Origin of the sequence: Chromobacterium haemolyticum, assembly GCF_009936155.1 — a bacterium.
Classification (GTDB): domain Bacteria; phylum Pseudomonadota; class Gammaproteobacteria; order Burkholderiales; family Chromobacteriaceae; genus Chromobacterium; species Chromobacterium haemolyticum.
Window position 1 is genome coordinate 1,633,715 of sequence record NZ_AP019312.1, and the last position, 461,373, is coordinate 2,095,087.

The following is a 461,373-nucleotide window of genomic DNA, read 5'->3' on the forward strand; positions in this document are numbered from 1 at the left end:
CAAGCTGCGCGCGGCCCAGATTCCGGGGTCGATAGACGACCTGACGAGCATCGAGGGGGACTTCTATCGCAAGGTGTTTTTGAACAAGGACGACAGCTACCGGCGTGAGCGCTCTGTGGCAGCGATCAATGCCAAGGATGTAGCCAAGCCTGATGACTTGGATCAGCCGAGCGCAACGTGCTTCATCAAGATGACACGGCCTACTTTCGCTGCGTTCAAGGTCGCCTTCCTTGATCCAGGGTCGCGAGTCCGGCTCAACTCGCAGCAGGCCCAAAGCCCAATTGGCAAGGTGGTACGCATGACGGTGGCCGGTGGCTACCTTGATGGCGTCCGGGTGGATTTTTCAGACCATCTCAACACGGTGATCGGCGGCCGTGGAACGGGCAAGTCAACCTTGCTCGAATGCCTGCGCTTCGCCTTGGACTTGCCACCCAAAGGCAAGCAGGCTCAGAAGCTCCATCAAGAGATCATCAAGGAGAACCTTGGTCGCTCGGCCGGTCGGGTTGAGTTGACAGTAGTGTCCTCTGCCCAGAACGGTAAGCAGTACACCATCTCGCGCCGTCATGGTGAGCCGCCGATGGTGCGTGACATTGATGGCAATGTCTCCACCCTGCTTCCGCGCGACTTGCTGCCGGGCATCGACATTTATGGGCAGAACGAGATTTACGAGCTGGCCCAAGATGAAACCAGCCGAGTGCAGTTGCTGGATCGCTTTCTTCCTCAAGACGGGGAGTACGAGGCGAAGAGCGCCGACGTGCATAGGCGCTTGAAGGACAACCAGCAGAAGCTCATGAAGTCCCTGACCGATCTTGACGAGCTGAATGCACAGGTTGAGCTCTTGCCGAAGCTGGAAGAGCAGCTTCGCGGGTTTGATGAGCTGGGGATCAAGGAGAAGCTGGCGAAGACCTCATTGCTTGCACGCGAACGAGAGATTGCCAAGACCGCGACCGATGGCGTGCAGAGCTTTCGTGACGCGCTTTCAGACCTGCGTGACTGCTTGCCTGACCTTGACTTCATCAACGATGAGGCCCTTGAGGGGTTGCCTGATGCTGTCCAGTTGCTCGCTATGCGCGCTACGCTGGATGGACTCAAGCAGGGGTTCACCGACCATCTGACCACTATGCAGGCCTTCCTTGATGACAGGGCAGGACAGTTCACCACCCAGCATGGTGCATGGCAGCAGGCGATTCAGGAGCACGAGGCCGAGTTGGAGAAGGCGCTGCGGACGTTGCCCGCCACTGCGGGAAAGAGCGGGCAGGAGGTCGGTGTTGCCTATCAGAAGTTGATGGGGGAGGTCGAGCGCATCAAGCCCATGAAGTCGCGGGCAACTAACCACGAGTCCCAGCGCGACGTCTTGCGTCAGGAGCGGCGCAACTTGTTGGCCGAGCAGTCCAATTTACGTGGACAGCGCATACAAGTGTTGCAGAAGGCTGCGAAGAAGCTGAACAGGCGGCTTGAAGGCAAGCTCAAGGTTGAAATTGTGCCGGAGGCTGACCGCACGCCATTGATGACGTTCCTGCTTGGTTGTAGGCTGGACGGTGTGGGCGAAAAGCGGCTTGCGTTCATTGAGAACGCCGAGACGATCACCCCGTTGTCGCTGGCCCAGTCGATTCAGAAAGGGTCTGCCGACGTGCAACTCGATTGCGGCGTCACGCAGATTGTGGCGGACGCACTCACCAAGCTCCATTTGTCTCAGCTGATGGAGTTGGAGGCCTTGGAGCTGAAGCATCGCGTGGACATCTTTTTGAATGTCGCTCACGGCCAAGCCGATCCGGTATTCCGGCCGCTCAACAAGCTCTCAACAGGCCAGCAGTGCACGGCAATCCTGCACATGCTGCTGCTTGAGAATGTCGATCCCCTTCTGATGGATCAGCCTGAGGATAACCTAGACAACGCCTTCATCGCGGATCGAATCGTCAGCGAACTCAGGGAGGCCAAGACTGGCCGACAGTTTTTGTTCGCGACACACAACGCGAACATCCCCGTGTTTGGAGATGCCGAGTGGATTGGCGTGTTCACAGCCGCTGAGAATCAAGGGTGTCTCGGACTGGAAGCACAAGGCTCGATTGACGTTCCTGTGATTCGAGATCAGGTGGCAAGCATTCTGGAAGGCGGGCGCGATGCCTTCATTCAGCGCAAAGAGAAGTACGAGTTCTGATGGCCTGAATTGCCTCTCATTTACTAGATACGCGAATAGCTGCTTTCCCGATGTGAAAGCAGCTATTACTCATTGTGGGCTTAAGCGACTGCTTAGGTCGAAGAGCGCTCAGCAAAAAACTGGCGGTGATTCAGAGCCGGGTGATGGAATCACCGCGCGAATGCGCTGCGGATTTGAAATGCGAGGTGATGATGGCTTTCAAGTAGGAAGGTATGCTGGTGTTGAAGTAAGAATTACTAGTGAAATTCATGCGAATACTCAATGAGGTCGTGCTTTTCCTGTTTATGCAGTTGACACCACAGCTGACTAGGATGACGCAACCCCTTCGGTCTCTCGCCATTACAGAGGCTTCAACACTGCTACGATTTGCCTCGTACCATGATGGCGCATCGTTTTTATCGGTCTTGCTTGTGCCTTTCGCTTGGCATCGCCATCGAAGGTTCCTGCAGTTCAACGTAAGAGCCCGAATCAGGCTGACGTTGCCTCTATGTTGGACACCGACGGGACCGTAAGCAGGTATTAATCCCTACTGATCGCGGGGCAAGATCACTCCCCGGTTTTGATGTCATATGAGTACTATCGGTACTTGAAAGGCAGTTCTCGGTTGTTCGTCTTCCATGACCCATATCTGACGTCTTTACGAAGCCTTTTCCATGACGCTCACGACCGGGGCTGTTGACCCAAACCGCTCATGGTGGTTTGCCACCCGCTTCTGTAAGCCATACCCTCTTCCTGAAGGTCGTTCTGTGCGCCAGAGGCACCCAATTCCGCTTGCTTCAGTGCCAAACGATTTGGGCTGTGTGGTGGCTCTCCATTCAACGCATGTTCTACGGTCAAGCGTATGAGTATGTTTCGTATATTTTTGTATTGAAATAAATATCTCAGCTAGAGAGTCAAAAAATGCGGAACAAAGATAAATTGATGATGTCTATTTTCAAAATAGCCATATTAAACGCCGTTGGCTATTCAAAGTATTTTATGAGAATTAAAAGCGAAGCGTGCTAGTCTGCAAAATTTTGCCGAAATGTAAAATTTACCACGCAAAGCGATTTGCAATTCAGTCAAAATTATTGAATATCAAACCTACCTTCATAGTTATAAAACACGGATTAATGTTTAGCGGCCAAAGGAGGGGTAAAGAAAGCCAGCAAAGCCAAACCAAACCTTAACATTTGCAAAGCAAAGGATGAAGAATGAAAATTAAATTTATCATGTTTCCACTTGTATTTTCCGCAGCAGCTATGGCAAAGCCTGTCTACATAAATATAGATAGCGACACTCAAAATAAATCAATAACTTACACTGCTAAAATAAGATTGGCTAGCGGCTCGGATTGGATTAATCTCGGTCCTGTTTATTCTGGCATGAATAAATTTAATATTCACGCTGATGTTGATGGTGAGGATGGGACTCTTTGGTTGGAAGGCTTGGGGAATCAGAAGTTTGTTTCTCACTTTTCCAAAGAAAAAGGCGATGATGTTATTGAGTTTAAAGTCAATTCCCTGAGAAGTGAAAAGCAAGATGAGAACGCAGTCATTGAATATAATTCAACTGGTTCGGGAAGTGGTTTAAACTATAAGATGTTAGGTGTTAATCGCAGGGCGGAAGTCTATGCATTGTCTCCGGACGCAACAAATTCCTGGCCTACAGTGTGTGAGTTTGCTGCGGCAGGAGTTACAGGGCACAAAGTGCTTATCTGTGCCATTAAGTCTACTCCTCAGATTGTGTTCACGAGCACCTCTGATTCAGGGCTAGCGTTTCGCGTTGGGGTGTTTAAAGGGAATTTCTCGTCTAAATACTCAGCTTCTTATATTAAAGGAAAACCAACGAAATATGGTTTTCAAGGTTGGCTTTTTTATTCTAAAATCAAGTTTGATGGTGGTCCCAACCTTTATTTTGGGGAGTTCAGCGGAGGAGGTATTGGTGTAGGCTTATACACTGGGAATGGTATGTTTATGTAAGCTCAGGGAAGACCTGAATTAGCAACTATCGGTGATGGAAATACAAATTCCTTGATAAGTTTTTTCCAATCAGCTGAGCTATCTCAGGCACCCTATTGTCAGGATGACCGGATACTCCGGTTATCCTGCGCTTAGCTGGAGAAGTTCCGATTTGATCTGATCATTAGACCTTGCCGAGAGGTAGAGTGGCTATTTTATTGAACTCTAAAGCCACGTGCAATTCAATACCGGGGGGCATTGGACCTCCCAAGGAATGCCGGTAGTGAGAACGGAAAAGATGCCATTGAGGCTGCAAAATCATTCAGCTGCGGCTTCCTTCCCTGACGGGAGCTTGATACTGGGGTACAGCTGCAACGACTTCCAGAGCTTCTGACTAACGACTTTACGTTTTATTTCCCCAAGAAATAGGTATAGGCATCAATAGGTTTTGTTAGTTGGCATTAACAGCCCAAAATTTTCTTTACAAAAATTTTTTCTGTCCTTGTAAATTATTAATACCAAGCACAACACCAACAAAGTAATGCGCACAAAACATAAAAACAAGTGGGGCCGCAATAAATATTGGAGGATAATGAGATAAGGGCGTATTATTTGCTTCCTTTAATATCAAAGCGCTTAGTATTAGCCATAAATGACCAGTTGCACACAAGCACTGCGGCAGTAACATTTTACTTTTTGCCCATCTGTCAAAGCCGTAAATTTTCAATTTCAAAACAATTATTATCATCAATATAAAATTAATGACACCATATGCAATCATATGAAACGCCAAAGGAAAAACCAGAATCAAGCTGCTGAAAACTAATAGTACGAAAATACTGAAGTAAAATGAACTCATTGATAATGTAGCCATAAACCTCAGCGGTTTTTTTTTTGATTAATTTCACTGATTCACACTCCTAAAGCTAGCTCAGTTTAACGTTACACCATAAGAAGGTCGACATGCACAGAACCAATAACTAACTTGAATACCCGCCCCGGTCGCGAGTTAACTCTGTATCGAATGAGTCTTTAAGACTAGTGGTAGTTCATTGTAGTTAATTCAGTAGAAAGCGAATTCTAAAGCAGTAGAATCACTGAAGATGACAGATATGATGTTTAATGTTTCATTGAGTGTGAAGTCACATCAATCAGTCTTGGGATGCTAAGGCTTTGCATGAGATACACAACCCATGGTGATAAGTATTCAGCAAATGGCTATGAAAACTTAACAAATCCACCTCAATCCGCACAAATTCTCCACGATCATCCATGTTGAAAAAATTTTCCCATATCAACATTAGGTCAAATGATCTTCGCAATCATCAAAGACACTACATGTTGTCCCGGCTATTTGCGTAGGCATCGCAGTGATTTCGCTTGGCCCATATAATCAACACTATTTACAATGAGAACCAGGTATGCCGATCGCTTCGGCGTACGCTCGTGGCTGTTGAGTGTCGATAATCGGAATCTTCATGATCAATGCCTATTGGGTAAGCGGTGGTTTGTCACTACAGCTTTGGCACATCTATGCTGGCAGGGGGAGAGGCCATCCCGTTAGATCAGATCTGAACTTCTATGATCGACGAAATAAAAAATTTAACGCACTGCCAGATAAAATGTACGCAATTCTCAATATTGCTTTAAGCCGTATTTACTCAATATTTTACTTGTTTCTCCATTTTTATTCATTTCATCAATTATTTTAAAAAGGCTATCTTTGACTGATAGATTCTTTGATTTTTTTGAAAAAGCTATTGAGTACTTTACTGATTGGAAAGTGCCAGCATTCTTTAATTCCGGTATTTTTATTTCATCAATCAATCTATTCCCCACATCAGAATTCATCGCTAGTATTGTACCATCCGGGTATCGGCCTGCCTTAAATTTCTTCAAAATTATGTCGTTTGAAACCTCAATCAGAACGGTAGCGTTGTTCTTGTCCGCCAGGTCAGCTACTGCATTTGAAATTCCAGATGGCCCATAAACCACAATTAGCTTTTTGTCCAAATCCCTTCCGTTTTTATAACTAAAGATATTATTTTTATCAGCAAAAAAAGAGTATCCAGAAGTTACAATTGGGGAAGAAAATAAAAAATTTTCCCCTCGTTCGGCAGTTGGCAACATGAAAACAACTCCATCAGCTTCTCCACTTAATGCCATATGGTACGTTCGCCGCCATGGAAATACTTGCACTTTGCAACTTATTTTTGCGCTCTGACACGCTAACTTAAAAATATCATGCAAGGCACCAAGTGGCGAATCTGGGTTTCCACTAGTAGCATATGAAAAAGGAGGTAAATCCTCCGCAACAAAAAACAACTTTTTTGCAACAGTATTATTTGAAAGAATTATGGCGAATATAAAAAAAATGGAATGCCACATACTATCACCTATAGATTTAATCACGCAGGTAGCGCTAGTAATAAACTCTACAATCCCTCTCAGTTTAGATTGTAATAGTTATCATTGGCATTGGCGTTTTTATTTTCCGTTATTCAGCGGCCCCTGTCGATCCACTCCAGCAGGGCGATGGTGGCAATTTCAATAATTATCAAAGTGAAGCTAACAAGAACAACGTAGATATCAATGCCATCGATGCACCATATGTAAAACAATATAATATAATATAGCAAATACGCAATTGGAACAAAATATACCAGAAATCTTACTGCGATGTTTGTTGTGCTGCTTGTTATTTTGTTTTTACTCAATATCATTGCTAAATTACCAAAATAAATAAAGATATAGTTTCGTCCACCCAATAGTCTATAGAAAGATTTAGATATTTCTAACATGAACGACCACCCAATAAAAAACCCGGGGCGAACCCCGGGTTGATTTGGCAAACTACCTTACCAGTTGTATTTCACACCGCCCTGCAGGCTGCCCTTCGTGAACGAAGACATGTCCGTCTTCACCCCCGCGCTGCCCCAGACTTCCAGCCGCTTCGACAGGTTGCCCTGCAAGCCCACCTTGAATTCGCCGTATTGCGATGGCAGATCCAGGCTCACCTGCTGAGCATCGAAATTCATCCCTTGCGAGCCACGGTTGTTGTACCACCAGTTCAGCTCCGCAAACGGACGCATCCGCGTTTGCTTCGCCTCATTCTGGAAGTCTCCTTGCAACCTCACACCCAGCCGCGCCAGAACCGTGCCCATCGATTGGCCAGAAATCATCGTGCCGGTCGATTCTTTATGATCATCCGCCCGGTAATCCGAGTAGATCAGTTGTACCTGCGGCTGCAGATAAACCTGCGCCCCCGGGCGCTCGTCGATCTTGAAGGAGTAACCCCCTTCCACCGAACCGGTGAACACCTGCGAGTGGTAGCTTTCCCCGCTCAGACCCTGGCCCTGAACCTGGTTATTGAACCGGCCATACATCAGCCAGGTGTCAATGTACGGACCCGAGAGCTCGTCTTGATGACCATACCACGTGCCATAGACGCCGCCGCTGACGCCATCCGCCTTGTGGCTGGCGCTCAACCAGCCATTGTCCACCGAGCCGGTATGACGCGAGTACTGACCCATCACACCCAGGTGGACTTTGCCATTCGCGCCAGCGCTGAAACGGGCAACATCGCTGCCAAAGTGCACCACTTGCTCCGTGCCATTGCCCGTCAGACCATTGGCATCCCAATCGGTTTGCGAGCCCGCTATGCGGAACCAGCTGTTATTGCTCGGCTCGCCACCGTTACCGCCCACACCCGGCGCTTGCGCCTGGCGTTCGCGCAGCGTATGCACTTGCCTGTTCAGTGCAGCCTGGCGGTTGGCCAGATAGCCGCCCACTTCTGGACGATAGACCGGTTCGCTCACGCTAGGCGGCTGCCGCGGCGCAAGCTCCGCTTCCGGCGGCCCGATCTTTTCTTCTGGCGGTGGCGGGTTAGTAGGCGCTATGGCCGACACCAGATACCAATCCTCGGTCTCGCCACCGTTGCCGCCACGCGCCAAACGGTAGTCATAAGCGCCATGTGCCAGCGTGCCCACGCCTTGGCGGTAACCATCCGAACGCGCGTCCAGCACAAATGCCTCCGCGGTCGTCGTCGCGCCGTTTTGCGTTTCCACCACGCGGATGCCTTGTTGCGTTTGTGCGCCATCGCCGCCCGCATGCTTGAACACCAAGTTGGTGTTACCCGTAACCGCGCCACCATCAAAGATCAGTTTGTCTGTTGCCGAGCTGTCGTCGCCCATATAGGTGTTCAGCACCACCGTGCCGTTCTGGCCCACGTAGTCGCTCTTTACCGTCAGCGTTTTGAAATCGCCGCTAGTCGGCGCTGCAAACGCCGCGGTGCCTTGCAGGTTCAACGCCGCCACATCGGACGAGCCGGTGATGTTCCAAATACTATCCTCCGACACGCTAAGCGCACCCAGGCCGCTTGCTTTGCCCTGCCAGTTCGATTGCTTGGCGAGGTTGATTTCCGCTTGGGAAGCCTTATCGACCAATGCGTCGCCACTCAACTGACTATTCGAGGCATCCAGGACAAAGCGCTGATCAATACCACTTTCGTTTACCAACAGCAGCGAACCGGACGCGCTGGCCACCGTGCTGTTGGCCAGCTCCAGACGCGACACGCCATCACCATGTGCAGAGATAGCAGTGCCCGCGGCGGCCACCTGAGTACCGTCCAGGCGAATCACATCTTCCAGCCCTTGCTGCGACGAGAACTCAATGGCGCGGCCCATGGCATGGTTAGCAACAATCGAGCCGCCCTCCATATCAATGCGGCTGCCCTGCTTTGCATACAAGCTGGCGCTAGCGCCATCCGTCCGCACCGTGCTGTCAGTCAACTGGACGGCAGAATTCTCAATAGCTGCAACGCCATACGCCTGATCGCCGGCCGTTTGCAGCTGGCTGCCATTGACCGATGCCTTGCCGCCTTCGGTGGCATGAATGCCATACGAACCTTGTCCCTCTGTGTTGAGGGTAGATCCAGCAACTAGCACAGAAGCCGTATCGCCCCTGGACACCACGCCGCGTGCGTTTTGGCCGCTCGTGTTGATGACAACCTGATCCAGATTAGCGCTGGCGTTCCATGCCGCCACGCCCGTGCTCAAATCGCCATGGGTGGTTATGCTGGAATTAATCAGAGTGGCATTTGAACCAGACAAAACATCCACTCCCATTCCCTTATCTTTCAGTGTTTCGATGCTGCTATTACTAAGCAACAAGCTTGCGCCATTAAATAGCGATGCCCCCGTGGAAGCCGTGCTTTTACCCGGCTCACCATAGGTCTTGATCGTGACATCATCGGCATTGATTTGAGCATTATCTACCCAAAGACCGGATGCAGCCTGGCCGGTAGTTTCTATTTCAACGCTGTTAAGATCAATTTTCGAGCCAGTTTTTGCTGCAGCCCCCGCAGAAGAGACACCGCTGGTAGTAATGGTCGCTTGCACCACATTAATATAAGCACCATTACTTGCGTACAGGCCATTGCTATTTTCACCTGTGGTTGTGATGCTACTTTTTTTAACCTCTTCCGAACCGTCCTCTTTTACGACAGTAAGACCTATCACTTCAACCATCGCATCGCTGTTCATAGCGCCCACAGCATGAGCCCCCACCCCTGTCGTGACAACCTCTGCTTGTGCCGCACTAATAACAGCATCTCCTTTTTTATTCCCCTGTGCATACAAACCAAACGCATTGTCGCCCGTAGTTTTTATAGAGTCGCCATTTAGTTTAATTCGACTACTCAGCACATAAGCACCGTGAGAGCCAACGCCTGAAGTTAAAATTTCAGTTTTCTTTTCGCTCGACAAATCGATGAAGCTATTATCTGGATTGTTAGCATACAAACCATAGGCATAGTTACCATTGGTTTCAAAAGAGCCACCATTGATAGTAATCGTCGAGCCGCTATTTGCCTGGGCACCCCCCCCCTGGCTCACAACCGTTACATCGTTCAATGTTAGCTGGGCCCCAGACTGGGCATATGCTCCATATCCTCCAGAATCAATACTGCCACCATTCATGACAAGCTCGCCGGATTTTGAAGTGGATCTTACACCAGGGCCCAGAGCTGTTTTAATTTTAGTGTCTGTTAACTCAACACTCCCCCCTTCTGTGCTTGCCCCAGCCCCGTTCTGACCATAAGTATTGATTTCGGCATTTTTGATGACTACCTTGCCATCTGAGCTCGCAACAACAGCGTGAGAATCTCGCAGACGATTGCTTTCTCCTGTTACCAACTTACCGCCATTAATTTCTACTCTGCCGCCATTCAGGGCGTACACGGCACTCACCGCCTGTCCATCGGCAGTGATGGTCGTATCATTGGTAATAATGATCGCATCCACACCTCTCGCCTGTACCGTAGAATCTGCACGAATGCTCCCCCCCTCAGAAGATACAACTGTCTCTCCCAGTTCAACTGTTTCTCCAGGTTTGGCTATTACCACTGGCATCGCATTAGAGGTAAAAGAGGCGCCGATACCCATGGTCAGCGCAACAACTGAAGCACACACTGCCGAGCGACTCTTGCCACGTGCGGGAGCGAGTTCCGAAACAGTCACCCACTGCTGGGTGACTGCACTCCAAATAACACGGTAAATCTTGTTCATCTGATTGTCCTAAATGAATATTGGTGACTAAAAACCGTGCGATAGCTGCTTGGCCACTACGTCAGAAATATCCCGCCAACCCAGACACACTGGACTTCCACAACGGAACCACTGCTCATGCTCAGCCTGTAAGAATGAGAGCAACACCGAGCCCTACCACTTAAACGGCAACCAGGATTTTCTTTACAATTCAAAAGATTAGAAATAGAAAGAATTCGATTTTAAACATGCCGAACTGAATCGCCCCCGCTTTCCTAGATACCTCGCGAGCCTCACACTAGGCCCTACAAGGAGGTGTCATGAGCAGGCAGCGTTTCCCCGAAGAGTTCAAGATCGAAGCCGTCAAACAGGTCACTGAGCGCGGCTACCCCGTCGCTGAAGTTGCCTACCGTCTCGGCGCATCTGCCCACAGCCTGTATCGATGGCTGAAACGCTACGACCCCAAGCGTGCCAAGCCGGCCGAATCAGCGGACCAGCAAGCCGAAATCCGTCGTCTTAAGGCAGAGCTGAAACGGGTCAGCAGCGCGACATCCTAAAAAAGGCCGCCGCATACTTTGCCAAGGAGTCCGGGTAAGGTATGCCTTCATCCGGGCCTACGAGCAGCAGTTTCCAATCCGACGACTGTGTCGTGTCATGTCTGTGCATCCCAGTGGCTACTACGCCTGGAGAGCGTCTCCGCATTCACTCCGCGCCCGCGAAGACCAGCGTTTGCTGGGGCAAATCAAACAAGCCTGGCTAGAAGTGGCGGTGTCTATGGCTACCGCAAGGTGTATGACGACCTGCAGGCTCAAGGAGAGCACTGCGGCAAACATCGTGAGGCACGGCTAATGAAGCAGGAGGGCTTGCGTTCGCAGACGGGCTACCACCGACGCTCTGGACATTACAGTGGCCGTCCGGCAGTGGTAGTGCCGAACCATCTGCAGCGCCAGTTCACCGTGGATGCGCCGAATAAAGCCTGGGTGACCGACATCACGTATATCCGCACGCATGAAGGGTGGCTGTACTTGGCGGTGGTGTTCGACCTGTTCTCGCGGCAGGTTATTGGCTGGTCGATGCATAGGGCGCTGGTGCTGAATGCCTTGTTGATGGCGGTATGGCGACGCCAGCCAAAGCAGGAGGTACTGGTGCATTCCGACCAGGGGAGTCAGTTCAGTAGTTACGACTGGCAGGACTTTCTGAAGGCCCATCGCTTGGTGCTCAGCATGAGTCGGCGTGGGAACTGCCACGACAATGCAGTGGCGGAGAGTTTCTGCCAGTTGATGAAGCGGGAACGCATCAAGCGAACAACCTATCACGACAGGGAGGGAGCCCGACGAGACATCTTCGATTACATTGAGATGTTCTACAACCCGAAGCGCCGGCATGGTTCCGCAAATGGGCTATCACCGGTCGAGTTTGAGAAGCAATATTTCCAACGGCTCAAGAGTGTCTAGAGAAGCCGGGGTGATTCACCTGCGCTTGCGCGCTGTTTTGATGAAGATTCGCACCTTTATCAAAACCGGTAACCCCACCTTCCGGCAAGGCCTGACGGTCATATCAAGTCTGAATTTCTACAGATCGGTTTCTACAACAACCGGCGTCTCCGTCTAGCATTGGGATCAAAACACCAATCAGGATTTACCTGACCTGTGCGGAAAAATGTTAGGGGCATCAGACGCAAAAAAAGTTATTTATTATTACCTAAGAGAGTGGCGGAGGTTCAAATTCTGATATTTTAATTAGCTCCTCTATTATTGAGCTCAGCTCAATATCAGTATTAGCATCCCAGTGTGGACGGCTTTTTATTTCGTCATAAAATTTTGATAACTTTTCACTCAAATCGGACTGGCCAAGAACCTTAAACCCACCCAATAGCTTGTGAGTCCACTTAACAAGCAATGCCATGTCTTTTTTATGGATAATTTCGTCAATTTTCTCCAGCTCAGATTTTATTTCTATGCGTAAAATGCGTAAATATTTTTCCGGGATATTGGGCGTGAGCTCCTCGTTATTCCTATATGGGTGGTGGCTCTTTTTTTTATCATGTGAAAAATGATTCTCAATTATATTATGCAAGTCCTCTAGCTCAACTGGCTTCATGAGGTAATCCGTAAATTCGGCGCCCTCATTTCTAGCAGTTTTATCAGGTTTTGCACTCGCACTAATTGCAAAAACTGGCATTGCAGGCCTAATGGTTTTTATTTTTCTTGTTAATTCATATCCGTCCATAACAGGCATATCAATGTCTGTAAAAACGGCATTATAATAACCTTTTTTCAGCTCAATTAAAGCCTCTTTCCCATTTTCTACGCCTATGGCGTGGATGCCCAAGTGTTTTAGCTGATCTATCAATAACTCTCTATTCAGTTTGTTATCTTCGGCGATAAGTATATTTATGTTGGAGTGCAAATGTTCACTGGGCACATCTTCCTGTTTTATGTTTGAAGTTTCATTTTTCAAGTTCTCTATCGCTTGCTTTATTGATCTAGGATCATACAAATTAGCTTCTGAGATATTGTCTTTTATTTTTCTAGATTTGAGTGCGCCATCTTTTTTTATGTATATAATTTTTGCACATTGATCTATAAGATGCTGAATGTCCTGCAGTTCAAATTCATCTGTGACAAAGATGTAGTCAAACTGAGATATGTTTCTTATCTCATTCAGTTCACTTGAAACGACAATGGAATGATCCGTTGAGACAATTAAATTCATCAACCATTCTTTATTTTCTCTTGCCCTGCAAATAATAAGAGGGCGTTCTAGATGGATTCCCCATTTTTCACCTGATACTGTATTACCTTTTTGCTCTAAAGGAATCTTTATTTCTACGCGAGTGCCTACACCTTCAGTGCTCTCTATCTTGATTTGTCCATCCATAAGCAAACATAGCCGATGACATATCGACAAGCCTAACCCAGTTCCTTGAGTACTGCTTAAGTTATTGGCCTGAGTAAATGGTTTGAATAAATTGCCTTTGATTGATTCTGGCATTCCCATGCCCGAATCTGTAATGGATATGCAAAGAATTGAGTTTTCCCAACTCGCGTTCATGGCTACTTTCCCTGAACTGGTAAACTTGAATGAGTTGCTGAGAATGTTATTTATGATTTGAGAAAGACGAATCGGATCAAAAAGCGTTAATTCTGGAATATTTCTATCAATAAATATATAAAAATTTACCCCCTTCTGGATTGCCATTGCGGAATAAATTAATGCGGTTTGCTTAAAAATTCTAGTGAGAGAGGTCCATTCCTTATGGATTTTCATCTCGCCAAGATCCATTTTTGAGAAATCTAATACGTCATTGACTATTCTTAACAGATTTTGCGCTGACGAATGCATGGCATGTATTCTATTTTCTTGTTTCCCTACATAGCCTTCTTTTGTAATTAATTCTATGTTTCCAACGAGTGAAGCCAAAGGAGTCCGGATCTCATGGCTCATTGCAGCAAAAAAATTAATCTTTGCTTTTGCGGCTTGTTCACTTGTTTTACGCGCTTCTTCTAATATGCTTTTTGCTTCATAGTGTTGGGTGACATCGTTAATTGCACAAAAATATACATCGGTTTGCTCTAAAATTGCAGGCGAGTATATTACCTCCAAATAAATCATTTTATGAGATAGCGGGTCATTAAATGAGTACTGAAAGTGTCCTATTTGCTCGATGGGGCTTCCACCTTGGTGCTGCATTTGAGATTGCTCGAATAGCTCTCGAAATTTAATTGGCAGTATGTGGCCTGTCTCATTTTTAAGAACGAGACTACTTGCCACTTGATTAGAAAATATTAAGTTTAGTGATGGTCTTTCTAATACACATAGGCCAACAGGAATGGTATGAACCAAAAAGTGATTTAACATGTCCATTTCAAGGGCTTGCGCCGCTCTTGTATATGCTGGCTTTAAGTAGTTCTTGCTCCAGTACTTGAATACACAAAGCAGGAATATTACTAAGCTAAGTGTTATTAGAAAAATAATTGCTACGTCGCGCCATATTTTATCAAAGAGTTCCCAATATGAAATAGAAACAATAAATCGGCCAAACCCCGGAACGACTTGTGAGCTTAAGGATGCCCACCCATAGTCCCTTATCCAGTAGTATCTATTTGGTCTTAATGGAGCCAGATTTTCTTGTAATTTAGCAGCGGTGGCTAAAGAGAGGTCGCTATCCACAATTTTGCCCGTATAGTCTGTCAGCGCTATGCTGATGTTGCGAGGCAATGGAGAGGCGACATTATGAATTTCGTTAATTGAAATGGACGTTATCGCTAATACTTTAGGAACCTTTTTTTCTTTAATTATGGCAATCCCTAAAATAGTTTTTCGGTTTATTCCAGTAATAGAAGGAGGGGAAATCCATGCAATTTTTCCTCCTGTCTGCATGGTTGTGTCAGAATTCTTTGCGTATGCATATAAATTCTGAGCTAGTAGCTTGGTCGGAATTTTGGAAGTGATTTCATTTATATTATTGTTTTTTTGAAAGGAAGAGTTTATGTAGGCTGACTTGCCATCTAAAGACAGAATAAGAAGTGGTAATTGTGCATTGGGTAGAGAAATTCTCTCTATTATCTCATTGCAAACATTTTCCAATCTTTCATTTTGCGACAAAGATGGCGATAGGAGTTGACATTTTGACCCAGCGTACCTGCTTGATAAGTTTAATGTGGTATCCGGAGCGGTAGCTTGAAATAGGAGATCAAACGCCACCATCGACATTTGTCTATACTCAATAAATTCCTTAATGCCCGAATAGGCAATTCTAAGTGAGTTATTTTCCCACTCTAGTTGCTTATTTATCCTGCCGGCAATAGTAATGGATGCGGTAATGATTGCAGTGGCAATCATTAAAAGAACAATGATTCCAAAAGTTCTTTTTTCACGCTGAAAGCTAGAATTTAACTCTTTTATTGTCTGGTGTGACGGTGGGTTGTCGTACTTCATTGGATTAATCCGTTTTCCTTGGCGTAAGCAATTAGCTCTACGTTATTATCTATTTGAAGTTTATGCATGGCCGATTGCTTTTGTGTACCTATCGTCCCAACTGCTCGATTTAACATTCTAGCGATTTCTACCAAAGAAATGCCTTGACAATAAAGCCTTACAACTTCTAATTCTTTCGCGCTTAACTTATTTTTCTGGTTCAAAACTTTGCTGTTCCTTGCTTGCTTTCTAACTAATTCATTAAGTTTGGGAGATAGAACTGTTTTTTTAGAAGAAATAGCGGTCTTGCATACATTTATTAAGGTATCTAGCTCTTCAGATTTTCCAACAACGCCCGCAACCTGAGTTTTTATTAAATAATTAATTATTCCGCTGCTATTTATCATGGTAAAAATAACAATTGGAGTGGTTGGGAATTTTCTTTTTATGCGGTCGATTAATCTCAACCCATCTTCGCTGCCATCTTCAGATGGCATGGAAAAATCAGTGATGATCATATTGCAATTGATGCTTTCAAGACCTTTTAATAGTTCGTTGCCCGAATTTGCGGTTAAGCAGACTTCAAACTCTTGTGTGGAATTGAACGCATCTATCATTGCGGATAATACTACAGGGTGATCATCCGCCACCGCCAACTTCCATTTAGTATTATTCGCTTTCATGAGCAAGCTCGCTTCCATAGCTTTAAAATTGTATTTAATTTTTTATTGAATCAAGAGCTAGTCATAGCTGTATACGGCTGACCAGGATCGATACAGTAAGTATTGCAAAGTATAACCATAGTTAGTTTCATTTTAGCTGCTCACTCAGTGTGTTTCCCTTTTTTGATCATAGACAAAATTATTAATTGTGACAAAGTACGTGTATTTTAAATTGTTCATATGGTGGTTCAGGCTGGCTTAGATGGATGCGTTTGGTATTAGGTGGGTGTCTTCCTGCGTACCAAGGTGTACTAATGCGATGAAACACAAGTGGCACACAAGCGTGGGAAAAGAATCCTGGAGGGCACATCCGGGCGTCATACATTCATACTTATTATGTATTGCAAATGGCATAAGCTTCTTCATTCACATCCCGATCAATCCTGCAAGACTTGATTTTGCAATCAGGTTCTGCCGCCAGCACCTACGTTTACTCTTTTTACATTTTTTGAATAATCATATTCCATGCAAATCCCATTATGAAAATGTTGTTTGACCCCTGTGGGCGTGTCCAGACGGAAGTGGTAGCCATAGGAAAGCGATACCAGCAGGAAGATCAACAGCCCCAACAATGCGCGAATCAATCTGTTCACTGCGGATGCGTAGCACAACAAGATCGTCACTAGCTCTACCGCCGTTAGGTTGATCATATAACCCCATTTGGAAGCTTCAATGTCGTCAGGCATGACGATGCTGATCATCACAAAAAACAGAAAAGCCGTGCATAGGTTTGAAACAAATGTGCTGGTTTCACGCAGGGTTTTCCTCTGTTGCTCTGTCAAGGTTTCCATTTTTGCTCCCGTTCAAGCTAGTCGGCGCCAAATCTCAGGGTCTCACCTCATTCAGGCGTCTGCGCTAAATTTTCGCTAACGCAAGCAAAGCAGCTTACATCACATGCGGTGTAGTTAGCTGCACTCAGCGGGATGCAACAAGAGTCCTGGTACCGCGAGAAGCATGGACGTATATGTCAAGCGCTAGCATGCGCGCGTGCTCTGCTTACCGCGTGCCATGCGCTTCTGCTCGCAGCAATCACAATAGTACAAACAATCAGAATCGAAATTTTTCTATATCAAACATATTGATTTGTAATGAAAATTTGCCTGCCGCCTCCTAGGCAGGGCTTTGCATTGCCTTGATCTACGGGATGAGCTGTTGCTTTCTTCAATCTCGCTTTAGCCAGAGGAAATTTACAAGGCAGCCAGAAGTAGAGACAGCGCGGCATTCTTACGATAAATGCATTGCGGAGTACTAAATGAACAAGATTTACCGAGTGATATGGAGTGCAGTCAGCCAGCAGTGGGTGACAGTTTCTGAACTGGCCACCGCTCGCGGAAAATCCGGTGGTCGATCAGCCGTCGTGGCGGGCATGCTAATGCTGCCTATTCTCGCGATGGCGCAGGACTTTACACTGGGGAGCTTCGACCCGCACACCAACGACCACCAGGTTGGGGCCGTTGTTGTCAATGGAGGAGCTACCGCCAACCTTACAGGTTCACTAGGAACAGTCCTCAGCGGGAGCAATGGGGATCATACGTATACGACTTTACAGGCACTGATTGATGAAGGAAAGGTTAGTGGCGCGCTCGATGCTATCGGAGCGATGCGCCTTAGTACCTTTGCGCCAGATTTGAACATCACCGTTGAGGACCCGGCGACAGGTAGCAAACGCACGGTGACAGTGATCGACAATAAGAAAATTACCGAACTCACTCCTGTTCTTGGAAACCAGTTGATTTCGCTTGGTCTATCGAATGTCGCGCAGTACGTTGATCTGCGGTTAGGCACTGTGGACAGTACCGGTGGTACGCTGAATATTGATCTAGCCAACGGCCCTACCAGTAAGACTCTAGTCGCAAAGCAGACCGCGCTAGTCCTCGCAGATGGACATGGTCAGACTGCCAGCAATGTCAATTGGAGTTCGAAGAATACATTTAACTTCGATGCTGGTCAGGTAGCAGATGCACCTGAAGGTCAATTTGCGGTTACTCTGGTTGCGAAGTTTCCAACGGGCGGCACACTCACCGCGTACGATGGGTCACAGTTTCAGATGCAGAGCATTACGGATCTGAAGGCATACAACTCGTGGCTCATTGCCGAACTCGAGGCAGGACGCCTGGATCAGGCGCAATACACAAATGAGTTTTACAAATCTTTTACTAAGACGACCGAATATATCAAGTACGAATTGCCCCCGGGTTCCGCCACTGGTGAAATTACTGAAGATCGAGGTCTTGTCAATGTGATTCGAGCAAGTGGGGCCAATGCCACTGGTACTTTGGCGTCGAGCGGCGCACTTACAGTAGACCGGGGCGGGGGGAGCCTTGGAGGCATTATGCGGGCAGACCAAGGGGGAAATATCGTCAATAACGGTACAATTTCTCTAGTCCGGACCACCGGGGGGCAATATGACGGGAATGCTTTTGTTGTTAGTGATGAAGGGAGCCAGGGTATTAACAATGGCACCATCAACACTGGTTTTACGCTCAATAATGATGGTGGTATTGCTGCGGTCAGCATCTCCTACGCTGTGGGCGCTCGAACGTCAAATAATGCGAGGTTCGAAAACGGTTCTGAGGGGGTCATCAACGTCGCAGTAAATACGCGTGGAGATGGTGGTCTGACCGAAGGTCTCCGGGCTGACTCCAAGGCGAATGCATCAAACAGCGGTGCAATCAATGTGGGGGTCAATGGAACTACGGATAATCTGTATGGTGTAGTCGGAGCGAGAGTCTTAGGCGGAGCGGTATTTGTCAATGAGCAAGATGGGCTCATCTATATAGGCCGTGGTCCTCAAACCCATATTGCAGATGAAACTTCCGATGTCGCGTTGACTACAGCAGCGAATGGCGTTGTCGCAGGTATCTCCGTGGAGAACGACGGTTTTGCTGAGAACATTGGGGAGATTGTTATTGGAACGCAGACTCAGCGCGGGACTGCCATGCGGTCCATGGGTACGGGCAACCGAGGCTCCTTGACCAACAGTGGCACCATCGAGATTCTGGGTGCCATGCAGAGCGCTGCACCGGCTGAGAACATCGGGATGGCCGCAATCAACGCGATGAACGTGACTAACACCGGAACGATCAATGTAGGCAAGGCTGGTGAACTCGTCGTTAATTCCATCGCGATGAAGGCTTATGATCCTGGCGGCGGAGCGAGTAGGATCATTTCGACCGGGCAGGTCAACATGAATGGCGATGCTGCGCTTGATCGTCGCAACTATGGTGCTTGGGCTCAGGGTGATAAAGCAGAAATCGCTCTCAACGGCGGCTCTGTCAATCTCAACGGCGACGGTGCGATAGGGGTGCACGCACGCGAGGCTGGCAAGATAGTGGTCGACGGCGGGACGGTTAACTTCTCGCAAGGCGAAAGTCAAATCGGATTCTTCGCGTATGGCACGAACGCCAACGGCAAGGCCTCCACTATTGACATCAAGTCCTCGCCAGCCACCGGCCTGGAAGTTTCCACGGCTGGTTCGACGCTGTTTCGTATTGAGGATGGAGCCAAGATCATCAATTCTGTGGGAGCTAGGCTGATCGCCTCAGGTGAGCGTTCGACTGCGCTACAGGTGACGGGTGTGGGCTCAACGATCAATCTGGATGGTGCGGATATCACCGTATCGGGCGAAGGTGCTACGGCTCTAAAGCTTGAAGGCGGCGCGGCAGGACAGATGAGTGGGGCGGCTAGGCTTGTGCTGAAGGATGGGAGTACCGCCGTAGTTGTGGATAACACCAAGCACGATCTTACTGGAAAGGCGGTAGGTGCGGCTCAGTCTATCTTCACTAACTACGCCAACGTGGAAGTCACTAACGCCACGGATGTAACGGCCTTCGTGGTCAGGAACGGTGGGCAACTGATCAATGCGGGCGACATTCATCTGTCGCATGGCACTGCCATCGAAGTGGTGGGCAAGGGCTCGACGGTGGTAGCCGGAGCCAAGGCAGGCAAGATCACTGTGGATGATGGCGTGGCGGGTATCCATGTGCATGGGGGCGCTTCTCTTAGCACGGCTGACACCATCACGGTAGATGGTGGCGCTTCCGGCATTCTGGTGGGGGCGGACGCCGGGAGTGTTGTGGTAACCGAAGGCGCGAGCATCACGGGCTTGGGGGCGGGTTACGGCAACCTGATCACTAATAAGGCAACGGCGGCGACTACCCTGGTGGATGGCGCGGTGCTGGAGATGCGGGGGTCGGGTGCGGCGCTGTTGACCGAGAATAACCTCGATGAGACCTCGCACGGCACTATCGTCGTAAGCAGCCTGCGCGGAGGCAAGGGCATTGCTTTGTCCATCGAGGATGGTGGTGTGACCAATGGCAGCCTGACGGTGGGCGATGCTTGGAAGATAGACGTGACGGGCAACGGCGCAGGGGTATACGCCAACACCACGGGCGACCTGATGGTCAACAGTCAGTCGCTGACTCTGTCAGGAGACGGCGGCAATGCCATCAGGATTGATGCGGCCAAGCAGGTCACGGTGGGGGCCGGTGCGCGTTTGTCGACCGAGAACGCGAACGCGGTGCTGATTGAGGGTAATCCTCAGACGCTGCGCAACAATGGGCAGATCGCCGCGGCCTCGGCCAGCGCGGTGGCGGTAGCGCTTGACGACCAGGGTCATACCTTTATCAACGGTGGTACGGGTAAGGTTACCGGCATCGTATCACTGGGCAATGGCCGCAATGCGGCTACCTTGGAGGCGGGATCTCAGTTGGAGGGCACGCTGTTGGGTGGTAGTGGTGATGATACTGTCACGGTAGAGGGCGACGCTAAGTTTACGCAGGTAGATGGGGGCGCTGAGGGAGACAATCTGCTGGTTTTCGATGGTGCGCACTACTCCTACGCTGATGCAGATGCGATCCACAACTTCGACCGTGTGCAACTGACTGGTAACTCGACAGTGGCTCTTGAGCGCGCTCTGACTGTTGCCAAGGATGGCTCGGACAACGCGGCGGTGGAGATCTATGCAGGCAGCACGCTGGCAGTAGTCACGGGCGAGGCGTTTGTACTAAACAATCCGTTGTCGGGCAAGGGAACGGTGAGCACTTCTACTGGTGGTCAGAGGTTCGATTTTGGCGCGGCTAATGGGACAAGCTTAGGAGCAGACTTCTCGGGCAAGCTGTCTGTGGGGCATAGCACCTTTGATTTGTCAGGTACCAACACTAGGGCATTGGGCAGCGCGACTTTGGAAGCGGGCCAGGACAGCCTGATTTCCGTCGGGGACGGTACCCAGCAAATTGGTGGCTTGGCCTTCGCGGGTGGCACAGTAGTATTCAATGCCAGTATACCGGAACAGACCGTGGCCAGCAGTGTGATCAAGGTTGATGTGCTCGACGCGAGTGGAGAGGGTCAGATTAGAGTTACGGTGCCGGCACCGTATGTCCCGAGTGTGCCGGATACGCCAAACACCGCTAATCTGCTGGAGCAGGATGATGGCATGATTGGCGTTAAGTTAGTCGAAGCACAGTCCATCATCGGTTCGGGAGGTGGGCTGGAGTTGCAGGATCAGAATGGTCAGAAGATCAGCGACAAACGTGAGGTGGATATTAGCCAGGGCAGTGAAATTGTGGCTAAGGGGACTTACGATTTCCGACTGACCTCGGCGCCTGGCGATGGCCTGTACGTGAATTATGGTCTGACTGAAATGGATCTGCAGGCGGGCAAGACGCTCTCGTTGGCTCAGGACCATGACAAGAAGGGTGCCGCAGCAGACATGAGTGCGAAGCTGACTGGTGAGGGCAATCTGGCTATCGATGCGGGCAACGGTACGCTCTCGGTGTCCAACACGCGAAATGACTACGCTGGTGAAACTACCGTGCGTAGCGGTACGCTCAGGTTGGATGCGGACGGTGCGTTAGGACAGACCAGTGCGCTGTACATTTCCGACAATGCAACGACCAACTTGAACGGTCGCACTCAGACCATTGGCTTGCTTAATAGCCACGCTGGCTCGACCTTGGACGTCAATAACGGCACGCTGACCATCGCCAATGGCGGCCTCTCAGCAGGAAGTCTCACGGGCGCTGGCCAGATAAACGTGGCTGGTGGTTTGCTCGAAGTGCAGGGTGCTAATGCGGACCTGTCATCCAGAACGAACATTGCCCAGAGCGCCACGGTGCAGATAAACGATACGCTAGGCCTTGGCACGGGCGTGATTGCCAACGACGGTACGCTGGACCTCAACGGTGCCACTGGCGCGCTGACTAATGTGATCAGCGGTCGAGGTGCAGTGAACCTGATCAGTGGCGCCAACGTGAGCGTTACCGGTGATAACAGCGTCTTCTCGGGGCAGTTTGCGACGGCGGAGAGCGCCTCTCTGACAGTGGCCGAGGCCAAACATCTGGGCGAAGCCAAGTTAGTTAATGAGGGCCAGCTAGTGGTGGATACCGCCACCGACTGGATCCTGGCCAACACGGTTTCCGGCAACGGAGATCTGATCAAGCAGGGTGCTGGTACGCTCACCGCGGGTGATGCTCTGACCTATGCCGGCAAAACAGCTATCAACGCAGGCGCGGTGATCGTGGGTGACGTGAGCCAGCCCAACATTAACTTGGGTGGTGTCGGTGCCGGAGAAGTGGCAGTGAAGCAAGGTGCAATCCTTGCGGGCCAGGGCACTGTTCAGGGGGTGGTGAGCAATGCCGGTACAATCAGTGCATTGAATACACTGCTGGGTTATGAGACGGCAGCAGCGAGTACTTTTACTTTGGCTGGAGGTCTGATCAATAGCGGCATCATCAATTTGGCCGGTGGTCAAGTGGGTAACCGTTTGCTGGTAAAGAGCGACTACGTGGGCCAGAACGGCACGGTGGTGCTGAACACCTATATGGGCGACGACAGCTCGGCAACAGACAAACTGATCTTTGATGGTGGCGCGGTTACGGGTAACACCAACTTGGTGTTCAAGCATGCGGGCGGCGATGGCGCACAAACGCAACAAGGCATCCGCGTGGTGGAAACGCAAAACGGCGCGACGACGACCGCGGAGGCATTTGTGCTGGACGCGCGTTCGGATGGTTACCGCCAAGGCGTGGGCACGCTGGCACATGGCGCTTATGACTACCGTTTGGCGCGTGGCGGCAACGGTGGCGAGACCGAGGATTGGTATCTGGTGTCGGCCATAGCGCCTACTAACCCGCCACCGCCAGAAGAAAAGATCGGGCCGCCGGAAGCGGAGCTTGCGCCGCGGCAGCCGCCTAGCGTGAGCGAACCGGTCTATCGTCCAGAAGTGGGCGGCTATCTGGCCAACCGCCAGGCTGCACTGAACAGGCAAGTGCATACGCTGCGCGAACGCCAGGCGCAAGCGCCGGGTGTGGGCGGTAACGGTGGCGAGCCGAGCAATAACAGCTGGTTCCGCATAGCGGGCTCGCAAACCGATTGGGATGCCAATGGTCTGACGGGCAATGGCACGGAGCAAGTGGTGCACTTTGGCAGCGATGTTGCCCGTTTCAGCGCTGGCGCGAATGGCAAAGTCCACCTGGGTGTGATGGGTCAGTACTCGCGTCATACCGGCTCGGTGGACAATGGCTGGTTGAGCGCCAGCCACAAGGCGGATGGCGTCAGCGGCGGCGTCTATGGCACGTGGTATGGTCATCAAGACGAGCTCTCGGGTCCGTACATTGACACCTGGCTGATGTATGGCCGGTTCAATAACCAGGTTCAGGGCCAGGGTCTGAGCGGGGAAAGCTACCACTCGCAGGTGTTCACCGGTTCGGTGGAAGGGGGTTACTCCTTCAAGATCGACGAGCGCCCGGGGGCGCAGGTTTATCTGCAGCCGCAGGTACAACTGATCTACTCGGATTACCGGGCGGATGATCATAAAGAATCGACCGGCACGATGATTTCTGGCCAATCGATGGGCACGGTTCTGGCGCGGCTGGGTGTGAGGTTGCAAGGAGACTTCCAGAATGAGGCGAAGCAAACGCGGATGCGTCCGTTTGCGGAGCTGAACTGGTGGTACAACAACCGTGGCTCGCAAGGGATGAATTTCGATGCTCAGCAGGTGAGCCTGGATCTGCCATCGCAATACGGCGAATTCAAGGTGGGCTTGCAGGGCAACCTGTCGAAGCGGCTGGAAGTCTGGGGCAGCGCGGGGGTGAAGACGGACATGTCTTCGTTCACGAAGGGCAGCCTGCAGGGCGGTGTGAAATACAACTGGTAAGGTAGTTTGCCAAATCAACCCGGGGTTCGCCCCGGGTTTTTTATTGGGTAGTCGTTTATGTTAGAAATATCTAAAAAAGACTATGGTTTTATTTAAATATCTCGTTTAAGTTATGCTCACAAAGCGTCGCGCTTGTGCGATGTGAAGTTCCTTAAAATATTCAGGCGGCTAGAATTGGTGGCCGAAATAAATCTCACTCGTATGTTGAAGGTTTTGCAATGTCGATACAAGTCGATTTAAAACACGGCAAGCTGAATGGCACTAATGTGTCATTGTGTTTTAAAAATATGTTTGCTCAGGTTCAGGTTTTTCAAGATGGGAATTTTGTAGGAAAAGAAACGTCAGGCAAGAAATTTTTTGCAAAACATAAATATAAATACCACGTAGTAGGAGGCGACGGAGAAATAGTTGTTATTGAACTTGTAACCTCTTCTTTCTATGACCTTATTCCCAGCGTAAGAGTAGATGGAGAGAGTATAACTGTAGTGCCAAAGTTGAAGTGGTATCAGGTGTTTTTTATAATGATTCCATTTGTTTTTATTGTAGCAGGGGGGGCTTGGGGTGGCCTTGCTGGGGGAGGGGGGTTTTACGTTAATAGGTGGATTATGCGAAGTGGTATGAAAGGAGTGGGCAAGTATATCGCTGCGCTAGGAGGGTGTTTTATGACGGGGGTTCTGTATATATTGCTTGCTTCGGCGTTTGTCACCGTCATGCATATGAATGGAGTAGATGTTGACAAATATATGAAATAGTTTTTTGATGAAAATCTCTTTGTGCAGGAGAGCTAGGGATTGAAAGAGGACTTAATGCCGCTCTGTTTGGAGAGAGGGAAGAAAGCCTTCTCAGAATCTGCACAACAGTGCCACCCAAGAAGCGCAGGGTATAGTTCTACATATTTAATTAACCGGAACTATCTAATAATTTTTATTGTGGTGTGCATTAAGCGGCAGATATAACGCAACTCAGATATCGACATGATGGGGCCGCTAACTCTCTTGAATATCAGTTTTTTGAATGTTGTTTTATTATGCATGTCGGTTGATAGTGCACGCCCGTAGCATCTTTGCCCACCTAATAAGTGGGCTTTTTTTGTATTAATTCAACAGTGGTTTTATGTGTGGCAATAGGGTTGGCGATTAATGGGCTGCCAAAGTGTCGATACAGAAATGGGTTGTCAGAGTCGTAGAGATAGTCCGATAGAAGCTTGATGGGTGTGTGTGCTTGGGAGGAATTTTTTATAGCACTTTCTAAAATTTTCTATTGAGCCAGACAGTGTGATTATTTATTATCGTCAGCGGTTCTTTTTTGAGGCCATGCCTTTTTAAATATAACTGTGAATAGGGTCAATAAATGAGTTTGCGCTTTGTCTTGGCTTTAGTGGGTATGGTATCTGCTTTTACGCTTGCTGCTTGTAGTGGTGATGTAAGTAAAAACGATACCAAAAAAATAAATGCTAGCAATGCTGGTGCTGAAAACAACCAAAAGGGGGTTGCTATTTTAAACGGCAAGGCAGAAGTCGCCATGCCTAAAGAATTTACAAAGATGCCCCAGTCCATTTTAGACGTTAAATACCCAGCAACGAGTAATAGACCTCAAGAAGCGTGGTTTGATGCTGAGGTAGACGGTAAAGTCTCGTTTGCTTTTAATTTGACCAATACATCGGCCAAAGAGGAGCAGTTGCCCATGCTGGCAGAAGCATTGCAAAATCAAATGAGCGCATATTCTCCAGTTGTAAAAGATGTAGAAGTGAATGGCAAGAAAATGATGCGCCTTGAAATGACTACACCTGCGGGCGATGATATTAATATTTTTAATGTCATGCAGATATCTAGTCTCGATGGAAAGCTATTAATATCAACGTTTAATGTGACCGAAGATATGAAGAAAAAATATGCCGAGATGGGCAAGCAAGTTCTTTCAACTTTGGCATATTAAATCATGGGGTTTTTGTAATATTTACTTCAAGGAGGTTCGTGCGGTAATAAGTTATTGTAGTGAAAAGTAGTGCGTGATCTTTGTTTCTCCTCCACGGCTTTGCGCGCATATTTATATGCGCGCTTTTTTTTAGCGATGTTTGAAAATAGATGAAAAGGATTTTTTGATATGTGGTATGCAATTGTTTCATTTTTAATATGTTTTTTTTCTGTTGTTTATCCTGTAACCACTCTTGGTTTTTATGCTAGCTTTGAAAGTTCTCATTTTGGAGTGTCGTTGCTTTTTTCCATAGTTGGCTTAATCTTGGCAGCCATTTCAATAGCAAAAAATAAACCATTGGGTTGGCTGGCTAAAATAGGGGTGGTCTATGCATCCTCTGCCTATACAATTGTTATTTATGTGTTGGCCTTTAGATTTTTTATTGCTAGCATGGATTCTCTGTAAGCGAACCGCCTTCAGCTTGGCGTAACGGAATGATATGTGGAACATAGTCTGTACTTTTTCGAAAATAATTTATGGAAATGTTTTTCACAACTGATTATATTGTGCCCTTAGTTTCTTGGTGTGGTGAAGACTTTTTGATATGCATCATATTGGAAGGCGTATTTTAGATTGTTTTTGCCGATCAGGAGTGTATTGTTTGCGTAATAGATGGAGTGTGTCGTGACAAATAAAGTTGTTGTAAGTCAAAACCAAGGTCGTGATTTGAGCTCATTCGGCTGGTTTGTTTTTGCACTAAAAAATATTACAAATTTTAACGGGCGAGCCAGGCGGAAAGAGTATTGGTATTATATGTTGTTTTTTAGTGTGGCATACATATTGATTTTTTTCGTTTCACAGGCGATTGCATTGTCTGTTCTAGGTTCACAGGAAATTGGTGGGGTTGTTACGCTTTTTATTTGCCTTCCTTTGTATTTTGCCTCATTCAGTGTTTATATTCGTAGACTTCACGATGTAGGTCGTAGTGGTTGGTGGGTGTGGGTGCCTATAGCCCCCCTTGTTTTTACTTTTTTTGATTCGGAAGCAGGAGCGAATCAGTATGGCCCAAGTCCGAAATATGATTTAGTTAATTAAGCTAAAGGAGGGTCTGAACAACCGACTGCACAAACAGAAATGCAATTTCTCGCAGGTGCTTCGGCAGTAGGCCCGCCGATTTCAGGCTGCCCGTCATCAGGATGACCGGTCTCTCCGGTCATTCACCCCTTAAGCCCCCAGCCAGCAAGGTCTTTCGCGCCAGCCAGATATTGACCAACCCAAACAATGTCATTGACCTCCTCCCGACTAACCGAGCGGTCTAAGCTGGAGATTTCCGGCTTAAAGATGAGTAAGTCGGAACTCGCTCGGGGTCTGGTCGCCCAGCGAACTGTGAGGCCTGAATTCGTTGTAATCCTGTCGCCAACGCTCGATTTTGTCACGTGCGTCATCCAGCGACAGAAACCAATGCACATTCAGGCACTCATCCCGCAGACTGCCATTAAACGACTCGATAAAAGCATTATCCGTCGGTTTTCCTGGCCGCGAGAAGTCCAGCGTGACACCTTGTTGGTATGCCCATTGATCCAGCGCCATCGATATAAACTCGCTGCCATTGTCGACCTGAATCCGTTGGGGTGTCCCGCGCAAGACTTGAACATGCCGCATCGTAGCCACCACGTCCGCGGCTTTCAGCGCGAAATCCACCGTGATCGCCAGGCTCTCCCGGCTAAAATTATCCACTACAGTTAAGGCCCAGATTTTCTGGCCGTTGAACAGCTGATCGGCGACGAAATCCATGCTCCAGCAGGCATTCAAACTGGAGACCGCCGGCCGGGCTTGCCGGTGCGCGGCCGCCACTCGCCGCTTGGGCCGTTTGCGCCGCAGGTTCAGACCTTCCTCGCAGTAGATCCGGTAGGTCTTCTTGTGATTGATCTGCCAGCTCTCACGTCGTAGCAGGACGTGGATGCGGCGCGCGCCATAACGAATACGCGTGGCGGCGATCTCGCGGATCCGCAGCCGCTCCGCGCGATCGTCTCGAGGATGAGGGCGATAAAAATAGCTAGCTTGCCGTAGTTGAATGACTGCGGTGGCGCGACGGATGCTGACGCGGTACGCGTCAATCAGGAAGTTGGCCAACTCGCGCTTGCGGGCCTGCCTCACAGCTTTTTTTGGATGACTTCCTGCAGCATCTGCTTGTCCAGGCTCAGGTCAGCGACCATGCGCTTGAGGCGGGCGTTCTCTTCTTCCAGTTGTTTCAGGCGGCGCAGCTCGCTGACACCCAGGCCGCCGTATTTCTTCTTCCAGTTGTAGAAGGTGGCTTCAGAGACACCCATCTTGCGGCAGACCTCGGCGACGGTGGTGCCGGATTCCGCCTGGCGCAATGCGAAGGCGATCTGTTCTTCGGTGAACTTCGATTTTTTCATGACAAACCTCCTGCCCGGATGGGCTTAAATTTGCCAGAAATCTCTACTTTTCGCCGCTACGTTTTTGCGGGAGGAGGTCACCGAACTAGACACTGCTGTGGCCAGTGCAAAGTCTTGGCGCTGCTGAGCATGTAATGTCCAGCTAGCCGTTGGCAGTAGTCCGGTCGTAGGTAGTGAATGGTGTGGCCTTTTGCGGGCAGTCCGCATCAAGCTTGGAAAACGATGCCCCTTCTTTTGGGGGCACCCTCACGCCTGATGGACGCATACTGAGCCAAAGGCGCAATTACAGATGGAAATCGCCCGCTGCCTCCGGCTGGTAGAGCACTTTTCTGATCTCGATCCGGCGAGTCCGATCAGACACTCGCCAGTCGATGGTGTCTCCCTCCTGATAGCCCAGGATGGCGGCGCCGATATCGGAACACACGGAATGCTTTCCAGCCTTGCTGTCAGCGTCTTCAGGGTAGGCCAAGGCAACTTCGATCTCCTCGTCGTCTAGCAGCAGCAAGGCCCTAGAGTTCATCGTGACGACATTACATGCCACCTGCTGCGGCTTGACGACAATGGCTCGCTCAAGCTCATGTTCGAGCTCAACAATGACCGGGCCTTGTTCGAGTACGATCAGGCTCTCGAGCCTGGCCTTGTCGATCTCAGTGATGTAGATCCCTGTGGAGTCGTCAACTGCGCCTTCGCGCAAGAGCTGGCGATAGCGTCCTGCCGTCATGGAAAATGACTTCAATGCCGGCGTTTCGCTCTCAAGCAGAAAGCCGTTGCGCTGAAAGGCTCTCAGCGAGCGCGCGTTGTCCGGGTGGATCTTGGCGATAAGCTTCTCGGCCCGCATGTCGAGGAAGGCCAGCTTCATGCCTTCGCGGATTGTGCTGGCGCCAAGGTTGCGGCCCCATTTGTTGCGGTCCCCGATGACCAGAACCATTTCGCAATTTGCGCCGCTCTTGATGAGACGGACAAAGCCTACTGGGGCGTCATGCCGGTCATTGGCCATGAAGAATCTGCCGTCCCGGTTGAATAGATGGGTCAGGATCGGTAATGGAGCCTGATCGATGGCTTGCCCGATGAAGCGTGAGGTATGACGCGAGTCGCTCAGGTAGCAGGTGACGGACTCGTCCTCCAACCAGTCCATGAGCTTCAGCGCGTGTGCCCGAGTAATTTCAGGGCACAGCGAAATGAAAGGCTTGTTCATCTTCACCACACTTGTCTGTAAAGAATGAAAGCCCTTCATGGCTATCGCCATGACGGTTCTTTCGGCAACTGGCTATTCTAAGACATAACACGGGTAATGCCGAATTGCCTGGGCGAATAGGATCTTCTTATCCGTTCCAGGTCGAGAGCGAAAGCCATATCGCATATCGGATGCTCGGCGTCGAAGCTTGCGGTTGCCGCCTGAGAAAGGTGTTGGGGATCGTTCAGCACATTATTGCTCATCGCCTCCTGAACGGAGGTGCCGTAGATACCAATTGCCGAGAAGAGGGTGGACATCGCCAAGTGCGCGTAGATAGCGGTGTATACGCTCCAACTGTTCTTCATGAGGGACGGCGGCGATCATGCGCTTATCGAAAACACGTAAGACCGGAAAGAATGAATCACCCCGGCTTCTCTAGACACTCTTGAGCCGTTGGAAATATTGCTTCTCAAACTCGACCGGTGATAGCCCATTTGCGGAACCATGCCGGCACTTCGGGTTGTAGAACATCTCAATGTAATCGAAGATGTCTCGTCGGGCGTCCTCCCTGTCGTGATAGGTTGTTCGCTTGATGCGTTCCCGCTTCATCAACTGGCAGAAACTCTCCGCCACTGCATTGTCGTGGCAGTTCCCACGCCGACTCATGCTGAGCACCAAGCGATGGGCCTTCAGAAAGTCCTGCCAGTCGTAACTACTGAACTGACTCCCCTGGTCGGAATGCACCAGTACCTCCTGCTTTGGCTGGCGTCGCCATACCGCCATCAACAAGGCATTCAGCACCAGCGCCCTATGCATCGACCAGCCAATAACCTGCCGCGAGAACAGGTCGAACACCACCGCCAAGTACAGCCACCCTTCATGCGTACGGATATACGTGATGTCGGTCACCCAGGCTTTATTCGGCGCATCCACGGTGAACTGGCGCTGCAGATGGTTCGGCACTGCCACCGCCGGACGGCCACTGTAATGTCCAGAGCGTCGGTGGTAGCCCGTCTGCGAACGCAAGCCCTCCTGCTTCATTAGCCGTGCCTCACGATGTTTGCCGCAGTGCTTTCCTTGAGCCTGCAGGTCGTCATACACCTTGTGGTAGCCATAGACACCGCCACTTCTAGCCAGGCTTGTTTGATTTGCCCCAGCAAACGCTGGTCTTCGCGGGCGCGGAGTGAATGCGGAGACGCTCTCCAGGCGTAGTAGCCACTGGGATGCACAGACATGACACGACACAGTCGTCGGATCGGAAACTGCTGCTCGTAGGCCCGGATGAAGGCATACCTTACCCGGACTCCTTGGCAAAGTATGCGGCGGCCTTTTTTAGGATGTCGCGCTGCTGACCCGTTTCAGCTCTGCCTTAAGACGACGGATTTCGGCTTGCTGGTCCGCTGATTCGGCCGACGTGGCACGCTTGGGGTCGTAGCGTTTCAGCCATCGATACAGGCTGTGGGCAGATGCGCCGAGACGGTTGGCAACTTCAGCAACGGGCTAGCCGCGCTCAGTGACCTGTTTGACGGCTTCGATCTTGAACTCTTCGGGGAAACGCTGCCTGCTCATGACACCTCCTTGTAGGGCCTAGTGTGAGGCTCACGAGCTATCTAGGAAAGCGGGGGCGATTCACCCGGGCTGTGCTTTGCGGCCACAACTCTCGTGGCTCAGGCTACTAACATGCAGGCTGCCAGTAGCTGATTGCTGCATATCTTTTATGCCACTAGTCTAGTGTGCGATCTAACCGATTTTGAGGGGCGAGTGTGTTGATCTTCTTGGATACTGAGTTCACGGACTTCATCGACTGCGAATTGATCAGTATTGGCATGGTTAGTGAGGATGGCCTGCATGTTCTCTATCTAGAAGTGCAGGACTTTGACCGCTTGAAGTGCAAAGCCTTTGTGCAAGCTGCTGTGTGGTCTCAGCTTGGCAAGGTAGATGGTGCGAGCATAAGCAAGACTGCTCTAGCCGGCAGGTTGCGCCAATGGTTCGATTCGCTGCCGCATGACGTGGTGTTGGCCTGTGACTCTCAGCATGACCGGGATCTGCTGGCTGATGTGCTTGATGGTACTTGGCCAGCAAATGTATCCGGCTGGCTTGATCTGAGGGAATACCAAGCCAACCCCGCATTTGATCGTGCCGCGGCTGCATACCATACAACGACGGGTCTGCCGTGGCATCACGCCTTGTACGACGCTTATGCACACCGGGCGGGCTGGCTTGCGGTATCGAATGCTGGCTAGGGGGGGGCTCACTTCTTCAGGGATGGGGTGGCCTTGTGGGATGATAATGATTCTTCATTTTCTATGAGCAGTTGTACTTGCTCTTCAATTTCCTTCAGCAGAGTAGATACGCTTGCATGCTTACCTGACCGAACATACGCGAAGGTGAGTAATGCCAGTGGGTGCATATCGATCGCCGAGGCTATCTCGTCTAACTTCTCAATTGTTGGGTTTTTCAAACCTCGCTCGAGCGCGCTGACGTAGGTCCGGCTTGAGACTGTGTCGAGGGCTTCCTGCGAAACTCCCTTAGCGCGCCGTGCAGTGCGCAGTGCGTGTGCCAATCCGTCACGTAGAGACATGGGTTTTGTGATCTGTTCAAAACCCAGTATCTCGCCATGATGAACACTATAGGGCTACAATCTATAGTGTTCATTTTTGCTGGTGACTTATGTTTCTGACGAAGGAAGGTTGGCGTACAAACAACCCTGTAGTGCAAGCCATAGCACATCCCGATACGGCATGGGATGCGGTTTTTTTTGGACTGACCCAAGCCACTTTTGTGGTCAGAGTGAGCCAAAACGACACAGCTGGGGGCATTGATGCGAATTGGTTGCTGGTGGCACGACCAGAAGTGCTAGTGCAGCTGATGGCATCAGCTCAAGTAGAGGTCGAAGATGTCATGGTTATGCTCCCGCCACAGGAGTCTAGTACTGGTCAGTGGATCTGTGAGCGGCTGATGTCGATAGTAGAGAAAACTGATCAGCGCGGAGTATTCCAGGAGTATTCGACCGAACACCGCACATTGAGTACCCGGTCGATTCACGGTGTCGCAGAGATAACATGCTCCTATCGTTGGAAAGAGCATGGCCAGTGGGCCCTAGCACAATAACTAAAGTTTTGCGACTGGTCCCGGCTGTCGAGACGGAGCAGCTTTGGTGGTATATACCAAGTAGATTGTTCAGAAAACATGCATGACGAGAGATCGATTGTTCAGCAGCTTATGTCAACCGCGCCACGAGGACGCCCCTTGGATACGGCTCTGCTCGCTGACCTTGGCATTAATGTCGACATATCCTCATCCCTTGCGGATAAAGGGTGGCTGACTGAGTTGCAGCCGCGGGTCTATTTGATGCGTGGCGATAGCCCGTCACTTGATGGAACGATTTGCTATTTGGCGACCCTTGTCGATGGATTGCACGTTGCAGAGAGAACGGCACTTTATTGGCGAGGGGTTCGGCACAATGTTTATTTCAGAGAACCAATATTTCTGTGGGGGATTGGGACACTGGAAATCCCAAGCTGGGCTACGCGTTTATTTCCAATCACCTACAGAAATGAAATTATTTTTGATGATCAGCTAGAGTATTCAACTTGTCTTGGTAGTGCTCCTGGTCGGCACCCTGAAGTTCTCGTATCGAGTACTGAAAGAGCTGTTTTCGAACTGGTGTCTACGTGTCAAAAGCCAGATCTACATGAAGGCGTCAGAAATTTACTCGTGCTTCTTCGTAACATCCGGCTCTCAATTCTGCAGGATTTAGCGGGCCACTGTGTCCACCGTGATACTGTTCTGCTCTTGAAGGAACTCGCATATCAGGAGGGCTTGCCTTGGGCATCAAAGCTTAGTGGGTAGGGCAATGCTGCTTGTCGTCACTACTGTTGAGGAAGTGCCAGTGTAAATTGGAATCAGCCTCAGTTGCTTTTATCTTTCTTATGCTTACGCGGATAGTTCTTCAAAAGCGGGTCCGTCTGTTGACGAGATGGGGGAATGAGAGGCTGTTCCAATTGCTCTTGAGTAACGCCATAACGAATAGCGTTGCCTAGATAACGCAATAGTAGCTCATCGTATTCATGTAACCTGGCTTTTAGCTCCTCGTTTTCACTCTCCAATTGCTCCAGCTTCTGCTCAAGCACAATGTGTTCTGGTAGGCGCTGTGGAGGTTGTTTCCCGGTTTTGAGTTGATAACGAAAGGCCGCGACCTTATTTTCGTAAGCCTGCTTAATCTGTGGATGTGACTGAAGAGTTTGCCGGCTCCATTGATGATGTAATTCCTGCGCGACTAGGGTGACAATTCTTTCCCATGTTGGTGGCGCTGAATTTGCCCACTCTTTAATCAGGGCTGCAATATGCAGAATTTGTCGTTCGGTCAAGTGTCGTCGCTGGTTAGGTTTGCGAGGTGGCATTTTTATTCCGTTTCTGCTGAAATAAAATGTTTTGAATCGCCTAAATGAATTAGCGTACCGTCCGGTATGTTTTGATCGTTGTGCAAGGTAATAATTGTGTCCAGTCGGCTAAGTGCAATTTTTTGATGCTCAAGCCAATTATTTACTCCGTAGGCCTGTTCTTCATCTGCAGACTCCGCCAGATTCAGCAGTACTTCTGTATCCTGTTTCAGGGCAAGGGCACGAATCTTCTGATCTTCATTTCCTTTGTCAACTAAGTGTTCATCACATGTCATGCAAGACCGATGCTTCGGGCAGGGGAAGGCTGACCAATCGTGTAGGCAAATCCCTAGATCGGTTACGTGTGCTGTAGTTGTCAATGAGCTGATAAATTCGTCACGTCTTACCGGGTCTTTAATGCGAATGGTGGTGTCCTGCATTAATCCTTTTATTTCAATATTTTGTAGTTTTTTATGAATACTGGCTGCGAGTTGTACCCCGGTCATGTGGTTGTAGGCTGAATTTTGCCTGACATCCTTGCGGCCCATCCAGCGTGCGATTTCTAGCTGAGAGAGCCCCCCCTCGTTAGCCAAGGTATTCAGCCAGTGGCGGAACTGGTGTGAGGTGATTGTGAGCAGTTCGCCATTTTTTGCGTAATAACCTAGTCGGTCAAAAATTGATAACCCCATACTGCGACCCACGATGTAGTCACTTATCTGCCCATCAGTCAGCAATGTTGCCGTACCATTCAATGTTCCTCTTTGTGATCCCAGGAAATTAATGCCCACCACAAATAGACACTCAGACAGACCATAGTGCCCTTGTCCTTGCGGGAAAATGTCTTGCTGCTCGGACTGCAAGGCGAGATAAAATTCCAAGTCGCTTTTAACGATAGCTTGAGTTGAACGCTTTTTTCCATGCTTTTTAGCTAATGGTAGATTTGCTGCTTTGACAAACTGTTTGGCTGATCTGTAGTTCGCGAGGCCAACGATTTGTGCAACTTCATCCATACTAAACAGAGAGTCTGGAGGCATAGAATGCCATGGTTCAGGTAGCAAAGTTCTATTCGGATTTCTCGCGATAAACTGCGCGATGGCCCAAAATGGTTCGGTAATGCGTTGAATGTCATTAATTGCCCGCTTGGCCACCTCCACCATGACGGTTGGCAGCCATTTGGTTTGCGTCTCGGTGTGCCCCCCTTTTTCTGGGATGTAGCGTATCCCACAACGCACTGCGGGTTTTCCGTTCTGGTCAAGCAGCGGGACGTTATTCGTATCTTTCAGCTGTTCTTCCCGCCAGCATTCACGTGGTATGGTCAATAATTCGTTGATGCGAAATCCTCCACAGACAAGCAGATCGATTGTTCGTTGACGCAACAGATCACGATCTTCCAAATCCTTTCTATTGGAGATGTCCGCCAGGGAATTCATTACTTCTTCCGATGGCAGTTTGCTGTTGCGGTGTTCGTTAAATTCCTTACCCACTCGAGCTCCGATGGCGCCACTAGCGTCGCTATTGCGTGGCACCGGATTTTTCCAATCAATCCGTATTGGTACCAGGCGATGCTTGTCTAGTAGCTTGGCTATTTCCGCAAGTTTAATGCCAATGCGATAAGCTGAGGAATGCTGCTCTGACTGCAGGCAACGGTTGATGGCGCTATCAAAGTCCGCGGGAACCAATGCCGTCGGTGTATTCCCTCTATCCTTTAGTGCCTCGAACAGGTAGCGCTGGGCACGTATTGCGACCATATGATCCATTGTCGCTAGTCCTTTTTTTGCATGGCTCTCTCGATAGCAAATAAAGGATTTCACGAATGAAGAAAAAGGCTCTGGAAATGGTTCCGCATTTTTTGTTGTAGTCTTTGTGGCGAAATTAGCATTGAACCAAATCCGTTCAATCTTGCGACCACTACTGGCTCGTGATTTTTTGGGTACTTCCCAGTACAAGCCATCCCAAGGGATTGGGCCAAAAGGAGTGTTGGAGCGGGAATTATCGATAAATTTTATCAAATTGAGCTCGGCAGCCTTATGCGCTGCGGTTTGAAATTTCATCGATCATCCTCCATTTTGCGGGGCATTTGGCATTGCAGAACGACCTGAGCGACAGCGCGAATGGTGGTGTCATGCATTTGGGTCATTTTTGGATCGGCTCCACGTGAAAGATGCGCATCTCGATCAGCAATAAGCCAATCCAATACTGCTTCGTGTGGTGCATCGAGCCAAGCTTGAAATTTGAAACACGTATAGCAAGCGATGGGTGCCGATAAGCCACAGAAACCAAAACTGCCGCAGTTGCCGATGCTTTTCAGTTGAAGACCATCGCGGTCCAAGAATTTGATACGACTTGCTGGGTCATTGCCGCGGGATGCTTCGCTTGCAGAGGAGATCAGCATACCCATGAATGCTTGCGCCACTGGGGCTAGTCTTAGCGCCAAGGCCTTGTCGAGGCGCACGACAACATCCGAACGCGTATTGAAATACACCATCACTTGCTGGAGGTCGGTGTGATCCAGTGCCCCGGCCAGTTCCATAGGGGAGGCCCCTTCCTGTACCAGTCGGGTTGCGAAGGTATAGCGCAAGCGGCGAGGGGTCAGGTGGAGTGGTCCTCCAGCTGCCGATTTGAGATCAAGAGTGGTTACGATAAGGTAGAGTGCATTATTGAACCATTGGTTATCTCTGCGATATGCATCGGATTCGAAGTCAGTGCCCAGAAGAGCCTCTTTAGGGGCTTCACGTCGGAATAGCGGGCGGGCAAAGCGAATTGGATTGTGCTCTAGCAAAGCCAATCGTCTAGCACGGGTATTTTGCTCGATCAATTGCTCCAGTAACTGACCGATTTCCGGTACTAGCGAGCGGGTTTTGAAACCACTGCGCTCATTGACGTGGCCTTTCTTGATTCGTGGCAGGCGGAGCTCATAAATAAAGCTACCGTCAGCCTGCTTGGTTGTGAGCAAGTCCTCCTCGTTCAGGAGGATGAGATTTTTGGGATTTGTACCAAAAGCAAGAAACAGCCATGCTGCCGCAAGCAGCTCAATACCCAGTGTGGCGGTTTCACCAGCACGGTGCAGGTGTGCTATCAGAGCTTCTATTTCAACCTGACGCAGTGGGCCCTCATCGGGATCGTCGCGTAATACTGCCGCACCTTTCAGGTTGCCACCAATGGTGCGGTTCTCCAGTTCCGCTGCGACTTCTTCGTCGAATCCTTCGCATTGGGCATCGGTGCACCACAGATACCAACGACGGTATGCGTCTAGGTAATTAGAAACTGTTCCTAAAGAAACGGTTTCTCTCAAGTTCTTGTGCAGAGCTTCAAATAATGTAATGTCGTATTTCGTGGGGTCATTAAGATTGGTGGCTGTATTACTTGCGGAAATGAAACATGCCTTTAGCCAATTGAATTGTCCAAAAACATAGCGTGGGTTGCTTCGGCGAATGAAATTTCGGAAGTACGCCTCCGTGGATATTAATATGGGGCCTTGCTGTAACGGCATTAGATCCCAGTTCAACACTTCCGTCGCACTCAACCGCCATTGTGTACCCGAGGTATCTATGCTTGCACCTGAAAGGGCAATGACCGCCGTCTGGTCATCGGCTTCCGATGAGGTATCGGTGAAATTGAATGTAGATTGCATGGAGTGATTCATTTCTTCCAACCCTTCTGCTGCATTCGCAATAGTTTCTTGTTGGCGGCATTCCGAATGGCGCGTCTGGCATAGCGGAGTGGCATCGTTGAAGTGGGGCTCCAACCCATCGCATATTTTTGATCGCGCAGACTTATTTCCGGATCACTACCTTCTTCCTCATTCAATTCGACCCAGCGATCGTTCCAGTCATGACGCAAAAGGTGATGGCACAGACCGGCCAGGATCGGATAATGGCGACGTAGCTTTTCAACAACTTTACGGAAGCCCCGACTACCTAGCGGCTCGCCGCGATAATTGACAAAGAGGTATGGATGCTTGGCTGCCGCGGGAAACTGCTGTCGATTTGCCCGGTGGCGCGTGATCCATTCATCAAGCAAATCACGCAGCTTGGCATCAAGGAGTAGCAGGCGTCCGAAGGTCTTGGTTGCAGGTGCCGAGGTGCGGGGCTCTTCCGGATCATCGTGGCGACGATGAATGGTGAGCGATGCTGGCTCGACACTGAAGTCCACATCCCTTGTCTTGAGCCCGAGTACTTCACCGCCACGTGGGCCAAGCTCAAACTCGAGCTGCAACATGACGTAATTACGGAATTGGAGCTGCGGCCTGAATGGGTTGTCACAACATCCCGGCTCGATGACCCGTAAGAACAGTGCACGTTGCTCTGGCGTGAAGCCTAGGCGCTCTCCAGGGACGACTGAAGCATCTCGCCGTCCAGGTGCCGGTGCGACGGTGCGTGCGCGCTGGAGAAAGCTCTGCAGGGCTCCCATTGCGGCATCCCGGCGTGAGTCGTCAACGATCCGCGAAATGATGGGTTCGGATACCCAGCGAATGTAATCGGTAGCCACCCGAAATCGTAGCGCTGCATAGCCAGGGCCGACTACGCGTTGTGTCCCAATCTTCTGCGTCCGGCGACAGTAATCGGATAGTGCTACCAACTCCTCCAGGCTTAGGAACTGACGTTTGGCTGCCCGTTCGTCGAGCTGGATACCATGCTTAGCAAAGAAAGTGTAAGCAAGGGCTAAGGCGGAGAGCCGTTGGCGGATGCTGCTGGCTTTCAGGCCCTTTGGCCGGAACTGGGTCAGGACAAAACGGGTTGCGAGGGGAACCGGTAGTCCGAGGGGGCTACCGGACACGAGCAGGGGGATGTGTTCACCGGACTGCATCCGCACTTCTCGAATGAAAAACGTGGTCACCGCACTTCTCCTGACTCATCAGATGACAGGACTTTACGACAGCAGCACGGTTCCGGTGATATGAATTATGGGCGTAAAGAATAAAGACCGGAAAAACCAAGTGCAATCTACTGATTACACAGAGTATTTCCAGTCTAATTTAACAATCTAACATGTGGTTCCGGTTAGAACGGAATGTCGTCGTCCATATCGTCAAGCTGTTTGGGCGCCGGGCGCGGCTCTTGGCGACGGGGCGCGGCCGGCGCCTCCTGGCGCGGGGCCGGGGCGTTGTAGCCGTAGCCGTCGTCCATGCCGCCGCCGCTCATGCCGCCGCCGGAGCCGCCCATCTCATTGCGGCCGCCTTGCAGGCTCAGCTCGTTGACGCGCACGTCCGGGGACAAGCGCTTGTTGCCCTCCTTGTCCTGCCATTCGCGCAGGGTCAGTTGGCCGTAAACGGTTACCTGCTGGCCTTTGGCCAGGTAATTCTTCAGCGATTCACCGCGCTTGCCCCATACCTGGCAGCTGAACCAGTTGGTGCTCTTGCGCTCGCCAAAGCCGATGTCGCTGGCTACGCGGAACGACAGTACCGGCTCACCGCTGGGGGTGTAGCGCAGTTCGGCGTCGGCGGCCAGACGGCCGTCAAAGGTGATGCTGTTCATCGATGTCTCCGAATAAAAATCTAAATATTTGGCCTGTCGCTGCGGCTCAGAAGGTGGCTCCGATCAGGCGCTGCACCGTCGCTTCATCCCACTGTTGCTGCGATACCTTCAGATAGGCCACGCGGTCTTCCAACACGACCACGGCTTCATGCACGCCGGCCACGCCGGCCAATTGGCGGGACAGGTCGCCGGCGTCGCCCCGCCAGTCCTCGCCGATGTGAAACATCACCGAGCGCACCGGTTTGGGCGGCCGCATGGCCAGCGACCACAGCAGCCAGGTCAGCATCAGCAGGCTGGTGAAGCCGAACACGCCGGCCGGGCCGAAGCGGGTATACAGCCAGCCGCCGGCCGCCGCGCCCAGGAACAGGCCAAGGGATTGGGCGGTATTATACACGCCAATCGCGGTTCCCTTGGCATCGGCCGGAGCGATCTTGGAAATCAATGAGGGCAGCGTGGCTTCCAGGATATTGAAGGCGATGAAATACAAGCCCAGCCAGATCACGATCTGCCAGAAGCTGTCCAGCGCCATCGCCATGCCCATCTGGGCGGCGGTCATCAGCGCGATGGCGCCGACGAAGACTTGCTTGAGTCTGGCTTTTTTCTCGCCGTAGATAATGGCCGGCACCATCAGCAGGAAGCCGATTACCGTCACCGGCAGATACACCTGCCAGTGTTGGGTCTTGTCCAGGTGGGCGGTCTTGATCAGCGCGAAGGGAATGGTGACGAACATCGCCATCTGCGCCGCGTGCAGCGCGAAGATACCGTAATTCAGTTGCAGCAGTTGCGGGTCTTTCAAGACCGCGGGCAGCCGCTTGGCGTTGGCTTCGGTGTCAGAGTGAAAGCGGGAGCTGACCGGGTCCGGAATGATCAGCCAGACGCCGATCAACGCCGCCAGCGACAGCGCGCCGGTGAGCGCGAAAATGCCGTTGACGCCGATGTACTTGGCCAGCAGAGGCCCCAGCACCAGGCTGGCGGCGAAGGTGGTGCCGATGGACATGCCTATCATCGCCATCGCCTTGGTACGATTTTCCTCGCGGGTCAGGTCCGCCAGCAGCGCGGTGATGGCGGCGGAAATGGCGCCGGCGCCCTGAATAATCCGGCCCACGGTCAGGGTGGCGATGTCGTGCGCGCCGGCGGCGACGAAGCTGCCCAGCGCAAACAGCAGCAAGCCGCCGTAAATCACTCTTTTGCGGCCTATCTTGTCGGACAGCATGCCCAGCGGCAGTTGCAGCAGGGCCTGGGTCAGGCCGTAACTGCCCAGCGCGATGCCGATCAGCGTGTGGTTGTCCGCGCCTTCCAGGGTTTGGGCGTACAGGGCGAATACCGGCAGGATCAGGAACATGCCCAGCATGCGCAGGGCGTAGATGCCGGCGAGGCCAAGGCTGGCCCGGAGTTCTGTTGCGTTCATTCTTGTGTGCGTCGTTTGTGTTGCTGGCGGGCTGCGGCCTGAGGGCCGCGCCCCATGGTTCTAGTAACGGTCCGGCGCCGTTCCGGATGACGCCGCGCGTTAAAGATCTGGTGGAGTCAGACTTGCCAAGTCAGGTATATTAACAGGTTCCCTGACCGACGGTGAGTTACGCTCCAATATGGACAGCATTCGCATTCGCGGCGCACGCACGCACAATCTGAAGAACATCAACCTGGATTTGCCCCGCCACCAATTGATCGTGATTACCGGCCTGTCCGGCTCCGGCAAATCCTCGCTGGCCTTCGACACCCTGTACGCGGAAGGTCAGCGCCGCTACGTGGAAAGCCTGTCCGCCTATGCGCGCCAGTTCCTGCAATTGATGGAAAAACCGGACGTGGACCTGATTGAAGGCCTGTCTCCGGCGATCTCCATCGAACAGAAAGCCACCAGCCACAATCCGCGCTCCACCGTCGGCACCGTCACCGAAATCCACGACTACCTGCGGCTACTGTACGCCCGGGTGGGCGAGCCGCACTGCCCGGAGCACGGCGTGCCCTTGTCCTCGCAAACCGTCAGTCAGATGGTGGATCACGTGCTGGCGCTGCCGGAGGAGAGCCGGGTGATGATCCTGGCCCCGGTCATCGTCGGCCGCAAGGGGGAGAATCTTGACCTGTTCGAAGACCTGCGCGCCCAGGGCTTTGTGCGGGTGCGCGTGGACGGCGAAGTGTTTGAAATCGACGCCGTGCCCAAGCTGGACAAGAACAAGAAGCACACCATCGAAGTGGTGATAGACCGCCTGAAGGTGCGCGAAGACATGAAACAGCGGCTGGCGGAAAGCTTCGAAACCGCGCTGCGCCACGCCGAAGGCCGCGCCATCGCCGTGGAAATGGATAAGGGCGAAGAGCACTGGTTCTCCGCCAAGTTCGCCTGCCCGGTGTGTTCCTACAGCCTGCCGGAACTGGAGCCTCGGCTGTTCTCCTTCAACAACCCGATGGGCGCCTGCCCCAAGTGCGACGGCCTGGGCGAAATCACTTTCTTCGATCCGCGCCGCGTGGTGGCGCATCCGGAATTGAGCCTGGCCGCCGGCGCGATCAAGGGCTGGGACAAACGCAACCAGTTCTATTTTCAGATGCTGATGTCGCTGGGCGAGCATTACGGCTTCTCCGTGGCCGAGCTCGCCTTTGAAGACCTGCCGGAAAAAGTGCGCAATGTGGTGCTGCACGGCTCCGGCCGCGACAGCATCGAATTCAGCTATATGTCGGAGAAGGGCACCAAGTTCAGCCGTGCGCACCCCTTTGAAGGCATCATCCCCAACCTGGAGCGTCGCTACCGCGAAACCGATTCCGCGGCCGTGCGCGAAGAACTGGCCAAGTACCAGAACAACCAGCCTTGCCCGCATTGCCAGGGCTCGCGGCTGCGCCTGGAGGCGCGCCACGTCTTTGTCGGCGAAAAAACCCTGTACGAGATCAACCAGATGCCCTTGAAGGAGACCGCGCTCTTCTTCGCCCAACTGGCGTTCAGTGGTCAGAAGCAGGCGGTGGCGGAAAAAATCGTCAAGGAAATCAGCGAGCGGGTGTCCTTCCTCAATAATGTGGGCCTGGATTACCTCAACCTGTCCCGCTCCGCGGACACCCTGTCCGGCGGCGAGGCGCAGCGCATTCGTCTGGCCAGCCAGATCGGCTCCGGCCTCACCGGCGTGATGTACGTGCTGGACGAGCCGTCCATCGGCCTGCATCAGCGGGACAACGACCGCCTGCTGGCCACCTTGATGCGGCTGCGGGATCTGGGCAACAGCGTAATCGTGGTGGAGCACGACGAAGACGCCATCCGCGCCGCGGACTATCTGGTGGATATGGGGCCGGGCGCAGGCGAGCACGGCGGCGAAGTGCTGGTGGCCGGCACCCCGGCCGAAGTGGCCGCTTGCGGCCATTCCATCACCGGCGACTACCTGTCCGGCCGCCGCCGCATCGCGCTGGGCGGAGAGCGCCGCGAGGTGGACCCGGAGCGCATGCTGCGTCTGATCGGCGCCAGCGGCAACAACCTCAAGAACGTCACCCTGGAACTGCCGCTGGGCATGCTTGTGTGCATTACCGGCGTGTCCGGCTCCGGCAAATCCACGCTGATCAACGACACCTTGTACAAGATCACCGCGCGGGAACTGAACGGCGCCAGCGAAGAGCCCGCGGCCTATCAGGACATCCAGGGCCTGAAGCAGCTGGACAAGGTGATCAATGTCGACCAAAGCCCGATCGGCCGCACCCCGCGTTCCAACCCGGCCACCTACACCGGCTTGTTCACTCCCATCCGCGAGCTGTTCGCCGGCGTGCCGCTGTCGCGCGAGCGCGGCTACGGCCCGGGCCGCTTCTCCTTCAACGTCAAGGGCGGCCGCTGCGAAGCCTGCCAGGGCGACGGCATGATCAAGGTGGAAATGCACTTTCTGCCCGATGTCTACGTGCCCTGCGACGTTTGCCACGGCAAGCGCTACAACCGCGAAACCCTGGAAGTGCAATACAAGGGTAAGAACATCCACGAAGTGCTGGAAATGACGGTGGAGCAGGCGCTGGGGTTCTTCAGCGTGGTGCCCACCGTGGCGCGCAAGCTGCGCACTCTGATGGAAGTGGGCCTGGGCTACATCCGGCTGGGCCAGAGCGCCACCACCCTGTCCGGCGGCGAGGCCCAGCGCGTCAAGCTGGGGCTGGAATTGTCCAAGCGCGACACCGGGCGCACCTTGTACATTCTGGACGAACCCACCACCGGTCTGCATTTCCATGACATCGATCTGCTGTTGCAAGTACTGCACCGCCTGCGTGAAAGCGGCAACACCGTGGTGGTGATCGAGCACAATCTGGACGTGGTCAAAACCGCGGACTGGCTAATCGACCTAGGGCCGGAAGGCGGCGCCGGCGGCGGCCAGATCATCGCCACCGGCACGCCGGAACAAGTGGCGGCCAATCCGGTCAGCCATACCGGGCGCTATTTGCAGCCCTTGTTGCAGCGCGAGCAAGCCTGATGGCAATCAAGTACAATGCGCGGATAGACTGCTTGCTGTTATAAAGAAATACCGGCGGCGGCAAGGGGCGAACAGCGTCGCCGCTCAGCTGGACTGCGCGTCGCCCAAGGGCCATCGCATCAAAAACAATATGAGGAAGTCATGCTGACTTTAGGCAAGATCGATCACATCCACATTCGTGTGACTGACGTGCCCAAGGCCCTGAAATGGTATCAGCGCGTGCTGGCCATGGCCCCGGACCCGCGCTACAAACACATGCGCGAAGGCCCGCACGGAGCGGTCATGCTGGCCAACGCCAACGGGGCGGTGCGTCTGGCGGTGAGCGAAGACAAGAGCGGGGCGGCCAACCATCAGGGCGACATCGCCTTTGTGGTGAGCGGCCAGGATTTTCTGGAGTGGATAGACCAGCTGGCCGGCGAACGCGTCACCAATCGCGACGGTCAGACCATTGCTCGGGACTCCGTGCGCGACCATCGCTTTTTCTGCTCGCTGTCCTTCGTCGACCCCTTCGGCAATCCGTTCGAGATTGTCAGCTACGATCACACTTGGCTGGTGGGCAAGCTCAAGCTGAACGAACAGCTGGAGTGAAAACCGCTGATCGCCACTAAAACCGCCGGCCTCGCGCCGGCGGTTTTTTATGCGCTCAAGACAATGCGCCTTCCTGGCGCAGCACCTGTTCCAGCGCGGCGAAGCAGGCGGGGTCGATGGCGCTGCCCAGGTGCCGGCGCATGATGTCCAGGGTTTGCGGCGCCGGGGTGGCCGGGTGGTAGGGGCGTTCCGCGTTGATGGCGTCGAAGATGTCCGCGGCGGTGATGATGCGGGTTTCCAGCGCGATGGCGTCGCCGGACAGGCCGCGCGGGTAGCCGCCGCCGTCCGGGCGTTCGTGGTGGGCGCCGGCCACCCAGGCCAGTTCGGCGAAGTGTTCGATGCGGCCCAGGATGGCCTCGGTGTAGCCGGCGTGGCGTTTCACCGCCTCCCATTCGTCCGCCTCCAGCTTGCCGGGCTTGTCCAGTATGGTGTTGCTGACGCCCAGCTTGCCCACGTCGTGCAAGAGCGCGCCGCGTTTCAGCCAGCGCCGCCGTTCCAGGCCCAGCTCCAGCTCCGCGGCGATCTGGTCGGCGTAATGGCCCACCCGCTGGCTGTGGCCGGCGGTGAAGGGACTCTTGGAGTCCACTACCAGGCCGAAGCCCTCGGCGATTTCATCCAGATAATCCTCGTCCAGCGGCACCGCGCATTGGGCCGGCTCCAGCCTCAGCACCGCCTGATCGATGTCGTCGGCCTCCAACTGCCGCCAGAAATCCGGCCTGGCGCTCACCCTACGGAAGGCGGCCACCAGTTCTGGGTCGAACCAGCCGCCGGCGCGGCGCAGCGCCTGCTCCAGCGCCGCCTGGCGGCCGTGGGTGATGTGGAACACGTCGATCACCTGGGCCAGCAGCGCGATGCGCGAATTCAGCGGAATGGCGTCGCCGCGCAGCCCCAGCGGCCGGCCGGAGCCGTCCCAGTGTTCGTCCAGCGATTGGATGCCTCGCGCCACGCTTTCATTGAAGCGCAACTGGCGGGCGATGTCGGCGCCGCGGTGGCAGCGGGTGTTGATCAACTCGTCCGCCATCGCCCGGCCGTGGCGCAGTACCTTGAGGATGGACACCGCGCGCCGCGCCCAGCCCGCGCTGTGGGTGCCGGTGTTCTTGAACACGAAGCCCAGCAGCTGCGGCAGGCCGGCGCCCACTTGCTTGAAATCTTGTTTGAAGCTGCGGTCGTCGGTTTGGTACAGCTCGCAGATGCGCGCCGCGTTGCTGCTGCAGCCTAGGTCTTTGAGCAGGATGGCGTAGTACAGATCCCATAGCCGCTGCGGCGGCAAGCCGATGCATTGGCCGATATGCATCCCTATCCAGCAACTGCGGATGCCGTGGCCCTCCGGCTGGCCTTCGGTGATGTCCAGCGCGTAGCTCAGCGAGCTGATCAGTTCGGACAGCTTCAGGGTGGCGGCCATGAGCGCTCCATGGGGTTGAGGCGGGCGGGATGTGGGCGGCGGAGCCGCTCGCAGATAATCTGGAGCAAGGCGCGTTGACGCAGGTGGTTCATTGAGTATGACAAGCCGGCGCAACGCAGCCTCTTTGTGAGCGGCGCTACCTTATTTATCCTTGGCGAAGCCTGCTTTTTCAATCTCGCCGCGCGGGCGAGGGGGCGCGGCTCAGCCGCGCGATGGCGTCCACCAGCCGCGCTTCGATGTCCTGATCCAGCGGCAGACGTTCGCTGGCCAGTTCCGCCAGCCGCGGGTGGGCGCCCACCTGCACCGAGTGACCGGCCTCCAGAAACATGCTGACGTCGTTGCTGTCGTTGCCGAAGCAGATCAGCTCATCGGCGTCGATGCCGCATTGGCGCAGCGCGGCCATCTTGCTGACGCCGGCGGCGGTGATGTCGAAGATCTGTTCGTCGGAATGGTGGTGTAGTTCCACGCCGGAGTGGGCGTCCAGCTCCCGGCGCAGGCCGGGGACATCGGCGCAGGCGGTGATCAGCAGCTTGGCCGGCTGGCGGATGTCTTCCGCGCCGACATGGCTGGCCAGCTTGCCTGGGTCCACTTTGGCCAGGAAGGGATGGCCGGCGTCGCCGCTGTAATGGTAGTCCCAGTACAGGTCCACCAGATAGGACGCGGCAAAGCGTTGCGCCAGTTGGGTGATGTCAGCGAACACCGGGTCCGGGATAGGGGTCAGACCGCGCAGCTCGCCTTGCTGATGGCTCATTGCGCCGTTGGCGCCGATGATCAGTGTGTCGTGGAAGCGGGCATCCAGCAGCGGGAGGATGTCGCGGTAGGGGCGGGCGGAGGCGAAGCCCAGCTGGTGGCCGCGTTGGCGCAGGCCGTCCAGCGCGTCCTGAATGATCGGACTGATGGTTCTACCGTTGAAGCAAATGGTGCCGTCGATATCGAAGATGAAGTGCATGGGGTCTCGCTGCGGGAAGGTGGCGGCGGCTGGTTTTTAGCGCCATTTTATGGTTTTTGCATTCTAACTGTCTTGCCAACTCGGGTGAAGCCGCCGCGCTGAATGGAATGCCTGTGGACTTGTCAGCAAGCGGTATCGCCCACATTTTCCTTAGAACCTGTTCAAAGTCTGCTGCGCTTCAGCGATACGGCGTTAAAAACAAGCTCAAAATGCTCATGTACCACGTGTACATTACGCTTTTTCGCTCGTTTTCGCCTTGTCTCGCCCTTGCTCACGAGACTTTGAACAGGCTCTTATATGACCGTTCAACCTGGAGAGTGCCGCGCATGAGCCAAAATGTTTGTCTGGAGCCGTTGACCGCCGCCGATTTTTCCATCCTGGCCGAGTTGGCGGGGGAGATCTGGCATCAGCACTTCATCAGCATGATCAGCCGCGAGCAGATCGAATACATGCTGGCCGGTCGTTATGTCCCGGAAAAACTATCCGCCTATCTGGACGCGCCGGACCGCTGGTTCGGCCTGTTGAAGCTGGATGGCCGGGCGGTGGGCTATTGCAGTTACGCGCTGACGGCGACGTCGGGGGAGATGAAGCTGGAGCAGTTGTATTTGTTGGCGGACATGCGCGGCCGCGGCCTGGGCGCTTATATGTTGGATGCGGTGGAGCGGGCGGCGCGGCAGCGCGGTTGCCATACCCTGGTGCTGACGGTGAACAAACACAATGCCGGTGCCATCGCGGTGTATCAGCGTGGCGGCTTCCAGGTGCGCGAGGAGGCGGTGTTCGATATCGGCAACGGCTTCGTGATGGATGATTATGTGATGGAGAAGCGCTTGGCCTGAAGGCCGCTGCGTAATCTTCAAGAGAGACCAACAGAAGGGCGCAAGGCGGTATGCCTTGCGCCTTTTCCGTTCAAAGACTGGCTCAGAACCGCATGGTTTTGTTGCGGGTCTCTTCCTGCCACATTGCCTCTAGATAGCTGTGGTACTCATCGGCAATCCAGCCGGCGGCGTGACACAGGCCCTTCAGTTGTACCAGATCCGGGCGCGGCAGCGCGATCTGCTGGCGCATGCTGACCAGCAGAGGGCGCAGCAAATCCAGCGCTTCCAGGCCGTTGGCCAGTGCTTCCGCGGTTTCGAGTTGGGAGACGGGGGCTGTGGGGACGGGATGTTTATCCATGATGAACTCCTGGCATGGCGTTCCGGGCCGCTTTGACGGCGTGTTCGGAATAGGGCTGAGAAGCCGCGACTGACGAGCGCGGGTTTCGCCTGACAGGTGTGTTCAGCACCAAGGCGGAATCTAGCAGCGGAGCGGTAGGCGGTCAATGCCGAAGGGGAGCGGTAACTGTACGGAATTGCCGCATTGGATTGGTCTGGATTAATTTATCTTTGCGCGCGCGTCATCCCGCCGGCGCCGTTGCCTGAAAGAGCAAACATGAATCCTTGGCTATTGCTGGCCTGTTCCATTGTCGCGGAGGTGGTGGGCACGCTGCTTCTGAAGGCATCTCATGGGCTGACGCGGCTATGGCCAACCCTATCGATGGGCGTGTGTTATCTATTGGCGATCTGGCTGATGGGCTTGGTGAGCAAGAAGCTGGAAATCGGCCTGACCTATGCGGTATGGGCCGGGGTGGGCACCGCCACCACCGCCTTGCTGGGGGTGTGGATCTTCAACGAGGGCGCATCGTTGATGAAGGTGCTGGGCGTGGGCTTCATCGTTGTTGGCGTGTTGCTGCTGAACTTGAGCCAGAGCGCTTGAAGGATGGGTGGAGTAGCAAGGGCAAGCCGGGCGGCTTGCCCTTGTCGCGTCGGAAAGTTCTTAGAGCGTGTTTACGATCTCGCGAGCTAAGGCGAGACAAGGCAAAAACTAGCGAAAAAGCGGAATGTACAAGCGGTACATGAGCATTTTGAGCTGGTTTTTAACGCCGTATCGCCGACGCGCAGCAGATCGTAAACAGGTTCTTAGGTGCCGCAGAAGGTCCGATACCCCTGCGCCACTTCCGGCGCGGCCGGCAGTGTGTAGCGCTCCAGGCCGGCGCGTTCGTTGAACGGTTGACGCAGCGCGTCCAGCAGCGCCAGCGTCGGCCCCATATCGCCATGATCGCTGGCGGCGGCCAGCGCTTCTTCCACCAAGTGGTTGCGCGGGATGTAGAGCGGGTTGGCCTGGCGCAGCGCGGCGGCGCGTTCGGCGGCGGCTTGCGGCTCGGCGTCCAGCCGCTGGCGCCAGCGGGCCAGCCACGGCGCGGCGGCGGCCGGGTCGTTGAAGAGTTGGGTCAGCGCCTGGTCTTGGCCTTCGGCGGCGTCGGCCAGCCGGCGCCAGGCCAGGGTGTGGTCGGCGTCCTGGCGCGCCAGCAGCGCCAGCCAGTCTTCCGCCAGTTCCTGGTCGATGTCCTGCGCCTGGCTCAGGCCCAGTTTGCGGCGCGCCTGTCGCAGCCAGTGGGCCTGGTAGCGCTCGGCGAAGTCTTCGATAACGGTGGTGGCCGCCGGCACCGCGTTTTTGGGCTCGTCCGGGTCCAGCAGCGGCAGCAGGGTTTCCGCCAGCCGGGCCAGGTTCCATTGGGCGATGGCCGGCTGGTTGCCGTAGGCGTAGCGGCCGCCGCTGTCGATGGAGCTGAACACGGTGGATGGGTGATGGATGTCCATGAAGGCACAGGGGCCGTAGTCTATGGTTTCGCCGCTTAGCGCCATATTGTCGGTGTTCATCACGCCGTGGATGAAGCCGGCGTGCATCCAGCGGGCGATTAGCTCGGCTTGGCGTTCCGCCACCGCTTGCAGCAGCGCCAGATAAGGTTGTTCGGCGCCGGCCAGTCCGGGGTAGTGGCGCGCCAGGGTGTAATCGGCAAGCCGGCGCAGCATGTCGCGCTCGCCGCGGATGGCGAAGTACTGGAAGGTGCCGACGCGCAGGTGGCTGGCGGCGACGCGGGTCAGCACCGCGCCGGGCAGCGCCTGTTCGCGGTAGACGGTTTCGCCGGTGGCGGCCACGGCCAGCGCGCGGGTGCTGGGGATGGCGAGCGCGTGCATGGCTTCGCCGATGATCAGTTCGCGCAGCATCGGCCCCACCGCGGCCTTGCCGTCGCCGCGGCGCGAGAACGGGGTGCGGCCGCTGCCCTTGAAGGCGATGTCGCGGCGCTGGCCGTTGCGGTCCATGACTTCGCCCAGCAGCAGCGCGCGGCCGTCGCCCAGCGAGGGGGACAGTCCGCCGAACTGGTGGCCGGCATAGGCTTGGGCCACCGGCCTGGCCCCGGCCGGCAGCGCGGCGCCGGAGAAGGCGGCGGCCAGCTCCGTGGCGTTGGTCTGGCTGCTGTCCAGGCCCAGTTCCTCCGCCAGCTCGGCGTTCCAGTACAGCAGGGCCGGCGCGGGCGGGAACTCGGGCTTGACCGGCATGCAGGCGTCGGGCAGGTCGCGGGCGTAGCTGTGGTCGAAGTCGATGTGGATCATGGCGGGCTCGTTGGGCGGGGTAGGGGATTGAGAACCTGTTTACGATCTGCTGCGCGTTGGCGATACGGCGTTGAAAACACCTTCGAAATGCTCATGTACCGTGTGTACACTCCGCTTTCTCAGCTGTTTTCGCCTTGTCTCACCTTAGCTCGCGAGATCGTAAACACGTTCTGAGACGCCGGCGGCGGGGCAAAGTGCCCGGCCGCCGGCCGGCAAAAAGCCGCCCGTGGGCGGCTGGATTCAACGGCTGCGGCCCTTGCCGGCGCCTGCTGGTTTGCCGGCCGGTTTGCTAATGGGCTTGCCGCGTCCGGCCGGCGCTTTGCCGGTTGCGGGTTTGGCGGTGGCTTTGGCCTGCGCGGGTTTGCCGCGCTGTCCGTGTCCGGCGGGGGCCGCGGCGCGCTGGCCGGGCGCCTTGTTGCGCGACAGCGGCGCGCCCATGCGGTGGCGCACGGCGGCGGCCTTGTCGCCCGGCGGCGTCGGCGGAATCAGGCAGTGTTTGCTGTGGCCGATCAAGTCCGCGCGGCCCATCTGGATCAGCGCGTCGTGGAGGATCTGCCAGTTGTCCGGGTGGTGGTAGCGCAAGAAGGCCTTGTGCAGCTTGCGGCGGTAGCCGTCGCGCACCACGTCCACTTTTTCCGAGCTGCGGCTCAAGCGCTTGAGCGGGTTGCGGCGGGTGTGCCACATGGTGGTGGCCATCGCCATCGGCGTGGGGGTGAAGGTTTGCACCTGGTCCAGGCGGAAGTTGTTCTTCTTCAGCCACAGCGCCAGGTTCATCATGTCTTCGTCGCTGGTGCCGGGGTGGGCGGCGATGAAGTAGGGGATCAAATACTGTTCCTTGCCGGCCTGGCGGCTGAAGCGTTCGAACAGTTCCTTGAACTTGTCGTATGCGCCCATGCCCGGCTTCATCATCATGGACAGCGGGCCGTCCTCGGTGTGTTCCGGGGCGATCTTCAGATAGCCGCCCACATGGTGTTGCACCAGTTCCTTGATGTATTCGGGCGAGCGCACGGCCAAGTCGTAGCGCAAGCCGGACTGGATGTTGATCTTCTTCACGCCCGGCAGGGCGCGCGCCTTGCGGTAGAGCTGGATTAGGTGGCTGTGGTCGGTGTTCAGGTTTTCGCAGATGTCCGGGAACACGCAGGACAGCTTCCTACAGGAGCGCTCGATCTTCGGGTCCTTGCAGGAGAGGCGGTACATATTGGCCGTTGGGCCGCCCAGGTCCGAGATGTGGCCGGTGAAGCCCGGGGTTTTGTCCCGGATTTCCTCGATTTCCTTGAGGATGGATTCCTCGGAACGGCTCTGGATGATGCGGCCTTCGTGCTCGGTGATGGAGCAGAAGGTACAGCCGCCGAAACAGCCGCGCATGATGTTGACCGAGTACTTGATCATTTCCCAGGCCGGAATGTTGGCGTCGCCGTAGCTGGGGTGCGGATTGCGGGCATAGGGCAGGCCGTAAACGTGGTCCATTTCCTCGGTGGTCAGCGGAATGGGCGGCGGGGTCAGCCACACGTCGCGCTCGCCGTGCATCTGCACCAGTGCGCGGGCGTTGCCGGGGTTGGATTCCAGGTGCAGGGTGCGGCTGGCGTGGGCGTACAGCACCGGGTCGTGGGCCACGGCTTCGTAGGCCGGGATGCGGATCACGGTCTTGGCGCGTTCGGCGCGGCGCTTGGCCAGCCGTTCTTCGCGCGATTCGATGCGGATTACCTGCGGCTTGGACGGGTCCTGGTCCTTGGTGGCTTCGGCCGCCTGTTCCGGGATTTCCTGGTAAGGGTTGAGGTGGGCGTCCACCTTGCCCGGCAGGTCCACCACGCTGGAATCCATCTCCTGCCATTCTTCGTCCGGACGCCAGCCGTGCGGCACGATGAAAGCGGTGCCGCGCACGTCGCGGATCTCGCTGAGTTTTTCGCCCCTGGCGGCGCGATGCGCCACTTCCACCAACGCGCGCTCGGCGTTGCCGTACAGCAGCAGGTCGGCCTTGGAGTTGATCAGCACCGACGGGCGCACTTTCTCGCTCCAGTAGTCGTAGTGGGCGATGCGGCGCAGGCTGGCCTCGATGCTGCCCACCATCACGCCCACGCCGGGGTAGGCCTCGCGGCAGCGCTGAGCATAGACGGTGACGGCGCGGTCCGGCCGTTTGTTGGCCGCGGCGTGCGGGGTGTAGGCGTCGTCCGAGCGCGGGCGGCGGTCCGCGGTGTAGCGGTTGATCATCGAGTCCATATTGCCGGCGGTGACGCCGAAGAACAGATTGGGCTTGCCCAGCTCGCGAAAAGCGTCCGCGGAGTGCCAATCCGGCTGGGAGATAATGCCCACGCGGAAGCCCTGGTCTTCCAGCAGCCGGCCCACCAACGCCATGCCGAAGCTGGGGTGGTCGATATAGCCGTCGCCGGTGACCAGGATGATGTCGCAGGAATCCCAGCCCAGCTGGTCCATCTCGGCGCGGGTCATCGGCAGGAACGGGGCGGGGCCAAAGCGGCTGGCCCAGTACTTGCGGTAGGAGGTGATCGGTTTGGCGGCGTGTGCGGTCGTCATGCTGGCAATGGACTGAAGTTCGAGCAACCAGACATTATGCCATAGTTGCGCCTTGCTTGTGGAATAAGCGCTTGTTTTTTATTGGGAATTGCCTTGGTTGCAGTAGGGTTTTGCCGGAGGGACGGTTTTGCTTATCAAAATCAAGGCGCTGCGCGTCCTGGCCGCAGGAATGGGAGACGAGGGTTTCGGCATGACATTCTCCTGTCGCAGGCGTATCCTAGCGGCCCACTCGCCAAGCCGGAAACGGCTTGCCAAGCCGCCGCCATGGCGCGGCCGGAGGAGGGCGTCGGGTAAAGCCGGTCCGGCCTGGGCGTCAGCCCCTTGCGTCCGACGCTCCTTCCGCGAGGGAAATTATTGTTTCAGGTAGGAGCTCAATATGACGAGCCAGATCGTATTGGTGGATGAAGCGGCGCAAGGCCGCTACGTGGATGAATTGGAGCAGGGCAAGGTTTTGTATCTGCCCAGCTTCGATTTCAAGCTGCTGGCCGAGGAGGGGGGCTTGCTGGATCCGGCCGTCGCCGATCCCAAGCGCAAGAACATCAGCCTGGAGCCGGACAACGGAGCCTTGCACGGCGTGGTGGGCGGCGCGGAGCGGGAGGCGGCGGTGCGCGGTTTGATCGCGCGTTACCAGCGGGCGGCCGCCGATCTGGCCGCGCGGCTGTTGCCGGAATACCAGGGCAAGCTGCGCGCCGCGCCCACCAGCCTGCGGCTGATGCGGGTGGAAGACCGCCGGACCTCCTGGCGCAAAGACGACAGCCGGCTGCACGTGGACGCGTTTCCGTCCCGTCCCAACTACGGCGAACGCATTCTGCGGGTGTTCTGCAACATCAATCCGCATGGCGAGCCCAGGGTGTGGCGGGTGGGCGAGCCGTTCACCGACATGGCGCGGCGCATGCTGCCGCGGGTGCCGCGGCAGTGGCCGGGCTCGGCGGCCTTGCTGGCGGCCTTGAAGATCACCAAGCGCAAGCGCAGCGCATACGACCATATCATGTTGCACTTGCACGACGCGATGAAGGCGGATTTAGATTACCAGCGCCAATGCCCGCAGGAAACCATGCCGTTTCCGCCCGGCTGCGCCTGGGTCTGTTTCTCCGACCACGCGTCTCACGCGGTGATGTCCGGCCAGTTCATGCTGGAGCAGACTTTCTGGCTGCCGGCGGCGGAGATGGCGCAGCCGCAACAGTCGCCGCTGGCGCTGTTGGAACAGTTGACGGGCAAGGTCTTGGTGTAAGGCGATCAAACGGGAGGCGGACGTGGCCGGTCCGCTCCCAGTCGGGGCGAAATCGGTTACAATCTTCGATTAGTCATAAATCGCACTGCACAAAACAATGAGCACGGAAAACAACGCGCCGGTTGTCAGCAATTTCATCCGCAACATCATTGACGAGGACCTGGCTTCCGGCAAGCACAGCGGCATCGTCACTCGCTTCCCGCCGGAGCCCAACGGCTACCTGCACATCGGTCACGCCAAATCCATTTGCCTGAACTTCGGCCTGGCCGATGATTACAAGGGCAAGTGCAATCTGCGCATGGACGACACCAATCCGGAGAAAGAGTCCGACGAGTTCGTGCAGTCGATCAAGGACAGCGTGGAGTGGCTGGGTTTCCACTGGGACGGCAACGTCCGTTTCGCTTCTGATTATTTCGAGCAGCTTTACGGCTACGCGGTGGAGCTGATCCAGAACGGCAAGGCCTTTGTCTGCGATCTGAACGCCGAAGAAATGCGCCAGTACCGCGGCAGCCTGACGGAGCCGGGCAAGAACAGCCCGTTCCGCGATCGCAGCGTGGAAGAAAACCTGGACCTGTTCGCCCGCATGCGGGCCGGCGAGTTCCCGGACGGCAGCAAGACGCTGCGTCTGAAAATAGACATGTCTTCCGGCAATGTGAACCTGCGCGACCCGGTGATCTACCGCATCCGCCGCGCGCATCATCACCGCACCGGCGACGCGTGGTGCATCTATCCGATGTACGACTACACCCACTGCATTTCCGACGCCATCGAGGGTATTACCCACTCCTTGTGCACGCTGGAGTTTGAAGACCACCGGCCGTTGTACGACTGGGTGCTGGACAATATCAGCATCGGCTGCCACCCGCGCCAGTACGAGTTCTCGCGCCTGGAGCTGCTGTACGCGCTGACTTCCAAGCGCAAGCTGCAGGCGCTGGTCAACGACGGCCTGGTGAGCGGCTGGGACGACCCGCGCATGCCCACGGTGGAAGGCATGCGCCGCCGCGGTTTCAGCCCGGCCGGCATCCGCCTGTTCGCTCAGCGCATCGGCGTGTCCAAGGGCGAGAACATCATTGACATGAGCGTGCTGGAAGGCGCGGTGCGGGAGACGCTGGAAAACGACTCTCCGCGCGTGATGGCGGTGGTGAAACCATTGAAAGTGACGTTGACCAACTACGACGCCGCCGTTACCGCCAGCCGCAGCGCGCCCTTCCATCCGCATCATCCGGAGTTTGGCGAGCGCGAAGTGCCGATTGCCCGCGAGATCTGGATTGAACAGGACGATTTCGCCGAAGTGCCGCCGCCCAAGTGGCAGCGCCTGACAGCCGGCGGCGAAGTGCGCCTGCGCTATTCCTACGTGATCAAGTGCGAGGAAGTGGTCAAGGACGCGGCTGGCAATGTGGTGGAACTCAAGTGCAGCATTGACCACGACACCCTGGGCAAGAACCCGGAAGGCCGCAAGGTCAAGGGCGTGATTCACTGGGTGTCCGCCGAACACGCGATCCAGGCCGAAGTGCGCTGGTACGAGCGTCTGTTCACCGAGCCGCGCCCGGACGCGGTGCGCGGCGAAGACGGCGAGTATGTCGATTTCCGCCAGTTCCTGAACGGCGAATCGCTGAGCACCGTCACCGCCTATGTCGAAGACGCCGTGTTGAAGGCCGAACCGGAGTCCCGCTTCCAGTTCGAACGCCTGGGCTACTTCGTCACCGACCGCCACGACCACCAGGCCGGCGGCAAGGCGGTATTCAACCGCACCGTGGGCCTGAAGGATAGCTGGAGCAAGTAAGCGCCGGCGCCTGGCTGGACGCTTTGCGTGTCCGGCTGGTGAATCACTTCCAGCAATGGCGGGCCCGCGGGTCCGCCATTTTTGCGGCTTGCGCAAGCCGCCGCCTGCATAAGAACGAGGATTAACGATGAAACTGTCCGTGAAACCGCTTGCCCTGTCCCTGTTGGCCGCCGGCCTGCTCTCCGCCTGCGCCGCCACGCCGGGCAAAGGCAATTTCGTTGAAGACAAGACTTACAAAATCACCATCCTGCACACCAACGACCACCATGGTCGTTTCTGGCCCAATAGCGACGGTGAATACGGGCTGGCCGCGCAAAAGACGCTGGTGGACCAGGTGCGCGCCGAGGTCAAGGCCGACGGCGGCTACATGCTGCTGCTGTCCGGCGGCGACATCAACACAGGGGTGCCGGAATCCGATCTGCAGGACGCGGAGCCGGACTTCCGCGGCATGAGCCGCATCGGCTACGACGCGATGGCGGTGGGCAACCACGAGTTCGACAAGCCGGTGCCGGTGCTGATGAAGCAGCGCCAGTGGGTCAACTTCCCCATGCTGTCCGCCAATATCTACCAGGACGGCAAGCGCATGTTCGATCCCTACGCGATGTTCAATCTGGGCGGGGTGAAAGTGGCGGTGCTGGGCCTGACCACCGACGACACCGCCAAGATGGTGAACCCGGAGCAGGTCAAGGGCATCGAGTTCCGCAGCCCGATCGCCGAGGCCGGCAAACTGGTGCCCGAACTGCGCCAGAAGGCCGATATCGTCATCGCCGCCACTCATATGGGCCATTACACCGACGGCCAGCACGGCGTGAACGCGCCGGGCGATGTGGAAATGGCGCGCGCGGTGAAGGGCTTGGACCTGATCGTGGGCGGCCACAGCCAGAACCCAGTGTGCATGAAGGCGGAGAACCAGCGCGACGACGCCTATGTGCCGGGCGCGCCCTGCGCGCCGGACCGCCAGAACGGCGCCTGGATCGTGCAGGCGCACGAGTGGGGCAAATACGTGGGCCGCGCCGATTTCGAGTTCCGCAACGGCAAGCTCAAGCTTTCCAAATACCAGCTGATGCCGGTCAACCTGAAGAAAAGCGTCAAGGGCGTGGACGGCAAGGAACAGAAAGTGCCGTACACCCAGCTGATCGAGGAAGACGGCAAGTTGCGCAACTTCCTGCAAAACTATCAGAACAAAGGTCAGGCGGCGCTGGATGTGCCGGTGGGCCGGACCAGCGCCAAGCTGGACGGCGACCGCGGCGTGGTGCGCAGTCAGCCCACCAATCTGGGTGTGTTCGTCGGCAAGGTGATGATGGACAAGGTCAAGGCGGACTTCGCCGTATCCAATTCCGGCGGCATCCGCGATTCGTTGCCGGCCGGCGCGATCAACTACCGCGACGTGTTGAAGGTGTTCCCCTTCGGCAGCACCCTGGCCTATGTGGACCTGAACGGCCAGGAGGCGCTGGACTATCTGAAAGCCGCCGCGAGCATGACGCCCGGCGCGGGCGCCTTCGGCCAGTTTGCCGGTGTCAAGCTGCGCATCGTCGGCGGCCAGCTGCAGCAGGCGCTGATCGGCGGCCAGCCCATTGATCCGTCCAAGACCTATCGGATGGCGATCAACAGCTTCATCGCCGCGGGCGGCGATGGCTACCCGGTGATGAACAAGCATCCGGGTTACGTCAACACCGGCTTCGTCGACGCCGAGATGCTGCGCGAATACATCGCCGCGCATTCGCCCATAGACGCCGCGGCTTACTCGCCCGGAGACGCGGTGACGCGCAACTGAGCGCGGCCGGCAAATAGACAATTCAGCCGCGGCCCAAGGTCGCGGTTTTGCGAAAGAACCTCATGGATTACCAAAGCTTGAGCCGGACGGTGTCGCACGCCTTGCGTCACGAGCCCTGGCTGTATGAACTGGAGTTGGACGACGCCGGCTGGGTGCCGTTAACGGCCTTGCTGGCGGCACTGCGCGCCGAGCGTAAAGAATGGCGCGATCTGGCGGTTGCTGACCTGATTGAAATGATCGCGCGTTCCGAGAAGAAGCGACATGAGATCGACGGCGACTGCATCCGCGCGTTTTACGGCCATTCTTTGCCGGGCAAATTGTCAAAACAGCGGAGCGCGCCGCCGGCGTGGCTCTACCATGGAACGTCGCCGGAAACCGCCGCGTTGATACGCCAAAGCGGCTTGCTGCCCATGGAGCGGCAGTATGTGCATTTGTCGGTAGATACCGAAACTGCGATGCAGGTGGGTGGCCGTAAGGCAGGTGCGCCAGTTTTGCTCAAGGTGGATGCCGCCGCAGCGCATGCGGCGGGAACGGCCTTCTACCACGGCAATGAGATGGTGTGGCTGGCGGATGAGGTGCCGGCCGAATTCATTCTGCCGACAGCTTGGTAAACGGGGTCCGGTCGAGCGGACCTGTTGGGCACTTGTAGACTAAAACCGCAGCCGAGGCTGCGGTTTTTTCTTGCGGGCCTTGCCTGTCTTGGCTTGGCGGCTTGCTGACCTTTGGGCCCGGTGAATACGCGGGCGAGCTTGCCTAGGGTAATGGAGGCAGTGGCAGCTTGAGACGGTGGCCGCCTTCCGCGCGTCGACGCGTGGAAACCGGCCTGAGAGGTTTGGCGTTTGAACCCTTACAGGAGAACGATCATGGCTCAGCAAGGTGTATTCACTCTTCCCCCGCGCATCAACTTCGGCGTCACCGCGTTGACCAACGCGGCTTACCAGCAAAACATCACCGTGTACGTGGACAATGAACCGCGCGCCACTTTCAGCGGCAGCGGCGTGGACGACCGCAACTTGGGCACCCGGGTGATCAATTCCGGCTCCGGCGCGGTGCGGATCGCGGTGACGGTCAACGGCAAGCAGTCCGATCTGGTGTCCAGCCAGGTGGTGCTGGCCAATCGCCTGAACCTGGCCTTGGTGGGCGCGGAAGACGGCGCGGATCAGGATTACAACGATTCGATCGTGGTATTGAATTGGCCGCTGGGTTAAGGCTCGCCTGGCGGATGAACAAAGCCCCCTGGCGGGGGCTTTGTCGTTTTAGTCTTCCAGGGTTTCGTGGCTGGCGGCCTTGCCCTCGCGCCAGTAGCTGGCGGCGCGGATGCGGCTCTTGTCTATGCCGCGCTCTTCGCGCAGGTGTTGGCGTACCGCGCGGATGGCGTGGTATTCGCCGGCGGCCCAGACAAAGCCTTCGCCCGCCGGCAGCGTCAGCGGCTTGAGCGCGGCGAGCAGCGCCGGCTCCGCGGCTTCGGCGTCCTGGTGCACCCAGCGGACGTCGGCGTTGGGATGCTCGGGCAGTTCGCAGCGCTGATCCGCCTCGCTGGTTTGCAGCAGGGCGATGACCTTGGCGGCGGGCGGCAGTTCGGCCAGGCGGCGGCGGATGGCGGGCAAGGCGGATTCGTCGCCGATCAGTAGATGCCAGTCGAAAGCCGCCGGAATGACCAAGGAGCCGCGCGGGCCGCCTATGCCCAGGTATTGGCCGGGCTTGGCCTGGGCAGCCCAACTGGTGGCGGGGCCGGCGTCGTGCAGCACGAATTCCAGATCCAGCTCCAGCCGTTCCGGGTCGAAGCGGCAGGGGGTGTAGTCGCGCGCGGTCGGGCGCGGCTGGCCTTCCGGGTAAATCAGGGTTTCGTCCACCAGCGCCGGCAACGCGGGCTTGGCGTCCGGGTGCTCGGGGAAGAACACTTTGAGGTGGTCGTCGAAGGAGGCGGTGGTGAAGCCGGCCAGTTCTTCGCCGCCCAGGGTGACGCGGAGCAGCTTGGGGCCGAGCGAGCGGATGGCGCGCACTTGCAGCAGGCGGAAGCGCAGCGGGTGGCGCAGGCGCTGAACGGTCAGTTCGGGTGTGGTCATAGGGAGTCCTGTGTTGAAGTCGTGGCTGGGCGCTTGGGGGCGTAAATCGTTCTTAGCGGGTCTTAGCCGGTGTCGCCCAGAATTTGCGCACAGGCCTGTTGTAGTATGGCGGCGATGCGGCGCTGTTCGTCCTCGTCGACGTTGGCGGTTCGCATCAGCGCTTGCTTCAGTTCGCCGCGGGCCCGGGTCAGTTCCGGAATCCAGCTGCCGGCGGCGTCGTCCGGCGGCGGCATTTCTCCGGTCAGCGCGCGGCGGATCGAGTTCATCTTGCGCGCGATGTGCTGCAGCCGCGCCATCATCCATTCCACTTGCTCGCGGTTTTGCTCCAGATAGACGCGGCCGGCTTCCGCCAGCGCGTAGCATTTGCGGTTGCCCTCCTGGCTCACGGTGACGTGGCCCAACTCCTCCAGATAGGTTAGCGCCGGGTAGACCATGCCGGGGCTGGGGCTGTAAAAGCCGTTGCTGCGGCTTTGCAGCGCCTTGATCAATTCGTAGCCGTGGCTGGGCCGCTCTTCCAGCAGGGCCAGCAACAGCAGCTGCAGTTCGTCGGAGCTGAATTTGCGGCCGCGGGTCATGCTCTCGTCGTCGCCGCCAAATCCGCCGAAGCCGCTGTGTCGGCCATGGCCGCCGCCGTGGCCGTGATGGGCCATCGCGTGGAGGCGATGATGCGCGTGGCGTCCGCCCAGGCGGCGGAGCAGGGTGTCGAGACGGTGAGGCATGGCGGCTCTCCTGAAGAAAATATATCTTAAGATATGTTTTTCGATATAAGAAAGTCAAGCCGGCCCGGTGGGAAAGGCGCTGGGCTGTGGCGTTTTGGGCACGGGGCAAAAGAAAAGCCGCCCGGAGGCGGCTGGAAGAAAGTGGGCGCTGTTTCAGTCGCCGCTGACCACGTCCACGCCCTTGGGCGGCACGAAGGCGAAGCGGGAGGCGGAAAGCGGCGGGTTCCGCTGCGGCGCGCTGAAGCTGACCTTGGTGTGGTTGCCGAAGCTGTCGGTCAATTCCATTTCCACCAGCATATTGGCCTTGAAGCCCATGCGGATGGCGCTGAAGCTGTTGTCGGCCTGCTTGGGGCTGGCGGACAGCCATTCCACCTCGCCGCTCTTGCCGGCTTCCTTCAATTGATAGTTCTGTTCGATGGCGTTGTTGCCGGCCAGCAGCGCCGCAGGACTGGAGCCCAGCGCCGCGCCCTGCGCCTTGCGGGTGACTTGCGCCAGGTCCTTGTCGTAGACCCACAGCGTCTTGCCGTCGCCGACGATCAATTGTTCATAGGGCTTGTTGTACTCCCAGCGGAATTTGCCGGGACGAGCGATTTCCAGCCGGCCGCTGGCTTCCTCGCGCTTGTTCTTGTTGCTGACCACTTGTTTGAAGTCGGCGCTCAGGGTTTTGTTGCCTGCGACGAAGGCCTTGAGCTGGGCTACGGCGTCAGCGTTGGCGGCGGCCGGCAGCGCCAGGGCGGCGAGGATGAGTGTGGCGGAGATCGGTTTCATCTTCATGCGGGGAAATCCTTGCGGTGGGCGGCCCGGGCCGCGTGACCAAGATGGGACCGCCGGTGCGGCGCGGGGTTTCCTCGAGCGGGCCGGCGGCGTTGCTGGTTTGTTAGCGATTATTGCGCGGCGGACGCGTCCGGAGTGGCTGCGGCCGCGCCTTCGTCGTCGGCGGCCGGCGCCTGGTTCAGCGCGTGCAGCGCCAGGCCCAGCGATTTCAGCCATTCCGGCTTGTCCAGGCGCTCCAGGTCCAGAATGTCCGCCTCGGCGGGCTGGAAGGCGAACACCGGCTTGCCCTGGTTGCTGTAGCGGATGTCGGCGTGGGCCTGGCCGCGGAAGCGCGGGCTGTCGAAGCGTATGGTCTGGCGGATGGCCAGCAGGTCACCGCCGCGGCTGACGTAGAGATCGCTGACGGTGCTGCTGTTCAGCGGATTGGCTTCGGAGGCCTTGATCAGGCTGTCGATCAGTTGCAGCAGGCTTTCGCTGCCCAGCGTACCGGGTTTGATCTGCGGTTTGCGCGCGGCTTCCTGACGCGCGACCTGGATCAGGCCGGCGATGATGTGGGAAGCCATCTGGTTTTCCTGGGCGCGGTTCATGGCGATGCGCAGCCGGTAGCGCGCGCCCAGTTCCGCTGCGCGCGAGTCTAGCGGCTGGAAGCTGAACGCCTGCTTGTCTACCTTGGCGTAGGCTTCGTCCAGCAGTTTCGGCATGGCCTGGTACATGGCCTGCAGCGGGAAGTTGTCGGCCACGCGCTGCGGCAGCCGCACGCGCAGGAACTTGCCTTCGTAGGCTTGCATTTCCGGCACGAACAGATAGGCGGCGGACGGGTCCACCAGCAAGGACAGGTCCTTGGCGTGGAATTGCAGCGGCAGTTGCACGCTGGTCAGCAGGTTGCGGCGTTCCAGACGCAGCGCCGGAATCAGCTCCAGCTTGCCGCCCGGCACGTCCAGCGCGGCCCTGACGTTGAGGCGCATGCTGCGGGCGATTTGATCGGCGGCGGAGGCGGCGGCCTGCTCCAGTTGGCCGCCGTCTTCCTTGGCTTTGTCGACTTCGGCGACGTTCAGTTCGTCGAAGCCGATGTCGGCGTCGATGTTGTAGCCTTTGCTGTTCCAGTTTTGCAGCATGATCTTGCGGACGGCCTGGTCGGCGCTCTTGTTGGCGAGCGGGGAGACGCAGCCGGTCAGCAGCGCAATGCCGCACAGCGCGGCGCATAGTCCCGATTTTTTCAGACGCATGGAGTTTCCTTGAGCGAGATTCTGCGCCGGGTGGGCGGGGGGCGGTTTCGGCGCGAGCCGGACATTTTAACGCATCCGGCATCGCCTATGTCATGCGGAGCCGGGGCGCGGCGGCCCCGGCTGCGGGCGTCAGCTGAATTTATTGGTGATCGGGTAGCGCCAGTCCTTGCCGAAACCGCGGTGGGTCACGCGCGGGCCCACCGGCGCCTGGCGGCGTTTGTACTCGTTGATCTTCAGCAGCCGCACCACGCGGCGCACGTCGGCCTCGGCGTAGCCTTCGGCGATGATGGCCTCGGCGGACAGGTTTTCCTCCACGTAGCGCGCCATGATGGCGTCCAGCACCTCATAGGGCGGCAGGCTGTCCTGGTCGGTCTGGTCCGGGCGCAATTCCGCCGACGGCGGCCGGGTAATAATGCGTTCCGGGATGATCTTGCCTTGCAGATTGCGCCAGCGGCACAGTTCGAACACCAGGGTCTTGGCCACGTCCTTGAGCACGGCGAAACCACCGGCCATATCGCCGTACAGGGTGCAGTAGCCGGTGGTCATTTCCGATTTGTTGCCGGTGGTGAGCACCAGCTTGCCGCTCTTGTTGGACAGCGCCATCAGCAGGGTGCCGCGGATGCGCGCCTGCAGGTTTTCCTCGGTGGTGTCCTCGGCCAGGCCGGCGAAGCTGGGCGCCAGCGCCTGAACGAAGCTTTCGTACATCGGCCAGATTTCGATTTCGTCGTATTTCACGCCCAAGCGGTTCACCATGTCGCGGGAGTCGGTCACCGAGATGTCCGCGGTGTAGCGTGAGGGCATCATCACCGCGTGCACCTTGTCCGCGCCCAGCGCGTCCACCGCCACCGCCAGCGTCAGCGCGGAGTCTATGCCGCCGGACAGGCCCAGCAGCGCGCCGGGGAAGCCGTTTTTGCCTATGTAGTCGCGCACGCCGGTCACCAGCGTCCGGTAGACGCTTTCCAGCGGGCCGGGCAGCGCCGCTTTAGCGCCGGGCAGCAGGTCGCCGTTGTCGAAGTCGACGATCAGCAGCTCGTCGTCGTAGGCGGCGGCCTGGGCCACCACCTCGCCGGCGCGGTTGACGGCGAAGGAGGCGCCGTCGAACACCAGTTCGTCCTGGCCGCCGGTGAGGTTGACGTAGGCGAAGGGCAGGCCGGTTTCCTCGGCGCGGAAGCGCACCACGTCGTGGCGGGTTTCAATCTTGTTGCGATGGAAGGGGGAGGCGTTGAGCACCACCACCACGTCCGCGCCCGCGTCCGCTGCTTCGGCGGCCGGGTCGACGGACCACACGTCCTCGCAGATCAGCACGCCCACCTTGGCGTCGCCCTGCTGGAACACCAGGGGCGCCGCGCCGGGGGTGAAATAGCGGCATTCGTCGAACACTTCGTCGTTGGGCAGCAGCATCTTGTGATACTGGCCCAGGCGGTTGCCGTCGCGCAGCACGGTGGCGGCGTTGAAGCGCTCCGAGCCCATCCGGGCCGGGTGTCCCACCACCAGAGTGATGCCGTCCAGCTCCAGCAACTCGTCCAGCGCCTGGCTGCAGGCGCGGTAGAAGCTGTCGCGCAGCAGCAGATCTTCCGGGCTGTAGCCAGTCAAGGCCAGCTCCGGCGTGACCAGCACGTCCGCGCCCTGGGCGATGGCGGCGTGGGCGAGGTCGAGGATTTTGCGGGTGTTGCCGGCGATATCGCCGACAACGGGGTTGAACTGGGCGAGCGCGATACGCATCTTGATAGGGAACCGAATGTTTCGAGATAGCTGGAATTTTACCTGATAGACGGCGCAAACGCCCGAGAGGAATCATGGTGTCGCTGCAATTGCATGAGAGAGTGGGCGCCTGGAGCGCGGAACAATGGGCCGGGCTGGGGGAGAGCGGCAATCTGTTCATGGGCCGCCCATGGCTGGAAGCGCTAGAGCGGGCCGCTTGCGTGGGCGAGGCCAGCGGCTGGCAGCCCTTGCCGCTGGCAGTAGAGCGGGAGGGCCGCTTGCAGGCGCTGGCGCCGGCTTATTTGAAGCGCCATTCGCGCGGCGAATACGTGTTTGACTGGGCCTGGGCCGAAGCCTATGCGCGCGCCGGGCTGCAATACTATCCCAAGCTGGTGGTGGCGTCGCCGTTCAGCCCGGTGAGCGGCCGACGGCTGCTGGGCGACGCGGCGGCCTGGCCGCAATTGATCGCCGGCCTGGAGCAGGTTGTGGACGAGCACGGCTTGTCGTCGGCTCATGTGCTGTTTCCCACGGCGGAGGAGGCGCAAGTCCTGGGCGAGGCCGGCTGGCTGCTGCGCGATGGCGTGCAGTTCCACTGGCGCAACCGCGGCTACGCCGACTTCGACGCCTTGCTGGCGACGCTGAGCCGCGACAAGCGCAAGAAGATCCGCCAGGAGCGGCGCAAGGTGGCCGAGGCCGGCGTCAGCGTGCGGGCGCTGCGCGGCGAGGCCATAGCCGCCGAGGACTGGGCGTTTTTCTACCGTTGCTACCGCCAGACTTATCTGGAGCATCGCTCCGCGCCCTATCTGAATCCGGCCTTTTTCGCCTTGCTGGCGGAGAGGCTGGGTCCGCATTGCCTGATGTTCGTCGCCGAGCGGGACGGCGAGCCGGCGGCGGCCAGCCTGTGCCTGGTGCAGGACGGGGTGCTGTACGGGCGTTACTGGGGTGCGTTGGTCGACATTCCCTGCCTGCATTTCGAGCTGTGCTATTACCAAGGCCTGGAGTATGCGATCCACGCCGGCCTGCAATGCTTCGAGGGCGGCGCCCAGGGCGAGCACAAGCTGGCGCGCGGCTTTGAACCGGAGCGCACCTGGTCCGCCCACTATATCGTCGACCCGCGCTTTCGCGCGGCGATAGCCGGCTGGCTGCGGCGCGAGCGCGAAGGGGTGGGCGAGTATGTCGACGCGCTTTTTTCTCATTCCGCTTACAAAACACTTGCGCCGGATGAATAGGGCTTATATACTGCGCATCCTCTGTGAACGAAACGCCAAGCGCCTTGTTTCACGGGGATTCTGGAGAGGTGGATGAGTGGTTTAAGTCGCACGCCTGGAAAGCGTGTTTAGGGTAATACCCTAACGGGGGTTCGAATCCCCCCCTCTCCGCCAGAATCAATAAAAACTGCCCTGGCGGTTTTTTTATTGCTCCGGCTCAGCCGGCGCAAACAAGCAAGACACCTCCGGAGAGGTGGATGAGTGGTTTAAGTCGCACGCCTGGAAAGCGTGTTTAGGGTAATACCCTAACGGGGGTTCGAATCCCCCCCTCTCCGCCAAAGCAAGCAAAAAGCCCTGACTGTTTCAGTCAGGGCTTTTTCGCGTTCGGCGTTGCTCAATCCAGCGGCTGGAAGTCCTCGGTGCGCTCCGCCCAGGCGAAGATGGCGCTCAGTTCCGGCGGCGGGGCGGTCAGCTTGCGCAGCGTCAGGTCTATCCAGGAACCGCTGACTTCGTGACGCGCGGCCAGACGGCCGTCCTCCTTGTAGATCTCGTGGCGGATGCAAAAGCGCTTGCCGTCCTGACTCAGGCCGGCGATGGCCAGGCGCACGTGAATGCGTTCGCTTAGCCGCAGTTCCTTGAAATACTCGGTCCACTCCTTGAAAATGACCGGGCCAAACCCCAGCGCCTGAAATTGTTCGAAGCCGAAGCCCTGGCCGCGCAACCATTCGATGCGGGCGTGGGTGCAGAAATCGGCGTAGGCGGTATGGCGGACGTGCTGGTTGGCGTCGCAGTCGGACCAGCGCACTTCCAGCGGATGGCAAAACGGTTCCAAACCAATCTCCTCGAGCGGCAGCGGTTAGCATGAAGGCGGGCGGCTCATGATCTTGGCATTGCCCGCGCGTGGGGGTCAAGCGCTTTGCCGTAGCACGCTTCAGCTAAAGTGGTGGCGCAGGAGGCCGGCTGTTCCCGAGGCGACCGAAGATGGACGTTGTCCAGTGGCGTCATACGGTTTCAGGGAGATTCGATCGACGGGCTCGCGGTTTTCATGCGCGGTTTCGCCGGAAAGGGAAGGCCGCGACGCTGATGAGGGCGTCTTGGCTAGAGAAACTGTCGATATTAAACGTGTCCGCGCGCGTGGCCAGGAAACAGTACCTTGGCATCGGGTGATTGTTGGCGCGCGGCGCTTGTCACTTGTCGGGCCGGGTCGTGGCGGGAGAGAGAATACAGATGCAAGCGTGGTTTCGACGAATCTTGTGCGCAGCCCTGCTGGCAGTGGCGGCGCAAGCGGCCGCATCGGCTCCGTCTTTGCTCATCGCCGTGGAGGATGACTGGCCGCCGTATTCGGCGCGCGGCGCCGACGGCGCGCCGCAGGGGCTGGCGCCGCAACTGGCGCGCGAGGCCTTCCGCCGCCAGGGCGTTTTGGTCAGCTTCGTACTGGTGCCGTTTGCGCGCTGTTTGATGCTGGCGCGGGTGGGCCGCGTTGCCGGTTGTCTCAGCGCCACCGTTACCGACGACAATCGCGGGCAGTTCTGGTGGCATCCCACGCCGATGTTCACTGAGGAACTGGCCATCTTCTCGCTTGCCGCCGCCGATGCCGGGCTGAATCTGCGCGACTTGGCCGGACGAAGAGTGGGAATCACCCAGGGCTACACCTATCCCAGTGTTTTTATGCGTGATGCCAAAATCATGAAATCCGTGGCGCACTCGGATGACGACCTGATTCGCATGCTCTTGGCCCGCCGCGTGGATTATATCTTGATGAACACGCGCCCCGGCCAGCTGCGCATCCGGGGTAACCCCGCCGCCGCAGGACGCGTCCACAAGACAGGGAGCGTCAGCCTGGATGGCTTTTGGCTGGCTTTTTCCAAAGCGCGGCCCAAGGGTAGGGAGAACGCGGCGAAGTTCGAGGCCGGCCTGAGCGAAATGCGTCGGGACGGCAGCTATGAGCGTCTATTGGAAGCCTTCCAGCCTTTGCCATGAACCGGTTTACGATCTGCTACGCGTCGTGGAGCGTTACACGTTAGCGATGGTGGCAGTTGGCGGCGCGGCTGGAAACCGCCAAAACGGCGCGCCGCGTCCGTCATTATGGATTTGATTCGCATTCACAACTTTTTACACCGTTTTCCCGTGAATTTACCCGCAATTTACAAAAACGGCTGTTTTCAAAAAAACCCTTCATAACAGGCTGTTCTAATGGGAGGCGGTTTAAAGCCGCTTCCAAACAGGGCTGCCGCGCCTCTGGTTCAGAGCAGTCCGCTTGACCCTACAAGGTTTCCGCTTGCGCCTGGATTGGCCCGCCCATCCTGAATACCCGCTCATATGGAGAAATAATAATGCGCTATTCGCCGCGACAGCTATTGTCGCTTGCCCTGCTATTGTCCTCGCCCGTTTGGCTTGCCGCCTGCGGCTCGCCGCAGCAACAGGCCGCCGCCGTGCCGCAAGTCACCGTGGAAACCGCCGCGCCCGGCGACGTGCCCATGACCATGGAACTGGTGGGTGAAACCGCCGGTTACCGCGATATCGAGGTGCGTGCCCGCGTGGGCGGCATTTTGCTCAAGCGCACCTATGTGGAAGGCCAGCCGGTGAAGCAGGGCCAGACGCTGTTCCAGATCGATCCCGCTCCGTACCAGGCACAGCTGGGACAGGCCAAGGGCGCGCAGGCGGTGCAGCTCGCCGCGTTGCAAAAAGCCGAAGCCGACCTGGCTCGCATCCGACCGCTGTACCAGGAACAGGCGGTTTCCAAAATGGACTACGACAACGCGGTGGCGGCGCTGAACTCCGCCAAGGCGGCCAAACAATCCGCCGACGCCAAGGTCAAGGAAGCCCAGCTCAACCTGGACTACACCCGCGTCGCCGCGCCGATTCCCGGCTTGACCAGCAAGCAGGTGCAATCCGAAGGCAGCCTGATCCGCGTGGACGCCGCCGAGCCGCTGACCACCATTTCTCAGCTCAATCCCATCTACGTCAATTTCTCCATTTCCGAGCAGGACAGTCTCAATTACGAGCACAGCCTGTCCACCGGCAAAGTGAGCGCGGATGACGGCACCCTCCACCCGGTTCGCATCCGTCTGGCGGACGGCCGGGTCTATGCGCAAAGCGGCAAGCTGGATTTCCGCGACAACCGCGTGGATCCCAAAACCGGCACCATTAGCGCTCGGGCGCAATTTCCCAATGAGGACGAGCGTTTGTTGCCGGGCCAGTTCGTGCGCGTGCTGCTGGATCTGGGCGTGCGCAAGAACGTGCTGACCGTGCCGGAGCAGGCTGTGGTTCAGGCTCAAGCGGACAATCAACTGATGGTGGTGGGCGCGGACAACAAGGTGCAGGCCAGGATGGTCAAGCTGGGCGCCCAGGTGGGCGGCCGGGTGGTGATCGAATCCGGCCTCAAGGCCGGCGAGCGGGTGATTGTCGATGGCCTGATGCAAGCCCGTCCCGGCACGGTGGTCAAGCCGGTGACCGCCGCGCCGGCCAAGGCGTAAGGAGCGGCTTATGTTTTCGCGTTTCTTCATAAATCGCCCCATTTTCGCCAGCGTGTTGTCCATCGTCGTCGTGCTGGCCGGCCTGGCGGCGATGCGCGCGCTGCCGGTGGAGCAGTACCCGCAGATCGTTCCGGCCGTGGTGTCGGTGTCGGCCAATTACCCGGGCGCCACGCCGGAAACCATCGCCCAAACCGTGGCCGCGCCGCTGGAGCAGCAGCTCAACGGCGTGGAAAACATGCTCTACATGCAATCCAGCGCCGCTTCCAACGGCCAGCTCAGCCTCAATGTCTATTTCGCCGTGGGCACGGATCCGGACCAGGCCACCATCGACGTCAACAACCGGGTGCAGGCGGCGATGAAGCAGCTGCCGGACGAGGTGCAGCGCCAGGGCGTCACGGTGCGCAAGAAGTCCACCTCGGTGCTCAGCGTGATCTCCATCGGCTCGCCCACAGGCCAGTACGACCGCAACTACCTGTCCAATTTCGCTCTGCTCAACGTAATGGACGAGCTCAAGCGCATTCCCGGCGTGGGCGATGTGGCGATGATGGGCGGCACGGATTACGCGATGCGGCTGTGGCTGCGGCCGGACCGCATGGCCCAGCTGGGCCTGACCCCGTCCGACGTGGCCAAGGCGGTGCGCGAGCAGAACGCTCAGTTCGCCGCCGGCAAGATCGGCGCTCAGCCCACCAGCGCGCCCATCAGCTTTACTTATACGGTCAACGCCAAGGGCCGGCTCAGCGAACCCAAGGAATTTGAGAACATCATCGTGCGCTCGATGCCGGACGGCTCCAAGATCCGCGTCAAGGATGTGGCGCGGGTGGAAATGGGCGGCAACGATTACGATGTGCTCGGCACCCGCAACGGCAAGCCCAGCGTCGGCATCACCACTTATCTGCAACCCAGCGCCAACGCGCTCAAGGTATCCGCCGCCATCGCCGCCAAGATGGAGGAGCTCAAGGCCCGCTTCCCGGCCGGGGTGGACTACACCATTCCCTTCGACACCACCAAGTTCGTCAAGGTCTCCATCCACGGCGTGGTGGAAACTCTGCTGGAAGCCACGGTGCTGGTGTTCCTAGTGGTTTATTTGTTCCTGCAGAATTTCCGCGCCACGCTGATTCCCTGCATCGCGGTGCCGGTGTCGCTGATCGGCACCTTCGCCGGCATGCTGCTGTTGGGCTTTTCCATCAATCTGTTGACCCTGTTCGGCATGGTGCTGGCCATCGGCATTGTGGTGGATGACGCCATCGTGGTGCTGGAAAACGTCGAACGCATCATGAGCGAGCGGCGCTGCAGCGCCAAGGAGGCCGCGGTGCTGGCGATGGGGGAGGTGTCCGGCGCCTTGGTGGCCATCGTGCTGGTCTTGTGCGCGGTTTTCCTGCCGGTGGCCTTCATGGGCGGCATGACCGGCGTGATGTACAAGCAGTTCGCCGTCACCATCGCCATGTCGGTGATCATCTCCGGCATCGTCGCGCTGACGCTGACCCCGGCGTTGTGCGCTCTGTTGCTCAAGCCCGGCCATCATCAGCCGCCGCGTTTTTTCCAATGGTTCAACCGCGCTTTTGAACGCTTGACCGGCCGCTATGTGTTGGGCGTGCTGTTTCTCAACCGCCGCGTCGGCGTCGCTTTCGGCCTGATTGCCGTTATTCTGGCGGCCACGGTCGGTTTGTACCAGAAAGTGCCGGGTTCGTTGGTGCCTAATGAAGATATGGGCACGCTGTTCGCCAACACCGCCTTGCCGGACGCGGCCGCGTTGACTCGCACCGCCAAGGCCACGGCGGAATTCGACCGGCTGATGATGGCCAACCCCAATGTGGAAAGCGTCACCACCTTCACCGGTTTCGACATCCTGTCCGGTTCCAAGCAGACCAACCGCGGCACCAGCTTTGTTACCCTCAAAGATTGGGACCAGCGCAAGGCCAAGGGCGAGGACTCTTTCTCCGTGTCCGCCGAGTTCAATCGCCTGGGCCGCACCGTGCAGACCGGCGTGATGAGCGCTTTCAACCCTGCGCCCATCATCGGCATGTCCACTACCGGGGGCCTGGAGGCTTATCTGCAGGACCGCGGCGACCATGGCGCGCAAAAGCTCAGCCAGGCGGCTGAGAAACTGCTGGCCGCCGCGCGGCAGCGGCCGGAGTTCGCCAGCGTGACCACCACCTTCCGCGCCAACGTGCCGCAGAAATACCTGGATCTGGACCGTGAAAAAACCAAGGCGCTGGGTGTGGACATCAACCAGGTGTTCGACACCCTGCAAGCCACCTTCGGCCAGCTTTACGTCAATGACTTCAACAAGTTCGGCCGCACCTACAAGGTGCAGTTGCAGTCCGAGGCGGATTTCCGCGCGCGGCCGGAGGACATCGCCAATATCTATGTGCGTTCCACCGAGGGGGTGATGGTGCCGCTGTCCAGCCTGGTGGAAGTCAAATCCAGCTACGGGCCGGAGCTGGTGGACCGCTTCAACATTTTCAATGCCGCCAAGATACTGGCCCAGCCGGCGCCCGGCGTCAGTTCCGGCCAGGCCATCCAGGCGCTGGAAGAGGTGACCCGGCAAGTGTTGGGCAACGACTATGCGCTGGCCTGGAGCGGCAGCGCCTATCAGGAAAAACTGGCCGGCGGCACCGCCGCCACGGCTTTCCTGTTCGGCATCCTGATGGTGTTCCTGATCCTGGCCGCGCAGTATGAACGCTGGAGCCTGCCGCTGGCGGTGGTGACCTCGGTGCCCTTCGCGCTGTTCGGCGCTTTGCTCGCCGCCGTCATCGGCCATCAGGACAACAACGTCTACTTCCAGATCGGCGTGGTCACGCTGGTGGGCCTGGCGGCCAAGAACGCTATCTTGATCGTGGAGTTCGCCGTGCAGCAGCGTCAGCAGGGCTTGCCGTTGATGGACGCCGCGCTGGAAGCGGCACGGCTGCGTTTCCGCCCCATCGTGATGACTTCGATGGCTTTCATCCTGGGCTGCGTGCCGTTGGTGATTTCCAGCGGGGCCGGTTCCGCCAGCCGTCGCGCGTTGGGTACCCCGGTGGTGGGCGGCATGCTGGCCGCTACTTTCATCGCCACATTCTTTGTGCCGATGTTCTTCCGGCTGATCATGCAGGCGTCCGAGCGGCGCAAAAAGCCGGTTGCGGCGGAGGAGGCCGACCATGTTTAAACGCGCCCTGATTCCCTCATTGGTGGCGCTGGCGCTGACCGCTTGCGCGGTCGGCCCCGACTATAGCCGCCCCAAACTGGAGCTGCCGGACAGCGCCCAGGCCCAGAGTCCGGCCATCGCCATGGACTGGTGGAAACAGTTCAACGATCCGGTGCTGGACCAGCTGATCGCAGAGGCCCTGGAACACAACCAGGACCTGGCCGCCGCCGCCGCCCGCGTCGACGAAGCCGCGGCCCAGGCCGGCATCGCCCGCGCCCAGTTGCTGCCGGCGTTGAACGCCAACGCCGGCTATCAGCGCGGCCGCACCTCCACGGCGACAACCACGCCGGGCGCGCCGCTGGTCAGCGACGTGCGCAACGCCAACCTCACCGCGTCCTGGGAACTGGACCTGTGGGGCAAGCTGCGCCGCGGCAACGAGGCGGCGCGCGCGGACTTCGCCGCCAGCCGCTTCGCCCGCGACAGTTCGAAGCTGGCGATCGCCGCGCAAACCGCGCAGACCTATTTCCAGCTTCGCGCCTACGACGCCCAACTGGACATCGCCAAGCGCACGCTGCAAAGCCGTGAGGAATCGCTGAAGCTGCAAACCAAGCGTTTCAAGGGCGGTTTGATCTCCGAGCTGGACCAGCAGCAGGCCGAGGCCGAAGCGGCTTCCGCCCGCGCCAAAGTGCCGCAGATCGCCAGCGCGCTGGCGCAGACCGAAAGCGCGCTGGGCGTGCTGCTCGGCTACTCGCCCAAGCAGCTGGTGGCCGGCGGCATCCAGCGCGGCCAAAGCCTGGATGCGCTGTCCGCGCCGCCGGAAGTGCCGGCGGGCCTGTCCTCCAGCTTGCTGGAGCGTCGGCCGGACATCGCCGCCAGCGAGCAGCAATTGATCGCCGCCAACGCCCGCATCGGCGTGGCGCGCGCGGCTTACTTCCCCAGCATCAGCCTGAGCGGGGCGCTGGGATCGCAAAGCCTGTCGCTGGACACGCTGTTCACCGGCCCGACGCGGACCTGGAGCTTCGTCGGCAACCTGGCGGCGCCGGTGTTCAACTTCGGCCAGACCGGCTACGCGGTGGACGCGGCCAATGCGCGGCAGAAGCAGGCGCTGGCGCAGTACCAGAAGACGGTGCAGAGCGCGTTCAAGGACGCGCTTGACGCGCTGTCCGGCTACAGCGCGGCGCGCGACATCCAGGCGGCGCAGACCACGCAGTTCCAGGCCTTGAACAAATCGCTGCGTCTGGCGAACCTGCGTTACGACAACGGCTACGCCAGTTATCTGGACGTGCTGGACGCGCAGCGCAACAGCTTCCAGGCGGAACTGGGCCTGGTCAGCGCCAAGCTGGACCAACTCAACGCGGTGGTGGGCCTGTACAAGGCGCTGGGCGGCGGCTGGGAAACGCCGGCCAAGTCCTGATCCGCAGCGTCAAACGACAAACCCCGCCTTGGCGGGGTTTTTTTTGCGGCGGGATCATGCGCCGACGGTCAAAGCGGGCGCAGCCAGTCGCGTTTGGACGGTTCCATCAAGAAACAACAACAGTGGCATATCTGTCAGTGGTTGTGTCCGGACCCGCTGCTTACCATGCGCTGCGTTTCGACGTCGCCATTCCGCGCGAGGACCCATGGGCACCATCACTCACTCAGACACTCTTTATCCGCACTTGTTGACCCCGGCCGGGCGCGAGCGCCTGGTCGACGAGGCCTACCAAGTGCACGACGCCGTCTTCAGCGGCCTGGACCGGGCGGCCTTTCGCAAGATGGTGTTGCCGGAGTCCGAGCACAGTAGCATTTTGCTGCATCGCGGAGAACACGGCCAGGCGGTGGGCTATTGCGCCGTTCACCTGTTCCAGCGCAGCGCGGCGGGGCGCGAGGTCAAAATCTTGCGGGGTCAAGCCGGGCTGCTCAAAGACTACCGCGGCCGCAACAGCAATATGCCGTTTCTGGCCGGCTGCATGCTGCGCTACTGGCTGCGCAGCCCGTGGCGGCCGATGTACTTTCTGGGCGCGATGATCCACCCGTCCAGCTTCATCCAGATGCATAAATACGCCGCCGGAATGTGGCCCAGTCCGGAGCGGGGCATGGAGCAGCCGCTGGCGCGGCTGGCGGCGGAGTTGTGCGGCAGTTTCGGCATGGCGGTTCCCGCGCCGGAACGGCCCTATGTGGTGAAGCTGGGCATTCTGACCCGAGACAGTCAGACAGACCACCAGTTCTGGCTGCGGCATCCGCGTCCGGCGGCGCGCTATTTTGTCGAACACAACCCGGACTATCACCAAGGCCATGGCTTGCTGGCCATGGCCGAACTGTCGCCGGCGGCCATCCTGAACGGCGTGTGGCGTTATCTGCGCGACCGGCGACGAGCGGAGAGGGCGTAATGGCTTGCCGCATGGAGCCTATGGAATTTCCGCGCGGGGGAGACCGCCGGCTGACTTCAGGTGCGGACGCCGACAATCACGTGGGAGGCCTTGAAGAAGGCGACGATCGCCTTGCCTACGGCCACATCCAGGCCTTCCGCGCTCTCCTTGGTGACAATGGCCACCAGGGCGTCGCCGCCGTTGAGGCGGATTTCAACCTCGGTATTGACCACGCCTGGACGCAGCGCCGACACCCTGCCTTCCAGGCGGTTGCGGGTGGAAAGCTTGATGCCGGCCTCGGGATTGGCCAGGACCACCCAGGGCGCCTTGATGATGGCCAAGGCTTCGCCGCCCACGGTCAGGCCCAGATTGGCGGTGCTGCGCTGGGTGATGACGGCGGTGATCTTGTTGCCGCCCGGCAGGGCGATGTCGATCTCATCATTGACGACACCGGGATGGATGGCGGCGACCTTGCCTGTGAATTGATTGCGGGCGCTAGTGAGCATGGAATGTCCTTGATGTCGGATGGGTGGGTGTGTTTTCGCCATAGGCAATCTGCCGGCAGTATATGTAGAAGCGGGGACCACGCCTGTAGCTCTTTCGACCTACAAACCTGTTTACGATCTGCTGAGGGTCGGTAGAGAGATTGTGCGATGAGTCTCGGCATTCGAAATGCTCATGTACCACGAATACATTTTGCTTTCTAAGTCGTTTTCACCTTGTCTCGCTCTGGCTCGCTAGGCTTTGAACCCGCTCCAAGCGCCTATTGCGGGAGCACTGTATCCGAGAGCGCGAACTCTAGCGCGGCGCGGATATGAATCCGCGTGGTGTCGAACACCGATACCGGCACGTCGGCCTGGCCCAACAGCAGCGGCAGTTCGGTGCAGCCGAAGACGATGCCTTGGGCGCCGCGTTCGATCATCTGCTGGATCACTTCCAGATAGGCGAGCTTGGTGGCCAGCGAAACCATGCCGCGGCCCAGCTCGTCGCGCAAGGTGCGTTGAATGAAATCGCGCGTATTCTGCTGCTCCGGAATCAAGGCGCGGATGCCGTGCTGGCTTAGCTTGTCCTGAAAAAACGGTAGTTCCATGGTGAACTTGGTGCCTAGCAGGCCGATGGTTTGCAGCCGTTGCCGCGAGATTTCCCGCGCCGTCGCCTCGGCGATATGGATGATGGGGAGAGCGACCGCGGTTTCCAGCTGATTGGCAACAGCATGCGCGGTATTGGCGCACAGCACGATGGCTTCGGCCCCGGCGGCTTTCAAATGCAGGCAGCCCTTGAGCAGCAGCGCATGGGTATGGTCCCAGTCATCCCATCCGCGCTGCTGGATATCGTTGAAATTCAGCGAGTAGACGATGCATTCGGCGAAGTTGAGACCGCCTAGCGCAGCGTTGACGCCTTCGTTTAGATAACGGTAGTAATCCAGCGTTGATACCCAACTGATGCCGCCTAGCAGGCCGAGTTTTTTCATGTTGGCTCGTTTCGTACTTGGAGGTGCGGAGTGATGCTTTTAAGTGGGTATAGGGCCCATGCGAGGGCGGTTTGAGTCGGCTTCAATCAACGATGAACAGCTTGGCCCCGGTTTCGGTATGGGACAGGTGCGGCTCGGCGTCGTCGGCCACCTGGTAGCTGATGCCCGGCTTCAGGGTGAAGCTGCGGCCGTCCGCCAGCGTGGTGTGCAGTTCCCCTTCCAGGCACAACAGGATGTGGCCTTTGACACACCAGTGATCGGCGCGGTAACCCGGCGTGTATTCCACCATGCGGACGCGGATGTCGCCGAAGCGCTGGGTGCGCCAATAGGCACAGCCGGTTTCGCCGTCGTGTCGGGTGGGTTCCAGCGCGGACCAGTCGCTGATTCCAAACGGGATGTCGGATATTTTCATGGGCGGCTCCTCTGCAAGGGTTCTAAGAACGTGTTTACGATCTCGCGAGCTAAGGCGAGACAAGGCGAAAACGGCTGAGGAAGCGGAATGTACATAGGGTACATGAGCATTTCGAAGCGGGTTTCAACGCAGTATCGCCGACGCGCAGCAGATCATAAACAGGTTCTAAGCGCTTGGTCATTGTCGCCTATGCCGCCCGGACAACGATAGTCGTTTCACGCTTGAGCCAAGCGCGCGTTCGCCAGCGCCTCCAACTGATCCAGCAGAGTGCCGGCTTCCTCGCGTCGGTCGGCTTCTATCACTTGTTCAATCTCCGCGCACAACTCAGCCACAGACTCCAGCCTCGCCATGGCGAAAGCCCCCTTGGTGGCGTGCAACTGCTGCATCAACAGTGGCTTATCCATCGGCTCCAGCGCTTGTCGCATCAGTACGAGCGAATGGTCTAGTGCGTTCAGCAGTTCGGCGCGCCGGACAGCGGACAAGGGCGCGGGGGCTGTGGGACGCTGGGCGCTGGGGGGGCTCAGCGCCAGGTGTTTGCGGATCACCTGATCCAGCTCTTCCAGGGTAAAGGGCTTGAGCATGAGCTCGTTTATGCCGGCCTGAGCGCAGAGCGGTTGTTCCGCGTTGCCGGCCTGCGCGGTGATGGCGACGATAGGGGCGGAAAAGCCGTTGTCGCGCAGGGTCTGGGCCAGGTTGTAGCCGCTGATGTCCGGCATGCTCAGATCGGTCAGCACCAAGGCGTAATCCTGGCGGGCGGCCAACGCCAGCGCGGCGGCGCCGTTGGCGGCGATGTCCGCCTGGTGGCCCAGTTCACAAAGCTGGTCCTGGATCAGCGACCTGATTGCCGGGTGGTCGTCCACCACCAGGATACGGGCCGCCGGCGCTGCCGGGATCGGCGCGACGGCGGGCGGCTTGACGGTTGGCGCGGCGGCGCAAGGCGGCAAGGGCAGGGTGGCGACGAAGGTGCTGCCCACCCCGGGAGTGGAGGTGAATTCAATCGTCCCCGCCAGCAATTCCGCCAGCTTTTGGCAGAGCGACAGGCCCAGGCCGGTGCCGCCGAAGCGGCGGGTGATGGAGGGGTCCGCCTGAGAGAACTCGGTGAAGACTTGATCGTGATATTCGGCGGGAATGCCCACGCCGCTGTCACTCACCCCAATGACCACCGGCGAATCCGAGCTGCTGTCGTCCTGCAGGTAGACTTCCAGCTGCACCTCGCCGCTGAGCGTGAACTTGATGGCATTGCCAAGCAGGTTCAGCATGATCTGCCGGACGCGGCCGGGGTCGCCCAGATAAGCCGGTGCCAGGTTCGAGTCTATCATGCAGGAGAATTCCAGGCCCTTGGCACGGGCCAGCGGCTCCATGACGGCCGCGGCTTCGCGACCGAGCGCGGCCAGATCAAAGGGGATGCTCTCCACGCTCATCAGCCCGGCTTCCACCTTGGACAGGTCCAGAATGTCGTTGATGATGGCCAGCAGCGCCTGCGACGAGTGCTTGGCTACGGACAAGCGCTCTTGCTGCGGCGCGGCCAAACCGGCCCGGCCTAGCAGGTCCAGGCTGCTGACGATGGCGTGCAGCGGAGTGCGGATCTCATGGCTGACCATGGCCACGAAAGAGGACTTGGCCTGGTTGGCCGCTTCCGCCGTTTGGCGCGCGGTTTCCAACTGGCGTTCCAGCGCCTTGCGCGCGGTGATGTCCACCACATTGCACAACAGGACCCGGATGCCCTGATAGCGCGTGGCCATCGTGGTGCTGTGCAAGGCCATGGCGCTGCCGTCTGCCAGCGCAAACTGGATATCCCGGTGGCAAGGCGTGGTGCCGAGCGGCGACGCGGCCAGGTGAGCGTCCAGCAGCTGCAGGTGCAGGGGCGGGCGGGAGATGGCACCTTGCCGCGCCCACTGGCGCATCACTTCGTTTTCCAGCAGCACGGAGCCGTCGGCGATGGACAGCAGCGTCAGGCCTGAAGGCGAGGTGTCCACCATGACACGATTCAAGTTCTCGCTTTCGTAAATGCGCTGGGCGTTGCTAAAAGCGGGTTTGAAGATTCTCCGGTCCAGCAACAGGATAAAGGTCCACAGGCAGATCAGGGCGAACAGCAACGCGCTGAGATTGATGATCAGCGGCAGCCTCACGTCATTGAGTAAGCCATGCCAGGGAAACACTTGAATATGAACCCAACCCGGTGTGGGCAAGAGGGCGCGCAAGATGAATACACCATCGCGGTATTGGAGGTCCGACACTGTATTGTTGATTGCCGGCAAGGCCATTTTGCGTAGTGTCGCGATGAGCTGCGCGCCTTGGGCCGCCTGGTGACCAACGCTTAAATAGAACACCCCCGAGGGGCTGACGAGCAAGGTGGTTTCATCATTGATGTCCGGGCGCCAGGTGTTCAGCAAGGTATCGATGCGGATATCCCGGGCGAACACGGCGAAGGGCTTGCCGTGGGCCATGGCGGTTTGAGCCAGGCGAATAGTGGGGTGCTTGGTCAGTGGAGTGGCGGCGGAGCCTAGCCAAACTTGTTGGCGTTTGCTTTGGCTATCGGCGGTTGCTACGGGAGGCAGCATGGTCATGTTGGCGAAAAACTCACGCCGCAGTTGAGTTCTTGCTCTTTGATCACTTTGCGCCAATGGCGACAATGGAGGAGGGACTATCGCCAGAAACTGCTGGTCCGGGCTATACAGATATGCGGTTAAGGATTTCCGCAATTCGCAGTCCCCTCCGCATAGAGAGCTGGCGACATGCTCCGCTAGGACAAGATAAGGCTCGAAACGGGAGGCTGGATCCTGTGAGGATAGCTTGCCCAAGGCCAGTGTTGGGGGGTGAGTGGGGGAGGCCTGCAGCCAAGCTTGACCGTTACCAGCGGTGAACTGGCGTAGCAGTGTTGGGCTCCTTCTAGGCAGGGTTAACCAGGCGGTCTCCGCCTGGCTCACCTGATGGTAGAGATCAATCGCATGTCCTCTTAGCACCACCTTCAAGGCCGTGTTTTCCGCGTCGAATACCTGATGGCGGTCGGACAACATCTCCTTGCCGGAAAGCCAGAGCGTCAGCATGGTCAAGGCCAACAGAGCCAGCGAGATGGCGACGCCGCCGCCAAGCAAAGTGATGCGCTGGATGCGCCGCAAGCGGCTGAGCGGCTGGCTTTGGGAGGTGGGTGAGCTTGAGTTGCGCATGAGGCTTCCGGAAGGCGACTTGGCTAGACGGTTGACCATTTTCAGGATATTTTCTTATCTATAAAGATAAAAGATAGATTGTCTTGACAATGATTATTTAAACTTCATGTGAACGACATGGCGACAGCGGAAATCAAAGTCTTCTTGGTGGATGACCATCCCACGGTGCTCAGTGGCTTGGAACATGTGTTGAACGGTCAGAGCACTATTCGTGTAGTAGGCAAGGCCAGCAGCGCAACTGCCTTGTGGGAGTTGCTGACCAGCCAGTCTTGCGACGTGCTGGTGTCCGATTATTCCATGCCGGGCTGTGAGTCCGGAGACGGCGCGGCCATGTTCGAACGCCTGCGCCGGCTTTATCCGGAACTGGGCATCGTGGTGCTCACCATGATGGACAACGCCCTGGTGGTGCGCTCGCTGCGCAGCCTGGGCATTCACTGCATCCTGAGCAAATCCGACGCCGTTGATCACCTATTGCCGGCGGTTTACGGCGCCATGGCCAAAACGGCCTACTTCTCGCCGGCGGTGGAGCGTTTGCTGGAGGTCGACCACCTGGCCCAACCCGCCGACAAGCGCGCCTTGACCGCGCGCGAAGCCGAAGTGGTGCGGCTCTTTGTCGCCGGGCTCACCGTCAACGACATCGCCGCCAAACTCAAGCGCAGCAAGCAGACCATCAGCACCCAGAAAGCCAGCGCCATGCGCAAACTGGGCGCGGAGCGCGACGCGGACCTCTTGCTGCTGTACAAGTCCTGATACCTTTTTTTCTCCTGGCGGCCCTTCCTTGGGGCCGCTTCCCCGCCGCGGGTTCCCGCGAATCCTGCCTGTCTGCTAACGCATAGGCCGGTCAGTATAGGGCTCCTCGAATAACCCGAGATTTTCAGTGAACCCGGCAACAACATGATTGCCGCGACCACAATCGGCGCAACTTCCGAGATGAACTGCCATTTTTGGGGGCGCGTTACGTGATTTTTTGCTCGGCTCTCCGCTCAAACCCGGCGATCCAGGCGAGTTCGAGCATCAGAAGGCTTGGATTCCCGCCTTGCGGAGAAATACCAATCGCTTCAGGTTGTAGCAGGTCGCCATCATCGTCAGCGCGAAGTTCGCTCGCGCTTGGCCAATCGTGCGGACTAACTTGCCGCCCATCTGCTCGATCACGGCGAACACATGCTCGACATGAGCACGCACCTTGGCAATGCGCTGGTTACGTCGCTGCTGGCAGTCGGACAGCGGCTTGTTGGTGTCTCCCCGGCGCTGAATCTGGTTCCGGAATCCGTCCTGCGCAAGCTGAGCTTCACGCGCTTCAGACGGGTAGCCGCGGTCGGCGTAAATGTCCCGGCTTGTGTTGCCGGTATCGAAGACGTTGTCGAAATGCTGGCTGTTGTGCGTGCTGGTGGTGTCGGTCGCGAACTTGCGGATCAGTTTGTATTTATTGTCGATGTTCACCGACAGCTTGTAGCCAAAGTAGGATTTGCTGTGCTTCTTGGTCCAGCTTGCATCCTGGTCCTTCTGGCGCCGTTTGGCCGGTTTCCAATCGGCCGGCGTCGCGCCCTGATTGAGCAGTTCTTTCTCGCCGCGACTGTTGTGCTGCTTCGGTGCCGGCACCAGCGTCGCGTCAATGATCTGACCGCCGCGTGCGATATAGCCCTGCTTGAGCAACTGGGCTGACACACCGTCGAACAGCACATGAGCGCCGGTCTCGCCGATCTGGTTCTCGAAGGTCCAGATCGTGGTGCGGTCGGGGATATTAACGGCGTGGCTCAGACCGCAGAAACGCTGGTAACTCATGCGGTCGAGCAGTTGATACTCCATCTGCTCGTCGGACAGGTTGTAAAGCCGCTTGAGTACCAGAATCCGCACCATCGTTTCAGTCGGAAACGGCGGCCGACCGCCCTGCGGGCTGACCGGTCTCGGTGCCACCCGGTCGATCTGAGCAGCTAAAGCAGCAAAGTCGATATGCTGCTCGATCTCGGAGAGCGGATCGCCCAGCCGGTCGATCTTCTGGCGGTGATGTTCGGCGGCGAACAGGTCGTTCTTGATGGCGTTGCGCTGTTTCATCGGGTTCAAGTTCGGCAAGGTTCAGAACAGCGTAATTTTAACAACAGGTGGGCTCGTCTAGGTTTTTCGAGGTGCCCATATGTGTTTTCGTACTGGTCATATGTTTGATATTGAGTTCAATTTGTATAATTTTCATTCTTTATAAACATGAGATATTGAGGACAATTAAATGTTATCTAATTGTATTCGGGTAGTGGTGGTGGCTGGTGTATTTTGTGCGGGGGGTGTGTATGCATCTGGTCTTGGGTCAACACAGTTTGAAGTTAAAGGTGTAATTAAGCCGACGGCTTGCTCTGTGTCATTTTCCAAGGGGGGTGTTTTTGATTATGGTGTGATAGATAATAAAAAGTTGGATGGCACAGATGGTTATCACTATGTTTATGGACCTCAGCAAGACTTTTCCATAGTGTGTGACCAGCCCGCGGGTGTTTCTGTTAAATTTATTGATAATATGCCTGACGCTGTTCGTACCCCAGGGGCTGGGAGTTTTGGGCTTGCCTCTGATTATGGTTCTCCTATTGGGCATCATTATTTTCATGTTGCAAACAGCCGTTTGAAGGTCTTGGGTGACAAAGGTGGTTTGGTGGACGGGGCAGTTCATGGAGTCTCTAGTGATAATAGGGAATGGGTTTCGTTGGGTGGAGGCTATCAAGTTGTTAAAGGTGGTAATTACTATACGGCTATCGATGCAGGCAGTAAAAAAAATATTCCTTTTACAAAACTTGATTCACAGGTGTCCTCCATGCTTGCTATCCATAAGCAGGTAAGTGTGAAGGACGCGTTGGAATTTCAAGGAGTGGTAACTATGGAGTTGTACTATATTTAAGATGAAAGAGGCACTTCATGGTGGTGTGCCTTCTTTGTGTGATGTGCTAAGTTGATGTATATGCCCTCTCCATTTTTTGTGGGGAGGGTTTGAAATTGTAAGGTTATTGTGATGCGCCAGTTTTTTTGGGGATGCTTTTTCGTATTGTTAATGCCTTTTGCTGTTGCTGACGGTATGCTGCCGGAGTCTTCAGTTGTTTTATTAAATGAGGAGGCTGGTGGAGGTGCAATGTTGTTGGAAAATACTAGTCAGCAACCGCTGCTTTTATACTCGAAGGTAGAGAGTTTGCCAGGAGAGAGTAATAAAGAGCCATTAGTCATGTTGATGCCGCCTGTGGCTAGAGTAGAGGCTGGGGAGAAGCAACAGATACGCTTTATGTTGAAGCCTAAGCAGCCGTTACTAACTCAGGGGTTGATGCGAGTGATTTTTGAGGGAATTCCACTAAGACACAAGGGTGAAGGTGCAAAAGTGGATTTTGCTGTCCGCCAGAATTTGCCTTTGGTGATTCACCCTAAAGGCTTGCCAAAAAATCGTGAGCCATGGAAGTTATTAAAGTGGTCCTTGAGTGAAGGCCAGCTGACATTGGCAAACGACAGCCCTTATGTGGTGAGGATGGCTCCGGTCGTGAATCTCCAGCCGCAGGGCACTGCAGTGCAGTTGGAACGCAGCTATGTATTGCCTGGGCAGGTACTATCGTTCCCGGTTACGGGCACCGAGATAAGGACTGAGGCGGTGAGGTTGTACCCGGCAACCTCGTATGGCTTTAGTGTGGACAGCTACGATGCGCCATTGACGGCCAAGGACGGCTAATTGACGGTTTGGCAAGAATCCCCGGCTCACTGTGGGCGTGGGGAGGCATGGGCGTATGCTCTAGGGCCGAAAAGGTGGCGCAAGCGGCCGCTGGCGGCGGCTTTGCTGTTGGCCTTGGGTGCGACGCCGTCACTGGCGCTGGGCGCGGAAGTTGCCGACGAGGCGATGTTCGACGCCGATATCTTGCGCGCGCGTGGCCTGGACCCGGCCTTGGCCGAGTACTTCCGCGGCAAGCCGCGTTTTGCCGAGGGCCGGCAGCAAGTGAGCTTGTCGCGCAATGGCGAGGCCTTGGGCGAGGTGGAGGCGGAGTTCGACGCGCAAGGCCAGCTTTGCTTCAGCCCGGCTTTGCTGGAACAGGCGCGTTTGCAAGGTCCGCCCCCGGATGAGGCGGAGGGCGTCTCCGTGGCGCCGGCCTGCTACGATTTTGTCGGTGCTTGGCCGCAGACCCAGGTGCAGCTGAACCCCAATCTGAACCGAGTGGCGCTGTTGGTGCCCACCGCGGCCATCCTGCCGCAGTCGCAAGAAGAGATTCAGCTGGAAAGCGGCGGCGTCGGCGGCATGCTGAACTACGACCTCAGCGCGAGCAGCTATCAGGGGCTGGGCAGCGGCAGCCGCAGTTTGTCGCTGGACACCGAGGCCGGCCTCAACGTTGGCGACTGGATTGTGCGCAGCCGCCAGTTCTACTACTCCAATAACGGTCAAGGGCAGTTCAGCGATCTGGGCGCTTACGCCCAGCGCTCCTTCGTTTCCCAGCGCGCGCGTCTGCAACTGGGGGTGATCAATGTCGACAGTCCGCTGTTTGCCGCCGGCCAGTTGCTGGGTGCGCAATGGACGCCGGAGAGCGGACTGAAGCAGGGCGGCCCCGGCGCACGGGTGGAGGGCATTGCCAATAGCGTGGCGCGGGTGGAGGTACGGCAGGCGGGGGTATTGATCCATATTGCGCAAGTGCCGGCCGGGCCCTTCTCTTTTGACAACCTTCGCCTCAACAACCGCCATGTCGATCTGGAGGTGACGGTGGCGGAGAGCGATGGCGGCGAGCGGCTCTTCACGGTGCCGGTGGCAAGCTTGGCGCTGGATGCGGCTGCGCCGCTGGGCTATTCGCTGGCTATGGGCCGCTTGCGCGATGTTGCCGACGACGGCGAAGAACCCTTACTGCTGACCGGCTCCGGCAGTTGGGCGTTGGGCGCGCGGGCGCAAGGGACGCTGGGCGCGCTGGGCACGCCGCAATACCAGGCCCTGGGCCTGGGGGTGGATGTCGGCCTGAGCGCCGACACCAGCTTGAGCGCGCGCGGCGTGGCTTCCCATGCGCGGGAAGAGGGCGTGTTCGGCCATCAATCCAACTGGGCGATGAGCACACGGATGAGCGAGGCGATGAGTGCGTCTTTGTCCGCCTCGTTTCAGTCCGAGGGCTACCGCGATCTGGGCGAGGCGACGACGGCCTATGGTCGAGAGCAAGCGGGCCAAGCGCGCAAGCGCCGCACCCGCGCCCAGTATTCCGCCTCTCTGGGCTGGAGCCATCAGCGCGCGGGCAGCTTCCGGCTGTCCTACTCCTCCAGCCGCAGTTTCGACGGGCATGTCAGCAGCCGCTGGCTGGGCAGCTGGGGCAAGTCTTTCAAGTGGATGTCGCTGAATTTGAACGTGGAGAACGGCCGCAACTCCTTTGACGGCCGCCGTTATCAAGCCTGGTATCTGAACTTCAGCCTGCCGCTGGAAAAGCGCCGCATCAACAGCACCGTGCGCAGCAGCGGCGGCGACACCAGCCTGAATACCTCGGTCAGCGAAACCGTCAACGAGTATTGGGGCTATCAGCTGAGCGCGGAACAGAGCCGCCGCGGCACCGGGGTGAGCGCCAATGTCAACGTGCAACCGCGTTACGCCAGTGCCCGGCTGGGCATGGGACAGAACTACGCCGGCCGCCATTTTTCCGCCGGGCTGAGCGGCGGCCTGGCGTTTCACCGCGACGGCGTCACCGCCTCCCCGGCACAGATCCAGGACAGTTTTGGCGTGCTGTCCACCGGCAAGGTGTCCGGGGTGCGGGTCAATACGCCGGGCGGCGCGGTGTGGACCGACGCCGGCGGCCGCGCGGTGATCCCCAATTTGACGGCTTACGACGTCAGCCGCTTGGAAGTGGACGTGAAGAGTTTGCCGCGCACGGTGGAGCTGAAAAACGGCTACAAGGAGCTGAAAGTCAGCCGCGGCGCGGTGCGCCATGTCGAATTCGACGTGTTCCAGACCCGCCGCGTGTTGTTGGAAGTCAAGGACGGCATGGGGCAGCCGCTGAGCGCCGGCGGATCGGTGCTGACGGCGGACAATCGCTTCGTCACCACCGTGGTGGAAGGCGGCAAGGTCTTTCTCGACAATGCCGAGCCGGGACAGGCGCTGACCGTGACCACGGCTAACGGCAACCGTTGTCAGCTGGATTTCGCGCTGCCGGAAACGGTGGACGAGCAGGTGTTTTACGAGCAGCTGGATGCGGTATGTCGGGCGGAAGCGTGAGCGAGGAGCAAGGAATGAAGTCGATGATTAAGCGGGCAACGGCCGGTCTGGCCGGCCTGCTCTTGTGCCAGGCCGTGTTGGCCGACAACTGCGTGATGCGCTTGAGCGGCGAGCAACTGGATTACGGCGTGTTGAACAAGGGCCAGTTTGGGCGATCCCAAGCCGGAATGCAGGCCTTGGGCAAGCGGCGGATGACGCTGAGCATTCAATGCGAGGCGCCAAGCGCCATCCGGCTGCGGCTGGAGGCGGAGCCGGCCGCCAAGGGCATGGCCTTGTGGAATGGCAAGGGCCATTACCGGATGAGCATGGGCGCGGCGCAGCTGGACGGCCAGCCGGTGTTGCTGGCGGCCGCGCGCACCGAGCAGGCGACGTTGGAGCAGGCCGCGGCGGAGGTGGCGATGGACGCTGAGCATAGAATATGGGCGGTGGCGGACGGCAAGCCGGCGCGCGGCAAGCTGTTCACGGCGCAAATCTGGGTGGACGCGCAAGTGGCGACCAATGCGCTGCGCGCGCGCGATGTGGAGCATTTGAACAGCGGCGGGCGCTTGCTGCTGGAGACGGGGGAGCGCTAAGAGCCTGCTCATAGTCTGCTGCGCGTCGGCGATACGGCGTTGAAACCGGCATTCGAAATGCTCATGTCCCCCCCTCGTAGTTATCGCTTGTTTTCGCCTTGTCTTGCCCTTGCTCGCAAGCCTTTGAACAGGCTCTAAGCGCTGCTTTCGCGCGGCGGGGCGGGTATTGAATCCGCGGCTTTTATTGCCGGGGCTGACCTGGCCAAGCAAGACAAGCGCAGCGTCGTGAGGAATAGGGCAGAGAGAGGCACTGCTCCGCCAAGTTCCTCTTCACTCCAAAAACCACCCCTCCTTGACCCTCCCCGCCCCGTCGGCGACAATCCCCGAGCGTCGTTCTCATTAACGGCGCCGGGATTGGCGTCCCGCCCTGTACACAACGGATTCGCACCTTATGGGTGCGGTCCTGCTTTACTATGGCTGTGCCACTTGGCAGGTGCATGGTAGGAGAGTGTCATGCACTCGCCGGTTTGTGTACACGGTAACGCCAATCCTGCCACGCGCCTGCCCAATACCTCGCTTTTCAGGCAGGCGGTTTATCTTGTGTTACAGCAGGAGAAACAGCATGTCCCTTATCCTACCTCGCCGTCGTCGCTACAAACTGGCCGCCATCGAACAGCAGGAAATCCTGCTCCCCTTCGTTCGCTACACCCCGGAGCGCGACTATCCGCATTACTGGCAGATGCCCGAAACCTCCGAGGACTTCGACGCCATGTGCGCCTACGGCCGCGAATGCGCGGCCCATCTACTGCAATGGCTGAAGGACAACCGTTACTACGTTGCGGCCTGTTGGGCCGGGTGGCGCGCGACATCAGCTTTGACGACCGTGAGCAGCGCGGCTACTGGATAGGCTTTTTCAACTATCTGGAGCAAATGCTGTTCTTGGGCGCGCAGCAGGTAAAGGTTTACCGCCACGTGGACAGCCAACATCAAATGCACGCCGGCAAGACCAGGCGCAGGCAGTTGGAGGAGCGTTTTAGCCGCATCGGCCGTTAAAGCAAGGGGCGGCGGCCTTGGCTGGCCGCAGCCCTGCGCATCACAGAGCGGAGCCTTGCGGGGCTCCGCCTCGTCTCCCGGCCCTTCTTGGGCTTGTTTGATTCCCCCTTGGTGCGTGGCTTCCCTTTCCAGTGGAAGTCAGCCGCGGACCCAGCCGGCGGCAATCGGCCATGCAAATAAGAAGCGGTACAGCCGAATGGCCGCTTGTGCAATGGGATCCCCTATTTTGGGCCAGAGCGCGGTCGTCACCGCGCAAACGCCGGCCGCTACGGCTAGCGCGCCCAACATGTCCAGCGGGAAGTGCACGCCTACGAATACGCGCGCCCAGGCGACGGCTATGCCCAGCGCCAGGATGGCGACACCCAGTTTGAGCATGCCGGCAAACAGCAGAGTCAGGCCGATGCAGGTCAAGATGGTCATGTGATTGCTGGGGAAAGAGAAGTCCGGCGCATGATCCGTCCAGAGATGCCCAAGGCCTATCACGAAGGGCCTTGGCTGCGGATATCCTAGGCCGATTAACCCGTTCACCCCTAAAGCCAGCAGGACGACGAGGCATGCCTTGACGGCTTGATGGCGAAGCTTGTCGTCGCCCCACAGCCACAGGGCGACCAAGAGTAGCGGGATGATGTAGATCAGATCGTTAGCGATGACAACGGCCACGCGGATTAGCCAGGCTGGCGTGTTTTCATTTGCGTTCAATAGTAAAAATAGCGTGTGGTTAAGCGTTTCAAGGTGATTCATGGTGGTTTTATCTTACGCGTGATTATCTGGAACGTAGGGAGCCTGGGGACTAGGCGCGGCGGCTATGCGGTGTTGGCGGTTATTGTTAGTCGGCCTGGTTTTGACTGGGAGGATCTGCGTGCGTCGCCGCCGCGCCGCCTGGTTGAGTAAGCGGCAATTCGCATAGGAGCAGAACGGCGTGCACCTTGCGCAGTTCTTCTGCGTGCTCGGCCATGAAGTCCCGTAGGCGCTGCTCGGAGTCCAGCAGCTCCAGGCATTGCGGGTGCCGCATGCCTGTCAGTTCCGGATGGCTGTGCGACAGCCGCTGGCCAGGTAGGTAGCCGGCGCTGACTGGGTGGAGCGTCGCCTGCAGGATCTTCGCCTGTTGGGCGAGGGTCAGTAGGCGGAGAGCAAGAGCCGGCGCGCTCAAGCGATGCCAGAAGCGCGTTGCTTTGGCCTTGGAGGCCATGGGGAAATATAGCCGCAAGGCGACAATGTGCTGTGGGCTGGGGTTTGAGGTCATCGAGCCTGTTCCATAGGGGGTGTTCACGGTCTTGCAAGCCAGAGCGTGGCAGCCTTACGGGCTGTCTGACTGTTTTGCTCCCCGATGTTTCCTCCTTTTCTTTTGTTGGCGCGCGCTGCTCTTCTTTGCGGAGCCGCGCCAGGTCCGAAATGCGCAGCCCCTCGGGGATGGAGCCGCGATATTTGCTGCGGCCCACGCGCTGGGCGTGATAAATGCCGGTATGGCCGGAGAGCAAGTAAGCGGTGATGCAGCCGATGGCGGCTAAAGGTCCGATATCCGCCCCAAATAATTCCATCGCCATCAGCGTGGTGGCGATGGGGGTGTTGGCGGCACCGGAAAACACGGCGACGAAGCCGATGCCGGCGAGCAGGGGAAAAGGCAGATGCAGCAGCGGCGCCAGGGCGTTCCCCAGCGTTGCGCCAATGTAAAACAGCGGGGTGACCTCTCCGCCCTTGAAGCCGGTGCCCAGCGAAACAATCGTAAACACCAGCTTGCCAAAGAAATCCCAGGGGGCCACCGGCTCTTGAAAGGCGCGCACGATGTCGGGAATGCCCAGGCCGATGTAGTGGTAAGCATCAAGCAAGTACACCGCCGAGGCGACGACAATGCCGCCGACAAAGGGACGCAGCGGCGGGTAGGCGATGAAGCGTTTGACCACGGCGCTGAGCGAGTGAGCGCCTGTTGCGAACAGCATCCCCACAAGACCAAACACAATGCCTGCGGCCACCACGGCCAGCACGCTCCAGAAACCAATAGGCACAACCGCGCCTATCGCATAGTGAGTGTGGCGCACCCCCCAGGCGAGGCATACCTGATCGGCGACGACGCCGGCCACAAAGCAAGGAAACAGCGCGTCATACCGCATGCGTCCGATAGCAAGAACTTCAAGCACAAACACAGCGCCCGCCAACGGCGTGCCGAACACGGCGGCGAAGCCGGCGCTCATGCCGGCCATCAACAGAATGCGTCTCTCCTCGGGCTTCATGCGGAACGCGTGAGTCAGCTGATCCGCCAGCGTGGCGCCCATTTGCACGGCGGTGCCCTCGCGGCCAACCGATGCGCCGAACAGATGGGAAATAATGGTGCCGCCCAATACCAGAGGCGCCATCCGTAAGGGAATGACTTTCTTGGGCTCGTGGATTTCGTCAATGATGAGGTTGTTGCCGCCATCGACGGTTTTGCCCAGCCGGTGGTAGATCCAGCCGACACCAAAACCAGCCACTGGCAACAACCAGATGACCCAACGGTGGGCTTCGCGCCAAGCTGTGGCTTGATCGAGAGAGAGTAGAAAAAAAGCCGAGATGCTGCCTGCAAGTAAGGCAATAAGGCTGGCAATCACGAGCCACTTGCCTACGTAGGGCAGTAGTTTAAGTTGTTCGGGGCGGTGTAACGGACGCATTAGTCATGCCTGTATCAAAGGGATTGAGGCTGACCAAGGGGAAAGGTATATGCGCGTGCGCACCCACATTCCCGACCAAGGCCAGGTTTATGTAGGCGTCATCAGCAGCTTATTGCTGCGGTTCAAGTGAGGAGGAACACCATCTCCCAATAGGAGGGGAATATATCGCATCATTTAATTGCAGTCCAGCGGGCTATGAGCGTTTCGGGCCCATGCGGTCAGGGGCGGAGTGATCCCCTCTATTCGGCCAGACGCCTTAGAACCTGTTCATAATCTGCTGCGCTGCGGCGATACGGCGTTGAAAACCGCTTCGAAATGCTCATGTACCACGTGTACATTCCGCTTTCTCAGCCGTTTTCGCCTTGTCTCGCCCTTGCTCGCGAGATTTTGAACAGGCTCTTATAGGGGGCTGCTTTGTTTCCTAGCCGGTGAGGCGGGCCGCGCGGGGTATTTCGTATTGTAGTTGTCCAATACGGACTGTCTAGCCGAGCGGGCCCGCCCATCATGTCGCGCAGCCGCAAGCGTTTAGGGCAGCGAGGCACCGCTTGGTTTGAGAACCTGTTCAAAGCTTTGCTTTTGCCGGGCTGAGCGCAAACACGCTCAAAAACTGTATCAATATGAAATATGCTTTGCCGCCTTAATTTAGTACTGGTCCTATTAAAATTTAGAAAATTAAAGTGTAGCGTTGCGCTTGGCATTATTCATGGCGGTGGGGCATGTCATAAATGATTCCGCATTGTCGCGCCAAGCTCATGGCGGCTTAGAGCCGCTAAGAAAACCTCGCAGAAAACCTGAGCCAAGGCGCGCTGACGCAGGCAGTACAAGTCGTACGACAAGGAGGCGCAACGCAGGATCAGGGGTTTTGTTAGCGGGTATTAAGTGGCGCGGCTTGGAAGTGCGATGCGTTATGGTGGTATGTACATTCCGCTTCCTCCGCCGGTTTAGCCTTTTCTCGCCTTCGCTCGCGAGACTGTAAACACGTTCTTAACGCCACGCTTTAGGCAAAGGTATAGGTATCATGCCGCAGTTATTTCAAGTCTCTGTCGACAACGCTTTACTCAACGCTTGTTCCCAGGAAAACCAGCCTATTCAGCTAAGCATCAGCATTGGAAATCATAAAGTCAGCGACATCACTTTAAGCCAGGGCGATATTGAAAATATTGTTACGCATAGCGCGGCTTTTTCAGTGAATGACCTTAAGGCGGACAATGGGATGACCACCATTGTCTTGCAGCTGTCCTCAGGTTTGTGTGAGCAGGATATCTTGAAGTCCATGCATGCCCCATGGCGCGCCTACTCATTGCCGACAGAAGCGCGTAATACCCCTCAGCACATCATGCTATCTGGAGCCTCTGGAGATCATTGGTAGGTTTGGGTCTGCCAATTCAACAGCCGCCGATCAACATCGGCCTTGGGGGCAAGCCGGCGCGCAGCCAGTTTGAACCTGATGCGGCGTAGCTTGCCGGAAGGCGCTAGCGTATTCGCCGTTAAACCACCTAATTTGGGGCTTTATATGAATATTTTGCTATTGTCGGCATTCCCCGCCGAATCCGCTCATCTGTCGCAGCAATTATCCGCGACGTGGATGCCGGATCCTGTGCTCGGCGCCTTGTCCTGTCGCAGCCTTCAATACAATCTCCACCAGCTTTACCTGGCCGAGACCGGCGTGGGCACGGAAGACGCCGCGTTGACCACGCTGGCGCTACTGCAACAGCGCGATATTGATCTGGTCTTGTTTTTGGGGACTTCCGGCGCGGTGGGGGATGGCTGGGGGATTGGCGATGTCGTTGCCGGCAACAAAGTCGTGCAGATGGATCTTTACGGCATCGACAAGATCCTGAAAGGCACGCCGTTTGAGTCCTGTCTGTTTAACAGCAATACCCATGGCCAGCTGGAAACGGAGTGGGACGCGGACCCCTATTGGCTGGCTAAGTTGAACGCCCTGCCCAAGGTGAAGCAAGGGGTGATCTTTAGCAGCAACCAGTTTCCGGTGCCCGCCGACAAGTTTCCCGCAATGCTGGAACTGGGCCGCGGCGTGATTGAAATGGAGTCCTCCGGCGTGATGCGCGCCGCGCGCCGGGTGGGCTCCACGCCGGTGTTGGTGTTGCGGGCGGTCAGCAATATCATTGACGCCCAAGGCCGGGATAAGGGCACGCCCGAGCATGGCATTGCATTGTGCGCGGAGCGCTTATCCGCCGCCGTGTTGAAGCTGCTGTCCACTATTTGAAGCCTGCCAAGATGCTGTTCAAAGTCACGCTTTGGCTCGCCGGGCTTTGAACAGGCTCTTTAAACCTTCCCTCCCGCTTTCCGCCTGTCCGGGCGGCCGTCTCCGGCTTGACGCTACGCCCCCATCTCAGTACTCTTTGCCTCGCGCTGCGCCAAATAACGCCGCGCCGGGCAGGCAAGCCTATCAATCTCCGTGATCGCAGTCATGTTGCGTCCACTTGGGCGCTGCACGTCTGTTGCCACGCATCTGCATCTGAGCAGGGCGTGGCAGGGAGCCTCTCGGGGCTGCCGGTCGACATCACGGAGAACCGGTCTTGCCACCTTGTCACGCTCCTGCTCGTATCCGAGCAGGCTTCCAAAGCTGACTTGGAGATTGCAATGACTCCACTGTTTTCCCTTCTTCCTTTAGCCAAACCGCCCCCGGTCAACGGGCAAGATCAACTGCGCCTGCTGTCCCAAACCTTGGACGCTTGTGCGCTGGCCTTGAACGGCTTCTCTCTATTGCGTTCCACCTTGGCTGCCATCCAGGCCAAGTCCATTCCCGGCTCCCACCAATATTTATTGGCGCGTCTATCCATCGAAGTGCTGGATGACTATGCCGCCCGCCTGCAACAACTCAGTTCCGCCGTTCAAGACGAGCAGCAGGAAACGGCGCCATTGCTTTTCCATGCAGGCGTCGGCGGGGGCGTGCGCGCCACTTGCCGATAGCAAGGCGATAGCCGCGGTGTCTGTTCGCGGCCTCAGAACCTGTTGACGATCACTGCGCGTCGCGAGACGTGGCACGGTGAGTACCGTTTCGAAATGCTCATGTACCACGCGTACATTCCGCTTTCTCTGCGGTGTTCGCCTTGCCTCGCCTTAGCTCGCGAGATCGTAAACACGTTCTCAAGCGCTCAATCCAGGAGTTCAATTAGGAGTTCAATCTCCTACCGTCTTTAGGAGAGCCTTATGTCGCAATGTCATGAGTTTGCCTCGCGCCACAGCAAGGCGTTTGCCATGAAACCCTTCTGTTTCGCTCAGGAAGGGGAGGCGGCATGAAACCCTCTGTGATGCAATTGCACAGGGACTTGTTGCTGGGCAATACCAGCAGCGTGGCGCTGACGGAGCAGGCGCTGGCCGCCATCGCCTGCCACCAGGAAGCCGGCGAGCGGGCTTTCACCCTGGTGGACGCCAGAGCCGCGCTGGCCACGGCCCGGCAGGTGGATGCCGCCGGGCTCTATCCCACTCCGCTGGCCGGCATTCCCGTATCGGTGAAGGATCTATTCGATATCCAGGGGCAGGTCACCACCGCCGGTTCCGTGGCGTTCAAGCGCAACCCGCCGGCGTCCCGGGATGCGGCCGTGGTGGCGACGTTGCGCGCTGCCGGCGCGGTATTGTTGGGGCGCACCAATATGAGCGAGTTCGCATGCTCCGGCCTGGGGCTGAATTCGCACTACGGCACGCCGCGCAATCCCGGAGATCCGGAGCGCGTGGCGGGCGGCTCCAGCTCCGGCGCGGCGGTCAGCGTGGCTCTGGGCATGAGCGCGGCCGCGCTGGGCGCCGATACCGGCGGCTCCGCGCGCATCCCCGCCGCTTTTTGCGGCCTGGTTGGTTTTAAACCCACCGCGCGGCGGGTGCCGATGCAGGGCTGTCTGCCTTTATCGCCGTCGCTGGATTCCATCGGAACGCTGGCGCGTTCGGTTTCTTGCTGCGCCATCCTGGACGCGGTGCTCAGCGGCGGCTGGACGCCCTCCCACGCGCGCGGCCTGCCGCCAGATGTGACAAAACGCCGCTTTTACGTGACTGACGATTATCTTTCCCAACACGTGGACTCCGCGGTGGCGCAGGCCTTCGACGACGCCCTGGCGTGCTTGTCCCGGGCTGGCGCTCGCATCATCCGTTTCGATTTTCCGGAGTTGGGGCGGATTGCGGACATGGAGGCCCAAGGCGGGTTGGCGGCGGCGGAGGCCTGGCGCTGGCACGGCCCGCGGCTGGAGGGCGAGGGCGGCGCTTGCTATGACCCGCGCATTGCACAAAGCCTGCGGCAAGGGGCCGGCCTGAGCGCGGTCAGGTATCTGGAGCTGGTGGAGCAACGCCGCGAGCTGCAAGCAGCCGCCGCGTATCGCTTGTCCATGGCCGATGCCTGGCTGATGCCCACCGTGGCGATTTTGCCGCCCAAGCTGGCGGAGTTGGAGAACGAGGACGTTTACGCTCACCTGAACCGGCTGGTTCTGCGCAACAGCGCCGTCGTCAATCTGTTGGACGGCTGCGCGGTCAGTCTGCCGCTGACGGATCAGATCGGCTTGAGCGTGTGCGGGCTGCATGGCCGCGACTCCCATATTTTGAAAATCGCCGCCGGCGTTGAACGCGCGCTGGCTCATCCATAAGGAGAGCGGCGATGAAAGACCAATTGCCCGTGATGGAGCAACTGAAACAACTGAATCAGGATTTGCTCGAGGCCCGGCCGGATCAGACCGCCTTGTCTCAGCTTGGCCGGCAGATGGCCGAGCAGTGCGCGGAAATGGACGCTTGCCTATTGCAAGGCTTGATGGAGATTCGTTCGGCTCATGTTGGCTTGCAAGCCATCCTGACCTTGCTGCAACGTCGCGACGAGCCCTTGCTGTTCAGCAGCGAGGAGGCGGTGGCTTTGTTGGAGCCGGTGCAACAGCGTCTGTGTCACGGTTTGAACGGGCTTAACCGCCTGGTTTGAGCCATGCTTCCACGCGCGCAAAAAAAGCGTGGCTGCGCCGGCTTTTCGTACTGGTCAGATATTTTTTCGCGGAGCGTTTGCGCATACTTTGCCCATCTTATGCGGCGTTCTTTGCATAGGGTCTCACGCCGATCCCCCGGTGTTGAGCTGCCTAGTGTCTATTGCAAACTCCCCATGTTTGCCTCCCTCTCCCTGCGTGGAGAGGGATATTTTTTTAACCGGAATCCCGCTCCGGCCTGTCGGCATGCGCTGATCGCGCCGTTTGCGAGCCATCTGCTAGGAGAAAGCATGAACTTCAATATGAATGCCGCCCAGTTCCAGCACAAATTGGCCGAAATGGAGGAGGAAAACCTCATGCTGCGCTTGCAGCTGGATGTTTACCGCGATGAGCTGTTCAAGAAGTACGAGTCGTTTCTCGATGAGAAACTGACAACGGAAATGGAGAAAAAACTGAGCCTGGACGTGCGCAAGGCGGAGGCGGACATGCGGCATAGGTTGCAAGAGGAAATCAAGCTGCTGAAAGAGGAGTTGCAGCGCCTGCGTGGGCCGGCCAAATCCGAAATCAAGCTGAACAAAGTGGACAAGCCGGTTGAGGTGCCGACTTTGTTGGCCACGGCCTGAGAGTTAACCCCGCCCTTGAACGCGAGGCATGTACTGAGACGGAGCCCGGCGGCGGAATCAATGGAGTGTAGTGAATGAGAGCGTTACTGTTGTTGTGTTGGTTTGTTCTGGCGCTGGGCGCGGCGCAAGCGCAGATCGTGGTAGGGAAGGATTACCTGGTGTTGCCCAAGCCGCATCCGGTGTCCAGCGGAGATCAGATCGAGGTGGCGGAGTTTTTCTCCTACCCATGCCGACATTGCTACTCTCAAGACGCCGCGATATCCGCCTGGCTGAAGACCCAGCCAGCGGACGTGCGCGTGGTGCGCAAGCATGTGGTGTGGGGCAAACCGATGGAAGGGTACGCGCGGGTGTTCGCCACCTTGAACGTATCCGGCCTCTCGGACCGTCTGCATGGCGCGGCCTTCCGCGCGGTGCAGCATGACAAGGTCGATTTGAGCAAGGAGGCGGAGTTTGAGAAGTGGTTGCGCCGCCAGCCGGGCGTGGACGTTGCCAAGACCATGGCGGTGTATCGATCCTTCGCGGTGAAGGCTCAAGTGGAGGCTATCGCCCAGTTCACCAAGGATTACCGTATCTTCAGCACGCCCATGCTGGTGGTGGACGGCAAGTACGCGATTGCCGCGGCCCCGCCGGAGCGTACGCGGGAGGTGTTGGACGTGCTGGTGGCCAAGGCGCGCGTGCAAAGAGTCGCCGGCCAGGTCTAAACAGGCAACGGCGCTCTGTTTTACCGCGCCGCGGCCCTAGTGCGGCGGCGCCTGGGTTTTTGCCCCCGCGCGCAAACGGGGTATGATGTCAGGCCGTACGTTTATTGCGCTTGCACACTCCGCCGCCCATGTCTCAGCACACTTTCTCCCCGGATGGGAACGCCCATCTCAGCCCCAAGGCCTGGTATCAGGCCGCCAGCGAAAAACCCGGCTTCATCCACGACGAGGCCCAGGCCGCGGCGATTGAGGAACTGGACCTGCTGTGGCACCAGCTGGTGGAGTTCAAGAACAAGCGCAACCGCTTCCTCGGGCGCAGCCTGCGCAGCCCGGACGTGCCCAAGGGCCTGTATTTCTGGGGCGGAGTGGGACGCGGCAAGAGCTTTCTGATGGACGCCTTCTACGCCTGCGTGCCGTACCGCCGCAAGCGCCGCATTCATTTCCACAACTTCATGGCTGAGGTGCACCGCGAGCTGCGCGCGCTGGCCGGCAGCAAGGACCCGCTGCTGGCCTATGCCGACAAGATCGCCCGCGATACCCGCCTGCTGTGCTTCGACGAGTTCCACGTCAGCGACATCGCCGACGCGATGATGTTGGGCCGGCTGCTGTCGGCGCTGTTCGAGCGCGGCGTGGTGCTGGTCACCACGTCCAACTACGCGCCGGACAGCCTCTATCCCAACGGCCTGCAACGGCAGAACTTCCTGCCCACCATCGAGTTGATCAAGCGCGAGCTGAAAGTGCTGAACGTGGACGGCGGCAACGACTACCGTCTGCGCGAGCTGACGCGCGAGCCGCTGTTCATGGTGCCGGCGGACGCGGCCAGCGAGGAGAAAATGGAGCAGCTGTTCCAGCGCCTGAGCCACGGCGTGGAGCAGAAGAAACGCTCCATCCAGGTGCTGGGCCGCGAGATTCCGGTTAAGCGCCTGGCCGCCGGGGCGATCTGGTTCGATTTCCTGGCCCTGTGCGACGGCCCGCGCGCGCAAACCGACTACCTGGAAATCGCCACCGAATACCATACTGTCTTCGTCAGCGGCATTCCCAAGATCACCGCGCGCGAGGCGTCCATCGCCCGCCGCTTCACCTGGCTGGTGGACGTGTTCTACGACAACCGCGTCAAGCTGGTGGCCTCCGCCGCCGCCGAGCCGGAGCAGCTGTACACCGAAGGGGTGCAGGCCGGCGAATTCTTCCGCACCGCCAGCCGGCTGACCGAGATGCAGTCGCGCAGCTATCTGGAGCTGCCGCACCAGTCCGTCGGCCAGACTCACGACCAGCCGCCGGCCGGCGTGGTGCTGTAAACGGCGACGCGCATGGACGCCGCCGGCCTGCTGCAAGAAGTGCGCGCCTGCCGGCTGTGTACGGACAGCCTGCCGCACGGCCCGCGCCCGGTGCTGCAATGGCATCCGAACGCGCGCATCCTGATTGCCGGCCAGGCGCCGGGGCGGCGCGTGCACGCGTCCGGCCTGCCGTTCGACGACCCCAGCGGCGAGCGTTTGCGTGATTGGCTGGGCGTGGACAAGACGGTGTTTTACGATGAGACCCGCATCGCCATCCTGCCGATGGCTTTCTGTTACCCCGGCACCGGCAAGTCCGGCGATCTGCCGCCGCCGCCTCAATGCGCGGCCGCCTGGCGTCAGCCCTTGCTGGCTGGCCTGCCTCATCTGCAATTGACGATTTTGCTGGGTCAGTACGCGCAGCGTTATCACCTGCCTGGGCGTTATCCGCGGCTGACCGAGGCGGTGGAGCGCTGGCGCGAGCACTGGCCGGCGCTGCTGCCCTTGCCGCACCCCAGCCCGCGCAATCAACTGTGGCTGCGCCGCCATCCCTGGTTCGAGGCCGAACTGCTGCCGGCTTTGCGGCAGAGGGTGGCAGAGGTGCTGGAGCGCGGCTGAGAACCTGTTTACGCGCTGCTGCGCGCTGTGAAACGTGGCTCGGTGAGTGCAACTTCGAAATGCTCATGTACCACCTGTACATTCCGCTTTCTCAGCCGTTTTCGTCTTGTCTCGCTCTTGCTCGCGAGACTGTGAACAGGCTCTAAGCACTATTTACCATCGATGGTTTTCCAAGGAGGCTGCAATGTGGCGACGCTGGATCTGGAATGGCAAGCAATGGTTGTTTGACTGGGGCGTGCGCCAGCAGCGGCGCTGGGCCGGGCTGAAGCCGCGACGGCGCAGGCTGGAGCAGGGTGAATTGAGCTGGTTGGAGCGCGCCGCGCCGGCGGGCGCGCCGGTGCTGGTGCTGCTGCATGGCTTTGGCGCGGAAAAAGACCACTGGGCGATGCTGGCGCGTCGCCTGCCCAAGTCATTCCGGCTGATAGCACCAGACTTGCCAGGCCACGGCGACAGCATGTCCAACCTGGACATCAGCTACCGAGTGGAGGCGCAAGCGGATCGGCTGCGCGCGTTTCTGGAGGTTTGGGGCGTGGAGCATGTCCACTTGATCGGCAATTCCATGGGCGGCGCCATCGCCGCCAACTTCGCCGCGCGTTATCCGAGGCACGTGGCCAGCCTGACCTTGCTCAACGCCGCCGGTGCCGGCGTCAGCGCCAGTGAAATGGCCGAGCTGTGGCAGCGCAGCGGGGAAAATCCAATGTTGGATATGAGCAGCGCGGACGGGGTGCGAGCGATGTTGGACTGGGCGATGTACCGGCCGCCGCCGGTGCCCGGCTTCGCCATCGAAGTGGCGGCGGCGCGCAAGGCGGAACGCGTTGAGGTGGAGCGCAAGATTTTCGACGACCTGTTAGACAGCGTGGACCAGCGGCCCTTGCTGGCAAGCATCCAGGCGCCGACTTTGATCGTCTGGGGCCGCGAGGACCGCATCCTGCACGTGGAGGACGCGGATTGCTTCGCCGCCTCCATCGTCGGCAGTGAAAAGCAGGTGTTGGAGCAGGTGGGCCATCTGCCGATGATGGAGCAACCGCGCCAGGTGGCGGACCTGTGGCTGGATTTTGCGCGGAGGCGGGCCATGTGATGGTGGTGCAGGACTCAAAGCCATTCCGCGAGGTGGCTTTTAGATTGATTTGAGAATGTTTTCCTCTTCAGAATCTCTCCATTAATCTGATTTTCCAGCCGATTTGCATTCTTTTAGGGTTGGATTATTCATTTTAATTTTTGGAGAGATCATGAAGTTTCAATACTTGGCGATCAGTGCCGCTCTGCTTTTGGGCAGCGTCCATGCCATGGCTGCCGATGCCTATACTTTTGAGTTAGTCAATAATGGCTCTTGTCCGATTAAATACACGCTAAGCGGCGAGGGTCCGCAAACTCCGGTGGAGGCCGGCAATAAAATCGTCAGGACGATAAGCAATGATAGTGTTGCGATTTATCCGGGTTTCAACCGCTCTCCCGGTAGGTGCCATACCGATCAAACCCTGGAATTGGACATGGTTGGCGAAGGTGCGGCCCAATTGCTGAGTTCCAACTGGGAGGGCACCAGCAAGCCATTGCTGATCAAGGGTAATCTTGGCGTGATGACTTTCCTGTTTGACAAAGAGGTCAAGCAGGGCAGCAGTAGCGCTATCGGTGTGATTAATCGCAGTTTTAATCAGAAGAATGGCAATACCCGCCATGTGAAAATCGAGGTGGCGGCGCCGACGGCACGTTGATGTCTGCGGTTAATGGCGCGGCCTGTCCGGCGCGTTGAGCCTTGCGTAAGCAAGGCTTTTTTGCGTCTCGGCGGTCGAACAAAAGCCGCCCGGCGCGTCGGCGCCGGGCGGCTTTGGGCACTGCGAAGCAAGATGACGCTTAGGCGCGCTTCTTGAATTCGTTGGTGCGGGTGTCGATTTCAATCTTTTCGCCGGTGTTGACGAAGGCCGGAACCTGAACTTCGAAGGTGGTGCCCACCAGGCGAGCCGGCTTCAGCACTTTGCCGGAGGTGTCGCCGCGCACGGCCGGTTCGGTGTATTCCACTTCGCGGATCACGGTGGTCGGCAGTTCAACGGAGATGGCCTTGCCGTCGTAGAAGGTCACTTGGCACACTTCTTCCATGCCGTCGACGATGTAGTTCAGCGTGTCGCCCAGGTTGTCGGCTTCCACTTCGTACTGGTTGAATTCGGTGTCCATGAACACGTACATCGGGTCAGCGAAGTAGGAGTAGGTGCAGTCCTTGCGGTCCAGCACGATGACGTCGAACTTGTCGTCTGCGCGATATACGGCTTCGCTGCCGGCGCCGGTCAACAGGTTCTTCATTTTCATTTTCACAACGGAGGCGTTGCGGCCGGATTTGCTGAATTCAGCCTTCTGCACGACCATCGGGTCGCTGCCTACCATGAATACGTTGCCGGCGCGGAGTTCTTGTGCGGTTTTCATTACTAAAAGTCCCAAACTCTTGATTGAAGTCGGAAAAAAGGTTTCCGAAAAACGGCGTATTTTAGCCGATTTCCCGGACAAAGTGCAGTAGTCTGTCGCCCAGATCACCGTCCGCCAGCAATTTTTCCGGCCAGATGGCGGCGTGTTCGCGCCATGCGGGCAGCCAGGCGGCCAATTCCGTCCATGCGGCGGCCATATCGGCGCCGTGGTTCCAGGCATGGCTGGCGGCTGTCAGCGCTTGCGCCGCTCCGACGGGCAGCGCCGCGCCGTACTGTGACAAAAAGGCATCAAGCTTGGCCAGATGGGCGTCGTCGTCCTGCGGATAGATGTGCCAGAGAAACGGCCGGCCGGCCCATTGCGCGCGCACGAAGCTGTCTTCGCCGCGCACCAGATTGAGGTCGCAGGACCACAGCAGCAGGTCGTAGCTGTCCTGGTCGGTCATCGGCAGCACCTTGACCGTCAACTGGCCCTGGCGCGCCAGCATGCCGGCGCGCAGAGGGTGGCCGAAGACGCGGGCCGCGTCCGGCAACGCCTTGCCTTCCGGCAGCAGGCAGGTCACCGGCCGCTCGCCCAGCGCCCAGGCGGCCAGCAGGCTGGTGACGGCCGGGTTTTCATAGGCGAACAGGCTGACCCGCCATTCGTTCGCCGCTGGTTCCGGCAGCTCCAGCAACTGCCAGTAGGCGCATCGCGCCAGCGCGTCGTCCTGCCATTGGCGGCGGACGTCTAGTAGGCCCTGCTCGCAGATCAGGCCGCCGGTGTCGGCGCCGAAGCCGGGAAAGAAGAAGTGCTTGGTCAATGGCAAGCGCGGGTGCGGCGAGGGCTGGCGGTGACAGCCGCGGGTCCAGTCTTCCGCCGACAGGTATTCCAGATTGATCCATACCGGCTTGACCGTCTTGGCGGCCATCGCCTGTTCAAAGCGCTCCGGCAGCCGGCAGCCGAAGGCTTCGATCACCACGTCGGCGGGCATGGTATCGTCGGGAGGGCCGTCCGCCGGCCAGTGGCGGATGTCGATGTCGGCCAGGCGCTGGGCCGGCAAGGCCGGGTCCAGCTCCGGCGCGATGCGGGCGAAGCTGGCCAGGTCGTCCACCCACAGCCGCACTTCCAGGCCGAAGTCGTGGGCCAGCCGGCGCGCCAGCCGCCAGGCGACGCCGATGTCGCCGTAGTTGTCGACCACGGCGCAGAAAATATCCCAGTGTTTGCGTTCCATTAGCGGTGCCGCGCGTGAAAATGGCGGCAGCTTAGCACGCCGCCGCGGGTTAATGAAAAACCCCGCGCCGGAGCGCGGGAGTGTAAATCACGAAGCGCAGCAGGTATTGAACAGGCTCCAGGGCATTAATCGGTCTTCATCTCTCATTCGCATTCGAACCGCTCACGACGTTTTTCGAGGTACCCAAGGGTGCGTTTGCCTTGGCTTGGGTGCGGAGAGAAGTGCGACCGCGCTGCCTTGACCCTACGAAACTTAAATGCTCGACTGAGGCCGGCTTAGCCGTATCGCATCCTTCATCATGTTCCTGGAGGGGTCATGTTCCGATACCTTGTCGCGCTTCACCTCGTCTTGTTGCTGACTGGCTGCAGCGCCATGCAAACGCTGTCCGAGGCCGCCAGCAACGCCTATCGAACCGTCTTCCCCAAAAAACAGGACGTGTTCAATGTCGGCATTGTCACGGACAACACCGCCAATGCCGACAGCGCAGGCAAAGCGTTGTCGGTCGTGGTGCGTATCTACCAGCTGAGAAAGCGGGATGTTTTTGACAACGCCCTCTATCAGACCTTGCTTGATCAGGACCAGGCTGTGCTGGCCTATGACGCGCTGTCCGCGGATAGTTTCACCGTCGTCCCCAGTACCGGCATGCATACCAGCATGCCGCTGTCCCAGGAGACGCAATATCTGGGCGTCGCTGCCTTTTTTCGCGAACGGGATGGCGACAACTGGCGGGTGGTGGTGGACCGGAAAACGCTGCTTTCCAAGCCTAGCTTAAGGCTGGGCATCTCGGAATACAGGATCCGCCTGCAGGCTGAGGCAAGCCGCTGATACAGGAAAAACGCCATGCGACCTCATGGAAAGACACTGTTGGGCGCGCTGATCTGGGCGGTCATCACCCCAGCCCTGCCAGTACAGGCGCAAGATCGGGACGAAGATAAGAAGGCGGCCACACCCGCCCGCTGCCTGACGACCGGGCCGGCGACTTCCGCATCTGGCTCCGGCGCCGCCCCGGCCCGCGCGGCCGCCGCCGCGGACAACGGCCCGCCGGACAATGGTTTTCTGCCGCCCGCCCGGCTAGATGACCATGGCCAGCCGCTGGCGCCCGCGCCCGAGCCGCCGCGCCCCAGGGTTGGGCCGAGCCAATGCGTCAAAGCCTGCGCGGCCGGCTATGTGCTGGACGCTCTGCAACAATGGTGCCGGCGCTCCTCATCCAAAGTCATTCACATCGATGTCCCGACGGAACTCAAGCCGGCAGGCGTTGGCGCGCCTTTTACGTTCAGGCGCGATGGCAAGACTACCCACACCCTCGATCCGGTCAAGCTCCGGCCCTGGCAAGGCCGGCTCAGGGTGCAAGTGCTGGATGGCGATGGCAAACCGCTGGCCGGCCAAGCGGTCAAGCTGAGCCAGACCGTGGAAGAAGACAGCGGCAGTCACCCCAAAGGCAAGCACACAGGCCCGCGTCCGCTGGGCGTGCTGTTTCAGGGGAAAACCGAACTCAGAGCTAACCAGCAGGGAGAAATCGTCACCACGCTACGCACCGATGAGCAAGGCCAGATCCCCTTGTTTCTCTCCGCCCCAGAATTCGCTGGTATTCACCGCCTGAAGGCGGAATGCGCGCAGCCGGGCTGCAATAGTGCCGAAGGGGTCGTCACCGTCAAAGTGCCCAATCTGGAAGCCTATATCCCAGCCGCAGGCAAGGCCCAGCTGGTGGGCGGGCCCAATGAAAAACATGAGCAACGACATCACTTGACCCGACAGTCCATTGAGAACCTACGCGTCATGATTGATGCGATGAATGACGCGGGCTGGAAACCGGTGGGGGTCAATGACGCTGCGCTGCCTTGGGGAGGCCTGTTCGACATCGCTGGCCGCTGGCGGCCGTCGCACTTCGATCATGGCGCCGGCACTGCGGTAGATCTGCGTACCAAGTACATCCCCTTGGACATCAGGGCGGCCGTCTATAAGGATCAGTGCAGCAAGTCTGACAAGCTCGATGCGCTGAGCAATCGGCTGCCCACCACCAAAATTCTGTGGCACTCCGATCAGGGCGATGTAGAACATCTACACGTCTACCTGGAGGGCAGCGCTCCCAATGGTACCCAGAAAGAGTGCAAGGACGCCGGCGGCTGGATGAAAAAAGCCGCAGCCGAAGCCGAGAAGCCCAAAGCCGCAGCCGGAGCGAAGGCCAACGTCGAAGAGAAAGCCAAGGCCAAGGCCACCAAGAAAGGATCACCGCGATGAAACTTGCCACCCACGCTATGTTGCTGGCCTGCCTATGCCTGCCGGCCCTGGCCCAAGAAACAGCCACTCCCAGCGCCCCTGCCTCAAAGAGCAGCCTCAGCCGGCTGCCCGGCCAGGATGTCTGGCAGGTCCGCGACTACGACGCTGACGAGGATAGCGTCAGAACCTTCCGCTATGTATTGCAGAACAAGATTGATCCACGGCTGCGTAACACCATCGAGACCGGCGCCGACCAGCAGCTCAGCTATCGTTATCGCCTGAGCAATGGCCAACCGGCGGTACAGAACATTGATTATTTCTGGATATGCTGCGTGCCGATCCAGGCGTTTGTTATCCCGGAAAGCGAGGAGTTTCCTAAGAAAACCGGAGACAAGGTGACGGACGAGGCGGCGATGGCCAAGTGGAATCAACGCTCTGAGGCCAGAGCCGAACTTATCGTCAGGGGGGGGCATCGCTATCTGCTCACGCCTGAGGCCTGGCGGCCAAATTTCAAACAAGGCGAAGGCAGCGCCGGCTACGGCTGGCAGCCTCGGCCTGGTTATAAGCCTTATGGTATGCCACCCGGTGGCGAGCCCGCGGACTTCGCCATCCTGCGCCCGGAATTGCCTGGGGTTAGAATCGCCACCTTGCAGGGTTTCTCCGGGATTGATCAATTCCCCGGCAGCTATGCCATTGACAGTGACGACCCTGCCATCAAGGCCGAAATCACTGCCATTGCCCGTGCCGATGGCCGCTGGCTGCCAGTGCTGGTGCCGGTGCTGGCGGTAGCCGAGCCTTTTGACGCCCAGGACTTCAGCGCGCAGTTGTGGACCGAAATCGAAACCTGGTACCGCGACGACGATTACAGCCTGAGCCTGCTCGCGCCGGCGGTGTACGGTCAGCTCAAGCGCGAATTCGACCCCCTGCGCGCGGCGCTGGCGGTCAAGCAGACCGGCGCCGCCCAAGCCAGCATTGCGCGCCTATTGACCTATCTGGCGCAAATCACCGCGCCGGACAGCGTGATCCCGGACAACGCCGGCCAAGACCTGGCGGCCAACGAGACCACACCGTTCGCCACCACCCGCGCGCCGGTCACCGACCCCGACAGCCCCGACGCCGCCACCCGCGGCATCCACCGCGTCGCCGCGCACGCTTTGGTGTTCAATCTGCACTATCTGCAAAAACGGCTGGCACAGAAAGAGTGACGCTGTGAGTGCTCCGGCGCCGGCCCATCTTCTTGATCACGGAAACTCACGGAAGAAAAAGCAAGTGTGTTTCCGTGGCTAAACTGGTTTTGGTTTTCGTGGGGCGCGTGGCCAAGATCCAGTGTTTAGTTTCTAGAACCTGTTTACGATCTGCCACGCGTCGTGGAGCGTTACATGGCAAGCACGACTTCGAAATGCCCATGTACCACTTGTACATTCCACTTTCTTAGTCGTTTTCAACGCGGTATCGCTGAGGCGAAGTAGACGTTGAGCAGACTTTTAGAAAATGGACATCCACAGGCCGGCCGTGGTCGCCGTCATGAAGCCCGCCATCACCGCGGCGGCCAGCGCGCGCATGCCGATCTGGGCCAGTTCCTTCTGCCGCGACGGGGCCAGCGCGCCGATGCCGGCTACGCAAATGCCCACCGAGCTGAAGTTGGAGAAGCTGGACAGCGCGAAGGTGGAAATCAGGATGGCTTGAGGCGACAGGGTGCCGGCGGCCTTCATCTTGGCCAGGTCCAGGTAAGAAATGAACTCGTTGACCACGATCTTCTGGCCCAGCAGGCTGCCCACTTCCAGGGTTTCGTGCCAGCTTACGCCCATCATGAAGGCGAACACGCGGAAGGCCTGGCCAAACAGGTATTGCAATGTCAGCCCGTCGAACACGCCGTTGGTGGAGGCCTTGATCATCTCGTTGACGCCCAGCGCCGCGCCGATGCCGTCCTTCACGACGAAGTTGGCCAGTGCGATCATGGACACAATGGCCAGGATGATGGTGGCCACCGCGGCGGCCATCTTCATGCCGGACATCGCGCCGTTGACGATGGCGTTGATGAAGCTGCCCTGATCGTCTTCCTGGCTGTAGTCCAGCTTGTCGCTGGAGGTATGGCCGCGATCGGTTTCCGGGTAGATGATTTTGGCGAATACCGCGGCTGCCGGCGCGTTCATGAAGGAAGCCATCAGCAGATAGGTGGCGAACTTGGCTTGTTCCGCCGGATTGCTGCCGCCGAGGAAGGCGACATAGGCGGCCAGTACGCCGCCGGCCAGCGTGGACATGCCGGCAATCATCACGCAGGCCAGCTCGGAGCGGGTCATGTGCTTGATATAGGGGCGGATCAGCAGCGGGGCCTCGGTCTGGCCGAGAAAGATGTTGCCCGCCACGGTCAGACTTTCCGGGCCGGACAGCTTCATGCTGCGTTTCATCACCCAGGCCATGCCGGCCACCACGCGTTGCAGGATGCCCAGATGGTAGAGCAGGGCGCTGAAGGCGGAGAAGAAGATGATCACGGGCAAGACCATGAAGGCGAACAAGAAGCCCATGCTGCCGTTGGGTTTGGCCAGGTCGCCGAACACGAAGGTGGCACCTTCGCCGGAGAAGGTCAGTACTTTGGCGAAGCCGGAGCCGAAGGCTTCGAACACCGCGCGCGCGGCCGGTACGTAGTTGATGACCAAGAACAGCGTGCTTTGCATGATCAGACCGATCAGCACGATGCGCCAGTTGATGGCTTTGCGATTGGTGGACAGCGCATAGGCGGTGCCCAGCAGGAACAACATGCCGACGAGAGCTTGTAAGGTATTCACGAACAACCCTGAGATGAAGGTGCGGAAGCTGACCGGCTGGCGCATGGCGCCGGGCCAGGCGGATCCAACGATTATTAGATGATGATTAGCTAATATTGCTCAAGGTGCGCGATTTTACAGCAAAAATCGGAGAACGAAAGCGATTGAAGCGCTTTGTCCTTGATTTTATTCGATTTGGGTGAGGGTTCGGTCCGCTGCGGGACAATGGGGCGCACCGCGGCGGGTCGGAAAAAACCGGCGCACGGACGGCGCCGGGAGTGGTTTGGACGGGTGGACGGCGCTTTAATCGCCGCGCGGAGCATCGCCACCGCCGCCGTCCTTGGGCTTGTCGTCGTCCATCAGAATGCGATGCGCCGGGCCTTCCATATCGTCGAACTGGCCGTTGCGGGTGGCCCACCAGAAAATGCCGCCGATGACGAAGGCCAGCACCAGGCTGAGCGGAATGAGCAGATACAGGCTTTCCATCAGGATTTCCGTTTGACCAGTCGGAGGGCGTTGCCGACTACGATGAGAGAGCTGGACGCCATGCCCAGGCTGGCGATCCACGGCGTAACGTGGCCGGTGATGGCCAAGGGCAGCGCCACGATATTGTAAGCGGCGGCCCACCACAAGTTTTGACGTATCACAGACAAGGTCTTGCGAGACAGTTCGAAAGCGCTGGCGATTAGCCCCAGCCGGTCGCCAATCAGTACCATGTCGCCGCTGGCGCGCGCCACGTCGGTGCCGCCGCCCATGGCGATGGATACGTCGGCCTTGGCCAGCACCGGCGCGTCGTTGATGCCGTCGCCCACCATCAGCACGCGCTTGCCGGCGGCTTGCAGCCGGCCGACGTAGGCCAATTTATCCTCTGGCGCGGCGCGGGCGATATGCGCGTCCATGTCCAGCTGGCGCGCCAAATTGGAGACAGGGCCGGCGCCGTCGCCGCTGAGCAGATGCACGCGCAGGCCGTGCTGTTTCAGCTGGCGCAACAGCGGCGCGGCATCGGCGCGCACGGCGTCGCCGATGGCGAACAAGGCGACCAGTTCCGTTTCATCAGCCAGCGCGATCAGGGTTTTGTCGCCGTGCCAGTCTGCGGAAGGAAGAGGGCAGCCGCCCAACTGAGCGGCGATGAATTCCGGCGAGCCTATGCGCCAGGCGCGGCCATCCAGTTGACCGGTCACGCCCTGGCCGGGGTGGTTGCGCAGCGCTTCCGCCGCCTGCTGCGGGCCGTCGCCGGCGGCGGCCAGCAAGGCGCGCGCCACCGGGTGCTCCGAACCCTGCTCCAGCGCCGCCGCCGTGGCCAGCGCCGCCGCCGCGTCGCGGCCGGGCGCTGTCCAGCTGTCCAGCAGCCGCATATCGCCATGGGTCAGGGTGCCGGTCTTGTCGAAGACCACGTCGCTGATCTTGGGCAGGGTTTCCAGCGCGTGGCCGCGGGTGGTCAGCACGCCCAGCGCCGCGAGGTGGCCGGAGGCGGCGGTCAAGGCCGCCGGGGTGGCCAGCGACAGCGCGCAGGGACAGGAAATCACCAGCACCGCCACCATGATCCACAGCGCGCGGTCCGGTTCGATGTAGTGCCAGCCGATATAGGTGCCGGCGGCGGCCAGCAGCAGCAACGCGACGAACCAGCTGGCGAAGCGGTCGGCGATCACCGCCAGCCGCGGCTTCTCCGCCAGCGCCTGATCCAGCAGCCGCACGATGCCGGCCAGCCGGGTGTCCTGGCCGGTCTGTTCCACCCGCACCACCAACGGGCTGGCGGTGTTGACGCTGCCGGCGATCACCGCTGCGCCGGCGTCCTTGCTCACCGGGCGGCTTTCGCCGGTCAACAGCGCTTCATTGCTGGCGCTATGGCCGTCCAGCACCAGGCCGTCGGCGGGAATGGTCTCGCCGGGTTTGACCAGAATCACGTCGCCGGGGCGCAACTGCGCCACCGTGGTTTCCTCGCTTTGGCGGTTATCCGGCCAGCCGGTCAGGCGATGAGCGAAGGCGGGGATCAGCTTGACCAGGCTTTCCGTGGCCTCGCCGGCTTTGCGCCGGGCGATGCCCTCCAGGTAGCGGCTGCCCAGCAGCAGGAACACGAACATCGACACCGAGTCGAAGTAGACGCCGTGTTCCACTTTGTTGATCAGCGCCCAGAAGCTGGACAGGAAGGCGGTGAGGATGCCGATGGTCACCGGGGTGTCCATGCCCACGCGCCGGGTTTTGAGATCGCGCCAGGTGGCGCGGTAGAAGGGCACGGCGGAGTAGAGCACCACCGGCAGAGTCAGGATGAAGCTGGACCAGTGCAACAGCCATAGAAAGTCCGGCGTGATCTCGCCGTCCGGCGCCAGATAGATAGGCACCGCGTACATCATCACCTGCATCATGGACAGGCCGGCGGCCCACAGGCGGTTGATCGCCTGCTTGCGTTCTTTCTGGTTCAGCGCTTCTTGGCGCTCGGCGTCGTAGGGGTGGGCGCGGTAGCCGATGGCGCTGACCGCTTCCAGGATGGCGGACAATTGAACCCGGCTATTGTCCCAGCGCACGCGGGCGCGGTGATTGCTGTAATTGATGTCGACACTGACGATGCCTGGCAACTGGCGGATGTGCTGCTCGTTGAGCCAAACACAGGCGGCGCAGGTGATGCCTTCCAGCATCAGCGAGGCTTCGCGCAGGTTTTCGGCTTCAAAGCGCACGAAGCTGCGCTGCAGCTCGTCGGAATCGTAGAGTTTGATCTGCTCCAGCAGCTCGAGCGGCACCGGTTCGGCCTGGCGCGCGCCCTCGGTGCGGTGCTGGTAGTAATCGGACAGGCCGGACTGGATGATGGTGACGGCTACCGCCTGGCAGCCGGCGCAGCAGGTGGGCTGATCGACTTCGCGGTATTTGACCGGGAACTGGACGTCGGGCGGCACCGGCAGGCCGCAGTGGAAGCAGTTTTCACTCATGATGGCCGATTGTAATCAATCCGACCGCGTTTGGCTTGCGCTAGCGTGTTGGAATAGGCCGCGTCAGCCCCCATTTTCTGGGGGCTGCTGGTCTGAGAACCTGTTTACGATCTTTTTGTGAGCGATAATGGGCGAGTGAAGAGAAAATCCTACCCAAGCGACATTAGTCGAGAAAAGTTTGCTCAGATAGAGCCGCTGCTGCGTGGCGTCCGACGTAACACTAAACCGGTACAGCTGGATCTGTATGAAGTGTTCTGCGCAGTGCTCTATCTTCTGCGCACAGGTTGTCAGTGGCGCTATCTACCGCCTGACTTTCCCAAGTGGCAGAACGTCTATGCGTATTGGCGCAAATGGACCGAACCTGACTTGTACGGCGTAAGCGTGTTGGAGCTGGCATTAAAAAAATCAGGTTGGCGTGGCCCGAGAGAAACTGGGGCGGAACGCCTCAAGCACGCTCTTGATCGTCGACGCGCAGAGCGTGAAGAACACTGATACAGCGGGGTTAAAAGGCTACGACGCGGGTAAGAAAATATCAGGCATCAAACGCCATATCGTAGTGGATACCCAGGGCTTACCGCACGCGGTAGCAGTGACTACAGCGGAGGTGACGGATCGCAAAGGAGCCCTCAAAGCGCTGGCACGTTGCCAGAGTGGGCTCAAGCGGGTGCAAAGCCTGCTGTGCGACAGCGGCTACATAGGTCAGCCCTTTGCGCAGGGAGTGCGGGAGATTCTGGGTGGGTATGTGACGGTACAGATCGCGAAGAGAAGCGAGCTGCATACGTTCAAGGTGATGCCCAAACGATGGATTGTTGAGCGCAGCTTCGCTTGGTTGGAAAAGAGCAGAAGGCTGTGGAAGAACTGCGAGCGGAAGCTGAATACTAGCTTGCAGTTCATCCACTTGGCTTTCTTGGCTCTATTGCTCCGGAGATCGTAAACAGGCTCTTAGCTCGCGAGATCGTAAACACGTTCTGAGGCGGGAGCCGCTTAGGCGGTGCGCAGCTGCGGTTCGACGCCGCGCAAGCTCAATTGCTTCAGAATGCGGTTCAGGATCACGCCGTACATCGGCAGGAAGAACAGCAGGCAGATCAGCAGCTTGAAGCTGTAGTCCACCAGCGCGATCTCCACCCAGTTGGCGGCCATGAAGGGATCGCTGCTCTGGTAGAAGGCGATGAAGAAGAAGGCCAGCGTATCGCTGATATTGCCGAACAACATGGCCGAGGCGGGGGCGATCCACCAGGTTTTCAGCTGGCGCAGGCGGTTGAACACCTGCACGTCCAGGATCTGGCCCAGCGCGTAGGCGGCGAAGCTGGCGACGGCGATGCGGGCGACGAACAGGTTGAAGCTGGTCAGCGCGGCGGCGCCTTGCCAGGCGCCCTGATAGAACAGGGTGGAGATCAGGTAGGAGATCGCCAGCGCCGGCAGCATCGCCGCGAAAATGATGCGGCGGGCCAGCGGCGCGCCGAATACGCGCACGGTCAGATCGGTGGCCAAGAAAATAAAGGGAAAGGTGAACGCGCCCCAGGTGGTGTGGAAGCCGAACACGGTGATCGGCAGTTGCACCAGGTAGTTGCTGGACGCGATGATGGCGATGTGGAACAGAGACAGCCACAGCAGCGCGGACAGCCGCTGCTGGCGGGTAAAGCTAAACATGATGTCGGCCTTTTTATTTGGATGGGGTGAGGGAACCCAGTGTTACGAGACGGTGATTGCGTCGGGTCCGGCGCGCGGATCGAGACAAGGGCGAAAATGATACTCGCCCGCGTCCGGCTTGGCAAAGGGTTTTCGCATTGTTAATCAGGCGCTTGAGCGTAAAAGGAGGGGGTATGTTGGCAGTCGTGCAGTCGGCTCCGGGTGGAGTCGACACCCTGCGCTTGGACGAGATCGCGCCGCCGCTTCGCGGCGCCGGGCAGCTATTGGTGGGGGTCATGGCCGCGGGGGTCAACCGTGCGGACCTGGCGCAACGCGCCGGGCATTACCCGCCGCCACCGGGCGCCAGCCCAATTCTGGGCCTGGAAGTGGCCGGGGTGGTGGAGGAGGCGGATGCGGGCTCGCGCTTCCAGCCCGGGGACGCGGTGTTCGGCCTGATTGGCGGCGGCGGCTACGCCGAATACGCGCTGCTGGACGAGGCGCTGGCCATCGCCAAGCCGGACTGGCTGTCCTGGGTGGAGGCGGCCAGCCTGCCCGAGGCCTGGATGACGGCCTGGTTCAATCTGGTGGAAAAGGCCGGCTTGCAGGCCGGCGAGACCGTGTTGGTGCACGCCGGCGCCAGCGGCGTGGGCGCGGCGGCGATCCAACTGGCCGGCTTGCTGGGCGCGCGGGCTTTCGCCAGCGCGGGCAGTGAGGAGAAGGCGGCGTTTTGCCGCGAATTGGGCGCGGCGCAGGCGTTCAACTACCGGCAGACGCCGGCCTTCGGCGCCTTGGTCAAGGAGTGGGGCGGCGCCGACGTGGTGCTGGACCCGGTGGGCGCCAGCTATCTGAACGACAATGTCTCGGTCTTGAAGCCGGATGGGCGGCTGGTCAATATCGGCCTGCTGGGCGGGGCCAAGGCGGAGTTGAACTTGGGGGCGCTGCTGATGAAGCGCATCGCCGTGATCGGCTCCACGCTGCGGCCGCAGCCTTTAGAAGTGAAGGCGCGCTTGGCGCGGGCGGTGGAGGCCCGGATTTTGCCGGCCTTGGCGCGGGGCGAGCTGCGTCTGACGCTGGACTCGACCTACCCCTTGACCCAGGTGGCCGACGCGCACGCCTATGCCGAGGCCAACCGCAATCTGGGCAAGGTGGTGTTGACGCTGTTTCCGGTGCTGGCGGGCTAAGCGGGTTTGGGACGAAAAAAAGCGCGCCTGAATGGGCGCGCTTTTGCGTTGGGGAAGGGGGCTGATCGCTTCTTGGAACGTGTTTACGATCTCGCGAGCAAGAGCGAGACAAGGCGAAAACGACCGAAAAAGCGGAATGTACGGTTGGTACATGAGCATTTTGAGGGTGTTTTCAACGCTGTATCGCCGAAGCGCAGCAGATCGTAAACAGGTTCTTAAGCGTGCATCCGGTTCAACTGACGCGCGATGATGTCGTGGTTCAGCCACAGCACCGGGCCGGCCGGGGCGGCGGCCTCGTGGAACATCAGCGGGCCGGTGGCGTCGATCACCAGGCTGCTCAGGTGGTCGGTGATCAAGGCCTTCTTGTCCTGATGCAGGTCCACGATGGCGTCGGAGGTGCCTATCATCACCTCGGCCAGCTCCGGGCTGTTCGGCATCGGCCAGGCTTCGAAGTTGCGGAAGCCGCGCATCACCTCGCCGCTATTGAGCGCGTCTATTTTTTCCAGCACTTCTTCCAGCGTGTGGCCGTCCTGCAGCAGCGCGGCGCAGGCCTGCCATTGCGCGTCGGCCCAAGCGCCGCCGTCCTCGCGCTTCAGCGCGCGCAGCAGCGCCAGTAGCGGCAGCTCCACGCCGACGAAGATGTCCGAGGAGTTGGTGCGGATTTCCGGGCAGTTGAACACCGTGGCCTTGACGCCTTGTTCCCAGGCGGCGCGGGCGACGTTTTCCAGGCGCATCTTGGCGTAGCCCTGGGTGTAGTTGGTGTAGGTCTGCCACTGGTAGTCGCCGTCGATCAGGATCTCGGTGCCGTGGTAGCCGTAGGCGGTGTAGCGCACCTGGCCGCCGGCGGCTTCCAGCCGGTCGCGCAGCGCGGCGCTGCCGTCTATCAGGTGCTGGAAGGTGTTGGCGGTGACTTCGTCGAAGTTCTGCAGGATCAGTTTGCCCAGGTCGCTGTCCAGCAGCGCCTGGGTGGACAGGAAGCGCTCGCCGCGGCCTTTGTAGACGCGGTTGGCGATGGCCAGGAAGACCTTGGCTTTGGGAATGCCGCCGGCCATGGTATGGGCGAAGAACACGTTGCGGCCGTCGGCTATCATGCCTTCCAGCTGGGCCATCGCCTGGGCGACGCCGTCCTTGAAGCGCCGCACGCCGATCTGGCGGCATTGTTCGATGTGCTCCCAGTCCAGCTTGTCGTCCTGCCAGCTTTTCAGGGTCAGCGCGGCCAGCAGTTCGGTCGGCGTCGGCGCGCCGTCTTGGTCGAAGCCGGCCATCAGCGGCACATTGATAACGCGGCCGCCGAGGTTGGCCTCGGCCGCGGCCAATTCTTCTTCGTTCAGCGGGCGCAGCTGGTTGTTTTCGTCGCGGCGGCCCACGGTCATGCCGATGATGTCCATGCCGGCCTTGCGCGCTTCGTTGATCAGGCCGTTGGCGTAGCCGCGGCCGAACAGTTCGCCGAACAGGACGAAGACGTCGCCGGGGCGGAACAGATTGCTTTGCGGAAGTTGTCTCAGGGCGCTTGTTTGAGCCATATCTTTCAGTCTTTCTCGATGAGGGCCGGCGCGGCGCGTGCTGGCGGGGCCGGTCGCTTGGATATATTGGAGTGATTGCTCGGATCGGGGGCATTTTACCCGCGTTCCGGTTTCAGGTGTTCAGTTGGACGGCAACGGCGACAGCGCTTCTATCAGCGCCACTTCCTGCGCGTAGCTGAGCGCCTTCATCTTGGTTAGGAGCTTTTCCCCGTCCACCTTCCATTGCTGGTCCAGCTCTTCTTCGATGATGCGGGTCTCCACCGCCAGCCACACGCCGCGGCAGGCGGCGGCGTCGTCGAAGTGCACGCCTTTCAGCACCTGGGCGATCAGATGCAGTTCCGGGTCGCTGAACTGGCGCGACAGCAGCGCCTGTTCGCGGCGCACGATTTCGGCGTAGCGGTCGCAGATCTGCCGCACCCGCGCGGCGTCGCCGTAGTGGGCCGGCTCGTCGTCCGGGGCGCTCAGCGCGCCGTGCTGGAACCAGGCTTCCAGCGCCGGCTTCAACTGCGGCAGGTCCTCATGCCATACGCGGGTCAGTTCTTCGCGGAAGCGGGCGTCGTCGGTGAAGGACAGTTCGTCGAAAGGCATGGCCGGCACCACGCCTTCGTCCAGCGCGCGCTTGCCTACCCAGATCCGACCTTCTTCGTCGCGGCTGACCGCGGCGCGCCAGACCGCCTGCTCTTCAGTGGCCAGGTTGTCGACATGGATTTCGATGTAGGGCGGGGCGATGTCCTGCTCCTCGTCCTCGGTGACGAAGCGCAGTGTGATGTCGAACAGGCTGTGCTTGGAGATCTCCAGCAGTTGCAGTCCGTCTTTGTGGCCGGCCAGCAGGTAGCGGTCGCCATTGTCGTAGACGGCCACGTCTTCTATGCCCGCGGCCGGCTTGATCAGCGTGGCGGACAAGGCGTCTGCCAACTGGTTGGCGTCGTTGTGCTGGACGGCGTAGCCGGTGCGGTAGGCCTCGTGCTCCTTCCATAAGGCGTTCCAGTCGTACATAGCGCGTTTCCTCGTCGAAAATCGGTTTGCCGCGCAGTGTACGCAAAAGCCCAACGCTTGTCGCCCGCCGGAATTTTTGGTAGGGACTGTTTTTTGTGCTATTATCCAGCGATTTTTCTGTATCCATCCTCCTCCAAAAATGACCCGACAAATTCGCAATATCGCCATCATCGCCCACGTCGACCATGGCAAGACCACGCTTGTAGACCAACTGCTGCGTCAATCCGGTACCTTCCGCGAGAACCAGCAGGTGGACGAGCGTGTAATGGACAGCAACGATCTTGAAAAAGAACGCGGCATCACCATTCTGGCCAAAAACACCGCCATCGAGTACGAAGGCGTGCATATCAATATCGTCGACACTCCGGGGCACGCCGACTTCGGCGGCGAAGTTGAGCGCGTGTTGGGCATGGTGGACGGCGTGCTGCTGTTGGTTGACGCCGTAGAAGGCCCGATGCCGCAAACCCGTTTCGTCACCAAGAAAGCGCTGGCGCTGGGTCTGCGTCCGATCGTGGTGATCAACAAGGTGGATCGTCCGGGCGCGCGTCCGGACTGGGTGGTGGATCAGACTTTCGATCTGTTCGACAAGCTGGGCGCGACTGACGAACAGCTGGACTTCCCGATCATCTACGCTTCCGGCCTGAACGGCTTCGCCAAGCTCGAGCTGGAAGAGGTTTCCGACAATATGCGCCCGCTGTTCGACACCGTGCTCAAGCACGTGCCGACCCCGCCGGGCAGCGCCGACGCGCCCCTGCAGCTGCAGATTTCCGCGCTGGACTACTCCACTTACACTGGCCGCCTGGGCGTGGGGCGCGTGCTGAACGGCCGCATCAAGCCGGGTCAGCAAGTGGTGGTGATGAACCACGACGATCAAGTGGCTTCCGGCCGCATCAACCAGGTTCTGGGTTACCAGGGCCTGGACCGCGTGCCGGTTGAAGAAGCCGAAGCCGGCGACATTATCATCATCTCCGGCATCGAAGATATCGGCATCGGCGTGACCATTTGCGACAAAGAGCAGCCGGTAGGCCTGCCGATGCTGTCCGTGGATGAGCCGACGCTGACCATGGACTTCATGGTGAACTCCTCGCCGCTGGCCGGCACCGAAGGCAAGTTCGTGACCTCGCGTCAAATCCGCGATCGTCTGACCAAGGAGCTGCTGACCAATGTGGCGCTGCGCGTGGAAGACACCGGCGACTCCGATGTGTTCCGCGTGTCCGGTCGTGGCGAACTGCACCTGACCATTCTGCTGGAAAACATGCGTCGCGAAGGTTTTGAAATGGCTGTGGCCAAGCCGCGCGTGGTGTTCAAGGAGATCGACGGCCAGAAGTGCGAGCCGTACGAAAACCTGACCATCGACCTGGAAGACGATCACCAGGGCGGCGTGATGGAAGAAATCGGTCGTCGCCGCGGCGAACTGACCAATATGGAATCCGACGGCAACGGCCGCACTCGCCTGGAGTACCATATTCCGGCGCGCGGTCTGATCGGCTTCCAGTCCGACTTCATGACCATGACTCGCGGCACCGGCTTGATGAGCCACGTGTTCGACGACTACGCGCCGGTCAAGCCGGATATGCCGGGCCGTCACAACGGCGTGCTGATCTCGCAAGAGAACGGCGAAGCGGTGGCTTACGCGCTGTGGAAGCTGGAAGACCGCGGCCGGATGTTCGTGGCCCCGGGCGAGAAGCTGTACGAAGGCATGATCATCGGTATTCATAGCCGCGACAACGATCTGGTGGTGAACCCGGTCAAGGGCAAGCAGTTGACCAACGTGCGCGCCTCCGGCACCGACGAAGCCGTGCGTTTGACCACGCCGATCAAGTTGACTTTGGAGTCCGCGGTGGAGTTCATCGACGACGACGAGTTGGTGGAAATCACGCCGAAGTCCATCCGCATCCGCAAGCGTTATCTGAACGAATCGGATCGTCGCAAGATGGCCAAAGCCAACGCCGCGTCCTGATTCGGGCTGGCCTTGCAAAAACCGCCGTTCCCTTGATGGGGGCGGCGGTTTTTTGTTTGTCAGAGGTCTAGGGCGGCGAGTCTTTGTCGGCAGGCGTCCGCCTCGACCAGGATGCGTTCGAACAGCTCGGCCACGCCGGGCGCGTCGTCGATCAGGCCCTGGGCCTGGCCGATCAGCTGCACGCCCTTGTCGTGGTCGCCGTCCTCTATCGCCAGGCGGATGGATTCGGTGGCGGCGCCGAACTGCGCCAGCTGGCGCAGCGCCTGCGGCTGGCTCAGCAGGCCGCCCAGCACCACTTTGGCGATGGGCATGCCCAGCTTGCGCGCGGCGGCGCTGGCGCGCCAAGCGGCGGCGAGCAGGCCCAGCGGCTTGCGCGTGGCCTGGCGTGCGGCGGGGGTGTCCATCACTCGGCACCACAGGCCGTCGAAGTTCTTGGAGTACAAGGTGTCGGCCACGCCGCGTTGCCGAATCATCTCCTTGGTGCGCTGGTGCACAGGGCTTTCCTTGCTCATGGCCAGTCGCGTGCCCATTGCCACGGCATCGGCGCCCAGCGCCAGCGCGGCAATCAGTCCCTGGCCGTCGGCAAAGCCCCCGGCTGCGATGATGGGTAAGGCGCTGGCCTTGCGGATGGCCGGGATCAGTGCCAGCGAGGTGACGGCGCCGCCGTGGGCGGCGGCCTCGTGGCCGGTGACCAGCAGGGCGTCGGCGCCGGACGCTTCCGCCGAGCGCGCGTGCTTTTCCGTCACCACGGTGGCGATGGCCTTGCCGCCGTAGGCGTGAGCGCGTTCAATCAGCCAATCGCCCTTGCCCAGCGAAAAATTGATCACAGGCACGCGTTCTTCCAGGGCGACCATGGCGTTTTCCTTGGCGCCTGGCATCATGAGCGTGCAGCCGACGCCAAAGGGCCGGTCGCTCAGTTCGCGCACGCGGCGGATGGCTTGTCGCGTCAGTTCTGGCGTCAGCGGGCCGGTGGCGAGTATGCCCAGGCCGCCGGCGTTGCCGACGGCGGCCACCAGTTCCGGGGTGGCGATGTAGCTCATGCCGGGGCAGATTAGCGGGCGCTGGATGTCGAGCAGTCGGGTAATGGCGGTTTGCATGGGGCGGGGCTCGCTTTACAATATCGGTCGGTCGGGGGTTGGCGGGCGCAATGGGCTGGACCCGGCGCTGTCATTGTTGTCGGCTTTGCCGGAAAATTCAAACGATTGTTTAAATATGCTGCTGATCGTGTTGCTGGGCTGGCTTTACGTGGTGCTGATGCTGGCGGTGGCGCAGCACAGCGTGCTGGCTTCGCTATCCATCTTGTTCTTTCTGGGCGTGCTGCCCACCTTCTTTGTGGCGCGGATGACGCGGCGCAAACTGCGCCGTCAGCGTGAAAAAGCGCGTGAGGCGCGCGACGAGGCTTGAGCGGATCGCTGTCCGGTGCTAGAATCCCGCGTCCCTTGCCATACTGGCGGGGGAAAATCATCTATTACGCACATCCGCGCCAAAGGGTGCCTCGTTTCGAGGTTGTCTGCGCGGATGGAGGCTTAACCCTTTAAGGAGTTTTTGCATGTCCACCAACGTTACCATGCGTCAAATGCTTGAGGCCGGCGTTCACTTCGGCCACCAAACCCGCTTCTGGAACCCGAAGATGGCTAAGTACATCTTTGGCAGCCGCAACAAGATTCACATCATCAACCTGGAAAAGACTCTGCCGCTGTTCGTGGAAGCCCAGGATTATGTGCGTCGTCTGGCCGCCAACAAAGGTTCCATCATGTTCGTGGGCACCAAGCGTCAGGCTCGTGAGATCGTACGTGAAGAAGCTGCCCGTTGCGGCATGCCGTTTGTTGACCACCGCTGGCTGGGTGGCATGCTGACCAACTACAAGACCGTGAAGCAGTCGATCAAGCGTCTTGAAGAGAAGCGCGCCATTCTGGAGTCCGCTGGCGATACCGGTTACAACAAGAAAGAACTGCTGGACCTGCAACGCGAAGTCGACAAGCTGGAGCGTTCGCTGGGCGGCATCAAGGATATGAAGGGCCTGCCGGACGCCATCTTCGTTATCGACACTGGCTACCAGAAGGGCACCATCGTCGAAGCCAAGAAACTGGGTATCCCGGTTATCGGCGTTGTTGACACCAACAACACCCCGGACGGCATCGATTACGTGATCCCGGGCAACGACGACTCCAGCCGCGCCATCCGCCTGTACGCTCGCGGCATGGCCGACGCGGTGCTGGAAGGCCGCGCCCAGTCTCTGCAAGAGATCGTGGCTGCTGAATCGGCTCAAGCCGAGTAAGCAGACGAAAAGGGGGCGCAAGCCCCTTTTTTTAGACCCACGTAATCAAAATCATTAGGAGTGCGAAGTATGGCGGAAATTACCGCAAAAATGGTTTCGGATCTGCGCGCGGCTACCGGCCTCGGCATGATGGAATGTAAAAAAGCTCTGGTGGAAGCCGAAGGCGACGCTGCCAAAGCTGAAGAAATCCTGCGCATCAAGTCCGGCAACAAGGCTTCCAAGATGGCTGGCCGCGTGGCCGCTGAAGGCATCATCGGTTCCTTCGTTGAAGGCGGTGTTGGCGCCCTGGTGGAAGTCAACTGCGAAACCGACTTTGTTGCCAAGGACCCGACCTTCCTGGCTCTGGCCGCCGCTGCCGCCAAGGCTGTTGTGATCGCCAACCCGGCTGACGTGGAAGCGCTGTCCGCTGTGGAAATCGACGGCCAGTCCGTTGAAGACATCCGCAAGGCCGCCATCGCCAAGCTGGGCGAGAACATGACCATCCGTCGTTTCGTTCGCTACCAGACCGAAGGCGCTATCGCGACCTACCTGCACGGCGCCAAGATCGGCGTGATCGTCGACTTCGCCGGCGAAGAGCAAGTGGGCAAGGACGTGGCCATGCACATCGCCGCCTCCAAGCCGATCTGCGTATCCAAGGATCAGGTTCCGGCCGAAACCCTGGAACAAGAGCGCAAGATCTATACCGCTCAGGCCGCCGAATCCGGCAAGCCGGCCGACATCGTCGCCAAGATGGTGGAAGGCCGCGTCAACAAGTTCCTGGCCGAAGTGACCCTGATGGGCCAACCTTTCGTCAAGAACCCGGACGTGACCGTTGAAAAGCTGCTGGCAGAGAAGAAATCTTCCGTCAAGGCGTTCGCCATGTTCGTAGTGGGCGAAGGCATTGAGAAGAAAGTAGTAGACTACGCCGCTGAAGTGGCCGCAGCCGCCAAGCTGTAAGTACTCAGTCGCGAGACGTATTGACGGCACCCTGCCTAGCAGGGTGCCGTTTTGCAAACTAAAAACCGAATATCCAGCCAAACCGAGGTTACCATGAGCCAAGTTCCTGCCTATAAACGCATCCTGCTGAAACTGTCCGGCGAGGCCCTGATGGGCGATGACAACTATGGCATCAACCGCACCACGATCGAGCAAATCGTGGGGCAGATCAAGGAGGTGGTGGAGCTTGGCGTGCAAGTGGGGGTGGTGATCGGCGGCGGCAACATCTTCCGCGGCGTGGCGCCGGCGGCTGCGGGCATGGACCGCGCCACCGCGGACTATATGGGCATGATGGCGACGGTGATGAACGCGCTGGCGCTGAAGGATGCGATGACCAAGGCTGGGTTGATCGCGCGAGTGCAATCGGCGCTGACCATGCAGCAGATCGCGGAACCTTATGTGCGCGGCAAGGCGATGCAGTACCTGGAGGAGGGTAAGGTGGTGATCTTCGCCGCCGGCACCGGCAACCCTTTCTTCACCACCGACACCGCCGCGGCGTTGCGCGGCATGGAAATGAATGTGGACATCATGCTGAAAGCCACCAAAGTGGACGGCGTGTACACGGACGACCCGAAAAAGAACCCGGACGCGATACGTTACCAGACCTTGACCTTCGACGAGGCGATCTCGCGCAATCTCAAAGTGATGGACGCCACCGCCTTCGCGCTGTGCCGCGACCAAAACCTGAACATCAAGGTGTTCAGCATCTTCAAGAGCGGTGCGCTGACCCGGGTCGTGCTTGGCGAAGATGAAGGCACGCTGGTACACTGCTAAGTTTGAAAATTGCTGAAGGCGAAAGCGGCAATGGCCGTTTTCGCCTTGTCTTTTTAAGTTTCGATTTGGAGTAGACATGATTAACGACATCAAGAAATCTGCCGAGCAGAAAATGCAGAAGTCGCTGGAAGCGTTTAAGACCGACCTGAGCAAAGTACGCACCGGTCGCGCCCATACCGGCATTCTTGATCATGTCATGGTGGACTACTATGGCAGCGACGTACCCATCAGCCAGGTGGCCAACGTGACGCTGGTGGACGCACGTACGATCGGCGTGCAGCCCTGGGAAAAACCGATGCTGGCCAAGATCGAAAAAGCGATCCGCGACTCCGACCTGGGCCTGAACCCGGCCTCCATGGGCGAGATCATCCGCGTGCCGATGCCGATGCTGACCGAAGAGCGTCGCAAGGACCTGATCAAGGTGGTGCGCGGTGAAGCCGAGGGCGCGCGCGTGGCCGTTCGCAATATCCGCCGCGACGCCAATAACGAGTTCAAGAACCTGCTCAAAGACAAGGCCATCACCGAGGACGACGAGCGTCGCGGCCAGGATGAAATCCAGAAGCTGACCGACAAGTACACTGTCGAAATCGACAAGGCCCTGGCCGCCAAGGAAGCCGACCTGATGGCCGTCTAAGGAGCGCCGTACCTTGTTTGCAAGCTCTACCAAGGATGTGCCGGAGGTGCGTTCCGTGCCGCGGCATATCGCCATCATCATGGATGGCAACGGCCGCTGGGCCAAAAAGCGTTTTCTGCCGCGGGTGGCCGGCCACAAGCGCGGCCTGGACACCGTGCGCGAGATCGTCGGAGCCTGCAAGGAACTGGGGGTCGAATGCCTGACCCTGTTCGCCTTCTCCACCGAGAACTGGCGGCGTCCGCAGGAGGAGGTGTCCTTCCTGATGGACCTGTTCATTCGCGCGCTGGAGCACGAGGTGAGCAAACTGCACAGCAACAATATCCGTTTGCGGGTATTGGGTTCTCGCGAGCGTTTCAGCGCTGATCTGCAGGAACGCATCCTGCGCGCCGAGGAAAAGACCGCCGGCAACGATGGTCTGGCCTTGAACATCGCCGCCGATTACGGCGGCCGCTGGGATATTCTCAACGCGGTCAACAGCCTGATCGCAGAGGGCGTCACCCATATCGGCGAAGAGGCGCTGACCCAGCGTCTGTCGATGCCGTGGGCACCTGAGCCGGACCTGTTCATCCGTACCGGCGGCGAGCAGCGCATCAGCAACTTCTTGCTGTGGCAGTTGGCTTATTCCGAACTGTACTTCACCGAAACGCTGTGGCCGGACTTTGATCGCGCGGCGCTGGAAATCGCCATCGGCTCCTACCAGTGCCGCGAGCGCCGGTTTGGACGCACCAGCGAACAATTGCCCGAGCATCTGCGCCGGGATGGGCGCTAAGCCATGCTGCTGACACGCGTTCTGACCGCCCTGGTGTTGTTGCCGCTGATGCTGGCGGCCTTGTTTCTATTCCCGGCTGAAGCCTGGGCCGGTTTCTCCTGGCTGATCATCGTGCTGGCCTTGTGGGAATTCAGCCGCATGGCCGGCATGGCGGGCGCAGGCAAATGGCTGTATCTGGCCGTCAGCAGCGCGCTGGCCGCGGCCGCCTGGTTCGGCCATTACCGGCTGGGCCTGGTTGAGCATGCGCTGACGCTGGCATTCTGGTTGTTGTTGGTGCCGTGCTGGCTGGCCAAGCGTTGGCGCATCCGTCAGGGCGCGCCGGCCTGGCTGCTGGGCTGGCTGCTGATGTTGCCGGCCTGGTTCGCCTTCCTGGAATGGCGGCCGCACCCTGGAGCGGCGGACGCCTTCGCCTTGCTGGCGGTGATGGGCTTGGTGTGGGTGGCGGATATCGCCGCTTATTTCTCGGGCAAGGCGTTTGGCCGACGCAAGCTGGCGCCGTCCATCAGCCCGGGCAAAAGCTGGGAAGGGGTGTACGGCGGCGTGATCTGCGTGGCCCTGTACGTGGCGCTGGTGGATCATCTGGGCTGGATAGACATCGGCTTGCCGATTTGGGCGCTGTTGTTGTTGGCGCTGCCGCTGAGCGCGGTCAGCGTGATGGGGGATCTGCTGGAATCCTGGTTCAAGCGGGCGTCGGGTATCAAGGACAGCAGCCGGCTGCTGCCCGGTCACGGCGGCGTGTACGACCGTATCGACAGTCTTATCGCCGTCCTCGCCGTCAGCAACGCGCTGCGCGCTCTGGGCGGCATGTAACCGCAGGAACACTTTCAATGACGAAACCGCAAGGGATTGTCGTTCTCGGCGCCACCGGCAGCGTGGGCGTCAATACGTTGGACGTGGTGGCGCGCCACCCGGAGCGTTACCGGGTGGTGGCGCTGAGCGGCAACCGCCAGGTGGATCGCCTGTTCCAACAGGCGTTGCAATTCCGTCCGGCCTATGTGGTGACCGGCGACGCCGCGTCGGCCGACGCCTTGCGCGGACGCTTGGCCGAGGCCGGCGTGGACGCCGAGGTGCTGCACGGCCCGGCTGCGCTGGTTCAGGTGGCTGCGTTGCCGGAGGCCGAGGTGGTGATGGCCGCCATCGTCGGCGCCGCCGGCCTGCCGTCCGCGATGGCGGCGGCGCGCGCCGGCAAGCGCATTCTGTTGGCCAACAAGGAATCCCTGGTGGTGGCCGGCCGTCTGTTCATGGACACGGCGCGTCGTCACGGCGCGACCCTGTTGCCGGTGGATAGCGAGCACAGCGCCATCTTTCAGTCGCTGCCGCACGACTACGCCGGCAACTTGGACGCCGCCGGCATCCGCAAGATCATCCTCACCGCTTCCGGCGGTCCCTTCCGCCAGTCTTCTGCTGAGGACTTGCTGCGCGTCACTCCGGATGACGCCTGTCGTCATCCCAACTGGGTGATGGGGCGCAAGATTTCCGTCGATTCCGCCTCCTTGATGAATAAGGGGCTGGAAGTGATCGAGGCGCATTGGCTGTTTTCCGCGCCGCCGGAACGCATCGAAGTGGTGGTGCATCCGCAAAGCGTGATTCATTCCATGGTGCAATATCGCGACGGTTCGGTGATGGCCCAGTTGGGCGCGCCGGATATGCGCACCCCTATCGCCTGTGCGCTGGCCTGGCCGGAGCGGGTCGAGGCCGGCGTGGGCTCGCTGGACTTTTCCTCCTTGTCCAACCTCACTTTCGAAGCGCCCGATCTGGAGCGTTTCCCTTGTCTGAAACTGGCTTTCGACGTGTTGCGCCTGGGCGGCGACGCGCCGGCGGTGCTGAACGCGGCCAATGAAGTCGCCGTGGATGCCTTCCTGCACGGACGCCTACGTTTTGTCGACATCCCCACGGTGGTATCCGCCGCTCTGGACGGCGTTAGCCTGGTGGGTAGCGACTCGGTGGAGGCCTTGCTGGCCAAGGATGAAGAGGCGCGCGCCTTCGCGCTGCAACAGGTGGCCGCATGCTGACCCTGCTCGCCTTTCTGGTCGCCATCGGCGTGCTGGTGACCTTTCACGAACTGGGCCACTATTGGGTGGCCCGCTTGTGCGGGGTCAAGGTGCTGCGCTTCTCCATTGGCTTCGGCAAGCCGCTATGGACGTATTGGCGCAAGGGCACCGAGTGGGTGATCTGCCCGATTCCGCTGGGCGGCTACGTGCGCATGCTGGACGAGCGTGAGGGCCCGGTGCCGGAAGAACAGCGTCCGCAAGCCTTCAACAATCAGTATGTGCTGAAGCGCATCGCCATCGTAGCCGCCGGCCCGCTGGCCAATCTTCTGCTGGCGGTGCTGCTGTACTGGGTGGTGATGGCGCAGGGCGTGACCCAGATCAAGCCTCTGGTCGGTACTGTGGTGGCGCAGACTCCGGCCGCAGCGGCCGGCTTCGCCCCTGGCGACCGGATACTGAGCGTGGCCGCCCGCCCGGTGGCCAACTGGCAGCAGATCCGTCTTGCCCTGGTGGAGGCGGCGATGTCGCCGGACGCCACCGTGGTGCAGGTGGAGACCGCGGCAGGCGCACGCGCTGAGCGCCGCATCGACCCGGCTCGCTTCGGCGACAAGGCGGTGGCCGCGATGCAGCAAGGCAGCGCCGGCCTGACGCCGGGGCGCTTTTTGCCGGTGATCGGCGCGTTGGAAGAGGGCGGCGCAGCACAAAGCGCCGGCCTCAAGCCGGGCGACAAACTGCTGATGCTCAATGGCAAGCCGCTGAGCAACTGGGAGGGTTGGGTGGCCGAGGTGCGCAACAGCCCCGGCCGGGATCTGGAGGTGAAGATCCTGCGCGGCGCGGACGTGATGAGCATCAAGGTGCGGCCGCAGGCCCACCAGCAGGACGGCGAAGTGGTGGGGCGCATCGGCGCTGCGCCGCAGGCGGACGCAGGCTGGGGCCGGCAGCTGCTGTACACCGAACATTATTCGACCGCGCAGGCCGGTCTGGCCGCCCTGGCCAAGACCTGGGATACCGGCTGGATGAGCGTCAAATTCATGGGGCGCATGCTGATGGGTCAGGCGTCGCTGGATAATTTGTCCGGTCCGCTGACCATCGCCAATGTCGCCGGCCAGACCGCGCGCGAGGGTTTGACGCCTTATCTGGAGTTTCTGGCGCTGATCAGCATCAGCATAGGCGTGCTAAATCTGCTGCCGATTCCAGTTCTGGATGGCGGGCACTTAATGTATTATGTCGCGGAGTTGATCAGAGGCCGCCCCGTCAGTGAGCGGGCGCAATTGTTCGGACAAAAAATTGGCTTCATCTTGCTGGCGTCTTTGATGGCGTTTGCCTTGCTGAATGATTTCAGCCGCCTATTTGGGGGTTAAAACCGATCTATGAAATTGAAATTGCTTGCAGCAGCCGTATTGGGCTTGACTACGGCCTCCATGGCCTGGGCTGTTGATCCGTTCGTCATCAAGGACATCCGAGTCGAGGGCCTGCAGCGCACCGAACCCGGCACCGTGTTCAATTATCTGCCGGTCAAGGTGGGCGACACCTTTAACGACCAGAAGGCCAACGAGGCGATCAAGGCCTTGTTCGCCACCGGCTTCTTCAACGATGTGCGCATCGAGTCGCGCGACAGCGTGGTGATCGTGGCCGTGGCCGAACGCCCGGTGGTCAGCCAGCTCAACATCAACGGCGCCAAGGAGTTCAGCAAGGACCAACTGAAAAAGGCCTTGAAGGACAACGGTTTCGCCGAATCGCTGATTTTCGATCAGGCGTTGCTGGACGGCGCAGTGCAGGAACTCAAGCGCCAGTATTACAGCCGCGGCAAGTACTCCGTGGAAGTGACCCCGTCGGTGACCAAGCTGGAACGCAACCGCGTGGCGGTGACGCTGGACATCAACGAGGGTGTGACCGCGCGCATCAAGGAAATCCGCATCGTTGGCGCCAACGCCTTCAAACAGTCCGAGCTGATTGATCAGTTCAGCCTGACCACCGGCGGCTGGTTGTCGTGGGTGACCAAGGACGACCAGTATTCCAAGCAGAAGCTGACCGGCGATCTGGAAAAACTCAAGGCCTTCTACCAGAACCAGGGTTATCTGGAGTTCAACATCGATTCCACGCAGGTGTCGATTAGCGCCGACAAGCAGGATATGTTCCTGACGGTGAATATTCACGAAGGCAAGAAGTTCACCATCTCCGACATCAAACTGGCCGGCGATCTCAAGGTGCCGGAAGCCGATCTGCGCAAGCTGATTCAGGCCAAGTCCGGGGACACCTTCAACAACGAGCGCATCACCGAGTCGGTGAAATCGCTGAGCGACCGCCTGGGCCAGGCCGGCTACGCCTTCGCCAACGTCAACGTGCTGCCGGACATCGACCACGAAAAACAGACGGTGGCCTTCACTTTCTTCGTGGATCCGGGCCGCAAGACCTATGTTCGCCGCGTGAACATCGCCGGCAACACCAAGACCCGCGACGAAGTGATCCGCCGCGAATTGCGTCAGCTGGAAGGCGCCCCTTACGGCGCGGACAAGATCAAGCGCAGCAAGGAGCGCGTTGAGCTGTTGGGCTATTTCGAGGACGTCAACATCGAAACCCCGGCGGTGCCTGACGCGGCCGATCAGGTCGACATGAACATTAGCCTGAAGGAACGCTCCACCGGCAGCGTGTCCGCTGGTATCGGCTTCGTGCAGGGCGAGGGCGTGCAATTGTCCGCCAACCTGTCGCAGAGCAATATCTTCGGTTCCGGCAAATACATGTCGCTGGGCCTGTCCACCGGCAAGGTCAACAAGAACCTGTCGTTGTCTTTCACTGATCCGTACTTCACGCCGGACGGCGTCAGCCTGGGATACGACTTGTACAACCGCGTCTACAACCCGGACGCCACCAATATCTCCGCGTACAAGACCAGCACCATAGGCGGCGCGGTGCGCTTCGGGGTGCCGGTGACCGAGTACGATCGCATCAACTTCAGCATCGGCGCGGAAAACACCAAGATCAGCACTTACAATAACAGTCCGCAGCGTTACAAGGACTTCGTCAACCAGTATGGCAGCAACAACAACACCTTGCTGGGTACCATCAGTTGGGGCCGGGACACCCGAGACAGCGCGCTGTGGCCTACCCGCGGCGCGGTCATCAAGGTGGGCGCGGACGCCGGCCTGCCGGGCGGCGATCTGCAGTACTACCGCCTGACCCATCAGCAGACCTGGTTCTTCCCGCTGACCAAGACCTTCACGTTGATGCTGAACGGCGAGCTGGGCTACGCCGACGGCTACGGCAAGACTTCGCGTCTGCCGTTCTTTCAGAACTTCTACATGGGCGGCCTGGGTTCGGTGCGCGGTTACGACACCAGCAGTATCGGCCCGCGCGACACCAACGGCGATTACCTGGGCGGCACCCGCAAGGCGGTGGCCAACGCCGAAGTGCTGTTCCCGTTCCCGGGAATGAAGGACAATAAGTCGGTGCGCACCAGTCTGTTCTTCGACGCCGGGACTTTGTGGGATCCGACGGTGGCGGGCAGTTCCGCTGGCGACGGCATGCGCTATTCCGCGGGCGTGGCGCTGACCTGGTTGTCTCCGATCGGTCCGATGAAATTCAGTATCGCCAATCCGCTGAAGAAGAAGGACAACGACAAAGTCCAGCGCTTCCAATTCCAGCTGGGTACCGTGTTCTAAAATTGACGGGGTTGTTATATGAAAGCATTGCAATGGGCGGCCGTGCTCTTATCCATGGCCGCCATGTCGGCCCAGGCGGCCGAACTCAAAATAGGCTATGTCAACACTGAGCGCATCTATCGCGAAGCCGCGCCGGCCATCGCCATCCAGAAGCGTCTGGACAAGGAGTTTGGCGAGCGGCGCAATGAGCTGAAGAAGATGGAGGCGCGCGCCAAGGAGCTGGAGTCTCAGTTGGCCAAGAGCAGCTTGAATTCCGACGACCGCAAGCGCTACGAGCGTGAGTACGCGGCGCTGGACCGGGATTACCGGGCCAAGGGCCGCGAGCTGTCCGAGGACTTCAACCAGCGCCGCAACGAGGAGTTCGCTTCGGTGCAGGAGCGGGCTAACCGCGCGCTCAAGCAACTTGCCGAGCGCGAGCAGTACGATCTGATCCTGCAAGACGTGGTGTATGTGAACCCCAAGTACGACCTGACGCCCAAGGTTTTGAAGGAACTGGACCGCTGAAGGCAGGGCGGGGCGGCGTGAAGGCCGCCCCGGATGCGCGCGGCTGCGGCCGGTGCGCCAACACATGATTACGGGAGCAAGCCGACCCCAGGTCGGCTTTCGTTTTTGATGGCTTATACCCTCTCATTTATTATCGAAAGGTTGGGCGGCGAGCGGGCCGGCCCGGACCTGACGGTCGGCCGCCTGGCGCCGCTGGAAGCGGCCGCGGACGGCGACATCGCCTTTCTGGCCAATCCCAAGTATCGCAAGCAGCTGGACGACAGCGGCGCCAGCGCAGTGATCGTTTCGCCCAAGATGGCGGAAGAGCTGGCGCAGAGCGAGGCCTGGAGCCAGCGCTCTTGGATTGTCGCCGCCGACCCCTATCTCTACTTTGCGCGCCTGGCGGCTCTGTTCCACCCGCAGCCGCAGCCGCAAGCCGGCGTGCACCCCAGCGCGGTGCTGGGAGAGGGCGCTCAGGTAGCGGCCAGCGCCGAAGTGCGCGAGCACGTCAGCATCGGCCGCAACGCCGTCATCGGCGAGCGCTGCCGCCTGCTGCCGGGCGTGGTGGTGGGAGACGACTGTGTGCTGGGCGACGACGTGGTGTTGTACCCCAACGTCACGCTTTACCACGGCTGCGTGCTGGGCAATCGCGTCGGCGTGCATTCCGGCAGCGTAATCGGCGCCGACGGCTTCGGCCTGGCCTGGGAGAAGGACCACTGGTTCAAAATTCCGCAAACCGGCCGCGTCATCATTGAGGACGACGTGGAAATCGGCGCCAACACCACGGTGGACCGCGGCGCGATGGCGGACACCGTCATCAGGAAAGGCGCCAAGGTGGATAACCTGGTGCAGATCGCCCACAACGTACAGATCGGCGAGCATTCCGCCATCGCAGGCTGCGTCGGCATCGCCGGCAGCGCCAAGATCGGCGCTTACTGCACGGTGGGCGGCGCGGCGATGTTCGTCGGTCATATTGAAATAGCGGACAAAACCCATATCGGCGGCGGCACCCTGGTGTCGAAGTCGATCAAGACGCCGGGCACCTACGCCTCGTCTTACCCATTACAACCGATGAAAGAGTGGCTGGCCAACGCCGTGCACGTCCGTCATCTGGACGATATGGCCAAGCGGCTCAAGCAGCTCGAGCGCGAGCTCAAAGAAATGAAGAATCAGGAGGAATCCCCCAATGTCTGAACACGCCGTCACCATCGATGTCCGCGAAATCATGCGCTATCTGCCGCATCGCTATCCTTTTCTGCTGGTGGACCGTGTCACCGAATTCGAGGAAAACAAGCGCATCAAAGCGCTGAAGAACGTCACCATCAACGAACCGTTCTTTGTCGGCCACTTCGAGCAATACCCGGTGATGCCGGGCGTGCTGATCATCGAGGCGATGGCTCAGGCCGCCGGCATCCTGGCCATCCGCAGCCAGGGCGAGCGCGCCGAGAACGAGTTGTATTTCTTCGTCGGCATCGACAACGCTCGCTTTAAGCGCCAAGTGGTGCCGGGCGACCAACTGACATTCGAAGTGGAACTGATCACCAGCAAGCGCGGCATCGGCAAGTACTCCGCCCGCGCGCTGGTGGACGGCCAACTGGCTTGCGAAGCCGAAATCATGTGCGCCAAGCGCGAGGTGTGATCATGGCCATCCATCCAACCGCCATCGTCGACCCCAAGGCCCGGATCGCCGACGACGTCGAGATCGGCCCTTACTCCATCATCGGCCCCAACGTCAGCATCGGCAGCGGCAGCTGGGTGGGCCCTCACGTGGTGATCGAGGGTCATACCGCCATCGGCAAGAACAACCGCATCTTCCAGTTCTGTTCGCTGGGCGCCCAGCCGCAGGACAAGAAGTATGCCGGCGAGCCGACGCGTCTGGAAATCGGCGACAACAACACCATCCGCGAATTCTGCACCTTCAACACAGGCACCGCCCAAGACGTGGGCGTGACCCGCGTTGGAAACGACAACTGGGTGATGGCCTATGTGCACGTCGCGCACGATTGCCAGGTGGGCAACAACGTGATTCTGGCCAACAACGCCACGCTGGCCGGGCACGTGCAGCTGGGCGACTGGGTAATTCTGGGCGGCTTCACCAGCGTGCATCAGTTCGCCATCATCGGCGAGCACGCGATGACCGCCTTCGCCAGCGCCGTGGCTCAGGACGTGCCGCCGTTCGTGATGGCGCACGGCAACCGTGCGGTGCCCTCCGGCATCAACGCCGAAGGCATGAAGCGCCGCGGCTTCAGCGCCGAGCAGATTCGCCGCGTGCGGGGCGCCTACAAGACGCTGTACCGCCAGGGCCTGTCCTTCGAAGACGCCAAGGCCGCCATTCTGGAGGAAGCCGCCGCCGGTCACGACGAGTTGGCGCCGTTCACCCGCTTCTTTGGCCAGTCCGCCAGAGGCATCATTCGCTAAGATCCATGCCCGACACTTTGTTTAAAAGCAAGCGGGCACTGAAGGTCGCCATGGTGGCTGGGGAAGCCTCTGGCGACCTTCTTGCCGCCCACCTGATGGACGCGCTGCTGGCGCGCTATCCCGACATCGAGTTCGCCGGCATCGGCGGCCCGCGGATGGAAGCCAGGGGCTTCGTCAGCCATGCGCCGCAAAGCCGGCTGGCGGTGATGGGCTACGCCGAAGTGCTCAAGCGTTTGCCGGAGCTGCTGCGCATCCGCCGTACCCTGCGCGACCGCCTGATTGCGGAGAAGCCGGATGTTTTCATCGGCATTGACGCGCCGGACTTCAATCTGGATCTGGAGGCCGCGCTCAAACGCGCCGGCATTCCCACCGTTCACTACGTCAGCCCCTCGGTTTGGGCCTGGCGTCCGGAGCGGGTGCAGAAGATAGGCCGCAGCGTCAGTCACATGCTGTGCTTGTTCCCGATGGAGCCTCCCTTGTACCGCCAGGCCGGGGTGCCGGTGACCTATGTCGGCCACCCGTTGGCCAGTGAGATCCCGTTGAGGCCGGACCAGAGCGCGATGCGCGAACAACTGGGGCTGCCGCAGCGCGCGCCGGTGTTCACCCTGATGCCGGGCAGCCGCATCGGCGAACTGGAGCACATGGCGCCGCTGTACATCGAAACCGCCAAGTTGCTGCTGAAAAGCTATCCGGACGCCCAGTTCCTGGTACCGCTGGCCACGCGCCCAACGATGGAATTGTTCGACCGCATGCTGACGCGCTGCAAGGGCTGGGATCTGCCCTTGCGCAAGCTGTTCGGCCACGCGCAGATGGCGATGATCGCCAGCGACGCGGTATTGGTCACCAGCGGCACCGCCACGCTGGAAGTGGCGCTGACCAAGAAGCCGATGGTGATCAGCTACAAGCTGTCCGCGCTGACTTACCGCCTGGTCAAACGCAAAATCCGTCTGCCCTACGTCGGCCTGCCCAATATCCTGTGCGGGCGCTTCGTGGTGCCGGAACTGCTGCAGAAACAGGCCACGCCGGCCAAGCTGGCGGCTGAGATGCAAAGGCTGTACGAAGATCAGGACGCACGCCGCGAGATGGTGCAGACCTTTACCGAGCTGCATCAGTCGCTGCGTCAGGACACCGCCGCGCTGGCCGCGGAAGCGGTGTTGCAGGTGGCGGGGCGGCAATGAGCGGGCTTGATCTGGAGAGGATCGCCGGCGTCGACGAGGCCGGCCGCGGCCCGCTGGCCGGCGCGGTGTTCGCCGCCGCGGTGATTCTGGACCCGGCGAAGCCTATTGCCGGCCTGGCGGACTCCAAAGTACTGAGCGAGGCCCGCCGGGACGAACTGGCGCTGCTGATCAAGCGCGACGCGCTGGTCTGGTGTATCGCCAGCGCCAGTGTCGAGGAAATCGACAAGCTCAATATTCTGCACGCCACCATGCTGGCGATGACACGCGCGGTGCAAGGCCTGCAGCCGCAGGCGACGCGCGCGCTGATCGACGGCAACCGCGTGCCCAAGGGGCTGCCGGTGCCGGGGGAAGCCATCGTCAAGGGCGACGCCAAGGTGGCGGCCATCTCCGCCGCCTCCATTTTGGCCAAGACCGCGCGCGATGCCGAACTGGTGGCCCTGGACGCCCTGCATCCGCAATACGGCTTCGCCCGCCACAAGGGCTATCCCACCGCCGAACACCTGGCCGCGCTGGAACAGCACGGCGCCTTGCCGGCTCACCGCAAGAGCTTCGGCCCGGTCAAGGCCTGGCTGGCGCGTCAGCAGGGACAGTTGTTTTGAGCGGCGAGGGCGCCAAATCCTGCTTCCCGCCGGTAGCGAGGCCGGACGCCCGCGTACTGGTGCTGGGTTCCTTGCCCGGCGACGCCTCCTTGCAGGCTGGCCAGTACTACGCCCACCCTCGCAATCAATTCTGGCCGCTGATGCAGGTGATCACTGGCCGGCCCTTGGTCGAACTGGCCTACGCCGAGCGCCTGGAGGCGCTGCAGCAGGCCGGCGTGGCGCTCTGGGACGTGATTGCCAGCGCGCGGCGCCGAGGCAGCCTGGACGCCGACATCCGCGATCAGCAGGCTAACGATCTGCGGGAACTGGCGCAAAGCCTGCCGCGGCTGCGCGCGGTTGCTTTCAACGGCGCCACCGCCGCGCGCGCGGCCGGACAGCTGGACGGGCTGGCCCTGGACATCCTGGCCTTGCCTTCTTCCAGCCCGGCGCATACCCTGGCGTTTGACAGAAAACTTGAAGTTTGGCGGCAACTGGGACGATATTTGTAGTTGACGATGGCCAAATGCGCTTGTCGTCGCGATGAAACCACCTGGGGGAGCGAATATGGGCCATTACTGCATATGGTTTGTCACGCCGGACGACAGCGTGATGCGCCGGGCCGAAGTGGTGATCAACGGCGTGATCCATTGCCATCAGGTGCTGGAGGAAATCGAGGCGCAGCTGGCGGTGGACTGCGGCCTGACCCAGGTGATGATCGTCGATTGGAAACGTTTTGAAACGCCGGAGCCCGCCAGCAAGCTAGCTCATGCGGCCTAAGAGCCTGTTTAAAGTCTGTTGCGCTTCGGCGATACGGCGTTCAAACCGTCTTCGGAACGCTCATGGACTGGATGCGCATTCCGCTTTCTCAGCTGTTTTCGCCTGTCTCTCTCTAGCCGGCAAGATCGTAAATACGCTCTAGGCGGCTAGCTCTTTGGTAGGAGTCAAGCCCGCGGGCGGCCATGCTATCATGGCCGCCTGAATCTTTATGGGGGCGTCTGTGCCATGCGCGTGTTGGGTTTCGCCGGCTATTCCGGCAGCGGCAAGACCACCTTGCTGGAAAAACTGATTCCCCGGCTGACGGCGCGCGGCCTGCGCGTCGCCGTGATCAAGCACACTCACCACGATGTGGACTGGGACACCCCGGGAAAGGATAGCTGGCGCCACCGTCAGGCCGGCGCGGCGCAAGTGCTGCTGGCTTCGGCCCGTCGCCGTATGCTGGTGGAGGAGCTGGCGGACAGCAACGAGCTGCCGTTGGCCGCCCACTTGGCCATGCTGGGCCCCTGCGACCTGGCCCTGGCCGAAGGCTTCAAACAGGAAGCCATTCCCAAGATAGAAGTGGTCAACAGCGCTTTGGCCGCGCCGGCCTTGCATCCGGCCGATCCGCAAGTGCTGGCCGTGGTCGGCGACTTGCCGCAGGCGCTGGACATCCCCTGGTTTCACCGCGACGACGCGGACGCTGTCGCCGCCTTCCTGATTTCAAGATTGGACCTGTCCCATGCTGAGCTTTGAACAAGCCCGCGACTGGCTGCTGCAGCGCGCCCAGCCGCTGGCCGCCACCGAACAAGTCGAATTGCTGGCCGCGGCCGGCCGCGTGCTGGCCGAGCCGGTGCTGGCCACGCTGGACGTGCCGCCGCACGACAATAGCGCGATGGACGGCTACGCTTTGCGCGCCGGGGAGCAAACCGCGGCGATGCCGGTGTCGCAGCGAGTGCCGGCCGGCAGCGTGCCGCAAGCGCTGGCCGCCGGCAGCGTGGCGCGCATTTTCACCGGCGCGCCCATTCCGCCCGGCGCCGACGCCGTCATCATGCAGGAGCAGGCCGAAACGGCTGACGACGGCACAGTCAGTTTCAGCCAGCCGGCCTGCGCCGGCCAGAACATCCGTCGCCGCGGCGAAGACATCCGCGCCGGCCAGGAAATCCTGCCGGCGGGCAAGGTGCTGAACCCCGCCGACATCGGTCTGGCTGCGTCCATCGGCGTGGAGACGCTGACGGTGTTCCGCCCGTTGCGGGTGGCGGTATTCTTCACCGGCGACGAACTGGTGGAGCCGGGCCGGCCGCTGGCCGCCGGCCAGATTTACAACTCCAATCGTTATTGGCTGGCGCCGGCGCTGATGCGCCTGGGCTGCGAGGTGATTGATCTGGGCATTGTCCGCGATTCTCTTGGCGCCACGCGGGAGACGCTGCGCGACGCCGCGGATGCCGCCGATGTGATCATGACCTGCGGCGGGGTGTCGGTGGGTGAGGAAGACCACGTCAAGGCCGCGGTGGAGGCCGAGGGTTCGCTAGACCTGTGGAAGCTGGCAATCAAGCCGGGCAAGCCGCTGGCCTACGGCAAGGTGGGGCAGGCGGATTTCATCGGTCTGCCCGGCAACCCGGTGTCCGGCTTCGTCACCTTCCAGGTGTTGGCGAGGGCCTTCCTGGAGCGGCGCGCCGGCCTGCCGGTATCGGCGCTGACGCCGGAAGGCCCTTATCCGGCGGCTTTTGATTGGACCCGGCCGGATGCGCGCCGCAGTGAATTCATCCGCGTGCGGCGCGTGTGCGTGGACGGCCGCTGGCAACTGGAGCTGTACCCGCAGCAAGGTTCCGGCGTGCTGATGTCCTGTGCCTGGGCCGATGGCCTGGTGCGCTTGGAGCCGGGTCAGGCCGTGGCGCGCGGCGATATGCTGCCCTATTTGCCGCTGGTGCAGTGAGTCGTGCCCACCATCCGTTTCGTCGATGAAAACGGCGCGCTGCTCGGCGAACAGCAGGCGGCGGCTGGCGATAACCTGCTGGACCTGGCTCGGCTGGCGGACGTGCCCCTGCACTGGCGCTGCGGACAGGGCACGTGCGGCACCTGCAAGGTGAGGCTGGCGACACCGGTGGCGGAGCAACGGCCCAGCCGCAAGGAGCGCAATGTGTTGCTCCGCGCCGGCGCCATCGACGCTGCCCAGGCCGCCAGCGAATGCTGGACCGAAGCGCGGCCTTGGAGGCTGGCCTGCCATTTGCATCTGAGCGAGGAAGACTGGGAAGTGGAGTGTCCTGCGTTTTGAGCGCCAAATACAAAAGGGCTCGCATGCGAGCCCTTTTGTATTTGGAAGGTGTTTACGATCTTGTGAGCGCTAGCGAAAACGGCTGAAAAAGCCGGGTGCGCACACGATGCATGAGCATTTTGAGGCCGTTTTCAATGCCGCAGCGCCGACGCGTAGCAGATCGTCAACAGCCTCTTTTGACGCGTTATTCGGAAGCGCCGGCCTGTTCGCAGGTGTCGTCCTCGCCGGTCTTGGGCTCCGGGCATTCAGGGCGCAGCCAATGGCGCAGCATGGTCAAGGCCACCGCCAGCAGGGTGGGGCCGATGAACAGACCTATCACCCCCCAGGCGATTAGGCCGCCGATCACGCCCAGGAAGATCAGCGACAGCGGCATCTGCGCGCCCTGGCTGATCAGCAAGGGCTTCAGAATATTGTCTATGGTGTTGATCAGCAAGAAGCCCCAGACCAGCAGGAAGATGCCAAGGCCAGTGTTGCCGGTGTAAAACACCCAGGCCGCGGCCGGCAGCCAGACGATCAGCGTGGGCATCTGCGCCACCGCGACGATGAAGCAGAGGAAGCCCAGCACCAGCGCGCCGGGCACGCCGGCGATCAAAAGGCCGATCACGCACAGGATGGTCTGCGCCAGCGCGGTGCCCACTACGCCGGTGGTGACGCTGCGTATGGTGCGGGCGATCACGTCCGGCAATTCGCCGGCCGGCGCGCCGCCCAGCTTGATCACGATCAGCTCCACCATGTCCCACAGCCGGTCGCCGTTGATCAGCAGCAAGCCGGACACAATGATGGCCAGCACGATTTCCAGCAGGCTCAGGCTGAGATTGGCGCCGCCGGACAGCAGCCACAACGCGCCTTGGTTGACCGCCGGGCGGATTTTTTCGAAGAAGCCGGGCAGGTCGGCCTGCACGCTGCCCCACAGCTTTTGCAGGCTTTCGCCCACCACCGGGATATTGGCCAGCCAGGTAGGCGCGTTGGGCAGCGTCAGCTGGGTCAGGTCGTGGGTGAGGCCGGATAGATGGGGCAGGGTGTCGGCCAGGGTCAGCGCCATCAGACCGATGGGGATGGCCAGGGCCAAGGCCAGCGCCAGCACAATGAGCAGGGCGGCCAATTTGTGGCGCTCTCCCAGTTTTTGCCGCAGCCGGCAATGCATTGGCCAAGCGGAAATGGCGATGATGGCGGCCCAGGTCAGGGCGCCGAGAAAGGGTTGGATCACGCGCAGGCACGACATCACCAGCAGCGCGATGATGGCGATCTGAAACACCGCCAGGATGCTGACATTGGAGAACGCTTTATTGATGGCCATGGGGCTCTCGGAAAATGAAAACGGGCCGATCGAAAGATCGGCCCGCTGATTCTGCAATGCAATGAGCGTGAATGCAATTGGCGCTTGCGGCTATTGCGGATTCACCGTCGCCAGGGTCTTGGCGAAGGCTTCCGCCTGCGTGAAGCCGATCACGCGATCCGCTTCCTGCCCCAGTTTGTCGAACAAGATAATGCCCGGCGGGCCGAACAGGCCGAAACGCTTGAGCAAAGCCTGGTGCTCCGCGTTGTTGGCGGTCACGTCGGCCTTGACCAGCACATAACCCTGCATCTGGCGGCTGACCGCCGGATTCGGGAAGGTTTCCGCCTCCATCTCCTTGCAGGAAACGCACCAGTCGGCGTAGAAGTCCAGCAGCAGCGGTTTGCCTTCGGCCTTGGCCTTGATCAGCAAGGCGTCTAGTTGGGCGCTGCTGGCGGCGGGCAGGAACACCGCCTCGGCCCGGGCTTCCGCCTGGCCCTGGCCCAGCCAGCGCAAGGGGTAGCGCGGGTTGTCAGCGCCGGCCAGCAGGCCGGCCAATTGCGCCGCGCCTATCAAGAGCAGCGCCACGCCGGCGGCCTTGCCCAAGCGGCGCGGAGCGCCGGCGTTGCTCGGCAGTGCCTCCAGCGCGCCCAGGGACACCGCGCTGCCTATCAGCAGCAAGGCCCACAGCAGCATGACCAGCGCGCCCGGCAGGAAGGGCGTGGCCAGCCAGATGGCTAGGCCCAGCATCACGACGCCGAAGCCGGCTTTGACGGTTTTCATCCAGCCGCCGGCGCGGGGCAGCACATGGCCGCCGAAGGTGCCGATCAAGATCAGCGGCAGGCCCAGGCCCAATGCCATCGCGTACAGCGCCGCGCCGCCCAGAGCGGCGTCGCCGGTGCTGCCGATATAGCCCAGCGCCAGCGCCAGCGGCGGGGCGACGCAGGGACCGATGATCAGCGCGGACAGCGCGCCCATTGCGAATACGGTGGCGAACTTGCCGCCGGACAGATGGTTGGAGGTGTCGGCTAGCCGCGATTGCAGCGCCGACGGCAGCTGGATGGTGAACAGATCGAACATGGACAACGCGAACACCACCATCAGCGCGCTGGCGCTTAGCACCACAGCCGGCTGTTGCAGCCATACGGTGAGCAAGGCGCCGGTGAGGCCGGCGATGACGCCGACCACGGTGTAAGTCAGCGCCAGGCCCTGCACATAGGTGAAGGACAACAGGAAGCCGCGGCGGCGGGTCAGGGTAGCGCCCTGGCCGGCAATCAATGAGGAGACGATGGGCAGCAGCGGGTACATGCAAGCGGTGAACGCCATGCCGATGCCCGCCAGCAAAAAGGTGCCCAATGTGGTCAGCCAACCCTGGGCTGCCAGCTCATTGTTGCCGGCCGGGGACTTTCCCTGAGGGGGTGCCTCCGACAGCCATTCGCCCAGCTTGCCGCCGGCGGACGGCGTGCCGCCCACTTTGAGCTTGTGGGTGTAAGGCGGGTAGCACACGCCGGCGTCGGCGCAGCCTTGCAGGCGCACTTGCAGCTCGAACTCGGCCGGCGCATTAGGCTGCAGCGGCACGGTCACCACGTTCTTGCCGGTGAATACGGTTTGTTTGCCGAAGTAAGGGTCGTTCTTTTCCTTGCCGGCCGGGAACTGCGGCGCGCCCACCAGCTTGGCCGGCTGGCTGCTGATCTGGGTGCGGTCGCGGTACAGGTAGTAACCGGGAGCCACGTCCAGCGTCAGCTTGAGCTGTTCGCCGGCGCGTTTAACCTTGGCGGCGAAGGCTTGCTCCGCCGGCAGCAGGTCGTCCTGGTTGACGGCGTGCGCGGGCAGGCTCAAGCCCAGGCAGGCCAGCGAGACCGCGAGCAAGCCCACGATCCGGGATGAGAGTAGCGATAAGTTGATTGGCACGGGATGACTCTATGGTTTATGGTCGTTAGCGTTTGAATGACCGGCGCGCTCAGGCATTGGTTCCTTGGCGGCCGGGTGGAGCGCGGAGGGCGGCGGACTGGGTCGCGGCCGCGTCTTGCTATGCGAAAACAATATGCATTAAATTCAAATTCCGGGCAAACGGTAAGATAGAATATTTATATAAAAACTAGGGCGCAACACCATACATCATGCGAGAAACGATTCACTTTGCTCATGCCAACAGTTTTCCGGCCTCGGTTTACCGCAAGTTTCTAGCCGCGCTGGGCGAGCGCCACCAAGTGGGCTTCCTCGACGCCATCGGCCACGATCCGGCTTATCCGGTCACAGACTGCTGGCCCCACCTGGTAGAGGAAACCATCGCGCACATCGAAAGCCACTATCAAGGGCCCATCGTCGGCGTCGGCCATTCGCTGGGCGGCTTTCTGATGTTCTACGCCGCCTTGCGCCGGCCGGAGTTGTTCAAGCGCATTGTGATTCTGGATTCGCCGCTGATGGGGCCGTTCCGCTCGCGCGGCATCTGGCTGGCCAAGAAGCTGGGCTTCATCGACCGCGTTACCCCGGGCGGCAACACCCTGAAGCGACGCGATAACTGGGCGTCGGTGGCCATGGTTCACGACTACTTCGCCCGCAAGCCGATGTTCGCTCGTTTCGATCCGGACTGCCTGGCCGACTACGCCGAGCACGGCACCGTGGACGACGGCCAAGGCGGGCGCAAGCTCAAATTCCGGCCGCAGATCGAACATGAAATCTACTGCGCGCTGCCGCATGATTTTCCGCGTTATCGCGGACAATTGAAAGTGCCGGCCACCTTTATCGCTGGCACCGGTTCGGATGTGCTCAAGCCGGCTGACCTGCGCTTCATGCGCAAACACTTCAATATTCAGGTGCGGATGCAGCAGGGCAGCCATCTGTTTCCGCTGGAGCGGCCGGAGGAAACCGCGCGGCTCATTCTAGAGCTGCTGGAGGCCTGAGCGTTTCCAAAGGCGGTTTCATGCAAAAACAAAGCCCGGCTAAGCCGGGCTTTGTTCTGTCACGAGGGGCAGGCTTACAGCATCGCCAGCCGCTGGCGCACGCTGCGCTCGATGCCGGCGGCGTCCAGGCCGCAATCGGCCAGCATGCCGGCCGGGTCGCCGTGTTCGACGTAATCGTCCGGCAGGCCCAGTTGCAATACCGGCTTGAGGATGCCCATCGCCTGCATCGCTTCCAGGCAGGCCGAACCGGCGCCGCCCATCACCACGTTTTCTTCCACGGTAATGACCAGATCGTGGCTTTCCGCCAGCCGGCACACCAGCTCCGCGTCCAGCGGCTTGACGAAGCGCATGTCGGCCACGGTGGCGTTCAGCGCCTCGGCGGCGGCCAGCGCCGGCGTTACCATGCTGCCGAAGGCGAGGATGGCCACTTTTTCGCCTTGGCGGCGCACCAGGCCCTTGCCCAGCGGCAACGCCGTCATTTCCGCCTGGATCTCGGCGCCGGGGCCGGTGCCGCGCGGATAGCGCACCGCGGCCGGGCTGTTCATCTGGAAGCCGGTGTACAGCATCTGGCGGCATTCGTTCTCGTCCGAAGGCGCCATCACCGTCAGATTGGGAATGCAGCGCAGGAAGGACAGGTCGAAGGCGCCCGCGTGGGTGGGGCCGTCCGCGCCCACCAGGCCTGCGCGGTCGATGGCGAACAAGACCGGCAGGTTTTGCAGTGCCACGTCGTGGATCAGCTGGTCGTAAGCGCGTTGCAGGAAGGTGGAGTAGATGGCCACCACCGGCTTGACGCCGTCGCAGGCCAGGCCGGCGGCGAAGGTGACTGCGTGTTGTTCGGCGATGGCCACGTCGTAATAGCGGTCCGGGTGCTCCTGCTCGAAGCGCACCAGGCCGGAGCCCTCGCGCATCGCCGGGGTGATGCCCACCAGGCGCGGGTCGCGCTTGGCCATGTCGCAGATCCAGTCGCCAAACACCTGGGCGTATTGCGGCTTGCCGCCGCCCTTGCCGCTGGTCAGACCGTTGCTAGGGTCGAATTTGGTGACGCCGTGGTATTTGACCGGGTCGCTCTCCGCCAGCTTGTAGCCGTGGCCTTTCTTGGTGACGATGTGCAGGAACTGCGGCCCCTTGAGGCTGCGGATATTGCTCAGGGTGTCCACCAGTACGTCCACATCATGGCCGTCGATGGGGCCGATGTAGTTGAAGCCGAACTCCTCGAACAGGGTGCCCGGGGTGAAGAAGCCCTTGACGTGCTCTTCCACCTTGCTGGCGATCTCCTTCAGCGGCGGAGCGATGCCCAGCACCTTGCTGGAGCCTTCGCGCATCGCCGCGTAGAAGCGGCCGGACATCAGCTTGGCCAGGTAGTTGTTCAGCGCGCCGACATTGGGCGAGATGGACATCTCGTTGTCGTTGAGCACCACCAGCAGGTCGGTGTCCATCGCGCCGGCGTTGTTGAGGGCCTCGAAGGCCTGGCCGGCGGTCATGGAGCCGTCGCCGATAATGGCCACGCACTTGCGCTCTATGCCCTGAGTCTTGGCGGCCACCGCCATGCCCAGCGCCGCGCCGATGGAGGTGGAGGAATGGCCGACGCCGAAGGTGTCGTATTCCGATTCGTCGCGCTTGGGAAAGCCGGCCAGGCCGCCTTTCTGGCGCATGCTGCCCATGCGTTCGCGGCGGCCGGTCAGGATCTTGTGCGGGTAGGTTTGATGGCCCACGTCCCACACCAGGCGGTCGTCCGGGGTGTTGAACACATAGTGCAGGGCGATGGTCAGCTCAATGCTGCCCAGGTTGGAGGCGAAGTGGCCGCCGGTCTTGCTGACGCTTTCCACCAGAAAGTCGCGCAGTTCCGTGGCCAGCGGCGCAAGCTGCTGGCGCGACAGCTTGCGCAGGTCGGCGGGGCTTTGAATGGTCTCGAGCAAGGGATACATAGTTTTCTGCTTCTCAGAACGAGCGCGCGACGATGTAGTCGGCCAGTTCCTTCAATCGTTGGGCGGAATCGCCAAATCCTTCCAGCGCGGCAAACGCCTCGTCGCGCAAGTCGCGGGCAAACTGCTTGGCTTCGGACAGCCCCATCAGGCTGACGTAGGTGGGCTTGTCGTGGGCGGCGTCCTTGCCGGCGGTTTTGCCCAGCGTAGCGGTGTCCGCCTCGCAGTCCAGCACATCGTCCACCACCTGGAAGGCCAGGCCCATGCGCTTGGCGAACACGTCCAGACGGGCGGTTTCCTCCTCGCTCAACGGCCGGCCGGCCATGGCGCCCAGCAACACCGACGAGCGGATCAGCGCGCCGGTTTTCAGCAAATGCATGTATTCCAGCTCCGGCTGATTCAGCGCCTTGCCCACGCTGGCCAAGTCTATGGCCTGGCCGCCGGCCATGCCGGCGTGGCCGGCGGCGCGGGCCAGGGTGTGAACCATGGCGAGCTGAGCCGCGGGGGCCACGCCCGGCAGCGGCGCGCTCAGCGTATCGAAGGCATGGGTTTGCAGCGCGTCGCCCGCCAAAAGCGCGGTGGCTTCGTCGTAAGCCACGTGACAAGTGGGTTTGCCGCGGCGCAGCACATCGTCGTCCATACAGGGCATGTCGTCGTGCACCAGCGAATAGACGTGGACCATCTCCAGCGCGGCGCCGATGCGGGCCAGGTTGTCGGCCGAGGCCCCCACCAATTCGCCGGCGGCGAACACCAGTAGCGGGCGTACCCGCTTACCGCCGCCCAGGCAGACGTAGCGCATCGCTTCGTGCAGTTTTTGCGGCGTGTGCTGATCGGAGGGCAGCAGCCGTTCCAGCGCACCTTCCACTTGCTGCTGGATCTCGGTCATCCAGGCCATGAAAGGTTTATTGGCCATTGGACAATTCCAGTGGTTTGAGTTCGTTGTTTTCGAGTATTTTCAGTTGCTGTTCCGCGTCGGCCAGTTTGGCCTGGCAGAACTTGATCAATTCTATGCCCTGCTTGTAGGAGCCGAGCGCCGTTTCCAGCGGCATGTCGCCGCTTTCCATCGCCTGGATGATGTCTTCCAGTTGGGCCAGTGCGGTTTCGAAACTGGCCGGCGCTTTGTTGGCTTTAGCCATGGCGTTTTCCTTATGGTGCTTTCGTGGTGGCCGGGCCGTGCGGGCTCCGTCGGTGTCGCGTGGGCGCAGGCGGCTCTTTAAGGCCGTCATTCTAGTCCAATTACCGGGTGCGGCGACAGAGGCGATTGAGCGCTTTCGGCAAGCGTGGATGCTGTTGGGATGCTAACTGCGCGGAAAGGGAACGCGCCTAGCGGACAATTCCCCGTCGTCCGCATTTGCGGTAGGGTGTCGCCAATTGAAAACGACAGAGGCCAGCATGCATTCGCAACCATCCATTCTGATTACCGGCTGCTCCAGCGGCATCGGCTACCACACCGCCGTGATCCTGGCTCAGCGTGGCTGGCGCGTGATCGCCAGCTGCCGCGCCGCCGCCGACGTGGAGCGCCTATGCAGCGAGGGCATGGCCTGCATCCGGCTAGACGTGGACGACGCCGATTCCATTCGCGACGGCCTGGCCCAGGCGCTGGAGATGGCCGGCGGGCGACTGGACGCCTTGTTCAACAACGCCGGCTTCGGCCAGCCTGGCGCGGTGGAGGACATCAGCCGAGCGGCGATGCGCGAGCAGTTCGAGACCAATCTGTTCGGTCCCTGGGAACTGACCAACGCCGCGCTCAAAGTGATGCGAGCCCAGGGTCATGGCCGCATCGTGTTCAACAGCTCCATCCTCGGTTTCGCCGCCATGCGCTGGCGCGGCGCCTACAACGCCAGCAAGTTCGCGATGGAAGGCCTGTGCGACACCCTGCGTCATGAGCTGCACGGCACCAATATCCATGTCTCCCTGGTGGAGCCGGGGCCGATAGAAAGCCGTTTCCGTCCCAATGCGCTGGCGCGTTTCCTGAAAAACGTGGACATCGACGCCAGCCATCATCGCGACGCATATCAGCAGCAGCTGGCGAGGCTGAAGAAAGAGGGGCACGCCGCGCCGTTCACCTTGCCGGCCAGCGCGGTGGCGGAGGCGGTGCATCGCGCCATCACGGCGGCCAAGCCGGCGGCGCGTTACCGGGTGACTTTCCCTACCAAATTGTATTGGTGGCTACGCCGTTTGCTGCCAACCCGTTGTTTTGACTGGGCCTTGCGCGCGGCGACTTGATGCAGAGCCAAGCCCTTGGCTTAGCATGAGTTTTTCTATGCATAGGCATGTTTTTTCTTTGATGCCATTTTGATAGTTTCTTGTTGATCTAGCCGGCGGATTCGCTTTACAGTCACGGCACTTGCTCATGGCATTTCCTCATGCTGGAGCAGGCATAACAATAGAGACGCCGGGTTTCCCGGCTCCGTGACACAAAGGAGTAAGCGAGATGAATCGCTGGAAATGGCTGCCCCTGCTGCTGGCGGGGGCGGGCCTATTCGCGTCCGCTCAGGCGGCCGATATGAACAAGACGCTGAAGGTGTCTTTCCTAGCGCCTGAGACCGGCTTTGATCCGGCCAAAATGAGCGATATCTATTCGCTGGGCGTGATCGAGAACATTTTCGACAATCTGCTCAGATACGATTATCTGGCGCGGCCGGTCAAGCTCAAGCCGGGCACCGCCCAGGCGCTGCCGGAAATTTCGGCGGACGGCAAGGTGTTCACTTTCAAGGTGCGGCCCGGCATCTACTTTGCCGACGATCCGGCCTTCAAGGGCAAAAAGCGGGAGCTGACCGCGGCGGACTACGCCTACAGCATCAAACGCTTCGCCGATCCCAAGGTCAGCTCGCCCAACGCCACCTCCTATACCGACTATGTGCTGGGGTTGGCGGAGGCGGGCAGCGCGGCCAGCAAGAAAGGGCGCTTTGATTACGATAAGCCTATAGAAGGCATCAAGGCGCTGGACCGCTATACCCTACAGCTGACGCTGAAAAAGCCCAATTACAACTTTCTCTATACCGTGGCCGCCAAATTCAGCGGCGCGGTGGCGCGCGAGGTGATTGAAGCCTACGACAGCAACACCAACGCCCACCCGGTGGGTACCGGTCCGTTCATGCTGAAGGAATGGAAACCGGGCAACCGCATCATTCTGGAAGCCAACCCTGGCTATCGCAAGGAAGTGTTCTCCGACGAGCCGGCTGCCGACGCGCCGCCTCAGGACCGCGAAATCGCCGAGCAACTGCGCGGCAAGACGCTGCCGGTCATCGGCCGCATCGACATCAAGGTGATAGAAGAAGAGCAGCCGCGCTGGCTGTCCTTCCTCAACAAGCAGATCGACTACATCGGCGTGCCCAAGTCCGCCATTCCCTCTACCGTGCACAGCAGCGAGGCCAACCCCTTCCAGGCCAGCCTCAACCCAACGCTGGCGCAGCGCGGCATTCGCCTGCACCACAACCTGGGCATGGACCTGACTTACGCTTTCTTCAATATGCGCGACCCGGTGGTGGGCGGCTACAGCAAGCAAAAGATTGCCTTGCGCCGCGCCATCGGCATGGCATACCCCAGTCAGGAAGTGATCAAGCTGCTGTACAGCGGGCAGGCCATCCAGCTGCAAAATCTGGTGCCTTTAAACATGGTGGGCAACGATCCGCGCTTTCACGGCGCGCCGGACTTCAATCCGGCGTTGGCCAACGCGCTGCTGGACCAGGCCGGCTACAAGATAGGCCCGGACGGTTACCGCCGCCAGCCCAACGGTCAGCCGCTGCTAATCACCCAGGCCACCCAAGGCAGCGCTTTCGACAAGCAGTTCAATCAGATCTGGCAGAAGGCTTTCGACAGCATCAAGCTGCGCGTCACCTTCAAAGTGGCCAAGTGGAACGAAAATCTCAAGGCCGCCTACGCCGGCAAGGTGCAGATGTGGTCGCTGGGCGGTTCCGCCGCCATTCCGGACGGCGACGATTTCGTCACCGGCCTGTGGAGCAAGCAGATCGGCATCGGCAACCTGCCGTTCTTCAGCCGGCCGGAGTTCGACAAGGCCTACGAGGCTTCGCAAGTGCTGCCCAACGGCCCGGAGCGCGACGCGCTGTTTGACCGCATGAATCGGGTGGCGGCCGCCTATCAGCCCTATGTGCTGGGCGTGACCCGCTTCGAAAATATCGTCAGTCACGACTATCTCAAGGGTTACAAACCGCATCCGCTGGCCACGGTAGGCGTGTCCTGGCGTTATGTCGACATCGACCTGAGCAAGCGCCGCTAACCGCCTTGATCCGGGGCGCAGCCGCGCCGCTATATTCTGGAGAAGCAGATGTTCAATTTCATCATCCGCCGAATCTGGCAGATGGTGCCGACGATGTTCGGCGTCATGCTGCTGGTGTTCGTGCTGTTCAACTGGGTGGGCGGAGACCCCACCTACATCCTGGCCGGCAAACGCCTGACGCCGGAAATCATGGCTAATATCCGCGCCCAGTTGGGCCTGGACCTGAGCTTGCCGCAGCAGTTCTGGCTCTTCGTCAAGCAAGTGGCCGCCTTCGACTTCGGCACCTCCTGGTCCACTCAGCAGTCCGTCACCGCCACGCTGGCTTCGCGCATCGGCCCCTCAGTGACGCTGACCGGCACTTTGCTGGTGTTCGAACTGCTGACCGCGCTGCCCATCGCCATCGTCGTGGCTTACTACCGCGGCACCCTGACCGACCGCATGGTGACGCTGATCTGCACCGTGGCCATGTCCATCAGCTCGCTGGCCTACATCATCGTCGGCCAGTACCTGCTGGCTTTCAAACTGGATTGGTTTCCGGTGATGGGCTGGGACGACGACAGCCTGCTGCGCAGCCTGCTGATCTACGTGCCGCTGCCGCTGATCCTGGGCATGCTGGTGTCGCTGGCGCCCAATGTGCGCTTCTACCGCAGCTTTGTGGTGGAAGAGTTGGGTCACGACTATGTGCGCACCGCGCGCGCCAAGGGCTTGTCGGAAAAAACCGTGCTGTTCAAGCACGTGCTGCGCAACGCGCTGATCCCGGTGGTCACTGCGGTGATGATGTCCTTGCCCTTCCTGGTATTGGGCTCGATGCTGCTGGAGCGCTTTTTCGGTATACCCGGCATGGGCAATGAACTGCTGATGGCGGTGGACAAGAGCGATTTTCCAGTGATCAAAGCCATCACCGTGACCATCGCCGCCGCCGCCATGGTGTTCAACCTGCTGGCCGACATCATCTACAAGTGGATCGATCCACGCGTGCAACTCAAGTAAGCGCGGAGCACAAGACATGACAACATTGCACAATACCGCCGGCGCGCCGCCGGCCGCCCCCTCGCGCAGCCTGTGGGCGCTGGGTTGGCAACGCTTGAAACGCGACCGCATCGGCTTCGTTTCCCTGTGGGTGGTGGCGGCCTTCATGCTGCTGGCCGCCGCCGGTTGGCTCAACCTGGCCGGCCGCGGCTGGAACGACGAAATCGCCGCCTCCTACGCGCCGCCCACTTTATTGTTGGAGAAATACCGCCAGCAGGAAACACCGGCCGCCGCTGGAGGTCTGTCCAGCGCCATCGTGCCCACCGAACGCTTGAAACCGTCGGAAGACCCCATCCATGACTGGCTGGAAGCCGCGCGCCCGCACGCCGCCCAGTACGCGGTGCCGGAAGTGAAGAAAGTGGCGTCGCTGCCCTTCGGCGCGGACCAGCGCGGCCGCGACATCCTGGACAAAGTGATCAAGGGCACCGCGACCTCGCTGCTGGTGGGCTTCTTCGGCGCGCTGCTGTCCATCCTGATCGGCACCTCGCTGGGCGCGATGGCCGGCTACTTCGGCCGCAAGGTGGACGACTTTCTGATGTGGTTCTACAGCGTGTTCACCTCGGTGCCGGACATGCTGCTGCTGCTCGCCTTCGCCGCCGTGGCCGGGCGCGGCATCGCCACCGTCATTCTGGTGCTGTCACTGACCAGTTGGACCGGTACCTTCCGCCTGGTGCGCGCGGAGTTCATCAAGAACCGCTCGCGCGAGTACGTGCAGGCCGCCGACGCCATCGGCGCCAGCCACGGCCGCCGCATGTTCATCCACATCCTGCCCAATGTCTCCCACCTGCTGCTGGTGCAGTTCTCCCTCTTGATGGTGGGCCTGATCAAGTACGAAGTGATCCTGTCCTTCCTCGGCTTCGGCGTGGACGTGCGCCAAGTAAGCTGGGGCTCCATGCTGGCGGAAGTGCCGGAAGAGCTGTTGCAGGGCTATTGGTGGCAACTGGCCATGGTGGTGGTGTTCATGTCCACCCTGGTGACCGCTTTCAGCATGTTGACCGATGCGCTGCGCGACGCGCTGGACCCGCGCGCGGCGGCGAAGTGAGTGGGGGAGAACAGACCATGACCCAAAACCAGACCCTGCTGTCGGTGCGCAATCTCAAAGTAGCGTTCCGTCAGGAGAACGGCGGCGAATTCCAGGCGCTCAAGGGCGTCAGCTTCGACATCCCGGCCAAGCGCACCGTAGCGCTGGTGGGCGAATCCGGCTCCGGCAAATCGGTGACCTCGATGGCCATCATGCGGCTGCTGTCGCCGCAGCACGCCCAAATCACCCCGGACAGCCAGATCCTGCTGCAAGGGCGGGATCTGCTCAAAGCCGGCGGCGCCGAGATGCGCGCGCTGCGCGGCAAAGACATCGCGATGATCTTCCAGGAGCCGATGAGCTCGCTGAACCCGGTGTTCAGCGTGGGCGAGCAGATCATGGAAGCCCTGATGCTGCACGCCAAGTTGGGCCGCCGCGCCGCGCGTCGGCGCGCGATCGAACTGTTGCGCGAAGTGGGCCTGCCGGAACCGGAAAGCAAGGTGGACAGCTACCCGCACCAGCTGTCCGGCGGCCAGCAGCAACGGGTGATGATCGCGATGGCCATCGCCTGCGAACCCAAGCTGCTGATTGCCGACGAACCCACCACCGCGCTGGACGTGACCATCCAGAAGCAGATCCTGCAACTGATCGCGGACCTGCAGAAGAAGCACGACATGGCGGTGCTGTTCATCACCCACGACCTGGGCGTGGTGGGCGAGTTCGCCGACGAAGTCATCGTGATGCGCCACGGCGAAATCCGCGAGCAGGGCAGCGTGCAGCAAATCTTCGACGCGCCGCAGGACGCCTACACCAAGGCGCTGCTGGCCTGCCGGCCGCACCTGGACCGGCGGCCGCAGCGGCTGGCGGTGATCGACGACTTCCTGCAACCGGGCGGCTATGTGGAGCCGCCGCAGCGCGAGCGCGGCTACCAGGCGGACGACGAGATCATCCTGGACGTGCGCGGGCTCAGCAAATCCTTCGACGTGCGCGAAGGCCTGTTCGGCAAACGTCAGTTCCACGCGGTCAAGGACGTGTCCTTCAAACTGGCCAAGGGCAAAACCCTGGGCATCGTCGGCGAGTCCGGCTCCGGCAAGACCACCGTCGGCCTGACCCTGGCGCGGTTGCATCAGGCCAGCGGCGGCCAGGCGCTGTTCCACGGCCAGGACCTGCTGGGCATGGACGCCAAGGCCTTCCACGCCTACAAGCGGCGCATCCAGATCATCTTCCAGAACCCCTACGCCTCGCTGAACCCGCGCTTCACCGTGGAGCAGATCCTGAGCGAACCGATGCAGCTGCACGGCATCGGCCGCGACGGCGGCGAACGGCGCAAGCTGGCGCAGGAACTGCTGGACAAGGTGGGGATGCCGGCCGGGGCGCTGCAGAAATACCCGCACGAATTCTCCGGCGGCCAGCGTCAGCGCATCGCCATCGCGCGCTGCCTGACCTTGAAGCCGGAAGTGCTGATCTGCGATGAATCGGTATCGGCGCTGGACGTGTCGGTGCAGGCGCAGGTGCTGAACCTGCTGCAAGACCTGCAGGACGAATACGGCCTGTCCTATCTGTTCATCTCGCACGATCTGGCGGTGGTGAAACACATCTCGGACCAAGTGATGGTGATGAACAAGGGCGAAGTGGTGGAGCAGGCGGACGCGGACCAGATCTACCGCGAGCCGCGTGAGAGCTACACCCGCAAGTTGTTGGAGTCGATTCCGCAGGGATGGGTGGGGATGGCGCCGGCCTAAAGCCGCGTTTGCTTCAGCTAATAACCGCCGGTCTCCCGGCGGTTTTTTATTGTCCGGCCAGCGCGCGGAAGCCGTAATGCAGCAGGGCGTAAGCGCCCAACAAGCCGCAGGCCAGCGCGCCGTAAGCCAGGGCGGAGCGGCCTGCGTGGCTCAAATCCGTGCTGCTGGGCAGGCAACCGTCCCAGCACTGCGCCGCGAGAAAGCCCAGGACGGCCGCCGCCGGGCTCAGCCACGGCCAGCGCGCCGCCAGCGCCAGCAGGCCCCAGCCCAGCGGCAGCAACAGCAAGGGCGCAATGCCGATGGGCAGCGCGTTCCACCACGTCAGCCGTTTAAAGCCCACTTGGCCCAGCGTCAGCTGCCGGCCGTTGCGGCGGGGCCACACGCTGAAGCGGCTGGGTCGCGCCCGCAGCAGCCAGCCCACCAGAAAATGGCAGAGCTCGTGCAAGGCCGTGCCCGGCAGCGACAGCGCCACATAAGGCCAGAACCAGGCGCGGCGGCGCAGCTGGCGGCTCAGCAACAGGAACAACGCCGGCCATAGCAGCACAGCAGGGGAAGAGACGAACGGCGCGTACAGCGGCTCGAGGACGGACATGTAGGGAAGAGGGCGGGCGAAAACCCGGATTGTGGCATGAGGACGCGGCCGGACCAAGCCGGACGCGCCCTCACGCTTGAGAAGCTAGACTTTGAACAAGTTCTGACGCTTTTTATCTCAATCCGCGCGGAAGCGGTTAATGGCCGCATCCAGTCCATGCGCCAGGCCGGACAACTGCTGCGCCATGGCGGAGGACTCCTCCACCGACAAGCCGTTTTCCGTGCCCATATTGGCGATGCGCTCCACATTCTTGGCGGCGTCGTTGCTGGCCGTGCTCTGCTCGCGCATCGCCTCGGCGATCTCGCTGGTTTTCTCCAGCAGGCGCGTGGACAGCATGCGGATCTGCGCCAGGCGTTCGGACAAGGTGCCGCTCAGCGCCACGCCGGCTTCCACCCGCTCGGTGGCTTCGCGCATGCTGGCCACCGCCGTGGTGGTGTCGCCTTGCACTGCCTTGATTTTCTCGGAAATCTCGCCGGTGGCCTGCGCGGTGCGCTCGGCCAGCTTGCGCACCTCGTCCGCCACCACCGCGAAGCCGCGGCCGGTTTCGCCTGCGCGCGCTGCTTCAATCGCCGCGTTCAAGGCCAGCAGATTGGTCTGTTCCGCGATGTCGTGAATCACGTCCACGATGTTGCCGATCTCATCGGAGCGCTGGTTCAGGCCAATGATGATGGTTTCGGAGCGGCTGATCACGCTGGCGATCTCGGACATCTGCTGCGCGGCCTGGCCGGCCACTTCGCTACCGCTTACCGCCTCGTTCATGCTGCTCTTGGCTTCGCCGGCCATTTCCACCGCATGCTCGGCCACCAGGTTGATGCTCACCGTCATCTCCTCCACCGCGGCGGCGGTGGAGGAAGAGGCGTCGGTCTGCACCTGGGACGCCTCGGCGATGCGCTTGGACACGCCGGACAGCGCGTGGGCGGTGTCGTTCACCTGCTTGGCGTCCTCGCGGGTCTGCCGCAGGAAGGCGCGCAGATTGCCCAACAGCTGCGCCAGCGCGCGGCCGGTTTCGCTGACCTCGTCGCGGCCGGTCTGATCCACTGACACCGTCAGGTCGTTTTTCTCCGCCGCGTGACGCATGGTTTGCTGCATGGCCTGCAAGGGGCGGGTGATGGAGCGGACGATGGCGAAGGCCAGGGCGACGCCCACCACCAGGGCCAGGCCCAGAATGGTCAGCATCATATTGCGGGTGTTCTTCATGCTGACCGCCAGCGCGTCCTCGGCGGTTTGCGCGGATTCGTCGGCCAGCTTGCTCAGGCTGTTGAGCGCGTCGCGCGCCTCGTACAGCTTGGGCTTGAACGGCGCGATGCCGGCGTCGCCGACATTGGCCCGGCTGATCTCGCCGCTGGCGATCTTCTGATACAGACCGTTCATGCCCTGCTCGTAGCCGGAGAGGCCGGTCAGCATGTTGTCGAAGGTTCTCTGGTGATCCGCCGCCATGGCCATGGACTTGGCGGCGCCGGCCTGGTTCTTGAACTCGGCGATGTGCTTGTCCAGCAACTGCTTGTTGGTCTGGATGCTCTGGTCCGAATTGTCCGGGTTGCCGATGCTGATGAAGATGTTCTTCTCATCCTGGCGGATGTGCAGCATGCTGCTCTGCATGGCGTTCATCTGGTAGCGGAACGCGATTTTCTGGTCAAACAGCGAGGTCAGCTCGCCATCCATCTGGTTCAAGGACCACCAGCCGGAACCGCCCACCAAAGCCACGGCAAACAGCAAGCTGCCCGCCAGCGCGGCGATGCGCTGGCCAATCGTGAATTGACTTAACATAATGCCCCCCATTGGTGCTGATATTCATCTTTTTTCATAGCAAACGCATATGAATTGGCGATTGCATCAATGTGTGAAGACGCAGCGCTTCGTGCTGGCATGGACTCCAGCTTGGCCGGGACTCTGGAACATCAGGAATGGGCCCACAGGCCGGAACAACGGAGTGTTTCAATGCCAGCGCCTCTCCTCGTGACGAAGGGGAAGCGGAGCGACTTCATTGAATAGGCGCAATCATAATTCACGCCGTACCGATAGTCCTAATGGTTATTTTTGCATCGCAAAACGGGAACATAGGGTGTATGCCGGGTCAAGCGGGGCAAGGCGGGGGACAAAGGCCGGGCATGGGGCTGATATGAGGTTTTTTCATGTCCGCTGCAATCTAAAAGGCATAAAATCCGCATTGCCGTTTTCAAACGTCAAAAATCAGGCCGGCGCAATCAAAGCATCCGGTTTGCATGCGCTGTTGCATTTAGAGCAAGGCTTGGGCGCCGCCGGGCAAGCCACGCCCTTGTTTTGTTTGAGCAAAATGCCGATAATTAACGGGCAAATTGCCAAACCAAGGAGGGACCATGAAAGCGCTGCAAGTATTCGTGCCGGAGACGCCGGTCCCGCCCATGGTGGAGCACAGCCTGTTGCAGGAACTGAGCGTATTGGTGGGGCAGGAAATGCTCAACGATTTCGACGTGGCCAAAGTGGTGGAACTGGGCGTGGACACCGGCATGCTGGAGCGCCTGGTGGACGCCGGCCTCAGCCGTGGCGAACTGGAGTTCGTCATCCCGCCGCGCACCCTGTCCCATCGCATCAAGAAGGGCCAGGCGCTGAGCACCGAGGAATCCGAACGCGGCGTGCGCGTGGCCAAGCTGCTGCTGCTGGCGGAAGATCTGTTCGGCGACAAGGACGCCGCCGCCCAATGGCTGCGCAAGCCGCTGCACCGCTTTGAGGGTAAATCGCCGCTGGACATGGCCCATACCGAGCCCGGCGCGCGGCTGGTGGAACAAGTGATCGCCCAAGCCAACGAAGGCTACGCCGCGTGATCGTCTGGCGCATCAGCCGCTACGCCGATCTCAACGGCCTGGGCGGGCTGCGCTGGCCCGGCCGCTGGCACCCCGCCGGCCAGCCCATCGTCTACCTGGCGGACCACCCGGCCAGCGCCATGCTGGAAGCGCTGGTGCACCTGGAAGTGTCCATCATGCCCGCCACCTTCACCCTGCTGCAAGTGGAGCTGCCGGACCGCCTGGTGCAGACGCTGGACCAGGCCAGCCTGCCTGAGGATTGGACCCTGCAAGCCGCGCTCACCCAGAGCCTGGGCCATCACTGGCTGCAACGCCAGGCCTCCGCCGCGCTGCAAGTGCCCAGCGCGGTGGCCCCCAACGCCCACAACTACCTGCTCAACCCCCTCCATCCCGACGCCGGCGCCTGCCGGATACTCAGCGTGCGGGACGTGCCTTGGGACGTGCGCCTGAAGTCCTGATGAAGACTCGGGGCCAAGCGCCCTGGGCGTGCCTTCCGCTTGTTCAGCGGCTTTGGTCTGGTCTTACCCTCGTCCGCGAGACCTTAAACTTGTCCATGGAAACAATCGTAAACAAACTCCTGGCCTAGATCCGCCATGCCGCGCTTTTGCGCGCAGAGCATGGCGAGTAGAGTCTTAGAACGTGTTTACGATCTCGCGAGCAAGAACGAGACAAGGCGAAAGCGGCTGAGAAAGCGGAATGTACTCGTGGTACATGAGCATTTCGAAGCCGGTTTCAACGCCGTATCGTTGACGCGCAGCAGATCGTAAACAGGTTCTGAGAAAATTAGCCAAGGGTTCATGCAAACCCAGGCCGTCGGGGCAATTCAATCTATTTATTCAAGATGCGAGGAATGCGATGACAGACTGGGTCAAATGGGCCGGCAAGACGGCCGCGGCCGCGCTGCTGTTCAGTAGCGCCACGGCCGCATGGGCGGACGCCGTCCGCAAGGACATTCTCCCCGCGGACACCGATGGCGGGATCGTGGCAAACAGCGGGCCGCACATCGTTTTTTCATCAGAGAGGGGCGGACGCGCGCCGCTATTGGTTTTTCTGCCCGGAACCGGCGGCGAAACCACGCGCACCGTGGTGGGCGAACAGGCTTTCATCGACACCGCCCTGGCTCAGGGCTACCGCTTCATCATCCTGTCCTACATCGACACGCCGGCGGTTTCCCAGGTTTGCACCCGGCCGGTGCTGGCGACCAATCCGGACTGCGCGGCACAACTGCGCCAAAAGCGCGCCTTTGGGGAAAACACCACCTCGCTGATCCAGGACAAACCCAAGGACGCCATTGTTCATAGACTGACCGCTTTGCTGCGCTACCTGGCCAAAACCGACCCCCAAGGTCGTTGGGAACAGTACCTGGACCAGCAAGCCGTAGACTGGAGCAAGGTCGTGCTGTCCGGGCAATCCCAAGGCGGCGGCATGGCCGCCTATATCGCCAAGCGAGTGGCCGTCAGAGGCGTGATCGACTTTTCCGGCGGCTGGGACATGCGCGCCAACAACCGCATCGCCTCCTGGTACTCCTCCCCCGGCGTCACGCCGCCGGACAGATTGTTCGGCACCTATCACGTGCAGGAGAACTTCGCCTCGGCCATCCACCTTTCCTACAACGCCATGCGCATCCCGGCGGACCACCAGTTTGCGCTGAACAAACCGATACGCCGCCCCAATGCCGACAACCCCGGGCATGGCGAAGGCGCCAGCAATCCGGTGTACCGGGAACTGTGGCAGGAGATGTTGGAGCAGCTTAAGCGGGGAGGTGAGGGGTAGGGCGGGGCTACCGCGTTTGATGCGGATTCCCATCTGAAACTCTCCGTAACTTGAGGGGGCGCGGCAAGCATACAAGGGTCACCCCGGTTGAATGTCGCGGCCCCCCAAGCCCCGCGGCTTGTCAATCTTGCGCAAAAGCCATGCGCATCTCTTCGCTACGGCGGCGTTTCTGAGCGCTCATCAGCTGATTGGCGGCCACCACGCCCACGGTCACCAGCGCGATGAAGACCGTGGCCAGCGCGTTCATTTCCGGATTCAGGCCAAGGCGCACACGCGAGAAGATCACCATCGGCAGGGTGGTCGAGCCTGGTCCGGACAAAAACGCCGAGGTGATCAGATCATCCAGCGACAAGGTGAATGACAGAAGCCAGCCGGAGACCAGCGCCTGGGAGATCAAGGGCAGGGTGATGACGAAGAAGGTCTTGAGCGGGGTGGCGCCCAGCCCCATCGCCGCTTCTTCCAGCGACAGGCTCAGTTCCCGCACTCGAGACTGCACGATGATGGCGACGTAGGACACGCACAGCACTGTGTGGCCTATCCAGATAGTGGTCAGCCCGCGGCCTTGTGGCCAGCCCACGAGGTTTTCCATATTGACGAACAGCAGCAGGATAGAGATGCCGATGATCACTTCCGGCATCACCAGCGGCGCGTTGATCATGCCGGCGAACAGCGGGAACAGGCGGAAGCGGCCGAAGCGAGCCAGCACGTAGCCGGCCACGGCGCCGATCACCACGGAAGAGCTGGCGGCCAGCACGGCGATCTTCAAGCTGAGCCAGGCCGCGTTGATCAACTCCTCGTCCTCCAGCAGCGCGGCGTACCACTTGGTGGAGAAGCCGGACCATATGGTGACCAGCTTGGACTCGTTGAACGAGTAGATCACCAGCAGCACGATGGGCAGGTACAGGAAGGCGTAGCCCAGTCCAAGCACGGTATACGATAGCGGTTTGCTCGGCTTGATCATGGTTGATCCCCTTCCATGTTTTTCAGCTGGTAGTGCTGGAACAGCGCCATCGGCACCAGCAACAGCAGCACCATCGCGCAGGTCACCGTCGCTGCCATCGGCCAATCCATATTGTTGAAGAACTCGCCCCACATCACGCGGCCTATCATCAGCGTATCGGAGCCGCCCAGCAGTTCCGGGATCACGTACTCGCCCACTGCCGGGATGAATACCAGCAGGCTGCCGGCGATGATGCCGTTCTTGGACTGCGGCAGCGTGACCTTGACGAAGGCCGGCCACGGCTTGGCGCCCAGGTCGTACGCCGCTTCCAGCTGGCGCAAATCCATCTTCACCAAGTGGGCGTACAGCGGCATGATCATGAACGGCAGGTAGGAGAACACCATGCCGATGTAGACGCTCCAGTTGGTGTGGTAGATGCGCAGCGGCTCATGGATCACGCCCAGCCACATCAGGAAGTTGCTGAGGAAGCCGTCGTTTTTCAGGATGCCTATCCACGCGTACACGCGGACCAGATAGGACGTCCAGAACGGCAGCATGACCAGCAGCATCAGGGTGTTGCGCACGCTTTCGGCCGCCCGCGCCATGTAGTAGGCCATCGGGTAGCCGATCAGCAGGCACAGCAGGGTGGACACCGCAGCCATCTTGACCGAGGACAGGTAAGTGGCCAGGTACAGATCGTCGTGCAACATGAACAAGTAGTGATCCAGGTTGAGCCGGATCTGCAGAATGTTGTCCTGCATCTCAAACAGCGTGGTGTACGGCGGTACGCCAATCCGCTGTTGGGCGAAGCTGATGCAGAGCACCAGCAAGAACGGAACCAGAAAGAACAGCGTCAGAAACACAAAGGGGATGGCGATCACCCCGGTGCGGCCCGAAGGCAGCCAGCGTTGGATCAGATTTTTCATTTGCTCAGCACCACGGCGCTGGTTTCAGTCCAGCTGACGAACACTTCATCGTCGTAGGACGGGGCGTCTTCCCGCATCAGGGCCAGGCTCGGCACGTTGGCGATCACCACCTTGCCGTGTTCCAGGGTGATGTGGAACAGCGTGTAGCTGCCCATGTAGGCCAGGTTGGAAACGGTGCCCTGCGCCCAGTTGTATGGCTGCTCCGGCTTGGCGCGGCTGACGTTGATGCGCTCCGGACGCACCGAGACGCTCACGTCCATGCCCAGCGGGCCGGTGATGCCGTGGCTGACGAACAGCCGGGTTTTGAGATCCGGGCCGTCAATGAACACGTGGTCGGCTTCGTCTTCCACCACCTTGCCCTTGAACAGGTTGGTGGAGCCGATGAACTCGGCGGTAAAGCGGCTGTTGGGGTATTCGTACACCTCATGCGGGGTGCCGATCTGGATGATGGCGCCCTCGCTCATCACCGCCAGGCGGTTGGCCATGGTCATGGCTTCTTCTTGATCATGCGTCACCATCACGCAGGTGACGTCCACCTTGTCCAGGATATTGACCAGCTCCATCTGAGTGGCTTGGCGGATTTGCTTGTCCAGCGCGGACATGGGTTCGTCCAGCAGCAGCAGTTTCGGGCGCTTGACCAGCGAGCGGGCCAGGGCCACGCGCTGTTGCTGGCCGCCGGACAGCTGGTGCGGCTTGCGCTTGGCGAACTTGCGCATCTGCACCAGTTCGAGCACGGCGTCGACGCGGTCGCGGATCTCGTTCTTGGGCAGGCCTTCCTGCTTGAGGCCGAAGGCGACGTTGCCTTCCACCGACATGTGCGGGAACAGCGCGTAGGACTGGAACATCATATTGACCGGGCGCCGGTAAGGCGGGATTTTTGCCAAGTCGTCGCCATCGATCAGCACGCGGCCGGAGGTGGGTTGTTCGAAGCCGGCCAGCATGCGCAACAGCGTTGATTTGCCGCAGCCCGAGCTGCCCAACAGCGCGAAAAGCTCGTTTTTGGCCACGCTGAGGTTCACATGATTGACGGCAGTCGCGTCTCCGAACTTCTTGACGACGTCGATGATTTGAACGAAATCCGCCTTTGATGCGTGGATGGCTTCCTTCTCTCGATGGCTCATGGGCATAGTCATGATCTTTTCTCTTCTCTTTAATAGAAATAAGAGCCGCTAAGAAAACCTCGCAGAGAATCTGAGCCAAGGCGCGCCGACGCAGGCAGTACAAGTCGTACGACAAGGAGGCGCAACGCGGGATCAGGGGTTTTGTTAGCGGGTCTAAAGGTTCAGCCCGCCCCTTTGCGTCTTCCTGAGGCGGGCGCAGGGGCTGTTAATTCATCGTTGCAAACCGTTGGGGAAAAAAATCCCTGCACCTGGGGGGATGCAGGGCAAACAGGCGCGCAGGCGCTCACGGATCAAAAGGTGTAGATGAGGCTGCTGCCGATCAGGTTGTTGCTTTTGCTCCAGCTGCCGTCGCTTCTCTGGAACACGGCCTGATCCGCCCAGTCGTGTCGATATTCGAACTTCAAGGTGAGTTGCGAGGTGGGGTAGAGCATGAAGTCCAGCGCCACGTCCTGGCGTCTGGCGCCGCGGCAATCCAGCCCGCCGTTGCTGGAAGCGGCCAAACAGGCCGGGGCAATGCCGAAGCCGTTGACGCCGTCGGTGCCGGCGGAGGCTTGCATCCCGCTCAACGCCGTGCCGCCGGTATAGGTGGTGCCGGCGCCGCCTCCGTTGCGGCCGGTATCCAGGTAGTCCCAGCGCAGAGCGGTACCAAGCAGGCCAAGCGGTGCAACGTTCCACTTGCGCACGGCCAGCAGCGAGGCGCCCCACCAGCTGGCGTCCCCGCCGTTCCAGGCCGCGGATTTTTGACGGCCAAAGTCCAGCTCGGCATTGAAAGTGAAATCGGCGGTCGCATAGCTGGCGTCGAACTCGGTGAACATATAAGGCGTGAACGGTTTATCGCTCAGGCAGTTCAAGCCGTAGCGGCCGGAGGGGCAACTGCCCTGCGCATTGCCGGTGTAGACCGATTGCCTTCCTAGCGCCGCGGACCAGCCCCAGTCCCAGGCTCCTTTTACCTTGTCGATCCGCCATGTCAGCGTCGGCGTCCGGTTGCTTTGCGCCCCGCCGCCGGCATTCTCCGCCAAGTTGGGATGAGTGCGATTCTGCTCATTGCCTAACAGCACTTTCCAGGTGTAGTCGCCGCTGTCGGTCCAACCGGTATAGCCCAGGCCGACGAAATAACCCGGCACGCTGAAATCGTAGAGCAGGTTATGAGTCAGCGTAGGCAAGATGTTGGACTGCTGATATTCGTAGCCGGACACGCTGGGCATCAGGCCGGCGATGATCTGCTGGGTGCTGCTCAAGGGCAAGGTGACCTGGGCGGCGTTGAATAGCCCGCCCCCGGACGCGCCATCCAGGGTGACGTTGCCGGCGCCGCGGTTGGGCATGATCTGGATCTCGGCGAAGGGCGCGGTAGGGCCGGTGCCGAAAATTTTCTTGATGTCCAGATAGACGTCGCCGATTGAGCTGTTGTAGTAGCTGTAATTGTTGCTGTGGTCCAGGAAGTGGAAGCCGCTGTCTTTCGCGTTGGCGTTGTAGAGGTAGACCGGGTCTAGATAACCGGTGACCGACAGGCCTGCAATCGGCCCGGTGCTGGCGGCGTCGGTGAGCGACTGCAGCATCAATTCCTGCTTGTTCAGGCGCTGCTTGATCTCTTCGCTCTCGTCCGCCCGCGCGGAGTCGCCGGAGGGCGTGATGCCGGCATTCTTGAGCGCATTCTCCAAAGCCTCGACTTTATGCTGCAGGGCTTCCAGCCGCGCCGCCGCATCGTTGTCGCTGGCTGAAGCGGCCAAGGCGGCCGGGGGTAAAGCTGCAAGCAGCACAGCTCCTAACAGTGCCTTCATCTCCATCTCCTTTGCGTTTATTGCTCTTTAGGGCATGACTTCCCCGCACCCTCCGCCTGACAGCGGGGGCCTTGTTCTTGAAATGTTCGGGGAGAGGCCGGTTAGCGTCCGGCTTTGAATTCGGTGAATTCCCGGTTGACCAGGCGAGTGATGGCCGGGGGAACATCCTGTTCGAGGACCAGACGGCTGCGGTCCGCGTCGGAGGGGTAAATCATCGTGTCATTGGCGATATCGGGCGAGACAAGATTTCGCACGGTTTTCACGGCGCTCGGGAATTTGATTTCAGTAGTGATTTCCGCCGCAATATCCGGGCGCAGCAGGAAGTTGATGAACTTCTGGGCGTTTTCCATATGCGGCGCGTCAGCCGGAATCGCCATCAAGGTAATCCATAAGGGCGCGCCCTCCTTGGGAATCACAAACTTCAGGTCTACCGGGTGACCGGCTTCCTTGGCGCGTAGTTTGGCGGTTAATACATCGCCCGAGAACGCGGTGGAAACGCATAGGCTGCCGTTGGCCATTTCGTCGATATAGGTCGACGAGTTGAATTGGCTGACGTAAGGGCGGATTTTCTTCAAATGCGCAAACGCGGCTTTATAGTCGGCTGGCGATTTGGAGTTGGGGTTCAGGCGGAGTTTGAGCAAGGCGTCGGTTGCCGTTTCCGCGCCGTTGTCCACCAGGGAAACGCCGCAGCTCTTTAGCTTGGCCACCCACTTGGGGTCGAAAATCAGATCCCAGCTGTCCACCGGCGCCTCACTGCCCAGGCGTTTCCGGATTTCCGTGGCGTTGTACGCCACACCGGTCACGCCGTAGATATAGGGCATGGCGTAGCTGGCCTTGGGGTCAACATTCATCAAGGCCTTGGTGATCTGCGGATCTATATTCTTGGCATTGGGAATCTTCTTCTGGTCAAGCTTGGCGAATAATCCGGCGCCCATCTCCTTGATAAAGTAACTGCTGCTGGGGAAAACCACGTCGTAATTGGAGTGGCCAACCATCAGCTTGGTCAGCAGCGTATCGTCGGTGTCGTAAATGTCGTAGCGGACCTTGATGCCGGTTTCCTTCTCGAATTTGCGTACGGTGTCGCGGCCGATATTCATCGAGAAGTTGTAGACGTTCAAGGTGTCGTCGTCCCCGGCCCTAGCGCTGCTGCTCATAGAGACAAGAGAGGACAGCAGGCCCGCGCAAATCAAACCGGCGGCCAATCGAGATGCGGATTGCTTCATTTGGATGCTCCCTGCGGTATTGGATCAAGGCTAAGCCGTAAGCCGGGGCTTAATCGGCAATCAATTCCGGTTGACTGGGCTTGGCATGGCGTTGCAACGGTTTGATGTAGTCGGCCGCCGGTTTGTAGTCCAGGTCGTAGCCAAACGCTCTCGGGCCAACAACGTCCAGCGCTTGCGGAGTGCGCAGCAGCGGCGAGGCGGGCAGGACAATGACCGATACCCGCAGGCCGAAACGAATTTCCTCGGTCGCTATCGGCTGGCCGGACTCGGAATCCAACACGCAAATGAGATCAGGCACGGTGGCCACGGTCTCGCCGTTGACGCGGGCGATCAGGTTTTCGTTCTGAAAGTCGATCTCCATGGCCAACCCGGAATGACCATCCAAGCCGTCTAGCTCAACTTGGCCGCGAGCAAAACCATTGCTGGTGGCGCGGTTAACGTCCGAAATTTTGCCTTTGAAGAGCAGGCGGCCATTGTTTTCCGCCAGCAGCGCGCTGATGGGATCTATTTTGTTGTCGCGCGCGTCGCTGATTTGCTTGCCCAAACTCCAGGCCTGGCTGATGGTGTGATGGACACCATGGTTTTTGATTTCCAGCCCGCTCATCGGCGCTAGCGCGAACCCGGCGGAACAGCCCATCGCCGTTGTACAGGCGCGCGCCAGCTTTTCCAGCCAGTGGAAGGAAATGACATGGCGGAATACCACGACATTGCCTTTGTCGTCCGACAGCGCGAAGGGGGAGACCGGACAGCCGGCGATGGCAAGCGTGCTCATCTGCATTTCAGGGAAGGCGCGGCCCATTCCGTCGGCGTCGACCACCGGCAGGCCGGTGAGCGCGGCGACAACCATCGGTTCAAAGCAATTGGACCCGCCGATTTCATCGGTCATCAAGGCGCGGGCCTGGATCTTGGACTCGCTCTCCACCGCCCGGAACGCCCGCAAACACTCTTGTCCTTCTTCGATTTTTTCGAAGCCCACCGTTGGCGCCCCAATGCCGGCGACGCAGATAATCGCGTCCTCATCATTCAGCGCGTCCGGCGACATCACCTCTATGGTTCGGCCCGCGCGCAATTGTTCGCGCGCGCGCAATTTGCCAAGGTAGGAATTGCCGCCGCCGCCCGTGCCCAACACGGCCGCCCCCAGGGCGATGTAATCCAGGTCTTGTTCGTTCAGAATCCAGTTTTTCATGCCAGCAACTCTCCAATGGCTTTTACGCGGATGCGCGTCGCGTTGTTCGGCAGATAGGCCAGAGGGGTTTCATCCACCTCCACGATATCTACCGTGTCGGGCTTGGCCCCGGCGGCGACGGCTTTCTGCCGGGCCTCGGTTTTGGCCGCCTCCAGGGCCGCGGCGCGCTGGTCTCGCTCCACGGAGAAGATCCGGTCCACTTCGCCGGAGATCTGAGCGATGGCCGCCCCAACGGCATTGGCCGACGCGTAATGAGGAGGGCGAATCACCCGGCAATTGCCAATGAGCTCGTCTTTGATCAGCACGGAACCGCCGCCGGTGAGAATGACCGGGATATCCTGCTTGCCGGGCTTCATCCGTTCGATGCCGGCGGAAAGCATGTCTTGCATCCGGTCGACGGCCCGCTCTACCAGCGCGGGAGAGAGATCGCCCAGCGTGGCGGGGTTGCCCAGAACCAGCAGCCCGTGGGCAACGGCGATATCGGTGGCGGTGAGGGTGTCGCCGCCGAATACCCTGGCTTCTTGCTTGAGCCGGAAACCCACCGAGACCGGGCCGATGGAGAGCTCGTCGCCAGCGCTATTGACGATGGAACCGCCGCCGAGTCCAACGGACAAAACATCCGGCATTTTGAAATTGGTCCGCACGCCGGCAATTTCCGCGCCTTGCACCCGCTCCCGCGGAAAGCCCTCAACCAGCAGGCCGATGTCCGAAGTGGTGCCGCCGATATCGATCACAATGGCGTTTTTCAGCCCGGACAAAAACGCCGCGCCGCGCATGGAATTGGTTGGGCCGGAGGCGAGCGTGAAGATGGGGAAACGCTCGGCATAGGCCGCGCTCATCAAAGTCCCGTCGTTCTGAGTCAGGTAGAGCGGGCAGTTGAGCTCAAGCTTCGCCAGGGCTTGGGACAGCGCGGATAAAGTTTTTTTGCCCAGCTTGTGCAGGCTGGCATTGAGGATGCAGGCGCTTTCCCGCGCCAACAAGCCAAGGCGGCCCACCTCATGGGACAGAGAAACCCTGGCTCCGGGAATTTCAGACATCACAATGTCGCGCGCCCGCTTTTCATCGTCAGCCTTCACCGGGGCAAACACCGAGCTGATGGCAATGGAAGTCAGGCCCAGTTCTCGGATATCGCGGCAGGCCTCCTTCAGCTTGGCCACGTCCAGCTCGGCAATCGGCGCGCCGTCGTATTCCGCGCCGCCGGGCAAGGCGGACACATAGCCGGAGACTTGCTCGCGCAGCGCCGGCGGCCAATCCACCATCGGTGGCAGCGAGGCGGTGGCCTTGCCGCACAAGCGCAGCACCGCCACCTTGTTCAGCCCATTGCCTTCAATCAAGGCATTCAGGAAATGAGTGGTGCCTATCATCACGGCGGACACGCTGTTCGCCGTGATAGCGCCCTTCGCCATCACCACCGCCAGGGCGCTGGTGACTCCGGTGATGACATCCTCGGTCGTGGGAAGCTTGACGCTTTCCACCACCTGCTGGCCCTTGAGCACGACAGCGTCCGTATTGGTGCCGCCGACGTCGATACCGATTCTGTACATTACACTTCCCCTATACCGATGCCGTACTGATCGTTGCGATACGTTTATGGTTGGTTTTGCAGCTTGGCCCTCAATTTCTCCGCCGACTTGGTCTTCCAGCCAAAGGTTTTGAGGATGGAAAGCAGGATGACGACATTGGTGGCGCGCACGCCTGGAATTTTCCCGATCACCGTGTCGACGAACTCCAGCAATTCCAGGTTGGTGGCGGCCGACATGGCCATGGCAATGGCTTGGCCGCCGGAGGTGATCGCCACATAGTTGATGCACTCAAAGTCCACTAAGCGGTTGGCCACCTCGGACACCTTGCCGGGCTCGACATCGATGGTGACGTCGGCCAGCACGCTGGCGCCAACGGCCGAGGGGTCCGGCATGGCGCCTACATAAATGAGCTTGTTTTCGATCATGGCGGCGAGACGGGAGCGGACGGTCCGTTCCGAGATGTCCCCAATTCTTGTCGCAATCTCGGATGGGGAGAGCCGGCCGTTGTCGCCGAGCGCTTCCACGATGGCCAGGTCCAACTCATCAAGCTTGTATTCATCTGCCACTTCGGTTTCCTTTTGGTTATCAGGCGCCGGCATACCGGCCACGCCACGAGATGATCTGAGTTCAGATTAAATCTGTCATGTTCTTGCGTCAAAGATATTTTTCCATTTTCGGAATATTTGTTTGATTTAAGTTCCGAAATAGGAAAATTGTGCCACATGAGGCAGGGGCGTGACCCTACGCGGCATGTGGGCGGAGTAGCGGCTATAGGGGCAGGGGCTACTCCTCTCAGGCTTTGGACAGGTTCTTGGGGGGTGAGGAAGGGGGCGTCACTTGGCGAGAGCTCCGCTGTGGGTGGGCACCCGTTCGCGCTGAACAAGCCGATACACCGCCCCAACGCCGACAACCCCGGACATGGCGAAGGCGCCAGCAATCCGGTGTACCGGGAACTGTGGCAGGAGATGTTGGGGCGGCTTTGGCGGGGGGAGTGAAGAGGCAGGGGGGGGCTGATGGCAAAGGAGGCGGGTATGTAGTCTACGACGCCGCCCCCTCCTACTTGGCTGGCTTAGCGTGCTGCGTCACAATATATCTTTATCATTCCAATGCCGCAGAGCCTCACGCATGGACAATCAGTCGGACTTCGAAAAAATCATTACTCTTCCCAAGCGTGTAAAGTTTGTTTTGTTCATCCTCTCCATCTCGGTATTCATCTTCTTGCTTGCTTGGGCCAGTGATGCTGAAACGGCCATCAAAGTTGCGGCCTATATCCTCCTGCCCATGCTTGAAATATGCATCATTGATGTGCTTGTGTTTGAAAAAACGATTGTTAAAGAAAATGAGATAATTATTAAGAGTGTCTTGTTCGAAAAGACGATAAAAACTGCTGATATCTATGGGTATATAGTCGAAAGGGTGAAGCAAGAAGATCGCATAATTTTCTATGGGAATGATGAGGGTGTTTGTCTTTTTTCATGGCCATATGAATATGTGGAAAAATACGCGCTTCATGACTTTCTCAAGCAACACGTCAGTCTCAAGCTTAATGATGAGAGAACTATCAAAAACTTGATTGAATCCAATGCCGACTATGGTGCTACTCCAGTAGCGAGAAGGAAAACGTTGCGAGTAATCAAAGCCGTTAACTTGGCTATATTGATTGCGCTTTTTGTGTTAACTCTGCTGTGTATATATCCCTTGTATCCCGCCCTGTACTCGGCCATCACTATCTGTGTCGGGGGCGCGGCTATTCTTCTGCCGGCAATGTGTGCAAAATTTTTCGGCGTATCCCTGCTGGACAAAAGAGGCGGTGCTGTTAAGGTTGATTGCACTATTATGTTGTTGTTTTCAATTGCTATTCTATGCCTGCTCTTGTTTTCAGTAGCCAGTGAGTACCGCTATTTTTCGCCGTTACTTCCCGGAGAGTACACGCCAATATGGACTCTATTGGCGGCAATCTCTTTTGCGCTATCTCAGTTGGTTTCAATAAAGAACAAGCAAGGACGCAGTAAAAATTACTTCTTCACACTCGTCATTTTTGCGTATGCCGCATTGACTGCTGTCGTTCTCAACGGTGTATTTGACCATGCGCCATTCACTACCGAAAAATTTATCGTGCAAGATGTCCAGATCACGTCAGGCAAGAGCGCAAGCTTTGCCCTGCAGACCAAATCCATGGACCCACACAGCAAGGGAGAGCTTGTCATCCACGTTCCCTTACGCCAAGACCTGAGCTTTTTCAAAGGCGATATTGTCTGCAGGGAACGGCATCAGGGCTGGCTCTCCATGGCCTGGGAATACCAAGGTGAATGCCGCGAGCGCGACCAGTCCAACGCGCGGTAGGCAAGTACAGACGTCACAACAAGCCCTGTGCTACAAATCCAGACTTGCATGGACTAACCCGTTCGTGGTTTCAAGTAAGATCGGAATTGTGACGTTAAGCACGAACTTTTCGATTGCTGCTGCGTCTTGTGGTGTCGAAGCCATAGGATCGTGAAATCTAACCTATAGCTAACCGACGCTGTGCAACCTTATCGCGTAGCGTCGAGTGGCTGGAGGGGGCGAAGTTGAGCACTGGATTAACGGTTTTCATCGAGTTTGTTGAGCAGAAAGCTTGCAATGCTGCCAACCATCTCAATAGCGGCCGTAGCTTCGGTGTTTGTAATCGAAGGCAACCACGGACGCCCGTGACCAGTGCCTTCTTTGTTTCTGAGACGATTAATAGCACAGGCAGTTTGAAACATTGCGCGTTCGAGGGCTTTGGTCGGAGATTCACCCGGTTGTGTGGCTTGTTCAGGAACAGTAAGTCCGAGCGCCACATAGGCTTGCCCAAGTAGACCTTGAAAGTTAGCTCCGCTCGAATATGAACCCCATTTTGTCTGAAGGATGTGTGCGGCGGTTGCCTCAAGAAGGTCTTTGCCAGTGCCAGAAAGTAATGCTGCGTCGTGAGCACCTTTTTGGGCACGGCGTGCATATGCATGAAGCGCTTGGGATAACTCTCGGCCTTTAAGGTTTTCCAGAACTTTTGGTCGAATGTCTCCGTCTTTGGAAAGCTCATAACCTTCGGCATCAAATGCAGACATGGCATTCAGAATCGCTTCTGTGCCGACAAAATTGGCCGATTGTTCCCGAAATCCCCCTGATGCTCGAACCTTTGATAGCAGTTGCTCGATGAGTTTTGAGCCAGCGTTGGGGTTGTTGTCGATTGCCCATGACAGAATCGCTCTGACTCTCTTGGCTTTCCCAATTACTTGACCTTGAGTTTTTGGGTCTGCCGAGGTTAAGCCGGTTCGCCCAACGTAAAACTCAATATCTGAATGAGAGGGCTCGCGATACTCTCCATGGGATTTTGAATCGTCTACGAGTTGTGCTAGCGCAGCGATTATGGTGTCGGTAATTGGTAGTGTCATATTTTTGAAACGCTAACATCCGAATTCACCGAGCCTGTGATACTTTTTGCGCTAGTCCGCTGTACTGCTTGCGTCGGCACGCCTTGGCTCAGTTTCTCTGTGTGGTTTTGTTCGCGGCTCTTAACCTGATAAAGGATAGATGGTTGCTCATCTATGAGCGACGGCTCCTTGTCGGCAATGCTTATAATAGCACATTGGCATGTTTGTCTGCTTCTGCCGACAAACCACCCCCCCCCCATAACACCAAACCCCCGGCTTTCGCCGGGGGCCTCCCTTTACTTACTCTTCTTCAATACCCGTCGCTCCAACAAGGAGCGCTCCACCTGCGCGTCCATCATCTGGTGTTGATGGTCGGTGTAGGCGTAGACATTCATCCGCCGCGCGCTGAGCGAGATCAGCAATTCCAGATGATTGAAAAAGCCCAGCCAGTAGCCGCGCTGCTCGGTGCGGCTGAAGTCGATATCGCGAGCGATGCGGCTAATCAGGCCCTGGCCCACGTAGGCCGGGTTGTCCTTGAACCATTGCAGCACGTGGGCGGCGCATTCCCGGCCGTAGGCGTGGGCCTCGGCGGCGGTGGGCGGCGCGGGCGGCATTTGCCAGTAGTGCGGGTAGGTGCGTCCGGGAAGGCGGCTGACGAAGGGCAGTAGGACTTCCTGGGCTTCGAGGATCGGGGTGCGGTAGCGCCGTCGGCGCGGGAAGAGAGATTGCGGCATGTCGTTACTCCTGCGATAAAACAAGATTAACAAGCTGCCTATCCGCTAGAGGATTTGGCAGGCGCGTGATGGGATTGGCATTACCGAGCGTTGCGACCGGCGAGCGCATAGCGCTCTCCCACCATGCACCTGCCGTCAGGTCATGGCAAAACACAAGCATGTGCGTAAACGCACATGCTTGCTGACGCAACGCTATTCGAGATGCCAATCTCGGTGCCGTGTTTTGCGGCACGCGGGGATTGTTGCCCACTATGCGAGCGGGGTCAAGGCGCGGTGGTCGCGAGTTTGTGCCTGTGCGCGCCTCAAGCCGTAGGTGCCGGTTTCCACTGCTTCCGGGCGATCGAAGCCGGCGCGGGCGGCCACTTCGCGAGTGCAACTGCAAGATGGCGTGGAGGACGCGTTTGGCGTCGGCTGCGTCGAAGCGGCCAATTGGGACAGAGCTTGTTAATCGCTCTCCGCCTGCTCATCAGGGCGTGGCTGTTGTTGCGGCGTTATCACCGATTCAGCCTGCCGGCGATCAACCTTCTCCGCCTCGTCCTGAGGCGGTGGTGTTTCTTTATTCTCTCTCTTGAACATATCGGGCGGGGTAGGCATCCGCATCAGTTGTTGCTGTATGCGAAAACTATCCGTCATGGCCTTGTTGATTTGGGTAAAAGCCGGGTGGGAGGGGGAGAATGAATCCGCGGTAACTACCGCACTGTAAAGGGCTAGCGGCAGCAGAAGGGCGTGGATACGCATCTTATTTCCTGACAAAGTATCTGGCCACGGGACGTGGCGGTTTGCGGTATGGCTTGGCTGGCGCGCTTCCGTTGAGAGGAGGCGCGTGGCTGAGAAAGGCGAACGGAAGCGAACGCCTAAAAGATAGAGGATTCTATCTAACCATGACCAAAGGTCAAGCCCAGGGAAGCCGCCCCCGCCTGGCGAGACGCGTGAGGGCCGCCGCGCCGCCGTTGGTTTAGAGCCTGTTTACGATCTCGCGAGCTAGAGCGAGACAAGGCGAAAACGAGCGAAAAAGCGGAATGTACGAGTGGTACATGAGCATTTTGAGCTCGTACTCACCGTGCAACGCTTCACGAAGCGCAGCAGACTTTGAACAGGTTCTTAGGTTGGGGCGCGGATCAAGTCGCGGATGCCGGCTTCCACCGCTTCCGGGTAGTCGAAGCCGGCGCGGGCGGCCACTTCGCGTGCCACTTGGCTGTATAGCCGCAGGGTGGCGTGGAAGGCGCGTTCGGCGTCGGCGGCGTCGAAGTGGCCAAACCCCTGTTGCAGCGCCTGCCAGTGTTCAGGCTCGGCCCAGTGTTGCAGCCGGGTGCCGATATGCCAGCAGTCCGCCGCCGCGCCGGGGTGGCTATGGGCATGCCATTCCAGCATTTCCAGCAGCAGTTCCTTTATGGTCCAGTCCCGAAATTTGACGACGAACAGTTCGCCGCGCGCCAGGTATTTGGGGATGTGAAAGGCTTCGAACCAGAATTCTTCCACCCGCTCGCGGAAGCGTTCTTCGCAAGGCAGGGCCGGCGCGGCGGGACGGCCATGCGGCGCGGGCAGGCCTTGGGCCACGCCGGTTTTGTCTAGCAGCACGCGGTAGCCGCGCTGGTACAGCGGGTCCAGCCCGTCCTTGCGCATGGCTTGCAGCCGGGCGGGGCCGGCCAGGGTGAAGTCGATTTTGACGCCGTCGGCGTAGATGGCCAGGCGGGTGGGCCAGGCTTGGCCTTCGCCCAGGCGCAGCACGGTGATCAGGGGGCCGATGTCGCGCAGCCAGCCGTCGTCCGTGGCCAGAGCCGCCGGGTCCGGGCTGATGATTTCCAGGTCCAGATCGGAATGGATATCGACGCTGCCGTCGTCGCGGGCAAAGGAGCCGGTGAGGATCAGCGCATCCACGTCCGGGCGTTGCTGCGCCCAGGCGATGGCGTTTTCCAAACGATGGTTTTGCGGGGCAAGGCTCAACATGCGAGGCGCTTTCGGCAGGGGCGGGTTTGGATAGGCCGCCGCCGGGCCGGGAAGTTCCGGCAGGCGGGGGCCTGCTGGTTTAGTGCCGCTAACAAAACTGCGCAGCGTACCTGAGCCAAGGCTTGCCGATGCAGAAAACGAAGTTTCTGCGAAGCTACAGTACAAGTGGTACGACAAGGAGGCGCAACGCAGGATCCGGAGTTTTGTTAGCGGGTCTTGGCCGCGCTTAATGCAGATCGTGCCGATACATGAACACCGGCAGCCGCCATTCGCGCCAGATGGCGGCCAGGCGGATGGTGAGGCCGACGGCGAAGCTGGCCAGCACGTTGAGATCGTGCGGCACGCCCAGTTTGATCAGGCCCAGGTAGAGCAGGGCCACGGCGAAGGAGACGCTGGCGTACAGTTCCTGACGGAAGACCACGGGCACGCGGTTGCACAGCACGTCGCGCAGGATGCCGCCGGCAATGCCGGTGATCATGCCGGCCATCACCACTACTACCGGGTGATAGTCCATGGACTGGGCCACGCCGCAGCCTATGATGGTGAAGGCGATCAGGCCCAGCGCGTCCAGCACCAGGAAGACGCGGCTGAGGCGCTTCATGTAGCGGGCCACGAACACGGCGGCCAGGCCGCCGGCGATGACGAGGCCGACGTATTCCGGGTGCTGGGTCCAGCCTATCGGGTAGCGGCCCAGCACGATGTCGCGCACGGTGCCGCCGCCCAGGGCGGTGAGGAAGGCGATGACGGTAACGCCGAATATGTCCATATTGCGGCGGCCGGCCGCCAGCGCGCCAGTCATCGCTTCCGCGGTGATGGCGATCAGATAGATCAGGGTAAGCATGTAGTTGCAGTGGTCAAACAGGCTGGCGCCGAGGTGTGCGGCGAAGCCAGGTGGGAAAATAGGTTGGCAATGGGCGGGCCATGCCAGGTGGCGCGCGGCCTGGGCAAGAGTTTCGAACACGGGTTTTCCTTGAGAGCTGGTGCACGATCTGCTGCGCTTCGCGAGACGCGGCGCGTACCGCTTCGAAATGCTCATGTACCAAGAGTACATTCCGCTTTCTCAGCTGTTTTCGCCTTGTCTCGTTCTTGCTCGCGAGATCGTAAACACGTTCTGAGCATGGCCGGCGGGCTGCGCATGGGCACGGCGCTGCCGGCATTGCCTCTCCCCTTGTCCTTTTACCTGAGAGTTAGATGACGGGCGCGGCCTGTGTGCGGGCTTTGCCGGATGTCACTTGCCCCTTCGGTGGGCGCTAAGGGCCGGTTACATAATCTGACGCGCGCTTGCTGAAGCGTAGCAGATGATGAACGGGCGCTTAGGGCCTCTCTCCAATCGGCTGGTATCCATGGGCTGCGGTACTGTGGCCTGAGCGATTATGGGAGTTTGCGTCTTCGGCGGGGGCCGTATGCCCCTCTCTCCCGCAGCAGGCAAGGATATTAGCGTTTGCTGTATTGTTCAGTCAACGACTGTATACATGGGGGAAGGCAAAAATGTTGCAGTGCGCCATCTTCACGAAAACGCCCGGACGGCGGCTAGGCTGTCCGGGCGTTTTCACGCGGGCTGCTTCTTAGTTGCCAGGCGTCTTGGGCTTGGCCGCGCCGTTGCCGGCAGCGGGTTTGCGCGTGGCCGGGGCTTTGGCTGCGGGTGCCTTGGCGGCAGGCGCTTTGGCGGTTTTGGCCGCCGCGGGCTTGCTTGAGGCCGGCTTGGCCGCAACCGGCGCGCTGCCGGCGGGTTTGGCGGCGGCGCTGGGCTTGTCGGCCGTCGCTGCTTTGGCCGGGGCTTTGGCGGCTGGTTTGCGCGGCGGCGCCGCTTTCTTGGCCGGCGCGCTGGTTTTGACGGCGGGGGCCGGAGCGGGAGCGGTTGCGCTTGTCGCTATGGGCTCGTTGGGCGGCAGGATGGCCGGAGCCGACGGCGCGCGGGTGTCCAGTTGCAGCGCGTGGGCCACTTGGTCCAGCCGCTGTTGTTGTTCCGGGGCGATGTCGCCGCTGAGCGCCAGCAGTTCGTGCGCCAGCTGCCAGGCCTGGCGGCGGCGGTGCTCTTCCTGCAGCAGCTTGGGCAGGCCGGCCAGCGCGCGGGCTTCGTCCAGCCGCACCAGGAAGACTTGCTTGCGGGCGATTTCTTTCAGCTGCATCAGGGTCAGCGGGTATTCGTGGCGGATGTCGCGCATGATGCGGCGGATGGCGTTGAACGGGCGCTCGTCTATGATGCCGCGGCCAATCGCCACGTAGGTGAGCAGGCGCACGAAGCCGTCCGCCAGGGTGCCGGTTTCGTAGGCGGGGTCCAGCGTTTGGCGCTTGAGTTGCAACCGTTCCCGTTTTTCCCAGCTGTCGCAGCGGGCGGCGCGGGCTTCGCGGGCCGGTTGGACGCCCACGGCGGAGGCCAGCCACGGGGATTCGTACACGGCCTTGAAGCAGTGTTCGGTGGCGGCGTCGCGCAGGTCGCGGTAGCGGTCCAGGCTTTGCGCCATCCAGCCGGACCATTGTTCTTGCAGCCGCCACAGCGGGTTGTCCGCGCTCACCGGATGGCGATGGGCGCGCACGTATTCGGCGGCGGGCTTGAGCCAGCTTAGCCAGGGGTTGAGCGGGGAGATCAGCGTGCGTTCCAGCCGCGCCGGGTTGAGTTGGCGCTGGCATTGGGCGCTGGCTTCGCTGCTGACGGCCTGGAGCGCGGGGGAGATGAAGCGGTTGTAAACGCCTTGGTTGATCTCGGAGACGCGGCGCACCACTTCGAAGGCTTGTTCGTCTTCGCGGCCGTCGTCCAGGGCCAGGATGTCGGCCACTTCGCGCGCTTCGAAACGGATGATGTAGCGGCCTTTGATGTATTCCTGACCGGGGGTGCCGGGGGCCACGTCTTCGATGATGGCTTCGTACAGGCCGGGGGCCAGCACGTCGATCAGGTCCAGCGCGCTGGCGAATTCGCTGTGTTCGCGGTTGGCGATGCCGGCGGAAACGAAGATGCCGAGGTGGCCCACTTTGTTGTGCAGGCAGTAGATGATGGTTTGTTCGTTGTCGCGGATGTCTTCCGCGTTGTCGTACAGGTCCGGTATCCAGTTCAGCGCCTGTTGCGGCGGGGTGATGTTGTCGCCCCAGGAGGCGAACACGATGATGGGGGAGCGGATGTTGCGCATGTCCACGCGGTGCTGGTCGCTGCTGACGATCTTGCCTTCCACCAGGTGGTTGCCGACGAACAGCTGCTGGGAGATCCATTCCATTTCCTGCTTGTTCAGCAGGTAGTGCCCGCCCCACCAGCGTTCAAAGCCCAGGAAGCGTTCGCGCTCGGTGTCCACCTTGGCGTACAGATTGTAGGGCTTCTTCCACAGGGTGTTGGCCGGGTCCAGCTTTTCAAAGTTGTTGACCAGGTGGGCGCCGTCGAACTTGCCGTGGCCCAGGTCGCCGGCCAGCGAGGCGGTCCAGGTGCCGCCCAGCATGCCGCCGGAGTAGCGCATAGGGTTTTTGCCGGTGACGCCGGCCCAGTAGGACAGCGGGGTGCCGGCCAGCAGGATGGGGCCGAACAGTTCCGGCGCCACGGAGGCGAGCATGGCCACGGCCCAGCCGCCTTGGCAGTTGCCGATGACGAAGGGCTTGCCGTCGCTGTCCGGGTGCAGTTCGTTGACTTTGCTGAGGAAGACGTATTCCGCGCGGCTGACGCTTTCTATGGTCTGGCTGGGCACCGGCTGGGGGAAGAACATGATGAAGTAGCAGGGGTGACCCTGTTGCAGCGCAATGCCGATCTCGCTGTCCATCTTGAAGCCGCCGATGCCGGGGCCGTGGCCGGCGCGCGGGTCTATCACCACAAAGGGGCGCAGCGCGGGATTGGTGGCCGGGCAGCCGGCCGGCGGCAGGATGGCGGCCAGCGCGTAGTTGGCCGGGTCCGGCAGGCTGCGGCCGTCCAGAATGATCTTGTAGTCGAACACCAACACCGGCGGTTTGCCGCTTTGCACGTGTTGCAGATAGTCCGCGCCGCGGTCATGCAGCACGTCCCAGTAGAGGATGCTGCGCTCGTAGGCGTCGCGCCAGTAGTCGGCGACCGGGTTGGAGGAGAAGAGCTTGGACCAGACGGCTGTTTGCGACCACATACGGCACCTCTTGGTTGGTATGACGGATAACTGGCTACTGTACCCTCCTTTTGTTGCGTTGCAATAGACAAAGTTCCTGCCAGGAGAGTAACTGTCAGCGTTGCGCCACAGTGTGCCGCTTGGCGGCGGGGGCTTTTGACTGGAGCTTGCCGCGCTTGGCGCACGCCGGGCCCCGGCATTCCATGCCCCGGCAGGCTGCCCGCAGTGGCTTTGGGTTCACGGCGCGCTCTATCCGTTGCGCCTGATCTGGGCCGCCGGCTTCCGGCAAACCGTTTCCGTCTTGGAGCTAACCCTGTCTGTCTGCTGCGGGTCTCTGCTGCTGCTCAACGCCCTTTGTGTGTCCGGCTTTGGACTTCATGCAGACCATGCCGGCTTTCGTTTATCTGATTCCTGCTGCAATGTTCTTCGGACTGGGCCAGGGGCCGCGTGCCGCGGCGAGGACTGCGGCCGATGGCGGAGAGACTGTTCAAAGTCTCGCGAGCAAGGGCGAGACAAGGCGAGAACAAGCGGAAAAGCCTACATGAGTATTTCGAGCTTGTTTTTAACGCCCTTGCCTAAAATCCCGCGGAAGCGCAGCGGGCTCTGAGGAGGCCCTGAGGGCAGGGCAATCGCCCTCGCTACGCATGCATGGGAGGTCGTGATGGAATCGCAACAGACCGCTTCTTTGTCGCATATAGCTTTCCTGCTGCTCGATCAATTCTCCATGATCGCCTTCTCCAACGCGGTGGAGCCGCTGCGCATGGCCAACTACCTGTCGCGCAAGAAGCTGTATCGCTGGAGCCTGCTGTCTGCGGACGGAAAAGCGGTTAACGCAAGCAACGGCCTGTGTCTGTCGCCGGTCTCTGCGCCGGGCCACCCGCAACAGTACGACATGCTCATCGTCTGTGGCGGCTGCCAAGTGCGCGAGGCGGCCACGGACAAGGTGCTGGCGCTGATCCGCCGCTTTGCCGCCCAGGGCGTGCCGCTGGGCTCAATCTGCACCGGCGCCTTCGCGTTGGCCCAGGCGGGAGTGCTGAACGGCTATCGTTGCGCCATCCATTGGGAAAACCTGCTGTCCATCAGAGAAGAGTTCCCCCGCACCCAGTTCACCTCGGACTTGTTTGTGTTGGACCGGGACCGTTTTACCTGTAGCGGCGGCACCGCGCCGCTGGATTTCATGTGTCACCTGATTGGCCGCAAGGGAGGCAAGAGCCTGGCGGCCGATGTCTTGGTGCAATTCATCGTGGACCGGCTGCGGGACGACGGCGATCGTCAGCACATCCCGCTTCTGGCGCGTATCGGCGCCGGGCACGAGGCTTTGCAGAACGCGGTCTTGTCTATGGAAAACAATATAGAGAACCCGTGCTCGCTGGAGAGCCTGGCTGAGGAGTTGGGCGTGTCGTTGCGTCATCTGGAGCGGCTGTTCAAGCGGCATCTGAGCGCCACGCCGGCGCAATATTATCTGGACCTCCGCCTGCGTCGGGCGCGCGAACTGTTGCTGCAAACCAATATGAGCGTGATGGAAGTCACCGTGGCTTGCGGCTTCCTGTCGTCCTCGCATTTTTCCAAGTCCTACCGCGGCTTGTTCGGCTACCCGCCTAGCCACGAGCGGCAGCGATATCTGGCGGCGGCGGGGGCGATGGCCTGAGAACCTGTTGGCGGCACGGCAACGGCCTTTCACCGTCATCGTTGCCGGAGAGTCATGGGCGACGCGGTTCAAAACCATATCCACCGCGCTGTTGCTGGCCGCCAGCGGAGCTCGTCGCGTTTTTCGGGCTGATGAAGAACCGGCAGATCAATGTTTTGCTGGGCAGTTAGAGCAACTGGCCAAGCCCAATCTGAGCGGCGCCAAATACACGCTGGGGGTACGAGGCGGCTGCCCAAATGTCGGCGGGCTGCTACGCAACTTGTGCTTCAGCACCGATGTGGAAAACCGGGGAATGGGACTGATCAAGGATAAGGTCCGGCCGAAGATGGGGACGTGGGAATGTTTGAACGGAATCTGGTCGTGTTGGCTGTCGTCGGTCAGACGTTGGCGCGAAGAGCCTCTATGGCGCAATTAATCGCAAAAGCGTCGTTTTGACTCAAGGTGGGCACCGTTTTTTTGCCTAGCATCGGGAGCAGATGCCGCCGGGAGTCCGAAATGCACGGAGACCGGGGGCGGGAGGAACGCAGGCCGCGCTGGTGCGGCAGTGAGGGAACTAGAGATGACAGGCAATCGCAGGGTGACGCTCATGGTGCTGGGTACGGCGGAGGTGCGGTCGATTCCTTGTCTTGGAGCTCACCACCACCACGGGCTCTTGGATGGATATATACACCTTTTCAGCTTAAGGCGATGTGATCAAGGGATGTTCTCAATGCTATCTGTTGTCATGATTTAAGCCTGTTGTCACTTTCCTATTTGGTTAAACCTGGCGTAAAAATTATTTTGGCAGACGAGGCCGCTGATCAAGAGCAGATCTCTGGGGGCTTTGTCGCTAATGTGGCTGCTGAACTAGCCCTGAATTTTGATGCATGGTTTCACCTCTATGAGCCGAGTCTTTATGCGAGAGACTGAAAAGAAAGCTACTTCTCAGCTGATGCGGAAATTCTGGCCACTTTACGCCATTCTATTCTTGGTTGGGGCTGAAATGTATGTGGTTGCTCCTTTGTTGGAAAATATTTCTTCCGATTTGAGAGTGTCTTTGTCTGCAGCAGCGCAATTGGTGACGGCCTACGTGCTTGTGCAGGCTATTGGAGGGCCTTTTATTGGGTTGCTTTATAAAAAGCTTGGTCCACGTTCGATGATTGTCACGGGTATTTTTATTTTTGCTATTGGCAATATGGCATCAGCCCTAGCACAGAACTATGGGCTGGTGTTGGCTTGTAGAGGTCTGGCTGGATTGGGGGTGAGCTTTTTTGGGCCTGCGGCCTGGATATGGATGAGTCAGACCGTCGCCCCGCATTTGCGGGGTAGATCTATTGGCTATGGTATGGCTGCTTTTGCATTGGGACAGGTGTTTGGAGTCCCTATTGGTGCATTCTCGTCAACCTTTTACTCATGGCGTGCCGTAGTCGCTGTGTTAGGAGGTATGTCGCTGCTTGCCTTGCCTTCGATATGGAAAAAGATTGGGCCTCTTGCCAGACTAGAGGCAGGAGGAGGACCGTCATCTAATCATTGGTTGCATAGCTTATTGGCGCCATGGAGGATAAAGGAGTTGCAATGGAGTTATCTACTTACCTTTTTATTTCATGCAGCTAGTTTGGGTGCCTATACATTTTTGGCAGTTCGGCTCATGCGAGATTTTGCTCTCTCGGAAACGCTTGTTGGTATTGTTGGCGTGCTCAGTGGAGTTGGCACCTTGCTTGGCTCTATTGTTGCAGGGTATTTATCCGACAAGAGCGCTAAAAGGGGAAGGTCATCAGCCTTGTTGTTGACTTACTGGGTGCTGGGTGCTGGGTGCTGGGTGTTTCGGTTGCCATTCCCATTGCGCTGGGGTCGCCATGGGTTATGCTTTCTATTCTTTCGGTGCTAGCCTGGTTTGTATTCTCAGGTGCTTTTGATAGTAATCAACAGGACTCTGTGATGCAGTTGTCTGGCGAGAGTCCGGCTCCGACCTTGGCATGGAATACATCCATGCTCTATGCCGCAGGCGCTGTCGGTATTTGGACTCTCGGTATTGCTCCTGAGAGTTCGGTGTTCATTGCAACTAGTGCATGCTTACTGGCATTGCTTGGTTTATTGGCCGCGTTACGCTTGCGCATGCTGGTGCGTTGATAGGAAGTGGCTTGGGGTGGAGAGGGAGGTGATTAATTTTAAGATGATTTTGTTTATTTCGGCATTGTCAGGGCTTGTCTCCACTTTGAGTAGTGCAAATGATAGCGCGGCATTCAGTCCAGTTTTAGATGTTGAACCAGGAAAGTTGAAAATTATATCTATTGATAAGTTGCCAGGGGTGCTTAATAAAAACCCAGGGCAGAGTCGGCAGCTAGATGTTGGAAATAAATCTATGATTGATGGGCGGATGGATTATGAAAAAATTTCGGATGAGGCTGTTCTATATGCTACAAGTTATCAAAATAGATTGAGAACCTTGCAGGATGTATCTGCCAATGCCAAATCCAAGCTTGCTGATATTGGTGCTAGTCAGTTAAATGCTTATCGTTTTGAGGGGGTTGTGCCGCAAGGGCCTAGCTTACGTGGGCCATGGAGCAGTTTTGATCGGGTGTTCCGGCGTCCCGATGGTGTCCTGATCATTCTGCACGAATGGGATTTTATTGCGGATGGAGGGGGAGTGATGGCAGTAAAGGAGCTCATGAATCTAAAGGTTCAGGGGCTGCCTGCTCGGTTTGTTGTTAAAAAGTCGCCATCAGGTAAAAAAGTATCGGAGTTGACTTGGGTCAGTTCCAAAAAATATTACACCATTGCAGTGTGGGATGAGATCGGCAGCAGTCCACAACAGGCCTACAATTTAGCGTGGCTGATGGCCTTGGCCGAGCCGATCAAATAAGACCCCTCGGATGAGGGAGCCAGATTTGCCGATTGACACGGAGTACGTCGATTGAGGAGTCGCCATGCCCTTGACTGCAGAACAACAGGTACGCATCGCCGCGCTGATCGCCAGCCACCAAGCGCAGCCGGGAAGTTTGCTGCCCTTGCTGCACGCCTTGCAGGATGAACTGGGCTATGTGCCGGATGCCGCGACGCCGGACATCGCCCGCGCTTTTCGTCTGAGCCAGGCCGAGGTGCGCGGCGTGCTCAGCTTCTACCACGATTTCCGCAGTGAGCCGCCGGCGCGTCACCAACTGCGGCTATGCCGAGCGGAAGCCTGTCAGAGCATGGGGTCGGAGGCGCTGGCGCAAAGGCTGCGCGCGCGCACCGGCCTGGACGACGCGGGCCGCAGCGCCGACGGCAAGCTGGAGCTGCGGCCAGTGTACTGTCTGGGGGCTTGCGCCTGCGCGCCTGCGCTGCTGCTGAACGGAGAATTGCACGCGAGAGTCGACGCCGCCGTGTTGGACGTCTTGTTGGCGGGCTGTTTGGAGGAGGGCGGCGCATGCTGACCTTCCATCTGTCCTGTGATTCCATGGCGCGGGCGTTGGGCACGAACCTGACCGCACAGGCGCTGGCCGCGGCGGCGACGCGACGCGGGCTGGAAGTGGAGATCCGGCGCAATAGTTCGCGAGGCCTGTATTGGCTGGAGCCCTTGCTGGAAATGGATACGCCGCAAGGCCGCTTCGGTTTTGGCCCGTTGCCGGCGGAGAAGGCGGACAGCGTGCTCGACGCCGTGCTGACTGCGGATGGCAAGCATCCGCTGGCGTTGGGCCTGCTGGAACGCTTGCCCTACCTTGCAGGCCAGCAGCGGCTGTTGTTCGCGCGTGCGGGGCTGACCCGCCCTCTGTCTCTGGACGACTACCTGGCCCATGGCGGCTATCGCGGCCTGGCCCATGCGCTGGAGCTGGGCGGAGAGGGCGTGCTGGAGTGCGTGCTGGAATCCGGCCTGCGTGGCCGGGGCGGCGCGGCCTTTCCCGCCGGTATCAAATGGCGCACCGTGCGTGAGGCGGCTGCGGATTGCAAGTACGTGGTGTGCAACGCAGACGAGGGCGATTCCGGCAGCTTCGCCGACCGCATGCTGATGGAGGGCGACCCCTTCCTGTTGATCGAGGGCATGAGCATCGCGGCGCTGGCGGTGGGGGCGAATCGCGGCTACATCTATGTCCGCTCCGAATACGCTGCGGCGGCGGAGACGCTGCGGCGGGCGTTGGAGATTGCCCGTCAGCGGGGTTTCCTGGGCCCTGATCTGCAAGGCAGCGGCCTTGAACTGGAGCTGGAGCTCCGTCTGGGCGCGGGCGCGTATATCTGCGGTGAGGAGACATCCATGCTGGAATCGCTGGAGGGCCGGCGTGGCGAGGTTAGGGCCAAGCCGCCCTTGCCCGCGATCAGCGGCTTGTTTGGGCGTCCCACCTTGGTGCACAACGTGCTGACGCTGGCGTCGGTGCCCACTATCTTGGCCCGCGGGGCACCGTATTACCGCGATTTCGGGGTTGGCCGCTCGCGCGGCACCATGGCGTTTCAGCTGGCCGGCAATGTGCGGCGCGGCGGCCTGGTGGAGCGCGGCTTCGGCTTGAGCCTGCGCGAGTTGATCGAGGACTACGGCGGCGGCTGCGCCAGTGGCCGGCCGGTGAAGGCTGCGCAGGTGGGCGGGCCCTTGGGCGCCTGGCTGAGGCCGGAACAGTTCGACACCGCGCTGGACTACGAAGCTTTCGCCGCCGTCGGCGCAATGTTGGGCCACGGTGGGGTGGTGGTGTGCGACGACAGTACCGATATGGCGCGCATGGCGCGCTTCGCCATGCAGTTCTGCGCCGCCGAATCCTGCGGGAAGTGCACGCCCTGTCGCATCGGCTCCACCCGCGGGGTCGAGGTGATAGACCGGCTGCTGGCTGCCGGCGACGCGACGGAGCGACGCCGGCATTGGACCCTGCTGCGGGATTTGTGCGAGACCATGCGGCACGGTTCGCTGTGCGCGTTGGGCGGTTTGACCCCCTCGCCGGTAATGAGCGCGGCGCGGGGTTTCCCCGCGGATTTCGGCCTGGACCCGGCCATCGTCGAGGAGGATGCGCCATGAGCTGCCAGTTTGACCCCAAGCTTGCCCCCACGGTGGACCTGGGCACGCCAATGCGTACCGGCGCGCCGGTGAGCCTGAGCATAGACGGCGTCGAGATCACCGTGCCGGCCGGCACCTCGGTGTTGCGCGCCGCGGCGCTGCAGGGCGCGCGCCTGCCCAGGCTGTGCGCCACCGACAGCCTGGAGCCGTTCGGCTCCTGCCGCATGTGCTTGGTGGAAATAGACGGCCAGCGCGGCTACCCGGCCGCCTGCACCACGCCGGTGAGCGAGGGCATGGCGGTGCGAACCCAGAGCGAGACGCTGGCTAGGCTGCGGCGCGGGGTGATGGAGCTATATGTGTCCGACCACCCGCTGGATTGCCTGGGGTGCGCCGCCAACGGCGCTTGCGAACTGCAGACCGTTGCCGGCCAGGTGGGGCTGCGCGAGGTGCGTTACGGCCTGGCCGGCGCTAATCACCTGGCTGAGTCCAAGGATGAGTCCAACCCTTATTTCGATTACGACCCGGCCAAGTGCATTGTCTGCAACCGCTGTGTGCGCGCTTGCGAGGAAACCCAGGGGACGTTCGCGCTGAGCATCGTCGGCCGGGGGTTCGATTCCCGCGTCCGCGCCGCAGGCGGCAAGGACTTCCTCGGCTCGGAATGCGTGTCCTGCGGCGCTTGCGTGCAAGCCTGTCCCACCGCCACTTTGGTGGAGAAAAGCGTGGTTGAGTTGGGGCAGCCGGAGCGCAGCGTGGCGACCACCTGCGCCTATTGCGGCGTGGGTTGCGGTTTCCGCGCTGAACTCAAGGGCGAGCGAGTAGTGAGAATGACGCCAGACCGGGACGGCCGCGCCAATCATGGCCATTCCTGCGTCAAGGGCCGCTTCGCTTGGGGCTACGCCACCCATCCGGATCGCATCGTCAAACCCATGCTCCGCGCCGGCATCCACGAACCTTGGCGGGAGGTGAGTTGGGAACAGGCGCTGGGACATGTGGCCAGCGAGTTCCGCCGCCTGCAATTGCGCTACGGCCGAGACGCCATCGGTGGCATCAGCTCCAGCCGCTGCACCAATGAGGAAACCTATCTGGTGCAGAAGCTGGTGCGCGCCGCCTTCGGCAACAACAATATCGACACTTGCGCCCGCGTCTGCCACTCGCCCACCGGCTACGGGCTGAAGCAGACGCTGGGTGAATCCGCCGGAACTCAGGATTTCGATTCGGTACTGAGCGCCGATGTGATCCTGGTGATAGGCTCCAATCCCAGCGACGCCCACCCGGTGTTCGGCTCCTTGCTGCGGCGGCGGCTGCGCGAGGGCGCGCGGCTGATCGTCATCGACCCGCGCCGCATTGATCTGGCCGATTCGCCGCACGCGGCGCCGGCTCTGCATCTGGCGCTGCGGCCGGGCAGCAATGTGGCCGTGCTCAATGCGCTGGCCCACGTAGTGGTGAGCGAGGGGCTGCTGGACCAGGACTTCATCGACCGGCGCTGCGAGGCCGAGGCCTTCCGGCGTTGGCGCGACTTCGCCGCCGAAGCGGAGAATGCGCCTGAGGGAATCGCCGAGGTCTGCGGCGTGCCGGCGGATCTGATCCGAGAGGCGGCGCGGCTGTATGCGACCGGCGGCAACGCCGCCATCTACTACGGTTTGGGCGTCACTGAACACAGCCAGGGCAGCACCGCGGTGATGGCCATCGCCAACCTGGCCATGGCCACCGGCAATCTTGGCCGCGCCGGCGTCGGCGTCAACCCGCTGCGCGGTCAGAACAATGTGCAAGGTTCCTGCGATATGGGCTCCTTTCCGCACGAACTGCCCGGCTACCGCCATGTGTCCGACGATGCTGTGCGCGAAAGCTTCGAGGCGGACTGGGGAGTCAGTCTGCAGTCGGAGCCGGGATTGCGGATTCCCAATATGCTGGACGAGGCGCTGGACGGCGGTTTCAAGGGCTTGTACTGCCAGGGCGAGGACATTGTGCAGAGCGACCCCAATACTCAGCACGTGGCCGCCGCGCTGCTGGCGATGGAGTGCGTGGTGGTACAGGACTTGTTCCTGAACGAAACCGCCAAATACGCCCACGTTTTCCTGCCCGGCAGCTCCTTCCTGGAAAAGGATGGCACCTTCACCAATGCCGAGCGGCGCATCTCGAGGGTGCGTCGGGCGATGCGTCCGCTGGCTGGTATGGCGGACTGGGAGGTGACCGCGGCGTTAGCTGCCGCCTTGGGCTATCCGATGACCTACCGACACCCGTCGGAGATCATGGACGAGATCGCGCGGCTGACGCCCAGTTTCGCCGGGGTCAGCTACGCCAAGCTGGACCGGCTGGGCGGCTTGCAATGGCCGTGCAACGAGGCGGCGCCCGAGGGTACGCCGGTGATGCATGTCGACGCCTTCTCCCGAGGCTTGGGGCGCTTCGTCCTCACTCGTTATGTGGCCACTTCGGAACGGGCGGGCAAACGCTTTCCGCTGCTGCTGACCACTGGGCGAATTCTCAGCCAGTACAACGTCGGCGCGCAGACGCGACGCACCGAGAACCGGGTCTGGCACGCCGAGGACAGGCTGGAAATCCATCCGGCCGACGCCGAGGCGCGCGGCATCGTTGACGAAGACTGGGTGGCGGTGCGCAGCCGCGCCGGCGACACCGCCTTGCGCGCCAAGGTGACGGAGCGGGTAGCTCCGGGCGTGGTGTACACCACCTTCCACCACCCGGAGTCCGGCGCTAATGTGGTGACCACCGACAATTCGGATTGGGCCACCAACTGTCCGGAGTACAAGGTTACTGCGGTGGAGGTGAGGAAGACTGCGAGGCCATCGGACTGGCAGCGTCATTTCCGTGGCTTTGGCGATGAGCAGCTAAGGTTGTTGGATGCCGGGCGGCGGGCGGGGGGCGATGTGGAATGAAGCCGGAACCACTGGTGAAGATGGTTAATGAGATTGCGCGTTTTTTCGAGGACGCTCAGGGCGGCGACGCAGAGTTCGAGATTGCTCAGCATCTGCGGCGTTTCTGGACGCCGGCCATGCGGGAAGGCTTGCTTGGGCATTGGCGCGCGGCCGGCGCGGCAAGCGGCTTGGACCCGCTGGCGGCGCGGGCTTTGGCGTGTCTGGAGAGCATGCTCGGCAAAGCGCGCTAAGAGTCTGTTCATAATCTGCTGCGCTTCGGCGATACCGCGTTAAAAACCGCTTCGAAATAGCTCATGTACCACTTGTACATTCCGCTTTCTCAGCCGTTTTCGCCTTGTCTCGCTCTTGCTCGCTAGATTTTGAACAGGCACTAAGAGCCGCTAACAAAACCGCGCCGCGCACCTGAGCCAAGGCGCGTCGACGCAGGCAGTACAAGTCGTACGACAAGGAGGCGCAACGCAGGATCAGGGCTTTTGTGAACGGGTCTAAGAGCCTGTTCACGATGGTTTGCACGGCCTGTTGAGCTGCGCGAACGACAAAGAAAACAACGCGGCGCAGGCCGCGGATCGCCGAGGCGTCAGAGCCGCCGGCGCGGGGCTGGACCACAGCCGGCGGCAGTCGGCTGCGGACTTTCGCAAGCGGGGCCCGCGTGGTCCCGATCATGCTGGAGCACAAGCCATGGCGACCACCCTGATCAAGATCGACCTCGATCAATCCCCTTACGACAATCCGCAGATCCATAATCGCTGGCACCCTGACATTCCAATGGCGTGCTGGATTGAGCCAGGCGATGAGTTTGTGCTGGAGTGTTACGACTGGACTGGCGGATGTGTGCACAACGACGATTGCGCCGACGATATCCGTGATCTGGACTTGAGTATCGTGCACTTCCTGTCCGGCCCGGTGGGGGTGGCCGGCGCACAGCCCGGAGATCTACTTGTAGTGGATCTGCTGGACATTGGCGCCTTTCCGGAGCGGCAATGGGGCTTCAACGGCATTTTCTCGCGCAGCAATGGCGGCGGCTTTCTCAGCGAGCATTTTCAGCATGCGCAAAAGACGGTATGGGATTTCCAGGGGCTTTACGCCCGCAGCCGTCACATTCCCGGTGTACGTTTCGCAGGCCTGATCCATCCTGGTTTGATTGGCTGCCTGCCCAGTCGGTCGCTACTGTTGGAGTGGAACCGACGTGAAGCCGAGTTGTTGCGCGACAATCCGCGCGCGGTGGCGCACTTGCCTTTCGCTCCCAGCGCCCATATGGGGCAGTTGGGCGGTGAGACGGCGTGGCGTGCGGCGGAAGAAGCGGCGCGCACGGTGCCGCCGCGTGAGCATGGAGGCAATTGCGACATCAAGGACCTGTCGCGGGGCGCCCGCGTGTTCCTGCCGGTCTATATCGACGGCGCCGGCCTGTCGGTTGGCGATTTGCATTTCAGCCAGGGCGATGGAGAAATTACCTTCTGCGGCGCCATCGAGATGGCGGGTTGGGCGCATCTGAAGGTGGATTTGATCAAGGGCGGAGTGGCGGCTTACGGCATCCGCAATCCGGTGTTCCAGCCCAGCCCGCTGGCGCCGCGTCACGGCGACTACCTGATTTTCGAGGGCGTCTCGGTGAACGAGCACGGTGGCCAACACTATCTGGATGTGCAAGTGGCTTATCGCCAGGCCTGTCTGAACGCCATCGAGTACCTGGGCAAGTTCGGCTATTCGCGCGCCCAGGCTTATAGCATTCTTGGCTGCGCGCCGGTGCAGGGGCATATCAGCGGGGTGGTGGACGTGCCAAATGCCTGCGCCACGCTATGGCTGCCGACGGACATTTTCGATTTCGATATTAGGCCACAGGCCGGCGGGCCTATGCGGCAGCCGCTGGATGGCGTGCCGTTGCCGCTATCCTACGATCTGGAATGAGGATGCCCTGATGCCGGTTTATGAGTATCGCTGTTCCTCTTGCGGCCCGTTCTCCCTGCTCCGCGCGCTGGCGGCGCGTACCGAGCCGGCCGCCTGTCCCTGTTGCGGCCAGCTCAGCCGGGAGCGCTTGCTGTCGGCTCCGGCGCTGTGCTTGCCGAGCGTGGCAAGTCAAGCCGCGGCGCACAATGAGAGAGCGTGTCACCAACCCGTGTGCGCTAGGTCCGTCGCGGCACCCGCGCCGGAGAGGCGGGTTGCGGGGCGGCGGCCGTGGATGTTGGGCTGAGAACCTGTTTACGATTTGCTGCGCATCGGCGATCTCAGCCGTTTTCGCCTTGTCTCGCCTTAGCTCGCGAGACTTTGAATAGGTTCTAAGGCGCGACCTGATAAACCGGGTGATCCGGCGGAATCAGTTCGGTGGCGAGGAAGTCGATGAAGGCGCGCACCGCCGGCAGCAGGCCGCGGCGGGTGGGGAAGGCGGCGTGCAGGATGCCCCAGGGTATGTCGTAGTCCGGCAGCAGCCGCACCAGTTGGCCTGTCTGCAGCGCCTCGTGACAGACCAACTCCGGCAGCGCGGCCACACCCAGGCCGGCGATGGCGGCGTCGCGCAGGACGATCAGGTCGTCGGTCATCAGCCTCGGGCTGTCTATCTGTACTGTGTAGGCGTGGCCGGCCTGGTCCAGCAAGGCCCACTGGCCGCGGCCGTCGGGGCGGCTCATGGTCAGCGCCGGCCAGCCGGCCATGTCGGCCGGATGCTTGGGGGCGGGGCGTTCGGCCAGCAAGGCCGGGCTGGCCACCAGGGACGTCTGGGCGGTGGCTAGCCGGCGCACCACCAGGTTGGCGCTGTCTTCTATCAAGTTGCGCACGCGGATGGCGACGTCCACGCCTTCTTCTATCAGGTCCACGCGCCGGTTGCTGGAGTCCAGTTGCACCCGCAGCAGCGGGTGGCGGGCCATGAAGCGGGGCAGCGCCGGGGCCAGCAGGGTCTTGGACAGCAGTTCCGGGCAGCTGACCTTGATCAGGCCGCGCGGCTCGGCGCTGCTGCGGGCGATGGCCTCGTCGGCGGCTTCGGCTTCTTCCAGCATCGCCTGGCAGTGTTGGTAGTACTGTTGGCCGATTTCAGTCAACGACAGGCGGCGGGTGGTTCTTTGCAGCAGCCGCACTCCCAGCCGCTGTTCCAGTTCCGCCACGCGGCGGGACAGCCGGGACTTGGGGATGCCCAGCACGCGGCCGGCGGCCATGAAGCCGCCGTGCTCAACCACTTTGGCGAAGTAGAGCAGATCATTCAGGTCCTGCATAATTGTCTCGATGATGGAACAATGTTTCCGATTTTTGCAGTCTAGTGCGAATTGGTTCGGAAAACTATCATGCAATCACTTTCTCTACCAAGACACGAAGGACCCGACCATGAAACTGTTGCATCTCGACTCCAGCATCCTCGCCGCCAACTCGGTATCCCGCCAACTGACCGCCGTGGTCGCCGACACTCTGCGCCAGCGCCACGCCAATGTGGAAACCTCCTACCGCGACCTGGCCAGCCAGCCCATCGCCCATCTGTCCGGCGAAATCATCGGCGCCAATTTCACCGCCGAAGCGGATTGGACCGCCACCCAGCGCAGCGAAGCCGCGCTGAGCAATGAGCTGATCGAAGAATTCCTGGCCGCGGACGTGGTGGTGATCGGCGCGCCGATGTACAACTTCTCGATTCCGTCGCAGCTGAAAGCTTGGGTGGACCGCGTGGCCGCCTCCGGCCGCACTTTCAAGTACACCGAGAACGGCCCGGTGGGCCTAGCCGGCGGCAAGAAGGTGATCGTGGTGTCCTCACGCGGCGGCGTTTACAGTACCGAGCAAGGCCAACTGATGGATTTCCAGGAAGACTACCTGAAGACGGTGATGGGCTTCCTGGGTGTAAACGACGTGGCCTTTGTCCGCGCCGAGGCGGTGAACATGGGCGAAGACAAGCGCGCCACCGCTATCCACGCGGCCAAGGACGCCATCGCCAAGCTGGCGCTGTAATTCTCCTGCCGCAAACGAAGACAGCCGGCCCTTGATGGGCCGGCTGTTTTGCGTCCGGTGCGAGTGGAGAATCTGCTCAATGCCTTTGTCGGGTTATCCCGCGGACGCGTAACCGGTTCTTTAGGGGAGTTTGCAGCTGTCCGATAGCTTGTCCAGGCCCTGCTGCTCATGGCGGAAACTGGCTTTGGGCGGATTGTGGCCGTAGTCGAGGGTAACGACGTAGAGGCTGTCGAAGTCGTTCTTGTCCCATTTGGGCACTTTGTCCGCCGCGCCCTTGTCGCCGTAGTCCTGCAGCAGGTTGACGGCGAGTTCGCGCAACAGTTTGTGTTCCCAAGCGATATAGACGACTTTGCCGTGCTGCAGAGGGTTGACCAGCTGCTGTTGCAAGGCGGCGATGGCTTCCATGTCGAAGTTGCTGTTCACCGGCAGGCCCAGCGAGATGGCGGTGGGTTCGATGGTGGCCAGCGGCCGGATGTAGTTGAAAGTTCCGGCGGGGTCCCGGGTCTGGCTGGCGGTGGAGGGCGCGAAGATTTGGTCGGCCCGGCCGTATTTTTTGGGCAGCAGCTTGGCCAGTTCCAGAGAGCGGTTGAAGCCTTTGCAGTTGAGCTGGCCGTAGCCGCCCTCGGGCTTTTCTCCATGACGCAGCATGACGAGCGTTTGGGTCTGAGGTGCCGGGGCGGCGTGCAGCAGGGGGCTGGCCAGCATGGCCAGCAGCAGGCTGAGACGGGAAAGTTTCATCGCGGGGTCCGTTGGGTCGAAACCCACTCAGTGTCCCGCAGCGGACGGCGGAGGCGCAAGCTGGGACAAGGATCAGGGCTGCAGTTGCAGTTGGGCCACGCTGTCCGCGCTCAGGTATTTGCCGAAGATCTTGCGCAGGGAGCCGTCCTTGACCATTTGCTGCAGTTGGGCCTGCCATTGTTCAGCCTGTTGTTGGCTGAAGGCGTTGTGCGCCAGCATTAGGCCACCGGCGATGCGTTCCGAGCTGGGGAATAGGTCCAGCACCGTCACCTGTCCGGCCAGGGCCGGGGAGTTGAGCCAGCTGTCGTAGCTGAAAGGGTGGGCGAAGGCGGCGGTGACGATGCGTTGGGACAGCATGGCGTAGAGGTCGCGTTCGTCGTTGGCCATCACCACCTTGCCGCGTTTGGCCAGTTGTTCGATGAAGGCGTCCTGTTCTTGGCTGTGGCGGTAGCCGCGGATCACTCCCCATTTCACTGCAGGCTCGGCCAGCAGTTGATCAAGCGTGCGCGAGCCGATCTGCTTGGACAGCAAGATCATGTTCTTGCTGTAGAAGTAGGGGTAGATCCAGGCGTATTTCCGGCGATCCGATGTGGGAACGGTGGAGGTGCCCAGATTCAGTTGGCCGTGTTCCAGCATTTTGAGCACGCGGATGCGAGGGTAGACGTCTTCTTGAGCGATTTTGCAGCCCAGCCGGCGCGCCAGTTCATGCACGAGGTCCACGTCGTAGCCGTGGCCGTTTTCATAGGCGCTGCCAATCAGGTAGTAACCCACTCTCAGGCCGTCAGCCGGACAGGGCGAATCGCCCAGCGCTGTTGTCGAGGCCAGCGCGCCGCCAAGCAGCGCCGCCCAGTGTGCTTTCATGCTGTTCTCCCGTACGTGTTCCGTTTAGCTATAGTCGGATTCGACGAGTCTTGCCGCGTGGGAGAGATTGTTATTCCAGCATGCTGCGCACGCTGTCTTCGCTCAGGTATTTGCGCAGAATGCGTTGCAGGCTGCCGTCCGCGCGCATTTTGTCCAGCTCCGCCCGCCAGCGGCGCATCTGGGGTTCGCTGAAGCTGCGGTGAGACAGCACGAGGCCGTTTTCCAGGCTGCTGTCGCGGAAGGGATCCATGACTTTGACTTGCAGCCGTCCGCGCGGCTGGCCGTTGACCCAGTGGTCGTAAATCTGGGGTTGGGAGAAGGCGGCGGAGATGGCGCCGCTGCGCAGCATGTCCATCAGGTCTTCTTCGTTGGCGGCGCAAATCAGCTTGTCGCGCTTGGCCATCTGCTGCAGGAAATAGTCCTGCAGCGGGCTGTTGCGGTAGCCGATGACGGCGCCCCATTTCAGCTTGGGGTCGTTCAGCCATTGTTCCGGCGTCTTGCCTTGCACCGCCGGGTTGAGCAGGGTCATGTTGCGGTCGCGGGTATAGGGCAGCACCCAGGCGTAGCGCAGCCGCTTTTGCAGCGGGATGGTGGAGGTAGCCAGGTTGAGCTTGCCGTGCTGAACCAGCAGCAGCACGCGCAAGCGCGGGTATTCGCGCTCTTCGCGGATATTGCAGCCTAGCCGGCGCGCCAGTTCGTGGACCAGGTCCACGTCGTAGCCCTTGCCGCCTTCATAGGCGGTGGCCGTTGGGTAGTACCCAATCCTCAGTCCTTCCGCCGGGCAGGCGGGCGCCGGGGAACCGGCCTCCGCCGCGGCGGCGTAAAGGCAGAGGAGGGCGGTCAGGCACTTGATCATGGCGCATCCTTTGCCGAGGGTGGATGAAAACAAGACAGGCTGCCGGAGGGGCAGCCTGTCGGCGGCGCTGTAAACGCGGTTTACAGCTTGATCAGAGTGCTCTTCAGCTCAGTGTATTTTTCCAGCGCGTGCAGCGACTTGTCGCGGCCGTTGCCGGATTGCTTGAAGCCGCCGAAGGGGAAATTCATGTCCCCGCCTTCATCATAGCAATTCACCCACACCGTGCCGGCGCGCAGGCGGCACGCCACTTGGTGCGCGGTGCTGACGTTGGAGGTCCACACCGCGGCCGCGAGGCCGTATTCGGTGTCGTTGGCGATGCGGATGGCGTCTTCCACGTCGTTGAAGGTGATGACGGACAGCACCGGGCCGAAGATTTCTTCGCGGCAGATGGTCAGGTCGGCGCTGGGGCAGTCAAACGCCGTCGGTTCGATGAACAGGCCGGTATCCGTGTGGGCCGGTTTGCCGCCGAACAGCTTCTTGGCGCCTTCGCTGTCGCCCTTGCCGATGTAGGACAGCACCTTGTCGTACTGGATGCGGTCCACGATGGCGCCCATATTGGTGGCCGGGTCCAGCGGGTCTTGCGGATAGTAGCGGGCCGCGGCCGCTTCCAGCTCCTGCAGGAAGCGCGCCTTGATGTCGCGGTGAACCAGCACACGGGAACCGGCGGTGCAGACTTCGCCCATATTGTAGAAGATGCCGCCGGCGGCGGCGCGCGCCGCCTGGGCGATGTCCGGGCAATCCGGCAGAATGATGTTGGGCGATTTGCCGCCCAGTTCCAGCCAGACGCGCTTGAGGTTGGATTGCGCGGCGTAGCCGGCGATCAGCTTGCCCACGCCGGTGGAGCCGGTGAAGGCGACGCAGTCCACATCCATGTGCAGCGCCAGCAGCTTGCCCACGTCGCCTGCGCCGGGCAGCACCTGAAACACGCCGCTGGGGATGCCGGCTTCTTTGGCCAGCGCCGCCAGGCGGATGGCGGTGAGCGGGGATTTTTCCGAAGGCTTGATGATCACTGGGTTGCCGGCGGCCAGCGCCGGACCAAACTTCCAGCTGGCCATCATGATGGGATAGTTCCACGGTACGATGGCGGCCACCACGCCGATGGCTTCGCGGGTGACCAGGCCCACTACCTTGGGGTCAACCGGCGCCACTTCGCCGCCAATCTTGTCGATGGCTTCGGCGAACCATTCCACGCAGTAGGCGCTGCCGGGCAGGTCCACGCTGAGGGTGTCGCTGATGGGCTTGCCCACATCCAGGGTTTCCAGCAGCGCCAGCTCATCGCCATGCTCGTGGATCAGCGCGGCGAAGCGCTTGAGGATGCGGCCGCGCTCGCGCGGCGGCAGGCCGGACCAGGCGCCGGAGTCGAAGGCTTGGCGGGCGGCGCGCACCGCGCGCTCCACGTCGGCTTCGCCGCACCAGGCCACGTCGGCCAGCTTCTCGCCGTTGGCGGGGTTGTTGCAGGCAAAGCTTTTGCCGTCTTGCGCCGCGCAGTACTCGCCGGCGATGAAGGCGCGCCCTTCGATCTTCAGTTGAGCGGCGAATTGCTTCCATTCGGCATGCGTTCTAGCCATTTACTCTCTCCTTTGATTGATCCTGCGCCGTTCGTTGGCGGCGCCGGTATCGCTTGACGCGGGTTTGACTGCGTTGTCGTCTGTCGTGGGCTTGGAGCCGGCGCGGCGGGCAAAGCTCCCCGGCCTGGCCTTATGGCCTGCTGGTCGCCGGATGCGGTCTTGCCGGCGCTTCTTGTTCTCAATGATGCTCAGAATGTGGGCGGCGAACTGGCGCTGACCACTTCGCAGGTTTCAGCCCCGGTATTGCGAAAGCGATGCGGCAGCCGGCTGTCGAAGTAATACGCGTCGCCCGGTCCCAGGATGCGGCTCTCGTTGTTCACGGTCACTTCTATACTGCCTTTGATGATGACGCCGCCCTCTTGGCCTTCGTGCGTCAACATGTCCGGCCCGGTGTCTGCGCCGGTTTCGTAGACTTCGCGCAGGATGGCGATGTCGCGCTTGTCGTGGGCGGTGCCCACCAGCAGCAGCTGGATCTGTTCATTGCCCAGATTGGGTAATTCGTGGGCTTGGTAGAACACTCGGGCTTGTTCCGGGTCGGAATCGAAGGTGAAAAAATCCGCCAGCGTCATCGGCAGGCCTTCCAGCACTTTTTTCAGCGAGCTGATCGAAGGGCTGACCCGATTTTGCTCTATCAGCGAAATGGTGCCGTTGGTGACTCCGGCTCGTTTGGCCAGCTCCCGCTGAGACAGCCCGAAACGATCCCTGACCATGCGTAATCTCGCGCCAACGTCCATGGATTCCTGCTCCGTCAGTATGTTAATAATTTTAGACGCTTTATGATAATTATTTTGTACGGACTCTGCACTACTTGCTGCGACGCAAAATCGAATATCTTTGCATCGTTGGGGGTTTATAGTCAGAATCAGAAACAAGGGGCAAGCGTGTTGTGAATTTTCTTAAACGCTTGCGCGGCACTTCCGCAACAAATCTAAGTGAGGAGAGCGACATGCTGATCGGTGTTCCCAAGGAGATCAAGAACCACGAGTATCGTGTTGGCCTAACCCCGTCTGGAGTCCGGGAGTTAGTCGCCAACGGTCACAAGGTTTTGGTCCAGACCCAGGCCGGCCTTGCCATCGGATTCACCGATGAACAGTATATCCAGGCCGGCGCTTCCATTGCTTCCAGCGCCGAAGAAACCTTCGAACGCAGCGACATGATCGTCAAGGTGAAAGAGCCGCAGCCGGTGGAGTGCCGGATGCTGCGCCGGGATCAGATCCTGTTCACCTATCTGCATTTGGCGCCGGATCCGGAACAGACCAAATTATTGCTGGAATCGGATGCTATTGCCATTGCTTACGAAACCGTCACCGACGAACGCGGCGGCCTGCCGCTGCTGGCGCCGATGTCGGAAGTGGCCGGCCGCATGGCGATACAGGCTGGCGCTCACGCGCTGGAAAAAGCCCAGGGCGGCCGCGGCGTGCTGTTGGGCGGCGTGCCGGGCGTAGCCCCGGCGCGAGTGGTGGTAATAGGCGGCGGCGTGGTGGGTTTGAACGCCGCGCGCATGGCCATGGGCGCCGGCGCCGAGGTCACCATACTGGATAAATCGCTGCCGCGCTTGAAAGAAATCGACATGGTGTTCGGCGGCCGCATCAAGACGCTGGTGTCCAACTCCGCCAATATCGAAGACTGTCTGCGCGAGGCCGACCTGGTGATCGGCGCGGTGCTGATTCCGGGCGCGGCGGCGCCCAAGCTGGTGACGCGGCCGATGCTGAAGATCATGAAGCCCGGCGCGGTGCTGGTGGACGTGGCCATAGACCAGGGCGGTTGCTTTGAAACCAGCCGGCCCACCACGCACCAAGACCCCATTTATGTGGTGGACGGCATCGTCCATTACTGTGTAGCCAATATGCCCGGCGGCGTGGCGCGCACCTCCACTCAGGCGCTGACCAACGCCACGCTGCCGTACACGCTGGAACTGGCTAACAAGGGCTGGCGCCAAGCTTTGTTGGACAACGCTCATCTGCGCAACGGCCTCAACGTCTGTCGCGGCCGGCTCACTTACCAGGCGGTGGCTCAGGCGCTGGGTCACCCGTTCATCGACCCGATAGAAGCCATCAAGGCGGCTTCCTAACCCGTATCAAGGATTCGAAATGTTGCAAGCTATCATCGGTATACCCTGTGACATCAAGATGGTAGGCCCGTTGCCGTTCCACGCCGCAGGCGAAAAATACATCGCCGCTGCGGCCGGCGGCGCCGGCGGCGTGCCCGTGTTGCTGCCGGCGCTGGGCGACAAGACCGCGCTGAAGGACGTGCTGGAGCTGGTGGACGGCGTGCTGCTGCCAGGCTCGCTGTCCAATGTCGAACCGCACCGTTACGGCGGCGCGCCCAGCCGGCCCGGCACCATGCACGACCCGATGCGCGACGCCACCACCTTGCCATTGATCCAGCAGGTGCTGGAGCAAGGCATCCCTCTGCTGGGCATCTGCCGCGGCTTTCAGGAAATCAATGTGGCGATGGGCGGGGAACTGTACCAGCACGTGCAGGAAGAAGAGGGCAAGCGGGATCACCGCGAGCCGGACACGCCGGACGTGGATGCGATGTACGCCTTGTCCCACTCGGTGCGTTTCGCCGATGACGGCCTGCTGCGGCAATGGACCGGGCAGGACTCCGCCATGGTCAATTCCCTGCACCAGCAGGGCATCAAGCGGCTGTCCGATCGCTTGATCTGCGAGGCGGTGGCCGACGACGGTCTGGTGGAGGCCTACCGCGTGCGCGACGCCAAGGGCTTCGCCTTCGCCGTGCAATGGCATCCGGAATGGAAGTACTGGGACAACCCGCTGTCCATGGCCATCTTCAAAGCATTTGGCGACGCCTGCCGCCAACGCCGCAACCAGCGGCAACGCGGGCCGCAATTAACCGAGACCTTGTGTCACCACTCGGAATAACACACACAGAGGAAGAACATCATGACCCATCAGATCAATGAATGGCTGCGAGAGCACCGAATCACTGAAGTCGAGTGTATCGTCCCCGACATGACCGGCGTGGCGCGCGGCAAGATCGTGCCCAAGGACAAATTCGTGTCCGACCCGGAAATGCGCCTGCCCGAAGTCGTGCTGATCCAGACCGTGACCGGGGACTACCCCGACGACAGCATGCTGGACCTGACCGACCCGGACATGGTGCTGGCCCCGGACCCGAACACCCTGCGCTTTGTGCCCTGGGCCGTCGATCCCACCGCGCAATTGATCTATGACTGTCAGCGCGCCGACGGCAGCCCGGTGGACGTGGCGCCGCGCAATGTGCTCAAACGCGTGATCGGCCTGTTTGACGAGATGGGTCTGGAGCCGGTGCTGGCCCCGGAAATGGAGTTCTACCTGCTGTCCCCCAACCCGGACCCGGATATCCCGCTGGCCGCGCCGGTGGGGCGAACCGGCCGCGCCGAGTTCGGCCGCCGTTCTTATTCCATTGATGCGGTCAATGAGTTCGACCCGTTGTTCGAGGACATCTACGATTACTGCCACGCGCAGAATCTGGAAGTGGACACCCTGATTCACGAAGTGGGCACCGCGCAGATGGAAATCAACTTCCTGCACGGCAACCCGCTGGAACTGGCGGACCAGGTATTCCTGTTCAAGCGCACCGTGCGCGAGGCGGCGTTCCGCCACAATATGTACGCCACTTTCATGGCCAAGCCGATGGAAAACGAGCCGGGCTCGGCCATGCACATGCATCAGAGCCTGGTGGACAAGAACACCGGCCGCAATGTGTTCACCAATGAAGATGGCAGCCCGTCCGATCTGTTCTTCCACTACATCGCCGGCCTGCAGAAATACGTGCCCCAGTCCATGCCGTTGTTTGCGCCGTACGTGAACTCATTCCGCCGTTTGTCGCGCTATACCGCGGCGCCGACCAACGTCGAATGGGGTTACGACAACCGTACCGTGGGGCTGCGCGTGCCGCATTCCTCGCCGGCGGCGCGCCGCATTGAAAACCGCGTGCCCGGCGTGGACGTCAACCCTTATATCGCCATGGCCGCGACGCTGGCCTGCGGCTACCTGGGCATCATCAACAAGCTGCAACCCAGCGAGCCGCGCCAGACGGACGCGTATGAGCTGCCTTACCAGTTCCCCAACTCCTCGGAGGAGTCCCTGGAGCAACTGGCTTCCTGCAAGGAAATGGCCGAGGTGCTGGGCGAACGCTTCGTCAGCATGTACGTGGGGATGAAGGAGAAGGAGTTCTCCGAATACTTCCGCGTGATCAGCCCGTGGGAGCGCAAATTCCTGCTGCTGCACGTGTGATTTAGCTATGACATTGGGCTGATTTGTCCGTTAGAATCAGCCCGGACAGCCAGGATAAGCACTGAAAATACGCCAATGGCGAAGGAGGGGCGGCAGAGAACATCTACGCCCCGTTGGAGAATACTGGAAGGAAGTCCTATGCAGAATCAACAACGCACGACCGAACAATGGCGCCAACTGGATGCCGCGCATCATCTGCATCCGTTTACCGATACCCAATCGTTGAACCAGCAGGGCGCGCGGGTGATGACTCGCAGCGAGGGGATTTACCTGTGGGATTCCGAGGGAAATAAGATCATCGACGGCATGGCCGGCTTGTGGTGCGTCAATATCGGCTATGGCCGCAAGGAACTGTCCGACGTGGCCAAGAGCCAGATGGACGAACTGCCCTTCTACAACACCTTTTTCAAGACCACCCACCCGGCGGTGGTGGAGCTGTCCCACCTGCTGGCGCAAGTGACGCCGGCCGGCTACGAGCATGTGTTCTACACTAACTCCGGCTCCGAGGCGGTGGATACCATGATACGCATGGTGCGTCATTACTGGGATGTGCAGGGCAAGAAGGACAAGAAAACCCTGATTGGCCGCTGGAACGGTTATCACGGCTCCACCATCGGCGGTTCCAGCCTGGGCGGCATGAAGTATATGCACGAGCAGGGCGACCTGCCGATTCCAGGCATGGCCCACGTTGAGCAGCCATGGTGGTACAAATACGGCAAAGATCTGAGCCCGGACGAGTTCGGCGTGGTGGCCGCGCGCTGGGTGGAAGAGAAGATTCTGGAAGTCGGCCCGGAAAAAGTGGCCGCCTTCGTGGGCGAACCCATCCAGGGCGCCGGCGGCGTGATCATTCCGCCGGCCACTTACTGGCCGGAAGTGGAGCGCATCTGCCGCAAATACGATGTGCTGCTGGTGGCCGACGAAGTGATCTGCGGCTTTGGCCGCACCGGCGAATGGTTTGGTTTCGAGCACTTCGGCTTCCGCCCGGACATTTTCACCACCGCCAAGGGCTTGTCTTCCGGTTATCTGCCCATCGGCGCGGTTTTCGTGGGCGAACGCGTGGCCCAGGGTTTGATTGCCGGCGGCGATTTCAACCACGGCTTCACCTACTCCGGCCACCCGGTGGCCAGCGCCGTGGCGCGCGTCAATATCGAACTCCTGCGCGACGAAGGCATCATCGACCGCGTCAAGAACGAAACCGGTCCTTATATGCAGAAGCGCTGGCGCGAGACCTTTAGCCAGTTCGAACACGTGGACGATGTGCGCGGTGTCGGCCTGATCCAGGCGTTCACCCTGGTCAAGGACAAGAGCAAGCGCGAGCTGTTCCCTGAGTTTGGCGACGTCGGTCTGATGTGCCGCGACATCTTCTTCAGCAACAACCTGATCATGCGAGCCTGCGGCGACCACATCGTCTCCGCGCCGCCGCTGGTGATCAGCAAGGCTGAAATCGATGAAATGCTGGGCGTGGCCGCGCGTTGCATGGAGACATTCGAACGCAAATTGAAGGACAGCGGCCTGGTCTGAGCCGGGTTCGCGCATTGGCCGGCATCAAGCCGGGGCGGCCAGCCCCGGCTTTTTTCTTATAACCTGTTTACGATCTGCTGCGCTGCGGCGATACGGCGTTGGAAAAGACCTCAGAATGCTCATGTACCGTATGTACATTCCGCTTCTTCGGTCGTTTCCGCCTTGTCTCTCTCTTGCTCGCGAGACTTTGAACAGGCTTTTACGCGGCGCTTGGCGGCCCGTCGGCTTAGAGTTTTTTTACGACTGTGACCCATCCCTTAATCTGACGCCGCCCTCGGGCGTGAAGCTTGCGTCCAGCATTAGTTCGCCGTGCTGTTTCAAGCGGCAACGCAGGCGGTAGCGCAACACCATTTGCTCGTGATCGTCTTGGAAAGCGACTTCCACCGCGTCCAGCCTAGGTTCGTAGCGCAGCAAGGTCTGCTCGATGCTGCGCATCAACTGGTGAGCGCTGGCGGGCAAATGGCGATAAACGTGGCCCAGATCCGGCAGGCCGTAGTCCGGTAAATGTTTGAGCGATCCCGCGCGCGCGTTCAGGATGCGCCGGATGCTGTCGATCACGCTGTGAGAGAACTGCTGTTCCGGCGCCAAAGCGTCCAGCTCTTGTCCGTCGGAAAATTGCCCTGTCAGCATTTCATATAATGCGGGTCCCATATTCATCCCTCCGTCTGACGGCGCTCCAGCGCATAGCCGCGCAGCTCCAATTGCAGGGGCTTGTCATTGTCGAGTTCCTTCTTATCCAAGAGCAGCCGCCATTGCCGTTCCGCATCCACTTGGCGGAACAGCGCGACCACGCCGACATAGGTCGCGTCCTGATGGTAAGGCTCGCGCAGGCTGACCGCCGCGCCGGGCCGCAACAGCGTTTGGCGGATGGCCAGCAGGTCGTCGGCTAACGCGGATTGATCCTGTTCCAGCAGCGTTGAGTAGGGGGCGGCGAGAAAGGCGGCCTTGTCCTTCAACTGGTACACCCTCACCACTACCGCCAACGGTCGTTGTCCGGCTTCGGCGTTCAGTTCCTCGCTAGCGATCAAATCCAGATTCAGGCGGTCTATACGGGTCAGGAATATCTTTTGAGCGGCGCTGACGGTAACGTTCTTGGTGCTTTGCCACAGGCCGCAGCCGCTCAGCGGCAGGGTCAGGGCAAGCAAGAGCAGTCCGGCGCGCAGGGAGGGAAAGAGGTGTTTCATCCGGGTTCTCCTGGCTGCCGGGCGCAGGCGTCCGGCAGTGGTTGATAATGGCCGATGCGCAAGCGGCGCCAGCGTTCGCCCGCTGCCCCGGCCAAGGTTGAGCCCAGGCCCAGCCTGGGCTGGGCGCTGGGGTCGAGGCGGCTGGCCGGCAACCAGCTGGCGGGCAATTCAAGCCAGATTTCAGCTTCCAGCCGCCATCCCAGGTAAACCCGGGTCAGCGCCAGCACGTCCTGATGCAAGAGCCCGCCGGGTAGCAAGGAGGGTACGCAGTCTGCGTGACTTGGGCGCACGGTGACGGCGATCGCGTGATTGGCGGCGCGCAATCGGCGGCCCAGAACGAATTCACCTGCGCGCAGCGGTGGCCGTCCGGAGAGGGGGGCGGGTTCGTCCAGCGCCGCCCAGCGGGGTAGGAACTCCCGCACCCGGACACCGGCTCCGGGCAGCGCATGGCGGATGACGCTGGCCAGGCCGGAGGCGGGGCGGGTGCGCTGGCCCAGTAGGGCCAGCAATCCCAGCAGGCGGCCGGCGGGCAGTTGACGCTGTTCCGCCGCCTCGCCCAAACCCATGCCTATCAGGCCCAGCAAGGCCTTGGATAAGGGGTCGCGCCCGCCGGCCTTGAAGGTTTGCGGATAACGGTATTTGCCCCAGGCGCGATAGAGCAGGGCGGTGAGGCGATGGCTGAACAAGTCCAGCATCGCCGCAAGCGGTTCGTGGCCCTCGCGGCGGACGGCGATATCGTCCAGAAAGTAATAGGGCAGCACGGCGTCGACTCCGTAAAGCCCCATAAAGGTGGTGCGCAGCACCGGTGGGCAGCCGGTGTCGGGATCAGCCGGCTCCGCGCGGACGATTTCCCCGGCGGGAAAGCCCAGCGACGGAGAGGGCAGCAGTCGTATCGGGTCGCTGGCCGGACTATCCGCCGCGCCCAAGCGCATGTCGCCGGGCAGCCGCTCCAGAACACGGCAGAATTGGAAAAAGTTATAGGCGGGAGCAGATTGCAGCCAAGTGTAAAAGTCGGTTTCCGTCATAGCGGAGGCGCCTCCGTTTTACTGTCCGGCCAACGGACCCGCTCGTTTTCGGGCAGGATGCGTAGTTCGAAACGGGTGAATAGGTTCATGTCGGCGTAGGCGGCGAAGAAGCGATGCATCAAATCCCCAAACAGATGGATATCGCCCGGGCCGGCGAAGCCGCTTCGGTCCACCGTCAGTTCGATGCGTACCCCGCGCTCCATGCAACCTTGCTTGACCCTGCTAACCAGCTGGTGTCTCACCTCCAGCAATCCGTTCAGCCGCTGGCGGTTCAATTCGTCTTCGGTCCAGTCGTACAGCGCCAGCGTCCCGCGCAGCACTTCTACGTTCAGCAGCGATAGAAAGTTGGGCGCAAGGTGAGAAAGTACTCGCCATTGATAGCGGTCTTCCGCCGGCGGGTAGCAGGGAAGGGTGGGCGCGGTCAGGTTGGCGATCTGGGTCAGCGGCGGGGCCGCGGAGCGCTCCAGGATCTGCGCTTCGCGCAGCGCTTTGCGCGGCAGCATGCCGTTGGTGCCCGTGACGCGCAGCGACAGAATCTCCTCCCGCATCGCCGCCGACGGCGAATCCCAAAGATGGCCTCCCAGAGCCAGCCAGGTTTCCGGCCTGCCGGCCGCGCCAAGCCGGGTCCGTGCATGGTAAAAGCGTTCCGGCGCCTCATCGCGCAGCATGCCTCCCCTGTGCTGGAAGCTGGTGAACGGCAGGTAAGCGTGACGGCCGCCGTTCTCGGTATCCATGGAAACGACTTCGTCCACGGACCAGGCCTCGATCTCGGGGCCCTGGCTCGCCAATGGCACCACCCGGTATTCATGATTCAGATGATTCACATGCAGCGGCTCGGCTTCCATTGGGAACAGATTGATCGCCGGCACGCAGTGCAAGCGTAGGTTGTCTGCGTTGAACGGCATGTCCGCCGGATAGCGTTGCGTCAAGGTCAGCTCCAGCGTAAAGCCGGTGGAGTCTCCGGGGAGCAGTGCCGCGTCCAGGCCGGCTAGATCTAGAAACTGGAACTTTTCGCGGAAGCAAAAGTACTCCAGCAGCAACTGATAGCCGCCAAAGGCGTTGTCGGCCTTGGGCCATAGCCGATCCGCCTCGTTAAAGCCCACTGGCTCGAAGCGCAGGGTCGGCATCTCGTGGACCGGGTAGCCTGCCCGGCCCAAAGGCCGCAGGCGCGCGCGGCCCAACTGTCGGGTCAGCGCATGACGCAGCGCGAAGGCGATGGGCGGATCGGCGTCCAGGAACAGGCGCAGACGGGATAGGTCCAGGGCCTCGCGCTTGGCCGTCGCTCCCAGATCAAAGCGCAGCTCCAGCACCGATCTTCCTTCGCCGTCCAACCGCGTGCCGGCCTGGCACAGCAGCAAGGGCCGAATCATCGCCGCTTGGGTGGTGCGGTAGGCGCAGCGCACCGCATTCGCGCCCACCGGCGAGGTGAGGACGCTCAGGCCGGCTTCCACCGGCTTGGCTTGTTGCAGCGCATGGGCGTCGGCGCGCAACTCCAGCACGGTAAGCGAAGGCACCATGCGCAGATAATGCGGCCACAGCATATTGACCAGGCCTTCGGTCAGCTCCGGGAAATCATCGTCCAGTTTTTGGCGGATGCGGCCGGTCAGGAAGGCGAAACCTTCGAACAGACGCTCCACGTAAGGGTCGCGCTTGCCCAACCGGTCGATATTCAGCAAGGCGGCGCGGTCGGGGTGGGCGCGGGCGAACTCCTTGCCGGCTTCGCGCAGGTAGCGCATTTCCGCTTCGTAATAGCGCAGAGTCAGATCATCCATGGGCGGCTTTCATCGACATGTGGAAAAAGCGCCGCTTGCGGCGCGGGCGAATTCACGAGAAGGCGCCGGCCAGCGCCCGGGCTGGGTCCAGCGCGGCCAGGCGCGCATTGAGCTGCTCCAGTTGCTGGGCCAGGCCGGAACGGTCTGCGTCCTTGCGTTGCATGCGCTGGCGCAACAGCCGCGCCAGTTGCGCCAGCAGTTCGAAGGCCAGTTGCGGCTCCCAGATGTCCAACTGATGGCCATCTGCTTGGCGCAGCAAGGCCTCCAGCAAGTGAATGGCCATTTCGGCGCGGCCGTGACGTTCCGCCAGCCGGGCCAGCAGCAGTTGCCGCAGGCAGAACTCACGGCCGCCAGCGATGGCCGGCAAGGCCTGCACCCAGGCAAAGGCCGCCGGCAAACCCTGCTGCGCGGCGATGGCGTGGGCCTGAGTTTCCGTTTCCGGCCAGTCTCCGCGTTCGTCGGCCGCCGGCGCTGCGAGAACGGAGGTTTCCGGCCGCCGCCATTGAGCCAGCCATTCCAATGTGGCGTCTTCCGCAAACGGACTACCGTCGCTGAAGCTCAGTTTTTCCACCCCGGGCAGCCGCTGGCACAGCCGTTGAACATCGTCGCGGATCAACTCCGCCAACGGGGCACCCATCTCTCCGTCATGTTGTCTCGCCAGCCAGGCGTAACGCTGCAGATCCAGCCACCAGTGGTTGGCCCCTTCCGCGAACGCGCTTTCCACCCGCTCGCTCAAGTCCCGCCATTGCTGCTGCAACAGCAGGCGCTTTAGCTGTTGACGCAGCTCTGCGCGCGGCGGCGGCAATCGGCTGCGGCCATCGGCGTCGCCGGGCGGCGGGCTGCTCAGCGCCTCCCAGCGCACGGCGCGCAGCAGGCGAAGAGCGGCGGCCTGGCCTTCCGGCTGTTGGCGCAGAAACACAGCCATCCGTCGCGCCTGTTCCAGCAGTTCGCGCCAGGAGCCCACCTCATCGGCGCCCGCCGGCGGCGTAGCCGCGCCGACCGCCGCGGGAACGGGCATGCCCATGGCTGCATGGCCGGCGTCGGCGGCTTGCAGCCGGGGCTGTAGACAGCGGCCCAGTGTTTCTAGCCGCTGCGGCGGCGCCTCGCTGTCCGCGGAGAGTCGTTGCACCAGCAGTAAGGCGGCAGCGGCCCGCCGCCAAGCTGCGTCGTCGTCATCGGCCAGCACGGAGAGTTGGTTGGTAAAGCGTTCGCTGGCCAGCCATTCCAACGCATTGCGTCGCCGCGCCGGCTGCCGTGGCCAGACTGTGTCCGGGTAGCGTTCCAGCAAGGCGGCGCTCAGTTCCAGGCCGTCCGCCAGGCCGGCCACGCCGTCCTGGCGTAGCCGGGTGAAGGCGTAATAGGCCGCCACGCGCAAATCCTTACCGCGGGTTTTCAGCAAGGTTTCCGCATGCGCCAAGGCCAGTTGCGCGTTCATGCCGGAAAGGCGGGTCGCTTCCTCTTTCAAGGCTAGAAACTCATCGTCGTGGGACAGATCTTCGCCGCAGGGCGAGGCATCGGAAATCGGCTTTAGCCAGGCCGACCAACGCGGCAGCCGCTGGCGAGCCTCTTCTTCCGGCGCCGTATCCCGGCCCAGCAAGGCGCGCAGCCAGCTCATGGGCGTTTGCCGGACGAGGCCGGGCTTGCGGTCGGCGTTGGCGGCCGCAAGCCCATTCTGTGCGCTTGAAGATTGATGGCGAGGGAACCGCGCCCCGGCAGCATGGACCGGCAAGCCTCGCCCCGTTGCGGATATTCTCGTTGGAGAATGCTTAGCTCCTCCACGCTCCAGCGACGCGGCGACGCCAGGTCCTGAGCCTTGGCCGGCGGGTGAATGGCGGCGGGGTTGTGCGTGGGCGGCCGGCTTTGGCCGGTCGCGCCTATCCGCGAGTCTTCCTGGCGCGGCGCTTGAAGCTCGCGCACGTTCCATTCCTCGGATGGTTTAGGCGTCGGCAAGGGCTTGGGCGTCATGATTCGCTCCTTTTCAAGGTTGGGGGCGCCGGGCCTGTTTGGCCGCGGCCGGCGGTTTGCCCGGCTCCACGATAAAAATCCGCGTGGGCAACTGGAACTGCACCAGTTGCAGCAAGGCCAGCGGGCCGGCGCCGGTCTCGCTGCGCAACTGGTAGCGCGCCTGATGGCCGTCCGGCAGCGCCCAGCTCAGCTGCCAACTGGAACGGTCGAGCTGTTCGCGCTTGGCCTGCTCCAGCAGGCGCAGCCAGCCCCAGCGGCCGGGGTGGTCCTGAGTCTGGCGCAGTCCGGCGTCCACGCTTTGCCATTGCAGGCTGGCCCCGGCTTTCAGCGGATCGCCGGGCCAGCTCATTGCTTGCCAGCTTTCCACTTGGTTGAAGTAGCGCAGGTTGTGCTGGTCCAGTTGCAGCAGGGTTTCCGCCAGGCCGACGCTGGCGATGGGCTTCAGTTCGAAGCGGATGCCGGCGTCGCCCTGGGCGTAGAGCAGGCTGGACAGCCGCGACAGGCGGTTCAGTTCGTTGAGGAAGTTCAGGTCGAAGCGCAGCGCCTGCGCCGCCGCCGGGTCCGGCGACCATTGATCGCCCTGTTGTTCCAGCACCCCGCCCAGTTGCTGGCGCACGAACTGTTGCACCAGGCCGTCGCTGGGGTGCAGGAAGCGGCCCAGTTCCGGCAGCGAGGCGTCGACGTCGGCATGATGAAAGGGGTAGCGGCCGGCGAAGCTGGATTGCCACGGCCGGATGATGCTCTGGTCCCACAACTGGTTGAGGCTGGCCGCCGCCGGTTGCAGCAGGGTGTGCCAGGACTGATTCAAGGGTTGCAGGAACAGGTGCAGGCCAACCCCCTGCCAGTCTTCGCCCAGGCTGGCGGCCAGCTGGGCTGCGTAGTCGCGGCTTTCGGCCAGTTCGCCGCCCTTGCCCTGGAACACCGCCTGCGCCAGCGCGCGGGCGGCGGCGTCCGGGTCCGGCGCGGCGGCCACCTGTTGCAGCTTGAGCCGGGTGGCCGCCACCCGCTCCAGATAGCGTTGCAGGCTGAGATTGGAGCCGTCCTGGCGTTCTTCCAGCAGCCGCAGCAGCGGGCCGAAGCTTTGCGCCAGCGGCGCGGTTTCTGTGGCGGCGATGACCGGCGCGCTGGCGTCGTTCTTGCCCAGCAGCGCCTGGGCCTTGTCCATCAGATTGGCGCCGATGCTGTCGGCGCGTTCTCCGGCGCGGGCGTTGTCGCGCACCAGCGCCATCAAGGCGCGCAGCGGCGAGCGCTGCGGATCGGCGTAGACCTGCAATTGCTGGGCGTTGGCGGCCAGCTTGGCCTCCGTCTGCCAGGAGACGGCGTTGAGGAATTGCTGCCAGGCGCGGGCGTAGTCGGCGAAGTAGCGCTGGCTCAGCGCGGCCTCCAGCGCCTTGCCGGCGCTGGGCTGGCCTGTCTGCTCGGCATTGAGCACCCAGTCGCCGGTGCTGCCCTGGCGGCGGTGGGCGTCGGTGAAGGCGGCGCGCAGATGCTCGTCCCAGGCCTTGCGGGTGAACACGGCGGACAGGCTGGCCTCGCTGCGCCACAGGCCGCGCAAGTCCTGGCCCGGCAGCAGGGCGGCCAGCGTTTGCGGCGGATACTTGGCCTGGGCTTCCGCCAGGATCTGCTGGTAGCGGGCGTCGTCGGCCTGCTGGCGGCCCAGCTGGCCGATCAGAGTCTGGCGGCTGGCCTGGGCCAAAGCCGGATCGGCGGCCATGCGCCAGCCGGGCTGGCCGGCCAGCCGTTCGGCGTAGAACTGCGCCATGGCGCGGCGCAGCGCCGGGGAGAAGCCGCCATCATCCTGGGCCGTCAGTTGGGCGGCGAGGAAGGCCGGTTCGGCGCGCGCCGGCTGGTCCAGCGTCAGATAGGCTTTCAGCGCCTGATAGGCCTGTTCGGTACGGGCCGGGTCGGTGCTCAACTCGGTGCTGGGGGTCTGGTTCAGCGCCTGCAATTGCCGCGCCCAGTGGCCGCGCGCGGGGGCAATCATCGCCTGGCCGATGGCGCGGGCGTAGTGCGGGCGCAGCCGTTCCAGCAAGGCGGCGTCGCGGTTCAGGCCGAAGCGGGCGGACCATGGCGCGCCGTGCCGCTGGCGGGCCTCCAGCTTCTCCAGCAGCCGTTGCAGCTGGAGCGCGCTGTTCAGGGTGGCGGTTTTAGGCTGGGCGTCGATGGCGGCCTGGGCCTCGGCGATCAGGCCGTGGTTCTGATAGGCGGACGCCAACATGCCGGCCAGCCAGAACAGGCACAGCGCGGCAATGCCGGCGGCCAGCCGGCGCTGGGCCGGGCTGCCGCGACGGCGCGGCGCGAAGGCGGAGCCCTGGCTGATCGCGCCGCTCCACAGCCGGACATCGGCGGGCCAGCTGGCCAAGGCCAGCGCCTTGACGGCGGAGGGCGCGGTCAGGCCGCCGCGCCAGCGCTGCCAGGCTTCGGCCAGTGTGTGGGCCTCGCGCTCCAGCCATTGCGAACAGCGCAGCAAAAAGGGCTGCGCCATGCTGTCTTGGCGGGTGGGAATCCCACGCAGCGGCAGCCGCATGGCCCAACTTCTGGCCTGATCGGCCCAGCCGTCGGCGTTGGCGGGCAGCGCCGGCAAGGGCCTGCCGGCGATGCCGGGGCCGGCGTTGTCGGGCGCGCGCTGGCATAGGGTGATGGGCAGGGTCCAGCCGCTGGCGATGGTCAATTGCTCGGCGCGTTCCGCCAGCGCGGCGGCGTCGGCGGCTTGGGGCAGCAGGGCGATGACGGCGTCGGCCGGCGCTTGCCAGCGCCCGCGCAGCCGGCGCCAGCCGCCCGGGGGCGGGGCGGCGGAAGCGTCGATCAGCACCATGCCGTCGGTTTCCAGCCAGGGCTGTTTGGCCAGCGCCGGCACCGCCTGGCGGACGGCCTCGGGCGCGCCGCAGAGCAGCAGCCAGTGCGGCCGCTGCTGGGCTGGTCTTTGTTGCCAGCGTTGGACGATCAACTGAAACGCCGCGCCCCAGCTTTCGGCCGGGGCGTCGTCGGATGGACCTGCGGTTTGGCGCGTGTATTGGCGCGGCAGCCAGCGGCGCTGGGTCAGCCAGCTGGACAGGTCGCCAAAGGCGTTGCCTAGCGCCAATAGCAGCACGCAGCAGAGTGCGATGCCGCAGATCGCCCAGGGTAGTTGGCCGTTGGCCGACAAGCCCAGGCGTTCATCCAGCAGCAGGGCCAGGATGATGAGCAAGGCCGCGATGAGCAACACCACGGCCCAACTCCAACGCAGGCGCAGCTTGCCGAGCAGACGATTGGGCCGAGGCAGGGACGTCGGCGGTAGTTTAATTTTGGGCGGCATGTCCGCTCTCCTGGTAGACGAGGCCCAGCATGGCGTGCTCGCCGTGCCGGGTCAGAAAGGCTTGCGGGGTGTCGGGACCGGCGGCTTGCCAGGCCAACAGCAGCGCCAGCCACTCCGCCGCTACGCCGGCATGGCCGATCTGGCGGTCTATCGACACGACGGCGGCGCGGGGCTGCTGCTGGCTCAGCGCGACGGCCCAGCCGGCATCGTCGTTCTGGCTGGTGGCCGACCAGATCGCGTCCAGTTGCTCCGGCTCGCAGACGCCAAACAGTTGCGCCTCGGCCAGCACCGCGTCGGTATCGCGGTCCTGGCTGCTCACCGGCCGGTGCAGCCGGTGCACGTTCTCGCCCTGGGGCCAGGCCAGCAATAGAGCGCATACCGCCTCGGCGCTGTCAGCCGGCGGGCGTTCGTAAAACTGCGCGGCGACAATCAGCCGCGCGCATTGGCAGTGTTTGAGGGCGCTTTGATCCAGCCAGCTATCCAGCCGCGCCATGCCGTTGGCGACGACGAGGGTTTCCGATGCCGGGCCCGGCTGAAGCTCGCGCCATGCCCATTGCCGCCGCCAAAGCGCCATGACATCAACGGCCACGCCGTCGGTGTCGATCTGTAATTCGACATGCAAGGGCCATTGAGGCGGCAGCGTGCGCAGCGCGGGCAGCAGTGGCGTCAAGGCTTTGTTCAGTGCGGATTTGACCCGCTTCACCATGCGTTCCTCGGGCGAGGCTTGCCAGTCCAGAGCGTCTTTGTCGGGGAGGTGGGTATGCCGGATCACCTCGTCACGGTGGCCGTGTACCGGGATGGAGGCCAGTAAGGGCTGGGGCGCTTGGACACTGGCCAGGGTCTGCGCCAGATCGCCGGCCGCGCTCCAGGCGACGCCGTGCAGCAGCGACAGCGGCTGCTGGCCAAACTGGATATTGTTCTGCTCCACCTCCTGGCGCGCCTGTTCCTCCAGATAGAGCTGGTTGCGCCAGCTTTCGAGGTCGCGCATGCGTAGCGTGAACAGCAACAGGTAGATGACGAAGGGCAGGCCCAGCAAACAGGTCCAGAAACGCCAGCCGCTGGCCTGATCCGCCGGCCACAGGTAGAGGGTCAGTCCCGCGCCGCTGCCCATCACCAGCAGCAGGATCAACAGCCAGACCCATAGGCGCGGTGGCTCGCCCAGCTCGTAATCGGGAGCGCGCAGGCTTTCGAGATCAACCGGCATGACGCCTCCTTAGCGGCGTCGCCGCGACGATGCAGACCATGATCAGGTGGTGAGCCAGGCGTTCGAGGCGGCTGTGGTCAATCATCGTCTTGGTCCTGTGGCCGGGGTGGCTCCCATTCGCCGCCGCGTTGGCCTATGGTTCGGTCGAGCGTTTGCGCCCACTCCACCTTGCGGCCGTTCTCGATGTCGTAGCCGTTACGCCGTTCCAATTCGCCTTTGTCGTTGTAGAAAGTCCATTTCTCGCCAGTGACAACATAGGTGGTGAGGGTGGCGCGATAGACCTGGCTATCGGCCACCCACACTTCGATGTGGCGCGGGGCTTCCAGCGCATCGAGTTCCGGGCGGGGGAAGCCGGCGCTGTTGTCGGGCAAGACGCTAAGCAGGTAGCGGCCATCGGTCTTGATGCCAAGGACTTTAAGAGGGATGTCGGCGGTGAAGGGTTCGGTTTTGGCTTGGTAATTGATTTCATGGTCGGTTTTGTCTCTGCCTTGCTCGGTGAAAGTGGATAGCCAAGAGCGTTTGCGACCATCTGATTCGACATAGAAACCACGTATTCCTTGACGTAGGCCATCGTCGGACTTGTAGCTGAAATGAACCGCGCCAATATCTGTTCGGGTGACTCGTTCGGCTGAACGCACTTCAGCAACAAAGATGTCCGCCTTGATATAAACCGGCTCCCATAGCGCCTGTTCTATGGTCAGCAGCCGGTTGATCTGGCCATCCGCATCCAGGCCGAAGAAATAGATGCCGTTGACCTTGATGCCAAAGCGTTCGTAGTCGATGGGGTCTGTGAAAGGTTCGCGCTTAAAGCTGCTGCCCTTTCGATAAGCGATTTTTTGGCTTTGATTAATAGCAATCTGGGTGTAGCCGTCTTTCTGCTCCGTCGCCTCTAAAGTCTGAATTTCCCCAACGAAGTAATCTGTAGAAAAGGTCCGGGGACTTTCACGCACGTAGTACGGGATATTGACGTGCAGGCGTTCGCCGTTGGAGTCAGTGGTGTAGTTAAGGCTCATGGGGAGTATCCAGTTAAACAGCCGTTGGGCGAGCGGGGTGTGATGGACCTGATAAATGAACAGGGCCAGCGGCAGCAGCAATAGGAGCAGCAGCATTCCGGCCAGCGTGGCTTTTTGCCAAGTGCGCATTGGCTTAATCTTCCTGCTCATCTTGTGGCCGGGGCGGCACCCACTCGCCGCCGCGTTGGCCTATGGTTCGGTCGAGCGTTTGCGCCCACTCCACCTTGCGGCCGTTCTCGATGTCGTAGCCGTTACGCCGTTCCAATTCGCCTTTGTCGTTGTAAAAAGTCCATTTCTCGCCAGTAACGACATAGGTGGTGAGGGTGGCGCGATAGACCTGGCCATCGGCCACCCACAATTCGATGTGGCGCTGGTCTTCCAGTGCATCGAGTTCCGGGCGAGGGAAGCCGGCACTGTTGTCGGGCAGAACGCTGAGCAGATAGCGGCCATCGGTCTTGATGCCGAGGACTTTAAGGGGGATGTCGGCGGTGAAGGGTTCGGTTTGGGCCTGGAAGTAGCGGGTGTGATTGGTTTTATTTCGGTTTTGTTCAGGAAAGTTGACTAGCCAGGACTTCTTACGCCCGTTGGACTCGACATAAAAGCCGCGTACTTCTTTACGTGACCCAGTATCGGGCCAGTAGCTGAAGAGAACAGAACCCATCTCTGTTCTGATCACCTTCTCGGCAGAGCGGACCTCGGCAACAAAGATGTCTGCCTTGATATAGACGGGTTCCCACAGCGCCTGTTCTATGGTCAGCAGCCGGTTAATCTGGCCATCTGCATCCAGTCCGAAGAAATAGATGCCGTTGACCTTGATGCCAAAGCGTTCGTAGTCGATGGGGTCTGTGAAAGGTTCGCGCTTAAAGCTGCTGCCCTTTCGATAAGCGATTTTTTGGATTTTATTAATAGCAATCTGGGTAGGGTCGCTTTCCTGCTCCGTAGTCTCCAAGCTTTGGATTTCTCCGACGAAGTAATCCGTTGAAAAGGTGCGTGGCCATTCGCGTACATAGTAGGGTGTGTTGACGTGCAGGCGTTCGCCGTTAGTGTCGGTGGTATAAGTCAGGCTCATGGGGAGTATCCATAAAACCAGCCATCGGACGGCCGGGTATTGTTGAATGTGATAACCAAGTAGGCCCAACAACATGAGCAGCAGAACGCCGATCAGTGAGGTTTTTTGCCAGGTTTTCATAACCAGTTCCGGCGCTTCAGCTCGTCGCGCGTCATGGTGGTGTGTGCTACCAGCTGGTCAACATAGTCAGGCTTGATCAGCCGGCGTGCGGTGCTGAGGGCGGCGGCCACGCCGATGCCAGATCCGCCGAAGACCGCGCCCTTGGCGGCCTCCTTCAGCACCAGGCCGCGCAGCTTGTCGAAGTGGGGGTCGATATCGGCGTTTAGCAATTCCAGATCAATCAGCTGGCAGTCGTGCAGCATGCGCCAGATGAAGGTGTGGCAGTTGGCTTCGCCAAAGCTGTCCAGTCGATAACTCCAGCGGCCACCGGATTGTTTCGTGTAAGCGGCGGCGAAGGCGCGGATTTCCTCAATCACCGCCGTCTCCGCGCGTTGGTCAGTCAAGCCCAGGTAGAGCGGCTGGACACTGCGGGCTTTGGGGTTGCCGTGGTTGGGGTCGTAGGGATAGGGGTGGTGACCGATGCCGCGACCAGCCAGGAGTTCATACTTCTTTTTCTTTGGATTCTCCTTATCTGCATCGCGGCGGTCTTTAGAGTCGCCATTGATGCAGCCCTCAACATCCCACATCGCGCTGAGCTGATCTAGTTTGCTCTCCATGCCGGCGATATTCGCTGCCGGATACCAGCCATAGCTTTCCGTGATGCTGGGGTCGTCGTGGGCGATTTCCACCCAGTAGTGGCCGGGGCCGGGGGGCTTGTCGCGAATGGCCCCGCCCTGGTGGGTAATGCCCTTGCCCCAAAACGGAATGCGCTTGAGACGGATGCGGCTCAGCTGGCGCGGGAAATGGATGGCGGTGTAGCTGGCCAGGCTGGCGGCCTGGGTCACGCCTTCGCCGGTAATCCAGAAGTCCATGCTTATTCTCCTTGTGGCTCAAACACGATCTTGAGTTGGGATTTGGCGTAGCTGCTTTTGATGGTTTGGGTCTTGCCGCTGCCGTCCGTCTGGCAGCGATGGATGACGCCGTCCGGTTCGGTGATGGTGTAAGGCATGCCGGCGTGCGGCTTGCCGGAAGCGGGGTTGTTGAGGGTGAAATAGTGATCGCGCGGCTCCACCACCTTGGCGCTGGGGAAGTCGTAAGCCGGGGTGGGCATGGACGCAGGGCCGGGAGCGGTCAGCGACGCGCCGTGCAGCTTGATGTCGCCACGGGTGCCGGCTTCCACCTTGCAGCTGTCCAGCGTCAGGTAGGAGCCGCCGCATTGCAGGGTCAGTTTCTTGTTGGCGGCGATGATGATTTCGTCGCCGCTGCTGATGATGCGGATTTGTTTGAGCGCGGCCAGTTCGATAGCGTCGTGCTGGGCCTGGATTTCGACCTTGCCTTGAGCGGCGATCAGCTTGGCTCCTAGTCGGTGCGCAAACAGGCTGAGGGCTTCGCCGGCCGCCACGGTGAAGCGTTTGATCGCGCCGATATCGGCATGGCCGCCTGCGGTGGCGATCAGGTTGCCGCCGGCCGCCAGTTGCAGATGCTGGCCGCTGCTGAGGCCGATGCCGTCCGGTGCGTGGGCGAGCAGCGTGGACTTTTGCAGTTCGCTGAGGCGATCCGCCATCAGTTGCCGCTGTTGCTCGATGTCGGCGGCCAGCGCCCGCGCCTGGGCGGCCATGTCGGCCAGGGTTTGCATATTGCTCAGCGCGCTGTCCAAGTCCGCTTGCGCCGCCTGCATGTCCAACTGCTTGCCGCCGGCCTTGGGCTGGGCGTCGGTGGAGAGGAACAGCCCTTTGGCGGCGCGCAATGCGCCCCAGCCGTCGGTCCTGAGTTCGAAGCCCTGGCCGCGCGGCGCGCGCTGGCCGTTGACCAGGTGGCCGAGATTGAGCTGGCTCTTGTCGTACTCGGTGGCCAGCTTGATGTGTTCCTGGCCCTGGCGGTCTTCCAGCCGCAGCTTGTTGTTGGCCCAGGTGCGGATCAGGTTGCGGCTGTCCCAATGCGCGCCGGGGTTGCTGTCGGTGAGTTCGGAGTTATGCAGGCAGCCGCTGATATAGGGCCGGTCCACATCGCCCAGCACAAAGCTGACCAGCACCTCGGTGCCTTGGTGCAGCGGGAAGTGCTGGCCGTATTCCGGGCCGGCGTAGGGCCGGGCCAATCTGAGCGGACGGCTGTCGCCGCCGGGCGACCATTCGTCCAGGTCGAAGGGCAGGCGCACGCAGTAGCGGCCTTGCAGGTCTATCGCGCCGTAATGGGTTTTTTCCGGGGCGACGATGCGGGATGGCAGCGCGCCGGTAATGTTCGGCACCGCGGTAGATAATTCCTGGCGGTAGGGCCGGTCGGCGGGCGTGGCGGTGAAGGCGTTGCGGTAGGCGTCGCGGCGGCCGCCCTGGTGCTGGACCGAGACCAGCAGCCAGCCGTCCGGGGCGGGAGCCAGCGCCGGGCCGTCATGCTTGAAGATCTGGCCGGGGGCGAAGGCTTGCAGGCAGTTGCCGTCGCCGGCGGCGATCCACTGGCGGCAGTGTTCGCGCTGCTGGGCGATCAGCACCGCGCGCTGTCCCTGTGCCGGGTCTTTGTAATGCTCGCCCCATAGGTAATCGACGCCGCGCGCGCCGGGGGTGTTGGCCGGTGGCCCGCCTTCGGCCAGCAGCGGCTGGTTGGCGTCGCGGTAGTTGTAGTCCTTGCGCTGGATTTGCGCGCGGATGGGTTGGGCGGCCAGTTCGAAGCGGCTCAGGGTTTCCTCGTTGTCGGCCATGCCGGCCTGGGGCCGCAGCTTGAGCTTGACGCCGCCCTGAGGAGGTTGGGCGGGATCGCGGCCGGTGCGGACGTAGGCGTCGACATCGTCGCCGAAGACGATGGTTTCCCAGGCGGCGCTCTTGGGGTCGGTGACCAGATAGTAGTAAAGGCCGGCTTTTTCGGCGAGGCGATGGATGAAGTCCAGATCGGACTCCTGATATTGGGTCACATACTCCAGCTTGGGGTAGGGGTTATGGTCTTGGCCGAACAAGGGGCGCAGCTTCCAGGTAATTTCGTGGCCGCGATAGTCGTGGCGGCGCAGCACGGCTTCAATGATGTCCGGCACGGATTGGTGCTGGAAGATGCGGGAATAGCGGCCTTCGCCCAGGCGGGCGAGTTGGGATTCGATGCGCAGTTCGTATAAGGCCTCGTCGCGGCTGGCGCTGAGGCGGCGAGCGTGACTGACCACACCGCGCCAGCGGCGCAATAGCTGTGGTGGAGTCTCTGGAAACAGGGTGGCGTCCGGGTGGGGGCCGTGGATGGAGAACAGCGCGTAGCGGTCCAGCAGGGAGACGAGGTCGATGTCTTGGCGAGCGGAAGTGACGCGGATGTCGGCGGCGAAGGGCCGGCCCAGGGATTCGCGTAGGGTGAAGGATTCGACCGACAGCAGTTCGGCCGGCAGTTCGGCGATCTTCAGGTGGTAGTGCTGTTGCGGCGGCATGGCGGCTCTCCCGATTGGGCCTGCCCTCGGGCCGTGGAGACGGCCCGAGGGAACGGGCGCTTAGTTTTTGGCCTTGGGCATTTGCGAGACCAGCGACAGGTTGATGTCCAGGCCTTCCACCTGGAAGTGCGGCACGATGAACAGCTTGACCTTGAAGAAACCGGGGTTGTCGTCGATGTCTTCGACGATGACCTGGGCGTCGCGCAGCGGGTGCGAGGCTTGTAGCTCGTCGCTGGGGTCGGTCATTTCGGTGACCAGCAGCTTGATCCAGGTGTTGAGCTCCAACTCCAGCAGCCGGCGGTCCTTGGTGGCGCCGATGTTCTCGCGCTGGATCAGCTTCAGGTAGTGAGCCAGCCGAGACAGCAGGAAGATGTACGGCAGCCGCGCGTTGATGCGGCTGTTGGCGCTGGCTTGCTTAGTGTCGTACAGGGCCGGCTTTTGCGCCGAGTTGGCGGAGAAGAAGCAGGCGTAGTCGCGGTTTTTGTAGAAGGACAGCGGAATGAAGCCCAGGTTGGCGAATTCGAATTCACGGGTTTCCGGGATCAGCACTTCGGTGGGGATTTTCACCTGATTGCCTATGCCCAAGTCGTACAGATGGATGGGCAGATCTTCCACCAGGCCGCCGGCTTGCGGGCCGCGCACTTGCACGCACCAGCCGTTGCCGATGAAGCTGCGCACCATATTGGCGGCAAAGGCGAAACCGGCGTTGGTCCATAGGTAGCGCTGGTGGTCCGGGCCCTTGACGTTTTCGGCGTAGTTGAAGCTGCGTACCGGCACGGTGTCGGGCCCGTAGGGGAGGCGGGCCAGGAAGCGCGGTAGGGCCAGGCCAATGTAGCGGGCGTCGTCGCTGTTGCGGAAGCTGCGCCATTTGATGTATTCCGCGCGGTCGAAGTAGTTGGCCACGTCCTGAATGGCGGCGACTTCGTCCATGCTTTCCTTGCCGAAGAAGGCCGGCCCCACTGCGCCGATGAAGGGCATGTGAGCGGCTGCGGCCACCTTGGAGATGTCGCGCAGCAGCGCGATGTCCTGCGGGCCGCGGTCGAACTCGTAGTTGGAAATGATGGCGCCTATGGGTTCGCCGCCGGGGGTGTCGTATTCCTGAATGTAAGTGTGCTGGTACAGGCCGCTCTGTATCACTTCCGGCGCGTCGTCAAAGTCATTGCGCAGGTCTTCCTTGCTGACGTCCAGCACCTCGATCTTGACGTTCTTGCGGAAGTCGGTGCGATCCACCAGAAAGCGCAACCCGCGCCAGGCGGATTCGATTTGCTGGAAGACAGGATTGTGCATCACCGCGTCCAGCTGACGGCTGATTTGCGCGTCGATCCGGGCGATGTGAAAGTCCAGCAGGCTTTTGTCCAGGCGGTCCACTTTTTGCGAGGCCTCCTGGATCATTTTCAGGAATACGTTCACTGCCACTGCGATGCGTTCGTCCAGCGGCGCGTCTGACATCACTTCTGCGGTCTGATACGCCTCGATGGGTTGGGTGCTGGCCACGGGCGCCAGGTTGATCTTGGCGCAGAGCGATTCGTAAACGCTGACCGGGGATTCCAGCACGATGGTGTCCTCGGGCTGCTGTTGCTTCTTGGTCGACATGAGTGGGCTCCTGGTTTAGTGGGCGGCTTGGCCGAGCGGGATGATGCGTTCCAGTTCGCTGCGCAGGTTGGCGGACAGCGAGTCGTCGCGCAGAATTTTTTCCAGCTCGCGGCGGAAGGAGGCGTTGTCCAGCAGATTGGCTTTGAGGTCGCGAAGCAGATTGCGCATCGCCAGCAGCGCGCGAAGCTCCGGAATACGCGCCGCCACCTGTTCTGGGTGAAAATCCCTCAGGGCTTTGAAGTCCAGATCCACCGCCATTTCTGAACCGTCACCCGCCAGCATGTTTTCCACCACCAGCTTGGCTTTGGGGTTGAGTTCGGCCAGCACCGCGTCGAAGTTGTTTTTGTCGATCGACACCTTTTCCCGTTCCGCCAGCGGCTGCTGTTCCTGGCCATGGCTGTAGTCTCCAGCCACCAGCAGTTTCAGCGGGAGCTCTACTTTTTTCTGGGCCCCGCCGGTATGCAAGTCCAGCTTGATGTTGACCCGCGCGACGGGCACTTCGTTTTGAAAACTTTCAGCCATGGTGTTTTCTCCTGCGATCAAGGTTTATGCATGTCCATTTCTCCAGATGGGTAAATGGACGGAGTGTCCCCGTTCATCATGTTGTCGTGGTTTTCTTTTGTTTTTTTGGTTGTCGTGATTTTGTTTTTTACATCTGTACTTATGTTTTTGTTTATTTGTCTTATTTTTGCGTTTATTTTTCAATGTTAACCAGGTTGCATGGATTGGTGCAATACGGTTTTGATTTGACAGGCTTTGCGGTTTGGTGTCTAGAATGACGTAGATTTTCTATGTTTACTTAAATTTTATTCATTTGGCATTTTGTTTTTTGTTGTTAGCTTGAAATTAAATTTCAGAATTAGTTTTTAAGTATTTTTCTTTGATTTTTTCGGTTTTATTTTTGTTGGTTTGAATTAATTTGCGAGTTTTTTTAGGAATAATCCTATGTGCTGGTTTGCGCTGTCAGTGGTAGTCGTGTTTTAAAGAGCTTGCCTCAGAGGTTATTCGCATGAGATTTTTTCGTCCGATGTGGATGGAGGGCGCTTTATTGTCCCCCCAGCATTTTCAACAGCAGTCATTGTGGTTTTCCCACTTGGCGGCCTCGTTTGGGCGTTTGGCTCAGCCTTATTTTTGGGGGTGTTGGGAGCTGGAGTGGGATGAGGCCGCTTTGAGTCTGGGCAAGCTGAAGCTGCAAAGGCTGCGCCTGATCCTGCCGGATGGCGCCGTGGCCGACTGCGCCGAGGCCGATCGGTTGCCGTCGGCGCGGGATTTTGCCGCGCCGGCCGAGGCGCAGAGCGTGCTGGTATTCCTGGGCTTGCCCTTGTGGGAAGCGGGCGGCGGCAATTGCGAGCGCGACGGCGAGACGCCGGCGCGGCCCAGGCGGCAGCGTTGCGAATACCTGGAGGTGGAGGATTTGTACGAGGGCCCGCCGGCGGAGCTGGCGGTGGAGCGCGGCAATTTCCGTTTGCTGCTGGAGTTCGAGGAGCGGGCGGATTATGTCTGCTGTCCTTTGCTGCGCTTGAGCCGAAACGGCCAGGGGCAATGGGTGCGGGATCCCTCGTTCTGGCCACCGGCGTTGCGTTTGGACACGGCGCCGGGTTTGATGGATTTGCTTGAACGAATAGAGGAAATGCTGTTGGCGCGCAGCCGCCAGCTGTCTGAGCGCCGGCGTGAGCGTGGACACGGGTTGGTGGATTTTTCCGTGTCGGATGCCGGCTTGTTCTGGTTTTTGCATTGCGTGAACAGCGCTTGGCCGGTATTGGCGCATCTGCGGCAGACGCCTGCCAGCCACCCGGAAGCGTTGTATCGCGCATTGGCGCAGTTGTGCGGCATGTTGTCCACATTCTCGCTACAGCAAGATCTGGCGGACATTCCCGCTTACCGGCATGAAGACGCCAGGCCTGGGTTCCTGTTGTTGGAAGACTGGATCCGGGGCTGTTTGGACACGGTGATTCCCTCCCAAGTGGTGCTGGTGTCTTTGGCGAGGGGGGAGTCGTCGATGTGGCATGGCCAACTGGCGGACGCCAGGCTGGGAGAACAAGGCGGTTTTTATCTGTCGGTGAGGGCGGACATGCCGCCTGCGCAGTTGCTGGAGCGTTTTCCGGCGGTGTGCAAGATCGGTGCGCCGGAGGATGTGGAAACCGTAGTCAGCACCGCGTCCGGAGGCGTGCCCTTGAGCGTGCCGACGCGCTTGCCGGCCGCTTTGCCGGTACGGATGGAAAACTTGTACTTCGCCTTGGATGCCGGTCATCCGGCTTTTCAGCGCATGTTGGCGGCGCAGGCGTGTTCCTGTTATGTGCCCGCGTCTTTGCCGGGCGTGGTGCTTGAACTCTTTGTGGTGTTGAAATCATGAGCAAGCTATTTCCGCCAGAGACTTTGGCTCGCAGTTTCCGGGATACCGCGCTGACGGTGTCGATGTTGGCCGACAAGGACGCGCCGGAACATGTGGAGGATTGGCGCGAGCATGCGGCCGGCCTGGTGCGCGCAACGCGCGAGGGTTTGCGCCAGGCAGGCGCCAGAGAGGTCTTGATTGAGCGGGCCAGTTACGCGCAGTGCGCATTGCTGGACGAGGCGGCGTTGCGCTGCCTTGAGGGAGCGAAACGGGCGGAGTGGGCGCGGGAGCCCTTACAGGTGCGTTTTTTCAACAGCTATCAGGCCGGCGAGGTGTTGCTGGGACAGATGCGCGCGCATTTGGCTCAGCCCGCGGCGGAGCCGGCGCTGAGCTGGTGCTACGCAATGGTTTTGGCCATGGGGTTTCGCGGAGGCGAGGACGATGCGGCTAGTCAAGCCTTGTTGGGACAACTGAGCGCGCTGGTGCCGGCGCCGCCGCCGTTGACGGCCGGCGAGTTTGATGGCGCGGTGGCCATGTTGCGCGGCGGGGTGTCCTGGCGTTTCCGGCGCATGGCTTTGCCGTTGGCCGCGGCTGGGGCTGGCCTGGCCGCGACGCTGCTTGGATATGCCGCGTTGAGCTGGTGGCTGGGTGTTGCCGATGCCGCCTTGGCGCTGTCGTAAAGGAGCGGGCGATGCGTATTCACACGCATTTTTTCTGCTTGTGGGCATTGTCGTTGGCGATGCTAGCGTGGTGGTTGGCGCAAATGGCGCCGTGGGGCGCAATGGTTCGCTTGGGGGTGGGCTTGGCGGCTGCGGCGCTCTGGTTGGGTTGGGCCGGCTGGCGGATGTGGCGCTGGCGCCGCGACGGCGCGGCGCGAGAACTGCTGCTGCCGGGTTTGCTGGATTTGCCGCAGGGATGGCGAGATGGGCGTGCCACGGTGGTGGAACTGGAAAGCCCGCGCGGAGCCTATGTTGCGGCGGAGGATGGCATGCTGCGGGCGATGGTGCCGACCCCTGCCTTGCTGGAGCGCGCGGTGGCGGAACTGGTGGCTTGGCGGCGGGGTTCGCCGCCCGATGCCTTGGCCTTGCGTTTGGAGGCGGCGGCCGAGTGCGGCGAGGCAGCCTGGTTGGGACGTTTGCAGGCGTGGCGACAGGCGATTGCCGATGTGGAGCGCCGTCTGGCTTGTCGGTTGCCGGTTTATTTATTGGTGGGATTCCCCGCGCCGGCGCGTTGCTCCGGTATCGGCGGGACTTTGGGCGTGGTGTTGCAAGGCTCTTCGAGCGCCAGTTTGCGGCAGTGGCGCGAGTGGTTGGACGATTGGCGTAGCCGGACGGAGCTGCAACCGCCGGTTTTGGGCGACGAGGATGCGCGAGCGCGTTTCGATTTGCGCTTGCGCGCCGGTGCGGTGGGAGGCTGGCTAGGCACTCAGGTATTGCCTGCTTTGTTGCAGGGGGCTACGCCGGCTCCGGCGGTTGGCTTGCAGGGAATCGCCTTGCTGCCGACGCAGGGGAGGGATGCGGCTTTATCGCCATGGGGCCGTTGCCGGCAGGCCTTGAGTGGTTTGACGGTGCGCTCGCTGAGCATAGGCAAGAGCGAGCGGGAAGGGGTGCCCCGAAGCTGGTTGTTCGGTTTGGAGCCGGGTGGACGCCTGCCTGCGGCTTGGCGGTTGGCGTTGAGTCTTTGGCTTTTGGCCTGCCTGACGGCATTGGCTGCGTTTGCCGCGTCGGCCTGGTCCAACCGAGTGTTGCTGGAGCGCTTGTCGGCCAATGTCGCTCACTATCGCTCGCTGCCGGTGGAGAGGGATGTTGAGCGCCGTGAGGCTTTGTCGGTGTTGGAGAGTGACGCGAGGGAGTTGCAGAGCCATGTCGACCTTGGCGTGCCCTTGCGCTTGGGGTTCGGATTTTACCGTGCGCAACCGTGGCGGGAGCGCATTGTCCGGTTGATTGCCGATTATCGTCCGCCGGCGGCGGTTCCGGCCTCTGTGCTGTTGGATAGCCTGTCCTTGTTCGATAGCGGCAAGGCTGTGTTGCGCGTCGGCGCGGAGATGGCTTTGAAGCCGGCATTGGCGGCACTGGCGCTTTATCCAGAGCGAAACGTGTTGGTGGCGGGCCATACCGACAGCGTGGGCCAGTCGGAAGCCAATCAGCGTTTGTCGCTGGAGCGCGCCGCAGCGGTGCGAGACTGGTTGGCGCATGCGACCGGGCTGCCGTTGACCCGTTTCGCCATCCAGGGCTATGGCGCAACCCGGCCGCTGGCGAGCAATGACGATGTCGAAGGCCGGGCGCGCAACCGGCGAGTGGAGATTACCTTGTTGCCGACGCTGCCCGTCAAGTGACGGGCGGCCCGGTTACGAGGCGGCCGCAGGGTGCGGCGCGCTGCTCCGCGGCGTTTCGCTTGGGCGAGGCGGGCGAGCGGTCTTGTCTAAACTTAAATTATTAAGTTAATCCTAGGAGGGTTTGATATGGCGATACCAGCGTACATGTGGTTGAAAGATGACGGCGGCGCGGACATCAAGGGCTCGGTGACGGTGCAGGGCAGGGAGAACAGCGTGGAGGTGGTGGAGTTCGACCACGCTGTGCGCATTCCCACGGACGGCAATACCGGCAAGTTGACTGGCACTCGTGTCCATGAGGCCCTGACTCTGGTTAAGGAGTTCGACGCTTCATCGCCTTATCTGTACAAGGCGGTGACCAGCGGCCAGACGCTGAAGGAGGTGGAGTTCAAGTGGTATCAGATCGACGACGCCGGCAGCGAGCAGGAGTACTTCAACATCAAGTTGGACAACGTCAAGGTCGTGTCGGTGGCGCCCAAAATGTACAACATCAAGGATCCGGGCCGCGAGCGTTACAACCATCTGGAGGAGGTGGAAATGCGCTACGAGAAAATCACCTGGGCCTACAAGGACGGCAACATCATCCACTCCGACAGCTGGGTTGAAAACCGTTAGTCCCGCTTTGCCGGGCAACCACGGCGTTTAGACGGAGGGGGCCGGAGGTGCGACCCGCGAGATGTTTGGTCGCGGCGCATTGCGGTTGCCGGCGGAGGTTTCAGTACGTTTAACCATGCCGGCCGTTTTGGCCGGCATGCGTTTGGTTTGGGAAAAGGCGGAAATGATACTCGAGTCTGTTCATTTGTTGCGACGGCTGAACGAACACTGCGCCCGAACACTGGAGGAGGCGGCCGGGCTTTGCCTGGCCCGCTCTCATGCCGAAATCACGGTTGAGCACTGGCTGGTGAAACTGCTGGAGCGGGGCGATGGCGATTTAGCCGCTTTGCTGCGGCATTACGAGATAGATGTGGATGAAATCTGGCAAGGCTTGTTGGCCGCGCTGGAGCGGTTGCCGCGGGACATGCGCGGTAAGCCTGGCTTGTCGCGTGGAGTACAGTCCTTGCTGGAGTCGGCCTGGCTGATCGCGTCGCTTGATTCCGGCGGCCAGCGGATGCGTTCGGCCCATCTGTATCTTGCCTTGCTGGCGTCGCCGGAGCGTTTGTCTTGTAGGCAGGCCTGGCCATTATTCAGTTTGTCCGCGGCGCAAGTGCGCGCGCGCTGGACCTGGTTGGAGCGGGTTTCGGCGGAGTCCGAGGAGATTGGGCTGGAAGAGGAGGCGCTTGTCCCGTCGGAGAGCCGCTCGGAGGCGTCCGCGACGAAGGGTCAATTGCCGGAGGCCTTGAGCCGGTTTGCCGCCGATTTAACCGCTAAGGCCCGTGAGGGCTTGATCGACCCGGTGCTGGGGCGGGACAAGGAAGTACGCCAGATGGTGGATATTCTGCTGCGCCGGCGCAAGAACAATCCGATTTTGGTGGGCGAGCCGGGGGTAGGCAAGACGGCTTTAGCCGAGGGGTTGGCTCTGCGCATTGCCGCCGGCGAAGTGCCGGAAGCCTTGCGCGGGGTACGCTTGCTCGCGCTGGATGTGGGCTTGTTGCAGGCGGGAGCCGGGGTTAAAGGCGAGTTCGAGCAGCGGCTGAAGCAGGTGATCGAGGCGGCGCGCGCGGCGCCGGAGCCGATCTTGTTGTTCATTGACGAGGCGCATGTGTTGGTGGGGGCGGGCAATGCCGCCGGCGGCAGCGATGCGGCCAACCTGTTGAAGCCGGCGCTGGCGCGCGGCGAACTGCGGACGATAGCCGCCACCACCTGGTCCGAATACAAACAGTATTTTGAGCGGGACGCGGCGCTGGAACGTCGTTTTCAGATGGTGAAGGTGGAAGAGCCGGACGATGCCGCCGCCTGTCTGATGCTGCGCGGCTTGAAGCCGCGCTATGCGGAGCACCACGAAGTGGCGATCCGCGATGAGGCGATCACGGCGGCGGTGAGTTTGTCGCGGCGTTATCTGGCCGGGCGTCAGCTGCCGGACAAGGCGGTGGATTTGATCGACACTGCGGCGGCGCGGGCGCGGATGAGCCTGGAAGGCGGCGCGGCGGAATTGCAGGCCGTGCAGGCGCGGTTGTTGGCGCTGAATAGCGAGAGGGAGGCCCTGCGGGATGATGCGGGGCTTGGCGCTGGTAGCGCGCAGCTTGAGACGCGCTTGCGGGTGATCGATTCAGAACTGGCGGCGGCTCGGCTTGAGGATGAGGCCTTGCGACAGCGTTACCAGCAGGAGCGGGAGGGCGCGGAGTCGCTGCGCCGGTTGTGCCGAGAGTTGGCTGGGCGGCGAGACGGTACGGCGCGGCTGGTCCAGGCACGGGCAGAGTTGGCTGCTTTGCAAGGGGAGCGTCGCTTGGCGGCCGCCGACGTGGACGCCGCCTTGGTGGCGGAGGTGATTGCCGATTGGACCGGGGTGCCAGTGGGTAAACTGCTGGCTGATGACGCAGTCAATCTATTGGGCTTGGCGCAGGCCTTGAGGGAACGGGTGCGTGGCCAGGAGGCCGCGGTAGAGGAGATTGCCCAGTCTTTGCTGGCGGCCAAGTCCGGATTGGCGCCGGGGCGAGGTCCGCTGGGGGTGTTCTTGCTGACCGGGCCCTCAGGCGTAGGCAAGACCGAAACTGGCCTGGCCTTGGCCGATCTATTGTTCGGCGGCGAGCAGGCCTTGCTGACCATTAATTTATCCGAGTACCAGGAGGCACATACGGTTTCGCAGTTGAAAGGTTCGCCGCCGGGTTATGTCGGCTATGGCCAGGGCGGGGTGCTGACCGAGGCGGTGAGGCGGCGGCCATATAGCGTGATTCTGCTGGACGAGGTGGAAAAAGCGCACCGCGATGTGCTGAATTTGTTCTATCAGGCGTTTGACCGGGGTTTCATGCGGGATGGGGAGGGCCGCGAAATCGATTTTCGCAATACCCTGTTTCTGATGACGTCGAATCTTGGCAGCGAGCTGTTGTTGGAACAGGAGGGGGAACCGGAGCGAGGGACGTGGCGAGACGCGCTTCGCCCTTTGTTGCTGGCCCACTTCCAGGCTCCGCTGTTGGCGCGGATGCAAGTGGTGCCGTATGGCTTGTTGTCCGAGCCGGCTCTGGCGGAGATCGCCCAGTTGAAACTGGCGGCGCTGGCCACGCATCTTAAGGCCTCTCAAGGCATTGAACTGGAGGCCGGCACGGACTGCGCGCAGGCAATGGCCGTTGCTTGCGGCCGACGAGACCATGGCGCGCGCGGCCTGGATCATCTGATCCGGCGGCAGCTGCTGCCGGAGATGGCCTCGCAGTGTTTGCAGTGGCGCTTGGCGAAGGGGTGTATGCCGCTGCGGATTGTGCTGACGGCGGGACAGGACGACCAGTTGGAAATGACCTTGCTGCATTGATTCGGAGGCCGGCCGGTACTTGGTTTCGTCATTTTTCAGCGCTAGTGAATATCACCTTCCATGTTTTTTGCAGCTGGGAAAGCGGGTTGATACAATTCAATCCGCTTTTTCTATTATGAATAGAATAAAAGTCGTGCTGTAATGGAAATCGCAGCGATCCGAAAAATCACAAAGACAGGACTTGACGCATGTTCGTCGGAATCGGGTACCTCATAATTCTTGGCTCCGTGCTGGGGGGATTCGTCGCTGCGGGGGGCCATCTCGCCGCGTTGATGCAGCCGCTGGAGGTGGTGATGATCGCGGGCGCCGCGCTCGGCGCTTTCGTGGTGGCCAACGGCGGCGCGCCGCTGAAGGCGACGATGAAGGCCTTCCCCACCGTGTTCAAGGGCACGCCTTATGGCAAGGCCTTCTACATGGAACTGTTCTCGCTGCTGTTCGAGATTCTGACCAAGGTGCGCAAGGAAGGCCTGATGTCCATCGAGGCCGACGTCGAGAATCCGGAAGCTAGTCCTGTCTTTTCCAAATACACCACTGTTCTGCACGACCACCATGTCGTGGAGTTCATCTGCGATTACCTGCGCCTGATGGTGGGCGGCAACCTCAACGCCTTCGAAATCGAGAACCTGATGGATGTGGAGATCGAAACCCACCATCACGAAGGCGAAGTGCCCGTCAACGCGGTTAAGGGCTTGGCCGACGGCCTGCCGGCCTTTGGTATCGTGGCGGCGGTCATGGGGGTGGTGCACACTATGGAGTCTGTGGGCGCGCCGCCGTCCGAACTGGGGATGCTGATCGCCCACGCGCTGGTGGGCACCTTCCTCGGTATCTTGCTGGCTTACGGCTTTGTCGGCCCGCTGGCCACCATTCTGGAGCACAAGCTGGGTGACGGCACCCGGGTGTACCAGACCATCAAGGTCACCATTCTGGCCAGCCTCAACGGCTATGCGCCGCAAGTGGCGGTGGAGTTTGGCCGCAAAGTCTTGGCTTCGCATGATCGTCCGTCCTTCAAGGAACTGGAAGATCACGTGAAACAGGCGAAGAAATAAGCGGGGGGAGCGATCATGGCTGACGAATCGCAACGGCCCATTATCGTCAAACGCATCAAGAAGGGCGGCCACGGCCACCATGGCGGGGCCTGGAAGATTGCCTACGCCGACTTCGTGACCGCGATGATGGCCTTCTTCCTGCTGATGTGGCTGCTGGGTTCGGCCTCGCAGGGCACGCTGAACGGCATCGCCGAATACTTCAAGACGCCGCTGAAAGTGGCGCTGTCCGGCGGCGCAGGTGCCGGCGACGCCACCTCCGTGATCAAGGGCGGCGGCAACGATTTGACCAAGCAGACCGGCCAGGTCAACAAGTCGGGCTCGCCGCAGGACGAGATCATGCGCAAGCAGCAGGAAAAAGTGGCGATGGAGCAGTTGCAGAACAAGATCCAGAGCACGGTGGATCACAGCGAACTGCTCAAGGAGTACAAGAATCAACTCAAGCTGGAGATCACACCGGACGGGTTGAAGATCCAGATCGTCGATGAGCAGAACCGCTCGATGTTCGACTCCGGCAGCTCGCGCATGCTGCCGCATACTCGCGTGTTGCTGCAGCAACTGGCTAAAGAGTTGAACATGATGCCGAACAAGATCAGCATCTCCGGCCATACCGACGCCAAGCCCTTTGGCAGCGGCCAGGGCGGTTACAGCAACTGGGAGCTGTCCGCGGACCGGGCCAACGCGGCGCGGCGCGAACTGGTGGCCGGCGGCCTGCAGGACAACAAAGTGTTGCGCGTGGTGGGCCTGTCTTCGGCCAACCCGCTGGTCAAGACCAATGTGTTCAGCCCGGAAAACCGGCGCATCGCCATCGTGGTGCTGAACAAGGAAGCGGAGAGCAATATCCTCAACGACGGCTACAAGCCGCAGATGAACCAGGAAGTGATCGGCGGGCCCGCGGAAAGCGGGGCCGAGCCAGCCGCCGCGCCGGCGGAAACGCCGGCCAAATAATCCCGATGCGAGCGTTGCCTTGTTGAGCCGCTTGCGTCATCTTGGCCTGCAACTGCTGGCTGCGTTGGCGGCGATGTTTTTCGTCGCGCCCGCCGCCCAGCCCCTGGGTTGGGCGATCCTGCAAGGCCTGTGCGCGGCGGCCTTGGCCATTTTCATGCGTTTGCCCGGCTGGCAGCGCTTGCTGCACGGCTTGTTTGTGCCCGCGCTGGCCTTGATGCATCAGGCGGCCTTGCCATCCTGGGTGTATTTGCTGGGGTTGGCGCTGACTTTCGCGCTGGGCCGCAACGCCGTGCTGGAGCGCGTGCCCTTGTATCGCTCCTCGGCCCAGGCGGCGGAGCGCTTGGCCGAGCTCCTGCCAGGGCGGGCCGCCTTGCTGGAAGCCGGCTGCGGCGACGGCAGGCTGGCGGTCTGGCTGTGCCGGCTGCGGCCGGATCTCAGAGTGAGGGCGTTGGAAAGCGCTTGGGGCAGTTGGCTGTTGGCCCGAGCGCGCTGGTGGCTGGCCCGGCGGCCGCGGCGGTTGGAGTTCTCCTGCCGCAGTTTTTGGAGGGAGTCGTGGGGAGAGTACGATGCGGTCTATGTGTTTCTATCCCCGGAGCCGATGGCGCGCGTCTGGCGCAAGTTTGTGGCTGAGGGGCGGCCCGGCAGCCTGCTGGTCAGCAATACTTTCGCCGTTCCCGATGTCGAACCCGATGAACGCATCCCGCTGGGAGGCGCTTTGCAAACCGAACTACTGATCTGGCGCCACCCACATGGAGCTTGCTAACTGGATCAAGTCCATCGCCGAACGGCGTTGGCCGATTCTGCCCAATACGCTGGGCGAGCTGAAGGATATTTGCGCTCGCCACAGCGATCTGATCAATTTCACCGACCTCGCCAACCTCTGTTTGTCCGATCCCTTCCTGCTGCTGGACCTGGTCCGGGTGGTGGGCGGTTCGCGCGCCTTGCAGCGCAATGAGAGCATCCCCTCGGTAGAGCAGACCTTGCTGCTGATGGGGTTGGAGGCGGTCACCAACCGCTTTGGCCGCGTCGCCGCGCTGGAGGCGGTGCCGGACAAGCTGGACGCGGAGGTGCTGGAGGCGGTGGAGGACTGGTTGGGCCGCTCCCGGGTGGCGGCCTTGCTGATCAAGGAGTGGCTCTCTTTGCAGGGCGATCACAAGGTGGAGGACTGTTTCGTGGCCGCCTTGCTGTACAATCTGCCCGCCTGCTTGTTCATGATGCAGCGCAATCAGTTGCCGGACCGCCCGCTGCTGCAGGAAATGTCCAACGCCTTCGATTGCGATTACGCTCAGGTGCTGGAGCAATTCATCAAGCTGATGCCTTTGCCAACCGGCCTGAACGCCTTGCTGGGGCCGGGCAGCCCGACCAAGCGTCGCCAGTTGCTGCGCCTGGCGATGGCCACGGCCAACTCTTTGGAGCAGGGCACTTGGCGCAGTACCTGGCAGGTGGGCGTGGAGGCCGCGGCCAAGCTGATAGGCTGCGCGCCGTATCTGGCGCATCAGGCGGTGGTGCACGCGGCTTTGTCGGTGGCGCGCCACCCCAGGGCGGTGGGCTATATGTACCCGGTGCGCAGCCTGTTGATGCTGGAAGGCGAGTATAAGCGCCCGAGTTTGCAGAAAACCGCCGCTTTGAGCGACGCCGAGCAGATGGAGAAGGCGATACGCGAATCCATCCGCCACCTGGCCAACGACCTTAAGTTCGAGCGGGTGCTGTATTACCGTTACGATCAGGACGCGCATACGTTGAAGTTGCGTTATCAGCTGGGCTTGGGCGATAGCCATCCGTTGCGCAAGCTGCCCTTGGGGCTGGAGCCAGGTTCCTTCTTCGCGGTGTTGACCAGCAAGCCGCAAAGTTTTCACGCGCCGGCCTCGGTGCGCCAGCAGTTGGAGCGGCGCTACGAGGATCTGTTTTTCGAGCATGTCGGGGACAATGAATTCGCCCTGATCACCCTGTTTGTCGGGCACACGCTGTCCGGCGTGTTCTATGTCGACAACGGCCATAGCGGCCAGGCGATCGACGAGGACAGTTATCACCGATTCAAGGATTTAGTGGCGCGCCTGACCCTGCTGCCGCAATAGGACACATGTCGTACATCAGCAAAACCATCACCTCCGCCCATAACGACGAAATCAAGCAGTTGGCGCGCCTGGCGCAGAGCCCGCGCGAACGCCGCAAGCAACAAACGATCTTGCTGGAGGGCATTCATCTGACCGAGTCCTGCCTGGACGCAGGCATCGTGCCCGAGAGGGTGTATCTCAACGAGGCGGCGGCAGCGCATCCGGAGGTGCAAGTCTTGTTGCGGCGTCTGAGCGCGCCGACTGTTGTGATCACGGTGCCGGAAACCGTGCTCGCCAAGGCCACGGCACTGGCCAGTGCCGGGGAGTTGCTGGCCTTGTGCCCACGGCCGCAGCCGCGCCCCAGCCTGGCGGACGCATCCCGGGTGATGCTGGAGGATATACAGGATCCGGGCAATCTGGGCACCATCTTGCGCTGCGCGGCGGCGGCGGGGGTATACGATGTGATGCTATCCAAGGGCTGTGTCGACGTGTATTCGCCCAAGGTGCTGCGCGCCGGCATGGGCGCGCACTTCGCGCTCAACATCCATGAGCAGGCCGATCTGTGCGCCGAGCTGGCGCGCTACGACGGCCGCAAGCTAGTCACTCATCTGGAGGGCTCCACCTCGTTGTACGCGCAGGATTTGCGCGGTCCGGTGGCTTTCGTGTTTGGCAACGAGGGCGCCGGCGTCAGCGCCGAGGCGCTGGCCCTGGCCGATGCGCGGGTGCGGATTCCGATGCCGGGCCATGCCGAATCGCTGAATGTGGCGATGGCGGCGACGGTGTGTTTGTTCGAGCGGGTGCGACAGCTGGAGACGGCGACCGGTTGAGACTCGCCGCCCGCCGCCAGAAACGGAGAAGGACGGATGGAGCGCTTTGCGTTGGCAGAACGCATTCTGCCGAGTTATCAGTATGTCGAGACCCACTCCCGGGTCTTGCCGGCGGCGTCGGACTCGGTATTGGACGCGGTGCAGCGCATCGCGCCGGCGGACGACCGCTGGGCGCGGCGCTTTATGGCCTTGCGCGAGCTGCCCGGCCGTTTAAGCGGCGCCTTGCCCGAAAACCGTCCGCCGTTTGGCATGCACAGCTTCACGCCGCTGGCGCGCGACGGCGAGAGCGAGATGGTCCTGGGCCTGGCGGGCGCGTTCTGGCGCGCGGATTTCGGTTTGCGCGAGATCGGTGGTCTTGAGGATTTCATCGCTTTGAACGAGCCGGGCGTAGCCCGGCTGTTGTTGAGCTTTCATTGCGAAATCGTCGCCGAAGGCGTTCGCCTATCGACTCAGACCCGCGTGCATTGTCCCGACGTGGCCACCCGTTTGCGTTTCGCGCCTTACTGGTATTTGATCCGGCCGGTCAGCGGCCTGATTCGCCGGCGCATGTTGCGGCAGGTGGAGCGGGAGTTACGGCGCGGCGCGGCAATGGCTTGAACCATTGTTAATGCTTGTTGAGTAGCAATTGGTTTTTATTTGAGCTGATCTGTTTTATCATGCGCCGGTGATATTTAAACGGCAAATTGAAAGACAGGAAATCAGACCATATGAATGAAGCCGCGCTTGACTCTTCCGCATCCCGCTTTGGCGGGCTTTCCTCTCTTGCTCGACAACAATGGGCCACTATCGGCCTAGTGCTCGCCAATTTGATTGTATACATCTGGATGGGCGCTTCTGGCGTCTCTTGGACCGAACCCGACCCCGAGCACTTGGTGAGTTGGGGCGCCAATCTGGCGCCGTTCACCTTGAGCGGCGATAGCTGGCGGCTGTTGAGCAGCATGTTCGTGCATGGCGGGGCCATGCATTTGTTGCTCAATATGTATATGTTGCTGCTGATTGGCCCCTTGGCGCAAAAGCGCTTTGGCGGTGTTGGTTTCCTGGCCATTTATCTTTCCGCCGGCCTGGCGGCGGGCCTGGTCAGCGCTTGGTGGTACGGCACGCATCCGGTGACCAACCTGCTGATGCAGAGCAGTATCCGCCTGGTGGCCAGTGTGGGCGCGTCCGGCGCCTTGATGGGGCTGGCCGGGGCGTTGTGCGTGGCCGGCCTCAGCGACGCCGACATGGGCGGTTCGCAGGGCAAGGCCCTGGCGCAAGTGGTGTTGTTGAACCTGGGCATGGGCTTCATGGTGTCCGGCGTTGACCAGGCTTGCCATGTCGGTGGCCTCCTGGCCGGTCTGCCGCTGGGCGTGCTGGGCTGGTTGGACCGATTGAAGCGGCGTCCGCTGCAACGGTTGTTGATGTTCATCGCGCTGGCGGGCGCGGCGGCGCTTGGCGCGCATCAGGCGAGCCTAGCGTTGGGTTCCGAAGATTTGAGCGAGTTGGCGGCGCAGTTGCGTCAACAGCAGGCCGCGGAGCCCGCGCAGCCTTGACGCTGCACGCCGCTAGTCCATCGGAATGTAAACTTCGCCGCGCATCAGCGGCCTGGCGGTGCGGGTCATCACCACTTCGCTGATGGTCCAGCCGTATTCGACCGAGTGGCCCAGAACCGCTTCCACGGTTTGTTTGCCGCTGGCGTGGCTGAAGGTCAGCGGCATGCCGCGCACCGGCGCGCCGGCCAATTGCTGCGGCAGCGTGCCCTCGGTGGCGCAGGCGCAAGCCAGCGCGATGGCGCCGGTGCCGGTGAAGGCGTGGTGCAGCGAGCGGCCGGAGGTCAGGATGCGGGCGTTGATCTGGCAATCCTCGTTCCGGCTTTCCGACAGCAGGCTGATTCGCGGCGAGCCCGGCCGTTCGCGCCGGGCGGCGAAGATGTCGGGAGCCAGGCCCATGACCACGGCGGCGATTTCCCGCGCCCATTCCAGCCGGTGGCGCGCGGTTTCCTGCAGGGCCGCCATTTCCTCATCGCCTTTGAGGCCGAAATCCCGGGCCCGGACGAATACTGTGGGGTTGCCGGCGTCCACCAGGGTGGCTTCCACTCGGCTGCCGTCCGGCAGCGCCAGTTCGTCCACTAGCTTGCCGGTGGGGTAGAGTTCGCCGGAACTGCCGCCGGCAGGGTCCAGGAAGCGCAGCCGGATCGGCGCGCCGGGAAAGGCGACGCCGTCGATATGGTAGTCGCCCTGCCAGACGGGTTGGCCGTGCATGATTTCCAGTTCCGCGATGATGCGCTTGCCGACATTGGCCTGCCAGATGCCGATGGAGGCCACGCCGTCGCGCGGCTCCACCAGTTTTTCCATCACCGCGAACAGCGGCACCGCGGCGCTGAGGTTGCCGCAGTTGCCGGACCAGTCTATCAAGGCATGCTCTATCGACACATGGCCGAACAGGCAATCGACGTCGCAGTCTTCGCGCCGCGACGGGCTGAGGATCATCACCTTGCTGGTGCTGGCCCGGCCGGTGCCCAGGCCGTCTATCTGCTTGCCGTGCGGGTCAGGGCTGCCGATGGCGCGCAACAACATGCGTTCCCAGGTTGAGGTATCCTCGGGCAGCGCGTCGGCGCGGATGAACAGACCCTTGCTGGTGCCGCCGCGCATCAGCGTGGACGGCAGGCGATAGATCGAGGCCATGTCAGTGCGTCTCCAGTTGCTCCTTGCGGACGGCGATGGCGCGGGTCCGGGCGCGGTCTATCGCTTCCGGAAGGGTGCGCTTGTCTTCCCACTGACGGGCGATGCCGCCGGCATCCACCGCCAGCGCCGCGTCCAGCAGCGCGGACAGATAGTCCGCCTGCGGATAGGGCCGGTCGTGAAAACCCAAGCGTCCGCGCGCGTCCGCGCGGCAGGCGTCCAGCATCAGCAAGAAGCGCTCCGGCCGCCGCAAGGCGTCGGTTTGCTTGAACAATCGTAGTATTGTGCTTGGCTTTAATTCGAAAGCACAGTGTACTTTGGTATGGCTCAATAGCGTGATGCGCGCCAGGTCGCGGCAGTCCGCCGGCACGCGCAAGCGCTGGCATAAGGCCAGCAGCGGCGCTTCGCCGGCGGCCTCATGGCCGATGTGGCGCGGCAGCACCTCCGCCGGCGTCAGCGCCTTGCCCAGGTCGTGGGTCAGCGCGGCGAAGCGCGCCGTTAGCGGCAGTCCCTCGGCGGCGGCGCAGTCGAGCACCCGCATCACGTGGTCGCCGGTGTCTATCTCCGGATGATGGTCGGCGCGTTGCGGCACGCCAAAGAGCGCGTCCACTTCCGGCAGCACGCGGGCAAGGGCGCCGCAGGCGCGCAGGGCCAGGAACATGCGCGATGGCCGCTCCTCCATCAAACCCTTGGCTAATTCCTGCCATACCCGCTCCGCCACCAGGGCGTCGGCTTCGCCGTCCGCTACCATTTTCCGCATCAGCGTCATGGTGTCGTCGGCCACGGTGAAGCCGAAACGGGCGGCGAAACGCGCCAGCCGTAAAATACGCACCGGGTCTTCGGCGAAGGCGGGGCTGACGTGGCGCAAAACGCCGGCTTCGAGGTCGCGCCGGCCGTGGTAGGGGTCGATCAGGCTGCCGTCCGGGGCCTCGGCGATGGCGTTGATGGTCAGGTCGCGCCGCGCCAGGTCCTGCTCCAGCGTCACGTCCGGCGCGGCGTAGACGGCGAAGCCGTGGTAGCCCTTGCCGGTTTTACGTTCGGTGCGGGCCAATGCGTATTCTTCGTGGGTGTCCGGGTGCAGGAACACCGGGAAGTCCTTGCCCACCGGTTTATAGCCCAGCGCCAGCATTTCTTGCGGACTGGCGCCCACCACCACCCAGTCACGGTCTTTCACCGGTAGTTTCAGCAGGCGGTCGCGCACGGCGCCGCCGACGATATAGCATTGCATTGATTCTTTCCGTTCAGCGCGCAATCTGGCGGCGGTAGGCGGACATTGTCAGATTGAATTCATCGCTGCCCAGCAAGCCCGGCGCCAAGGCTTCCAGCGCGGTGGGGCGGAAGCCCAGCAACGCGGAGGGGAAGGGTTGATCACTGATGTTGTCCACGCTTAGCGAGCGTACATTGTCGCGGCTGATCAGCGCAGGTCCGGGCAGGCATTCCATTAACGCGGCCTGCAGCATGGCCAGGCTTTGCGGCAGCGCGATCACCGGCCGCGGCTTGCCGATGTGGCGGCCCACCAGGCTCACCAGTTCCGCCAGCGTGTAGACGCCGGGGCCGGCCAAGTCCAGGCTCTGGCCGATGGCGGCGCGGTGCGACAGGCTGGCCTCCACCGCATGGGCCACGTCGCCGGCCCAGATCGGCGCGAAGCGTGTATGCGCGCCGGCCAGCGGCAGAAAGGGCGCTTTGCGCAGCAGGCTGGCGAACATATTGAGGAAGCTGTCGCCATGGCCGAACACCACCGACGGCCGCAGTATGGTCCACTCCAGGCCGCTCTCGCGCACGCGGGTCTCGGCGCGGCCCTTGCTTTGCTGATACAGGCTGGGGCCGCGTTCATCGGCGCCCAGCGCGCTGATATGGATCAGCCGCCGCACGCCCAGGCTTTGGCAGGCCGTGATGACTTTTTCGCTCAACTGAACGTGGGCTTTGTCGAACTGCGCGGCGTTGCCGTGCAGGATGCCCACCATATTGATCACCGCGTCGTGGCCGGAAATCAATGATTTCAGCGCTTCCGGGCGGTGAATGTCCGCTTCCACCAGCTGCACGCCGGGCAGCACCAGCAGCGAGGCCTTGGCGCGTTCGCGCCGGCGGGTGGCGATGGTCAGTTGGCAGCCTTGTTCGGTCAGGCGTTCCGCGATGTAGCTGCCGATGAAACCGCTGCCGCCGATGACGCAGATGCGTTGATAAGTCATGAGTGAGGTCCCTTTCTTATGGTACTTGTGGGAGAGGGCTTGGTCCGCCGCCGGGGGGACCAAGCGGAGGTTCAGCGCGCCGGCACCACGCCCATGCGGTTCTTCAAGGAGATGTTGGCGTGGCCGAAGGTGCTGGAGTAGTAAGCGGCGTTGGCCATCACCTTCTGCACGTAGTCGCGGGTCTCGGTGAAGGGGATGGTTTCCGCGTAGATGGTGCCGTCCAGCGTACGGTCCGCTTGCCAGGCGCGCGCGCGGCCGGGGCCGGCGTTGTAGGCGGCGGTGGCCATCACTTCGTTGCTGGACAGGCTGTCCAGCACATAGCGCAAATACCAAGTGCCCAGTTGCACATTGGTTTCGATGTCGTTGACCGCGTACTGGCCCAGGCCGATTTTTTTGGCCACCCATTTGGCGGTGGCAGGCATCAGTTGCATCAGGCCGGATGCGCCGACGCCGGAGCGCGCCATGGTGATGAAGCGGCTTTCCTGGCGGATCAGTCCGTAGACCCAGGCGTCGTCGATATCCAACTGCTTGGCGTAGCGCTGGGTGACATCGCGGTAGGGCGTCAGATAGCGCAGCGAATAATCGTGTTCATCCTTGGTGCGCTCGGCGCTGTAGATGGCCATGTCGTAGAAGCTGGCGCGGCGGCCCACTTCGGCGGCGGCCAGCAGTTCGATATCGCTGCGGTTGCGCATCGCCCAGCGCCATTCGCGCTGCGCGTCGGCGCGGAACTCGGGCTTGACGTGGCGTTCGGCCAGCTCCAGCAGCGCCAGCGCGCGTTTGACCGCCGGTTCCTCGCTCATCTGCTTGATGTCGTCCTTGCTGGGGCCGCTCTTGCTGGCCGGGGTGGACAGGCTGTTGCCCAGCTCCTCCAGCGACAGCAGCGCGTAGTAGTTGTGACCTACGCTGGCCTGGCTGAACAGCGGCGCGGCTTCGTTCTGCCGGCCCAGTTGTTGCAGCGAGCGGCCGCGCCAGTAGCGCCAGGACGGCTTGGCGCCGACGTTGGCCGGCATGGCGCGGATGATTTTCTCCAACTGGGTCCATTGCTCCAGGCGCAGCGCCGAGCGCGCCCACCATTCCCATTGCTCGGCGGTCAGCTGGTCGGCGTCGGCTTTGTCGAACCATTGCAGCGCCTGAGCCGCCTGTTGTTTGCGCGCCGACAGCAGCGCCAGTTGGCCCCAGGCGAAGCCGGCGCGCTCCTTGCTTAAGGTCTTTTCATGTTCGAGCAGCTTGCCCAGGCCGTTGCTGATATTGGCCTTGCCCTTGATTACGATGTCGTAGACGGCCGCTTCCTGACCGCCGGGGGTGGACAGGTCGGCAGTGGCGGGTTTGCTGAGCGCGGCATTGTCCAGCGGCAGGCCGGTATTGGAGGCCAGCTGGCGGGCCTGGCTCAGGTAGTTGCCGGCCAGCAGCAGGCGAGCGCGTTGCCACAGCCAGTCCCGTTTCAGGACGCCGCGCCGCGCCGCCTCGGCGATCAGGCGGTTGCAGCCCTCCGGCAGCGGCCGGCTTTCCAGGAAACGGTCCAGATCGGTGGGCGCCTTGCCCTGATTGAGTTCGTTGAGCTGGCCGTAACAGCTGGATTCTTCATCACGGCCTTCCGGCGGCAGTTTTTTCCATTCCGCGGCGAAGCGGCTCCAGCTTTCGCGAGCCGCCAGCTTTTTCACCCATTCGTTGCGCACGCGCTCGGGCATCAGGCCTTCGTCCACGCGGGCCAGAAAGTTTTGGGCCGGGCCGTCGTCGTCGCCGTCCAGCGCTTTGAGCGCCAGCCAGTAGGCCGGGTAGTCCTTCAGCGGGTAGTTGGACGGCATGCCGCCCGCCAGGCTGGCCAGCTGCCCCAGCTTGTTGCCGCGAAAGGCGTCGCGGGCGGCGATCAGTTCGTCGTCGGCGCCCGCAAAGGCGGGCAGGGCGGCCGTCAGCGCCAGGCTGAGGGCGAGCATGCGGCTTGGGGCGGTGAATGTCATAGGGTTCATGATCCGGGTTCGTCTTTATTATCCGGCGCTGAGCGCCGCTTTGGTTCAGATCCGCGCGCGGCGGGTAAATTCTTCGCGTCCTATTTGCGCCAGAAGGCCGGCGTGAACAGGATCAGCAGGGTAAACACTTCCAGCCGGCCCAACAGCATGGCCAGGCTGCAAATCCATATTTGAAAGTCGGACAGCGACGCATAGTTCGACGCCGGGCCGACCACGCCTAGCCCGGGCCCGGCGTTGTTGATCGAGGCGATCACCGCGGTGAAGGCGCTGAGAAAATCCAGGCCGCTGGCGATCAGCGCGAAGCTTAATATCACTATGCACATGCAGTAGACAAATATGAAGCCCATTACCGACAGCATGACGTCTTGAGGCACCACTTTGCCGCCGATTTTCACCGGCTGCACCGCCGCCGGGTGCAGCAGCCGCGTCATTTCGTTGACGCTCTGCTTGCTCAGCATCAGGGTGCGAACCATCTTGATGCCGCCGCCGGTGGAGCCGGAGCAGGCGGTGATGCTGGACAGGAACAGCATCCACAAAGGCACGAAGATGGGCCAGCGCGCGTAGTCCACGCTGGCGAAGCCGCTGTCGGTGGCGATGGAGATCAGGTTGAAGCTGACGTGGCGCAACGCGGTGGGGAAGTCGTAGACATGGTGTGCCCACAGGTAGACGCTCATCGTCAGGATGCTGCCCAGCAGCAGCCACAGCATGGCCTTGGCTTCCGGATCGCGCAGGTAGGCGCGCAGCGAGCGCTGGCGCAGCGCCAGGAAGTGGGTGGCGAAGTTCATCGCGCCGACTATCATGCCGAAGCTCAGTATCAGCTCCACCGGCAGCGAATCGAAGGCGCCGACGCTGCTGTCGCGGGTGGAAAAGCCTCCCAGCGACAGCGCGGCGAAGGCGTGGCACACCGCGTCCAGCCAGCTCAGGCCGGCGGCTTTCAGCGCCAGCGCCACCGCCAGCGTCCAGCCGCTGTAGACCAGCCACAGGTTCTTGGCGGTTTCGGTGATGCGCGGCGCCAGCTTGCTGTCTTTCATCGGCCCCGGCGTTTCCGCCTTGTACAACTGCATGCCGCCGATGCCGAGGATGGGCAGTATCGCCACCGCCAGCACGATGATGCCCATGCCGCCCATCCAATTGAGGAAATGGCGCCAGAAGTTGAGCGATGCCGGCAGGGTGTCCAGGCCGCTGATTACCGTGGAGCCAGTGGTGGTGAGGCCGGACATCGCTTCGAAGAACGCATGGCTGAACGGCATGTCCGGCCGCGCCAGCATGAAGGGGAAAGAGGCGGTGATGGCGAAGCCCACCCACAGCGTTGTCACCAGAATGAAGCCGTCGCGAGGCTTCAGTTCTCGCTGGTAACGCCGGGTGGCGGACCACAGCGTCAGGCCGATGGCCAGGCCGGCCACGGCGGCGGTGACGAAGGTGTCCAGCGCGCCGTCGCGGTAGAGGATGGACACCAAGGCCGGCGCGAGGAAGGTGCAGGAGAACAGCATGATCAGCTTGGACAGCACATAGAGGATGGCGAGGATTTTGCGCATGTCTCAGTCCCGCGGCTGGTAAAACTCGAGCGGCAAGCCGTCCGGATCGGCGCAGAAGAAAAAGCGAGCGCCGGTGTATTCATCCACGCGGACCTCCTCCAGCGCCACGCCCTCGGCCAGCAGGTGTTGACGGCAGGCGGCGATGTCGGCGCAGGCGAAGGCCAGGTGGCGCAGGCCGCAGGCTTCCGGCCGCGTGGGGCGAGGCGGCGGCGACGGAAAGCTGAACAGCTCCAGCTGGCCGCCGCCCGGCGTGGCCAGGTCCAGCTTCCAGGACTGGCGTTCGGCGCGCCAGTGCTCGGCCAGTATCGGCAGGCCGAGGATGCGGTGGTAGAAGTCGCGCGAGCGGGCGTAGTCTGAGGCGATGATCGCCACGTGGTGCAAGCCGGTGAGATGCATGGTCACAGAAAGCCCAGTTTGACCTGAATGAGTTTTTCCACCTGGCGGATCACCCGGCGGCGCGATAGGAAGATGATCAGATGGTCGCCGTTTTCCACCGTCAAATCGTGATGCGCCATCAGCACCTGTTCGCCGCGGATGGCCGCCACGATGTGGCTGCCTTGCGGCATGTCGATCTGATCGATGCGGCGGCCGGTCAGCCGTGATTGTTGCGCGTCGCCGTGGATGATGACCTCCATCGCCTCCGACGCGCCGCGGCGCAGCGGATGGACCGCCTCCACGTCGCCCTGGCGGATATGGGCCAGGATGGAGCCTATGGTGGACAGGTGGGGCGAAATCACAATGTCGATGCGATGGCCTTCCAGCAGGTCCACATAGCTAGTGCGGTTGACCAGCGCCACCACCCGTCGCGCGCCCATGCGCTTGGCCAGCAGCGTGGACATGATGTTGTCTTCGTCGTCGTTGGTCAGCGCGCAGAACACGTCCATCTCGTCCACGTTCTCGGCGTCCAGCAGCTCTTCGTCGGTGGCTTCTCCGCGCAGCACCAGCGCGTGCTCCAGCCGTTCCGCCAGCCACTGAGCGCGTTCCGGCCGCGCCTCTATCACTTTGACGCTGAAATCGTTTTCCAGCAGTTTGGCCAGCCGGTAGCCGATGTTGCCGCCGCCGGCGATCATGATGCGTCGCAAGGGCCGCTCGCTGAAGCGCAGCTCCTTGAGCATCGCCTGCACGTGTTCGCGCGCTGCGACGAAGAACACCTCGTCGCCTTCCTCCAGCACGGTGTCGCCGTCCGGCACCAGAAGCTTGTCCCGGCGGTGGACGGCGCAGACGCGGCAATCCGCGTCCGGCATGTGTTCGCGGATATTGCGCAGCGGCATGCCCAGCAGCCGTCCGCCGGAGTGGGCGCGCGACACCACCAGCTGCAGCTTGCCGTCGGCGAAGTCCAGCACTTGCAGCGCGCCGGGGTAGGCGAACAGCTGATAGATGTGGTCGGTGACGATCTGTTCCGGACAGATGGCGGACTCGATGCCGAAATGGGCGAGCGGGTCGCCGTGCTCGGACGCCAAGTAGTCGCTGGAGCGGATGCGGGCGATGCGGGTGGGGATGTTGAAACAGGCCTCGGCCATCTTGCAGGCCACCAGATTGGTTTCGTCGTCGCGGGTCAGCGCCAGCACCATGTCGCTGTCCGCCGCGCCGGCCTCGGCCAGCACCTGCGGGTGAGCGGCGTTGCCGGCCACGGTGCGGATGTCCAGCCTGTCCTGCAGCTGCTTGAGCCGCGCGGCATTTTGATCCACCACCGTGATGTCGTTGTTTTCCGAAAGCAGGTTCTCCGCCACATTGGCGCCGACCTGTCCGCCGCCGAGAATCAGAATCTTCACCGCGTTGGCCTGATTGTTGGTTTGTTTATGCAATTTTAACGGTTAGTGAGGCCGCTTGCTTGTCGATTAAAAAAGCAAATCAGCAGCCTTGGCACAATCAATTAGACGAATTTGCCGTCAGCTATCAGAATGCACCCATCGATTTATTAAACCTGTCAGTCAATCCAAACAAGGAGTCTCGCCATGTTGCAAAACCGTGAAGGCCAACGCGTACCGAATGTCACTTTCCGTGTTCGTGACAACAACGAGTGGAAAGATGTCAGCACCGCCGAGCTGTTCGACGGCAAAACCGTAGCGGTGTTCTCGCTGCCGGGCGCGTTCACCCCCACATGTTCTTCTACCCACCTGCCGCGCTTCAACGAGCTGGCGCCGGCCTTCTTCGCCAACGGGGTGGATGCCATCCTGTGCGTATCGGTCAACGACACCTTCGTGATGAATGAATGGGCCAAGGACCAGGAAGCTCAGAACCTGGTGATGATTCCGGACGGCAACGGCGATTTCACCGAGGGCATGGGCATGCTGGTGGACAAGCAGGACCTGGGCTTCGGCAAGCGCAGCTGGCGCTACTCCATGCTGGTGAAGGACGGCGTGGTGGACAAGATGTTCATCGAGCCGCAAGAGCCGGGCGATCCGTTCAAGGTGTCCGACGCCGATACCCTGCTGGATTACATCAACCCCAGCGCCAAGAAGCCGGACCAAGTGGTGGTGTTCTCCAAGACGGGCTGCCCGCACTGCGCGCGCGCCAAGGCGGTGCTGAGCGAAAACGGCTACGACTTCGTTGAAGTGCCGCTGGACAACAAGGTGCGCGGCAAGGTGCTGGGCGCCGTGGCCGGCAAGATGACCGCGCCGCAGGTGTTCATCAACGGCCAGCTGATCGGCTCCGCCGACGAAGTGGAAAAGTACTTCTCCAAGTAAGCCTCAACCGTGTTCGTCCCCCGGTGGCTCGGGCCCTGACGCCACCGGAGTTGTTGCGGGCCGGATGCTCCGTCCGGCCCTTTTTTTACCGGGATACGAGACGGCATGCCCAGCGTGCCGTGCCGTATCCCGATACCGAAAGGAATGAGATGCATACCTTGAACATCGATGTCGCCGTGATCGGCGCCGGCACCGCCGGCCTCGCAGCCTACCGCGCCGCCAAGGCTCGCGGCGCCAGCGCCGTGGTCATTGAAGGCGGCCCTTACGGCACCACCTGCGCCCGCGTCGGCTGCATGCCGTCCAAGCTGCTGATCGCCGCCGCCGAGGCCGCGCACCAGCCGCGCCACAGCGCGCCCTTCGGCGTGCATATCGATGGCGAAGTGCGCATCGACGGCCGCGAGGTGATGGACCGAGTCAAGCGGGAGCGCGATCGTTTCGTCGGCTTCGTGCTCAATGGCGTGGAAAGCATTCCGCCGCAAGACCGGCTGCGCGGTTACGCCCGCTTTATCGACAACACCACTTTGCAGGTAGACGAACACACGTTGGTGCAAGCGCGCCGCGTGGTGATCGCCACCGGTTCTTCGCCGTTGATCCCGCCGCCGTTTCAGGCCTTCGGCGACAAATTGATCATCAACGACGATGTGTTCGACTGGGAAACGCTGCCGGAAAGCGTGGCGGTGTTCGGTCCCGGCGTCATTGGCCTGGAACTGGGTCAGGCGCTGTCCCGGTTGGGCGTCAAGGTGCGCGTGTTCGGCCGCGGAGGCGGCGTTGGGCCGCTGTCCGATCCGGCGGTGCGCGACTACGCCAGCCAGGCGCTGGGCCGGGAGTTCTACCTGGACCCGGACGCCAAGGTGCTGGAAATGGGCTTGGCCGACGGCAAGGCGCAAATTCGCTACGTCAATCTGGACGGCGACGAGGTTTGCGAGCGTTTCGATTACGTATTGGCCGCCACCGGCCGCGCGCCCAATGTGCGCGGCCTGGCGCTGGAAAACGCCGGTCTGGAGCTGGATGCGGGCGGCGTGCCCAAGTTTGATCCGCGGACCCTGCAGTGCGGGAACTCGCCGGTTTTCATCGCAGGCGACGCCAATAACATCCTGCCGCTGTTGCACGAGGCCGCGGACGAAGGCAAGACCGCCGGCGACAATGCCGCGCTGTATCCGGCGGTACAGCCCGGTCTGCGTCGCTCTAGCATCGCCGTGGTGTTCTCCGACCCGCAGATGATGATGGTGGGCAGCCGCTTCGCCGATTTGCCGGCGGGCGAGTTCGTGGTGGGCGAAGTCAGTTTCGAAGACCAGGGCCGCAGCCGGGTCATGGGCGTCAACCAAGGCTTGCTGCATGTTTACGCCGATAGCGCCAGCGGCCGCTTCCTGGGGGCGGAAATGATAGGACCGCGCGCCGAGAACCTGGCCCATTTGCTGGCCTGGAGCCATCAGCAAGGCCTGACGATCGCCCAGATGCTGGACATGCCGTTCTACCACCCGGTGATAGAGGAAGGCCTGCGCACCGCGCTGCGCGACGCCGCAGCCAAGGTGCTTGCTTAAAGCTTGCCGCGCTGGATGCCCCGGTTTCGGTCCGCATCCGGCACCGCGCGCCCGCTTATGGTCCCCGCCATGGCGGGCTTTTTTATGGCGCCGCCGTTAAGACCCTGTTCAATGTCCACTGTGCTTCAGCGGGATTTTAGGCAAGGGCGTTGAACACCATCTCAAACCGCTTTTTCGCTCGTTTTCGCCTTGCCTCGCTGTTTGGTGAAAGGCAGCGGATTATCAGCGGCTGTGATGCATCTCCATGAGCCAGGCAAGATCGCCGGTGGCTATTTGGAGAAATGCATGAACCATGAACGTATGGCGCTGTGCGTGGCGGGAATCGGGTTGATGGTGCTGGGATGGGCGTTGTCTTCCTCGCTCTTAATTGTCCCGCGGAGCCGACTTACTGTGCGCCGCAATGAAAGCCTAGCGTATTGTGAAACCGCCCCGAGGCATCGGGGCGGTTTTTTTCATGGGATCAACGAGGCTGAGCGAGAGGGGGCAGAGGCGCGTGGTTTTCTCTAATCAGTGCGCAGCGCCCGCAGCCAGTCCAGCCGCTGCCGCCAAATCATCGGGGCGGCGCTCAGCAGATGCAGCGTGGCCAGGATGTTGAGCGCCGCGGTGGCCAGCAGCAAGATGGCGATGCTGTCGTACAGCTTCAGCGCCAGCGCGCTACCGATGGCGGCGGCCACCATGTAGAAGCCGTTGGCGATATTGTTGGCGGCCACGGCCTGAGAGCGGAAATCGTCAGGGCTGGCGGTTTGCAGCCAAGTGTACAGCGGCACGGTGAAGAAACCGCCGAAGAAGCCCAGCAGCGCCACGTCGACCATATTGCGCCAGCTGCCGGCGCGAGCCAGGAACTCGCTCAGGCCGATCAGCTCGCCGCGATAGTGCGGCATGGCCGATAGCGCCAGATCGCCGCCGAACAGCGTCATGCCGACGCTGCCCACCAGCACCATGCCCAGTTGCAGCTTGCCTTGCGACAACTTGGCGCAGACCACCGAGCCCAGGCCGATGCCGATGGAGAACAGCGCCAGCAGCAGTGTGTAGACGCCGGCGTCCCCGCCCAGGTGCAGGCGGGTGAAGGTGGGCAGCTGGGTGGTGTAGACCGCGCCCATCAACCAGAACCAGGAAATGCCGAGGATGGCGCAGCGCACGTCGCGGATGCGCCAGGCGTCGCGCATCAGCAGCACGGAATCCTTGAGGAAATTGAAGGACAGCTTAAGCTTCGGCGCGCCGGGCTGGGCCGGCGGCATTGCGCGGCTGGCGCCGTAGCCGAGCAGGGCGGTGGCCAGCAAGGTGGCGGTGATCAGGTAGGGGCCGCCGGTGGTGAGCATGCTGCCGCCGATCTGGCCGATCAGGATGGCGAGAAAGGTGCCCATTTCGATCAGGCCGTTGCCGCCCACCAATTCGTGTTCTTTCAGGTATTGCGGCAGCACCGAGTATTTGAGCGGGCCGAAAAAGGCGGAGTGGGCGCCCATCAGGAACAGCGCGCCGAGCAACAGGCCGGCGGAGTGAAGGAAGAAGCCGGCGCCGGCCAGCAACATGATGGCGATCTCGGCCAGCTTGATCCAGCGCGCGATGACGGCCTTGTCATAGCGCTCGGACAATTTGCCGGCGGTGGCGGAAAACAGGAAGAAGGGCAGGATGAACACGCCGGCGGCCAAGTTGACCAGCTGTTCCGGCGGCAGGCCGGCCAGGCTGAGGCCGTGAAAGCTGATCAGCACCACGATGGCGGTTTTCAGCAGGTTGTCGTTGAACGCGCCCAGGAACTGGGTGCCGAACAGCGGAAAGAAGCGCCGGGTGGCGAAGAAGGAAAAGCCTGCTTTCACGTGGATGCCGATCTTGTGTCATGAGCCGGAAACGCATGCTAGCGGATTCGCGGCGGGCTGTCAGCCGAGCGGCGGCGGGTTTTCCGTATAATGCGGCGCATGATGCTACGTCTGTGTTGTTGCTTGCTGATCTGTCATGCGGCCTGGGCCGGGGAGCTGTCGTCGAGGCTGGACGCCGTCTTGGCGGAATCCGCACCGGCGCGGTCTTTGGCGCTGGCTCGGATTCAGTCGCTGGACGAGGGCTTGATTGATCCGGCCTCCTTGCAGCCGGCCTGGTCCCGCTACAGTCTGCGCGCCCTGCGGCAGTTGGCGGCGCACGAGCGCGGCTGCGAGGGCGAGGTGTCGTCCGTGCCGGCGCTATGGCGTGATTTTGAACGCAGACGCTGTGTGGACGGGCGTTTGCCGGATGATTGGCTGCGCCGGCATCCGGTCCACCCCCTGGGCGGCAGCAGCGCCGCGCATTGGCGGCAAGGGCGGCCTAAGGCGGAGGCGACGGACTGGTTGCATGTGCGCGAGCGCAACGACGAGCTGGGACTGTTGGGCGCCTTGTCCGACGACAATCTGGACGCTTTGCTGGCCGGCGCGCACTGGCTGTGGCAGGACGGCGCGTTGTGGCGGCTGCGCGACGGCTACTGGCGGGTTTACCCGGCCGCGGCCTGGCGGGAGCGAGCGGAAGCGGTTGGGGTGAGGGTGTCTGCGGACGCGGGCGCCTGTGTGGAGCGTCTGGACGGCTTGTGTTTGAACCCCGCGCCGGCGTCGGCCTGGTCTTGGCGGGCTCTATGGGCGGGGCTGGCCGGGCTGGCGCTGGCCGGCGGCGGCTGGCTGGCTTGGCAGCGGCGGCGTCTGGAGCGGGAGCGGCGTTTCGCCCTGCAGATGCTGACCCATGAGCTGCGCACGCCTATCGCCGGCCTGGCCGGCGTGGTGGAGGGGCTGCGACGGGACTTCGATCGCTTGCCGGATTCCGCTCAAGATCATTTTGGACATTTGGCCGGCGGCGTCAGCCGCCTGCGCCAGTTGGCCGAAGCCAGCCGTCATTATTTGTCCGCCGACAGGTTGGACGAACGACGGCAAGCGGTGCGGCTGGCGGAATGGCTGGATGCGATCGCGGAGCGGCATCAGGCCGCTTTTTGCCTGAACGAGGACGCGACGCTGCTGCTGCCTGCTTATTGGTTGGGGCTGTGCTTGGACAATTTGCTGGTCAACGCGCGTCGGCATGGCCGGCCGCCGTGGCGATTGCTGGCGAATTGGGACGGCCGCAGCCTGACGCTGACGGTGTGCGACGGCGGCCGTTTGGCGGATTATCGGCTGCGTCGGCTGACGCGGCGGGGCAGCGGCGGCGAGGGCATGGGCTTGGGTCTGGCCATTGTCAGGCGGGTGCTGACGCGGCTGGGCGGACGGCTGCGCCTGTCCGGCCCGCCCACCAGGTTTAGCTTGCAACTGCCTGCCAAACGGGCGCCGCAACAGGACTCCCCTTTATGAATACTTTGCTGCTGGTTGAAGACGACGCAACGCTGGGCGATGGCCTGAGCCGTTTTTTGGAGGACGCCGGTTATCGCTGCCTGTGGCTGCGGCGGGCGGAAGAGGCCGCCGCGCAGTGGCTGCGCGCCGATCTGGTCATTCTAGACCGCAGCTTGCCCGACGGCGATAGCCTGCGGCATTTGCCCGGCTGGCTGGCGCAGAAAGCCCTGCCGGTGATCGTGCTGACGGCGCGGGTGGAGGTGGGCGACCGGGTGGCCGGGCTGGAGGCGGGGGCGCGGGACTATCTGAGCAAGCCCTTCGCCCATGCGGAATTGCTGGCGCGGATTCGCGCTCAGCTGCGGCCTTTGGGCGACGGCAGCCTGAGCCTGGGAGCCTTGAGTTTGCAGCCCGCCCGGCAGTCGGCGAACTGGCGGGGAAGGGAAGTGGCCTTGACGCGCACCGAGTTCGAACTGCTGGCGTTGTTGGCGCGCATGGCCGGGCGGGTGATGAGCCGCGACGAATTGCTGAACCAGGTCTGGGGTTATGAGCATTTCCCATCCACTCGCACCGTGGACACGCATATTCTGCAACTGAGGCAGAAACTGCCCGGCCTTGGCATCGAAACCGTGCGCGGCGTCGGCTACCGGCTGGAGATGCTCTGATGCGGCGCGCATTGTGCTTGTGGCTGGCGCTGGCCGCGCCGGCCTGCGCCGATCCGCTGGCGGTTTTGAACCGAGCCTTGCTGGGGGCGGACGATGACGCCGCCTGGCGCGCGCTGTCCGAAAGCTGGCCGGCTCTGCGCAGCCAGGCGCAGCGGCGGGCTTGGGCCCAGGCTTTGGCGGCGCTGAGCGCCGAGCATTGCGGCAAGGACGCGCCGTTGACGCTGCCGGCCTGGCTGCCGCGTTTGACGCTGGAGCTGGCGCAGCGCGACATGCCGCTGACGCGCGCGTACCGGGTCGTGCTGAGCGGGCACGGCGCGCTGGAGGACGCGCGCTTATTGGACGCGCACGGGCATGACCTGTTGCGCGGCGGCTTGCTGGAGCGGGAGGAAGGCCAAGATTTCCGCCTGGAAAGCGCGGATTCGAGCCGGCCTCTGGCGGCGGGGGCCTATCGGTTGCAGCTTAGCGCCGCCGGCCGGCAATGGCAGGCCGAGCTGGCGTTGCCGGAGGTGGCCAATCTGGACTGGCTGTCGCGCAGCCCGCTGGCGGTATCGCGCTTGCCGCCGCCGCGCGCGGCTTGCGCGCAGCCCTGGCTGGAGCAATCGCTGCTGAGGCGCAGCGATTACGGTTTTGTCTGGTGGCGGCGGCGGGAATTGGGCGAGGCGCTGCGCTGGCCGTCCAGCCCGGGCGAGCTATGGCAGAGCGTTGCCTTGGTTCGCGTCGAGGCGCGCGGTCAATTGGTTCTGAGGGTGGCGCACCGCCAGGTCGGGCCGCGTTGAAATCCTGACATTCGCCTGACAAACGCGACGGCCTTTGCCTTTCTAATCTCTTCATCTTGATTCGAATATGGAGAGTGCCCGCGATGTCGATATCCCCCCATTCCCTTGTTTTTGCGCTGGCGGCAATGAGCCTGCCCTTGAGCGCCTGGGCGCAGATCCGCTTGGAAAACGCCCAGTGGCGGGTGGCGCTGGACCCGGCCACCCTGGCGGTGACCGCGACGCCGGCCGGGCAGCCGCCGTTGGCGGTGTCGACGGGCGGCCCTGCGCGGGCGGTGGCGAACCTAAGCGAGGACGCGGCCGGCGCCGCCTGGTCCTGGGGGCGCGATCGTTATCGCTTGAGCGCGCGCCTGGACGGCCCGGATCTGACGTTGACGGTTCAAGCCGGGGCCGGCGCCGCGGAAACCGTGCAGCTGCTGAGGCAGCCGGCGGCGGCGATGGGGCGCGGCTTGTTGCTGCCCTTGGCGGAGGGCAGTTATGCGCCGGCCGGCGATCCGCTGTGGCTGGATTTCCTGCCGCGCTTCGCCGGCGATGGGCTGAGCACCTCGGAAAACCTCAGCCTGCCTCTGTGGGGCATGGATTACGGCGCAAGCAGCTTGCATTGGTTGCTGCTGAATCCCTTCAACAATCGTTTGAAGGTCAGCCGGGACGGCACCGGCCTGGGGCTGGCGCTGAGTCATGATTTCAACGTCTTGAACCGACAGGAGCCGATGACGCTGCTGCTGCATCTGGCAGATGGCGACCCCTTGGCCGGAGCCAAACGTTATCGGCAATGGTTGATCGGGACCGGGCGTTTCGAAAGCCTGGCGGACAAGATGCGCGCGCAGCCGGAAACCGCCAAGCTGGTGGGCGCCAGCCATGTCTATCTATGGGGCAACGATTTGCTGGGCGCTGCCGATGTGCTCGACTGGGGGCGCTGGGTGAGCCTGTTGCGCGGCGACAGCGAGCTGGCGCGGCGCTTGAGAGGGCGCTTCGACGCGGAAGCCGCCGCGGCGTTGCGGGCGGCTTCGGCCCGGCCGGACGCCTACCAGCGCCGGGTCTTGTTGACGGCTTTCAACCAGGCGGCCACGGCGGAGGCGCGCGCCGGTTGGCTGAGCGCCGCGCCGGAGTGGAGCAAGCTGGCCGCGCCTTACCGCCGCTTGCGGCGCGAGGTGAGAGCAGTGTTCGGCGCGGCCTTGGCCGAGCCGGACGATTGGGGCGGCGGCTTATCGCGCCGCACGCTCCGGGTTTTGAGCGCGGCCGGATTGGAGCGGCTATGGCTGGGGGTGGACAATTGGGAAGGGGGCTTGTGGCAGCCGCAAGCGATGGCGGAGGGCGTGCGTGCCGGCTACCTGATGGCGTCCTACGACTCCTACGAAACCGCCTTGCCGCCAGGGAAGCGCGAAGACTGGCTGACGGCGCAGCAGGGCGCCGCCGCGTATCGAAACTGCGGCATCACCTTGGCCAGCGGCCGGCGCAAGAGCGGTTTCCAGCAGTCCGGCTATTACACCAATCCGGAATGCGTGCGGCCTGTGTTGCGTCAGCGCAGCCAGGCGCTGCATAAGGCTTTGGGCTTCAACAGCTGGTTTCTGGATGCCTACGCCACCGGCATGGTGTTTGACGATTACACGCCGGGCCGGCGCATGAGCCAGGCCGACGTGGCGGCCGGCAACGAACGCAGCATGGCCTGGGTGAGGGATCGTTTCGGCGTGCCGGTGGGGTCTGAGAACGGCAACGCGGCCACCTCGCGAGGAATCGCCTTCGCGCACGGCATGCAGGTGCCGGTGCTGGGGTGGGGCGATCCCGATTTGCAGAAAAACCCCAAGTCGCCGTACTTCCTGGGCCGCTGGTTTCCGGCGGATCAGCCCGAGGTGTTTTTCCGCTCGGTCCCCTTAAAGCAACCCTATCTGAACATTTACTACCAGCCGCGCTACCGGCTGCCGCTCTACCAGGCGGTGTTCCACGACTCCATTGTCACCACTAATCACTGGCTGTACGACAACCTGAAGTTCAGCAACGCCTATGCCGACAATCTGCTGACGCAATGGTTGTACAACACGCCGCCGCTCTGGCATGTGAGCGCGGAGAGCCTGACACGGCGGCTGCCGCTGATGCGTTGCGCGGATCAGGTGTTTCGGCCCCTGCACCGGCAACTTGCGACTCAGGCCATGACCGGCTTTGCCTGGTTGACGCCGGATCGCTTATCTCAACAGACCCGTTTCGCCGATGGCAGCCGGCTGACAGTCAATTTCAGCGCGGAGCCGCGCTTGCTTGATGGGCACGAGTTGGCCGGTCAGACGATGCGGGCGCAGTTGGCCGGGCAGCCGGAGCGCACGGTTTCCTTAAAGGACTGCGAACCGAGTCCGGCCTTATGAGCCGATGTCCGACAGACATGAGTTAAATGCATTGATTTAATCGTCTTTCTGATTTTTACACATGTCATGAAAATATCGCGCCGCGCAGCGCATTGGCAAAAAGGCAACGAGTGTTGGCGGCCGCTACAGGGGAGGCCGGCGCGCCGCAGCCGGCTGCAAGCCTTTACCGGCGGCCTTTGTGCCGGGCGCCGGCGTGACGGGCCCCGGCTAGCGCGAGGCCGCAGTCGGGAAAATGGTATGTGACGAATTATGATGTGAATTGACCGTCTGTAATAAATGCTTCAAGCATCGTGTCAGGCCATATGACAAATAGTCTGTGGCTGGATGATCTGCTGAAAGCGTGTCTAGAGAAGCGCGCTAAGCAGGTTAGACACATGACTGGAGAAATCATGAGAACTAGCAAGAAGAAGTTGGTACTGGCCTTGGCCCTGGCAGGCCTGGGCGGCCAAGCCGGCAGTGTTTGGGCGGCGGAGTCCAGCAGCGGCACCCTGGATCGGGTGGAAATCACCGGTTCCAACATCAAACGCAGCATCAAGCAAGAAAAGGCGCTGCCGGTGACAGTGGTGCGCACCGAGGAAATGAGCAAGCAGGGTTTCACCACGGTGGAACAAGTGGTGAATTCGCTGGCTAGCAACCAATCCAGCATGGTGGGCGCTTCGTCGGTGCAGACGGTGTCGGGCGGTGCCTCTTACGCCAGCCTGCGCGGTCTGGGGTCGCAGTACACGCTGGTGTTGCTGGACGGCCGTCGTGTCGCCAGCCAGGCGATTGGCGGTTACGCCACGGATTTGAACGCCATTCCCTTGTCGGCGATTGAGCGCATCGAAGTGCTGCGCGACGGCGCCTCAGCCATCTACGGCACCGACGCCATCGGCGGCGTGATCAACTTCATCACCAAGAAGAGTTACCAAGGCGTGACGGTGGCGGGCGAACTGGTGTCCACCGATCACAAGGGCGGCAATACCGGCAGCGCCAGCATCACCGCAGGCATCGGCGACTTGAGCAAGGACGGCTACAATGTTTACGGCTCCTTGAGCTATCAGAAGCTGGACGCCATCACCACGCTGAACCGCTCCTTCGCCAACAAATACCTGACTGCGGACAATCTGAGCGGCCGGGTCTTTCCGTCCAACTTTACTTACAAGGGCAACGCCTACAACCCGGCGGCGCCGAATTGCAAACCGCCGTACGCCAAGCCGATAGATGCCAACTCCTGTGGCGAAAACGCCAACCTCTACATGGACCTGACGCCGGAGGTGGAACAACTGACCGCCTTCGTCAAGGGTACCAAGCAGATTGGGGACCATACCCTGTCGCTGCAGTACATGGGCGCGCGCAACGTCAGCACCACGCATATCTCGCCGGCGCCGCTGGCCAAGATCGCCACGTTGAAGGCCGGTGACAAGTATTATCCGACACATTTGCCGGACGGCACTCCCACCGACGGTAGCGACGTGGTGATCAACTCGCGCTCCGTGCCGCTGGGCCCGCGCGTGACTGAGAGCCTGTCCACCACGCAGCGGCTGGCTTTCAATGCCGAAGGCTTGCTGGCGGGCTGGGATTACCGCGGCGGGGTGGCCTACTCCGAGAACAAGACCACCATCAACTACAAGTCCGGCTATGTGCACGGCGACAAGATCGCCGCCGCCTTCCAGGACGGCACCATCAACCCCTTTGGCGACTCTGCGCCAGGCGCCTGGCAGAGCACTGAACTGAAGGGCGACGGCTGGGTCGCCAAATACCAGACGGTGATGGCGGACTTCAAGGTTAGCAAGGAAGTGTTGCAGTTGCCGGCCGGCATGATGGCGACGGCTTTCGGCGTGGAAACCCGGCGCGAGAAGCTGGACAGCCAGATCCAGGACATCGCCCAGTACGCGCTGGGTTCCGGCATCGCCGATTCCAAATCCACCAGCGGCAGCCGCGGGGTGACCGCGGCCTATGTCGAAGCGGATATCCCCATCTTCAAGAATTTCGACGCCCAGCTGGCGGCGCGTTACGACCGCTATACCGACTTCGGCAGCTCCTTCAACCCTAAGGTCGCCGTCAAGTACCAGCCTATCCCGCAGGTCTTGTTCCGCTCCTCGGCCAGCAAGGGTTTCCGCGCGCCGACGCTGTACGACGTGTTCACGCCCAATAGCAAGACCTACACCGCCAACAAGTTCAACGACCCCTTGCGCTGCCCAGGCGGCACGCCGGCCAACGGCGGCAACAAGGTGGACGATTGCAACACCCAGTTTGAAGCGCTACAGGGGGGCAACAACAACTTGTCGCCGGAGAAGGCCAGCTCGCTGACCTTCGGCATCGTGATCGAGCCGATCAAGGAAATCACCGCCAGTGCTGACTTCTGGTGGACCACGGTGAAGGACACCATAGGCGCGCTGGATCCGGGCGTGATTTTCGCCGATCCGGGCAAGTACGCCGACAAGTTCGTGCGCAACGCGGATGGCTCGCTCAACCATGTGATCACCACCACCCAGAACCTGGGTACCTTGAGCGCGGCCGGCGTGGACATCAGCCTAGCCTTCCGCTTGCCCAAGAATGCTTGGGGCAATTTCAGCGTCAACCTGGATGGCACCTACACTTCCAAGTACCAGCAACAGTTGGAGCCGAAGGGGCCCTATTTGAGCTCGCTGGGCGGTTGGTACAAGGATATTCTGCAACCGACCTTGCGCTGGAAGCACAGCCTGGCGTTCAACTGGGCGCAAGGGCCGTGGAGCGGGGTGCTGGTGCAGAACTATTCGTCGGGCTATACCGATCTGAACCCCAACGATGAAGGCCACAATGTGCGCCCATATTCCAACTGGAACCTGTCCGGCAGCTATGTCTGGGACAAGAGGCTGACCATTACCGCGGGCATTCGCAACCTGTTCGATCAGGAGCCGCCGTTCAGCAATCAGACCAAGACCTTCCAGTACGGTTTTGATCCGGTGGTGGCGGATCCAGTGGGGCGCGCCTACTTCCTGAAAGCCAGCTACAAGCTTTAAGCCTCGGCAAGTTGGATTGACCAAGCCCCGTCGCGTCGTTTGGCGCGGCGGGGTTTTATGTTTTTGGAATGATTTTTCTTGTGTGGAAAGGGCTAAATCGGAACGCACGATATTGGCGATTCATGATTTTTTGCATGCCTGCCATTAAAAAAACGAATGCATAAGTTTTTGCAAAATTAGTCTAATCTTAAATTCTTGTACAAATTTGTCGTAAAAATGCAAAAAAGCAACAATGGCAAGTTGTGTTCGCTATAAAAAATGACATGGAATTAGCTGGGGATTGTAAAAGCTGCTGGCAAAAATCAGGGGCATAGTCTATTGATTTTCAAGCGCTAACATGATTTTTACGCATTTCTCCGTCAAACGGCACATTGGCGCGGGCCGCCGGACAGCGCGGATCATCCCTCAACAAATATTGACGGGAAGCAACAATCCTTAACACACTCGAAACACGGTCATGACGTTCGATTGTCGACGACCTGCAGTATCCAGCAAACGTTCGCCAGAAGCGTTGCTGGTTTCCGTGTGCAGTTAAGGAGAAATCAAGTTGAGAAGTCAAAAGAAGCAGCTAGTGCTTGCCCTGGCCATGGCCGGCATGGCGAGTCATGCGCCGTTCGCATTCGCCGCTGAGGCGAACTCCGGTCAGCTGGATCGGGTAGAGGTCACCGGTTCCAACATCAAGCGCAGCATCAAGCAGGAAAAAGCGCTGCCCGTCACTATTCTCAAAACCGAAGACCTGGCCAAGCAAGGCCTGACCACGGTGGAGCAGGTGGTCAACAGCATCGCCGCCAACCAGTCGTCGCAAGGTGCGGCAGCTGCAGTGGGCGCCTCTACGGGCGGTGCCGCGTTTGCAAGCTTGCGTGGTCTGGGCAATCAATACACCCTTGTGTTGCTGGACGGTCGTCGCATGGCCAATCAGGCGATTGACGGTACTTCCGCCGACCTGAACGCCATCCCTCTTTCCGTGATTGATCGAGTGGAAGTGTTGCTGGACGGCGCCTCCGCCATTTACGGCACCGACGCCATCGGCGGCGTGATGAACTTCATCACCAAGAAGAGCTTGAAGGGCTTCAGCATTGGAGGCAGTTTTTCCAATCCGCAGCACGGCGGCGGCGATGATAAAAACATCAATGTTTCCTATGGCTACGGGGATTTGGGTAACGACGGTTTCAATATTTACGGCGCCATCGATTACCAGAAAAAAGACCCAGTGATGGCATCTCAGCGCGGCTTTGCTTCGCTGATCAATAAAGATACCGGTTCCAGTCCCAATGCCTGGCCTGGCAATTATGTTGATGGGGTTACCGGGGACTTAATGACTCCGTCCGCACCGAATTGCCGGCCACCGTTCTCCACGTTCAATGGCGAAAACTGCCAGGAATATTACTCGCTGTACCCCAGCATTATTCCGGAGGTAGAGCAGATTTCCGGTGTGATCAAGGCCACTAAACGCATTGGCGACAATCACGAATTGTCGTTGCAATACACCCGCACCGAAACCACCACCACCTCCCAAAACGCGCCGTTGCCGACTGGGGGAGATATCACCCGCGCCAACGCGGTGGACCCGAGCAAGCGCGACCAGTTATATGTGCGTACCGTCCCGCTAGGTAATCGCGTGACTGAAGCCAATTCGGTCACGCAGCGCCTGATGCTGAATATGGAAGGCCTGATCGCCGGTTGGGATTATCGCGCCGGCATCGGCCGTTCGGAAAACCTGGTCAAGGAAAATCTGAACTCCGGCTACGTTAGCAAGAGCAAGATGCAGTCCGCGGTCGACAGCGGGGCTTTGGATCCGTTTGACTTGTCCGGCAATAATCTGGCGGCCTGGCGTTCGGTGGGCATAACCGGCCAGACCAAGGAAGCCAAGTCCACCATAGACATGGCCGACATCAAGGCTAGCCGCGAAGTGCTGCAACTACCGGCCGGGATGATGGCCATCGCCTTTGGCGCGGAGGTACGCCGCGAGTCTTTGAGCACGATCTACAACAAAGCGGTAACCCGCGATGCGCTGAGCACTGGTCAGAACAAGACCGAAGACGCCGCTGGCAGCCGCAACTCCTATTCGTTGTACGGCGAGGCGGATATTCCAGTTCTGAAGAACCTGGACGCGCAGTTGGCCGCGCGTTACGACCACTACAGCGACTCCGGCAGCTCTTTCAATCCCAAGGTGGCGGTGAAGTACCAGCCGCTGCCGCAGCTGATGTTCCGCTCCTCCGCCAGTACCGGTTTCCGTGCACCGTCTCTGTACAATATGCACAAGCCTAACCAGTTGCAGCTGACAGGCCGTGCCTATGTGGATTACGGTGCTTGCCCTAATGGCAAAACCCCGGTGCCGGGCGCGAACGCCTTAGCGTGCCAGAGTATTCAGCGGGATATCCGTTACGGCGGCAACAAGAACCTGGAGCCGGAAAAGTCGTCCTCCTTGTCCTTTGGCATCGTGATCGAGCCGGTGAAGAGCTTTACCGCCAGTGCCGACTTCTGGTGGACCATGATCAAGAATCAGATCAATGTGATCCCGGAAGATACTATCTTCGCTAATCCGTCCAAATATTCGGATCGCTTCATTCGCGATAGCAACGGCAATCTGTCTTATATCGTCGATGACTATTCCAACCTGGGTAATTTGAGCGCGGCCGGGGTGGACATCAAGATGAACTGGCTGTTGCCCAGGACCGCGATTGGCACTTTCAATGCGTCCCTGGATGGCACCTATCTGTCCAAGTACTCCTACCAGAAAGAGAAAGAGGGCCCGTACTTCAGCAACCTTGGATCTTACATCGATGCGAACGGTCCGGCTTTCCGCTGGCAGCACACTTTGTCGATGAACTGGTCGCTGGGCGCGTGGAGCGGGGTGCTGGCGCAGAACTATCGTTCCGGCTACACCGACAGCAACTCGAAGAAAGGTCAGAACAATACTGTGCGGCCTTACTCCACCTGGAATCTGTCTGGGTCCTACGCCTGGAACAAGCAGCTGACGGTGACCGCCGGCATCAAGAACCTGTTCGATCAAGAGCCGCCGTACTCCAACCAGAGCGATACCACGCCGCGTAGCTACGATCCGCGCTTTACCGATCCGATGGGCCGTTCCTTCTTCCTCAAGGCTAATTACAAGCTCTAAGGCGGCGGGACACTGGACGGGGCGGATCGGATCCGCCCTGTTCTCGGGCTCGGCGGCGCGCCGCCGCCGGGCGAATCAGAAGACAGTGGATATAAACATGACGAGCATCACAGCCAGAGGAATCGGCGGTCCCCCGCCCAAGCGCCGCATCGCGGGCTTGGTCGGCGTGGTCGTCTTCCATGCACTGTTGATCTACGCGCTGGTGTCGGGCCTGGCCCAGGGCGTGGTCAAAGTGATCCAGCAAAAAGTGGAAGTGGCGGTCATTAGCGAACCGCCGCCGCCTCCGCCGCCCCCTCCGCCCAAGATCGAGAAAGTGGTGCAGCCCACCGCCGCGCCCAAGCCGCAGGCCTACGTGCCGCCGGTGGTCAATCCGCCGCCGGTCACCTCCACGGCCAACGCGATCCAGTCCACCACCTCGGACCCGGCCCCGCAGCCGGCGCCCACCCCCGCCCCGGCGGTGGAAGCGCCCAAGGGCCCGGTGTCGGCCAAGGCCAACTGCACCCAGCTGCAAGCCCCGGAGTACCCGAGCAAGGCGCAGCAGGACGAGATCCAGGGCGTGGTGCGCGTGGCCTTCCAGGTGGGCGACAACGGCCGCTTCAGCCACATCGCCAATATTTCGTTCGACGGCGGCATCCCGCCGCGCTACCGCAGCGGCTTCCAGTCGGCGATCAGCGCCGCGCTGCAAGGCTACAGCTGCAAACCCAACAGCCTGTTGAGCCAGGAATTCGGCTTCAAACTCGATTCCGGCGAATGAGCGCGAGCGCGCCGCGACCGGAACAAGCAATCTTTAGGAGAACCAGAACATGAGCAAAATCACCCGCATCGCCTTCACCGCCGTGGCTCTGCTGAGCAGCCTGAACGCCCTGGCCGCCGAAACCGCCCACGTGACCAGCAACCCGTACGGCATCGACGCCCTGTGGGCGCAAGGCGACATCGTCGCGCGCGGCACCCTGATCATTCTGCTGATCATGTCCGCGGCCACCTGGTACGTGGGCATCGTCAAACTGCTGGAACAACGCCGCCTGCTCAAGCAAGGCCGCGAACTGCTGGCGTCGCACGGCGCGGAACTGCAAAAGCGCGCCAGCGAACTGGCCGACGAAGGCATGTTCAGCGCGGTGGCGGCAGCCGGCATTGAAGCGGCGGCCGAGCACAAGGGCGAACTGGCCGGGCGCGTGGACCTCAACACCTGGGTGTCGATGGCCATCTCCGACGCGGTGGATTCCGCCAGTCACCATATGCAAAACGGCCTGTCGGTAGTGGCCACCGTCGGCTCCACCGCGCCGTTTGTCGGCCTGTTCGGCACGGTATGGGGCATCTACCACGCGCTGACGGCGATCGGCATGTCGGGTCAGGCGTCGATCGACAAAGTGGCGGGCCCGGTGGGCGAAGCGTTGATCATGACCGCGATCGGCCTGGGCGTGGCGGTGCCGGCGGTGCTGGGATACAACTGGCTGGTGCGTCGCAACAAGCTGGTGCTGGACATGGTGCGAGTGGTGGCCGGCCGCCTGCACGCCAGCCTGCTGAACGCGCGCTGAGGCGGCGACGATGAAGGGGCGCAACGCAAGATTCGGCCAAGGCCACGGCAAGGGCGACGAAGACGCGGTGATGTCCGCGATCAACACCACGCCGCTGGTGGACGTGATGCTGGTGCTGCTGATCATCTTCCTGATCACGGTGCCGGTGGTGACGCAGACGGTGAAGATGGCCTTGCCGAAGGAAAGCAACATCCCGACGCAGACCAAGCCGGAGAACATCGTGCTGGGGGTGGACACCGGCAACACCATCTACTGGAACACCACGCCGGTGAAGACGCAGGAAGAACTGCTGGCGCGGCTGGTGAAGGAGGCGAAGAAGGACCCGCAACCGGAAGTGCACATTCGGGGCGACCTGGGGGCGAAGTACAGCCCGATAGGCCGGATCGTGCTGGCGGTGCAGCAGGCGGGGATCGTGAAGATCGCTTTTATTACCGAACCGCCGCCGCGGAACTAGAAGGGGCAGGAAGATGGGAATGAACGTAGGCTCGTCCGACGACGACCTGATGGTGGAAATGAACACCACGCCGCTGATCGACGTGATGCTGGTGCTGCTGATCATGCTGATCATCACGATTCCGATCCAGACGCACGCGGTGAAGCTGGACATGCCGGTGAGCAGTCCGGCGAAGCCGATGGAGAAGCCGGTGGTGGTGCAGATAGACATTGGGCCGGACAACGGGATCTTGTGGAACGGAGAGCGCTTGGCGAACCGGGAGGCCTTGGAGAAGAAGCTGACGGAAGCGGCGGCGCGGGCGCCGCAGCCGGAGTTTCATATCAAGCCGAACAAGGACGCTGGGTATGAGCCGGTGGCGATGGTGCTGGCGGAGTCGCAGCGTCTGGGGGTGACCAAGCTGGGCATCGTGGGATCCGAGCAGTTTGTGCAGTGAGCCCGCCGGTCTGGCCAAGGCACTCCTTATATATGGCTGTATTAATCTATATCTTGTCTTTGTCATGAAATTGACGTTTGACCCCTTGTGAGGAAAAGGCAGCCTTCGGGCTGCCTTTATCTTGCCATTGTGAGCCGGCCCGGCATTTTCACCGGAACCAAAACAATGAAAACAGGGCCGCAGAGAAATGGAGTGAAAGGAACCCCGATGAAAATCAAGTTAGCCCTGATGGCCGCCAGCTTGCTGCTGGCTTGGCAAGCGCAAGCCAGCGCCGTGTCCGGCATCGACAAACGGCATTTCGACAACGCGGTGCGTCCGCAAGACGACATCTATCACGCGGTCAACGGCGCCTGGGTCAAGCACGCGGTGCTGCCGGCGTCCGAAGACAATGACGGCGCCTTCAAGCAATTGCGCGACCTGAGCCAGGAGCGCAGCCGCAAGCTGATAGAGGAGGCCGCCGCCAAGCCGGGCGCCTCGGCTGAGGCGCAAAAGATCGGCGATCTGTACCACAGCTTCATGGACGAGGCCGCGCTGGACAAGCTGGGCCTGGCGCCGCTGCGGGGAGATCTGGCGGAAATCGCCGCCCTGAAGGACAAGCGCGCGCTGGCGGCATGGATGGGCGCGGCGCAGGGTCTGGGCGTGCAACAGCCTTTGGCCTTTTACGTTGAGGCGGACGCCAAGGACGCGCGTCAATACCTGGCAGGTTTGTATCAGAACGGCCTGAGCATGCCGGACCGCGACTACTACCTGGGCAAGGACGCGCGTTTCGAGAAGGCGCGCCAGGCCTACCGCGCCTATCTTGCCAAGCTGTTCAAGCTGGGCGGCTACAGCGAACCGGAACGGCGAGCCCAGCGGGTGTTCGCGCTGGAAACCAAGTTGGCGGAAGCCCAGTGGAGCAAGGTACAGAACCGCGATCCGCAAAAAACCTACAACAAGATGAGCGTGGCCGAGCTGAAAAAGCGGGCGCCGGGCTTTGACTGGCAAGTCTTCCTGAACGCGGCCGAGGCCGGCGGCGTCAGCGCCGTCAACGTCAACGTCAACCAGCCCAGCTATGCGCAAGCCTGGGCCAAGCTGGCGGCCGAGCTGCCGCTGCAAGACTGGCAGGACTATCTGACGGCGCAGACGCTGGACGCCTACGCGCCCTATCTGGACAGCGCCCTGGCGCAGACCCGTTTCGATTTCCACGGCAAGGCGCTGGCCGGCACGCTGGAGCAGCAGCCGCGCTGGAAGCGCGGGGTGAAAGCGGTAGAGGGCAATCTGGGGGAGGCTCTGGGCAAGCTCTACGTGCAGGCTTACTTCCCGCCGGAGTCCAAGGCCAAGATGGAAGCGCTGGTGGGCAATTTGATGAAGGCCTACGCCCAGAGCATAGACACGCTCAGCTGGATGAGCCCGGCCACCAAGAAGGCCGCGCAGGACAAGCTGTCCAAATACATGCTGAAGATAGGCTACCCCAATAAGTGGCGCGACTATGGCGGCCTGGAGATCAAGCGCGACGACCTGGTGGGCAATATCAAGCGAGGCTCCTTGTTCGAATATCGCCGCATGTTGGCCCGCTTGGGCAAGCCGGTGGATCGCGAAGAGTGGGGGATGACGCCGCAAACCGTCAACGCCTACTACAACCCGTCGCTGAACGAGATCGTATTCCCGGCCGCTATTCTGCAGCCGCCGTTCTTCGACGCCAAGGCGGATGACGCCGCCAATTACGGCGGCATCGGCGCGGTGATCGGCCATGAAATCAGCCATGGATTCGACGATCAGGGCAGCCAGTTCGACGGCGACGGCAATATGCGCAACTGGTGGACGGCGGAAGACCGCGCCCGTTTCGATCAGCTGACCGGCAAGCTGGTGGCGCAGTACAGCGGCTACGAGCCCCTACCGGGCAAGCACATCAACGGTGAGTTGACGCTGGGCGAAAACATCGCGGACAACGCCGGCCTGCAAATCGCCTATAAGGCCTACCAACTGTCCTTGGGCGGCAAGCCGGCGCCTACAATAGACGGCATGAGCGGCGACCAGCGCTTCTTCTATGGATTCGCCCAGGTGTGGCGCAACAAAATTCGCGACGAGGCCTTGCTGTCGCGCTTGGTGAGCGATCCGCATTCGCCCGGCGAGTTCCGGGCCATCGGCGCGGCGAGCAACAGCGACGCCTTTGCCGAAACCTTCGAAGTCAAGCCCGGCGACAAGATGTTCAAGCCGAAAGACGAACGCATCCGTATTTGGTAAGACCGTAGTTTGCGGCCTGCCACGCGCCGGCATGCAGGGAAAGGCCGGGCCCCCCCCCCGGCTTTTTCAATGAGCCGGCGCGTAGCATGGCTGCAATATGGCGGGCGCATAGTGGCAAGGGCTGGGCGCTTGAACCGGCTGGGGCTGACGGGAGCGGTTTGGCTGGACCCTCGGAGCAAAAACTCTAAAAAAATGGATTTTCCCATAAGGCCGGGGGATAATGCCGGCCAGCATTCAGGAGAGATAGGCTGATTTAATGAAGTGCGTTGACGATTTCAGACTGCGGCTGGGCAAGCAGGAGCTGGTGCCCATCATGATTGGCGGCATGGGTGTGGACATCTCCACCTCGGCGCTGGCGCTGGAAGCGGCCAGACTGGGCGGCGTGGGGCATATTTCCGACGCCATGGTGCCCACGGTCACCGACCGCCGCTTCAACACCAAATACGTCAAAGACAAGCTCAAACAGTACAAATTCAATGTCGAGAACAGCGACAAATCCGTCGTGCAGTTCGACTTGGGGTTGCTGGCGGAAGCCACCCGCATGCATGTGGGCAAGACCATGGAAGCCAAACGCGGCGATGGCCTGGTCTTCATCAACTGCATGGAAAAGCTGACCATGAACGCGCCCAAGGAAACCTTGCGCACGCGCATGCACGCCGCGCTGGACGCCGGCATCGACGGCATCACCCTCGCCGCCGGCCTGCACCTGGGCTCCTTCGCGCTGATGGAAGACCACCCGCGCTTCCGCGACGCCAAGCTCGGCATCATCGTCTCCTCGCTGCGCGCTCTGCAGTTGTTCCTGAAAAAGAGCGCGCGCAGCAATCGTCTGCCGGACTACGTGGTGGTGGAAGGCCCGCTGGCCGGCGGCCATTTGGGCTTCGGCATGGATTGGGCGCAATACGACCTGGCCACTATCGTCGCCGAAATCCGGGACTGGCTGCGGGCCGAGCAGCTGGACATTCCGCTGATTCCGGCCGGCGGCGTGTTCACTGGCAGCGATGCGACCAACTTCCTGGAAATGGGCGCCGGCGCGGTGCAGGTGGCTACCCGCTTCACCGTGGCACGCGAATGCGGTCTGCCGGAGAAAGTACAGCAGGAGTACTTCAAAGCCAATGAAGACGACATCGAAGTCAACCAGCTGTCGCCCACCGGCTATCCTATGCGCATGATCAAACACTGTCCGGCCATCGGCGACGGCATTCGCCCCAATTGCGAAGCCTACGGCTACCTGCTGGATGCCAAGGGCGGGTGTTCCTATATTGATGCCTACAACCGCGAAGTGGCCGCCCATCCCGGCGAGCGCCGCATCAAGGTGTGGGACAAGACCTGTTTGTGCACTCAGATGCGCAATTTCGATTGTTGGACCTGCGGGCAGAATACCTATCGTCTCAAAGACACTACAGTTCGGCGTGAAGACGGCAGCTATCAACTGCTCAGCGCCGAGCACGTGTTCCACGACTACCAATACAGCAAGGATCACCAGATCGCCTTGCCGGAGCTGGAGAGCATTGTTCTGGCTTGAGCGGGACAAGACGCGGCAGACTAAAAACCGGAAGCGAGGCTTCCGGTTTTTTTACGCGTTACGTATTTTCACGTAGTTACCTTGTGATTGTCATTATTTAAAATGGGAGCATAAATACCATTTAAATAATTTAAAATAATCACTCTAAGCCTCCGTGAACCATACCTTGATTCAGGCCGCCGTTTTGGGCGGCTTTCTTGTTCCCGCCGCCGGAGCGTCCGCGCTGGACGAACAAATTCTTCGGCATCAGCAACAGCAGTTGGAGCAGCAGCGGGAAGAGCTGCAACGGCGGCCCGACGTGCTGCAATCCCCATCCCCTCTCAATGCTGTCGCCGCGCCCGCTGTGGCTGAGCCGCATCAAGGGGCGTGCTTCGAGGTGAAGCGGATCGAGCTGGAGGGCATGCCCGCCGCCTGGCGCGGCTGGCTGCCCGCGGCGGCGGCTCGCTGGCAAGGCCGATGCCTGGGCTTGGTTCAGCTGGACCAAGTGGTGGCGGAGCTGAGCAATGCGATGGTGGAGCGCGGCTATGTCACCAGCCGGGTGTATCTGCCGGAGCAGAACCTGAGGCAGGGCCGCTTGCGGCTGGCGGTGGTGCCGGGACGCATCCATCAAATCCGGCTCAAGGATGGGCCGGGCGACCGCGGCCTGGCGTCCGCCTTTCCGCAGGGAGCCGGCGACATCCTCAATGTGCGCGCGCTGGAGCAGGGCTTGGAACAACTGGGGCGAGTGCCCACCCAGCAGGCGACAATGGAAATCGTGCCTGGACAACAGCCGGGCGAAAGCGATGTGGCGGTCAGCCGCAGCCGTGCGCGCCAGCTGACCGGGCAACTGAGCCTGGACGACAGCGGCCAGCCCGCCACCGGCAGGCTGCAGAGCAACGCCAGCCTGCTGCTGGGCGGCGCCACCGGCTTCAACGACCTGCTGTCCCTGTCCTGGAGCCAGGACGCCGAGCATATCGCCCATCCGCTGAGCCAGGCGCATACCGTGTCCTGGCTGCTGCCCTGGGGCGACTGGACCGCGTTTGCCAGCTATAGCGCGTTCGCCTACCGGCAAACGGTGCAGGCGATTAATCAGTCTTTCTCTTCCAGCGGCCACAGCCGCAATACCCAGCTGTCGCTGGCGCGCTTGCTGCACCGCGACCAGAGCAGCAAGACCGAACTCAAGGCCAGCCTGACCCGCAAGGCCTCGCGCAGTTTTATCGAGGACGCGGAAATCGCGCAGCAACGCCGCGACCTGACCATCGCCGGCCTGGAGCTCAGTCATCGCCGCTATCTGGGCGAAGCGGTGCTGGACGCCTCGCTGGGCTATCAGCGCGGCATCGGCGGCTGGGGCGCGCAAAACGAGGCGCAAACCGCCGCCGCCGGTTTCACCGCCCGCCATGAACTGTTCCAAAGCCGGCTGGCCTTGCAGCTGCCGCTGCGCCTGGGCGGCCAAACCTGGCGCTGGAGCAGCGAGCTGCGCGGCCAGTACAGCGCCGACCCGCTGCTGCCGTCCGAGCAGTTCTCCATCGGCAGCCGTTACACCGTGCGCGGCTTCAACAGCAACAGCCTCAGCGGCCGCGGCGGCCTGTATTGGCGCAATGAACTGAGCGCGCCGCTACCGGCCCCGGCCGGCGCGCAGCTGGAAGGCTATCTGGGCCTGGACGCCGGCCGGGTGTCGCATCCGGCTTACGCCGACGATACCAGCCGCAGCCTTTCCGGCTGGGCCGCCGGCCTGCGCGCGCAGTTGGCGGGCAAACTCAGCGCCGAGCTCAGCCATGAACGCGCGATGCGCCAACCGCAAGGCTGGAACCGGCCCGCCATCACCCATTTCAATCTGACCCTGCTCTGGCAATAAGCCTGTTTTGCCGAGCCCCCGGCCTTGAGCGTGCGTTCAAGGCCGGGCCCTGTCCTGTTTCGACGACGCCATCATGAACAAAACACTCTATCGCATCATCTTCAACCAAGCGCGCGGCCAACTGATGGCGGTGCAGGAAACCGCAAGCGGGCAGGGCAAGGGCGGTGGCCGCGGCCAGACTGCGGCGGGGGCGAGATTCGCCGCCGCGCGCGGCTTCGGCTTCAAACTATGCGCGCTGTGGGTGGGCGTCAGCCTGGGTAGCGTCGCGCTGGCGGCGGACATCGTGGCCGACCCCGGCGCGGCGGCCGGCAAGCGGCCGACGGTGATCCAGGCCAATAGCGGGCTGCCAGTGGTGCAGATCGCGGCGCCTACAGCCGCCGGCGTGTCCCACAACCAGTACCAGCAATTCAACGTCGGCCCCAAAGGGGTGGTGCTCAACAATAGCGCGCAAGTCGTCAACACCCAGCTGGCCGGCTATGTTGGCGGCAATCCCAATCTGGCCGGCGGCAGCGCCCGCATCATCCTCAACGAGGTCACCCACGCCAACCCCTCGCAGCTGAACGGCTATCTGGAAGTGGCCGGCCAGCGCGCGCAAGTGGTAGTGGCCAACCCATGGGGCATCAGCTGCAGCGGCTGCGGCTTCATCAACACCCAGCAAGCCATGCTGAGCACCGGCACGCCGCAGCTCAACGCCTTGGGCGCGCTGACCGGCTTCCAGGTCAACGGCGGCGCCGTCAGCATCAGCGGCACCGGCCTGAATGCCGGCAATGTCGATAAATTCGCCATCATCAGCCGCGCGCTGCAAGTCAATGCTGAACTGCACGCCAAGCAACTGGATCTGGTGCTGGGCCGCAACCAGGTGGACGCCGACACCCTGCAGGCGAGGCCGCTGGCGGCCGATGGTTCCGCCGCACCGGCCTTTGCGCTGGACGTGGCGCAACTGGGCGGCATGTACGCCAACGCCATCCGCCTGGTGGGCACCGAGGCCGGGGTGGGCGTCAATCAACAAGGCGAGATGGCCGCGCGCGCCGGCGATCTGCAGTTGACCAGCGCTGGCGACTTGTTGCTGAAGGGCAAGACCTTCAGTCAGCAAGACATGAAGCTCAACAGCGGCGGCAAGCTGGAGCACGGCGGCCAGACCCGCAGTCAGGGCGCGCTGCAAGTGGCCGCCGTCGGCGCGGCCCAGCTGGACGGCAGCCTGACGGCGGGCGGCGCGCTCGACATTGAAGCGGCCGCGGTGGCGGGCAAGGGCAGCGTGGCCGCCGGCGCACAAGCCGACGGCAAATTGGGCGAGACCGGCGCGCTGACGCTGCGCAGCCGCGCGAGCCTGGATTTCCATGGCGAATTGCTGGCCGGCGGCGACGCGAGCATTCAGGCGGGCAAGGCCCAGTTGCAGGGCGCGGTTCTAGGCGCCAGCCACGGCGATTTGCGGGTGACGGCGGACGGGGATTTGAACGCCTCGCAAGCCAAGCTGGGTGCTAAGGGCCTGGCTCGCTTGCACGCAGGCGAGGGCATCCAGCTGCGGCAAGGCGCGTTGAGCGCCGGACAACTAGAACTGCAGGCGAAGACGCTGGACAACCGCGGCGGCCTGATTGCGCAAAGCGGCGCGGCCGCCGGCTTGGTGGACGTGCAAGGGCTGCTGGACAACCGCGACGGCGTGATCGCCAGCCAGGGCAAAACGCTGACTGTGGACGCGGCGGCCATCGACAACCGACATGGCGAAATCAGCCACGCCGGCGCGGATACGCTGAGAGTGAGCGCGGACAAAATCGACAACCGCGAACAAGGCAAGCTGCACAGCGACGCCAAAGCCGAGATCAAGGCGGCGGAGCTCGACAACGCGCAAGGGCGATTGACCGCCTTGCAAGGCCTGGAGCTGAACGCCAGCGGCGCGCTGCGCAACGACGGCCTGCTGGGCAGCGACGGTCAGCTCAAGCTAACGGTTGGACAGCTGGAGAACGGCGCGGGCCTGATCCAGACGGGCAAGGATTTGCAGCTGACAGCCGCCAGTGTCAACAACGCCGACAAAGGCCAGATCCTGGCCTTGGGCAAGGACACCGCCAGCAGCCTGGAGATCAGCGGCCAGCTGAACAATCAGGGCAAGATTGTCGGCAATGCCGGGCTGGACATCAATGCCGCCAACATCGACAACCAAGGCGGCACGCTGCAGTCGGCCGGCCAGTTGAAGCTGGAGAAGCAAGCCAGCCTGAACAACGACGGCGGGCACATCGTCGCCAAGGACCTGAGCCTGAAGGGGAGAACGTTCAGCAACCAGGGCGGCGAAGTCTTCGCCCAGCAAGCGTTGGACGCTCAGCTGCGGCAGTTGAATAACGCCAAGGGCAGCCTGATTGGCTCGCAAAGTCTGAGTCTTAGCGCCAGCGAGGTGCTGCGCAATGATGGCCTGCTGGGCAGCGACGGTCAGCTCAAGCTAACGGTTGGACAGCTGGAGAACGGCGCGGGACTGATCCAGGCTGGTAGGGATTTGCAACTGACGGCGGCCAGCGTCAACAACGCCGACAAAGGCCAGATCCTGGCCTTGGGCAAGGATGTGGCCAGCAGCCTGGAGATCAGCGGCCAGCTGAACAACCAGGGCAAGATCGCCGGCAATACAGAACTGAAGGTTAACGCCGCCGACATCGACAACCACGTCGGCACGCTGCAGTCGGCCGGCCGGTTGAAGCTAGAGAAGCAAGCCGGCTTGAACAACGACGGCGGCCACATCGTCGCCAAGGATCTGAACCTGAAGGCGGACACGCTCAGCAATCAGGGCGGCGAAGTCTTCGCCCAGCAGCAGCTGGACGCCCAGCTGGGGCAACTGAACAACGCCAAGGGCAGCCTGATCGGCTCGCAAGGCTTTATCCTCAGCTCCAGCGATGTGTTGCGCAACGACGGCCTGCTGGGCAGCGATGGCACGTTCAAGCTAACGGTCGGCCAGCTGGAGAACGGCGTCGGCCTGATCCAGGCGGGCAAGGACCTGCAACTGACTGCGGCCAGCGTCAACAACGCCGACAAGGGGCAGATCCTGGCCTTGGGCAAGGACACCGCCAGCAACCTGGAGATCAGCGGCCAGTTGAACAACCAGGGCAAGATCGCCGGCAACGCACAGCTGGATATCAACGCCGCCGATATCGATAACCACGGCGGCACGCTGCAGTCGGCCGGCCGGTTGAAGCTAGAGAAGCAAGCCGGCTTGAACAACGACGGCGGCCACATCGTCGCCAAGGATCTGAACCTGAAGGCGGACACGCTCAGCAATCAGGGCGGCGAAGTCTTCGCCCAGCAGCAGCTGGACGCCCAGCTGGGGCAACTGAACAACGCCAAGGGCAGCCTGATCGGCTCGCAAGGCTTTATCCTCAGCTCCAGCGATGTGTTGCGCAACGACGGCCTGCTGGGCAGCGACGGCACGTTCAAGCTGACGGTTGGACAGCTGGAGAATGGCGCGGGCCTGATCCAGGCCGGCAAGGATTTGCAACTGACTGCGGCCAGCGTCAACAACGCCGACAAGGGCCAGATACTGGCCTTGGGCAAGGACACCGCCAGCAGCCTGGAGATCAGCGGCCAGCTGAATAACCAGGGCAAGATCGCCGGCAATACAGAACTGAAGGTTAACGCCGCCGACATCGACAACCATGTCGGCACGCTGCAGTCGGCCGGCCGGTTGAAGCTAGAGAAGCAAGCCGGCTTGAACAACGACGGCGGCCACATCGTCGCCAAGGATCTGAACCTGAAGGCGGACACGCTCAGCAATCAGGGCGGCGAAGTTTTCGCCCAGCAGCAGCTGGACGCCCAGCTGGGACAGCTGAACAACGCCAAGGGCAGCCTGATCGGCTCGCAAGGGTTCACCCTCAGCGCCAGCGAGGTGCTGCGCAACGACGGGCTGCTGGGCAGCGATGGCACGTTCAAGCTGACGGTCGGTCAGCTGGAGAACGGCGCGGGCCTGATCCAGGCCGGCAAGGATCTGCAACTGACGGCGGCCAGCGTCAACAACGCAGACCAAGGCCAGATCCTGGCCTTGGGCAAGGACACCGCCAGCAGCCTGGAGATCAGCGGCCAGTTGAACAACCAGGGCAAGATCGCCGGCAACGCGCAGCTGGATATTAACGCCGCCGACATCGACAACCACGTCGGCACGCTGCAGTCGGCTGGCCAGTTGAAGCTGGAGAAGCAAGCCGGCTTGAACAACGACGGCGGCCACATCGTCGCCAAAGACCTGAATCTGAAAGCGGACACGCTCAGCAATCAGGGCGGCGAAATCCGCCACTTGGGACAGTCCATGGCGCAATGGCAGGTGCGCCAGCGTCTCGACAATCAGCAAGGCACCTTGTTCAGCAACGGCGGCCTGACGCTTGCGGCCCAATCGCTGAACAACCAGCAGGGCTCGTTGAGCAGCCTGGGCGCGCAATCATTGCAGTTGGCCCAAGGCCTGGACAATCAGGGCGGCGCCTTGGTCAGCGGGCAGGGGCTGCAATTGCAGCTGGGCGCGGCCTTGAACAACCAGGGCGGCACGGTGCAGGCCGAATCCCTGCAACTGCACGCGGCCAGCCTGGGCAATCAGGGCGGCAGCATCAAGGCGCTGGGAGCCGGCGACGGCAAGGTCGCCATCGGCGGGACGCTGGACAACTCCGCTCAAGGCCTGTTGGCCGGCAATGGCCGTCTGGAGGTGAGCGCCTTGGCCTTGGACAACCGCCAGGGCGTTTTGCAAAGCGCGGCCAAGCTGGACGTGCAAGTGGCGCAACTGGCTCAGAACCAGGGCGGCAAGATCCAGGCCGGGCAGCTGCAGCTGAAAGCCGCCGAGCTGAACAACCAGCAAGGTCTGCTCAGCCAGGCCGGTGACAGCGCGGCCAAGCTGGAGTTAAGCGGCCAGCTGGACAATAGCCGGCAGGGCAAGGTGCTGTCCAACGGCCAGCTGCAGGTGACGGCGGCGGACTTGCTGAATGCCGGCGGCACGCTCAGCAGTCAGGGCGATTTGCAACTCAGCGCGAGCGGAGCGCTGGACAATCGCCAGGGCGCTTTGGGCAGCAACGGCGCTTTGAAGTTGGACAGCGCCAGCGTGGACAATGCCGGCGGCCTGATCCAGGCCGGCCGCACCTTGAGCTTGGACAGCGGCAGCTTGCTCAACCAGGGCGGTAAGCTGTTGGCGCTGGGCGGCGGCGACAGCCGCGTGACGCTTAGCGGGCAATTGAACAACGGCGGCCAGATCGCCGGCAACGGCGATTGGCGGATCAAGGCGCAAGGACTGGACAATGCCGGCGGCAGCCTGCTGAGCGTGGGCAGCCTGGGTATAGACGCCGTGACGCTGGGTAATTCCGGCTCTTTCCTGGCTGGCAAGGACTTAAACCTGACCCTGGCCAGCGACTTCATCCATGTCGCGGGCAGCAAGTTGCAGGCCAATGGCAAGCTCAGCATCAGCAGCAGCGGCAATCTGATCAATAGCGGCCAGTTGCAGGCCGGCGGCGATTTGGTTTTGAGCGGCGTTAGCTGGACCAATAGCGGCGAGGTCAACGCCGGGGGCAAACTCAGCGCTGCGCTGAGCCAGGCGCTGAGCAATAGCGGCAAGCTCAGCGCCGGCGCCTTGCAACTGAACGCCGCCAGCGTGTTGAACACCCACTCCATCACCGGCGGCGATATCTCCATCCAGGCCGCCAGCCTGGACAACGGCGGCAGCCAGGGTCTGATCGCCTCTGCCGGCAATATGGCGCTGGATATCGGGCAAACCCTGAATAATCACGACGGCAGCTGGTTGTATAGCCAGGGGGATATGCGCATCGGCAAGGCCGGAGCGGCCGCAGGGCAGGTGATTAACCATGTGGCGACATTGCAGTCCGATGGCAATATGTTTATTGATGCGGGGAGGGTGAGTAATGAGGCAAGCCCTGTGGCAATTAGCCAGAGCTCTAGTAAATCCATTCAAACTAAAACAACGTTTAAGGGGTATGGGGCGGCAGCAAAAACTTCGTTATTTAATCAAGTTAGAAGTGGCGAGGTTTCATTTTCTGGATTTAATTTTTCGAGTAGTTGTCCGGAGCAAGGGTGTGACATGTATGGTGCTGATTTTCACACTTTTAAAATTATTGGGGTGAATTCGGATAGGCGTTCAATTACTGTGATAGACCCTAATGGGGTTGTGTTGCAAGACATAAGTCAGTCTTATACTAAAACGGGTGGAAGGAATGAAGGGCAATTGGTGTTGGTTTATGGCGAAGTCAAGGTGCTATCCCTTCCTGGTCAGCCCTTTGAGCTCTATTACTTTGGTGAGCCTAGAAATGGACAGTATTCGGTCATAGGCCTCGATTACGGAGTCACTCCGTTTGATCCAAACGTACACCTGTTGCCAAGTGCTTGGGCGAACTACGCCGTTAAGGGGCGCGACTTGGTTGCTGCTCAGGATGAAGTTTCTAGAACAACTACAACCCAAGTAGCTATAGATGTTGCAAGTGGGTCTACTGCTCGAGCAAGCTTATTAGCTGGGCGCTCACTGGTTGTTAACTCATCTTCAATAGAGAATAAGTATAGCTCTATCTCTGTGGGGGAAGATTTGACATTGTTGGCTGGGAATAAGGTTAATAACATTGGCCAGCAGCTTTTAAAGACAGTTACAACAACTACCCAAAGTAACTTTTTATGGGGAAGGACAGCCTCCCCAATTGTTGATACGCACACAGAAGTGTTAGGGTCGCTAGATGCCACCATTAGCACTGGCCAAAAACTCTCACTACAAGCCCCCACCATTTCCAACGGTAAGGCTTCGCAACTCGACATCTCTCTAACTACCGGCAATAACCAGCCCGCAGCAGCGGTGGTAAACACCGCGGCGGGCAAGGCTTTGACGCAAGCCGATGGCGACGCGGCCAGTGCGGGCAAGAAGCTGGGCGGCAAGCCGCTGGATGCCCTTGCCTCCGCGCAAGCGTTGGCTGGGCCGCTGACTGGCGCGCAAGCGGCGGCGGATCTGCAAAAGTCCGCTGTGACCAGCCAAGCCGGCGCGCAGTGGGACGGGACCAAAACCTCGGTGTTGCCGCAGCAAGTGTTGCTGGAGTCCGCCGGCACCAAGGCGGCCAACCCGGTGGCCGGCGGCTATAGCCTGCCTAATAACGGCCTGTTCCAGACGCGCCCGGCGCCGGCGCAGCCCTACCTGGTGGAAACCGACCCGCGCTTCACCCAGTACAACAACTTCATCTCGTCCGACTACCTGCTCAAACAATTGGGCTACGACCCCAGCCGCGTGGAAAAACGCCTGGGCGACGGTTTCTACGAGCAGCAACTGGTCAGCCGCGCGGTGACCGAGCTGACCGGCAAGCGCTTCATCGGCGGCAACGCCAACGCGACGCAGCAGTACCAGCAATTGATGAGTCAGGGCGCGGAATACGCCAAGCAATTCCAATTGACGCCGGGCGTGGCGCTGTCCGCGGAGCAGATGTCCCGTCTCACCGCGGACATGGTGTGGCTGGTGAAGCAGAATGTCGACAGCCACGATGTGCTGGTGCCGGTGGTTTATCTGGCCAAGGCGCAGGAGCAATCGCTGCGCGGCCAGGGCGCGGTGCTGGCCGGCAGCCATATGGAGCTGCTGGCCGATGGCTCGCTGATCAACAGCGGCACATTGAAAGCAGACAACAGCCTGTTGGCGCAAGCGGGCGATATCCGCATCGAAGGCGGAAAAGTGCTGGCGGGCGGCGACCTGGGTCTTGGCGCTCGCCACGATCTGAGCGTTAGCGACGACAAGCAACACAGCCAGGCCGGCAGCGTGATCCAGGCAGGCAGCCTGCAGCTGCAGGCCGGCAATGATCTGAAGCTGCAAGCCGCGCAGCTGCAGGTCGGCGGCGACGCGCAACTGCAGGCCGGCCGCGATCTGGGCATCGCCAGCCGCGAAAACCGCTACAGCCATGCCGGCAACACCGGCCGCAGCCAGTACAGTTATCAGCAAGTCGACCATGTCGGCAGCACGCTGCAAGTGGGCGGCAGCCTGGGTTTCAACGCCGGGCACGACCTCACGCTTAGCGGCGCGGAGGTCAAGGCCGGCGGCAAGCTGCTGGCCGTGGCCGGCAATGAGCTGACCCTGCAATCCACATTGGACAGCAAGCAAGGCCAGGGTAGCTGGAATGGCTGGGGTTGGGGCGCGTACTCGACGCTGGACCAGACCCGCCATGCCTCCCAGCTGCAGGCTGGCGGCGATATGCTGCTGCAAGCCGGTGGCAATCTAGCCCTCAACGGCTCCCAGGCCCAGGCCGGCGGCGGCCTGCTGGCGCTGGCCGGCAAGCAACTGACGCTACAGAGCGAGGCCAACACCAAGCAAGATATCGGCAGCAGCGGGGGCAGCAGTCACAACTGGCGGACCGATTCCCTGACCGTGGCCGGTCTCTCCGGCAAGAACGACTTGCAACTGCAAGCCGGCGGCGACGCCTTGCTGAACGGCGCCAGCCTGCTCAGCGGCGGCAAGCTGGGCCTGTCCGCCGGCAACGACATCAAACTGGGCGCGGTGGCCACTGAGAACCGCAGCGACAACAGTTGGGGCCAGGATGTCCACAATAATTACGACTTCACCCAGCACGGCAGCGCGCTGCGGGGAGAGACGGGGCTAACGCTGTTGGCCGGCCGGGACATCGCAGCTCAGGCCGCCAGCCTGTCCAGCGACGGCGAAGCCGCGCTGGCGGCGAGACGCGACGTCAGCTTGGGTTCGGTGGCGAATCTGCACAGCGATTACAGCAAGACGGTGCGTTCGTCCGGCGGCTTCATGCGCAAGAAAACCACGGTGGACATTAGTTCTCACCAGAGCGCCACCCAGGTGGGCAGCAATCTGTCGGCGGACAAGGTCGCCGTCAGCGCCGGGCGCGATCTGGGCATCCAGGCGAGTCAGGTGGCGAGCACGGACACGGCATCGCTACAAGCGGGCAACGACATCCGCGTCCAGGCCGGCACCAATGCCAGCCAAAGTTTCCAGTACCACTACGAGAAGAAGTCCGGTTTCTTCGGCACGGGCTGGGGCGGCTTCATGATAGGCAGTAAAGAGCTGAGCGACGCGATGAACGCCCAAGGCACCACCCAGAGCCAAAGCAAGAGCCTGGTGGGCAGCTTGAAGGGCGACTTAACGGTGCAGGCCGGCGGCAAGCTGCTGGTGCAGGGCAGCAGCCTGAGCGCCTTGAACGGCGACGTGGCGGTGGGGGCCAACTCCGTGCTGGTGCAGGATGGCCGGGACGTCATGGTGGTGGACCGCAGCCATGTGGAGAAGCAAAGCGGCTTCTCCATGAAAACCGTCAATACGCTGAAGGACACTTTCGACAACCTGAAAGAGATCGTCAGCACCCGCCACGGTTTTGGTCTGGTCAAGGGCGTGGGCGCGGAGATCTCCGCCTTCGCGCTGTCCAGCAGCAGCCAGGATATGTCCTATTCCTCGCTGGAGCAGGGCTATCAGCAACATAACCGCACCGTCAGCAGCGTGGGCAGCGCCATCCTGGCCGGTGGCGACATCAAGCTGCTGGCCAGCGGCAAGCCGGAGCAACTGCCGGGCAATGGAGACTTGTCCGTCGTCGGCTCCAGTTTGCAGGCCGGGGGCAAGGTGGACTTGTTCGCCAAGGGCAATGTCGACATTCTGGCGGGCGTCAACGACAGGCAAGACAGTTTCAGCAGCTACAGCCACGCTTCGCGCGCCTCTTTGTACACGCCGCAGCTTGGCGATCTGGTTCGCGCGCTGGAGGGCGTGCCCAACCACAGCGGCACCTCGCTCACGCCGTACAACCAGGCGCGGCAAGACGGCAACGGCAGGCAGAACGACCAGCAACTCAACCCCAGCCAGGTTCGTGGCGAGCAAGTCCGGGTGGTCAGCCTGGGCGGCGACGTCAATGTGGTGGGCTCTGCGTTGCAGGGGGTGAAGGACGTGACCGTGGCGGCGGATCAAGGCAGCGTCAACGTGCTGGCCGCCACCGCTCATTACCAGTTCAGTCAGGACAACAAGGGCTTCACCCTGGGCAATGTCGGCGGAGGCAATCACTCCGCCACGGTCGGTGTCCAGCACACAGAGGACAAGGCGTCGGGCAGCGGCAGTCAGCAAAGCGCAGCCCTCAGTCAGATCACCAGCCTGCAAGGCAATGTCGCGCTCAGCGCCGCCGACGCGGTGCGAGTGGCCGGAGCCCAACTGGCGGCGGGGCAGGATTTGACCTTGAGCGGCAAGTCCGTGCAAATCCGGCCCGGCGTGGATCAGGATAGCCGCGTCGAAACCCATCACATGGACCAATGGGGCGTCACCGCCGGAGTCAGCAGCCCTGTGCTCAGCGCGCTGGATGCGGTGGATAAGATGGGCCAGGTGGCGGCGGGCGGGCAGAATGCCGATTCGCGCACCCGCGCCTTGGCAACGGGCACCGCAGCATTGGCCGCGTACAACGGGTATAAAGCGGCTCAGGCGGCGGCTGACGGTCAATTGGTGTCAGCCAGCGTCACCATCGGCGCCAACCGCAGCGACAGCAAGCAGGAAAGCCAGTCCCTCACGCATACCGACACCCGGTTGGAGGCGGGGCGAGATTTGCTGATACAGGCCAGCGGCGGCGGGAAGGACTCCAATATCGATATCGTCGGCAGTCAATTGCAGGCCGGCCGCAACGCGACGCTGAAGGCGGACAATCAAGTTGCGCTGCAGTCGGCGCAGGACAGCAGCAGCTTGCGCGGCGAGAACAGCGGCTCCGGCTGGGGCGTGGGCATCGGCGCTTCTTTCGGCCAGGGGGGCTTCAGCGTTGGCGTCACCGCCAACGCCAACCACTCCTTCGGCCGCGAAAGCGGCGACACCGTCGATCAACGCCACGCCACGGTAAACGCCGGCAATACCTTGACCCTGCAATCCGGCGGGGACGCCGTGCTCAAAGGCGCGGAGGCGCGCGGCCGGGAGATCGTGGCCAATGTCGGCGGCAATCTGGACATCCAGAGCCAGCAAGACCTGCACCAGTACCACAGCAGCGGAAAGAGCCTGGGCGGCAGCGTCACCGTTGGACTCGGCTTCAGCGCCAGCGGCAGTTACAGCCAGCAAAAGATGGACAACGACTACGCCAGCGTGCAGAACCAGTCCGGCCTCAAGGCCGGAGACGGCGGCTTCCAAGTGGCGGTCAAAGGCAATACCCATCTCATGGGCGGCGTCATCGCCAGCAGCGACAAGGCGGTGGCGGACGGCAAGAATAGTTTGAGCACCGGCACGCTGACCGTCGGCGATGTGCAAAACCACGCCAACTACAGCGGCAGCAGCATCAGCCTGGGTGGCAGCGGCAGCATGAAGGGTGGAGACGTCAAGTTTGGCTCCATGGACGCTGTGGGCGGGCAAGATATCCATGCTCAGCAATTCGGCAACGGAGGCGGGGCCAACGCCTTCGGCGCGATAGCAGCCCATGAGAGCGCGGACAGCGTCACCCGCGCCGGCGTCAGCGGCGGCAAACTGAGCATCGCCGACAGCGCCGGCCAGCAAGCCTTGACCGGCCAGACGGCGGAGCAAGCCGCCGCGGCGCTCAACCGCGATGTCAGCAGCGACAGGGACGGCGCAAATTCCCTGCAGGACAAGTTCGACAAGCAGCAATTGCAAACCACCTTCGCCGTGGTGCAGGCGCTGACCGAACAGGTCAGCGTGTTCACCGCCGCCAAGGCCGCGGAAGCCAAGGCGGCGAAGGAAGAAGCGGACAAGGCGCAAAAGGATCCGGCCAAGAGCGATGTGGAGAAGGAGCGCCTGCAAGCGACGGCGGCCAATGCCGCCAAGTGGGCGCCAGGCGGGGCCTACAGCCAGATCCTCACAGCGGTCACCGCCGGTATCGGCGGCAATGTGGCCAACGGCCTTGGCGGCATGGCGCAAAACGCCGGCATCGCCTATCTGCAAGGGCTGGGCGCTCAGCAGGTGAAAGCGCTGGTTGACGGGATGGAGGGCGGCGCTAAAACGCCGGAAGGCGAAATTGTTCGCGCAGTGCTGCACGCCGCGCTGGCCTGCGGCGGAGCCAGCGCCAGCGGGCAGAGTTGCGGCGCGGGAGCCGCCGGGGCCGCCGCAGCGGTGGCGTTGAACAATGCTTTGGATGCGTTGCAAAAAACCAGCCCGGACACCATGACGGCGGAACAGAAGTTGCAACGAGAAAGCCTGGTGAGCGGCTTGCTGGCGGGCTTGTCTGCTGCCACGGGAGGGACGGACACCGCCGCGACTACGGTGAATGCGGCGAAGACGGAGTTGGAAAATAACCAGTTTGGGGATAGTACTGTAGACCAGTATCTCTATGCTGGGAAAAGTCGTGGAATCAGAGCATTAGTTGAGAAAGCAAATCAGAAGGGCAGCTCCCAAGGCTTGGTGCTGGCTGCCGCCTTCCTAACGGCTCAAGGCACTCCCGCAGCTATTGCAGCGGCTAGAGCGTGTATGAGTAACCCGCTTTGTCTTAATGAGCTGGCTATCACATTAGGCGAGTTTGCTGCAGGGGATGCTCTACCATCTGGTTTAGGGGGGGGAGCCCTTGTTGAAGCTTCACGTCGTTATGTTAGGCTTAATAGTGCGGGGCAAAAGGAGCAGGCAAAAGAGGTTTTGAAGGACATTTCGAAGCTGATTCAAGACTTTCCCGTAAGTACATCAACAGTTAGATATTTGGATAATACTAGTGCGCCAGAGATTAGGGCGAGGTTGCTTGTTGCGGTGAAAAGTGTTAGGCGAGAATTTGCCGATGTGGGTAATGCTGCTTTTGCTGAAGTGAATATTCCCGCTTTGTCTAAGGAGCCATTGGTGATGAAGGCGTTTAGTCGATATGATGAAGCTTGGGACGAATTTACTCCAAAACCTAGTGGTGATATGAGTTCATGGATTCTTAAGCCTCAGGCAGCAACAGTGAAATACTTGAATTCCGCGAGGGCTTATTTGAGGGATAGTGATACTGAGTTTAAAATTTTAGAAAACATTGCTCAAAAATTGGGTCCATCTTCAAACGTGTCTGGAACGATAAATCTTTTATCTGAGAAGGCTGTGTGTCCTAGTTGTCGTAGCGTGGTGGATCAGTTTAGGTTGCGTTATCCTAATATTAAGCTGAATGTGTTTACGGAGTAGGAGGTTGTGATGCCAGAAAAAAAAGTTGATTTTGAGTGTTATCGTACTTATGCGGCAGTGTTAAAGACAGTTGACTCTGAGTTTTCAAGAGGCGCTAGTTTTGGCTACGACCTTGGGCAGCAGTTCGCATGTGCTTATGATGAATTAGAGAGGCCATGTAAACTTGGGTCGCAATTCAGAAGGGTTGCTATTTATACTGCGCTATTTAAGCGAGTGAGAAGTATAAGTGATGGATTTACAGTGGATGATCCATTTGACCGGGATGTGTTGCATGAGCTGAAGGAAATTTATATGGGAGTGGATGAGCAGTTTTTTGAAACCTATCACGAAGAGGCGGATGGGCTGAGAGAAGATATGGAGTTGATTAAAGAGGTGTTTTTAACAAAGCTGGGCTGATTTGAATTGCTGGGGTTAAGATTTTTTAATGAGCGAGAATTTGAAAGCGGCGCGCCAATCCGGCGCGCCGTTTTTTTACGTCTTAGCTATTGCGGCCGGGCGCTTTGCCTTCCAGCTCGGTTTTGGCGATTAGCGCGCGTTGCATCGCGTGCACGCTGTCCACGTGCTGGAAGACGTCGCAGCGCAGCGCGCCCAACACCATCAGCTGCTCCGCGTAGTTGAAGAAACCCACCCAATAGCCGCGGGCATGGTGAGGGTCGCGGAAGTCGATATCGTAGGCGATCTTGCCGAGCAGGCCCTTGTTGTGGCGGTCCAGATTGTCTTTCAGGTATTGGGCCAGGTGGGCGGCGCATTCGCGGCCGTAGGCGCAGGCGTCCACGTAGTCGTCGGCGGGCGGCATCTGCCAATGGTGGGGCTGACCGCGTTGCGGCAGGTAGCGGACGAAGGGCAGTTGCGTGGCCTGGGTTTCGTGAGGCTTAGGCCGGTAATGACGGCGCGGGGGAAGTGCTTGGGACATTAGGGATACTCCTATGAGAGCGTGCATGATGTCCCCGCTTCTCGGTTCCAGTCGGGAGGCGGGCGCAAGACCACGGGACTGGAACACCGATTCACTCTCCTCTCGGCACGGCCGAAGCCGTTCCCGCAGCCTGCGCCCGCCGTATGGGCGTGCTCAGGCTGCGAACAATAAGGGCCGCAAAGCGGCCCGTTCGCTGAGAGTGAAGTTTTTGGGGTTCCAGTCCCAGTGCCGGATGTAGGTCGGCACGCGGATGATTGTGGCGGCGCGAGCCGGTCGGGTCAAGGGCGCGGGGGAGCCAAGCGGCAGGCTTGCGCTTATAGTGGCGGCTTTTAGCTGATTGGGAGGGGAGCCATGCGATTGAGAAGCTTGGCCGGCTTGGCGCTGATCTTGGTCTGCGCGCAGGCGTCGGCGGCGTGCTCGGAGCAGGATTGGAAGATGGTGCTGCGTGGTTCGGAGCAGGCGATTGTCGAGTATGCGCGGCAGCATCATTGCGATTTGAACCAGGGTCTGGACAACGGCGCCAGCTCGGCCATGGTGTACGCGATTCAGAGCGGCCGTCCGACGGCGGTGGCGGCCTTGTTGACAGCCGGCGCGGATGTGAACGCGGATGTCTACGACGGCAAGACGCCGCTGTTCTACGCGGCGGAGGCGCGCAATGCGCCGGCGGCGAAGTTGCTGCTGGAGCATGGCGCGGATGTGAATGTGTCGACGCGCTTTTCGCAGATGTCGCTGTTGATGGCGGCGGTGTTGAGCGGCGCGCCGCAGTTGGTGGCCGATCTGCTCAAGCACGGCGCCTCGCTGGAGGACAGGGACAAGTACGATCAGTCGGCGCGGGACTATGTGGCCAAGCTGCCCAAGGCCCAGCGGCCGGCGATGCTGCGGGCGCTGGGCGGGGTGTGAACGTGGTTTTTAGCCGCGCTTAGTTAAAGCCGGTCAGCCGTCTGAAGTTGATCTGACGGGAATCCCGGTGGGCTTTGAGCCTGTTGGCCTTGTTGCGTCGGAGGATGGCCTCGGCCGGCGGCAGCGGGGCGATGATGTCCTGCTCCGGTTGGGGCGCGGCATGCTCGGGCGCCTGGCCGCGCAGATAGTCGCAGCGGGCTTGTTCCAGCGTATCGCGCAAGTTTAGCGGACTGAGTTGCTGCAGGCGGACGGCCAGCTGCACGGCGCAGTGTTCCACCAGTTGTTTCAGCGCGGCCTGGTGTTTGGGGTCTTTGTCGTTGAGTCCGGCTTGGGTGCTGATGCCTCTGAGATGGTTGTTGAGCAGGCTGGGGCCGGCTTGTTTGCGGAAGTACTCCGCCTGGCTGGGGAAGCGCGCGGCGGAGGTGTCGATGACGAAGGCGCGGTAGTGCTTGGCTTGTTCCGCCAGCCGGCTGCTGGGCGCTTGGGGCAGGCATTGGCGGGCCACGGCCTCGGCGGTATTGTCGATATGGTCGTGGACGATGGAGGTGTAGTAGTTGCGCAGCAGGTTGTGCGCGTCTTCCTGGGGGCGGCCTGCCAGCCACAGGCTGAACTGGCGCTGCGCTTGCGCAAGAATGCCTTGCAGGGTGTCGGGTACCAAACGTCGGGCGGATTCGGCCGGCGGCGCGGCGTGCGGGCTTGAACGGGTGATGGCGGACGGGCGTGCGCTGTTGTTGACGGCGCTGCGGATATCCGCGGCCAGCGCGGTTTGCGGCGGGGTGTCCGGGTCGGCGCAGCCGCGCGGGTGAATGCGGCTGAGCATGTCGCTGGAAATTTTCATTGAGCGCTCCTGAGCGAGGGAGGCGGCGTCAGGCGCCGCCGTGGTTAGGATGCGGCGCAGTGTGCCCAAGCTCGGCGGCGGCCAATATAAAGAAACGGTCATGTCGACGGCATGGCTGGACTGTATGCCATCATTCCTTTCCCATTTTGTGGTTTCTGTGCTCTCTCTTTCTGCCTTGGCTCGTCTTGTTTGGGATGTCGATCTTAAAGCAGCATCACCAGCTTGTATTCCGGCGCCTGGGCCAGTTTGAGGGTGATTTGCTGGTGCTCGATGCGGCCGGCGCTGGGGTGGTGGAACACGCGGCTGCCGCCCTCGCGGCCCTGGACGTCCTGTTGCTGCCAGTATTGGCGGAACTCCGGGCTTGTCGCTTCCAGCGCCGCAATCATAGCGGCCACGGCGGGCTGATTCAGCCGCGGGCTGAGATCGGCGCGCAGCTCTGCGACGATGCGGCCGGCGCGTTCCGCCCATTGGTCGATGAAGCTGCGCGCTTCCGGGGCCAGGAAGATGAAGTCCAGCAGGCTGCGGCTGGCGTCCGGCCGGCCCAACCAGTCGCGGAACAGCCTTTGGGCCGGCGGGTTCCAGGCCACGGCGCGCCATTCGGCGTCCAGCACGTAGGCCGGGGAGTCGATATGGGCGGTGGCCTGCTTTAACAGCGCCTTGGCCTGTTCGGACGGGCCGCGCCATTCCGGTTCCGGGTCTTTGAGGCCTGCCAGGTTGAACAGGTAGTCGCGCTCGGCGGCGGTCAGGCGCAAGGCCTCGGCCAACCGGGCCAGGGTGGGCGCGGACACGGATTGGGTGCGGCCCTGTTCTATCCAGGTCAGCCAGGTGGTGCTGATGTCGCACAGCGCGGCCACTTCTTCGCGGCGCAGGCCCTTGGCGCGGCGGCGCTGGCCGGGCGGCAGGCCGGCTTGTTCAGGGCTCAGCCGTTCGCGGTGGGCGCGGATGAATTGGCCCAGCGGCGCGCTGTCTTTGCTGGCGGTCATGGGGGCAGGGCTCTAGGTATTAGTATCGCTACTAGTATAAGCAACTGGCTTGTTGCCGGGAAAGTTTGGCTCCAAGATAAGTCCACGGAACAAAGTCCTGTGGCCGATGCGCGGAAACCCGCGGCGTCGGCGGCAGTCTCAAGTTGAATAACCGGATTCGAGCAAACACCATGACCGCACAGACCTTGTACGACAAATTATGGAACAGCCACGTGGTGCGCCAGGAGGCGGACGGCACGGCCTTGCTGTACATCGACCGCCACCTGGTGCACGAGGTGACCAGCCCGCAGGCGTTCGAAGGGCTGAAGCTGGCGGGCCGCCCGCTGTGGCGCGTGGATTCGGTGGTGTCCACCGCGGATCACAACACGCCCACCGATCATTGGGACGAGGGCATCAAGGACCCGATCTCGCGCCAGCAGGTGGAAACGCTGGACGCCAACATCAAGGCCTTCGGCGCGCTGGCGTACTTCCCGTTCAAGGACAAGGGTCAGGGCATCGTGCACGTGATGGGGCCGGAGCAGGGCGCCACGCTGCCGGGCATGACCGTGGTGTGCGGCGATAGCCATACGTCCACTCACGGCGCTTTCGCCGCGTTGGCGCATGGCATCGGCACCTCCGAGGTGGAGCATGTGATGGCCACGCAGTGCCTGGTGGCCAAGAAATCCAAGAATATGCTGGTGCGGGTGGATGGCAAGCTGGGCCGCGGCATCACCGGCAAGGATGTGGCGCTGGCCATCATCGGCAAGATCGGCACCGCCGGCGGCACCGGCTATGCGATCGAGTTTGCCGGCGAGGCCATCGAGAGCCTGTCGATGGAAGGCCGGATGAGCTTGTGCAATATGGCGATTGAGGCCGGCGCGCGCTCGGGCATGCTGGCGGTGGACCAGAAGACCATCGATTATGTAAAAGGCCGGCCGTTTGCGCCCAAGGGCGAGCAGTGGGAGCGGGCGGTGGCGTATTGGCGCACTTTGCGTTCCGATCCGGGCGCCGTATTCGACGCGGAAGTGGTGCTGCGCGCGGAGGAGATCCTGCCGCAGGTGACCTGGGGCACTTCGCCGGAGATGGTGGTGGATATCGACGGCGCGGTGCCGGACCCGGCGCGGGAAAGCGATCCGGTGAAGAAAAACGGCATTGAGCGCGCACTCAGCTATATGGGCTTGCAGGCTAATACTCCCATTCACGACATCGCGGTGGACATTGTCTTCATCGGCTCCTGTACCAATAGCCGCATCGAGGATTTGCGCGAGGCCGCCAGCGTGGCCAAGGGCCGCCATAAGGCCGCCAACGTGAAGCAGGTGCTGGTGGTGCCGGGCTCCGGCCTGGTGAAGGCGCAGGCGGAGGCCGAGGGGCTGGACCAGGTGTTCCTGGCCGCCGGCTTCGAGTGGCGCGAGCCGGGCTGCTCGATGTGCCTGGCGATGAACGCGGACCGTCTGCAGCCTGGCGAGCGCTGCGCGTCCACGTCCAACCGCAATTTCGAGGGTCGTCAGGGGCAGGGCGGCCGTACGCATCTGGTCAGTCCGGCGATGGCGGCGGCTGCCGCCGTCACCGGTCATTTCGTCGATGTGCGTTCGTTGTAACCGTTCCAAGGAGAGAATCATGCAAAAACTGCTGTTGTTGGTACTGGCCGCGCTGACCCTGAGCGCTTGCAATACGGTGAAGGGCGTGGGTCAAGACGTGTCCAAGGGCGGGCAGGCGATTGAAAATGCCGCCAAGGACGTGTCCAACAAAATGTGATGCGGCGGTCCGCCCCCGGCGTCCGCCGGGGCGGCCTCTGTTGCGCACTCTCTAATTGAAGGCGGGCGTTCGCGCCCGGAAACGGCATTGACGATGAAAGCATTTACCACCCTGACCGGTTTGGTCTGTCCCTTGGATCGCGCCAATGTGGATACCGACGCCATCATTCCCAAGCAGTTCTTGAAATCGATCAAGCGCTCGGGCTTCGGCCCCAATCTGTTCGACGAATGGCGTTATCTGGATCACGGCGAGCCGGGCATGGACAACAGCAAGCGGCCGCTGAACCCGGACTTCGTACTCAATCAACCGCGCTATCAAGGCGCGCAAGTGTTGCTGGCGCGGGAGAATTTCGGCTGCGGCTCCAGCCGCGAGCACGCGCCGTGGGCGCTGGACGACCAGGGCTTCCGCGTGGTGATCGCGCCCAGTTTCGCCGATATCTTCTTCAATAACTGCTACAAGAACGGCCTGCTGCCCATCGTGCTGGCGGCGGACGCGGTGGATCAGCTGTTCCGCGAGTGCGCGGCCGCCGAAGGCTATCAGCTGACGGTGGATCTGGCGGCGCAGACGGTGAGCACGCCGGCCGGGCAGGTGTTCTCCTTCGACATTACCGAGCACCGCAAGCACTGCCTGCTGGGCGGCCTGGACGAGATTGGCCTCACCTTGCGGCACGCGGACGAGATCAAGGCTTTCGAAGCCAAGCGCCGCGGCGAGCAGCCGTGGCTGTTCGCCTGAGCAAAGGAGGTTGAGTGAACACGCCACAGCAGGGCGGCCACGGGCATAAACAGCATGTGGAGCAGCAGTTCGGCGGCCAGGCCGCCGCCTATTTGAGCAGCCAAGTGCATGCGGAAGGCGCGGAGTTCGCCGAGCTGCGCCAGGCGGCGGCGGAACATGGCGCAGCGCGGGTGCTAGACCTGGGCTGCGGCGCTGGTCATGTCGGCTTCCAGGTGGCGGAGGCGGCGCGGGAGGTAGTGGCTTACGATCTGTCGGCCGCCATGTTGGAGGTGGTGGCGGCGGAAGCGGCCCGGCGCGGGCTGGACAATCTGAGCACGCGCCAGGGTTCGGCGGAACGCCTGCCCTTCGCCGACGGCGACTTCGACTTGGTGTTCAGCCGTTATTCCGCCCATCACTGGGGCGATGTGGGCCTGGCGCTGCGCGAGGCGCGGAGGGTGCTGAAACCGGGCGGCCGGCTGGCGCTGATAGACGTGATGTCGCCGGGGCAGCCCTTGCTGGACACGCATTTGCAGGCGGTGGAAGTGTTGCGCGATTCCAGCCATGTGCGCAATTACAGCGCCGGCGAATGGCTGATGATGCTGGCCGAGGCCGGTTTCGCGGTGGACAGCCTGCGCCGTCAGCGGCTGCGGCTGGCCTTCGACGCCTGGACCGCGCGCATGCGCACGCCGCCGGAGATGGCCGCGGCCGTTCGCCTGCTGCAACAGCGGATGGGTAGCGAGGTGCGCGATTACTTCGCCATCGAGGCGGACGGCAGTTTCAGTTCCGACGTGATGGTGCTGTGGGCCAGAACATGAACGCCGTCCGCGGCGATGGCCGGCGCGGCGCGATGGCTTGGCTGCATCGCCATCCCTGCTGGGCCTTCGCGCTGCTGGGCTTGAGCTTTCTGGTGTTCGGCGCGGGCACGGTCAATCTGGCGCTGTTGTTGCAATTGAATTTCAAGCTGTGGCTGGACGCCGGCTGGCAGGCGGCGATGGACGGCGCGCTGCGCCAGTTGCTGGAATTGCTGGCGTCCGGTTATGCCGCGATGGCGGCTTATATCGTATTCAAATGTTGCGAGCGGGCGCTGGTTGAGCGGCTGACCCGGCGCGGTCATCAAGACTGAAAAGGAAAACACCATGAAAATCGCCATTCTGCCGGGTGACGGCATCGGTCCGGAAATCATCGCCCAGGCGCAACGCGTGCTGGAAGTGCTGCGCAAGGACGGCCTGCCGATCGAAACCGAGCAGGCACCCTTGGGCGGGGCCGGCTACGACGCCTTTGGCCAGCCGTATCCGGAGTTCACCCAGAAGCTGTGCCGCGAATCCGACGCGGTGCTGCTGGGCGCGGTGGGCGGCCCGGCCTACGACAAGCTGGAGCGTCCGCTGCGGCCGGAGCGCGGCCTGCTGGCTATCCGCAAGGATTTGAACCTGTTCGCCAATCTGCGGCCGGCCATCCTGTACCCGGAGCTGGCCAACGCCTCCACGCTGAAGCCCGAGGTGGTGTCCGGCCTGGACATCATGATCGTGCGCGAACTGACCGGCGACATTTACTTCGGCCAGCCGCGCGGCATCGCCGTCAACGAGCTGGGCGAGCGCGAGGCTTACAACACCATGCGCTACAGCGAGGGCGAGGTGCGCCGCATCGCCCACGTCGCCTTCGGCATCGCGATGAAGCGCAACAAGCGCTTGTGCTCGGTGGACAAGGCCAATGTGCTGGAAACCACCGAGTTCTGGAAAGAGGTGATGATAGACGTGGCCAAGGAGTATCCGCAGGTGGAGTTGTCCCATATGTACGTGGACAACGCGGCGATGCAGCTGGTGCGCAACCCCAAGCAGTTCGATGTGATGGTGACTGGCAATATCTTCGGCGACATCCTGTCGGACGAGGCCTCGATGCTGACGGGTTCCATCGGCATGCTGCCGTCGGCCTCGCTGGACGAAAACAACAAGGGCTTGTACGAACCCTCGCACGGTTCGGCGCCGGACATCGCCGGCCAGAATCTGGCCAATCCGCTGGCCACCATCTTGTCCGCGGCGATGATGCTGCGCTACACATTCGGCCTGGAAGACGCTGCGCAGCGGGTGGAGAACGCGGTGAAGACCGTGCTGGCGCGCGGTCTGCGCACCGCGGACATTTACGAGGCCGGTTGCGAAAAAGTCAGCTGCTCGGCGATGGGAGATGCGGTGGTGTCGGCGCTCTGAACCCGGACGGTACGCCCGGTTTTCGCGGGGCGAACCGTCTGTTCTGATTTGAATACAATAAAAATGAAATACCCCATTGCTTGGTGCTTTATCGCGCTGCACAATGGGGTGACAACATTACAGCCGCCCGCCGCATAGGCGGGCGCGACGATTTGACAGACAGATACCAGGAGAAACCCCAGTGAGAGTAGGTTTTGTAGGTTGGCGCGGCATGGTGGGTTCCGTGCTGATGCAGCGCATGCGCGAAGAGAATGATTTTGCGGTGATTGCCGAGCCGGTGTTCTTCACCACCTCCAATGTGGGCGGCAAGGCCCCTGACATCGGCCGCGACACCCCGGCGCTGAAAGACGCGAAGGACATCGCCGAACTCAAATCCATGGATGTGATCGTCACCTGCCAGGGCGGCGATTACACCAATGAAGTCTATCCGCAGCTGCGCGCCGCCGGCTGGAACGGCTACTGGGTGGATGCGGCTTCCGCGCTGCGCATGGAAGACAACGCCATCATCATCCTGGACCCGGTCAATAAAGCGGTGATAGAGCAGGGCCTGGCGCGCGGCGTCAAGGACTACGTCGGCGGCAACTGTACCGTGTCGCTGATGCTGATGGCCTTGGGCGGCTTGTTCCAGAACGATTTGGTGGAGTGGGCCACTTCCATGACCTACCAGGCCGCCTCCGGCGCAGGCGCACAGAATATGCGCGAACTGCTGTCCGGCATGGGGGCGATCAACGCCCAGGTGTCCGGCCTGCTGGCGGACCCGGCTTCCGCCATTCTCGATATTGACCGCAAAGTATCGGACTTCCTGCGCGCGGACGATTTTCCCTGCCAGAACTTTGGCGTGCCGCTGGCCGGCAGCCTGATTCCGTGGATAGACAAGGATCTGGGCAACGGCCAGTCCAAGGAAGAATGGAAAGGCGGCGTGGAAACCAACAAGATCCTGGGCCGCTCCGCCAATCCGGTGCCGGTGGACGGTTTGTGCGTGCGCGTGGGCGCGATGCGCTGCCACAGCCAGGCATTGACCATCAAGCTCAAGCGCGATGTGCCCTTGGACGAGATCGAAGCCATGCTGGCCGCGGCGAATCCGTGGGCCAAGGTGGTTCCCAACACCCGCGAGGCCTCGATGGCCGAGCTGACCCCGGCGGCGGTGACCGGCACGCTGGCCACGCCGGTGGGCCGCCTGCGCAAGATGGCGATGGGCGGCGAATACCTGTCCGCATTCACCGTTGGCGATCAACTGCTGTGGGGCGCGGCGGAGCCGCTGCGCCGCATGTTGCGTATCCTGATCGAGCGTTGACAGGGTAGAATGGAGGCAGCCTGGGGGCCGCGTTGGCGGGCTCCTACTGCCGGGCCGCTCTTTGAGAAGGGCGGCCGAGTTGAAAAGGGCACCTAGGTGCCCTTTTTTGCGTGCGGTATTCTGTTTGCAATGAATGATTGAGAAAGTAAAGCGATGTCGAACTCTATTCAGCTCGCCGTAGTCGGCGCCACCGGCCTGGTGGGCCAGGCGGTACTGGAACTGCTGGCACAGCGCCAGTTGCCCGTGGGCCGGGTTTTTGCCGTGGACACGGCGGACAAGGAAGGCGAAACCGCCGCTTATGGCAACCTGGAACTGGATGTGCATCCGATCGACGGTTTTGCCTTCGAAAACGTGGCGCTGGCCATCTTCGCCGCCGGCAGCGAACTGGCGCGCGAGTACGCGCCGCTAGCGCGCGCGGCTGGCGCGGCGGTGGTGGATTTCAGCTCCGCCTTCCGCGAGGACGACAGTGTGCCGCTGGTGATTCCCTCCATCAACGGCGCCTTGCTGGCGGACGCCGGCGAAGCCGCGCTCGCCTCCGTGCCCAATTGCACGGTGACGCCGCTGGCGCTGGCGCTGGCGGCGCTGCGCCCGCTGGGCTTGCAGCGCGTGTCGGTGGCCACTTATCAATCGGTGTCCGGTAGCGGGCAGGCTGCAATGGAAGAGCTGGCGGATCAGACCACGGCGCTGTTCTCGCAGCGCGAGACAGAAAGCCGGGTTTACGACAAGCGCATCGCTTTTAACGTGCTGCCGCAGATCGGCGCGCTGGACGCGGACGGCACCTCCGAAGAAGAGCGCTCGGTGGAGCGCGAACTGACGCGGTTGTTGGACTTGCCGCAATTGCAAGTGGAAGCCACCTGCGTGCGGGTGCCAGTGTTCTTCGGCCACGCGTGGGCGGTGAATGCGGCATTCGAACATGAATTTGACATGGAGCAAGCGCGTAAGCGTCTGCTTGCGGCAGGCTTGCAAGTAGTGGCCGCTGACAAGTTGGGCGGCTATGTGACGCCAATGGAAGCTACCGGCAATGAAGCGGTGTGGGTCAGCCGTCTGCGCGGCAAGGGCCGGACGCTGAGCTTCTGGCTGGCCGCCGACAATGTGAAGGCGGGCGCGGCGCTCAATTGCGTGAATATCGCCGAGACGCTGTTGAAGCAGAATGGTTTGATCTGATTTAAGCGGTTTGGCCGAAGCCGCGCATGGCGCGGGCATAGGGCGGCATTCGCGAGAGTGTCGCCCTGTTTCATGGCGGAGTCGAAAAACGCGCGCAAACGGCGTCATTATGAAATCTAGCTAAAAACTGCGGCAGGGCCTAAGATTGCAACAGTTACCGTCTGCGCCCGCTGGGCCAGCGCAAATAAAATCAAGATAAACCGTGCCGGAAGGTTGACAGTGACACATCAGGCAAAAATCAGAATTGGTGTTCTGGCGGTGGCTTTGGCCTGCTCCGCCAGCGCCTGGGCAGGGCTGGGGAAAATCAACGTCAGGTCCAATCTGGGCGAGCCGTTCCGCGCCGATATCGAATTGACCGGGGTAAGGGCGGCGGAGTTGGAGAGCGCCAGGATAGGGCTGGCCGGGGCGGATACGTTTCAGGACTTGAACGTTGATTACGCCACCGTGCTCAATATGCTGCGCTTCAGCGTAGCGCCCAGCTCGCGCGGCGCGATGATACGCATCAGTTCTTCCGGACCCATCAACGATCCCTACCTGCGTTTCGTGGTGGAAGCCAAGACTTCATCGGGACGCGCGGTGCGCGAATACACGGTGTTGTTGGATCCCAGCAACTACTCGATGGCTTCTCCGTCCGCCAACATCGTGCAGGACGTGCCCAGTTACGCCGACAGCAATCTGTCCAGCCGCTATCGCGGCAACGCCGCGCCCATCGCACGGCCGCAGCCAGGCATTCTCAAAGTGAAGTCCGGTTCCACCCTGCGCGGCCTGGCCGGCAAGGTGCGGCCGCGCGGCGCCACGCTGGACCAGACCATGGCCGCTTTGGCACAGGCCAATCCGGACGCCTTCGTCGACGGCGACGTCAGCCGTCTCAAACTGGGCGCGGTGCTGAAAGTGCCCGCCAGCCGCAAGATCAAGTCCCTGAGCGCCGCTCAGGTGGCCAGCATTCTAGGCAGTCAGCCCGCGGCTCCGGCTGCCGAAGCCAAGGCCGGTTCCGATGTGCTGAAGCTGGTGCCCAGCGAGCCGGGCGGCGGCAAGCTGACCGAACTTGAGCAGCAGGTGGCGGCGCGTGAGCAAGCGCTGAAGAGCGCGGAGGCGCGCATCAGCGCGCTGGAAGAGCAATTGAAGGCCCTGCAGGCGGGCAAGCCCTTGCCGCCCATGACTAACTCCAGCCCCAGTTCCTCTCCGGCCGCGACAGCGGCGGAACCCATCGCCGCCAGCGCTCCCGCGCACGCCGCCAGCGAGCCGGCTCCGGCTCCTGCGGCCAAACCCGCTCCGGCGGAACACAAGCCCGCGGCCAAGCCGGCGATGCCGCCTCCGCCGCCGGAGCCGTCGTTGCTGGATAAGGTGATCGATCATTTGCCGCTAGTGGGCGGCGGCGTGGCCGGCCTGGGCCTGTTGGGCGCGTTGGGCCTGTTGCTGGCGCGCCGGCGCAAGGGCGGTAAGCCCTTGTCGCTGTCGGCCAACAATACCAGCGCCGCCTTGAGCCGCGGCGCGTCTTCCGGCATGGAGCCGCCGTCGGTGGGCGGCGGCCACTCCTTCATGAGCAATTTCACCCAGGCGGCCGGCGCCATCGATGCGGCCGAGGTCGACCCGGTGGCGGAAGCCGAGGTCTACATCGCCTACGGCCGCGACGTTCAGGCCGAGGACATCCTTAAGGACGCGCTGGCCAAAGACCCGTCGCGCCAGGAGGTGAGGCTGAAGTTGATGGAGATCTACGCGGCGCGTCCTGACGTCGCCAGCTTTGAAAAGCTGGCGCGGGAAATGCACGCCACCTTCGACGGCCATGGGCCGATCTGGGCCAAGGCCGCGGCGATGGGGCGTTCCATAGACCCGACCAACTCGCTCTATCTGTCCGACGGCGAGGGCGAGGACATCGAAGCCGCGCCCGCGCCGGTGTCTAGTCCGGGCGGCATCGATCTGGATAAGGAGCTGTTCGGCGAGCCAGAGGCAACGCCGCCGGCTGCCGCCCCTGAACCCGTCGCCGCGCCGGAAGCAGCGGTTCCCGAGGATGATCCGCTGGCGGCGCTCTTTGCCGAGCCTCAGCCCGAAGAGGCGGAGAAGCCGGAGGAAGCCAATCTGCTTAATTTCGATCTGGACGCGGAGCTGACGGCGCCCGCGGAGCCCAAGCCGGAGGCGGCTCCCGCGGCCGCGGCGCCAGCGGAAAACAATTTGTTGGACTTCGACTTCAATCTGGAGGGCATGGCGGCGGAAACGCCGGCCGCCGCCGAAGCGCCAGCTGCGTCAGCGGCCCCAGCAGCCGCGTCCGCGGGTTTCGAATCCCTGTACGAAGACATGCTGGCGGAGACGCCGGCCGCAGAGGCGGAAGCGCCGGCGGCGGCGCAGGCCGAAGGCATGTCGGTGCTGGACGATCCGCTGGCCACCAAGTTGGATCTGGCTAAGGTCTACCTGGACATGGGCGACCGCGACGGCGCTAAAGAAGTGTTGCAGGATTTGATCGCCGAGGCGCAAGGACCGCTCAAGGCGGAAGCCGAGGCCTTGCTGGCAACGATTAGCGCTTGAGATTGAGGCGATGGCGATGCGCGGCGGGAGGGGGCAACTCCTCCCGCCGTTTGACGATCCGGCTCCACTACGTGATTTGAGGCGAATGGCATGAGAATGTGTGGCTTTTTTGGCCATTGCCTGGATGCAATGAGGCAAGGATGCTCGATTTATCCTCGCTAAGTGGCTGTTGTGTTGTTTCGTTGCAATAATTAAAACGTTATAAGAATCTGTTGGCGACCTGCTGCGCGGCGGCTTCGAAGAATGAGGGTGGGGAAATTCGTTCATGTCTTTCAAGACACGCATGAGTCAAATCGCGTTGCTGCTGGCCGGTCTGGGCCTGGCGGCGGCGGCTACGGCCGGTTTGGGGCCGATCCGGGTGTTGTCCGCCGATGGAGAGCCTTTCCTGGCGGAGATCCCAGTGGTGGACGAGGAACCCTCCGACAATGTGCTGGTGGGCCTGGCCGACCGCAACCGCTATCCGCTGTTGTCCACTTACAGCAGTTCCGCCGGTAATCTGCAGTTTTCCATCGTCCGCAAGCCGGATGGCAGTGTTCAAAAAATCCAAGTCAAGGGCGCCGCCAGTTATCCGGAGCCGCTGTTGCGTTTCGCCGTGGATCTGAGTTGGCCGGCGGGCCGGCTGGTGCGCGAGTTCGAGGTGGATTACCGCCGCGATGGGCCGCGCAACAAACCCGCGCCGGCGCGGGAGGAGGGCAAGAAGCCGCTGGCCGGCGTTGATGTCTCCCCGCGGCTGGATTCGCTGGGGCTGAGCGACGCCCGATTGCGTTCGCGTTTGGGCGAGCCCTTGCTGCTGGAGCTGACCTTGCAGGGCAGCGCCCTGGATCAGGCGGAGCCGCCGCGTCTGGCCTTGTTCGCGGTGGCGGCCCAGGGCGAGCCCAGCGCTCAGCAAATGCGCTTGGTGGCCTCCATCGTGCCTCATGTCGAGAAAGTGGCCAAAGGCCGCTTCAATGTGCAGCTGCGTACCGAGCAGCCGGTGACCGAGCCGATGCTCGCCTTCCGGCTGGAAGTGGCGGCGGGCAAGCTCAAGGCGCAGAAAAACTACTCGGTGTTGTTGGACCCCCATTCGGCGATCAAACCGGCTTCCGCCGCCAAAACGCAGGGTTTGAAAGTGTATCGGGTGCTGAAAGGCGACACGCTGTCCGGCATCGCCAGCCGCGTGCGCGGAGGCGGCGAGGCGGGCGCGGTGGCGCAGCAGTTGCTCGAGGACAATCCCGAGGCCTTTATCGCCGGCGACGCCAATCGCCTGCGCGCCGGCGTGGCTCTGGAGTACCCGGCGGAATGGCAATTGCGCGGGCAGGGCGCTGACCGGGCTGCGGAGCCAAAGCGACCGACCGCGTCGCCCGAGGCTCACGTGGTTCAGAAAAACGCGCAGCCTGAAAGCAAATCTCAAGCGCGCGCGCCGCAGGAACATCAGCCTCCGGCGCAGAAGCCCCCGGAACGCAAGCCGCCGGAACCCAAAGCGCAGGAGCACAAGCCCATAGAGGCCGCGCCGATGGCCAAACCAGCCGCGTCGCTCCAGCCGGCGCATCCGCCTGTCGCCAAAGAGGCGTCCAAACCGGCCCCGGCCGGAGAATCCACGCGGCCAGCGGCCGCGCCGTCGCAGCAGGAGCGGAATTTGCAGCAGATGCTGCAGCGGCAGGACCAGGCCTTACAGCAAGCCGAACAGCGAGCGAAGGCGCTGGAACAGAAAATCCAGGATTACCAGCGTCAGGCGGCGGCCAAGGCCGCCGCTCCCGCGCCGGCTCCGACGGAAAGAGAGCCCGGACCCGAGGCCGCGCCGGAGCACAAGGTCGAGACCAAGCCGGAGCCTAAGCCGGAACCCAAGGTGGCGGCGGTCAGTTCTATGTCGGTCGCGGCGGCCTCTGCGCCGCAGGCGGTGATGCCGGAACCCGCTGAGAAGCCGCACGCCGAACCCGCCGCGCCGCCTGAGCCGCCGGCGGCCAAGCCCGCCGAAGGCCATGCCCCGCCGGCCACGACGGCGGCCGATAGCTGGACGGACGAATTGGGCGCGATCTTATCCGACGAGTCGATGCGCTGGAAGCTGGGCGGCGCGGCGGCGGCGCTGGGCCTGGTGGCCCTGCTGCTGGCGCGGCGCAAGCGCAAGGGCGGCGGCAAGGTCGAGCCCGCCGCGCCGGCCTTGAGCGGCACGGCCACCGGCGCTTCGATGCTGGGGCCGTTGACGACCTTGATGAGCTCCTTGAAGAAGGGCGACGGCATCGATTTGTCCTCGGTGGACCGGGTGGCGGAGGCCGATGTCTACCTTGCCTACGGCCGCGACGACCAGGCGCTGGAAATCCTGCGCGAAGGACTGGCTCACGAGCCGATGCGGCAGGATCTGCGCTACAAACTGCTGGAAGTGCTGTCTACTCAGCAGGACAAGCAGATGTTCATCGCCGAGGCCACCACCGCCAAGGGCGTGTTCGGCAAGGACAGCACCTTATGGATGAGGGTGTGCGAGATCGGCCAGACCGTCGCGCCCGGCCACCCGCTGTTCGCCCAGGCCAAGCCCGAACCGGCGGCGGAAGCGCCGGCGCAGCCGCTTGCGGCCGCAGAGCCCGCCCCTGTTGTCGCACCCGCACCCGCGACGCCCGTAGCGGCATCGCCTGCGCCGGCAGCTGCGGCGAGTCCTGATGAGGAGAAAATGGAACTAGCCAAGCTGTATCTGGAGATGGGCGACAAGGAAACCGCGGACGCTTTGATGAAGGAGGCCGGCCGCTGAGGCGTCCATCGCGCATTGCGAGTCACAGGGGCCGGCGCGCTTATCGCGAGCCGGCCCTTTCGTTTTACGTCGACGGCGTCTTATGCCGTGGTTGGCCGCTTTTCTCGCGTGTTCGCAGCAGACGTCATCGTTTGGTCGTGGCGCAAACCGGGCAGGATAAGGTAGAGTGAGTGCTTTATTGCTGAAACGACGCGGTGCGCCGCGTCGGTGTTTGAAGAAGGTGTGGGCATGAGGATAGCGCTCGGCATCGAGTATGACGGTCGGGCGTTTTCCGGCTGGCAGACTCAGCCGCATGGCAATACGGTTCAGGACAGATTGAATCAGGCGATCGCGCAGATCGCCGGCGTGGCCGACATCGGCACCTTGGCCGCGGGCAGGACCGACGCCGGGGTGCATGCGGCCATGCAAGTGGTGCATTTCGACTGCTTGACGCAGCGGCCGCTGAATGCTTGGGTGCGCGGCGTCAACGCCTTGCTGCCGCCGGAAGTGGCGGTGGTGTGGGCGCGAGAGGTGCCGGAGGCGTTTCATGCTCGTTTTTCGGCGTTTTCCCGCAGTTACAGCTATTTCCTGCTGACTAGTCAGGTGCGGCCTTGTTTGCTGGCTGGCAAGATGGGCTGGTTTCATCAGGCGTTGGACGTTGAGGCGATGCGGGAAGCGGCCGCCCACTTGTTGGGGCGGCATGATTTTTCCAGCTTTCGAGCGTCCGAATGCCAGGCAAAGTCGCCGCTCAAGGATTTGCAGCGCTTGGACATCAGCGAGCAAGACGGCCTGATCCGCTTCGATCTGCTGGCGGACGCCTTTCTGCACCATATGGTGCGCAATATCGTCGGGGCGCTGGTCTATGTCGGCAAGGGCGCTTTGCGCGCGGAGGACATGGCGGGGCTGCTGGCGGCGCGCGACCGCACCTTCGCGCCGCCCACCTTCATGCCGGATGGTCTGTATCTGACTGGCGTGGGTTATCCGGAAATATACGATTTGCCGTCGCAGGCGGACGCCGCGCGGCTGGCCTTGTGGAGATGAGAGTGGGCGGCACAACCCGAATCAAAATTTGCGGCATTACCCGGCCGGAAGACGGCGCGGAAGCCGCGCGGCTGGGCGCCGACGCCATCGGTCTGGTGTTCTACGCCAAGAGCCCGCGTCATGTTGGCATCGAGCAGGCGCGCGCTGTAATCGCGGCGCTGCCGCCCTTCGTCAGCGTGGTGGCTCTGTTCGTCAACCCTGAACCGGGTTATGTGCGCGCAGTGTTGGCGGAGTGCGCAATCGATATGCTGCAGTTCCACGGGGAGGAAGACGCCGCTTTCTGCCGCTCCTTTCAGCGGCCTTATTTGAAAGCGGTGCGGGTGAAGCCAGGCATGGACCTGGCCGAAATCGCCGCGCAATACCCGGACGCGCGCGCGGTGCTGACCGACGCCTTCGTTGAAGGCGCGCACGGCGGCACCGGGGCCACCTTTGACTGGAGCTTGCTGCCGAAGGCCTTGCCCCTGCCGTTGATCCTGTCCGGGGGGCTGGACGAACACAATGTGGCGGCGGCGGTGGCGCAGGTGCGCCCGGCCGCGGTCGACGTCTCCAGCGGTGTGGAGGCGTCCAAGGGAATCAAAGATGCCGCCAGAATGGCGGCGTTCATATCAGGAGTTAGACATGGATCGTTATGACTTGCCGGACGCCCAGGGCCATTTTGGCCCGCATGGCGGCGTCTATGTCGCCGAAACCTTGATGGCGGCGCTGGACGAGCTGAAAAACGAGTACGCTCGCGTCAAGGCCGACCCGTCGTTCTGGGAAGAATTCCGCCATGAGCTCAAGCATTACGTTGGCCGCCCCAGCCCGGTCTACCACGCCAAGCGCTGGTCCGAGCAATTGGGCGGCGCGCAGATCTATTTGAAGCGCGAAGACCTGAACCACACCGGCGCGCACAAGATCAACAACGCCATCGGCCAGGCGCTGCTGGCGCGTCGCATGGGCAAGAAACGGGTGATCGCGGAAACCGGCGCCGGCCAGCACGGCGTGGCTTCCGCCACCGTGGCGGCGCGTTACGGCATGGAGTGCGTGGTGTATATGGGCGCGGAGGACATCAAGCGTCAATCGCCCAATGTGTTCCGCATGAAGCTGTTGGGCGCCACTGTGGTGCCGGTGGAGTCCGGCTCCAAGACGTTGAAGGACGCGCTGAACGAGGCGATGCGCGACTGGGTGACCAATGTCGACAGCACTTTCTACATCTTGGGCACCGCGGCGGGCCCGCATCCCTATCCGATGCTAGTGCGCGATTTCGTGTCGGTGATCGGCGAGGAGGCCAAAGTACAGATGCCGGAAGTCATCGGTCGCCAGCCGGATGTGGTGGTGGCGTGCGTGGGCGGCGGCTCCAACGCCATCGGCATGTTCTATCCGTATATCGGCGTTGACGGCGTGCGCATGGTCGGCGTTGAGGCCGGCGGCCTGGGCTTGGCCTCCGGCAAGCACGCGGCGCCGATTTCCGGCGGCGCGCCGCTGGGCGTATTGCACGGCGCCAAGAGCTATCTGATGCAGGACGAGAACGGCCAGGTGGTGGAAACCCATTCGGTGTCCGCCGGCCTGGACTATCCGGGCGTGGGGCCTGAGCACAGCTATCTGAAGGACATCGGCCGCGCCGACTACGTGGCGATCAACGACGACGAGGCCTTGCGCGCCTTCCACGATTGCTGTCGTTTCGAGGGCATCATCCCGGCGCTGGAGTCTAGCCACGCGCTGGCCTGGGCCGCCAAGGAAGCGCCGAAGATGGGCAAGGACCAGGTGATCTTGGTTAATCTGTCCGGCCGCGGCGACAAAGACATCAACACCGTGGCCGGCCTCGCCGGCATCACCCTGTAAGGAGGCGCTATGTCACGTATCGCCCAATGTTTTGAAGCGCTGGCCGGCGGCAAGGCGCTGATTCCCTTCATCACCGCCGGCGATCCGTCGCCGCAGTTGACCGTGCAGCTGATGCACGGCTTGGTGGAGGGCGGCGCCGACATCATCGAGCTGGGGGTGCCGTTTTCCGACCCGATGGCCGACGGCCCGGTGATCCAGCGCGCCTCGGAGCGCGCTCTGGTCCACAAGGTGGGTTTGCGCCAGGTGTTGCAGATGGTGGCGGAATTTCGCCGCGACAACGACCATACCCCGGTGGTGCTGATGGGATATCTGAATCCGGTGTTCGCCATGGGCTACCAGGACTTCGCCGCCGCGGCCAAGGCCGCCGGCGTAGACGGCGTGTTGACCGTGGACAGTCCGCCGGAGGAATCCGCCGATCTGTCCGCGGCGCTGACCGCCAACGGCCTGGATCCGGTGTTCCTGATCGCGCCCACCACCCCGCCGCAACGTGTGGCGGAAATCGCCAAACTGGCGCGCGGATACGTCTATTATGTCTCTCTGAAGGGGGTGACCGGCGCCGGGCATCTGGACATTGACGACGTAGCGCGTAAAATTGCTGCCCTTAGAGAATATTTGACCGTACCGATCGGCGTCGGCTTTGGCATTCGCGACGGCGCGACTGCCAAGGCGATCTCCGCCGCCGCTGACGCGGTGGTGGTGGGCAGCCGCTTGGTGCAGGAAATTGAGGCGGCGACACCCGAAACCGCCAAAGAGCGGTTAACCCGTCTGGTGGCCGAACTGAAGGCCGCCATCCGATAGAACATTGCGGGGGCTTGGCCCCCGTTTTACTGTGCCCGCCGTTTGGCGGCGGGCCCAAGAATCAAGGAGTCAGCATGAGCTGGTTGAACAAGCTCCTGCCGCCGAAGATCAAGCGCGACAACCGCGCCGACAAACCTTCCGCGGTACCGGAGGGGCTTTGGAGCAAGTGCCCGGAATGCGAGGCCGTGTTGTATTACACCGACCTGGAGAGCAATCTGCAGGTGTGTCCCAAGTGTAATCATCATCACCCCCTGACCGCGCGCGAACGTCTGAACCTGCTGCTGGACGAAGAGGGCCGGCGCGAGCTGGGCGAAGAGGTCAAGCCGGTGGATATCCTGAAGTTCAAGGATAGCAAGAAGTATCCGGACCGCTTGACCGCAGCCAAAAGCGACACTGGCGAGGACGACGCGCTGGTCGTCATGCAGGGAAGCATCGAATCGATGCCGGTGGTGGTGGCCGCGTTTGAATTCAAATTCATCGGCGGCTCCATGGGTTCGGTGGTGGGCGAGCGCTTCGTGCGCGGCGTACGCGCCGCGGTGGAAGCCAAGGCGCCTTTCGTCTGCGTGGCCGCTTCCGGCGGAGCGCGGATGCAGGAAGGCCTGAATTCGCTGATGCAGATGGCCAAGACCAGCGCCGCCTTGCAGCTGCTGACCGACGCCAAATTGCCGTTCATCTCGGTGTTGACCGACCCGACCATGGGCGGCGTGTCCGCTTCTTTCGCTTTCCTGGGCGACGTGGTGTTGGCCGAGCCCAAGGCGCGCATCGGCTTTGCCGGCGCGCGTGTGATCGAGCAAACCGTGCGCGAAACGCTGCCGGAAGGCTTCCAGCGCGCAGAGTTCTTGCTGAGCAAGGGCGCGGTGGACATGGTGGTGGATCGTCGCGAACTGAAGCGTAAGCTGGCGGAGTTGAGCGCATTGCTGATGAAGGAGCCCGCTCCGGTCTAATCCGCAGCCAAGCCGCATTGAAAAGCCGCCATCATCTGGCGGCTTTTTTATTTGGCCCGGCAGCCTTGCACCGCGCGATTGAATTGCGTCAGGAACTGCGGCGACTGGCGGGCGAGGAAGGCTTTGCCGAAGTAGACGCCGAAGGGCAGGCTTTGCGCCAGCTCGCTGCGCAGTTGTTCCTGCACGCCCATTTTGGCGATGAGCGCGTCCACCACGTAGGCATTGCCGAGAATGGCGTCAACACGGCGGTTCAGCAGCATTTTCACCAATTGCTCGCTGTTGGGCGGGGTGGAGGTGAGTTGATAGCCGTGTTCGCGCAGCCAGTCGTCCATATTGGAGCCGTTGAAGGCGGCGGTACGGCCCTGGCGCTTGAATTCGCTGCTGGTCGGGGCCTGCGGGTTGTTCTTCAGCAGATACCAGCGTCGCTCATAGGGCAGGATGGGGGCGGACAGCACCGCGTAGCTGTCGCGTTCCGCCGACGGCGTGGCGGTGAAGAAGGCATCAGCTTGTTGGTGCTGCACCTGCCATTGCGCGCGGGGCCATGGCAGGAAGGAGATGGAGTAGGGGCGTTGTAGCTGCTTGAGCGCGCACTGCACGATTTGTACCGCCAAGCCGTCGGGGGCGCCGTCTTCTTTGCGGAAGGACAGCGGAACTTGCTGATGGGTGTTGAGCCGGATGGGGGGCTCGGCCGCGGCGGCGCCGGCGAGCAGCAGGCCGGCGAGCAGAACGCGACGTATGGGAGACGGGAATGCGGCGCGGCGGGGAGGGGGGCGCGGGGTTTTGCTTAAAAAATAGGCGGCAGTCATTTGTTTTTTGCAATCATGGAGTTGCCGGTTTTATTCACATGCTGTCACCAGATTTGCTCATTGGCAAGGTGGGAAAGTTCCCTGATTTTGCCTTTTTTATGAGCGTAAGCGGCAAGTGGCTAATTGCAAAAGTTTTTTTGACGATGGATCGGGGTTATCCACAAAGTTATCCGGTGATTGCTGTGGAAAACCCCGGCTGTTGCCGCCGTTATTCCGCCTGTTCCAGCGCCTCCAGCTCGGCCTGGGCTTCCAGCCAAGCCTCCTCCACTTCCGCCAGGCGGGTCACCACTTCCCCTTGGCGACGCACAGCGTCGGCCAGCCGTTGCCGGTTGGCATCCTCATAGGCGTCGGCGGAGGCCATGAAGCCGTCCAGCTCCGCTTTCGCCGCGCTGAGTTGGTCCAGTTCCTTTTCCAGCTTGTTCAGCTTGTTCTGCAGCGGTTTGCGCAGTTGGGAGAGCCGTTGCCGCGCTTCCGCTTCTTGGCGCTTCTGTTCCTTGCGGTTCAGGCCCTGAGCGTCTCCGGAGGAGGGCTTGCCGGCGTCGGCCAGCAGGGTCAGCCGCCATTGGCGGTAATCCTCTAGGTCGCCGTCGAAGGGCTGCACCTTGCCGTGGCTGACCAGCCAGAAAATATCGGTAGTGGCTTCCAGCAAGCTGCGGTCATGGGACACCACGATCAGCGCTCCGCTGAAGTCCTGCAGCGCCATGGTCAGCGCATGGCGCATTTCCAGGTCCAGGTGGTTGGTGGGCTCGTCCAACAGCAGCAAGTTGGGTTTTTGCCAGACTATCATCGCCAGCGCCAGCCGCGCCTTCTCGCCGCCGGACATCGGGCCCACCGGATCGGTGGCGGCGTCGCCGCGGAAGTTGAAGCCGCCAAGGAAACTGCGTAGTTCCAGTTCGCGCGTGGTGGGCGCCAGCCTTTGCATGTGTTGCAGCGGCGTTTCGTCTTCGCGCAGGGTCTCCAGCGTGTGCTGGGCGAAGTAGCCAATCTTCAGGGTTTGGGCGTTGACGATCTCGCCGCGCAGCGGGGCGAGGTCGCCGGACAAGAGTTTGACCAGGGTGGATTTGCCGGCGCCGTTGACGCCGAGCAGGCCGATGCGCGCGCCGGCTTCCACCGATAGGTTCAGTCCGCTGAGTATGGTGGCGGAGCCGTAGCCGACATCGGCCTGTTCCAGCTTCAGCAATGGATTGGGCAGGTTGTCCGGGCTGTCGAAGTGGAAGTCGAACGGCGAAGCCACGTGGGCGGGAGCGATGCGTTCCAGTTTTTCCAGCGCCTTGACCCGGCTCTGCGCCTGGCGCGCCTTGGAGGCCTTGGCCTTGAAGCGGTTGACGAAGGACTCCAGGTGGGCGATCTGGCGCTGCTGTTTCTCGTACTCGCCTTGTTGGCGAGCCATTTTTTCCGCGCGCATCACTTCGAACTGGCTGTAGTTGCCGGTGTACAGCGTCAAGTCCTGGTTGGCGACTTCAACGATGTGGTCACAGACGCTGTCCAGAAAGTCGCGGTCGTGGGAAATCATCAGCAGAGTGCCTGGATAGCCTTGCAGCCAATCCTCCAGCCACAGCACGGTTTCCAGATCCAGATGGTTGGTGGGTTCATCCAGTAGCAGCAGGTCGGAGCGGCACATCAGCGCCTGCGCCAGGTTCAGGCGCATGCGCCAGCCGCCGGAGAAGCTGGCCACGGACCGTTGCTGAGCGTCGACATCGAAGCCCAGGCCGGTCAGCAGTTTGCCGGCGCGCGCTGGCGCGGCGTAGGCGTCGATGCGCGCCAATTCTCCGTGCAGGTGGCCGATGGCGTTGCCGTCGTGGCGTTCTTCCGCGTCTTGCAGCTCCTGTTCCAGCTGGCGCAGCTCATGGTCGCCGTCCAGCACGTAGTCCAGCGCGGAGCGTTCCAGCGCGGGTGTTTCCTGCGCTACGTGAGCGATGGTCCAGTGAGGCGGCAGCAGCGCGTCTCCGCTGTCGGCGTGCAGTTCGCCCATCAGGAGCGCGAACAGGCTGGACTTGCCGGCGCCGTTGGCGCCGGTGAGGCCGGTCTTGTAGCCGGGGTTGAGGGTCAGGTTGGCGCCTAGCAGCAATTCTTTCAGGCCGCGGCGCAGGTTGAGGTTTTTGAGTTGAATCATAGGAGTCCGAAGCCGCGCCGGCGTTTGCGGCCGGCGCGGCGCATGGGGGTGGGTCAGGCCGGGGGCAGCGCGCTGAGATCCCAGCGCGGCTTGATCGAGTAGCTGCCGGGCGGCTCTGCGTGTTGCAACCGCATCGCGCCGGCGAAGGCGATCATCGCGCCGTTGTCGGTGCACAGCGCCAGCGGCGGATAGAACACTTCGAAGCGGCGGCGGCGAGCGGCTTCGTCCAGCGCGGCGCGCAGCTGCTTGTTGGCGCCGACGCCGCCGGCCACCACCAGCCGTTTCATGTCGCACTGCTTGAGCGCGGCCAGCGATTTCTTGGTCAGCACTTCGACGATGGCTTCCTGGAAGGCGCGGCAGATGTCTTTGCGCGTTTGCTCGTCGATGTGGCCGTCGGCGTCCGCCACTTGTTTGCTCAGTGTCAGCACCGCGGTTTTCAGGCCGGAGAAGCTCATGTCTAGGTCGCCGGAGTTCAGCATCGGCCGCGGCAGGGTGAAGCGGGCCGGATCGCCTTCCTCCGCCAGCCGGGACAGCAGCGGGCCGCCGGGGTAGGGCAGCCCCAGCAACTTGGCGGTTTTGTCGAAGGCTTCGCCGGCGGCGTCGTCCAGGGTTTCGCCCAGGATTTGATAGTCGCCGACGCCGCGTACAGCCATCAGTTGGGTGTGGCCGCCGGAAACCAGCAAGGCCAGGAAGGGGAACGCCGGTTTGGGCTCGGCCAGCAGCGGCGACAGCAGGTGGCCCTCCAGGTGGTGGACGCCCAGCACCGGAATGTTCAGGCCGAAGGCCAGCGCGTTGGCCACGCTGGCTCCCACCAGCAGCGCGCCGCCCAGGCCGGGGCCTTGGGTATAGGCGATGGCGTCGAGGTCGGCCAGTGTTTTGCCGGCTTCGGCCAGGCAGGCTTCCGTCAGCGGAATGGCGCGGCGGATGTGGTCGCGGCTGGCCAATTCAGGCACCACGCCGCCGTATTCGGCGTGCATGGCCATCTGGGTGTGCAGTTGGTGGGCCAGCAGGCCGCCGTCTGTGTCGTACAACGCGACTCCGGTTTCGTCGCAGGAGGATTCAATACCAAGTACCAGCATGTTTGGGCGCAGCTCGGATATAGCGGGACAATCTTTCTATTTTACCGGTGAATCTTTGTTCGCCCAAATCCGGATGTTAGGCTAGGCCGTTTCGGGATTCCGACTACGAGGAGAAGCAAGGATGAAGGCCAGGCTGAAGTGGGTGGACGGCGTGTGTTTCCTGGGCGAGAGCGGCAGCGGCCATGCGGTGGTGATGGACGGCGCGCCGGAAGGCGGCGGAAGGAATTTGGGGCCGCGGCCCATGGAGTTGTTGTTATTGGGCACCGCCGGTTGCACCAGTTACGACGTGATTACTATTTTGAAGAAGGCGCGACAGCAAGTCAGTGATTGCTGGGTGGAGATCGATGCCGAACGCGCGGACGAGGAGCCCAAGGTGTTCACCCGCATTCATTTCCACTTTGTGGTGACTGGGCGCGATCTGAAGGCGGAGACGGTGGAGCGGGCGATCAAGTTGTCGGCTGAGAAGTACTGTTCCGCCTCTATCATGCTGGGCAAGACCGCTGACATCAGCCACGATTTCGAATTGCGCGACGCCTGATGACGCTGCCGGCGGCCGGCGGGCCGGCCAGCAGGTCCGCCGCCAGGCTCAGCGCTGTCTCATGGTCCGGGCGGTGGCGCAGCGGGTAGCCCCAGAACTTTTCGAAGCGCGGCGCGAACTCGTCAAGATAGCGCTGTTGCTCGGCTTGCGGAGCAATCACGATCGTGCCGCGTATCAATTGGCGGATCTGCAGCCGGTTGTCCTTGACCCACAGCGCCGCCATTTTGCGGATGATGCGCGCGTGCAGGTCCAGTTCGGTTGGCGCCGGTTCTTTGGCGATGAATACGAAGGGGCGTTGCTGGAGCAGCAGCTGGTCCAGGGTGGCGAAGATGTCGGTGGGCTGCTGCCCATCCGGGCGGCTGCGGTCCAGCCAGACGATGGGGAAGTCTTGAGCGTGGAATTGCATGGCTTTTTTGAAAATGATAATCAATATCATTATATCGTCAGCCACCTGACTTGTCATCTAGGTGGCGGTTGCGGCGCGGTCTTGAGATTCGCGCCGGCGGCCCCCATCTCTCCCGAGTCCCGCCACGGGAGCAACGCTTGGGTTGCCGGGCGTAAGCCGATACAATAGGCGGTTTTGCGCGGCTGCCGCTCCGGGGCCGCCATCGACGAAAAAGGCGCAGGGATGACTACCATCGTGGCGGTAAGAAAGGGCGATCAGATCGCGATCGCCGCCGACAGCCAGACCACTTTTGGCGACGACCAGAAGCTGTTGGCGGGCTATGACTGTTTCCACAACAAGATTTTCCAGCATGGGGACAGCTATTTGGCCATCTCCGGCTCGGCCGCCCACGATCTGGTGTTGCAAGGCGCGCTGAAAGAGTTGAAGAAAAAAGACCTGAGCAGCCGCCAGGGCATTTTCGAGACCTTCCGCAAATTGCATCCCAAGCTGAAGGACGGTTTCTACCTGCGTCCCGAAGAGGACGAGGAAGATCCGTACGAATCCAGTCAGATGATGGTGGTGATCGCCAACCGTCATGGGATTTTCGGGGTGTATCCGATGCGCGAGATTTACGAGTTCTCGCGCATCTGGGCGATAGGCTCCGGCCGCAAGTTCGCGATGGGTGCGATGTACGCGGTGTATGACCAAGCGCTCAGCGCGCGCGAGATCGCCGAAATCGGCGTGCGCGCAGGTTGCGAATTCGACGTCAGTTCTTCAATGCCAATGACGGTCTATACCGTAGAACTGGCGGCGGACAAGGAAAAGAAAGACATAGCATGAGCACACAAGACAGATTGCAACGATTTTTGTTTGACGGCGCGCCGGTGCGCGGCGCGCTGGTGAGGTTGGACGGCGCCTGGCAGCAGGTGCTGGCTCGCCGCAGCTACCCTCCTGCCTTGAAGAAGATTGTCGGCGAAATGATGGCGGCGGCCGAACTGATGGCCGCCAACCTCAAGTTCGACGGCGCGCTCATTCTGCAGCTTCACGGCGCCGGCGCCCTGAAACTGGCGGTGGTGGAGTGCAACAACGACCGCACTATCCGCGCCACCGCAAAGTGGGACGAAGGCATTTCCGACGGCGCGTCCATCCAGTCTTTGCTGGGAGTTCATGGACGCTTCGTGGTGACCTTGGAGCCGCGCGTGGACAAGGCGCAAACCTGGCAGGGCATCGTGGCGCTGGAGGGCGACAGCATAGGCGAAATGCTGGAGAACTACATGCTTCGTTCCGAGCAGCTGGAAACCCGGCTGATCCTGGCCTCCAGCGACGAAACCGCGGCCGGCATGCTGTTGCAGAAGCTGCCGGAAGGTCATGGAGATCCGGAAGGCTGGGAGCGCATTCAGATGCTGGGCGCCACTTTGAGGGCGGACGAGTTACTGAGCTTGCCGGCCGAGGATGTCCTGCATCGTCTGTTCCATGAGGAAACAGTGCGGGTATTCGATCAGGAAACGGTGAGTTTCGCCTGTAATTGCAGCCGGGAGCGCGTCGGCGACATGTTGAAGATGCTGGGCGGCCAGGAAGTGGGCGAGGTGTTGCTGGAGCAAGGCAGCGTGGAAATCGTCTGTGATTATTGCAATCAGCATTACGTTTACGACGAAGATGATGCCAACAAGTTGTTCGACTACGATGTGGTCGCTGCCGCGCGCGAGGCCAGGCACTGACGCATTACCGTTAGTTTGGCAACAAACTTTATTTTAAGCCGCATATGCGGCTTTTTTTACGCCCTTTTTTCGACTAAAAACAGGGTAAAAATACCAATGTTGTAATTATGGTTTAAATTGGAGATTTTATTTTAAACTAAATTTTCATGACGTTTGCTATTCGATATGATTTGACGTTCGCATTTCATTATTGATGCGACATTATCAATGTCTTGGATAGCGTCATGATAAAAACAGCTTCGCTCAGCAGCGTGCGCGCACTGAGTCTTTCCGTGATGGCCGCCGCCTTATTGGCCGGTTGCGTCAGCGATTCCGAAAAAACGGCAGTCAGCCAGCCGGCGCCGCAGGCCAATCTGCCGCAGGCCGGCCACTCTTCGCATTCTCCGGCTTTGTCGGAGAAACCATCCTATCCGCATGGCTTGCCGCCCGGCGCGCCGGCTGACGGCGCCGGTCCCGGCGCCAAGCCGCAAGGGCCGATGCAGCAGACCGGCGCGCGTCGCGCCAAGGAGGCCGCGGCCGTGCCGCGGTATGCCGAGTGCGACGAAGCCAGGCTGGGACAATTGTCCGGCGCGGCCTTGGCGCGTTATGTCGCCAGCGTAGAGGGCACTTGCATGAACCGCCTGTTCCAGGCGGACGCCTTCAGCTACCGGGTGGTGTCGCCGGCGAATATGCGCGAAGTGGCGGCCGAGGCCCGCGCCCGCGCGCAAAACTGGGACGGCAAGAGCGCCAACGGCTTGTGGCCGCTGGCGGTGTTCCTGAAGGCGGGTTACTTCACCCAGTACAGCCACGCCGCGGAAGTGGGCGACTACGGCCGTCCGGTGGACGAGCCGGTGATGCAGGTGGTGAGCGCGCTGGCGGAAAACCCGGCACTGTGGAGCGAGCCGGTGCGTGACGGCAGCGGCGATCAAGACGCCTGGTATCTGGCGACCGATCTGCGCCAGTCGGTGGCGGAAACCCTGATCCTGGCGGACTCGGTGCGCAAGCAGGAATACGCGCTGCCGCTGTTGCAGCGCTTCTTCGGCCGCTACAACGCCGCGGCTAAGAACAACTGGGCGCGCATCGCGCTGCACCCGATGCAGACCACGCTGTTCAATATGCATTACACCGAGGGCTTTGCCGCCAAGGCGGGTGCTGGTCAACTGGACGCGCTGGCAAGCAGCCTGGCAGGGTTGACCCGCGCCGGCCAACCGGCCTTCGCCGACGAGCAGATGTATCTGAACACCGTGCGCGAGACCGGTCGCTTCATGCAATACCCGCGCACCGCCAAGCTGGCGGAAGACGCGGTGGCCGGCCTGCTGGGCGGCGAGAAGTTCGGCGCCTCGTGGGCGGAAGCGGTGTATGCCTTGAAAAAGCTGGGCAAGGTGCCCTGCGAGCGCTATGGTATCTGCCAGGCGGAGCAGGAGCTGAAAACGCATCTGTTCCCGCATAGCTGGAGCTTCGACAACGGTAATCTGGTGTTCGAAACCCCGTTGGCGCTGGCCGAGGTGGAGCCGTTGTACTACGCGATGAAGCAGGTGCAGGCGCAGCTGGGCCGGGTCAGCGGCATCAGCCAGCCGGTGACTGGCGACACCAACGCCAAGCTGCGCATGGTGATCTACGGCAGCAAGACCGCCTACCAGCGCTTCCAGGGCCTGCTCAATGAATTGTCCACCGACAACGGCGGCATTTACATCGAGAAGGACGGTACCTTCTACACCTTCCAGCGCGAAGTGCCGCGCGAGAGCTATCTGAGCCTGGAAGAACTGGTGCGCCACGAGTACGTGCACTATCTGTCCGGCCGCTTCATCCAGCCCGGCATGTGGGGCAGCTCCGAGTTCTACCGCGACGACCGCCGCATGGCCTGGTACGACGAGGGCTTCGCCGAGTTCATGGCCTGGAGCACTTCGCGCGACGGCATCAAGGTGCGCGGCCACGTGGTGGATGTGGTGGCCAACGGCTGGCCGCAAAGCTATCTGGAGCCGTCCCGCATCATGCGCTCCAGCTATAGCGACGGTTGGGACTTCTACAGCCATTCCGCCTTGTGGTTCTACTATCTGAACCAGCAACAGCCGGGCCGCATCGCCGAGATTCTGGCCGCGCTGCGCGCCGACGACGTCAAGCGCTTCGACGCGCTGGTGGCGGAAATGGGCCGCGACGCCGGCCTGGTGCAGGGCTTCCACGACTATGTGGGCCGTCAGGTGGAGGCGCAGCGCGCCGGCCAGCTGGGCAATACCTCGACCGAGCAGGGCGTGGACTGGCTGAAGCAGGCGCAATGGCAGGCCGGTGACGTCGGCGCGATCGAAGGCGCGATGCGCCGCTACCTGCCGGTGGCGTGCCGCGTCTGGGCCGACGGCGAGCGCAGCGCGCTGCGTCGCTTCGAATGCGACGGCGCCTTGCCGCTGCGTTCCGGCACCGCGACGCTGGCGCGCCAGGAACTAGACAAGACGCTGGACTCCGCCTTGCAGAACCTGCTGCGCGGCAGCGGCGTCAACAATATGATGGCGCTCAACTGCGCGGCCACCGACTACGACTTCAAGGCCAAGCGCGCCGCGCTGCGCTGTGAAGGCCCGTTGGGTCCGGCCGCGTCTCAGCCGTCGCAACCGGGCGGCGGCGACGCGCAACTGGGTCTGGCCAAGCTCAGCTATTCCAGCCCTGTGCGTTGCCTGCGCGGCCAGCTGCAAGGCGTGGGCGCGCCGGACGGCTATAGTCTGGTGAGCGGTCCCAAGTTAGGCCGCGCCATTATGGCCGATCACGGCGCATTCAACTACCGGCGCGATCAGGACCAGCCGGGCGTGGCCGACCAGATCACCGTGCGCGTGCGCAAGGGCGCGCAAACGCGGGACGTGGTGGTGCAGTTGCTGGCGACGCCGGTGAATATGTCGGACGAGGAGTGCTGGGCCCGCGCCGGTTGAGGCGTGCTCAATGTCTGCTGCGCTTCGGCGGGCTAGTTAGACAGGCGCGTTGAAAACGTCTTCAGAATGCTCATGTACCGTATGTGCATTCCGCTTCTTCAGCTGTTTTCGCCTTGTCTCGCCTTTGCACGCAAGACATTGGAAGGGTTCTGAGCTGTGAAGGAAAAGAGCCGGGAGATTCCCGGCTCTTTTTGTTTTAGAGCGCTTGAACCTGGCCCAGGTCCGGCCGCTCCAGCCACGCCATGAAGGCGTCGCCCAGCCTTTGGCTCTCGGCGGTGGCCTGGCGCCAGAAACGCTGGCGTTGCTGGTCCCGACCCAGGTAGCGGTGGAAGTCCTTGCGGTCCGGCAGCTTGCCGCCGGGCAGCCGCGCTAGGTAGTCGCGCGACGGCGCGATCAGCACGGTGTTGGCGTGGTGGGCCGGATTGGGCCGGCGCCAGGGCAGGAATTTGTCGAACCAGCCGGGCACGATGCGCTCGGTGAAGTGAGGGTACAGCACGATGTCGTCGCCCTGGGCAAAGGGGAAGTCCAGGTGGTAGTCGGTCAGGCCCCCGTCTCGATAAGTGGCCGCCGGGGCGCCTGGCAGCTGCACGCCGCTGAGCACGCCGGGAATGGCGATGGTGCCCATCAGCGCGGCGTCCAGATTGTCCGCCCCCAAGGGCTGGCACAGCGTGGGAATGTCGTCCTCGGGCTTGAAGCGCAAGGCGCTGCGGGGGTCATGGCAGATCACTCGGCTGAAAGCGTGGCGCAGCAGGCCGCGCGACACGGTGTTGAGCGCGGCGCTCAGCGCCAGGCCGCCCAGCAGCGCGGCGCGCGCTTCGCTGGCGAGCAGGCCGTGGGAACGCACCAGCAACAGGCTAAGCTGATAGTGCGGGTGGTCTATCAGCGCGCTGCGCGCCGCCGGCGGCAGTATCTCATCCAGCATCAGGCGGGTCTGGCGGGTGATGTCGGTCACGCTGGAGTCTGCCGCGTAGCTTTCTTCGGTGTAACGCGCGGCCAGTCGCGCCAGCGCTTGGCTCGGTTCGGCTTGCATCGCGCAGGCGAATCGCCAGCCGCCGATGGAGGCACCGACCAGTTCGCGCCGCCGCGGGTTGCGGTTCAGCCATTCGAACACCGCCTGATCCAGGCCGGTGATGCCTATCGCCTTGGGCCCGCCGGCGGCGCCGGGCAGGGTGGCCACGCTGGCGGCGGGCAATCCTTGGCGCGCCAGCAGCTTGCGGGCGTGCGCGCCGGCCTTGATCACGAGGGGCGAGTAGGGAATATGGATGGCGGGCATGGGCTTGTATTCTGGACTGGGGTTGGCCAGCGCGGGGCGGTTTTTGGTATCCTGCTGGGTTTCGATATTCATTCGCATCGGGCGGCGCGGCCGCCTTCAGGAGCACTGTCATGATACCCGTAAGCCAACTGGCCGACTATCTGCGCGAGCAGAGCCTGGAACTGGATCGCACCGAGCTGCAGATCGCGGTGTTGACCCTGTCCGCGGTGTTGAACGCGGACAAGCCGGCGGCGCGGCAGAATCTGTATCGTTACCAGGTGCCCAAACTGAGCGAGGATGGCAGTTGTTCTTTGTTCGAAGAACTGGCCGACGAGCCTTATGATCTGGCGCCGCTGTTCGGCGGCGAAAGTCCGGAAGCCACGGCGGCCTTGCGCAATCTGCACGCGCTGGTGGAGTCGGTAAACCATAAGGTGGGCGCGGACTGGCTGGGCGTATATCGGAAGATCGGCAAAGGCCAGCAGGCCAAGCTGGTCAAGCTGGCCTACCAGGGCGTGCCCAGCCGCGCCGAGTTTCCTTTGACCGAGGCCTTCGCCGAGTACAGCAACAACAGCCGGGTGGGGCTGACCGGCTGGGCGGTGTTGATCGAAGACGTCAAAGCCTGGCGCGCCGAGGGCGGCGGCTATTACGAGTGCGATCCCAAGGTGATGAGCGAGGTGTGCCTGCCGGTGCTGGGGCCGGACGATAATGTGCTGGGCATTCTGGATGCCGAGGCGTCCAGCGCCGGCTTCTTCACGCCGGAGCGGCTGGTGTGGCTGGCAGCGCTCGCCATCGTGTTGGCCGAGCCTTTCGCCGCCTTGCCTTTAGCGCTTGAAAATCCGGAAGCCGACCACAGTTAATAAAGATTATTGCGCGCGGATTCAGGCGCGCTTATCAGGTTTAGCGGAGAAATAATGTCATTGCCTGCTGTCGAGCTCAGCGCGGATGAGCCGAGAATGGAATATGTCGCCAGTTGCAAGCTGCCCACCCCTTGGGGCGAGTTCACCATGCATGGTTTTGAGGAAGTGGGCGGCCGCGAGCACGTTGCGCTGACTCTGGGCACGATAGACGACGGCGAGCCGGTGTTGTCGCGCTTGCATTCGGAATGCCTGACCGGCGACGCCTTGTTTTCGCTGCGCTGCGATTGCGGTTTCCAACTGGAGGCGGCCTTGTCCGCCATCGCCGCCGAAGGCCGCGGCGCGCTGCTGTATCTGCGTCAGGAAGGCCGCGGCATCGGCCTGATCAACAAGATCCGCGCCTACCAGCTACAGGACGGCGGCGCCGATACCGTGGAAGCCAACGAGCGGCTGGGCTTCCCCGCCGACATGCGCGATTTCCGCATTGCCCGGCACATGCTGGAGCAGTTGGGCGTGTCGCGGGTGCGGGTGATGACCAATAATCCGCGCAAGATCGAAACCCTGCGCACTGCCGGCATCGATGTGGTGGAGCGGGTGCCGCTGGAGGTGGGGCGCAATCCGCACAACGACCGCTATCTGGACACCAAGGCCAGCAAGCTGGGTCATATGTTGTTCAAGTGAACGGCCGCGTCTCAGCGGCACAAACAGGATGTGAACGAACGGGAGCCGAGGGCTCCCGTTTTTCATGCCAGCGCCGCGATCCATTCCGGCCAGCGGGCGGCCAGCTCGTCCGCCTCCAGCGCGGCGGGGAAGGCCAGGCGTCGGCGCGCGGCGGCGATCTCATAGTCAATGCCGTGGCAATCGGCGCCCAGCAGTCGGACGTCGGCGGGAAGCTCGGTATTTTGTTCCAGCAACTCCGCTTCTTGCTCCGGCTCCAGCGCCGGGCCGTCAAGCCACTGCTCGGCCTCCAGCCAGCCCATGCGGCCGAAGCCTTCGATATAGCGCAACCGTCGCGGCTCCAGCCGGTAGAAGGTGAAATCCAGTTGTAGCCAGTTTTCGATCTCCGGCTGGTAGCGCAGGTGGCGGGCCAGCTCCAGCGGGGTGGGCTGGAAGGGCTCCATATCGCCCAGCAGTGTCAGGCGCGCGCCGCTCTGGCTGGACTCCGCCGCCGGGTCCAGCAGCGCGATGCTGCAGCGCGGGTCGGCCCGCAGGTTTTTGCAGTGTTCGGCCAGCGCGCTGAGACAGAGCGTGGGCCGGTGGTGGGCGTCGGGCACGCAGGGTATCGGCGTGGCGTAGGGGTAGCCATCCAGTTGAGTGCTGTGAGTGGCCAGGCTGGCTTGGGCGCAACGGTGAAGTAGATGGATGGCGGCTGAGGGCGGGATTTTCATGTTTGGTTTCCGACGCGAAGTGGGCTCATCTTAGCCGGCGATGGGGCTAGGCGCAAAAAAGCCCCGGCGGACCGGGGCTCAAGGCGAGAGAGTGTTGCGCTTAAAACCCAGGGGTCCTGGCGATGAAGGCGTTCAGGTTGGCGATGTTCAAGCTGCCCCAGCCGGTGGTGTAATCCCAGCCCTTGGCGGCGCTGTAGGCGCCGTTGCTGCCGCTGGTGACGTCGTGGTACAGCGAGGGGTTGGCCTTGAAGTATTTGTAAATCGACGGCGCCGGCGAGTTGATGTTGTTGCCGTTGGCCGATTCGATCCGCGCCCAGAAGCCGGTGAACAGCGGAGCCGCCAAGCTGGTGCCGCCGATCTGCGAGGTGCTGCCGTTGACCAGCACCAGCGCGCCGCTGTTGGGGTCGGCGTCGAAGGAGACGTCGGGCACGCCGCGCTTGGTTTTGGAAATGGTCAGCACGCCGGCGCTGGTCTGCCAGGCAGGGGCGCTCTCGGTATAGCTGGGGCCGCCGCCGCCGCCGTTCCAGGTGCTCTCAGACAGATAGCCGGTTTTGCCGCTGGTGGACAAGGTAGTGCCTCCCACCGCGATCACGTAGGGCGACACCGCCGGGTAGCTCTGGCGCGCGGTGCGGCCGCCGCACTCGTAGGAGCCGGAGTCGCCTGTGGATACCGAGAAGGTCTGGCCCTGGGCTACCGCCGCCTGGAAGATCTGGTCGGCGCTGGCGGTCATGCCGTCGCTTTGGGCGCTGGTTTCGCATTCTCCCAGCGACACGTTGATCACCTTGGCCGTGTCGTCGCTGACCGCGGAGTTGAAGGCGGCGGTGATGTCGGCATTGGTCATCGACGGCGCAACGTAGAAGTTCATCTGTTGAACCGCGCCGCCGGCGGCGGCGAGGATGTCCTGGCTGTCCAGGTTCCATTCCTCGGTGCCGGAGGTGTCGCTGCTGGGCGTGCCGCTATTGATCACCGAGGTGGCCACCGTGCCGTAGCCGGCGCTGCCGGCGAAGTCCTGCAGATCGCTCAGCGTCTGGGTCAGGTCGCCCTCGGCGATGATGCCGACGGTGGTGTTGCTGGCCGGGGGCAAGCTGTTCGCGTTGTAGATGGACGGGAAGTCGGAGGGGGAGTGGCCGCTGACGCTGGCGGTCTTGAAGGCCTGCGGCGTGGGGTGGCGCAGCGCGGTGTGGAACTGGTGAACATTTTGCAGGCCGTGCACGGCCAGCACGATGTCGGCCAGCTGGCTGGGCACCTGAGCGTTGGCGACATTGGCGAAGGCTTGGCGACCGTTGATGTTGTAGCGGTGCAGCGAGGTCTGGAAGCCGGCCTTGACGGTGGCGGCGCTGCCGTCTGCGGTGATCAGCAGGCGGTTGGGCGCCACTTTGATGTTGCGGAAGCCGTTGGCCTGCAAATGTTTGACCACGGTCTGTGCCTGCGCCTCTGTGGGCGAGAAACGGTCCAGGAACTCGGTCTTGCTTAAGTAGTGCTTGCTGCGGCCTTGCAGGATGCTCTGTGTGAGCGTGTCCAGTTGCGCTTTGTTGCGCACTTTCAAGGCCACCGCGATGTGTACGCTCTGGCCGGCGGCGACTTCGCCGCTGTCCTGTGCTTGCGGGATCAGCGATTGGACCGGATGGGCCAGGGTGTTGGTGGATTGCCAGTTGAGGGTTGCTGCTTGCGCCGCGATGCTGAAGAAGGCGGCGGACACCAGTGCGGCAGTGTATTGCTTGGCAAACATTCACTTCTCCTCTGAAGAAGTACCGCGCGGGCCTGCTGTTTGGCATGGCCCTTGGACCAGGCTTGTAGTTGCTCGATGGCGCGCCTTTGGTCCAGGTTGGTTGCCCTTGGTGCGGAAGGGCTGCTCCCGATGGGGAACGCTGAATGTGTAATCCTTGATGTCTGTCAATGACAAATAAATTTTCGCAAGTGGAAAAAACTGTAGGGAAAACGCAAATTTATGACGTTAGCAATGCTGTTTGCTGGTGTCAGCAATGAGTGGAGCGAATGAATGGGCTTGGCTTGAGCTGCTCAGAGCCTTAGCGCGGCCATCAGCGCGTTCTCCAGCGCCAGCACCGTCTTATCGTCGTTGAGGCCGGGGCCGGAGATCAGGAAGGAGTCTTCGGCGCGGCTGCCCAGAGTCATGATCTTGGCGGATTGCACATTCATCCGGTAGTCGGACAGCACTTTGGCGATGCGCGCCAGCAGGCCGGGGCGGTCCCCGGCGACGATGGACAGCACGTAGAAGCTGGCTTTGTCATCCGGGCGAATCAAGATCTGCGGCGTGATTGGGAAGTGTTTGAGGTGGCGGCTGATGCGACCGGAGGCGGGCAGGCTCAATTCGCCCTCCTGGCGCAGGCACTCGGCCAGTTCGAACTCGATGAAATTGATCATGTCGCGATAATCGCCGTCATGATGCTCGGGCACGAAGACGTGGAAAGTGTCCAGCGCGTAGCCGTGGCGGGTGGTGTAAACCTTGGCGTCGGCAATGCTGTAGTGGGTGCGGCCGAAAAAAGCGCAGGCGCGGGCGAACAGTTCCGGGCGGTCCCGGGTGTAGATCAGCACCTGGATGCCTTCGTGGTCGTCGGACAGCCGGGCGCGCACCAGCGGCCCGTCGGCATGGACGAAGCGGTTGAGCAGCCGCGCGTGCCAGGCGATCTCCTTGGCTTCGTGGCGCAGGAAGTAGACAGTGTCCAGTTCCTGCCACAGCGCGGCCTCCACGCCGCTTGGCACCGCGTGCAAGCGCAACAGCGCCTGGGCCTGGTGTTTGCGCTCCTCAAGCTCAGAGGCGACGTCTAGCTGGCCGCCGCGCACCAGCTGGCGCATCGCCGCATGGTAAAGGTCTTCCAGCAGCTTGGCTTTCCAGGCGTTCCAGACTTTGGGGCTGGTGCCTCGGATATCGGCCACGGTCAGCAGGTAGAGCGCGGTCAGCCGGCGCGGCGTGCCGACCAGTTCGGCGAAGCGGCGCACGGTTTCCGGGTCGTAGATGTCCTGTTTCTGCGCCACGCTGGACATGGTCAGGTGCTGACCCACCAGCCAGACCACTAGTTCGCCATCCTCGGCCGGCAAGCCGTGCTGGCGGCAAAAGTCCGCCGCGTCCGCCATGCCCAGCGTCGAGTGATCGCCGCCGCGGCCCTTGGCGATGTCGTGGAACAGGCCGGCCAGGTACAGCGTTTCCGGCCGCTCGAAGTCGTTTATCAGCCGGGACATCAGCGGATATTCGTGGGTAAAGGCGCTGCTGGCGAAGCGGCGCAGATTGCGCACCACCATCAGGATGTGCTCGTCCACGGTGTAGACGTGGAACAGGTCGTGCTGCATCTGGCCGACAATATGGCCGAAATTGGGCAGGTAGCGGCCCAGCACTCCGTATAGATTCATCCGCCGCAGGCAGCGCGTCAGTCCGTTGGGCTCCCGGAACAACTGCAGGAACAATTCGCGGTTGCGCGGGTTGTTGCGAAAGCGTTCGTTGATGTGGCTGCGCGCGTGCCACAGCGCGCGCAGCATGCGCGGGGCGAAACCGCTCAGTTCCGGGTTGCGCTGCAGCATCAGAAAGGCTTCCAGGATGGCGGACGGGTATTTCTCGAACACATCCGGCTGACGGATGCCCAGCATGCCGTTGACCGTGTAGAAGCGCTCGTTAAGGTTCTGAGTGACGCGCGGCACTTGGGAGTAGATCCTGCCGCGCAGATTGGGCAGCAGGATGCCGTTGAGCTGGTTAACGGTCTTGGCGGCGCGGTAATACAGCTGCATCGCTTGTTCGCTGGCGCGCTTGGCCGGGGTGTCCTGCAGGCCCAGGGCTCGGCCCAGTTGCTGTTGCAAATCGAATATCAGCCGGTCTTCGCGCCGGCGCGCCAGCAGGTGCAGCTCGATGCGCAGACCCAGCAACTGGCGTTCGCTGTGTTTGATCAGCCGTGCCTCGGCCAAGGTCAGGATGCCGCGGCGCACTAGCGCGTCCCAATTGTCGCCCAGGCCGATGGCTTTGCTGATCCACAGAATGGTGTGCAGGTCGCGCAGGCCGCCCGGGCTTTCCTTGATATTGGGCTCTAGATTGTTGCCGACGCCGAAGTGGCGAGTGTGGCGCTGCTGCTGTTCCTGGGTCTTGCCTTCGAAAAAGGCTAGCGGGTCGCGCTGGCGGTCCAGTAGCGCGCTCATGCGCCGCCAGGGCGCGGCGTCGCCGGCGATGAGCCGGTTTTCCAGCAGATTGGTTTCAATGGTGATGTCGCCGCGCGCCTCGGACAGGCATTCCTCGACAGTGCGCACGCTGTGGCCTATCTCCAGGCCCACGTCCCACAGCTGGCTGATGAAGGCGCCGATGCGTTCGCCCAGCTCCGGCGACGGCGGCTGGTCCAGCAGCACCAGCAGGTCGATGTCGGAGTGGGGGAAAAGCTGGCCGCGGCCGTAACCGCCCACGGCGATAAGGCTGGCGGCGCCGTCCAGACCGGATTGCGCCCACAGCGCCTGCAAGGCAGCGTCCACCGTCTGGCTGTGCCGCTTCAGATATTCCTGAGGATTGCGCTGCTGATGGTATTGCTCGGTCAAAGCCTGACGTTTGCCGGCCAGTTCCTGGCGCATGTGTGCGAGGGAGTCCGCGGCCGGCGAGTTCATGTCAGCGTCTTTCCTGTCTGGCGATAATGGCGACGCCGGCCACCAGGAACAGCAAGGTGGGCAGCGTGGCGGACAAGATGGGGTTCCAGTCGTACAGCAGGCCCAGATGGCCGAACAGGCGGTTCACGAAGTGAAAGGCGATGCCCAGACAGATGCCGCCGAACAGGCGGATACCCAACTGGCCGTGGCGTCGTTGCTGCGGGGTGAAGGCCAGGGCCACCAGCGCCATCGAGATGCAAGCCAGCGGATAGAACAGCTTGCTCCACAGCGCGATCTCATAGCGTTGGGTCTGTTGCTTGTTGCTGCGCAAGTGCTCCAGATAGGTTAGCAGCGCGCTGGCCGACATCTGTTCCGGCACGACCAGCAGCACCGACAGGATCTCCGGCTCGACGATGGATTTCCAGGACAGCTCGGGATAATGGCGGCTGACCGACTGATCCGCGCCTAGCATGGTTTCGCGCACATTGATCAGGCGCCATTGCTGCTCATCCTTGGAGAAGGAGCCGCGTTCGGCGTAACGGGTGCGCACCAGGCGGAAATCGCTGTCGTAGGTGTAGATGCGCACGCCCAGCAGCGAGGTGTCCGGCAGCATCTCATGAACATTGATGAAGTTCTGATTGTCCTTGACCCAAATGCCGGAGCGGAATTCCTGCGCCACCATCGAGTGGGTGGCGGACAGCTTCAGACTTTGCGCTTGCTGGCCCGTGCGCGGCGCCAGCACCTCGCCCAGCAGCACGGTGAGCAGGGCGAAGCCGAGGCCGAACTTCAGCAGCGTGGCGGCGATTTGCGGCAGCGTCACCCCGCTGGTGCGTATCACCGTGTATTCGCTGCTGGTGGCCAGCTGGGTCATCGCCACCATGCCGCCGATCAAGACCGCCAGCGGCATCAACTCATAAGCGTGGCCGGGCATCAGCAGCGCGACATAGCCCAGCATCTTGCCCAGGGTGTAGCTGCCCTTGCCCAGGTTGGGCACTTCGGCCAGCAGGTCGAAGAAGCCATACAGGCCCAGCAGGGCCAGCAGGGTGAACAAGGTCGCCTGGCTTAGGGTGGCGACGATGTAGCGATGAATCAGTTTCATGACGGGATCAGGATTTCCGGAACAACAAGGACAAGGCCTGGCCGATGGGACGAGCCGGCCGGTTGCGGTAGCTCAACAGCGCAAGCGCCAACGCCAGCATGGCCAGGTGCACCAACAGCACCAGCCAGACGCCGGCTTTGCCCTGGGCCACCCAGTTGCGGGCCACGGTCAGTCCGTTCTGATAAACGAAGAAAACCAGCAAGGACAGCAGTAGATTGTAGGTCTGGCCGCTGCGCGGGTTGAAATAGGACATCGGAATCGCCAGCAGCGCCAGAATCACGCAGCTGATCGGCATCGACAGCCGCCAGGCCAGTTCGGCGCGGTAGTCGGCGGAGTCCTGGCTCAGCAATTGGGCGGTGGGAATGGCCTGGCGGTTGCCGGAGGGGCCCGGCATCTGCTGGCTTTCGCCGATGCCGGCGGTGTAGCGCTGAAATTCCGCCACCTCGTAATTGGCGCTGCCCGGCTCGCCTACGTAGCGCTGCCCATGTTCCAGCACCACCACGCGCTCCCCGTCCGGCTTGGTGGTAATAAAACCGGATTTGGCGAAAATGGTGGCTACTTTGCCGTCGGTGATTTCCTGCATGAAAATATTAGTGGCCGCGCCGTGCTCGCCAGAGTAGTTCTCAATAAAATATACCTTGTTGGACGAGGCGGATTCTTTGAACACGCCGGGGGAGATTGCGGAAACCTCCTCGCGGCGTTTGATCTGTTCGGCATAGTCTTGGCTGCGTTGGTCCGCCCACGGCCCGATGAACAGGGTGACGCCGGCGATCAGCATCGCCAGCGGCAGGGTGAAGCGCATCACAGGCCACACCCAATTGCTCAAAGACAGGCCGGAGCTGAGCCAGACCACCATCTCGTGATCGCGCCAAATACGGGTCAATACCACCAAAATGGTGGCGAAAACCGTCAAAATCATCAATACCGGGAAAAAGCCCAGCGTGGTGAAGCCGAGCACCGCGGCAACGGCCTCGTTGGCCATTTGCCCTTCGGCTGCGCGGCCCAGTAGATTGACTGCCTGAGTGGAAACGATAATCGCCAGGAGCACGATGAAAACGCCTAATGCGCTCAAAGTCAGCTCGCGAGTCAGGCTTTTTTGAAAAACCATTTATTCAGTGCCTTTTTGACTTTTCATGAAAAGCATTGTGATAATTCCGGGGACCATCCAGAAACGTCAAAAACGGACGATTTCGGAATCAACAACAAAATCCGTCTTCACCGGAAGGCCGGGCCGTCAGGATTCTACCTGCGCATCGACGGCCGGTTAAGAGGTGGAGCTACAGACACTCGCTCTACACGGGAGTTCTCAATGGAATTTAACATAAAAAGCGGCAGTCCGGAAAAGCAACGGGTAGCTTGCGTTATCGTCGGCGTATACGAATCCCGCAAGCTGACCTTTGCAGCGGATCTGCTGGATCGCATCTCCAACGGCTTCATCAGCGACGTGCTGCGCCACGGCGACATGGAAGGGAAGTTGGGCAGCACGCTGGTGCTGCACTCGGTGCCGCACACCTTGTGCGACCGGGTGATGCTGGTGGGCTTGGGCAAGGAGCGGGAGTTCCGCGCCAAAGAATACCGCGAGGCGGTGCGGGCCTCGATCAAGGCCTTGACCCAGACTTCCGCGGTGGAAGCGGTCAGCTACCTGAGCGAACTGACAGTCAAGAAGCACGATGTAGAGTGGATGATAGAGCAGGCGGCGGTGGTGACGCTGGACGCCTTGTACCGTTTCGACCGCTTCAAGAGCAAGGTGGACGAATCCGTGCGCGAGCCGCGGAAGCTGACGCTGGCGGTGCCGCGCCGCAGCGATCTCGCCGACGGTGAAAAGGGCCTGCAGCGCGGCCTGGCCATCGGCAGCGGCATGAGGCTGGCCAAGGACCTGGGCAATCTGCCGGGCAATGTTTGCACTCCCAGCTATCTGGGCGAAGAAGCGCGCCAGATGGCCGCCGCTTTCGGCGCGGACGCCGAAATCCTGGGGCCCAAGGAAATAGCCGAACTGGGCATGGGCTCCTTCCTGTCCGTGGCCAAGGGTAGTACTGAAGAAGCGCGGCTGATCGTGCTGCGCCATCATGGCGCCAAAGACAAAGGCGACAAGCCCATCGTGCTGGTGGGCAAGGGCATCACCTTCGATTCCGGGGGCATCTCGCTGAAGCCGGGCGAGGGCATGGACGAGATGAAGTACGATATGTGCGGCGCGGCCACCGTGCTGGGCGCTTTCCGCGCCGCGGTGGAAATGAACCTGCCGCTGAACCTGGTTGCCATCGTGCCCACTTGCGAAAACATGCCCAACGGCAACGCGCTGAAGCCGGGCGACATTGTCACCTCGATGTCCGGCCAGACCATCGAGATTCTGAACACCGACGCCGAAGGCCGGCTGATTCTGTGCGACGCGCTGACCTACGCCGAGCGTTTCGACCCGGCCACCGTGATCGACGTGGCCACGCTGACCGGTGCCTGCGTGGTCGCGCTGGGCCATATCGCCACAGCGCTGTACAGCAACCAGGACAGCCTGGCGCGCGAGCTGCTGGCCGCCGGCGAGGAAGTGGCCGACCGCGCTTGGCATATGCCGCTGTGGGACGAGTACCAGGACATGTTGAAGAGCCCGTTCGCCGATATGGCGAATATCGGCGGACGTCCGGGCGGCAGCATCACTGCGGCCTGCTTCCTGTCGCGCTACGCCAAGGCTTACGATTGGGCGCATTTGGATATCGCCGGCACCGCCTGGAAGGGCGGCAAGGACAAGGGCGCTACCGCGCGTCCGGTGCCTTTGCTGGTGCAGTTCCTGCAAGACCGCGCGGACATCGCGTTGGGCAATGTGGTGCGACGCGGCCGTCCGCGCCGTGAAACCCCTGAAACGGTGGACGATGAGCAGGATTGATTTTTACACCAAAGTGGCCGATCCGCAGGGCTTCGCCTGCCTGCTGGCGGCCACGGTGATGCGCAAGGGGGAGCGGCTGCTGGTCTGGTTCGACAGCGAGCAGCAGCTCGATACCTTCAGCCGACAGCTGTGGAGTTTTGGCGATACCCGCTTCGTGCCGCACTGCCGGCTGGGCGCAGACGAGGCGGCGGACACGCCGATCTGGCTGACCGCGCGCCTGCCGGATGCGTTGGAGCACCCGGTTTTGTTGAATCTGGGATCGAATTTGCCGGAGCGGATGGAGCGCTTTGATCGTATTCTGGAAATAGTCGGACGCGACGAAGCGTCGCTGGAGACGGCGCGCCTGCGGTTCAAGGCGTATCGCGAGCGCGGTTATGCAATCGAACATCACGACATGAGCAACAAGTGACCATGAGCGAGCCGTCAAAGCCCAAAGAGCCTGACTGGTCCGGCCTCAACCTGCCGGTGTTGACCGAGGTGGTGGATGAGTCGCAAGTGCCTACCTTGGGCGACGAAGTCATCGACATTCCCGATTTTGATTTCTCCAGCGAACTGGACGCGCTGGCCGACCAGTTGGGCGAACCGCCGCAGGATTTGCCCGCCGAGTTGGAAATTCCCGAACTGAGCCTGGAAGAACTGATCGCCGCCCCTGTTGCCGGCGAAGAACCGTTGCTGGACCTGGCTTCGCTGCCGTCGCTGGATCTGGACGACATACCTGCCTCCGAGCTTGGCATCGAGCAAGTGCTGCCAGGTTGGAGTCCCGCAGCGGCCTCGCCGGAAGCGGCGCAGCCGCCGGCGGCGGAGACCGGTGATTTCGAATTCTTGTTGCAGCCGGCCGGCGAGGAGCAAGCAGCGGAGGCCGTGGCTGACGAACCCGCGTCTATCGCGGAAGAGGCGCTGGCGGCGGTTCCTGCTTCGGCGCCCGTTGCCGAGCCCCTAGTGGCCGAAGCTGAGCCGGCAAGGGACGCCGCGCTTGCGGCCGCTGAGCCGGAACCCGTTGGTATAGAGATTCCGGACGCGGTGGCGCCAACCGCCGAGCCACCCGCGCCGACGCCTTTCACTTCCATTTCCTTGGATAGCCTGCCCACCGGCGTGCTGGGCGGTGGAGTCGGACCGGAAACCCAGGTGGACAGCTTGCTGCCGAGTTGGCCGGAGAGCGCGGCGCAAGAACCCGTGCCCGTCTGGCCGGAATCCGCCGAGGTCCCATCCGTCGGCGCGCCGGAAGCGGCGGCGGAAGGCCCAGAGCCATTTGCGCCGCCTAAGGGCGATAACGCCGCCGACCCCTTCCTGGCGCCGCCCGAGGCGGATGAACTGGCCGAGTTGGCGCTGGAACCCGCGCCGGCGTTTGATGATGCGCCGGCCGTAGCGCCCGAGGCGGTGTTTGAATCGGCGATGGCGTTTCCCGATGAGATGATTTCGCCGGAGTCCTCCGCCGTCCCTGAGCTTGACGTGCCGGGAGAGGAGCCCTTGCTGGCCGAGATCGACCAGGCACTGGCGGGGGTGCGGACGGAGCCTGTCATGGCGATGCCGGAAGCTGTTGAGGCGGATGCGCCGATGATGGATTCCGCGTTTTCCGCACCGGTGGCCGAACCTGTGTTGGACGAGACGCTGGAGCTACAAGCCGCAGATCTGGACGTCCCGCAGATGGATGCAGTGTTTGCCGAGCCGGCGAAAGCCGAAGCGGTGCCTGAGCCTGTGTTGAACGAGGCGTTGGAACCACAAGTTGCTGAACTGGACGTTCCGCAACTGGATGCCGCATTTGCGGAACCAGCGAAAGAAGCGGTGCCTGAGCCTGTGCTGGACGAGCCGCTGGGGCCGCAAGCTGCAGATCTGGAGGTTCCGCATCTGGACGCTGCGTTTGCAGAGCCGACGGAGGCCGAAGCGGCGGCAGAGTCTGTGCCGGAAGAAGTGCTGGAACCGAAAGTCGTCGAATCAGAGGTTCCGCATCTTGACGCTGCGTTTGCGGAGCCGGCGGAAGCCGATGCGGTGGCAGAGTCTGTGCTGAACGAGTCGTTGGAACCACAAGTTACTGAACTGGACGTTCCGCGGCTGGACGATGCGTTTGCCGAGCAGACGGAGGCCGAAGCGGCGGCAGAGTCTGTGCTGGAAGAAGTGCTGGAGCCGAAAGTCGTCGAATCAGAGGTTCCACATCTGGACGCTGCGTTTGCCGAGCAGACGGAGGCCGAAGCGGCGGCAGAGTCTGTGCTGGAAGAAGTGCTGGAGCCGAAAGTCGTCGAATCAGAGGTTCCACATCTGGACGCTGCGTTTGCAGAGCCGACGGAGGCCGAAGCGGCGGCAGAGTCTGTGCCGGAAGAAGTGCTGGAGCCGAAAGTCGTCGAATCAGAGGTTCCGCATCTGGACGCTGCGTTTGCGGAACCGGCGGAAGCGGATGCGGTGGCAGAGTTTGTGCGGGACGAGGCGTTGGAGCCACAAGTTGCTGAACTGGATGTTCCGCAGCTGGACGCTGTGTTTGCCGAGCCGCCGGTAGCCGAAGCGGCTGCCGAGCCTTTGCTGGAGGACGTGCTGGGGCCGCAAACCACCGAAACGGCGGCCATGCCGGAGCCGGTAGCGGCCGAGCCGGAAATGTTCTTGGAGGATGTCGAGCCCGAGTCGCTGGCTCCGGCTATGGCCGAGGGCGAGATACCCGAACTCACGGTGTTTGAGTCCGAGTCCGAGATGTGTGGAATGGGGGCCGCGGAGTTGGCGGCGGGAGCCGGGGCGCTGGCAGCCGCAGGCTTGGCGCTTGCCGTCGGCGCGGAGTCGTCGGCGGGCGAGGCGGAACAGGGGCCGGCCTCCGAGGCGTCGACGGCGCGCGGCGTGGAGGTCTTGAAGGTGTCCGAGGTGGCTTCGGCTGCCGCGGCCGCCGCGATGATGGCGCCTCAGGCGGTGAATGCGCCGCCGGGCACGGTGGCGGTGATAGACGAACAGGCCTTGCTGCAGTCCATGTACGAAAAAATGCTGCCGCGGATGAAGGTGGAACTGTCGCTGTGGTTGCAGGACGCTTTGGAGCTGCAGGCCAAGCAGATGCTGTCGGGCGTAATGCATCAGCTCAAGGAAGATTACGAGATGCTGTTTGGCGAAGCCTTGAAGGAGAGCCTGCGCCAGACAATCAACTCTTTGGGCAAGATTGAAAAGGATGGGAAACGCGATGAGTGATCGATTGTCGCATATCGTCACCAGGACCGGCGACGACGGCAGCACGGGTCTGGGGGACGGCAGCCGGGTGGGTAAGGACAGCTTGCGCATCCGCGCGTTGGGCGAGGTGGACGAATTGAACTCGGTGCTGGGAGTGTTGCTGGCGGAAACGCTGCCGGACGAGGCCAGAGCCTGGCTGTCCGAGACCCAGCACGATTTGTTCGATCTGGGCTCGGAGCTGGCGGTGCCCGGCTACAGCGCTTTGGGCGCCGAGCACGTGCAGGCGCTGGAGGCTGTAGTGGCCTTCCTCAACGAGGATTTGCCGCCGCTGAAAGAGTTCATCCTGCCCGGAGGCTGCAGGGCGGCCGCACTGTCGCACCAAGCCCGATCGGTGTGTCGTCGCGCCGAGCGCGCAGTGGTGGCGTTGGCGCAGCAGGACACGGTGTCAGACGCGGCGCGCCGCTATCTGAACCGCCTGTCCGACCTGCTGTTTGTGCTGTCGCGTTATCTGAACCGGCAGGCAGGGGAACCGGACGTGTTGTGGCGGCCGGGGCGCAAAACCGGCGAAGTCTAAAAACCTGTTCACGATCTGCCGCGCGTTGCGGAGCGTTACACGCTGAGTACGCGTTCGGCAAAAAAAAGGCAATCCTTTGGGATTGCCGTTTTTTGTGAGGGTGGCGTCAGGCCACTTCCGAGACCCGCGGCCGGTAAGGGCTATTCTGCAGCAGGGACTGGGTGGTCTGGTACTGAGTGACCGCTAATTGGCCGCTGGCGTTCTGTTGCTGGGAACGGGCCACCGCATTGTTGTTGGTCTGGTTGGTCTGCTGTTCCGCTTGATTGTTGGCGGCTTGCTGCTCATTGGCCGCCGGCACCGTGGTCGGGCGCGGAGGCGTCGCCGGCGGCGCGCTGGCGGCGCGATTGGCGCTTGCCGTTTCCGCGGCGCGCTGTTGAGCCCGCGGGGTGTCGTTGGCCGCGGCGGCCGGAGCGGCTGAGCTGGCCAGGGCGGCGGTTTGGGCCTGTTCCTGGCTAACCCGTTGCTGGTCGCCGTTGCGGGTTTGCGCGGCATTGGCCTGCGCGGTGTTCAACTGACGTTGCAGTTGCTGCTCGACGCGGGCTGTGTCGGGGTTTTGCCGGACCGCGGTCTGGCTGACGTTTTGCTGTGAAACCGCAGGGGTGGCGGACCGCGGTTCTTCCAGGGTCTTTTGCTCAGGCCGCGTGTTCTGCAGCGATTGCAATTGCTGCAGAGAGTTGAGGCTGCCTATGCTGCCGGTGCTTGCCATATCGCTCTCTCCAAACCGTGGTTGCCGTTGCCGTCGCCCAGGACGGTATAGAGCCCAGTTGCCCTATATCGCTGATTCTAGAATCTTTTTCGGTGGATTGCCGAATTTTTTCTGGTCCAATGGTCAGGTTTGTGGCAGTAATACCAAATCCAACATGCGTTCGGCCAGCTGATCCACGCTCAGCGGGCCTTCGGAGCGGTACCACTGCACCGACCAATGCAGGCTGCCCAGCAAGGTGCGGCGCAGCAGCGCGGTGTCGGGTTTGACCAGTCCGGCGGCGGCGGCCTCGTCCAGCGCTTGTTGCCAAAGCGCTTCGTAGCGGTCGCGCAGCACGATCAGGCCGGGCCTGGCGGCAGCGGACACGCTGCGCCATTCGTACAGCATCACTTCCAGCGCCGCCTGATTGTCCCCCAGCAGAGAATTGAGATGGACGCGGAACAGCGCGGCCAGCTTGGCTCGCGGCGATCCGGCTTCGTCCAGGGCGCGCTTCAATTGCTCGGTGGTGCTGGTGATGCCCAAAGCCATCACCGCGACCAGGATTTCTTCCTTGGTGCGGAAGTGGTAGAACAGGCTGCCGGATTGCATGCCGACCGCGTTGCCCAGGTCGCGCACTGTGGTGCGTTCGTAGCCCTGGTCGCGGAACAGCATCGCCGCGGCGCGGACCAGTTCCATGCGGCGGCTGTTTTCTTCGACGGGTGTGGTGTTGTCTGTGCTCATTATTGTGTTTTTTCTTGGGTGTGGACGGGCAGCAGCGGAAGCGCGGCTTGCCAGACCCGATCCGGCTCCATTTTTTCCAGGCAATCGGTATGACCGTACGGACAGGTCCGCTCGAAACAGGGGCTGCAATCCAGGTTGAGGGAGACGATGGCGGCCCGCGTCGACAACGGCGGCGTGAAATCGGGGCTGGAGGAGCCGTACAGCGCCACCAGCGGTTTGTCCAGCGCCGCCGCCACATGCATCAGGCCAGAATCGTTGCAGACGGCGAGCCGGGTCAGGCCGATCAGGTCTATCGCTTCTTCCAGACCGGTGGCGCCGCAGAGGTTGACGGCCAGGCCGCCGGAGAGGCGGCTGATGTCGTCGCCCACTTCGCGGTCCTTGCCGGAGCCAAACAACCATACCGCGTAACCGGCGGCGTCGAAGCGGCGCGCCAGCTCGGCGAAGTGTCGGGCCGGCCAGCGTTTGGCCGGGCCGTACTCGGCGCCGGGGCAGAAGGCGACCGCAGGGCGGCTGGCGTCGAGCTTCAGTTTGTCCAGCGCCGCTTGCTGGCTGGCATTGGTCAGCGCCAGCCGAGGATGGCTGAGCGGCCGCGGCAGCGGCGCGCCCTTGTCTTCGGCCAGCGCGCAAAAGCGCTCCACCATCATCGGCAGCGCCTGTTCGTCCAGTTCGCGCGCGTCATTGAGGATCCAGTAGCGCGATTCGCCTAGGAAGCCGGTGCGCAAGGGGATGCCGGCGAACAGAGGGATCAAGGCGGATTTCAGCGAGTTGGGCAGCACGATGGCTTGGTCGAAGCGTTCGGCCGCCAGCTGGCGGGCCACCTTCCAGCGTTCGCCCAGGCGCAGGGCGCCGTGGCCGAAGGGGTTGAGGTGGGCCTTGGCCACTTCCGGCATCCGCGCCAGCAGCGGCAGGGTCCAGGCCGGCGCGAATACGTGCAACTCTAGATTGGGGTGGCGTTGGTGCAGCCTTTGGTACAGCGGTTGCGCCATGACGCTGTCGCCGACCCAAGAGGGGCCGATGACGAGGATTTTCTTCTTCATTGCAGATGTTCCGATTGCAAACCGAAACCGGGTCGCGGCGGCCCGGCTTGGGTTTGCAGACGGAGGCTGCCGGGCAAGCAAAAAAGGTGCGGCTCGCGCCACACCTTAGCTGCGTTGCCGGCGCGGGGCCAGGCTCAGTGGTGGCCGCCTGCCGGACCGTTCAGTTTGTAGCGGGTGCCGCAATAGGGGCACAGCGCTTCGCCGGTCTTGTGCACGGGCAGGAACACGCGCGGGTGGGAGTTCCAGGACACCATGTCCGGCATCGGGCAATGCAGCGGCAGGTCGTGCTGGGTGACTTCGATCACGCGTTGAGTGTTTTCTTTCTGTTCAGCCATTCTGTATTCCTTGCGGAGCCGCCGCGCGGGCGGCTCGTCTTGCTTAGTTGACGTAGGTCAGCCAGTGCTGGTGTTCGGCATCCAGTCCTTTGACGATGTCGAAGTAGCGCTTCTGGATTTCGGCGGTGATGGTACCACGATTGCCGTCGCCGATCGCGCGTCTGTCGAGCTCGCGGATCGGGGTGACTTCGGCGGCGGTGCCGGTGAAGAAGGCTTCGTCCGCGCTGTAGACTTCGTCGCGGGTGATGCGCTTTTCTATCAGTTCCAGTCCCATTTCCTTGGAGATCTGCACCACGGTGTCGCGGGTGATGCCTTCCAACGCGCTGGTCAGGTCAGGAGTGTACAGTTTGCCCTTGCGGATGATGAAGATGTTTTCGCCGGAACCTTCCGCCACGAAACCGTCCACATCCAGCAACAAGGCCTCGTCGTAGCCGTCGGCGGTGGCTTCGTTGTTGGCCAGGATGGAGTTCATGTAGTTGCCGTTGGCCTTGGCCTTGCACATGGTGATGTTGACGTGGTGGCGGGTGAAGGAGGAGGTCTTCACGCGGATGCCTTTTTCCAGGCCTTCGTCGCCCAGGTAGGCACCCCAGGGCCAGGCGGCCACGATTACGCGGACATCGTTCTTCAGCGGCGCCACGCCCAGTTTTCCGGAACCGTAGAAGGCCATGGGGCGGAAATAGCAGGACTTGAGGCCGTTGGCTTTGACCACGTCCAGGTGAGCCTGGCTGATCTGTTCCGGCGTGAACGGCAGCGCCATGCCCAGGATCTTGGCGGAGCGGAACAGCCGCGCGGTATGGTCTTCCAAACGGAAGATGGCCGGACCCCTGGGGGTTTCGTAAGCGCGCACGCCTTCGAACACGCCCATGCCGTAATGCAGGGTGTGGGTCAGAACGTGGGTGGTGGCGTCGCGCCAGTCCACCAGTTCGCCGTCATACCAGATTTTTCCGTCACGATCAGCCATCGACATCTTGGTGTTCTCCAATATTGTGTTTTCGCTTTGCGGATAGGGTCGGATCTTGTCCGACCGTATCCAATGAGTTTATCTCGCCCTTATGACGCTGTGAACCGTTTGTCAGGAAAAATTGAGCGCTTGCTCGAATACGAGCCGCCACAGCGATCGGCATAGGCTGTAGTCCTGCTGCAAAGCCGCGTCCGGCGTGACCGTCTGTTTTTCGTTGAGCCGGGCGGCGTGCTGGAGCCGGCGATAGTGACGATAGGCGTTGCGCGCCGCTTCGGCGTCGGCGGCGGGGATCAGTCCGGCCTCGGCTGCTGTGGCCAGCAAGGCGATATTGCCGGCGTTGGCGGTCAGCGCCGGGAGCGAGTGGGCATGGGCCAGGATCAGGTATTGGACGATGAATTCGATGTCTATGATGCCGCCGCGCGCGTTTTTCGGGTCTTCGTCGCGGGCGGGGTGGCTGTCCAGCATGCGTTGGCGCATCGCCAGCACTTCGTCGCGCAGCACGCTAAGCTCGCGCCGGCGGGTAAGGATGGCGTGGCGTTCCTGTTCGAATTGGGCGCCGACGTCTGCGTCGCCTGCCACGTAGCGGGCGCGGGTCAGCGCCTGGTGTTCCCAGACCCATGCCTGCTGTTCCTGGTATTGGCGGAAGGCGTTGACCGAGCTGACCAGCAGGCCGCTGGCGCCGTTGGGGCGCAGCCGCAGGTCGATGTCGTAGAGCACGCCGGCGGCGGTGGCGCTGGTCAGCCAGGTGGACATTTTGCGCGCCAGCCGCGAGTACAGTTCGGCGGCGTCCGGGTGCTCGTCGTCGTAGAGGAAGATCAGGTCCAGGTCCGAAGCGTAGCCCAGCTCTTTGCCGCCCAGCTTGCCGTAGCCGATGATGGCGAAACGCGGCGTGTCGCAGTGGCGGCTGGGGATGTCCAGCCAGGCGTGGCGCAGCGTGGCGGCCAGCACGATGTCGGCCAGCAGCGAAAGCTGGTCGGACAGCGCCTCCACCGTCCACATGCCGGCCAAATCCTGCGCCACCAGGCGGAAGGATTGCGCGTGCTGGAAGTGACGCAGCGCGTCCATCTTGGCTTCCACGTCGCCGTCGGCCTGGCGCAGCTGTTGTTCCAACTGTTCCGCCAGTTGTGGCCAGTCAGGCGTGGCGTAGAGCACGCGCGCGTCCAGCAGTTCGTCCAGCAGGATGGGATGGCGGGTCAGGTAGCCGGAGACCCAGGCGCTGGACGAATAAAGCGAGGCGAGCCGTTGCAGGGTTTGCGGGTATTCGGTCAGCAGCGCCAGGTAGGATGCGCGGCGGCTGATCGCCTCCATCAAGGCGATGATGCGCGTCAGCGTGGCGTCGGCGTTGTCGAAGCGGGAGGCGACCTCGATCAAGGCGGGCATCAGTTGGTCGAACTGCTTGCGGCCGTTTAACGGCATCTGCTGGTAGCGCTGTCCTTGGGCCAGGCTTTGCAACTGGCGCGCCACTTGTTCCGGTTCGGCGAAGCTCATCTGCCGCAGCCGCTCCACCGGCAACTCGTCTGCGATGTCGCGCCACAGATCGGCCAGGGGGTGGTCGGTAGCGCCCTCGGTGGGCAGGATGAACACTTGCTCGAAGTGGCGGGTGACTTTGCGGCGCTGCTGGTTAAGCCGGTTCATGAACTGGTCCCAGTCGGCGCAGCCCATGCTGGCGGCGATGCGGGCGCGGTTGTCGGCGCCGGCGGGCAGGGTTTGGGTTTGCTGGTCGTCCAGGTATTGCAGCCGATGTTCCAGATTGCGCAGGAAGGCGTAAGCCTGCAGGAGTTCGTCGACGGCGGCGGGCTCCAACAGCCGCAGCTCGCCCAGCCGGCGCAAGGTTTCGCGGGTGCCGCGCAGTTGCAGGCTGCGGTCGCGGCCGCCGCGTATCAGCTGGAATACTTGTGCGATGAATTCGACTTCACGGATGCCGCCCGGTCCCAGTTTGATGTTTTCGGCCATATCGCGGCGGGCCACTTCGCGGCGGATTTGCGCGTGCAGGTCGCGCATCGCGCCGTAGGCGCTGTAATCCAGGTATTTGCGGTAAACGAAGGGGCGCGCCGTGTCGGCCAGCGCCGCCGCGTCGCCGCTGAGCGGCCTGGCCTTGATCCAGGCGTAGCGTTCCCATTCCCGGCCCTGGCTCAGCAGGTAGTTTTCCAGGGCGGCGAAGCTCATCGCCAGCGGGCCGGAATCGCCGTAGGGCCGCAGCCGCATGTCGACGCGGAATACCTGGCCGTCGGCGGTGACGTCGTTGAGCAGGGCGATCAGTCGCTTGCCCACCTGGGTGAAGTATTCGTGGTTGCTGATGGAGCGGCCGCCGCGGGAGGCTCCGTCGGTGTCGCCGCTTTCCGGGTAGATGAAGATCAGATCAATGTCGGAACTGACGTTGAGCTCGCCCCCGCCCAGTTTGCCCATGCCGATGACGATCAGTTGCTGGACCTCGCCGCTATCCTCGCCTATCGGCTCCCCGTAGTGGGCGAGGCCGGCGCGCGCGGAGGCTAGGGCCCGTTGGACGGCGAAATCGGCCAGCGCGCTAATGGTGGATACCACCTCGTCCAGATCCGCCAGGCCGTTGAGGTCGCGGCAGATCAGTCGCGCCACCACGGCCTGCCGCAGCCGCCGCAGCGCCGGGGCCAGTCTTTCGGCATCGGTCAGCGCTTCCCAATCGGCGAAGGCGTTCATCTCCGCGGCATCGAAGCGGTGGCTCAGCCGGCTTTCCAGCCTGGCCAGCTCGGCGGGCTGGGCGGTCAGCAAACGTTGCAGATAGTGAGAGAACTCGCGGCTGCGGGCAATGGCAGCGGCCGTGTTTGCTGGCATAATAGGCCCCTACGGCATGTCAATTCTTGATGGCCACATTGTAACGGTTTGCCGCATTTGGAAAAGCTATTCTCCGTTCTGTCCCATATCCATGTGGTCAAGGTCCTGAAACGGACCTGTGCGCTGTTGGGAATGGCCGTCGCCACCGCCTTGACACTGCTGCTGGCGGCTTTTTGCGCGTTCACTTTTTGGTTATTGCCCAATCTGAACCAGTTTCGCCAGCCGCTGGAGCGTTATCTGAGTCAGTCGCTGGGACGGCCGGTGCAGGTGGCGGCCCTGTCCGGCGAGTGGCTGACCGTCGGTCCGCGCTTTGAACTGGGCGGTGTCACCATCGCCAATCCGCAGGACGGCAAGGCGCTGACCTTGCGCCAGGTATCGCTGGAACCGTCGTGGCGTTCGCTGCTGGCGCTGGAGCCGCGCTTGTCCAGCGTGGTGGTCAAGGGGCCGGCGGTAGAGTTGCTGCGTTCGCGCCAGGGCGTGATCTATCTCAACGGCTTCGACCTGAGTTCCGGCCCCGCGGGCAGCGGTCTTGGCAACTGGCTGCTGCGCCAGTCCAGCCTGGAGATCATCGATGCGCGGCTGAGCTGGCAGGATGAACTGCTGGGGCTGCCGAGGCTGGACCTGAGTCAGGGCCAGCTCAAACTGAGCGCGGGTCTGTTCGGCCACGGACTGAAGCTCTCCGGCCAGCCGGCGGCGTCACTGGGCAAGGGTTTCGATCTGACCGCTTCCTGGCGCGGCGACGACATCGCCGCCTGGCAGCAGTGGTCGGGCTCGATCAAAGTGGCGCTGGACGGCGCCCGGGCGGGTTCGTGGACGCGCTATTTGCAGCAGCTGGGCATGCTGCGCAGCGGAGAGGGCAGCGGCACGGTGGAAATGTCCTTCTCCGACGGCGCCATCGACGCCTTGAAAGCCAGCGTCAACGTCCACGACGCCGCCTACACGCCCCCGGATTCGCACGAACTGGTGTTGCCGCGTCTGCAAGGCGAGTTGCAGCTGACGCGTCAGCTCAGCGGCAGCTATAAGGTCAAGGCCAGCCGGCTGAGCCTGGCCAGCGCCAGCGGGCTGGCTTTCGACAACTCCAATATCGACGGCGAGTGGCGCTACGGCGAGCAGGGCTTCGGACAACTGACGCTGGACAACGTCGACCTCAGCCATCTAACGCCCTTCATCCACGCGCTGGGCGCCGATCGCAACCCGCTGTTCGCGCGCTTTTCGCCCAGCGGCGCCTTGCGCGACCTGACCGTCAGCTGGAAAGGCGCGCTGGAAGCGCCCAGGGCCTTCAAACTCAAGTCCCGTTTTGAAAAGCTGGCTTGGCAGCCGTTTGACGAACTGCCGGGCGTGGCCGGGGTCAGCGGCGCGATCAGCTTTGATGAAAAGGGCGGCCGCTTGCAGCTGGATACCGGGAAGTCCCAGGTCAGCTATCCGTCGGTGTTCGTCGCGCCGCTGGCTTTCGACAAACTGACCGCCGATGTGGGCTGGCAGCGGCAGGGGCAGGCGGTGGCTTTGGACTTCCGTCAGGTCGCCTTCTCCAACGCGGATCTATCCGGCAGCCTGCAAGGCAGCTATCGGCATCAGGGCGGAGGCGCAGGCATCGCGGATCTGCGCGCCAGCATCGCCGGGGTGCCGGCGGCCAGGGTGGCGGAGTACCTGCCGCATGAAGTGGGCGAGCACACTTTGCGCTGGCTGCGCCAGGCCTTGCAAGGCGGGCGGCTGCGTCAGGCTACGATGAAGCTGCGCGGCGATCTGGACCAGTTCCCTTTTGAGGGCGGCAAGGGCGGCGAGTTTCTGGTGGAGGCCGAGGTGGAACGGGCGCGCCTCAGTTACCAGCCCGGCTGGCCTCGCATCGACGACATCGACGCCCAACTGCTGTTCCGCAACGAGCGGATGGAAGTGAACGCGCGCCGCGCCACGACGGTGGGCGTGCCGCTGAGCGGCGTCAAGGCGGTGATAGACAATTTGGGCGCCAATGTGCCCATGCTGACGGTGGAGGGCCGCGCGGCCGACCGCCTGCAACGCATGCTGGCCTTCACCACGCAAAGCCCGGTGGACGGCTGGCTGGACGGCTTTACCGGCCAGATCGAAGCCGGCGGGAATGCCAGCCTGGATCTGAAGTTGGCGATACCGCTGGCCGGAGAACAAGGCGTGGCGGTGCGCGGCGATCTTCACTTCGCCGACAACGCCTTGCAATTCAAATCCTTGCCGATTCCGCCGCTGAGCAAGGCCCGCGGCCGACTGACCTTCACCGAACGCGGCGTGGACAGCCCCGGTCTGCAGTTCAGCGGCTTCGGCGGCGCGTTCCAGTTGAAGGCCAACACCGGAGCCGACAGGCGCATGCGCTTCGAACTAGCCGGCCAGGCCGATTCGCGCCAAGTGTTGAAGCAATATCTGCCGGCGCTGGCGGAGCAAGCGGCGGGCAAGTCCGGCTATCGCGCGCAGTTCGTCGTCAAGCAAGGTCTTGAGAGCCTGACGGTGGTCTCGGACCTGCAGGGCACCGCCTTCGACTTGCCGCCGCCCTTGGCCAAGGCCGCGGCGACGGCTTTGCCGCTGCAACTACAGTTGCGGCCGCAGCAGATGCGCGGCGCGCAGACCCTGCGGCTGGATTTCAGCCTGGACGGCATGCTAGGCGGACGCTTGCGTTTGAACGAGCACGGCGACTTGCAGGCCGGCGCCTTGGGCGTGGGACGCGCGCCGGGCGAGCCGGCGGCGTCCGGCCTGACGGTGCGGGTGGCGCAACCCAGAGTGGTGTTGGATGATTGGTTGAAGCTGGCGGACGGCGCCACGCAATCCAGTGGCGGAGGGGGGGCGGGGGCCTTGTCGGCTTTGCCGGCCTTGCAGCTGGAGTTGGAAACGCCGGAATTGGTATTGCCGGGCCTGAGCCTGCACAAGGTCAATGCCCGGCTGGGCAACCGCGAACTGTCCAAGGCCTGGACCATACAGCTGCGCTCCAACGAGATGAGCGGCGACGCCAGCTACCGGCCGGAAGGCAACGGTTTGCTGCAAGCCAATCTGAGCCGGCTGGCCTTGACGCTGCCGGCGGACAAGAAGGAGGGCGCGACCGAGGCCAAGGCCGGCGGCGAGCCCTCGGTGCTGAACCGCAAGCTGCCCGAGATGAAGGTGCGCGTTGGCGAACTGGTGTTGCAGGGGCGTTCGGTGGGCCGGCTGGAACTGGAGGCGCGCCGCGAAGGCAGCGTCTGGCAGATGGCGCCCTTGCGGCTGACGACCAACGACGGCACGCTGAAGGCCACGGTGCGTTCGGACGCGCGCGGCGCCGGCAATGTCGACGCCCGCTTCGAACTGAATGTCGGCGACGCCGGCAAGCTGCTGGCGCGGCTGGGCCAGGGCGAGATTTTCCGCAACGGCCAAGGTGTGCTCAGCGGCCGCTTGAATTGGCCCGGGGGCTTGGGCGATCTGGATTTGGCCAAGGTGTCCGGCGAATTGGCGCTAGACTTCAAGGATGGGCGCTTCGCCAAAGTGGATCCGGGCGTGGTCAAGCTGTTGGGCGCGCTCAGTTTGCAATCGCTGCCGCGCCGCATCCGTTTGGACTTCACCGATGTGTTCAGCGACGGTTTCGCCTTTGATAGCCTGAAAGGCGAGGCGCAGGCGCGGAACGGCCTGTTCACATCTCCCAAGGTGGAAATGAAGGGGCCGGGCGCCGACGTGGCGATTTCCGGAGAGCTGGATCTGGGCAAGGAAACCCAGACGCTGAAAGTTCATGTAATGCCGCGCTTGGCGGAAAGCGTGGCGTTGGCGGCGGGCGCGGCCTTGCTCAATCCGGTGGTGGGCATCGCCACGCTGGCGGCGCAGAAAGTGCTGCGCGATCCGGTGGGACGCATCTTGTCGGTGGATTACGAAGTGAGCGGTTCGCTGCGGGATCCTAAAGTGGTGCGCACGGCGATCGGTCCGATACATCAGAACAAAGGGGGAAAACCATGAAGCAAAAATTCCTGGCGGCGGCGGTGCAGATGGTGTCCGGCTCCGACGTGACGGCCAATTTGCAGCGCGCCGCGCATTGGGTGGCGGAAGCCGCCGCCAAAGGCGCGCGGCTGGTGGTCTTGCCCGAGTACTTTTGCCTGATGGGAAAACAGGAAACCGACAAGGTGGCTGTGTGCGAGGCCTACGGCGACGGCCCCATCCAGCGGGCGCTGGCGCGGATGGCGAGCGAGAACGGCGTGTGGCTGGCGGCCGGCACCGTGCCCTTGCGCAGCCCGGAGCCGCAGAGGGTGCTGAACACCACCTTGCTGTTCGACCCGAATGGCGAGGTACGGGCCCGCTACGACAAGATCCACCTGTTCGGCTTTTCCGGCCTGGGAGAGACGTATTGCGAATCCAATACCATCCGGCCGGGCGAGCAGCCGGTGAAGGCGGACCTCGGCTTTGCCGAGATGGCCTTCGGTATCTGCTACGATCTGCGTTTCCCCGAGCTGTTCCGCCAGCTGTCGCCCTATGATCTGATGATTCTGCCGGCGGCCTTCACCGCCACCACCGGCGAGGCGCATTGGGAGCCGCTGCTGCGCGCGCGCGCGATCGAGAACCAGAGCTATGTGCTGGCCTCCGCGCAGGGCGGAGAACACGACAACGGCCGCAAGACCCATGGTCATTCGATGATCATCGATCCATGGGGACGCGTGCTGGCTGAAATAGACAAGGGCGAGGGCGTGATCCTCGCCGAAATCGACCCGACATTGATCCAGTCGGTGCGCACCCGCCTGCCGGCGCTGGCGCACCGCGTACTCGCGTGAAAGAACCCGACATGATGCAAGATGCTTTCTCCGCGGCAGACAGCCTGCTGCTCAAGCCTTACGGCCTGGACGAGGCGGCTTTGGAGGCCACGCTGGCGCGCATGCGCCACCACGCCATCGACTACGCCGACCTCTATTTTCAATACACCCGCAGCGAGGCCTGGAGCCTGGAAGAGGGCATCGTCAAGTCCGGCAGCTTCAGTATCGACCAAGGCGTGGGCGTGCGCGCGGTGGCCGGAGACAAGACCGCCTTCGCCTATTCCGACGCCATCAGCCTGGAGGCGCTGAGCCGTTCCGCCGACGCGGTGCGCGCCATCGGCCAGGCGGGCGGCGATGGTTCCGCCGGACGGCAAACGCCGCGAGCGCCTAAACCGCTGTATCCGGCGCTGGACCCTTGTCACAGTCTGGAGGCGGCGGCCAAGGTGGCCTTGCTGGAAAAGGTGGAACGGATGGCTCGGGCGCTGGACCCGCGGGTGATCCAGGTGATGGCCGGCATGGCCAGCGAATACGATGTGGTTTACGTGGCGCGCCACGACGGCGTGCGCGCGGCTGATGTGCGGCCGCTGGTGCGGCTGTCGGTGATGGTGATCGCGGAGCAAAACGGCCGACGAGAGCAGGGCTCCAGCGGCGGCGGTGGTCGCTTCGACCTGGCCTACTTCGACGACGAGGTGTTGGAGCGCTACGCGCGCCAGGCGGTGCATCAGGCCTTGACCAACCTGGATTCGCGTCCGGCGCCGGCGGGGCAGATGACCGTGGTGTTGGGCCCGGGCTGGCCCGGCGTGCTGTTGCACGAGGCGATAGGCCATGGTCTGGAAGGCGACTTCAACCGCAAGGGCACTTCCGCCTTCTCCGGCAAGATCGGCCAGCGTGTGGCGGCGCCGGGCGTCACGGTGGTGGATGACGGAGTCATGGAAGAGCGCCGCGGCTCGCTGGCGATAGACGACGAGGGCAACCCCACCCAGCGCACCGTGCTGATAGAGGACGGCGTGCTTAAGGGCTATATGCAGGACGCGATGAATTCGCGGCTGATGCAGGTGGGCGCCACCGGCAATGGCCGCCGCGAGTCCTATGCCCACATTCCGATGCCGCGGATGACCAACACCTATATGTTGGCCGGCCAGCACGATCCGCAGGAAATCATCGCCTCGGTCAAGGACGGCCTGTACGCGGTCAACTTTGGCGGCGGCCAGGTGGATATCACCAGCGGCAAGTTCGTGTTCTCGGCGTCGGAAGCCTGGCGCATCGAAAACGGCAAGCTCAGCTACCCGGTCAAGGGAGCCACCCTGATAGGCAACGGCCCCGACGTGCTCAACTACGTCAGCATGATAGGCAACGATCTACAGTTGGATCAGGGCGTTGGCGTCTGCGGCAAGGAAGGGCAGAGCGTGCCGGTGGGCGTGGGCCAGCCTACGCTGCGCATAGACGGCGGTTTGACCGTGGGCGGCACCGGCGGCTAAGAACCTGTTTACGATCTGCTGCGCGTCGGCGGGATGAGTAGAAAGGGGCGTTAAAAACAAACTCAAAATGCTCATGTACCGTGTGTACACTCCGCTTTTTCGCTTGTTTTTATCTTGTCTCGCCTTAGCTCGCGAGATCGTAAACACGTTCTAAGAACCCGTTCACGATCCGCTGCGGCTTGTGTTTGAGAAAGGCGAAGCGCCTGCGCTTCGCCTTTTTTTGCGCCTATTTTCAAATTCAACAAGCAGATCATCCAAATATAAAGCCAATTATCAAATTCCATGGCCGGCGACACAATGCGCTGGTCCGGTGTCGCTGTGTTGGTGACGCCGCAATCGGGAGACGATGATGAAAGCTTTGACCTTGGCGCTGGGCTTCGGCCTGGCCTTGACCGCGGCCTTCGCCGGCGCGGCGGAAAACCTGCCGCAGCCGGCGCGGGTGTGGGCGGACCGTCCGGCCGGCAGCGCGGCGGCGATGAAACTGGCCGCGCTGCGCTACGCGGCGTTCTGGAACAGCGGCGATTCGCGCTACGCCGAGCTGGCGCTGGACCCCGACTTTGTCGACCGCACCTTGCCCGCCGGCCGCCAGCAGGGCGTGGCCGGTCCCTTGCAGGCTTCGCGCCAGTTCCGCGCCGCGGTGCCGGATTTGAAGGTGGACGTCACCGACATGGTGCTGGCCGGCGACCGCGTCGCGCTGCGCCTGCATTTCCAGGGGCATTTCAGCGGCCGCTTCGGCGACGTGCAAGGCCAGGGCCAGCCGGTGGAGTTCCAGGCCTTCGACCTGTACCGCGTCAAGAATGGCCGCATCGCCGAGAACTGGCATCTGGAAGACAATCTGACCCTGATGCAGCAATTGGGCGTGGTGAAGCCATGAACGCGGCGACCTTTTCTTTCCACGGCCAGACCGTGGCGGTGCTGGGCGGCGGCTCCGGCATCGGCCGGGCGGTGGCGGATGCGGCCGCGGCGGCCGGGGCTCGGGTCTATGTGCTGGGGCGTACCGTCCAATCCGAGGAGGACCGCGAGGGGATTCAGGCGGACATGACCGACAGTCTGACATTGGCCCGGGCCTTCGCAGACATCGGCCGCATCGATCATCTGGTGCTGACCGCCGGCGCCCGGGTCGGCGCGCCGGCGTTGGCCGAGCTGAGCGAGGAAGCGCTGCGGCAGACTTTCGACGTCAAGCTGTTCGGCAGCCTGCTGGCGGTGCGCGAGGCCTTGCCCTATCTGACGGAGCGGGCGTCGGTGACTTTCACTTCCGGCCTGCTGGCGCGCAAATTTTCCAGCGGTGGCCTGCTGAAAAGCACGGTCAACGCCGCGCTGGAGGCGGCGGCCAAGAATCTGGCCAAGGAGCTGGCGCCGCGCCGCGTCAACGTGGTCAGCCCCGGCGTGGTGGACACCGAGTTGTGGGGCGAGGCCGGTTCCGCCGCGCGCCAGGCGACGCTGGCGCGCATCGGGCAGGGCCTGCCCGTCGGCCGCGTCGGCCAGCCGCCGGAACTGGCGCAAGCCTATCTGCTGGCGATGACCAATGGTTTCATCTCCGGCTCGGTGCTGGACGTGGAGGGTGGGGCCTTGTTGTAGGCCGCGCCGAAGAGAACAAGAGGACTCGAGATGTCCGATACCCTACCCATCAATCGTCGCCAGTTCCTGGCCGGCGCGGCCGCGGGCGGCACCGCGCTGATGCTGGCGCACGGCGCGGCGCTGGCGGCGACTGGAGCAAGCAAGATGACGGCAAACACAGCAAGCGGCGGCGCCTTCTGGCCGAATGGCGCGCGCCTGGCGATTTCGATTTCCATGCAGTTCGAGGCCGGCGCGCAGCCGGAGCGCGGCGCCAGCGGGCCGTTCCCGCCGCTGGACCCCAAGTACGCGGATCTGCCGATGCAAAGCTGGTACGACTACGGCGTGAAGGAGGGCATTCCGCGGTTGTTGGACCTGTGGGATCGCACCGGCGTGAAGGTGACTTCGCACATGGTGGGGCAGGCGGTGGACCGCAGCCCTCAGCTAGCGCGCGAGATCGTGGCGCGCGGCCACGAAGCGGCGGCGCACGGCCAGACCTGGGAGCCGCAGTACCCGATGTCGCCGGAGCAAGAAGAGGCGGCCTATCGCGCCAATATCGCCAGCATAGAGCGCGCCACCGGCGCGCGTCCGGTGGGCTTCAACGCCTTCTGGCTGCGCGGCACGCCCAATACCCTGGGCATTCTGCAGCAACTGGGCTTTGTCTATCACATCGACAACGTCAGCCGCGACGAGCCGTTCACGGTGCCGGTCAAGGGCAAGCCCTTCGTGGTGGTGCCTTATACCTTGCGCAACAACGACATTGTGCGCTTCGATTCGCCGGCCTTGAGCAACGAGGCTTATCTGTCCGATCTGAAGGCCGAGTTCGATCTGCTCTACGCCGAGGCGGGCTCGCGGCGGCGGATGATGTCGATTAGCACCCACGACCGTATTTCCGGCTCGCCGGCGCGAGTCAAGGCGCTGGAGCAGTTCATCCGCTACGCGCAGAGCCATGCCGGCGTCGCCTTCATGCGCAAGGACGAGATCGCGCGCTTCGCCTTGCAGGCGGACAAGGTGCCGGCGAACTGAGTTTTTGAGTTGCGTTCCACAACCGCGGGACGGCCATTGGCCGCACCGCGGTTTTTCATTTCACGCTGACTTCAGCCAGCACCTTGTTGGGCGGTGCTTGTCTTCTTAATATTCTAGTACTAGAATATTGAATCAATGAACCTTACCGACTCCGAACTCTTGCTGCTGGGCCTCGTTGCAGAGATGCCGCGACATGGCTATGAGCTTGAGCATGTAATAGAAACGCGAGGCATGCGTGAATGGACGCAGATCGGCTTTTCTTCTATTTACTTTGTGCTTGGGAAGTTGGAAAAAGCGGGGCTGGTTTTAGCAGAGCTTCCCGCTGGCACTAAGGCACGCAAAACATTTTCGATTACTGATGCAGGCCATCAGGTGCTGTTGGAGCAGACAATCTCTGCCCTTGAAGCATATCGTCCAACGTATTCTTCCCTTTTGTTGGGGATGATTCATTGGCCGGTACTATCGCGTGAGTCAGCTCTGGCTGCGCTAGAGGGGCGTTTGTCTTCGGTCACGGCAGAAGTGGAAAGGCTCGAATGTCTGCGTCGGCAGCGACAGCCTATGCCTGATCATATTGAAGTCCTTTTTGACTTGTCCGCTAGTCAATTAGCGGCAGAGCGCACTTGGATAATTTCCACCTTGGATTACATGAGGAGCAAGCCATGGCCAATGAAGGAATAATTGACTTGATGCATGACAGAGCTATGCTCCGTACGCTCTATGCTCCTCCAGCCGAGGTTTTCAGCATGGTTGATGTGCCTAAGCTCCCATACGCAGTCTGGGATGGTGAAGGTGCTCCTGAGCAGCAGTCTGTCACTGCGGCGATCAAGGGCCTTTATACCGCTATCTATCCTATACGGCGTAAAGCTCGCGAGCGTATGGGCAAGTCCTTTGTCGAGCCTCCGGTGGAGTTGCTCTACTGGGCAGACGATATGCGCGACCTCTCAGCAGGTCATCGTAAAAATTGGCGTTGGCGCGTGCAGATAAGCTTGCCGGTTTGGGTTAATGCAGAGGGCCTTAAGGAATCTGCGGCGGAGATGCGTCTGGAACTAAAAGATGCAGCCTCACAGGCTCTGCGTTGGGAGGCATTTGCCGAAGGAAAGTGCGTACAGACTCTTTATGTCGGCCAAACTAGCGGTCTGCCCGCCATGCTGGATAAGCTCTATAGAGCATATCTGCCACAAGAAGGTCTGGAGCCTTCAGGACCGTATCACGAGATCTACCTTGATGATTGGAGCCGCGTCGCACCCGCAAAACGCAAGATGATTCTACGGCAGCCGGTGCGGGCGCTGCCGAAGTGAGACCGAATACTTTAGAAATCTATATTTTTTATGCGATGGATGGTTTTGTGTGGTGTATTTCTTTGTTGTATTAGCAAAATCTATACTTAAGGTCGCATCACTGGCGTGCAGTAGATTGTTAACAGTGGCTTACGGCTGGGCGCCGGCTTCCGGCAGCAGCGCGGTGGCCGGCAGCGCCGACAGCCGCTCGCGCAGGAAATCGATCAGCCGGCGGATGCGCAGCGGCTGGCCGCGCTGGCCGGGATAGAGCAGGTGCAGCGGCGCGCTGTCCGTGAAGTACTCGTCCAGCACCGTGAGCAGGCGGCCTTGACGTAGATCGTCGGCGATGTCCAGCAGCGATTTGTAGGCGAAGCCCTGGCCTTGCAGCGCCCAGCGGCGGATCACCTCGCCGTCGTTGCTCTGCTGCGCGCGTTCCAGCCGCAGCGCGCGGCGCTGTCCATGCTCGCGGTAAGGCCATTCATGCATCGGCCCGTCGCCGGTGACCAGGGTCAGCGTCGGCAGTTCGGCCAGCTGCCGCGGATGGCGGGGCGTGCCGGTGCGCGCGAGCAGCGCCGGCGCGGCGCAGACCACGCGGCGGCTGGCAGCCAGTTCGCGCGCGATCAGGCTGCTGTCCGCCGGCTGGCCGTAGCGGATGGCGATGTCGATGTCTTCGCCGATTAAATCGGCCGGGGTGTCGTCCAGTTGCAAGGCGAAATGCACCGCCGGATGCAGGCGACGGAATTCGTCCAGGCAGTCCAGCAAGGCGTGTCGGCCCAGATCCGACGGCGCTGACAGCCGGATCAGGCCGCTGAGCTCGCTTTGTTCCCGCTGCAGCCGGTCCTGGCCTTGCTGCAGGGTGTCCAGCGCGCGCTGACAGTGGTCGCGGAAGATTTCTCCTGCTTCGGTCAGCCGCAGTTGGCGAGTGGTGCGTTGGAACAAGCGGCTGCCCAGCGCCGCTTCCAGCCGCTGGATGCAGGCGCTGGCGGCGGCGGGGGATAGGCCCTGCTTGCGGCCGGCGGCGGAGAAGCTGCCCTGTTGGGCGGCGTCAAGGAAGAGGCGTAGGTCGTTGAGTCGATCAAGCATGTGAATGGCCCAGGCGCGGGAGCGCCCGGGCAGCGAGGGGTCTAGATGGTTTCAGTATTGGCCAGCAGCCATTCGCGCGCCGCGCCGTCCACCAGCGGCAGCAAGCGCGCGCGCACCTCGGCATGGTACTGGTTCAGCCAGTCCACCTCGGCGCGGGACAGCAGGTTGAAGTCCAGGCAGCGGGTGTCGATAGGGCATAGGGTCAGGGTTTCGAAGCGCAGGAAGTCGCCGAATTCATTTTGCGACGAGGCCACGTTCAGCACCAGGTTCTCTATGCGCACGCCCCAGCGGCCGGGCCGGTAGACGCCGGGTTCGATCGAGGTGACCATGCCTTCCTGCATCGCCATATTGGCGTCCGGCACCGCGCGGGAAATGCTCTGCGGGCCTTCGTGAACATTGAGGAAGTAGCCGACGCCGTGGCCGGTGCCGTGGCCGAAGTCGATGTCGTGCTGCCACAGCGGCGCGCGCGCCAGAGCGTCCAGCATCGGCGACAGGGTGCCGCGCGGGAAATGCGCCATGGACAGGCCTATGGTGCCTTTCAGAACTAGGGTAAAGTCGCGCTTTTGCTCGGCGGACGGCGTGCCGACCGCCAGCACCCGGGTGATGTCGGTGGTGCCGCCCAGGTATTGACCGCCGGAGTCGATCAGCAGCAGGCCGTCGCCCTTGATTTCGCTGTGGGCGGCCTCGGTGGCGTGGTAGTGCGGCAGCGCGCCGTTGGCGTTGAAGCCGGCGATAGTGCCGAAACTGGGTGACACAAAGCCGGGGCGCCGCGCGCGCGCGGCGGTGATTTCCGCGTCTATGGTCAGCTCGGTGACGCGACTGCGGTTAACCTCGCTTTCGAACCAGGCGAAGAACTCGCACAGCGCCGCGCCGTCCTGTTCCATCGCGCCGCGAATGTGGGCGGCTTCTTCCGGCGTTTTGCAGGATTTGAACAAGGTGCTGGGATTGATCGCCTCGATCACACGGGCGGCTGAATTGACTGCCTGGCGCAGGCCCAGGGTCACGCGGCGCGGGTCCAGCAGCAGGCTGGCGCCGGCCGGCAGCGCGCCGAGCGCCGGCTTGGCCTGGGCGTAGGGCTGGACTTCGACGCCGTCGGCCGCCAGTTGGGCGCGCAGTTCGGCGGAAACCTTGCCTTCGCCGACGAAGAGGGTGGCTTGTTGCCGACCCAGCAGCGCATGGCTGATGAACACCGGGTTGTAGTTGACGTCGCTGCCGCGCAGATTGAAGCTCCAGGCGATGTCGTCCAGCGTGGACAGGAAGTGCCAATCGGCGCCGGCTTCGGCCATGGCGGCGCGCAAGCGCGTCAGCTTGTCGGCGCGGCTTTGCGGCGCGAACGCCGCCTCATGTTGATACACCGGCGCGTCCGGCAGCGGCGGGCGCTGCGAGTTGATGACGTCTATCAGGTCCAGATCGGTGCGCAAGCGAGCGCCAGCCTGTTCCAGCGCGGCTTGCAGCGCTTTGGCAGCGGCCAGGCCCAGCGAATCGCCGTCCACCGCCAGCGTTTGGCCGGCGCTCAGCGTCTTGGAGATCCAGCCAAGGTGGTCGGCGCTGGCTGCGCTGACGATCTTGACCAGCTGAATGCCGCTGCCGGCCAGTTCGGCCTCGGCTTGCACCCAGTACCGGCTGTCGGCCCAGACGCCTGCGAAGTTGTGGGTGACGATCAGCGTGCCCATGGAGCCGGTGAAGCCGGACAGCCATTGGCGGGCTTGCCAGCGCGCCGGCAGATACTCCGACAGGTGGGGATCGGACGAGGGCACCAGACAGGCGTCGACTCCGGCGTTCTTCATGGCGGCGCGCAGGGTGGCGATGCGTTGCGGAATGGTGTCCAGTTGAGGGGTTGCGAGGGTGTTCATGCCGGCTCCGGGGGATGTATGCCATGCATTCTGTGGCTAATGAAACCGAGGCGCAAGAGTATGAGCATAGCTGATGATTGCCATGTCATTTCTTGAGTCGGCACAAGCGCCGCGGACAGGTCTATACTGGAGCCGGCATCGGCACCGCCGATGCATGCCAAGGAGCTGATCATGAGTAAATCAAGACACAGCAGCAAGGAAGCCAAGAAGCAGCCGTTGATGACGCCCAAGGAGAAACGGGCGGCCAAGCATCAGAAGAAACATGGGCCGGACGGCGCCCCCATCATTGTTCCCCACTAAGGCGAGCGCCGCGGCGATGCGGCAGCCTTGATGTGCCGATCGTGCCGTTGGCTTCAATTCGCGCGTTGTTCCTCTCCACGGTCGATCCGACCGTCTACACCGGCCAGTGGGCCGGTCAATCGCCCAAACCTCCTGCCATCGCGGCCAGGAGGTTTTTGTTTGGCGCGGGGGGTTTCGGCGCGCGCGGCAGGAATATGCTGTCTTGATTTTTTGCGGTGGAGACGATAGCTTCACTGGCTTTATTCGGGGCCGGTCCGCCGCGAGCGGGCAAGGGACAAAGGGCGAGCGATGCAACAGGCGATTGAGGTAACGGGCTATCACGCCCATGTTTATTATGACGCGGCGCAACAGCCGGCTGCGCGGCGGCTGCGCGAGGCGGTGGCGCAGCGCTTCGAGGTGGAACTGGGGCGCTGGCGCGAGCAGGCTTACGGGCCGCACCCGGTGGGCGCTTACCAGATCGCTTTCGCGCCGGCTTTGTTTGGCCAAATCGTGCCGTGGCTGATGTTGAACCGGGAGGGGCTGAGCGTGCTGCTGCATCCGCTGACTGGCGACGATGTAGAGGATCACAGCGATTTCGCCATGTGGCTGGGCGCGCCGCTGGAACTGAATATGGCATTCCTGCTCCAGCATGGCGACAATGCGCGCTCGGGCTGAACCTGCCCGCGAGTACAAAAAACCCACCGGAGCCGGTGGGTTTTTGTTTGCGCGAAACGGCTTAGCGCCGTTCCACCGCCAGCGCCACGCCCATGCCGCCGCCGATGCACAGCGTGGCCAGGCCCTTTTTGGCGTCGCGGCGCTGCATTTCATGCAGCAGGGTGACCAGCACGCGGCAGCCGGAAGCGCCGATCGGGTGGCCCAGCGCGATGGCGCCGCCGTTGACGTTGACCTTGTCCGGGCCCCAGCCCAGTTCGCGCGCCACGCCCAGCGCCTGGGCGGCGAAGGCTTCGTTGGCTTCCACCAGGTCCAGCTCTTCCACCGTCCAGCCGGCCTTGTCCAGTGCCTTGCGGGTGGCGGCCACCGGGCCTATGCCCATGATTTCCGGCGCGCAGCCGGTCAGCGCGTAGCCCTTGATCGTGGCCAGCGGCTTCAGGCCCAACTGGTCCGCCTTCTGCGCCGACATCAGCAGCACCGCGGCGGCGCCGTCATTGATGCCGGACGCGTTGCCGGCGGTGACGGTACCTTCCTTCTTGAAGGCGGCGCGCAGCTTGGCCAGGCCTTCGGCGCTGGCGTCGTGCTTGATGAACTCGTCGCTGTCGAAGGCCACCGGATCGCCCTTACGCTGCGGCACCAGCACCGGGGTGATCTCGTCCTTGAACTTGCCGGCTTTCTGCGCGGCGGCGGCGCGTTGCTGCGAGGCCAGCGCCAGCGCGTCCTGCTCTTCGCGGCCGATGCCGTACTTCTCCGCCACGTTTTCGGCGGTGATGCCCATGTGATAGGCGTTGTAGGCGTCGGTCAGGCCGTCGTTGACCATGGTGTCGATCAGTTGAGCGTTGCCCATGCGGAAACCATCACGCGAGCCGGGCAGGATGTGCGGCGACAAGGACATGTTTTCCTGACCGCCGGCGATGACGATGTCGGCGTCGCCGTTGGCGATGGCCTGAGCGCCCAAGTGAACGGCGCGCAGACCGGAGCCGCAAACCACGTTGAGAGTGGTGGCCGGAGTGGTGACGGGCAGGCCGGCCTTGATCAAGGCTTGGCGAGCCGGGTTCTGGCCGCTGCCGGCGGTCAGCACTTGTCCGAGGATGACTTCGCTGACGTCTTCCGGTTTCAGGCCGGTTTGAGCCAGCAGCGATTTGATGACGGTGGCGCCCAGTTCCGGGGCCGGGATCTTGGCCAGCGCGCCGCCGAAACTGCCGATGGCGGTGCGGGTTGCTGCGACAATCACGACTTCCATGTTTTTCTCCGTCTCTCTTCAATGTGACCGCGAAGGTCGGTGTGTCGGCCAACGCGCCGCCGGCGGAGGAACCGGTCGGCGGCGCGTCGAGGCTTTAGGGTGGCTGACAAAACTCGGCTTTACGACTGAGGCAAGGCGGCGGACTTGGGCGGTGTTCTAGTGTGTTGGTCCTATCCCGCCGACGCGTTGCAGATCGTAAACAAGCGCTTACTGCAGGCTGGCCACCACGCTGGGCATGGCCTTGGCCAGTACATAGCTGCCTGGTGCCGCTTGCAGCGGCGGGAAGTCTTTGCTGCCCAGACTCTTGGGAGCGGGGACTTTCTTGCCGGATTGTGGAGCCAGCCAGGCGTCCCAGTCCTTCCACCAGCTGCCGGGGCGGCTTTCCGCGGTTTCCAGCCAGGCGTCCGCGTGTTCTGGCAGCTTGTCGTTGACCCAGTAGTTGCGCTTGTCCTTGGTCACCGGGTTGATCGAGCCGGCGATATGGCCGGAGGCGCCCAGCACGAAGCGCCGGGACGGCGCGCCGGTCAAGTAGTGGATGCCGGAGTAGGCCGAGCTCCACAGTACGATGTGATCTTCGCGCGCGGCGAAGATATAGACCGGGATGTCGATCTTGGAGATGTCGATGGGCACGCCGCACAGGGTGATGGAACCCGGCTTGGTGAGTGCGTTGTTCATGTAGAACTGGCGCAGCAGGAAGGTGTGCATCGGCAGAGGCAGATCCACCGCGTCGTTGTTCCAGTAGAGCAGGTCGAATGGCGCTGGTGTCTTGCCCAGCAGATAGTTGTTGACCACGTAGTTCCACACTAGGTCGTTGGCGCGCAGGCTGGCGAAGGTGCGGCCTATTTCCTTGCCGCTGATGATGCCGCCAGCGGCGATTTTGGCTTCGCGGCTGGCCACCAGGTTTTCGTCGATGAAGTAGGAGATCTCACCCGGCTCAGCGTGGTCTATCAGCGAAGTCATGAAGGTGGTGGAGTCGAAATACTTGAGCCCGCGGGCTTGCAGCACGCACTGGGTGGTGGTCAGGATGACGCCGCCGACACAGAAGCCCAGCGCGTTCATGCTGTCCTGCTTGCTGATCTTGCGCACGGTTTCCGCCGCGGCGATCACGCCTTTCTCGATATAGCTTTCCCAGGTGAAGTGCTTCATCTCGGGTTCCGCCGAGCGCCAGCTGATCAGGAATACGCGGTAACCCTGAGCCACGAAGTGGCGCACCATGGAGTTGTCCGGTTGCAGGTCCATCAGGTAGTACTTGTTGATGCAGGGCGGCACGATCAGCAGCGGCTTTTCGTAGACTTGGCCGGTGGTGGGGGTGTACTGGATCAGTTCGATCAATTCATTGCGGAACACCACCTCGCCCGGGGTGACCACGATGTTCTTGCCGATCTCGAACTGGCTCTCGTCCGACATCGAGATGTGCCCCTTCTGGAAATCCTCCAGCATGTTTTTCATGCCGTCGACCAGGCTTTCTCCCTTGGTCTCGATCGCCCGTTTCATCACGTCCGGGTTGGTGAGCATGAAGTTGCTGGGGGAGACCGCGTCCAGGTATTGGCGGGTGGCGAAGGCTAGCTTGTCCTTGGCTTCCTCCTCCAGCTGGGCGTTGTCCACCAGCTCCGTCATCCATTTGCTGGTGAGCAGATAGCCCTGCTTGAGGAAGTGGTAGAACGGATGTTCGTCCCATTCCGGGGAGGCGAAGCGGCGGTCGCCCTTTTTCGCCGAGGCGTCGCCGTTGGCGGCGGGCGCCTGGCCAAGGAACTGCGACCACAGATTCATCTGCTGCTGATACAGGCTGCTTTGCCAGGCGAACAGCTGGCCGGCGTTGCTGAGCATGGCGCCCCAGGCGTTGGCCAGCGGCAATTCAGCACTTCCAGGTTGCGGCGGCAGCGGCAGGTTGTTGACGAACTGCTGCATCCACTGTTGGTTGGCCTCGGATAGGCTGGCGAAGAAACTATCCAGCGGGTTTGTACTTTCTTGGGTCAAAGCTGTCTCCTGAAACGTGCCGAAGCGTTATCGAAGCTTTCCTGCATTGGACCGAGTTAAGAAGCTGTTCAAGGCATTGAACGGGTTCCAACAAAATGTGCGGTCGCAAGGTACGCCATGACTGTAACAGGGTTGCATGACATTTTCACCGGGAGGAGGACGATAAGGCGCGTCGAAAGCCGCATCTTGTTGCCGCAGTGCACAATCTGCCTAGCTGTCCTTTCGGCCTGGCATGCCGGGAGGATGGAAATTATGGGATAATCGCGAAGATTCAATTGGTGTTGGACTGAACGGGAAAGGATAGTCATGTCGGCATTCAAGGCGCGCTTGGGCGAAGAGGACGTCGCGGTGGGCAACATCTTCTGCATTGGGCGCAATTACGCCGCGCATGCGGCGGAATTGAACAACCCGCTGGAAGACGAGCCCCTAGTGTTTCTGAAACCGACGTCGGCTCTGGCCGGCGAGGGCGAGCCGTTGCGTCTGCCCGACTATTCCAGCGATGTGCATCATGAGTGCGAACTGGTGTTGCTGATAGGCAAGGGTGGCCGCGATATTGCGGAATCGGCAGCGCTGGATCATGTGGCCGGCTACGGCATCGGTCTGGACATGACGGCGCGCGATGTGCAATCGGCGGCCAAGAGCAAGGGCCATCCCTGGACCAAGGCCAAGGGCTTTCCCACCGCCGCCTGCCTGTCCCGGCTGACACCGGCGGCTCAGGTGGCCGACCCGCAGCGGCTGAGCTTCGAGTTGCGCGTTAACGGGGCGCTGCGTCAGCAAGGCGATACCGGGCTGATGTTGTTCCCGGTGGCGGCCATCATCGCCTATCTGTCGCAAATCTACGGCCTGCAAGCCGGCGATCTGATCTATACCGGCACGCCGGAGGGCGTGGCGGCGGTGCGTTCCGGCGACAAGCTCAGCCTGAAGCTGGAGGGGCTGGCTTCCGCGGAATGGAGCGTGCGCTAATGGCGGCCTCAGGCGAGGACGACGGCAAGGTCCGTCTCGACAAATGGTTGTGGGCGGCTCGTTTCTTCAAGACCCGGCAACTCGCGCACGAAGCGCTGGAATTGGGGCGGGTGCAGGTCAACGGCGACAGAGTCAAGGCGTCGCGGGTGGTCAAGGAGGGCGACCAACTGGTGATGCGCATCAATCAGCTGGAGTACCGAGTCGAGGTGCTGGCGCTGAGCACCCAGCGCCGCCCGGCGCAGGAGGCGCAGCTGCTCTACCGCGAAGACGAGGCCTCGCAGCGCGCGCGCGACGAGCAACTGCTGCTGCTGAAGGCCGAGCGCGCCAGCTTTCCGCATGGCGAGGGCCGCCCCACCAAGAAGGCGCGACGGGAGATCGGCAAGTTCAAAGGGCAGTTCTGAGAGCCTGTTCAAAGTCTGCTGTGCTATTCCGCGCGCCGTTTTAGGTTTTCAACCAGGAGTCCGTTTAAGGGCCGAGCTTCACATCATGCCGTCTTCCGCGTCACCTGCTGTATCCCTGTTGCCGTTCAGCCTGTTCTATTTCAGCTATTTCGCCTTTCAGGGCCTATTCAGCCCGTTCTGGGGGCTGTATCTGGAGTCGCTGTCCTTCTCTGCCTGGCAGATCTCGGTGTTGATGGCCTTGTCCACGTTGGCGCGTATTGTCGCGCCGGGCTTTTGGGGCTGGTTGGCGGATCGGCGCGGACGCCGGCGCGCCATCATCTTGACGACTTCTCTGTTGTCGGCGGCGGCCTTCCTGCTGGTAGGGCTGGACCGCGCCTTCTGGTGGGTGTTCGTCAGCCTGGCCGTGTCGCATTTTTTCTGGGCGGCGGCGCTGCCCCTGGTGGAGGCCAGTACAGCCCACCTGACGCGCGCGCAGCCGGGGCGTTACAGCCGGGTGCGGGTCTGGGGCTCGATAGGCTTTGTTTGTTTGGCGATGAGCGGCGGCTTGCTGCTGGACCTCATCGGCATCGGCAATCTGCCGTGGGCGCTCTGCGCGTTGTTGGGGCTGGTGGCGGCTGTGGCCTGGCGGGTGCCGGAGGTGGCCGCTGAACGCAAGAACGGGCAGTCGACATCAATGGCCGCTACGCTGCGGCGGCCTGAGGTGATGGCCCTGTTTGGCTGTTGTTTCCTGATGGCCTTCGCTCACGGGCCTTACTACACCTTTTTTTCCATCGGCTTGAAACAGGCGGGCTACGAGCAAGGCGCGATCGGCATGCTGTGGGGCCTGGGCGTGGTCAGCGAGGTGGCGGTATTCCTGCTGATGCCCAAGATCATGGCGCGCGCGCGCTTGGAAACGCTGATGTTGGCGTCGCTATTGGCTGCGGCGCTGCGTTTCGCCTTGATCGCCGCCGCGGCCGAGCTGGCCTGGGTGGCGATAGGCGCGCAGCTGTTGCACGCGCTGACTTTCGGCCTGCACCACGCCGCCTCGGTGGGCTTGATCCACCGCATGTTCGACCAACATCACCACGGCCGCGCCCAGGGGCTGTACATCATCGCCTCGTTTGGCGTCGGCGGCAGCGCCGGCGGTCTGATCGGCGGGCTGGCGTGGCCGCATGGCGGCATGGCGACGACGTTCGCGATGTCGACGGCCGCCGCCGTGCTGGGCGTGTTGCTGTGCCGGCGCTGGTTGCGGCCGGCGGCGCCAGTTCAGGCGGGCTGATCTTTCAACAGGGCCGGCGGCACAAAGTAACAGTTGTCGCCTTCGATGCCGGGCAGTTCGATCCGGCCCTGGTAAAGCAGGCCGATTTTCTCCAGCACGCGGATGGACGCGTGATTGTGCGGCGCGGTGATGCCCACTACCACCGCGTGCCCCAGCTGCTCGCGGCCATGTTCTATGGCGGCCTGCGCGGCTTCGCTCGCGTAGCCGCTGCCCCAGAATTGTTCCAGGAAGGCGTAGCCGATGTCCGGATAGGCCAGGCCTTCGCGCTTGACCAAGCCGCAGATGCCGACCGGAACGCCATCGTCCAACCGCTCCACCAGCAGCAAGCCGTGGCCGTGTTTACGATAGCTGGCTTGCGGACCCTCCTCGATATAGCGCAGCGCGCCGAGCAGGTCGTGGGCGTCTTTGTCGCCGATATTGGCGATGAAGGCCGGCTCGTTCAGCAGCTTGAGCATGAAAGGGGCGTCGCTGGCGTGCAGCGGGCGCAGTTGCAGTCTGGCGGTGGCGATGTGATGCATGGCGGGTTCGTGTTTCACGGGATGAGGTCGTAAAAAAAGCCGACGGCGCGCAAGCGCCATCGGCTTTGATGCTAACAGGCCAGCGGCTCAGCACTCAACAATATTCACCGGCACTTCGATGACGTTGATGGCCAGGCCGCCGCGAGCGGTTTCTTTGTACTTGGTGCTCATGTCCATGCCGGTGTCGCGCATGGTCTTGATCACCCGGTCCAGCGACACGAAATGCTGGCCGTCGCCGCGCAGCGCCATGCGCGCCGCGTTGATGGCCTTGACCGAGGCCATCGCGTTGCGCTCGATGCAGGGCACTTGCACCAGGCCGCCCACCGGGTCGCAGGTCAGACCCAGATTGTGTTCCATGCCAATCTCGGCGGCGTTTTCCACCTGTTCCGGGGTGCCGCCCAGCACTTCGGCCAAGGCGCCGGCGGCCATCGAGCAGGCCGAGCCCACCTCGCCTTGGCAGCCTACTTCGGCGCCGGAGATGGAGGCGTTGAGTTTGAACAGCACGCCGATGGCGCCGGCGGTGAGCAGGAAACGCACGATGCCGTCGTCGCTGGCGCCGGGCACGAAGCGGGCGTAATAGTGCATCACCGCCGGGATGATGCCGGCCGCGCCGTTGGTGGGCGCGGTCACCACGCGGCCGCCGCCTGCGTTTTCCTCATTGACCGCCAGCGCGTACAGATTGACCCAGTCCATGACCGTCAGCGGGTCGCGCAGCGCTGCTTCCGGCGAGGCCAGCAGTTTGCGGTGCATGTCGGCGGCGCGGCGTTTGACTTTCATGCCGCCGGGCAGGATGCCTTCGCGCTCGCAGCCGCGCTTGACGCAGTCCTGCATCACTTGCCAGATTTTCAGCAGCTCGGCGCGCACTTGTTCCTCGCTGCGCCAGGCCAGTTCGTTCTCCAGCATGATCTGGCTGATGGATTTGCCGTGGCGCTGGCACAGGGCCAGCAATTCCGCGGCGCTCTTGAATGGGTGTTTGAGCTCGGTGACCCCCGGCGGGGTAAAGCCGGCGTCGATGGCGGCCTCGTCGACCACGAAGCCGCCGCCCACAGAATAATAAGCGCGCTTGGACAGGCTGGCGCCGGCGGCGTCGAAGGCTTCGAAAATCATGCCGTTGGGGTGATAAGGCAGGGTTTTCTTCTTGTGCAGGATCAGGTGCTCGCCCTCGACGAAGGGCACGGTGTGCTTGCCCAGCAGCGCGATGGCCTTGCTTGCGCGAATGGCGGCCAGCATGCCGTCCACCGCGTCGGTGTCTACCAGGTCGGGCTGCTCGCCCTGCAGGCCCAGCAACACCGCAACGTCGGTGCCGTGGCCCTTGCCGGTCGCGCCCAGCGAGCCGAACATTTCGGCGCGCACACTGGCGGTTTGCGTGAGCAACTCGTCTTTTTCCAGCCGGGCGATGAATTGGCGCGCGGCGCGCATCGGTCCAACTGTGTGGGAGCTGGATGGGCCGATGCCTATCTTGAACAAATCAAAAACACTGATGGCCATAATGCTTCTCTTTAAGGGCTGTGTCCCGGTAACCGGGTTGTTGTGAGGATGGCCTGGGCCGTCCTTATTATTGTCGTTGTCATGGTTTCACATGGCTGGGGCGCCGGGCGTGCCAGCGCACCGCCATCTTGCGGCAGCCGGGCAATCTAGACAAGCTGGAGGCCGCTGTCAATTTAGAATTATAGAGTCAGGACTAAGTTGCGTTGGGGGTTCGGCGAGTTGAAACCGCTTCGCATTCGGACGGCATGGCCGGGCGGGCGGGAGGCCCTTTGCGCAAGGCGAGGAGGGGACAGGGCATGAAAAAGCCCGGGCGAGCCGGGCTTGGGGTTTAGACTGCGGCGGCGGTGAAGCGGCGGCGCAGATGTTGTGGTTTTTCCAGCTCGTCGACGATGGCCACGGCGAGGTCTTCCACGCTGATATCAGCAGGCTTGTCGCCGTTGAACAGCAATTGATCGCCACCCAAGCGGTATTTACCGCTGCGCTCGCCGGGATGGAGGAAGGCCGGCGGCGAGACGAAGGTCCAGTCCAGCGTGCTTTCCTCGCGCAGGCGACGCAATGCTTCGCGCACGCCCAGCGCGCCTTCTTTCCATTCCGCCGGGAATTCCGGGGTGTCCACTAGTTGCACGCCGGGCGCCACTTCCAGGCTGCCGGCGCCGCCCACTTCCAGGAAGCGCTTGACGCCGGCTTGCTTGACGCCGGCGACGATGGCGTCGTGGCCCTTCACCGCCAGCGCCTGGATATCGGCCTTGTCCCAGCCGGGGTTGAAGGCGCTGACCACGGCGTCGTGGCCGGCTACGGCGGCGGCGATCTGACCGACTTGGTAGGCATCGGCGGCGACGCCGCTCAACTGCGGGTGTTGCGGCAGTTTGGACAGATTGCTGACGATGGCGCTGACTTGATGGTTGCGGGACAGCAGTTCTTGCAAGATGGCCGAGCCGACAAAGCCGCTGGCGCCGATCAGTGCGATTTTCATGGGGATTCCTTTTCGCGATAAACAGGGGGCCGAAAACCCTGACGTAATGGTTTTACGAGGGCCCCAAACATAATGAAGTTTGATGGCGTTCAGAATAACAGCTTGATTATAGAGCGATAATCCAGCAAAAATAGCATTGATAGTTTAGTTGGACTTAATAAATGGATGCATTACGACGCATGGCGGTTTTCGCCATGGTGGTGGATAAGGGGTCGATGAACGGCGCGGCCCGCGAGCTGGGCATGACGCCATCGGCGGTGAGTCAGCATATCAGCAAGCTGGAGCAGCAGCATGGCGTCAGTCTGCTGCACCGGACTACCCGCAAGTTGACGTTGACCGAGGCCGGCAGCCTGTTCTATCAGGGCTGCGCCGACATGCTGGCGGCGGCGCAGCTGGCCGAGCAGCGGCTGCTGGAGCTGCGAGACGCGCCGGTGGGCGAGCTGCGCATCGCCGCGCCCACCGGCTTTGCCGGCGCCTTATTGAGCGAGGCGCTGACGCCTTTATTGAGCGCGCACTCGGGTCTGAAGCTGCGGCTGTTTTTCCACGACGAGATGATAGACCTGGTGGACAACCGCATCGATCTGGCGCTGCGTGCCGGAGTGCTCAAGGACTCCAGCCTGGTGGCGCGCCATCTGGCTGACTGGCCGAACGTGCTGTGCGCGTCGCCGGCTTATCTCGCCCGCCAGCCGGCGATCACGCGGCCGGAGCAACTGTCCTCGTTGCAATGGGTGGCTTTATCGGATCGCAAACTGGGGTGGCTGGCCTTCGAGCACGCGGACGGCAGCCGCTTCACCGTCGAGCCGGACGCGCGCTTGGTCAGCAACAACATCGTCGCCGCGCGCCAGTTCGTGCTGGCCGGCATGGGTGTGGCGGTGCAGCCGGAGCCGGAGATACGGCAAGAGTTGGCCGACGGTCGCCTGCTGCGGGTATTGCCGGAGTGGAGCCTGCCGCCGCTGGCGATCTACGCGGTGACGCCGCGCCGCGATATCCAGCCTGCGAAAGTGCGCTATGCGATTGAGGCGCTGCGCGCCAGCCTGTGCAAATGAAAAACGCCGCCGGCAAGGCCGGCGGCGTGATTGGAACGGCAGTCGTTCAGGATCAGAAAGCGATCTTGAAGCCCACGCCGAAGGCTTGCGGGTCGTTGCCGGCGGTCAACGAAGCGTTGCTGGCGCCCAGGTTGCTATCGTATACCGGGTTGTTGGCGAAGTTGGCCTTGGCTTTGGCGTTGTTGCTGATCTTGGTGTAGTAAGCCAGCACCTGGGTGGTCTTGGACAGGTTGTAAGTGCCGCCCAGAGTCCACTGCTTGGCCTTGAAGTCGTCGCCGTTGACGCCGGCGCCGACATTTTTCAAGGTGCCCAACTGGCCGTAGGACAGCTTGACCGAGGCCGCGCCGAAGTCCTGGCCCAGAGCGATCAGCCAGTCGTCTTGCTTAACTTGGCCGCCGCCTACCTGGTCGTAAGTACCCCACTCGTAGTTGCCGCCGACGAAGGTGCCGGTGTCGAACTTATAGCTGGCGGCCAGGCCGTAGAAGGTGACGTTCTTGCCGGAGTTCAGCGACAGGACCGCAGGGCTGGAGTTGTTGTACGAGTTGGTATTGGCGATAACGGCGGTATCGTACTGGCGATCCCAGGCGGCGGCCAGGTTCAGGCCTTGCCAGGTGTAGCCCAGGCCCAGGGAGATGCGTTTGGAGTCGTTGCCGGACACGCGGCTCTCGTCCACGCCCCAAGACGCGCCCAGCTTGAAGCCGGCCCAGCTCGGGGAGAAGTAGTGAACCGAGTTAGCCATACGCGCTTCGCCGCGGCTGTTGACCGAACTGCTGCCGAAGTTGTCGGCAGTGGTATTGACCATCAGGTCGGTGCCCAGCGCGCTGTTGCCGCTGCCGGTGAACATCTTGTAGGCGGAGTCATACCGACCCAGCAGCACGCGGCCGAAGTCGCCGTTGTCGAGACCGATAAAGGTGTTGCGGGTGGCGAAGGTCGCGGTCTGACCTTTGTCGTCGGTGCCGCCTTGTTCGAAGTTGCGCAGGCTGTTTTCCACCTGCCAGATTGCCTTGGTGCCGCCGCCGATGTCTTCAAAGCCCTTGAAGCCGATGCGGGAGTTGTGATCGACGATGCGGGTGCGGCTGCTGTACTCGGAACCGCCGGAGCCGGTGGCTTTGGACGATTCGATGCCGCCGCTCAGGAAACCGTAGATGGTTACGTCAGCGTGGGCGACAACGGGCAAGGCGAACATTGCGGCAAGCAGGGCTGCCAGATTTTTCTTTTGCATCTTGAATGCTCCAAGTCAGTTTTTGCTTTACTAAAAGTCAGGTGCCGAAGCTGACGGACCTGCAATATCTATAGGTAGATAAGTGCGGTATCGCCACAACACTTGTATTAGTTTAGCCACAAAATATGACGTGGGTGTTGCAATGTTGTTGCATCAAGACAATTCGGACAGGGGTAGTGTTGCAATTACGCCAAGAATTGATTGGGGTAGACCTCGTCCAGCAGGGTGCGGCAATCGACGATGCGCAGGTCGTTGTCCTTGGCGAAGTCCATCAGAAAGCAAAACACCTGCGGGCTGATTTTTTCCAGTTTCTTATCCACCGCCACACAGCGCACGCCGTCCAGCATCATCGGGCGGACATGGGCGTGATAGTGCAGCTTTTGGTCGTCGAAGGAGGCTAGAATGCCGGCCAGGCGTTCGGCCCAGTCGCTGGGGCGAAAGGTGCGCCCTTCGGAAGTGATGCCCTGGATGACTATTTCGTATGGATTGCAGATCATGGCGGTGGACCGGAGTGTTTGCTTTTGGTTTAGCCTGTTTTTTATCGTCTGCTAAGCGATTTGCGCTTGGCGTTTTATGTTCAGGCGTTTTGTTTGTTGCTGAATATTTAGTATTTTACCCGAAAATCAGATGCGCTTGAATGGCGGCAGCGAGGCGAGCAGCCGCTTGCCGTAGCTTTGTTTTTGCAGCCGGTTGTCCAAAATGGTGACGCGGCCGTAATCGCGCTCGGTGCGAATCAGGCGGCCGACAGCCTGCACCAGCTTGATCGAAGCTTCCGGCACTGTGATCTCGATGAAGGGGTTGCCGCCGCGTTTCTCTATCCAGCGAGACAGGGTTTTGCCTACCGGATCGTCGGGCATCGCGAACGGCAGTTTGGCAATAATCACGTGCACGCAGCTTTCGCCGGGCAGGTCCAGTCCTTCGGAGAAGGAGTCCAGGCCGAAGATCACGCTGGGTTCGCTCTGTTTCAGCCGCTGATGGTGTTGTTCTATCAGCAGGCTTTTGGGGATTTCGCCCTGAATCAGCAGCCGCTCGCGCAGCGCGGCCGGCAGGCCGGCGGCGACTTCCTGCATCTGTTTGCGGGAGGAGAACAGCACCAGGGTGCCGACCGGTTCTTTCACATCGATCAGCTTGGGCAGCCATTCCACGATTTCGCGGGTATGGCCGCCGGCGTCCTTGGGGCTGGCCAGCATCGGCGGCAGATATAGCTCGCCTTGCTCGTCGAAATTGAACGGGGAGTCCAGCGCCACGCAGCTGACTTCCGGCATCCACTTCAGGCCGGTCTGCGACAGCAGCAGTTCGAATTCGCCCAGCGAGCGCAGCGTGGCCGAGGTCAGTATGGCGCCGGCGGCGCGGCGCCACAGCGTGGCGGCCAGGCTGGCGGCGGCGCTGACCGGCGACGCGGAGAACAGGTAGTCGCCTTTGCCTTCGGCGCGGCGGGTAATCCATTTGGCGATAGGCGGGCTGGTGGGCTCGGTTTCCTTCTCAAACAACTCCCACACCGCCAGCAACTGCTCGGCGCGCGCGGTGAGAAAGCCTAGGTCGGAAGCGGTCTTGTCGACTTGCGCCGCCTCGCCGCCCTTGTCCTTGCGCGCCTCGCCCAGCGCGTCGGAGAGCAGGCTCAGTTGCTTGAACAGGGAGCGCGCCGAGGTGGCCATATTGGCGGTGGGGCCCTGGAAGCGCTCCGGCAACGCGCCGTCTTCTATCAGCCAGGTGGGTTCCAGATTGTCGCTGGAGGCGGCCAGCGCGTCTTCGCCTTCCAGCAGCCACAGCCATTCGGTCAAGGTTTCGCTGCAGGCGCTGGCGGCTTCTATCGCCTGGCTGACAATTTCCACCTTATTGGTCAGCGCTTCCACGCGGATGGCGGCTGCGGCCACTTTGTCCAGCCAGGACATGGCTTGAGCCAAGGAATGTTCGGCGGAAAATTGGTTGACCGCCTTTTTGGCCAGGTGGTGCGCCTCGTCGATACAGTAGTAACTTTCTTCCGGCGCCGGCAGGATCACGCCGCCGCCCATGGACACGTCGGCCAGCATCAGGTCGTGATTGGCCACCACCACGTCCACGTTTTCCAGCACATCGCGCGCCAGGTAGAACGGGCATTCCGGCCGGTTGGGACAGGCGGCTTTCAGGCAGCCGTGGCGGTCGTTGGTGACGCGTGACCACAGGCTGTCATCGATCACGCTGTCCCAGGCGTCGCGGTCGCCGTTCCAGCGGCGGTAGTAGAAGGCGTCGGCCAACTGGCGCAGGGTTTCGATTTCGCCGGCTTCCGGTTTGCGGTCCCACAGCGCCAGCGTCGGGTCCAGGTCCAGCAGTTGGCCCTGGGCGTTCTCGGCGGTCAGCGCGAAGATGCGCTGCGGGCACAGATAGCGGCCGCGGCCCTTGGCCAAGGCGAAAGTCAGCGGCAGGCCGCTGTTCTCTACGACGAAGGGCAGGTCGCGGTTGACCAGTTGTTCCTGCAGGGCGACGGTGGCGCTGGTGACCACCAGCTTTTTGGCGCGGGATTTGGCCATCACGCCGCCGGCCAGCAAGTAGGCCAGGCTCTTGCCAACGCCGGTGGGGCCTTCGATCACGGCGATGCTTTCGCCGGCGCGTTCCGGCCAGTCGTCGCCTTCCTTGTCCTTGCTGCGCGACAGCGCATTGGCGATTTCCGCCAGCATTCGGCGTTGCGCGGCGCGCGGGCGAAAGCCCGGCAGGTTGTCGGCTATGGTCCGGTAATGGTCGCGAATGGCGTCTTTTTCAGCAGGGGTCAGCATGGCGGCGATTGTACCGCAAGGGGGGCGGCCTTGTCTGGCCGCGCCGAGCTTGCGTTGAATATGGGGAAACCCTGATGTGCGACTGCAAAATGACGCCGACGCACCGATATGGATAGGATAGGCGAATATAAAAACAAGCGAGTGCGCGAGCGAGTCAGACAGACAAATCCATTAATAACAGCGCAAAGCAACATCAACAGGAGAAACCCAATCATGACACCCGTTAGCCGAGTGCTGGTGGTCAGCGACGACGCCAAATGGCAGGCCGATGTGCTGGCCGGACTGGGCGCCGCCGCGGTCCGGCTGGAAAACCCTTACGGTCTGACCTTCGTCGGCGTTGCGCGCAGTCAGGACGCGCTGGATTTGATCGCCCGCGATGGCGACGTTCAGGTAGTGCTGGTGGACAAGCAGTTGCAGGAAAAGGGCGTCAGCCAGCCGGCGGCCCAATTGGCCAACCGCATCAGCGCCTTCCGTCCGGAAATTTCACTCTACGTTTTGTTGTTCGACGATGACGAGCGCGCGTTGGTGGAGGACCTGGCCAGCCACGCGGTGGACGGTTATTTCTATCGCGACGAGCTGGATTTTCACGGCTGGTTCCGCATTCTGTCCGCGGAGCTGGCGGAGAAGTCGGCGACGCCGTTCTACGACAAACTCAAGCAATACGTGCGCATGGCCAAGGATTCCTGGCACACGCCCGGGCATTCCGGCGGCGATTCCTTGAAAGGCAGCCCCTGGGTGGGCGATTTTCATGATTTCGTCGGTGAAAGCATGCTGCGCGCCGATCTGTCGGTGTCGGTGCCGATGCTGGATTCGCTGCTGCACCCGACCGGCGTGATCGAGGAGGCGCAGATGCTGGCGGCCAAGGCCTTCGGCGCCAAGCGCACTTACTTCGCCACTAACGGCACCTCCACCTCCAACAAGGTGATCTTTCAGACCCTGCTGGCGCCCGGCGACAAGTTGCTGTTGGACCGAAACTGTCACAAATCGGTACACCACGGCGTGATCCTGTCCGGCGCGCTGCCGGTGTATCTGGATTCCTCCATCAACAAGCAGTTCGGCATTTTCGGCCCGGTGCCCAAGGAAACCATCTTCGCCGCCATCGACGCCAATCCCGACGCGCGGGTGCTGATTCTGACTTCCTGCACCTACGACGGCCTGCGCTACGACCTGAAGCCCATCATCGAGGCCGCGCACGAGCAGGGCATCAAGGTCATCGTAGACGAAGCCTGGTACGGCTTCGCCCGCTTTCATCCGGCGTTTCGGCCTACGGCGCTGGAATCCGGAGCCGACTATGTGACTCAGAGCACGCACAAGGTGCTGTCCGCGTTCTCCCAGGCCAGCATGATTCACGTCAACGATCCCGGCTTCGACGCCCACCTGTTCCGGGAAAACTTCAATATGCATGCGTCGACCAGCCCGCAGTACAACCTGATCGCCAGCCTGGACGTGGCGCGCAAGCAGGCGGTGATGGAAGGTTACCGGCTGCTGGATCGCACGCTGAAGCTGGCGCAGGAGCTGCGCGACAAGATCAACTCCACCGGCGCCTTCCGGGTGCTGGAGCTGTCGGATTTGCTGCCGGAGGAGGTGCGCGAGGACGGCATCCAACTGGACCCCACCAAGCTGACCGTGGACATCACTCAGTCCGGCTTCACGGCGGACGAGCTGCAGCAGGCGCTGTTCGAGCGCTACAACATCCAAGTGGAGAAATCCACGTTCAGCACCATCACGCTGCTGCTGACCCTGGGCACCACCCGCAGCAAGGTATCGCGGCTATATGACGCGATGCTGCGCCTGGCCAAGGAAAAGCGCCCGCCGCGGCCGCTGGGGCGGATGCCGGAGATACCGCGGTTTTCCCGGCTGGCCAGCTTGCCGCGCGACGCTTTCTACGAGGCCGGCGAGCGACTGCCGCTGCTGGACGACGACGGCCGTCCCAACGCGGCGCTGGTTGGGCGCGTCTGCTGCGACCAGATTGTGCCGTATCCTCCCGGCATTCCGGTGTTGGTGCCCGGTCAGGTGATAGACGACACCATCCTCGCCTATTTGGCGCGACTGCAAAAAACCCAGAAATCCATAGAAATGCACGGTTTGGCCGAGGACGGCGGGGAGTTTTTGCTGCGGGTGCTCAAGGAAGGGGAGCTGGCGCAACTGCCGGGACGCGCCTTGTTCAAATGAATGCTTGTCAGACAGGCTGATTTCCGATAAATATAACTCTTGTCGCAATTATGTAAATCATGCGCTTTGCGTAGACATGTTTGCGACGCCTGTGAATGACTTGAGACCAGCGTGTAGTAATGTGCCATCGCGCATGAAGGACACTGAAACGGTGTCGAACGCGCGGTGGCTTTTTTTTTGAAATGGAGCACCATGACGTCCCCTAGGCATTACCTGCAATTCAGCGACCTGACCCACGAGGAATATCGCCACCTCTTTGAGCGCAGCAAGGTCCTGAAGCGACGACGTAGCGACGGCCAGTTGTACCAGCCGCTCGTCGGCAAGGTGATGTCCATGGTGTTCGAGAAGAATTCCACCCGTACCCGCGTGTCTTTCGAGGCGGGCATGGCGCAACTGGGCGGCCACGCGATGTTCCTGGATTCGCAAAGCTCGCAGATGGGCCGCGGCGAGCCCATCGAGGATACCGCCCGCGTGCTGTCCCGGATGAGCGACATCATCATGATCCGCACCTACGAGCAGGCGCTGGTGCAGCGTCTGGCCGCGCACTCCAAGGTGCCGGTGATCAACGGCCTGACCAACGAGTACCACCCGTGCCAGATCCTGGCTGACATCTTTACCTTCATCGAGCAGCGCGGCTCGATAAAGGGGAAAACCGTGGCCTGGATAGGCGACGGCAACAATGTCTGCCGCACCTGGCTGCAGGCGGCCAAAATCCTGGGTTTCAAACTCAAGGTGGCCACGCCGGTGGGCTTCGAACTCAAGGCTTTGGATGGTCAGCACTACGGCCCCGAGCATTTCGAACCCAGCCATAGCGCCAGCCACGCGGTGTCCGGCGCGGATTTGGTGACCACCGATGTGTTCACCAGCATGGGTTTCGAGGCGGAGAAAGAGGCGCGCCTGGAGGCCTTCCGCGAATATCAGGTGACGCCGGAGCTAATGAAGCTGGCCAAGCCGGACGCGTTGTTCATGCACTGTTTGCCGGCGCATCGCGGCGAGGAAGTGGCCGCGGCGGTGATAGATGGGCCGCAGAGCGTGGTTTGGGACGAGGCGGAAAACCGCATGCACGTGCAGAAGGCGCTGATCGAGTTCCTGCTGCTGGGCCAGTGTTACGACTGAACTCACGATGCGGGCGAGCGCCCGCCGTTCGAACGATTCGGCGAGACCGCGCAGCGCGGGCCGAATCCGGTAATCAATGGATTTGAAAGAATACAAAATGTCTGACATCAAGAAAGTGGTATTGGCGTACTCCGGTGGTCTGGATACTTCGGTGATTCTCAAGTGGCTGCAAGACACCTATCAGTGCGAGGTGGTGACTTTCACCGCCGACATCGGCCAGGGCGAAGAGGTGGAGCCGGCGCGCAAAAAGGCGGTGTCGCTGGGCATCAAGCCGGAAAACATTTTCATCGACGATCTGCGCGAGGAGTTTGTCCGCGACTTCGTGTTCCCGATGTTCCGCGCTAACGCCATCTACGAAGGCGAATACCTGCTGGGCACCTCGATTGCGCGGCCGCTGATCGCCAAGCGCCAGATTGAGATCGCCAATCAGGTGGGCGCCGATGCGGTGTCGCACGGCGCCACCGGCAAGGGCAACGACCAAGTGCGTTTCGAACTGGGTTATTACGCGCTGAAGCCGGACGTCAAGGTGATCGCGCCGTGGCGCGAATGGGACTTGCTCTCGCGGGAAAAACTGCTGACTTACGCCGAAACCCACGGCATCGACATCAGCAAGAAGAAGGGCGGCGGCAGCCCGTACTCGATGGACGCCAACCTGCTGCACATCTCCTACGAAGGCACGGTGCTGGAAGATCCGGCGGCGGAGCCGGAAGAAGATATGTGGCTGTGGACGGTAAGCCCGGAGAACGCGCCGGATCAGGCCGAATACATCGAGCTCAGCTATGAGAAGGGCGACATCACCGCCATCAACGGCGTGGCGATGAGTCCGGCCCAGGTGTTGACTGAGCTGAACCGCCTGGGCGGCAAGCACGGCATCGGCCGGCTGGACATCGTGGAAAACCGTTACGTGGGCATGAAGTCCCGCGGCTGCTACGAAACCCCGGGCGGCAGCATCATGCTGAAGGCGCACCGTGCGATCGAATCCATCACCCTGGACCGCGAAGTGGCGCATCTGAAGGACGAATTGATGCCCAAGTACGCCCAGCTGGTCTACACCGGCTACTGGTGGAGCCCGGAACGTCAGATGCTGCAAGGCATGATCGACGCCTCCCAGGCCACGGTCAACGGCTGGGTGCGGCTGAAACTATATAAGGGCAATGTGATCGTGGTGGGCCGCGAATCCAAGACCGATTCCTTGTTCGATCCCACCATCGCCACCTTCGATGAAGACGGCGGCGCCTACAACCACGCCGATGCGGCAGGCTTCATCCGCCTGAACGCGCTGCGGATGCGGATTGCCGGCAACGCCAAACTGAAACGCGGCTAAAGCTCCGTGCTTGGTCCGAAAAGCCCCCGCTGGGGGCTTTTTTTAATGAAAATTCGACATGGAAACCAATAATCGATCCAACGCCTGGATTCCTTGGGCCTTTGTGCTGTTGTGGAGCACCGGCTTCATCGGCGCCAAGTTAGGCCTGCCTTTCATCGGCCCGTTCACCTTTTTGGCGATACGGATGGGGCTGACCCTGCTGTGCTTCGGCGCGCTGATTGCCTGCTTCCGTCCCGCCTGGCCCGGTCTGGCAGCGGCCAAGCACCAATGGGCATGTGGCGCCATGCTGCACGGCCTCTATCTGGGCGCCAGCTTCGCCGGCATCAAGCTGGCGGTGCCGGCCGGCATCACCGCGCTCATCGTCGGCCTGCAACCAATACTGACCGCGGTGTTGAGCTGGTTGATGGGCGAGCAGCGGCTGAGCCGGATGCAGTGGCTGGGCCTGGCGATAGGCTTTGGCGGCGCGCTGCTGGTGGTGTTGGGCGGCAAGGGCTTGCAGCTCGGCGCCAATCCCGGCCTGTGGCTGACGGTGCTGGCCTTGTGCGCAATCACCGCCGGCACCTTGTACCAGAAGCGCTTCGGCCAGGGGGTGAACCCGCTGACCGGCGCTTTCCACCAATATCTGGCGGCTTTCCTGATCACCGGCGTTTTGGCCCTGGGCCTGGAGCGCGGCGACGCCATCCATTGGAACGCGCAACTGGCGCTGGCCCTGGGCTGGAGCGTGCTGGCGCTGTCGGTGCTGGCCATCTTGCTGTTGATGCGCATGCTGAAGGACGGCGAGGTCAGCAAGGTGGCCAGCTATTTCTATCTGACGCCGGGCCTGGCTGCGGTGCAGGCCTGGTGGCTGTTTGACGAACAGCTGAGCCTGCTGGCGGTGGTGGGTATGCTGTTGGCCGCGCTGGGCGTCGCCCTGGTGCTGCAGCGGCTGCGCTGGCGTCGATAGCCGCGCGCGGGCATTGAGCCGGCGGGCGATGGCGAGTATCTTATTAGCCGCTAGGCGGGGCGGCATCGCCAGGACCCCGCCGGACCGTGATCGGCTGTGGACGCAAAGGACAACAAGTGTCGGAAGAACAATTCACCAATATCTCGATGATCGTGTGCCTGGGTGGCCTGATCATTTTCATGGGCTTCATCATCTGGGACCTGGGCAAGAAGGCTCAGGCCGGCAAGATGGGCATGTTCATCCTGTTCCTGGTGCTGGGCTTCGGCGTGTCCGGCTTCCTGTTCAAGAATGTGTTGGTGGAGTTCCTGATCCAGAAGTAAGAACCTGTTTACGATCTGCTGTGCTTTGTGAAACGTGGCACGGTGAGTACTACTTCGAAATGCTCATGTACCCTCTGTACATTCCGCTTTCTCAGCGGTTTTCGCCTTGTCTCGCTCTGGCTCGCGAGATCGTAAACACGTTCTAAGGCTCGCGATACCGCGAACAGCCGGCAAGCTTACTTGCCGGCTTTTTTATCGCCTACGGAAAACGTGTGGGCCGCTAGTGGCCGCGGTCCAGTATCAGCTTCAGGCCCAGCGCGATGAACACGCTGCCGGCGGCGCGGTCCAGCCACTGGCTGGCGCGGCGGCTCTTGGCCAGCCATTGGCCGATGGCGCCGGAGAAATAGCCGAGGCAGCCGAAAATCAACGCGCCTTGCAGCGTGAAGACCAGGCCGAGCACGGCGATTTGCAGCCCGGCAGGGCCTTGAGCCGGATTGACGAATTGCGGCAGGAAGGCGAGGAAGAACAACACCACCTTGGGGTTGATCGCATTGGCGATCAAGCCTTTGCGGAAGGTGGTGGCCAAGGGCGCGGAGTCCTGACCGGCGGAGGCCCGGAAGTTGGCGCCGGGGCTGCGCAGCGCCTGCCAGCCCAGATAGATCAGGTAGCCGCCGCCGGCGAACTTCAGCAGGGTGAAGGCCAGCGGCGAGGCGGCGATCAGCGCGCTGACGCCAAGCGCGGCCAGCACCGTGTGGTTCAGGCAGCCTAGCGCGCAACCCAGGCCGAAAGCCACGCCCTGGCGGCGGCCGCGGGCAATGCCCTGGCTTAGCACCATCAGATTGTCCGGGCCGGGCGACAGCGTGATCAGCATGGCGGCGGCGGTGAAGGCGAGCAATTGTTCCGGGGTGACGAGCATGGGTTTCTCTGGCGGTGGTTCGTGTCCGGATGATTCCGCATTTGCCGTCGGGAGACAAGCGCTTTATCCGGCAGCGCCGGCCTCCCGTTCTGACCGCGCGTTCAGCCAGCCTCGTCCAGCGCGCTTTCGATTTCGCGGATATGCGCCTGATGGCCCTGGATGCGCTGGCCGGTGGGCGGCCCCTTGAACTGCTTGCGCACGCCTAAGGCGAACCAGAACAAGGCCAGTACCAGCAGCAGCGCGATGGTCAGGTACAGGACCTTTTCATTCGGCGGCTGGATGCCGACGAAGACCAACACCGCGCCGCCCAGCGTGGCCAGCGCGGCGATGGGTTTGGATGCCCGGCCCAGATCGAACGGCCCCTTGTGGGTCCAGCTGCGGCCCTCGGCGAACAGGCCGGCGGCGGAGGGCAAAATGTAGGAAATGTATAGAAACACCGCGGCGCCGGTGGACAGCACCAGGAAGGCGTCGCCGTACAAGGTGGCGGCGATGGCGAGCACGGCGCTGACCCAGATCGCCGGGCCTGGCGTGCGGTGCTGTGGATGCACTTGGCGTAGCCAGCGCGAGGCCGGCAAGCCGCCGTCGCGGGCGAAGGCGTACATCATGCGCGAGGTAGAGGTCAGGCAGGCCAGGCCGCACAGATAGTTGACCAGGAAGATGCCTATGCCCAGTGCCGCTTTCAAGGCCGGCGGCAGCGCGCTCAGTAGCAGGTCGAAAAAGCCCATGCCGGCCTTGACCCCAGCGCCCAGGTCCGGTAGCACCAGCACGAAGGCGCAGATCATCAGGTAGCCGAACAGGCCGGACCACAACACCGAGCGCAAGATGCCCTTGGGCACGTTGCGCGCCGCCTCGCGGGTCTCCTCCGAGGTGTGAGCGGAGGCGTCGTAGCCGGTCAGGGTGTAGACGGTGAGCAGCAAGCCGGCCAGGAACACCATCACGCCATTGTCCATCCGCGGCCAGGCGCCGCCGTCGGCGCCGCTGAAGTTGTGGAAGGTCCACAGCCGGGAAAAGTCTAGCGGTCCGGGCGCGTAGATCAGCAGCGACACCACCAAGGCCAGGGTGACGACGAAGATCAGATAGCCGGACAGATCGGTCAGCCGGGTGGTGAGCTTGATGCCCAGGTGATTGAGCCAGGCCTGGCTCAGTGCCACCACGGCGAGGAAGAGGGTCTGATGGCCCCAGCCCAGCTGTTCCGGATTCAGGCCCAGCAGCGGCGCGACCAGGGTTTTGAAGAAGGGATCATAAACGCCGAAGTTGACCGCGGCGGTGACGAAGATCAGCCCCAGCAGATTGATCCAGGCGGTGGTCCAGCCCAGGCCCTTGCCGCCCAGGATGGATGCCCAATGGTAGAGCCCGCCAGCGGTGGGGTAGGCGGAGGCGATTTGGGCCATCGCCGCGGCGACGATGGCGGCGAACAGCGCGCCCACCGGCCAGCCTATGCCGATGGCCGCCCCGCCGCCGGCGCTGAGTCCGGCCGGGAAGGCGGTGATGCCGCCGGCCAGCACGCAGATGATGGAAAAGGAGATGGCGAAGTTGGAAAAGCCGCTCATGCGCCGGGACAACTCCTGAGCGTAACCCATGCTGTGCAACAGTTTCTCATCCTCGCCCACGGGCGCGGATTCATGCCGAACTGGTTCCATGATGTTCCTCTCTCATTTGTCTGTTTGCTGCTGTTGTTCCGCCAAGGCGCGGGTACGCGCCGACGCCCGAACGGCGGCGGAAGCCGGCCGGGTTCTGGCCCGGTGATCCGGGCTTCGTGTCTATATCTGAATCTGAGGCGAGGCGAGGCGCGGCCTTGCTCAGCCGGGCGGCGGACTGCCGCTCATGGTGACCAGCGCGTCGAACAGCCTTTGCTGGCCGTCATCGCGCTCGGCGGAGAGTTCGGGGTGCCATTGCACCGCGATCAGCTGGGGGAAACCGGCGATTTCTATCGCCTCGATCACACCGTCCGGCGCCCAGGCCACCGGCACCACCCCCTGGCCGGGGCGATCTATCGCCTGGTGGTGCCAGGACTGGGGGAGGGCTTCGGTGCCGATCAGGCCCGCCAGGCAGGAATCGGCGGCGACGCGCACCGGGTGAGGGGTTGGCGCGCGCGGCGGCGCGCGATGGGGCACGGCCTCGCCCACCACGTCCGGCAGGTGCAGGTGCAGGCTGCCGCCCAGCACGGTGTTGAGGATTTGCAGGCCGCGGCAGATCGCCAGCGTCGGCAGCTTGCGTTGCAGCAGCGCGCGCGCCAGCGCGGTTTCGGTGGCGTCGCGCTCCGGGCTGAGGTTGTAAATGGTGGGATGGCCGCCGCCGTCGAAGCGGGCAGGGTCGATGTCGCCGCCGCCGATCAGCACCACGCCGTCCAGCTTGTCCAGCCAGCTGTCCACCATGTCGGGGCCCAGCGCCGGCAACTGCACCGGCGCGCCGCCGGCGCGCACCACCGCCGCCACGTATTCCAGCGGCGTGTGATAGCCGTGCTCGGGCGCGGCGGGGTAGGTGGTCAGGCCGATCAGCGGGCGCCTCATCACAGCCTGCCTTGCTGCGCGGCGAGGAAGATCGCGCGATAGTCGTCGGCGGACAGCGGCAGCGGGTTGCCGCCGTCGCTGGGGTCGGCCTTGGCCATGCGGCCGATGTCGGCGGCGGCGTCCGCGCCGATGCCGATCTCCGCCAGGGTGTGAGGAATGCCCAGGCCGGCGCGCAATTGAAGCACCCAGGCCAGGAAACCGTCGAAGTCGGCGTCGGCCAGGCCCAGATAGCGGGCGGCGGCGGCCAGCCGTTCGGCTATCGCCGGCCGGTTGCGCACCAGCACATAGGGCAGCAGCACGGCGTTGGCCAGGCCGTGGTGGGTGTCGAACACCGCGCCGATGGGATGCGCCAGCGCGTGCACGCCGCCCAGGCCTTTCTGGAAGGCGGTGGCACCCATGATGGAACAGGACAGCATCTGGGCGCGCGCTTCCAGATTGCCGCCGTCGGCGTGGGCCGCCGGCAGCCAGTCGTGCGCCAGTCGCATGCCTTCCAGCGCCACGCCCTGGGCGATGGGGTGGTAGAACGGCGAGCAGAAGGCTTCCAGATTGTGCACCAGTGCGTCGACGCCGGTGGCGGCGGTCAGCGCCGGCGGCAGGCCGACGGTCAGTTCCGGGTCCGCCAACACCAGCTTGGGCAACATGGCGGGGTGGAAGATGATGACCTTGCGGTGGGCGGCTTCGTCGATGATCAGGGACGCGCGGCCCACCTCGGAGCCGGTGCCGGCGGTGGTGGGCACCGCCAGCGTGGGCGCGACCCCGGCGGGATCGACGCGCAGCCAGTTGTCGCCCACGTCCTCGAAGTCCCACAGCGGGCGTTTTTGCCCGGACATCAGAGCGATGGCCTTGCCCACGTCCAGCGCGCTGCCGCCGCCGACGGCGACCACGCCGTCGTGGCGACCGTCGCGGAAGGCGGCGACACCGGCGTCTACGTCGCGGCCCACCGGGTTGGGGCGCATATCGCTGAACAGCGCCGTCTCCAGGCCGGCGTCGCTCAGCAGGGCTTGCAGCCGCGCCAGCATCGGCAGCCTGGCGAGGCCAGGGTCGGTGACCAGCAGCGGGCGGCGCATGCCCAGTTCGCGGCACAGCGCCGGCAGTTCGGCGGCGCGGCCGGCGCCGAAGCGGATGCTGGTCGGATAGTTCCAGTTGCCTTGCAATTGCATCGCCTTACCCCTTGATATGGAAGGATTTGACCCGGGTCAGCTGCTGATAGCCCAGCGTGGACAGGGAGACGCCGCGGCCAGTGTCCTTGACCCCGGTCCAGGCCAGCGCCGGGTCCAGATAGTCGCAGCGGTTCATGAACACGGTGCCGGTTTCCAATTGCTGACCGAGATGGACGGCGGCGTCGCGGTCCGCGGTCCAGATCGAGGCGGTCAGGCCGTAGGCGCTGTCGTTCATCAGTCGCAGCGCTTCTTCGTCGGAATCCACCGCCATGATGCCGATGACCGGGCCGAAGCTCTCCTCGCGCATCACGCTCATGGAGTGATTCACGTCCACCAGCACCTGCGGGGCCAGATAGGCGCTGCCGGGCACGTCGGCGGCGAAATGACCGGCCGGAATCAAGGCGCGCGCGCCGGCGGTCAGCGCGGCCTGGATCTGTCCGCGGACGAAGTCGGCGGCGCCGGCGCGCACCATCGGTCCCAGATTGGTGTCCGGGTCCAGCGGATGGCCGAAGCGATAGGTCCGGGTCAGCTCGACGAAGCCGTCGACGAAGTCGCGGTAGCGGCCGCGTTGCACATAGATGCGTTCGATGCCGCAGCAGGACTGGCCGGAGTTGAAAAAGGCGCCGTCCACCAGATTTTCTATCGCCGCCGGCAGGTCGGCGTCGGTGCGCACATAGGCCGGATCCTTGCCGCCCAGTTCCAGGCCGACGCCGATGAAGCGCTCGGCGGCCGCCCGCTGCACCGCGCGGCCGCCGCTCACCGAGCCGGTGAAGGCGACGAAGTCGATCTCCGGCGCGGCCGTCAGTTTCAAGGTGGCGGCATGGTCCAGTTCCAGGGTCTGGAACACGCCGATGGGCAGACCGGCGGCGGCGCACGCCTGGCGGAATAGGTCGGCGATCAAGGGGGTTTGCGAGGAGTGCTTGAGCAGCACGCAGTTGCCGGCGGCCAGCGCCGGCGCGATGGTGTTGACGGCGGTGAGGAAGGGGTAGTTCCATGGCGCCAGCACCAGCACGGTGCCCAGCGGTTCGCGGCGCAGCCAACGCTCAAAGCCGGGCTTGGGCGCGGGGTGGAGATCGGCCAACGCTTCCTCTGCGATATCCAGCATATGGCGGGCGCGCTCGGTCAGGCCGCCGATTTCGCCAGGGGACTGGCGGATGGGGCGGCCGATCTGGCGGGTGATGGCGTCGGCGCAGTCGCTCTTGTGGGCGTTCAGCCAGTCCACCGCCCGGTTGATCAAGGCCTTGCGTTCGGCTAGCGGGGTGGCGCGCCAGCCGGCCTGGGCGGCGCGGGCGGCGTCCAGCGCGGCCTGGGTCTGGACCGGGCTGGTATAGCTGCGCTGTAACAGCATGGAGCCGTCCAGCGGGGTGATGACGGAGTAGTTTGCGCTCATTTAAATGATCTCGAAGTAGCGTTTCAATTCCCAGTCGGTGACGTGGCGCTGGAACTCGCGTTCTTCCCACTCGCGGGTGGCGGCGAAGTGGTCGACAAAATCGTCGCCGAACCAGTCGCGGGCGGCGCTGGAGGCGCGCAGCGCCTGGGCGGCCTCCCACAAGGTGCGGTGAAGTTTCAAATGGGGCGGGGCATCCAGCAGATAGCCGTTGGCGCTGACAGGTTCTTCAGGCTCAATACGGTGTTCGATGCCGTAGAGGCCGGCGGCCAGGCCGCTGGCCAGCGCCAGATAGGGGTTGCTGTCGGCGCCCGGCAGCCGGTATTCGACGCGTTGCGACTTGGCGCTGCCGGGAATCGCCCGGATGGCCACAGTGCGGTTGTCCACGCCCCACAGCGAGCTGGTGGGTGCCCAGTAACCGGGCACCAGCCGGCGGAAACTATTGACCGTGGGCGCGGCCAGACTCATGAACTCCGGCATCAACCGCTGGATGCCGCCGATGAAATGACGCATCGCGTCGCTGATCGCGTGTTCGCGTCCCGGTTGATGGAAGGCGCTGTCGCCGCCGTCGCGGCGGCGCAGCGAGATGTGGATATGGCCGCCCTGGCCGGATTGCTCCTGGTGCCACTTGGCCATATAGCAGAGCATGCGGCCCTGTTTTTCCGCCAGCACCTTGGAGAAGGTCTTGAAACAGACGGCGTTGTCGGCGGCGCGCAGGGCGTTGTCCACGCACAGCGCGGCTTCCAGCGCGCCGGGGCCGGTCTCCTCGTGCAGGCCTTCGATGGGCATCTGCATCCGCTCGCACAGATCCAGCAAGGCGCGGTAGAAGTCGGTGTTCACCGAGCTGCGCAGGATGGAGTAGCCGAAGGCGCCGCTGCCCAACGGCTTGGGGTGCTGATAGAGACGCTGTTGCAGCGCCTCGTTGTCTTCGTCCACCGCCAGAAACTCGTACTCGAAGCCGGCCAGCACGTCGAAGCCCATGGCGCGCGCGCGCTCCAATACCCGGCGCAGCAGGCCGCGCGGACAGAGGCTTTCCAGCCGGCCCACCACCTCGCCCTGGACGAAGATCATATCGCCTTCCAGTGGAAGGTCGCGGCAGGATTCAGGAATCAGCCGCACCTCGGCGTCGCCGTAGCCGCGGCCCCAGCCGGTGAGCAGGGTGTTGTCGTACAGCTTGTCGCCCACGTCCCAGCCGAACACCACGTCGCAGAAACCGAAGCCGCCTTCCAGCGCGCACAGGAATTTGTCGCGCGACATGTATTTGCCGCACATCACCCCGTCCATGTCCACCAGGCCCACCTTGATCTGACTCAGGCGGCGTTCTTCGATCAAAACCTTCAAATCCGCGATTGTCTTTACGTCGCGTGCTTCCATCGCTGTCTCTCCCTGATTGCCGCGGTCTGACTTCCCCGATACCGGCCGAGCGTTCATCGTCTGGCTTGCAACTGTCTGTTTTGGCGGTGGTTTATCGCTGCCTTATGGGCTGCTTTTTGTCGTCGCCATGTTGTTTGGGTAGTATTATTCGTTAAAAAAAAATGAATCAAGCCAAATTTGTAATAAATATTAGAATGGGACCGGCAGTGTGGGCACAATGACACAATGCCGTTTTTATACCGGCGCTGTTATGCTGCGCGGCACGGCAAACGCCGGCATCGCCAAAGGGACAACAGAATGAGCCAAAGCCGTTCGATCGCGGAGCAAGTCCGCGCGCTGTTCGAAGCGCTGACCCCCACCGAACGCAAGGTGGGGCGGGCACTGCTGGCCAACTACCCGGTGGCGGGGCTGGAAACCATCGCGCAATGGGCGCAGCGCGCCGACGTTAGCGGGCCGACGGTGCTGCGCCTGATCGGCAAGCTGGGCTTCGACAATTACGCCGCTTTTCAGGGGGCCTTGCGCGCCGAACTGGAGCTGCGGCTGCAATCGCCGTTAATGCGCCACGACCCGGGGCAACTGCAGGGCGATCACGATTTTCTGGCCAGTCACGCGGAGCGCATCGCCGATTTGATGCGCCAGACCGCTGCTCAGGTGCCGCGCGCCGAGTTCGACTGCGCGGTGGACCTGCTGGGCGAACGCAAGCACCGGATCTGGTTGCTGGGCGGGCGGCTGACCGATCCGCTGGCGGCTTATCTTTGCCATCACCTGAAAGTGGTGCGGCCGGACGTGGTGCATTTGCGCGGCGTGCCGGCGAGTTGGGCGGATTCGCTGGTGGATATGGGACGGCACGACGTGCTGGTGATCTTCGACATCCGACGTTATTGGGACGACGCGCTGCGCATCGCGGAAATGGCGGCGCAGCGCAAGACCAGCGTGCTGCTGTTCACAGACCAATGGCTGTCGCCGGTGGCGCGGGTGGCGCGCTACACGCTGGCGGCGCACACGGCCGGCCCGGCCGGCTGGGACAGCAACACGCCGTTGATGATGTTGGTGGACGCGGTGATCGCCGCCTTGAACGCGCGGCATTGGGACCGCATCAGCGGCCGGCTCAAGGAGGTGGAAGCGATGCGGGCGCGGCTGGGCGAAGGCGAGGAGGGGGCGGTCGAGTGACAAGGGCGAGGTCAGCCTCTAAAATGTCGTCATCAAGCATTATTAGGAATATTTCATGCCGTCTTTCGATATCGTGTCCGAAGTGAACAAGGTGGAAGTGCGCAACGCCGTGGAGCAAGCCAATAAAGAGGTGTCCACCCGTTACGATTTCAAGGGCAGCGACGCCCGCATCGAAACCGGCGACAAGGAGCTGACCTTGTACGCCGACGCCGAGTTCCAACTGGACCAGGTCAACGACATCCTGGTGAACAAGCTGTCCAAGCGCGGCGTGGACGTGCGCTGCATGGAGTACGGCAAGCTGGAAAAAGTCAGCGGCAACAAGGTGAAGAAAGTGCTGACGGTGAAGGAAGGGCTGGAGTCCGACCTGGCCAAGAAGATTGTCAAGCTGATCAAGGACGCCAAGCTCAAGGTGCAGGCTAGCATCCAGGGCGAGGCGGTGCGCGTGTCCGGCGCCAAGCGCGACGTGCTGCAGGAGTGCATTGCGCTGATGCGCAAGGAAATCGCCGACGACAAGGAAAACGGCTTTCCGCTGCAATTCAACAACTTCCGCGACTGAACGCTGTTGTTAGTGCCTGTTCAAAGTCTCGTGAGCAAGAGCGAGACAAGGCGAAACGAGCGAAAAAGCGGAATGGTCGAGTGGTACATGAGCATTTTGAGCTTGTTTTTAACGCCGTATTGCCGAAGCGCAGCAGACTTTGAATAGGTGGACTGTCCCCGCTTCTGTTGGCAATCCTGCCCTAGACTGCCCCGGCTCCTGTAGGCATTCCCGTCTTATGATTTTGGCATGGCGGGATGTCCGTGAGCACACCCGTTTCACCCCAGAATTCAAAGAGGATGCCGTCAAACAAGTCACCGAGCGTGGCTACTCCGTGGTCGAGGTTTCTGCTCGGCTTGGTTCCTGGCCATAGCCTGTACAACTGGGTTAAAGCCGTTACCCGGACAACTCTGAGAAGCAAGCTGCTGAACTGATCGAAGCCAAGAGCGAAATCCTTCGCCTTAAGGCCCAATTGCGTCGCACGGAAGAAGAGCGAGATATTCTAAAAAAAGCCGCGCGGTACTTTGCCAGGGAGTCCGAGTAAAGTACCGCTTCATGAATGAACATCGGCATGCCTGGCCACTGACGAGCATGTGTCGCTTGCTGCAGGTCGCTCGTGCCGGTTCAGGCCGCGCCACGCGCTGAGGCCGATGGCTCTAGCAAGGGTTTCAGCGCCGCCGGCTCTCGCGGCCGAGTGCAGCAGGTCGGCGAAAATCCTTCCGTCCGTCTGATTGATGGCTGTGGAAACGGCGTGCTCCCGCATGGGATGCACGCCGTTTGGCTTTCTTTCCGCCCGAGACGCCCGCGCCTTGACGCTGCTTGCCCGGCTCAGTACCCTGTGGCTCGCGCTGCGCCCAATCACGCCGCGCCGGGTTTGGAAGCCCAAAATCGTTTTGACCGCAGACAGGAGGTGTCCGCTTTGGCACTTCCACGTCTGCCGCCACGCATGCCCATTCCGGGCGGGCCGTGGCAGGGAGCCTTAACTGGCTACCGGTCTTTGGTCAAACGAACCGGTCTTCCAACCTTGTCACGTGCCTGCTCAAACCTGCTGCACGAGCGGGCCTTCTCTCAGGAAACGACTTGGAGGCCGCGATGCGATTCTTCCTTTTTCTCTTTTCCCCCTCTATTTCCCTTGATCCGCTGTCCTGGCTACAGGAGGCGCGGCTATGAACGCCCTATGCGAGGTAGACGAGCGTCGGCAGCTGCTGGGCCGCGTGCTGGACGCCAGCCAGCTGGGGCTGGAGGCTTTGGACTTGGTGATCCCCGCCGTGGAGGCGGCGGAGCGCTTGTGCGTGAGCTTGGGCTCTGAGGACGGCGAGCCCATTGCCGGTTTGTGCCGCTTGGTGCGTTGGGCGATGGAGGACTACCACGGCATGCTGGACAATGTTCGCGAGGAGGCGGCCACGGCTTTGAGCGATGAGGGGTGAGAGGGATGCGCTCCGCGGGTCTTGCAATCTCGCGGCCAGGGTGAAACGGGGCGGCGCCGGAGCAGGCGAAGCCCGGAAACCGCTGGCGGGTATCGCCCACGGCGCCGCCCGCCCTAGGCGCCGCCGCTCGCTATGGGGCCGGCGTCGTCTCCTGCCAGCCGCCGCCTAGCGCGGCGATCAGCGCTACGCTGCCGGCGTATTGCCGGTTCTTCACGTTCCACAGCGTGGTTTCCGCGTTGATGCGGCCGCTTTGCGCGCTCAGCACATTGAGATAGCTGACGGTGCCGGCGCGGTATTGATTCAGCGCGATGGTTTCCGCGCGCCGGGCGGCGTCCAGCGCGGCCTGTTGCGAGGCGGCTTCTTCGCCCAGCAGCCTTTGCGCGGCCAGATTGTCTTCCACGCCCTGGAAGGCGGACAGCACGGCCAGGCGGTAGCCGGCCACGCTGGCGTCGTAGGCGGCGATGGCTTGTTCTTTCTGGGCGCTGCGCAGGCCGGCGTCGAACAGGCTGAGCGCTAGCGCCGGGCCCAGCGACCAGACGCGGTTGGGCAGGCTGACCCAGTCGGCGAAGCTGGCGCCGCGGTAGCCGCCGCTGGCGGACAGGGTGAGGGTGGGGAAGAAGGCGGCCTGGGCCACGCCGATTTGGGCGTTGGCCTGCGCCACCGCGCGTTCCGCGGCGGCGATGTCCGGGCGGCGCTCCAGCAACTGCGAGGGCAGGCCGGCGGGGATGCTGGGCAAGCGCGGTTCGGCGCCGGCCGCCGGCAGGCTGAAGCTGGCCGGCGCTTGCCCCAGCGCGGCGGCGATGGCATGTTCCAGCTGGGCGCGGGTCAGTTGCTTGTCCGCCCGCTGCGCCTGGGCGCTTTGCCATTGGCTTTCGGCCTGGGCCACGTTGGCGTCGGAAACAATGCCGGCCTGATATTGATTGCGGGTCAACTTCAGCGTTTCCGCCAGCGCTTGTTCATTGGCCTGTAGTTGCCGCAGTTGCAGGTCGGCTACGCTGATTTGCAGATAGGCGGTGGCCAGCTGCGCCTGGGTGCTGAGGCGTATCGCCGCCAGTTGCGCGGCGCTGGCTTGGGCTTTGGCGGAACCGGCTTCTACCGAACGGCGCAGGCCGCCCCACAGGTCTAGTTCCCAGCTGGCGTTGGCGCTCAGATTGTAGCTGGTGGAAGTGGCTTGGCCGGGGGAACTGACTCCGCGGCTTTGGCCGGCGTTGAGGCCCAGGCTGGGGAATAGCCCGGCTTCGGCCTGTTTCAGGAGCGCCTGGGCCTGACGGTATTGCGCTTCGGCCTGGGCGATGCCGGGGCTTTGCCGGTTCAGGGTGTCCATCAGTTGGTCCAGCCGCGGGTCTTGGTAGATGCGCCACCAGTCGCCGCGGGGAAGGGCATCTTGCGGTTGGGCGCTTTTCCAGCGGCCATCCTCCGGGGGCCGCGAAAAACCTGCTGCGCCGTCCGATAGCTGCGTTGCTCCGTGCTCGCTTCCTCGCTGTACTGTTTGTACTATCTCGGTCGCTGCGCCCCAATGTCTAACGGGGGAGCCTTGCTCTCGATCGGCTCGCGACGGTTCTTCGGAGCCCCCTTCTTTATAGGCCGCCGGCACGTCCAGCTTGGGTTTGGCGTAGTCCGGGCCCAGCGCGCAGCCGGCCAACAGCAGCGCGCAGGCCAGCGTAAGGCTTAGTGTTTTCATGGGTTTCATTCCTCGGCTCCGCGGTTCAGCGCGGCGCGCGCGGGCCGCCAGCGGCGGCACCACAGCCGGAAGCGGTCCAGATACAGGTAAACGACGGGGGTGGTGTACAGGGTCAGCAGCTGGCTGAGCAGCAGGCCGCCGACGATGGAGATGCCCAGCGGGGTGCGCAGCTCGGCGCCGTCGCCGCGGCCCAGGGCAAGCGGGAGCGCGCCGAACAGCGCGGCCAGCGTGGTCATCATGATGGGGCGGAAGCGCAGCAGGCAGGCCTGGCGTATCGCCTGTTCCGGCGTTTGTCCCTCTTCGCGCTCGGCGCTGAGCGCGAAGTCTATCATCATGACGGCGTTCTTTTTGACGATGCCGATCAGCAGCAGCACGCCTATCAGCGCGATGACATTGAATTCGCCGCCGGTGGCGATGATGGCGAGCAAGGCGCCGACGCCGGCCGAGGGCAGGGTGGAGAGTATGGTGACCGGGTGCACCACGCTTTCGTAGAGCATGCCCAGCACGATGTAGACGGCGATCAGCGCGGCCAGGATCAGCAGCGGCTGGCTGTCCAGCGAGGCCTGGAAGGTTTTGGCGCTGCCCTGGAAGCTGCCGTGAATGCTGCTGGGCAGGCCGACGCCGGCCAGCGCCTGGTTGATGGCGTCGGTGGCGTCGGACAGCGCGGCGCCCGGCGGCAAGTTGAAGGAGACGGTGGCGGCGGCGAACTGGCTTTGGTGGTTGACCGACAGCGCGGTGTTGCCGGGCGCCCAGCGGGCGACGGCGGACAGCGGGGTGGGCTGGCCTCCCGGCGTTTGCAGGAAGATGCTGTCCAACCCGTCCGGCCCTTGCCAGTATTGCGGAGCCACTTCCATCACCACGCGGTATTGGTTGAGCGCGTTGTAGATGGTGGAGACCTGGCGCTGGCCGAAGGCGTCGTTGAGCGCGGCGTCAACCTGGGCTTGGGTCAGGCCCAGCCGCGCCATGGCGTCGCGGTCGAAGACCAGCGTGGTTTGCAGGCCTTTGACTTCCTGGTCGGTGTTGACGTCGGCCAACATGGGCAGCTTCATCAGCGCTTGCTGGACTTTGGGCGTCCATTCGCGCAATTGGGTCAGATCGTCGCCTTGCAGGGTGTATTGGTACTGGGCGTTGCTGGCGCGGCCGCCGATGCGGATGTCCTGCACCGCCTGCAGGAAGAGCTGGGCGCCGGGTTCGCGCGCCAGGGTTTTGCGCAGGCGGGCGATGACTTGGTCCGAGCTTTCCTTGCGTTGGCTCAGCGGCTTAAGGCTGACGAACATATTGGCGCTGTTGCGCTGGCCGCCGCCGGTGAAGCCGAGCACGGTGTCCACCGCCGGGTCACGGCTCACCACGGTGATGAAGCGCTGCAGCTTTTGCTGCATGGCCTGGAAGGAGATGTTCTGGTCCGCGCGTATCATGCCGTTGAGCCGCCCGGTGTCTTGTTGCGGGAAGAAGCCCTTGGGCACCGCCAGGTAGAGGTAGACGTTGAGGCCTATGGTGGCGGCCAGGATCAGCATCATCAGCGGGCCGTGGCGCAAGGCCCAATCCAGGCTGCGGCGGTAGCCGTCCAGCATGGCGTCGAAGACGCGCTCGCTCCATTGAAACAGCCGACCGGGCGGCCGTTCTTCGCGCGGTTTGAGCCAGCGCGCGCAGAGCATGGGCGTGGTGGTCAGCGAGACCAGCAGGGATACCAGGATGGCCACGGACAGGGTGACGGCGAATTCGCGGAACAGCCGGCCGATGACGCCGCCCATCAGCAGGATGGGGAGGAAGACGGCGATCAGCGAGACGCTCATGGATAGCACGGTGAAGCCGACTTCGCGCGCGCCGCGCAAGGCGGCCTGCATCGGTTTCATGCCGTCTTCGATGTGGCGGGCGATGTTTTCCAGCACCACGATGGTGTCGTCGACGACGAAGCCGGTGGCGATGGTCAGCGCCATCAGGCTGAGATTGTTGAGAGAGAAACCGGCCAGATACATCACGGCGAAGGCGCCCACCAGCGATACCGGCACGGTGATGGCGGGAATGGCGGTGGCGCGGCCGTTGCGCAGGAACAGGAAGACCACCAGGATCACCAGGGCCACCGAGATCAGCAGCGAACGCTCCACTTCCCGCAGCGACGCGCGGATGGTGGGACTGCGGTCCATCACCACTTGCATCTTGATGGCGGCGGGGATGGAGGCTTGCAGCTGCGGCAGCAGCGTCTTGACCCGGTCTATGGTTTCGATGATGTTGGCGCCGGGCTGGCGGAACAGCATCAGCATCACCGCCGGCTGCTGGCCCAGGAGGCCGGCGTTGCGCAGGTCCACTACGGAATCCTTGACCTCGGCCACGTCGGCGATGCGCACCGCGGCGCCGTCTTTGTAGCTGACGATCAACGGCAGGTAGTCGCTGGCCTTGGTGGCTTGGTCGTTGGCCTGCACCTGCCAGTGTCGTTCGTCGTTTTCCAGAAAGCCCTTGGGCCGGTTGGCGTTGGTGCCGGCGATGGCGGCGCGCACGGTTTCCATGCCGATGCCGTAATGATTGAGCTGGCGCGGGTTCAGTTCCACCCGTACCGCCGGCTGCGCGCCGCCGCCCACGTTGACGTCGCCTATGCCCTCCACCTGGGCCAGCTTCTGGCCGAGGATGGTGTCGGCTGCGTCGTACATTTGGCCGCGGCTCAGGCTGTCCGAGGTCAGCGCGATGATCATAATGGGCGCGTCGGCGGGGTTGACCTTGCGGTAGGTGGGGTTGGACGGCATGCCGGTGGGCAGCAGGGAGCGCGCGGCGTTGATGGCGGCCTGCACGTCGCGCGCGGCGCCGTCGATGTCGCGGTCCAGCTCAAACTGCAAGGTGACGCGGGTGGACCCCAGCGAGCTGGACGAGGTCATTTCCGTGACGCCGGCGATGCGGCCCAGCGCTCGTTCCAGTGGAGTGGCCACGGTGGCGGCCATGGTTTCCGGGCTGGCGCCGGGCAGGCGCGCGCTGACGGAGATGGTGGGGAAATCCACTTGCGGCAGCGGCGACACCGGCAGCAGCTTGAAGGCCAGCAAGCCGGCCAGCAGGATGGCCAGGGTCAGCAGGGTGGTGGCCACCGGGCGGCGGATGAAGGGGGCGGAGGGGATCATGCCTCGCCCTCGGCGCTCAGTGCCGGCTTGATCTTGCGGCGGAGGCGGCGCGCCAGCCTGTCAAAGGCCAGGTAGATCACCGGGGTGGTGAACAGGGTGAGCACTTGGCTGAGCAGCAGGCCGCCCACCATGGCCACGCCCAGCGGCTGGCGCAGCTCTGAGCCCATGCCGCCGCCCAGCATCAGCGGCAACGCGCCCAGCAGCGCGGCCATGGTGGTCATCAGGATGGGGCGGAAGCGCAGCAGGCAGGCCTGGTAGATGGCGTCGCGCGGGCTCATGCCGTGTTCGCGTTCGGCTTCCAGCGCGAAATCTATCATCATGATGGCGTTTTTCTTGACGATGCCGATCAACAGAATGATGCCGATGATGGCGATCACCGACAGATCGTTGCCGGACAAGAGCAGAGCCAGCAACGCGCCGATGCCGGCCGAGGGCAGGGTGGAGAGAATCGTGATGGGATGAATATAGCTTTCGTACAGCACGCCCAGCACGATGTACATGGTGACGATGGCGGCCAGGATCAGCCACAGAGTGTTGGACAGCGAGGCCTGGAAGGCCAGTGCCGCGCCCTGGAACTTGGTGTCTATGCTGGCCGGCAGGCCCAGCTCGGCCTCGGCCTGGCGGATGGCGTCCACCGCCGCGCCCAGCGAGGCCCCGGGGGCCAGGTTGAAGGACACGGTGGCGGTGAGGAATTGCCCCAGGTGGTTGATGGCGAGCGCGGCGGGGCGCTCCTCTATGCTGGCCACCGCGTCCAGCGGCACCGGGCCGCCGTTGGCGGTGGGCACGTACAGGCTTTTCAGGGACAGCGGGTCTTGCTGGTGCTGAGGGTCCACTTCCAGCACCACGCGGTATTGGTTGGTCTGGGTGAAAATGGTGGAGATCAGCCGCTGGCCGAAGGCGTCGTAGAGCGCGTTGTCGATGGCGGCGGTGCTGACGCCCAGCCGCGCGGCGGTGTCGCGGTTGATGTTGACGAAGGCTTGCAGGCCCTTGTCTTGCAAGTCGCTGGCCACGTCGGCCAGCTGCGGCAGCCGGCGCAGCTTTTCCACCAGTTTGGGCGTCCAGGCGGACAGGTCCTCGGCGCTGGTGGCTTGCAGCGTGAACTGGTACTGGGTGCGGCTGACGCGGGAATCTATGGTCAGGTCCTGCACCGGCTGCAGATAGAGCGCCATGCCCGGCACCGTGTCGGCCTGGTGCTGCAGCCTGCTCAGCACGGTGCGGATATCGTCGCGCTGTTCCTTGGGTTTGAGGTTGATCAGCAGCCGGCCGTTGTTGAGCGCGGCGTTATTGCCGTCCACGCCGATGAAGGAGGACAGGCTGTCCACCGCCGGGTCCTTGAGCAGCTGCTGCGCCAGCGCTTCCTGCTTGCGCGCCATGGCGCTGAAGGAGATGGACTGCGAGGCCTCGCTGACGCCCTGGATGGCGCCGGTGTCTTGCAGTGGAAAGAAGCCTTTGGGCATGGCCAGATAGAGCGCGGCGGTCAGCGCCACGGTGGCCAGCGCCACCAGCAGGGTGAGCGTCTGCCGCTCCAGCACCCAGGTCAGCATGCGGCCGTAGCGGGCGATCACCCGGTCGAAAAAGCGGCCGCTGGCGTGGTAGAAGCGGCCTTGCTTGTCTTCCGGCACGTGTTTGAGCAGGCGCGCGCACATCATCGGCGTCAGCGTCAGCGAGATGAAAGCCGAGATCAGGATGGACACCGCCAGGGTGACGGCGAATTCGCGGAACAGCCGGCCCACCACGTCGCCCATGAACAGGAGCGGAATCAGCACGGCGATCAGCGAGATGGTCAGCGAGATGATGGTGAAGCCTATCTGCTTGGAGCCCTTTAGCGCCGCGGCCATCGGCGTTTCGCCGTCTTCGATGTAACGCGCGATGTTTTCTATCATCACGATGGCGTCGTCCACGACGAAGCCGGTGGCGATGGTCAGCGCCATCAAGGTGAGGTTGTTGATGGAGAAACCGGCCAGGTACATCACGCCGAAGGTGCCCACCAGGGACAGCGGCACCGCCACCGCGGGGATGACAGTGGCCGGCACATTGCGCAAAAACAGGAAGATCACCATCACCACCAGGGCGATGGCCAGCATCAGTTCGAATTCCACGTCCGCCACCGAGGCGCGTATGGTCACGGTTCGGTCGCTCAGCACCTTGACGTCCACCGCGCCGGGCAGGGTGTCGCTTAGCTGCGGCAGCAGGCTCTTGATGCGGTCAGCCACCTGGATGACGTTGGCGCCGGGCTGGCGCTGCACATTGAGAATGATGGCGGGGGTGGCGCCGGCCCAGGCGGCCAAACGGGTGTTTTCCGCAGAATCCACCACTTGGGCCACGTCGGACAGGCGGGTGGGCGCGCCGTTGCGGTAGGCGATGACGACGCCGCGGTATTCATCGGCGGATTTGAGCTGGTCGTTGCCGTCTATGGTGGAGGCTTGGTGCGGGCCGTCGAAGCTGCCCTTGGCCTGGTTGACGTTGGCGCTGGCGATGGCCGTGCGCACGTCTTCCAGCGTCAGGCCCAGCGAGGCCAGCTGGCGCGGATTGGTCTGGATACGCACCGCCGGGCGCTGGCCGCCGCTGATGCTGACCAGGCCCACGCCGGGCACTTGCGACAGCTTCTGCGCCAGCCGGGTGTCGACCAGGTCTTCCAGCTTGGTCAGTTGCAGCGTGGGCGAGGTGACGGCAATGGTCATGATCGGGGTGTCAGCCGGGTTGACCTTGCTGTACACCGGCGGATTGGGCAGGTCGGATGGCAGCAGGTTGCCGGCGGCGTTGATGGCCGCCTGCACTTCCTGCTCGGCCACGTCCAGGCTCAATTCCAGGCTGAATTGCAGGGTAATCACCGAGGCACCGCCGGAGCTGGTGGACGACATCTGCGACAGGCCGGGCATCTGGCCGAACTGGCGCTCCAAGGGCGCGGTGATGGAGGAGGTGATTACCTCCGGGCTGGCGCCCGGGTATTGGGTGACCACCTGGATGGTGGGGTAGTCCACCTCCGGCAGGGCGGACACCGCCAGCATGCGCCAGGCGGCGAGGCCGGTAAGCAGAATGGCCACCATCAGCAAGGTGGTGGCCACCGGCCGCAAAATGAACAGGCGCGAGGGATTCATGCCGTTTCTCCGCGCTTATTGCGCCGCCGAGGCGCGGCGTTTGCCGGCCGCGCCGCTGCCGTCGCGTTTGTGGCGTCCGTTTTTGCCAGCGGCCTGGGCGGCCTGGAGGTTTTGCGCGGCGCGGTCCACCACCGTGACCTTGGCGCCGTCGCGCAGTTTGTCCAGGCCGTCCACCACCACGCGCTGGCCGGGCTTCAGGCCTTGTTCGATGACGACGATGTCGCCGACGCGCGCGCCGGCGCTCACCTGGTTCAGGCTCACGCTGCTATCCGCGTTGACGGTATAAACGTAGCTGCCCGCCTTGCCCAGCTGCACTGCGGCGGCGGGCACGGTGACGGCGTTTTCCTGTTCGCCCAGGCTCAGGCGCACATTGACGAATTGATTGGGGAACAGGGCCTCGTCGGCGTTGGCGAAGCGGGCCTTGAGGTTGACGGTGCCGGTGCTGGTGTTGAGCTGGTTGTCTATGGCCAGCAATTTGCCGTCGGCCAGCTTGTTGCGGTTGTCGCGGTCCCAGGCTTCCACCGCGAGGCCGGCTTGGGCGCGGCTGGCCCGCAATACCGGCCCCAGGCTGACTTCCGGCACGGAGAACAGCACATTGATGGGCTGAGTTTGGGTAATCACCACCAAGCCGTTGGCGTCGCTGGCGTGGACGATGTTGCCCGGGTCCACCTGGCGCAGGCCGGCGCGGCCGGACACCGGCGCGGCGACGCGGCTGTAGCTGAGCTGCAGCCGGGCGTTGTCCACCGCGCCCTGGTCCAGCTTGACCGTGCCCTGGTACTGGCGCACCAGCGCCGCCTGGGTGTCCACTTGCTGTTTGGCGATGGAGTTCTGTTCCAGCAGTTGACGGTAGCGGTTCAGATCCAACTGGGCGTTTTGCAGCAGCGCCTGGTCGCGCAGCAACTGGCCTTCGGCCTGGGCCAGCGCGGCCTGGAATGGCCTCGGGTCCAATTCCGCCAGCAACTGGCCTTGTTTGACCGGCTGGCCTTCTTCGAAATGCAATTTGTCCAGCTGGCCGTCCACGCGGCTGCGCACGGTGACGGTGTAAGTGGAATTGACGGTGCCCAGCGCGCTGATCTGCAAGGGGACGTTCTGCCGCTGCGCGGCGGCCATGCCCACGGCCGCCGGCGGCGCGGCGCGGCGTTGGCCCGCGGGGTCCGCGGCCGTGTGTTGCCGCCACCACCAGCCGCCCAACGCGAGCGCGACGATAAGGCCCCAGCACAGCGGAGAGCGGTAAAACGGGCGGCGAGGCGCGGCGGATTGGATCACGGCGGGGCTCCAGGAGTGCGGCGTTGGAGCGGCGAGGGCCGCTCCGGATCGTTCAAAGGCGACCGCCGGCATGGATGGGCGGTGAGGGGCGCCGCAGCAGGCCGAGGGTCGATGCTTACGGCATTATGCGCTCCTTGTTTGAACCGGGCTTTGCTTGCGTCGGCGATTGTATGTCGAATTGTTGCAAGACTTGTCGAAATGTAAGGTGCGGGCGGGTGGCGGCGAAATGCCAGGCCAGTTGCTGCGCGCGCTGGCGATAGGAGGGCTTGGACAGCATGCGCCGCAACAGAGGCGGCAGCCGGCCGGTTTCGATGTGGTGGCGGCGCAGCATGACGCCGGCGCCGTAGGCTTCGATATGCCGCATTGCCAGCAGCTGGTCCATATTGGACGGGATGCCGATCACCGGGCGGCCTTGCTGCAGCGCCTGGTAACTGGTGGGGCTGCCGCCATTGCAAATCACCAGGTCCGCGCGGGCGGCGGCGGCCTCGCCGGGCAGGAAGTCGGCGCTGAACAGGCCGGAGCGCTGCGGCAGCCGCTGGCGGCGGCCGGTGCTGGCGATGACTTGCAGCCCTTCGCCCAGCAGTTGATCTATCAGGGTGGGCAGCAGGGCCAGATTGCCGGAGGAACCCAGCGACAGGTAGACGGTGGGGCGGTCTTGCAGTTGCGGCCACCAGTCCGGCAGCGGGCCGCCCGGCGACCAGGTGACCGGGCCCAGATAGTGGTGGTGAGTGGGCAACGGGCCCAGCGGCACCAGCTCCGGCGAATCGTAGTACAGCACTTGATCGCCGTGGCTCCAGGCTTCGAAGCAATTGGCGAACGGTGCCAGGCCGTAATGGGCGCGGGCGCGGTTGAGCGAGCGCGCCAGCAGGCGGGTGGCCAGCGGGGTGATCCAGCGCATCAGCGGCGCCATCACGGGCAGGCGGTGCAGATTGATCTTGGCCAGTTCCGGCACCGGCAGCGGCTCCGGCCGGCGGTGGGGGCTCCAGTAAGCGTTGATCAGGTTGATCAGCGGTTTGCCGGAGAGCGCGGCGCTGATGCCCAGCGAGTGGCGGAAGTCCCCGACGATGATGTCCGGGTCCAGGCGTTCGATCAGACGCAATTCTTCTTCGGCGTAGGCGATGATTTCCTCGCGGCGGTACAAGGCCTTGCCGTTGTCCACGGCGTGAAGAAAATCTTCGCAGCTCTTGGTGAGCAGCGGATGGTAATGGATGTCCTGGCGTTGGTAGAGGTAATCGAAGCGCGGCGCGGCGGCCAGATGGATATCGTAGTCCGAGGCGGGCAGCGCGGCGGCCAGGGTATAGGGGCGGGCGACATGGGCCAGGGTGACGGCCTCGCCGACGAAGAGGATTTTCTGCTTGCGTGGGTTCATGGCGGTTCTTGGGAGATGGGAGAGGGAGGCAAGGCCGTCCGGCGGGGCCGGACGGCGCGGGGCGGGCCTTAGAACGTGTTTACGATCTCGCCCTTGCTCGCGAGTCTTTGAACCGGTTCTTGGCCTTTGTGGACCTGGACACGCCACAGCTCGCGTCCGCGCGAGGCGCGTGTCATCGCGCGGCGGCCGTGCAGGCTGTTGTAGTTGTCGATCAGCACTAGATCGCCGTCGTGCCAGTCGTGCTCAATCAGGTTTTCCGGCGCGTAAGCCCGTTCCAGCAATTCTTGGACCAGGTTGGGGTAGTCGTCGGCGCGTTCTTCCACGTCGACAAAGAACTTTTGCAGTTCGGAGTTGCTGTTCTCCTGGAAACGCAGCACCGCTTCGCCGGTGTCCGGGTGGGTTTCCACCAGCGGATAGACGCGGGCGTCGCCGCCGAAATAGGTGAACTTGGTGTGGTAGCGGATTTGCAGCCGCTCCCATTCGGCCAGCGTGGCCGTCGGCACTTGGCGCAGGATGTTGCGCGCGTCCACCAGCGTGGTCTGGCCTTCGCCGTGTTGCGGCGCTGTCTTGCAATACAGCGCGAACAGGCTGGCGCTGAAGCGCGGGTTCTTGCGCACGAACTCATTGTCGGCCGGCAGCATGCTCAAATCCCAGTGCAGCGGCAGTTCCTCGAAGGAGTGGACGAAGCCGTCGGCGTCTTCCTCCGGCTTGACCTTGTGCACCGCGCCGAACTGCCAGATGTAAGGGGTGCCGAACTGGGCGCTGAAGTCGATCAGATTGTCCTCGTCCTCCACGGCGAAGCCGCGCAGTGCGACGAAGCCGAAGATCTGAGCCAAGCGGGTCAAGGCCGGGCGCGGCAGCGACAGGCAGTTGGCGCCGGGGCGGCGGTTTTCGATCAGCAGGCCGAAGCGGCCGGCCAGCATGACCGATAGTTCGCAACCCTCCCACTCAGCGCCGGCTTGTTCCAGATAGAGCCAGGGCTGGCCGTCGAAGCTCACCGCCTTGGCGCGGCGCGCGTCCAGCGCCTGGCGTTTGGAGACGAGCTCGCCGCGGCCGGCCAGGTTCAGCAGGTAGACGCGGTGCCAGGGCAAGGCCGCCTCGGCCTGGGCCGGAGACAGGCGGATGGGGAATTTGCCGCCGGGCGAGCCGGATGGGTGGATGGTCAGCCGGATGGCTTCCGGGAAGTGCTCGGCCAGCATCGCGTCCAGCGCGATGCCGCGCCAAGCCAGGCGCAGCGCTCGTTGCGGCCAGTCTTCGGCCTCGGCGATGCCGCGCGCCGCATTGTCTTCGCGCAGCAGGCCCAGCCATTGCGGCTGGCGTCCGGCCTGGTTTTCCGGCAGCGGCTGGGAGAAGTCCGCGGCCGCGGCGGGCAGGTAGCGGCGCAGCACGCTTTCCGCGCGGTCGCGTTGGCGGTCGAAGCCGGGCTGGACGCTGGCGTAGTCATGCCAGCGCAGCACCGGGCTGGCGTAGAGAGCGCGCAGCCGGCGGTGATAGTCGTTGGCCGTGTCGCGCGGGATGTCCAGCAGGTCGTGGAAGCTCAGGCCGTCGCTGAACAGTTCCAGCGCGCAACCAGCCGGGTAGACGCGGCCGACGGCGCGGCACAGTTGGTCCAGCCGTTCCAGCGCCGCGTATTCGGCGTAGTCGGGGCGGTCGGACGCGGTTTTGTCGCGGGTGTTGGGGGATTTCAGCGGAAAGCCCGGCAGCAGCAGTTGCAGCGGCTGTTGCCGGCGCACGAAGCGCTCCACTTGGGCGCTCAGCGTCTGGCGGTAGGACTCAAGCTGCGGGTGGTCCGCATCGCCCTGGAAGGTGTCGAGCAAAATGGAGACGATGGAAGCGACAAGGGGTTCGTTTTGCATGGCGATACTCGAAATGAACAATAAGGGGAGGGGCTTCAGGCGGCGGTGGCGATGAAGTGGCTTGGCCGGCCGTCGACAAAGACCAAGGCGGACTGGTTTTCGTCGATGTCGCTGCGCTTTTTCAACATCACGCCGTGCTCGTGCTTGATCGCGGCCGCGTGCCAGGGCGTCAGCCAGGCATCGACGCTGTCCACCAGCCGCACGCCGATCTTGGACGACACGCGAAATTGCGGATGGATGGACAGGCGCAAGCTGTCCGGAAACGCGCGTTCCAGCAGCCGGCTCCAGGCGTTGCTGCGCTGAATCACTCGATAGGCGTTGGCGCGCGCCATTTTCTGCAAGCTGGTCTTGCTGTGGCCGGCAAAGCGCTCCATGCCTTGCGCGTCCTCGAACAGGAAGCGGGTAATGCCCTGGTACATCGCGCGCATCGCAGGTTCGTCCTGGCATTGGCGTTTGATCTGTTCGATGGAGTCGCTGTAAAGAATCAGCAATTCTTCGCGCTGCGAATCCAGGTCGCCGATATAGCTGAAGTGATCTTTCAAGTCGTAAAAGCGAAAGCTGTCTCCATGGCGCTGCCGCGCATAGCGAATCAAGTCGTCCATATAGGCGGCGACTTCCGCGTCCGGGATATACACCACGTCGGAAAAACAATATCCGTCCGAACAAATGGCGACTTGAGCGCCCGGCGGGTAGATGCTCTGAATGTCTCTGCAAAGCTGATGCAGATTATCCATCGCGTGGCGCTCGGCCAAATCGGGCATCGCGCCCAGGGTTTTATTGCGATTGGGCGATTTGCCGGGGAAGGCCGGCAGAATCATTTGCAGCGGCTGGCGGCGGGTTACGGCGGCTTGAATTTTGGGAAGGTGAGGGGCCATTTCCGCGTCCAGATCTTCCGTTGCGGTTAGATCCTCCGGGTGAATGCGGCGCAGTTTGAAAACCAGCCCCAGTATTTGCCGGGCCAGATCCGCCGCGGAAACTCCAAATGGGTGAAAAACAGGGTCGACAATGGCGTTCATGGTTTATCTCAATTGGTTGTGGAATCAAAAGCGATGGCATTGCCACTTGCCCGCGTTCATGCGCGAGCGTTTTGCTTATCGTTATGTGGTAACCAAAATAATGGAAAGGACACGATTTGCTTTTAGTAAGCGCGGCCATTTTATGGCAGATGTTGAGAGCGGGCGAAAAAATTAGCCGCTATAGAGTTATGAGTAATCGTTATATTGATATGCGGAAGGGGTTGAACGAATAAGGTACGATTGGTTTTTTATTTAATTGGGGTGGTTTTTGTTCAGTGTGGAAGTGTGAAAATTGTAAATACGGTTGTGACGATTTGTGATGCCTAATTTGTTTTAATTTGGATTAAATTTAAAATTTTCTTTGTATGACAAGGTTTTATTTGTCATTTTTGCAAATGAGATTCATTCATGTTTGTAAACGGGGCAAGACGACGGTCGACTGTGAGTTTTCCCATGAAACCACGGTGCGACGGCTCGGTCGCGCCGCGCTTCAAGCCGCGTGCTGGAGCGGGCGGGACGGGTGAAAACTGTATGATTCATGCGACAGATCCGTCGCGCGGCGCTCGCGGGACCTTGTCACAGGCTCTTGGTCGCAGTCCAACCGGGTGCGATATTCCTTTGCGAACATGACATTTTCGTTTTTTAAGCTCCAAAGCCATGTTTGACTAGTCAACAGTCGTGGTTGCTGTCATTCTTTTGGGTTTCGATTACGACTGCCTGTCGTTGCGACAACAGGCCGCCGGCTGGCCGCAGCGAGCCGAAAGCAATGTCGCCGAGCAGGCGCACTTGAGACAAAGAGATGGAAAAAAAACAAGAGAGCCAAGAGCTTAGGCGCACCTTGCAGGCGCGCCACCTGTCGATGATCGCCATCGGCGGCTCCATTGGCACCGGCCTGTTCCTGGCTTCCGGCGCCACCGTGGCGTCGGCCGGCGCCGGCGGCGCCTTGATCGCCTACGCGCTGATCGGCCTGATGGTCTACTTCCTGATGACCAGCTTGGGCGAAATGGCCGCCTTCATGCCGGAGTCCGGCTCCTTCCAGGTTTATGGTTCGCGCTTCGTCGATCCGGCCTTTGGTTTCGCCCAGGGTTGGAACTACTGGTACAACTGGGCCATCACCGTGGCGGTGGAGTTGGCCGCGGCCGCCATCATCATGCATTACTGGTATCCGGCAGTGCCCGGCATCGTCTGGAGCGCCGGCTTCCTGTTGATCATCTTCGTGCTCAACTATTTCTCGGTGAAGGGCTTTGGTGAGGCCGAGTTCTGGTGCTCGATGCTCAAGGTGGCCACCATCGTCGCCTTCATCATCATTGGCTTTTTGATGATCTTCGGCATCATGACCGACCCCAACCCGCAGCGCATCGCGCCGGGTTTGTCGGTGATGCAGCAGGGACAAGGCCCGTTTGTGGGCGGCCTGGCCGCTTTCGTGGGCGTGGCCATGATCGTGGGTTTTTCCTTCCAGGGCACGGAGTTGATCGGCGTGGCCGCCGGAGAATCCGCCAATCCGGGCAAGACCATCCCGCGCGCGGTGCGGCAGATTTTCTGGCGCATCCTGATGTTCTACATGCTGTCCATCCTGATCATCGGCCTGATCCTGCCGTACAACGATCCGCTGCTGCTGAAGAACGATATGAAGGACGTGGGCGCCAGCCCGTTCACTCTGGTGTTCAATCGCGCCGGCTTCGCCATGGCGGCCAGCCTGATGAACGCGGTGATCCTGTCCGCCATCCTGTCCGCCGGCAACTCCGGCATGTACGCGTCCACCCGCATGCTCTACACCATGGCGCGCAACAAGATGGCGCCCAAGCGCTTCGCCGAGCTGTCCAGCAACGGCGTGCCGCGCAACGCCTTGTACGCCACCAGCGTGATCGCCGCGCTGTGCTTTTTGACCTCCTTGTTTGAAACCAACGCGGTCTATCTGTGGCTGCTGAACTCCTCCGGCATGACCGGCTTCATCGCCTGGTTGGGCGTGGCCATCAGCCACTACCGCTTCCGCCGCGCCTATGTGAAGCAGGGCCATGATCTGGCCGACCTGCCTTACCAGGCCAAGTGGTTCCCGCTGGGGCCGCTGTTCGCCTTCGCGCTGTGCCTGCTGATCATGCTGGGCCAGAACTACGAGGCCTTCATCGGCGGCCACATCGACTGGAGCGCGGTGATCGCCACCTATCTGGGCATCCCGCTGTTCCTGGCGCTGTGGCTGGGCTACAAGTACAAGCACAAAACCCGGATGGTGGCGCTGGAAGAGATTGATTTCAGCGAGGCGCTGATCAAGGCTCGTTCCTTGCGCCAAGAGAACGAGAACGGCAAACTGGCCGCCGCCACGCGCTGACCCTCTGTGAATTCTGCCGGCCTTGGGGCGGCAGTGAGTCAAACAGCCCGGCATTGCCGGGCTGTTTGACGTAAGAGACTGATTGCTATGGATTTGGCGCCGGCGAGGGGCGCGCTCTCGATGCGCCGAAACCGGGGAGGGGCGCCGGAGTCCGAGCGAGAGCCGGTTGCAATATTGATGAATTGTGTAATATGGCGGCTGGCGCCGCGCCCGCGGCCGTTCTCGATCTGAATTCGATGGTTTCGGAGTCATCCCACCATGCAGTTGCTGACAATATTCATAACAAAGTTTCTGTTTGTGATGGCGGCCTTGCTGCCGATCATGAATCCTCCGGGGCTGGTGCCCATTTTCATCTCGATGACGGCGCGCAATACGCCGCAGCAGCGACGTTACCTGGCGCGCCGCATCGCCATGTATTGCGCCTTGCTGCTGTTGGGCAGCATGTTCACCGGCGGTTATGTGCTGTCTTTCTTCGGCGTGTCCTTGCCGGTGGTGCAGTTGTCCGGCGGCCTGCTGATTACTTTCGCAGCCTGGCGCATGCTCAACGACGCGCCGCCGGAGAGCAATCCCACTTCCACCGATCAGCCCATTCAGGCGGAAAACCACGACGCGCTGAAGCAACGCGCCTTCTATCCGTTGACCTTTCCGCTGACGGTGGGGCCGGGCTCCATCTCGGTGGCCATCACCATGGGCGCTTCGCTGACCGATACCGGCAAGGGCATCGTCAAATACGCGATCTCGCCGCTGGCCGGCGGCTGCGCGGTGCTGGTGTGCAGCGTGCTGGTCTATCTGTGCTACCGCCACGCCGATAAATTACTGCGTTATCTGGGCCAGACCGGCTCGGTGGTGTTTCTGCGGCTGTCCGCCTTCATCCTGCTGTGCCTGGGGGTGCAGATCATGTGGGACGGCTTCGGCGCCCTGGTCGCCCTGTTGGTGCAGGATGTGTTGCCGCACAAGTGAGCGGGATGATTGGACATCTTTTGATGTGAGGCAAATACCGTATCGGCCAAAATAAGCATACTGCGCTTATGACAAATGTCTTAAGAACAGGAGTTTGCCATGGCGACCAGCGCTTTCTTCATTCCCTGCGTCAACCTGATGGGCGCGGGCTGTTTGCAACAAGCCGTTGAGACCATGCGCGGTTACGGCTACCGCAAAGTATTGATGGTGACGGATACCGGCCTGGTGAAAACCGGCTTGGCCGGCCGCGTCACGGAATTGCTGGGCGGCGTCGGCATCGCCACCGTGCTGTTCGACGGCGTGCACCCCAATCCCACCACCGCCAATGTCGGCGCCGGCCTCGCGCTGTTGCGCGAGCATGGCTGCGACGCCGTGGTGTCGCTGGGCGGCGGCTCGCCGCACGACTGCGCCAAGGGCATAGCCCTGGTAGCGGCCAACGGCGGCAAGATCCAGGATTACGAGGGTGTGGACAAGTCCGCCAAGCCGCAACTGCCGCTGGTGGCGATCAACACCACGGCCGGCACCGCCTCGGAAATGACCCGCTTCTGCATCATTACCGACGAATCCCGCCACATCAAAATGGCCATCGTGGACAAGCACACCACGCCGGTGCTGTCGGTCAACGATCCGGAAACCATGGCCGGCATGCCGGCGTCGCTGACCGCGGCCACCGGCATGGACGCGCTGACCCACGCGGTGGAGGCTTACGTTTCCACCATCGCCACGCCCATCACGGACGCTTGCGCCTTGAAGGCGGTAACGCTGATTGCCGGCCACTTGCGCCGCGCGGTGCGCCACGGCCTGGACATGGAAGCGCGGGAGCAAATGGCTTACGCGCAGTTCCTGGCCGGCATGGCCTTCAACAACGCCTCTCTGGGCTATGTGCACGCGATGGCGCACCAGTTGGGCGGCTTCTACGATCTGCCGCACGGAGTGTGCAACGCGGTGCTGCTGCCGCATGTGCAGGCTTTTAACGCCAAGGCGGCCGGCCAGCGTCTGGCCGACGTCGGGGCGGCGCTGGGCGTGGCCGCCAACGCGGAAGCGGCGATCGCCGCCATACGCCAATTGGCGGCTGACGTAGGCATTCCGGCAGGATTGACGCAGTTGGGGGTCAAGGAAGAGGATATTCCGGAGCTGGCCGCCAACGCCTTGAAGGACGCTTGCGGCCTCACCAATCCGATCCAGGCCAGCCATGAAGAAATCTGCGCGATTTTCAAGGCCGCGCTGTAGAAGTGGATGGCCGCGGTGTAACAACCGCGGCCAAACGGGCGGCCCAGCCGCCTTTTTTTGACCATTAAATATCGTAATGCGATATTTCTGACGACGCCGCACCGCCTCCGCCGCCAGATGAAATAAGGAGTGACGCAATGGACGCAAAAATCCGCCTGTTGCCGGTGAGCGAATACCGGCAGGGCCTTGAGAACGCTTTTCTGATTGAGGAAACCTGGCCCAAGGGTCTGCCTCGGCAGGCGTTGGATGCCGCCCACTGGCTGAAAAGCGTGGCGCCGGCGCCCGGCCTGCTTAACTGGCTGCGTCAGGACGAACGCCATTGGCCCACATTCTGTGAAGTGTATTGGGCTGATTTGGCAGCGAATCCGCAGCGCTGGTGGCCGCTTTGGAAGGCCAGCCGCGGCGGCGGCCTGGTGCTGTTGCACGCAGGCGGCGGCGAGCGGCAGCCGGCGCAGGCCTTGGCGCAGTTCCTGGGCGATAAGCTGGACGAGATAGAACGCATCGAGGCGGGGGAGTTGGCTTCGCCGGTGTGCTACCGCGCTTTGCTGGACGGTTGAGCCGAACGAGGTGACCCGCGTGTCCGACCCCCCGAATTTTTCCAAGCAGGATTTCGAACGTCTGGCGGATTTCCGCTACCGCTTGCGCCGTTTCCAGCGTTTTAGCGAAGAGGCGGCCCAGCGCCATGGCATCACCATGCTGCAATACCTGCTGTTGTTGCAGATCAAGGGCTTTCCAGGACGGGACTGGGCCACCGTGGCCGAGCTGGCCGAGCGGCTGCAGTCGCACCATCACAGCGTGGTGGGCCTGATCAGCCGCTGCGAGCAGCAACAATTGGTGGCGCGCAGCCCGGGGCGGGACGACCGCCGCTGCGTGGAAGTGCGGCTGACGCCCAAGGGCGAGGCGCTGGCGGAACGCCTGGCGCGCGAGCACCGCGAGGAGTTGCAGGCCCTGCGGCGGCTGGGCGACGTGCTGTCCCTGGACCACCTGCTGCAAGCTCAGGATTGACGCCGGCGCGGTAGATTTTGCCATGGCGCTCTGGCATGATTTTGACATTGCTTTGGCGTGCGGAGACATCCCGTGAACATATTGTTGGTTGAGGACGACCTGGCATTGGGCGAGGCGCTGGGGCAGGCCTTGCGCCAGGCCGGTTTTCGCACCGTCTGGGTGCGGAGGCTGAAAGAAGCGCGCACTTTTCTGGCCGATGAGCCGCAGGACGCCTTGCTGCTGGATCTGGGGCTGCCGGACGGCGAGGGCCTGCATTTGCTGCAGGAGTTGCGCGGCAACGGATCGACGCTGCCGGTGATCATCCTGACCGCGCGCGACGCGCTGGAGAGCCGGCTGACCGGCCTGCACAACGGCGCCGACGACTATCTGGTCAAGCCTTTCGCCATTCCGGAACTGCTGGCCCGGCTGCAGGCGGTGACCCGGCGCAGCAGCGGCTTCGTGTCGGCCAATTGGCAGATCGGCGATTTATGCATCAACGCCGACACCCGCGAGCTGTCGATGAACGGCGCGGCGGTAGCCTTGTCGCCGTCGGAATTCGCGCTGATGTTCGAACTGGTGCGCAAGGCCGGCAAGGTGGTTAGCCGCGAGCACCTGGTGGAGCATCTGTGCTGCGAGTCCGACAACGCGCTGGAGGTGCATGTCCACAATTTGCGGCGCAAGCTGGGTTCGGACTGGATCCGCACCATTCGCGGCGTCGGCTATCTGTTGCCCAAGCCGGCATGATCATTCCCTCGCTGGCGCGGCGTTCGCTCTACCGGCGGCTCTTATGGACCAGCCTGAGCTCCCTGCTGGCGGTATGGCTGGTCCTGTTCGCCTGGTTTTACTGGGAAGTGACCCGTGTGGGGTCCGGCTACCTGGACGGGGATCTGCGCGGACTGGCGCGCACGCTGGCTACCGTCTACAGCGCCGACGTCAAGCCCGGGGAGCGCGTGCGCATCGTCGATCAACTGATAGGCCAGTTTGGCCATGGCTATAGCGAAAAGCCGCCGCTGCGCAGCGAGCTGGCCTACCGCATCGTCGACAAGCGCCAGCATTTGCTGGCGGTGTCCAATACCTGGCCGGAACTGGCGCAGCCTGTCAGCGCCGACGCGCCGGCCAACCAGGGACGCTGGCGCATCCTGGTGGTCGACGCCGCCGATGCGCCGGTGCAGGTGCAGCTGGCGGTGGCGCGCAGCTTCGTGCAGCGGGTGCAGGCCGAGATCTTGGTCTTCTTTCTGATGCCGCTGATCGCTGCTGTGCCCATCATCATGTTGCTGCTGCGCGTCGGCTACGGCCGCGCCTTGCAGCCCTTGGCGACGCTGGCCACCACCATTACCTCGCGCGATGTGCAATCGACGGCGCCGCTGGCCTGCGCCGATCCCGAATACCAGGAACTGCGGCCGGTGTTCAATTCCGTCAACGAGCTGTTGTCGCGGCTGGCCACCTTTCGCGAAGGAGAGCAGCGCTTCTTCGCCGACGCCGCGCACGAACTGCGCACGCCGCTGGCGGCGATTGGCGCGCAAGTGCATTTGCTGGCGCGGGCGGAGTCCGAGCAGGAGAGGGCGGCGCTGGCGGCCTTGCTGGACGCCAGCATAGGCCGCAGCGGCGAACTGGTGGGCAAGCTGCTGACGCTGTCGCGGCTGGACGCGGAGTCGGCGCGGGTGCGGCCGGTGTCCTTCGACCTGGGGGCGTTAGCGCGCGCGGCCTTGGCGCGGCATGTGCCGCGGGCGATGGAGCGCAACATCACCTTGGCTTACGACGGCGCGCAGACGGCGGCTTGCTGCGGCGACGCCAGCGCGATGGACAGCTTGCTGGATAATTTGCTGGACAACGCCATCCGTTACTGCCCGGACGGCGCGTCCATCAATGTGGAAGTCAGCGAGGGGTTCTCCAATCTGCGGCTGGCGGTGCTGGACGACGGTCCGGGCATCGAGCCGCAGTGGCGCGAGCAGGTGTTGAAGCGTTTTGTGCGCCTGCCCGACAACACCGTCACCGGCAGCGGCCTGGGGCTGGCCATTGTCAAGCGGGTGGTGGAGCTGCACGGCGGCAGCCTGCTGTTGACCGATGGCCTGCACGGCAACGGCCTGGGAGTGGAAATCCGCCTGCCGCGCTGCGCCGCGCCGGAGGCCCCGGCCGCGGAGCGCGGGGCGCAGCCGGCATAGCTCAAGGCGTGGTCTTGTCCGAGCCCTCCCAGCCGCCGCCCAAGGCGGCGATCAGATTGGCCGCCGCCAGCAGCTGCTGGCGGCGCGCGCCTTGTACGCCCTGTTCCGCCTGAAGCTGCGCCAGCTGTGCGCGCCATTCCGCCTGGCCGTCGCTGAGGCCCACGCCGCGAGCGTCGCGCTCGGCGCGCAAGCGGCGGCTGGCGTCCGCGTATTGGCGCTGCTTGGCTTCCTGGTCCGTGCCGGCGAAGTGAGCGGCGGCGGCCGCGTCTTCCACTTCGTACACCGCGCGGGTGACCGCGCCGCGCCAGGCCGCGTATTGTTCTGCGGCGGCAGAACGCGCGCGCTGGGCTTCGGCCTTGCGCTTGCCGGCGTCGAACAGCGGAATGTCCAACTGCGGCAACAGCGACCAGTTCAGCACCTTGCTGCCGCGCAATGCGGACCAGCTGCCGGCGCTGATGCCCAGGCCGCCGTTCAGCGTCAGCGACGGCCAGCGAGCCGCCTCCGCCTCGTCGATGCGAGCGCGCGCGGCGTCGTAGCGGGCCTGGGCCGCGCTGAGGTCCGGCCTGCGTTGCAGCAGCCGGGCCGGCACTTCGCCGCCCACTTCCGGCAGCCTGAGTTCGCGCAGCGGCCGCGCCGGCGGCAAGCCGCAGGCGTTCGGCATTTGGGCGGCCAGCTGGCATAGGCTGCGTTCCACCCGCTTCAGCGCGTCGCCTTGCTGGGCAAGCAGGCGGGCGGCTTCGCTGGCCTCGCTATCCGGCTCCAGCAACTGCTTGCCACTGGCCAGGCCGACGCGGCGTTTGGCGGCGACCCCGGCCAGCAGGCGCTGGCGCAGCCGCGCGGCCTCCCTGAGCAGTTCGACGTCGGCGGCCAGCTCCGCCCGCGTCAGCCACAGTTCCGTGGTCTGCCGCGCCAGGCTCAGGCCCAGCGCGTCGAGGTCGCCGCCGCTGGCCTTGAGATCGGCGCGGCCGGCGCTGACCGCGGCGCTGACCCGGCCGCGCAAGTCCACCTCATAGCCCAGCGCCAGCCGCGAGCTGTAGCGGGTGCTGGGGTTGGCGGTGTCTTCGCCGACTTCGCCCAAATCGAACTTGGACAGCTTGCGCCGCTCTACCGATTGCTCGAAGTCCAGCTTGGGGTAGCGGTCTGCGTTGAGCACGCCCAGTTCGGCGCGCGCGGCGTCCAGCCGCGCCAGGCTGGCGGCGAGGTCGATGTTGCCCTCGCGCACCGTCGCGATCCACCGGCTGAGACCGGGATCGCCGAAACCGTCCCAGGCTTGGGCGTCCGGCGCATGGCCGGGCAGAGCCTGGCTGTAGCGCTCCGGCAGCGCCGGCGCGGGGCGCGAAGGTTCCATCCCGGCGCAGCCGCCAAGCGCCAGGAGCAGGAGCAGGAGCAGAGCGATGGGCCGCATCATGGTTTGCCCGCCTTGTCTTGTCGGGAGATGCGTACCAGCACCCGCTGGCCAATGCGGATTTCCGGCGCGTCCACCAGCGCCAGCACGCATTCAATCACCCGCACATCTTGTTTCTCGTTGGGGTCGTCGTTGTCCGGGCGGTTGCCGAACACCTGGCCCAGCCGCAGCACCTTGGCTTTGTAGACCTTGGTTTCGTCCGCCTCCAGCGTCACTTCCGCCGCCTGTCCGGGCGTTACCACGCTGACGTAACGTTCTTCCAGGTCGGCGCGGACGATGCGCGGCCCGTTGGGGGCGAACATGAACAGCGGTGTCACGTTCAGCGTGGAGGTGCCGTCGCCGGGGCGGGCCTGACGGCGGATGATGCGCCCGGCCAGCGGCGCGCGCACCACGTGCTGGTCCACTTCCAGTTTGCTGGCGGCCACTTGCGCGTCGGCGGTGGCTACCGCCGCCTGCTGACGGGCCAGTTCGGAGGCGCTGAGCCTGACCTGATCGCGGGCGTTGTCTTTTTCCTGTTTGGACACCACCTCGTCGCCGCTTAGCGCGGACACCCGTTGCAGCTCGCGCTGGGCGATGGCGTGCTTGACCTGCAGCAGCGTCAGCGCCTGCCGCGCCTCGTCGCGCTCCTGCTCGCGCACCTTCATCGCCAGGTTGGCTTCGCGGTCGTCGATCCGGGCCAGCACCGCGCCGGGTTTGACCTCGGCGCCTTCCTCCACGGACACCTCTCGGATAATGCCCGCGCGCGGCGCGGCGATATTGATCACTCCGCCTTCTATGCTGACGCGGCCCTTGGCGATGGCGGCCCAAGGGGATTGCTGAACCGGCGCGGGAGGCGGGGGCTCGGAGCAGCCGTTCAATAACAGGCTCAGCGCCAGCAGCGAGCCCAGGCGCAGCGGGGTCTTGGGAATAGGGCTGCTCATGCTACCTCCATCGGCGTGTTATGGACGCGCAGATCCTTGACCACCTGGCCGTCTTCCAGGGTGATGACGCGGTCGGCGTGCTTGATCAGGCGGTTGTCGTGGGACACGCCCAGCACCGTGGTGCCTTGTTCCTGGGCGATCTGGTGCAAGAGGTCGATCACCACTTGGCCGTTGTGGCTGTCCAGAGCGCTGGTGGGCTCGTCGGCGAACATCAGCTTGGGCCGCTTGACCAGCGCGCGGGCGATGGCGACCCGTTGTTTTTCGCCGCCGGACAGCTCCATCGGCCGCAGCTTGGCGCGCGGGCCCAGGCCCACCAGCTCCAAGGCTTCCTGCGCGCGTCTCTCGGCTTCGGCCTTGGTGATCTTGGGGCCGTAGTTCAGGGGCAGCAGCACGTTTTCCAGCGCGGTCAGCGAGGCGAACAGGTTGAAGCCCTGGAATACGAAACCGCAATGTTCCAGGCGGAAGCGGCTCAATTCTTCTATGGACCGCTTGGTCAGTTCCAGCCCCAGCGCGGTGACGCGGCCGGAGCTGGGCGGCAGCAGGCCGGAAAGCACGGACAACAAGGTGCTTTTGCCGGATCCGGACGGGCCGATGATCAGGGTCAGTTCGCCGGGCAAGATGGATAGCGAGATATTGGTGAGCACGGTTTGCTCGGTCTTGCCGTTGCTGAACGAACGGTTCAGGTTTTCGCCGACGATGGCGGGAGAGGCGGACATGAGAGTCTCCTTATCGCAATAGGGTAGAGGGCTCGGCCTGGTTCAGCGCGCGCAGCGCGGACAGGCCGGAAAGCAGGGCGATGCCCAGCACCAGGGTGCCGGTGGCCACGCAGCCCCACAGCGGCACCTCCAGCGCGATGTGGGCGTGACGGGCGGCGGCCACCAGCAGCGCGCCGACCACGGCGGTGATCACCAGGCCAGCCAGGCCGACCCAGAACGATTGCTCCAGAATCACGGCGCGCAAGGAGGAGGAGGACACCCCCAAAGCCCGCAAAGTGGCGTATTCGCGCAGCGCGGCGACGATGGCGGCCATCAGCGTCTGGCTGGTGATGACGATGCCGACCAGCAGGCCCAGCGCGGAGGAAAACAGGAAACCGGAGCCGGCTCCGGATTCGAATAGCCAGTAGGTTTGCGACTGAGCGGAGAATTCCTCCGCGGTCCAGACCTGGAACGGCTTGAAGCTGCCGCTGGGTTGCAGTTGGTCGCGCACCTGTTCGGCGCGGTTGGGGTCGCGCAGCCGCGCCAGGAAGTAGTCGGTGGTGTCGTTGCGCAAATTGGGATCAATACGGCGGGCGGTGTTCAGCGAGGTCAGAATGTTGGCGCCGCCCATCGCGCGCATGCCGTTGACCGTGCCGCCGATGCGCACCCGCTTGCCGCTGAGCTCGGCGTAATCGCCTATCTTGACCCCCAGTTTTTCCAGGTCGCTTTCATCCACCAGCACGGTGCTGGGCACCGTCAGTTCCTGGCGCAAGGCCGGGGTCAGCAAGGTGGCGAAAGTCATCGCCTGCGGCCGCGGGTCAATGCCGATCAACACCGCGCTGAGTTTGCCGCCCCCGGGCCGCTGCCAGTCCGCCATGGTCCAGGTGAAGCGCTCCACCGCGGTGACTTCCGGGTGCGCCCACAGGTTGTTCTCTGTTTTGCCGGGAATGGGGCGGGCCAGGTCCACGCTCTGGGTGGCGGGGTAGCCCACCCAAAGGTCGGCGCTGGAGCGGTCGATGTAGACGCCTATCGAACTGAACATGCCGAGGAGCAGGCTGAGTTGCACCTGAACCAGCAGGCCGGCGAAAGCCACCGCCAGCACCGCGGGCAGAAAGCGGCGCCACTCGTAAATCAGCGAGGCGCGAGCGAGGGAGACCATGGTCAGGTCTCCACGCTGAGGCCGGGCAGGCTGGGAGTATGAGTAGGCTGGGGCATGACTGTCTCCGGGATGAAATGGAGGCAGTATGCCCATTCCTGCTTAGGGTTTTCTGAGGGTTGCCAATGGTAATTAAGAGAAGGGCGGCGAATAGGGTTTTGGCCGATTAATACCACTGGTATTGGTTCGGACGTTGAATTTAAGTGTCGCGCCAATAATTCCCTGTTCTTATTGCTTGCTCAGACTCTCTTCAGTTTTCCTTTTTATGACCGGGAAATTTATTTTTTAGCAATGGATTTGCTAAAAAATAATGACTTCAGCATCTGTGTGTCAATAAAGATACATCATAAAAATCAATTACTTATTTTGTTTTGTCTATTTTTTCTCCAGATCTGTGGAGATAAATCAGTCAACTGCAAGAAGGCCCTAAGGAAACGCTAAGATTTCAACGTCATAATTTTCCAAAACCGGATTTGATAACTTGGTTTGTAAAAATTTTGTCAAGTTTTTATCGCGGTTTTTAATGTGGTTTGGGTAATGGGCAGCAGGCGCGTGCGACGTTTAGTCGGGCGCGAATTCGATCCAGGCTTTGCGTGCGGGACCGGATTTAAAGAAAGGCAGTCGACCCTGGCCGTGCGGCCGGCGATTGCGCTTCCCGGTTGGTGCGCGGCGGCAAGCGAATGATGCGAAACAGCAGGTTCACCGCGGGAGGAGCAATGAGCAAGACCTTATCGAGCAGGATTGGACCAGGGACGTTGGATATCGCGATTGTGGGCATGGCCAGCCACTTTCCCGATGCGGCGACCTTATATGATTTCTGGACCAATATCGTCGACAAGAAGGATTCCCTGACCGACATCGACCAGAAGGACGGCGATGAGTACTGGCGCAAGGAAGACTATTACAGTGCGGACCCGAGCGCCGCGGACAAAACTTACGGGCACCGCGCCGGCTTCGTGCCGGCCATCGATTTCGATCCGGTGGAATTCAAACTGCCGCCGCTGATGCTGGAGTCCATCAGCACCGCGCAAATCTTCGCGCTGCACGTGGCCAAGCAGGCAATGCTGGACGCCAGGCTGGTGGGCGAGGACGCGCTGCCGGTGGACAAAGACCGGGTGGGGGTGATTCTGGGCGGCGCCGGCAACGGCAACACCTCGTTCTCGCTGGCTTTCCGGCAGCAGGAGCCGTATCTGCGCAAGGTGCTGAACCACGCGGGTCTGCCGGGCGCGGTGGCCGACGAAGTCATCGATCGCGTCAACCACCTTTACCTGGAATGGAATGAGGACAGCTTCCCCGGCTTCCTCGGCAATGTCGCCTGCGGCCGCATCGCCAGCTATTTCGACCTGGGCGGCACTTCTTACATGGTGGACGCCGCTTGCGCCAGCAGCTTGGCCGCGATCAAGGCGGCGGTGGGCGAACTGGTGGACGGCAGCTGCGACGTGGTGCTGACCGGCGGCGTCAACCTGGAAAACTCCATCTTCTCCTTCCTGTGCTTCAGCAAGACTCCGGCCTTGTCCAAGAGCAACCTGTCGCGTCCCTTCGACGAATCTTCCGACGGCATGATGCTGGGCGACGGCGTCGGCTTCCTGGTGCTCAAGCGTCTGGAAGACGCCGAGCGCGACGGCGACCGCATCTACGCGGTGATCAAATCGCTGCAGGCTTCCAGCGACGGCCGCGCCAAGAGCATTTTCGCGCCGCGTCACGAAGGTCAGGTCAAGGCGATGCGCCGAGCCTATGAGCGCGCCGGCATCTCGCCGGCGGAAATTCAGTTGGTGGAGGCGCACGGCACCGGCACCCAGTCCGGCGACGAGACCGAGATCAGGAGCCTGCGCGCGGTGTTCGAAGCCGGCGGCGCCCAGCCCGGCTCGGTGGCCATTGGCAGCGTCAAATCGCAGATCGGCCACACCCGTTGCGCCGCCGGCGCGGCGGCGATGATGAAGGCGGCGCTCAGCCTGTACCACAAGGTGCTGCCGCCCACCATCAACGTCAGCCAACCCAGCCGCGAACTGGCGGACAGCGCCAGCCCCTTCTACGTCAACATCGACAGCCGGCCGTGGTTGAGCCCGGTGAGCGGCGCGCCGCGCCGCGCGGCCTTGAGCGCTTACGGCTTCGGCGGCACCAACTACCACGCCATCATGGAGGAGCACCAGGCGCGGCCGCAGGGCGATTTCCGTCTGAACCTGCGCCCGGAAGTGGTGTTGTTGCACGCGGACGGCCCGGAACAACTGCTGGCGCTGGCCGAGCACAAGCTGGAGTCCTTCCGCGCCGCAGACGCCGGCTACCAGTTCCGCCTGCATCAAGGCGCCGCGGCGCGGGCGCCGGCCGATTCCGCGCGCCTGGCCTTCGTCGCAAGCTCGGCCGAACAGGCCGCCGGTTTGCTGGACGAGGCGATCAAGCTGCTGCGGGCGCGTCCGGATCAGGACTGGGAGCACCCGCTGGGCATTTATTACAAGCGCGAGGCGGCTCCGTTGGCCGGCCGCGTGGTGGCCTTGTTCCCCGGCCAGGGCGCGCAGTACGTGAATATGGGCCGCGATATCGCCAACGATTACCCGGCGATGCGCGAAACGCTGGAGGGACTGGACGCCGCGGCGCACGCCGACGGGCTGCCGTTGCCGTCCGCGTCCATCTTCCCGCCGCCTGCCTTCGACGCGGAAACGGCGGATCGCCAGATGGCGGAGCTGACCCAGACCCGCACCGCGCAGCCGGCGATCGGCGCGATCAGCGCCGGCTACTACAAACTGTTGAGCGGCCTGGGCCTGCGTCCGGACTTCCTGGCCGGCCACAGCTACGGCGAAGTGACCGCCTTGTGGGCCGCCGGCGTGCTGAGCGACGAGGACTTCTACCGGACGTCGCTGGCGCGCGGCGCGGCGGTGGCCAGCCCGGTGCCGGGCGGCGAGCCGGGCGCGATGCTGGCGGCTTCGCTGCCGGAGAGCGAGGCCAGCGCGGTGCTGGAACGCTTCCCGGAGCTGGTGGTGGCCAATTACAACTCGCAGCAGCAACTGGTGTTCGGCGGCGCCAGCGACATCATCCGCCAGGCCCATGAGTTTCTGAACGAGCGCAAGGTGCGCAGCCAAGTGCTGGCGGTGTCCGCGGCCTTCCACACCGACTTCGTGCGCCACGCTTGCGCGCCGTTTGAAGCCAGCCTGGCCGGGATTCCGTTCCAGACGCCGCGGGCCGCGGTGTACTCCACCGCCAGCGGCGAGCGCCACGCCGACGACCCGGCCAAGATCAAGCAGTCGCTGATCAGCCAACTGGTCAGCCCGGTGCGCTTCCAGCAAACCATAGAACGCATTCATCAGCAGGGCGGTTACTTGTTCGTCGAGATCGGTCCCAAGGGCATCTTGGGCAAGCTGGTGGCGGACATTCTCAAGGACAAGCCGCACGCGGTGGTGTCGCTGAACCCCAGCGCCAACGGCGAGGAAGCCCTGCAATTCAAACGCGCGCTGGCGCGGCTGGCGGTGGAGGGCGTGGAGCTGAGCTCCACCGATCCGCAGGCGGCCTTGCCCTTGGCCGCGGCGCCGAAGAAAAAGTCGCTGACTTACAAGATGAGCGGCGGTTTCTTCTACTCGGAGAAAGCCAAGCAGCGCCGCGCGCACGCCATGCGCAAGGATACGCGCGTTATCGACGCCTTCATCGACGAGCGGCTTGCCGCCAGCTCGCCGCCGCGGGCGCCGGAGACGGAGCGGGATAGTAGGGTAGTGGTGGAAACTTTGGTCGACAACAGGGACGACATGATGTGGCTGGAGCCCATCCATGTCATAAGCGGAGAGGGAATCATGCAACGCAGTAGCTCGGACAACGAAGTATTGAGCGTATTGGACGCGCAGATCCAGGCGCAGAACATGCTCAGCCAGGTGCACCAGCAGTTCCAGCTGAATCAGAAGGATTACATCCAGCTGCTGGATTCGCTGATGACCAAGCAATACACCTTGCTGGAGAAATTCCAGGGCAGCCAGCAATTGACGGAGGTGGTGGCCAGCCTGGGCCAGAGCCTGCAGCTGCTGGACAAGAATCAGGAGCTCTACCACGTTAATCACGAGCACTATTTCGACAACCAGCAGGCCTTGCTGGGCGCCGATGTCGCCGCGCGCGGCGGCCAGGTGGCCGCGCGTCTGCAACAGCGCGCGCCGCTGGAAGTGAGCTTGCCGACGCCGCGCGCCGCGGTGGAATTGCCGGCGGCCGCTCCCCTTGCGCAGCCTGCCGTCGCCCCTTCCGCGCCGGTGGCCGCCGTGACCGAGGTTCAGGCGCCCAAGCCGAAGCTGCAGGACATCCCGCAAGCCGTCGCCCCGGCCGCGCCGGCTCCGGTGGCCGCGCCCGCTCCCGTAGCCGCCGCGCCGGCCGCCGTCGCGATCAGCGCCGAAGACCAGGCCCTGATTCAGCGCTTCGAGGCCTTGACCGAGGCCGACCTGATCAAGCAACTGATCGACATCGTCAGCGACCGCACCGGCTACCCGGCGGACATGATCAATGAAGAAATGGACCTGGAAGCGGACCTGGGCATCGATTCGATCAAGCGCCTGGAAATCTTCGGCGCCATGTTCGACCAACTGTCCGCCGAAGTACCGCACTTCCAGGACATGGAAAAACAGAAGGACATGGAGACCTTCGACATCGACGCCTTCAGCAACATTCGCAAGATGGGCGGCTTCTTCAAGCAAACCATCTCCGAACTGCTGACCGAACTGAAGCAGGGTTCCGCCGCCGCGCCGGCCGCGGAAGCCGCTCCGGCTCCGGCGGAAGCGCCGGCCCCGGTTTCCAGCGAACCCGCCTTGCACGAAACCCCGGCGGCGGAAGCCAAGCCCTTGCGTCAGCTGGGCGTGGTGTCGTCCACCAAGAAACTGGTGGCCGACGTTGCCGTGGAGGACTCCGCAGCAAAAAAATCCCTAGCTGAGCCCCGGGAGACGGCATCTGCCCTCGCTCAGCAATCCCCTGTAAGTGATGCCCATACGGTAACCGCGTCCATCCATCGTTTTCAGGCGCGGAAACAGGCTTTGCCCAAGCCGGACCTGCTGGAGCTGGCCGCCGGCCGGCTCTGGCTGCTGACCGACGACGGCAAGGGTTTAAGCGAAGAAGTGGCCAAACAGCTGCTGGCCCACGGCCAACAGGTGGCGCGGCTGGTATTCAAGTGGCAGCAGGCCAAGGGCCAGCGCAAGGCGATCAAGCACGTGAACGACTACGTGCTGGAACGCGCCGACGAGCTGGCGCTGGAGGACGTGCTGTCGCGCATCGCGGTGGCCGAAGGGCAGGTGGGCGGCTTCATCCATCTGCAGGCGCCGGCCGGCAACGTCAAATCGCTGGCCAACGCCTTCCCCGCGGCCGAGTACGACACTGCGCAAGCGCTGTTCCTGCTGGCCAAGCTGCTGCAGCCGGCGTTGGCGCAACCCGGACCGGGACGCGCGTGCTTCTTCGTGGCCAGCCAGCTGGACGGCGAGCTGGGCACCGCCCGGCGCGCCGCCTTCCCGGTGGCCGCGGCCGGCGTCAGCGGCCTGAGCAAGGCTTTGAACATCGAGTGGGAGGATGTGTTCTGCCGCACGGTGGACTTCGATCCCAAATGCGGCAAGAGCGCCATCGCCGCGATGTTGCTGGAAGAGCTGCGCGACGTGCAGTCCGACGTGGCCGAAGTGGGCCGCGGCGTCAAGGGCGAGCGGATGACGCTGGGCTTCGAGGCGGCGCCGACCGATCCTCAGGCCGTGGCCAATATCGACGCCAAGACCGTGTTCCTGGTCACTGGCGGCGCGCGCGGCATCACCGCCGAGTGCGTGATCGCGCTGGCCAAGCTTTATCCGGCCCGCTTCGCGCTGCTGGGCCGCACCCGCATCGACGCGCCGCTGCCGGAGTGGGCGGAAGGCGGCGGCGAATTGGCCGAGCTCAAGGCGCGCGCCATCCGCCACCTGCAGCAGCAGGGCGAGACGGTGACCCCGGTCAAGGTGGACGCCTTGCTCAAGGAGCTGCTGCAGCTGGCCGAGGTGCGCGCCACCATCGCCGCCATCGAGCAGGCCGGCGGCCAGGCCATCTATCTGGCTTGCGACATAGCCGACGCCAAGGACGTGGCGCGGGCGGCGGCGGAGGCGCAGCGGCAGCTGGGCCCGATCCGCGGCATCATCCACGGCGCCGGCAACCTGGCGGACAAGCGCATCGAGAAAAAGACCCCGGCCGATTTCCGCTCGGTGTTCCACACCAAGGTCAAAGGGCTGGAGAACCTGCTGGCGGCGGTCAAGCCGGACGGTTTGCGTCACCTGGTGCTGTTCTCCTCGGTGTCGGGCTTCTTCGGCAACGCCGGCCAGACCGATTACGCGATGGCCAACGACGCGCTGAACAAGTTCGCCTATCTGTACCAGACCCTGTACCCGAAACAGCAGGTGCGCAGCATCAACTGGGGTCCGTGGGACAGCGGCATGGTCAACGACGTGCTGAAGAAGGCCTACGCCGACCGCGGCCTGGCCATCATCCCCACCTCGGTCGGCGCGCGGTTCTTCGTCGACGAGTTCGCCGCCGGCCTGGTGCCGCAGGTGATCGTGGGCGGCGGCAGCTACAAGGTGGGGCGCAAGCAGAAGACCTTGCCGGCGCTGACCCGGGTGGAGCGCGAGCTGGACCCGGCCGTCAACGGCTTCCTGGCGGATCACGTGGTGGGCGGGCAGCCGGTGCTGCCGGCCACCGCCGCGGCCGGCTGGATGGTGCAGCTGTGCGAAGACCTGCTGCCGGGCTACCGGCTGGAGACGCTAACGGACTTCCGCGTGCTTAAGGGCGTGGTGTTCGACGCCGGAGAGCAGCGGCGCTTCATCGCTGAACTGAGGCCGGTGGACGAAGCCGGCGGCAACGGCGACCGCCACACGCTGGACGTGAGCATCTTCAACCAGGTGGACGGCGCCGCGCTGAACCGCTATCAGGCGCGGGTGACCATGACCCGGCTGGCGGCGGAACAGCCGGCGGACGGGCCGAAGGCGCCGACCGGCGCGCCGCTGGAGCATCCGCCGCTGTACGGCGACATGCGCGACGGCGCCTGGCTGTTCCATGGCCCAGCCTTCCGCGGCGTGCAGACCTTGTTCCGTCTCGACGGCCAGGGCCTGCAAGCGGGCGGCCGGCTGGCCGCCGCGGCCGGGCAGGGGCAGTTCCCGGTGAATTCCTTCAACCCCTACCTGGCGGACGTGGCGTTGCAAACGCCGCTGGTCTGGCTGATGTCGCAGTCGGACAAGGCCGGGCTGCCGCTGCAGATCGCCGAGTGGCGGCAGTACGCGCCGCTGGCTTTCGACCAGGCCTTCTATCTGAGCATGGCGGTCACGGCGCAAACCGCGACCACTCTGCTGGCCGACGTCACCGTCCACGGCGCCGACGGCAAGGTGTACAGCAAGCTTTCCGGCTTGCAGTTCACCGTGTCGAAGAAGCTGCGGCAGCTGATGTGCGACCCGGAGGCCAGCGTGGCGGTGTGACGCGAGCAAGGCCGCGCCCGAGGGCGCGGCCGGTCTGGAGCGCGGCGACGCGCGCCGGCCATACAGCCGAGTCGCGGAGGCGGGAGATTCGCCTAGCCGCCGCCGCGCTCGAAATCGGCCCGCGGCGGTTCAATCCTGATCCCGCGCCGCCGCCCGCCGCTTCAACAGCGGCCGGCGGCGGAGGGGGACGGTTGCGCCCAAGGTTTGGGAATGTTGGCTCTACTTTCAGGATCTGTTGACGTTTGTTTTTCTGTTGCGTTCGCTCCCAGGCGGATGCAGTGCGCGAAGCCCGCCTCGCCGCAGTGTCATTCACTGCCAGAGGCGGGCGACAAAGCGAGGCGCCGGCTGGGAGCGAACCCAGGGGCTGACCGGGAAAAGAACCCTCTACGGCGTTGTCAGGCTTGGCCTTGGTTCACCAAGGCCTGCGCCCTCCGCCTTGTAGAACGCACTTTTCTCGGTCAGCGCAGCGAGAAAAACAAACGTCAACAGATCCAAGACACGGAAGCATTATGGAAGAAATTGCCATTATCGGATTAGGCTGCCTGTTTCCAGGCGCCGAAACGCCAGAACAGTACTGGCGCAACCTGCTGGAGCGGCGGGATTGCACCTCGGAATTGAGCCGGGAAGAGCTGGGCGTGGACCCGGCGCTGTATCGCCATCCGGTGCCGGGCACCGCGGACAAGATAGCCTACAACAAGAACGGCCACGTGCGCGGCTTCAAGCTGGACGCCGGCCGCTACCGTCTGCCCGCCGCGCAGCTGGAGGCGCTGGACCCCTTGTTCCAATGGACGCTCTACGCGGCGGAACAGGCGCTGATCGACGCCGGACAGGGCGCGGCTCACAGCGCCGAGGCGCTGGAGCGCTGCGGCCTGATCATCGGCAATATCGGCATGCCCACGCATGCCGGCAAGAAACTGCTCAACGGCTTCTATCAAGGCATCCTGGAGCCCTACGTCCAGGAGCTGCTGCAACGCGACGATTTCCATTTCCGCCAGCCCTGGCAGGCGGAAGGCTTGTCCGATCTCAATCTGATGACCGGCAGCCACAACGCCACGCTGGCGGCCCAGGCGTTGGGCCTGGCCGGCCCCAGCTTCGCGCTGGACGCGGCCTGCGCCTCGGCGCTGTACGCCATCCGCGTGGCCAGCTATTACCTGCAAAGCGGCAAGGCCGATCTGATGCTGGCCGGCGCGGTCTGCCACGCCGACCACATCTACATCGATCACGGTTTCAACGTGCTGCAGGCCTTCCCGGTCGACGGCCAGTCGGTGCCGTTCGACCGCAATTCCCAGGGCCTGAAGGCCGGCGAGGGTGCCAGCGTGATCGCGCTCAAGCGCTACGCCGACGCGGTGCGCGACAAGGACCGCATCTACGGCGTGATCGAATCCATTGGCCTGTCCAACGACGGCGGCGCCAAGCACATCCTGGTGCCGGACCTCAACGGCCAGTTGCTGTCGCTGAAACGCGCCTACGACGGCGTGGACAAGAATATCGATTACCTGGAATGCCACGCCACCGGCACCCCGGTGGGCGACCAGGTGGAGCTGGGCTCGGTGGAGACCTTCTTCGCCGATCAGGCGCAACGGCCGTTGATCGGCGCCAACAAGGGCAATATCGGTCACATGCTGACCGCCTCCGGCATGGCCAGCATTCTCAAGGTGCTGCTGGCGATGCGCAGCGGCGTGATTCCGCCGACGCTGAACGTGGAAGACATGGTCAGCACCCCCGGCGGCCAGCTGGTCATTCGCCACGTGGTGCGCGATACCACGCCGTGGCCGCAACGCGGCCAGGCCAAGCGCGCCGGCATCAACGCCTTCGGCTTCGGCGGCGTCAACGGCCACATGGTGCTGCGCGAACACCGCGCCGACGCGCCGGCGGCCGCCTGGCCGCAGCTGCCGGCCGAGCAACAAAGCCTGGCCATCGTCGGCGTGGGCGTGGCCCTGGCCGACACCGAAACCCCGGACGCCTTGCTGCGGACGGTGGCCGAGGGCCGCAGCCACTTCCGCCCGCTGCCGCGCACCCGCTGGCTGGGTCTGGAGGGGCGCGCCGACGTGCTGGGCGCGCGCGGCTACCGTCAGGCCCCGGCGGGCGCCTATATCGAGCAGTTCGATTTCGACTGCAAACGCTTCAAGCTACCGCCCAAGGTGGTGGGCAGCCATCTGCTGTCGCATTTGTTCCTGATGCCCATCGCCGAGCGCGCCTTCTACGACGCCGGCTATCAGCTGGACGGCCGCAAGCGCAATATCGCCGTCATCGTCGCCGGCGACGTGGACTACAGCTGCTCGCGCTACCAGGCGCGCAACGAAATGGCCTGGCAGGTGCGAGACAGCCTGGCGCACAGCGGCATCTCGCTGAGCGAGGCGCAGACCGCGGCGCTGGAAACCATCGTCAAAGACAGCTTGTTTCCGGAGCCGTATCCGGAGGGCATCACCGGCGGCATCGGCAATGTGGTGGCCAGCCGCATCGCCGCCCACCTGAAGCTGGACGGCCCGGCCTTCTCCTTGTGCGCGCATGAAAACGCCGCCTTCAAGGCGATAGAGCTGGCGCAATTCATGTTGTCCGAGCAATTGGTGGACGCGGTGATCGTCGCCGGCGGCAGCTTCGCCGGCGGCCTGGAAAACGTGTTGTGGGCGCCGCGTCGCGGCGCCGGCCATGTCGACGCGCCGGTGGGCGAGGGCGGCGGCGTGGTGGTGCTCAAGCGCGAGCAGGCGGCGCTGGACGCCAAGGACCGCGTCTACGCGGTGATGCGCGGCCTGGCCATCGGCCACGCCTGCGGCGACAGTACCGAATTCCAACCCGTGGCGGACGCGGTGGCGCGCTCGGCGGCGGCGGCCTTGCGCCAAGCCGGCGCGGATCCGGCGTCGGTGGGTTATCTGGAACTGAGCGGCGGCGCGCTGGCCAGCGACAACCAGGTGGAGATCGACGGCCTGTCCCGGGTTTACCGCGACAGCGGCGTGATCGCCGGCTCGGTGGCCGCCAACTACGGCCAGCTGGCCTCGGCCCAGGGCATCGTCAGCGTGATCAAGGCCGCGCTGTGCCTGCATAGCCGGCAACTGCCCGGCGCGGCGGCGCTGGCCGCCTATCCGCAGGACGCGCTGCGCGCCGTGTTCCGCGCCGGAGAAACCGGCGCGGCCTGGCCGGCGCCGGCAGGCGGCCTGAGGCTGGCGGCGGTCAACAGCCTGGGCCTGGACCGAGGCTACGCCCACATGATTCTGCAGGAGCCCGGCGAGGCCAATCGCCGGGAAGCCAGAGCGCCGACGCCGCCGCAGACGGGCGGTCCGGCCCTGGTTGCCACCGTGCACACCGGCCGCGAACACACCATCGCCGAGATGATAGTCAACGACGCAAACCGCGCGCTGTTCGGCAACGTCACGCCCTGGCGGCGTCCGCCGCCGGCGGCGCAACAGGCGCAGCCGCTGCCCGCCGCCGCCGTGTCGGCGGACAGCGAGGCGCCGGCCTTGCAACGTCAACAGAGCCGGCAGGCGCAAACCCAGCTCAGCTATCTGCAGGCGGAACAGCGTTTCTACCAGCGCATCGCGCAACTGCTGGGCGCCGGCGCGCCGGCCGGTCAGCGCCGCGCGGCCAAGCCCAAGGCCGCGGTGGCGGCGGCGCGTCCGCGCCCCTTGTTCGACGAAGCCCAGTTGGTGGAGCTGACCGACGGCTCCATCGCCAAGGTGCTGGGCCCGGATTACGCCGAGGCCGACAGCTACCCGATCCGCACCCGCATGCCGTCGCCGCCGTATATGTTCGCCTCGCGTATCACCGCGCTGTCGGCGCAGCCGGGCAAGCTGGAGCCGTGCTTCATTGAGTGGGAGTACGACCTGCATCCCGACGCCTGGTACGTGTCCGACGGACTGGTGCCGGCCTTCGTGTCGCTGGAAGCCTCGCACGCGATGATCGTGGCCTTCACCTATATCGGCTGCGACCAGCTGTTCAAGGGCCAGCTGCGCTACCGGGCGGTGGATAGCCAGACCACGGTCTACGGTCCCTTGCCCAAGGCCGGCGAAGTGCTGCGCGGCCGCGTCAACATCAAGTCCTTCCTCAAGGTGGGCAAGAACGTGCTGATCGCCTACGAGTACCTGTGCTACGTCGGCGATAGGCTGAGCTTCAAGCTGGAGGCCAATTCCGGCTTCTTCCTGCCCAAGGACATCGAAAAATCCAAGGGGGTCAACACCGCGCCCTATCTGAAGGCCAAGCAGCCGGCGGAGCCGTTCCAGCCGCCACTGCGCTGCCGGCGCGAGTCCTTCGACAGCAGCCATATCGAGGCCTTGCAGCGCGGCGATTTCGTCGCCTGCTTCGGTGACGCCGCCTACGCCACGCCGCGCGCGCCGCGCTTGTATGCGCCGGCGGCCAAGATGCTGGACCGAGTGGTGTCGATCTCCGCCTCCGGCGGCGCCTTCGGCCTGGGCGAAGCGGTGGCCGAGCGCGACATCGACCCCAGCCACTGGGTGTTCCGCGCCCACTTCAAGAACGACCCGGTGATGCCCGGCACCTTCCTGGTGGAAGGCTGCGAGCAACTGGTCAAGTTCTACCTGTGCTACCTGGGGCTGTATTCGCTGCCGGGCATGGTGCCGCACGCGCTCAGCCCGCACAGCTATAGCGCCAAGTTCCGCGGCGAAGTGAAGTGCGAGGCGGACACCCTGCGTTACCGGCTCACCTGCAAGTCCATCCACTGCGACTACCAGGCCGACGGCCAGCTGGAGCGGATGGCGCTGGTCTTCCTCGCGGAGATCATCTACCGCGGCAACGTCATCGGTATGTGCGACAACCTAGGCGCCGGCTTCAGCCGCGCGCCGGCAGCGGCGGACGCTTCGGCGCCGGCGCTGACAGCGATAGAGGCATGAATGAACCAAGACAAGCTTTGCGTGGCGCCGCGTTTCGCGGCCCCGGTGTACAAATGGCAGGGCCATGCCGGCAAATTCCAGCAGACGCCGGAACAGGCGCAGGCCCAGCTGCTGGACCTAGCGCGGCCGCTGCACGTGCTGCGCCAGCAGGACGCGGTGTTGCTAGAGCCGGCCGGGGGCCTGGCCGGCAACGGCCAGGTGGATTGCCTGGGCATGGTGCCGGCGATGTTGCCGGAATACTTCGGCGATCCGTCCTTCCTGCGTGATTACGGCGTGCGCTTCGCCTATTACGCCGGGGCCATGGCCGGCGGCATCAACTCCGAGGAGATGGTGATCGCGCTGGGTTCGCGCCGCATCCTCAGCGCCTTCGGCGCCGGCGGCCTGACGCTGGAGCGCATCGGCAGCGCCATCCGCCGCATCAAGCAGGCGCTGCCCAACGGCCCGTACGCCATCAACCTGCTGCACAACCCCAGCCAGCCGGACTGGGAGATGAACTGCGTCAAATTGTTCATCGAGCAGGACGTCAAGGTGGTGGAGGCCTCGGCCTACGTCAACCTGTCCGCCGCCATCGTCTACTACCGGGTCAAGGGCCTGGAAGCCGGCGACAAGGGCGCGGTGATCCGCCGCAACCGCGTGATCGCCAAGGTGTCGCGCCGCGAAGTGGCGCAGCACTTCCTCAGCCCGGCGCCGGAAAAAATCGTGCGCAAGCTGCTGGCCGACGGCCTGATCAGCGAGCGCCAGGCGGAGCTGGCCAAGAAAGTGCCGATGGCCGACGACATCACCGTGGAGGCGGATTCCGGCGGCCATACCGACAACGGCCTGCTCAGCTGCATCTTCCGCTCCATCGCAGAACTGCGCGACGAAATCTGCGCCGGCCAAGGCTACCCGTTCACGGTGCGCGTCGGCGCCGCCGGCGGCATCGGCAGCCCGCACGCCACGCTGGCGGCGTTCTCGCTGGGCGCGGCCTACGTGGTCACCGGCTCCATCAACCAGGCTTGCGTGGAAGCCGGCACCTCGGACCCGGTCAAGCAATTGCTGGGCAAGGCCAAGATCGCGGACATGGCGATGGCGCCGTCGGCCGACATGTTCGAGCTGGGCGCCAAGGTGCAGGTGCTCAAGGGCGGCAGCATGTACGCGGTGCGCGCGCAGAAGCTGCACGGCTTGTACAAGCAGTACCCCGGCCTGGAGCAGATCCCGGCCGCCGAAGTGGCCAGCCTGGAACAACAGGTGTTCCGCCAGCCGCTGGCCCAGGTGTGGGCCGACACCGAGGCTTTCTTCGCCGGCCGCGGCAATCAGGCGCTGATAGACGCCGCCAACGCCAATCCCAAGAAAAAGATGGCGCTGCTGTTCCAGTGGTATCTGGGCCAATCCTCGCGCTGGGCAATCTCCGGCGTGGCCGAGCGCGCCGTCGATTACCAGATCTGGTGCGGCGCGGCGATGGGCGCGGCCAACGAGTGGCTGCAGGGCAGCGAACTGGCGCCGGTGGCCAAGCGCAAGGTGGCCGACATCGCGGTGGAGCTGATGGCCGGCGCGGCGTATCTGAGCCGCGTGGCGGCCTTGCGTCAGCTGGGCGTTTTGACGCCGCCGCGGCTGGACCGTTACCGACCGCTCAGCGCCCGCATGGCGGCGCTGGACGAAGACGACATCGGACCCGAACCCGAATTGAACGACATCCCTTCATCAACCGTAGCACCAACCGCAGCATCACAGGGCAAGCAAGAGGAGAGCAGGAATATGGAAGGCAATACCAAGCTGTCGCTGATCAAGTCCAAGGATTTTTACAAGCAATGCTGGGAGCTGCTGCCGGGCGGCACCCATTACAACTTCGGCGACCCGGAACGGCCGCTGGTGGTGCCGTTCAACCGCGGTCGCAATTCCCGGGTATGGGACCTGGACGGCAACGAGCACCTGGACCTGTTCTGCAAATTCGGCGCGCTTTTCGTCGGCCACCACAACGAGGCCTATAACGAAGCGCTGATCCGCTACATGCAGAAAGTGACCTCGGTGGACACTTGCGACCTGGAGGTCGAAGTCTGCGAACTGATGGTCAAGCACATCCCTTGCGCCGAGATGATCCGCTTCTGCCTGAGCGGCACCGAGGCGGTGCAGAACGCGCTGCGCCTGGCGCGCGGCTTTACCGGCAAGCAGCGTTTCATCCGCTTCCACGGCCACTACCACGGCAACGCCGACAACATCATGGGCGGCCGCAAGCGCCAGGATCTGAGCTTCCCGGTGCCGGAAACCTTCAAGGGCGACCTGCTGGACACCCTGGGCCGCGCCGACGGCGCGCTGGAAGACCAGTCCTTCATGCTGCCGTGGAACGATATTCAGGTGCTGGAAGCCACCATCGAGCGTTACCACAATGAAATCGCCGCGGTGTTGATGGAGCCGATCTGCGTCAACGGCGGCGGCATCTTCCCGCGCGAGGGCTATCTGGAGCGCGCCAAGGAAATCTGCGAGAAGTACAACATCGTGCTGATCTTCGACGAGATCATCACCGGCGTGCGCCTGGGCCTGTCCGGCGCCCAGGGCATCCTCGGCGTCACCCCGCACTTGTCCACCTTCGGCAAGGCGCTGGGCGGCGGTTCGATGCCGATCTCCGCCATTGCCGGCCGTCGCGACATCATGGACCTCTACACCCGCGGCAAAGTGATTCACGCCGGCACCTTCAACGGCTACCCGTTGGGCCTGGCCGCGATCAAGAGCACTTTCGAACTGATCGAACAAGACCCGGGCTGCTACGAGCGCATGGGCCGCTTCACCGAGCAGATCTCCGACACCTTCATCAAGGCCGCCCACGCCAACGATCTGCCGCTGGTGGTGCAGGGCATGCCCACCGCCTTGGTCTACCACTCGCAGGACACCATGGTGGACCGCTCCGAGGGCTACAGCGACAAGGTCAAGTTCTGCGACATCATCATCCGCGAAATCTCCAAGCGCTACGGCATCCAGTTCTCGCCGTTGTCGCGGATCTACTCCAACTTGCTGATGAATCAGGACGACGTGCGCTTCTTCGAGGAACGCATCTTCGACGCCATGGCCAACGCCCGCAAAGTGATCGACATCGCCTTCAAGGAAGGAGAGGTGGCGTGACCCGGCAAGTCGCCGTCGTCACCGGCGCGGCAGGCGGCTTCGGCAGCGCCATCGTCAAGTCGCTGCTGGAAGTGGGCTACGCGGTAGCCGCCACGGATGTGGACGCGGCGGGGCTGGAGCAGTTGGGCCGGGAGCTGGGCTGCCCGGACAGCCTGCGCGGCTTCGTCATGGATGTGACGGATTCCGCCAGCGTGGACGCGGCCAGCGCCGCCATCGTCGAACGCATGGGGGCCAACATCACGGTGCTGGTCAACAACGCCGGCGTCATCGGCCGCGGCTACTGCACGGCGGAGAAGAGCGGCGAGCTGGCGCGACGGGTGTTCGACGTCAACCTCAACGGCGCTTTCAACGCCACCGCGGTGTTCTCCCGCCACATGGCGCGGCTGAAGTACGGCCGCATCATCAACATCGCCTCGGTGGCCGGCATCTGGGGCGCGGCCGGCGGGTCGGCGTATGCGGCGTCCAAGGCCGGCCTGATCAAGGCGTCGGAGTCCTGGGCGCGGGAGCTGGGGCCGCTGAACATCTGCGTCACCGCGATCGCGCCGGGCATCTGCAAGACCAAGATGCTCAATCAGTTCGTCGATCGCCAGATGGTGGAGCAGTCCGACGACGCCATCGTCAAGTCCATCGTGCCGGTGGGGCGCTGGGGGCTGCCGGAGGACATCGCCGAAGTGGTCACCTTCCTGGCCACCTGCAAGACCAACTATCTGAACGCCACCGTTATTCCCCTGGATGGAGGCATGAGGGTAGGCACTCTGTAACGCAGACAGGGGGCTGGCCGCGCCGGCCCCCGACTGGAATCAACCCAAATCATAAGGTGAAGTCATGGATTACCGAGCCAAGACCAGCGTCAAGAACATCGTGCTGACCGGCCCCACCGGCGTGCTGGGGGGCCGTTTGCTGCAGGAAATACTGGCCACCACCGACGCCAACGTCTATTGCGTGGTGCGGGCCGAGAACAAGGACGCCGCGCGCGCCCGCATCGAAGACGTGCTGTATTGCTACGATGAAGGCCGCAAGCTGTCCACCGAGGCCTGGCGCATCATTCCGGTGCTGGGCGACATCAGCCAGCCCATGCTGGGCCTGGACGCCAGCGCCTACCGCGACTTGGCCCACCTGGCGGACCTGGTGCTGCATTGCGCCGCCAACGTCAGCCTGGTGGCCTCCTACAACAAGATCGCCCCGGTCAACGTGGGCGGCACCGCCAACCTGATCGAACTGTGCCTGGCCGGCAAGGCTCCGCTGGTGTTCACCTCCAGCTTCAGCATGGTGGGCGACAAGCTGTATCAGCCGGACTTCGTGCTGCGCGAAACCGATCTGGACGTGGGCCAGGGCTTCGTCAACATGGATTACGAGCGCTCCAAGTTCACCGCCGAGCGCATGGTGCACGAAGCCGGCGAGCGGGGCCTGGACTGGGTCATCGTGCGTCCGGGCAATATCTGGGGCGACAGCCGGACCGGCTGCTACCCGCTGAAGCAGACCAAGGTCAAGGGCATTTACTACGAGATGCTCAAATCGCTGGTGGAAACCGGGCTCACCTTCGCCTCCGACGAAGCCTTCGATATCTCGCCGGTGGACTACGTGGCCCAGGCCACGCTGTTCGCGGCGATGAATCTGCAATCCAGCAATCGCCGCACCTACAACCTGACCAATCCGCGCCCGATCAGCTACGACGGCATCGTCGCCCGCCTGCGCGGCTACGGCTACACCCTGCGCGACGTGCCGTCCAAGGAGTATTTCGAAGCGCTGCAGGAAGGCCGCATGCACCGCGGCGGCACCGGCTACCGCTCCACCTTCACCGATCTGATGGCCATCTTCTACGACGGCAGCGATTGCAAGGAGCACGCCAAGTACGACACCAGCGAGATCCAGGAACTGCTGGCCAATACCGACATCCGCTGCCCGGACTCGGACCAGGCGCTGTTCGGGCGCTATCTGGACTACGCGTGCAAGGTGGGCTTCCTCAACGCCCCGTCGGCGCAAACCCCGCTGGCGGAAATCAAGCGTCACACCAGCATGGCCGGCGGCTATATGGAGAGCCTGTACGACGCCGACCTGAGCGACGCGGCGGCGGTGCGCTGAGATGCTGGCCGACGAGGAAGCTCTGATCGAAGCGCCGGTCGCGGAACTGCTGCTGGACTACCAGGTGCTGAGCAACGGCGAGCCGATAGGTCGGCTGCGCACCGAGCGCCGCCGCGGCTGGCTGGACGACATGCCGGTGCTGCAGGTCAGCAACCGCATGGACCTGCGCTGCAGCGGCCTGTGGTTCGACTACTCGCTGCAATCGGACGAGAGCATGGATTTCGGCGCGGACGGCCTGTGCCGCTACGCCGGCGTCTCCGACGAGGACGGCGACAAGACCGTGATCAAGGGCCGGCTGCGTCAGGGCGTGCTGACCCTGCGTTTGCACGATGGCCAGTTGGAGGTGCGCCGCTTCAAGCTGGGGGATTTCGACGCCAGCAGCGAAGACGCCGCCGAACGCTTTCTCGTCGGCGGCCAGGCCGAGGCCACGCTGCGGGTGCTGGACCTTGAGCACTTCGACATCGACGAAGTCCGCTACCAGCGGCTGCCGGATGAAACGCTGGACCTATTGGGCCAGCCGCGGCAGACGAGGGTGGTGGCCTATCAATCAAAGCGGCGCAAGATCAGCGGCACCGGCTGGTATCTGTCCGACGACGGCGGCGAAGTGCTGGTGCGCCAGAGCAGCCGCGAGCGCGGCGACCACAACGAAGTGATATTGACCGATTGGGAAAGCAAACCATGCCAAATCAAGACTTAGCCGTCACCCTGGTGCAAAGCGACATCGCTTGGGAGTCGGTGGATCAGAACCTGCAGCGGATGGAGCGCCACCTGAGCGCGGTGAACGACAGCCAGTTGATCGTGCTGCCGGAAATGTTCACCACCGGCTTTAGCATGCGGCCGGAAAAGATAGCCGAAACCATGGACGGTAAGGCGGTGCAATGGCTGCGCGACACCGCGCGCGCCAAGCGCGCCGATCTGGTGGGCAGCGTGGCGATAGAAGACCAGGGCCGCTACTACAACCGCCTGTTGTGGGCCAAGGCCGACGGCAGCCTGTTCAGCTACGACAAGAAGCATCTGTTCAGCTTCGCCGGCGAGCACGAGCACTACACCGCCGGCGACGCGCCGCTGATCGTCAAGGTGGACGGCTGGTCCGTGGCCGCCTTCGTCTGCTACGACCTGCGCTTCCCAGTCTGGTCGCGCAACAACAAGAGCCAGTACGACCTGGCGCTCTACATCGCCAGCTGGCCGGAGCGCCGCGCCAAGCACTGGCAGACGCTGCTGCCGGCGCGGGCGATCGAAAACCAGGCTTTCGTCATCGGCGTCAACCGCGTGGGCGTGGACGGCAACGACATCCGCTACAGCGGCGACTCCATGCTGATAGACCCGCTGGGCGACACCCTGTACCACGGCCGTCAGCTGGAAAGCGTGTATCAGGCCCGGCTGTCGCGCGCGCAGCTGGACGATGTGCGCGCCCAGTTTCCTTTCCTGAAGGACGCGGACCGTTATCAACTCGTTTGACAGCGCCACGGCAATGGAAAGAGGCGGATGACTCCTGCGGCTGCGCGGGGTTTTCCGCTGTTTCGGTTCTCCTTCGGCTTCTACGGAAAGTGAAATGCACCACGCCACAACAAGAGAAAAAGTCATCGAATTCCAATCGGTGACCAAGCGCTTCAACGACTACACCGCGGTCAACGACGTGTCGCTGGACATCCACCGCGGCGAATTCGTCGCCCTGCTGGGGCCCAACGGCGCCGGCAAGACCACGCTGGTGGAAATGCTGGAGGGACTGAAACAACCGGAGGCCGGCACGATACGCATCCTGGGGCGCAGCTGGCAGAAAGACGAAAGCTATCTGCGCCACCGGCTGGCCGGGGTGTTGCAGGAGTCCTTGTTCATCAACAAGCTGCGGGTGGACGAAACCGTCAACCTGTTCGCCAGCTTCTACGGCCGGCCGCGCAGCCGCGCCGACGAGGTGCTGGAACTGGTGGAGCTGATCCCCAAGCGCAAGGTGATGGTGGAAGGGTTGTCCGGCGGTCAGCGCCAGCGGCTGGCCCTGGCCATCTCCATCCTCAACCAGCCGGAAATCCTGATCCTGGACGAACCCACCACCGGCCTGGACCCGCAAGTGCGGCGCGGCACCTGGGACATCCTGCGCAAGCTCAACAAGGAGCTGGGCTCCACCATGTTGCTGACCACCCACTACATGGAAGAAGCCGAATACCTGTGCGACCGCATCTGCATCATGCATCAGGGCCGCATCCTGACCCAGGGCACGCTGGACGAACTGCTGGCGGCGCACGAGCCGGGCGAAGTGGTGGAGTACCGGGTCAAGAGCGGCGCCGGCGGCGCCGAGCCCAAGCACAAGGACAACATCATCAGCTACAGCTACGACCAGGCGTCCGCCAAGGCGCGGCTGCTGGTGCGCAACGGCTCTGCCTTCCTGTTCCGCCTGTCCGAATTCATCCGCGAACAACAAATCGACATCGACGAAATCATCGTGCGCAAAAAAACGCTGGACGATTTATTCCTGTCACTGGCCGGCCGAGGTTTCCATGAATAACGCCTTGCTCAATCTGATCATCACTCAATTCCGCCAATACCTGCGCGAGCCGCAAATCCTGTTCTGGTCCTTCGGCTTTCCGTTGCTGCTGGTGTGGCTGCTGGGCGTGTCCTTCTCCGGCGGCGAAATCAAGGAACGGACCATAGGCGTGGTGCTGCCGGCCAATGTGCAGGAGCAGGCCGCGGTGCGGGCCTGGATCAGCAAGGTGGAAGCCCGCAACCAGCCGTTGTCCAGCGTCATCAACGCCGGCGAGATCAAGCGCGACCACCTGATCCGGATGAAATACCGCTTCCAGTACTACCCGGACCGCGAATCGGTGCTGCGCGGCCTCAAGCGCGGCGACGTGCAAGTGTTCATGGAGCCCAGCGCCGACAGCGGCAAGCGCATCTACTACCTGGACCCGCAAAACAACGAGGCGCTGCTGACTTACTTCTTCCTCGGCGACGACCCGGACGCGCTAAGCCAGGCGGTGGACAAGAATATGTCGGTGCTGGACAGCCCCGGCCTGCGCTATATCGACTTCCTGGTGCCCGGCCTGGTGGCGATGGCGGTGATGGAAACCTGCCTGATCGCCGTCGGCTGGTCGCTGATCGAAAAACGCGCCACCCGCGTCACCCGGCAGATGCGCATCACCCCGATGCGCAAGACTGATTTCCTGCTGGCCCACGTGCTGGCCTGCCTGGTGTTCAGCCTGCTGGAAACCCTGGTGCTGTATCTGTTCGCCAGCAGTTATTTCGACGTGCACGCTCAGGGCGGGGCGCTGCCCTTCATCGTGCTGCTGCTGGCCGGCAATGTCTGCTTCGCCGGCATCGCCATCCTGGCCGCCTCGCGCGCCACCAAGGCGCAGACCGCCAACGGCCTGCTGGAAATGACCATTCTGTTCCTGGTGATCTTTTCCGGCATCTTCTTCAGCTACAAGCATTTCCCGGACTGGATGGTGTCGGTGATCGAGGTGTTGCCGCTGACGATACTGGCCGACGGCATGCGCATGATTTTCGTCGAGGGCGCCGGGGTGCTGGAGATCGCCCGTTCCGCGGTGGTGCTCACGCTGATCGGCATTGCCGGCTTCGTCAGCGGCGCGCGGGTGTTTCGCTGGTACTAGGGGCATGAGGCATCCGCTGCGCGGATGATGGTTTTGATTGCCGGGGCTGCCCGGCGAGCAGGGAGAGGATATTTGCTTGGCCAAATATCCTCTCCACTCCTAAAGGCCACCCTGCAAGCCTGGCCTGCGGCTTCCCGCCGGGGCCCGTCAGACCCGAGGCGCGGCTGAACTCGCGATTTGCTAACGTCAAATCGCTCAGACAAAGCAGCCGCTTAAGACCTCGGGCCTGGCACCCGTCGGCAGTCTTGAAGGGACCTGGGGCGCGTCGGATTCGTGTTTGTCTTCGCACCCAACAAGCGACTAAGGGCGCATCACTTGAGTCACTCGCCAGGCTGCAGGAGCAGGGGAGCCGCTGTGGCTGCAGCGCCATGAACGCATTGAAAGGAGGAAAGGTAGTGAAACGCTTGATCCTCGCCCTATTGGGCATCGCCATGCTGTCCTTGCTGACAGCCTGCGAACTGGACGACGACGGCAAGCCGCGCGGCAGTCAGGTGCTGTGGGACCGCAGCGGCGTGCCGCACATCTATGCCGCGCGCGCCGACAGCCTGGCCTACGCCTTCGGCCGCGCCCAGATGCAGGCGCACCCGGAACTGCTGCTGCGGCTGTACGCCCAGGGCCGCGGCCGCGGCGCCGAATACTACGGCGCGGTGTTCGAGGCCGGCGAGCCCTTTCCCAGCAATATGGCGGAAGTGGACCGCCTGGTGCGCGCGATGGGCTTCCCCGAACGCTCCAAACAATGGCTGCAACAGCAAAGCCCGCGCATGCGCGCCTACCTGGACGCCTTCGTCGCCGGGATCAACGACCAGGCCGCCGCCAGCGGAAGCCTGAGCCCGGCGGCGCGAGCGGTGTTGCCGGTGCGCAGCGAGGACGTGCTGGCTCACACCCTGCGCATCTTCTTCAGCTATCTGAGCGGCTCCACCGCCACCGGCGCGGCCAATTGCTCGTTGGTCTACCCGGACGCGGTGGCCACGCCCATCAATCTGATCGGCGGCTCCAACGGCTGGGCGCTGGGGCCGGCCAAGAGCCGTTCCGGCAACGCCATGCTGCTGGCCAACCCGCATTTGCTGTGGGGCGGCAGCCATACCTGGTTCGAAGCCCAGTTCAAGAGCCCGGAATACGATATCTACGGCGCCACCCTGGTGGGCCTGCCGGTGATGCGCATCGGCTTCAACCAGCGGCTGGGCTGGGTGCATACCGTCAACACCCAGGACGGCTGCGACCTCTATCAACTCAAGCTCAGCGGCCGGCAATACCTGCTGGACGGCGTGGCGCGCGACTTCGAAACCAAGCGCGAAACCCTGTATATCCGTCAGCCGGACGGCAGCCTGCAAGCCGAGCAACTGACCTTGCGTCGCGCAGAGCAGGGCCCGGTGTTCGACAAGGACGGCCAGAGCTACGCGCTGCGCATCGTCGGCGTCGACCAGCTGCAGACCCCCGGCGTGCTGGAACAATGGTGGGACATGGCGCAGGCGCCTGACTTCCTGGCCTTCCGCAAGGTGGTGGCGCGGCTGCAAAACCCTTACCACAACATTATCTACGCCGACGCCCAGCGCAATATCTGGGCGGCCTTCGGCGGCCTGACCCCGCGCCGAGCCGGCGGCGACGCCGCCTACTGGGCGCAGCCGGTGGACGGCAGCCGCAGCGATCTGATCTGGCGCCAGGCGCTGCGCCTGGACGAGTTGCCGCAGGCGACGAATCCGGCCAGCGGCTGGGTGCAGAACTCCAATAGCGTGCCCTGGTATATGAGCAAGCCGGCGCTGGACCCGGCCGCCTACGCCGCTTATCTATCGCCGCGGGCGTCGCCGCTGCTACGAGAACAGCGCGGCATCGAGCTGATCGAGCAGACGCCGGCCTTCTCTCTGGACACGCTGCTCAGCGCCAAGCACGACACCCGGCTGCTGCTGGCGGACCGGGTGCTGGACGATTTGATCGGCTATGCGCGCGCCTCCGGCGACGCCGGCCTGATCGCCGCGGCGCAAGTGCTGGCCCAATGGGACCGGCGCAGCGACGCCGCCAGCAAGGGCGCGGTGTTGTTCGCCGCCTGGGTGGCGGCCTCCGGCGGCGAAGAGGCCTTGCGCTATCGCCAGGAAGCGGACCCGGCGCAGCCCTACCGCACGCCGGCCGGCCTGCGCGACGCCGGCTTCGCGCTGAGCAAGCTGGGCGCAGCGGCCCAGGGGCTGCAACAGGCCGGCGTGCCGCTGGACATCGCCTTCGGCGAAGTCTACCGGCTGCGGCGCGGCCCCGCCGGCGGCGCGGCGCGGCTGGACCAGCCTGCCAGCGGCGGCGCCGAGGGCCTGGGCGCCTTCCGCACCTTCAGCTATATCGGCGACAGCGACGGCCGCCAGCGCGCCATCTTCGGCGACACTTTCACCGCGCTGGTGGAGTTTGGCCGGCCGCTGCGCGCCAAGGTGATCAACACCTACGGCAACAGCAGCCAGCCGCAATCGCCTTACTACGGCGACCAGTTGCCGCTGGCGGCGCGGAACGAGATGCGCGACGCCTTGCTCAAGCGCGAGCAGGTGGAGGCGGCGCTGGCCAAGCGCGAGTGGTTCCGCCGCTAGCCGGCCGGCAAACAGGCCGGAGGCGGGAAAGCGCCTCCGGCTCCGCATGACGAGAGACTAGGTTTGCGCCATTGAGTCCGGGCTGGCACAATGGCGCCGTTGTCATTGGGGAGTAGCCATCTTCGGCCCCGCCGAAGAGGCCGCGTCAACAAACTTGAGGAGCTTTCCTCATGGCGCGGTCAGCGGCCGGCATTGCCGGCGCCGCCAAGCGAGACCTTTGGCCACGATGCGTTTGCCGCCGGGCAAGCCGCGTCGTTGCGCCATTGTCCATTCGCTTGCCCGGCCCAAGACCATCCATGCTGTCGACCCTGTTGTTTCTGCTCGGCTTTGCCGTCCTGATCTATCTATCCTGTCAATACTTCGTCAACGCCATCGAATGGTGCGGACGCCACCTGAACCTGGGCGCCAGCGCCGTAGGCACCGTGCTTGCCGCTTTCGGCACCGCCTTGCCGGAGAGCGCGGTGACTTTGACCGCAATGGCCTTTGGCGACACGCCGCAACATAAGGACATCGGCGTCGGCGCGGCCTTGGGCGGACCGCTGGTGCTGGCCACGCTGGCTTACGCGGTGGTGGGCTTTGCCCTGTGGCGCAACCGCAGCCGGCTGGGGCGCGGCGATTATCTGCTGCGCGTCGATCATCGTCGGCTGGCCGGCGACCAGTTGGCCTTCCTGTTCGTCTTCGCCTTGAAGGTGGCGCTGGGTCTGGTGGCCTTCGCCGTCAAGCCCTGGCTGGGCGTATTGTTCCTGGCCGCTTACGCCGCCTATGTCTGGCGCGAGATCCGCAGCGCGGACACCGCGCCGGAAGAGGAGGAGCTGGACGCCTTGAAGCTGCGCGCCGGCGGCGGCCTGGGCTGGGCGGCGGCGCAGGCTTTGTTGGCCCTGACGGTGATCGCGGCGGCGGCGCACGGCTTCGTCGCGCAGTTGGAAGCGCTGGCCGGCCATTGGGGCATGGCGCCGCATTTGGTGGCCTTGTTGTTGAGCCCGGTGGCCACCGAACTGCCGGAGATCATGAACGCGCTGATCTGGCTGCGCCAGGGCAAGGAGCGTTTGGCCTTGGCCAATATTTCCGGAGCCATGATGATTCAGGCGACGATTCCCAGCGCTTTCGGCCTGTTCTTCACCCCGTGGATGTTCGATAGCGTCTTGCTGTGGTCCGGACTGGCCACGATGGCGGCGATTGCCGGGCTGTGGCTGTTGTTCCGCCGCGGCAGCGTGGACGGCCGCTGGCTGCTGGGCGCGGGTGCGGTGTACTTGGTGTTTGCCGGCTGTCTGGTGTGAGAATTTGTTTACGATCTGCTGCGCGTCGGCGATACGGCGTTGAAACCCACTTCGAAATGCTCATGTACCGCATGTACATTCCGCTTTCTCAGCCGGTTTCGCCTTGTCTCGCCTTAGCTCGCGAGATCGTAAGCATGTTCTGAATACTTGTTTACGATCTGCTGCGCGTCGGCGGGATAGTTTAGATAAGGGCGTTGAAACCCGCTTCGAAATGCTCATGTACCGCATGTACATTCCGCTTTCTCAGCGGTTTTCGGCTCGCGAGATCGTAAACAGGCTCTGAGACGGGCTCAGAGCCAGGCCGCCACGCCGCCGTGATGCGAACAGGTGCCGCGCCGATGCTGGCTGAAACTGTAGCTGCCGTCGCGGCAACGCGCGCTGGCGCCGGCCGGCGCTTTGCCGGAACGGGTGTGGGCCGGGCTGTGCACTTCTACGCCGTCGGAGTTGGTGTAGCTGCCGTGTTCCAGCAACTGCTCCTGCGCCGGCGCGCTGGCATGGCGATGGGGGTGCGGGGCCTTGGCCTGAACCGGCGCGGCAAGCAGGGCCAGGCTGAGGCCCAGAAGGCCGGCGATGCGTCGCCAGATCGGCGTACGGAACTGCGCTGGATTTTTCATGTCATTCGATTGTTTAATGAGTCATTAAAGATGCTTGAATCTGTCTATGGTGCTTTGACGCGTCGATTCAATGAATTCAAGCCAAAAAGAATATGCACCTCATTTTAGTTCATTGTCATTGCCGCAGGTAGCGGCAATGCGCATCGGGGGAACTAAACCGCGATGGCCGGCCGCGCCATGGGCTGCGTCGTCATACCGATCTGGGGATGAAACTATGGATTATTTCGCGCAGCGGCGCGCCTTGCTGGCGGCTTTGGCCGCCTCGCCTTTGATTTTGGGTTGTGCGCGTCCGCCGTTGCGAGCGCCGGGCGAAGCGCCGGCGGCGCGGCAGCTGGCGGAGCTGGAACGCAACGCCGGCGGTCGCATCGGCGTGTTCGCGCAAGAGGTGGACAGTGGACGGAGCCTGGCCTATCGCGCCGATGAGCGCTTTCCGATGTGCAGCACTTTCAAGTTGTTGCTGGTGGGAGCCTTATTGCAACGCAGCGCGGCGCAGCCGGACTTGTTGTATCGACATGTCAGTTACCGGCGCGAGCAGTTGATCGACTATTCGCCTATCGCCGAACAGTATGTGGAGCAGGGCATGTCGGTAAAAGACCTGTGCGACGCGGCGATGCGCTTCAGCGACAACACCGCCGCCAATCTGCTGCTGGAGCAACTGGGCGGGCCGCAGGAAGTGAATCGCTTCGCCCGCTCGCTGGGCGATGGCTTGACCCGTCTCGATCGGATTGAGCCGGAGCTGAACCGCGCTGAGCCGGGCGATCCGCGAGACACCACCACGCCGGCGGCGATGACGGCCAATCTGCATGCCTTGCTGTTTTCCCCGCTATTGCCGGAGCGGCAGCGCGGGTTGTTGAACGATTGGCTGCTGGGCAGCACCACCGGCAATCTGCGCATCCGCGCCGGCTTGCCGGCGGAGTGGCGGGTGGGGGACAAGACCGGCAGCGGCGGCCACGGCGCTGCCAACGACGTGGCCGTGGCCTGGCGGCCGGGCAAGTCGCCGTTGTTGCTGTCGGTGTTTTACTGGGGATCGTCGGCGATGATGGACGAGCGAAACGCGGTGATCGCCGCGGTGGCGAGGGTGGCCGCCGCCGAGTTTGCTTGAGCAGCCGCGCGTGGCGGGGAATCCTGCCGGAATGAAAAACGCCGCAACTAAGGTTGCGGCGTTTTTGCGCGCGGCTCGATTGAGCGCTTGAGGTCGGCGCGGACTGCGAGCCGGAGCGTTGAATCACTTTTAGAATGTGTCCACGGTCTCGCGAGCAAGAGTGAGACAAGGCGAAAACCGCTGAGAAAGCGGAATGTACAGTGGATACATGAGCAGTTCGAAACGGCACTCACCGCGTCACGTCTCACAACGCGCGGCAGAGCTTAAGGCAAGCGCGCCGGCTCCACCACGATGCCGGCGCGCAGGCCGGGCTTGACCGTGGGATTGGGAAACAGAATGCGCTCCTCGCCGCCGACGGCCACGTAGCGGTGTTCGCCGTCCTCGGCGATCAGGAAACCATCCGGCAACGCGGTGAAGTTTTCCACGTCGTCGGTCAGATGCAGGCGGAAAGCCTCGCTGTGTTTGACGATGTCGTACTTGGCCTGGAACAGCGGCAGGTCGCCGTCGCGGTAGCCGGGCAGTTCTTGTTCCGGCTCGGACAGCAGCCGGCGCAGCGCCTGGTCGATGCCGGCGAAGCGGGGCAGGTCGTTCTGGCCAAACGGCCGCGCCTTGCCCAGTTCCAGCGTGAAGGCGTCCGCCTGGCAGTGGCGGCTGGTGAAGTAACTGAAGGTGTTGGCCGGCTGGCTGTGCAGCAGCACGGTTTCAACCTGGCAGCTTTTCAGCCAGGCAAGTTGCTCGCGGTTGTGCGGGCGCTCGTGGATATACGGATAGATGGCGAACTTCTCAAACACCGAGCCGCGGATGGCGGTGTGCAGATCGTAATGCCAGCGGCGGCCGCGGGCGGAGGCGAAGAAGTCCGCCGCGGCCTGCTCCAGGCGCGCCGCGCGCGCCGCTTCGCGCGCGCCCGGCTGGCGCGCGTGAGCGCCGTTGAACAGCCGGTTCATGTCGTAATCCAGATAACGCTTGCCCAGCCGCATTGCGTCCAGATTGCCGAAGATCACCAACAGCCGGCAGCGCAGCGTCAGCTTGCCGCCGGCGATATCGGCCAGGATGGCGTTGAGCACCTCTATCGGCGCGGTTTCGTTGCCGTGCACGCCGCTGGACAGCAGCAGGGAATCGTCGGCGGCGTCGGCGGGCTCCAGTTCTACGACGCCGTAGTCCAGCCAGTGCGCCCGCACGCCTGAGTGGAGCAGCCATTCGGCGGAGGCCGAGGAGGCGGGGTTCATGGTCCAGGACAGAAAATCGTGGTGATGCTCGCGCATGGGCTGGCTCGTGCTTGCGGCTAGTGATGACCGGGGCATTGTAACCAGAGCCGGCGCGGCTGGTGGCGGCGCGTGGCGCAGATTTGAAAAAACATGCCGTGTTTGGCTTAAAAGCCTTGTCTGGCGCGGCTTGGCGAGCCCTGTCGCGCTGTGGTTTTTTTAGAGGACGGCTTAGGGGGCTGGGTCACGTTGTTGTTGAATATTTTGGACAAGCCCATTGTCCGAACAACAAGGCCTTCGCCCGGAGAAACGGCCGCTGGCCGGCATGAGGAAAATATAGGGGGCTGTTTTTGCTCAAGCCTTGCCGGACAAGGCTTGCCGGGCTACCCGGCGCGGGCTTGTCGATTAAATTGGACATGCGGATTTTTATACATTTTTTTACTTGTCAAGCAGCGTGATGTTGTTACAATCCGCGCTCGTTTGCAGCTTTGCAAACCTACAATTCAATTGTTTCGCTCCGACATCCCAGGCCCACATAAAAGCTGTTCAGCCCGAAAGCCGCGCACTAAGGAGCGGGGTTATCCATCATAAGGATGCTCCTGCGGCTGGCTCATCGCTTTTTCGGCGGCGGCCTGGGCGCGTCCTTTGGAAATCCCTGTCCACCCACTGCGCGGGGTACAGGGCTTTCCGTCAGTTCTTGAGGGGAAAACTCATGGCTTGGTCTGTGGCTGATAGCCGGGCGTTGTATGGCATCCGGCATTGGGGAGCGGGGTACTTCGACATGGGCGCCAACGGCAATATCGTTGTCCGCCCGAATGTGCGCCAAAACAAGGAAATCGACCTGCATCGCCTGGTGGGCGAGCTGTCCGGCAAAGGCCTGGACCTGCCGCTCTTGGTGCGGTTTCCCGATATTCTGCAAGACCGCGTCACCCGTCTGTGCGCGGCCTTCGACAAGGCCATAGCCGAACAAGGCTACGGCAACCGTTACACCGCCATCTATCCGATCAAGGTCAACCAGCAAGAAGCGGTGGTGAAAAGCATCATCGCCACGCCGGACGTGTCCATCGGCCTGGAAGCCGGCTCCAAGCCGGAACTGATGGCGGTACTGGCGCTGTCGCCCAAGGGCTGCACCATCGTCTGCAACGGCTACAAGGATCGCGACTACATTCGCCTGGCGCTGATGGGCGAGCGCCTGGGCCACCAGGTATTCATCGTTATCGAGAAAGAGTCGGAAGTCGAGCTGGTGATCGATGAATCCCGCAAGCTCGGCATCCGTCCCAATATCGGCATGCGCGTGCGCCTGTCCTCGCTGGCTTCCAGCAAATGGGCGGACACCGGCGGCGAGAAGGGCAAGTTCGGCCTGTCCGCCGGCCAGCTGATTTCCGCCGCGGACAAGCTGACCGCCGCTGGCCTGGCCGATTGCGTGCGCCTGATGCACTTCCACATGGGGTCGCAGATCGCCCATATCGGCGATTACCGCAGCGGCTTCGGCGAAGCCATCCGCTACTTCGCGGAACTGCGCGCGCTGGGCCTGCCCATTGATCACGTGGACGTGGGCGGCGGCCTGGGTGTGGATTACGACGGCACCCATTCCCGCAACGACAGCTCGATCAACTACGACATGGACGAGTACGCGCACGTGATCGTGTCCATGTTGTCCGAATTCTGCGGCGAGAACGGCATTCCGCATCCGCGCATCCTGTCCGAATCCGGCCGCGCGATGACCGCTCACCACGCGGTGCTGATCATGAACGTGACCGATGTGGAGCGCCTGCCGGACGAAGTACCGCAGGTGGACGACCTGGCCGCCTTGTCGCAGCCGGTGCGCAAGCTGTTTGAATTGGTTCAGCTCAACGACGACGATCTGGTCACTGAAATTTACTACCGCGCCAGCCACTATGCGTCGGAAGTGACCGACCTGTACGCCTCCGGCCGCCTGTCGTTGAAGGAAAAAGCGCTGGCGGAAGACGTGCACGCCGCCTTGTGCCGTCGTCTGCACCGCCAGCTGCAAGCCAGCCAGCGTTCGCAGCGTCAAGTGTACGACGAGCTGACCGACCGTCTGGCCGACAAGTACTTCTGCAACTTCTCGGTGTTCCAGAGCCTGCCGGATACTTGGGCCATCGATCAGATTTTGCCGATCACTCCGCTGCACCGCTTGAACGAGCAGCCCACCCGCCGCGCGGTGCTGCAGGACCTGACTTGCGATTCCGACGGCAAGCTCAAGCAGTACGTGGATCAGCAGAGCATTGAATCCAGCCTGTCCGTGCATGAGGTGAAGCAGGGCGACGAGTATCTGATCGCCGTGTTCCTGGTGGGCGCTTACCAGGAAATCCTGGGCGACATGCACAATCTGTTCGGCGACACCGACTCGGTCAACGTCTATGTGCGCGATGGCGGCGAGCTTGAGTTCTCCGGCGTGGAAGAGCACGACACCATCGAAGACATGCTGCGTTACGTGCACCTGTCGCCGGAAGACATCCTCAACCGTTACGAAGCCAAATCGCGCGCGGCGGACCTCAGCAGCGAAGAGCGCAGTTTGTTCTTCGCGGAGTTCTGCCGCGGTCTGAAGCAGTCTTCCTACTTGTCGGTCTGATTCGACTCTCAAGCTGAAACAAAACAGCCGGGCGCATGCCCGGCTGTTTTCGTTGGCGTCGCCTGTGCGCGGACAGACTGTTCTTCAATCGACGAATTTAAGCAATTTCACCTAGCGGTGTCTAAGTTAGTGTTTCTGATGAGGTTTTTGGGTGAGTTTTACGTAGGGCGCGGCTCGTTTTGGGCACGCGCTTGCAATATGGGGAAACCTTGCTAGTTTGAGAAAGCCAATAATTGATTGGCATAAACATGGGGGTTGCCATATGTCTTTCTCTAGCGTTCCTTACTTCATTACCTATAGCCAAAACACCACGCTGGGCATTACCGCCAATGATTCGATGAGCGGTTCCCAACTGTCCTTGCGCGCCATTCAGGGCAACTTCCTCTCGCTGTTCAACATCGACTTCGCCAGCGGCGTGTTGGCGCTGTCCACCAGCGGCAACCAACTGGTGATCGACATTTCCGACCTGTCCAGCGGCAAGCCGTTGGTGCTGCGTCCGTACAACCCGTCCTCGCTCAGCCAGCAATGGGATCTGTTCTCCCGTCCTGGCTTTATCGCCAGCCGTCAAAACCCCAATCTGGTGATCGACAACCAGAGCCGCGGCGGCGTGGGCAGCCTGATCTGGCTGTATGAGTTCAACGCTTCGCCGGCGCAGCAATGGGCGCTCAAACCGCTGACCTCGGCTCAACGCTCGGAGCTGGTGCTGGAAACCGCTGAATAAGCGAAGGGCAAAGATCGCGGCGGCGGGCGCAAAGAGCCTGCTCAAGGTCTCGCGAGCAAGGGCGAAACAAGGCGAAAACGAGCGAAAAAGCGGAATGTACGAGTGGTACATGAGCATTTTGAGCTTGTTTTCAACGCCGTATCGCTGAAGCGCAGCAGACTTTGAACAGGTTCTAAGAACCTGTTTACGATCTTTTTGTGAGCGATAATGGGCGAGTGAAGAGAAAATCCTACCCAAGCGACATTAGTCGAGAAAAGTTTGCTCAGATAGAGCCGCTGCTGCGTGGCGTCCGACGTAACACTAAACCGGTACAGCTGGATCTGTATGAAGTGTTCTGCGCAGTGCTCTATCTTCTGCGCACAGGTTGTCAGTGGCGCTATCTACCGCCTGACTTTCCCAAGTGGCAGAACGTCTATGCGTATTGGCGCAAATGGACCGAACCTGACTTGTACGGCGTAAGCGTGTTGGAGCTGGCATTAAAAAAATCAGGTTGGCGTGGCCCGAGAGAAACTGGGGCGGAACGCCTCAAGCACGCTCTTGATCGTCGACGCGCAGAGCGTGAAGAACACTGATACAGCGGGGTTAAAAGGCTACGACGCGGGTAAGAAAATATCAGGCATCAAACGCCATATCGTAGTGGATACCCAGGGCTTACCGCACGCGGTAGCAGTGACTACAGCGGAGGTGACGGATCGCAAAGGAGCCCTCAAAGCGCTGGCACGTTGCCAGAGTGGGCTCAAGCGGGTGCAAAGCCTGCTGTGCGACAGCGGCTACATAGGTCAGCCCTTTGCGCAGGGAGTGCGGGAGATTCTGGGTGGGTATGTGACGGTACAGATCGCGAAGAGAAGCGAGCTGCATACGTTCAAGGTGATGCCCAAACGATGGATTGTTGAGCGCAGCTTCGCTTGGTTGGAAAAGAGCAGAAGGCTGTGGAAGAACTGCGAGCGGAAGCTGAATACTAGCTTGCAGTTCATCCACTTGGCTTTCTTGGCTCTATTGCTCCGGAGATCGTAAACAGGCTCTAAGGCCCGTCGCCGCTTTTTGGGTTCATGCAAGGAGCAAGAGATGGGTTTCAGCAGCACTTCGTATTTCATCACCTCGGCCTATTTCCCGGATTACGCCATTGTGGCCGACGATTCGATCAAGGGCGCTCGGCTTAGCCTGCAGCCGTTCCAGAACAATTTCGCCGCTTTGTTCAATATCGACTTCGACCGAGGCTTGTTCGCGCTGGCCACCAGCGGCAATCAATTGGTGATCGCCGCCAATGAAGCGGCCGATGGTTCGCCGTTGCAGTTGGACCTGTTGCCGGAACCGGCCTTGCCCAATCAGCGCTGGGATGTGTTTTCGCAGCCGGGCAATATCGTCAGCCTGGCGGATCGTTCCCTGGCTTTTGGCTTCGGCATGGAAAAAATCTTTCCGCCGACGCTGCGCTTGCGCAAACTGCATCCCGGCCGGCCGCCGATGTGGATTCTGCGGCCGATGACGATGCCCAGCGCCTGAGTCCCCGCCATCCGCCGGGCGGGGCTTGGCCGCGGCGCGGCGGCCTCTTCAAGAGCGCAGCAACTGCTCGCGCACCCAGACGGCGGCCATGCCCAGCGGCCGCCTCCGCGACCACACCAGATCAATGTGGCGCGACTTGGGCCAGCCCGGCGCGCGCAGCTCGCGGAGCCGCTCCGCGCCGAAGGAGTCCGCTAGCCAGCGCGGCAGCTCGGCCCAGCCCGCGCCCAGAATCGCCATCTCCAGCAGCATCAGATAGCTGGGCGCGAACCAGCAGCGCCGGCTCATGGTTTCCGGTTTGCTTTCGGTATAGGTGTTGAGCCGCAGTTCGCGGTGGCGGCTCAGCGCCTGCCGGTCCACCTGTTCCAGCGCCGCCAGCGGATGGCTGCGCGCCACGTACAGAGCCACTTCGCTAACCTCGCCCAGCGTGGCGTGGCCGATATCGGCCGGGTACTGCTTCTGCGCCGCCATGCAGCCCAGGTGCGCGCGTCCTGTCTGGATCAAATCCAACACGTCGTCCTGTTCGCCCACCAGGCATTCCAGTTCCAGCGCCTCGAAGTTCTGTTCCAGTTGTCGCGTCACTTCCTGAAAACGCGAAGACTGATACGTGTCCGACAGCACCAGGGTCAGCCGCGGCTCCAGCCCGGCGTTCAGCAACTGCGCCTGCTGGTTCAATTCATCGCCAATCGCCAGCATCTGCCGCGCGTAGCCCAGCAGATGGCGGCCGGCCTGGGTCAGCGCCGGCTGGCGGCTGCCGCGGTCGAACAGCTGCACCGCCAGGTCTATCTCCAGATTGGCGATGGCCTCGCTGATGGTGGATTGGCTCTTGCCCAGCCGCCGCGCCGCGGCGGAAAACGAACCCAGTTCGGCGGCGTTGGCAAACGCCGCCAGCGCGTCTAGCGACATGCTCATATCGGTTTCTCCGATTCAACCTATCTTTATCCTATCCGAAAAACCAATAAAAATCGCGTCATTGACCTGCAAACCACGTCGCGGAGCCCGCTATGGGCGAATCGCGGCGGTTAAAGGAGATGTGATGCAAACCAAGAAATCCTGGCTGGAACGCGCTTTCTACGCCATCGCTTATGAATTGTGCGCCGTCATGCTGCTGATGCTGATGGCCAGCTGGCTGCTGAGCCAGGACACCGCGCAGATCGGAGTGCTGGCCTTGATGATGACCACGGTGGCGATGTCGTGGAACATCGTATTCAACGCCTTGTTCGAGCGGCTGGAACGGCTGCGCGGCTGGGTCCGCACACCGGCGCTGCGCGTAGTGCACGCGCTGTTGTTCGAAGGCGGGCTGGTGGTGTTGTTGGTGCCGCTGGTGGCCTGGTGGCTGGAGGTCAGCTACTGGCAAGCCTTCCTGCTGGATATCGGTTTTTTCCTGTTCTTCCTGCCTTACACCTTTGTTTTCAACTGGCTGTACGACGGACTGCGCGCCAGCCTGTTGCGCCGCCTGAGCCGCGCCCGCGCGGGCATGGCTTAATGTATCGGTTTTGTCGATGGTTATTATTTTTTAACCATCCGAAAAACCAATCAGAATGGCGACTATCTTGACGTTCACGATCTTGCGGACCACGGCGAGACAAGGCTTTGCGGCCGAGACAGCGGAATGCGCGAGCGCTTCATGCGCGTTTCGAAGCAGTCTTCAAAGCCTCTGTCCAACAATCCCGCCGACGCGTGGCGGATCGTGAACAAATTCTTTAAACGGTCATGATTGGGAAATAATATGAACAAACAGAAATCCTGGCTGGAACGCGGCTTCCACGCCGTGATGTACGAGCTGTGCGCAATGGCCCTGCTGGTGCCGTTGGCCTCCTTGGTGATGGAGCAAAGCCTGCTGCATATGGGCGCGCTGGCCTTCATGATGTCCACCGCGGCCATGATGTGGAACGTGGTGTTCAATATGCTGTTCGACCGTCTGGAAGCGGCGATGGGCTGGAGCCGCACCGTGGGCGTGCGCACCTTGCACGCGCTGATGTTCGAAGGCGGGCTGGTGATCATGCTGGTGCCCTTGGCGGCTTGGTGGCTGAACGTCAGTTACTGGCAGGCTTTCCTGCTGGATTTGGGCTTCTTCGCCTTCTTCCTGCCTTACACTTATATTTTCAACTGGCTGTACGACTCGCTGCGCGCCAAACTGCGCATGCGCGGCGGCAAGCCGTGCGCTGAACTGGAGTCTTGAATGAAAATCTGGTTGTTCCTGGCCGTCGCCATCGTCAGCGAGGTGATCGCCACCTCCTCGCTGAAAGCGTCGGAAGGCTTTACCCGCCTGGGCCCGTCCTTGCTCACCGGCGCCGGCTATCTGCTGGCCTTCTACATGCTGTCGCTGACCCTGCGCCAGATTCCAGTGGGCGTGGCGTATGCGCTGTGGTCCGGCGTAGGCATCGTGCTGGTCTCCATCGTGGGCTGGGTGCTCTACGGCCAGAAGCTGGATGCGCCGGCCATGATTGGCATGGGCTTGATCGTGGCCGGGGTGTTGGTGATGAATTTGATGTCCAAATCAGTGGCGCATTGAGTCGGCCCCGTTCTTGGCCCGCGCGGCGGAAGAGGGCGGAACGCAAAAACCGGCCGGGATTCCCGGCCGGTTTTGTTTTGCGCCTTGGACGCGGCTTAGTGCGTCTTGGGGTTTTGATAGACCGGCTTGCCGGCCAACCAGGTTTGATGTACCCGGATGTCGCGCAGCGAGCCGGCCGGCACCGCCGGGTCCAGCGGGTCCTGTTCCAGAATGGCCAGGTCCGCCAGTTTGCCCGGTTCCAGCGAGCCGACAATGTGGTCCATATGGCACTGCCAGGCCGCGTCCAGCGTCACCGCGCGCAGCGCGGAGAGGCGGTCCAGGCATTCCGCCGGGTTCAGCGGCTGCCGCTCCGGGTCCGCCTCCATCACGCGCGTCACCGCCTGCTCCATCATTCGCAGCGTGCCCAGCGGCGACACGAAGTGGTCCGAATGCAGGCTGATGCGCAGGCCGGCCTTGAGCGCGGACTGACAGCGGTCCAGCATCTGGGCGCGATCGCGGCCCAGGATGGTGGTCTTGAACACCTGGCCCCAGTAACCGACGTGGCCGATCAGGAAGCTGGGCGACAGCTTCAGCCGCGCCATGGTGGCGATGCTGGCATCGCTCAGCAGCGATGCGTGTTCGATGCGCGAGCGCAGCGCCAGCTTGGAATTGGGCGCGCCGTCCTTGGCGTTTTCGTCGTATAGCGCCAGTTCGAAGGCGGCCAGCACGTAATCCACCGCCTGATCGCCGTTGGCGTGCACCAGTACCGGCCAGCCGGCGTTCAGCGCGCGCTGCAACTGGGCGGCGAAGGTGATGGGCGGCTCGAAGTTGAACAGGCCGCGTGGAGAGACATTGGGCACGTGGTGCTCATCCGCGCAGCAATAGTCTTGCGATTGATAGCCGGTCAGGCCCTGATTGGAACCGTCGGCAATCAGCTTGAGCGCGCGGATGCTGAAGCGGTCGTCGTCGTGCGGAATGTGATTGGGTTGGAAGGTGTGCAACCACTGCTCTTGCAGCCAGTCCTGGTTGGAGTACAGCGCCGCGCCGATGCGCACCGGCGCCAGCGGGCTTTGGGCGAAGGCGCGCAGCAGCGTGATTTCCAACTGGCCCATGGCGGCGCCCAAGCCGGCGTCAAACAACGTGGTCATGCCTCTGGACGCGGCCTCGTGCAAGATTTCCTGCAGCTTGCTCAGCAAGTGCGGAGCGGCCAGGCCGGGAATCACCGCCAGTACCTTGCCGATGTCGGCCTCGGTGGTGACCCCCTTGGAGTCAGGGTCCAGGCCGGCCAGCTTCATCGCTGGGGAGTTGGCGTAACCCAGGTGGCCGGAGGCGTTGATCAGGAAGATGGGCGTCTCGGTGCTGATCTGGTCCAGAAAGGGCTGATCCGGCTCCTGCCATTTCGTCATCAGCGAGGGGTCCACGCCAAAGCCGGTGAGCCATTGCTGCGTGTCGGCGCGCGTGTGGCCGTGCCGGGCGGTCAGCTCGTTGCGCAGCTTCTCAGCAACCCAGCCCAGATTGTAGCCCGGGCGCAGAATCTGATCCTCGAAGGGACTCAGATTGACCCAGTTGCGGTACAACGCGCTGGGCAGGATGTGCACATGCGGGTCCACCATGCCCGGCAGCAGAGTCTTGCCGCGCAAATCAATCCGCTCGGCGCGCGGTTGGGCTTGCATATCGGCCTCCACCTGCCGCAGGCTGCCCACCGACACCACCTTGCCGTGAGCGACGCCCAGCGCTTCCACCCGGCCAGACTGTCCACCTTGCAGCGTGTAGATCGGGCCGCCGTGGAAAATGGCCGCGTCCTGGTGCAGCGCCAGCTTGGCGCGCTCGGCGGCGACGCGGATCAGGCCGGACAGGCTTTCGGTCCAGTTGTGATGTTGCAAGGCGTCCAGCTGGGTGGACAGCCGGGGCAGCGTGCAGCACGCGCAGCCGGGTTGATGGGGTAGGGACATGGGCGCTCCTGTGCATGGCATCGGTACTGCGCGGCGACGCCGCGCACTGAGAGCCTGTACAAAGTCTGCTGCGCTTCAGCGATACGGCGTTGAAAGCGGCTTCGAAATGCTCATGTACCACTTGTACATTCCGCTTTCTCAGCCGTTTTCGCCTTGTCTCGCCCTTGGCTCGCGAGACTTTGAACAGGCCCTGCGCGAATTGTATGCCGATGGCAAGACGGAGAGGCTGACAAAAGCTGAGCAAGGTTCTGCCTGCGCCGGGCCCTTGCGACGCAGCGCGCCTCAGGCCGGCGGCGCGGATTCCGTCGCGCAACCCAGCTTGGCGTGCAGATACACCGGCGCGCCGGAACGCCAGGTCTGCAGCACCGCGATATCGCGCAGATTGCTCACCGCCGGGTCCAGCGGGTCCTGCTCAAGCACCACCAAGTCTGCCAGTTTGCCCGGCTCCAGCGAACCGACGATATGGTCCATATGACATTGCCAGGCGGCGTCCAGCGTTACCGCGCGCAGCGCGCTGAGCCGGTCCAGCCGCTCCGCCGGGTTCAGCGCCGGCTTGCCGCCGGCCTGTTCCGGCGCCGCCTCCATCACGCGGAAAATCGCCTGCTCCATCATGCGCAGGCCGCCCAGCGGGGTGACGAAGTGATCGGAGTGCAGGCTGATGCGCAGGCCGGCGCGCTTGGCGGACAGGCAGCGGTCCAACAGCTTGGCGCGGGCCTCGCCCAGAATGGTTTGCTGGAAGGCGCGGCCCCAATAGCCGACGTGGCCGATCAAAAAACTGGGCGAAAGCTGAAGCTGCGCCATCTGGGAGATGTGCTCGTCGGTCAAGAGCGAAGCGTGCTCGATGCGATGGCGCAGCCGCGTGCCGGCGCAATCCGGCCGCAGCGGCGCGGAAGGGTGGTTGAGCGCGTGCTCGTAAGCCTGCAGCACCTCGTCGATGGCGCGGTCGCCGTTGGCGTGCACCATGGCCGGCCAGCCGTGCTCCACCGCCTGCCGCAAATGCGGAGCGAAGGCGCTGGGCGGGCGGAAATTGAACAGCCCGGTGGCCGGTACATTGGGCACCTGGTGTTCCGGATAGCATTTGTAGGCCTCGGTCTGAAAACCGGTCAGCCCTTGGTTGGAGCCGTCCGACACCAGCTTCAGCGCCTTGATGCTGAAGCGCTTGTCCTCCATGCCGTCCAGGTCCGGGCGGAACAAGCGCGTCCACTCGTCCATCTGCCGGGTTTCGTTGGAAAACAGCGCGGCGGCGATGCGCACCGGGTTCAGCGCGGTCTGGGCCACCAAGTCCAGCAGCAAGACCTCGAACAGCCCTTTGCCGGACCCCAGGCCGGCGTCGAACAACGTGGTATTGCCCATCTTGGCCGCGCCGTGCAGCACCTGGCTGATGCTGGAAAGCAAGGCGGCCGGGGACGGGGAGGGCAGCGCGGGCATCATCTGCAGCACCTGCTCCTCCACCAGCACCCCCTTGCATTCCGGACTGATGCCGGCCTTGGCCAGCGCCGGCGCGTTGGCGTAGCCGATGTGGCCGGAAGCGTTCATCAGGAAAATCGGGAGCTTGTCGCCAAACTGGGCGAACCAGTCCAGGTCCGGTTCGGTCCAGGTCCGCATCAGCGAAGGATCCAGGCCGAAGCCCAACACCCAGGCCGTGCCGTCCTTGGCCTTTTGCTGTTTTTTGGGATCGGCCAGCGCCGCGCGCACCGTGCTTTCCACGCCGGCAATGCCGTAATCCGGCGTCAGCGTTTGGCCGGAGAACGCGCCCACGTACTGCCAGGACGAAAACAGCGCGCTGGGCAGGATGTGCATGTGGGGATCGACGAAACCGGGCAGCAAGGTGGCGCCTTCCAGCGACATCTCCTCCGGTTTTTTATGCCCGGCGGCGGGCATGGCCTGCCGCACCTCCTCGCGTGAACCGGTAGCCACGATGCGGCCCTTGGCGATGCCGATGGCGTCCACCGTCTGCCGCCCGCTGCTGGCCAAGGTATGAATGGAGCCGCCGTAAATGATCAGCGTCTGAGGCGGCGAGGCCGGCAGCAAATGTTTTTCCTGCTGGCGGATCAGCCGCTTGGCCTCGTCCTGCCAGTCGGGCTGCTCGGACAGCTCATCGTGCAACTGAGCCAACAAAGGAAGAGTGCAGCAGGCGCAGCCTGGTCCGTGCGGATGATGATGGCTCATGGCGGATGTCCGGTTGAAACGCCGGCTCCGGAGGAAGCGCGGGGCCGCGCGGAAGGAACGGAAAAAGCGATGTCATTATAGGCGGCGTCCCGGCGCAAACAAACGGCGAACTGGCCATTCGGGCGGGGGTCGTCAAGAGCGGGGTAAAGCGGCAAAGCGCCGGCTATGACGCTCTTCAGCCGCCGCACACCTGATTGCGGCCGTGTTGCTTGGCGTGATACAGCCGCTCGTCCGCCAGCTTCAGCAGCCGGCTGACCTCCGGCATGTCCGACGCCGCCACGCCAATGCTCACCGTATAGCGCAGCCCGCCCTTGGCGGTGGTCAGGATACAGCCCTCTATCGCCAGGCGCAGGCTCTCCAGCCGGCACACCATGTCCAGCTCAATGGGGCTGGGGCTGAGAATCACAAACTCCTCGCCGCCAAAGCGCGCCACAATGCCGTCCGGGAAAAACTGCTCCATCAGCCGCGCGGTGTTGCAGATCACCTGATCGCCCACATCGTGGCCGTACTGATCGTTCACCCGCTTGAAGTGGTCGATATCCAGCACCGCCACCCCGTAGCCGTTCTTCAATTGCATCACCTGCTCAAAAAAATGCCGGCGGTTGGATAAATTGGTCAGCGGGTCGCGGTCCGCGGTTTCCTTCAGGGATTCCAGGTTCTCCACAAACTCCACATTGCGAGTGACGCGGCAGAAAAACTCCTCAAAATTAAACGGCTTTTGCAGAAAGTCGTCCGCCCCCGCCTTGATGAAGCGCGTGGTCATGGTGGGGTCCTGGTTGCCGGAAATGCCGATGATGGCCAGGCGGTCGTGATCCAGAAAGCGGCGTATCGTGCTGGTCATGCGCACCCCGTCCATGCCCGGCATATCGTTGTCGCTCAGCACCAGCTTGATGTGCTTGTCGCGGTGCAAAATCTCCAGCGCCTGCTTGGCGTCCTCCGCCTCCAGCACCTGATAACGGTGGCGCTCCAGGTTCTCGCGCAGAAACTGGCGGTAAGACGCGGAATCGTCCACCACCAGCACCTTGATGCCCGGGTTCTTGCGAATACGGGTCAGCATCCGCATCACATAATCAAAGGCCGCCGGGCTTTCCTTGCTCACGTAATCCACCACCGGCAGTTGCAAGATGCGGTCGCGCACCTCGCCGTCGTTGCGCGAAGTCAGCACGATGGTGGGAATGGCCTGCTGGAACAACAGCGGCAAATGCTCGCCGGCGGGCGAATCCGGCAAGTTGTAATCCGCCACCGCGGCCAGGAAATGCTGACCGGACGTCAGCGCCTCGCGCACCTCCGGCAGCGAGCACACCGGTAGCGGCGATAGGCCGATTTCCTCCACCATGCGGCACAAGGGGCGGATCAACACCATGCTGTCTTCAATCACCAAAACGCGCGTTTCTTCGCTCATCGTCCGCTTATCCCTTGCCTACCGCCTGATCCGCCCGCGCCGGCTCTCGGAGAACACTCCAAAACCGGGTATAATCGACCCATTTTTTCCATTCTAGAAGAACTACGATTCATCACCATGGAACTTGCCAAAAGCTTTGAACCCGGCGACATCGAACGTCGCTGGTACGCGCAGTGGGAACAGGCCGGCTACTTCAAGCCCAGCATGGACACCGCCAAACCGTCCTTCGCCATCCAACTGCCGCCGCCCAACGTCACCGGCACCCTGCACATGGGCCACGCCTTTAATCAGACTATTATGGACGGTCTGACCCGGTATTACCGGATGAAGGGCGACAACACCGTGTGGATTCCCGGCACGGACCACGCCGGCATCGCCACCCAAATCGTGGTGGAGCGCCAACTGGCCGAGCAGGGCGTCAACCGCCACGACCTGGGCCGCGACGCCTTCACCGCCAAAGTGTGGGAATGGAAAGAACAATCCGGCGGCACCATCACCAGCCAGATGCGCCGCGTGGGCTGCTCCGTGGACTGGGGCCGTGAATACTTCACCATGGACGACACCCGCGCCGAAGTGGTGACCGAAGTCTTCGTCCGCCTGTTTGAACAAGGCCTGATCTACCGCGGCAAGCGCCTGTCCAACTGGGACTCCAAGCTGGGCACCGCCATCTCCGACCTCGAAGTGATCTCCGAGGAAGAAGACGGCCACATGTGGCACATCAAATACCCGGTGGTGGGAAGCGACGAATTCGTCACCGTCGCCACCACCCGTCCGGAAACCCTGCTGGGCGACGTGGCCGTGGCGATCGCCCCGGACGACGAGCGCTATCAGCACCTGCTGGGCAAGCAGCTGGAACTGCCGCTCACCGGCCGCCAGATCCCGGTGATCGCGGACGAATACGTGGACAAAGAGTTTGGCACCGGCTTCGTCAAAATCACCCCGGCGCACGACTTCAACGACTACCAAGTGGGCAAGCGCCACAGCACCCAGCTCATCAACGTGATGAGCCTGGAAGCCAAAATCCTGGCCAAGGCGCAAATCTTCGGCTTCGACGGCAGCGCCCAAGGCGTGATCGAACTGCCGGCCGCCTATGCCGGCCTCAGCACCCAGGACGCGCGCAAAGCCATGCTGGCGGACCTGCAAGCCCAAGGCTACCTGCTGGACACCAAACCGCACAAACTGATGGTGCCGCGCGGCGACCGCACCGGCACCGTGATCGAACCGCTGCTGACCGACCAATGGTTCGTCGCCATGGACAAAGTGGCGGTGGACAAAGACGGCAATCCGGACCCCACCGGCCAATCCATCGCCGCCAAAGCCATTGAAGCCGTGGAAAGCGGCGAAGTGCGCTTCATCCCGGAAAACTGGGTCAACACCTACAACCAATGGATGAAAAACATCCAGGACTGGTGTATCAGCCGCCAGCTGTGGTGGGGCCACCAAATCCCGGCCTGGTACGACGAAGACGGCAACATCTACGTGGCCCGCAGCGAGGCCGACGCCCAGGCGCAAGCGCCGGGCAAGACCCTGCGTCGCGAACAAGACGTGCTGGACACCTGGTTCAGCGCCGCCCTGGTGCCGTTCTCCACCCTGGGCTGGCCCAACGACACCCCGGACCTGCGCGCCTTCCTCACCTCCAACGTGCTGGTGACCGGCTACGAAATCATCTTCTTCTGGGTTGCCCGGATGATCATGATGACCAAGCACTTCACCGGCAAGGTGCCGTTCCGCGACGTGTACATCCACGGCATGGTGCGAGACCACGAAGGCAAGAAGATGTCCAAGTCCGAGGGCAACGTCATCGACCCGGTGGACCTGATCGACGGCATCGCGCTGGAACCGCTGGTGACCAAGCGCACCACCGGCCTGCGCCGCCCGGAAAAAGCCCCGGCCATCGCCAAGGCCACGGAAAAGCTGTTCCCGGAAGGCATCCCGGCTTACGGCACGGACGCATTGCGCTTCACCATGGCCAGCTACGCCACCCTGGGCCGCAGCGTCAACTTCGACTTCAAACGCGCCGAAGGCTACCGCAACTTCTGCAACAAGCTGTGGAACGCCACCCGCTTCGTAATGATGAACGTGGAAGGCAAGGACTGCGGCCAGGACGAAAGCCTGCCGTTGGAGTTCTCCTTTGTTGACCAGTGGATCATCGGCCGCCTGCAACAGGCCGAAATCGACGTCACCAACGCGCTGGAAACCTACCGCTTCGACATCGCCGCCCAGACCATTTACGAATTCATCTGGAACGAGTACTGCGACTGGTACGTGGAACTGGCCAAGGTGCAGCTGCAAACCGGCAACGAAGCCCAGCAGCGCGCCACCCGCCGCACCATCGTCCGCGTGCTGGAAGTGGCGCTGCGCCTGACCCACCCGCTGATGCCCTTCATCACCGAAGAGCTGTGGCAGACCGTGGCCCCGCTGGCCAACGCCAAGAGCGCCCCGTCCATCATGCTGGCCCCGTGGCCGGTGGCGGACGCCGGCAAGATCAACGCCGCCGCCAACAGCCGCATGGACGCGTTCAAAGACATGGTCAACGCGGTGCGCAATCTGCGCGGCGAAATGGGTATCGGCCCGGCCGTCAAAGCCCCGCTGTTCATCGAAACCGGCGACGCCTCGGTGGCGGACTTCGTGCCCTACCTCAAGCTGCTGGCGCGGTTGACCGAAGGCTCCATCGTTGCCGCGCTGCCGGAAGACGACGCCCCGGTGGCCATCTCCGGCGACGCCCGCTTGATGCTGAAGGTGGAAGTGGACAAGGCCGCGGAAACCGCGCGCCTGAGCAAAGAGCAGGGCAAGGCGGAAGCCGAACTGGCCAAGCTCACCGCCAAGCTGGAGAAGCCGGGCTATGTAGACAAAGCCCCGGCCCATCTGGTGGAGCGCGACAAGGCGCAGTTGGCCGAGTTGAACGACAAGCTGGACAAGATCAAGGTGCAGTTGGCTAAGCTGGCTTGAACCTAAGCCTGATCTGGAAGTGAAGAAACCCGCCGCGAGGCGGGTTTTTTTGCATGATTAATCACTATTTTGATCTGTATCCTTGAGTTTTCAATTCTTTTGTCATATTGTTTTGTTTGATATTTAGGGGGGAATATGCAGAGTCAAGATAAGGTAAGTTCGGAGCCTGCTAAATCAAATTGGTGGGAGGGTTATATTATTAGATATAGCCTTGGAACTTTGGTTGGATCTCTAATTTGTTGGTTTTTGGTTTCGAATTTGGCCGAAACATCACAGGTAAGGTTGTTTGTTTTCTCCAAAGAAACTGTTGTAAATTATGTGATTATTGCTTTTATGGGGCTGACCTTCTGCTATATCGCGAGTGCACCAATGTTGGTGCTGCATGTTTCTCGCTATCAAGAAAGAAAAAAATCAATTGGTCGATGCTTTGATAAGGTTGTATTTTTCGTGTTTGGCGGTTGGGTGGCTTTGGCGGGAGGGGTTCTTTATTTTTGCGGTTACTTTGATACTGAATTGACCGGCCATCAGTTTAAATTAATGTCAATTTTAGGTGTGATTGTCTTTTTTCTGATTGTTGTGCAAATTGGGGCGCAGCCAAAAAGTGAGGATGATATCGTTCATCTGTTTGATTTTTATGACAAATTGACATTTTTAAGGTTTTACACGTTCAGCGACATCATGACTTCTTATCGGCATATACGGGAGCATGGAAATGCATATTCGGTTCTTTTGCTTGAGCTTTTGCTGGGGTTTACGTTGTGGCTGGCTTTGAGGTTGCATATATACCTTGTTCCTATAGTTGTTGTTGCCTGGGTCTTTCCTGCAGCATATTCTTGGCAGGTTGGGACTAATATTGAAAAAATGTATATTAAAAAGCATTATGAAACAGCAGTAAAAAAGCATAGGCATACTATTCACAACCTTAGGGTGAGAAAATCTGGTAGGCCTTATTATTTCCCTAGTCGAAGGTAAGATTTGAGGTTGAGTCCGCTACGCGGATGATGATTTAGGGCCGGTTCCGCCCGGCGAACGGAAAGGGGAATTTGCGCGGCCAAATTCCCCTTTACCCCAAAGGCCGCCCTGCAAGCCTGGCCTGCGGCTTCCCGCCGGTTCCCGTCAGTCCCGAGGCGCGGCTGAACTCGCGATTTGCTAACGTCAAATCGCTCAAACAAAGCAGCCGCTTAAAACCTCGGGCCTGCCACCCGGCGGCAGGCTTGAAGGGAGCAGGGGCGCGTCGGATACGCGGTCTGCTCCGAGTAACAAGCAAGTCGGTCTCGTTTGCTATGAGCTGGAGCCGCTCTGGCTTGACTCCCCCCTCCATCTAGCTAACAATGGCCCCCGCGCTGCCGCACAAACAGCGCCAGGATTAGTCTCCTGCAATCTCCCCCGGCGGACACGCCGCGTTTTCGCGGCTTTTTCGTGTCCGGTTGCTATTGCTTTGCCTAAAATCTGGGCGGGCCATGGCGGGGGCGCCCATGGGCGCGCCGGTCCGGAGGGAGCGGTGAGACTAGCCTTGTCATGTGCCCGCCTTGCCGCGCTTGTCGGCCAGGCCCTTCATTCAAGGAGGTTGCAATGGCGAAGCCAGTCCGTCCGATGCCCAACATCGAATCCACTCCATCCCCTTCCAAGGATCCCGCCGTCCAGCAGGACAGCGTTTCCCCGCAACAGCCGGCGCTGCGGCGCTCGCAGTACCGCTGCATTTCCGTGGAAACCAAGGCAACCCGCCTGCCTTTTGTCCGCTTCATTCCGGGGCGAAATCATCCGCATTACTGGCAACCGGCCGAGCCCGAGGATTACGCCGAGGCCTGCATGCTGGGCCGCCAGTACGCCGCGCACCTGGCGCAGTGGCTGAAAAGCAATGAGCTGGACGCCGGCCGCGGCTTGCTGCTGCGCATTGCCAGGGATATGGACCACAGCGACCACAGCCACCGCAACGGCTTGCGCCGCGGCTTTTTCAACTATCTGGAGACCTTGCTGTGCGTGGCCGGGCGGCAGTTGAACTTGTATCGCCACGTGGAGGCGATGCACCAGTTGCAGCGCAGCCGGGATCTGATGGCGTGGCTGGAGCGCAAGCGTAGGCGTTGAGCGGGTTTAAGCGCGGCGTGGCCTGGGTCAAACCGCGCTTGAGCTGATTGTAAAATGCCCCGCCTGCTGACGCTGGCGGGGCATTTTATTGAAAAAGAACAGGTGTGAGCGGAGCCGCTCATACGGCTTCATGCCCAAGCCTCCCTCAGCCAACTGACGGGATGCTTCCCGCCGCGCGAGCGCGAACGCCGGGTCGCCAAACCCCGACGGCGGCGGTGGCCACGATCAGCAGGATGTTGAGCCCGCCGCCTATGGCTTCGCGCAAAGTCGCGGCGTGGAAGTCCGCGCCCAGCGCTCCATTCAGCAGCGCGGCTTGGGCCAGTTGATTGGCTTGGTCCACCGCCGGCACCACCACGAAAGAGGCGTTGAGCAGGATCAGCAGCGTCAGGCCCAGCTTGAGCTGGAAGAAGCGGTTGCGCGGGCCGTAGCGCCGGTAGCCCAGTAGCAGGCCGCTGATTAGCATCAGCCACAGGCCGGGCACGGTCAGCGCCCAGGTGCCGATATGGATGTACTGCCGTGTTTGCGCCAGCAGGGCCGGCGTGGCCGGGCCGGTTTCGGACAGCACGACCCAGGCCAGGATGCTGCCCAAGAACAAGGCCAGCGCAATGAAGTGAATCAGTTTGAGCGTGCGGTTCATGACTCTTCTCCAATTGGGGGGCTGAGCGTGTCCAGCGTGCTCAGCAGTTGTTGCAGGGTGTGGCAGGCGGCCTCGAAATCCGCGTCGGGCAGGTGCCGCGCCAGTTGCTCCGTCCATTGCGCCTGGCTGCGCTGGGTGCCGGCCACGGTGCGTTCCCCCTTGGCGCTCAGCCGGTACAGCGGGGAGCGGGCGTGCTGGGGATTGGGCAGCACTTCGAAATAGCCTTCCTCCACCAGCTTGTGCAGTTGCTTTTGCGCGCCTTGGCGGCTGATGCCCATGCGGGCGGCGATTTGAGGCGCGGTTTGCGCTTCGCCCGCCAGGCCCGCCGCGCCCAGCACTTGCCAGCGCGCGCTATTGATGCCCAGGTGGGCTACTAGTTGGTCGCCTCTGTCCAGCAGGGTGCCGTTCAGGCGGAAGATCAGCAGCATCAGATCGGTGATGCGCTGTGGGCGATGGTTTGGTTTTGATGGCATGCGGCGCTCCTTTTTGACAACTGGTTGCCATTATTGGTAACTGGTTGTCAAATTGCAAGCACTAATGGCTTGGAACGCGTTTTGTTGGATGGAGCTAGGGCCTGTTCAAAGTCTCGCCAGCAAGGGCGAGACAAGGCGAAAGCGGCTGAGAAAGCGGAATGTATATGTGGTACATGAGTATTTCGAAGCGGGTTTCAACGCCGTATCGCGCGATGCGCAGCAGACTATGTACAGGTTCTTAAGACGAATGAGGGTTAGGGCGGAGGCTAATGCGCGCTCGCGACGCAGTGCGCGGCACGACATTCAGTGGGTTTGCTAGACAAATAGTCTACGATTGACAGTTTGAATACGCATTCTTAGAATTAAAAACAGTTAGCTGCGTAGAGACGCCGGAGGAACATCAAGATGTTTTTCGTCAGTGAAGCAATTGCGGCCCGCGTTGTTGGCATATTGGATGCAATCGAGGTGGTTGAAGATGTATTCCGTCAGCTCTTTCGAGGCGAAGCGAGGGCGTATCCAGCGGTCATGGCAAAGGGTCCGAGCATGGCCGAGCTATTCGGCGTGAAATGCGGCGCGCTGGACAATGGCGCCATCTATGGCGCAAAGCTAGGCAGTTACTGGCCCGGCAATCGCCATTCGGGACTTCCTGCGCATGCGTCGTCAACGCTCCTGCTCGACGCGGAAACGGGTTTTCCCAAGGCCCTCATCGCCGCCACCTACCTGACATCGCTAAGGACGGCTGCTGCCAATGGCGCCGCCATACGCCATCTGGCGCGGGAAGACAGCCACAGCGTGGGTCTCGTGGGCGCCGGTCATCAAGCATGGTTTGAACTGCAAGCCGCTATTGCGGTGCGGCCAGTCGATTGCGTGCGCATATGGAATCGCAATATGCCGGAGGCCGAGCGATTGGCTGAGCGAGTCCGGCACGAGCTCGGCATTCAGGATGCAGCGGCGTCTGATCTTGAGAGCACGGTCAAGGCTGCGGATATCGTCATTACCGTCACTGCGGCACGGCAACCCCTGGTGTCGCGTGAATGGGTGCAGCCTGGCACGCATATCAGTGCAATGGGGTCCGACGCGCCCGGCAAACAGGAACTCGATGCTTCTCTGGTCGCCTCTGCGCGATTGTTCACCGATTTGCTTGAGCAGTCCGTTTCGCTGGGCGAATTTGAGGCGGCCATCAAAGAAGGCCTCATAAGGCAAGAGGATATCGTCACACTTGGCGCCGTTATCGATGGAAGCGCACAAGGCCGCGCCGGACGCGATGACATCACGATCTTCGACAGTTCGGGTATCGGTTTGCAAGACCTTGCCATAGGAGCGCTTGCGCTAAAACGAGCTTTGGAACTGAAGTTGGTGAGTCCGATTGGATTTCTTGAACAGGTTCCGGGCAGTCATCAAGTCCAGGGAGCGTTGAAATGAAAATACCCACTTTTGCCGATATTGAGGCCGCGGCATCCAGGTTGCGCCCATATATCGCCCATACGCCATTGCTTCGCAACCCGGTACTGGATCGGCGGCTTGGAGCACGACTGCTCATCAAGGCCGAATGTCTCCAGCTCACCGGATCTTTCAAAGTCAGAGGGGCTTTCAATCGCCTTCTGATAATGTCTGAAAGCGAGCGCAAAGCGGGCGTCGTAGCCTGGTCTGCGGGCAATCACGGCCAGGCGCTGGCGTATGCCGGACAATGTCTCGGGGTCGCGGTGACGATCGTCATGCCTTCGGATGCGCCACGCGCAAAGATTTCGGGTACGGAGCGGTGGGGGGCTAAAGTCGTGTTGTATGACCGGCTCACCGAGAGTCGAGAACAAATTGGCCAGGATCTTGCTCTGCAAAACGGCTTGGTCATCGTGCCGCCTTTCGATGATCCCGACGTCATCGCTGGGCAAGGTACTGCATTTCTCGAGGCCATTCGGGATGCCCAGGTCGCTGGTGAAACGCCGACGATGCTGCTGTGTGGCACGGGAGGCGGCGGCTTGATCGCAGGTTGCGCGCTAAGCGCCGAAGGCTCCGGAATGGACATCCGCATGCACGCCGTGGAGCCCGTAGGCTATGACGACATGGGCCGTTCGCTAGCCGCAGGACGACTAGTGTCCAACAATCCGGCGGCAGCTTCGATATGCGACGCGCTGATGACGATTAAACCGGGCGAAATCCCCTTTGAGATCAACAAGCGTCTCCTGGGCCCCGGCTATACGGTAAGCGATGATGAGATCCGTGAGGCAATGCGCGTTGCGCTTCAGGACCTCAAGCTCGTTGTCGAACCAGGCGGCGCAGCCGCCTTGGCGCTGGCATTGTCGCGGCCGGAACTTGTTCGAGGACAAACGGCGGTCATTATGGTGACAGGTGGAAACCTGGATCTGCCCACGCTGGCGTCCATTGCGGCTCCGATTCCAGATTCCTTCGAGGTGAAAAGATGAGCAGGAACGATGCCGACGTGGACAACCGCTTGAGATCCTATTACCCAATCGCCACGGCGATCAGTGGATTGTTTCATCCGCAAGTGGAAGTCGTGATCCACGATCTTAAGACTGAAAGAATTGCCTTCATTGCCAATCCAATCTCGAAGCGGAAAATGGGCGACTCGTCTCTTGGTGATCAATTCCCAAAGGCGGAATTGGAAGCAGACGTGATTGGCCCATACCGGAAGGTGAATCGCGATGGTCGCAACCTCCGGTCTATGTCGGCGGTAATACGCGATGCCAAGGGCAAACCTGTCGCCGTCATGTGTATCAACTTTGACGTCTCGCAGCTCGAGAATATTGCGGACCAGATTAAGACTCTTGCATTTCTGCCCGGCTCGCTTGAGCCGCACGCTCCGTTTTTCCATGATAACTGGCATCAAGCATTGGACCGGGCCGTTGAGGAGCAGGAGTCAAGTTTCGGGAGGCCCATTAAAGCCATGGATGCCGAGCAAAGAATACAGTTCATCCGCCGGCTGGAGACTGGAGGCTTGCTCAATGTACGCAACGCGCCGTCAGTAGTAGCGGAGAAACTGGGTATTTCGCGTGCGGCGCTCTACAAGTACTTGAAGACGATCCGACGTGATGCGGAGAAAACAGGCCTAGAACCTAAAGAGGAGAGCAACAAAGCTAGATAAGACAGGTCGGCTTGCGCTCAGTGTGTGTCAAGGAGTGTTAGGTCAGCATGGATATATGCGCTGATATGCAGAAGCCCCCGCGCGGGGCTTTTTTCATGGGCGCGCGGCAGGGCCGGCGACGCCGCATCTGGTGGCGGTGTACATCTATCAGCCGCTGGGCGGCAAGCCGCCGCATGTGACTCGCATCGAGAACGTGCGTCTGTAGGCCCTTAGCCAAGACGCTGTTGCGCAACAAGCCCGCCGTCCGGCGGGCTTTTGTTTTGGGCCGCCGCGGCTTGTTCCAGCAGCCATTGTTTGAAGACGCCCATTTCCGGGTCGCGCAGGAGGTCCGGACGGTGTATCAGGTAATAAGCGAGGTCGCTTCGCAGCGGCGGCGCGGGGAGTTCGCGCAGCCGGCCGGCGGTCAGTTCGGCTTGCAGCAAGGAGCGTCGCGCCAGCGCGTAGCCGCGGCCGGCCAGCGCGGCTTCGATGGCCGCGTTGGAGTCCACGCAGACCACGCCTTGTTCGCAGTCCAGTTCCAGGCCGGCGGCGCGGCTCCACAGCCGCCAGTCGCCGCGGTGTTCGTCGTGCAACAGCCGTTCCCCGCTGAGGGCGTCCAGCCGCGCCGGCAGCGTGGGCGCGCATACCGGCGTCAGTTCGTCGTCCAGCAGCTTGCATGCGCTGAGGCCGGGGTAGTCGCCCAGGTCGTGGCGCACGGCGAAGTGGATGTTTTCCGAAGCGAGGTCGACCACGCGGTTGCCGGTGCTGACGTGGACGTCGATGCGCGGGTGCTCGCGCATGAAGCCCTGTAGCCGAGGCAGCAGCCATTGAGCGCCGAACGATGGGGTGCAACTGAGCAGGATCACCCGGCGAGCGTCGGTCAGCCGCGTGGTGGCGTGGTCTATCAGGTCCAGCGCTTGGCGGCAGGCGTCCAGGTAGTCGCGGCCGGCGGCGTTGAGCGCCAGGCCGCGCGCACGGCGTTCAAACAGGGGCTGGCCGAGGAAGCTTTCAAGTTTGCGCAGTTGTTGGGAGACGGCGCCGGGCGTGACGTGGAGTTCTTCGGCGGCTTGCTTGACGCTGAGTCGTCTTGCGGCGGCTTCAAAGAAGCGGAGGGAGTCCAGCGGCGGTTTGGGCATACGGTTTAGATTTTCTAAATCATCAAGCAGGAAAAATCGTTTGTTCGCGACATCTTTGCGGTTGATGATTTCAGTATCTGGTTTAGCAAAGTTAAATACAAGGCGAAGGGAGAGGCATCATGGGGATGGCGAGCTTGAGTCGTTTGCTGCTGTTGGCGGCCTTGTGGGGCGGCAGTTTTTTGTTCATGCGCATCGCCGCGCCGGCGCTGGGCGCGTTGCCCACGGCGTTTGGCCGGGTGGCGTTGGGGGCGGCGGGTCTGTTGGGGTTGATCGCTTTGCTGCGGGTGCGTTTGTCTTTCAAGGGCAAGCTGGCCGCCGCCATGATGCTGGGAGTGATCAATTCCGGCCTGCCTTTTCTGCTGTTCGCGCTGGCGGCCCGGGTGTTGCCGGCCGGTTATAGCGCAATCTTGAACGCCAGCACGCCGCTGATGGGGGTGTTGATCGGCGCGGCGGCGTTTGGAGAACGTATTACCGCCAACAAGCTGGCCGGCGTGTTGATTGGCCTGGCGGGCGTGGCGGTGTTGACGCGGACGGGGCCGGCCGCGGGGCCGGAGGCGCTGTGGGGCGTGGCGGCTTGTCTGACGGCCACCGCCTGCTATGGGCTGGCGGGGTTTCTGACCAAGCGCTGGATAGCGGACCGGGGCGGCCTGGATAGCCGCGTGGTGGCTTTGGGCAGCCAACTGGGCGCGGTGGTGTTGCTGTTGCCGTTCATGGCGTGGCAGGCAAGCGCACAGCCCTTGAGGTGGCCGGCGGCGGGAGCGGAGGTGTGGCTGGCCATGCTGGCCTTGGGCCTGCTGTGTACTTCACTGGCCTATGTCTTGTACTTCCGCTTGATAGCCGACGTCGGCCCGCTGAAGGCGTTGACGGTGACGTTTTTGATTCCGCCCTTCGGCATTTTCTGGAGTTGGCTGGCGCTGGGCGAGACGGCGACGCTGTCCCAGGCTTTGGGCGGAGGTTTGATCGCGCTGGCGCTGTGGCTGGTGCTGCGGCCGGAAGCGCCGGCGGCGCGCGCCGCCGCGCCGGACGAGGATTGGTCGATCTAGCGGCGGCGCGGTGCGGGTTTAGTTGAGCAGCAGGTAGTTGATCGGGCTTTCTCCGCAGGCCGCCAGGCCGCATTCCAGGAACACGGACAGGGCGTTGCCCAAGAGCAGCAGCATGGTCAGGGCCACGCCGGCCTTGGCCAGCCGGCTCAGTTGCGCCGGGGGCTGGCGGTCGAAGCTGTGTTCTCGCTGGCACAGCATCAGCAGCAGCCCACTGCCGATGAAGACGGCGAAGAAGGCGATGGCGGCCCAGGTGTAGAAGTGCAGGCCCATGACGGGCGGGCCGAAGCCGGCGTCGCCGGGGGCGATGTGCAGCAGCACTTGGCGGCCGGCCACGGCGAAGCCGGCGGCGGCGGCCAGCAGCATCATGCCGTAATGGCCGGGCTTGTCGCCCAGCAGCACGTTGGCGGCCAGCGCCACCGCGATGGCGCACAAGGCCACGCGTTGCAGCAGGCAGAGCGGGCAGGGCAGTTCATGCTGGGCGAATTGGAAGTAGAAGGCGACGAGCAGCATCAGGTTGATCAGCTGCAGGCCCAGTTGGTTTAGTTTGCCGGTGAGGTTTTGCGTCATGTCGGGTTCCTCACAGGGAAATGGGCAATGTGCTGGTGGCGTGGAACTTGAACCAGTAGAGCGTGAGCGCGAAGGCCAGGCCCCAGCAGGCGTAGGCCCATTGGCGCTTGCGCAGGATCAGGGCCAGCAGGGAGGCGGCTAGCAGCAGAAACAACAGGGTATCCATCGGAAAGTCCTTAATGTGGCGGGCCGGCGGGGCCGGCCTGGGTGGTGGTTGCCAATCAATATTAGCGCTTGCTTAATGTTGTGTGAATAGCTTGTTTGCAGGCGGTGGAGCGAAATTCGTCGCTCAATCAGTACATTTGCAATTCGTATCGTATAAAAGGGCGCGGCCGGACGCGATGTCGAGCCGGCCGCGCTTTGCGGCGCGCGGCGGCCCTTGGCAAGCTTTTTGCATTGAAGCTGTTGTTAGCATACGCTCAAGGCCGCCGCCATGTCCGCCTCCGATCCCGCGCCGCTTTACGCGGTGAAAGTCCGTCGCGATTACAACAGCTGGGTAGCGCGCGAGTCGCTGGAGGATTTTGCGCTGCGTTATACCCCGCACAGCTTCCGGCGCTGGTCGCCGTGGCGAGTGGCGCACACCGCGCTGGGCGGCGCCGCCGCCTTTCTGGTGTTGGAGGCGGTGGGCGCGGCGATGCTGACGGCGGGAGGCTTCGTCAACGCGGCCTGGGCCATTCTGGCGGTGGGGCTGGTGATTTTGCTCGTCGGCCTGCCTATCAGCGTCTACGCCGCCCGCTATGGCGTGGATATGGATTTGCTGACCCGCGGCGCCGGTTTCGGCTATCTGGGCTCCACCGTCACCTCCTTGCTGTACGCCGCCTTCACCTTTATTTTCTTCGCGCTGGAAGCCGCCATCATGGCGTATGCGCTGGAGTTGGGGTTTGGTTTGCCGCCGGCCTGGGGTTACTTGTTGTGCACAGTGGCGGTGCTGCCGCTGGTGGCTCACGGGGTCACCGCCATCAGCCGGCTGCAAGCCTGGACCCAACCGCTGTGGCTGGGCTTGTTGCTGCTGCCTTATGGCTTCGTGCTGGCGCGCCAGCCGGAGGCGCTGAGCGGCTTTTGGCACTATGCCGGGGCCGAAGGCGGGGCGGGCGGTTTCGATCTGCGCCGTTTTGGTGCGGCCTTCGGCATCGGCATCGCCTTGATCGCGCAGATGGGGGAGCAGGCGGACTATCTGCGCTTCATGCCGCCGCCCGCCGCCGGCCAGCGCCGCCGCTGGTGGTTGGCCTGTCTGGCCGGCGGCCCGGGATGGGTGTTGCCGGGCATGCTGAAGATGCTGGGCGGCGCGCTGCTGGCCTGGCTGGCCTTGGATCACGGCCAGACGGATGGGCCGGCGCCGGATCCGGCTCGCCTGTATTGGTTCGGCTATGTCCAGGGATGGGGCGACGGCCGGCTGGCGCTGGCGGCGACGGTGCTGTTTGTGCTGCTGTCGCAGCTGAAGATCAATGTCACGAATGCCTACGCCGGTTCGTTGGCCTGGTCCAATTTCTTTGCGCGGCTGACCCACAGCCATCCGGGACGGGTGGTGTGGGTGGTTTTTAATCTCTTGATCGCGCTATTGCTGATGGAACTGGAGGTTTTCCAGGCGCTGGCGCATGTGCTGGCGCTGTTCGCCAATCTGGCGATCGCCTGGATGGTCACCGTGGCGGTGGATTTGGCCATCAACAAGCCGCTGGGGCTGAGCCCGCCGGGCATAGAGTTCCGCCGGGGCTATCTCTACGACGTCAATCCGGTGGGGCTGGGTTCGCTGGTCTTGGCCTCGGCGGTTTCGGTGTCGGCGCATCTGGGGGCGTTGGGCGAGCAGATGCAGCCGCTGGCGCCCTTCCTGTCTTTGCTGACCGCCTTGCTGGCCACGCCGGCGCTGGCCTGGCTCAGCGGCGGCCGTTATTACCTGGCGCGCCGGCCGGCGTTGCCGCCGGCCCCGCCGCAGCGCTGCGTATTGTGCCGCCGCCAGTACGAGCCGCCGGACATGGTGAGCTGCCCGGCGTATCGCGGTTGGATCTGCTCCTTGTGCTGCACGCTGGACGCGCGTTGCGATGACCGCTGCAAGCCCAAGGCGCGGCTGGACGAGCAATGGCGAGCATGGCTGAGCCGGCTGTTGCCGAGCGCTTGCCGGCCGTATCTGCAACGAGGCCTGGCCGATTATCTGCTGCTGATGACGCTGTTGCTGGCTGGCTTGGGCCTGTTGTTGGGCGGCTTGTTTTACCTGGCGCGGAGCCGACCGGGCTTGGACGCGCTGGCGGCGCGGCTGCCGCAATTGGGCGCGGGCCTGCTGTTGGGCGGCAGCGTGCTGGCTTGGTGGCTGGTTTTGCTGCGCCAGAGCCGGCAGGTGGCGAGGCAGGAGTCCAAGCGGCAGACCCAGCGCTTGTTGCGGGAGATCGCGTCCCACCGCCGCACCGACGCGCTACTGCAAAAGGCGCGCCGGGCCGCGGAACAGGCCAACCAGGCCAAGAGCCGTTATGTGAGCACGCTCAGCCATGAGCTGCGCACGCCGCTGAACAGCATGTTGGGCTATGCGCAGATCCTGGACGGGGACCCTGAGATTCCGCCGTCGAAGCGGCCGGCGCTGGCGGTGATCCGTCGCAGCGGCGATCACCTGCTGTCGGTGATCGAGGGCACGCTGGATCTGGCGCGGATCGAGAGCGGCCGGCTTAATCTGGAGCCGCGGCCGCTGGATTTCGCTGAGTTCATCCGCCAATTGACGGCGATGTTCCAGTTGCAGGCGCGGGAGAAGGGGCTGGGCTTCCGCTTCCTGCCGCAAGGGGAATGGCCGGCCATGGTGCGCGCCGACGAACGCCGGCTGCGACAGGTCCTGATCAATTTGCTGGGCAACGCGGTCAAGTTCACCGCGCATGGCGAGGTCAGCCTGGGCTTGCGTTATCAGGGCGAGGTGGCGTGTTTCGAGATTGCCGACACCGGCCCCGGCATCGCGCCGGAGGAGGCCGAGCGCGTGTTCGAGCCGTTTGAGCGCGGCGGCGGGGCCGCCGGCCAGGGCGGCAGCGGGCTGGGCCTGACCATTGCGGGGATGTTGACCTCGCTGATGGGGGGCGAGTTGAGGCTGGACAGCCGGCCGGGCGGGGGCTGCGTGTTTACGCTGCGCTTGTTCCTGCCGCGATTGGGCGCCGCGCCGGCGCCGCCCTTGTCGGCGCGCGTCGGCTATCAGGGCCGGCGGCGGCGGGTGCTGCTGGTGGACAACCATGCGCAGGACCGGGAGATGCTGGCCAGCGCCTTGCTGCCTTTGGGTTTCGAGGTGGAGCAGGCCGCCAGCGGCCAGGCTTGCCTGGACTGGCTGGAGCAGGCGGCGACGCTGCCGGACCTGGTGTGTATGGATCTGGCGATGCCGGGCCTGGACGGCTGGGAAACCTTGAGGCGTATCCGCCGTCGGCACGGCGATGCGCCGGCGTTGGCGGTGATTTCCGCCAATGCCTTCGAGCAGGGGCAGGACAACGACGCGGGCATCCGCGCCGAGGATTTCTTCGTCAAGCCCATCCGGGTAGAGCGCCTGCTGGACTGGATAGGCCAGCGCTTGGAGCTGGAGTGGCTGAGCGGCGCGGAGCCGGCGCTGCGCTGGCCGCCGGAGGAGGCGCTGGACGAACTGCGGCAGGCATTGCGGCGCGGGTATTTGCGCGGCGCGCGCGCCGCCCTGTTGCGGCTGGAGGTGGGCGCGCTGGGCGCGGACCCGGCTTACCGGCCATTCCTCGCACGGGCGCGAAGCCTGCTGGACGGCTGCCGGCTGGACGAGCTGCTGCAATGGCTGCCGGGAGCGCCGGCATGAGCGCGCCCTGGGCGGAGCGGGCGACGGCGCTGATTGTTGACGATCAGCCGGAAAACCTGGCCTTGCTGCACGATGCGCTGGATTCTGCCGGCTACCGGGTCTTGCTGGCCACGGACGGCGCGGCGGCCTTGCGACGCGCCGCCGAATGCCGGCCGGACATCATTCTGCTGGACGCGGTAATGCCGGGCATGGACGGCTTCGAGACGGCGCGGCGTTTGAAGGCGGAGGCGGAAACGCAGGCGATCCCCATCGTGTTCATGACCGGGCTGAGCGACAGCGAGCACGTGCTGGCGGCGTTTTCCGCCGGCGGCGCGGATTACGTGGTCAAGCCGCTGCGGCCGGCGGAGGTGTTGGCGCGGCTGGCCGCCCATATCGGCAGCGCGCGTCAGCTGTGCCGGGCGCGGCAGGCGCTGGAGGCGTCGGGCCAGGCCTTGCTGGCGGCGGACCCGGCCAGCGGACGGCCGCTGTGGTTGACCGAGCGCGCGCGCGGCCTGCTGCGCGCTCACGGCTGGTCCGAGGCGGCGCTGGCGGAGCGCTGGCGGCTTTGGCTGGGGCAGGCCGAGGCGGGCGCGAGCCTGGCGTTGGAGCGGGACGACGGCTCGGGCCTGCTGGCGAAGCGCCTGGCCGGGGACGAGTGCTTGCTGGTCTTGAGCGAGGGGGGCGAAGCCGCGGCGCCGCGGCGCCTGATGCGGGCGCTGGGGCTGACTCCGCGTCAGGCCGAGGTGCTGCATTGGCTAAGCCTGGGCAAGACCAACCGCGACATCGGCGACATCCTCGGCATGAGTCCGCGCACCGTCAACAAGCATCTGGAGCATGTGTTCGCCCGCCTGGGGGTGGAAACCCGCACCTCGGCCGCGGCGCTGGCTTTGCGCAGCGCCGGAGGCGGGTGAGAGGGCATACGTCATGTAACGTATTTCGGCCGGGCGGGCCGGGGCTTAGTCTGATCCTGCAGTGCAACAATTTCCAGCCGGGCCGGCCAGACGGCCTCCCGGCGTTTCAGGATCGCCCCAGGAGCTTCTCATGTTCATTCGCCTTCATGTCTTGCCTACCCTTGCGCTGAGCCTGGCGCTGGGCGGCCTCGGCGCCGCGCCGGCCCTTGCCGCCGGCACCATCAAGGTGGGGGTGCTGCACTCCCTGTCCGGCACCATGGCCATTTCCGAAACCTCGCTCAAGAATATGGCGCTGTTCGCCATCGACCAGATCAACGCCGATGGCGGGGTGCTGGGCAAAAAGCTGGAGCCGGTGGTGGTGGACCCGGCTTCCAACTGGCCGTTGTTTGCGGAGAAGGCGCGCCAATTGCTGAGCCGAGACAAGGTGGCGGTGACCTTCGGCTGTTGGACTTCGGTGTCGCGCAAATCGGTGCTGCCGGTGTTCGAGGAGTTGAACGGCTTGCTGTTCTACCCGGTGCAGTACGAGGGCGAGGAGATGTCGCCCAACGTGTTCTACACCGGCGCGGCGCCCAATCAGCAGGCGATTCCGGCGGTGGAGTACCTGATGAGCAAGGAGGGCGGCGGCGCGCGGCGCTTCTTCCTGCTGGGCACCGATTATGTCTACCCGCGCACCACCAACAAGATTCTGCGGGCCTTCCTCAAAACCAAGGGGGTCAAGGACGCGGACATCCAAGAGGCCTACACCCCGTTTGGCCATAACGACTACCAGACCATTGTCGCCAATATCAAGAAGTTCGCCGCCGGCGGCAAGACCGCGGTGGTGTCCACCATCAACGGCGACTCCAATGTGCCGTTCTACAAAGAGCTGGGCAATCAGGGTCTGAAAGCGGCCGAGGTGCCGGTGATGGCGTTCTCGGTGGGAGAGGAGGAGCTCAAGGGCATGGACGCCAAGCCCTTGGCCGGCCATCTGGCGGCCTGGAATTACTTCATGAGCGTTAAGAACCCGGTCAATGCCAAATGGACGGCGGACTACCGCGCCTGGGCGCGCAAGAAGGGCATCGCCGGGGCGGACAAGCTGGTGACCAACGATCCGATGGAGGCGACCTACGTCGGCATCCGGCTATGGGCGCAAGCGGCGCGCAAGGCCGGCAGCACCGATGTGGCCGCGGTGAGCAAGGCCCTGGCCGGGATGCGCCTGGACGCGCCGTCGGGCTATCCGCTGGAGATGGACGCCCGCAACCACCATTTGCGCAAGCCGGTGATGATTGGCGAGATTCAGCCCAACGGGCAGTTCTCGGTGGTGTGGAAAAGCCGGAGCGTGGTGCGCGCCCAACCGTGGAGTCCGTACCTCCCAGGCAACGACAAACGGCCGGATGCCCCGGTGAAAAGCAAGTGAGCCGAGAAGGAGTCCGCGATGTCCTGGTGTAAAGCCTTGTCTTGGGCGCTGGCGCTGTGGTGCGCCGCGGCCGGCGCCGGCCCCTTGGCCGAGCTGGCCGGCGCCGATCCGGCCGAGCGCGCCGGCTTGATTGAAAGCTGGGCGCCGCGTCCGGACGCGGAGCGCCGCGCGGCGGCGGCCGCGTTGGAGGAGGGCCGGCTGTTGCAGTCGGCCGATGGTCGGCGCGTGTTGTGGCTGCGGCCGGACGGCGCGCTCGCCGACGCGGTGTCCGGCCAACCGGCGGCGGGCGACGCCGCCAGCCTGGAGCCGCTGCCGTTGAACAACCGGCTGCGCGGCGCTTTGGCGGTGTTTCACGCGGTCGACGAACTGGCCGCTGCGGATGCTGTCCGGCGGCTGGCCGCGGTCCGTGTGCTGGCGGACAGCGCCAACCCGGCCTTGCTGCCCTTGTTGCGGAACCGGCTGGCGCGGGAGGGCGACGCCGAGTTGCGGCGCGCGTTGGAGCAAGCGTGCGCCCGCTTGTCGCTGGCCAGCCCGGACCCGGCGCGGCGGAGAGCCGCCGCCGCGGCGCTGGCGGACAGCGGCGATCCCGCCGCCTTGGCCTTGCTGGCGCCCTTGACCGACGCCGCCAGCGAAAGCGACGCCGGGGTGCGCGACGCCGCGACGAGTGCGCAAGCGGCCATCCGCGCCAGCGTACAGGTGGACAATTTACTGGGAGCGGCCTTCGCCGGCCTCAGCCTGGGCTCGGTGCTGCTGCTGGCGGCGTTGGGCTTGGCCATCACCTATGGCTTGCTGGGCGTGATCAATATGGCGCACGGCGAGATGCTGATGCTGGGGGCCTATGTTTCTTATGCGGCGCAAAGCCTGTTTCAAAGCCGCTGGCCGGCCGCCGCCGACGCCTATCTGGCGCTGGCGTTGCCGGCGGCCTTCCTGTTCACCGCCGGCGTGGGCATGGCGCTGGAACGGCTGGTGATCCGCCACCTCTACGGCCGGCCGCTGGAAACGCTGCTGGCCACCTGGGGCATCAGCCTGGCGCTGATGCAGTTGGTGCGAACGCTGTTCGGCGCGCAGAACGTGGCGGTGGCCAATCCCGGCTGGTTGACCGGCGGCTGGGTCTTGAGCCCGGCGCTGACGCTGCCCTACAACCGCATCGCCGTCATTTTGTTCTCCGCGCTGACGCTGGGCCTGGTCTGGCTGGCGCTGAACCGCAGCCGGCTGGGTCTGTTTGTGCGCGCGGTGACCCAGAACCGAAGCATGGCGGACAGCCTGGGCGTGGCGACCGGGCGGGTGGACATGCTGGCCTTCGGCCTGGGGAGCGGCATCGCCGGCCTGGGCGGGGTGGCGCTGAGCCAGATCGGCAATGTCGGCCCGGATTTGGGCCAGGGCTATATCGTCGACAGTTTCATGGTGGTGGTGCTGGGCGGCGTGGGCCAGTTGGCCGGCGCGGCGTGGGGCGCGCTGGGCCTGGGCGTGGCCAACAAGCTGCTGGAACCGGCGCTGGGCGCGGTGCTGGGCAAGATTCTGATCCTGGCCGGCATCATTCTGTTCATCCAAAAACGTCCGCAAGGCCTGTTCGCCCTCAAGGGCCGGGCCGTGGATTAGGAGCCGCCATGCATCTTCCTTACTCTTTGAGGCTCTTGTCCGGTCTGAGCCGCAGGCGCTGGGGCGCGGCGGCGTTGGCCCTGGTCTGGCTCGGCTTGCTGGCGCTGCCCCTGCTGCATGTGTTCGCGCCGGCGGACAGCGGCTGGCGGGTGTCGGCTTATGTTCTGACCCTGGCTGGCAAGATTCTGTGCTACGCGGTGCTGGCGCTGGCTTTGGACCTGGTTTGGGGCTATGCCGGCTTGCTCAGCCTGGGCCACGGCTTGTTCTTCGCGCTGGGCGGCTACGGCATGGGCATGTATCTGATGCGGCAGATCGGCAACGATGGCGTCTATCAGAGCGCGCTGCCGGATTTCATGGTGTCGCTGGACTGGCGGGCGCTGCCGTGGTTCTGGCAGGGCAGCGAGCACCTGGCCTGGGCCTTGTGCCTGGCGGTGGGCGCGCCCGGGCTGTTGGCGCTGGGCTTTGGCTGGCTGGCTTTCCGTTCCCGCATTCGCGGTGTGTATTTTTCCATCATCACCCAGGCGCTGACCTACGCGGCGATGCTGCTGTTCTTCCGCAACGAGACCGGTTTTGGCGGCAATAACGGCTTTACCGGTTTCAAGCGCATCCTGGGCTTCGGCATTGCCGAGCCGGCCACCCGCGCCTGGCTGTTCATCTTCAGCGCGCTACTGCTGTCGCTGTCTTTGCTGGGGGCGTCCTGGCTGATGCGCGGCAAGTTCGGTCGCATTCTCACCGCGGTGCGCGACGCCGAATCGCGGCTGATGTTCTGCGGTTATCGGCCGCAGGATTACAAGCTGGCGATATGGGTGTTGTCCGCCATGCTGTGCGGGCTGGCCGGCGCCTTGTACGTGCCGCAGGCCGGCATCATCAATCCGGGCGAGATGTCGCCGGGCAATTCGATAGAGGCCGCCGTCTGGGTGGCGGTGGGCGGCCGCGGCACCTTGATTGGCCCGGTGCTGGGCGCGGTGCTGGTCAATGCGGCCAAGAGCTGGTTTACCGTGGCCTTGCCGGAGTACTGGCTGTTCTTTCTGGGCGGCTTATTCATTGCCGGCACCCTGTTGCTGCCGCGCGGCTTGATGGGTTTGCTGGCGCGAGGCCGCGGCGCGTGAAACCGCCGCGCGCTTATTTATTTTCCGGATATGCGAAATGAATGCAGCAAGCGAAAATCCTGCTCCGCGCGGACAGTGGGAGGGCGAGGCGGTGGGCTTGTCCCGTCCATTGACGCCGGGACTGGACATCCGGCACGGACAGATATTATATCTTGACGATGTCATAGTTGATTTCGACGGTTACCGCGCCTTGAACCGCTTGACGCTGTCGATCGCCGTCGGCGAATTGCGGGTGGTGATCGGCCCCAACGGCGCCGGCAAGACCACGATGATGGATGTGATCACCGGCAAGACCCGGCCCGACGCCGGTAGCGTGTTCTTCGGCCAGACCATAGACCTGCGCCGGCACGACGAGGCCGAAATCGCCCAACTGGGGATAGGGCGCAAATTCCAGAAGCCCACGGTATTCGAGGCGATGACGGTGACGGACAACCTGGAGCTGGCGCTGGCCGGGGACCGATCGGTGCGCGCCAGCCTGCGCGCGCGGCTGGGCGCGGCTCCGCGCCGCCGCATCGACGAGCTGCTGGAACGGGTGCGGCTGCAAGATCAGCGCGGCCGGCTGGCCGGCCTGCTGTCGCACGGCCAAAAGCAATGGCTGGAGATTGGCATGCTGCTTGCTCAGCAACCCAAGCTGCTCTTGCTGGACGAGCCGGTGGCCGGCATGAGCGACGCCGAAACCGAGCAGACCGCGGAGCTGCTGCTGAGCCTGAAGGGCGAGCACTCCCTGATGGTGGTGGAGCACGATATGGATTTCGTCGCCAGCCTGGGCGGCAAGGTGACGGTGCTGGCCGAAGGCGCGGTGCTGGCGGAGGGGACGCTGCGGCAGGTGCAGGCGGACGAGCGGGTGATCGAAGTGTATCTGGGGCGCTGACATGCTGGAAATCGACGGACTGGAACAGTATTACGGCGGCAGCCGCATCCTGCGCGGTATCAGCCTGCGCGCCGAGACTGGGCAGATCACCTGCCTGCTGGGGCGCAACGGCGCGGGCAAGAGCACGCTGCTCAAATGCCTGAGCGGGCAATTGCCGATACGCGGCGGGCGCATGCTCTGGCGCGGCGAGGACATCGCCGCGCTGGCCCCGCATCAGCGCGCGGCGCGCGGCATCGCCTATGTGCCGCAGGGGCGCGAAATCTTTCCGAGGCTGACGGTGGAGGAAAACCTGCGTTTGGGGCTGGCTCGCTTCTCCGGCGGGGCGGGGCGGCGCTTGCCGGACAGCGTGTTCGAGATGTTTCCGGTGCTTGACGAGATGCGCGGCCGCCGGGGCGGCGACCTGTCCGGCGGCCAGCAGCAGCAATTGGCGATTGGCCGCGCGCTGGTAGGGCGGCCGTCGCTGCTGATGCTGGACGAGCCCACCGAGGGCATTCAGCCCTCCATCATCAAGCAGATAGGCGCGGCGATCCGCCAACTGGCGGCTGGACGCGAGATGGCCATTTTGCTGGTGGAGCAGTATTACGACTTTGCCGAAGCGCTGGCGGACCGCTATCTGGTGATGGCGCGCGGCGAAGTGGTGCGCAGCGGCCTGGGCGGGGACATGCAGGCGGACGGCGTGCGCGGACTGTTGGCGATCTGAGCGATGCGCCGCGACTCCGCCGCCATCGGCCTGCCGCCGCCCTGGGCCGCCGAACTGGAACTGGCTTACCAGCGCCGCGGCGGGCGCACCATTCCGGTGCGGCGCCGGCATTGCGGCCCTTTGAGGGTGCAGCGCCACTTCATCGACGCCGCCGGCCAGTGCCAGCACATCATCGTGCATCCGCCGGGGGGCATGGCGGGCGGCGACAGCCTGAATCTGGCGGTGAGTTTGGAGGAGGGCGCGGACGCGCTGCTGACCAGCCCCGGCGCCGCCAAGTGGTACGACGGATTCGGCCGCCCGGCCAGCCAGCGGCTGGAGCTGAGCTTGGCCCCCGGCGCGCGGCTGGAATGGCTGCCGCTGGAAACCATTCTGTTCGCCGGCGCGGAGGTGAGCTTGCAAGGCCGCGTCCGGCTGCAGGGCGACGCCGCGCTGCTGTACGGCGATGTGCTCTGCCTGGGGCGTCCTGCCTGCGGCGAGCGTTTCGACCGTGGCCGCTGGCGGCAAAGCCTGGACATTGAACGCGACGGCCGGCTGATTTGGTGCGAGCGCGCCGCCTTGGCCGGCGGGGACCGCATGCTGGACGCGGCGGCCGGGATGGGCGGCCAGACCGTGGCCGGCCTGCTGCTGTGGGCCGGGCCGGCGCTGCCGGCGGCCTTGCACCAGGCGATCTTGGAACTGCCGCTGACGGGCCGCGCCGCCGCCAGCCAGCTGCCGGATGTTTGGCTGGTGCGCTTCATCGGAGACAGCGCCGAAGCCGCCCATCATTGGCTGCGGCGGGCGCGGCGCTTGCTTTACCCGTTCACCCACGGCCGCGCGGCGCAGGAGCCGCGCATCTGGGCGACTTGACCTTTCAATGAGAAATGAGACTTCACGATGGATCTGACGCCCAGAGAAAAAGACAAGCTGCTGATCTTCACCGCCGGCCTGCTGGCGGAGCGCCGCCGCGCGCGCGGCCTGAAACTGAACTATCCGGAGGCGGTGGCTTACATCAGCGCCGCCATCATGGAGGGCGCGCGCGACGGCCGGAGCGTGGCGGAGCTGATGCATTACGGCGCCACGCTGCTGGGCCGCGAGGAGGTGATGGACGGCGTGGCCGAGATGATCGCCGATATTCAGGTGGAAGCCACTTTCCCGGACGGCACCAAGCTGGTCACCGTCCACCAGCCCATTGTATGAGGGCGCCGCGATGATTCCGGGACAGATCCAGGCCGCCGAAGGCGAGATCGAACTCAACGCCGGCCGCCGCACCGTGACGCTGACGGTGGCCAATACCGGCGACCGGCCTATCCAGGTGGGCTCGCACTATCACTTTGCCGAAACCAACGACGCCTTGCAGTTTGACCGCGCCGCCGCCCGCGGCTGCCGGCTGAACATCGCGGCCGGCACCGCGGTGCGCTTCGAACCGGGCCAGACCCGCAGCGTGGAACTGGTGGAACTGGCCGGCCTGAGGCGGGTGTTCGGCTTTCAGGGCCGGGTAATGGGGGCCTTATGAAAATCAGCAGGCAGGCGTATGCCGAGATGTTCGGCCCCACCGTCGGAGACCGGGTGCGCTTGGCCGACACCGAATTGTGGGTGGAGGTGGAGCGCGACTACACCGTGTACGGCGAGGAGGTGAAGTTTGGCGGCGGCAAGGTGATCCGCGACGGCATGGGCCAGGGCCAGGGGCTGGCGGCGGAGGTGGCCGATACCGTGCTGACCAATGCGCTCATCCTGGATCACTGGGGCATCGTCAAGGCCGACATCGGCCTCAAGGACGGCCGCATCGCCGCCATCGGCAAGGCCGGCAACCCGGATATTCAGCCCGGCGTCGACATCGTCATCGGCGCCGCTACTGAAATCATCGCCGCCGAAGGCATGATCGTCACCGCCGGCGGCATCGACAGCCACATTCATTTCATCTGCCCGCAGCAGATCGAAGAGGCCTTGATGTCCGGCGTCACCACCATGATAGGCGGCGGCACCGGGCCGGCCACCGGCAGCAACGCCACCACCTGCACGCCGGGGCCATGGCATCAGGCGCGGATGCTGGAAGCGGCGGAGGCCTTTCCGATGAACCTGGGCTTCACCGGCAAGGGCAACGCCAGCCTGCCGGAGCCGCTGCGGGAACAAGTGCGCGCCGGCGCCATCGGCCTCAAGCTGCATGAAGACTGGGGGAGCACCCCGGCGGCGATAGACAACTGTCTGACGGTGGCGGACGAGATGGACGTGCAAGTGGCGATCCATACCGACACCCTGAACGAATCCGGCTTCGTCGAAGCCACGCTAGCCGCGTTCAAGGGCCGCGCCATCCACACCTATCACACCGAGGGCGCCGGCGGCGGCCACGCGCCGGACATCATAAAAGCCTGCGGCTACGCCAATGTGCTGCCCAGCTCCACCAACCCCACCCGGCCGTTCACCGTCAACACCATAGACGAGCACCTGGACATGTTGATGGTGTGTCATCACCTGGACC

At 62.1% G+C, this 461,373-nt stretch carries 363 protein-coding genes, 2 tRNA genes, 4 pseudogenes and 4 riboswitches (2 of these 373 only partly in view); of the genes and pseudogenes, 219 read left to right on the plus strand and 150 right to left on the minus strand.

The genetic code is table 11. The features are described 5' to 3' along the window. Nucleotides 1–2,158, plus strand: the 3' portion of a protein-coding gene (locus tag GYH29_RS07610; RefSeq protein ID WP_161523454.1) for a TrlF family AAA-like ATPase. The gene continues 497 nt to the left of window position 1, outside the view; the window shows 2,158 of its 2,655 coding nt (coding positions 498–2,655); its start codon lies beyond the left edge, outside the window; its stop codon occupies nt 2,156–2,158. Nucleotides 2,159–3,351: 1,193 nt separating this feature from the next. Continuing rightward, on the plus strand, nt 3,352–4,119 hold the full coding sequence (locus GYH29_RS07615; RefSeq protein WP_161523455.1) for a hypothetical protein: 768 nt from the start codon (nt 3,352–3,354) through the stop codon (nt 4,117–4,119). Nucleotides 4,120–4,579: 460 nt separating this feature from the next. On the opposite strand, the gene GYH29_RS07620 is transcribed toward GYH29_RS07615, so the two are convergent. The 3 genes from GYH29_RS07620 to GYH29_RS07630 form a co-directional block, all read right to left on the minus strand. Then, complete coding sequence (locus tag GYH29_RS07620; RefSeq protein ID WP_161523456.1) at nt 4,580–4,957, minus strand: hypothetical protein; 378 nt, start codon at nt 4,955–4,957, stop codon at nt 4,580–4,582. A gap of 776 nt (nt 4,958–5,733) precedes the next feature. Further along, nucleotides 5,734–6,486: a substrate-binding periplasmic protein gene (locus GYH29_RS07625; RefSeq protein ID WP_161523457.1), complete on the minus strand. Its 753-nt coding sequence runs from the start codon at nt 6,484–6,486 to the stop codon at nt 5,734–5,736. A gap of 470 nt (nt 6,487–6,956) precedes the next feature. Beyond that, nucleotides 6,957–10,664 carry an autotransporter outer membrane beta-barrel domain-containing protein gene (locus tag GYH29_RS07630; RefSeq protein WP_161524567.1) on the minus strand — a complete coding sequence of 1,236 codons (3,708 nt, stop codon included), beginning with the start codon at nt 10,662–10,664 and terminating at the stop codon, nt 6,957–6,959. A 299-nt stretch (nt 10,665–10,963) separates the two neighbouring features. Between GYH29_RS07630 and GYH29_RS07635 the strand changes: the two are divergent. Beyond that, a pseudogene (locus tag GYH29_RS07635) lies at nt 10,964–12,097 on the plus strand (IS3 family transposase). A gap of 247 nt (nt 12,098–12,344) precedes the next feature. Here GYH29_RS07635 and GYH29_RS07640 read toward each other — a convergent pair. The 3 genes from GYH29_RS07640 to GYH29_RS07650 form a co-directional block, all read right to left on the minus strand. Further along, a complete protein-coding gene (locus GYH29_RS07640) occupies nt 12,345–15,584 on the minus strand; it encodes an ATP-binding protein (RefSeq protein WP_161523458.1) in 3,240 nt (1,079 codons plus the stop codon). Further along, the gene (locus GYH29_RS07645) at nt 15,581–16,246 is read right to left on the minus strand and encodes a response regulator transcription factor (RefSeq protein WP_161523459.1); all 666 of its coding nucleotides are present in this window, start codon (nt 16,244–16,246) and stop codon (nt 15,581–15,583) included. Before GYH29_RS07645 ends, GYH29_RS07640 begins: the two co-directional genes overlap by 4 nt. Before the next feature lie 443 nt (nt 16,247–16,689). After that, the gene (locus GYH29_RS07650) at nt 16,690–17,076 is read right to left on the minus strand and encodes a hypothetical protein (protein ID WP_114155265.1); all 387 of its coding nucleotides are present in this window, start codon (nt 17,074–17,076) and stop codon (nt 16,690–16,692) included. 461 nt (nt 17,077–17,537) lie between these two features. Here GYH29_RS07650 and GYH29_RS07655 point away from each other — a divergent pair, with 461 nt between their 5' ends. The 5 genes from GYH29_RS07655 (at nt 17,538) to GYH29_RS07675 (ending at nt 27,449) form a co-directional block, all read left to right on the plus strand. Next, complete coding sequence (locus GYH29_RS07655; RefSeq protein WP_161523460.1) at nt 17,538–24,440, plus strand: autotransporter outer membrane beta-barrel domain-containing protein; 6,903 nt, start codon at nt 17,538–17,540, stop codon at nt 24,438–24,440. Between the two features lie 218 nt (nt 24,441–24,658). Beyond that, nucleotides 24,659–25,192 carry a hypothetical protein gene (locus GYH29_RS07660; protein ID WP_161523461.1) on the plus strand — a complete coding sequence of 178 codons (534 nt, stop codon included), beginning with the start codon at nt 24,659–24,661 and terminating at the stop codon, nt 25,190–25,192. 598 nt (nt 25,193–25,790) lie between these two features. Next, complete coding sequence (locus GYH29_RS07665; RefSeq protein ID WP_161523462.1) at nt 25,791–26,375, plus strand: hypothetical protein; 585 nt, start codon at nt 25,791–25,793, stop codon at nt 26,373–26,375. Nucleotides 26,376–26,543: 168 nt separating this feature from the next. Beyond that, nucleotides 26,544–26,819, plus strand: coding sequence for a hypothetical protein (locus GYH29_RS07670; RefSeq protein WP_161523463.1), 276 nt, complete (start codon nt 26,544–26,546; stop codon nt 26,817–26,819). A 219-nt stretch (nt 26,820–27,038) separates the two neighbouring features. Next, nucleotides 27,039–27,449, plus strand: coding sequence for a DUF805 domain-containing protein (locus GYH29_RS07675; protein WP_198001650.1), 411 nt, complete (start codon nt 27,039–27,041; stop codon nt 27,447–27,449). Between the two features lie 240 nt (nt 27,450–27,689). Here GYH29_RS07675 and GYH29_RS07680 read toward each other — a convergent pair. The 4 genes and pseudogenes from GYH29_RS07680 to GYH29_RS07695 form a co-directional block, all read right to left on the minus strand. Then, nucleotides 27,690–28,774, minus strand: a protein-coding gene (locus GYH29_RS07680; protein ID WP_370551730.1) for an IS3 family transposase whose coding sequence is annotated in 2 segments (ribosomal slippage) — nt 27,690–28,519 and nt 28,519–28,774 — 1,086 coding nt in all. Because the reading frame shifts where the segments join, the coding sequence is not laid out codon by codon here. 283 nt (nt 28,775–29,057) lie between these two features. Next, complete coding sequence (locus GYH29_RS07685; protein ID WP_161523466.1) at nt 29,058–30,020, minus strand: bifunctional GNAT family N-acetyltransferase/nucleoside diphosphate kinase regulator; 963 nt, start codon at nt 30,018–30,020, stop codon at nt 29,058–29,060. Between the two features lie 26 nt (nt 30,021–30,046). Next, entirely contained in the window at nt 30,047–30,265 is a 219-nt protein-coding gene (locus GYH29_RS07690; RefSeq protein WP_161523467.1) for a hypothetical protein, read from the minus strand. Between the two features lie 118 nt (nt 30,266–30,383). Beyond that, nucleotides 30,384–31,517: pseudogene (locus GYH29_RS07695) on the minus strand (IS3 family transposase). Nucleotides 31,518–31,711: 194 nt separating this feature from the next. Between GYH29_RS07695 and GYH29_RS07700 the strand changes: the two are divergent. Then, nucleotides 31,712–32,191, plus strand: coding sequence for a 3'-5' exoribonuclease (locus GYH29_RS07700; RefSeq protein ID WP_161523468.1), 480 nt, complete (start codon nt 31,712–31,714; stop codon nt 32,189–32,191). Nucleotides 32,192–32,199: 8 nt separating this feature from the next. On the opposite strand, the gene GYH29_RS07705 is transcribed toward GYH29_RS07700, so the two are convergent. Further along, a complete protein-coding gene (locus GYH29_RS07705) occupies nt 32,200–32,529 on the minus strand; it encodes a helix-turn-helix domain-containing protein (protein WP_161523469.1) in 330 nt (109 codons plus the stop codon). 608 nt (nt 32,530–33,137) lie between these two features. On the opposite strand from GYH29_RS07705, the gene GYH29_RS25145 reads away from it, so the two are divergent. Next, a complete protein-coding gene (locus tag GYH29_RS25145) occupies nt 33,138–33,800 on the plus strand; it encodes an AbiEi antitoxin N-terminal domain-containing protein (protein WP_161523470.1) in 663 nt (220 codons plus the stop codon). A gap of 59 nt (nt 33,801–33,859) precedes the next feature. Here GYH29_RS25145 and GYH29_RS07715 read toward each other — a convergent pair whose 3' ends face one another. The 6 genes from GYH29_RS07715 to GYH29_RS07740 form a co-directional block, all read right to left on the minus strand. After that, on the minus strand, nt 33,860–34,351 hold the full coding sequence (locus GYH29_RS07715) for a hypothetical protein (RefSeq protein ID WP_161523471.1): 492 nt from the start codon (nt 34,349–34,351) through the stop codon (nt 33,860–33,862). 2 nt (nt 34,352–34,353) lie between these two features. Beyond that, a complete protein-coding gene (locus GYH29_RS07720; RefSeq protein WP_161523472.1) occupies nt 34,354–36,381 on the minus strand; it encodes a hypothetical protein in 2,028 nt (675 codons plus the stop codon). Next, nucleotides 36,378–37,961 carry a tyrosine-type recombinase/integrase gene (locus tag GYH29_RS07725; protein WP_161523473.1) on the minus strand — a complete coding sequence of 528 codons (1,584 nt, stop codon included), beginning with the start codon at nt 37,959–37,961 and terminating at the stop codon, nt 36,378–36,380. Before GYH29_RS07725 ends, GYH29_RS07720 begins: the two co-directional genes overlap by 4 nt. Nucleotides 37,962–37,969: 8 nt before the next feature. After that, complete coding sequence (locus GYH29_RS07730) at nt 37,970–39,166, minus strand: site-specific integrase (protein ID WP_161523474.1); 1,197 nt, start codon at nt 39,164–39,166, stop codon at nt 37,970–37,972. 164 nt (nt 39,167–39,330) lie between these two features. After that, nucleotides 39,331–39,804: a single-stranded DNA-binding protein gene (locus GYH29_RS07735; RefSeq protein WP_019102147.1), complete on the minus strand. Its 474-nt coding sequence runs from the start codon at nt 39,802–39,804 to the stop codon at nt 39,331–39,333. Between the two features lie 46 nt (nt 39,805–39,850). After that, nucleotides 39,851–41,212: an MFS transporter gene (locus GYH29_RS07740; RefSeq protein WP_043591569.1), complete on the minus strand. Its 1,362-nt coding sequence runs from the start codon at nt 41,210–41,212 to the stop codon at nt 39,851–39,853. 178 nt (nt 41,213–41,390) lie between these two features. Here GYH29_RS07740 and uvrA point away from each other — a divergent pair, with 178 nt between their 5' ends. Next, nucleotides 41,391–44,222, plus strand: coding sequence for an excinuclease ABC subunit UvrA (gene uvrA, locus GYH29_RS07745; RefSeq protein ID WP_043591567.1), 2,832 nt, complete (start codon nt 41,391–41,393; stop codon nt 44,220–44,222). A gap of 141 nt (nt 44,223–44,363) precedes the next feature. Next, nucleotides 44,364–44,810, plus strand: coding sequence for a VOC family protein (locus GYH29_RS07750; protein WP_081545504.1), 447 nt, complete (start codon nt 44,364–44,366; stop codon nt 44,808–44,810). 55 nt (nt 44,811–44,865) lie between these two features. Here the strand turns inward: GYH29_RS07750 and GYH29_RS07755 are convergent, their stop codons facing one another. After that, a complete protein-coding gene (locus GYH29_RS07755; protein WP_161523475.1) occupies nt 44,866–46,212 on the minus strand; it encodes an HD-GYP domain-containing protein in 1,347 nt (448 codons plus the stop codon). A 169-nt stretch (nt 46,213–46,381) separates the two neighbouring features. Continuing rightward, on the minus strand, nt 46,382–47,161 hold the full coding sequence (locus GYH29_RS07760) for an HAD-IIB family hydrolase (RefSeq protein WP_107731890.1): 780 nt from the start codon (nt 47,159–47,161) through the stop codon (nt 46,382–46,384). 326 nt (nt 47,162–47,487) lie between these two features. Between GYH29_RS07760 and GYH29_RS07765 the strand changes: the two genes are divergently transcribed. Then, nucleotides 47,488–47,997, plus strand: coding sequence for a GNAT family N-acetyltransferase (locus GYH29_RS07765; RefSeq protein WP_161523476.1), 510 nt, complete (start codon nt 47,488–47,490; stop codon nt 47,995–47,997). 82 nt (nt 47,998–48,079) lie between these two features. On the opposite strand, the gene GYH29_RS07770 is transcribed toward GYH29_RS07765, so the two are convergent. Then, the gene (locus GYH29_RS07770) at nt 48,080–48,334 is read right to left on the minus strand and encodes a hypothetical protein (protein WP_161523477.1); all 255 of its coding nucleotides are present in this window, start codon (nt 48,332–48,334) and stop codon (nt 48,080–48,082) included. A 255-nt stretch (nt 48,335–48,589) separates the two neighbouring features. Between GYH29_RS07770 and GYH29_RS07775 the strand changes: the two genes are divergently transcribed. Beyond that, nucleotides 48,590–48,913, plus strand: coding sequence for a DMT family transporter (locus GYH29_RS07775; RefSeq protein ID WP_118266937.1), 324 nt, complete (start codon nt 48,590–48,592; stop codon nt 48,911–48,913). A gap of 203 nt (nt 48,914–49,116) precedes the next feature. Here the strand turns inward: GYH29_RS07775 and GYH29_RS07780 are convergent, their stop codons facing one another. Both GYH29_RS07780 and GYH29_RS07785 read right to left on the minus strand, forming a co-directional pair. Continuing rightward, nucleotides 49,117–50,592 (minus strand): protein adenylyltransferase SelO, encoded by a 1,476-nt coding sequence (locus GYH29_RS07780; protein ID WP_161523478.1) that lies wholly within the window; start codon nt 50,590–50,592, stop codon nt 49,117–49,119. 240 nt (nt 50,593–50,832) lie between these two features. Continuing rightward, entirely contained in the window at nt 50,833–53,121 is a 2,289-nt protein-coding gene (locus tag GYH29_RS07785; RefSeq protein WP_039755501.1) for a YgiQ family radical SAM protein, read from the minus strand. Between the two features lie 376 nt (nt 53,122–53,497). Between GYH29_RS07785 and GYH29_RS07790 the strand changes: the two genes are divergently transcribed. The 5 genes from GYH29_RS07790 (at nt 53,498) to GYH29_RS07810 (ending at nt 59,117) form a co-directional block, all read left to right on the plus strand. Next, entirely contained in the window at nt 53,498–54,352 is an 855-nt protein-coding gene (locus GYH29_RS07790; protein ID WP_081576405.1) for a Kdo hydroxylase family protein, read from the plus strand. Nucleotides 54,353–54,449: 97 nt separating this feature from the next. Next, on the plus strand, nt 54,450–56,135 hold the full coding sequence (locus GYH29_RS07795; RefSeq protein ID WP_081576404.1) for a glutamine--tRNA ligase/YqeY domain fusion protein: 1,686 nt from the start codon (nt 54,450–54,452) through the stop codon (nt 56,133–56,135). 127 nt (nt 56,136–56,262) lie between these two features. Continuing rightward, nucleotides 56,263–57,909, plus strand: coding sequence for a bifunctional UDP-sugar hydrolase/5'-nucleotidase UshA (gene ushA, locus GYH29_RS07800; RefSeq protein WP_019102020.1), 1,647 nt, complete (start codon nt 56,263–56,265; stop codon nt 57,907–57,909). 62 nt (nt 57,910–57,971) lie between these two features. Next, the gene (locus GYH29_RS07805) at nt 57,972–58,520 is read left to right on the plus strand and encodes an RNA 2'-phosphotransferase (protein WP_081576402.1); all 549 of its coding nucleotides are present in this window, start codon (nt 57,972–57,974) and stop codon (nt 58,518–58,520) included. A gap of 252 nt (nt 58,521–58,772) precedes the next feature. After that, entirely contained in the window at nt 58,773–59,117 is a 345-nt protein-coding gene (locus GYH29_RS07810; RefSeq protein ID WP_019102018.1) for a fucose-binding lectin II, read from the plus strand. A 48-nt stretch (nt 59,118–59,165) separates the two neighbouring features. On the opposite strand, the gene GYH29_RS07815 is transcribed toward GYH29_RS07810, so the two are convergent. The 5 genes from GYH29_RS07815 to GYH29_RS07835 all read right to left on the minus strand — a co-directional run bounded on the left by GYH29_RS07815 (nt 59,166) and on the right by GYH29_RS07835 (nt 64,416). Beyond that, on the minus strand, nt 59,166–59,975 hold the full coding sequence (locus GYH29_RS07815) for a siderophore-interacting protein (RefSeq protein ID WP_118266941.1): 810 nt from the start codon (nt 59,973–59,975) through the stop codon (nt 59,166–59,168). 62 nt (nt 59,976–60,037) lie between these two features. After that, nucleotides 60,038–60,694, minus strand: a complete 657-nt coding sequence (locus GYH29_RS07820) for a PadR family transcriptional regulator (RefSeq protein WP_161523479.1) — start codon at nt 60,692–60,694, stop codon at nt 60,038–60,040. Between the two features lie 153 nt (nt 60,695–60,847). Beyond that, nucleotides 60,848–61,468 (minus strand): outer membrane lipoprotein chaperone LolA, encoded by a 621-nt coding sequence (lolA, locus tag GYH29_RS07825; protein WP_019102015.1) that lies wholly within the window; start codon nt 61,466–61,468, stop codon nt 60,848–60,850. Between the two features lie 110 nt (nt 61,469–61,578). Further along, nucleotides 61,579–62,694, minus strand: coding sequence for a hypothetical protein (locus GYH29_RS07830; protein WP_161523480.1), 1,116 nt, complete (start codon nt 62,692–62,694; stop codon nt 61,579–61,581). Between the two features lie 129 nt (nt 62,695–62,823). Beyond that, nucleotides 62,824–64,416, minus strand: coding sequence for an NAD+ synthase (locus tag GYH29_RS07835; RefSeq protein WP_161523481.1), 1,593 nt, complete (start codon nt 64,414–64,416; stop codon nt 62,824–62,826). Between the two features lie 74 nt (nt 64,417–64,490). Here GYH29_RS07835 and GYH29_RS07840 point away from each other — a divergent pair, with 74 nt between their 5' ends. From GYH29_RS07840 to GYH29_RS07850, 3 genes are all read left to right on the plus strand, one after another. Next, entirely contained in the window at nt 64,491–65,624 is a 1,134-nt protein-coding gene (locus GYH29_RS07840) for a GNAT family N-acetyltransferase (RefSeq protein WP_019102012.1), read from the plus strand. Nucleotides 65,625–65,686: 62 nt separating this feature from the next. After that, nucleotides 65,687–65,777: transfer RNA gene (locus GYH29_RS07845), tRNA-Ser, on the plus strand. A 73-nt stretch (nt 65,778–65,850) separates the two neighbouring features. Continuing rightward, nucleotides 65,851–65,941 (plus strand) — tRNA-Ser (locus GYH29_RS07850). Nucleotides 65,942–65,997: 56 nt separating this feature from the next. Here GYH29_RS07850 and GYH29_RS07855 read toward each other — a convergent pair. Further along, entirely contained in the window at nt 65,998–66,435 is a 438-nt protein-coding gene (locus GYH29_RS07855; protein WP_019102011.1) for an acyl-CoA thioesterase, read from the minus strand. 395 nt (nt 66,436–66,830) lie between these two features. Here GYH29_RS07855 and GYH29_RS07860 point away from each other — a divergent pair, with 395 nt between their 5' ends. The 5 genes from GYH29_RS07860 to GYH29_RS07880 all read left to right on the plus strand — a co-directional run bounded on the left by GYH29_RS07860 (nt 66,831) and on the right by GYH29_RS07880 (nt 74,572). Then, the gene (locus GYH29_RS07860; protein ID WP_052052049.1) at nt 66,831–67,583 is read left to right on the plus strand and encodes a substrate-binding periplasmic protein; all 753 of its coding nucleotides are present in this window, start codon (nt 66,831–66,833) and stop codon (nt 67,581–67,583) included. A 353-nt stretch (nt 67,584–67,936) separates the two neighbouring features. After that, on the plus strand, nt 67,937–69,079 hold the full coding sequence (locus tag GYH29_RS07865; protein ID WP_043591547.1) for an efflux RND transporter periplasmic adaptor subunit: 1,143 nt from the start codon (nt 67,937–67,939) through the stop codon (nt 69,077–69,079). Nucleotides 69,080–69,089: 10 nt separating this feature from the next. Beyond that, nucleotides 69,090–72,224 carry an efflux RND transporter permease subunit gene (locus tag GYH29_RS07870; protein ID WP_161523482.1) on the plus strand — a complete coding sequence of 1,045 codons (3,135 nt, stop codon included), beginning with the start codon at nt 69,090–69,092 and terminating at the stop codon, nt 72,222–72,224. Beyond that, nucleotides 72,217–73,617, plus strand: coding sequence for an efflux transporter outer membrane subunit (locus GYH29_RS07875; protein WP_161523483.1), 1,401 nt, complete (start codon nt 72,217–72,219; stop codon nt 73,615–73,617). The genes GYH29_RS07870 and GYH29_RS07875 overlap by 8 nt, the downstream gene beginning before the upstream one ends. 205 nt (nt 73,618–73,822) lie before the next feature. Beyond that, entirely contained in the window at nt 73,823–74,572 is a 750-nt protein-coding gene (locus GYH29_RS07880) for a hypothetical protein (RefSeq protein ID WP_019103951.1), read from the plus strand. 56 nt (nt 74,573–74,628) lie between these two features. Here GYH29_RS07880 and GYH29_RS07885 read toward each other — a convergent pair whose 3' ends face one another. From GYH29_RS07885 to GYH29_RS07900, 4 genes are all read right to left on the minus strand, one after another. Then, entirely contained in the window at nt 74,629–75,057 is a 429-nt protein-coding gene (locus GYH29_RS07885; protein WP_043591538.1) for a TOBE domain-containing protein, read from the minus strand. A 257-nt stretch (nt 75,058–75,314) separates the two neighbouring features. Beyond that, on the minus strand, nt 75,315–76,022 hold the full coding sequence (locus GYH29_RS07890; RefSeq protein ID WP_043591536.1) for an aspartate/glutamate racemase family protein: 708 nt from the start codon (nt 76,020–76,022) through the stop codon (nt 75,315–75,317). A gap of 82 nt (nt 76,023–76,104) precedes the next feature. Next, nucleotides 76,105–76,434 carry a DHCW motif cupin fold protein gene (locus tag GYH29_RS07895; protein WP_043591534.1) on the minus strand — a complete coding sequence of 110 codons (330 nt, stop codon included), beginning with the start codon at nt 76,432–76,434 and terminating at the stop codon, nt 76,105–76,107. A 215-nt stretch (nt 76,435–76,649) separates the two neighbouring features. Next, complete coding sequence (locus tag GYH29_RS07900) at nt 76,650–79,601, minus strand: hybrid sensor histidine kinase/response regulator (protein WP_161523484.1); 2,952 nt, start codon at nt 79,599–79,601, stop codon at nt 76,650–76,652. Nucleotides 79,602–79,718: 117 nt separating this feature from the next. Here GYH29_RS07900 and GYH29_RS07905 point away from each other — a divergent pair, with 117 nt between their 5' ends. After that, complete coding sequence (locus GYH29_RS07905; RefSeq protein ID WP_161523485.1) at nt 79,719–80,351, plus strand: response regulator; 633 nt, start codon at nt 79,719–79,721, stop codon at nt 80,349–80,351. A gap of 264 nt (nt 80,352–80,615) precedes the next feature. On the opposite strand, the gene GYH29_RS07910 is transcribed toward GYH29_RS07905, so the two are convergent. Continuing rightward, entirely contained in the window at nt 80,616–81,653 is a 1,038-nt protein-coding gene (locus tag GYH29_RS07910; protein ID WP_161523486.1) for an IS5 family transposase, read from the minus strand. 169 nt (nt 81,654–81,822) lie between these two features. Between GYH29_RS07910 and GYH29_RS07915 the strand changes: the two genes are divergently transcribed. The 6 genes from GYH29_RS07915 (at nt 81,823) to GYH29_RS25010 (ending at nt 87,350) form a co-directional block, all read left to right on the plus strand. Continuing rightward, nucleotides 81,823–82,479: a DUF1120 domain-containing protein gene (locus GYH29_RS07915; protein ID WP_161523487.1), complete on the plus strand. Its 657-nt coding sequence runs from the start codon at nt 81,823–81,825 to the stop codon at nt 82,477–82,479. A gap of 111 nt (nt 82,480–82,590) precedes the next feature. After that, nucleotides 82,591–83,289 carry a fimbria/pilus chaperone family protein gene (locus GYH29_RS07920; RefSeq protein WP_198001651.1) on the plus strand — a complete coding sequence of 233 codons (699 nt, stop codon included), beginning with the start codon at nt 82,591–82,593 and terminating at the stop codon, nt 83,287–83,289. Between the two features lie 102 nt (nt 83,290–83,391). Further along, on the plus strand, nt 83,392–85,785 hold the full coding sequence (locus GYH29_RS07925) for a fimbria/pilus outer membrane usher protein (protein WP_161523488.1): 2,394 nt from the start codon (nt 83,392–83,394) through the stop codon (nt 85,783–85,785). Between the two features lie 14 nt (nt 85,786–85,799). Then, on the plus strand, nt 85,800–86,357 hold the full coding sequence (locus GYH29_RS07930) for a DUF1120 domain-containing protein (protein WP_118266970.1): 558 nt from the start codon (nt 85,800–85,802) through the stop codon (nt 86,355–86,357). A 562-nt stretch (nt 86,358–86,919) separates the two neighbouring features. Then, nucleotides 86,920–87,204, plus strand: coding sequence for a hypothetical protein (locus tag GYH29_RS07935; protein WP_161523489.1), 285 nt, complete (start codon nt 86,920–86,922; stop codon nt 87,202–87,204). A gap of 23 nt (nt 87,205–87,227) precedes the next feature. Then, the gene (locus GYH29_RS25010; protein WP_269473804.1) at nt 87,228–87,350 is read left to right on the plus strand and encodes a hypothetical protein; all 123 of its coding nucleotides are present in this window, start codon (nt 87,228–87,230) and stop codon (nt 87,348–87,350) included. Nucleotides 87,351–87,488: 138 nt separating this feature from the next. On the opposite strand, the gene GYH29_RS07940 is transcribed toward GYH29_RS25010, so the two are convergent. Both GYH29_RS07940 and GYH29_RS07945 read right to left on the minus strand, forming a co-directional pair. Further along, on the minus strand, nt 87,489–88,091 hold the full coding sequence (locus GYH29_RS07940; RefSeq protein WP_043591530.1) for a phosphatase PAP2 family protein: 603 nt from the start codon (nt 88,089–88,091) through the stop codon (nt 87,489–87,491). A gap of 62 nt (nt 88,092–88,153) precedes the next feature. Further along, complete coding sequence (locus tag GYH29_RS07945) at nt 88,154–89,992, minus strand: voltage-gated chloride channel family protein (RefSeq protein WP_198001652.1); 1,839 nt, start codon at nt 89,990–89,992, stop codon at nt 88,154–88,156. 85 nt (nt 89,993–90,077) lie between these two features. Further along, nucleotides 90,078–90,148, minus strand: a riboswitch (Fluoride riboswitch). 862 nt (nt 90,149–91,010) lie between these two features. Between GYH29_RS07945 and GYH29_RS07950 the strand changes: the two genes are divergently transcribed. From GYH29_RS07950 to GYH29_RS08000, 11 genes are all read left to right on the plus strand, one after another. Next, on the plus strand, nt 91,011–91,361 hold the full coding sequence (locus tag GYH29_RS07950; protein ID WP_019104093.1) for a hypothetical protein: 351 nt from the start codon (nt 91,011–91,013) through the stop codon (nt 91,359–91,361). Between the two features lie 144 nt (nt 91,362–91,505). Continuing rightward, the gene (locus tag GYH29_RS07955; RefSeq protein WP_161523490.1) at nt 91,506–92,219 is read left to right on the plus strand and encodes a 5'-methylthioadenosine/S-adenosylhomocysteine nucleosidase family protein; all 714 of its coding nucleotides are present in this window, start codon (nt 91,506–91,508) and stop codon (nt 92,217–92,219) included. A 377-nt stretch (nt 92,220–92,596) separates the two neighbouring features. Beyond that, the gene (locus GYH29_RS07960; RefSeq protein WP_019104091.1) at nt 92,597–92,926 is read left to right on the plus strand and encodes a hypothetical protein; all 330 of its coding nucleotides are present in this window, start codon (nt 92,597–92,599) and stop codon (nt 92,924–92,926) included. 326 nt (nt 92,927–93,252) lie between these two features. Beyond that, the gene (locus GYH29_RS07965) at nt 93,253–94,584 is read left to right on the plus strand and encodes an amidase (protein WP_161523491.1); all 1,332 of its coding nucleotides are present in this window, start codon (nt 93,253–93,255) and stop codon (nt 94,582–94,584) included. Nucleotides 94,585–94,595: 11 nt separating this feature from the next. Further along, complete coding sequence (locus tag GYH29_RS07970) at nt 94,596–94,907, plus strand: DUF1484 family protein (protein WP_043591517.1); 312 nt, start codon at nt 94,596–94,598, stop codon at nt 94,905–94,907. Nucleotides 94,908–95,195: 288 nt separating this feature from the next. Then, the gene (locus GYH29_RS07975; RefSeq protein ID WP_019104087.1) at nt 95,196–95,528 is read left to right on the plus strand and encodes a hypothetical protein; all 333 of its coding nucleotides are present in this window, start codon (nt 95,196–95,198) and stop codon (nt 95,526–95,528) included. A gap of 74 nt (nt 95,529–95,602) precedes the next feature. Next, on the plus strand, nt 95,603–96,229 hold the full coding sequence (locus GYH29_RS07980) for a thiol:disulfide interchange protein DsbA/DsbL (RefSeq protein WP_081575680.1): 627 nt from the start codon (nt 95,603–95,605) through the stop codon (nt 96,227–96,229). A 128-nt stretch (nt 96,230–96,357) separates the two neighbouring features. Beyond that, nucleotides 96,358–97,521: a cell division protein ZapE gene (gene zapE, locus GYH29_RS07985; protein ID WP_019104085.1), complete on the plus strand. Its 1,164-nt coding sequence runs from the start codon at nt 96,358–96,360 to the stop codon at nt 97,519–97,521. A gap of 12 nt (nt 97,522–97,533) precedes the next feature. Beyond that, the gene (locus tag GYH29_RS07990; RefSeq protein WP_043591515.1) at nt 97,534–98,115 is read left to right on the plus strand and encodes a uracil-DNA glycosylase family protein; all 582 of its coding nucleotides are present in this window, start codon (nt 97,534–97,536) and stop codon (nt 98,113–98,115) included. A 184-nt stretch (nt 98,116–98,299) separates the two neighbouring features. Next, a complete protein-coding gene (locus GYH29_RS07995; RefSeq protein WP_081575678.1) occupies nt 98,300–99,193 on the plus strand; it encodes an alpha/beta fold hydrolase in 894 nt (297 codons plus the stop codon). A gap of 151 nt (nt 99,194–99,344) precedes the next feature. Next, nucleotides 99,345–99,827, plus strand: a complete 483-nt coding sequence (locus GYH29_RS08000; RefSeq protein WP_043591511.1) for a hypothetical protein — start codon at nt 99,345–99,347, stop codon at nt 99,825–99,827. A gap of 139 nt (nt 99,828–99,966) precedes the next feature. Here the strand turns inward: GYH29_RS08000 and efp are convergent, their stop codons facing one another. Together efp and earP are read right to left on the minus strand one after the other, a co-directional pair. Continuing rightward, nucleotides 99,967–100,530, minus strand: coding sequence for an elongation factor P (gene efp, locus GYH29_RS08005; protein ID WP_019103034.1), 564 nt, complete (start codon nt 100,528–100,530; stop codon nt 99,967–99,969). A 61-nt stretch (nt 100,531–100,591) separates the two neighbouring features. After that, nucleotides 100,592–101,737 carry an elongation factor P maturation arginine rhamnosyltransferase EarP gene (gene earP / locus GYH29_RS08010; RefSeq protein WP_161523492.1) on the minus strand — a complete coding sequence of 382 codons (1,146 nt, stop codon included), beginning with the start codon at nt 101,735–101,737 and terminating at the stop codon, nt 100,592–100,594. 315 nt (nt 101,738–102,052) lie between these two features. Between earP and tssJ (GYH29_RS08015) the strand changes: the two genes are divergently transcribed. From tssJ (GYH29_RS08015) to GYH29_RS08025, 3 genes are read left to right on the plus strand one after another with little or no spacing between them, the layout of a single operon-like run. After that, a complete protein-coding gene (gene tssJ, locus GYH29_RS08015) occupies nt 102,053–102,562 on the plus strand; it encodes a type VI secretion system lipoprotein TssJ (protein ID WP_043591507.1) in 510 nt (169 codons plus the stop codon). Nucleotides 102,563–102,601: 39 nt separating this feature from the next. Then, nucleotides 102,602–103,975, plus strand: coding sequence for a hypothetical protein (locus GYH29_RS08020; RefSeq protein WP_043591505.1), 1,374 nt, complete (start codon nt 102,602–102,604; stop codon nt 103,973–103,975). After that, a complete protein-coding gene (locus tag GYH29_RS08025; RefSeq protein WP_152596913.1) occupies nt 103,972–105,159 on the plus strand; it encodes a hypothetical protein in 1,188 nt (395 codons plus the stop codon). Before GYH29_RS08020 ends, GYH29_RS08025 begins: the two co-directional genes overlap by 4 nt. 279 nt (nt 105,160–105,438) lie before the next feature. Here GYH29_RS08025 and GYH29_RS08030 read toward each other — a convergent pair whose 3' ends face one another. The 3 genes from GYH29_RS08030 to GYH29_RS08040 all read right to left on the minus strand — a co-directional run bounded on the left by GYH29_RS08030 (nt 105,439) and on the right by GYH29_RS08040 (nt 109,640). After that, nucleotides 105,439–106,740, minus strand: coding sequence for a NupC/NupG family nucleoside CNT transporter (locus GYH29_RS08030; protein WP_039755819.1), 1,302 nt, complete (start codon nt 106,738–106,740; stop codon nt 105,439–105,441). Nucleotides 106,741–107,022: 282 nt separating this feature from the next. Further along, entirely contained in the window at nt 107,023–107,205 is a 183-nt protein-coding gene (gene ccoS / locus GYH29_RS08035; protein ID WP_043591501.1) for a cbb3-type cytochrome oxidase assembly protein CcoS, read from the minus strand. Further along, nucleotides 107,205–109,640, minus strand: a complete 2,436-nt coding sequence (locus GYH29_RS08040; protein ID WP_043591499.1) for a heavy metal translocating P-type ATPase — start codon at nt 109,638–109,640, stop codon at nt 107,205–107,207. Before GYH29_RS08040 ends, ccoS begins: the two co-directional genes overlap by 1 nt. Nucleotides 109,641–109,775: 135 nt before the next feature. Here GYH29_RS08040 and GYH29_RS08045 point away from each other — a divergent pair. Beyond that, nucleotides 109,776–110,574 (plus strand): IS5 family transposase gene (locus GYH29_RS08045; protein WP_161523837.1). Its coding sequence is split into 2 segments (ribosomal slippage): nt 109,776–110,039 and nt 110,041–110,574, totalling 798 coding nucleotides; the frame shifts between segments, so codons are not numbered across the junction. 50 nt (nt 110,575–110,624) lie between these two features. Here the strand turns inward: GYH29_RS08045 and GYH29_RS08050 are convergent. After that, nucleotides 110,625–111,290 (minus strand): 7-cyano-7-deazaguanine/7-aminomethyl-7-deazaguanine transporter, encoded by a 666-nt coding sequence (locus GYH29_RS08050; protein ID WP_019103029.1) that lies wholly within the window; start codon nt 111,288–111,290, stop codon nt 110,625–110,627. 173 nt (nt 111,291–111,463) lie between these two features. Between GYH29_RS08050 and GYH29_RS08055 the strand changes: the two genes are divergently transcribed. Further along, a complete protein-coding gene (locus GYH29_RS08055) occupies nt 111,464–112,450 on the plus strand; it encodes an NAD(P)H-quinone oxidoreductase (RefSeq protein WP_161523494.1) in 987 nt (328 codons plus the stop codon). Nucleotides 112,451–112,665: 215 nt separating this feature from the next. Here the strand turns inward: GYH29_RS08055 and GYH29_RS08060 are convergent, their stop codons facing one another. Together GYH29_RS08060 and GYH29_RS08065 are read right to left on the minus strand one after the other, a co-directional pair. Then, the gene (locus tag GYH29_RS08060; protein ID WP_161523495.1) at nt 112,666–113,973 is read right to left on the minus strand and encodes an enoyl ACP reductase FabMG family protein; all 1,308 of its coding nucleotides are present in this window, start codon (nt 113,971–113,973) and stop codon (nt 112,666–112,668) included. Between the two features lie 120 nt (nt 113,974–114,093). Next, entirely contained in the window at nt 114,094–114,969 is an 876-nt protein-coding gene (locus GYH29_RS08065) for a hypothetical protein (RefSeq protein WP_043594517.1), read from the minus strand. Nucleotides 114,970–115,108: 139 nt separating this feature from the next. On the opposite strand from GYH29_RS08065, the gene typA reads away from it, so the two are divergent. Beyond that, nucleotides 115,109–116,929 carry a translational GTPase TypA gene (gene typA, locus GYH29_RS08070; protein WP_043594514.1) on the plus strand — a complete coding sequence of 607 codons (1,821 nt, stop codon included), beginning with the start codon at nt 115,109–115,111 and terminating at the stop codon, nt 116,927–116,929. Nucleotides 116,930–116,988: 59 nt separating this feature from the next. Here typA and GYH29_RS08075 read toward each other — a convergent pair whose 3' ends face one another. Then, the gene (locus GYH29_RS08075; RefSeq protein ID WP_161523496.1) at nt 116,989–118,026 is read right to left on the minus strand and encodes an NAD(P)H-dependent flavin oxidoreductase; all 1,038 of its coding nucleotides are present in this window, start codon (nt 118,024–118,026) and stop codon (nt 116,989–116,991) included. A 115-nt stretch (nt 118,027–118,141) separates the two neighbouring features. On the opposite strand from GYH29_RS08075, the gene GYH29_RS08080 reads away from it, so the two are divergent. The 21 genes from GYH29_RS08080 to GYH29_RS08180 all read left to right on the plus strand — a co-directional run bounded on the left by GYH29_RS08080 (nt 118,142) and on the right by GYH29_RS08180 (nt 135,691). Further along, nucleotides 118,142–118,333, plus strand: coding sequence for a hypothetical protein (locus GYH29_RS08080; RefSeq protein WP_019103093.1), 192 nt, complete (start codon nt 118,142–118,144; stop codon nt 118,331–118,333). A 145-nt stretch (nt 118,334–118,478) separates the two neighbouring features. Continuing rightward, nucleotides 118,479–119,207 (plus strand): 30S ribosomal protein S2, encoded by a 729-nt coding sequence (gene rpsB / locus GYH29_RS08085; protein ID WP_019102339.1) that lies wholly within the window; start codon nt 118,479–118,481, stop codon nt 119,205–119,207. A gap of 69 nt (nt 119,208–119,276) precedes the next feature. Then, nucleotides 119,277–120,143, plus strand: a complete 867-nt coding sequence (tsf, locus tag GYH29_RS08090) for a translation elongation factor Ts (protein WP_019102340.1) — start codon at nt 119,277–119,279, stop codon at nt 120,141–120,143. Nucleotides 120,144–120,236: 93 nt separating this feature from the next. After that, nucleotides 120,237–120,956 (plus strand): UMP kinase, encoded by a 720-nt coding sequence (pyrH, locus tag GYH29_RS08095; RefSeq protein WP_019104408.1) that lies wholly within the window; start codon nt 120,237–120,239, stop codon nt 120,954–120,956. A gap of 76 nt (nt 120,957–121,032) precedes the next feature. Then, on the plus strand, nt 121,033–121,590 hold the full coding sequence (frr, locus tag GYH29_RS08100) for a ribosome recycling factor (protein ID WP_019104407.1): 558 nt from the start codon (nt 121,033–121,035) through the stop codon (nt 121,588–121,590). A 79-nt stretch (nt 121,591–121,669) separates the two neighbouring features. Further along, nucleotides 121,670–122,359, plus strand: a complete 690-nt coding sequence (uppS, locus tag GYH29_RS08105) for a polyprenyl diphosphate synthase (RefSeq protein WP_232060605.1) — start codon at nt 121,670–121,672, stop codon at nt 122,357–122,359. Between the two features lie 3 nt (nt 122,360–122,362). Continuing rightward, nucleotides 122,363–123,169: a phosphatidate cytidylyltransferase gene (locus tag GYH29_RS08110; protein ID WP_161523497.1), complete on the plus strand. Its 807-nt coding sequence runs from the start codon at nt 122,363–122,365 to the stop codon at nt 123,167–123,169. A 17-nt stretch (nt 123,170–123,186) separates the two neighbouring features. After that, on the plus strand, nt 123,187–124,371 hold the full coding sequence (gene ispC, locus GYH29_RS08115; protein ID WP_019104404.1) for a 1-deoxy-D-xylulose-5-phosphate reductoisomerase: 1,185 nt from the start codon (nt 123,187–123,189) through the stop codon (nt 124,369–124,371). Continuing rightward, a complete protein-coding gene (rseP, locus tag GYH29_RS08120) occupies nt 124,365–125,708 on the plus strand; it encodes an RIP metalloprotease RseP (protein WP_161523498.1) in 1,344 nt (447 codons plus the stop codon). Before ispC ends, rseP begins: the two co-directional genes overlap by 7 nt. 9 nt (nt 125,709–125,717) lie before the next feature. Next, entirely contained in the window at nt 125,718–128,006 is a 2,289-nt protein-coding gene (bamA, locus tag GYH29_RS08125; protein WP_043594503.1) for an outer membrane protein assembly factor BamA, read from the plus strand. A gap of 18 nt (nt 128,007–128,024) precedes the next feature. Then, nucleotides 128,025–128,510: an OmpH family outer membrane protein gene (locus GYH29_RS08130; protein ID WP_039753577.1), complete on the plus strand. Its 486-nt coding sequence runs from the start codon at nt 128,025–128,027 to the stop codon at nt 128,508–128,510. Between the two features lie 108 nt (nt 128,511–128,618). Further along, nucleotides 128,619–129,683, plus strand: a complete 1,065-nt coding sequence (gene lpxD / locus GYH29_RS08135; RefSeq protein WP_043594500.1) for a UDP-3-O-(3-hydroxymyristoyl)glucosamine N-acyltransferase — start codon at nt 128,619–128,621, stop codon at nt 129,681–129,683. Continuing rightward, complete coding sequence (gene fabZ / locus GYH29_RS08140; protein ID WP_019100286.1) at nt 129,676–130,128, plus strand: 3-hydroxyacyl-ACP dehydratase FabZ; 453 nt, start codon at nt 129,676–129,678, stop codon at nt 130,126–130,128. Before lpxD ends, fabZ begins: the two co-directional genes overlap by 8 nt. Nucleotides 130,129–130,130: 2 nt before the next feature. Continuing rightward, nucleotides 130,131–130,907, plus strand: coding sequence for an acyl-ACP--UDP-N-acetylglucosamine O-acyltransferase (lpxA, locus tag GYH29_RS08145; RefSeq protein WP_039753581.1), 777 nt, complete (start codon nt 130,131–130,133; stop codon nt 130,905–130,907). 5 nt (nt 130,908–130,912) lie between these two features. Further along, the gene (gene lpxB / locus GYH29_RS08150; protein WP_019100288.1) at nt 130,913–132,085 is read left to right on the plus strand and encodes a lipid-A-disaccharide synthase; all 1,173 of its coding nucleotides are present in this window, start codon (nt 130,913–130,915) and stop codon (nt 132,083–132,085) included. After that, nucleotides 132,082–132,684, plus strand: coding sequence for a ribonuclease HII (gene rnhB / locus GYH29_RS08155; RefSeq protein ID WP_019100289.1), 603 nt, complete (start codon nt 132,082–132,084; stop codon nt 132,682–132,684). Before lpxB ends, rnhB begins: the two co-directional genes overlap by 4 nt. After that, nucleotides 132,681–133,172 (plus strand): DNA-deoxyinosine glycosylase, encoded by a 492-nt coding sequence (locus GYH29_RS08160; RefSeq protein WP_161523499.1) that lies wholly within the window; start codon nt 132,681–132,683, stop codon nt 133,170–133,172. The genes rnhB and GYH29_RS08160 overlap by 4 nt, the downstream gene beginning before the upstream one ends. A gap of 55 nt (nt 133,173–133,227) precedes the next feature. After that, nucleotides 133,228–133,440: a hypothetical protein gene (locus GYH29_RS08165; RefSeq protein WP_019100291.1), complete on the plus strand. Its 213-nt coding sequence runs from the start codon at nt 133,228–133,230 to the stop codon at nt 133,438–133,440. A gap of 225 nt (nt 133,441–133,665) precedes the next feature. Then, the gene (gene mobB, locus GYH29_RS08170; protein WP_043594496.1) at nt 133,666–134,172 is read left to right on the plus strand and encodes a molybdopterin-guanine dinucleotide biosynthesis protein B; all 507 of its coding nucleotides are present in this window, start codon (nt 133,666–133,668) and stop codon (nt 134,170–134,172) included. Beyond that, on the plus strand, nt 134,159–135,352 hold the full coding sequence (locus GYH29_RS08175; protein ID WP_161523500.1) for a molybdopterin molybdotransferase MoeA: 1,194 nt from the start codon (nt 134,159–134,161) through the stop codon (nt 135,350–135,352). The genes mobB and GYH29_RS08175 overlap by 14 nt, the downstream gene beginning before the upstream one ends. 3 nt (nt 135,353–135,355) lie before the next feature. After that, nucleotides 135,356–135,691, plus strand: coding sequence for a 2Fe-2S iron-sulfur cluster-binding protein (locus GYH29_RS08180; protein ID WP_019100294.1), 336 nt, complete (start codon nt 135,356–135,358; stop codon nt 135,689–135,691). Nucleotides 135,692–135,875: 184 nt separating this feature from the next. On the opposite strand, the gene GYH29_RS08185 is transcribed toward GYH29_RS08180, so the two are convergent. Both GYH29_RS08185 and dsbD read right to left on the minus strand, forming a co-directional pair. Continuing rightward, nucleotides 135,876–136,988, minus strand: a complete 1,113-nt coding sequence (locus GYH29_RS08185) for an AI-2E family transporter (RefSeq protein ID WP_052370704.1) — start codon at nt 136,986–136,988, stop codon at nt 135,876–135,878. Nucleotides 136,989–137,078: 90 nt separating this feature from the next. After that, on the minus strand, nt 137,079–138,875 hold the full coding sequence (gene dsbD, locus GYH29_RS08190) for a protein-disulfide reductase DsbD (RefSeq protein ID WP_161523501.1): 1,797 nt from the start codon (nt 138,873–138,875) through the stop codon (nt 137,079–137,081). A gap of 209 nt (nt 138,876–139,084) precedes the next feature. Here dsbD and GYH29_RS08195 point away from each other — a divergent pair, with 209 nt between their 5' ends. Next, nucleotides 139,085–139,867, plus strand: a complete 783-nt coding sequence (locus GYH29_RS08195) for an alpha/beta fold hydrolase (protein ID WP_019100396.1) — start codon at nt 139,085–139,087, stop codon at nt 139,865–139,867. 74 nt (nt 139,868–139,941) lie between these two features. Here GYH29_RS08195 and dxs read toward each other — a convergent pair whose 3' ends face one another. From dxs to GYH29_RS08210, 3 genes are read right to left on the minus strand one after another with little or no spacing between them, the layout of a single operon-like run. After that, nucleotides 139,942–141,792, minus strand: a complete 1,851-nt coding sequence (gene dxs, locus GYH29_RS08200; RefSeq protein WP_161523502.1) for a 1-deoxy-D-xylulose-5-phosphate synthase — start codon at nt 141,790–141,792, stop codon at nt 139,942–139,944. A 13-nt stretch (nt 141,793–141,805) separates the two neighbouring features. Then, on the minus strand, nt 141,806–142,702 hold the full coding sequence (locus GYH29_RS08205) for a polyprenyl synthetase family protein (RefSeq protein ID WP_081548169.1): 897 nt from the start codon (nt 142,700–142,702) through the stop codon (nt 141,806–141,808). Beyond that, nucleotides 142,692–142,925 (minus strand): exodeoxyribonuclease VII small subunit, encoded by a 234-nt coding sequence (locus GYH29_RS08210; protein WP_019100400.1) that lies wholly within the window; start codon nt 142,923–142,925, stop codon nt 142,692–142,694. The genes GYH29_RS08205 and GYH29_RS08210 overlap by 11 nt, the downstream gene beginning before the upstream one ends. Before the next feature lie 256 nt (nt 142,926–143,181). Between GYH29_RS08210 and GYH29_RS08215 the strand changes: the two genes are divergently transcribed. From GYH29_RS08215 to GYH29_RS08235, 5 genes are all read left to right on the plus strand, one after another. Further along, the gene (locus GYH29_RS08215) at nt 143,182–144,015 is read left to right on the plus strand and encodes an SDR family NAD(P)-dependent oxidoreductase (RefSeq protein ID WP_043594489.1); all 834 of its coding nucleotides are present in this window, start codon (nt 143,182–143,184) and stop codon (nt 144,013–144,015) included. Nucleotides 144,016–144,223: 208 nt separating this feature from the next. Next, nucleotides 144,224–146,029 carry an ABC transporter substrate-binding protein gene (locus GYH29_RS08220; protein ID WP_043594486.1) on the plus strand — a complete coding sequence of 602 codons (1,806 nt, stop codon included), beginning with the start codon at nt 144,224–144,226 and terminating at the stop codon, nt 146,027–146,029. 48 nt (nt 146,030–146,077) lie between these two features. After that, entirely contained in the window at nt 146,078–147,019 is a 942-nt protein-coding gene (locus GYH29_RS08225; RefSeq protein WP_019100403.1) for an ABC transporter permease, read from the plus strand. A 16-nt stretch (nt 147,020–147,035) separates the two neighbouring features. Further along, nucleotides 147,036–148,100 (plus strand): ABC transporter permease, encoded by a 1,065-nt coding sequence (locus GYH29_RS08230; protein WP_161523503.1) that lies wholly within the window; start codon nt 147,036–147,038, stop codon nt 148,098–148,100. A 17-nt stretch (nt 148,101–148,117) separates the two neighbouring features. After that, the gene (locus GYH29_RS08235; RefSeq protein ID WP_161523504.1) at nt 148,118–149,818 is read left to right on the plus strand and encodes an ABC transporter ATP-binding protein; all 1,701 of its coding nucleotides are present in this window, start codon (nt 148,118–148,120) and stop codon (nt 149,816–149,818) included. Between the two features lie 46 nt (nt 149,819–149,864). On the opposite strand, the gene GYH29_RS08240 is transcribed toward GYH29_RS08235, so the two are convergent. Both GYH29_RS08240 and GYH29_RS08245 read right to left on the minus strand, forming a co-directional pair. After that, on the minus strand, nt 149,865–150,410 hold the full coding sequence (locus GYH29_RS08240) for a hypothetical protein (protein WP_052052269.1): 546 nt from the start codon (nt 150,408–150,410) through the stop codon (nt 149,865–149,867). A 117-nt stretch (nt 150,411–150,527) separates the two neighbouring features. Continuing rightward, complete coding sequence (locus tag GYH29_RS08245; RefSeq protein ID WP_161523505.1) at nt 150,528–152,177, minus strand: methyl-accepting chemotaxis protein; 1,650 nt, start codon at nt 152,175–152,177, stop codon at nt 150,528–150,530. 569 nt (nt 152,178–152,746) lie between these two features. Here GYH29_RS08245 and parS point away from each other — a divergent pair. The 3 genes from parS (at nt 152,747) to GYH29_RS08260 (ending at nt 154,963) form a co-directional block, all read left to right on the plus strand. Then, complete coding sequence (gene parS / locus GYH29_RS08250) at nt 152,747–153,211, plus strand: type II RES/Xre toxin-antitoxin system antitoxin (protein ID WP_052052267.1); 465 nt, start codon at nt 152,747–152,749, stop codon at nt 153,209–153,211. Beyond that, nucleotides 153,208–153,648, plus strand: a complete 441-nt coding sequence (locus GYH29_RS08255) for an RES family NAD+ phosphorylase (protein ID WP_107732001.1) — start codon at nt 153,208–153,210, stop codon at nt 153,646–153,648. Before parS ends, GYH29_RS08255 begins: the two co-directional genes overlap by 4 nt. A 397-nt stretch (nt 153,649–154,045) precedes the next feature. Then, nucleotides 154,046–154,963 (plus strand): BPSS1187 family protein, encoded by a 918-nt coding sequence (locus tag GYH29_RS08260; protein WP_198001653.1) that lies wholly within the window; start codon nt 154,046–154,048, stop codon nt 154,961–154,963. A gap of 121 nt (nt 154,964–155,084) precedes the next feature. Here the strand turns inward: GYH29_RS08260 and GYH29_RS08265 are convergent, their stop codons facing one another. The 8 genes from GYH29_RS08265 to GYH29_RS08300 form a co-directional block, all read right to left on the minus strand. Next, a complete protein-coding gene (locus tag GYH29_RS08265; RefSeq protein WP_161523506.1) occupies nt 155,085–155,924 on the minus strand; it encodes an ABC transporter permease subunit in 840 nt (279 codons plus the stop codon). After that, nucleotides 155,921–156,829 (minus strand): ABC transporter permease subunit, encoded by a 909-nt coding sequence (locus GYH29_RS08270; protein ID WP_161523507.1) that lies wholly within the window; start codon nt 156,827–156,829, stop codon nt 155,921–155,923. The genes GYH29_RS08265 and GYH29_RS08270 overlap by 4 nt, the downstream gene beginning before the upstream one ends. Further along, entirely contained in the window at nt 156,826–157,956 is a 1,131-nt protein-coding gene (locus tag GYH29_RS08275) for an ABC transporter ATP-binding protein (RefSeq protein WP_232060606.1), read from the minus strand. Before GYH29_RS08275 ends, GYH29_RS08270 begins: the two co-directional genes overlap by 4 nt. A 284-nt stretch (nt 157,957–158,240) precedes the next feature. Continuing rightward, nucleotides 158,241–159,728, minus strand: coding sequence for a DUF3138 family protein (locus GYH29_RS08280; RefSeq protein WP_161523509.1), 1,488 nt, complete (start codon nt 159,726–159,728; stop codon nt 158,241–158,243). A 101-nt stretch (nt 159,729–159,829) separates the two neighbouring features. Then, nucleotides 159,830–160,951 carry an extracellular solute-binding protein gene (locus GYH29_RS08285; RefSeq protein ID WP_161523510.1) on the minus strand — a complete coding sequence of 374 codons (1,122 nt, stop codon included), beginning with the start codon at nt 160,949–160,951 and terminating at the stop codon, nt 159,830–159,832. Nucleotides 160,952–161,000: 49 nt separating this feature from the next. Then, complete coding sequence (locus GYH29_RS08290; RefSeq protein WP_019102429.1) at nt 161,001–162,137, minus strand: DUF917 domain-containing protein; 1,137 nt, start codon at nt 162,135–162,137, stop codon at nt 161,001–161,003. Then, nucleotides 162,134–163,681 (minus strand): hydantoinase/oxoprolinase N-terminal domain-containing protein, encoded by a 1,548-nt coding sequence (locus tag GYH29_RS08295; RefSeq protein WP_161523511.1) that lies wholly within the window; start codon nt 163,679–163,681, stop codon nt 162,134–162,136. The genes GYH29_RS08290 and GYH29_RS08295 overlap by 4 nt, the downstream gene beginning before the upstream one ends. Nucleotides 163,682–163,725: 44 nt before the next feature. After that, nucleotides 163,726–164,226, minus strand: a complete 501-nt coding sequence (locus tag GYH29_RS08300; RefSeq protein WP_161523512.1) for an Lrp/AsnC family transcriptional regulator — start codon at nt 164,224–164,226, stop codon at nt 163,726–163,728. Between the two features lie 559 nt (nt 164,227–164,785). Between GYH29_RS08300 and GYH29_RS08305 the strand changes: the two genes are divergently transcribed. Continuing rightward, the gene (locus GYH29_RS08305; protein ID WP_161523513.1) at nt 164,786–166,003 is read left to right on the plus strand and encodes a hypothetical protein; all 1,218 of its coding nucleotides are present in this window, start codon (nt 164,786–164,788) and stop codon (nt 166,001–166,003) included. A gap of 236 nt (nt 166,004–166,239) precedes the next feature. On the opposite strand, the gene GYH29_RS08310 is transcribed toward GYH29_RS08305, so the two are convergent. From GYH29_RS08310 to GYH29_RS08335, 6 genes are all read right to left on the minus strand, one after another. Next, nucleotides 166,240–167,070, minus strand: a complete 831-nt coding sequence (locus GYH29_RS08310; RefSeq protein ID WP_081950513.1) for an abortive infection family protein — start codon at nt 167,068–167,070, stop codon at nt 166,240–166,242. Nucleotides 167,071–167,345: 275 nt separating this feature from the next. Next, nucleotides 167,346–167,783 carry a hypothetical protein gene (locus GYH29_RS08315; protein WP_161523514.1) on the minus strand — a complete coding sequence of 146 codons (438 nt, stop codon included), beginning with the start codon at nt 167,781–167,783 and terminating at the stop codon, nt 167,346–167,348. A 444-nt stretch (nt 167,784–168,227) separates the two neighbouring features. Beyond that, nucleotides 168,228–168,521, minus strand: coding sequence for a hypothetical protein (locus GYH29_RS08320; RefSeq protein WP_161523515.1), 294 nt, complete (start codon nt 168,519–168,521; stop codon nt 168,228–168,230). A 363-nt stretch (nt 168,522–168,884) separates the two neighbouring features. After that, nucleotides 168,885–169,730, minus strand: a complete 846-nt coding sequence (locus GYH29_RS08325) for an aminoglycoside 6-adenylyltransferase (protein ID WP_161523516.1) — start codon at nt 169,728–169,730, stop codon at nt 168,885–168,887. Between the two features lie 226 nt (nt 169,731–169,956). After that, on the minus strand, nt 169,957–170,691 hold the full coding sequence (locus tag GYH29_RS08330) for a trimeric intracellular cation channel family protein (protein ID WP_231589184.1): 735 nt from the start codon (nt 170,689–170,691) through the stop codon (nt 169,957–169,959). A 197-nt stretch (nt 170,692–170,888) separates the two neighbouring features. Then, a riboswitch (glycine riboswitch) is annotated at nt 170,889–171,070 on the minus strand. 1 nt (nt 171,071) lies between these two features. Beyond that, a riboswitch (glycine riboswitch) is annotated at nt 171,072–171,159 on the minus strand. Between the two features lie 136 nt (nt 171,160–171,295). Further along, complete coding sequence (locus GYH29_RS08335; protein ID WP_161523517.1) at nt 171,296–173,803, minus strand: DUF3141 domain-containing protein; 2,508 nt, start codon at nt 173,801–173,803, stop codon at nt 171,296–171,298. 640 nt (nt 173,804–174,443) lie between these two features. Between GYH29_RS08335 and GYH29_RS08340 the strand changes: the two genes are divergently transcribed. From GYH29_RS08340 to GYH29_RS25150, 10 genes are all read left to right on the plus strand, one after another. Continuing rightward, nucleotides 174,444–175,430 carry a GlxA family transcriptional regulator gene (locus GYH29_RS08340; protein WP_081576054.1) on the plus strand — a complete coding sequence of 329 codons (987 nt, stop codon included), beginning with the start codon at nt 174,444–174,446 and terminating at the stop codon, nt 175,428–175,430. 7 nt (nt 175,431–175,437) lie between these two features. After that, the gene (locus tag GYH29_RS08345; RefSeq protein ID WP_141113279.1) at nt 175,438–175,845 is read left to right on the plus strand and encodes a hypothetical protein; all 408 of its coding nucleotides are present in this window, start codon (nt 175,438–175,440) and stop codon (nt 175,843–175,845) included. Nucleotides 175,846–176,292: 447 nt separating this feature from the next. Next, nucleotides 176,293–177,297 (plus strand): MFS transporter, encoded by a 1,005-nt coding sequence (locus GYH29_RS08350; protein WP_161523518.1) that lies wholly within the window; start codon nt 176,293–176,295, stop codon nt 177,295–177,297. A gap of 270 nt (nt 177,298–177,567) precedes the next feature. Continuing rightward, nucleotides 177,568–178,272 (plus strand): hypothetical protein, encoded by a 705-nt coding sequence (locus GYH29_RS08355; protein ID WP_161523519.1) that lies wholly within the window; start codon nt 177,568–177,570, stop codon nt 178,270–178,272. A gap of 64 nt (nt 178,273–178,336) precedes the next feature. After that, the gene (locus GYH29_RS08360; protein ID WP_043593997.1) at nt 178,337–178,822 is read left to right on the plus strand and encodes a formate dehydrogenase subunit gamma; all 486 of its coding nucleotides are present in this window, start codon (nt 178,337–178,339) and stop codon (nt 178,820–178,822) included. Further along, nucleotides 178,816–180,384, plus strand: coding sequence for an NADH-ubiquinone oxidoreductase-F iron-sulfur binding region domain-containing protein (locus GYH29_RS08365; protein ID WP_161523520.1), 1,569 nt, complete (start codon nt 178,816–178,818; stop codon nt 180,382–180,384). Before GYH29_RS08360 ends, GYH29_RS08365 begins: the two co-directional genes overlap by 7 nt. Further along, on the plus strand, nt 180,381–183,254 hold the full coding sequence (gene fdhF, locus GYH29_RS08370; RefSeq protein ID WP_161523521.1) for a formate dehydrogenase subunit alpha: 2,874 nt from the start codon (nt 180,381–180,383) through the stop codon (nt 183,252–183,254). Before GYH29_RS08365 ends, fdhF begins: the two co-directional genes overlap by 4 nt. Further along, nucleotides 183,251–183,484 (plus strand): formate dehydrogenase subunit delta, encoded by a 234-nt coding sequence (locus GYH29_RS08375; RefSeq protein WP_043593988.1) that lies wholly within the window; start codon nt 183,251–183,253, stop codon nt 183,482–183,484. Before fdhF ends, GYH29_RS08375 begins: the two co-directional genes overlap by 4 nt. 448 nt (nt 183,485–183,932) lie before the next feature. Beyond that, complete coding sequence (gene fmdA, locus GYH29_RS08380) at nt 183,933–185,156, plus strand: formamidase (RefSeq protein ID WP_019104424.1); 1,224 nt, start codon at nt 183,933–183,935, stop codon at nt 185,154–185,156. A 10-nt stretch (nt 185,157–185,166) separates the two neighbouring features. After that, nucleotides 185,167–185,439 (plus strand): FmdB family zinc ribbon protein, encoded by a 273-nt coding sequence (locus tag GYH29_RS25150; RefSeq protein WP_157222240.1) that lies wholly within the window; start codon nt 185,167–185,169, stop codon nt 185,437–185,439. Between the two features lie 85 nt (nt 185,440–185,524). Here the strand turns inward: GYH29_RS25150 and GYH29_RS08390 are convergent, their stop codons facing one another. After that, nucleotides 185,525–186,451: a LysR substrate-binding domain-containing protein gene (locus GYH29_RS08390; RefSeq protein ID WP_019104425.1), complete on the minus strand. Its 927-nt coding sequence runs from the start codon at nt 186,449–186,451 to the stop codon at nt 185,525–185,527. 109 nt (nt 186,452–186,560) lie between these two features. Between GYH29_RS08390 and GYH29_RS08395 the strand changes: the two genes are divergently transcribed. Continuing rightward, a complete protein-coding gene (locus GYH29_RS08395) occupies nt 186,561–187,169 on the plus strand; it encodes an FMN-dependent NADH-azoreductase (protein WP_019104426.1) in 609 nt (202 codons plus the stop codon). A 120-nt stretch (nt 187,170–187,289) separates the two neighbouring features. Here the strand turns inward: GYH29_RS08395 and GYH29_RS08400 are convergent, their stop codons facing one another. The 5 genes from GYH29_RS08400 to GYH29_RS08420 all read right to left on the minus strand — a co-directional run bounded on the left by GYH29_RS08400 (nt 187,290) and on the right by GYH29_RS08420 (nt 191,926). Further along, a complete protein-coding gene (locus GYH29_RS08400; RefSeq protein ID WP_019104427.1) occupies nt 187,290–187,907 on the minus strand; it encodes a histidine phosphatase family protein in 618 nt (205 codons plus the stop codon). A gap of 72 nt (nt 187,908–187,979) precedes the next feature. After that, on the minus strand, nt 187,980–188,768 hold the full coding sequence (locus GYH29_RS08405; RefSeq protein WP_019104428.1) for a substrate-binding periplasmic protein: 789 nt from the start codon (nt 188,766–188,768) through the stop codon (nt 187,980–187,982). 70 nt (nt 188,769–188,838) lie between these two features. Then, complete coding sequence (locus GYH29_RS08410) at nt 188,839–189,624, minus strand: substrate-binding periplasmic protein (protein WP_019104429.1); 786 nt, start codon at nt 189,622–189,624, stop codon at nt 188,839–188,841. Between the two features lie 80 nt (nt 189,625–189,704). Then, nucleotides 189,705–191,192, minus strand: coding sequence for an aldehyde dehydrogenase (locus tag GYH29_RS08415; RefSeq protein WP_161523522.1), 1,488 nt, complete (start codon nt 191,190–191,192; stop codon nt 189,705–189,707). A gap of 188 nt (nt 191,193–191,380) precedes the next feature. Continuing rightward, entirely contained in the window at nt 191,381–191,926 is a 546-nt protein-coding gene (locus tag GYH29_RS08420) for a cupin domain-containing protein (protein ID WP_039756808.1), read from the minus strand. Nucleotides 191,927–192,138: 212 nt separating this feature from the next. On the opposite strand from GYH29_RS08420, the gene ald reads away from it, so the two are divergent. From ald to GYH29_RS08440, 4 genes are all read left to right on the plus strand, one after another. Next, entirely contained in the window at nt 192,139–193,263 is a 1,125-nt protein-coding gene (gene ald, locus GYH29_RS08425; protein ID WP_019104432.1) for an alanine dehydrogenase, read from the plus strand. 19 nt (nt 193,264–193,282) lie between these two features. Beyond that, the gene (locus GYH29_RS08430; protein ID WP_052052263.1) at nt 193,283–194,077 is read left to right on the plus strand and encodes a gamma-glutamyl-gamma-aminobutyrate hydrolase family protein; all 795 of its coding nucleotides are present in this window, start codon (nt 193,283–193,285) and stop codon (nt 194,075–194,077) included. 21 nt (nt 194,078–194,098) lie between these two features. Beyond that, nucleotides 194,099–195,433, plus strand: a complete 1,335-nt coding sequence (locus tag GYH29_RS08435; protein WP_019104434.1) for a glutamine synthetase family protein — start codon at nt 194,099–194,101, stop codon at nt 195,431–195,433. A gap of 138 nt (nt 195,434–195,571) precedes the next feature. Next, nucleotides 195,572–196,954 (plus strand): aspartate aminotransferase family protein, encoded by a 1,383-nt coding sequence (locus GYH29_RS08440; RefSeq protein ID WP_161523523.1) that lies wholly within the window; start codon nt 195,572–195,574, stop codon nt 196,952–196,954. Nucleotides 196,955–197,191: 237 nt separating this feature from the next. Here the strand turns inward: GYH29_RS08440 and tssE are convergent, their stop codons facing one another. The 14 genes from tssE to tssB form a co-directional block, all read right to left on the minus strand. Continuing rightward, nucleotides 197,192–197,605 carry a type VI secretion system baseplate subunit TssE gene (tssE, locus tag GYH29_RS08445; RefSeq protein ID WP_198001654.1) on the minus strand — a complete coding sequence of 138 codons (414 nt, stop codon included), beginning with the start codon at nt 197,603–197,605 and terminating at the stop codon, nt 197,192–197,194. A gap of 2 nt (nt 197,606–197,607) precedes the next feature. Continuing rightward, a complete protein-coding gene (gene tssJ / locus GYH29_RS08450) occupies nt 197,608–198,138 on the minus strand; it encodes a type VI secretion system lipoprotein TssJ (protein WP_081576046.1) in 531 nt (176 codons plus the stop codon). After that, nucleotides 198,135–199,163 carry a type VI secretion system baseplate subunit TssG gene (gene tssG, locus GYH29_RS08455; protein ID WP_019104438.1) on the minus strand — a complete coding sequence of 343 codons (1,029 nt, stop codon included), beginning with the start codon at nt 199,161–199,163 and terminating at the stop codon, nt 198,135–198,137. The genes tssJ (GYH29_RS08450) and tssG overlap by 4 nt, the downstream gene beginning before the upstream one ends. After that, nucleotides 199,160–200,935 carry a type VI secretion system baseplate subunit TssF gene (gene tssF, locus GYH29_RS08460; RefSeq protein WP_161523525.1) on the minus strand — a complete coding sequence of 592 codons (1,776 nt, stop codon included), beginning with the start codon at nt 200,933–200,935 and terminating at the stop codon, nt 199,160–199,162. The genes tssG and tssF overlap by 4 nt, the downstream gene beginning before the upstream one ends. A gap of 52 nt (nt 200,936–200,987) precedes the next feature. Continuing rightward, the gene (gene tssA / locus GYH29_RS08465; RefSeq protein WP_019104440.1) at nt 200,988–202,550 is read right to left on the minus strand and encodes a type VI secretion system protein TssA; all 1,563 of its coding nucleotides are present in this window, start codon (nt 202,548–202,550) and stop codon (nt 200,988–200,990) included. Beyond that, nucleotides 202,547–202,900 (minus strand): hypothetical protein, encoded by a 354-nt coding sequence (locus GYH29_RS08470; RefSeq protein WP_157222241.1) that lies wholly within the window; start codon nt 202,898–202,900, stop codon nt 202,547–202,549. Before GYH29_RS08470 ends, tssA begins: the two co-directional genes overlap by 4 nt. 13 nt (nt 202,901–202,913) lie before the next feature. After that, on the minus strand, nt 202,914–206,195 hold the full coding sequence (locus tag GYH29_RS08475) for an ImcF-related family protein (RefSeq protein WP_161523526.1): 3,282 nt from the start codon (nt 206,193–206,195) through the stop codon (nt 202,914–202,916). Next, complete coding sequence (locus tag GYH29_RS08480; RefSeq protein WP_161523527.1) at nt 206,179–207,399, minus strand: hypothetical protein; 1,221 nt, start codon at nt 207,397–207,399, stop codon at nt 206,179–206,181. Before GYH29_RS08480 ends, GYH29_RS08475 begins: the two co-directional genes overlap by 17 nt. A gap of 77 nt (nt 207,400–207,476) precedes the next feature. Beyond that, nucleotides 207,477–208,541, minus strand: a complete 1,065-nt coding sequence (locus tag GYH29_RS08485) for a hypothetical protein (RefSeq protein WP_161523528.1) — start codon at nt 208,539–208,541, stop codon at nt 207,477–207,479. Between the two features lie 4 nt (nt 208,542–208,545). Beyond that, nucleotides 208,546–209,601 carry a hypothetical protein gene (locus tag GYH29_RS08490; protein ID WP_161523529.1) on the minus strand — a complete coding sequence of 352 codons (1,056 nt, stop codon included), beginning with the start codon at nt 209,599–209,601 and terminating at the stop codon, nt 208,546–208,548. Beyond that, the gene (locus GYH29_RS08495; RefSeq protein ID WP_161523530.1) at nt 209,598–210,452 is read right to left on the minus strand and encodes a hypothetical protein; all 855 of its coding nucleotides are present in this window, start codon (nt 210,450–210,452) and stop codon (nt 209,598–209,600) included. Before GYH29_RS08495 ends, GYH29_RS08490 begins: the two co-directional genes overlap by 4 nt. Before the next feature lie 2 nt (nt 210,453–210,454). Continuing rightward, nucleotides 210,455–212,974 (minus strand): type VI secretion system Vgr family protein, encoded by a 2,520-nt coding sequence (locus tag GYH29_RS08500; protein ID WP_161523531.1) that lies wholly within the window; start codon nt 212,972–212,974, stop codon nt 210,455–210,457. Nucleotides 212,975–213,034: 60 nt separating this feature from the next. Beyond that, a complete protein-coding gene (tssC, locus tag GYH29_RS08505) occupies nt 213,035–214,567 on the minus strand; it encodes a type VI secretion system contractile sheath large subunit (RefSeq protein WP_043593930.1) in 1,533 nt (510 codons plus the stop codon). Between the two features lie 15 nt (nt 214,568–214,582). Beyond that, nucleotides 214,583–215,089, minus strand: coding sequence for a type VI secretion system contractile sheath small subunit (gene tssB, locus GYH29_RS08510; protein WP_161523532.1), 507 nt, complete (start codon nt 215,087–215,089; stop codon nt 214,583–214,585). A 487-nt stretch (nt 215,090–215,576) separates the two neighbouring features. Here tssB and tssK point away from each other — a divergent pair, with 487 nt between their 5' ends. The 12 genes from tssK (at nt 215,577) to GYH29_RS08570 (ending at nt 229,032) form a co-directional block, all read left to right on the plus strand. Beyond that, nucleotides 215,577–216,920, plus strand: a complete 1,344-nt coding sequence (gene tssK / locus GYH29_RS08515; RefSeq protein WP_051002688.1) for a type VI secretion system baseplate subunit TssK — start codon at nt 215,577–215,579, stop codon at nt 216,918–216,920. Next, nucleotides 216,917–217,579 (plus strand): DotU/TssL family secretion system protein, encoded by a 663-nt coding sequence (locus GYH29_RS08520; protein ID WP_019102396.1) that lies wholly within the window; start codon nt 216,917–216,919, stop codon nt 217,577–217,579. The genes tssK and GYH29_RS08520 overlap by 4 nt, the downstream gene beginning before the upstream one ends. Before the next feature lie 11 nt (nt 217,580–217,590). Beyond that, nucleotides 217,591–219,234, plus strand: coding sequence for an OmpA family protein (locus tag GYH29_RS08525; RefSeq protein WP_019102397.1), 1,644 nt, complete (start codon nt 217,591–217,593; stop codon nt 219,232–219,234). Nucleotides 219,235–219,360: 126 nt separating this feature from the next. Then, a complete protein-coding gene (locus GYH29_RS08530; protein ID WP_039755445.1) occupies nt 219,361–219,846 on the plus strand; it encodes an Hcp family type VI secretion system effector in 486 nt (161 codons plus the stop codon). A gap of 163 nt (nt 219,847–220,009) precedes the next feature. Further along, entirely contained in the window at nt 220,010–222,631 is a 2,622-nt protein-coding gene (tssH, locus tag GYH29_RS08535) for a type VI secretion system ATPase TssH (RefSeq protein ID WP_161523533.1), read from the plus strand. Between the two features lie 188 nt (nt 222,632–222,819). Next, entirely contained in the window at nt 222,820–223,677 is an 858-nt protein-coding gene (motA, locus tag GYH29_RS08540; RefSeq protein ID WP_039755446.1) for a flagellar motor stator protein MotA, read from the plus strand. A 15-nt stretch (nt 223,678–223,692) separates the two neighbouring features. Further along, complete coding sequence (gene motB / locus GYH29_RS08545; protein ID WP_043593929.1) at nt 223,693–224,622, plus strand: flagellar motor protein MotB; 930 nt, start codon at nt 223,693–223,695, stop codon at nt 224,620–224,622. A gap of 19 nt (nt 224,623–224,641) precedes the next feature. Next, complete coding sequence (locus GYH29_RS08550) at nt 224,642–225,385, plus strand: class I SAM-dependent methyltransferase (protein WP_019102402.1); 744 nt, start codon at nt 224,642–224,644, stop codon at nt 225,383–225,385. Next, nucleotides 225,372–226,697: an HDOD domain-containing protein gene (locus tag GYH29_RS08555; RefSeq protein ID WP_019102403.1), complete on the plus strand. Its 1,326-nt coding sequence runs from the start codon at nt 225,372–225,374 to the stop codon at nt 226,695–226,697. The genes GYH29_RS08550 and GYH29_RS08555 overlap by 14 nt, the downstream gene beginning before the upstream one ends. A gap of 5 nt (nt 226,698–226,702) precedes the next feature. Further along, a complete protein-coding gene (locus tag GYH29_RS08560) occupies nt 226,703–227,503 on the plus strand; it encodes a TrmH family RNA methyltransferase (protein ID WP_043593926.1) in 801 nt (266 codons plus the stop codon). Nucleotides 227,504–227,554: 51 nt separating this feature from the next. Continuing rightward, on the plus strand, nt 227,555–228,100 hold the full coding sequence (locus GYH29_RS08565; protein ID WP_198001655.1) for a DUF2867 domain-containing protein: 546 nt from the start codon (nt 227,555–227,557) through the stop codon (nt 228,098–228,100). 275 nt (nt 228,101–228,375) lie between these two features. Beyond that, a complete protein-coding gene (locus tag GYH29_RS08570; protein WP_161523534.1) occupies nt 228,376–229,032 on the plus strand; it encodes a rhomboid family intramembrane serine protease in 657 nt (218 codons plus the stop codon). A 12-nt stretch (nt 229,033–229,044) separates the two neighbouring features. Here the strand turns inward: GYH29_RS08570 and GYH29_RS08575 are convergent, their stop codons facing one another. From GYH29_RS08575 to trkA, 7 genes are all read right to left on the minus strand, one after another. After that, nucleotides 229,045–230,163, minus strand: a complete 1,119-nt coding sequence (locus tag GYH29_RS08575; RefSeq protein ID WP_019102408.1) for a 2-methylaconitate cis-trans isomerase PrpF family protein — start codon at nt 230,161–230,163, stop codon at nt 229,045–229,047. Between the two features lies 1 nt (nt 230,164). After that, nucleotides 230,165–231,388 (minus strand): multifunctional CCA addition/repair protein, encoded by a 1,224-nt coding sequence (locus GYH29_RS08580; RefSeq protein WP_019102409.1) that lies wholly within the window; start codon nt 231,386–231,388, stop codon nt 230,165–230,167. Nucleotides 231,389–231,401: 13 nt separating this feature from the next. Next, complete coding sequence (locus GYH29_RS08585; RefSeq protein WP_118267084.1) at nt 231,402–232,349, minus strand: complex I NDUFA9 subunit family protein; 948 nt, start codon at nt 232,347–232,349, stop codon at nt 231,402–231,404. A gap of 71 nt (nt 232,350–232,420) precedes the next feature. After that, nucleotides 232,421–234,316 (minus strand): lytic transglycosylase domain-containing protein, encoded by a 1,896-nt coding sequence (locus tag GYH29_RS08590; RefSeq protein ID WP_232060539.1) that lies wholly within the window; start codon nt 234,314–234,316, stop codon nt 232,421–232,423. An 80-nt stretch (nt 234,317–234,396) separates the two neighbouring features. Next, nucleotides 234,397–235,851, minus strand: a complete 1,455-nt coding sequence (locus GYH29_RS08595) for a TrkH family potassium uptake protein (RefSeq protein WP_019102412.1) — start codon at nt 235,849–235,851, stop codon at nt 234,397–234,399. A gap of 3 nt (nt 235,852–235,854) precedes the next feature. Beyond that, nucleotides 235,855–236,247 carry an SMU1112c/YaeR family gloxylase I-like metalloprotein gene (gloA2, locus tag GYH29_RS08600; RefSeq protein ID WP_019102413.1) on the minus strand — a complete coding sequence of 131 codons (393 nt, stop codon included), beginning with the start codon at nt 236,245–236,247 and terminating at the stop codon, nt 235,855–235,857. A gap of 2 nt (nt 236,248–236,249) precedes the next feature. Continuing rightward, nucleotides 236,250–237,623, minus strand: a complete 1,374-nt coding sequence (gene trkA, locus GYH29_RS08605) for a Trk system potassium transporter TrkA (RefSeq protein ID WP_161524570.1) — start codon at nt 237,621–237,623, stop codon at nt 236,250–236,252. Nucleotides 237,624–237,806: 183 nt separating this feature from the next. Between trkA and GYH29_RS08610 the strand changes: the two genes are divergently transcribed. Beyond that, the gene (locus tag GYH29_RS08610; protein ID WP_043593907.1) at nt 237,807–238,538 is read left to right on the plus strand and encodes a glutathione peroxidase; all 732 of its coding nucleotides are present in this window, start codon (nt 237,807–237,809) and stop codon (nt 238,536–238,538) included. 149 nt (nt 238,539–238,687) lie between these two features. Then, the gene (locus GYH29_RS08615; RefSeq protein WP_019102416.1) at nt 238,688–240,079 is read left to right on the plus strand and encodes a dihydrolipoyl dehydrogenase; all 1,392 of its coding nucleotides are present in this window, start codon (nt 238,688–238,690) and stop codon (nt 240,077–240,079) included. 503 nt (nt 240,080–240,582) lie between these two features. Here the strand turns inward: GYH29_RS08615 and GYH29_RS08620 are convergent. Further along, nucleotides 240,583–241,893 (minus strand): MFS transporter, encoded by a 1,311-nt coding sequence (locus tag GYH29_RS08620; protein ID WP_081576361.1) that lies wholly within the window; start codon nt 241,891–241,893, stop codon nt 240,583–240,585. A gap of 99 nt (nt 241,894–241,992) precedes the next feature. Here GYH29_RS08620 and GYH29_RS25015 point away from each other — a divergent pair, with 99 nt between their 5' ends. The 15 genes from GYH29_RS25015 to GYH29_RS08695 all read left to right on the plus strand — a co-directional run bounded on the left by GYH29_RS25015 (nt 241,993) and on the right by GYH29_RS08695 (nt 274,672). Then, entirely contained in the window at nt 241,993–243,372 is a 1,380-nt protein-coding gene (locus GYH29_RS25015) for an ATP-binding protein (protein ID WP_107732049.1), read from the plus strand. Next, on the plus strand, nt 243,369–244,013 hold the full coding sequence (locus tag GYH29_RS08630) for a response regulator transcription factor (RefSeq protein ID WP_161523535.1): 645 nt from the start codon (nt 243,369–243,371) through the stop codon (nt 244,011–244,013). Before GYH29_RS25015 ends, GYH29_RS08630 begins: the two co-directional genes overlap by 4 nt. Beyond that, on the plus strand, nt 244,013–244,789 hold the full coding sequence (locus GYH29_RS08635) for a DUF2861 family protein (RefSeq protein ID WP_161523536.1): 777 nt from the start codon (nt 244,013–244,015) through the stop codon (nt 244,787–244,789). Before GYH29_RS08630 ends, GYH29_RS08635 begins: the two co-directional genes overlap by 1 nt. 83 nt (nt 244,790–244,872) lie before the next feature. After that, nucleotides 244,873–247,140, plus strand: a complete 2,268-nt coding sequence (locus GYH29_RS08640; protein WP_161523537.1) for a glycoside hydrolase — start codon at nt 244,873–244,875, stop codon at nt 247,138–247,140. Between the two features lie 389 nt (nt 247,141–247,529). Next, nucleotides 247,530–250,121 (plus strand): TonB-dependent receptor plug domain-containing protein, encoded by a 2,592-nt coding sequence (locus tag GYH29_RS08645; RefSeq protein WP_052052256.1) that lies wholly within the window; start codon nt 247,530–247,532, stop codon nt 250,119–250,121. Nucleotides 250,122–250,668: 547 nt separating this feature from the next. Then, on the plus strand, nt 250,669–253,242 hold the full coding sequence (locus GYH29_RS08650; RefSeq protein WP_232060541.1) for a TonB-dependent receptor: 2,574 nt from the start codon (nt 250,669–250,671) through the stop codon (nt 253,240–253,242). Nucleotides 253,243–253,339: 97 nt separating this feature from the next. Continuing rightward, a complete protein-coding gene (locus GYH29_RS08655) occupies nt 253,340–253,996 on the plus strand; it encodes an energy transducer TonB (RefSeq protein ID WP_081576017.1) in 657 nt (218 codons plus the stop codon). A 49-nt stretch (nt 253,997–254,045) separates the two neighbouring features. Continuing rightward, nucleotides 254,046–254,777, plus strand: coding sequence for a MotA/TolQ/ExbB proton channel family protein (locus GYH29_RS08660; protein WP_043594717.1), 732 nt, complete (start codon nt 254,046–254,048; stop codon nt 254,775–254,777). A gap of 10 nt (nt 254,778–254,787) precedes the next feature. Next, entirely contained in the window at nt 254,788–255,231 is a 444-nt protein-coding gene (locus tag GYH29_RS08665; protein WP_043631007.1) for an ExbD/TolR family protein, read from the plus strand. 13 nt (nt 255,232–255,244) lie between these two features. Further along, a complete protein-coding gene (locus tag GYH29_RS08670) occupies nt 255,245–255,664 on the plus strand; it encodes an ExbD/TolR family protein (protein WP_043592074.1) in 420 nt (139 codons plus the stop codon). A gap of 207 nt (nt 255,665–255,871) precedes the next feature. After that, on the plus strand, nt 255,872–257,887 hold the full coding sequence (locus tag GYH29_RS08675; protein ID WP_161523538.1) for a M13 family metallopeptidase: 2,016 nt from the start codon (nt 255,872–255,874) through the stop codon (nt 257,885–257,887). A 256-nt stretch (nt 257,888–258,143) separates the two neighbouring features. Beyond that, a complete protein-coding gene (locus tag GYH29_RS08680; protein ID WP_019101832.1) occupies nt 258,144–259,409 on the plus strand; it encodes a nitronate monooxygenase in 1,266 nt (421 codons plus the stop codon). Nucleotides 259,410–259,563: 154 nt separating this feature from the next. Continuing rightward, nucleotides 259,564–261,243 (plus strand): ShlB/FhaC/HecB family hemolysin secretion/activation protein, encoded by a 1,680-nt coding sequence (locus GYH29_RS08685; protein ID WP_161523539.1) that lies wholly within the window; start codon nt 259,564–259,566, stop codon nt 261,241–261,243. A gap of 73 nt (nt 261,244–261,316) precedes the next feature. Further along, nucleotides 261,317–274,276, plus strand: coding sequence for a hemagglutinin repeat-containing protein (locus tag GYH29_RS08690; RefSeq protein ID WP_161523540.1), 12,960 nt, complete (start codon nt 261,317–261,319; stop codon nt 274,274–274,276). A 9-nt stretch (nt 274,277–274,285) separates the two neighbouring features. After that, entirely contained in the window at nt 274,286–274,672 is a 387-nt protein-coding gene (locus GYH29_RS08695; RefSeq protein ID WP_161523541.1) for a hypothetical protein, read from the plus strand. 82 nt (nt 274,673–274,754) lie between these two features. Here GYH29_RS08695 and GYH29_RS08700 read toward each other — a convergent pair whose 3' ends face one another. Continuing rightward, nucleotides 274,755–275,189: a hypothetical protein gene (locus tag GYH29_RS08700; protein ID WP_161523542.1), complete on the minus strand. Its 435-nt coding sequence runs from the start codon at nt 275,187–275,189 to the stop codon at nt 274,755–274,757. Nucleotides 275,190–275,540: 351 nt separating this feature from the next. Between GYH29_RS08700 and GYH29_RS08705 the strand changes: the two genes are divergently transcribed. After that, nucleotides 275,541–276,089 carry an ankyrin repeat domain-containing protein gene (locus GYH29_RS08705; protein ID WP_161523543.1) on the plus strand — a complete coding sequence of 183 codons (549 nt, stop codon included), beginning with the start codon at nt 275,541–275,543 and terminating at the stop codon, nt 276,087–276,089. Between the two features lie 19 nt (nt 276,090–276,108). Here GYH29_RS08705 and GYH29_RS08710 read toward each other — a convergent pair whose 3' ends face one another. Next, nucleotides 276,109–276,927 (minus strand): hypothetical protein, encoded by an 819-nt coding sequence (locus GYH29_RS08710; RefSeq protein ID WP_161523544.1) that lies wholly within the window; start codon nt 276,925–276,927, stop codon nt 276,109–276,111. Between the two features lie 203 nt (nt 276,928–277,130). After that, on the minus strand, nt 277,131–277,910 hold the full coding sequence (locus GYH29_RS08715) for a helix-turn-helix transcriptional regulator (protein WP_019102603.1): 780 nt from the start codon (nt 277,908–277,910) through the stop codon (nt 277,131–277,133). A 170-nt stretch (nt 277,911–278,080) separates the two neighbouring features. Here GYH29_RS08715 and leuC point away from each other — a divergent pair, with 170 nt between their 5' ends. The 15 genes from leuC to accD all read left to right on the plus strand — a co-directional run bounded on the left by leuC (nt 278,081) and on the right by accD (nt 294,836). Then, nucleotides 278,081–279,487: a 3-isopropylmalate dehydratase large subunit gene (leuC, locus tag GYH29_RS08720; RefSeq protein ID WP_161523545.1), complete on the plus strand. Its 1,407-nt coding sequence runs from the start codon at nt 278,081–278,083 to the stop codon at nt 279,485–279,487. A gap of 19 nt (nt 279,488–279,506) precedes the next feature. Further along, a complete protein-coding gene (locus tag GYH29_RS08725) occupies nt 279,507–279,644 on the plus strand; it encodes an entericidin A/B family lipoprotein (RefSeq protein ID WP_081544472.1) in 138 nt (45 codons plus the stop codon). 93 nt (nt 279,645–279,737) lie between these two features. Further along, entirely contained in the window at nt 279,738–280,376 is a 639-nt protein-coding gene (gene leuD, locus GYH29_RS08730) for a 3-isopropylmalate dehydratase small subunit (protein WP_161523546.1), read from the plus strand. Between the two features lie 14 nt (nt 280,377–280,390). Then, nucleotides 280,391–281,170, plus strand: coding sequence for a class I SAM-dependent methyltransferase (locus GYH29_RS08735; RefSeq protein ID WP_081573969.1), 780 nt, complete (start codon nt 280,391–280,393; stop codon nt 281,168–281,170). Next, on the plus strand, nt 281,167–281,478 hold the full coding sequence (locus tag GYH29_RS08740; protein WP_107732389.1) for a hypothetical protein: 312 nt from the start codon (nt 281,167–281,169) through the stop codon (nt 281,476–281,478). The genes GYH29_RS08735 and GYH29_RS08740 overlap by 4 nt, the downstream gene beginning before the upstream one ends. 13 nt (nt 281,479–281,491) lie before the next feature. Further along, entirely contained in the window at nt 281,492–282,556 is a 1,065-nt protein-coding gene (gene leuB / locus GYH29_RS08745) for a 3-isopropylmalate dehydrogenase (RefSeq protein WP_019102609.1), read from the plus strand. Between the two features lie 181 nt (nt 282,557–282,737). Continuing rightward, nucleotides 282,738–283,850, plus strand: coding sequence for an aspartate-semialdehyde dehydrogenase (gene asd, locus GYH29_RS08750; RefSeq protein ID WP_039755586.1), 1,113 nt, complete (start codon nt 282,738–282,740; stop codon nt 283,848–283,850). A gap of 153 nt (nt 283,851–284,003) precedes the next feature. Continuing rightward, the gene (locus GYH29_RS08755; RefSeq protein WP_019102611.1) at nt 284,004–285,014 is read left to right on the plus strand and encodes an aspartate-semialdehyde dehydrogenase; all 1,011 of its coding nucleotides are present in this window, start codon (nt 284,004–284,006) and stop codon (nt 285,012–285,014) included. A gap of 219 nt (nt 285,015–285,233) precedes the next feature. Beyond that, nucleotides 285,234–287,534 carry a FimV/HubP family polar landmark protein gene (locus GYH29_RS08760; RefSeq protein WP_232060543.1) on the plus strand — a complete coding sequence of 767 codons (2,301 nt, stop codon included), beginning with the start codon at nt 285,234–285,236 and terminating at the stop codon, nt 287,532–287,534. A 265-nt stretch (nt 287,535–287,799) separates the two neighbouring features. Next, complete coding sequence (locus GYH29_RS08765; RefSeq protein WP_161523547.1) at nt 287,800–290,253, plus strand: type IV pilus assembly protein FimV; 2,454 nt, start codon at nt 287,800–287,802, stop codon at nt 290,251–290,253. Between the two features lie 228 nt (nt 290,254–290,481). Continuing rightward, complete coding sequence (truA, locus tag GYH29_RS08770) at nt 290,482–291,273, plus strand: tRNA pseudouridine(38-40) synthase TruA (protein ID WP_019102614.1); 792 nt, start codon at nt 290,482–290,484, stop codon at nt 291,271–291,273. Between the two features lie 2 nt (nt 291,274–291,275). After that, complete coding sequence (locus tag GYH29_RS08775) at nt 291,276–291,905, plus strand: phosphoribosylanthranilate isomerase (RefSeq protein WP_019102615.1); 630 nt, start codon at nt 291,276–291,278, stop codon at nt 291,903–291,905. Next, on the plus strand, nt 291,892–293,094 hold the full coding sequence (trpB, locus tag GYH29_RS08780) for a tryptophan synthase subunit beta (RefSeq protein WP_019102616.1): 1,203 nt from the start codon (nt 291,892–291,894) through the stop codon (nt 293,092–293,094). Before GYH29_RS08775 ends, trpB begins: the two co-directional genes overlap by 14 nt. A 9-nt stretch (nt 293,095–293,103) precedes the next feature. Beyond that, nucleotides 293,104–293,892, plus strand: a complete 789-nt coding sequence (trpA, locus tag GYH29_RS08785; protein WP_043592104.1) for a tryptophan synthase subunit alpha — start codon at nt 293,104–293,106, stop codon at nt 293,890–293,892. 74 nt (nt 293,893–293,966) lie between these two features. After that, nucleotides 293,967–294,836, plus strand: a complete 870-nt coding sequence (gene accD, locus GYH29_RS08790; protein WP_019102618.1) for an acetyl-CoA carboxylase, carboxyltransferase subunit beta — start codon at nt 293,967–293,969, stop codon at nt 294,834–294,836. A gap of 47 nt (nt 294,837–294,883) precedes the next feature. Here accD and GYH29_RS08795 read toward each other — a convergent pair whose 3' ends face one another. From GYH29_RS08795 to tsaD, 3 genes are all read right to left on the minus strand, one after another. Continuing rightward, nucleotides 294,884–295,642 carry a substrate-binding periplasmic protein gene (locus tag GYH29_RS08795; protein ID WP_161523548.1) on the minus strand — a complete coding sequence of 253 codons (759 nt, stop codon included), beginning with the start codon at nt 295,640–295,642 and terminating at the stop codon, nt 294,884–294,886. Between the two features lie 208 nt (nt 295,643–295,850). Beyond that, nucleotides 295,851–297,755 (minus strand): ATP-binding cassette domain-containing protein, encoded by a 1,905-nt coding sequence (locus GYH29_RS08800; RefSeq protein ID WP_161523549.1) that lies wholly within the window; start codon nt 297,753–297,755, stop codon nt 295,851–295,853. 53 nt (nt 297,756–297,808) lie between these two features. Beyond that, a complete protein-coding gene (gene tsaD, locus GYH29_RS08805) occupies nt 297,809–298,834 on the minus strand; it encodes a tRNA (adenosine(37)-N6)-threonylcarbamoyltransferase complex transferase subunit TsaD (RefSeq protein ID WP_161523550.1) in 1,026 nt (341 codons plus the stop codon). 121 nt (nt 298,835–298,955) lie between these two features. Here tsaD and GYH29_RS08810 point away from each other — a divergent pair, with 121 nt between their 5' ends. Continuing rightward, on the plus strand, nt 298,956–299,372 hold the full coding sequence (locus GYH29_RS08810) for an OsmC family protein (protein WP_043641523.1): 417 nt from the start codon (nt 298,956–298,958) through the stop codon (nt 299,370–299,372). Here GYH29_RS08810 and GYH29_RS08815 read toward each other — a convergent pair. Continuing rightward, nucleotides 299,341–299,808: a hypothetical protein gene (locus tag GYH29_RS08815; protein WP_052370903.1), complete on the minus strand. Its 468-nt coding sequence runs from the start codon at nt 299,806–299,808 to the stop codon at nt 299,341–299,343. The genes GYH29_RS08810 and GYH29_RS08815 overlap by 32 nt on opposite strands. Before the next feature lie 192 nt (nt 299,809–300,000). Between GYH29_RS08815 and GYH29_RS08820 the strand changes: the two genes are divergently transcribed. The 3 genes from GYH29_RS08820 (at nt 300,001) to GYH29_RS08830 (ending at nt 304,366) form a co-directional block, all read left to right on the plus strand. Then, on the plus strand, nt 300,001–300,597 hold the full coding sequence (locus tag GYH29_RS08820; RefSeq protein WP_019102624.1) for an Ntn hydrolase family protein: 597 nt from the start codon (nt 300,001–300,003) through the stop codon (nt 300,595–300,597). After that, nucleotides 300,594–301,475 carry an Hsp33 family molecular chaperone HslO gene (gene hslO, locus GYH29_RS08825; protein ID WP_161523551.1) on the plus strand — a complete coding sequence of 294 codons (882 nt, stop codon included), beginning with the start codon at nt 300,594–300,596 and terminating at the stop codon, nt 301,473–301,475. The genes GYH29_RS08820 and hslO overlap by 4 nt, the downstream gene beginning before the upstream one ends. Nucleotides 301,476–301,699: 224 nt before the next feature. Continuing rightward, nucleotides 301,700–304,366: a collagenase gene (locus GYH29_RS08830; protein ID WP_161523552.1), complete on the plus strand. Its 2,667-nt coding sequence runs from the start codon at nt 301,700–301,702 to the stop codon at nt 304,364–304,366. A 196-nt stretch (nt 304,367–304,562) separates the two neighbouring features. Here the strand turns inward: GYH29_RS08830 and GYH29_RS08835 are convergent, their stop codons facing one another. Beyond that, a complete protein-coding gene (locus GYH29_RS08835; protein WP_232060548.1) occupies nt 304,563–305,717 on the minus strand; it encodes a hypothetical protein in 1,155 nt (384 codons plus the stop codon). A gap of 32 nt (nt 305,718–305,749) precedes the next feature. On the opposite strand from GYH29_RS08835, the gene GYH29_RS08840 reads away from it, so the two are divergent. Both GYH29_RS08840 and ribA read left to right on the plus strand, forming a co-directional pair. Then, nucleotides 305,750–306,475 (plus strand): GAF domain-containing protein, encoded by a 726-nt coding sequence (locus tag GYH29_RS08840; protein WP_019104319.1) that lies wholly within the window; start codon nt 305,750–305,752, stop codon nt 306,473–306,475. A 96-nt stretch (nt 306,476–306,571) separates the two neighbouring features. Further along, nucleotides 306,572–307,153, plus strand: a complete 582-nt coding sequence (ribA, locus tag GYH29_RS08845) for a GTP cyclohydrolase II (RefSeq protein WP_019104318.1) — start codon at nt 306,572–306,574, stop codon at nt 307,151–307,153. A gap of 62 nt (nt 307,154–307,215) precedes the next feature. Here ribA and GYH29_RS08850 read toward each other — a convergent pair whose 3' ends face one another. From GYH29_RS08850 to lptF, 5 genes are all read right to left on the minus strand, one after another. After that, on the minus strand, nt 307,216–307,860 hold the full coding sequence (locus GYH29_RS08850) for a HugZ family pyridoxamine 5'-phosphate oxidase (protein ID WP_081573979.1): 645 nt from the start codon (nt 307,858–307,860) through the stop codon (nt 307,216–307,218). 100 nt (nt 307,861–307,960) lie between these two features. Then, a complete protein-coding gene (locus GYH29_RS08855) occupies nt 307,961–309,589 on the minus strand; it encodes a S53 family peptidase (RefSeq protein WP_161523553.1) in 1,629 nt (542 codons plus the stop codon). A 290-nt stretch (nt 309,590–309,879) separates the two neighbouring features. Then, on the minus strand, nt 309,880–312,453 hold the full coding sequence (locus GYH29_RS08860) for a [protein-PII] uridylyltransferase (RefSeq protein ID WP_019104315.1): 2,574 nt from the start codon (nt 312,451–312,453) through the stop codon (nt 309,880–309,882). Between the two features lies 1 nt (nt 312,454). After that, complete coding sequence (lptG, locus tag GYH29_RS08865; protein ID WP_019104314.1) at nt 312,455–313,531, minus strand: LPS export ABC transporter permease LptG; 1,077 nt, start codon at nt 313,529–313,531, stop codon at nt 312,455–312,457. Between the two features lie 7 nt (nt 313,532–313,538). Then, nucleotides 313,539–314,639 (minus strand): LPS export ABC transporter permease LptF, encoded by a 1,101-nt coding sequence (lptF, locus tag GYH29_RS08870; RefSeq protein ID WP_043592120.1) that lies wholly within the window; start codon nt 314,637–314,639, stop codon nt 313,539–313,541. A gap of 201 nt (nt 314,640–314,840) precedes the next feature. Here lptF and GYH29_RS08875 point away from each other — a divergent pair, with 201 nt between their 5' ends. From GYH29_RS08875 to GYH29_RS08890, 4 genes are read left to right on the plus strand one after another with little or no spacing between them, the layout of a single operon-like run. Further along, nucleotides 314,841–316,406, plus strand: coding sequence for a leucyl aminopeptidase (locus GYH29_RS08875; protein ID WP_161523554.1), 1,566 nt, complete (start codon nt 314,841–314,843; stop codon nt 316,404–316,406). Continuing rightward, the gene (locus tag GYH29_RS08880; protein WP_039756731.1) at nt 316,393–316,815 is read left to right on the plus strand and encodes a DNA polymerase III subunit chi; all 423 of its coding nucleotides are present in this window, start codon (nt 316,393–316,395) and stop codon (nt 316,813–316,815) included. The genes GYH29_RS08875 and GYH29_RS08880 overlap by 14 nt, the downstream gene beginning before the upstream one ends. Nucleotides 316,816–316,817: 2 nt before the next feature. Next, nucleotides 316,818–319,562, plus strand: a complete 2,745-nt coding sequence (locus tag GYH29_RS08885; protein WP_161523555.1) for a hypothetical protein — start codon at nt 316,818–316,820, stop codon at nt 319,560–319,562. Further along, nucleotides 319,555–320,115 carry a cob(I)yrinic acid a,c-diamide adenosyltransferase gene (locus GYH29_RS08890; RefSeq protein ID WP_043641532.1) on the plus strand — a complete coding sequence of 187 codons (561 nt, stop codon included), beginning with the start codon at nt 319,555–319,557 and terminating at the stop codon, nt 320,113–320,115. The genes GYH29_RS08885 and GYH29_RS08890 overlap by 8 nt, the downstream gene beginning before the upstream one ends. A gap of 106 nt (nt 320,116–320,221) precedes the next feature. Here the strand turns inward: GYH29_RS08890 and GYH29_RS08895 are convergent, their stop codons facing one another. The 6 genes from GYH29_RS08895 to glnE all read right to left on the minus strand — a co-directional run bounded on the left by GYH29_RS08895 (nt 320,222) and on the right by glnE (nt 326,679). Then, entirely contained in the window at nt 320,222–320,821 is a 600-nt protein-coding gene (locus tag GYH29_RS08895) for a hypothetical protein (protein ID WP_114154851.1), read from the minus strand. A gap of 123 nt (nt 320,822–320,944) precedes the next feature. Then, nucleotides 320,945–321,538, minus strand: a complete 594-nt coding sequence (locus tag GYH29_RS08900; protein WP_161523556.1) for a TetR/AcrR family transcriptional regulator — start codon at nt 321,536–321,538, stop codon at nt 320,945–320,947. Then, nucleotides 321,538–322,575, minus strand: a complete 1,038-nt coding sequence (waaF, locus tag GYH29_RS08905) for a lipopolysaccharide heptosyltransferase II (RefSeq protein WP_019104038.1) — start codon at nt 322,573–322,575, stop codon at nt 321,538–321,540. Before waaF ends, GYH29_RS08900 begins: the two co-directional genes overlap by 1 nt. 134 nt (nt 322,576–322,709) lie before the next feature. Then, a complete protein-coding gene (locus GYH29_RS08910; RefSeq protein ID WP_019104039.1) occupies nt 322,710–322,910 on the minus strand; it encodes a zinc-finger domain-containing protein in 201 nt (66 codons plus the stop codon). Nucleotides 322,911–322,953: 43 nt separating this feature from the next. Beyond that, entirely contained in the window at nt 322,954–323,877 is a 924-nt protein-coding gene (locus GYH29_RS08915) for a branched-chain amino acid transaminase (RefSeq protein ID WP_043641537.1), read from the minus strand. Between the two features lie 105 nt (nt 323,878–323,982). Continuing rightward, the gene (gene glnE / locus GYH29_RS08920) at nt 323,983–326,679 is read right to left on the minus strand and encodes a bifunctional [glutamate--ammonia ligase]-adenylyl-L-tyrosine phosphorylase/[glutamate--ammonia-ligase] adenylyltransferase (RefSeq protein ID WP_161523557.1); all 2,697 of its coding nucleotides are present in this window, start codon (nt 326,677–326,679) and stop codon (nt 323,983–323,985) included. 57 nt (nt 326,680–326,736) lie between these two features. On the opposite strand from glnE, the gene GYH29_RS08925 reads away from it, so the two are divergent. The 8 genes from GYH29_RS08925 to GYH29_RS08960 all read left to right on the plus strand — a co-directional run bounded on the left by GYH29_RS08925 (nt 326,737) and on the right by GYH29_RS08960 (nt 336,753). Further along, on the plus strand, nt 326,737–330,612 hold the full coding sequence (locus GYH29_RS08925) for a YhdP family protein (RefSeq protein ID WP_161523558.1): 3,876 nt from the start codon (nt 326,737–326,739) through the stop codon (nt 330,610–330,612). Next, a complete protein-coding gene (locus GYH29_RS08930; RefSeq protein ID WP_081573986.1) occupies nt 330,609–331,418 on the plus strand; it encodes a carbon-nitrogen hydrolase family protein in 810 nt (269 codons plus the stop codon). The genes GYH29_RS08925 and GYH29_RS08930 overlap by 4 nt, the downstream gene beginning before the upstream one ends. A 14-nt stretch (nt 331,419–331,432) precedes the next feature. Continuing rightward, the gene (gene tldD, locus GYH29_RS08935) at nt 331,433–332,875 is read left to right on the plus strand and encodes a metalloprotease TldD (protein ID WP_107733095.1); all 1,443 of its coding nucleotides are present in this window, start codon (nt 331,433–331,435) and stop codon (nt 332,873–332,875) included. 349 nt (nt 332,876–333,224) lie between these two features. After that, the gene (locus GYH29_RS08940; protein ID WP_232060551.1) at nt 333,225–333,749 is read left to right on the plus strand and encodes an ester cyclase; all 525 of its coding nucleotides are present in this window, start codon (nt 333,225–333,227) and stop codon (nt 333,747–333,749) included. Beyond that, complete coding sequence (locus GYH29_RS08945; RefSeq protein WP_107732374.1) at nt 333,746–334,453, plus strand: SDR family oxidoreductase; 708 nt, start codon at nt 333,746–333,748, stop codon at nt 334,451–334,453. Before GYH29_RS08940 ends, GYH29_RS08945 begins: the two co-directional genes overlap by 4 nt. A 30-nt stretch (nt 334,454–334,483) precedes the next feature. After that, on the plus strand, nt 334,484–335,455 hold the full coding sequence (locus GYH29_RS08950) for a polysaccharide deacetylase family protein (RefSeq protein WP_161523559.1): 972 nt from the start codon (nt 334,484–334,486) through the stop codon (nt 335,453–335,455). A 135-nt stretch (nt 335,456–335,590) separates the two neighbouring features. Next, on the plus strand, nt 335,591–336,133 hold the full coding sequence (locus GYH29_RS08955) for a PadR family transcriptional regulator (protein WP_019104048.1): 543 nt from the start codon (nt 335,591–335,593) through the stop codon (nt 336,131–336,133). Beyond that, entirely contained in the window at nt 336,115–336,753 is a 639-nt protein-coding gene (locus GYH29_RS08960) for a GyrI-like domain-containing protein (protein ID WP_019104049.1), read from the plus strand. The genes GYH29_RS08955 and GYH29_RS08960 overlap by 19 nt, the downstream gene beginning before the upstream one ends. Nucleotides 336,754–336,882: 129 nt before the next feature. Here the strand turns inward: GYH29_RS08960 and GYH29_RS08965 are convergent, their stop codons facing one another. Next, nucleotides 336,883–337,815 carry a LysR family transcriptional regulator gene (locus tag GYH29_RS08965; protein WP_043592132.1) on the minus strand — a complete coding sequence of 311 codons (933 nt, stop codon included), beginning with the start codon at nt 337,813–337,815 and terminating at the stop codon, nt 336,883–336,885. A 41-nt stretch (nt 337,816–337,856) separates the two neighbouring features. After that, complete coding sequence (locus GYH29_RS08970) at nt 337,857–339,644, minus strand: aminopeptidase P family protein (RefSeq protein WP_198001695.1); 1,788 nt, start codon at nt 339,642–339,644, stop codon at nt 337,857–337,859. Between the two features lie 195 nt (nt 339,645–339,839). Between GYH29_RS08970 and GYH29_RS25020 the strand changes: the two genes are divergently transcribed. Further along, nucleotides 339,840–339,968, plus strand: a complete 129-nt coding sequence (locus tag GYH29_RS25020; protein ID WP_254894653.1) for a hypothetical protein — start codon at nt 339,840–339,842, stop codon at nt 339,966–339,968. 288 nt (nt 339,969–340,256) lie between these two features. Then, nucleotides 340,257–340,622: a DOPA 4,5-dioxygenase family protein gene (locus GYH29_RS08975; RefSeq protein ID WP_019104052.1), complete on the plus strand. Its 366-nt coding sequence runs from the start codon at nt 340,257–340,259 to the stop codon at nt 340,620–340,622. 61 nt (nt 340,623–340,683) lie between these two features. On the opposite strand, the gene GYH29_RS08980 is transcribed toward GYH29_RS08975, so the two are convergent. Then, the gene (locus tag GYH29_RS08980) at nt 340,684–341,862 is read right to left on the minus strand and encodes an acetyl-CoA C-acetyltransferase (RefSeq protein WP_019104053.1); all 1,179 of its coding nucleotides are present in this window, start codon (nt 341,860–341,862) and stop codon (nt 340,684–340,686) included. A 207-nt stretch (nt 341,863–342,069) separates the two neighbouring features. Next, nucleotides 342,070–343,770, minus strand: a complete 1,701-nt coding sequence (locus tag GYH29_RS08985) for a PHA/PHB synthase family protein (RefSeq protein ID WP_408610194.1) — start codon at nt 343,768–343,770, stop codon at nt 342,070–342,072. 375 nt (nt 343,771–344,145) lie between these two features. Between GYH29_RS08985 and GYH29_RS08990 the strand changes: the two genes are divergently transcribed. The 3 genes from GYH29_RS08990 (at nt 344,146) to GYH29_RS09000 (ending at nt 346,461) form a co-directional block, all read left to right on the plus strand. Then, a complete protein-coding gene (locus GYH29_RS08990) occupies nt 344,146–344,802 on the plus strand; it encodes a fumarylacetoacetate hydrolase family protein (RefSeq protein ID WP_161523562.1) in 657 nt (218 codons plus the stop codon). Further along, entirely contained in the window at nt 344,802–345,203 is a 402-nt protein-coding gene (locus GYH29_RS08995) for an RNA-binding S4 domain-containing protein (RefSeq protein WP_161523563.1), read from the plus strand. The genes GYH29_RS08990 and GYH29_RS08995 overlap by 1 nt, the downstream gene beginning before the upstream one ends. A gap of 85 nt (nt 345,204–345,288) precedes the next feature. Further along, nucleotides 345,289–346,461 carry an MFS transporter gene (locus GYH29_RS09000; RefSeq protein ID WP_081573994.1) on the plus strand — a complete coding sequence of 391 codons (1,173 nt, stop codon included), beginning with the start codon at nt 345,289–345,291 and terminating at the stop codon, nt 346,459–346,461. Here GYH29_RS09000 and GYH29_RS09005 read toward each other — a convergent pair. The 3 genes from GYH29_RS09005 to GYH29_RS09015 form a co-directional block, all read right to left on the minus strand. Next, on the minus strand, nt 346,449–346,997 hold the full coding sequence (locus GYH29_RS09005) for a GNAT family N-acetyltransferase (RefSeq protein WP_232060555.1): 549 nt from the start codon (nt 346,995–346,997) through the stop codon (nt 346,449–346,451). The two genes, GYH29_RS09000 and GYH29_RS09005, sit on opposite strands and share 13 nt — an antisense overlap. Nucleotides 346,998–347,066: 69 nt before the next feature. Next, nucleotides 347,067–348,467: an L-serine ammonia-lyase gene (locus tag GYH29_RS09010; RefSeq protein ID WP_081556189.1), complete on the minus strand. Its 1,401-nt coding sequence runs from the start codon at nt 348,465–348,467 to the stop codon at nt 347,067–347,069. 328 nt (nt 348,468–348,795) lie between these two features. Beyond that, entirely contained in the window at nt 348,796–349,440 is a 645-nt protein-coding gene (locus GYH29_RS09015) for an NAD(P)-dependent oxidoreductase (RefSeq protein WP_161523564.1), read from the minus strand. 161 nt (nt 349,441–349,601) lie between these two features. On the opposite strand from GYH29_RS09015, the gene GYH29_RS09020 reads away from it, so the two are divergent. Continuing rightward, nucleotides 349,602–350,486: a LysR family transcriptional regulator gene (locus tag GYH29_RS09020; protein WP_161523565.1), complete on the plus strand. Its 885-nt coding sequence runs from the start codon at nt 349,602–349,604 to the stop codon at nt 350,484–350,486. Between the two features lie 52 nt (nt 350,487–350,538). Here the strand turns inward: GYH29_RS09020 and GYH29_RS09025 are convergent, their stop codons facing one another. The 3 genes and pseudogenes from GYH29_RS09025 to dinG all read right to left on the minus strand — a co-directional run bounded on the left by GYH29_RS09025 (nt 350,539) and on the right by dinG (nt 354,458). Next, complete coding sequence (locus GYH29_RS09025) at nt 350,539–351,708, minus strand: porin (protein WP_161523566.1); 1,170 nt, start codon at nt 351,706–351,708, stop codon at nt 350,539–350,541. A gap of 212 nt (nt 351,709–351,920) precedes the next feature. Next, nucleotides 351,921–352,205, minus strand: a pseudogene (locus GYH29_RS09030) (DUF3579 domain-containing protein); the annotation flags it as partial. 126 nt (nt 352,206–352,331) lie between these two features. After that, nucleotides 352,332–354,458, minus strand: coding sequence for an ATP-dependent DNA helicase DinG (gene dinG, locus GYH29_RS09035; RefSeq protein WP_161523567.1), 2,127 nt, complete (start codon nt 354,456–354,458; stop codon nt 352,332–352,334). 213 nt (nt 354,459–354,671) lie between these two features. Here dinG and GYH29_RS09040 point away from each other — a divergent pair, with 213 nt between their 5' ends. The 5 genes from GYH29_RS09040 (at nt 354,672) to GYH29_RS09060 (ending at nt 360,333) form a co-directional block, all read left to right on the plus strand. After that, nucleotides 354,672–356,630: an aminotransferase class I/II-fold pyridoxal phosphate-dependent enzyme gene (locus GYH29_RS09040; protein ID WP_039755757.1), complete on the plus strand. Its 1,959-nt coding sequence runs from the start codon at nt 354,672–354,674 to the stop codon at nt 356,628–356,630. A gap of 192 nt (nt 356,631–356,822) precedes the next feature. Continuing rightward, nucleotides 356,823–357,746, plus strand: a complete 924-nt coding sequence (argF, locus tag GYH29_RS09045) for an ornithine carbamoyltransferase (RefSeq protein ID WP_161523568.1) — start codon at nt 356,823–356,825, stop codon at nt 357,744–357,746. 97 nt (nt 357,747–357,843) lie between these two features. Continuing rightward, a complete protein-coding gene (locus GYH29_RS09050; RefSeq protein ID WP_081556203.1) occupies nt 357,844–359,070 on the plus strand; it encodes an argininosuccinate synthase in 1,227 nt (408 codons plus the stop codon). Between the two features lie 58 nt (nt 359,071–359,128). Beyond that, the gene (locus GYH29_RS09055) at nt 359,129–360,013 is read left to right on the plus strand and encodes a DMT family transporter (RefSeq protein ID WP_043592144.1); all 885 of its coding nucleotides are present in this window, start codon (nt 359,129–359,131) and stop codon (nt 360,011–360,013) included. A 116-nt stretch (nt 360,014–360,129) separates the two neighbouring features. Then, entirely contained in the window at nt 360,130–360,333 is a 204-nt protein-coding gene (locus GYH29_RS09060) for a DUF2788 domain-containing protein (protein WP_019099892.1), read from the plus strand. Nucleotides 360,334–360,553: 220 nt separating this feature from the next. Here GYH29_RS09060 and GYH29_RS09065 read toward each other — a convergent pair whose 3' ends face one another. The 6 genes from GYH29_RS09065 to GYH29_RS09090 all read right to left on the minus strand — a co-directional run bounded on the left by GYH29_RS09065 (nt 360,554) and on the right by GYH29_RS09090 (nt 367,620). After that, nucleotides 360,554–361,189, minus strand: coding sequence for a LysE family translocator (locus GYH29_RS09065; RefSeq protein WP_118267165.1), 636 nt, complete (start codon nt 361,187–361,189; stop codon nt 360,554–360,556). A 101-nt stretch (nt 361,190–361,290) separates the two neighbouring features. Beyond that, entirely contained in the window at nt 361,291–362,829 is a 1,539-nt protein-coding gene (locus GYH29_RS09070; protein WP_198001656.1) for an amino acid permease, read from the minus strand. 159 nt (nt 362,830–362,988) lie between these two features. Further along, nucleotides 362,989–363,699: a gamma-glutamyl-gamma-aminobutyrate hydrolase family protein gene (locus GYH29_RS09075; protein WP_161523569.1), complete on the minus strand. Its 711-nt coding sequence runs from the start codon at nt 363,697–363,699 to the stop codon at nt 362,989–362,991. Beyond that, nucleotides 363,699–364,859, minus strand: a complete 1,161-nt coding sequence (locus GYH29_RS09080; protein ID WP_081574002.1) for an iron-containing alcohol dehydrogenase — start codon at nt 364,857–364,859, stop codon at nt 363,699–363,701. The genes GYH29_RS09075 and GYH29_RS09080 overlap by 1 nt, the downstream gene beginning before the upstream one ends. 4 nt (nt 364,860–364,863) lie before the next feature. Next, nucleotides 364,864–366,249, minus strand: coding sequence for an aldehyde dehydrogenase family protein (locus GYH29_RS09085; protein WP_161523570.1), 1,386 nt, complete (start codon nt 366,247–366,249; stop codon nt 364,864–364,866). Then, nucleotides 366,250–367,620: a glutamine synthetase family protein gene (locus GYH29_RS09090; protein ID WP_107732363.1), complete on the minus strand. Its 1,371-nt coding sequence runs from the start codon at nt 367,618–367,620 to the stop codon at nt 366,250–366,252. It abuts the gene before it with no gap. A 297-nt stretch (nt 367,621–367,917) separates the two neighbouring features. Between GYH29_RS09090 and GYH29_RS09095 the strand changes: the two genes are divergently transcribed. The 4 genes and pseudogenes from GYH29_RS09095 to GYH29_RS09110 all read left to right on the plus strand — a co-directional run bounded on the left by GYH29_RS09095 (nt 367,918) and on the right by GYH29_RS09110 (nt 370,752). Continuing rightward, complete coding sequence (locus GYH29_RS09095) at nt 367,918–368,790, plus strand: MurR/RpiR family transcriptional regulator (RefSeq protein ID WP_019099885.1); 873 nt, start codon at nt 367,918–367,920, stop codon at nt 368,788–368,790. A 55-nt stretch (nt 368,791–368,845) separates the two neighbouring features. Continuing rightward, a complete protein-coding gene (locus GYH29_RS09100) occupies nt 368,846–369,346 on the plus strand; it encodes a YajQ family cyclic di-GMP-binding protein (RefSeq protein WP_019099884.1) in 501 nt (166 codons plus the stop codon). Nucleotides 369,347–369,563: 217 nt separating this feature from the next. After that, a pseudogene (locus tag GYH29_RS09105) lies at nt 369,564–369,949 on the plus strand (transposase); the annotation flags it as partial. 542 nt (nt 369,950–370,491) lie between these two features. After that, nucleotides 370,492–370,752, plus strand: a complete 261-nt coding sequence (locus GYH29_RS09110; protein WP_019099882.1) for a hypothetical protein — start codon at nt 370,492–370,494, stop codon at nt 370,750–370,752. A 130-nt stretch (nt 370,753–370,882) separates the two neighbouring features. On the opposite strand, the gene GYH29_RS09115 is transcribed toward GYH29_RS09110, so the two are convergent. The 7 genes from GYH29_RS09115 to GYH29_RS09145 form a co-directional block, all read right to left on the minus strand. Next, nucleotides 370,883–372,433, minus strand: a complete 1,551-nt coding sequence (locus tag GYH29_RS09115) for an efflux transporter outer membrane subunit (RefSeq protein WP_161523571.1) — start codon at nt 372,431–372,433, stop codon at nt 370,883–370,885. Nucleotides 372,434–372,438: 5 nt separating this feature from the next. Further along, nucleotides 372,439–375,537, minus strand: coding sequence for a multidrug efflux RND transporter permease subunit (locus GYH29_RS09120; protein WP_161523572.1), 3,099 nt, complete (start codon nt 375,535–375,537; stop codon nt 372,439–372,441). Continuing rightward, nucleotides 375,534–378,635, minus strand: a complete 3,102-nt coding sequence (locus tag GYH29_RS09125; protein WP_161523573.1) for an MdtB/MuxB family multidrug efflux RND transporter permease subunit — start codon at nt 378,633–378,635, stop codon at nt 375,534–375,536. The genes GYH29_RS09120 and GYH29_RS09125 overlap by 4 nt, the downstream gene beginning before the upstream one ends. 15 nt (nt 378,636–378,650) lie before the next feature. After that, nucleotides 378,651–379,901, minus strand: a complete 1,251-nt coding sequence (locus GYH29_RS09130) for an MdtA/MuxA family multidrug efflux RND transporter periplasmic adaptor subunit (RefSeq protein WP_232060556.1) — start codon at nt 379,899–379,901, stop codon at nt 378,651–378,653. Between the two features lie 115 nt (nt 379,902–380,016). Then, entirely contained in the window at nt 380,017–381,270 is a 1,254-nt protein-coding gene (locus tag GYH29_RS09135; RefSeq protein ID WP_161523574.1) for a glycosyltransferase, read from the minus strand. 68 nt (nt 381,271–381,338) lie between these two features. Then, nucleotides 381,339–383,126, minus strand: coding sequence for an isocyanide synthase family protein (locus tag GYH29_RS09140; RefSeq protein ID WP_161523575.1), 1,788 nt, complete (start codon nt 383,124–383,126; stop codon nt 381,339–381,341). 35 nt (nt 383,127–383,161) lie between these two features. Then, nucleotides 383,162–384,142: an isocyanide synthase family protein gene (locus GYH29_RS09145; RefSeq protein ID WP_161523576.1), complete on the minus strand. Its 981-nt coding sequence runs from the start codon at nt 384,140–384,142 to the stop codon at nt 383,162–383,164. A gap of 799 nt (nt 384,143–384,941) precedes the next feature. On the opposite strand from GYH29_RS09145, the gene GYH29_RS09150 reads away from it, so the two are divergent. The 7 genes from GYH29_RS09150 (at nt 384,942) to GYH29_RS09180 (ending at nt 391,804) form a co-directional block, all read left to right on the plus strand. Beyond that, on the plus strand, nt 384,942–386,468 hold the full coding sequence (locus tag GYH29_RS09150) for an amino acid permease (protein ID WP_043592158.1): 1,527 nt from the start codon (nt 384,942–384,944) through the stop codon (nt 386,466–386,468). Nucleotides 386,469–386,726: 258 nt separating this feature from the next. Then, nucleotides 386,727–387,428 carry a MarC family protein gene (locus GYH29_RS09155; RefSeq protein ID WP_019103223.1) on the plus strand — a complete coding sequence of 234 codons (702 nt, stop codon included), beginning with the start codon at nt 386,727–386,729 and terminating at the stop codon, nt 387,426–387,428. A gap of 99 nt (nt 387,429–387,527) precedes the next feature. Further along, nucleotides 387,528–388,658 (plus strand): L-threonine dehydrogenase, encoded by a 1,131-nt coding sequence (yiaY, locus tag GYH29_RS09160; RefSeq protein WP_019103222.1) that lies wholly within the window; start codon nt 387,528–387,530, stop codon nt 388,656–388,658. A gap of 137 nt (nt 388,659–388,795) precedes the next feature. Then, on the plus strand, nt 388,796–389,215 hold the full coding sequence (locus tag GYH29_RS09165) for a DUF488 domain-containing protein (RefSeq protein WP_052052093.1): 420 nt from the start codon (nt 388,796–388,798) through the stop codon (nt 389,213–389,215). Nucleotides 389,216–389,234: 19 nt separating this feature from the next. Then, nucleotides 389,235–389,663: a MarR family transcriptional regulator gene (locus GYH29_RS09170; RefSeq protein ID WP_039756027.1), complete on the plus strand. Its 429-nt coding sequence runs from the start codon at nt 389,235–389,237 to the stop codon at nt 389,661–389,663. A gap of 72 nt (nt 389,664–389,735) precedes the next feature. Next, nucleotides 389,736–390,386 carry a response regulator gene (locus tag GYH29_RS09175; RefSeq protein WP_019103219.1) on the plus strand — a complete coding sequence of 217 codons (651 nt, stop codon included), beginning with the start codon at nt 389,736–389,738 and terminating at the stop codon, nt 390,384–390,386. Beyond that, the gene (locus GYH29_RS09180) at nt 390,383–391,804 is read left to right on the plus strand and encodes an ATP-binding protein (protein ID WP_043592159.1); all 1,422 of its coding nucleotides are present in this window, start codon (nt 390,383–390,385) and stop codon (nt 391,802–391,804) included. Before GYH29_RS09175 ends, GYH29_RS09180 begins: the two co-directional genes overlap by 4 nt. Nucleotide 391,805: 1 nt before the next feature. Here GYH29_RS09180 and GYH29_RS09185 read toward each other — a convergent pair whose 3' ends face one another. From GYH29_RS09185 to GYH29_RS09200, 4 genes are read right to left on the minus strand one after another with little or no spacing between them, the layout of a single operon-like run. After that, nucleotides 391,806–393,212, minus strand: a complete 1,407-nt coding sequence (locus GYH29_RS09185; RefSeq protein ID WP_161523577.1) for an efflux transporter outer membrane subunit — start codon at nt 393,210–393,212, stop codon at nt 391,806–391,808. Further along, complete coding sequence (locus tag GYH29_RS09190; protein WP_081574012.1) at nt 393,209–394,129, minus strand: HlyD family secretion protein; 921 nt, start codon at nt 394,127–394,129, stop codon at nt 393,209–393,211. The genes GYH29_RS09185 and GYH29_RS09190 overlap by 4 nt, the downstream gene beginning before the upstream one ends. Further along, entirely contained in the window at nt 394,126–394,845 is a 720-nt protein-coding gene (locus GYH29_RS09195) for an ABC transporter ATP-binding protein (protein ID WP_019103214.1), read from the minus strand. The genes GYH29_RS09190 and GYH29_RS09195 overlap by 4 nt, the downstream gene beginning before the upstream one ends. A 10-nt stretch (nt 394,846–394,855) precedes the next feature. Further along, nucleotides 394,856–395,983, minus strand: coding sequence for an ABC transporter permease (locus GYH29_RS09200; RefSeq protein ID WP_161523578.1), 1,128 nt, complete (start codon nt 395,981–395,983; stop codon nt 394,856–394,858). A 752-nt stretch (nt 395,984–396,735) separates the two neighbouring features. Here GYH29_RS09200 and GYH29_RS09205 point away from each other — a divergent pair. The 11 genes from GYH29_RS09205 (at nt 396,736) to GYH29_RS09255 (ending at nt 420,863) form a co-directional block, all read left to right on the plus strand. Further along, nucleotides 396,736–403,407: a type I polyketide synthase gene (locus tag GYH29_RS09205; protein ID WP_198001657.1), complete on the plus strand. Its 6,672-nt coding sequence runs from the start codon at nt 396,736–396,738 to the stop codon at nt 403,405–403,407. 509 nt (nt 403,408–403,916) lie between these two features. After that, complete coding sequence (locus GYH29_RS09210) at nt 403,917–408,248, plus strand: hotdog fold thioesterase (protein ID WP_161523580.1); 4,332 nt, start codon at nt 403,917–403,919, stop codon at nt 408,246–408,248. Continuing rightward, a complete protein-coding gene (locus GYH29_RS09215; protein WP_161523581.1) occupies nt 408,249–411,341 on the plus strand; it encodes a PfaD family polyunsaturated fatty acid/polyketide biosynthesis protein in 3,093 nt (1,030 codons plus the stop codon). Then, nucleotides 411,338–412,102 (plus strand): SDR family NAD(P)-dependent oxidoreductase, encoded by a 765-nt coding sequence (locus GYH29_RS09220; RefSeq protein ID WP_161523582.1) that lies wholly within the window; start codon nt 411,338–411,340, stop codon nt 412,100–412,102. Before GYH29_RS09215 ends, GYH29_RS09220 begins: the two co-directional genes overlap by 4 nt. 64 nt (nt 412,103–412,166) lie before the next feature. Then, nucleotides 412,167–413,423, plus strand: a complete 1,257-nt coding sequence (locus GYH29_RS09225; protein ID WP_043592166.1) for a thioester reductase domain-containing protein — start codon at nt 412,167–412,169, stop codon at nt 413,421–413,423. Nucleotide 413,424: 1 nt separating this feature from the next. After that, nucleotides 413,425–414,120, plus strand: coding sequence for a hypothetical protein (locus GYH29_RS09230; RefSeq protein ID WP_107732341.1), 696 nt, complete (start codon nt 413,425–413,427; stop codon nt 414,118–414,120). Further along, entirely contained in the window at nt 414,102–414,881 is a 780-nt protein-coding gene (locus GYH29_RS09235) for an amidohydrolase (RefSeq protein WP_043592171.1), read from the plus strand. The genes GYH29_RS09230 and GYH29_RS09235 overlap by 19 nt, the downstream gene beginning before the upstream one ends. A 94-nt stretch (nt 414,882–414,975) precedes the next feature. Next, nucleotides 414,976–415,923: an ABC transporter ATP-binding protein gene (locus GYH29_RS09240; protein ID WP_043592173.1), complete on the plus strand. Its 948-nt coding sequence runs from the start codon at nt 414,976–414,978 to the stop codon at nt 415,921–415,923. Then, nucleotides 415,916–417,025 (plus strand): ABC transporter permease, encoded by a 1,110-nt coding sequence (locus GYH29_RS09245; RefSeq protein ID WP_043592176.1) that lies wholly within the window; start codon nt 415,916–415,918, stop codon nt 417,023–417,025. Before GYH29_RS09240 ends, GYH29_RS09245 begins: the two co-directional genes overlap by 8 nt. 395 nt (nt 417,026–417,420) lie before the next feature. Continuing rightward, entirely contained in the window at nt 417,421–419,586 is a 2,166-nt protein-coding gene (locus tag GYH29_RS09250) for a penicillin acylase family protein (protein WP_161523583.1), read from the plus strand. Nucleotides 419,587–419,681: 95 nt separating this feature from the next. Then, nucleotides 419,682–419,826: riboswitch (yybP-ykoY riboswitch) on the plus strand. Between the two features lie 56 nt (nt 419,827–419,882). Continuing rightward, nucleotides 419,883–420,863: a sodium:calcium antiporter gene (locus GYH29_RS09255; RefSeq protein WP_043592178.1), complete on the plus strand. Its 981-nt coding sequence runs from the start codon at nt 419,883–419,885 to the stop codon at nt 420,861–420,863. Between the two features lie 290 nt (nt 420,864–421,153). Here the strand turns inward: GYH29_RS09255 and GYH29_RS09260 are convergent, their stop codons facing one another. Beyond that, nucleotides 421,154–421,477 carry a DUF3761 domain-containing protein gene (locus GYH29_RS09260; RefSeq protein WP_019100319.1) on the minus strand — a complete coding sequence of 108 codons (324 nt, stop codon included), beginning with the start codon at nt 421,475–421,477 and terminating at the stop codon, nt 421,154–421,156. 214 nt (nt 421,478–421,691) lie between these two features. Between GYH29_RS09260 and bla the strand changes: the two genes are divergently transcribed. Next, nucleotides 421,692–422,579 (plus strand): class A beta-lactamase, encoded by an 888-nt coding sequence (bla, locus tag GYH29_RS09265; RefSeq protein ID WP_019100318.1) that lies wholly within the window; start codon nt 421,692–421,694, stop codon nt 422,577–422,579. Nucleotides 422,580–422,842: 263 nt separating this feature from the next. Here bla and astE read toward each other — a convergent pair whose 3' ends face one another. Beyond that, complete coding sequence (gene astE, locus GYH29_RS09270) at nt 422,843–423,841, minus strand: succinylglutamate desuccinylase (protein WP_161523584.1); 999 nt, start codon at nt 423,839–423,841, stop codon at nt 422,843–422,845. A 652-nt stretch (nt 423,842–424,493) separates the two neighbouring features. Between astE and speA the strand changes: the two genes are divergently transcribed. The 4 genes from speA (at nt 424,494) to GYH29_RS09290 (ending at nt 428,595) form a co-directional block, all read left to right on the plus strand. Next, nucleotides 424,494–426,374, plus strand: coding sequence for an arginine decarboxylase (gene speA, locus GYH29_RS09275; protein WP_039755142.1), 1,881 nt, complete (start codon nt 424,494–424,496; stop codon nt 426,372–426,374). 262 nt (nt 426,375–426,636) lie between these two features. Then, nucleotides 426,637–427,095 carry an RICIN domain-containing protein gene (locus tag GYH29_RS09280; RefSeq protein ID WP_019101827.1) on the plus strand — a complete coding sequence of 153 codons (459 nt, stop codon included), beginning with the start codon at nt 426,637–426,639 and terminating at the stop codon, nt 427,093–427,095. 215 nt (nt 427,096–427,310) lie between these two features. Beyond that, nucleotides 427,311–428,109 (plus strand): IS5 family transposase gene (locus GYH29_RS09285; protein WP_161523837.1). Its coding sequence is split into 2 segments (ribosomal slippage): nt 427,311–427,574 and nt 427,576–428,109, totalling 798 coding nucleotides; the frame shifts between segments, so codons are not numbered across the junction. A 51-nt stretch (nt 428,110–428,160) separates the two neighbouring features. Further along, nucleotides 428,161–428,595, plus strand: coding sequence for a hypothetical protein (locus GYH29_RS09290; RefSeq protein WP_019101826.1), 435 nt, complete (start codon nt 428,161–428,163; stop codon nt 428,593–428,595). Nucleotides 428,596–428,643: 48 nt separating this feature from the next. On the opposite strand, the gene GYH29_RS09295 is transcribed toward GYH29_RS09290, so the two are convergent. Beyond that, nucleotides 428,644–429,504, minus strand: a complete 861-nt coding sequence (locus tag GYH29_RS09295; protein WP_019101825.1) for a LysR family transcriptional regulator — start codon at nt 429,502–429,504, stop codon at nt 428,644–428,646. A gap of 124 nt (nt 429,505–429,628) precedes the next feature. Between GYH29_RS09295 and GYH29_RS09300 the strand changes: the two genes are divergently transcribed. From GYH29_RS09300 to GYH29_RS09310, 3 genes are all read left to right on the plus strand, one after another. After that, nucleotides 429,629–430,078, plus strand: a complete 450-nt coding sequence (locus GYH29_RS09300) for a multidrug/biocide efflux PACE transporter (RefSeq protein WP_019101824.1) — start codon at nt 429,629–429,631, stop codon at nt 430,076–430,078. Between the two features lie 243 nt (nt 430,079–430,321). Further along, on the plus strand, nt 430,322–430,774 hold the full coding sequence (locus GYH29_RS09305) for a multidrug/biocide efflux PACE transporter (protein ID WP_019101823.1): 453 nt from the start codon (nt 430,322–430,324) through the stop codon (nt 430,772–430,774). Beyond that, nucleotides 430,775–431,107, plus strand: a complete 333-nt coding sequence (locus GYH29_RS09310; protein WP_019101822.1) for a DMT family transporter — start codon at nt 430,775–430,777, stop codon at nt 431,105–431,107. Nucleotides 431,108–431,202: 95 nt separating this feature from the next. Here GYH29_RS09310 and GYH29_RS09315 read toward each other — a convergent pair whose 3' ends face one another. The 3 genes from GYH29_RS09315 to GYH29_RS09325 all read right to left on the minus strand — a co-directional run bounded on the left by GYH29_RS09315 (nt 431,203) and on the right by GYH29_RS09325 (nt 436,609). Beyond that, nucleotides 431,203–433,038, minus strand: coding sequence for an amidohydrolase (locus GYH29_RS09315; RefSeq protein ID WP_107732212.1), 1,836 nt, complete (start codon nt 433,036–433,038; stop codon nt 431,203–431,205). A 282-nt stretch (nt 433,039–433,320) separates the two neighbouring features. Then, complete coding sequence (locus GYH29_RS09320) at nt 433,321–435,207, minus strand: amidohydrolase (RefSeq protein ID WP_161523585.1); 1,887 nt, start codon at nt 435,205–435,207, stop codon at nt 433,321–433,323. A 175-nt stretch (nt 435,208–435,382) separates the two neighbouring features. After that, a complete protein-coding gene (locus tag GYH29_RS09325; RefSeq protein WP_019101819.1) occupies nt 435,383–436,609 on the minus strand; it encodes a diguanylate cyclase in 1,227 nt (408 codons plus the stop codon). A gap of 117 nt (nt 436,610–436,726) precedes the next feature. On the opposite strand from GYH29_RS09325, the gene GYH29_RS09330 reads away from it, so the two are divergent. From GYH29_RS09330 to GYH29_RS09340, 3 genes are all read left to right on the plus strand, one after another. Further along, nucleotides 436,727–439,558 carry a valine--tRNA ligase gene (locus tag GYH29_RS09330; RefSeq protein ID WP_161523586.1) on the plus strand — a complete coding sequence of 944 codons (2,832 nt, stop codon included), beginning with the start codon at nt 436,727–436,729 and terminating at the stop codon, nt 439,556–439,558. 135 nt (nt 439,559–439,693) lie between these two features. Next, nucleotides 439,694–440,530, plus strand: a complete 837-nt coding sequence (locus tag GYH29_RS09335; RefSeq protein WP_161523587.1) for a hypothetical protein — start codon at nt 439,694–439,696, stop codon at nt 440,528–440,530. A 600-nt stretch (nt 440,531–441,130) separates the two neighbouring features. Beyond that, a complete protein-coding gene (locus GYH29_RS09340; protein WP_161523588.1) occupies nt 441,131–441,643 on the plus strand; it encodes a hypothetical protein in 513 nt (170 codons plus the stop codon). Nucleotides 441,644–441,788: 145 nt separating this feature from the next. Here GYH29_RS09340 and GYH29_RS09345 read toward each other — a convergent pair whose 3' ends face one another. Then, the gene (locus tag GYH29_RS09345) at nt 441,789–442,280 is read right to left on the minus strand and encodes a DUF2269 family protein (protein ID WP_019103105.1); all 492 of its coding nucleotides are present in this window, start codon (nt 442,278–442,280) and stop codon (nt 441,789–441,791) included. Then, nucleotides 442,277–442,753, minus strand: coding sequence for a MarR family winged helix-turn-helix transcriptional regulator (locus GYH29_RS09350; RefSeq protein ID WP_118267239.1), 477 nt, complete (start codon nt 442,751–442,753; stop codon nt 442,277–442,279). Before GYH29_RS09350 ends, GYH29_RS09345 begins: the two co-directional genes overlap by 4 nt. A 405-nt stretch (nt 442,754–443,158) precedes the next feature. Here GYH29_RS09350 and GYH29_RS09355 point away from each other — a divergent pair, with 405 nt between their 5' ends. Genes GYH29_RS09355 through GYH29_RS09365 form a run of 3 tightly spaced genes read left to right on the plus strand, consistent with a single transcriptional unit; the run spans nt 443,159 to nt 445,853 of the window. Continuing rightward, on the plus strand, nt 443,159–444,175 hold the full coding sequence (locus GYH29_RS09355; protein WP_161523589.1) for an ornithine cyclodeaminase family protein: 1,017 nt from the start codon (nt 443,159–443,161) through the stop codon (nt 444,173–444,175). Beyond that, nucleotides 444,172–445,173, plus strand: a complete 1,002-nt coding sequence (locus GYH29_RS09360) for a threonine ammonia-lyase (protein WP_161523590.1) — start codon at nt 444,172–444,174, stop codon at nt 445,171–445,173. Before GYH29_RS09355 ends, GYH29_RS09360 begins: the two co-directional genes overlap by 4 nt. Further along, entirely contained in the window at nt 445,170–445,853 is a 684-nt protein-coding gene (locus GYH29_RS09365) for a helix-turn-helix transcriptional regulator (RefSeq protein WP_019103101.1), read from the plus strand. The genes GYH29_RS09360 and GYH29_RS09365 overlap by 4 nt, the downstream gene beginning before the upstream one ends. A gap of 209 nt (nt 445,854–446,062) precedes the next feature. On the opposite strand, the gene GYH29_RS09370 is transcribed toward GYH29_RS09365, so the two are convergent. Then, nucleotides 446,063–446,968, minus strand: coding sequence for a LysR substrate-binding domain-containing protein (locus GYH29_RS09370; RefSeq protein WP_161523591.1), 906 nt, complete (start codon nt 446,966–446,968; stop codon nt 446,063–446,065). A gap of 119 nt (nt 446,969–447,087) precedes the next feature. On the opposite strand from GYH29_RS09370, the gene GYH29_RS09375 reads away from it, so the two are divergent. After that, a complete protein-coding gene (locus tag GYH29_RS09375) occupies nt 447,088–448,011 on the plus strand; it encodes a DMT family transporter (protein WP_019103099.1) in 924 nt (307 codons plus the stop codon). An 18-nt stretch (nt 448,012–448,029) separates the two neighbouring features. On the opposite strand, the gene GYH29_RS09380 is transcribed toward GYH29_RS09375, so the two are convergent. Then, on the minus strand, nt 448,030–448,578 hold the full coding sequence (locus GYH29_RS09380; protein WP_043592192.1) for a disulfide bond formation protein B: 549 nt from the start codon (nt 448,576–448,578) through the stop codon (nt 448,030–448,032). A 10-nt stretch (nt 448,579–448,588) separates the two neighbouring features. Beyond that, nucleotides 448,589–448,744 (minus strand): DUF5993 family protein, encoded by a 156-nt coding sequence (locus GYH29_RS09385; protein WP_019103097.1) that lies wholly within the window; start codon nt 448,742–448,744, stop codon nt 448,589–448,591. A gap of 267 nt (nt 448,745–449,011) precedes the next feature. On the opposite strand from GYH29_RS09385, the gene GYH29_RS09390 reads away from it, so the two are divergent. The 11 genes from GYH29_RS09390 to ureC all read left to right on the plus strand — a co-directional run. Next, a complete protein-coding gene (locus GYH29_RS09390; protein ID WP_161523592.1) occupies nt 449,012–452,353 on the plus strand; it encodes a hybrid sensor histidine kinase/response regulator in 3,342 nt (1,113 codons plus the stop codon). After that, nucleotides 452,350–453,243 carry a response regulator transcription factor gene (locus GYH29_RS09395; RefSeq protein WP_019103095.1) on the plus strand — a complete coding sequence of 298 codons (894 nt, stop codon included), beginning with the start codon at nt 452,350–452,352 and terminating at the stop codon, nt 453,241–453,243. The genes GYH29_RS09390 and GYH29_RS09395 overlap by 4 nt, the downstream gene beginning before the upstream one ends. A gap of 130 nt (nt 453,244–453,373) precedes the next feature. Next, the gene (urtA, locus tag GYH29_RS09400; RefSeq protein ID WP_107732222.1) at nt 453,374–454,639 is read left to right on the plus strand and encodes an urea ABC transporter substrate-binding protein; all 1,266 of its coding nucleotides are present in this window, start codon (nt 453,374–453,376) and stop codon (nt 454,637–454,639) included. Between the two features lie 18 nt (nt 454,640–454,657). Further along, the gene (urtB, locus tag GYH29_RS09405) at nt 454,658–456,238 is read left to right on the plus strand and encodes an urea ABC transporter permease subunit UrtB (protein ID WP_043592226.1); all 1,581 of its coding nucleotides are present in this window, start codon (nt 454,658–454,660) and stop codon (nt 456,236–456,238) included. A gap of 8 nt (nt 456,239–456,246) precedes the next feature. After that, nucleotides 456,247–457,347, plus strand: coding sequence for an urea ABC transporter permease subunit UrtC (urtC, locus tag GYH29_RS09410; protein ID WP_039754616.1), 1,101 nt, complete (start codon nt 456,247–456,249; stop codon nt 457,345–457,347). A gap of 37 nt (nt 457,348–457,384) precedes the next feature. After that, a complete protein-coding gene (gene urtD, locus GYH29_RS09415) occupies nt 457,385–458,218 on the plus strand; it encodes an urea ABC transporter ATP-binding protein UrtD (RefSeq protein WP_161523593.1) in 834 nt (277 codons plus the stop codon). Nucleotide 458,219: 1 nt separating this feature from the next. Further along, entirely contained in the window at nt 458,220–458,918 is a 699-nt protein-coding gene (gene urtE, locus GYH29_RS09420) for an urea ABC transporter ATP-binding subunit UrtE (protein WP_019101204.1), read from the plus strand. A 3-nt stretch (nt 458,919–458,921) separates the two neighbouring features. Then, complete coding sequence (locus tag GYH29_RS09425; RefSeq protein WP_161523594.1) at nt 458,922–459,764, plus strand: urease accessory protein UreD; 843 nt, start codon at nt 458,922–458,924, stop codon at nt 459,762–459,764. A 27-nt stretch (nt 459,765–459,791) separates the two neighbouring features. Next, nucleotides 459,792–460,094, plus strand: coding sequence for an urease subunit gamma (ureA, locus tag GYH29_RS09430; RefSeq protein WP_043592232.1), 303 nt, complete (start codon nt 459,792–459,794; stop codon nt 460,092–460,094). 10 nt (nt 460,095–460,104) lie between these two features. Next, on the plus strand, nt 460,105–460,410 hold the full coding sequence (locus GYH29_RS09435) for an urease subunit beta (RefSeq protein ID WP_019101201.1): 306 nt from the start codon (nt 460,105–460,107) through the stop codon (nt 460,408–460,410). Further along, on the plus strand, nt 460,407–461,373 hold the 5' portion of the coding sequence (gene ureC, locus GYH29_RS09440; protein ID WP_161523595.1) for an urease subunit alpha. Its footprint extends 734 nt past the window's final position; only the first 967 of its 1,701 coding nucleotides appear in the window; it begins with the start codon at nt 460,407–460,409; its stop codon lies beyond the right edge, outside the window. Before GYH29_RS09435 ends, ureC begins: the two co-directional genes overlap by 4 nt.

Coding starts and splice junctions, on each gene's coding strand:
- GYH29_RS07615 (WP_161523455.1), top strand. CDS start 3,352: ATGAAAATTAAATTTATCATGTTTCCACTTGTATTTTCCGCAGCAGCT.
- GYH29_RS07620 (WP_161523456.1), bottom strand. CDS start 4,957: ATGAGTTCATTTTACTTCAGTATTTTCGTACTATTAGTTTTCAGCAGC.
- GYH29_RS07625 (WP_161523457.1), bottom strand. CDS start 6,486: ATGTGGCATTCCATTTTTTTTATATTCGCCATAATTCTTTCAAATAAT.
- GYH29_RS07630 (WP_161524567.1), bottom strand. CDS start 10,664: ATGAACAAGATTTACCGTGTTATTTGGAGTGCAGTCACCCAGCAGTGG.
- GYH29_RS07640 (WP_161523458.1), bottom strand. CDS start 15,584: ATGAAGTACGACAACCCACCGTCACACCAGACAATAAAAGAGTTAAAT.
- GYH29_RS07645 (WP_161523459.1), bottom strand. CDS start 16,246: ATGAAAGCGAATAATACTAAATGGAAGTTGGCGGTGGCGGATGATCAC.
- GYH29_RS07650 (WP_114155265.1), bottom strand. CDS start 17,076: ATGGAAACCTTGACAGAGCAACAGAGGAAAACCCTGCGTGAAACCAGC.
- GYH29_RS07655 (WP_161523460.1), top strand. CDS start 17,538: ATGAACAAGATTTACCGAGTGATATGGAGTGCAGTCAGCCAGCAGTGG.
- GYH29_RS07660 (WP_161523461.1), top strand. CDS start 24,659: ATGTCGATACAAGTCGATTTAAAACACGGCAAGCTGAATGGCACTAAT.
- GYH29_RS07665 (WP_161523462.1), top strand. CDS start 25,791: ATGAGTTTGCGCTTTGTCTTGGCTTTAGTGGGTATGGTATCTGCTTTT.
- GYH29_RS07670 (WP_161523463.1), top strand. CDS start 26,544: ATGTGGTATGCAATTGTTTCATTTTTAATATGTTTTTTTTCTGTTGTT.
- GYH29_RS07685 (WP_161523466.1), bottom strand. CDS start 30,020: ATGGCGATAGCCATGAAGGGCTTTCATTCTTTACAGACAAGTGTGGTG.
- GYH29_RS07690 (WP_161523467.1), bottom strand. CDS start 30,265: ATGTCCACCCTCTTCTCGGCAATTGGTATCTACGGCACCTCCGTTCAG.
- GYH29_RS07705 (WP_161523469.1), bottom strand. CDS start 32,529: ATGTCTCTACGTGACGGATTGGCACACGCACTGCGCACTGCACGGCGC.
- GYH29_RS25145 (WP_161523470.1), top strand. CDS start 33,138: ATGCATGACGAGAGATCGATTGTTCAGCAGCTTATGTCAACCGCGCCA.
- GYH29_RS07715 (WP_161523471.1), bottom strand. CDS start 34,351: ATGCCACCTCGCAAACCTAACCAGCGACGACACTTGACCGAACGACAA.
- GYH29_RS07720 (WP_161523472.1), bottom strand. CDS start 36,381: ATGAAATTTCAAACCGCAGCGCATAAGGCTGCCGAGCTCAATTTGATA.
- GYH29_RS07725 (WP_161523473.1), bottom strand. CDS start 37,961: ATGCAATCTACATTCAATTTCACCGATACCTCATCGGAAGCCGATGAC.
- GYH29_RS07735 (WP_019102147.1), bottom strand. CDS start 39,804: ATGAACAGCATCACCTTTGACGGCCGTCTGGCCGCCGACGCCGAACTG.
- GYH29_RS07740 (WP_043591569.1), bottom strand. CDS start 41,212: ATGAACGCAACAGAACTCCGGGCCAGCCTTGGCCTCGCCGGCATCTAC.
- uvrA (WP_043591567.1), top strand. CDS start 41,391: ATGGACAGCATTCGCATTCGCGGCGCACGCACGCACAATCTGAAGAAC.
- GYH29_RS07750 (WP_081545504.1), top strand. CDS start 44,364: ATGCTGACTTTAGGCAAGATCGATCACATCCACATTCGTGTGACTGAC.
- GYH29_RS07755 (WP_161523475.1), bottom strand. CDS start 46,212: ATGGCCGCCACCCTGAAGCTGTCCGAACTGATCAGCTCGCTGAGCTAC.
- GYH29_RS07760 (WP_107731890.1), bottom strand. CDS start 47,161: ATGCACTTCATCTTCGATATCGACGGCACCATTTGCTTCAACGGTAGA.
- GYH29_RS07765 (WP_161523476.1), top strand. CDS start 47,488: ATGAGCCAAAATGTTTGTCTGGAGCCGTTGACCGCCGCCGATTTTTCC.
- GYH29_RS07770 (WP_161523477.1), bottom strand. CDS start 48,334: ATGGATAAACATCCCGTCCCCACAGCCCCCGTCTCCCAACTCGAAACC.
- GYH29_RS07775 (WP_118266937.1), top strand. CDS start 48,590: ATGAATCCTTGGCTATTGCTGGCCTGTTCCATTGTCGCGGAGGTGGTG.
- GYH29_RS07780 (WP_161523478.1), bottom strand. CDS start 50,592: ATGATCCACATCGACTTCGACCACAGCTACGCCCGCGACCTGCCCGAC.
- GYH29_RS07785 (WP_039755501.1), bottom strand. CDS start 53,121: ATGACGACCGCACACGCCGCCAAACCGATCACCTCCTACCGCAAGTAC.
- GYH29_RS07790 (WP_081576405.1), top strand. CDS start 53,498: ATGACGAGCCAGATCGTATTGGTGGATGAAGCGGCGCAAGGCCGCTAC.
- GYH29_RS07795 (WP_081576404.1), top strand. CDS start 54,450: ATGAGCACGGAAAACAACGCGCCGGTTGTCAGCAATTTCATCCGCAAC.
- ushA (WP_019102020.1), top strand. CDS start 56,263: ATGAAACTGTCCGTGAAACCGCTTGCCCTGTCCCTGTTGGCCGCCGGC.
- GYH29_RS07805 (WP_081576402.1), top strand. CDS start 57,972: ATGGATTACCAAAGCTTGAGCCGGACGGTGTCGCACGCCTTGCGTCAC.
- GYH29_RS07810 (WP_019102018.1), top strand. CDS start 58,773: ATGGCTCAGCAAGGTGTATTCACTCTTCCCCCGCGCATCAACTTCGGC.
- GYH29_RS07815 (WP_118266941.1), bottom strand. CDS start 59,975: ATGACCACACCCGAACTGACCGTTCAGCGCCTGCGCCACCCGCTGCGC.
- GYH29_RS07820 (WP_161523479.1), bottom strand. CDS start 60,694: ATGCCTCACCGTCTCGACACCCTGCTCCGCCGCCTGGGCGGACGCCAC.
- lolA (WP_019102015.1), bottom strand. CDS start 61,468: ATGAAGATGAAACCGATCTCCGCCACACTCATCCTCGCCGCCCTGGCG.
- GYH29_RS07830 (WP_161523480.1), bottom strand. CDS start 62,694: ATGCGTCTGAAAAAATCGGGACTATGCGCCGCGCTGTGCGGCATTGCG.
- GYH29_RS07835 (WP_161523481.1), bottom strand. CDS start 64,416: ATGCGTATCGCGCTCGCCCAGTTCAACCCCGTTGTCGGCGATATCGCC.
- GYH29_RS07840 (WP_019102012.1), top strand. CDS start 64,491: ATGGTGTCGCTGCAATTGCATGAGAGAGTGGGCGCCTGGAGCGCGGAA.
- GYH29_RS07860 (WP_052052049.1), top strand. CDS start 66,831: ATGCAAGCGTGGTTTCGACGAATCTTGTGCGCAGCCCTGCTGGCAGTG.
- GYH29_RS07865 (WP_043591547.1), top strand. CDS start 67,937: ATGCGCTATTCGCCGCGACAGCTATTGTCGCTTGCCCTGCTATTGTCC.
- GYH29_RS07870 (WP_161523482.1), top strand. CDS start 69,090: ATGTTTTCGCGTTTCTTCATAAATCGCCCCATTTTCGCCAGCGTGTTG.
- GYH29_RS07875 (WP_161523483.1), top strand. CDS start 72,217: ATGTTTAAACGCGCCCTGATTCCCTCATTGGTGGCGCTGGCGCTGACC.
- GYH29_RS07880 (WP_019103951.1), top strand. CDS start 73,823: ATGGGCACCATCACTCACTCAGACACTCTTTATCCGCACTTGTTGACC.
- GYH29_RS07885 (WP_043591538.1), bottom strand. CDS start 75,057: ATGCTCACTAGCGCCCGCAATCAATTCACAGGCAAGGTCGCCGCCATC.
- GYH29_RS07890 (WP_043591536.1), bottom strand. CDS start 76,022: ATGAAAAAACTCGGCCTGCTAGGCGGCATCAGTTGGGTATCAACGCTG.
- GYH29_RS07895 (WP_043591534.1), bottom strand. CDS start 76,434: ATGAAAATATCCGACATCCCGTTTGGAATCAGCGACTGGTCCGCGCTG.
- GYH29_RS07900 (WP_161523484.1), bottom strand. CDS start 79,601: ATGCGCAACTCAAGCTCACCCACCTCCCAAAGCCAGCCGCTCAGCCGC.
- GYH29_RS07905 (WP_161523485.1), top strand. CDS start 79,719: ATGGCGACAGCGGAAATCAAAGTCTTCTTGGTGGATGACCATCCCACG.
- GYH29_RS07910 (WP_161523486.1), bottom strand. CDS start 81,653: ATGAAACAGCGCAACGCCATCAAGAACGACCTGTTCGCCGCCGAACAT.
- GYH29_RS07915 (WP_161523487.1), top strand. CDS start 81,823: ATGTTATCTAATTGTATTCGGGTAGTGGTGGTGGCTGGTGTATTTTGT.
- GYH29_RS07920 (WP_198001651.1), top strand. CDS start 82,591: ATGCGCCAGTTTTTTTGGGGATGCTTTTTCGTATTGTTAATGCCTTTT.
- GYH29_RS07930 (WP_118266970.1), top strand. CDS start 85,800: ATGAAGTCGATGATTAAGCGGGCAACGGCCGGTCTGGCCGGCCTGCTC.
- GYH29_RS07935 (WP_161523489.1), top strand. CDS start 86,920: ATGTCCCTTATCCTACCTCGCCGTCGTCGCTACAAACTGGCCGCCATC.
- GYH29_RS25010 (WP_269473804.1), top strand. CDS start 87,228: ATGCTGTTCTTGGGCGCGCAGCAGGTAAAGGTTTACCGCCACGTGGAC.
- GYH29_RS07940 (WP_043591530.1), bottom strand. CDS start 88,091: ATGAATCACCTTGAAACGCTTAACCACACGCTATTTTTACTATTGAAC.
- GYH29_RS07945 (WP_198001652.1), bottom strand. CDS start 89,992: ATGCGTCCGTTACACCGCCCCGAACAACTTAAACTACTGCCCTACGTA.
- GYH29_RS07950 (WP_019104093.1), top strand. CDS start 91,011: ATGCCGCAGTTATTTCAAGTCTCTGTCGACAACGCTTTACTCAACGCT.
- GYH29_RS07955 (WP_161523490.1), top strand. CDS start 91,506: ATGAATATTTTGCTATTGTCGGCATTCCCCGCCGAATCCGCTCATCTG.
- GYH29_RS07960 (WP_019104091.1), top strand. CDS start 92,597: ATGACTCCACTGTTTTCCCTTCTTCCTTTAGCCAAACCGCCCCCGGTC.
- GYH29_RS07965 (WP_161523491.1), top strand. CDS start 93,253: ATGAAACCCTCTGTGATGCAATTGCACAGGGACTTGTTGCTGGGCAAT.
- GYH29_RS07970 (WP_043591517.1), top strand. CDS start 94,596: ATGAAAGACCAATTGCCCGTGATGGAGCAACTGAAACAACTGAATCAG.
- GYH29_RS07975 (WP_019104087.1), top strand. CDS start 95,196: ATGAACTTCAATATGAATGCCGCCCAGTTCCAGCACAAATTGGCCGAA.
- GYH29_RS07980 (WP_081575680.1), top strand. CDS start 95,603: ATGAGAGCGTTACTGTTGTTGTGTTGGTTTGTTCTGGCGCTGGGCGCG.
- zapE (WP_019104085.1), top strand. CDS start 96,358: ATGTCTCAGCACACTTTCTCCCCGGATGGGAACGCCCATCTCAGCCCC.
- GYH29_RS07990 (WP_043591515.1), top strand. CDS start 97,534: ATGGACGCCGCCGGCCTGCTGCAAGAAGTGCGCGCCTGCCGGCTGTGT.
- GYH29_RS07995 (WP_081575678.1), top strand. CDS start 98,300: ATGTGGCGACGCTGGATCTGGAATGGCAAGCAATGGTTGTTTGACTGG.
- GYH29_RS08000 (WP_043591511.1), top strand. CDS start 99,345: ATGAAGTTTCAATACTTGGCGATCAGTGCCGCTCTGCTTTTGGGCAGC.
- efp (WP_019103034.1), bottom strand. CDS start 100,530: ATGAAAACCGCACAAGAACTCCGCGCCGGCAACGTATTCATGGTAGGC.
- earP (WP_161523492.1), bottom strand. CDS start 101,737: ATGGAACGCAAACACTGGGATATTTTCTGCGCCGTGGTCGACAACTAC.
- tssJ (WP_043591507.1), top strand. CDS start 102,053: ATGTTCCGATACCTTGTCGCGCTTCACCTCGTCTTGTTGCTGACTGGC.
- GYH29_RS08025 (WP_152596913.1), top strand. CDS start 103,972: ATGAAACTTGCCACCCACGCTATGTTGCTGGCCTGCCTATGCCTGCCG.
- ccoS (WP_043591501.1), bottom strand. CDS start 107,205: ATGGAAAGCCTGTATCTGCTCATTCCGCTCAGCCTGGTGCTGGCCTTC.
- GYH29_RS08040 (WP_043591499.1), bottom strand. CDS start 109,640: ATGAGTGAAAACTGCTTCCACTGCGGCCTGCCGGTGCCGCCCGACGTC.
- GYH29_RS08050 (WP_019103029.1), bottom strand. CDS start 111,290: ATGTTTAGCTTTACCCGCCAGCAGCGGCTGTCCGCGCTGCTGTGGCTG.
- GYH29_RS08055 (WP_161523494.1), top strand. CDS start 111,464: ATGTTGGCAGTCGTGCAGTCGGCTCCGGGTGGAGTCGACACCCTGCGC.
- GYH29_RS08060 (WP_161523495.1), bottom strand. CDS start 113,973: ATGGCTCAAACAAGCGCCCTGAGACAACTTCCGCAAAGCAATCTGTTC.
- GYH29_RS08065 (WP_043594517.1), bottom strand. CDS start 114,969: ATGTACGACTGGAACGCCTTATGGAAGGAGCACGAGGCCTACCGCACC.
- typA (WP_043594514.1), top strand. CDS start 115,109: ATGACCCGACAAATTCGCAATATCGCCATCATCGCCCACGTCGACCAT.
- GYH29_RS08075 (WP_161523496.1), bottom strand. CDS start 118,026: ATGCAAACCGCCATTACCCGACTGCTCGACATCCAGCGCCCGCTAATC.
- GYH29_RS08080 (WP_019103093.1), top strand. CDS start 118,142: ATGCTGCTGATCGTGTTGCTGGGCTGGCTTTACGTGGTGCTGATGCTG.
- rpsB (WP_019102339.1), top strand. CDS start 118,479: ATGTCCACCAACGTTACCATGCGTCAAATGCTTGAGGCCGGCGTTCAC.
- tsf (WP_019102340.1), top strand. CDS start 119,277: ATGGCGGAAATTACCGCAAAAATGGTTTCGGATCTGCGCGCGGCTACC.
- pyrH (WP_019104408.1), top strand. CDS start 120,237: ATGAGCCAAGTTCCTGCCTATAAACGCATCCTGCTGAAACTGTCCGGC.
- frr (WP_019104407.1), top strand. CDS start 121,033: ATGATTAACGACATCAAGAAATCTGCCGAGCAGAAAATGCAGAAGTCG.
- uppS (WP_232060605.1), top strand. CDS start 121,670: ATGGATGGCAACGGCCGCTGGGCCAAAAAGCGTTTTCTGCCGCGGGTG.
- GYH29_RS08110 (WP_161523497.1), top strand. CDS start 122,363: ATGCTGCTGACACGCGTTCTGACCGCCCTGGTGTTGTTGCCGCTGATG.
- ispC (WP_019104404.1), top strand. CDS start 123,187: ATGACGAAACCGCAAGGGATTGTCGTTCTCGGCGCCACCGGCAGCGTG.
- rseP (WP_161523498.1), top strand. CDS start 124,365: ATGCTGACCCTGCTCGCCTTTCTGGTCGCCATCGGCGTGCTGGTGACC.
- bamA (WP_043594503.1), top strand. CDS start 125,718: ATGAAATTGAAATTGCTTGCAGCAGCCGTATTGGGCTTGACTACGGCC.
- GYH29_RS08130 (WP_039753577.1), top strand. CDS start 128,025: ATGAAAGCATTGCAATGGGCGGCCGTGCTCTTATCCATGGCCGCCATG.
- lpxD (WP_043594500.1), top strand. CDS start 128,619: ATGGCTTATACCCTCTCATTTATTATCGAAAGGTTGGGCGGCGAGCGG.
- fabZ (WP_019100286.1), top strand. CDS start 129,676: ATGTCTGAACACGCCGTCACCATCGATGTCCGCGAAATCATGCGCTAT.
- lpxA (WP_039753581.1), top strand. CDS start 130,131: ATGGCCATCCATCCAACCGCCATCGTCGACCCCAAGGCCCGGATCGCC.
- lpxB (WP_019100288.1), top strand. CDS start 130,913: ATGCCCGACACTTTGTTTAAAAGCAAGCGGGCACTGAAGGTCGCCATG.
- rnhB (WP_019100289.1), top strand. CDS start 132,082: ATGAGCGGGCTTGATCTGGAGAGGATCGCCGGCGTCGACGAGGCCGGC.
- GYH29_RS08165 (WP_019100291.1), top strand. CDS start 133,228: ATGGGCCATTACTGCATATGGTTTGTCACGCCGGACGACAGCGTGATG.
- mobB (WP_043594496.1), top strand. CDS start 133,666: ATGCGCGTGTTGGGTTTCGCCGGCTATTCCGGCAGCGGCAAGACCACC.
- GYH29_RS08175 (WP_161523500.1), top strand. CDS start 134,159: ATGCTGAGCTTTGAACAAGCCCGCGACTGGCTGCTGCAGCGCGCCCAG.
- GYH29_RS08185 (WP_052370704.1), bottom strand. CDS start 136,988: ATGGCCATCAATAAAGCGTTCTCCAATGTCAGCATCCTGGCGGTGTTT.
- GYH29_RS08195 (WP_019100396.1), top strand. CDS start 139,085: ATGCGAGAAACGATTCACTTTGCTCATGCCAACAGTTTTCCGGCCTCG.
- dxs (WP_161523502.1), bottom strand. CDS start 141,792: ATGTATCCCTTGCTCGAGACCATTCAAAGCCCCGCCGACCTGCGCAAG.
- GYH29_RS08205 (WP_081548169.1), bottom strand. CDS start 142,702: ATGGCCAATAAACCTTTCATGGCCTGGATGACCGAGATCCAGCAGCAA.
- GYH29_RS08210 (WP_019100400.1), bottom strand. CDS start 142,925: ATGGCTAAAGCCAACAAAGCGCCGGCCAGTTTCGAAACCGCACTGGCC.
- GYH29_RS08215 (WP_043594489.1), top strand. CDS start 143,182: ATGCATTCGCAACCATCCATTCTGATTACCGGCTGCTCCAGCGGCATC.
- GYH29_RS08220 (WP_043594486.1), top strand. CDS start 144,224: ATGAATCGCTGGAAATGGCTGCCCCTGCTGCTGGCGGGGGCGGGCCTA.
- GYH29_RS08225 (WP_019100403.1), top strand. CDS start 146,078: ATGTTCAATTTCATCATCCGCCGAATCTGGCAGATGGTGCCGACGATG.
- GYH29_RS08230 (WP_161523503.1), top strand. CDS start 147,036: ATGACAACATTGCACAATACCGCCGGCGCGCCGCCGGCCGCCCCCTCG.
- GYH29_RS08235 (WP_161523504.1), top strand. CDS start 148,118: ATGACCCAAAACCAGACCCTGCTGTCGGTGCGCAATCTCAAAGTAGCG.
- GYH29_RS08240 (WP_052052269.1), bottom strand. CDS start 150,410: ATGTCCGTCCTCGAGCCGCTGTACGCGCCGTTCGTCTCTTCCCCTGCT.
- GYH29_RS08245 (WP_161523505.1), bottom strand. CDS start 152,177: ATGTTAAGTCAATTCACGATTGGCCAGCGCATCGCCGCGCTGGCGGGC.
- parS (WP_052052267.1), top strand. CDS start 152,747: ATGAAAGCGCTGCAAGTATTCGTGCCGGAGACGCCGGTCCCGCCCATG.
- GYH29_RS08260 (WP_198001653.1), top strand. CDS start 154,046: ATGACAGACTGGGTCAAATGGGCCGGCAAGACGGCCGCGGCCGCGCTG.
- GYH29_RS08265 (WP_161523506.1), bottom strand. CDS start 155,924: ATGATCAAGCCGAGCAAACCGCTATCGTATACCGTGCTTGGACTGGGC.
- GYH29_RS08270 (WP_161523507.1), bottom strand. CDS start 156,829: ATGAAAAATCTGATCCAACGCTGGCTGCCTTCGGGCCGCACCGGGGTG.
- GYH29_RS08275 (WP_232060606.1), bottom strand. CDS start 157,956: ATGCCCATGAGCCATCGAGAGAAGGAAGCCATCCACGCATCAAAGGCG.
- GYH29_RS08280 (WP_161523509.1), bottom strand. CDS start 159,728: ATGAAGGCACTGTTAGGAGCTGTGCTGCTTGCAGCTTTACCCCCGGCC.
- GYH29_RS08285 (WP_161523510.1), bottom strand. CDS start 160,951: ATGAAGCAATCCGCATCTCGATTGGCCGCCGGTTTGATTTGCGCGGGC.
- GYH29_RS08290 (WP_019102429.1), bottom strand. CDS start 162,137: ATGAAAAACTGGATTCTGAACGAACAAGACCTGGATTACATCGCCCTG.
- GYH29_RS08295 (WP_161523511.1), bottom strand. CDS start 163,681: ATGTACAGAATCGGTATCGACGTCGGCGGCACCAATACGGACGCTGTC.
- GYH29_RS08305 (WP_161523513.1), top strand. CDS start 164,786: ATGGACAATCAGTCGGACTTCGAAAAAATCATTACTCTTCCCAAGCGT.
- GYH29_RS08310 (WP_081950513.1), bottom strand. CDS start 167,070: ATGACACTACCAATTACCGACACCATAATCGCTGCGCTAGCACAACTC.
- GYH29_RS08315 (WP_161523514.1), bottom strand. CDS start 167,783: ATGCCGCAATCTCTCTTCCCGCGCCGACGGCGCTACCGCACCCCGATC.
- GYH29_RS08320 (WP_161523515.1), bottom strand. CDS start 168,521: ATGCGTATCCACGCCCTTCTGCTGCCGCTAGCCCTTTACAGTGCGGTA.
- GYH29_RS08325 (WP_161523516.1), bottom strand. CDS start 169,730: ATGTTGAGCCTTGCCCCGCAAAACCATCGTTTGGAAAACGCCATCGCC.
- GYH29_RS08335 (WP_161523517.1), bottom strand. CDS start 173,803: ATGTGGTCGCAAACAGCCGTCTGGTCCAAGCTCTTCTCCTCCAACCCG.
- GYH29_RS08340 (WP_081576054.1), top strand. CDS start 174,444: ATGGAATCGCAACAGACCGCTTCTTTGTCGCATATAGCTTTCCTGCTG.
- GYH29_RS08350 (WP_161523518.1), top strand. CDS start 176,293: ATGCATGGTTTCACCTCTATGAGCCGAGTCTTTATGCGAGAGACTGAA.
- GYH29_RS08360 (WP_043593997.1), top strand. CDS start 178,337: ATGCCCTTGACTGCAGAACAACAGGTACGCATCGCCGCGCTGATCGCC.
- GYH29_RS08365 (WP_161523520.1), top strand. CDS start 178,816: ATGCTGACCTTCCATCTGTCCTGTGATTCCATGGCGCGGGCGTTGGGC.
- fdhF (WP_161523521.1), top strand. CDS start 180,381: ATGAGCTGCCAGTTTGACCCCAAGCTTGCCCCCACGGTGGACCTGGGC.
- GYH29_RS08375 (WP_043593988.1), top strand. CDS start 183,251: ATGAAGCCGGAACCACTGGTGAAGATGGTTAATGAGATTGCGCGTTTT.
- fmdA (WP_019104424.1), top strand. CDS start 183,933: ATGGCGACCACCCTGATCAAGATCGACCTCGATCAATCCCCTTACGAC.
- GYH29_RS25150 (WP_157222240.1), top strand. CDS start 185,167: ATGCCGGTTTATGAGTATCGCTGTTCCTCTTGCGGCCCGTTCTCCCTG.
- GYH29_RS08390 (WP_019104425.1), bottom strand. CDS start 186,451: ATGCAGGACCTGAATGATCTGCTCTACTTCGCCAAAGTGGTTGAGCAC.
- GYH29_RS08395 (WP_019104426.1), top strand. CDS start 186,561: ATGAAACTGTTGCATCTCGACTCCAGCATCCTCGCCGCCAACTCGGTA.
- GYH29_RS08400 (WP_019104427.1), bottom strand. CDS start 187,907: ATGAAACTTTCCCGTCTCAGCCTGCTGCTGGCCATGCTGGCCAGCCCC.
- GYH29_RS08405 (WP_019104428.1), bottom strand. CDS start 188,768: ATGAAAGCACACTGGGCGGCGCTGCTTGGCGGCGCGCTGGCCTCGACA.
- GYH29_RS08410 (WP_019104429.1), bottom strand. CDS start 189,624: ATGATCAAGTGCCTGACCGCCCTCCTCTGCCTTTACGCCGCCGCGGCG.
- GYH29_RS08415 (WP_161523522.1), bottom strand. CDS start 191,192: ATGGCTAGAACGCATGCCGAATGGAAGCAATTCGCCGCTCAACTGAAG.
- GYH29_RS08420 (WP_039756808.1), bottom strand. CDS start 191,926: ATGGACGTTGGCGCGAGATTACGCATGGTCAGGGATCGTTTCGGGCTG.
- ald (WP_019104432.1), top strand. CDS start 192,139: ATGCTGATCGGTGTTCCCAAGGAGATCAAGAACCACGAGTATCGTGTT.
- GYH29_RS08430 (WP_052052263.1), top strand. CDS start 193,283: ATGTTGCAAGCTATCATCGGTATACCCTGTGACATCAAGATGGTAGGC.
- GYH29_RS08435 (WP_019104434.1), top strand. CDS start 194,099: ATGACCCATCAGATCAATGAATGGCTGCGAGAGCACCGAATCACTGAA.
- GYH29_RS08440 (WP_161523523.1), top strand. CDS start 195,572: ATGCAGAATCAACAACGCACGACCGAACAATGGCGCCAACTGGATGCC.
- tssE (WP_198001654.1), bottom strand. CDS start 197,605: ATGGGACCCGCATTATATGAAATGCTGACAGGGCAATTTTCCGACGGA.
- tssJ (WP_081576046.1), bottom strand. CDS start 198,138: ATGAAACACCTCTTTCCCTCCCTGCGCGCCGGACTGCTCTTGCTTGCC.
- tssG (WP_019104438.1), bottom strand. CDS start 199,163: ATGACGGAAACCGACTTTTACACTTGGCTGCAATCTGCTCCCGCCTAT.
- tssF (WP_161523525.1), bottom strand. CDS start 200,935: ATGGATGATCTGACTCTGCGCTATTACGAAGCGGAAATGCGCTACCTG.
- tssA (WP_019104440.1), bottom strand. CDS start 202,550: ATGAGCTGGCTGCGCGCCTTGCTGGGCCGGGATACGGCGCCGGAAGAA.
- GYH29_RS08470 (WP_157222241.1), bottom strand. CDS start 202,900: ATGACGCCCAAGCCCTTGCCGACGCCTAAACCATCCGAGGAATGGAAC.
- GYH29_RS08475 (WP_161523526.1), bottom strand. CDS start 206,195: ATGCCGCCCAAAATTAAACTACCGCCGACGTCCCTGCCTCGGCCCAAT.
- GYH29_RS08480 (WP_161523527.1), bottom strand. CDS start 207,399: ATGCCGGTTGATCTCGAAAGCCTGCGCGCTCCCGATTACGAGCTGGGC.
- GYH29_RS08485 (WP_161523528.1), bottom strand. CDS start 208,541: ATGCGCACTTGGCAAAAAGCCACGCTGGCCGGAATGCTGCTGCTCCTA.
- GYH29_RS08490 (WP_161523529.1), bottom strand. CDS start 209,601: ATGAAAACCTGGCAAAAAACCTCACTGATCGGCGTTCTGCTGCTCATG.
- GYH29_RS08495 (WP_161523530.1), bottom strand. CDS start 210,452: ATGGACTTCTGGATTACCGGCGAAGGCGTGACCCAGGCCGCCAGCCTG.
- GYH29_RS08500 (WP_161523531.1), bottom strand. CDS start 212,974: ATGCCGCCGCAACAGCACTACCACCTGAAGATCGCCGAACTGCCGGCC.
- tssC (WP_043593930.1), bottom strand. CDS start 214,567: ATGTCGACCAAGAAGCAACAGCAGCCCGAGGACACCATCGTGCTGGAA.
- tssB (WP_161523532.1), bottom strand. CDS start 215,089: ATGGCTGAAAGTTTTCAAAACGAAGTGCCCGTCGCGCGGGTCAACATC.
- tssK (WP_051002688.1), top strand. CDS start 215,577: ATGAGATTTTTTCGTCCGATGTGGATGGAGGGCGCTTTATTGTCCCCC.
- GYH29_RS08520 (WP_019102396.1), top strand. CDS start 216,917: ATGAGCAAGCTATTTCCGCCAGAGACTTTGGCTCGCAGTTTCCGGGAT.
- GYH29_RS08525 (WP_019102397.1), top strand. CDS start 217,591: ATGCGTATTCACACGCATTTTTTCTGCTTGTGGGCATTGTCGTTGGCG.
- GYH29_RS08530 (WP_039755445.1), top strand. CDS start 219,361: ATGGCGATACCAGCGTACATGTGGTTGAAAGATGACGGCGGCGCGGAC.
- tssH (WP_161523533.1), top strand. CDS start 220,010: ATGATACTCGAGTCTGTTCATTTGTTGCGACGGCTGAACGAACACTGC.
- motA (WP_039755446.1), top strand. CDS start 222,820: ATGTTCGTCGGAATCGGGTACCTCATAATTCTTGGCTCCGTGCTGGGG.
- motB (WP_043593929.1), top strand. CDS start 223,693: ATGGCTGACGAATCGCAACGGCCCATTATCGTCAAACGCATCAAGAAG.
- GYH29_RS08555 (WP_019102403.1), top strand. CDS start 225,372: ATGGAGCTTGCTAACTGGATCAAGTCCATCGCCGAACGGCGTTGGCCG.
- GYH29_RS08560 (WP_043593926.1), top strand. CDS start 226,703: ATGTCGTACATCAGCAAAACCATCACCTCCGCCCATAACGACGAAATC.
- GYH29_RS08575 (WP_019102408.1), bottom strand. CDS start 230,163: ATGGCCTCGATCTATCGCCTGCCGTCCACGCTGATGCGCGGCGGCACC.
- GYH29_RS08580 (WP_019102409.1), bottom strand. CDS start 231,388: ATGCAATGCTATATCGTCGGCGGCGCCGTGCGCGACCGCCTGCTGAAA.
- GYH29_RS08585 (WP_118267084.1), bottom strand. CDS start 232,349: ATGACTTATCAACGCATCTGCGTCATCGGCGGCAGCGGTTTCATCGGC.
- GYH29_RS08590 (WP_232060539.1), bottom strand. CDS start 234,316: ATGAACCCTATGACATTCACCGCCCCAAGCCGCATGCTCGCCCTCAGC.
- GYH29_RS08595 (WP_019102412.1), bottom strand. CDS start 235,851: ATGCGCAAAATCCTCGCCATCCTCTATGTGCTGTCCAAGCTGATCATG.
- gloA2 (WP_019102413.1), bottom strand. CDS start 236,247: ATGCATCTCACCGGCTTGCACCACGTGGCGATCATCGCCTCAGACTAC.
- GYH29_RS08610 (WP_043593907.1), top strand. CDS start 237,807: ATGTTGCAAAACCGTGAAGGCCAACGCGTACCGAATGTCACTTTCCGT.
- GYH29_RS08615 (WP_019102416.1), top strand. CDS start 238,688: ATGCATACCTTGAACATCGATGTCGCCGTGATCGGCGCCGGCACCGCC.
- GYH29_RS25015 (WP_107732049.1), top strand. CDS start 241,993: ATGATGCTACGTCTGTGTTGTTGCTTGCTGATCTGTCATGCGGCCTGG.
- GYH29_RS08630 (WP_161523535.1), top strand. CDS start 243,369: ATGAATACTTTGCTGCTGGTTGAAGACGACGCAACGCTGGGCGATGGC.
- GYH29_RS08635 (WP_161523536.1), top strand. CDS start 244,013: ATGCGGCGCGCATTGTGCTTGTGGCTGGCGCTGGCCGCGCCGGCCTGC.
- GYH29_RS08640 (WP_161523537.1), top strand. CDS start 244,873: ATGTCGATATCCCCCCATTCCCTTGTTTTTGCGCTGGCGGCAATGAGC.
- GYH29_RS08645 (WP_052052256.1), top strand. CDS start 247,530: ATGAGAACTAGCAAGAAGAAGTTGGTACTGGCCTTGGCCCTGGCAGGC.
- GYH29_RS08655 (WP_081576017.1), top strand. CDS start 253,340: ATGACGAGCATCACAGCCAGAGGAATCGGCGGTCCCCCGCCCAAGCGC.
- GYH29_RS08660 (WP_043594717.1), top strand. CDS start 254,046: ATGAGCAAAATCACCCGCATCGCCTTCACCGCCGTGGCTCTGCTGAGC.
- GYH29_RS08665 (WP_043631007.1), top strand. CDS start 254,788: ATGAAGGGGCGCAACGCAAGATTCGGCCAAGGCCACGGCAAGGGCGAC.
- GYH29_RS08670 (WP_043592074.1), top strand. CDS start 255,245: ATGGGAATGAACGTAGGCTCGTCCGACGACGACCTGATGGTGGAAATG.
- GYH29_RS08675 (WP_161523538.1), top strand. CDS start 255,872: ATGAAAATCAAGTTAGCCCTGATGGCCGCCAGCTTGCTGCTGGCTTGG.
- GYH29_RS08680 (WP_019101832.1), top strand. CDS start 258,144: ATGAAGTGCGTTGACGATTTCAGACTGCGGCTGGGCAAGCAGGAGCTG.
- GYH29_RS08690 (WP_161523540.1), top strand. CDS start 261,317: ATGAACAAAACACTCTATCGCATCATCTTCAACCAAGCGCGCGGCCAA.
- GYH29_RS08695 (WP_161523541.1), top strand. CDS start 274,286: ATGCCAGAAAAAAAAGTTGATTTTGAGTGTTATCGTACTTATGCGGCA.
- GYH29_RS08700 (WP_161523542.1), bottom strand. CDS start 275,189: ATGTCCCAAGCACTTCCCCCGCGCCGTCATTACCGGCCTAAGCCTCAC.
- GYH29_RS08705 (WP_161523543.1), top strand. CDS start 275,541: ATGCGATTGAGAAGCTTGGCCGGCTTGGCGCTGATCTTGGTCTGCGCG.
- GYH29_RS08710 (WP_161523544.1), bottom strand. CDS start 276,927: ATGAAAATTTCCAGCGACATGCTCAGCCGCATTCACCCGCGCGGCTGC.
- GYH29_RS08715 (WP_019102603.1), bottom strand. CDS start 277,910: ATGACCGCCAGCAAAGACAGCGCGCCGCTGGGCCAATTCATCCGCGCC.
- leuC (WP_161523545.1), top strand. CDS start 278,081: ATGACCGCACAGACCTTGTACGACAAATTATGGAACAGCCACGTGGTG.
- GYH29_RS08725 (WP_081544472.1), top strand. CDS start 279,507: ATGCAAAAACTGCTGTTGTTGGTACTGGCCGCGCTGACCCTGAGCGCT.
- leuD (WP_161523546.1), top strand. CDS start 279,738: ATGAAAGCATTTACCACCCTGACCGGTTTGGTCTGTCCCTTGGATCGC.
- GYH29_RS08740 (WP_107732389.1), top strand. CDS start 281,167: ATGAACGCCGTCCGCGGCGATGGCCGGCGCGGCGCGATGGCTTGGCTG.
- leuB (WP_019102609.1), top strand. CDS start 281,492: ATGAAAATCGCCATTCTGCCGGGTGACGGCATCGGTCCGGAAATCATC.
- GYH29_RS08755 (WP_019102611.1), top strand. CDS start 284,004: ATGTCGAACTCTATTCAGCTCGCCGTAGTCGGCGCCACCGGCCTGGTG.
- GYH29_RS08765 (WP_161523547.1), top strand. CDS start 287,800: ATGTCTTTCAAGACACGCATGAGTCAAATCGCGTTGCTGCTGGCCGGT.
- truA (WP_019102614.1), top strand. CDS start 290,482: ATGAGGATAGCGCTCGGCATCGAGTATGACGGTCGGGCGTTTTCCGGC.
- trpB (WP_019102616.1), top strand. CDS start 291,892: ATGGATCGTTATGACTTGCCGGACGCCCAGGGCCATTTTGGCCCGCAT.
- trpA (WP_043592104.1), top strand. CDS start 293,104: ATGTCACGTATCGCCCAATGTTTTGAAGCGCTGGCCGGCGGCAAGGCG.
- accD (WP_019102618.1), top strand. CDS start 293,967: ATGAGCTGGTTGAACAAGCTCCTGCCGCCGAAGATCAAGCGCGACAAC.
- GYH29_RS08795 (WP_161523548.1), bottom strand. CDS start 295,642: ATGACTGCCGCCTATTTTTTAAGCAAAACCCCGCGCCCCCCTCCCCGC.
- GYH29_RS08800 (WP_161523549.1), bottom strand. CDS start 297,755: ATGATTCAACTCAAAAACCTCAACCTGCGCCGCGGCCTGAAAGAATTG.
- tsaD (WP_161523550.1), bottom strand. CDS start 298,834: ATGCTGGTACTTGGTATTGAATCCTCCTGCGACGAAACCGGAGTCGCG.
- GYH29_RS08810 (WP_043641523.1), top strand. CDS start 298,956: ATGAAGGCCAGGCTGAAGTGGGTGGACGGCGTGTGTTTCCTGGGCGAG.
- GYH29_RS08815 (WP_052370903.1), bottom strand. CDS start 299,808: ATGATATTGATTATCATTTTCAAAAAAGCCATGCAATTCCACGCTCAA.
- GYH29_RS08820 (WP_019102624.1), top strand. CDS start 300,001: ATGACTACCATCGTGGCGGTAAGAAAGGGCGATCAGATCGCGATCGCC.
- hslO (WP_161523551.1), top strand. CDS start 300,594: ATGAGCACACAAGACAGATTGCAACGATTTTTGTTTGACGGCGCGCCG.
- GYH29_RS08830 (WP_161523552.1), top strand. CDS start 301,700: ATGATAAAAACAGCTTCGCTCAGCAGCGTGCGCGCACTGAGTCTTTCC.
- GYH29_RS08835 (WP_232060548.1), bottom strand. CDS start 305,717: ATGCGAATGAATATCGAAACCCAGCAGGATACCAAAAACCGCCCCGCG.
- GYH29_RS08840 (WP_019104319.1), top strand. CDS start 305,750: ATGATACCCGTAAGCCAACTGGCCGACTATCTGCGCGAGCAGAGCCTG.
- ribA (WP_019104318.1), top strand. CDS start 306,572: ATGGAATATGTCGCCAGTTGCAAGCTGCCCACCCCTTGGGGCGAGTTC.
- GYH29_RS08850 (WP_081573979.1), bottom strand. CDS start 307,860: ATGAAAATCCCGCCCTCAGCCGCCATCCATCTACTTCACCGTTGCGCC.
- GYH29_RS08855 (WP_161523553.1), bottom strand. CDS start 309,589: ATGTTTGCCAAGCAATACACTGCCGCACTGGTGTCCGCCGCCTTCTTC.
- GYH29_RS08860 (WP_019104315.1), bottom strand. CDS start 312,453: ATGAACTCGCCGGCCGCGGACTCCCTCGCACACATGCGCCAGGAACTG.
- lptG (WP_019104314.1), bottom strand. CDS start 313,531: ATGAAACTGATTCATCGCTACATCGTCGCCACCCTAAGCCAGGCGACC.
- lptF (WP_043592120.1), bottom strand. CDS start 314,639: ATGGTTTTTCAAAAAAGCCTGACTCGCGAGCTGACTTTGAGCGCATTA.
- GYH29_RS08875 (WP_161523554.1), top strand. CDS start 314,841: ATGGAATTTAACATAAAAAGCGGCAGTCCGGAAAAGCAACGGGTAGCT.
- GYH29_RS08880 (WP_039756731.1), top strand. CDS start 316,393: ATGAGCAGGATTGATTTTTACACCAAAGTGGCCGATCCGCAGGGCTTC.
- GYH29_RS08885 (WP_161523555.1), top strand. CDS start 316,818: ATGAGCGAGCCGTCAAAGCCCAAAGAGCCTGACTGGTCCGGCCTCAAC.
- GYH29_RS08890 (WP_043641532.1), top strand. CDS start 319,555: ATGAGTGATCGATTGTCGCATATCGTCACCAGGACCGGCGACGACGGC.
- GYH29_RS08895 (WP_114154851.1), bottom strand. CDS start 320,821: ATGGCAAGCACCGGCAGCATAGGCAGCCTCAACTCTCTGCAGCAATTG.
- GYH29_RS08900 (WP_161523556.1), bottom strand. CDS start 321,538: ATGAGCACAGACAACACCACACCCGTCGAAGAAAACAGCCGCCGCATG.
- waaF (WP_019104038.1), bottom strand. CDS start 322,575: ATGAAGAAGAAAATCCTCGTCATCGGCCCCTCTTGGGTCGGCGACAGC.
- GYH29_RS08910 (WP_019104039.1), bottom strand. CDS start 322,910: ATGGCTGAACAGAAAGAAAACACTCAACGCGTGATCGAAGTCACCCAG.
- GYH29_RS08915 (WP_043641537.1), bottom strand. CDS start 323,877: ATGTCGATGGCTGATCGTGACGGAAAAATCTGGTATGACGGCGAACTG.
- glnE (WP_161523557.1), bottom strand. CDS start 326,679: ATGCCAGCAAACACGGCCGCTGCCATTGCCCGCAGCCGCGAGTTCTCT.
- GYH29_RS08930 (WP_081573986.1), top strand. CDS start 330,609: ATGAAGCAAAAATTCCTGGCGGCGGCGGTGCAGATGGTGTCCGGCTCC.
- tldD (WP_107733095.1), top strand. CDS start 331,433: ATGCAAGATGCTTTCTCCGCGGCAGACAGCCTGCTGCTCAAGCCTTAC.
- GYH29_RS08940 (WP_232060551.1), top strand. CDS start 333,225: ATGAAAGCTTTGACCTTGGCGCTGGGCTTCGGCCTGGCCTTGACCGCG.
- GYH29_RS08945 (WP_107732374.1), top strand. CDS start 333,746: ATGAACGCGGCGACCTTTTCTTTCCACGGCCAGACCGTGGCGGTGCTG.
- GYH29_RS08950 (WP_161523559.1), top strand. CDS start 334,484: ATGTCCGATACCCTACCCATCAATCGTCGCCAGTTCCTGGCCGGCGCG.
- GYH29_RS08955 (WP_019104048.1), top strand. CDS start 335,591: ATGAACCTTACCGACTCCGAACTCTTGCTGCTGGGCCTCGTTGCAGAG.
- GYH29_RS08960 (WP_019104049.1), top strand. CDS start 336,115: ATGGCCAATGAAGGAATAATTGACTTGATGCATGACAGAGCTATGCTC.
- GYH29_RS08965 (WP_043592132.1), bottom strand. CDS start 337,815: ATGCTTGATCGACTCAACGACCTACGCCTCTTCCTTGACGCCGCCCAA.
- GYH29_RS25020 (WP_254894653.1), top strand. CDS start 339,840: ATGAGTAAATCAAGACACAGCAGCAAGGAAGCCAAGAAGCAGCCGTTG.
- GYH29_RS08975 (WP_019104052.1), top strand. CDS start 340,257: ATGCAACAGGCGATTGAGGTAACGGGCTATCACGCCCATGTTTATTAT.
- GYH29_RS08980 (WP_019104053.1), bottom strand. CDS start 341,862: ATGGAAGTCGTGATTGTCGCAGCAACCCGCACCGCCATCGGCAGTTTC.
- GYH29_RS08985 (WP_408610194.1), bottom strand. CDS start 343,770: ATGCAGCAGTTCGTCAACAACCTGCCGCTGCCGCCGCAACCTGGAAGT.
- GYH29_RS08990 (WP_161523562.1), top strand. CDS start 344,146: ATGTCGGCATTCAAGGCGCGCTTGGGCGAAGAGGACGTCGCGGTGGGC.
- GYH29_RS08995 (WP_161523563.1), top strand. CDS start 344,802: ATGGCGGCCTCAGGCGAGGACGACGGCAAGGTCCGTCTCGACAAATGG.
- GYH29_RS09000 (WP_081573994.1), top strand. CDS start 345,289: ATGCCGTCTTCCGCGTCACCTGCTGTATCCCTGTTGCCGTTCAGCCTG.
- GYH29_RS09010 (WP_081556189.1), bottom strand. CDS start 348,467: ATGGCCATCAGTGTTTTTGATTTGTTCAAGATAGGCATCGGCCCATCC.
- GYH29_RS09015 (WP_161523564.1), bottom strand. CDS start 349,440: ATGAAAATCGCACTGATCGGCGCCAGCGGCTTTGTCGGCTCGGCCATC.
- GYH29_RS09020 (WP_161523565.1), top strand. CDS start 349,602: ATGGATGCATTACGACGCATGGCGGTTTTCGCCATGGTGGTGGATAAG.
- GYH29_RS09025 (WP_161523566.1), bottom strand. CDS start 351,708: ATGCAAAAGAAAAATCTGGCAGCCCTGCTTGCCGCAATGTTCGCCTTG.
- dinG (WP_161523567.1), bottom strand. CDS start 354,458: ATGCTGACCCCTGCTGAAAAAGACGCCATTCGCGACCATTACCGGACC.
- GYH29_RS09040 (WP_039755757.1), top strand. CDS start 354,672: ATGACACCCGTTAGCCGAGTGCTGGTGGTCAGCGACGACGCCAAATGG.
- argF (WP_161523568.1), top strand. CDS start 356,823: ATGACGTCCCCTAGGCATTACCTGCAATTCAGCGACCTGACCCACGAG.
- GYH29_RS09050 (WP_081556203.1), top strand. CDS start 357,844: ATGTCTGACATCAAGAAAGTGGTATTGGCGTACTCCGGTGGTCTGGAT.
- GYH29_RS09055 (WP_043592144.1), top strand. CDS start 359,129: ATGGAAACCAATAATCGATCCAACGCCTGGATTCCTTGGGCCTTTGTG.
- GYH29_RS09065 (WP_118267165.1), bottom strand. CDS start 361,189: ATGCTCGTCACCCCGGAACAATTGCTCGCCTTCACCGCCGCCGCCATG.
- GYH29_RS09070 (WP_198001656.1), bottom strand. CDS start 362,829: ATGGAACCAGTTCGGCATGAATCCGCGCCCGTGGGCGAGGATGAGAAA.
- GYH29_RS09075 (WP_161523569.1), bottom strand. CDS start 363,699: ATGAGGCGCCCGCTGATCGGCCTGACCACCTACCCCGCCGCGCCCGAG.
- GYH29_RS09080 (WP_081574002.1), bottom strand. CDS start 364,859: ATGCAATTGCAAGGCAACTGGAACTATCCGACCAGCATCCGCTTCGGC.
- GYH29_RS09085 (WP_161523570.1), bottom strand. CDS start 366,249: ATGAGCGCAAACTACTCCGTCATCACCCCGCTGGACGGCTCCATGCTG.
- GYH29_RS09090 (WP_107732363.1), bottom strand. CDS start 367,620: ATGGAAGCACGCGACGTAAAGACAATCGCGGATTTGAAGGTTTTGATC.
- GYH29_RS09095 (WP_019099885.1), top strand. CDS start 367,918: ATGAGCCAAAGCCGTTCGATCGCGGAGCAAGTCCGCGCGCTGTTCGAA.
- GYH29_RS09100 (WP_019099884.1), top strand. CDS start 368,846: ATGCCGTCTTTCGATATCGTGTCCGAAGTGAACAAGGTGGAAGTGCGC.
- GYH29_RS09110 (WP_019099882.1), top strand. CDS start 370,492: ATGAACGCCCTATGCGAGGTAGACGAGCGTCGGCAGCTGCTGGGCCGC.
- GYH29_RS09115 (WP_161523571.1), bottom strand. CDS start 372,433: ATGAAAACACTAAGCCTTACGCTGGCCTGCGCGCTGCTGTTGGCCGGC.
- GYH29_RS09120 (WP_161523572.1), bottom strand. CDS start 375,537: ATGATCCCCTCCGCCCCCTTCATCCGCCGCCCGGTGGCCACCACCCTG.
- GYH29_RS09125 (WP_161523573.1), bottom strand. CDS start 378,635: ATGAATCCCTCGCGCCTGTTCATTTTGCGGCCGGTGGCCACCACCTTG.
- GYH29_RS09135 (WP_161523574.1), bottom strand. CDS start 381,270: ATGAACCCACGCAAGCAGAAAATCCTCTTCGTCGGCGAGGCCGTCACC.
- GYH29_RS09140 (WP_161523575.1), bottom strand. CDS start 383,126: ATGCAAAACGAACCCCTTGTCGCTTCCATCGTCTCCATTTTGCTCGAC.
- GYH29_RS09145 (WP_161523576.1), bottom strand. CDS start 384,142: ATGAACGCCATTGTCGACCCTGTTTTTCACCCATTTGGAGTTTCCGCG.
- GYH29_RS09150 (WP_043592158.1), top strand. CDS start 384,942: ATGGAAAAAAAACAAGAGAGCCAAGAGCTTAGGCGCACCTTGCAGGCG.
- GYH29_RS09155 (WP_019103223.1), top strand. CDS start 386,727: ATGCAGTTGCTGACAATATTCATAACAAAGTTTCTGTTTGTGATGGCG.
- yiaY (WP_019103222.1), top strand. CDS start 387,528: ATGGCGACCAGCGCTTTCTTCATTCCCTGCGTCAACCTGATGGGCGCG.
- GYH29_RS09165 (WP_052052093.1), top strand. CDS start 388,796: ATGGACGCAAAAATCCGCCTGTTGCCGGTGAGCGAATACCGGCAGGGC.
- GYH29_RS09180 (WP_043592159.1), top strand. CDS start 390,383: ATGATCATTCCCTCGCTGGCGCGGCGTTCGCTCTACCGGCGGCTCTTA.
- GYH29_RS09185 (WP_161523577.1), bottom strand. CDS start 393,212: ATGATGCGGCCCATCGCTCTGCTCCTGCTCCTGCTCCTGGCGCTTGGC.
- GYH29_RS09190 (WP_081574012.1), bottom strand. CDS start 394,129: ATGAGCAGCCCTATTCCCAAGACCCCGCTGCGCCTGGGCTCGCTGCTG.
- GYH29_RS09195 (WP_019103214.1), bottom strand. CDS start 394,845: ATGTCCGCCTCTCCCGCCATCGTCGGCGAAAACCTGAACCGTTCGTTC.
- GYH29_RS09200 (WP_161523578.1), bottom strand. CDS start 395,983: ATGGTCTCCCTCGCTCGCGCCTCGCTGATTTACGAGTGGCGCCGCTTT.
- GYH29_RS09210 (WP_161523580.1), top strand. CDS start 403,917: ATGGAAGAAATTGCCATTATCGGATTAGGCTGCCTGTTTCCAGGCGCC.
- GYH29_RS09215 (WP_161523581.1), top strand. CDS start 408,249: ATGAACCAAGACAAGCTTTGCGTGGCGCCGCGTTTCGCGGCCCCGGTG.
- GYH29_RS09225 (WP_043592166.1), top strand. CDS start 412,167: ATGGATTACCGAGCCAAGACCAGCGTCAAGAACATCGTGCTGACCGGC.
- GYH29_RS09230 (WP_107732341.1), top strand. CDS start 413,425: ATGCTGGCCGACGAGGAAGCTCTGATCGAAGCGCCGGTCGCGGAACTG.
- GYH29_RS09235 (WP_043592171.1), top strand. CDS start 414,102: ATGCCAAATCAAGACTTAGCCGTCACCCTGGTGCAAAGCGACATCGCT.
- GYH29_RS09240 (WP_043592173.1), top strand. CDS start 414,976: ATGCACCACGCCACAACAAGAGAAAAAGTCATCGAATTCCAATCGGTG.
- GYH29_RS09245 (WP_043592176.1), top strand. CDS start 415,916: ATGAATAACGCCTTGCTCAATCTGATCATCACTCAATTCCGCCAATAC.
- GYH29_RS09255 (WP_043592178.1), top strand. CDS start 419,883: ATGCTGTCGACCCTGTTGTTTCTGCTCGGCTTTGCCGTCCTGATCTAT.
- GYH29_RS09260 (WP_019100319.1), bottom strand. CDS start 421,477: ATGAAAAATCCAGCGCAGTTCCGTACGCCGATCTGGCGACGCATCGCC.
- bla (WP_019100318.1), top strand. CDS start 421,692: ATGGATTATTTCGCGCAGCGGCGCGCCTTGCTGGCGGCTTTGGCCGCC.
- astE (WP_161523584.1), bottom strand. CDS start 423,841: ATGCGCGAGCATCACCACGATTTTCTGTCCTGGACCATGAACCCCGCC.
- speA (WP_039755142.1), top strand. CDS start 424,494: ATGGCTTGGTCTGTGGCTGATAGCCGGGCGTTGTATGGCATCCGGCAT.
- GYH29_RS09280 (WP_019101827.1), top strand. CDS start 426,637: ATGTCTTTCTCTAGCGTTCCTTACTTCATTACCTATAGCCAAAACACC.
- GYH29_RS09290 (WP_019101826.1), top strand. CDS start 428,161: ATGGGTTTCAGCAGCACTTCGTATTTCATCACCTCGGCCTATTTCCCG.
- GYH29_RS09295 (WP_019101825.1), bottom strand. CDS start 429,504: ATGAGCATGTCGCTAGACGCGCTGGCGGCGTTTGCCAACGCCGCCGAA.
- GYH29_RS09300 (WP_019101824.1), top strand. CDS start 429,629: ATGCAAACCAAGAAATCCTGGCTGGAACGCGCTTTCTACGCCATCGCT.
- GYH29_RS09305 (WP_019101823.1), top strand. CDS start 430,322: ATGAACAAACAGAAATCCTGGCTGGAACGCGGCTTCCACGCCGTGATG.
- GYH29_RS09310 (WP_019101822.1), top strand. CDS start 430,775: ATGAAAATCTGGTTGTTCCTGGCCGTCGCCATCGTCAGCGAGGTGATC.
- GYH29_RS09315 (WP_107732212.1), bottom strand. CDS start 433,038: ATGTCCCTACCCCATCAACCCGGCTGCGCGTGCTGCACGCTGCCCCGG.
- GYH29_RS09320 (WP_161523585.1), bottom strand. CDS start 435,207: ATGAGCCATCATCATCCGCACGGACCAGGCTGCGCCTGCTGCACTCTT.
- GYH29_RS09325 (WP_019101819.1), bottom strand. CDS start 436,609: ATGAGCGAAGAAACGCGCGTTTTGGTGATTGAAGACAGCATGGTGTTG.
- GYH29_RS09330 (WP_161523586.1), top strand. CDS start 436,727: ATGGAACTTGCCAAAAGCTTTGAACCCGGCGACATCGAACGTCGCTGG.
- GYH29_RS09335 (WP_161523587.1), top strand. CDS start 439,694: ATGCAGAGTCAAGATAAGGTAAGTTCGGAGCCTGCTAAATCAAATTGG.
- GYH29_RS09340 (WP_161523588.1), top strand. CDS start 441,131: ATGGCGAAGCCAGTCCGTCCGATGCCCAACATCGAATCCACTCCATCC.
- GYH29_RS09345 (WP_019103105.1), bottom strand. CDS start 442,280: ATGAACCGCACGCTCAAACTGATTCACTTCATTGCGCTGGCCTTGTTC.
- GYH29_RS09350 (WP_118267239.1), bottom strand. CDS start 442,753: ATGCCATCAAAACCAAACCATCGCCCACAGCGCATCACCGATCTGATG.
- GYH29_RS09355 (WP_161523589.1), top strand. CDS start 443,159: ATGTTTTTCGTCAGTGAAGCAATTGCGGCCCGCGTTGTTGGCATATTG.
- GYH29_RS09360 (WP_161523590.1), top strand. CDS start 444,172: ATGAAAATACCCACTTTTGCCGATATTGAGGCCGCGGCATCCAGGTTG.
- GYH29_RS09365 (WP_019103101.1), top strand. CDS start 445,170: ATGAGCAGGAACGATGCCGACGTGGACAACCGCTTGAGATCCTATTAC.
- GYH29_RS09370 (WP_161523591.1), bottom strand. CDS start 446,968: ATGCCCAAACCGCCGCTGGACTCCCTCCGCTTCTTTGAAGCCGCCGCA.
- GYH29_RS09375 (WP_019103099.1), top strand. CDS start 447,088: ATGGGGATGGCGAGCTTGAGTCGTTTGCTGCTGTTGGCGGCCTTGTGG.
- GYH29_RS09380 (WP_043592192.1), bottom strand. CDS start 448,578: ATGACGCAAAACCTCACCGGCAAACTAAACCAACTGGGCCTGCAGCTG.
- GYH29_RS09385 (WP_019103097.1), bottom strand. CDS start 448,744: ATGGATACCCTGTTGTTTCTGCTGCTAGCCGCCTCCCTGCTGGCCCTG.
- GYH29_RS09390 (WP_161523592.1), top strand. CDS start 449,012: ATGTCCGCCTCCGATCCCGCGCCGCTTTACGCGGTGAAAGTCCGTCGC.
- GYH29_RS09395 (WP_019103095.1), top strand. CDS start 452,350: ATGAGCGCGCCCTGGGCGGAGCGGGCGACGGCGCTGATTGTTGACGAT.
- urtA (WP_107732222.1), top strand. CDS start 453,374: ATGTTCATTCGCCTTCATGTCTTGCCTACCCTTGCGCTGAGCCTGGCG.
- urtB (WP_043592226.1), top strand. CDS start 454,658: ATGTCCTGGTGTAAAGCCTTGTCTTGGGCGCTGGCGCTGTGGTGCGCC.
- urtC (WP_039754616.1), top strand. CDS start 456,247: ATGCATCTTCCTTACTCTTTGAGGCTCTTGTCCGGTCTGAGCCGCAGG.
- urtD (WP_161523593.1), top strand. CDS start 457,385: ATGAATGCAGCAAGCGAAAATCCTGCTCCGCGCGGACAGTGGGAGGGC.
- urtE (WP_019101204.1), top strand. CDS start 458,220: ATGCTGGAAATCGACGGACTGGAACAGTATTACGGCGGCAGCCGCATC.
- GYH29_RS09425 (WP_161523594.1), top strand. CDS start 458,922: ATGCGCCGCGACTCCGCCGCCATCGGCCTGCCGCCGCCCTGGGCCGCC.
- ureA (WP_043592232.1), top strand. CDS start 459,792: ATGGATCTGACGCCCAGAGAAAAAGACAAGCTGCTGATCTTCACCGCC.
- GYH29_RS09435 (WP_019101201.1), top strand. CDS start 460,105: ATGATTCCGGGACAGATCCAGGCCGCCGAAGGCGAGATCGAACTCAAC.